This window comes from Ferruginibacter sp., assembly GCF_028288465.1.
In the GTDB taxonomy this organism is placed as follows: Bacteria; Bacteroidota; Bacteroidia; order Chitinophagales; family Chitinophagaceae; genus Ferruginibacter.
The window spans coordinates 1-345206 of sequence record NZ_JAQBNR010000021.1 but is presented as its reverse complement, the minus strand read 5'-3'; the positions used below and the strand labels follow the sequence as shown (position 1 = coordinate 345206).

The following is a 345206-nucleotide window of genomic DNA, read 5'->3' as shown; positions in this document are numbered from 1 at the left end:
TCCATCCCACTAAAACGCTTTCTTCATCAACGGCGCATTATCTTTTAAATTTTCCGGCGTCAGGCTTGGTAAAATTTTTTCCGTTTTATCCAGCAACGTGGTAATAAAACTTCTAAACAAAATCATGGCTGACGGATATTTTTCAACAATCATGGAATACATGCTTACGGGCCGGTAAGGCACATCGCCAATTTTGTCTTTATTTAAATCGTAGCCTTCATATTTATCCCAGTAATTGTTATTGAATTTATTTAACACCAGCGACCCGTTGGTGCCCACATCAAAAGTATTACCGGTAAAATTATTTTTCTCCAGCACTACATCCACACAGCTTGCCTGTATTTTTAATGCCCAGCCATTGTTTTCAAAACTGTTATACGACATGTAAATGCGGTTGGCGCCTTCCATAAAAATGGCACTTGTATTTCTGTTGAAATGGTTGCCCTGCATATAACCGTCTGATATTTCTTTCAGCAAAATACCGTGCGATGCATCGCCCCAGTTTTCTTCAAAATAATTGCTGAACATTTTAATGCGGTTGCTGAACATTACCGATACGCCGGATCCGTTATTGGTAAAAACATTGCTCACATAAGTATCGTCGTTGCTGAACATAAAGTGCAAACCATATCGCATGTTGTTGGTGGAAACATTCCGCCAGATGATCGAATTTTTTACAAATTCAAAATAGATCCCATCCCGGTGGCCGGTTACTTTATTGTTGATAATGCGCATGCTGTCGCACTTCCAGCAATGGATGCCGTTGGCGCTTTGTTGCTCTTCTTTGTTGTTGGCAGTAAGCTGGTTATTTTCAATGGTACAATTAAAACCATTCTGAATATAAATGCCGAAAAAAGTGTCTTCCAGTATGTTGTTACGGATAGCTACATTCCTGCTGTCGTATACTTTTATGCCACTAATATCTTCCAGGCTTGAAACCCCTGAATGTATTATTTTGAAGCCATCCACGACGACCCCGTCTGCCTTGATGGAAATAAGCTCATATTTTTTTTCACCATTCAGTACCGGGTAATTGATTCCTTTTAAGACAATAGTTGTCCTGATCACCAGGTTATGCTCTTTATAATTTCCTGCTGCTACCAAAACGGTATCTCCGGTAACTGCGGCGTTTATAGCCGATGCGATTGTTGTATATTTTTCGTTCGCACCAGCCTTAATGGTTTTTGATGAAGCAGGCGCACAAACCACCACAAATAATATGAGCAGGTATAATTTCATTATTGCATTTCCTCACGGGATATTTTAACGCCATTAAATTGTGGTAATACTTTATTCAAATTTTCTTCTGTATCAAAGGAGGCTACATTGCCATTCATAGGACTTTTTAAATCGGGGCTTTTAAAAAAGTATGCTTTTGAGGCATTGATCAGCTGGTGTGGTTCAGCAAAGTTGGCGTAATAAATGCCTGCAATATCCATCTTCGCAACTGTATTGGCTTTCAAAAAAGAAAGGATACAATGTGGATCATCAAATGTATAGATCTTACTTTTTTTAGTAATTATTTCTGCGCCAAAACGATTGTCGCTGATGGGCATTTTACAAAATGCGCAATTATCTTTACCAATGCGAAGCGCCTGTGGCTGTGTACTGCAGCTGCTTAAGCTTACAGAAAGCAGTGTCAGCAGAACCATCATAGAAGGAGCTAATTGTACAACAGATTTGGGATGCCATTTCCATTCATATACTACCAGGCCCAGGAGGATAACGCCGACTGCCACAAATATCCAGCCTCCAATATCGGGCATTGAGTAGGCTCCGAAATTTAATAATTGTTTAAAGCCAATCAGCGGGGGCTGGTAAGCCATGCCTGGTACAATGATAGCCGCATCCGGATTTAAATTGTGGCCGTAGTCGTATTCCCAGCGCCAAAAATCAACCATCGCAACAATCCCAAAAAGAACAAATAAGATCGCTGATAAATTCAGCCATTTCTTTTTGGCGACGACGGCGGCAGCTATAAAAAGCAACGCGTAAAATATGATGAGACCAGGTAAAATTTTAAATTCTGCAAAGTCATTTGCATGTAATGTTTTCATGCCTATGTAATGATTCAGCCCGTTGATGATATCAATATTGCCACCTAACTTATTCGCGTAAATGAACATCATTAAGCCCTCCGGGTATTGTGGTGCTGCCAGGTCTATGCGCCACATTGGTACAAATAAAACGATTAACAAACCAAGACCGCACACAACAAGTAGTATCCTTGTGATGCCTGAAACCCTGTTATTTTTCATATCAAAAAATTGAAATAAAGAAAGAAGTAATTTAAAAGTTTACACCTTTTTACCAGTGTAAACTTTTAAACAACTCGTCTCCAATATTATTTAGTGCCAGCGGCAGTACTGTCAGCTTTAGGCTGATTGGTTCCTGTGCTGAATGTTAATGGAACTGTGCTTCCGGCAGGAGATACCCTTGCATAGCCTGACATTTCCTGGTGCAATGCACTACAGAAATCGGTGCAATAGAAAGGGAATATTCCTACTCTGTCTGGTGTCCATTTTAAAGTGGCAGTTTCGCCCGGCATAATCAACAATTCTCCCGTGGTGGCGCCTTTTATGGCAAAGCCATGCGGCACATCCCAATCCTGTTCAATGTTAGTTACATGAAAATATACATCATCGCCCATCCTTATACCTTCAATATTATCCGGTGTAAGGTGCGAACGGATAGCGGTCATATAAACATCCACCTTGCTACCGGTTCTTATAACTTTGGTAGTTCCTTCACCCTTGCTTACAAAGGCATTTGCATTGTCTTCTATCTTAAAGAATTTAACAGAACGGTCGCGGATAACACTTGCTGCAACAGCTTGTGCATAGTGCGGTTCACCAATGGTTGGGAAGTCTAAAATCAATTGCATTTTATCACCACTGATATCATACAATTGTGCGCTCTGAGCCAGTTCCGGACCTGTTGGCAGGTAACGGTCTTTGGTGATTTTATTATAAGCAATTACATATTTTGCATTCGGTGTCTTTGTGTCACCACCAGGTATGCATAGGTGACCAACAGAATAGTAAGTAGGAGCCCTGTCCAGTACTTTCAAATCTTTAATATTCCATTTTACAATTTCAGAACTTACAAAGAAAGATGTAATGGCATTGCCTTTTCCGTCAAACTCTGTATGTAATGGGCCAAGGCCTGGTTTCTTTACTTCACCATATAAAGCGGCTTCGTATTTAATAACAGGTATGCCATCATAATCGCCTTCGTATGCTTTATCAGCAATGGCTTTCTGAATTTTATCAAAACTAAAAACGGGAATTAAAGCGGCCAGTTTACCACTGCCTACGATGTATTCGCCAGTCGGGTCAACATCGCAACCATGCGGCGATTTAGGGCAGGGGATAAAGTAACAAATGTCTTTCAATTCTTTTGTATCCAGTACGGTTACTTCGGTTCTGATTTCAGAAGTTGCCGTATGTGTTTTTTCGTTGTACACGTTGTGCGCATATTTAACTGCCTGTTTTTTTCCTTTGCCGGCTTTTAAATATTCTTCCGCTTTTTTCCAGTTAACGGCCATGATAAAATCCTTATCACGTTTGGAGGCATTTACTTCCAGCAAGGTGTTTGCCTGCTCTGTGTTGTAGCAGCTAAAGAAGAACCAGCCGTGAGATTTTCCTTTACCAGCATGGCTCAAATCAAAGTTTACACCGGGGCATTGTAATTGAAAAGCGATGTCCATTTTACCGTCTTCTTTGCCAACACTAATGAAACTGATGGTGCCTTTAAAATTTTGTTTATAAGTGTTGATAGGAACATCTCCATTTTTATCATCCGGGGGTACGCTAAACCTGGTGCCTGCTACTACATACTCTGTATTTTCTGTAATAAAAGGCGAGGAGTGGTTGCCGCCGCTGTTGGGTAATTCGATGATTTCAGCCGTGTGAAAAGTAGAGAGATCAACCCTTGCAACACGGGGCGTATTGTTGGCGTTGGCAAAAATCCAGCGGCCATCAATGTTACCATCCGTTTGAGAAAGATCAAGGTGATGCTGGTCATCCCATGGAATAAAACCGTGTGAGGTGTTGAGCATAGGCTTTGTTTCTTCTGAATAGCCGTAGCCATTTTCAGGATTTACGGAAAAGATTGGCACAACTTTCAACAGCCTTCCGCTTGGTATGCCATACACGCTCATTTGTCCGCTAAAGCCGCCTGAAACAAAATTGTAGAACTCATCATATTTGCCTGGTGCAACATATACTTTGGCGGCGGCATCGCCACTTACAGCCGAGCCGGCACTTTTCGGCTTGCAGGATTGCATCCCCGCAATTAATGCAAGTGCAGCCACAGCAAATGCATATTGTTTTATTGATTTCATTATTGTAGAATTTAAATTGTTTGATAGTTTAGGCATTGGATAAAAAACGGGACATTGCCGGTACATTATTTTACGCCGTCATTTTTACGCATGAATTCCAGCAGGTTTCTTGCATCATCATCTGTAAGGTTTTGATTGGGCATACGCACCAGGCATATTTCTAACTGGGCCTGTGCTTTAGGGTCTTTATTAATCATTGCATCGGTGTTGGTAATAAAATTCATGATCCATTCAGGAGCATGTCTTGATGTAACACCGGACCAGCCAGGGCCAACCAGTTTTTCATCAGTCAGTTTATGGCAGGCGCCACATTTTACATCATATACTTTTTTGCCGCCGTCTGCTTTGGCTGCATCAAGCGTTGCTGCCAGTTCTACTTTTGTAAATTTGCCTTCACCCCTGTGCGGATCGTAAGAAGGATTTGCGTCTGTTGTTGCCGCGTCGGTTGTGGCTGCTTTACTGCCTGCATCTGCAATGCTGTTATCCGTACTTTTATTTTGTCCGCAGGAAGCTATTAAGGCAACTGCCAGGCTAAGTACAATCAGTTTTTTCATGTTGATTTATTTTTGAAATTGAAATTTGATTGCACAAGATTACCACCGGATAAAATGTGTTTTTATGCGTGAAGTCATATTCGAAAAATAGCTCATCGTGCAGCATACAAAATCCAACTTTCAGGCACGCGGCAGAATCCAGTACTGTGGCGCAAAAGGAGTGATTTATATAATATGAAAGTCCCTGAAAGAATTCAAAAATGATCTTTAAATATGATTAAGATCATGTAATTACCCGATTATCATCAGGTCTTCAACTTTCTGTACTGGCTATTTTTGGCCATATTTTTACCAGTAACCTTTTATCATGATTGACATCGACGTATTGCTCGCCTGGGGTGCCGCTTACAAGAAAGTTAGCGCCGGAGAAATTATTTTTAAAGAAGGACAACCCTGTTCTTTTTATTACCAGCTTGTAACGGGAAAAGTAAAATGGGTGAACATTGATGATGAGGGAAAAAATTGTATTCACGCAATAGTTGAGCCGGGCGAATCTTTCGGTGAGTTCCCCTTATTTGATGACGGACCTTTTGCAGCTACTGCTGTGGCCGACGAAGATAGCCTGATCATCCGGTTGCATAAGCCAGTCTTCCTGCAATTGATGCAGGATAATCCTGTCATTCATTTCGCTTTTACACAAATGCTTTCGAAAAGACTGCGGTATAAATTTGCGGTTATAAAATCTTTTGCGGCACATTGCCCGGAAGAAATGATCTCTACTTTACTAAACCAGTTAAAATCAGAAAAGAAAAATTTTTGCGGCGACTGCAACCAGTTAAATTTAACCCGTCAGCAAATTGCAGACATGACCGGGCTTAGAGTTGAGACCGTCATCCGCACCATGCGTACCATGCATGAAAAAGGCGACCTGGTGATCAGCCGCGGTAAAGTGTATTGCAAGGATATGATTCAACGCATAACCGCATAAAATTTGTTGCGGTTATTTTGCCAAAAAGTTTTCATGAATCATTTTTTGCGCAGGTGGCTTTCCGTTTCCTTTTTTAATTTATTGCTCGTTGCTACGCTTGGCGTAATTCTCCGGTATAAGATCGCGTTTTATCTTCCCTTTGTTCAGCAAAAATTTTTACTGCACAGCCATTCGCATTTCGCTTTTTCAGGATGGATAACACAAACCCTGATGGTGTTGCTGGTGCATTACCTCGCAGTAAAAAATGGTGAGGCCATGTTAAAAAGATACCGCTGGTTATTGTATGCCAATTGTATCACCGCTTACGGCATGCTGATCAGTTTTATTTTCCAGGGCTATGCATTTTTCTCTATCACCTTTTCAACGCTGTCTATATTTGTGTCGTATTTTTTTGCGGTATATTACTTTAAAGACCTGGCTAAACTAAAAGAAAAAAGTATTTGTCATTACTGGTTCAGGGCGGCGCTTATTTTTAGTGTGCTCTCTTCTTTAGGCGCCTTTAGTTTGGCTTACATGATGGCCACTAAAATGATGGTGCAGAATTTATACCTGGCAGCCATCTATTTCTTTTTACATTTTCAATACAATGGCTGGTTCTTTTTTGCAGGCATGGGTTTGCTCTTCACAAAGTTGGAGCAAGTGCCGGCAATAGCTGGTCAGTTGAAAAAAGTGTTTTGGTTATTTTGCCTCGCTTGCCCCCCTGCCTATTTTTTATCAGCTTTATGGCTTCCTTTTCCTTTTGTAGTGTATTGTATTATTGTTATAGCGGTAGCAGCACAATTAATAGGATGGGGGATTATGATAAAAGTACTATTACAACAGAAGGCATTCATTCAAACACATTTTTCTAAGCACGGGAGAACTTTATTATTACTGTCAGCCATCGCCTTTTCAATCAAATTGGTATTGCAAACAGGTTCGGTTCACCCCGCGTTAAGTCAACTCTCATATGGTTTCCGGCCGATTATTATTGGTTATCTGCACCTTGTTTTATTGGGTGTCACCAGCATTTTTATCATCGGTTATATCATCTCTTTCGAGCTGATACCTTTCACAAAAAAAATATTTACAGGCATTTTTATTTTTGTTGCGGGCATAATTATCAATGAAATATTATTGATGGTACAGGGAGTTGCAGCCCTTGGCTATACAACTGTTGATGGTATTAATATTATGTTGTTAATGGCGGCACTGGTCCTGTGCACTGGTGTGGCAATCCTGTTTTCAGGTTTAATAAAAAAAGATGCATCGCTGCGTCTTTAATATCTCCAGTCAAAAAGATTTTTATTTTTAATAAAAAGATTTTTTCTAATCAGACAGCGCCTGCTGTTTAATTTTTTCGTGTTTTACTTTTACAGAATTTCGCCGGCAAAATCTTTTTTAAAAATTTATTTAGCCCCATTTTACAGCTGTTTTACAAGAAAATATACTGTTTACTAACACAATTTTTTTTCAATAAAAAAAATTGGCATGATAATGGTTTTATGTCGGTCAAACATCAAAAAATTGCTTGAAAATTAATTCTTTCCTGCTTTCAGATGTTGCTGATAACTATTTATAACTTAAAACTTAATATCATGAGCGATTCAAATTTTCCAGCGGCCACTACAACAAGTTCGGCTCCGCGTTCGAATTACAAAAACGGCATTATCGCTGCTTTAGCAGTTGCTTTAGTTGGCGTTGGCGGTTATGCAATAGTAGATAAAAACAAAACAGGTGAAGTGATTCACCAGCAGGAAACTACCATTGCTAAAGTTTCAGATGAAAAAAGCGATATCCAGAAAAGCTTTGACGGATCACTGGCTCGTCTTGATTCATTGGGTACCGTTAATACTTCGTTAGAAAGTAAATTAAAAGATAAGACCAGCGAGATTGCGAAGACAAAAAACCAGATCCGCAGTATTTTAAATAAAAAGAATGCTACTGCTGCTGAATTGGCAAAGGCTAAAACCTTGATTGCTGATTTAAATGGCAAAATCACAGGCATGCAGGAAGAGATTGCTAAGTTAACCCAGGAGAATCAATCTTTAACAGCTGATAAAGTTGCTTTAACAGCCGATAAAGAAAAATTGACTACTGACTTAAATACTACTACTGTAATTAAGCAGGACCTTGAAAAGAAAGTGGATGTAGCTTCTACTCTAAACGCTTCCAACATTGCTATTACAGCAATTAATGTTAAGAAGAATGGTAAAGAAAAAATCACTAACACCGCAAAGCGTGTTGACAAACTGGTTATTTCTTTTGACGTAAACAATCGCATTATTCAGTCAGGAATGACAGATGTTTATGTAGTTGTAATCGGACCTGATGGAAAACCAATTTCTGAAGAAAAATTAGGTTCAGGTACTTTCACAACACGTGAAGATGGCGATAAAGCTTTCACCGCTAAATTACCTGTTGATTTGGAAACATCAAAAAAGAAGAATGTAGAATTTGCTTTTGCTCCGGGAGAAAGTTTCCAGAAAGGAAGCTATACTATCCAGATTTATCAGAACGGATTTAAGATTGGCGAAGGAACGCGTGAATTGAAAAAAGGCGGCCTGTTTAGTTAATCATTTATTATATAGTACGATTGCATTATCCTTTAAAATGCTATTAGCAACCTGTTCGCAGGTTGCTATTTTTTTTGCCATTACCCAACGTTGCGGTTACTTTTCGTTTTATAGTTTTGAAATTTTTGATTTGCAAGTCAGCATTGTGTTTGGTCTGTATCCGGATAGCAATTAATAATTAAATAAATAGCTTAACTGATATAGGTTGACTATGCATTAAGAAAAATAGGATTGTTGTTTCAATAAATATTTCAATACTTTTAAAAAAAATAGACGGCTTATGGCATCACAAAGATTTACTGCACTGGATGTGTTTCGTGGTATGACGATTTGTTTTATGATTATTGTTAATACGCCTGGTAATGGCCTCACTACCTACTCTGAATTGGAACACGCCCATTGGAATGGCTTCACGCCCACTGATCTTGTCTTCCCGTCTTTTTTATTTGCAGTTGGAAACGCCTTAAGCTTTGTTATGCCACGCTGGGATAATTTACCTACCGGTGCAGTGGTTTGGAAGATCTTAAAAAGAACATTGATAATTTTTTTACTTGGTTACCTGATGTATTGGTTTCCTTTTGTAAAACAAGTTTCCGGCCATTGGGAGATGGCGCCTTTTAGCCATACAAGAGTGTTCGGTGTATTGCAACGCATTGCCCTGTGTTATGGTATTGCAGCCTTGCTTTTGTATTTCTTAAAACCTAAATTAACCATGCTGGTTGCAGTGACATTGCTTTTAATGTATTGGTTTATTTTGTTGTTATATGGCCAGGGAGACCCTTTCAGTATGGAAGGAAATGCTGGCATTTTGCTGGATAAATGGTTGCTGGGCAATGATCATTTATACCATGGAGAAGGCGTTGCTTTTGATCCTGAAGGCTTGCTGGGAACTATGTCTGCCGTTGGTAATGTAATAGGTGGTTTTGCCGTAGGAAGTTTTATTCAGCGTAAAGGAAATACCTACGAGATGCTTGCGCAGTTGCTTTTGGCAGGTGCCAGCCTGATGGCGTTGGCCTGGGCCTGGAATCACTTTTTCCCGGTTAATAAAAAATTATGGACAGGCTCTTTTGTGCTGTTAACCGTAGGGCTTGATTGTATTATTATTTCTGCTGTCATTTATATTATCGACTTTTTGCACAAAACCAGGTGGACTTATTTTTTCGAAGTGTTCGGCCGTAATCCTTTATTTATTTATTTGCTGAGCGAACTGGGAGTAACGCTGCTGTATGTATTCACGGTGCAACCAAAAGTATCTGTCTATAAATGGATATACGAAACGATTTATGTACATGCCGGAGATTACTTTGGTTCTTTACTGTTTGCCATCAGTGTGATGCTCGTATGCTGGCTGGTAGGTTATTTCCTTGATAAGAAGAAGATATATGTAAGGGTGTAAATAAACTTCTATTGTTATTTTATATATTATTTTATTGTTGACCTGCTTTATGCGGGTCACTTTTTTTATACTATGATTTACCAATTACAATAATTAAAAATTACCTATGTGGCCAAAGATTAGATAACAAATGCTAAAAGCCAGCAGTGCTCCAATTGCAGTGCGGCATTTTCATCGATAGACAAATACGGCCAAAATGGTGCACCAGTGCAGTGTGGCCCCTGTTGCCTGGAATAGTGTTCAGTAAATAAAATCTTAAACGTTAAATCAATTGGCTCGTATTGATGTTACTTTGCAGTTTAACTCCAGTGTATGAACAACGATTTTTCTACTTTGTCGGACATTATAAAAAACCGGCGCAGCATAAAACCAGCCATGTTTAATGGCAATAAAATTCCTCATGAGCAAATTGAGCAACTGCTTGAACTGGCAGACTGGGCGCCTCCCCACACGTTTTCTGAGCCATGGCGTTTTGTTGTGTATTCAGGTAAAAAAGTAAATGATTTTAGCAGGCAGCATGCGCTGCTTTATCAGCAGTTTACACTGGCAGAAAAGTTTATGAAGGGAAAGTTTGATAGCATCATTGCCAATGGTGAAAAATCATCGCATTTAATTGTTTGCATAATGAAACGGAGCAATGAAAAAATACCCGCGATGGAAGAACTGGCTGCCGTTTCCTGTGCTGTACAAAATATATTATTGGGAGCACAAGCTTTGGATATAGCAACACTATGGAGTACCGGTGGCATGATATTGCACCCTGCTATGAAGAACTATTTTCAACTGAATGAGCAGGATCATATCCTTGGCATTCTTTTTCTTGGTAAAACAAATGAGCATAACGAGGGACACAGAAAAATAGCTCTGAGTGAGAAGGTTGTTTGGCAGAAATAGCACAAAAAAAGGGATACCAAAAAGTTTCGTATCCCTTTTTTTTACCGGTTCCTGGTTTATTTTAACTCATTCTGCAGCTTCATATTAAGCGCTACATAATCATCATTTTTTGCTGCTTGCGCCAATTCAACTGATTTTTTTGATACTGCTAAAGCTTCCTGCTTTTTCCCGAGCTTCGCCAGCACACGGGCTTTCTGGTAAAACATGTAAAATGCATCGGGGTTTTGCGCAGTTGCTTTTTCAAGCCAAGCCAGTGCCTGGTTAAGATCTTTACCGTTGTCCATGTAATACATGGCGGCCGCAAAATAAGGGCGGTTATCTTTTTCCATCAACTCTTTAATCTGCGCAGTAACTTTAGTATCCACATCAGTGGTTATTGGTACAGCCACTACGATATCATCCCAAATAATCTGCAAATTGCAACTGTTGGCAGTTACATCTCCAAACAAAATCGAAAATGTTTCTACCGGAAAGCCAAGGTTAACAGGCTTTGCTGTTACACGCACAACATCCTGGTCCTGCTTGTAAGCGGCGGGACTGGTAACATCAGTTTGTTTAGTAATAATTACGGTCCATTCGCCTGCATTTGGGATGGTTAATAAACCATATTTACCGGCAGGGATTTTTTTTCCGCCAATAGTTACGTCATCGCCAAAAGTAAGGGTGGTTGCACTGTTGGCACCTGTACGCCATACTTTTCCATAAGGTACCAGGTCACCAAAAATTTTACGGCCTTTCATGCCCGGCCTTGAATAAGACAATTCAATTTTAGACAGGCCGAAGTTTTGTTTAACCTCTTGTGTTGTTGAGGGCTGGGGTGTATTCAATTGCTGTGCAAAAGAAGAAAATGCAAATGCGCAAAGCATTATAGCAAGACATGTTTTTTTCATCATGAGTGTTTTTGAATTGTAAATATAAGCGATTGAAATGTTGAAAAATATCCTTTTAAAGGAGCAGGCTATAAAAATGTATATTTAATATTGTATTGTAGTCTGTCACCTGCAGTATTTCAGATTTTTTTACATCAATCATCTCTAAATTCATTCAAATGAAAAGTTGCCTCTCTTTCACCTTTTTAGTAATTGCTATAATGGTATGTGGTATGGTAAGCGCACAATCATCTGCCAAACCGGTTTATGTGATAGTGCATGGCGCCTGGGGCGGTAGCTGGGCATTCAAAAAAGTAGATTCGTTGCTTACAGAAAAAGGAGCCGTGGTATATCGTCCGTCATTAACAGGGCAGGGAGAACGTGTACACCTGGCTACTACCAGTGTTGGCCTGGATACGCATATCAGAGACGTTGTGAATATGATTTTATACGAAGACCTGCATGATGTAATATTGGTGGGGCATAGTTATGGCGGTATGGTTGTAACCGGTGTAGCAGACAGTTTACCTGGGAGAATAAAAAAATTGATTTACCTTGATGCATTTGTGCCGGAAAATGGTGAAAGCGTAAGCAGCATCCAGGGCAGCCGGGCAGATGGGATAAAAAAGATGGTAGTGAATGGATTTATTGTGCCACCGTGGGTTAAAGCCGGACAGGCGCCGCCCAAAGATGTTCCGCATCCCTACAAAACTTTTACAGATGCTATATCACTTACCAATAAAGAAAGATTAAAAATACCTACTGCTTATATACTTACGGTAGAAAAAGGCAAGGAAGCTAAAGACGATGATTTTGCCGCACAGGCGGAGAGAGCAAAGAAAAAAGGATGGCCCATTTTGGTGCTGGAAGCAGATCACAACGCACAATGGTCTGCACCGGAAGCGCTGGTGGATATGCTTAAAAAAATCGGCAGCGAATAATAAAATTGATGCGTGTGGAATGATGAACGTGAAGGATCAGGCTTTTGAAAACTATCAATAAGGGAAAATTTGTAAAAGAAGCCATTAACGTAATGACCTTTTTGAAACGAATATAAAAGGGATCTTAATCAATAGTGATTGAGATCCCTTTTTTGTGTCACTGGCAGCCTTATTTTAAGCCGCATTCAGCTGCCTGTTGATGCAACTGATTTATTAGTTCTTCAGGTATTTATCATACCATTTAATCCATCTTTGCAACCGGTCTGCCTGGTAAGACGGAACAGTAATGCCGTGATTCTGGCCCGGATAAATTACCAGTTGAGTGGGTATGCCCAGTGTTTTTAATGCAGTATACATTTGCTCGGCCCCTTCAACCGGTACATTAAAATCATTTTGAGAAGCCATAAAAAGGGTAGGCGTTTTTATCTTATCGGCTTTGAAAAAAGGATAAGATAATTTAATCCATCTGTCCATATGCTCCCACGGTCTGCCTAGTTCGTTGTTGTACTGGTTGATGTACTGATCTGCGCCGTACATGCTCAATTGCAAGGCACTGCCAGCGCCGCTGGAGGCTGCTTTGAAACGATTGTCTGTAGCAATTACGTAATCTGTTAAAATTCCTCCGTAGCTCCAGCCACCAATGCCCATCCTTGCAGAATCTGCAATGCCTTTTGCTATCAGGTAATTTGCTGCACCGATAATGTCTTTTACTTCCTTGTTGCCCCAGTCTGCATAAATGGCCTTGCAAAAAGCTATGCCTCTTCCATTGCTGCCCCTGTAATTTACAGCAGCTACGGCGTAACCTGCACACGCCAGTACCTGGCGCTCAGCATCAAAATCAAATTCATCCTCGGCAACAGGCCCACCATGAATAAATAAAATAAGCGGCAATTTTTGTTTGATAACATTCGGTGGCGTGTATAATATGCCTGATACTTTTGTTCCATCTTTACTGATGCTTTCAAAGCCTTCTACATTGGCCAGCGAAACATGCGCAAGAAAACTATCGGATTGATGCGTGAGTCTCTTATACTCATTGTGCTGAACCAAATAAAGTTCGTAAGGAATCTGGGGTGTGCTTCCCAGTACAGCCCAGTTATTGTCATTCAGCGCTTCCATTTCAGTACAATTATACTGGCCGTTTCCCATTGGTTTCATGCTGCCGTCTGCTACGGAAAACAACGCGGCATAAGCATTCCGGTTATCTGTAACAATGGCTGCAACTGATTTGCTATCTTTTGACCAATGGGGGCTGTTGACCGGTCTGTCTAACTTTGCTGACAACCTGCGTGGGGTACCTCCGTTAGCATCAACCAGGCAAAGCAGGTTGTGACCATACATGGTAAAATCATCTTCGGCAGAGCTTTGTAAATATGCAATTGTAGTGCCATCCGGGCTCCACACAGGCTTATCATCGGCGCCTTTCCAGGTGGTGATTTGCCTGGGTTCACTTCCGGGAACTGCTTTAATTGTCCAGATATCAGTATTGTCATTGTAATCAAAAGCTGCGGAACGATTGCTTACAAAAGCCAGTTGTGTTCCATCAGGGCTCCAGTCAATTCCTGTTTCATTGTAAACACCCTTTGTGAGCGTATCCAATTTTTTGGTAGCAACATCAAACAAATAAATGTGGCTGCTGCTGCTATCCAGGTAACCTTCAATATCCTGCTTAAAATGGTAGCGATCAATCACAAAAGGTTTGCGGTTTTTTGGTTTTGGTGTTACACCGGTGTCAGCATCTTTTATTACCATTGCTATCTTTGCTCCATCCGGCCGCCATGCATATTCGGCGAGTTTGCCTTTTACATCCAGCAGTTTTTGGCCCTCGCCTCCGCGCCTGTCCAATAGCCAAATGCTACTGCTGTCGTCACTGATATTACGCGACGAAAGGAAGCTTAAATATTTCCCATCCGGGCTCCATTGAGGAGCAACATCGCCTTCGTCTCCGTTGGTCATCTGTATGGTGGTTTTACCATCAACACTACTCATCCAAACATGCGACATGGTTTTATCTTTTGCCGTATCCACCGTAGCTACAACATAGGCCAGCATTGTACCATCAGGCGACGCTTTACAATCCTTCAATTGAGGTAAGCGATATAAATCGGTAGCTTTCAATAATGGTGGCATTGGTTGTGCATCGGTATACAATTGGGTAAAAAAGAAAAAAAGAAGAAAGAAATATTTCATACAAATTTTATTTTGATTTAATAAAATGAAGTGTCACAAAAATCCGCTTAAAAATAAAAAACAGGTAAGGTGAAAAACAGCTTTTTGCTTCACCCACTATCCGGTAAAAAATTAATCAGCATTTGTATAATGCTGATTAATTCTGTTAAGTATCTATATATTTTGCTCAACCAACTTTTTAATAGCCTTCGTTTTGGGTAAGGTTAGGGTTCACTTTTAAATCATTAAACGGGATGGGAAATGCCCACGACCTTGAAGTGGAAGCAATGCTGCAAACATTGGAAGTAGAGGCGCCCGCAGTGCCGCACTCGGTTCTGTCAATGGTACGGGTAGTCTTCTTAATATCAAACCATCGGTGGCCTTCACCAAGCAGTTCAACACGACGCTGTAAAAGAATGGCATTTAACAGTGCAACCCCGGTTTCGCTGCCTGTTGCAACGCCGCGGTTTGCTCTCAGCTCATTCAAATCATCCAGGGCTGTTGTAACACCTGCACGCTGCCTGGCTTCGGCACGTATCAACATCATTTCACCAGCTCTGAAAACTTTAAAGCTTTTAATACCTGCATATTTGCGCAAAAGCGTACGCGGAAAGTCACCAATGCCTGTTTGGTTAAAACGTATGAGTGCGGTATTGGCGTATACGCCACCCTGCGCAATTATGATGTTAGACATGGCTGTAGAAACCCTGTAATTAGGATTGGCTCCATTGGTAGCGCCGCCTGGTGTCATAGTGCCATCGGATGGAATGGCCCAGTAAACCTCGCTTGACGGAGTGGGTTCACCTGCTGCCGAAAATACATCCACAAATCCGGCAGCATCGGTAAGTGGCCGAAGATTCAATGCAATGGTTGCATCGGCGATGGCGGCGGTCCAGTCGGAGGCATAATAATCCACCCTGGCCTTCATAGCGTACACCACTGTACTGTCAATATAATTTCTTGAATCGTTACCCGGTGTATCACCTTCATCCCTGAAGGCAGCAAGAGCGTCATTTAAATCTGCATAAATTTTGTCATAGTCTTCCTTCACTGAATTGCGTGGAGGCAGATTTGCAAAAGGTTTTAATGCATCAAAAATTGTTACGTAAGCAACCCCGGGGCTGGCAGAAGTACGCTCATAGGTCGGCGCAAAATAACGCAATAGATCAAAGTGTGCATGCGCCCTTATTGCCAAAGCCTGGGCCTTAATTGTTTTTGCTTCAGCGGCATTGTCGCCTGTTTCGTACTTATCAATAACGTTTAAAAGGTTATTCGCTCTTGAAATAATTTCATAAGCCTGGCTGTAAATACTTTGTATGGGTCCAAAGTCTGCAGCATAACTCATTTCGGATTGTGTTCTCCAGTTGCCAAGACTTTCAAGGGCTTCTATCATGTCATCCCCCATTAAATCAGGCAAAGCACTCCAGCCGCTTCCAGAACCAGAAGCAGAAGGATTATTATAATACGCTGAACTTTGAAAACCTGCATAACAACCCTTCAGGGCACTCTTTACATCATCAAAAGTTTTAAGGTCTGTTAAAGAGGTTTGCGGCGTCGTTTCCAGTTCTTTTTTACAGGAAGAAAGCAAAACCAAACCTGTAACCATTGTAATAACGGTAAGCTTAAATATGTTTTTCATGTTTGTTTAGTTGAGGTTGATTAAAAGGTTACGTTCAATCCAAAGGTTACCCTTTTTAAAGTTGGATACTGGGCACCGCTGACATCTGCGCTTGAATTAGCATCCGCTGAGCTGATAGTGGAAACCTCCGGGTCCCAGCCCTGGAATGTAAATTTGGTGTACAAATTCTGGCCTTGTACAAATACCCTTAACGCCTGAATTTTTAACTTCTCCAATAAAATGCCTGGCATAGAATAAGCCAGTTGCACATTGCGTAACCTGAAGAAATCGCCTTTTTCCAGATATCTTGTTGTTTGACTTTGGGTGGTTTCTGTAATTCTTGGAAAGTTGGTTACCTGGCCGGGTGTAGTCCAGGCATTGATACCATTTTTTGCAAAACCGGATGAAGCGTAGCCTGAATTTTCTACATTGATACGGGCATTGTTGTAAATATAATTTCCCGCAGATATAACTCCAAAGGCAGACAACTCGATCCCCTTAAAATAAAAGCTGGTTGTTACGCCGCCATTGTGGGGTGCATCGCTGGTACCCAGTACTACCAGGTCGTTTGCATCATACTCTTCAGTAATAGTTTTACCATCCGCTTTCAGGTATTGAGAGTTACCATTTGCGGGATTAACGCCAACAAAAGGCACCAGGTAAAAACTGTTCAATGGCTTACCCACTTTCAACGCCTGGAAACTTTTATACAGCTGAAAATCCTGTTTATCGGGCAATGATTTGATGGTGTTTTTGTTATAAGCGTAGTTAAGGTCTACTGCAATTTTGAAGTCTTTGGTATCTATTATTTTTACTCCAAAAGTGATTTCTATTCCTTTGTTTTCCATGCTGCCATTATTGCTCAATATGGCGCCACCACCGCCGCTTGTGCTGGGAACAAAAGGAGAGAAGTACAATCCTTTGGTTAAGCTTCTGTACACTTCAACCGAAGTACGCAACCTGTTTTTAAACAGTTCAATGTCAGCACCAATGTTGGCAGTACTTCTCTTTTCCCAGGTAAGATCTGCGTTACCCAATCCGCCTATCTGCAAAGTGCCTGCACCGCTGTAAGTTCCCCTGCCATAGCGTTGTTTATAAGGAAAATCGCCAATGCCATTTTGATTACCCACGCTGCCATAACTGGCTTTTAATTTTAAATAATTAATTGCTTTTACATTAAAAAATCCTTCATCACTCACAATCCATCCACCACCTACGGAACCATATTTTGTCCAACGGTGCTCCGGACTTAGTTTAGACGAGCCGTCTGTACGACCGGTAACACTTAGATAATACCTGTTTTTATACGCATAGTCAATAGAACCAAAATAAGACATTAAAGCACTATTTTCCGGGAACCCGCCGCCAACAACCGGAATAAAGCCATTGGAAACAGTACCCGCCACAAGGCCCGCTTCATTATCAAACGGAAGCAGCAAGCCATAACCGGTATAATTAAAGCTTCGTCCCTTGTTGCTGACAAACTCAGCAAATGCAGAAGTTGAAATGCTGTGGTTGCCGGCTTTATCAAGAAAAGTGCGATAGTTTAAACTGTTGGTGATGGTATATTTTGTACGCCTGTCCAGGCTGCGACTGACTTGTCCGTTGAGCCGGAAAGCCTCGCCGAAGGCATCGTTCTGCAATGCACTTTGGGTGCCATTTTTTGTTATGGCAAAGCCTTCAGATTGTGAATAATCAAGGCCGCTGTTTATTTTGTAAGTCAGGTTTTTTACCCAGGGCAGTTTCCATTCCAGGTACATATTGCCTGACCCTTTTAACTGAGCACTGGAGTTTTTATTTTCTGTCAATTCTTCAACGGGATTTATCCAGAAAGGAAATTGTATAGAGTTGGTATATCCGCCGGTTGGGGTGAAAGGCTTTTCGTACGGCAGGGCCCATATTACTGTGTTGAGTGGTGAACCTACCCCCGAATTTCCTTCTGAAGTACCAGTAAAATCAGACCAGCCGGTGGCCAGGTTTGCACCGAGTTTAACGGTGTTTTCTGTATGGGCTATGTTTAGCCTGGCGTTGTATTTTTTAATGCCGGTTGCAATGGTAATTCCCTCCTCATTATAGTACCCTAATGAACTATAAAAGGTTGTTTTTTCACTGCCACCGGAAAGTGATAACTGGTGCGATTGGGTATTGCCTTTTCTGAAAACATAATCATCCCAGTTAACGTTTATTTTGCGAAGGTCTGCAACCTGGGCGTCTGTCCAGCCCCATGGGTTACCTGCAATCTTTGTTTCAAAATCGAGTTTCTCCTGCGTGTTCATTAAGAGCAGTTGATTTTTTGGAAGCCTGGAAGTGCCGACCTGTACATCATAATTTATTTTCAATTTGCCGGCCTTACCTTTTTTGGTGGTAATTACAATTACGCCGTTTGATCCTCTTGAACCATAGATGGCAGTGGAAGCTGCATCTTTTAACACGGTGATGGTTTCAAAATCATTCTGGTTCATGGAACTGAAGTCTGAACCCCTTATTTCAACGCCATCCAATATGTACAAGGGATTGGTAGAGCCGTTGATGGAACCCTTTCCTCTTATTACAACATCGGCACTTCTGCCCGTTGCCCGGAACCTGTTTTTACATTCAAGCCTGGCGCCTGTCCCTGCAGCAGCTGGTCAAAAGATGCGTTCGGCTGCGACCTTACATCATCTGCTGATATTACAGATGCGGAGCCAGTGTTGGAACGTTTTGAACGGGTAACATATCCTGAAATAATAACTTCAGACAATACCTTATTACCCTTTTCCATTTTTACACTGAGGTCTCCGGTGGTAGCCGGCAACTCTATTTCACTATAATTTACAGAAGAAAAAATGAGTGCTTTTGTTTTAGCTGGCACTACTACTTTAAAACTGCCGTCAGCATTGGTAACTCCTATAGAGGCACCTTCTTTTATTCTGATGGTAACGGCTGGCAGCGGCGTTCCATCTTTTAAGTCTGTTACTTTACCTGTAAGGGTCTTGTTTTGTGCTGAAATAAAAGCAGTTAACACAAACAGGTTAATCAGCAGGAGCAGATTTTTTTTCATTTAAGTTAGTTTGGTTCTAAAGAACAAACAACTTATGATTGTATGTGGTTCAAAATAATGACATAATTTTTTTATTAATGTTATCTTATTGTTCAATTTTTGTTGAACTGAATATGTTTAAGATACTTTAAAATAAATAATTAAATAAGTAATATTAATTGTTTTAGAAAATGTGATACTGCTGCGTGTGGTATAATTGGAGAATTCGGCGGCGATAAGATGATCCGGTTTTGCTATGAGAATAATGGTAAAAATTTAACAATGGATATATTTTGACAGCCACCCGTGTGTTAATTATTGGCGTAAATTGCACTGAGTCCTTTTGAAATGAATGCACTTCTGCTGCAGGAATTTTTTCTGCGTTTCGTTTCCGGGGTATCAGGTGTATCTGCTGAGCGTTTATATTTTACCGCACTTTGTTTGTCATACTTCAACTAACCACGACGTCTTATCTTAATTAAGTGATTGATACAAGTGACGAACCGGGTGACAGAATATAACTGCTCATTTTTCCTTTCGGGTATCAATAATTTATCAACAAATCTTTGATCCAAAAAAAATGAGTTCCAAAACACTAAAAAAACAGTCCTGTAGAAAACAGATTTTTTACACAACTACCTTCATGTTGCTGTACATGGTAATTGCCTTACATTCAAAGGCCCAAATTATTTCTCAAACAAATGCAGCGATTGATTCAGCCAAATTAACAGACAAAGAATATACTTGTGAAGATTCTCTGTGGAATCATGTTTTTATGAAGTACAGGCTGCGCATGATTGAACGTTGCAAACAAGTAACTGGTGTTATAATGGGCACAAAAAAATCAGGTGACGGAGACGTACATTTTCTGTTGAAACTGGATGCTGGACAGGAAAAACTGCTGAACACAAAAAACATAACAAAACAAGAAGGGTGCCTGGTGTTAGAACCCATTTGCATAACTAAAGTAGTTAATTTTTTTGTTGGAAAAGCTTGCGTGGGATATGTCAATAAAGTGACCATACCAAAAGTGGGCGACCATGTTGAGGTAACCGGTAGTTTAGTAAGAGATGGCGTACATGGCTGGAATGAAATACATCCTGTCACAAAAATTACGGTAACAGCAAAATGAAAATCGTCCCCCCCACAATGCCTGAAGTTGGAAGGTGGCATGGCAAACTAAAGCATCTATCAGCGCAGGTAGCTGTTTATTGCCCGTTCTTTTTTAGTTGCAACCCAGGCCAGTCTTGAAAATAACAATCAGCATCCCGGTAGCTGCACAATTTTTTCATTCATCACAATATAGCGTCAATGAAATGGAACCTGATTAAATATTTTATACTTGGCATGGTTGCAGTTTTTTACCTCGATACATTTTGCATCGGGCAAACAGAAAAATTGAGACCTGGTAGTTGGGCAGTGAAGATTAATTCTACTTCATTGAGCAACTTGTATCGCCTCAACGACAGTATTTACAGAAGTGAACAACCACGGAAGAAAGCTTTCCAGGATTTGTCTGTAATGGGTATTAAAAGTGTGCTGAACCTGAGAAACGATTTTTCCGATTCCGTCCTTCTTTCTTCCACTACCATGCAGGGCTTCAGGGTAAGCATGAGGGGAGGCCATTTTTCTGATACTGAAATAGTTGCTGCTTTAAAAATACTTTTAAATGCGCCCAAACCATTGCTGGTGCATTGTAAACATGGCGCCGACAGAACAGGAGTGGTAATAGCTATGTACCGGATTATTTTTGAAGGCTGGACAAAACAACAGGCGCTTGATGAATTACAGAATGGGGGATACCATTTTCACCGGCGATACAAAAATATTCCTGCCTACATCAACGGAGTAAACCTGGCTTATATCAAAAAGCAGGTTTTGGCGGATACTGTTTCGACAGACCTTTGAATGCTGACAGTTGGCAACAGGGCAGGAGCCCTGCGCCAGAAGGAGACCTGTGAATATTTAGGCGATGTCAAAAAGTACCAGTTGGCAACAGCGCAGGAGCCCTGCCGCAGCAGGGCCAACAAAGAATAACCGAAAGCGCTCGTTACTATCTTTTAATGCGGGGCTTTTTCGGAGGACTTGCGGTTATTCTTCTTATTAATGTTGGCATTAGTTTTTAGTCAATTTGAGAAGATTCAATAATGTTTTTTAGCTGATTTCCAATTTTTCATCAACATAGTCGATTTTAACGATTAAAAAATAGCCTTTCATTTTAGAAAAATAGAATCCATTGAAAAACGTGTTTGAATCCAATCTAGAATACGCAAAGTATTTATAAAGATTATTGCCGTTTATTTTCATAATTGTGTCAATAGTCTCGAATTTATTTGTGCTCTGTTTTGCAGTGGCTTCAATAAGCATTTTTGATAGCTCAAAATATTGTAACGAGTCGCCGTAAGTTTGAATTGATTTTTGATTAATTGGTACAATGTTAATTGACATAGAATTTTTGTTGTCAGATGATGTCACTGATAAAAGCAATTTCATTGCGTCTTGTTGCAACTCTTTTAGTTGCAAAGAATCCTTGATAGGGTTCTGATTTGAATCAAGATATTTGATTGTGGGAGAAGAGTCTTGCAAATTAAAGTGCGCAGGCACATTAACGGTCATACCAATTTCCGTAAAATGAATTTTCTTTGAATTAGATTGTCCACAAGAGCAAAAACACAAAAATGTAGTTGAAAGTAGTGAACATAGTAGTCTCATAAAATATATTGGTCTCATAAAGCTACACACAACGTTTGTATTTATGTGATTAAATGCAACTCACAGTTTTATACGTCAATTTTTTTCATAGTAACCGTCTTCTTTTATTTTATTGTTGAGCCGCGTAAAGTCAAAGTAAGGATTTAATTTGGCTCCTTCAAACATTTGTCTGAATTGGGATTTGGAGTAGATTTAAATCGATTAAGCAGACAAGATTTTAATAATCCACTACATTAAAAAATCCATTTATTTCCCGATCAAACAATCTCCGCTACAATAAAAGATCCACACAGCCATGCCGTAAAAGGGAGTGACACAACGATGATCACCAGAATTACTACTGCCGGTAAGAAAAATAAAAACCCACTTCCGGAGAAGTGGGCTAATTATCAATTATTCCATTATCAATTATTCATTGATGCATCCATTAGTAGCGATAGTGATCTACTTTAAATGGTCCTTCTTTTGGAAGACCTAAGTAGGCACTTTGTTCTGGTGATAAAACATCCAGTACCACACCAATTTTTGCAAGGTGTAAACGGGCTACTTTTTCATCCAGTACTTTTGGTAACACATACACTTTGTTTTCGTATTTGCCGGGGTTGCAATACAACTCAATCTGGGCAAGGGTTTGATTGGTGAAAGAAGCACTCATTACAAACGATGGGTGACCTGTTGCACAACCTAAGTTTACCAGACGGCCTTCAGCTAAGATGATTACATCTTTACCTTCGATGGTGTACATATCCACCTGTGGTTTGATGGTGTTTTTGGTATCGCCGTAGTTGGCGTTTAACCATGCCATGTCAATCTCAATATCAAAGTGACCAATATTACAAACGATGGCTTTATCTTTCATTACACGGAAATGTTTCTCCGTGATAAGGTCGCGGCAACCCGATGCCGTTACGATGATATCGGCTTCTTTAACTGCATCAATCATTGGCTTTACTTCAAAACCATCCATTGCAGCCTGCAATGCACAGATAGGATCAATTTCAGTAACGATAACGCGGCAACCTGCGCCCTTTAATGAAGCGGCAGACCCTTTACCTACATCACCATAACTGCCTACAACAGCTACCTTACCAGCCATCATAACATCAGTAGCACGGCGGATAGCATCTACCAGACTTTCCTTGCAACCATATTTGTTATCAAATTTAGATTTGGTAACCGAATCGTTTACATTGATCGCTGGCATTGGCAATGTGCCCTTCTCCATTCTTTCGTACAGGCGGTGAACACCGGTAGTAGTTTCTTCTGATAAACCTTTGATGCCGGCAACCAGTTCAGGATACACATCCAACACCATATTGGTTAAATCACCACCATCATCCAGGATCATGTTCAGCGGACGATCTGCACCACCGAAGAACAAAGTTTGTTCAATACACCAGTCAGACTCCTGCTGTGTTTGTCCCTTCCATGCAAATACACCGATGCCTGCAGCAGCAATGGCAGCAGCAGCCTGGTCCTGCGTAGAAAATATATTGCAACTGCTCCATTTAACTTCAGCGCCAAGGGCGATCAACGTTTCAATTAAAACAGCTGTTTGAATAGTCATGTGCAAACAACCGGCGATGCGTGCGCCTTTCAATGGCTGGCTCGGACCATACTCTTCTCTTAATGCCATTAAACCCGGCATTTCTGCTTCGGCTAAACGGATTTCTTTGCGGCCCCATTCGGCAAGGCTGATATCTGCAACCTTATTTTTAAGGCTGAAGTCTATTGAATTTTGTGTGATGGTTGACATAAATTTTATTTTAGACAGCAAATGTACCAACACAGTATAATATTCTGCACAATTTGATAACTTTGGGACAAACCTTAACAAATACTGCTTTTTGCAGGACAAAACACTTTTTAACCATGGCCAAAGCAATTGTAAAAGAAGATTTACCTGTTGAAGAAACAACGCTTGACAGCAAGGACCTGGCGATACTGCACCTGCTGCAAAAAAACGCCCGCATAACGGTGAAGGAAATCAGCGAACAGGTGCACCTGAGCACCACGCCGGTGCATGAACGCATCAAGCGCATGGAAGCCAGTGGCGTAATAAAACAGTACGCCACATTGCTGGATCATAACAAGGTAAAAAAGGGTCTGATGGTGATTTGTTATGTATCCTTAAAAGAGCATAGTAAAAAAGCCGGCGTAAAATTTATTGATGCCATGCAGGCATTGAGCGAAGTAATTGAATGCTACAGCATATCCGGCGAGTTTGATTTTATGCTGAAGGTAATGTGCGAAGACATGAATGCTTACTACAATTTTCACGTAAACAAATTAAGCCAGATTGAAAATATGGGCAAAGTGCAAAGCACGTTTGTAATGGGGATTATTAAGCAGACGCATGAGCTGGTTTAATTGATAATTGATAATGGAATAATTGATAATGGGCTTTGTCAGGCAAGTGGGTAATATTTGATCATAAAAAGTCAATAAGCCAAGTTTTAAAAATCGTCATTAAGGGTTGTATTCATTATAAATTATCAATTAGTTCATTATCCATTTTTTTCATATCCACTAACCCGCTATCATCTTCAAAAACTCTTCCTTTTTTCTCCTGGCTACTTCTATTTCGGTACCGTCCTGCATCATTACTCTTCCGCCATTGCTGCGCAGGTATTTTTGTATGTAGTTTAAATTGATGAGGTGCGAATTATGTACCCTGTAAAAATGGTAGGGCACCAGCATGTCTTCAAAATCTTTTAATAGTTTGGTAACGGTTAATGTGCGGTTGTCTTTAAAAAATATCTTGCTGTAATTGCTGTTGCTTTCAATGTGAATAATATTTTTGATGGGAATGAATTCAAGCCCTTCTGTAGTGGCGATGGCAATTTTATCTTCCTGCGATTTTTTATCACCCAGGGAAGATTTAAGTACATCCATTCTTTCCCTGGTTTGCGGGTTCAGTAATTTATTCAGCCGTGATACAGCCTGCTGCAGATCTTTGATGGCAATGGGTTTCAGCAGGTAATCAAAGGCTGCGATGCGGATGGCTTCTACGGCATAATGATTGTAGGCGGTGGTGAAAATAATTTCAAAATCTACCTCCTTTAATTCTTCCAGCATGCGGAAGCCATTCATTTTAGGCATTTCAATATCCAAAAAAATAACATCGGGTTTGTGGTGATTAATTAGCAGGATCGCATCTTCCGGTTTTTGCGCACTGGCAATTACCTGGATGGTGGGGCAAAATTCAGCGATCTTTTGCTGCAGGTTTTGGAGGCTGCTTAATTCATCGTCAATCAGGATGGCTTTAATCTTTTCCATGTTACAATAATTTAATTTTTACTTGTACCCTTGTTCCGGCAGGCTGGTTATCCGGCGTGTGCAGGTCTGTAATTACAATATCACCAGCATCTTTTTCCGACCCGTTAAAAATATGTACCCTGTCTGCGGTAATGGTAAGGCCTACGCTTTTATGGTGGCGCTTGTTATTGAAGTTATATGCTGCAGCCTGTTTTCTTCCAATACCATTGTCTTCGATAGTGTACAACAAAAATCCATTTTGCAGTTCTGCAGAAACGGCTACAAAGCAATCTGTTTTTTCACTATGTGCAATGCCGTGTTCAATAGCGTTTTCTACAAAAGGCTGTATAATCAGTGAGGGTACTTTATAGTCGCCGGTTAGTATGGAGGGGGTAATGCAGGTGCGGTAGGTGAATTTATTATTGAACCGCAGCTGTTGCAAATCAATGTACAACTGCAGCGATTCCATATCTTTTGCTACCGGTATCAGTTCGTTAAAACTGCTATCCAATATAGAACGGATAAGCCTTGTGAACTTATTGAGGTAATCACTTGCCAGCCATTTTTCATTCTGCATCATAAAATTTTCAATGCTGTTGAGGCTGTTAAAAATAAAATGCGGATTCATTTGTGTTCTTAACACCTGCATTTGTACCTCAGCTATTTTTTGCTTTAACGAGGCTTCACTTCTTTTCTTTTTTGCCGTACTGGTTTTATAAATAAAGAAGGCGATTACGATGGCGAATATGAGCGAAATAAATACCACCAGCAATAGAATATTTTTGATGGTAAGATCCTGGTGCTGCAATTGCGAAAGCTCCATTAGATGGGTGTTTTCAAGCTCCTTTCTTTTAATCATCCATTCCGATTCCTTGATGATAACATTGCGTTTGTTGTTCTCAGAAAAAAGTGAATCGGCGGCTTTTCGGTAAATGCGGTAAAAATGCAGGGATGAGTCGTTGTTCTTTTTCTCTTCCCATACGGAGGCAAGTTCCTGCGCTACGTCGGCAATGCCCTGTGTAAAACTGGTTTGCGTTGCCAGTTGTAATGCAGAATCCAGCAGTGCTATTTTTTTATTACTACTGATATTGGATAAATATTCCGCCTGGGCTAAGAAAACCTGTTGCACATTTCTTAAATCGTCTTGCTGCCTGGCCTGTTCAATGGCTTTATTAAAATAAAAAATGGCAGAATCATTATGTCCGTTAACGGCATGCAGTTTTCCAAAACCCAAATAAAATATGGACAGCACATAGCTATCGTTGGATAACAACGCATAGGGCATTCCCTTCACCAGGTCTTCCCTTGCAGCAGGATATAGTTTTTCCTGCAGGTCACATTCGTGCAGCAGCTCATAGTTGATGGCAACGCCCCGCCAGGCTTTTAGCTGCGAATTGATTTGTATTGCCTCCTGTGTATATTTCCTGCTTTTTTCATAATCGTGCAGCACTTTTAAATTATCGCCGATATTGTTGAGCGACACCGACTTTAAACGCAGCGAACCGCAGGCTTCTGCATAGTCGATGGCTTTAAAATAGGCGCTGTTACTGGCATGGTAGTTTGCAGAGTTGCTTAATAAAATACCGAGGTTAATTTGGGCCAGGGCTTTGCCATAAATAAAATTCACGCTGTCGCTGAGGGCAGACACTTTCTCGTAATATTCAAACGATTTTTTGACATCTTTTTCTGATAACCTGTAACTAATGCGGTGTAATGTGAGCAGGTGTTGCGAATCTATGGCAGGGTGGGCGATCGTCCAGGCGATCATGCTATCTACCAGTTTGCCCTGTCCGTATGCAACGCCGTAAAGAAGGCCAATGCAGCACAGCAGAATAATTTTTTTTCGCATAATGTTCTATAAACAGTTGATTGCCCAATCAATTATTTCTGTGCGTTTCAGGAGGAAAACAAATATTATTTGTAAGCAGTGGCAGCAAAAATTAAAAATACAATAATTCAGGGTAGGATAAGGATTGCCTTGTATTTTATTTATTAACAGATGTAGCTGGCAATGAATAATTTTCAAGTGTGATAATACCAAACAGAAGGCTCATGCAATATAGCTTTTGCAATTTAAGTTGGAGACAGGAAGATTGAAATTATTGAATGGTAATTTTTAATTCAGGCGCAAAAAAACGCCGGCCCAGTTTATCCAATACAATGATGTCAAAAAAGTAAAGCGATTCTCCTGAATGCAATGATTCGGCAATATTGGTTTGCCATACTTCCGGTAAAGGGGTAGTATCAAATTGTCTTGATACAATATCCGATTGCGGTGAAGTTTTGCCGGTTTCTTCATCTTCGGTGATGCCGATTCTTTTATAGGTAAACTGGTAAGATGCTACGGTATAAGCACTGTTTTTGCTGTCTGCTATTTTTAATGGCTGGCTGATTAAATTTTTCGCCTCTTCCACGCCAGCCACGGCCGTACTGCCGGAAAGGTTGCCGAGCAAGGTTTTTACGACCGGAGGTTTAAATTTTGCAGCAGTTTTGGAGGCAGTCTTCGCAGGCGCCTGTGCAATAGTCCTGCTACAGGTAAAAAGGGTTGCAACGAACAGTAAAGAATAAGCACAAAATTTTCTTATCATCATAACTTTAAAGATAAAACGAAATTATGGTAACAATAGTGTGACAGCTATCCCACAAGGCGCCAAAGAAAAAAAATGTATTTATTTTAACCAAAATTGGTGCAGTCAACTTAATTCAACCCTGCAAGACCTTCTTCAATAGTTTTAATTCTTGCTGCAGCGTCAGACAATTTTTTACGTTCCAGCTCTATTACTTCCGGCTTTGCATTTTGTACAAATTTTTCGTTGCTTAATTTCTTTTGCACGCTGGCAATAAATCCCTGCTGGTGAGCCAGGTCTTTCAATAAATCAGCTTTTAAAGCAGCGCTGTCCAGCTTCTGTTCACTTTCTATGTAAAATTTATTTTGCTCTACTGCAACTACAATGCTGTTGGCAACAGTATCATTGGTATAAAAAACAGCGGCCGCATTTACCTGTTTGCTGATGATGTTTTCAATAGCTTTAAACGCAGCGCTGTCTTCAGTCTGAATGTGGAGTTGAATCGTTTCTTTCGGCTTCAGCTGATTTTTATTGCGTGCATCTCTTAAAGCAGAAATTACCTGTTTCAGTAATTCACCCTGTTGCAAAACCGGCACGGCTGCAGCAATGGTTGGTGCATTTTGCGTAACGCATAAATCAGTTGACTGCTGCCTGAGCAAATGATAAATTTCTTCTGAAACAAAAGGCATAAACGGATGAAGTAACTGCATCAGTTCTTCAAAAAAAGCAACAGTAGTATTGAATACAGCGGCTTCAACAGGTTGTTCAAAGCCGGGCTTAACCCATTCTAAATACCAGCTGCAAAAGTCATCCCATATCAATGAATAAATTGTCTTTAAGGCTTCGCTCAAGCGAAATTGATGCATCAGTATTTCCACTTCTGCCTTTACCTCGTTCAGCCTGTTGGTAAACCAGTTGATGGCAAAACTATTGGTATCAGAAGTGTCATTATCATCAGCAACTCTTGCTTCCCACATCTTAACCAGTTTTAGCGCATTCCACAATTTGTTATTAAAATTGCGACCTTGTTCCAGTGCGCTTTCATCAAACATCAGGTCGTTACCGGCAGGGGAGGATACCATGATTCCAAAACGAACCGCATCTGCACCATAGTTATCAATCAGCGCCAGCAAGTCAGGAGAGTTGCCCAGCTGCTTGCTCATTTTTCTGCCCAGCTTATCCCTTACCATGCCGGTAAAATACACATCTTTAAAAGGCCGTTGTCCTGCATATTCGTAACCCGCCATAATCATACGTGCCACCCAAAAAAAGAGAATATCCTGCCCTGTGACCAATGTTGTGGAAGGATAATAATAAGCAATATCATCATTGCCCGGGTGACTGATGCCTTTAAATACTTCCATCGGCCAAAGCCAGGAAGAGAACCAGGTATCCAGTACGTCTTCATCCTGCTTTAATTGCAATCCAATTGTTTCCGGTTGATTGACGTGTAATGCCTCCAGGCTTTCTGCAACATATACATTGCCCGCTTCATCATACCAGGCGGGTATTTGCTGGCCCCACCAGAGCTGGCGGCTGATGCACCAGTCTTTAATATTCCCCATCCAATGGCTGTACGTATTTTTTAACTTCGCCGGGTGAAAGGCAATGGTGTCATCACTTACAGCCGACAGTATCTCCGGATTATTGGCAATAAATTTCTGCATATCAATAAACCATTGCAGCGATAAACGGTGTTCAATTACTGCGCCGGTTCTTTCACTGGTGCCAACCTGTCCCTTGTACTCTTCTGTTTTTTCAATCAATTGTAATGCACTGATGTCTTCCACAATTTTTTTACGTAAAGCAAAACGGTCAACACCCACATAACTCAAAACAAGTTCCGAAGGATTGTCTTCCATCAAGTTTTCAGCAGTAAATTTTCCCGAAGCGTCCAGCGTGTCAATTGCTTTCAGGTTATGTTTAATGCCGAGCATGTTATCATTCTTATCATGCGCCGGTGTAATTTTTAAAGCCCCCGTACCAAAATCCATGGTAACATATTCATCTGCAATAACAGGTATCACCCTGTTGATGATGGGTACCAGTACGTTCTTACCAATAAGGTTTGTATAACGTTCGTCTGTGGGGTTTACACAAATTGCAATGTCGCCCAAAATAGTTTCAGGCCTTGTGGTAGCTACCGTAAGGCCAGCGCCTGACGGCTGGCCATCTTTATCAGTCAGCAAATATTTTACATAATATAGTTTAGAATCAACCTCTTTAAAAATAACTTCCTCATCGCTCAACGCCGTAAGGCTTACCGGGTCCCAGTTAACCATTCTTTTGCCCCGGTAAATAAGTCCTTTACCATGCAGATCCACAAACACCTTCATCACGCTCTGGTAATAATCTTTATCCATCGTAAAGCTGGTGCGGTTCCAGTCTAAACTACAGCCCAGCTTTTTTAATTGCTGCAAAATAATACCGCCATATTTTTCTTTCCATTCCCAGGCATAGGCTAAAAATTCTTCTCTTGTTAAAGACGATTTCGCGATGCCTCTTTCCCTCAACATGCCCACCACTTTTGCTTCGGTAGCAATGGATGCATGATCCGTTCCCGGCACCCAGCAGGCGTTTTTGCCCTGCATTCTTGCACGGCGAATTAAAATATCCTGGATGGTATTATTAAGGCAATGGCCCATGTGCAGCACACCGGTAACGTTTGGTGGCGGAATTACAATCGTATAAGGTTCCCGTTCGTCGGGTGTGCTGTTAAAATAGCCTTTCTCCAGCCAGTGCGCATACCATTTGGCTTCTGCTTCTCCGGCAATAAAATTCTTACTCAGTTCCATGTTAAAAAGGTTTTGTCCGGGCTACAAAGCAGTGTGGAACACCGTTGCATCGCCCTCTTGTACCGCATACCATTGCGGTACTTTTATTATGTTATAGATGGCAGCCTGCTATTTTGCCAATGTTTGCAAAGGTATGGATTGCGGCAACAAATTAAACAGCAAAACAGGGGGTAAACGCCAAAACAAAAAGGAAACTGTTTTGGTTAAATCAAAATCTTTGCCGGTTGCCAAGATGATACAAGTTATCTTTGTTCCCTAAAAAATTTTTTCTTGTACAAAGCGCAGCAAAATTTACGGCTTCAAAAAATAATAACGCTCATCGGCATTGTTCTTTTTATCATGAAGGTAATCGCCTGGTATTTGACCGGTTCGGTAGCTATTTTAACCGATGCATTGGAAAGTACTGTGAACGTAGTGGCCGGCCTGATTGGTATTTACAGCCTGTATGTTAGCGCCAAACCAAAAGACACGGATCACCCTTATGGTCATGGCAAAGCCGAGTTTCTATCAGCAGCTATAGAAGGTACGCTGATATCCGTTGCAGGTTTAATTATTGTATACGAAGCTATCAATAACTTACTCCATCCGCATCCCATTCAGCAACTGGATTATGGTATCTGGATTGTGGCTGCAACAGCCGTCATCAATTATTTCACCGGCAGTGTTTGTATCAACACAGGTAAAAAAAATAATTCGCTTGCATTAATTGCCAGCGGCAAACACTTGCAAAGCGATACCTATTCTACTATTGGTATCATTGCCGGATTAGTGTTGCTGTATTTTGTAAAATTGTGGTGGATAGATAGTGCTGTAGCCATTCTTTTTGCATTCATCATTATGTTCACCGGTTATAAAATTGTACGTACATCCGTAGCCGGTATTATGGATGAAGCCGATACTACTTTACTGGAAAAACTGGTGGTAACATTAAACGCCAACCGCAAACCCAACTGGATTGATCTGCATAACCTGCGCATTATAAAATATGGTGGTACCATTCACCTGGACTGTCATCTTACTGTGCCATGGTATATGAATGTAAATGAAGCGCATCATGAAATCGATCAGTTATCTGACCTTATAAAAAATGAATACGGCGACTCGATGGAATTATTTGTGCACTCGGATGGTTGTCTTGAATTCAGTTGCAGGATCTGCACAAAAGATGATTGCCCGGTAAGGCAACATCCGTTTGAAAAGAAGATTGAATGGACGATGGACAATATTGTTTCCAATAAAAAACATACGGTTGACACAGCCTGATTCTTTCCAATATTTTTAATGACCTTCAAATAGTTTGGCAACTCCAAAGGCAGCAGCAGCAGCAACCGCACCGATAAGCATCACTTTTACGGCGCCCATCAATGGGTTTACGCCAGTGATTTTACTTTTAAAATAACCGAATATGAAAAGACAGATTAGGGTAGCTACGACAGATATTTTTAATGCTTCGGTTGAATCAGTAACGAAAAAGTAAGGACTTAAAGGTATAATACCACCTGCTATATAGGCGAGGCCAATATTCAATGCACTTTTGGTAGCCCGCTTAGGATCTGGTTTTTCAAGACCTAATTCATACTTCATCATAAAATCTACCCAACGGTCTTTATCCTGTGCAATTTCTTCTGTAGCCTGGTTTTGCAGAGCCGGACTTAAACCTATATTGGCAAAAAATTCTTTTGTTTCTTCAATCTCCAGGTGGCGCTTGTTTTCAACCTCATCGTATTCTCTTTTCACCTCGCTGCTATAATGATCCTGTTCGGTTTTTCCTGCCAGGTAGCCGCCCAACCCCATGGCTATGCTGCCTGCGCAGATTTCTGCAATGCCGGCGATAACAATAATGGTACTACTGCTAACAGCACCGCTTAAACCTGCAGCCAGTGCAAATGGAACGGTAAGGCCGTCACTCATGCCAATAACAATATCGGTGAGCATTTCGGAGCTCTTTAAATGGCTTTCAATATGTGTGTCGTGGTGAAGATGGGTGTCCATTCGATGGTTGTTTATTGGGGCGTAAAGATATTGAAAAGGTGAACGCAAAGCCAAAAGTAAAAATGCAGGAAGCTAAGGCAAAATTCAGAAGTAAAAAGTCAAAAACCGCCGAGCTCGTCGTTTATTAAAATCATTATCAAATTTAGTTAGCCGTAACGTCATTCTATTATCCATTATGCAATTATCAATTATCCATTAATTCCTATCCATTAAAATGCGCCCTCATCACTTTTGAATAATGTGCAATGGCTTTTTCCGGTGCTTCAATTTCAGGGTGCCATAATTTTTCCCATTCAAAACTAAAGTATCCTTTGTATCCATCCTTATATAAAATATCGATGGCTTCAAAAATGGGTGTTTCACCTTCACCTAAAAAAGTATAGTGCTCTTTGCCATCGGTAACTTTTAAATCTTTAATATGGGTATGATGAATGTAATTTTTTAACGCCGCATATACGGTAGCAGGCGGCTCTTTTGTCACCGACCACATATTAACAATATCCCACACGAGGCCAACATTGTTGCCTGCCGCAGCCTGCATTATCTTTTGCAGATCTTTCACGTAAACAAGCTCTCCATGCGACTCGAGCACTACTGTTACATTGCTTCCCTTTGCATATTCGCCCAGTTCAATCAAACCCTGTGTAATCAAATCAATGGTAACATTGCGGTCGACTTCTTTCGGCAAATTGTTCGGGAATACCCGAACGTTGGGACAATCTATTTTTTGCGCCAGGTCAATAAAACGTTTGGCATCGTCCAGGTTTTTCTTTCGCTCAGTTGCATCACTATGGTGCATTGCCGCAGATGAACCAAGATCTGAAAAATGCAACCCTTTTTCCTTCATCAGTTTGTTGGTTGCTGCGATACTTTCTGCGCTGCTGAATTCTTTGCATTTATTCAAATCGAGCTCACGCAAAATGCCCCGCAATTCAAGACCAGCGAATTTATTTGCAACCGCAAAGTCAACAATTTGCTGAAAGGTCCAGTCGGGGCAACCGAGCGTAGAAAAAGAGAGCAATGGCATTTTCTTTTTCAGATCAAAAGAACTGCCTGTAACAGCCATGGCAAGTAGAAATCCGGAGGTCTGTAGAAAATCTTTGCGGGTGGTATGTTCCATAAATGAAAGTTTTATTAAATCAGTTTTTAAAATTAAGCAATTCAGCAGATCATGGAGGTATAAAAATAAAGCCGGAATCAATATCCGGCTTATAAATTATTTAAATGAAATTGAAAGTTTGACTGGTTCAAGCTCCATCATATTTTCGGGTTTTGCCAAATGCCTGGGCTAAATTGTTCATACAGACCATGTGCATCTTTGTTGAAGTTCTATCCCAACGTCTTCAAACTTCTATCAATAATACTCACGCAATCTATCACCTGCTCTTTTGTTATCAGCAACGGTGGCGCAAAACGTATCTTGTCGCCGTGTGTTGGTTTGGCTAACAACCCGTTTTCTTTTAGGGTTAAACACAAATCCCATGCGGCTTCCGGGTTGCTGTGTTTTATTACAATGGCGTTCAATAATCCTTTTCCCCGTACCAGTGAAATAAATGGCGAGTTCAGTTTTCGTATTTCGCTGCGTAATAATTCGCCCATTACTTCGGCGTTCTCGCACATGTTTTCATCTTTCAAAACTGCCAATGCTGCAATGGCCACAGCGCATGCCAGCGGGTTGCCACCATAGGTGCTGCCATGTTCGCCGGGCTTGATAGTCAGCATGATTTTGTCGTTTGCAAGTACTGCACTTACCGGCAATACGCCACCACTGAGCGCCTTGCCGAGAATTAAAATATCCGGACGAACATTTTCATGATCGCATGCCAGCATCTTCCCGGTACGGGCTAGCCCTGTTTGAATTTCATCCGCAATCATCAGCACATTGTATTCGGTGCATAAATTTCTCACACCGGTTAAATATCCTTCATCCGGTACCATTACGCCCGCTTCGCCCTGGATCGGTTCAAAAAGAAAGGCAGCCACATTTTTATCCTGGAAAGATTTTTCCAACGCCGCCAAATTATTGTAGTCTACAGTAGTGTATCCGCCGGTGAAAGGGCCGAAATTATTTTTAGCAGAAGGGTCAGTGCTGAACGTGATTACGCCCGTTGTGCGGCCATGAAAATTGCTTTCGCAGGTTACAATCACCGCCTGGTTCGGGGCCACTTTTTTTACTTCATAGGCCCATTTGCGGGCAAGTTTCAATGCCGTTTCAACCGCCTCAACTCCCGTGTTCATCGGCAGTACTTTATCATATCCAAAATAGGTTGTTATAATCTGTTCATACTCGCCCAGCAAACTGTTGTGAAAGGCCCTGCTGGTAAGAGTTAGCTGGCTGGCCTGCCTTGTGAGGGCAGCAATTATTTTTGGATGACAATGCCCCTGGTTGACAGCTGAGTAGCCACTTAAAAAATCATAGTAACGTTTACCACCCACATCCCACACAAAAACACCTTCACCCCGATTTAATACAACCGGTAAGGGATGATAATTGTGTGCCCCGTATTTTTCTTCCAGGTCAATATAATGTCGCGTATTGGCGGATAAGTTGATAGTTGATTGCATGATGATAAAGTTGACTAATTAATAAAAGCTATTAAATTCAATAAAGTGGGCGGAAATAGAAAACCTCCTCTCCGGCAATGGGAGAGTGAGCGAAGTGTGAACTTAGTGATTCAGCAAATCAAGATTATTGCTGAGAAAATAGGATATGTTTTGCGAAGATTTGATGGTAATAATTTTTGTGCAAGATATAAAAATTATTTGAAAAATGGATAGAACGCTGATTGCGCTGATTTTGCGGATTTGCACTGATTTTTTGATGGAATGCTGATGAGACTGATTTTACGGATTGACACTGACAAAAAAGCCTTCCTTAATTATCCGTTTTAGATCTGTTTCATCTGCGCCATCAGCGTTCCATCCGGTATTTTATAAATCAAACTTAATTCCCTGTGCCAGCGGTAATTTATCTGTGTAGTTGATGGTATTGGTTTGCCTGCGCATGTACACTTTCCAGGCATCGCTGCCGCTTTCCCTTCCACCGCCGGTTTCTTTTTCGCCGCCAAAAGCACCGCCGATTTCAGCACCTGAAGTGCCGATGTTTACGTTGGCGATACCGCAATCGCTGCCTGCTGCAGAAAGGTATTGTTCTGCTTCCCTTAGGTTGTTGGTCATAATGGCCGATGATAGCCCTTGTGGTACACCATTCTGCATGGCGATGGCTTCTTCCAGTGTTTTGTATTTCATGAGGTATAAAATAGGAGCAAAGGTTTCATGCTGTACGATGGCGTAACTGTTTTTTGCTTCGGCGATACAAGGCTTTACATAACACCCACTTTCATAGCCCTTGCCTTTTAATACGCCGCCTTCTACAACAAAATTACCACCTTCGGCCTTGCATTTTTCAATGGCATCTTTATACATTTCAACGGCCATGGTATCAATCAACGGACCTACATGATTTTTTTCATTCAAAGGATCGCCGATCTTTAACTGCCCGTAGGCATGCACTAATTTATCTTTAAATTTATTGTACACTTTTTCGTGAATGATGAGCCTGCGGGTGGAGGTGCAGCGTTGTCCTGCTGTACCTACTGCACCAAAAGCGGCACCGATCAATGCCATGTCAAGGTCCGCATCTTTTGAAATAATAATGGCGTTGTTACCGCCCAGTTCCAGCAAACTCCGGCCGAGCCTTCCTGCCACGGCGGCTGAAACTGCTTTGCCCATTCTTGTGCTTCCTGTAGCGGAAACAAGCGCAATGCGGGAGTCATTGCTCATCCATTCACCAACAATTCTGTCGCCGACAATTAAATTATTTACACCTTCAGGTACATTGTTCTTCTTGAAAACTTTTGCAGTAATATTCTGACAGGCAATAGCACACAAAGGTGTTTTTTCGCTGGGCTTCCAGATGCAAACATCTCCGCAAACCCATGCCAGCATGGTATTCCAGCTCCAGACTGCAACCGGGAAATTGAAAGCGGAGATGATGCCGACGATGCCTAACGGATGATATTGTTCATACATCCTGTGGCCCGGTCTTTCGCTATGCATGGTTAATCCGTGCAGCTGGCGGCTTAATCCAACGGCAAAATCACAGATGTCAATCATTTCCTGTACTTCGCCCAAACCTTCCTGTAAACTCTTGCCCATTTCGTAACTTACCAATTGGCCAAGCGCATGTTTTTGTAACCTTAATTCTTCACCAATCTGGCGGACGATGTCGCCGCGTTTGGGCGCCGGCCAGGTTCTCCACTCTGCGAAAGCAGTTTGTGCCTGTTGTACAACAGCTTCATAACTTTCTTTATCTGCACTTTTTACGGAGGCAATTAATTGGCCATCCACGGGAGAATAGGAATCTATGGCCGCGCCTTTTGATGAAAGCCATTTTGTTCCGGTTGATACGCCTTTATTTTTTTGCTGTACTTGTAATTGAGAAAGGAATTGCATAAACTATTTTTTACAAAGTTACGATTGTAAAGTTGTTGATTTGCAGATGCTATTACTTGTACTTTACACGCTTTGGTAAAGCTCAATAAAAATTTACTGTAAAAGAGTGCGACGCCAATGCGGCACCACAAAGCTTCCTGGCCCGGCCCAACAACATTTTTAAAGATCAATGTTTACGCCGGCAGTTGTCCATCTGCGTGGCATAATGCTTCCCAGCAAATCGCTGTATTTGATGTTGGTAATATTGTTGGAAGCAATGAATAACTGTAATTTCCGGTACAGCATATAACTGAGTTTTGAGTTAAGTAAAAAATAGTTGCTTGAAATAGCCGCGTTGATGGCCGGAGCGTTAAGAGCGCCCCTGTTTTTGTACACCATGTTAGCGGATAGACTGGCTTTTTTATACTGGTATAAAAAAGTTGACTGCATGAGTGTTTTCGCGTGGGATATTATATAAAAAGATGGCACGGGGTCTGTGCTGACCGAATGCAGGAAAGTAATGCCCGCATTGATATACAAGTGCTGCTGCCGGCTAAATGCTTGTTCGTAGGTCAGCTCAATTTCCACACCGGATGTTTTTACTTTTTTGATATTTTTTGCCAATGCATAGGTACCGGTTGGCGAAAGATTTTCTTTTCTTGGCATGTCGCTGTAAGGGGTGGTTACAAAGTCAATCACATTGTGCTGGTTTCTGTAAAAGCCAGTGGCGCTTGCTTTAAAACGATTGTTTAAAATAAGGTCTGCGCCTGCTTCGTAGCTCCAGGCATTTTCTGTGGTAAGATCAGGATTGCCAATGCTGCCTCCACTTACAAAACTTTTGTTGTAATTGTTGTACCGCTCCGTAAAGTCGCCGCCACGGATACTTCTGCCAGTGTTGGCACGCAATGTTATATTTGATAACTGCCAGGAAGCGCTTAACTGCGGCAAAAGCGCCGTTCCATAATTTCCATCTTTGTCTAACCTTAAGCCGGGTGAAATTTTGACCCGGTTTTTTGAGTACACACCTGTTGCAAACAAAGCGCCATGAGCGGTTGCATGATTGCCGCGATCGTTGGAAATGATGAACCTTTTATCGAGCTGCATACCAGTGTTTAGATTAAAATGTTCACTTAATTTTTGTGCATACACATATTGTAACAACAGTAAATGAGAGCGGTTGTCATTGGCGGCTGAAGCGGCATTATAAACATAATGATCGCTGGTGTTTTTATACAATACATCCAGTTGCTGACTGTGTTTTTTTGACTGTTGCTTTAACTGGGCCTGGTTCCACCAGGTGTTTACCCTTTCTGTGGCGGTATCACTTTTAAAAGTGGTGTAGAAATTTTGTGCTGCAAAATCCCTGGTATCGTAACTGCTGCGTAAGGCCAGCTGCCAGTTGTTTTTTAATGCCATGGCCACTGAACCGCTAAAAGTATGGTTATGAATATAGCCCCGGTTACTGCCTCTTAAAAGCTGGCCCGATGTATTGTTACTTAGTACACCTATTGAACCATTTAATTTTTGCCCGGTGCCATGCCATCCCGCTGTTCCATTTACCAAACCATATTGCCCCAGCGAAACACCGATGTTTTCGTGGTTACTTTTTTCTTTCACCAACTTGTTGAAGGTTTTGGTAATGATGTTGATGACTCCGCCAACAGCCTCGGCACCATAAACTGCGGCAGCGGGGCCGCGTAATACTTCTATGCGTTCAATCTCATACGGCGCAATGGGAACATAAGATGAAAAGTGCCCGGTGATTGGGTCGTTTACCTTAATACCATCCAATAATACCAATACCTGTTGAAAAGTGCCACCTCTTAATACGATATCGCTCTGGGCGCCCATCGGCCCCCGCGACTGTACTTCAACACCTGGAATGTATTTTAATAACTCATCAATGGAGTGTACACTTAACTGGTTAAATATTTTACCCTCCATTACTGTAATGGAGCGCCCGGTTTCACTTGCTTTTTGAGGAGTTCTGGCAGCCGTAACGGTGATCGGATTTAACTCAATTATTTGAGCGGCAAGGTTAGTAGTAATTAATATGCAAATGAAGAAAAGAATGCTTTTCATAAATTATTTTTGGAAACAGGCGCGGGACAGCTTAACAAAAATAAATTTGAACTGTGCGCAGATGTTGTAAATATTTAGATAGAAAATGCTTGTCAATAGTTCAGGAGATATTGACAGAACACATATTAATACTGTTCATTTTCGTTAGGGAAATCTTTGGTTTTAATATCTGACACATACTGTTTGATGGCACCTGTTATCTGCTCATCCAGATTTAAATACCTGCGTAAAAAACGCGGCTTAAATTCCGTGTTAATGCCAAGCATATCATGCATTACCAGCACCTGTCCGTCGCAATCACCGCCCGCGCCAATGCCAATGGTTGGTATGTGTAAACTTTCCGACACTTCTTTCGCCAATATCGCCGGAATTTTTTCGAGTACGATGCCAAAGCAGCCGGCTTCCTGTAAAATAAGGGCGTCTTTTTTTAATTTTTCGGCTTCGGTGTCTTCAGTAGCCCTTACTACGTAAGAGCCAAATTTATTGATGGACTGGGGCGTTAAACCGAGGTGCCCCATTACAGGTATGCCGGCACTGACGATCTTTTTTACGGAGTCAATGATTTCCTCGCCGCCTTCCAGCTTTACTGTGTGGGCGCCGCTTTCCTTCATGATGCGGATGGCAGATGCGAGGGCGATATCAGAGTTGGATTGATAGGAACCGAAAGGTAGATCTACGACCACAAGACACCTTTCCCTTGCCCTTACAACGCTTTGTGCATGATAAATCATTTGATCAAGGGTTATAGGAAGGGTAGTGGCATGGCCGGCCATTACATTGCTGGCACTATCGCCAACTAAAATGACATCAATGCCTGCCGAGTCAAATAATTTTGCGAATGAATAATCGTAGGCAGTAATCATGGAGATTTTTTCTCCTGCTGCTTTCATTTTCTGAAGTGTATTGGTGGTTACTTTTTTGTATTCTGTTTCTGCGCTCATTTGTTTGCGTGTGGATTTTTAACTGCTGTTGTGAATTATTGCTTAGTCGTGAGCGAAGGAAGGAATTGACTCTGCGTTAGAATAAAACAAATCCGGGAATGATCGCCGGTGTAAATGTAGAGAATATTTATAAAAAATCATCGCAAACCAACGTTGAAATCAGGAAGGCTTTTTACAAGCACGTGCTTGCAGATAAATAAAAAATTAAAGAATGCAGTAACCCGCGGACTGTTGCGATGGATTATTATTGATTAAGTATTTGAAACAGGAACTGATTTTATCTCACCAAAACTACTGTGCCATTCCGGTTAAATGACCCTCCGGACGGGCATTCCATTTGAGCAAAGTAGGCATAGGTACCAACAGGTAAAGGCTCACCCCTGAAAGTCCCATCCCAGCCTGCAGACCGTTCGCTCGCGATAAAATTATGGCGCTCAAATACCGTCGACCCCCAACGATTGTAAACGATCAAATGCTTCACCACCGAAATGCCTCTGATGTTGAATACATCATTTTTGCCATCCCCATTGGGCGAGAAGGCCGCAGGAATAAATACCCTGTTTTCCTGGCATTGCAGTTTAAGTATTACCTCTGCAGATGCACTACATCCGTTGCTGTTTGTTACAGTGAGGGTATAATTTTTTTGTGCCAGTGGTGTACTCACCGGCGATGGGCAGTCGCTGCAACTGAGGTAATCGGCAGGCATCCAGTTCCATGTAATTACGTCGCTGCTGCTTGTACTGTTCAGTGGTATTTGAGTGCCCAGCAAAATGTCCGGCACCTGCGCAACACTAACTGTGGGTAGTGCTAAAACCGCAATCTTTATTATTGCTGTATCACTAAAGCATTTATATTCGTCCGTTCCGGTTACAGTATATGAAGTAGTTTGTAAAGGGCTTGCTACCGGGTTACTAATGGCAGTATTGCTTAAGCCGGCGGTATTGTTGATCCATTGGTAAAATGCGGCGCCGGCAATGTTCATTTGGATGGACTTGCCAAGGCAAACGGCAGCATTGCTGCCGGCAGTTAATTTGCCAGGTTGAACAACAGTAATTTTTTGTGCAGCGCTGGATGAACATCCGGTATTATCTTTTACTGTAACAGTATAAGTGGTGGTAACGGACGGGCTTGTCGCAGGTGAGGCGATGGATGCATTGCTTAAACCAACCGCCGGCGACCAGGAGTAAAATGAACCTCCGGAAGCGGTAATATCTAATTGCTGCCCCCGGCAAATCCTTGGATCCTGGGGAATGATTTTTATAACGGGGTCAGGGTGAACCAGAATAGTATCTGCAAGAGGAGTAAATGCGCTGCAGCCATTGGAATCTGTGAGTACCATCAACGGTATAAAACTGCCGGGATGATTGTACTGGTGATTTGTAGTAAGGTTGCCGTTGCTAACAATGGTGCCGTCCCCATAATCCCATACATATGATAGCGCATTTTTTGTGGTGATGGTAAATGTGGGCGTTAAACCAATGCAGCCTTCGTTTTTATTTGTTTTAATACCCCCTTGTGGCAGCTTAATCAGCAGCGAATCTTTGAACGTGCCGGTTAGGCCACTGGGTCCATATACATACAGCGTGATGATGTATTTGCCCGGTTGCTCATAGATATGACCAGGGTAATTTAAGTTATCGGCAGAAGTGCCATCTCCAAAATCCCATTTTACTGAAGTATAGCTGGTGGAGTTGTTAGTCATTTTTACCAAAACAGGCGGGCAGCCAGCCCCGGTTAAATACATTTTATCAAAAGTAAATATTGGTATAAAATTGCTCACAATAATAACCTGCGAAGTGGTATCAGTACAACCGGTGTCAGGATTGGTGGTTATTAATTGTACAGTGAACTGGCCGGGACGTTGATAGGTATGTTGCGGAGAGTAGTCGGTGGAAGAAATGCCATCGCCAAATTGCCATTTGTATTGTGTATTGTTGCTGTTATAGTTATTGGTATTGTTATAAAAATAAACCGGCAGCGTAATGTAAGTATTGCTGGTAGAAGGGTAGAATGCAGCTTTAGGACCGTTCACTGTAACATACTGGCTGTAAGATGGAGTAGTGGTACTGCAACCCGAAGCATCAACAACAGTAAGACTTACATAATAATAACCAGGGTTGCTGTATGTATGCCTCACCAGGCCGCCTTGTGCAACTGTTTCCACTGCACCATCACCAAAATTCCATTGCCAGCTTACGATTTTATTATTGGTATTGGAAGTATCTTTTAAAACGATTGGCAATTTAAAACACACATTATCAGTCACCACTTCAAAGCCAGCCTTTGAACCTTTTATTGCAAGCGGTATAAAATTAGTAGTGTCGGGGCATTGAAAGGAAGATGACCTTAAAATGATCCTTAAAGCTGTTGTGTTTGTCGAAAAATTACCCAATGTTCCCTTAAAAGAATTTGACCAGTAATAATTTGAGTCGTTATCTCTGACAATATAACCAGTGAATGCGCTGCCATCGTTGTATTCCAGCTTTTCAAAGTTATAATGATTGTCGTAGGAGGGATAAGCAGGATTGTTCTGAAGTTTGCTGATTTGTATATGAACATTTCCGTCACTGCAAACTTGTGTTGCACTGGCAGTGAGCAATGGAGTTTGTTTCAGTAACACTTTGGTATATATGGAATCTCTGACGGTGCATTGGCCATTAGTATTAATAAGTACAGCTTTATAGCTTCCTGTTGCGTTATACACATGATTTACGGATGGACTATCCGCAAAAAATGTTTTCGTAATTCCATCTCCAAAATCCCACGTCCAGGTGTTTGCTTTTTTCGATTCCTGGGTAAATGTTACCATACCCCTTGTGCCTGCACAGGTATTTGCCTGGCTGGTAATTCGGGGAAAAGGTGGTAAAACTCTAATATAATTAGTCCTGGTGATGGTATCCCGGCAATTGCCCCGGTTGGCTACAATAAGGGTAACTGTGTAAGTACTGTCATAAAGGTATTGATGCGTTGGGGAACTTCCGTAATTGTAACCAGGGTAATTATTGTCGCCGAAATCCCAGTAATAGTCGGTATCTGCACCTTGGTAAACAGCGTTGAAGGTTACCGGCGAATTGCCACAAATAGTGGTTGAGCCTGCTGAAAAACTGGCTTTTGGCATCAGATAAACGGCAACAGTTCCATAAGTGGCCGTGCCGCTGCAGCCGGTTTTTGTTTTATAGGTGAGCGTAACAGGCCAGTAACCGCCAGTGTTAAATAGATGGCTGGGTTGCGCTTCGGTCGAAAAGTTTCCATCGCCAAAATTCCAGTTGTATTGAATAATGGAATCTGAACTAGTTGTAGTAAACTTTAAAGAGTAGGGGCCACAGGTTGGAGCTGTTCCGTTGGACGTAATGCTTACGTAAGGCCCCGTAATGCTAACGTATTGGTTTGCCGTGGAGGTACATCCGGCGGCGTTGGTAACCCTTAACGAAATATAATGATCGCCATTATTGATATAGGTATACGACGGGGCCTGCAATACAGATTGTATATCTGTTAAATAATATTGATTAAAATTCCACTCCCATTTTACCGCAGAGGCAGTGGTATCTTTAAAGTTAACCTTAACCGGTGCATTGCATTCACTCGTTTTGTTGGTAATAAAACCATTCAGGTTGGGCACTTCATTTATTACCGCTTTTTTAGATGCAGAATCCCTGCAGCTGCCGAACGTATTTTTGAGTTCAATGGTATGTGCTCCGGTTACTGCAAAATTATAGTTTAAGCTATTGTCATAATAATAGGCATAGGCTGGCACACCATCAACAAACCATTCTGTTGTGGAGGCTATAGGTGTACTGGTATTATTGAAAACAATATTAAAACCCTGGCATATCAGTGATGGAACCGTAAAATCAGTTTTAAAATTGTCTACATTAATATATCCGCTTTGCGTGTTAACGGCCACACATCCTTCTGAACTGGTAACGGTTAACGTTACGGTGAAAGTACCTTTGGTTTTAAAGGTGTGTGAAGGTGTTATGAACGTTGAAGTGGTGCCGTCACCAAAATCCCACAAATAGGTCAAAGTGCCGGGACCATAACTAGTATTAGTAAATTCAACAGCATCAGTTACCCTGCACAAAAAAGTTCTGCTGGCGCCGAACACGGCGCTGATAGCAGGTAAAATAGTCAGGATGTTATCTTTCTGAATAGTTTTAGTACAGCCATAACTGTTACCAACGGTCAGGCTCACACTTACTTTTTGAGGAATCGTGTAGGTATGTGCCGTGGCTGAATTATACCCTTGTTGCGTATTCCCATCCCCAAAATCCCACGTATAAAGATTGCTGCCCTGGGTAGTGGTGGCATTAAAATTAACCGTCACCGGTAAACATCCTTTAACCGGGGAAACGGTAAAATCTGCCAGTGGAGGGGTATTGACTGTAACCTGTTTTGTTTTGGAACTGGTGAAGGAACCATCACTGACTGTGAGCGTTACATTGTATGTTTTTTCTTCGATAAAAATAGCTCCGGGGTTTGCAATGAAAGCACTGTTGCCATTATCAAAATCCCAGGTATAAATTGCCGCAGCAGAAGCGCCCGAAGAAGTATTGGTAAAATTTACGGCGAGCGGCGCACAGCCGTTACTTTTATCCAATGTAAAATCAGCAGTAAGTTGCGCCGTTGCATTGGCGCAATACAATAATATGATCAGCGTAAATAATAAAACAGGCTTGTTGTGACGGGCAGTACGGAATAATGGCATAAGCAGGTTGGACAAAATTGCTGTTAAAGGTCTGTGCAATATAAACATTATTTTTTAAAATGTTATATCGCAACCTTATCGCGTCTACAATTTAAACAATCTGAATTTGGTATAAAATAATTAAGTTTTAATGATGATGGGCAATCTTTTTAGCAGATCAATCTACTTTACCTCATCCCATAAATGCCGGATCAATCCATCTGCCAAACCAATTTTAGGTACGTAAATAGCTTCGGCTCCGGCCCATCGCATAGCATTGATGTAGATCTGGATAGCAGGTATCAACACATCAGCCCTGTCTGACCTTAAGTTATAGCGGTTAATTCTTTCATCCAGCGTTACACTGCCGAGCTCTTTATAATAATCTCTCAATAATTCCAGCGATAAAGGTTTGCCATCTTTTTTCTTACTCATGGAAAACACTTTGTTGATGTTGCCGCCGCTTCCGATGGCTACCACTTCCTTTTGACCTTTCGTAACTGCACGGATATTGTCTTTCATATCATCCCAGTTGCTGTCTGTTACCATGTTTTTAAGTAAACGGATGGTGCCAATATTAAATGATTTTTTATAAGTGAGAATGCCGTTGCTAAAAAACGAAAGTTCTGTGCTGCCTCCGCCCACATCAATGTATAAGTAACTATGATCCTTATCCATGTTTTCCGCCACATGGTTTTCATATACCAGCCCGGCCTCGAGGTCGCCGCTGATCACTTCAATTTCAATGGAGGTTTCCATCTTTACCTTTCGGATTATATCCGCGGAGTTTTTTGCATCCCGCATAGCACTGGTGGCGCAGGCTTTAATATGTTCCACCTCGTAGGCATTGCATAAATGTTTATACGCCTTCATGGTTTGCAACACCATCCCTATTTTTTCCTTGGAGATAAAACCGTATTCAAAAACGTCAAAGCCCAGGCGCAGTGGTATTCTTACAAGATTAAGCTTATTGAACGCATCGCTGCCTTTTTCATTTTTTATGACCTCTGTTATCAAAAGCCTTGCTGCATTACTGCCGATGTCGATGGCTGCTAATTTCAATATCCTGTCTGTTTATTGTATGATGGTTTAAATGTGTCACAAATATACCATTGAATTAGTCTATTGACGCAATCGGCAGCAATGAATTTATCCTGTGGCTAATTTGCGGTAGAGGTAATTATAAATATCCACCTGGCTGCGGATTTTTTTTGTATTGCGGGGATTGATGTATTGATTGCTCAGGTCATTGTCCAGTTTGCGTGCCTTTATATTATCCGATAATTGTATCCGCAGAATGTCCTTTAGCTCCTCCTGTATTTCTTTTTCAAAGATGGGGCAGGTAACTTCAATGCGGTGATCCAGGTTACGCACCATCCAGTCTGCAGAAGAAATAAATACTTTCTCTTTTCCTCCATTATAAAAAATCATTACCCGGGCATGTTCAAGGTACTCGTCAATTATACTGATGGCATGTACGGGTTCTTTAAACTTTTTATTTTCGGTGAGCATGCAGAAAATACCTCTTACAACCATGTTGATTTCAACCCCGGCCCTGGCGGCTTCGTACAGTTTATTGATTAGTATTTCATCACTCAGCGAGTTTAATTTTAAGGTGATGGCAGCCGGCTTTTTTGATATGGCGGCTTTAATTTCCCGGTCAATTAATTGAATCAGTTGTTTGCGTAAACTAACTGGGCTTACCAGCAGTGTTTTGCATTGTTTTAAAATGCCGATCCTGGTTTTGGGTTGTTCCAGATAATGAAATATGCGGTTGAGATCAGCCATTATAAACCGGTCTGAAGTAAGCAGACAATGATCACCGTAAATCCGGGCTGTTTGTTCATTCAGGTTACAGGTGCCTACAAAACCGTAATGTACGGTGCGGCCTTTTACTATTTTCTTTATCAGGCAAATTTTAGCATGTACTTTTAAATCGGGAACGCCAATCAGCACTTTGATGCCTGCGTCTTCCAGTTCTTCTTTCCATTCCAGGTTGGCCTCTTCATCAAACCGGGCCCGTAGTTCAAGTACCGCTGTTACTGCCTTACCATTACGTACAGCGTTGGTAAGCGCATTGATGATTTTTGATCTTGCGGCCAGCCTGTAAAATGTAATCTTTATGCTTTTTACATCCGGATCAATTGCAGCTTCCCTCAGCAGGTCAGTCAGGCTGTCAAAAGAATGATAGGGAAAAGTCAGCAGTACATCCCTTTGTAAAATAACATCTGTAACGCGGTTAACGTTTTTCAACACCGGATGTAAGAACGGTTTTTTCCTGGTACTTTTTTGTTTAAAAACGGACTCCGGGAAATTGATAAAATCTTTAAAATTATGAATGCGGCCTCCCGGTATCAAATTATCTTTTCCCGTTAAGCCCAATCTTTTGATCAGGTAAGTCAGTAAAGAAGCATCAATGTCTTTATCAAAAATAAAACGGACAGGTTTTCCTTTTTTTCTGTTCTTTAAAGCCTTTTCCAGTTTTTGAATTACGGAAGTTTCAATGTCATTGTCAATGTCAATTTCAGCATCCCTGGTAACCTTGATTATATGAGCTGAGAAAACATCATAGCCGAAATAAGAAAAGATATAGGGTAAACAAAACCGGATCACATCTTCCAGCAGTATAATGGTGTGTTCATTTTGTTTGGAGGGTAAAATTACAAAACGGCTTAAACGCCTTGCTGGTACGGATACAAGTGCATACCGCTGGGGGATGCTGTTATTTTTGGCCGACATTTTACACGCGAGGTAAATGGATTTGTCACTTAGCGTGGGAAAGGCCTGGATGCTTTCAATCATCAACGGTACGATATTACTTCTTATTTCGTCATTGAAATAGTCGGTAATAAATTGCTTTTGTACCCGGTTTAATTGCGTTTCATTAATCAGGAATATTTTTTCTTTTTTTAGTTCCCGCAAAATTTCATTCCATACCCTGTCAAACTCTTTTTGCTGTTGCACCACTTTTTCCTGGATTTCACGCAATATCGATTGAGGAGCTTCTTCCAGGTGCATGTTACCGGCTTGCCCCACTTCTATCATTCTTTTTAAGGTGGCCACTCTTACCCGGAAAAACTCATCGAGGTTATTGGAAAAGATGCCAAGAAATTTGATTCTTTCCCGCAGTGGTACGGTTTCATCTGCAGCTTCCTGAAGTACACGGCTGTTGAAAGACAGCCAGCTGATATCCCGAATAATTACTTTCTGTTTAAGCAAAACGAATTCAATTTATATTTAAAAGCGGTGAAATTAAATGGATTGATCTCAATAAAATTAAATGCTGTTGTTAACTTTTTATCAACTTTTAATGAGCATACCAATTATATTATAGTGGCAGACGAAGTATTGGCAGCAGGAGTGGATTGTTTTTTTCGGTGTGTAAAAAACAATGCACCAAGACAAATCAGTCCAAAAAATAAAACAATAAAAGTAGTTGTGCCCCACATCAGCCAGCCAAATGCTTCACCGGTGGAATGGTCGATATTATATAAGTTCAAGACCAGGAAAACTGCCGCCGGAAAAGTGCCAATGCCACCTGGTGTAACAATCATTGCCAGTGTAGCCAGCGTTAACACAGCACAGGCCGCATCCAAGCCCAGGTGCGACACGTCCTTGAGTGCAGAAAATCCAAGGTAAATTTGCAGCAGGTACATAGTCCAGATGAACAGGGTGTGCAATAAAAATAGCCTTCTTTTTTTTAATTTTCTTATGCTGGCAATACCCTCCCTTAATCCTTGTATAAAGTTGTTGATCCGCCGCAGCAGCGTTGCCGGCGCAAATTTTCTGAACAAAAAGCGGAGGAGCAAAAAAGCTGCAATAATAACCGCAATTGCAATTGCGGCCTTTAACCATAGTGGAATGCCGCTGTTGCTGCTCACCATCTCTGCTATTTCCTGTCGTACAAAACCGCCTACCAATTTGTACTGTATTAACACTGTAAATATGATAAAAATCAGATAACATAAAAAATCAAAAATACGTTCTATTACAATGGTACCAATTAGTTTTTGTACGGGTATTTTTTCATATTTACCCAGTAGCGTGCATTTTAAAATTTCCCCCAAACGTGGCACAAATGAGTTGGCAAGATAACCCACCATGGTTACACTAAACGTATTGAAAAGAGAAGGGGTATAGCCCAGCGGTTCAAGCAAAATTTTCCACCTCAGCGATCGGCTGATGTGGCTGGCCAGGGCGAAAATAATGACGGGAACAAGTATACGGTAATCTGCATCTGCCAGTGCATATTTAAATTTCGCCGTTTGATCCGGCGTCATATTATGAAACTGCCACCATATCAAAAAAATGCCACCTCCCAAAAAGAAAATATATTGTAATACCAAGGCAGTTTTCTTTCGCATATAGACCTAAAATTACAAAGTAAAAAACAAACGTTTCACAATACTAAAAAACGATGTTGTCAGCGGAATGTTTTTATGGCCCTATAATTAATTTAGTATCAAGTTATCAATCAGTCTTACTTCATTTAAAAATGCAGCTACCAATACCACTATCTGCTCTTTTCCATCCCAGCTTTCCTGCAACCGCAATGTAAAGGCATCGGCTATAGCCACATAATCAACTCTAAATCCTTTTGCAGTCAGCTGCCGGACAGCTTTTTGTTGAAGCAGATTTAAATTCCCCGGTTGTATGTTATTTTTTACATACTGCATTGTTTCAAATATTGCTGTAGCTGTTATTTTATCCGCATCACTCAACCGTTTATTACGACTACTCATTGCCAGGCCGGAGCTTTCTCTTTGTGTAGGGCAAATGATAATGTCCAGCCTGGGGAAAAATGTCGCAGCCATTTTCCTGATTACCATGCATTGCTGAAAATCCTTTTGCCCTAAAAATAATTTGTCCGGCGTAATAATTTCCAATAACCGGTATACCACCTGGCAAACGCCTTGAAAATGCCCCGGCCTGAATTCTCCTTCAAGTATCGTTTCAATAAATCCGAGCTCAAAATGGAGACTTGTTTGAAAACCTTCGGGATACATTTCGGCTACCGCAGGCAAAAACAAAACATCGCATCCTGCTTTTTCCAGCAGGTAAATATCCGACTCTATGGTGACGGGGTACTTCTCAAAATCTTTAGGATCGTTGAACTGGGTCGGATTTACGAATATGCTGCAAACTACGACACCTGTTTCCTTTTTTGCGGCTTTGATGAGCGAAATGTGCCCATCGTGCAATGCACCCATAGTTGGTACAAAGCCAGTTGACTTTTGCTTCGCATTATCTTTTGCCAAAAATTGTTGAACGTCTGTAATCTTTTTTACTATGATCATATTTGCTTTTATTGAGCTTCAAATCTACGTTGAGATTGATTTTAATAAAATTATCTTAACTTTGCGTCCCTTTATGGAAATCCTTCTGTTTTAATCTAATCAATCACAAATGTCAACAAAAAAACGAATTTTATTCATTGCCAATGAAATGTCTCCCTACGTTGAACTTACAGAGTTTGCGGAGATCATTAATAAACTGGCAGTAAAGGCAAACGACAGCGGCATGGAAGTAAGGTGCATTATGCCACGTTTTGGAATTATCAATGAAAGAAGACACCGTTTGCATGAAGTAGTTCGTTTATCAGGTATTAATGTTTCAATAGATGGAGATGATTATCCACTGGTGATTAAAGTAGCTTCGCTTCCCAATGCAAGATTGCAGGTTTATTTTTTAGATAACGAGGATTTTTTTAAACGTAAAACAGTTTTTACCGACGAAAACGAAAAGTGGTATGATGACAATGGATTAAGAACAGCACTCTTTTGTAAAGGGGCTCTTGAAACGGTGAAAAAATTTGGCTGGCCTCCGGATATTATTCATTGCAGTGGCTGGATGACAGGATTGATACCTATGTTTATAAAAGCAGCTTACAAAAAAGAACCTGTATTCAGTAATTGCAAAGTAGTGTACACAATTGGCCAAACAACATTCAAGGAAAAGTTGGGTGCTGATTTTTTAAAGCTCATCACAATCAATGATAACGTTACCAAAAAGGAACTTGAATATTTTAAGGATATTAATAATGTTGCGATGTTCAGGGGCGGTGCCGCATTTGCAGATGCTGTTACTTTTGGGGCAGAAAAAGTGGATAAAAAATTAGTAGAAGAATTCAGCAAAATAAAAGGCAAAAAAACATTGCCTTATAATGCGGAAAGTGATTTAACAGACTATTTACAATTATATAACGACCTTGCCAAATAGGGATAAGACCCAGCCCATTCATTAAATATTGTTTTTGTGCAAAGAAAATTTTTACGTTTATTTTTAGCTATTGGAGTTGTTTCCCTTGTTTCATGGAGTTGTACAAAGATAGATACCACCAAGGTTGGTCAGGATCTTATACCAGCTGTTGACAATGTGCATACTTTTGCTGATACCCTTTCTGTTATTGCTACCCAGGGAATATTATCCCCTGACAGTACAAGAGTTTCCATTGGCGATGTGCATGTATTGGGAAGTATTACCAGCGATCCGCTTTTTGGCAAAACCGACGCCAGGATATATATTGAGCTTAAACCCCGCTTTTTCCCATATTATTTCGGCAACAGTAAAGATACCATAGGTCAACCTTTTGCGCCTGCAGGTACAGGTTTTGATTCGGTTGTACTTTGCCTTTCCTACAAAGGCTTTTATGGCGATTCAACCAGGCCACAGCATTTGCGGGTATTTGAGATGAGTGATGCAGAAACCAATTTCAAACCCGACACTGCCTATCAAATCAACTATCAGCCGGCTGTTACCCCTTCCAATTTATTGGGAGAAATTACAGTTATTCCGGCCAACCTGGCAAATTATACTTTTTTAGACAATCATAAAGATTCGGTTAATTACCAGGTAAGGATTCCATTGAATTCATCTTTTTTGGCCAAGATTCTTGCCAACAGCGATTCAACTACTGGCAAAACGTTTAATTCCGACTCACTATTTAAAACTGTGTTCAAGGGTTTTGCTATACAAACTGATGCAAGTTCAGATAACAACGGGCTATTTTATATCAGTCTTACGGATGCCGCTACAAGGCTCGAAATTCATTACCGCAGAAAGAACGGATTGCCAATCGACACGGCGCATTCTTCATGGAGTGTTGTATCTTTAAGTACAGGCGTATCCAATTCTGCTACTGCCAATTATGTCAACAGAAACAGGGAAGGTTCTCAATATGAAAATCCTGCCTCGAATGAAATATTTATCCAGGCAACGCCTGGAACTTATGCTAACCTGGTGATTCCGGGCCTGGACACTTTTAAAAACAGTATCATACACCGTGCAGAACTGGTGATGGAGGAAATTCCTTCTCTGGCAACAGCTCTCTCTGCGCCATCATTTTTGTACGTGGATAGAATTGATACCGGGGCATGGAATTACAAGCCGTTGCCGTATGACCTGAATCCATCAACGTTTTATAATCCTAACACAAGCGCACAACCTTTTTATCCAACGGGAGGAATTGACTACGCCTATTTCGGCGGAAATCAGCTCAAAAAAATTGATCAGCTTACCGGCTTGCAGATGAACTATTATGTATTTAACATTAGTCGTTATGTGCAGGGTATAGTAACCAAGAAAGAAAAGAATTACAGCTTGCGGGTGTCGGCGCCATACGATTTATTGTATTATGGTTACAAGCTGCCTTTCAGCAACCGCCTGGCTTATGGCGGCATAAAACTAGGCAGTGGAAATAATCCGAATTACAGAATGCGGCTGCGGATTGTATATTCAAAAATTTAAAAAAGTAATTCAACTACTCATTCAGGGCCTCCATAAAATTTGGGAGGCTTTGTTGTTTACAACTACACACTTATCTTTGCAACTCAAAATTTAAAACTATATGCCTTATTTGTTTACATCAGAGTCCGTAAGTGAAGGACATCCGGATAAAGTGGCTGATCAAATCAGCGATGCTTTAATTGATAATTTCTTAGCGTTTGATCCTAACAGTAAAGTAGCTTGCGAAACTTTGGTAACCACCGGCCAGGTAATATTGGCGGGAGAAGTAAAAAGTAGGGCCTATCTTGATGTACAGGAAATTGCACGTGGCGTTATCCGCAAAATAGGATATACCAAAAGTGAGTACATGTTCGAGGCCAATTCATGTGGTATACTTTCTGCCATCCACGAACAATCTGCAGATATTAACCAGGGGGTAGACAGGCAAAAGAAAGAAGAACAAGGTGCTGGTGACCAGGGGATGATGTTTGGATATGCTACCAACGAAACAGAGAACTATATGCCACTGGCATTGGACCTGGCGCATTTTATTTTATTGGAATTGGCTGCAGTGCGCAGGGAAAATACAGCAATTAAATACTTGCGTCCGGATGCAAAAAGCCAGGTTACACTGGAGTATGATGATAACAATCAACCTATACGTATTGATGCCATTGTAGTATCAACACAGCATGATGATTTTGGCAAAGATGAAACCATGCTGGCAAGAATAAAAAAAGACATCATCAATATTGTGATACCAAGGGTAAGAGCAAAATACCCCAAGTACGATCACCTGTTTACCAATAAAATTAAATACCACATCAACCCAACAGGTAAGTTTGTAATTGGCGGTCCGCATGGCGATACGGGATTAACAGGTCGTAAAATTATTGTAGATACATACGGAGGGAAAGGGGCACATGGCGGTGGTGCTTTTAGTGGCAAAGATCCCAGCAAGGTGGATAGAAGTGCGGCTTATGCCACAAGACATATTGCTAAAAACCTCGTAGCTGCAGGGCTTTGCGACGAAGTGCTGGTTCAGGTAAGTTATGCAATTGGTGTAGCTCAGCCAACCAGCATCAATGTAGTTACTTATGGTACTGCAAAAGTAAACTTAACCGATGGTGAAATTGCGAAAAAGATAATGGAAATGCCATGTTTTGATATGCGCCCTTATTTTATTGAACAGCGTTTAAAATTGCGTAACCCTATGTACAGCGAAACTGCAGCATACGGTCACATGGGGCGTAAAAACGAGGTGGTGGAAAAAATATTTAGTTCTCCGGATGGTAAAACAGTGAAGAAGAAGGTAGAATTATTTACCTGGGAAAAACTGGATGCAGTAAAAGATGTGAAAAAAGTTTTTGGATTAAAATAAGATCTGCCAATCCATAAAAAAATGCTTTAACGAACCATAAGTTTTTAAAACTTATGGTTTTTTTATCCCTGTTCAATAACACTTAATTTTGCATTGTGAAAAATTTCAGACAACAGCAGCATCGTCCTAAAAAAAATACATTGGTCATTGGCCGGGAAGCGGTCATTGATGCCATGAAATCGGGTAAACAACTGGAACGCATTTACCTGCAAAGTACCGTGCATGGAACAGTGATTGAGGAGATAAGACAACTAGCTGAAAAGAATTTGGTACCCATTAATAAAGTGCCGGTTGAAAAATTAAATGGCTTCAACGTCAGCAACCATGAAGGTTGTATAGCAGTGATCAGTAAAATTCAGTATCAAAATCTGCAGGACATTATTTCGTTTATTGTTGAGCAGGGAGAAGTGCCGTTGTTTTTAATACTGGATGGAATAACCGATATTCGTAACATCGGTGCCATTGCAAGAAGCGCCTTTTGTTTTGGTGTTAATGGTATCATTATACCGGATAAAGGTGTTGGAGCTTTAAATGAAGATGCCATATTAACCTCGGCGGGCGCATTGGAAAAAATACCTGTCTGCCGCGTCAACAGCCTGATGAAAACGGTGGATGAATTACATTTAAATGGCATAAAAGTTTTTGCCAGCGAAATGACGGCCACAAAAAAGGTATTCGAGCTTGATTTAAGCGAGCCCTGCGCTATCGTAATGGGAGGAGAAGAGCATGGTGTTTATCAGCCATTATTAAAAATATGCGACGAACAATTTCAGATCCCTATGTTGACCGATTTTGATTCGTTGAATGTATCTGTCGCTACCGGTATCATTTTGTATGAGGTAATGAAGCAAAGGGTACTACCAGCAAAGGTATAGTTGCAAGGCATGTTTTATTCAAAGTAAGATCCGTCTTCAGTTTTAACAGACGATGAAACATTTGCTTCAATTGTTTTTATTTCTTCGGCTGTGAAATAGCGCCACTTGCCAACAGGTAACCCTGCCAGTGTAATGTTCATGATACGGACCCGTTTGAGTGTTTCAACATGATATCCCAGTACCTCGCACATCCTTCTGATCTGGCGGTTAAGCCCCTGCACAAGTATAATCCGGAAGCGGTTTTTCCCTTCTTGTTTTACAATACATTTTTTTGTTACCGTGTCTAAAATTTTTACCCCGTTGCCCATCTTGTGAATAAATTCATTGTTGATGGGTTTATCAACGGTGACTACATATTCTTTTTCGTGATTGTTGCCAGCCCTTAAAATTTTATTGACGATATCGCCATCATTGGTTAAAAATATTAAGCCCTCCGATGGCTTGTCCAATCTCCCTACCGGGAATATCCTGGTTTTATAGTTGATAAAGGAAATAATGTTGTGCTTGTCTTTAAGATCGGTGGTGCAGGTAATGCCAACTGGTTTATTAAAAACGATGTACACAATTTTATCTTTCTTTTTTATCGGTTCTCCATCTATTTCCACTACATCGCCCGGCATTACCCGGTTACCTTTTACGGCAATATTATCGTTGATCGTAACCCTTGCCTGTTCAATGTATTTGTCAGCTTCCCGCCTGGAACAAAAACCTGTTTCACTGATGTATTTATTTAAACTTTTATCCATTGTGCACTTCAGAATTAATATAATAAAGATAGGTAACTGGCGTTTCAATCCTGTAAAAGCGCAGTTTTATTCCCATGGCGATAGTACGGCAGATAAATATTTTTTTAATTAAGTGATTACTATCCTTTAAGAAATTGTTTTATGTATTTTGTAAACATAAATTTAAAACACAATGGGAATGATTGTTGCAATGGATGTATCCTTTAATTTACCATCGCTATGAAAAGATTCTTTTTTTGCCTGACATTTTTGGGGACTATTTTTTTTACACGGGCGCAACGCATACTTGTTACGGGTTTTGCAGGTATGAGTAATTACCAGGGGGATCTGCAAGATAAAAGATTTACTTTTGATCAGGCACATTTGGCCGGTGGTTTGGGTGTGGCTTACGAATTAACAGATCAGCTATTCATAACAGCCGGGTTCAAAATGGGTAAAATAAGTGGCGATGATAAAAAAGCCAACAAGAATGCCACGCGTAACCTTAATTTTTCTTCTCCTTTAAGTGAAATACAACTCGGGCTTGAGTACGACTTGATCAGTCTGAAGGTCCAGGATTTAACACCCTATGTCTTTGCCGGTGTTGCGGGTTTCCATTTTAATCCATACACATTTGACTCGCTTGGACGGAAGGCTTACCTGCAGCCCCTGGGTACAGAAGGACAGGGATTTTACAATGGCCGTAAAAAATACAATCTCACAGGGGTATCAATTCCATGTGGCGCAGGTCTCAGGATGGCATTGAATCAACAGGTAAGAGTTGGTTTTGAAATTGGCCTTAGAAAAACCTTTACCGACTATCTTGATGATGTTAGCACAACCTATGCTGACAAATCACAACTATTACTCAATAATGGTCCCCGCGCTGTGGAGCTGGCTTTCAGGGCCGATGAGTTAAAGCCTGCGTTTAGTTATCCTGCAGCAGGCACCATCCGCGGAAACCCCGCAAGTAAAGACTGGTATTACTTTGCTGGTTTTACAATCAGCGTCAGAATAAATGGAGGCGAAGGTTCAAGCTTGAACGGTGGAAAATCAAGAACAGGCTGCCCTGTAAATGTTTACTGATAGTTTTATGTTCTCTTACCAACCAATTGATGGTTTTTGTGTTTTACTTTTACACTGAAACCTAACCGCATGGCATATCAATCTTTAGAAGCTTGTTTACTAGACCTGGAAGCAAACAGGCAATTGGTGCGTATTAAAGAAGAAGTAGACCCTTATCTTGAAATGGCGGCTATACACTTACGGGTACATGAAGCAGGCGGACCGGCTTTGCTGTTCGAAAATGTAAAAGGCAGCAAGTTCAGGGCTGCATCAAATATCTTCGGCACTTTGCAAAGAAGTAAATTTATTTTCCGGGATACCTTGTTGCTGGTTCAGCAATTGATTGAATTAAAGAATGATCCGGTAAAAGCCATCAAACATCCTATCCGCAATTTTTCTGCAGGTGTGGCCGCATTAAAAGCACTGCCATTGAAAAATCCTGTTGTTAAGCCTGCTTTGTTTCAGCAAATAAAAATAGAAGACATTCCACAGGTGCATCACTGGCCCATGGACGGAGGCGCATTTGTAACGCTGCCACAGGTGTATACAGAAGATGTTGACCAACCAGGAATCATGCATGCCAACTTAGGCATGTACCGCATCCAGCTTTCCGGAAACAACTATGAGATGAATAAAGAAATTGGTTTGCATTACCAGTTGCACCGCGGTATAGGTGTTCATCAAACAAAGGCAGATAAAAAAGGGGTACCACTTAAAGTGAGCATTTTTGCAGGCGGCCCTCCGGCACATAGCGTAGCAGCAGTGATGCCGCTTCCGGAAGGAATAAGTGAGATGACTTTTGCCGGCGTGTTGGGTGGCCGGCGTTTCCGGTATACTTATGTAGATAACTTTTGTATAAGTACCGATGCCGATTTTGTTATTACGGGCGAAGTTCATGCCGGTGAAAATAAACCGGAAGGACCTTTTGGTGATCACCTGGGTTATTATAGTCTGCGGCACAATTTTCCATTGATGAAGGTGCATAAAGTATTTGCGAAAAAAAACGCCATCTGGCCGTTTACAGTGGTAGGCAGGCCACCGCAGGAAGATACCAGTTTCGGGCAACTGATACATGAAATTGCAGGGAGCGCTTTACAGGCTGAAATACCCGGATTGAAGGAGGTGCATGCAGTGGATGCAGCCGGCGTACATCCGTTACTGCTGGCAATTGGCAGCGAACGATACACACCTTATGCACCGGCCAAACAGCCTGCAGAGATATTAACCATCGCCAATCATATTTTGGGTACAGGACAGTTAAGTCTTGCCAAATTTTTATTTATTACTGCAGATGACGCCAACAAACTTACTACTGGTAATATTCAATTGTACCTGCAGTTTATTTTACAACGCATCAATCTTTTAAGAGATGTGCATTTTTATACCAATACCACAATCGATACACTTGATTATTCCGGAACTTCCCTAAATACCGGCAGTAAAGTGCTGTTGGCTGCTTACGGAGAAATTATCAGAGAGCTGGCAACAGAAATACCATCCTGTTTACAACACCTGCAATATTTTGAACGGCCATCACTGGTAATGCCCGGTGTAATAGCCTTACAGGCAAGGCCCTTTGAAAATTACCGGGCAGCTGCAAAAGAAATGGAAATATTAAATACCCTTTTGCAGGGAAGCATTGATGTGCTGCAAACAGTACCTGTGTTGGTCATCTGTGATGATGCAGCGTTCATTAGCGAACAACTTAATAATTTTTTATGGATTGCATTTACGCGTTGTAATCCATCCCATGATTTATATGGTATCAACAGCTGCACCATTAATAAACACTGGGGATGCAGCGGACCGCTTGTATTTGATGCCCGTATAAAGCCACACCATGCACCGCCTGTTATTAAGGATGCAGCAACTGAAAAGAAGATTGACAAATTGTTTAACAAGGGGGGAAGCCTGTATGGTGTTTTATCCTGATAAATTGGAAGTGCATGAAATATATACAAACGCTTTTACTGATAAGTCTGTTTTATTCCTGCAATGCACAGCCTGCGCTGCCTAAGCTACTCATTAATAAAGACAATAACAGTTTGTTATGGCAGGTGAGCGGCAACGGGTTGCAGCAGCCATCTTATATTTTTGGTACTTTTCACCTGATGTGTAAAAATGATATCCATTTCAGCAACCAGTTAGCTACCGCTGTTAAACGGGCTGACAAAGTGTATATGGAAATGGATATGGACGATCCGGCTACATTACTCGGTGGCTTTACACTGATGACAATGAAAGATGGAAAAACGCTGGAGCAATTGTACAACGATACGGAGTATAAAAGAGTGAGGCAGTTTTTTTTAGATTCGCTTAAAACATCCTTGTCTTTTGTAGCAAGAATGAAACCTTTCTTCCTGGAAGCTTTACTTTATCCTAAAATGATGCCCTGTAAAACAATTTCAGGTGTAGAGGAAGAACTGGTGAGACTGGCTAAAACCAACAAAAAGGAAATCAGGGGATTGGAGACAATGGAGTTCCAGGCTGCTGTTTTTGATAGTATTCCCTACGAAGAGCAGGCAAAAGAATTATTAAAATCCATCGACAGCATGGAATCGAACAGAAAGTCTTTTGACACGATGATGCAGGTTTATAAAAACCAGCAATTAAATGAAATGGAAAACCTGTTTTCAAAAAGTGAATCGGGTATGGAAAGCCACCAAGATTTATTGTTAAACAACCGCAATAAAAACTGGGTAACGCAGTTAAAAGACATCATGAAAAAAAATCCTGTTTTTGTAGCTGTGGGAGCAGGGCATTTGGTTGGCGAAAAAGGATTGATCGCTTTATTGCGCAAAGAAGGCTACACGGTACAACCGCTCCAAAACCGTTAATGTCAGCAGGTTTTAATGTAATAGTTGATACCAGCATTATTAATAGAAAGTTGATATAAAATAAATGCCTGCGTTTAAAGACGCAGGCATTTATTTTATATACCCTGTGAAGATAACATTGCCAGAAAAATACTAACAATTACACAAGGCTGATTGCCGGAAAAAATTAAAACTGTTCCAGCTTACTGAAAAAGAAGTCTCCTTCTACCAGGGCGTTTGCATCGCTGTCACTTCCGTGCACGGCATTTTCGCCAATGGAAGCGGCATACAATTTCCGGATGGTTCCTTCATCTGCCTGGGCAGGATTGGTTGCACCGATCAGTTTTCTGAAATCCTCTACTGCATTGTCTTTTTCCAATATGGCTGCAGCAATTGGGCCACTGCTCATAAATTCCACGAGTTCTCCATAAAAAGGTCTTTCCCTGTGTACTGAATAAAATTCGCCAGCTTTTTGGGCAGAAAGATGGAGCATCTTTAATGCTACAATCTTAAAGCCTGCGCCGTTTATCTGTGCTAAAATTGCCCCGGTATGGCCCTTCCTAGTTGCATCCGGTTTAATCATCGTAAATGTTCTGTTACCCATAGTTTCTTTTTGAGGCGCAAAGATAAACCGTTTTTGTGTCAGAGTAGAAAATTCATGTTAAAATAAACCTGTATTGCTGGCCAAAAAAGTTAGTAAAATGGTAAACCAGCTTATCCGCATAAAACAGAAAACGGAAAACTAAAAACTTTCAGTTACTTTTGCGCCGCTTTATGCAGTCACTCCAACAAATATTTTCTTTATTGCTGCAGCCAAGAAAGGTTGTAATAACTACTCATCAGAAACCGGATGGCGATGCCATGGGGTCTTCTTTGGGTTTATACCATTTTCTTTTGCAGTTTGGTCATACTATTACGGTTATATCTCCTACCAACTGGGCCAGTTTTTTAAACTGGATGCCCGGCACAAAACTCGTGCTGGATTACGAAAGACAAACAGAAGAAGCAGACAGGGCAATTGATGCCGCAGACTGGATATTCTGTCTTGATTTTAATACCTTAAACCGCACGAAGCGGATGGAGGAAAAATTAGCCAATGCGGCTGCGCAAAGAATTCTGATAGATCACCACCAGGAACCGCAGGCAGATAAATTTGCCTATGGCGAAAGTGATACCAGCAAAAGCAGCACCTGTGAAATGGTCTACGATTTTATTATGGCCAGCGGGCATGAAGATAAAATCAGTCCAGCGGTATCAGAATGCCTGTATGCCGGTGTAATGACAGATACGGGCTCATTTCGTTTTCCCGCAACCTCCGCTAATGTACATAGAATGGTGGCCACGCTGAAGGATAAAGGCTTAGATCACGGCCCTATACACGAGGCTTTATATGATAATTTCCTGGAAGCCCGTTTCCGTTTTTTAGGCAATGTGTTGCTGAACCGGATGGAAATCTTTTACGAATACAATACAGCGCTGATTGCCATCCCGCAGGCCGATTTAATTAAATACAATATTAAGACCGGCGATACAGAAGGATTGGTAAACTATCCGCTGAGTATACAGGGAATTAAATTAGCCGCAATCATCATCGATCGCGGTGAAGAACGCAAAAGTTCTTTCAGAAGCAAGGGTGGCTTTGACGTAAATACCTTTGCCCGTAAATATTTTAATGGTGGCGGTCACTTTAATGCAGCAGGTGGACAAAATAAAGAAACACTGGAAGAAGTAGTGGCTAAATTTATTACAGCCATGAAAGAAAATAAAGATCAATTAAGCAATTATCAATTTTAAACACAAAAAAAACATGAAGCAATTTTTTTATCTACTGGCCGTATCATCTGCACTGCTGGCCGGTTGTAACGGGGGCGGGTCTTTTAAAAAAGGCGAAAAAGGGATGGAGTACAAAATCGTCTCTGAGGGTACCGGCAACAAATTACAAAACGGAAACTTTTTTGAAATTCAATATGTGCAAACATATAAAGATGCCGGTGCTTCAAAAGATACTGTCCTGATGGATTCCAGAAAAACTGCCAATCCAATTCAAATAATGGATTCTGCAAGTATGCCGGGTAGTTATTACAAAATATTTAACCAGCTGAAAAAAGGGGATAGTGTTATTGTAAAACAATCTGTAGACAGTTTGATGTCAGGCGGTCAAAATTTTCCTCCGTTTATTAAAAAAGGTGGTAGCCTCATTGCTTACTATAAAATTGTAAGTATTTATACTACTAAGGAAGCAGCGGATAGTGCTAATAAATTGCAAATGGAAATGGCCAGAACTAAGGATTCATTAAATGCACTGGTACAGTTAAAAAAAGATGACAAAACACTTGCAGATTATTTGGCTTCTAAAAATATTAAGGCACAAAAGTCACCCAAAGGTGTTTATGTAGAAATTTTGCAGGAAGGTACCGGCGAAAAAGTAACAGATTCAGTTGGTGTTAAAATGAAGTATACTGGTAAAAGCCTGGAAGGTAAACCATTCGACAGCAATGTTGATTCTCAGTTTCACCATACAGAACTATTGTCGGTTTTGATGTCAGCTCCAAGGGTTATCCCTGGTTGGGTTGAAGGTTTAAAGATGCTTTCAAAAGGGACAAAAGCCCGTTTTTATATTCCTTCGTCACTAGGTTATGGTGAACAGGGCAGAGCTCCGCAAATTGCACCCAATGAGAACTTAGTTTTTGATGTGGAAGTGGTTGACGTTACCAGCCAGAAGCAGGCACAGGCCGAGGAAATGGCACAACAGCAGAAAGCTATGGAACAGCAAATGCAAATGCAACAAATGCAGCAAAAAATGAGGAGCCAGCAACAGCAGCCGCCCGCTAACAAATAATTAATCTTGTATTACAAAAAGCCGTTCCATTGGAGCGGCTTTTTGTATGTAATAAAGCCTCATTGCTGTCAGGCATTATTGTGTTTTTAGGATTAGAATACACTAGTAACATATCTTTCCAATGAAAATGTTTTCTTCGCTGGCATCAATATGCGTGGGTATTATTGTTTTGCCTTTTATGTATCAGGTTCACACGGTCATATTCGCTTTAGACCTGGTATGGCAGAAGACTGGATATCTGGTGGTATAATACCGTTGTGTTTTTCAATACGGATTAGTTGAATTTAGTTCGACAACTTGCCAATACGACCGCCGCTGCCTGCAAGAAATACGGCATTTCCTTTCTTTGCTTTGCGGCATACATGAAAGCCTTCTTTGCTGATCAATTGCCAGTTGTTGCCTTCATCATTACTGACGTCAACGCCTGTCAGCCCGCAACTAAGCCAGGTATTTTTATCAATGTATTCTACACAGCTTCGGTAACCATGTGGCGGTGTTGCTGGGGAAGTAAATGTTTTACCACCATCAGTTGTAATGCAGCAATTTTGTGTAGTATCTTCTTTGGCCATAAAATCGCCGCCTACAATTATAAACGTGTGGTTATTTTTTATGGCGATGGAATTGGCGCCGGTGCTGTTTTTACCCTGCATAATAGGGAGATCAATTTTATTATCCCTGATGAACAGTCTGCTTTTTGTACCGCCTGAAATAAACACGGCTTCCTGTTTACTTAGCTTTCTTACATTGGTACCGCTACTGGCAAAAAATGCTTCCCCACTATCCGTCACAGGGTAATTTTGTGGCGGCAATTCCTGCCATTTTTTTCCGCCATCAAAAGTGCGGGCAATAAAAACTTTATTTTCAATGGGGTCGCCAATTACGATCCCGCTTTGTTCATTCCAGAATTCCATAGCATCTAAAAACATGCCTTTTGTTTTATTTTCATATACCGTTTGCCAACTGTCACCGCCGTCTGAAGTACGCAGAATATAGGCGGGTTCAGCAATTGCCATGATGACGGCTGTCTTCGCATCGAAAGCTTCAATATCCCTGAAATCGGCCTTCTCAAAACCTTTTACCTGCATCATTTTCCAGGTTGCACCGCCATCTGTTGATTTTCCTACCGTGCCGCCACTGCCGCTTATCCATACCACTTTGTCGCTTACCACACTAAGTCCGCGGATGGAGGCTGTTGTACCGCTGTTTAATAGTTGAATCGTTTGAGCGTTCGCGTTAGTAAAGCCGTTCAGCAATGCCATGGCGTAAAAAAATATTTTTGTTTTGAAATACATGGGAGGTTATTTTATTTTCAAATGTAGCAAATCAGTGGAGTATTCATTGTGATAAAAGAACTAGCCGCCTTAGAGATTTTGCTGTATTACTTTTTCAAGTTCTTTGTCCTGACCTTGCACATACCCAACCCGGGAGAAAATTATACTTCCATTCTTGTCAATCAAATACATGGTGGGTATACCCGCGACGTGGTAATCTTCCGATACGACTTTTCCTCCTAACAAAACCTTATAGGTTACGCCACGTTTTGTTAGAAAGGCGGCTATGCCATCTTCTTTTTTGTCATAGATATCAATACCAATAACTTTTAGTCCTTTCTTTTCGTATTTTTTATGAAGGGCTTGTAAACCTGGTAGCGCCAGTATACAGGGGTAACAAGATTTGGTAAAAAAATCAATCAGTACAAGCTGTCCTTTAAAATCGTTTAGATTTGTTTTTTCGTCTTTTAATGAAAGCAATTCCCATTCCGGAGCAATTGCACCCCTGGTCAAAGTAACAGGGTTTTTGGAAGGAGTGTAATCTTTTAATGTATAGAAAGCCGGAAGTGATTTCACTGTCCAGATATTGTCATCATTTAAGTTGTTTATTTCATATTTATTCAAAGTATTCCGTTCATATTGATGCATGGTATCATTATCCATTACGTTATTGTACGCTATGGAATATTGGATGGGAATAAAGTCAGATTTTTTAACCCAATAATGGTATTCTAGCAGGATGGTTTTCATCTTTTCGGAAGTCTCGTCTTTGTGAGTATCATCTACCTGAATATGAAAGCAACTTTCATTATCTAAATTTTCTTCTCCTATTAGTTTGCAGATGTATCTTTTATCCATAAGATCAGTATCATGCGGAACAGTGGGGTATTTCTGATTTGTGAATGGTGAATAGAATTTGTAGCTGCGGCTTTGCGATTGAATTTTTTTAGCCCATAATGCTTTTGATACAATTGTTGCAGTGCTGTCCCAGGGCTGAACTATTATAAGATCGTCACCTGTGTAAAGTGAAATACCTCCATCTTCGTAACGAAAAGCAGCAAGATCAAAGTCATCATCTTTCAGCCTTTTAAAATAGCACTTCGAAGTACTTTTTGTTGTATCCTTTGCATCCATAAATTTAAAATACCTTGTCATCTCATAGTAGCCATTTTGAATGGTTTGGCATTTGTTATATGTCTGCTGCAAAATATCTTTTGTATTTTGAGCTGATAAATTATTGCAATTAAAAAGGAAGAGGATGCAAAAGAATAGTTTTAATCTCATTATTTTCAGTTTATATAGTTCCGGTAATTCGGGTGTGATGTTAGTATTAAGCTAAAATCAAATGTATAGTACAATTGGAAACTCCCTGTCAGTATTTCCAATCAATAAAGTTAAAATGCGTTCGCATTTAAGACCGGCGCCCCAAAGCCGAAAAACTACAAGCGAGCCGATAGCTATCGGCTGACACAACGATTTGCCACAAAGCTTCGTAGCCCGGACAATAATGGTAATATTGCAAACCAAAAATTAATAAACGATGATACCATATTGGATGAGCCGCACACAGTTGCTGCTGGGTGATGATACTACGCAACAACTGATGCATAAAAATGTGCTGGTAGTAGGACTAGGTGGCGTAGGAGGTATTTGCGCTGAAATGATTGCCAGAAGCGGCGTTGGAAGGATGACCATCGTGGATGGCGATACAGTTGATCTGAGCAATGGCAACCGGCAGATTGCGGCCCTGCATAGTACAGCAACACAATTAAAGGCCGAAGTAATGGCCGCAAGGCTAAGAGACATCAACCCGGAGATTGAATTAACAGTGGTTGCTGAATTTATAAAGGAAGAAAGAACGGTGGAGATTGTTGAAGCTGGCACGTATGATTATGTAATAGACTGCATCGATACGTTAACCCCTAAAGTGTGGCTGATTAAAACCTGCGTTGACAGGAACATTCCGGTGGTAAGTTCACTGGGAGCGGGCGGTAAAATGGACCCTTCGCAGATACAGGTGGCGGATATTGCCGACAGCTATAAATGCAAACTAGCCCGCTACGTTAGAAAATATTTGCACAAAGAAGGAATAACCAAAGGTGTAACTGTGGTGTTTTCGCCGGAGGAAATTGATGCTGGAAAAATTGTTGTTACTGAAAAGGCGTTTCCCAAAAAATCCATTATTGGTACCGTCAGTTATATGCCGGCATTGTTTGGTTGCCTGGCTGCGAGTGTTGTTATAAGGGCACTTTGTAACCGCAACGATTAGCCATTGCCGAAGGCCGGTTTTGATAATTAATAATACAGCGGATGATTCTTTGTTGTATTTGTCTTTCCGGTACGTAAAAATGCAGATTGCAATGCCAGGACAATTGCTGATGCCGGTAAATCTATAGTTAATTAGTTTTGTTACTTTTGAAAAGATAAGCCTGTTTTATTTTACGGATATATCCAAAAAAGAAGCCCCGCATGAGTTATAATTATTTGCCGCTTGACAAAAACCCGCTTAACTTTCAGCAGGTGAAAAACCTGCTGGCTTTTGAGCAAAAAGTATCCATTACGTTTGATGCGCATCAGCGCATTACAGCCTGCAGGGAATACCTGGATAAAAAACTGGCTGAGGGCAATGAATTATTTTATGGTATCAATACCGGATTTGGCTATCTGCAAAATGTAAAAATCGACCACGCACAATTACAGGAGTTGCAGGTAAACCTGATTAAATCACACGCATGCGGTTTGGGTGAAGAAGTGCCTGCACCGATAGTCAGGTTTATGATCATGCTCAAAATAAAATCGTTGAGTTATGGCAATTCCGGCGTACAGATAGATACTGTGAAAAGGCTGACCGAGATGTACAACAATGATGTGTTACCGGTGATTTATACACAGGGGTCGCTGGGGGCTTCGGGGGATCTGGCGCCACTTAGTCACCTGAGCCTGGCACTGCTTGGTTTAGGTGAAGTGTATTGCAAAGGCAAGAAAATGCTGGCTGCTGAAGCATTACAGCAATTTAATTGGAAGCCGATACCCCTGCAAAGCAAAGAAGGGTTGGCGTTGATTAATGGTACGCAGTTTATGAGCGCCTACGGTATGCACAACCTGATACAATGCGACCGGTTATTGCAGTGGGCCAATATTATTGCGGCTATATCTTTTGATGCTTTTGATTGCACACTGGAACCATTGCACGAAAAAATACATTCCATCCGCAGCCACAGCGGCCAGGTGTCAACGGCTGCGGCTTTGCGCAGATTGCTTGTTGGTAGCCAAATTGCAACACAACAAAAAGAACAGGTGCAGGATCCATATTCTTTTCGCTGTATACCACAAGTGCATGGCGCAACAAAAGATACATTCGATTATGTGCTCGGCATTTTTATAAAGGAAATCAATTCTGTTACTGACAATCCCAATATTTTTCCGGATGATGATTTAATATTGAGCGGCGGAAATTTTCACGGGCAGCCGCTGGCACTGGCGCTGGATTTTTTAGCCATTGCAATGAGTGAGATAGCCAATATTTCGGAAAGAAGAACTTACCAGCTCATCAGCGGTCAGCATAAACTACCCATGTTCCTGGTAAAGCAGCCGGGCCTGCATTCTGGTTTTATGATACCTCAATATACGGCCGCGGGCATCGTAAGCGAGAACAAACAGTTGTGTACGCCTGCCAGCGTGGACTCTATCAGCAGCAGCAACAACCAGGAAGACCATGTGAGCATGGGTGCCAATGCAGCTACCAAATGTAAAAGGGTGGTTGTCAATGTAGAAAAAGTGCTGGCCATTGAATTGCTTACTGCTGTACAGGCGCTTGAATTCCGGCGGCCATTAAAAAGCTCAGCTGCGATAGAAGCAATTGTGCATGCCTTTAGAAAGGAGGTTACCTTTAACGAAGCTGACCGTATTTTACAAACCGATATGATGAAGGCAATTGCATTTATAAGCAATGATCCGTCCTTGTAAGACCAGGTTCATTTTAACGACACCATTATTTGGCCTATATGGTAAATATCATGTTGCACAATACCATTCAGCAAGGTCCTGAAATTATATTCCCTTCCCGGCACTTTTTTATCTAACATTTCATCGGTTGTTTTATTTATTTTGTCCAGTAAATGTTGCTGGGTAAGTGCCAGTGACTGCATCCCGTTCCGCCATACAGATTCTGTGGGTTGTGGAAATGACGGAAAATTATTTTCTTCAAAATGTGCCGTAGTGGTCAGGGCATCCTTTTCAAAGCGGCTGATGGTAAACAACCGCCAGTTAATAATATGATATAGTAAAACAGTGTTGTTGTGATTGTTGTTTACTTTAACGGCCCAAGCATGTTTTGTTGCTACTTCATTTAAAATACTAGCCAGTGATCTGCCATACCATGGATCGCCATCATAGGTATCCGTCAATTGTTGTTTGATTAATTGAAGTTCTTTATTCATGTTGCTGTATTAAATTAATATTTTTATAGTTGAATTATTGTTGAATATTTTGAGTGATTGCGAACTACATGCCATAAGTTGGCACAGGGCGCTTACTGCCCGCTGCATCCTGAAATACATAATAATGTTTACCCTTGGTAATAAGAAGGTTGCCGGTTTAATTACAATATTTTACAGAATAAGTTTAATAAATATTCATGACAGCAAAGAATGTTAAACAACATTTTTTCGAAAGGGTAGAAAAACTTCTACAGCGTTGCCGGCTATATATCTATAGGATGCTTGTTGGAAATGTTGCATTTTTACATAATAATTCAATAAGCTAAAACCTCGTTAAGTCTATATTCTGAGAATCCAAATATTTACTCCTTGTCTAAGAAAAACCTCCTGATGGGGGTTTTTTATTTGTCACCACTTGCTTTTTTTATTTAGCTGTAGTTTCTCTGAGTTCAAAGGCCATTGATCATTTGCAGAGCGAAGCATTAAATTGCAGCATGAAGAACAGGTTATTTGAGTTTGAAGACCAGGCATGGCTGCCCGCCTCCATACGGGAGGGTATGACGGATTACTTAAGGTTTATTTTGAATAGTGGCAATTTTTACGAACCAGTTAGTCCGCTTTTGTTACAATTGTTACAGCATACAAGGGCTCACAACATAATTGATCTGTGTTCAGGCGGCGGAGGTACCATTCAACAGATCCAAAAAAATTTAGAACAGCAATATTCCCGGCAGGTAACATTTACGTTAACGGATAAATTTCCCAATATACCCGCCTATGAATTTATACAACAACAAGCTGGCGGAAAAATCAATTACTGCTCTACCCCGGTAAATGCCGTAAGCGTTAATGCAGGCTTAAAAGGCGTGAGAACTATTTTTTCTGCCTTTCATCACTTTGACGAAGCTACCGCAACAGATGTAATTCAAGATGCTGTAAGGGCTCGTGAAGGCATAGCTGTTTTTGATGGCGGAGACCGGAATATGTTTTTTGTTATCGCCATTCTATTGCTACACCCCATTGCCTTCATGTTGTTTACTCCATTCTTCAGACCGTTTAAATGGAACCGCATATTGTTTACCTATATCATTCCACTAATTCCATTTTGTACAGTTTGGGATGGCATTGTTTCGGTAACCAGGTTATATCAGCCCAAACAGTTATTGCAAATTGCACGTAGTATCTCCGATACTGGTTATACGTGGCAGGCCGGTAAAGTTAAAAATAAGTATGGCATGCAGATTACCTACCTGCTGGGTAGTCCTCTTTAAAAACCAGATAATTGTGCGCCTTAAATCAGCGGACAGCATATATCATTATTTTAGTTGTTACAAAAACTTCTATGATATATTACAGGATTGATTACAAACTCTGACAAATAACCTGTCTATATTTACATTGAAATCATCCAATACCACTGAAACCCTGACCATAGGTCCGTACACTAAAAAAACCGCCTGTGAAAAGCCTCCTGTTTGGGAGGTTTTTTGTTTGTATTCTTGTGAATATTGCTTCATAAAATTCCCATTTGTTGTGGAGCAAAATAAAGCGTACTTTGAAAATAAATTGTATGCCTGAATCCAAGACAAGACACCCGCACAAACATCCCGATCATCATCATCCAAAAACAACAGAAACACAGCATAAGCATAAAAAAACAAGCCGTACTATTATTGCAACCGTTTTATTTTGTGGTTTGCTGGGGCTGGCTGTAAGTTTTTTTATGGCTGCTGACAGCGTTACGACGCTCGTAGCTGGCACCTTGCTAGGTTGTATAGCAGGTTATATTTTTGGTTACCAGGTTGATAAAAGCCTGTCAAAAAAATAATCAACGTGTTTTAACAATACCACTGATTTAGCATCAGTTGCACGATAAAACAGGCAGCAGAATGCTGCAATAAGGTATAGTTTTTTGTTATGAAAAAAATAAAATGGGGCATTATCGGTTGCGGGGATGTTACCGAAAAAAAAAGCGGGCCAGCCTTTAATAAAGTGAGTAATTCCATGCTGGTTGCGGTTATGCGACGCAATGCAGACAAAGCAAAGGATTACGCCCAGCGCCACAATGTACCAAAATGGTACACCAACGGGGAGGACCTGATTAATGATCCGGAAGTGAATGCAGTGTACATTGCCACGCCGCCTTCTTCGCACGAAATGTATTGCATAGCTGCCATCAACGCCGGCAAACCAGTGTATGTCGAAAAGCCGATGAGCAACAATACTGCTGAAGCCTGGAAGATGGCAAACCTGGCCGCTCAAAAAAACGTTCCGTTAGCAGTGGCGCATTACCGCCGGCAACAGCCTTTTTTCAAAAAAATAAAACAACTGATAGAAGATGAAATTATTGGAGCGGTACATTTTGTGCAGTTGCAATATTGTAAAAAAGCATTGACGGCAACGGAATTACTGGACAAAAGAATTGCCTGGCGTGTTGATCCATCCATAGCAGGTGGCGGTTTGTTTCATGATCTTGCGCCGCACCAGCTGGACCTGATGCATTATTTTTTTGGTGAAGCTGCAACCGTTCATGGAGTGGCCACCAATAATGCAGGATTGTATGCAGCCGATGATACAGTTGCGGGAAATATCCTTTTTAAAAATGGAGTTGTATTTAATGGAATATGGAGTTTTGGCATAGCTGCGGCTGCAGAAAGAGACTGGTGCGAAATTACCGGTTCAAGAGGTACAATAGGATTCTCCGTTTTTGATGGCCGTACCATTACAATTACTATAAATGATGAAACCGAACAAATTACCTTTGATGCATTACAACATGTACAGCAACCCATGATTGCAGCTGTGGTGGAATATTTTTCAGGCGGCACTGAAAACCCTTGCAGTGCACAAGACGGAGCTTTGATAATGCAATGGATGGAAGCCATGACCCGGAATTCATAAAAGTTACAGACTCATTATGTAAAAGCCAATAACTTACAGTTAGCAAATCCGGGAAACTTAATACTTAACTTTATTGCATGACTTGTAGAAAATTATTACTGCCTATTTTATGTTTTATTTCTTTTTATACTTCAGCGCAAAACTTTGGCGGTAACCCGGCTGCGTTAAAATGGCAGCAGGTAAATACGGCTTTCTCCCGGGTTATTTTCCCCAAGGGATTGGACAGCCAGGCAAACAGGATCAGTAATATTGTGCGGCTGCTGGATAGCACCACAACGTCTACCATCGGCAATAGGCATCGTAAGTGGAACATTGTTTTGCTTAACCAGACAACCATCCCAAATGCATACGTAAGGCTGGCACCAGTTATCAGCGAGTTAAATTTGTTACCAGGTCAGGATAATTTTAGCAATGGCAGTGTGCGGTGGGATGATAACCTGATCATTCATGAAGACCGGCACATGCAGCAGCTGGCCAATTTTAATAATGGGCTTACCAAAGCATTTTCTTTTTTCCTGGGACAGGAAGGACAGTTATTTGCTAACGGAATAACCATCCCGGATTATTTTTTTGAAGGTGATGCAGTTTGGCAGGAAACGCTGGTAAGTGCGCAGGGCAGGGGCAGGATGCCCTTTTTTTACAATGGCCTGCGCTCACTGCAATTGAGCAATAAAAACTACAGTTGGATGAAATTGCGCAGTGGTTCGCTGGTTGATTACACACCAGATCATTATGAATTGGGTTACCAGCTGGTGGCATACGGATATGAAAAATATGGTGCTGATTTTTGGCGAAAGGTTACGGATGATGCCGTTCGTTTTAAAGGATTGTTTTACCCTTTTAATAAAGCCATCGAAAAGTATTCAGGAAGAACTTATAGCCAGTTCAGGCAGGATGCGCTGGACTATTTTAAAATCCAGACAACGCCGAAATTAAAAGCGGAGCCAGAGCTCAGCTATCTCACCCCTGTTAAAAAAAATACGGTGGCAGATTACCAGTTCCCGGTGTATATTAATAATGACAGTATTCTTGTAACAAAAAGATCGTACAAAGAAATCAATGCCTTTTACCTGATTGCACATGGCAGAGAACAAAAAATCAGTGTGAAAAAGATAGTGATTGATGACTACTTCTCTTACAATAACGGTCGTGTTGTTTATGCCAGTTATCAAACTGATCCGCGGTGGGGTAACAGGAATTACAGCAATATAGAACTGCTGAATATTTATACTAAAGAAAAAAGGCGACTCACCTTTAAATCAAAATATTTTTCTCCTGTAATAAACAAAGAAGGTACAGAAATCCTTGCTGTAAATGTTGAAGTAAATGGAGGAAACAATTTGCACCGCATAGATGGTCATTCAGGTAAACTGGTTCACATCATACCAAATCCGCATAATTATTTTTTTACACAAAGCAGTTACATTGATAATAACGCTGCAATTTCAGCCGTAAGAAATCCGGCAGGTGAAATGGCGCTTGTACAGGTGAATTTAACAACCGGGGAAACAGCAACTGTTACGCCTTTTTCTTTTAACGTAGTGGGGTTTCCTTTTGTAAAGAACGATACAGTTTATTATAGTGCGATGGACAATCAGTCACCGGCCGATAAAATCTTTGCGGTTTCTTTAAAAGATAAAAAAATATACCGGCTTACTGCTAACGTGAACGGCGTGTATCAACCGGCTGTTGGTCCAAACGGCAATTTGATATTTTCTGCTTTTACTGCGAACGGCTACAGGCTGTCGTCGCTTGCGGCTGGTGAAATAAAATGGCAGCTGGAAGATGATACAGCCATCACTCCGGTAACAGAAATCGGTACGGCCAAATCATTGAAAGGACAAGGCGCAGGCGCCTTATACCAGGCAAGCAGCGAAAAAAATCCTGTAAGCAAATACCGTAAATCGTTTCACTTATTCAACTTCCATAGTTGGCGGCCTTTCGTAAGTGATCCTGAATATGGGTACAGTTTTTACAGTGATAATATTTTAACCAGTTTTACAAACACACTTACCTATACATACAATCGCAACGACCGGAGTCATACGCTGGGTTTCGACGCTATTTATGCAGGATGGTTTCCATATCTTGATCTGGGAACGTCGGCCAGTTTTGACCGGCAGGTTGATACAGCATTAGGCAAAACAGTTCATTTTAACAGTGCTAAAATAAATGCAGGTTTTTATATTCCACTTAGTTTTACGGGCGGTACAACATCCAAATATCTGAACTTTGGCGCCAGCTATAATGTTGAACAATTGTATTACCGGGGCATTGGAAAAAATATATTGGCGAATGCCGGTGTTAACTATGCCAGTGCATTCTTGTCCTTTAGCAATGTTTCGCAGCAGGCATTGCAGCAAATCAATCCACGGTGGGCACAGTCGGTCTCACTAAGTTACCGGGATGCGTTCAATTACCGCAATAGCCACAAACTGGTTGCTTCTGCATCACTTTATTTACCCGGCCTTTCAACCAATCATAGCCTGGTGATAGCCGGTGCATTTCAAAAGAGAGATACTTTGAATGATTTGTTCAGCAATAATTTTCCTTATTCACGAGGGTATGATGCTTTGAGTCAGCCTACAATGTATAAAGCCGGTATTAATTACCACTTTCCATTGTTTTATCCTGATTGGGGCTTCGGCAACATGGTGTTTTTTCAACGCATACGAATGAATGTTTTTTATGACCATACAAGTGTAAGTGCAAAAGCAGATAACGGATCAACGGGTTATCTTAAAAATCGTAGCACGGGAGCAGAATTATATTTTGATACCAAGTTATGGAATGCTTTGCCAGCCATATTTGAAATCCGTTTTTCACATTTGCTTGATCCCAATTACAGAAATCCAACTGTAAAAAATCGTTGGGAAATTGTGATACCTATCAGCCTGATACCAAATTAAAATACCTACCGGTTCATCACTTCCATTTCATCCAAATCGTAGGTGCCCGTTGTGAGCGTACAATTAAAAGCCGAACAATAACTAAACAAGTCATTGATTGGGATGGTGTTTATTTTGAATTTTTTTACGGCAATTTTGTCTGTTTTTAAATCGCTGTCTTCTTCACGGGTTTTATCGACAGCATATACAGTTATTACCGTTTCCTTTCCTAAAAATAGCCGGATGGCAAAGGCTTCAAACCTGTCGCGGTTGTAATCAAGAATATGCTGTTGGCAAAAGTCATCCAGGGTTTGATCATTGGCTAAGGTCACAGAAATGGCCCCTGTCATATCTCCGTGTTCAAAATTAATTGGTTGTTGCATGTTGTAAATTTTACTGATGGTTAAATATCAGGTAAAGACTAAATAATATGCCAGAAAAGTATTCGACTTTACATACAAAAACGGGCGCAGCCATTACACTGCACCCTTGCTGATCTATAACCCTTACTAAAACTTATCTGTGCCAATAACCACGACGCCATTGCCAGCCGTTATTGTAATGCTGCCAGCTACCGGCTTGCCAGCGGCGGCCGCCTCTTGGTGCAGCCCAATAGCCTGGTTGATGAATATATCTTCCGCGGCTCCATAGCCAATCTCCTTCTATCCACACATAACCCGGTCCCGGTGCAAACGGACGTTGATAATAAGGAGCAACGGGCCTTTCTGCGACCACCACCCTCGATCCGCTGCAGGAAGCGAACAGCAATGAACCAATGATTGCGAAGGCGACTAAAATTGTATTTTTCATGTTGGTAAATTTTTATGATAGATAATTGTTGATTTGAAAATTTATTCTCTTCCACGGCCTCTACCCTGTGACTGCGGCCGCTGGTTATGCTCCCGTTCTACCCTTTGCCGGCCTTCATTATAACCACCATTGGACGGCCGTTCCATTCTTTGTTGTGGTTGCTGTGGCATTGGTTGTTGTTGCCTGCGTTCCATATTCCGTTGCAGAAATTGTTGCGGGGCTGGCATAGGCTGCGGAATATTTTGCTGCTGCGGCCTTCCGGCATTGTTATTTCCACGGCCGGGAAAACCATTGTTTTCCCTGCCACGGTTATCAGGGAAATTATTTTGCGGTCTTGCTGGAAAATTGTCATTGCGGTTGTTACCAGGGTTACTGATCACCGGCGTATTATTTTGCGGTTGCCCGTTATTATTGTCTCTTCCATGATTGTAGTTGCCGTTGTTACCATTCCGGTTATCAGGAAAACTGTTTTGAGGCCTCGCGGGAAAATTGTCGTTCCTGTTGTTACCGGGATTATTGATTACGGGCGCATTGTTTTGCGGTTGCCGGTTGTCGTTTTCTCTTCCGCGATTATAAGTGCCATTATTTTCATTTCTGTTATCTGGCCTTGTGGGAAAATTATTATTCCGCCCATTGCCCTGTGGCTGATTATTGTTGTTTCTATCCCTGTTATAGTCACGGCCATTGTTAAAAACATTACCCCTTCCTCTTTCATTATCATTTCTGTTAACCACCATTCGTTCCCTGTAATTAACACGCCTTTCTTCAATACGGTTATTGGTAAATCTTTCTACTTCCCTTCTTTCCGGACCGCGGTTAAATCTGCCCTCACGGCCATTGTAAAAATTGTTGATCACTACGGCATTTCTAAAATAATTATTCCGCGGTTCAACGCACTACCGGTAAAAGTCTGGTCTTCCCATATATTGCCTTGGTAAAAAATTCCACCTGTTATAAGGAATGGAGCCAAAGGATATACTTACGTTAAGACCATAACCCAATGGTGCCCATCCATAATAACCGTCGTATTCACTCCAGCTCACCCATGCACTTGCCCACTCATATCCCGGAATCCACATCCAGCCATATTCGGGGTCATATTCCCATCTGCCATAATGGAACGGCGCCCATCCCCATTCAAAATCAGAAACCCATGACCATCCGTAGTTGGTATATTCCCAGTGACCGTCAGTTGCATAAGGCCGGAAAGCAGGATCTTCATAAATCCAAACCTGGCCAAAGCGTGGATTAAAAGTCCATCTGCCGTAAGGACTGAGATCTTGCTGAAATACAGAAAAGTTCACTTCAACTGATTGTGCTTTTAATTGGCCAGACGGTACGCTGCCAATAAGGACAATAAATAACAGGAGTAACATTCGATTGCTTTTCATGGTTGACTATTTAACTGAATGAATTTCAAATTGCCAACCTGTGACTGGAAAAGAGCCATTAAGTTTGTTAAGGGTTTGATAATAAATACACTGTACATCTACATCCCGAATTTCGATCAATTTTAAAAAGGCTGGCCGATTAATCCGGCTAAAGGTTTATGCCGGGGTATACTCAGTCCTTATATTATATCCACAGTTGCAAAAGTTTCTGTGGACAATTTTTGACGAAAAGTATTTGCCAAATGGATATTTTTAAACTGCTAAAACTGCAATATGAAATTTCAATCTGGTCAAACGGTTACTGTGTTGGACACGGAATATAAGCCTGCAGGCAGTGCAGTAGTGTGCAACTACCAGGAGAATTCCAATAAATACGAGGTTGACTTTATCTACCCGGGTCACGACAAAGCAGATAAGATATCCGTACCCGAAGAACGGTTGATTTTACCGGGAGATATACTTCACCGTTAAACGAGATTCCCTCTTCATGATTGAAAAAGCAATGTTAGTATCGCCATGCCATCTAAAAATGCAGAAGGTGTGACTATATAATTCTGGTGCTTTTTAACATGCAGACCCGTTGTAAATATCAGGGTGGTTGTTCTGGAGTTGAGGCTAACAGTCTTGTCCATCCAGGCGTTAATTATGGTACATAAGCTGCGGCTGCGTTACTATACCGCAAAAAAAGGGGATAATTTCGTAAACAAAAGCTGTCTAAAATTATACACAGGTTGTAGCGTTTATTGCAACTTCTTTTCGTCCTTACAAACATACCAGGGCAACAATAAAATACCATTTAGTTGCCCCCGCTGATTGCATTTATTTTCATAATTTATTTTAAACCCAGATAACATCAAACCCATTTAAATTGTTCACTACAACAACCTGTAAGCTTCAACCAGCCTGGATTGTGGAGTTGTGGGGCGGCATTGAAGGATATTGTGGCCGGATGTTAGAATACTGATAATTTATTTCATGACATCCTCCGATTTTTACATCTTTTCTCCTGCAAAATCCTGAAAAAAAAGCTTGTTGGCTAATGAAAAGCAAAACTTTTTTTTTGTAAAAGCGCCGTCTTCGAACACCCATTTAAAGTGGCATGGTTATTTTGTGAATTAAGTTTTATAAACAGATAAAATTTTAAACTTTTTATTATGGCAACAAAAGCAACAACTACCAGCAAAAGCCAGTCAAACGGCAATGGCAATGCGATGAAGGAATCTCCGTCGAAAAAGATGACACCCAACCAGCAATCTATTGGAAGCGATTCCAGGTTGCAGGAATTTTTTCATGATGAAATAAAAGACATTTACTGGGCAGAAAAGCACCTTGTAAAGACATTGCCAAAAATGCATAAGGCAGCCAGCTCACCTGAACTAAAGAATGCCATTGCAGAGCACCTGGATGTTACCCGTGGTCACGTTGAAAGATTGGAAGAAGTATTTTCACTGCTGGGCAAAAAACCCCAGGCAAAAAAATGTGAAGCAATGGAAGGTATTACTAAAGAGGGCGAAAGTATTATTGAAGATACTGAAGCCGGAACAGCAACCAGGGACGTTGGTATTATTATGGCGGCCCAAAAAGTGGAGCATTATGAAATTGCCACATACGGCGGACTTGCACAGTTAGCAAAAACACTTGGCCAGGATGAAGTGGCTGGTATTTTACAGTCTACGCTGGATGAGGAAAAAGAAGCGGATGAAAATTTGTCAAAACTGGCAGAAAGCCGGGTGAACGAATCCGCCGCTGCTGAATAGTGAAATCCATAGCTTGCATATCTGCACGGCCATTTGTCAACAAATGGCCGTGTATTATTTAAACCCGGCAACCGGCCCATCAACCATCATACAAACACCATGATTAAAAAGTATCCCTTCTACCTGAAAAGTACGGTAGTTCTTTTTGGATTGATCTTATTTGTCTTTATGCTTTTTAATCTAAAGTCAATATTGGTACCACTGGCTTTCTCCATTTTACTTGGCGTGTTGTTGAATCCGCTCGTAAACCGACTTCAGTTATGGGGACTAAATAAGATATGGGCCATATCTTTATCCTTGCTGATTGCTTTCATTTTTATATCGGGTATCGTATATTTTATAATGACAGAACTAAATAGTTTCGGCGCCCAGTTGCCGGTTATAAAAACTAAATTCTGGCAACTTACTGCTACGTTTCAGCATTATGTAAGCACACAACTTCATGTGCCAATTGCCAAACAGCAACAATATATTGCCGAAGCTGAAAATGGCATCAAACCGATCATTGCCGCCACTTTGGGAACTGTGATGGGAACACTGGGGATGGTATTTTTGCTGCCTGTTTACACCTATCTTTTCTTGTATTATAAAATTCTTATCCTCAATTTTCTGTATGAAATATTTTCAGAAAACAATTCAAAAGAGGTAAGCCTGGTGCTGAAACAAACCAAGGGTGCGATTCAAAACTATATGTTTGGATTGATACTGGAAGCGCTGATAGTAGCAACTTTAAATTCGACAGCTTTGCTGTTGCTGGGGGTAGATTACGCTATCCTGATTGGATTGCTTGGTGCCATTTTAAATATTCTTCCATTTATAGGTGGTATTATCGCGGTGTTGCTTCCGCTCTTTATTGCCACCATTACGAAAGATGGTTATCACACGCAAATTGGTATTACATTGGCTTACCTCGTAATTCAATTTATAGATAATCATTTCCTGGTGCCTTTTATTGTTTCTTCCAAAGTAAAAATCAATGCACTTATTTCTCTCGTCATCGTTTTATTAGGTAATGCGGTATGGGGTATCCCGGGGATGTTTTTATCCATTCCTTTTATAGGTATTCTCAAAATTATATTTGACCGTCTTCCTGAATTAAAGCCCTGGGGTAAATTATTGGGAGATGAAATACCAACCCGTCATAAAGGGCAGGTATGGAACCTGCGTAGTAAACGTAACACTGCAATAAACAGTGAAACTGAAAGCCCTGTGAAATCTGCATCCTGAAAATTATTTTTGAAAAAAGGGGAAAAATTATTTTGCCTTTTACGAAATATTCGTAGATTTACGAAAAGATCGTAACAATGGCAGATAAACTCACACTACAGGAAGAACAGGCCATGAAGGCCATCTGGCAAACAGGGGAGGGCAATGTAAAAATGTTTCTTGAAAAAATGGAACCGCCCATTCCTCCCTACACTACACTGGCGTCTACAGTAAAAAATCTTGAAAAGAAAAAATACGTTACAGGCAGGCTGATGGGAAACCTGTACGTATACAAACCGCTGATAACAGAAGCTGACTATACCAAAGGTTTTATGAGTGGTTTTGTAAAAGACTATTTCGATAACTCCTACAAGGAGCTGGTAAACTTTTTTGTCGATCAAAAAAAATTATCGCCTAAAGAGTTGAAGGAAATTATCACATTGATTGAATCTAAAAAGTAAAACACCATTTATGCAATCATTGCTTTTATACCTGTTTAAGTTATCCATCAGCCTTGCCATAGTATATTCATTTTATTTGCTGGTGTTGCGGCGCACCACTTTTTACAATTGCAACCGGTGGTACCTGCTGGCATATACAGCCTGCTGTTTTTATATTCCTTTTATTGATGTCAGTGCCCTGCAGGTATGGCATTCACTGGAAAAAAATGAAATAGTTACGACGATACCATATTTTAATTTTAATGCGGTTAGTAATAAGCCGGCAGTTGCATCAAGCTGGGCAGAAACATGGCTACCGGCAATAGTTCAGACAATATTATTGACTGGCGCCCTTTTACTGCTGCTGCGTCTTTTGATACAATATATTTCTTTTGTAAGGCTAAAAAGAAAAGCCATTCTTATAAGTGACGATAGCGTAAAAATTTATAGCGTCGCAAAAAATATTATTCCGTTTTCAATTGGCAACGCCATTTTTATACAGCATGATATGCAGGACAGCGATGGTTTAAGAGAAATTATCCGACACGAGTTTGTACACGTAAAACAAAAACACACAATAGATATCCTGTTTACAGAAATATTGTGTGTTATAAACTGGTACAATCCATTTGCCTGGCTGATAAGGCACGCAGTGCGGCAAAACCTGGAGTTTATAGCCGACAATAAAATAATTCAAACGGGTTTTGATAAAAAAGAGTACCAGTATTTGTTATTAAAAGTAATGGGTACTGCCCAGTTTAGTTTCACCCAGCAATTCAATTTTTCTTCACTTAAAAAACGTATCATCATGATGAACAAAATTAAAACTGCCAGGGTACAACTGGCAAGATTTTTATTTGTGCTGCCGGTTGCAGCAGTGCTTTTGCTTGCTTTCAGGCAACACCAGTCAAAGCCGGATGCTGTTGTAATCAAGCCGCAACAAATGTTCGTGAGTGCTGTTGACACTGTGCCCGCTGCCGGCAACCTGCCTGCAAATGTCAGATCGGTAAACGTTCAAAATAACAGAGCTACCGTAACTTTAAAAAACGGTAAGGTGGAAGAGTACGACTTAAATAACGCAAATGCAAAATCTACTTTTACAAAAAAGTACGGTGAACTTCCTGCGCCACCTCCTCCACCAGCAGCGCCAGATGCACCAGAAGCGGCCATAGCCCCGGTAGCACCTATAGCACCAGTTCCTTCGGTTGTTCCTGTTGCACCAGCTCCTGAAATTGCTCCAGTCGCACCAGCTCCTGAAATTGCTCCAGTCGCACCATTGCCTCCACCACCGCCACCACCACCTCCGCATCCTGCCCATGGAAAAGAGACTGTTAAGACGCCAGGCAATGCACCATCTCCGGCAGTCGACAAGGTTGTTGATAGTAAAATATCAGAAAGCACCGGTACCGGGCAAACAGCAGCTAAGAATCATATTGTAAATGTGACGATGCAAGAGGATAAAGCGTCACAAGGTGATAGTGCACCAGGAAAAGCTCTTTATGTAATTGATGGAAAGGACGTAACCAATGATGTATTTAATTTGTTGGACAAAGATTTAATTATGAGTGTAAATGTTTTAAAAGGTGATCATGGCACAAAGCAATACGGTGAAAAAGGAAAAAATGGAGTGATTGAAATAACCACAAAAAAGATAAATAACTAAGACTATATTTTTTATTTATAAGAGGAATGGTGAAAGCTGTTCCACTTTTTTGTTTTAACGAGTCTGTCAAGTGCCGGTTTTTAAGCTTAGTGTAGTAATTGTACTATCCTTCACTCGTAAAATCGCTATTCAATAAAAAGTTTAAATACTAAAAAAAAGAAATAACCCTACGCAAAAAAATGCGAACTCTTGCTATTGTATACTTTAACAAATCGTTGCATCTTTGTTATAGAAGTTGATTGATATTAGTTTATCAATCTTATCCCAATATCCAGATTAAACCAAAAAGTATTCAATATCCTTTACTAAAAAACCAAATCCAATATCAGTCAACTTCTAATTTTTCTCTTACCTTAAATATATAGGTATCCCTTTTATAAACCTCGTTGTTTCGTTCAATTAAGTGTAATCCCCAAAGAAGGCCTTTTCCAGGGCCTTTTTATTGTGCCGGGTACTTAACAATTCCAGGAGTTGAGATGCGTGTTTCGTACGCTGGAATGTTTTAAAGCAACTCTGCTATTAATTATTGCCTGATACATTTGAAAAAAATGTACATTGGTACAATAATTTCAACCGGTGATTCAGTCATAATCATAAACATATGTCAGCTAAAAATATCTTCCTACAGGGAGCCATCTCTCCTGCATTTATTGCAGAGAGTATTCAGAAGCACAGCACTAAAACAGGAATTGGAGCACATAATATTTTTTTAGGCCAGGTAAGAAAAGATGTACTGGCAGGGCAGGAAGTTGCTGCTATTGAATACAGCAGCTATGAACCCATGGCTGCAATGCAAATGGAAGAAATAAGGGAAGCGATTTTTGCGAAATATGCGTTGACCTGTATGCATGTTTATCATAGCCTTGGTGTAGTACAAGCCGGGGAGATTTGCCTCTTTGTATTTACTTCATCCAAACACAGAAAGATAGCTTTTGACGCCTGCGAAGAAACGGTGGAAAGAATAAAAAAGGAATTGCCCGTGTGGGGAAAGGAAATTTTTGCAGGTGGCGATTATCAGTGGAAAGAGAATACATAAATAGCCTGCGCCAGGGGATGAAGACACCCGCTTGAATCGCTCAGTCTGATAAAATTCCTCTTGATTAATTATACCTTTTTTGATGAGAAAATATTTGTTCATTTCCATTTGCCTCGCCTTTTGTTTGCCCGTTAAAGCACAACTTACACCTAAGTATAACCTTGTTTTTGATTCACTTGCCAAAAGATGGGATGAAGGTATTCCGCTGGGTAACGGCTGGCTCGGCGCATTGATCTGGCAAAAAGAATCCTACGTCCGTATCTCGCTTGACAGGGTTGATTTGTGGGACGATCGCCCCATGCCGGAAATAAATAAGCTGAAGTTTAAATGGGTAGCGGAGCAGGTACAAAAGGGCCAGTATGACACAGTGCAAAAATTGGGTGACGAGCCTTATGAAAAATACCCGGCGCCTTCAAAAATCCCGGGGGCAGCGCTGGAATTTGACGTGAGTAAATTCGGAAAGGTAATTCACAATGAACTGGATATTCAGTCGGCCTTGAGCACCATTCAGTTTCAAAATGGTGTGGTGTTTAAAAATTATATTCATGCAACTGAGCAGGTTGGATATTTTAGTTTTGAAAACTGTCCGGATGCCATCATTCCAATTATTAAAATTCCTGCCTATCATTCTGATAAAAAAGTAACAACCGGCAATAGCGTAGAAGGGCAGGGGCTTGAACGGCTGGGTTATGCCACAGGTACCATAGAAAAAGGAAAAAACTTCGTGCGTTACCATCAGCCAACATGGAATGGAAATTATTACGAAGTGCTGGTACAGTGGACAAAATCAGGTAATAAAATATTGGGTGAGTGGACAATAACGCAGGGAAGAAAAGCTGCAATGTCTGTCATCAACCCTGCGTTAAAAGAACCCACGGGTTGGAATAAACATATCGCCTGGTGGAAAGATTACTGGAGCCGCTCGGCTGTTGCCGTTCCGGATACAATTTTGGAAAAGCAATATTACCTGGAGATGTATAAGTTTGGCTGCGTTGCCAGGAGCAATACACCCCCCATTTCTTTACAAGCCATATGGACTGCAGACAATGGAAATCTGCCACCTTGGAAAGGCGATCTGCATCACGATTTGAATACTGAATTGAGTTACTGGCCGGGCTACACGGGTAACCACCTCGACCTTACCGCATCTTACACGAATTGGTTATGGAAAGTAAAACCTGAAAATGAGCGGTGGACTAAACAATGTTTTGGTACAACAGGACTGAATGTGCCGGGTGTCACCACCATTAGCGGTAAACCAATGGGTGGCTGGATTCAGTATTCTGTTAGTCCAACTACGGGCGCCTGGCTGGCGCAGCATTTTTACTGGCAATGGAAGTATGGCATGGATGAAAAATTTCTTCAGCAAAGATGTCTGCCATATATAAAAGCTGTTGAAACTTACCTTGCTCAAATTCGTATAGCCGACCCAACTAGTAAGCTGTATAAACTGCCGCTGAGTTCATCGCCGGAGTACAACGATAACCGCATAAGCGCATGGTTTCCGCAGTTCACAAACTATGATTTGGCGCTTGTTAAAAATCTATACCGGGAATATATTAAGCTGTTGGTAAGAACTGGAGGTAATAATTTGAAAAAAATAAAATCAGAGGAACAATTGTATCCGGCATTCAATATCAATGAAACAGGTCTCTCTATTGCACCTGGTCAAAACCTGGATCAGTCCCACAGGCACCATGCACAGCTGATGGCAATTTATCCCCTGGGGTTGTTAGACATCAACAAGGAAGCAGAAAAAAATACAATTGACAAAAGCCTCCGTTGGCTTCAAGAAAAAGGAACAAGAGAATGGTGCGGCTATTCTTTTAGCTGGGCCGCCTGCCTGTATGCACAGGCCAAACAAGGGGATAGTGCGGCAAAAATGCTAACACTGTTTGCAAAGCATTTTGTTTCGGCAAACAGTTTTCATTTAAATGGTGATCAGAGCGGTGGATTATACTCCAACTTTACCTACCGGCCGTTTACTCTGGAAGGGAATTTTGCTTTTGCGCAGGGCATACATGAAATGCTGATCCAGAGCAATAAAGGATACATCGAAATTTTTCCCGCCATTCCCACCGATTGGAAAAATATATCCTTTAAAACTTTAAGGGCTGAGGGTGCATTTTTAGTTTCTGCCGTAAAAGAAAATGGTATAACTATCCGCGTGACAATAAGTGCCGGAGCAACGGGGATTATGCGTTTAAAACTGCCCTTTAAAACATTTTATATTGCTGGAAATAAAAAGACTTATTCTTTAAATGAAAATGTGCTGGAAATAAAAATGACAAAGGGAGAAACAGTTATAATAAACAATGGATTCGAATAGGGGAGTTGAAAAACAAAATATAACAGGCTTTGTGAACACAACAACTCTTTTTTAGTGAAATGTACATAGGTCCCCATGCACTTCCAATTCGCAGAAAAAAACTTTTAGCCATCAAACTTATGCAATCGTTTGATTAAATTCATGCTGATTAAATGGTGTACATTTTCACAGATTTTAAACTGTATTTAAAACCACAACAAATTTATGTCATCTAACAGAAGAAAATTTTTACGTAATGTAACCCTGGGTACTGGTGGACTGGTAACAGGATTCAATTCCATTGCCGCAGTAACCGCAGATGAAAAAGACCGTTTTTTTGTAAAGGAACGTCCGTCGGCTGGCGGTTTTAATATGTGTGGCTATGCCGCACCAAAAATTGATACCGTAAGGGTTGGTATTGTTGGTTTAGGCATGCGTGGCCCCGGCGCCGTGGAAAGACTGTCGTTTATTGAAGGTGTTGAAATAAAAGCCTTATGCGATCAATATCCAGACCGCACAGCATCTGCACAAAAAATTTTACAAAAAAAAGGGCTGCCGAAAGCGACTGAATACAACGGTAGTAAAGAAGCCTGGAAGGAAATGGTTAACCGCCAGGATCTTGACCTGATATATATTACAACACCCTGGAAGTTGCATACGCCGATTGCTGTATACGCCATGGAGCATGGTAAACATGCAGCTTCAGAAGTGCCGGCAGCTACCACGATTGAAGAATGCTGGCAGTTGGTTGAAACGTCTGAAAGAACAAAAAAGCATTGTGTAATGCTTGAAAATTGTTGCTACGACTTTTTTGAATTACTTACATTGAACATGGCCCGTAATGGCATGTTTGGCGAACTGGTGCATGCGGAAGGCGCATACCTGCACGATTTAAGGAGCCTTAATTTCGATAAAAACGGGTATGCGGAAATGTGGCGGTTGAAAGAGAATGCAACCAGAAATGGTAACCTGTATCCAACGCACGGGTTGGGGCCTGTTGCACAATGCTTAAATATTAACCGCGGCGACCAGATGGATTACCTGGTGTCTATGTCGGGCAACGACTTTATCATGGGTGCTATAGCAAAAGAACGTGCTGCCACGGATAGTTTTTACAATGAATTTAAGGATAAAACCTTTCGCGGTGATATGAATACTTCCGTAATAAGAACGGTTAAAGGTAAAACAATTATGGTGCAGCATGATGTTAGTACGCCCAGGCCTTATTCAAGAATTCACACCATCTGCGGTACAAAAGGTATGGCCAACAAATGGCCGCAGCCACAACGTATCTCATTTGGCGAAGACTGGATAAAAGAAGATGAATACAAACAATTGGAAGAAAAATTCACCCTGCCTATTGTAAAACATATCGGATCGATTGCGAAAAATGTGGGCGGTCATGGCGGTATGGATTTTATCATGGACTGGCGCCTGATTGACAACCTGCGCAATGGGCTGGCATTGGACCAGGATGTATATGATGCTGCTTTATGGAGTTCAATCGCTCCGCTGAGTGAACATTCAGTAGCCAACCGCAGCCGCAGCATGGATGTACCAGATTTTACAAAAGGTGCATGGAAAACCAACAAGCCTGTGAACCTTACATTGGATGGCGGTGGTACAACTACCGTTAGAAATATACCGGAAGAGAAATCAAAAATAAATTAAGGATATAGCTGGCAGTTTACAACTGCTTACAAAACTGATTAAAAATTGATAAGCGTCACCTTCACCGGTTGGCGCTTTTTTTAACTTTTTTGCTCACTATTTTATCAATGCATTCTTTTTAAATCAATGCAGGGTACCTTTATTAAAACTGATTAGAAAATGAAGCAACAAGCCGGATTATTAACAGCAATAATATTGTTTGCCTGTTTAACAACGGGTTTTGCACAGCATAAACATAGCTTTAAAATTGAGGATGGGCACTTTGTATATGATGGTAAACCTACTGCTATTTACAGTGGCGAAATGCATTATGCCAGAATACCAAGGGAATATTGGAAGCAACGTCTGCAGATGGCAAAAGCCATGGGCCTTAATACCATTACCACTTATGTTTTTTGGAATTTTCATGAAACGTCTCCAGGTGTATGGGATTTTAAAACAGGCAATCATAACCTGCGGGAATTTATAAAAACCGCCGCCGCTGAAGGTTTGATGGTGATACTTCGCCCTGGTCCGTATGCCTGCGCCGAGTGGGAGTTTGGTGGATATCCATGGTGGTTGCAAAATAATAAAAACCTGGTGATACGAACCAATAACAAGTCTTTTCTCGACTCCTGCAATACCTATATAACGAAGCTGATAACTGAAATAAAAGACCTGCAGATCACCAACGGCGGCCCGGTAATTATGATACAGGCTGAGAATGAATTCGGCTCTTATGTTGCGCAACGAAAAGACATTCCATTGAGTGAGCACAAAGCCTACAGTGCGGCAATAAAAAATCAACTGGTAAAAGCAGGCGTGACAGTGCCATTGTTTACATCTGATGGAAGCTGGTTATTTGAAGGGGGCACAATCGAAGGTGCCTTGCCTGCGGCTAATGGGGAAGATGATGTGGCCAATTTAAGGAAGGTAGTTGATCAGTACCATGGCGGAAAAGGGCCTTATATGGTAGCTGAATATTATCCGGGTTGGTTGGATCACTGGGCTGAACCTTTTCCAAAAGTAAGCACTGAAGCTGTGTTGAAACAGGTAAAGAAATACCTGGACAATGATGTGTCTTTCAATTTTTACATGGTACATGGCGGAACGAATTTTGGCTTTACCGCCGGTGCAAATTATGACAAGGACCACGACCTGCAGCCAGACATGACAAGCTATGATTATGATGCACCTATCAGCGAAGCAGGATGGGTGACACCAAAATATACGGCACTAAGAGACATGTTTAAAACCGTTGTTAAATACCCTGTGCCTGTTGTGCCTCCAGCAATCCCTGTGATAACGATTCCTTCAATCAAACTGACCAGCAGCCTTGATCTGGAAGCATACAAGTCCGTGGTAAAACCTGTTGTAAGTGATACGCCACTTAGTTTTGAAGCCTTGAACCAGGGTTATGGGTATGTTATGTACACAAAGCAATTTGATCAGCCTGTGAATGGCAAACTTACCATAAAAGGACTTCGGGATTTTGCCACCGTTTATGTAAATGGAGAGAGGAAAGGCGTACTAAACCGCTATTATAATACTTATTCAATGGATATTCATATACCGGCAAAAGCAAAATTGGAAATATTGGTAGAAAATATGGGCCGGATAAATTATGGATCGGAAATTAATAATAACCTTAAAGGAATTATAAGTCCTGTAATGATTGACAGTGCAACCATAACCGGCGGCTGGCTCATGTACCGGCTGCCAATGGATAAGATGCCGGTATTAGCAGACGGCAGTTGTAAAAGTATGAAGGGGCAACCCACCTTATATGGTGCAACTTTTACCCTCAATAAAACGGGCGATAATTTTTTGGACATGCACAAATGGGGAAAGGGAATTGTTTTTATAAACGGTCATAACCTTGGCCGGTATTGGAGTGTAGGCCCTCAGCAAACACTTTATGTACCTGGCGTTTGGCTTAAAAAAGGATCCAATAAAGTAGTGATTTTTGAACAATTAAATGATTCCACTCAAAATACGCTTGAAACCGTTTCAATGCCAGTGCTGGAAAAGTTGGTACCCCGTTAAATCGTGATGTAATATAAAAGTTAATCTGCGGTACATCATAGTGGTGAAGTAACTTATCGTAAAAATGCGTTGTTTTTTTACGGTAAGTTCAATTATTTATCGCGGTAAAAATACTTTTTTTATACAACTCTGTTTGTTGCGTCAAGCTCAACCGTTGTGTGTTGTTTCGTGCTACTACGGCTTATTGTATGCGACTTTTTTTTCTTCAATTTTTTGTTTTTTTGCAACTGGGTTTTAGACAAATCTTTTCGGCTAAAGATATTTTATACTTAAAACACGTCTTTTTGCAAACGCAGAAATTTGTTGGCTGTCATGAATGAATGATAATGTAATCCTTATGTACAAAGGGTTTTATCAATTTATTGGCTATTTCAAAATAAATAAACAACCCTTATATTAATTGCAGATCCGTTAAAACTCACTGTATCTTTACAGTGCAAATAGAAAATAACTATTGCAGCAATCAGTACTCATTCTTCCTGTTGGATTATTTACGATGATACAAACTATCATTTTTCAACAGGGCTAAAAACTCTCTAACGGGTTTTACAACGTAGCCAGTCATATCAAAAAACAATTCTCTCGTTTGCTTTTTTTTGCCACAGTATGATGCAATTTTTATGCTGTTTATTGGTGAAACAACGACAGGAATCAATGATTTTAAAACACCTAAATATACAATTATGACTAAGTTAAAAAACATCGCAGTTGCTCTTGCAACACTCGTAATATTTACAAATATTACTAATGCGCAAACACAAAAAGCATCTTATACGGTAAATGCACTGGAACCATTAAAAGTAAAGTACCTGGGTGATGACGACAAGTATCTTCTGTTTGAAGTGACGCTGATATCCCAGCAGGAAGCAAAACCTCTTTTTGTAATTTCCGATAAAAAAGAGGGAGAATTCTTCTCATCTCCGCTTACCACCGGTTTAAAGCCACGCACTTTTAAAATTGAAAAAAGAGGTGAAGACCAGGTATTGAATTTTAAACTGGTTATTGGTAAAACAACTTTTGTAAAAACATTTGCTGTTAATACAACCACAGTTGAAAGAACGGTAGTTGCAGAACGTGATATAACAAAATTGTAATAACCCTTACCCTGTAAACTATTGTCCCTGTGCGGCTATCCTGAATTTGTAATAATTCCGGGATGGAGGCACAGGGATTTTTGTTTGAATGCTATTGTCCTTGCCGGGGGAAGGATTTTTGATTTTCCTTTACTGTAGTAATATTTCTAATTTTTTCTTTTACCTCCTGGCTTCTTCCAGCCGTTACCCACCTAAAGCCATAGTAATACTGGTAGTTCCGCCTGAAAAAAAAAGATTGCAATTTCTTTGGAATACAATAAATACCAACAGGCACCGTTATAAATTATCAGTTGATATATTGTAAAATGCCCTTGACCTGTTTGCTATATGTTGATGAAAAATATCCAAATCCAATTTTATGAAAACCGCTACCTTACCCGGAAAATTTTCCATTTTTGTCACCTGTCTTTTAATGAGTGCCCTGTTTACTTTTGCCGGCACACACGATATTAATACTGCTGGTAATAGATCAACAGCACGAAATAAATGCTTTTCGCCATTGGGTACTACAGAATCGCTGGCCGCTAACCTTTACCTTTTACAGCCGGATAATTCACTGATTCTGGCAGACGGTTTTTATGCACAATACAACGACGCTTATCACGATAGTGTTACAAAAGAGGATGCACTTAAGTTAACCAATCCCTCTGAAAATGTGGGTCTGACCCGGTATGGAAAAACGCTTGTACTTGAGAGAAGGCCGATCATAAAAGCCAATGACACTTTATTTATTAAACTCTGGAAAACAACCCAGCGCAGTTACCATCTGGAACTCATTACCAACTTCATTACCAATATTGGCCTCCAGGCATACCTTCTAGACGCTTATCTGAACACCAGTACGGCTTTGGGACTTGCCACTACTATAAAAGTAAATTTTGCGGTGAATGCTGACGCTGCTTCTGCCGCAACCAACCGGTTTAAAATTGTATTTAAACCCGCAGCTGCACCGTCTCCCTTGCCCGTAACCTTTACGGATGTTAAGGCCCTCAGGCAGGCAGCCAGCGTTCTTTTGAAATGGAATGTGGAAAATGAAATCAACATATCTAAATACGAAGTGGAGAGATCGTTGAATGGAAAAGATTTTTCAGTTGTAAATACCACCCTTGCAGCAGGCAAAAATAGCCTTACCGGCAGCTATAGCTGGGCAGATCAAACCCCTTCGGGCAATACATCTTTTTATCGTATTAAAAGTATTGGTACGGACGGTAGCGACGTTCAGTATACTTCTGTAATGAAAGTAAATATGCTGCAAAATGACATGTCTTTTACGGTGTATCCTAATCCGGTAACAGCTAATAAAATCAATCTGCAATTGGCAAACCAACCTGCCGGCGTTTACCAGGTTAAACTTATCGACATCACCGGCCAGGTATTGTATACCAGCAGGATTTCAGTAAATACTAACAGCCTTTCACAAATAATCGATCTGGAGAGGAAATTTCCGAAAGGTATCTATCATCTGGGGATCACCAGTCCAGACAATAATATACAGGTTAAGAGGATTGTAGTTCAATAAAGGATATTCCGATGACAAGCTGCAGTTCTGTCCTCATCACCGGTATTAGTATGCATTCAAAATTTGATTCATTGAATTTGTTAATAGATAATATTAAAGGTTATAAAAAATTATGCTGGAAAAACTGGAAGAAAATTTTGTTATAAAATTTACAATGCTGCTATTTATTATGGTCAAGCTTTCCTGCACATTGCCCTTTTTGATGTACGAAAAAGCGAAAGGAGATTTGTAGCGGTAGAAGCGGTTATAATCATTGTCACTAATTTATCATGATAATCTAAACTAAGTATTTAACTGGACACATGAGCTATTGGTGCGTGAACCACTATCTCATCAACCTGTTTTTTTGGTGCAGATATTCATCCTGGGTAATAGCTCCTTTTTGTAACAAGTCAAATAATTTGATAAGCTCATCTGCTATCATTTGTTGGGAAGGTTTTACCGTGGCGGTTGAATCTGTAATGGCTTTAGCAAGCAACGCCGCCTGGCTCATAATACCCGATTTTTTATATTCTTCCTGGGCATGCGTAATGGTATCTTTTAACAGTTTCGGTTCCTGAATCAGCTCATAAGTTGTTTCACCTAATTCCGCGGCAGTTTGTATGTCCACGTTGCCATAGCCAAACAACCTGCCCCATATGCTTTGATCATATTCAACATTGTTTATTTTATCCAGCGGACTTTCTTTTGAATAACGGCTAAAAAAACCGCTTTCATCTACCACTCGTAAATTGGTGACACACCATAAATTGCTTTTCCACGTAAGGTACTCATACATTGGATAAAGCGCTGCAACAAGTGTTATAATCAGCCCCGTGGTGTCAATCAGCCAGATGGCTAATACGGCAATCAGAAGCCATACAAAAATGGGCAACACCATTTTTATCCAGTGCTGCCGGGTTATCAGCAATATTTTTTCATCTTTTTTTAATGCCGTTCTCATGTGTTTGTGTAGTTAATACTTGTTCTTAAAATTAAAGAATGATTTGTTCATCAGCATTTTTATTTCAAAGGGGAATGGCTTTTTGGTATTTGCAGAATGCTTATTTTCGATGTTTATTTTTATTAAAATGTACTATGACTCCTGAACGTACTGACCGGCTCAATTTTGTACTAGATAAAAGGCAACCCGATTTAACTGTGGTGCTTGAAAATGTTTTTGATCCGCACAATATCTCTGCTGTGATGCGGACCTGCGATGCTGTTGGCATCCAGGATATTTATATACTTAATAATAAAATTCCCCCGCACAGGAAGTGGGGGGAAAAGAGTTCATCCAGTGCCGCTAAGTGGTTAACCGTTCACCAGTTCACAGATGCGAATAAATGTTTTGCTGCATTGCGTTTAAAATATTCAAAAATATACACCACTCATTTAAGTGCTGATGCTGTTAGTTTACACGAATTGAATTTAACAGAATCTGTTGCATTGGTGTTTGGCAATGAGCACAGCGGTGTTAGCGAAGAAATCATAGCGATGGCCGATGGCAACTTTATTATACCTCAGGTGGGTATCATTAAATCGCTCAATATTTCCGTAGCCTGTGCGGTTTCTTTATACGAAGCTTTCAGGCAAAAAAATAACGCCGGGCATTATGATGCAGCTAAACTGCAAAGGGAGGAACTGATTGCTTTGCGTGAGTCCTGGGGTTTTATCGGGGACTAATATTTTTACAGATGCAAAAAGCAGCATCACTGTTCCATGAATTGATTTACAAAACTCCCCTTCCCTTATATTGTATATAAGCACTGCAAGCTCATACAGGACTTGAACAAATAGTCCCTCAGAGGCTATTGGTTGAAAATTTGTTAAAGTTGTTTTAAAGGAATTTTGACTGACAGCTATATATCTAATACTTGAGTAAATGTTTCTACAACAAAAGCCTACACTCAGTGAATGTGCTAAAAATGGAGCTTTGCTAGTTACGCACAATTTTGTTTTTGGCAAGGTATTGGTTTAAGGCTAAGCAATTCTTACAATAACAAAAAACAAAAACATGAAAAAATTAATTATGGTATTCGCAATAGTTGGTGCATGCACAACTGCTGCCGTAGCTCAGGATAGTTCAGCTACAACCAAAACTCCGTCAGATAAAATGACGACCCACCAGGGGAAAGATTTCGTAACATTGAAAGATGGTAAAGTATTGGTAGTTAAGGGTGGTGCAACTTCTGCTCTTGGTAACGACTTAACTTTACCAAATGGAACAGTTATTAAAACTGACGGTACTGTAAAGAGTTCAGACGGCACAACACTGAAACTGCAGGAAGGAGAAAAAATTGATATGGAAGGTAAGTTATTAAAAAAAGAGGATAGTTCAGCTCCTCAAAAATAATAAATCTGTTACTTAGAAAAAGCCACCTCTACGGTGGCTTTTTCTTTTTTTTTTGAGGGAGAAACTGACAATTATTTTCTGTTGTTAAACAGGGTATAAAACAAACTGATCTGTATTACGCCATTCTTAAAATCAGGATTAATGCCATTGCTGGGCTTAAAATTTCCTACTTTAGAAAGGCCTTCCGTATAACGTGCGCCGATACCTAAACCCATCTTGCTATGAAACCCCAGACCTCCGGCAACTGATAAATCGGTACTTTTTCCAAGGCTGTCAATGCTGGTGCTTGATTCACTTATTTTAAAGCCAAGCTGCGGCCCCGCCTCAACATAAAATCCACCTGCTGTTCTGAACTTCAGCATCACGGGAACGTTGATGTAATTGATTTTCAGGTTTTCATCGTGTGTTGCATCCTGGTACTTGGCGCCCTGCGAAGAAAACAATACTTCCGGTTGAATGGCAAACACGTCGCCGAGAAAAAAGCTTACAAAACCACCGGCGTGAAAACCAACCAGTGTATTAGTTTTGGCATTTTGCCAACTGCTGTGGCCTGTGAAATTACTGATGTTAACACCAGCCTTTGCTCCTAATTCAAATTTTTGGGCAAAAGAAGTTGATGTCACAAATAGTGCACAGATAATCATAATCTTTTTCATAAAAGTTTTTTTTAGGTTTGATACTGTTTATGCAACAAAATTGCTGCCATTATTTTAAGATTATTTTTACATGGTGTTAATGAAAAGCTATCGAACCAGGAAAGAGACAATTAGTATTCATTTGGCAGTAAGGGAAGAAGGAAATTAGCGAAATTAAATTTAAACAAATTGCCCAATTACCTGTTGAATATCGCCAGCGGCAGAGATTAGGGAAACCAATCTGTTAATTACGCCTTCCACCATAGCATCGGGACAACTGGCGCCACTTGTTAATAAAATTGTAACAGGACGATTTTCAGGAAGATAACCTTCGGTAGTAATTTGTTGTCTGCTATGGAAATTGTAATGTGAGATAGTTTCGGCTGAAATAATATTTTCCTCGCTGCTGATGAAATAAGTCGGTAATTTTTCTTCACATAACTCAACCAGGTGAGAGGTGTTGCTGCTATTGTAACCGCCTACTACAATGGCAAGATCGGCGGTTGTTTGCAAAAGACCATACACCGCAGTTTGATTGTCATTGGTTGCATAACATAGCGTATCTCTTGTATCCGCAAAATGCGTATCTATCGTATCTGCTGTCAGCTGATATTTTTCTATCATTACTTGTCTCAGAAAATCAGAAATGGTCTGTGTATCACTCGCCAGCATAGTGGTCTGATTTACTACGCCAAAACGTTGTAAATCTCTCCTGATATCAAACCCTGCCGAAAACCGGCCGGCAAATTCTGTATAAAATTGCGCTGCTTCTTTTTGCCCTGTAATGTACTTGCTCAGCTCAATCGCCTCCTGCATGTCGTTCACAACAACAGTAGGAGTATTAGCAGCCGCATGCGAAAAGGTGGCCCGTGTTTCTTCGTGCGTTGGTTTTCCATGTACCACTACACTGTATTGTTTCAGCGCAATTTGTTCACTTCTGTTCCATACTTTTTCTACAAAAGGGCAGGTGGTATTGTATTTTTCAACCGGTATGCCGATGGCCGTTAATTGTTCTTCAATGGCGAGCGTTGTACCAAAAGCCGGTATAATTACTACATCATCTTTTGTAATACTCTCAAATGGAATTACCTGTTTGCCGTGTGTATCCTGTAAAAATTGAACACCCCTTTTTAACAGATCTTCATTTACCTGCGGATTATGTATCATTTCACTCAATAAAAAAATGCGTTTACCGGGGTTTTCGTCAATGGTTCTGAAAGCAATGTCAATGGCATTTTCTACACCATAGCAAAAGCCAAAATGGCGTGCCAGGTAAATACGCAGGTTGCCAAAATCGAGCAGCGAAGGACTAAAATCTTTTTTCATTTTATCCTGCAGCTTGCGTTTATTTTTTATGGCCGCAATTAAAGGGCTTCGGTAAATAATGGGGACGTTAAACTGTTTCATTGATGCAAAGGTACAGGTTTACTGGTTTTTAAAAAGTAGGTGAAGCTTTAAACAAGGGCTTGTATGTATCATTTTTATTGACAGTTATTTTTATCCGGATAAAAAAGTAAAGTGACTGCATTGTACAATTACCCTTCAGCATCAGGCAAGGTATACTCACTATTCTGTCTTACATTTGATTAAATTGCCTGCCAGGATTTTTTTATTTTTTTTACCGGTATTCACAACACGATATAATACGCAAAACAAACAAACGCTATGAATTTTAAAAAGGCAGCCTGGATTAATAATACAGATGTATATGAAGTAAATACCCGTCAATACACACCTGAAGGAACTTTTAATGCTTTTGCGAAAGAGTTGCCAAGGCTGCAGGATATGGGCGTTTCCACGCTTTGGTTTATGCCCGTTACGCCCATTGCACAGCAAAATAAAAAAGGCAGTTTAGGCAGCCCGTATGCATGCAGTGATTATACTGCCATCAATCCCGAATTCGGAACAATGGATGATTTTAAGGCACTGGTAAAATTGGCGCACAGCATGGGTTTTAAAGTCATCATCGATTGGGTGGCCAATCATACCGGTTGGGATCATGTATGGACAGTTACCAATCCCGATTATTTTAAAAGAGAAGACAATGGCGATTTTAAAATAGCCAGCGGCATGGATGATATCATCGAATTGAATTACCAAAATCCTGCGCTAAGAAAAGCGATGATCGATGCCATGGTTTTTTGGGTAAAGGAATGTGACATTGACGGATACCGATGCGATCTCGCGTTTTGGGTACAGCTTGATTTTTGGCTTGAAGCAAGAGAAGAACTTGAAAAAACAAAAACACTTTTTTGGCTGGCTGAAAGTGATCCGTTGGATCATGAAGATTACTACCAGGCTTTTGATGCCTGCTATACCTGGACATGGATGCACAAAACAGAAGAATTTTATAAACACGGTCAAAACAAATATTTGCTGGACGAAGTAGTACATCGCTATGATACCAATGGCGGTCCGGATGCTATACCGCTTTGGTTTACCAGCAACCACGATGAAAATACCTGGAATGGTACCGAGTACGAAAAATACGGCGATGCCGCCAAAGCCCTTGCTGTATTTAGTTTTACAAGAAACGGCATGCCTTTAATCTATAGCGGACAAGAATTGCCTAATCATAAGCGGTTGCAATTTTTTGACAAGGATGAAATCAATTGGACTGGCGAAAATAAACTGCATGATTTTTATAAAAAATTGCTCAGCCTGCATAAAACCAACCCTGCTTTGCGGGCCGGAGACGCTGCTGTAACAACCTTTAATCTTTCAGTAAATAATGCAGACAAAGTAATGGCTTACCTGCGGAGGAATGGCGGGCATGAAGTGCTGGTACTGTTAAATTTCAGCAATGAAGCACTGAGTTGCAGCATACTGGATGAACATCTTGCCGGCAGGTTTACCAACGTGTTTACTAAAAAAGAAGACAATTTTAGTGGTTTAAAAATTGTTGAAATGAAACCATGGGAATATCTTGTATACGAAAAATAATTGCCTAAAATTATATGAATACGATTGTAAAATATGCACTCCTTAGTCTGCAGTGCTGCATTGCTTTTACAGCAGTTGCCCAAAAAAATGCGGAGATAAAAGTAACAAGGTCTGCGTCGGAAAAAAAAGTGACTATTTATGCAGATGATAAAATATTTGCCAGTTTCTTATATCCCGATACATTGGAAAAGCCGGTATTGTTTGATATACATGCTGCAAATGGAACCATTGTTACCAGGGGCTTTCCATTAAACAGGCAACCTGGCGAACCGAATGATCATCCGCATCATATCGGTTTGTGGCTGACTTTTGAAAACGTGAACGGCCTTGATTTCTGGAACAATTCTTTCGCCATTCCCGCTGAAAAAAAACACGCCTACGGCTGGATAAAAACCGACCGTATTATTGAGACAACCAGCGGTGCAAAAGGAATTTTATCTTACCATGCCAACTGGGTAAATCAGCAGAATGATGTGTTACTGGAAGAAACAACCCGCTTCGAAATTATGGGCACAGCTACCCAGCGCATTATTAACAGGGTAACTACTTTGAAGGCCAATACTGATGTGCTTTTTACAGATGCAAAGGATGGCTTGCTAGGTATAAGGGTAGCCCACGCATTGCAAATGCCAACCGATAAAGACCAGGAATTTACAGATGATAAGGGTAATGTTACTGTTGTAAAAGCAGGTACTGATTCCATTGCAAAAGGCAATTATTTGTCAAGCGAAGGAATGCTGGGCGACAGCGTTTGGAGTACGAGAGCCAGGTGGTGTAAAATGTTTGGAAAGATGGGTAAAGATTCTGTAAGTATAGTTGTGATTGATCATCCGAAAAATCCAAATTATCCTACTTACTGGCATGCACGGGGCTACGGTTTGTTCGCCGCCAATCCTTTGGGCGAAAAAATATTTACTAACGGAAGTAAAGTAAAAAACCTTTCACTCAAAAAAGGAGAGAGCGTAACTTTCAGGTACAGGATAATTATTGATAACGGGAAACACTCAATGCCTGTTAAAGCGATTAATATTCAGGCAGATCAATTTGCCCGGGTTACGGAATAACCGGCAGCAAAAGGTGTTTGTTAAATGTCACGTTAGCTGTTATTAGTGGCCCTGTATTTTTTTAGAACAACAATAAATGTTAAAAGGTATACGGTAGCACCATTCATCGCCGTAGGTCCTGCTTAAAGGTGTACATACTTTACCTGTTTACTAAAAATGATATTAAAAAATCTTACATCGATCCACAGAATTGCTGGAATGATTTTGTTTGTATTTAATCTTCTATATTCCAAGTCAGTCGTGTCGCAATCTTTGCAAATGAACAGTAAATCCAAAGCTTACTACCTGTCCTCAACAGGCGATGATAACAATGCCGGCACCATTAAAAGTCCGTGGAAAACGATCAAAAAAATAAATGCGGTTACCCTGTTTCCGGGGGACAGCTTTTTTTTAAAGGGAGGAGATAGTTTCAATGGCCCCTTTTTATTGGATAATTCAAGCCACGGCAAGAAAGACATGCCCATTGTGATTACAAGTTATGGAGAAGGCAGGGCGGTATTATACGGTGGTAAATCTTCTGCTATACAGATAAAAAATACCCGCTTTGTTACAATACAAAATCTTGAATTAAAAGGAGTGGGGAGAAAGAATGGCAACACAAGTGATGGGCTCCTGATATCAAACAGTGATAATATTATAGTAACCGATCTGGATGTTAGCGGCTTCCGCAATGCGGGCGTTTCGGTTTACACATCTTCCTTTGTACATATTACGAAAGTAGAAGCACATGAAAATGGTTTTGCTGGTATTGCTGTTTCCGGCGTTTACCAAAATAAAGCGAGCTGTACTAATATTTATATCGGTTACTGTAATGCTTTCAATAATCCAGGTAGTCCGGTTATTTTGGATAATCATAGTGGCAATGGAATTGTTGCGGGTAGCTGCAGTAAAGTGCTGATAGAATATTGCACTGCCACCAACAATGGATGGGACATGCCCCGCAAAGGAAACGGCCCTGTTGGCATCTGGTGTTATGAGGCAGACAGTGTTACAATCCAGCATTGCATTTCTTATCTAAATAAAACATCAGCAGGCGGCGGAGATGGCGGAGGGTTCGACCTGGATGGAGGTGTTACCAATTCCATTATTCAGTATTGCTTATCGTATCAAAACCAGGGAAGCGGGTATGGTATTTTTCAGTACGCCGGTGCAAGCGCCTGGCTCAATAATATCATCCGGTTTAACATCAGTGAAAATGATGGCGAAGTATCTGAAGCAGGCGCCGGTATTTATATCTGGAACAGTTCTGAAGACAGCATGCAGTTTCAAAACTGCAGCTTTTACAACAATACAATTTATAACCGTAAAGGCGCTGCCATCAATTATGCGCCGCTCAGTAAAAGAAAAGGCTTTGTGTTTTATAACAATATTTTTGTTGCAGCAGAAAGCTTGTTAAAAAGAAATAAGTTGAACGATATTTTTTTTGCGAATGATTGGTGGAGTATAAAAAATAAATCAGTGCAGGTTAATCCCGGCGAATTTAATATTGATCCGGGATTTAATCTTACTGATGATTTGAATCCGACTTCATGCGATAAGTTAGCAAATTTCAACCGTTATAAAATAGCGGCAAGTTCACCGCTTCAAAATAGCGGAATTGATTTGACAAACATGTTTGGTATCGCAACCTTGGTAAATGATTTTAACGGCGATCCTGCGCCGGTAAAGGGAATTGGCGCTTGCTTTAAAAAATAACAGCAATTATATTACACTATACTTTGCATTCACCATGCAGCCAGAGATCAAGTTATACAAGGATAACTTACTTATTTATATTCTCCAAAAACCTTTCTTAACTCACCAGCAATTTCACCCAGGGTACAATAATTTTCAACTGCATCAATTACAACAGGCATCAGGTTGGTATTATTGATGGCTGAAAGTTGTATTTGTTGCAAACACTCAGCTACTTTTTGATTGTCTCTTTTTGCCTTTAATAATCTCAGTTTTTCGCATTGCACTTCCCTGATGCTGTCATCAATTTTAAATCCGGGCACGGTGTTTTTTTCATCTGCCTGGAACTTATTTACCCCCACAATTATTTTTTCGCCCGTCTCAATCTGGCGCTGGTATTCATATGCGCTTCTTGCTATTTCCTCCTGCATATAACCTTGTTCTATGGCGTCTACACTGCCTCCAAGCGCATCAATTTTTTCAATCAGTTGCCAGGCTGCGGCTTCTACTTCCGCAGTCAGACTTTCAACAAAATAGCTTCCCGCCAATGGGTCTACCGTATCTGGCGCGCCACTTTCAAATGCTACAATTTGCTGGGTACGCAATGCTATTCTTGCTGCTTGCTCTGTAGGCAGGCTAAGGGCTTCATCATAACCATTGGTGTGCAGGCTTTGTGTGCCACCTAATACAGCTGCCAACGTTTGAATGGTAACGCGGGTTACATTATTTAATGGTTGTTGCGCAGTAAGTGTTGCACCGCCGGTTTGTGTATGAAAGCGCAGCATCATCGCTTTGGGATCTGTTGCGCCAAGGTCTTTCATAATAACCGCCCACATTTTTCTGGCAGCCCTGAATTTGGCAACTTCCTCAAACAAATTGTTATGGGCGTTAAAAAAGAAGGAGAGGCGTTTGCCAAAAATATTAATGTCCATTCCTTTTTGTAAAGCAGCCTGCACATAGGCCTTGCCGTTGCTGAGTGTAAAGGCAATTTCCTGTACCGCTGTACTGCCGGCTTCACGTATATGATAACCGGAGATGGAAATTGTATTCCATTTGGGAAGCTCTTTCGTGCACCATTCAAAAATATCGGTGATGATGCGCATGGAAGGTTTGGGCGGATAAATATAAGTGCCTCTTGCCGCGTATTCCTTTAAAATATCATTCTGTATGGTGCCCGAAATTTTTTGCAGATTGGCACCCTGTATTTTTGCCAGCGCCACATAAAAGGCCAGCAAAATAAAACCGGTTGCATTGATGGTCATAGACGTGGTGATATCCTCTACTTTGATACCATCAAACAATAATTCCATGTCTTCGATTGAATCTATTGCTACACCTACTTTACCTACTTCACCATCAGATAATTCATGGTCGCTGTCGTAGCCAATTTGTGTTGGTAAATCAAAGGCTACGCTTAAGCCGCTTACGCCCTGCGATAATAAATAGTGATACCGTTTGTTGCTTTCTTCTGCGGTACTAAAGCCTGCGTACTGGCGCATGGTCCAAAGTTTGCCACGATACATGTCCGGTTGTACGCCCCGGGTAAAAGGAAACTCACCGGGAAGTTCATTGTTCGGCTGAATATCTGTCGGCAGGTACAATTCCTTTACTTCTATACCGGCATCGGTAAATATTTTTTTTTCAACAGACATAGACACGTGTAAATTAGATGACTTAATGGTTGTAAGATTAAACCAATTTTTTAACCTCGTATTGAATGGCGTTTAAAACAATCCCACTCAGTTCGGCATTATCTGCCGTAGTGTACTGGAGAATATTCCGGCTTAAATCAAGTGCTGTGGCATTGGGTGGTAAAGCACCAGCCAGTTCGTTGATAATATATATATTCTGGTCCTTTAAATTAGTTACTGCTTTCCATACTTCCGGGTTTACATAGTTTTGCTGGGTGATGTTGTGTTCATATTCTGTCCGGATGGTTTGTATCAGGCCTGCAGCCAGTTCAGTGGCAGAATACTGCGTGTCATGCATTCTTGTAACAAGATTTTTTAGAGAGATTCTGTCAGTAAGCAGGGTAAGTCTTTCGTATGCCTGTAACCGAAGCAGGCTGTTGTCCGCAGCCACAGGGCGTTTCTGGTCAACTGAGGCTTTAAGACTCCTGAATTCAGTTAACAAAAAGAAGATGGCACCTATTAACAGCACCAGTGCAATACCTAGAACAATCAGAATGGTTTGCACATCCTGCAGGGTAAATTCCAATAAAATCATGGGTTATTTTTTTTACAAAAGTAAAGGAAAGTACCGCCAAATATTTCCTGCTTTCGAAAAGTGTTGCGATTGGGCTTTTTTCAAAATGGGCTACCTTTGCTGTAAATCATTTTACATGGAAGCAACAACAGCAATATCGGCCCCGGTTAGTTTTACCATCAGTGCAGTGAACGAAATTAAACGGCTGATGGGTGAGCCAGGGTTTGATACAACACAGGTTTTAAGGGTGGGTGTTAAAGGCGGCGGTTGCAGCGGTATGACCTATGTACTTGGTTTTGATACACCCACTGAAAAAGACAGTCGTTTTGAAATCGAAGGCATCCCCTGTACCATGGAAAAAGCACATGGCATTTATTTAACCGGAATGGAGGTTGACTGGCAGGGTGGATTAAACTCCCGCGGTTTTACTTTTAATAATCCGAATGCCAGTAAAACCTGCGGTTGCGGTACTTCTTTCGCTGTTTGATTTGCATAATCAATATTCCACTACCTGCTGCAGATGATGTTCCAAATGTGTTACATAATCATTGATTAAAAATTCAAGTGTGAGCAATGTATTGTCTCTTGGCAAACACCCAAACTGTAATTTTTCTTCAGGAATATGTTTGATGAGTTCAACCAGGTGGTTGTTGTAGGCAGTCCAGAAGGCAATTACTAGCGCTCCTTCCATTCGATCGTAATAACTATATTCATTCCATTTATGTTGATCATAATAAATCTGCGGCGTTGGTTCAAACTGCGCCCGCACAAAACGTTGGTGGTTATTGGTGGCGCTGTCAATCAGGTGCCCGATGATTTCTTTTTTACTCCATTTTTTAGGAGCAGGTTTTGTTGAAAATGCAGGCTCGCCGATTGCGGTTAACAGCGGAGGAATTATTTCACCCAAATGGGATAGCCTGGTTATGGAATGTTTGATCATGATTATAGTTGTATACAAAAATGAAGATTATAACAAGTCCCGCAAGCATTTGTGTGAACCAGGATTTGGGTAGATTCAATGAATAAAAAAGATAAGATTTAAGAATCCGCAACATCCTATCAATCCATTTAAATCCCCGTTCACAATCTACGCTTTGATAAAAGTTCCACAGTGAAATGCAGTACAAGAGTGCGACGCCAATGCCGGACCACAAAGTTTCTCAGGCCGGACCATAAAAAAACGAGGTACGTCTACGCAAGGTCTTCCACCCATTTATCCCTGTCTTCGGGGCTGAATTTCCAGGGGGCGAAATTGTTTTCTATATTGCCAAACATGGCGTTCCATTCCTGCGGGGCATTGCTGTCTTCCATGATGAGCGAGCGGCGCAGTTGTATAATAATATCCAGCGGACTAATGCTTACAGGGCAAGCTTCTACGCAGGCATTGCAGGTGGTGCAGGCACGCAATTCCTCCACGGTGATATAGTCTTTTACAAGTGTTTTGCCATCGTTTTTAAACTGCTGATTGATTGCTATATTTTTACCCACTTCTGTTGCCCGGTCACGGGTATCCATCATGATTTTCCTGGGGCTTAACAGTTTGCCGGTGATATTTGCGGGGCAGGCGGCGCTGCATCTTCCGCACTCAGTGCAGCTGTATGCATCCAGCAAGTTTTTCCAGCTCAGGTCAAACACATCTTTGGCGCCAAATTTTGGCGTTTGTGCGTCACCGGTAGTGGGTGCCAGTTCAGGCTGCATCATATATTTTACTTCATTTTGCACGCTGACCATATTCGTCATTTTTCCCTGCAGGTTAAGACGTGTATACCAGGCATTGGGAAACGCCAGCATGATATGCAGGTGTTTGCTGTAAGGCAAATAATTTAAAAATGCCAGTATGCCGGCGATGTGGATCCACCAGCAGGTTCTTTCTATACCCATTAATGTGCCTTGCGAAAAGCCACTGAATAAAGGTGCCAGCAAACCTGAAAAAACAAAGCTGCCGGTATTGTGATAATGTTCATTGCCCTGCAACTGGAGCGCCCTGTCAGCGGCATTCATCGTTAGAAAAAGACTCATCAATATAATCTCGGCAATTAAAATATAGTTGGCATCGCTGCGGGGCCAGCCATTTAAATCTTTGCTGATAAAGCGTTTTAGTTTCAGGATATTTCTCCTGCTTAAAAAAGCAATGCAAACAATGATCACGCCCACGGCGAGGATTTCGAAAAAGTTAATCAGGAACAAATAAAGGCCGCCGAGCCAGGGAAAAAACAAGCGGTGGGTGCCAAAAATTCCGTCCAGTACAATCTCCAGCACTTCCAGGTTGATAATGATAAAGCCTGCATATATTACCAGGTGCATTATGGCCACCAGCGGATTTTTAAACATTTTCTTTTGCCCCAAAGCCAGCAGCAGCAAGTTTTTCCAGCGTTGTGGTTTATTATCAGTCAGGTCTTCGGGCTGGCCCAAAAATATGTTGCGCCTTATTTGTAAAATGTTTTTTGTAAACAGCCAAACAGCTGCAGCCAGCAGGGCGACAAAAACAATTTGGAGGACAATGTGCATACGGTTTATTTATATGGCTAAGTTAATTATCAAAAACCAGATACACTAATTATGCGGCATTATTGAATATTGATTTACTTTCGTACAATACAAAGAGTTAACTGCATGGCAAACAAAAAATACATTCTCACAAAAGAAACGGCCGGAAAAAAATTGCGTCGCATGGCGCTGGAAGTGGTAGAACAAAATTATGGTGAGCAGCAATTGGTATTGGTGGGCATTAAAGATAATGGATTGATCATTGCCCATAAAATAAGTGATTATTTAAAAGAAGTTTTTACAGGTGAGATTATAGTAGCGGCTTTAACAATGGATAAAAAAAATCCGTTTACAATTTCTGTTGAGCCCGCTATGGATTTTAACGATAAAATTATTTTGCTGATTGACGATGTGGCCAACAGTGGCAAAGCAATGCTATATGCACTGAAACCATTTTTGGAAACTCACCCTAAAAAGATACAAACACTGGCGCTGGTTGAACGGACGCACAAATCATTTCCGATTGACCTGGATTATGTTGGCCTCAGTTTTTCAACAACTTTGGACGAGCATATTTATGTGGAAGTAGAAGGTACGGATGTGGTAGGAGCGTGGATGGAGGCGCCCTAAATCTCCCAAGGGCTACTTTTTAATGTTTGCTAATTTGCAGATTGTCTCTTTTTTGCAGAGCCTATTTTTTACTTTTTACTTTTTCATTTTTACTTTAAAAATGCAAAGCGTGCACTTTAAATTGTCCTTTGCTAAACTCCAGGCTTGGGGTGGGAAATTTGAAGGCGCTTAGTACCGTTAATAAAAAACGGATACCTTTTTTATTGGTCTTTATTTTGGTGAGGTCAATGTCTGGTGCCAGGTACCATTGGCGGTAGCGGCTGATATCACTTCTGTCGAACGTTATGTTTCCTTCTTTATCTTTTGCTATATTACTCCGGGCGCCAAACATACCATCTGCTCCATAACCTACAGCAACTCCCAACCACGCCGGTAAATTACTTTCAGGTATAAAAGCTTTCAGGTTGGCGCTTGCCCAGTAGGTTTGCGCATTGTAATCTTTAATAAAACGTTGGGCAAGGGTTTTACCATACAAGTCATCTGCCCGTTGATTTAGCTGTGCATCGCCGTAACTATTTTTATGAAATGAGAATTTTATTTTGATGCGCTGATCATTCCAGGCAAGCTCCTGTCCGATTAGTAACGCACTTCCTGCAACATTGGCACTGAAGTCGCCCCAGCTAAAACCCCATTGGGTGCTGAACCCGTCCATCACTTCCAGTGCGCCCTGGTAAGCCAGCCCACTTAATCCTCCCAGCCAGATGCGTTTTTTTCGGCTGATACCAGTCCACCTCCACAATTCCATACTGGCGCGGCTTTCAATATACGCACTGTAAAAATGCCCCACTTTATCTACCTGCAACCATTCCGCATTGTCGTCAAAAAAATGAAAACTGCTGCGGGGGTAATCTGCATACCAGGCCGAGTTTAACCCGACAAGGATAGCGCCATATCCTACCACATTGGCTATGGCAACACCTGTAACTCTTTTTTTTATTACCCCGGGGCTGAGTGTTAATGACGCAGTTGAAGGATAGGACTTTTGTGATTGCAAACTATCCTGCGCCAGCATTTGCTGAACGGTTAATATGCTGAACAGGAAAAGCAGCACCGGTTTTTTGTAACCGGCCGCTTTATCATAGCGGTACTGTTTTAACATCCACCCCTTCGGTAAAAAGCCTCTCATAAAACAAAAATAATAGTATCTGCTGTTAATGAGATACTATTATATATTTTTGAGGACTCAAAATATGAAACAATGGATACAAACATTCAACAAAAAATAGACGGCTGGTTAACTGGCAACTACGAACAATCAGTGAAGGATGCCATCAGGCAAATGCAGAAGGATAATCCCGATGAACTGGCAGATGCTTTTTATAAGAACCTGGAGTTTGGTACCGGCGGTTTACGCGGCCTGATGGGCATCGGCACCAACCGCATGAACAAATACACCGTAGGAATGGCGACCCAAGGTTACGCCAACTATTTAAAAAAATGTTTTACCGGTGAAATCAAGGTAGCCATTGCGCATGACTGCCGAAACAACAGCCGTTTTTTTGCTGAAACAACGGCCCATGTTTTCGCAGCCAATGGCATCAAAGTATTTTTGTTTGAAGCGTTGCGTCCGACACCGGAATTAAGTTTTGCTATCCGCAATTTAAGTTGCCAGGGTGGGGTTGTTTGCACCGCGTCGCACAATCCAAAAGAATACAACGGGTATAAAGCATACTGGGATGATGGCGCACAGATGGTAACACCACATGATGAAAATGTAATTATTGAAGTAGATAAAATAGCGTCTGTAGATGATGTGCAATGGAGCGGGGGCGATGCCAACATTACCATTATTGGTAAAGATATGGATGAAGCGTACCTCTCCATGGTAAAGGGTTTGAGTGTTTACCCGGATGTATGTGCTGCGCAGCACGATCTTAAAATCGTGTACACACCTATCCACGGAACAGGTATTACCCTGGTACCGCAGGTGCTGGCAAAATTTGGTTTTGATAACGTGCATATTGTGGAAGAGCAGAGTACACCGGATGGCAATTTCCCAACAGTTGTTTACCCCAACCCGGAAGAAAAGGAAGCCATGAGTATTGGCCTTGAAAAAGCCAAACAGCTGGATGCAGATATTTTGCTGGGTACAGATCCTGACAGCGACCGCGTTGGTATCGGCGTAAAAAATGCTAAGGGCGAATGGGTTTTAATGAATGGTAACCAAACCGCGGTGTTGGCATTTAATTACATGATTGAAGCCAGAAAAACAAAAGGAATTAATCAGCCAAATGATATGGTGGTTAAAACTATCGTTACAACCGATATGATTGATGGTATAGCCAAAGCCAGTAGCATCGCCTGTTACAATGTACTCACCGGTTTTAAATGGATTGCTTCTTTGATAAAAGAAAAAGAAGGAAAGGAGAATTATATCATTGGTGGCGAAGAAAGTTTTGGACTGATGGTGGGAGATGAAGTGAGGGATAAGGATGCCATCAGCGCAGTAGCGTTACTGTGTGAAATGGCTGCTTATGAAAAGAACAAGGGCCGGAGCTTGTATGCCAAGATGATTGACTTGTATGTGCAATACGGATTGTACAAAGAGAACCTGGTAAGCATCACCAAGAAGGGTATGAATGGCGCCAAAGAAATTGCTGATATGATGGAAGGCTACAGAAACAATCCGCCTGCAACTATCGATGGTGTGGCGGTTGCTGCGTTGCTGGATTATGAGTTACAGGTAGGTAAAAATTTACAAACCGGCGAAACCTATCCCATTAATTTACCAAAAAGCAATGTGCTCCAGTTTTTACTGAACGACGGAACTAAAATTTCGGCAAGGCCCAGCGGTACAGAACCTAAAATAAAATTTTACTTTAGCGTAAATACCAAACTGGCAGATGCAGCAGGTTTTGATGCTGCCAATCAATCGCTGGATGAAAAAATTAAGCGGATGATTGAAGAGATGAAATTGAAGTAGAAAATTATATTTTTTTTGCAGTGCCGGCATTGTTCCGGCACTGTTTATTTATAGAAAAGAGGTTTAAAAAAAGAGGCCAGTTAAGTTTTTGTTTTATTCGCAAAAAAGGGGGTAATTCGTGGCAGTTAACAAGATTATGAGAAATTACCAAGACAGTTACCGGCACAAAGGGTTGAGAAAAAAACTAATGGATATTTTGCGGGAAAAAGGCATTACCGATGAAACCGTGCTGGCAGCAATGAACAATATCCCCCGCCACTTTTTTCTAGACAGTGCTTTTGATGAAATCGCTTACGAAGACAGGGCTTTCCCAATCAGCGAGGGCCAGACGATTTCTCAGCCATATACAGTAGCCTATCAAACGCAGTTACTGCAGGTGAAACCTTTAGATAAGATTTTAGAAATTGGTACAGGCAGTATTTACCAGGCGACCGTACTGGCTGAAATGGGTGCCAAGGTATTTACAATAGAACGTCAAAAAGCATTGTTTGAAAAAACAAGAACCTATATATTCAAATCAACATATCCCAACCTTAAATTTTTTTTTGGTGATGGATACGAAGGCCTGCCAACTTTCGCATCCTTCGATAAGGTAATTATTACTGCAGCCGCACCTTTCATACCACCTAAGTTAATCGACCAGTTAAAAGCCGGCGGTAAGATGGTTATACCAGTTGATGAAGGCGAGCACCAGCGCATGTTGCGCATTACAAAAAATGCGGATGGCAGTACCAGTGAGGAAGCGTTTGATAATTTTTCATTTGTACCTATGCTAAAGGGAAAGCAGGGATAACCATCACTAAAGTATAGAATCATCCGGATGAAATTTTTTGCGAAACTTGTTTTTATATGCAACTGCTGTTTTATAATAGCCGTTATATTGCGCTTAGTAGAAAATGCACATAAAAAAGCTGGTAATTTTAATGGCAGTATTAAAATCCAACCTTTGGAGAGTATACTTGTTATACTGGGTTATGGCGCCGTTTATATCAATTTTATATTCAACATTTTTTTACTGGTTTTAATTGTATCCAACCGAAAGAAAACTTCGCCGCATTGGCTAAATTGGGTTAATTTCCTTTTCCTTATTTTACAAGTATATTATTTTTTCTTTAGCAATTTTTAAATGATACAAAACATACTAAAAGACAAACCTACAAAACTGTTTGTAATTTTTACAGCTTTTTTTGTGGCCAATGCACTGATAGCCGAATGCATCGGGGGCAAAATTTTTTCATTGGAAAAATTATTTGGGCTTACGCCATCCAGCTTTACACTTTTTGGACAAAAGGCCCTGTCATTTAACCTCACCTGCGGGGTATTGTTGTGGCCGCTGGAGTTTGTGATGACGGATATTGTAAATGAATATTATGGCCCGAAAGCGGTACGGCGGATATCCTATACCGCTGTGGCATTAATAACGTACGCCTTTGTAATGTTTTATTTTGCCATGAGTGTTCCACCGGCAGATTTCTGGTATGGCTCGGCAGTACAGGATGGTATACCTGATATGAACAAGGCCTTTAATGGTATTTTCGGTCAGGGCATGTGGATTATATTGGGAAGTCTTGTGGCTTTCCTGGTGAGCCAGATTGTTGACGTGACTGTTTTTCATAAAATAAAAAAATATACAGGGGAAAAGAAAATGTGGCTACGGGCTACCGGCTCTACGCTCATCTCTCAGCTGGTGGATAGTTTTATAGTGTTGTTTATTGCGTTTAAAATTGGAAAAGGGTGGAGCTGGCAGCTGGTGCTGGCTATTTGCCTGGTGAATTATACATATAAATTTACCATGGCTATCATCTTAACACCTTTAATTTATCTTATAGAAAAACGCATTGAAAAATACCTGGGCCATGAAATAGCATATACCATGAAACAAGCTGCCATGGGTAGAGAAAGTGCCTGAGTAATATTTGCAAATTTATACGGCATTAAAAAAGCATGGCGACTGCCATGCTTAAAAAATCCTGAAAGAAATTATTCGTTAATTAATAAAAAATCAATTAAAACGTCTTCTCATTTGCAGAGACGTACGTTGCTTTTTTTTAAGGTTCCACATGTCGATTGCACCAAATGTACGGGTAAAGTCGTTTTGTTTTGAATCCATTGCAACTGTTTCAGTTAATGCTTCTTTCAGTTCATCATTTTTGATAGGGGCACCCATGCCCAAGGTATCACTTTTCATATCTCTAATTTTAATTTACCAATTCGTATCGCCGGCATCGCTTATTTATTCACATTCCGGCAATTTTCCTTAGCAAGCAACAGTTAGAGGTCAGCCTAAATAATATAGTTACTGTTTTGCGGCGCAAAGATACGGTACTTAAAAATAACCGCAGGCAGATATTAATGTTTAAACTTTAAAAAGTTGTTAAAACTCTGAAAAGTTTATTTTTTGGAAAGATAGTTCGCTTGTGCGAGGCAGTTTTACCAGTATTTTCCTATAGACGATGGCATTAAAATTGTTCTCGCTCCTAAAGGAAAGCCGCTTTTAAATATGACAGGTAAGATGAATAAATAAGGAATGGTGGGCGTAAAATCAAACCACTCAAGCAACTATAATTAAAGATATTCTTTGGGTGCATGCAGGCATGTAATGGATGAGATAATTGATTAGTATGTTGAAGCAACTGGTAGATGCAATACAAGTAGTCAGAAACCCGTTGTTAAAATACAACTTCTGCCATTAATCAGATACCCGCTCTTTAAAACGCAACGTATCCAATAATATATTAAATCCAGCCAAATGAATATCTTTATATATAAATCCAACGCAAACCAATGCTAAAAAAGGCTTTGCCATTTATTTTATCAGTACTCTTTTTTTCTTTTTTTTCATCCGGTTTGCTAGCACAGGATATCAAAGAAGAAAAGGATACCTTTTTTTTAGCGAAGAGAGGAGGGTTGCTTGGAAAGTTAGCAAAAAGCATTTCTACAGATGGACCTGGCCCCAATGGGGATGCTGTTAAAGTAGTAAATCCTTTCATAGCTCATACGGGCAAGATAATCCGCAATATTGAGTATTTACGTCTCGGTTTCGAAAGAACCATTTTTGATACTACTATTATCAGGAATAATTTTGGTGCTATTGTGGCCAATGGGTTTCATAAGAAAACGACTGTGAAAACCCTCAAAAATAATTTATTTTTTATGGAAGGGGACAGGGTTCATCCCTATCTTTTGGCTGACAACGAGCGCCACCTTAGAGACCAGATTTACATCCAGGATGCACGCATTTTAATCGACACAATTGCAGGAACCCGGGATTCAGTCGATGTGATTGTTATTACCAAAGATATTTTTGCCTTGGGTGGCAGCATTGATATGAGCAGTCCAACGAAGATGGCCGTTCAGGTAAAAAATGAAAATGTCGGAGGTTCAGGTTCCCGCTTATCGCTGAGTAGTTTTTATGATATTGACCGCAACCCGGTTTTTGGTTATGACGCTGGCTTTTTAAAAAGAAATATCATGGGCAGTTTTATAGACTGGAGCGTTGGTTTTAAAAATTACCGAAATGCATTCAACAGTGGGCGAGCGGAAGAAACCATGTTGAATACGCATCTTGAAAAGCCTTTGGTAACGCCTTATATTCCATGGATTGGCGCTGCCGATATTTCTTTCGCCAGGACCAGTAACAATTATCTTTCGGACTCCCTGTATAAAAGTGATTTTAAATACAGCTACCGAAGTTCGGATATATGGTTTGGTTACAATTTTGGCAGTCAGCGGCTATTGTATAAAAACATGAATACACGGGTACGGAAATTTATTGCCGTTCGAAATTTTTATCAGCATTTTACCGCTATTCCTGCTATCAATCACCAAATATACGATTACCGTTATGCCAATATCAGGAGTACTCTTGCAGCGCTGAGTGTTTTCAGGCAGGAATCTTACAGGGCCAGTTTCATTTACGGATTCGGCCGGAACGAAGACGTTCCCGAAGGTTTTAGTGCTTCGCTTATTGGAGGTATAACAACAAAGCAAGACAGAACGCGACCCTACTTCGGTCTGGAAACTTTGATGAGTCACTTTTCCAAAAAAGGTTTTTACAGTACTTACACATTCAGAATGGGTGGATACACCTATCAAAAAACATGGGAGGATATTGATTTGTTATTCAACGTTGACCACTTTACAAAGTTAAAAAAATTGCATGGTAAATGGCTGAACCGTAATTTTTTTGGGTTTGGATTTACAAAGCAAATACGCCCGGTCTTAGATCAGCCTCTAACTATCATCAGTACGTTTGGTCTTCCCTATTTCAGAGGCTTTCTTGGCCCCGCCGACATGAGAACTACCGTTAAAACTGAAATGGTATTTTTCAACATGCAAAAATTCTGGGGCTTCAGGTTAGCACCTTTCTTTTACGCTGATATGTCCATGCTTACCCCTACCAACAAATCGTTAGATAAAAGTGAATTATTTAGTTCTATCGGTGGGGGCGTTCGTACAAGGAATGAAAACCTTACTTTCGGCACAGTGGAGCTCCGGGGATATTACTTTCCAAGAACAGTTCCCGGTATGAAGAATTATAAAGTTGAGATCGGCACCAATATTCGGTTCAGGTACAACACAGTATTTATCCGGAAGCCCGATTTTGTACTACCTAACTAAATCGGCAAAATTTTGAAAAAAGTATTGCATTTATTTGATTGGTAAGTTAAAATAGTATTACTTTACGGCACAAAAAAATAGTCCTTCCGTAGAAACGGAAGAACTTTAACGATTGCTTGCCATATGAAATTCTTAGAGTATTTTGAACTGTTAAACAGTTAACTTTCTTTATTATTGCAACTTATTAACGATTGGTTGCCCACTTTTACGATTGCTTGCTATATTTTTCAACACATCATCGCTTTCTTAAAACGAAAGTATGGTGTGTTTTTTTACGTTCATAATCAAGTTATGAGTGTTTTAATTACGTTAAGGGAGTATTAATTTTGCGAAACCCTTATTCCATTTGGATTTTAGTTAAAAAAAACAATGATGCCCAACCGATTTACAGATACATTATTTCAGCTTATTAAATCACTGGAAAAGGCTGAGAAACGAAATTTTAAACTTTATATCAAAAGAAGTTCAGGTAACGAAGATTTAAAAATTATAGAATTGTTTGATGCACTGGATAAGCTTTCTGACTATGATGAAACATTGCTTCTTAAGAAATTACCATCTATTAAGAAGCCGCAGTTATCCAATATTAAAGTTCACCTCTATAAACAATTGCTTTCCAGCCTCCGGCTGCTAAAAAGTACCGGCAGCATAGATATGCAGCTAAATGAGCAATTGGATTATGCCAGGATTTTGTATAATAAAGGATTGTATGTTCAAAGCTTAAAAATTCTGGAGAAGCTGAAAGAGGTTGCTAAAACACATTACAAATTCAATTTTCTTACCCAGGTAATTTCATGGGAAAAAAAGATTGAGACGCTGCATATAACCCGCTCGATGCAAAACAGGGGAGAGTTATTGTCCGCAGAAGCTATAGAGGTAAATCACCGGGTAGATAATGTGGCGCGGATGTCGAATTTAGCGTTGCGTTTATATAGCTGGTATATTAAGAACGGGCATGCACGAAATGAAAAAGATGAAACTGATGTTAAGAATTTCTTGCAGGATAATTTGCCGCCCGGCGCTCATTTTCAAACTGGTTTTTATGAACGATTGTACCTGTATCAAAGCTATTGCTGGTATGCGTTTATCCGCCAGGATTTTTTAATGTACTACAGGTATGCGCAAAAATGGGTGGACATTTTTAACGAGCAGCCACTCATGATTAAGGTTGAGACTGGATATTACATTAAGGGAATGCATAACTTATTAAATGCGCATTTTGATCTTCGTAACTACCAGGGTTTTGAAAATGTGTTAAAAGCCTTCGAAGCATTTTCCAATACGGAACTGGCCATGCATCATGACAATCACCGAATTCAGACATTTGTGTATATCAGCGCATCAAAAATTAACCAACACTTTATGTTGGGCACTTTTTCTGAGGGACTTAAACTGGTGAAGGGCATCGAGGAAAAGCTGGAGGAATATTCGCTTTACCTCGATAATCATCGACTGCTTGTTTTTAATTATAAGATTGCTAATCTGTTTTTTGGTGCCGGTAAATACGATATCTCCATCGACTATCTTCAAAAAATAATTAATGGTAACCCTGAGATGAGAAACGACTTGCAGTGTTATGCAAGGTTACTGCACCTGATGGCGCATTACGAACTGGGTAATTTTGACATCATAGAGTCATTGATAAAATCTGTGTACCGGTTTATGGCAAAAATGCAAAATCTTACCATAGTGGAAGAGGCTATGTTCAAGTTTTTGCGCAACTCATTTCAATTATCAAGACAAAAGTTAAAACCCGAGCTGGAGAAATTTTTGCAGAGTATAAAAGGTCTCGAAAAAAACAGGTTTCAAACCCGAAGTTTTGCTTACCTGGATATTATATCATGGGTGGAAAGTAAAGTGTATGAGAAGCCGCTAAGTACAATCATTGGCAACAAATACCTGCAACAAAAAACGCGTATTTATCAATAAAACACCATCAGAATCTTATAAACGTTCCAGCAATGTTTCGAGATGATGCGTTTGAATGCCAAATAATGATTTTAAGGCACCGATCTTGTTAAAGTAAAATTGCTTTGTATTTGCGGGCTTGTCTTGTCTAACGCCCACTATCAATACATTCTTTGGCGTATGTTCTGTGGCGATAAATTCAAACACGCGGGACTTATACCCCCAAGCCTCCAGTAATAAAGATCTGATGGCATCAGTGACGATCTCAGCCTGTCGTTCCATTAAAATACCATGTTTGGTAATCGATTTTAATTCATTCTCAGGAGCCATTTGTTTTCTGATCTGCTTATGGCAACAGGGCGCACAAATTATCACGCGTGCATTTGCTTTTATGCCGCTGTAAATGGCATCGTCAGTTGCTGTATCGCAGGCATGCAATGCTATTAACATGTTGGCATTATTTACAACTGCATCTTCAATTGTACCGCTCTTAAAACCAAGCGCCTCATAGCCTGATTCTCGGGCTATCCTATTGCAGGTATCTACCAGCTCCTCCCTCAGTTCAATACCGGTTACGGTGGCTTCCAGGTGCAATTTACTGGTGAGGTAATCGTACAGTGCAAATGTTAGATAGCCCTTGCCGCAACCCATATCTACCACATGCAAGCCTTCTTTAAAGTCAATGTCTTTAATTATCCCGTCAATAATTTCAACGTAACTGTTTATCTGTTTGTATTTATCCTGCCTGTCTTTTTTTACTTTTCCTTCTGCAGACGTAATGCCCAATGCTTGCAGATACCCTTTCTCAGTAGTTTGTATAATGCGATTTTTTTGTTTGTCGTGCTGATTTGCCTGTTCGGTTATTTTTAAGGAGGGGGCATTGCTGGTTATTTTTAAACGCTCATTTTTTTGAAGAGCCAGGTGTACATCTTTTTGCGACGTAAAAACATCGGCGTTTAAAAACTCGTTGTGGAGCATTTGCTGCATTAATGCAATACCTTCTTTAACGTCGTAATTTTTGGTGATGTCCTTTGTTGGATACCGGTATACAAAACTTAATTTGAGGGAATTTTTAATAAGCAACGGCTTAATAAAAATATTTTTTAGTTCGGCCGTTTTTATCCTGCGATTGCCCAGTGTAATTTTTATTACCTGTAGCTTTTCAATGTCTGTAGCCAGTTGATTAAAAAATTGTTGCAATTCTGCTGACATTGGGAACATTGTTGGTTTATACAATACGGCAAAGGTAAATTGTTATTTACTGCAATTGTATCAAAACCCTCAAGCCAAAATTTCTTTAACTCAAAAACTGGAGGAAATTGTTCTATAGAGGTGCTTATGAAGAGGCTTTTAATTCTTCTTCTATGCACTCATGAAAATTGTTTTCATTTTCCAATATCCACTGGGGCAGGGGCTGTTTAGTGATTTTCCAGGTATTGTCTTCCTTTTGCATCTCAAAGATGATCCTGTTGTCCCTGTTATCAACCACATTTACAGAAAATATGGCCGGTGTACTGCCGGAATTATATCTTCTGAAATTAAATTCCCTCAGGCGTCCGTCGGCTTTTATCAGCTTGGTAAATTGTATATTCTTTATAAATGATAATTGCATATGTGTATTTTAAGAAAAAAAATTAGAGCAATAAACATGCTACAAACTAGCAACCTGAAAGATAATTGGATTGATTTAATGTTATCAGTAAATTAATTATTTTTTAGCAAAATTAACAATCGCGTTTTGTTTGTTGACAGCCGTGCGCCTTAGAACTGGTTTACACGGGCATTGGCACTATTTAAAACCTGCTGAACAATAATTTTCGACAAATAAATATTGTATGAATCAGTTAGCAATGCCCTGCTAACCTGTGTCACAATATCTGCCAAAATTTCTTAGTCAAAAATAGAGGCCTTCGATGGAGTGCAGGTTGTTTATCTCATAAATTAACCTGGACAAGGGACATTAAATATTCTTGCGTATGTTTGGGCGATTTTGATTTAAAATATTTCAAAAACAAACCAATGATAGGATGGTAAAGACAAGACTGGAAGCTTTTAGTGACGGCGTAATTGCCATTATAATAACAATTATGGTGTTGGAACTCAAAGTGCCACACGATGATAGTTGGACTGCTTTAAAACCCCTGTTCCCCGTTTTTTTAAGTTACCTCTTAAGCTTTATTTACATTGGAATTTACTGGAACAATCATCATCACCTGCTACATACCGTGAACAATATAAGTGGTAAAGTACTTTGGGCTAATAACAACCTGCTTTTTTGGTTATCACTGGTACCGTTTACCACTACATGGATGGGAGAAAACCATTTTTCTACCTGGCCAGTAGCGATTTATGGTATAGTGTTATTGATGGCAGGAGTTGCTTACTATATATTGGAAAGAACACTCCTTGACCATGCTATCAATAATACAAAGCTGGCAAAAGCAGTGGGAAGCGATATAAAAGGCAAATCGTCCATCGCCATTTATATCATTGCAATCGTACTCACTTTCATCCATCCGTTTATCGGCTGTTTCCTATATATTTTCGTTGCGGCAATGTGGCTTATTCCCGATAAGCGGATTGAGAAAAAGCTAACAGAAGAAAAATAAAATTACTGACTGGAAGATAAAATAAAAGAGTTTTGGCTGTTGACCAAAACTCTTTTCCCTCTGCTTCTCTGCATGTACCTAAAGGCTATGCGGCCAGATGGTGCATTGGATATGTTCTCAGTTAAAATTCATTCAACTTTACATCATCACTTCGAGAAGCGATCTATGCAATATTAAGCCAATAATATGCCATAAAATGTTAAAAATTCATCGGTTTGTCTATGCAATCGTCTGCATTTTAAAATTGTTAATAAGTTGTGAACTGGATTATATATGCATTAATTGAATTTGTTTTGATCTTATTCTTCGATGCTTTTATACTATATTGGGAAATTAAAATAATCTTATGCGCTATTTTATTTTGTTTCTGTTTTCCTTGTTTTCTCTGGCAGTAACTGCTCAGAAAACGACCCATCCTGTAATAAAAACAGATCTTGTTCCGGCTGGAATTACTGCAACAATATCGAAAAATTCTGTCAGTTTAACTGCTGGCAAAAGGCTGGACTATACTGCATTTACGGGATATTTAAACTTGCAGAATGATACAGGCAAACTGGTGGCGAAAATATTTTTCACTTATTACAGCAAAGATGGAGAAGATGCATCCAAAAGACCGGTTTGTTTCACATTCAACGGTGGACCGGGGTCATCTTCTGTTTGGCTACATATGGGTGGCCTTGGCCCCAAGAGAGTTTTATTACAGGATGATGGCACAGCACCGGCACCCCCTTACCAAATCATAAACAATGAGTACACCTGGCTTGATAAAACAGACCTTGTCTTTATTGATCCTGTGTCAACGGGGTTTAGTGTACCTGCCGGCGGGGAAAGTGCCAAACAGTTTCACGGTTTTGTTGAAGATGTGCAAAGTGTCGGTGCCTTTATACGCAGTTTTTTATCTAAATACCAGCGCTGGGCTTCTCCTAAATATTTGGCAGGCGAAAGTTATGGCACCACAAGGGCGGCAGGACTTGCAAAATTTTTAACGGACAGTTACCGGATTTATATTAATGGAATTTTATTGATTTCCCCCGTGCTTAATTTTGGAACCAATGACATTGCAATAGGCAATGATTTGCCGTTTGTGTTGTATATACCTTCTTACACCGCCGCCGCCTGGTATCATAAAAAATTGGCCGCAACGCTGCAAGGGGATTTACAAAAAACTTTAAAGGAAAGTGAAGACTTTGCAATGAATGAATATGCGCCGGCCCTGCTTAAGGGTGAATGGCTTGGAGATGCTGAGAAAGACCGGATTGCGGAGAAGCTGAGCTACTATACCGGACTCAGTAAAGTCTATATATTACAGGCTAATCTGCGTGTATCGGACAGTCGTTTTTATAAGGAATTACGGAGAAAGGACGGCCTTTCAATAGGCCGGCTCGACAGTCGCTTTACCGGGCATAATTTTGACAATGCCGGTGAAGGAGTTGATTACGATCCATCCTTCATTAATATTGATGGGCCGTTTACCAGTACAATGAATGACTATTTTGAACGGGACTTAAACTTTAATGAGGAAAGGGGATACAATATTTTTGGAAATGTTTATCCCTGGAATTATAATAACGTACAAAACCAATACCTGAATGTAGCTGAAAGCCTGCGGGACGCCATGACAAAAAATACGCACCTGAAAGTATATATTGGCAGCGGCTATTACGATTTTGCTACGCCCTACTTCACAGCCAATTATGATGTAGCGCATATGTTTCTGGAGCCAGACTTGAGAAAAAACCTGCGTCATTATTATTACGAATCCGGCCACATGTATTATATCAACAAGCCTTCCATGATTCAGTTTAAAAAAGATGTTGATAATTTTTTCGAATGGAGTAATGGCTTGAAATAGTGGCCGCCTTAAAGCCAGAATTTTTATGAATTCAAAACAGCAACCGGGTTTAGTCAGACAGCAATTTTGGACAGTTTTTGGACAGTACATGCGACCGGTACTTTCAGCTTCTGGCGAAAAAATCAACTGGATAAATTACAAAACTGGTGTAAAATTTATCCGGATCAACTTGAATTGCAGCAATGGTGAAGCCTCTATAGGGCTGGAATTATCGAATCCGGAAGAGATCAGGCACTTGCAGTTTGATAAGTTATTACAATTCAAAAAACCATTCCAGCAGCTGTGTGGCGCCGACTGGCAGTGGCAAAAAGACATTTTGAGCGATGGTGAAAAATGCAGTAGTACCATATCTGCCAGTATTTCAAATGTGCATATTTTAAATCAGTCTGACTGGTCGCAGCTGATTTCATTTTTTAAAAATGGTATGATTGCCCTGGACCAGTTTTGGAATGAATACCAGTTTGCGTTACAGTAGTATGCCTACTTCCATTTTACTATATCGCCACGACAGTTGGGTAACTCAGATTTAAGAAAATTATAATCAAGACTAACGGGCCCGCTGCTTGCTTTCAATTTTTTGTTTTTATCATTCTCATCCGAAACCAGTTTTCTCAAGCCACTCAGAAATTTCCTTTTACCAGCTATTTTTAATTTAGCCAGGGAAAATAAGACTTTAAATTCACCTTCTCTTCCGCAGCCGGTTATTTGCCATGCCTGGATAGTTACCTTGTTCTTCTTATTAAATTGCTGAGTGAAATTTTTTAAAAAGTCATCGCTAACGGGACCGCAGCACATACTCCCAAAAGATACTACTGCATCATATTTTTCTACGCGGGACGAATCTGGTTGCGTATAGCCTTGCATATGCAACAATGCCGATAAAAAAAAAGTAACTGCAATTTTCATTTATTACAAATTTATTCTCAAAGGTCATGATAATTTAATAAACCGGGTATCCTAATTATTGAGCGGGAAGATCGCACTGATCAATATTAGATCGAAGCTGTTTTGTAAAATGAAGGGAGCCGGATAAAAATCCGGCTCCGTTTTTTCTCTTAATACTCCTTGAAACCTTTGAAAAGCCTGTAAAAATTTAAATTATGTGGATTCGATTTAATTAATGCTGGTTGCTTATTGAATTTTAAAAATAATCTCTTTCGGGAGATTTAAATCGCTTTTTGAGTAGTCGGAAGTTTTTAATATGCAAACGGCAATCCTCGCCGTAATAACGGTAGACAGTTCTACAAGTGTAATGATTTCGCCAGTAATTGAAAGTTGGCTCATCCTCTGGCAAGAGCAAATGTTCACTTGCCCGGGGCTATTTTTATTACCTGCTAACACCGGGAACGACAGCCAGGCTTTCATTACCACTTTCCCCAACGCTTTGTACAGCAAAAAAATAATTGTCTTTTGAGTAAGGCAATACTATTTGAAGTTCTTTAGTAAAAAATTTTTTTTGCCAGAAGGCACTGGTAGTTTCCCGCATCAAAATATAATATCCTTTCACTTTTCCGGTTTTTGGGGCAAGCCAGGTAAGATTGGTAGTGTTGCCCAATTTTTTTATGTCAACTTTTACTGCTTCAGGCATAGCTGGGGCTTTGGAAAGATTGGCCAGGTTGCAAAGATTTAGTGCTGTGTTTTTCCGCAGGTACTCAAAGTCAATGTGCTCAGGCAAATCCCCAAATTGAATTCCATTTTCCAAACGAACATCCTGGTGCTGGCGTGTATAGTTCTCGTTCATTTCTGTAATTCTTACCGCTGCAAAACCATTTTCCACATAAGGTGTGTGATCGCCACCCCGTAAAAAACGGTCGTTGCGGTACACCATCACCACTTGTAAATTATCAACATATCTTTCGCCTGTTTCCTTCACATACCTTGCTAGCTGACGAGATATGCCATCGTTCTCCAATCCAAGCTGGCGGATGTTTTTAGCATTTTTATCCAGCTCATAAAACGGAAGTCCTTCACTGAATACTCTCACCTGTGTATTGTTAATAATATTGGTTTCGCTGCTGTTATTACTGCCCATAATATCATTGTTCAATACTGCTTCAATATTCAGGTTCAGCGCCTTCGATTTTTTAGCCATATAGTTAGCCCCCAGGAGGCCTTGTTCTTCGCCGCTTACCGTCACAAAAATGATGGATGCAGGAAAAGTATGTTTGCTCATGATCCTGGCACATTCCAGTACTGCAGCGCAGCCGCTGCCATCGTCATTTGCACCGGGTGCATCGCCTTTTCTGTCCATTACATTGCTGCGCATATTATCCAAATGCCCGCTGATAATAAAAATCCTTTTGTCGGCAGTGTCTGCTCCCTTTAGCGTAGCTATTACATTGCCTAGCAGTAAAACACTGTCTACTCTTTTTCCATCGGGTTGCAAAGTTGTGGTATCGATAAAAGCGGAAAGGCGGCCATTGGATTGCCTTGCAAATTCAGTAAACTTGCTCAGTACCCATTTTCTCGCAGCACCAATACCACGGCGATTGTCAGTCTGTGTGCTAAGCGTGTTGCGGGTACCAAATGCTACCAGTGTTTTTATATAAGTTTTTAGAGAATCAGGATCAACCTGCTTTACCATTTGTTCAATCTCGACATCCTTATCAATAATTACCTGGGCAGTTGCCGGACCTATCAAACATGCCAACAAACCAATAACTAACGCTCTTTTCATGAAAAAATATTTGCTTTAAAATTAGCGCATTCACTTGCATCCCTGCAATTTAAATTCCCCAAGCAGATTGAAATAGTTTGCATTTATGATTGTTAGCAGCCAAAATTTCATGAGCCTGCATGCTGCAAAAATTCTATAAAGCAGGAATGAATTTTAACGAGATGGAATTTACACAATGCCTGGTATTTTTCTGCGTGAGTCTTTCCCCGGTAAACACATGGCCGAGGTGGGCATCGCAATTGGCACAAACAATTTCTGTTCTGCTTCCGTCTGCGTCAGGTATCCGGTTCACAGCTCCCGGTATTTCGTCATCAAAACTTGGCCAACCACAACGGGAATCAAATTTATCGGTTGAATTGTACAGAGGGCTGTTACACCTGCGGCAAACATAAGTACCTGTTGATTTATTATTGTTGTACTCACCGGTAAAAGGTCTTTCTGTCCCCTTGCGAACGATTACATATTCTTCTTCAGGTGTTAATTTATTGTATTCCATTTTTTTGAATTTTTATTTTAATTATGTACGAAAACTAACGCTTGGCGGATGCTTAAAATATATGCTTAAAAATTTTGTCAGCAACCATTTACTTTCCATAACGACCGCCATATTACCGCTTATAACAAATCGTTTTGCAAAATAGTTTGTTTAACCAACTTTGCTCTTTAAACTTAATTTCCCCGGATATTTATTTATTGATACATTTGCATACATCAATCTATCCATCTCATGGAATTGAAACAGCTGGAAAAAATTGCCAAGGCATTAGGCGATATGAACCGGTTGAAAATACTGGAAGATATGGCTGGAAGGGGAGGCTGTATACAATGTTCCCAGATAACGGATAAAACTAACCTTGCACAGCCTTCAGTGAGTCATCACATAAAAACGCTTACAGAAGCAGGTCTGATACAACCATCCAAAGATGGCAGGTGTTACAGCTACACCATTAATAAAGCGTTGTTGAAAGAGTATATAAAAGAAATTGCCTCTTTTGGCGGAAAGTAATTTGTCCTTTTCTTTTAAAAATCTTTTTGAAGTTGCATGCAGGGCATGCTATAAGTGTCAGCCAATTAAATGGTGTGAATATTGTTGACGCAATTCAGTGCTTTTAAATAAGTAATAAATGAATAGAAATTTACAATTAATGAGACAATCAAAAATAATGGTTTTTACTGCCTGCGATAAACATAACCGGGTTGCTGTGAAATTATTTGTAAATAGCTTCTTTCTATTATGCCCGTTTTTTTTGCTGGGGCAATCGATGGGAAAAGATAGCTTACTGCAGGAAGTTACATTGAAGAGTGCAGTTGATTATGCTATTGTTCATCAACCGCAAATACAGCAATCTATAATAGACCAGCAGATTCTGGAAACCACCATCAGGAGTAAACTTGCAGACTGGTATCCCCAGATTAATTTCAATTATAACCTGCAGCATAATTTTATTGTTCAAACAGCTATTATTGGAGGCAATGCCATTAAACTGGGTGTGAATAATACGTCCGCGGGCCAGTTCACCGTTTCGCAGGCCATTTTTAATAAAGATGTTTTGCTCGCCAGCCGAACAAAAACAGATGCCCGGCTACAGGCCAGGCAACTTACCAGCAACAATAAAATTGAGCTTGCCGCGGATGTGTCAAAGGCTTTTTATGATGTGCTTTCTACCGAACAACAGATTAAGGTTTCAACCACAAACATTCAGCGGATTGAACAAAGTCTGAAGGATGCTTTCAACCAGTACAAAGCCGGTATTGCTGATAAAATCGATTATAAGCGGGCTACTATTACGCTGAACAATTCCAAAGCAGCCAAAAGAAGCAATGAAGAATTATTGAAGGCAAAACTGGAAAACCTTAAAACGCTGATGGGGTATCCGCTATCAGCCAGTTTGAATATTGTATACGATAGTCTGCAAATGGAAAAGGAGATAGCGCTGGATACGTCACAGGAAGCTAACTACACAGCCAGGATTGAATACCAGTTGCTGGAAACACAAAGACGGTTGTTGCAGTACAATGTGCAATATAATAAATGGAGTTACCTGCCAACAATTTCTGCCAATGGGGCTTATAACCTTTCTTACCAGAATAATAATTTTGCAAAAATATATAGTAATAATTTCCCCAATTCTTTTGCAGCACTAACGCTGGGCTTCCCAATTTTTCAGGGTGGCAAAAGAAAAGCGGCGCTGCAGGCTGCGCAACTCGAGCTGGAAAGAAATAGTCTCGATATTATCAATTTAAAAAATTCAGTCAACTCTGCTTATACGCAGGCGATGGCTGTTTACAAAAGCAACCTGGAGAATTTTCAGGCGCTAAAGCAGAATCTTGTGCTGGCCAAAGAGGTGTATGACGTTTTGCAATTGCAATACAAGTCTGGTATAAAAGCATATTTGGAAGTGATCACATCAGAAACGGATTTAAGAACAGCAGAAATAAATTATTACGCTTCTTTGTACCAACTGATGGCCAGTAAAATAGACGTACAAAAAGCGCTTGGACAAATTGTTTATTAAGAAAATCACCCAACATAAAATTAAAATACTGTTTGTATGTACTTAAAATATCTTCAGCTGTATGCAGGTTATGCAACTCTTTTTTTGTTAACGGCCTGTGGTAATTCAAAAGACCAGGCACCTCCGCCACCACCTCCCCCGGCGAGAGTAACCGTGCAGCCTGTGATAAAAACGGATGCCGTTTATTATGATGAATATCCGGCAACAATCAATGCACTTAACCAGGTTGAATTAAGACCTCAGGTAAGTGGGTTTATTTCCGGCGTTTATTTTAAAGACGGGGCCAGGGTTCGCAAAGGTCAGCTGTTGTATTCAATAGATGAGCAATTGTATGCGGCCAATTATCAGCAGGCCCTTGCCGGGTTGAGTGTACAGGAAGCCAATTTAAATAAGGCTCAAAAAGATGCCAACCGTTTTCACGAGCTGGATAAAAATGACGCGGTGGCAAAGCAACTTGTAGACAATGCGGATGCGGCATTGGAAGTAGCGAAAAAACAGGCAGAGGCAGCCAGGGCCAATATCCAGGCCGTGCAAACCAATGTGAAATACACAAAAGTATACGCTCCCTTTGACGGATTGATTGGCATCTCGGCAGTTAAACCGGGCGCAGCAGTTACAGCGGGCCAAACGGTACTCAACACGGTTTCATCAGACAGGGAACTGGCTGTGGATTTTAATGTAGACCAAAAAGAAATTTACCGTTTTACAAAGCTTATGGACGATGCCCCGAAAAAGGGAGACTCCACTTTTTCACTTGCCTTTGGTACAGATGTATATCCTTATCCCGGAAAAATTGCTTTGCTTGACAGGGCAGTAAATGCACAAACAGGAACCATTAAAGCAAGACTGATCTTTCCCAACAATAAAAATTTATTGATTGCTGGTATGAACGGAACTGTACGGGTTAAAAACAATTCGGCAACTCAATCTTTGCTGATTCCATATAAAGCAGTAACAGAGCAACTCGGTGAATTTTTTGTGTATGTGCCCAATGACAGTAACAAAGTTTCTCAGCGAAAAATAGTCCCCGGTAAACAGATAGGTGCCAATGTAATTGTAAAAGATGGTTTGAAAGACGGGGAGTCTGTCGTAGTGGAAGGCGTGCAGAATTTAAGGGAAGGTGCGGCTATCAATACTTCGTCCTCTCAGCCTGCAGCACCAACAACAACAGCAAAATAAAGCCATTGATTGGTACAACATAATCTTTGATTCAAAATTTTGCAACAGGTTTTTATACTGTGGTATTTTGAAACGGTAACAGAATCTTATTGCATCTATAAAATAGTACCGTGTTAACGGTTAAATAGTAAATACGATGATAGCAGATACTTTTATAAGGAGGCCGGTAACAGCCATTGTAATATCCATTGTTATTGTACTGGTTGGAATTATTTCAATGACAATTTTACCCGTTGCACAATATCCAGACATTACACCACCAACGGTTTCTATATCAGGCAACTTTATAGGCGCAGATGCAGAAACGGTTGAACAAACTACTACCACCGCAATGGAAACGCAGGTGAATGGTACACCTGGCATGACCTACATTTCAAGCAGCAGCAGTAGTAGTGGAGCCAGTAGCATCAATGTAAATTTTGAATTAGGAACCGATGTAAATATCGCAGCGTTAGACGTACAGAACCGTGTGAGTGTTGCCCAGCCAACGTTACCGGATGCGGTAAAACGTTTGGGGCTCACCGTTCGTAAACGGGTGCCAAGTATTATGGTGGCATTGGCGTTTTATTCACCCAATGGAACGCATGATGCTACCTTTATTGGTAACTACGCTAACATTTATGTAAAAGACGCTTTACAACGGGTGCCAGGTGTTGGAGATATTGTGTCCCGTGCAGATGATTTTGGGATGCGTATCTGGCTGAATCCTGAAAAACTGGCTAATCTGGGCATGACTACTTCTGATATCCTTGCTTCCCTTACCGAGCAAAACTTACAGGTTGCAGCAGGAACCATTGGTGGCAATCCTCAACCATCTGCGCAAAGTTTTGAGTACAACGTATTAACCAACAGCCGCATCAATACTAAGGATCAGTTTGAAAATATTATTGTTCGTACAGTTCCGGCAACAGGTACCGTTGTATATTTGAAAGATGTAGCAAGAGTAGAGTTGGGAAAATTTGATTACGGCAGCAACGCTTTCGTGGATGGTAAACCGGCAGCATTTGTGTTGGTTTACCAAGCCCCCGGCGCCAATGCATTGCAGACTTATGAAGGAATAACTAAAGCGCTTACAGAATTAAAAAAGACGTTTCCGAAAGACATTGATTACAGTATTCCGCTGGAGACCGTTTCAGTGGTTAAAATTTCGATCAATGAAGTATTGCATACTTTGGTTGAGGCTTTATTGCTCGTAACATTCGTGGTATTTCTGTTTTTGCAGAACTGGCGGGCAACGTTGATTCCTGTGTTGGCCATTCCTGTTTCCTTGATTGGCACATTCATTTTCTTTATTCCTTTTGGGTTTACTATTAATACCTTAACACTGTTTGCATTTGTGCTGGCTATTGGTATTGTGGTGGATGATGCGATCGTAGTGGTAGAAGCCGTGCAGCATTATATGGATCATGAAAAAATATCCGCCAAAGAAGCTACCCGTAAGGCAATGAATGATATATCCGGACCCGTTATTGCCATTGCATTGATACTCGCTGCTGTATTTGTTCCCGTGGGTTTTATTCCGGGCATTGTCGGTAAGTTGTACCAGCAGTTCGCTATTACCATTGCGGTGTCTGTAATTATATCTGCTTTTGTTGCTTTATCTCTTACGCCGGCTCTTTGTTCTATTATGCTTAAGCCATCCAAAGATGAAACGGCTAAAAAGAATGTCTTCGAAAAATTCTTTGCCTGGTTTAACAGGGGGTTTGGCAAGATAACCACATCATATACATCCGGCGTTGGTAAATGGATAAAAGCAACGCCATTAGTGTTGATCATGCTGGTTTGTCTATTTGTTGGCTTGTTCTTTTTATTTAAAAGTAAACCCACAGGCTTTATACCAAGTGAAGATGAAGGCCGGTTATATGTTACTTATGAAATGCCCGAAGCTACTTCTACCAACAGAAGTAAAGAGATGCTATTGACTGTTTTAAAAAGAGTTCAGGCAATTCCCGGTGTTAGAACCGTTGGCGGCCTGGCAGGGTTAAATATTATCAGCTTTTCTTTTAAATCAAACGTGGGAACAATGTTTGTCAACCTGAAACCCTGGGATGACCGGAAAAGCAAAGAGATGCAACTGCAAAGCATTATCGATGCAATACAGCAACGAACGAGTGATATAAAGGAAGCAAGGATACTCGCTATTGCTCCTCCTGCCATTCCTGGCCTGGGTGCTACTGCCGGTTTTACTTTTGAATTACAGCAAACAACCAGTACAGATAACATTCAGCAGTTTGAAACAGTTGCTAAAAACTTTTTGGGCAATGTAAATAAACGCCCGGAGATTGGCCGGGCATATACTTTTTTTACAACGCATACACCAAGTTATAAAGTGGATGTTGATAAGGCGAAAGCAAAATTGCTCGGTGTAAATGTGGCAGATGTTTACAACACGCTTTCTACTTTGCTTGGAAGCAGCTACGTAAATGATTTTAATTTGTATGGGCGAAACTTCAGGGTGGTTGCACAGGCTGATAGCACCTATCGTTCTTCCATTGGGGAGCTGGACAAATATTACGTTCGTAACAGCCAGGGCGGCATGATACCACTCAGTGCATTGGTGACCTCAAAAGTGATAGAGAGTCCTTCGCTTATTACGCACTATAATATTTACCGTTCTATTGAAATCAATGGATCTCCCAAACCTGGTTTCAGCAGCGGCCAGGCGATTGAGGCTTTACAGGAAGAAGCAAAAAAATTACCCGCCGGGTATGGCTTTGAATTTAGTGGATTGAGCCGCGAAGAAATAAAAGCAGGCAGCAGCACCGTGACTATTTTCGCCATCTCAATTGTTTTTGTTTTTCTTTTTCTGGCAGCCCTGTACGAAAGCTGGTCCGTGCCTTTTTCAGTTTTATTTGCAGTGCCGATTGGCGCTTTTGGATCTATACTGACCCTGGTACTATTACCTAAGATTTCCAATAATGTATATGCGCAGATAGGGCTGATTACGCTAATCGGGCTCGCTGCAAAAAATGCGATCCTGATTGTTGAGTTTGCTAAAGAAAGGGTCGATCGTGGTGTTGACATTACCCATGCTACACTGCAGGCAGTACAACTGCGGCTACGCCCTATCGTTATGACTTCGCTTGCATTTATTTTAGGTGTACTTCCTCTTGCTTTTGCAACAGGTGCTGCAGCTGAATCACGTAAAACAATCGGCTGGACAGTATTTGGTGGCATGCTGGCTGCAACAACACTGGCTATTTTTGTGGTGCCGGTTTTATTTGTGCTCATCACCAAATTATCTTACGGTAAGAAGTTGAGTAAGCTGACAGAAGAAAAAGAAAATGAAGACAACGTAGACAAAACTATTTTTGAAAATAATGTTGGATAAGAAGCTTTAGTTTTGCCATTATATCTGACAATTGAAATATTATGATCACCAATAACGATATCCTTAAAAAATTAAGGGTTGCACTTTCGCTGCGCAATGACGATATTATTGAAATATTGTCATTGGTAGATTTTGAAATCACCAAAGGCGCATTGGGCGATCTTTTCAGAAATGAAGATCATCCCGGATACGTTGAGGCCGGTGACCAGATTTTACGCAATTTTTTAAACGGGCTGATTATTTATAAGAGGGGAAAATTGCCTGAACCGAAGCAGGGATTGAAAGAAGGGAAAGACGAAACTCCCAAAAAACAATAAAGATTGATATATTGATATAAGAAGGTGTAACAGCCGGTTATCAAAACAGGAAAAGGCGCAGTAATTTAAAATTACTGCGCCTTTTTAAATAATTAAATTATTATTGAAACCGGTTGCGATCCCGGTTAAATCCACCATTATTGTTACCGCGTGGAGCGCCGCCACCCGGGCGTGCATTAGGTCCTGCACCCGGGCCTCTGGAACTGCCTTCTTCTGCTCTTTTAACCACAAGCGGTTTTTTACCCAACGAAATATCATTAAGACTCTCAATGGCGTCCAGTGCTTCTGCGTCATTTTGCATTTCTATAAAACCAAAGCCCTTGCTTTTCCCGGTTTCCTTATCCATAGCCACTTTCGCAGAGATAATAGTCCCAAATTTTTCAAATATTTCTACCAGTTCATCATCATCCAGATCGTATGGGAGTCCAGCAACAAAAATTTTCATCAGGTTATTTTTTTGTAAATGTACAAAACTTATCGCGGCTATTGTTTGCAGGCTAAGTTTTCTTAAAAAGGTGATATAGTAAAAGTACTATTTTTTTTATATGTAGCTGTATATTAACAACTAAAGACAGCAAAAAACCAGAAAAAAGAAACGCAGCACAATAATTATCTTCTTTTTCAGTTAACTATTCATCTGAAACCCTAAATCTTTACCCCATGACCAATTACCCCAACAACGCTTCAATGCTGTTGAACCTCACCCTCATTCTTTCTGTAGCTTCACTTGTTTACTTCTCAGTAAAACTTGCAAAGCAGTCTCCTAAAAAAGTATAACGAAAGGAGAGTGAAGGTCGATCTGTGGAGTGTCCATTTAAACAGTGTTTAAACGGACACTCCATTTTTTTGTGTTATACATCAATGATCGTTCCCGTAATTTTTTTCTTACTTTCATCTCCAAATAAAAAATATGATCAGAAAAAATCCATCGGTGGATGTTATTAATGATATTCTGCGACTCACAATGGAAGCTTACCCCGCATCTAATTTTATAAAAAGTCTTTTATTTCAATACCAGGAAAGGGGCGGACTTAGTAAAAAGCAGTTACAGGATCTGCATGCGAAAGCCGCTAAAGTTGCCGGGATGCCACCGGGTAAATTAGCCACGCTGGAAGCGGTCATTCTCAAAAAGCCCACCCGTTACAAATCTCCGATGCCTTTCGCAGCGCCTGTTGTTATTAAAGATGAAAAATCGGGCTTATACATCAATGAAATTCTTGTAAAATATCCCCAGCACAAAATGGTTTTGTTTCTTAAATCCAAATATGATAACGGTGATGTATTGTCACCGGCTGAGAAGGGTGAAATTGAACGGCTGCACAAACTGCTTATAAAATAAACCTCATATACTCAACAAATTATAAATCATTTTTGCAGGTTCCGACTTATTCCCATCGAACCACAACCTTGCCTGTGCTCATCCTGTTTTCCAAAAAGTCATGTGCCTCACCAATTGCCGTTGAAGGGAATGTTTTTGCGATGGATGGTTTGAATACACCTGCCTTATAAAGTTCCATTACCTGCTGTAAACAACGCTGAATTACTGCTGGTTGGTGGTCCGCAATCTGCAGCATATTAATGCCGATAATAGATTTGGAAGGCATCATCAGCATGGCCGGATGATAGAATCCAAATTGCAGTCCGGTAATGATTTTACCAAAAATATTTTTACCATTCAATGCAGAAGCGCCATAACAGACAATGCGGCCACCTGGAGCAAGTGATCGAATTCCTTTTTTGATGCTCTTACCACCAATCGCGTCAAAAATTACATCTACACCTTTTTGTTCAGTAACATCTCTTATCACCTTTTCAAAGTCTTGCGTATTGTAATTGATTGGGTGCTGAACTCCTAACGCTTTCAGGTAATTTAACTTGCTCTCGCTACCAGCTGTGGCAAATATCCTGCACCCACGGTGTTTGGCAAATTGTATTAATGCGGTACCAACACCACCAGCACCAGACTGAATTAAGACACTGTCATCTGTATGCAAGTTCACCATTTCGGAGGCTGCGTAAAATGCCGTGCAATATTGTGTTGTTAAAGCGGTTGCTGTCGCTGTATCCAACTCGTCTGGAATTACAGCCACTGCGCTCGCATTGGTTAACGCATATTCAGCGTAACCACCAAACCTTGTCATTGCTGTAACGCGGTCACCCTTTTTTAAACTGGTAACACCTGCACCGATTTCATCTATTGTTCCAGCGACATCATAACCCAAAATGGCGGGCAGAGGAGGGGCTTCTTTATACATCCCTTTCCGCGCCATAACATCGGCAAAATTCAACCCGAAGGCGGCTACTTTTATCAATACTTGTCCGGGCTGAATTTCAGGTTTTGGGACTTCTCTTATTTTGAATGCGTCGAGAGCTGGTCCTTTTTTCATTAATACTGCTGCTTTCATACAATTTTATTGCTTTAAGATAAGCAGTAAGTTTTACAAACAGCTTTTTTAAGTGATGGATATTTTTATGTGCGTTTAAGAACCAAGCTAAGCGTTAAAATAATTTACCAGTCAACATTAATTAAGTTATTATCTGCACTGCTTTTGCAGATTAATTGCTTTTATTTACGAGGGTCTCATTGCTGAAAGCTTCGACTCATCATCAGCAATTTTCTTTCTTAACTTTTCAATTTTATCCCGGGTTTTATTTAAATCATCTTCGGCTTTTCTTGCCTTTTTCGCATCTTTTTTTGCATCGCCAGCCTTGTTATCTGCTTTGTTAGCCAGTCCTTCACTTTGAGGATTGCTGCTTAATTTGTCAGCAGCTTTTGCGTTGTTGTTTGCCGACTCCTGTGCCTTACGGGCACTATTTTGCATATCAAGGGTTTTCTTTTCTACACTATTTTCAAGATCAGCAAGTTTTAATTTTTGTTCATTTACCCGTTTGGCAATTTTTAGTGCTTCCTTTTGCTGTTTTAGCATATTGATAGAATCCTTTGATACTGTTTGTGCATGTACATTTGCCGTTGCCAGCAAGGCTATCAATGCAGTGATTATCAATTTAATTTTCATAAACAATTTATTTAGTGAATTGTAAAAAGAAACAAATTGTATGCCCGGACAGCTTGTGGTTTTTGATAATGAATTTAGGTAAAGAGATAAATTATTAACACCAGTAAAACATATGCCTTCCTAACTTTGTTAGCTAAATAAAAAACAAATGAAAAAAATGTATTGCTGGAAATGTGTAGTGCTTTTGGCGAGTATGTATTCTGTGATATATGCTTTTATAAACTAGCATTTTAAGAATGATAAGAAATGAATTTTTTGAGTTAAATTCTTGGGAAACCTCAGCTGTTGTATTACAGCAGTAATCCGTACCAGTTAGTGTTGACTATCAATCCTATGAAAACCTTTTTTTGAATTGAAGATTCACTTTTGAACACTATCTTAATTATACTTTTTTTCCTACTTGTTGCTGTTGTGCTTTGTATCGGGCGATGGTGTTGTGGGCGTCAAGCAATTGGAGTTTAAGGGCGTGTAGAGCAGGTTGGCCCTGTCGCAATAATGCCTCCGTTTCTTCATTGCTTTTTTGTAACAATAAAATATCTTCATCCAATATTTTGTTCAACTTGTTGGCTTGCTCCAGCTTTTTTTCACACTCCATTTCTGCAGCTTGTTTTAACTGGTGCACATGAACATTTTCCTTTTGAAGGGTTTCTTTTTTTAACAGCGCACTTTCCAGGTAGCCCTGCGTGCTCTTAAGCGATTTCTGCAATTTTGCCATCGCAATGGTGCGTACAATCCAGGCAATAATGAAACCTGCAATGAAAGCCGCTGCTGAAAAAATATATGTTTGTGTCAATGTGTTCAAATTTTAAGTTGCAATAGTTTGTCTTACTCCTCAGCCAATAATAAATAGCCGGATATATGCAATAATCTCACCAACTATTTTGCGAAGGTAAATTTTTTATAACTTGTATACGTGTTGTTGCAGAAAATTATAAAAAATAGATTAAAAATAAAAAGGCAGCAAATCCTGTGTTTGCAGCCTTTTGTTTTTTTCCGTTAAGCCAATGCAAGCAGGGCGAAAGCTATTTTTAAAAAATACTTTTCATCCTGATGCTTTTTATTTTTTTACTAACTGCATTGTTTCTGGGTTCCAAAGCATGGCGGTGTCCTGGTTAAAACTGTCGTTGCAAAGTAAGGCAGGCGCAGCAGCCCTGTAGGCAAATATGGCGTCTTCCGCAACCTTTCCGCCATTGCGTATAGCTGTAAAAAAGTTGACAAAATGATCATATGGTCCGCCGAGGTAATCTTTTTCCGCAGCAAACGTGTATTCTTCCGGAGGCAAAATTCTCTTTCGGTCACTGAGTGGGGTACCTGCTTTTTTCATTTGCTCAATCAGGAAAGGATCATCTGTTTCGGTTGTTTTATTTCTTTTTAAAGTAACACTATCCCACGTTACATCCATGCTGCCTTCGCTGCCTACCAGTTTTAGGTAAGTGGTACCGCTGGTGCCATCTACAAAATTACAACGCAGGGAAAGATTGAAAGGAGCATGGGCAACGCTTTGCGGATAATCAAATGTTCCCAACAAAACGTCGGGTACTTCACGGCCGTCTTTCCAGTAGCGTAAGCCGCCGGCAGCATATATTTTATTAGGGCCGTAAGAGTTGGTAATAAAATGAAGACTTGAGAACAAGTGCACAAAAAGATCACCCGCCATGCCGGTTCCATAATCCCTGTAATTTCTCCACCTGAAAAAACGGGTAGCATCAAACGGACGTTTGGTGGTGTTGCTGATATAGGTTTCCCAGTCAACGGTATCTGTTGAAGCATCGGCAGGAATTGGGTATTGCCAGGCGCCTGTAGGAGAGTGCCTGGCCCAAAAACCTTCTGCATAATTTAATGTACCGATGGCACCATCCTTTAATAACTGTTTTGCCTTTTCATTACCCAGTGAAGAAACGCCCTGGCTGCCCACCTGGAACACTTTTCCTGTCTCCGTTTGCGCTTTTATTACGGCAGGTCCTTCTGTGATGGCATGTACCATTGGTTTCTCGCAATACACATGTTTACCGGCACGCATGGCGTCGATAGAAATTTGCTGATGCCAGTGATCGGGTGTTGCGATGATGACCGCATCCACATCTTTACGACTTAAAATTTCTTTGTAGTGTTGCGTTAAAAAAAGATCATTGCCCCATTTGGTAGTAGCGTCTTTTAAACGGCCTTTGTACAGGTCACATACGGCTACCAGTTTTACATTGGGCGTTTTTAAGGCTGTGATAACATCCTGAGTGCCCATGCCTCCTGCACCTATCAGGGCGAAGTTTATTTTATCGTTTGCGCTCAAGGGGTTGCGGTGCAGCTTTTCGAAGTAGTTATTATTTGCTTGAGTAGCAAACGCGGCATTACCCACAGCAATTGCTGCAGAGGCGCCGGCCATTTTTTTAATGAAATTTCTGCGAGAGGAATCTGAGGTATTTTTCATTTTTTTAAATTATGTTGATTGGGAAAATTATAATTTGAATTCAGGTAAAATGAAGTGAATTTATTTCAGTTCTTTAATGCGAATATTTTTCCATCTTACTTTAATGCCACCACCATCGTGGATCTGCAATGCTATAAATCCTTCCCCCTGACCAATTTTTTCATCCTTGAGGTATACCATCTGGTGACCATTTAACCAGCTTGTAACTTCATCACCTTTTACCAATATTTTCATCGTATTCCATTGACCCATCTTTAACCATTTTTCATCTTCCGGTTTGGGTTGTATCAGCCAGCCACGGCCGTACGATTCGTAAATGCCACCGGTATGCAAATTTTCAGGCGCCACTTCTACCTGCCAGCCACTGATTTTGGTGCCCTCAATAGAAGAGCGGATGAACACACCACTGTTACCATTGGCCTCTTGTTTAAACTGTAAACTGAGCTCGAAATTTTTATAATTTTTTGTGGTAGAAAGATAACCATACTGTTTGTCAGGGCCACTTTCGCATACAAGTTCTTTTTTATCAACGTACCATTTTTCGGTACCGTTATTTTTCCAGCCGGTAAGATCTTTGCCATTAAAAATGGATTTAAAACTTTGTGCAGAACCTGCTGCCGATAAAAATACAATGCAGTAAAGAAGAGACCATCCTTTCATTCTGAAGATTTTTGTTGTGAGTAAATTGTTTAAGCAAAATCGCTAATGACAGGCGAAAACTTTGAATTTTAAATGTAAGGATGTTTTTTTTATTATTGGATTTTTATGTGCCTTGTTGCATGATGTGACCTGATTAAAGTGTTTTTATTTTGCCGTTGGTAATTAAAATATTTTTTTATGCGCAGATACATGAAGACGAAGGCCAGCGCTGCCTGAAAAAGTAATGTACAAGAGTGCGACGCAAATGCAGTACCACAAAGCTTCTTAGCCTGTACAAAAATAAAGTTTATACGTTGGTAATAAACTACATCAGAAATGAGTTGCAAAATAATTGGGGTGTTATTTTTATCCCTAACTATTTCTACCCTATATTTGCACCGGCAAGTCTTATACGACCAGCTCCTGTTGAACTCCCCCAGGACCGGAAGGTAGCAAGGGTAGATGGTTGAGCGGTGCGATGTAAGTAACTTGCCATTTTTTATGCCCCATAGTTAAAATATCTTCCCTAATTTTGTGTATTGAATCTTCTGTATAATTTTTAATTGTTTTTATGACAATTAATCTACTTTTGCATTGTATTTGAATTTATCACCAATAAAAAAGCATTCCTCCTTTAAGGGGATAGTCGTATGAAATTTTTTATAGACACAGCCAACCTGGCACAGATTAAAGAAGCAAACGATCTTGGAATTTTAGATGGCGTTACAACCAATCCTTCACTGATGGCCAAAGAAGGCATCAAGGGAATTGAAGCAGTTACCAATCATTATAAAACCATCTGCGAAATGGTAGACGGTGATATCAGTGCTGAAGTAGTTTCAACCGATTTTGATGGCATCATCGAAGAAGGAAAAAAACTGCACGCTATTCATCCGAATATCGTAGTAAAAGTGCCGATGATTAAAGAAGGCGTAAAGGCAATTAAATGGTTTAGCGACAATGGCATCAGAACCAATTGTACGCTGATATTTTCAGCAGGCCAGGCAATACTGGCTGCAAAAGCAGGCGCATCTTATGTTTCACCGTTTATCGGCAGAATAGATGACAGTGGTTGGGATGGGATGGAACTGATTCACCAGCTGCGCCAGATATTTACCGTGCAGGGATATAAAACAGAAATTCTGGCAGCGTCAATACGCTATCCAAATCATATTATTAAATGTGCAGAAGCCGGGGCAGACGTTTGTACCTGTCCGCTGGATTCCATCCTTGGATTATTAAAACATCCATTGACGGATATTGGGCTGGCTAAGTTTTTAGAAGATGCCAAGAAGTTTGCATAACAACATTTGCCATAGAGAAGGCTGGTAAAAGAAATCCCGGTAATTGTATTTTCAATTAACCGGGATTTTTGTTTGTGCTATGTCGGAGCGTTATGATCTGCCGTTTTTCTTTCTGGACTGTCTCATTTCATTCATAATTTCCTCTGCTGTTTTCAAATGTTCATCATCCGGCTTCTGTTTGATGTAAATGTCGAATTCCCGGTGGAGCGCCGGATTGTTTTTCATCACAACCCTGATAGATACTTTCTCTTGTTTAAAATCCCTGTCAATCCATAAACTGTTTCCTTTAAACTGGCCGGCGGACGATGTAAAAACCAGGTCAGTAGTATCCAGCGGAAGGTATCTGCCGTTGGCCAATTTGCCGTCAATATTGATATAATTGTAAGTGCCTTTTTTCAGACTATCGGTATATAGGTTTACATAGATGCTGTCTATCTTTTGCGCTTTGGCAAAGGCTGTGCAGGCTACAAAAAAGAAAAGTAAAAGTTGCTTCAATTTTTTTTTGTAAAGATGTACAATATTGTACCCTGTTTTGGTTAAGGGTTTGATAAAATTAATTGATGTTAATTGGAGATGCCTACCCGGTGCTGAATGTATTCGTTAGCCGTTATTTCCTTCAGCATAAACATAGCCAGGTCGCCGGCGTTGATGCGGTATTTGTTTGTAGCCGGGGGATAGTCAGCACTGGTAGTATAATGTCCGGTAACGTCCGCATCAATAATATCAGGTGGACAAACAAACGTCCATTCGAGTGAAGATGCTTTTAAGAAATTATAGGCTTTAAAATGTTCCATGCTCACAGGTATATATTCAGGTTTAAAATCCGGCTGGTCCATTATAAGGGTCTCATCATCCGCACTGGCATTCAAGATACCCAATCCGCCGATGCCGATGATCCGTTTGCAACTTGATTTCTGCATTTGTGCAACAATATTTTTCATGCCCAGTGACCTTGTAACATCTGTTCCATCGAAAGCGCCACCCAATGCGGATAACACAGCATCGCAGCCTTTGATAGCGGTGAGCACCTGCTTTTCATCAAATAAAGCGCCTTGTATCAATTCCAGTTCTTTATGTTCCGGCAGGTTTTCTGTAAACACATTTCTGCCGTAGGCTTTTATATGATGGCCCATGTACAAAGCCTGTTTTACCAATTGTTTGCCTACCATACCGGTTGCTCCGAATATTATCAGGTTCATATTATTATAATTTTTGTTGAAGGTACCTTATAAAATGCCAACTTAATTTTCCTTTAAAACATCTGCATATTCTGCCTTGTTCCGCTTCATCAACGCATTGGCAAAAGAACATTGCGGTATTATTTTCAGCTGATTTTTACGGGCATATCCTGCTGCTGTATTAACAAGGGCCCTGCCAATATCTTGTCCCCTTAAAAAATCATCCACTTCCGTATGGTTAATGATCATCACCTGGCCGGGTGTCAACGAATAGTCCAGTTCTGCCAGGTAATTATCCTTGCCTTCAATGTAAAATACGCCTTTGGTTGAAGCCTGTTTGTGTTGGATATCCATTCTTATATTTTTTATTGAATTTACTAAAAAAGTTTTTTTGGTAATAAAATCTGCCACATATTTGCACAACGAAATGAAGATACAAAATACATATAGCAAAATCTGGTGGTGGCAATCATTATTATGATGTGTCGCAATGCTATGTATGTACTAATTATATTAAGGCCCCGACACATTGTGTTGGGGTTTTTTAATTTGTTGGTTTCCGGCTTTTAATTACGTTCACAAAAAATACGCATGAGGAAGATTATTATTGACACAACCTGCAAAAAATTATTGGCCGATGTATTTACGCCGGTGGGTATTTACCTGAGGTTAAGAGATCGTTTCAGGGACACTATTTTGCTGGAAAGCAGCGATTTTCATGCAGGTGAAAACAGCTATACTTTTATTGGCATTAACGCCATTGCAGGTATTGAAATCAGCAACACTGCTGTGCTGGAATTTAAGCTGCCGGGTGAGCCACAGGAAAAAATTGCCATCGCAAATCCTACCGACGTGCCTCAACTGTTGTGGGATTTTATGCAACGCTTTGAAATAAAAACGCCCGCAGCAAAACCCATCAGTGTTGCCCAGGGATTATTCGGCTACAGCACGTATGACGCGGTTCAGTTTTTTGATTCTATCGAACTTAATAAAAACAAGAACGCTGCAATATTGGATGGCAGTGGTGTTGCGGCGGCTGAAATACCGCTGATGCGCTATCGTCTATATCAGTATGTAATAGCCATCAATCATTTTAAAGATGAATTATTTATTTGCGAAAATGCGATTGAAGGCATCCCGAGCGAAGTAGAACTTGTAGAGAGTTTGATCCGCAGCAAAGACGTACCAACTTTTCCTTTCCATACGAATGGGGAAGAAAGTTCTAATCAAAGCGATGAACACTACATGGAAATGGTGAAAAAGGGTATCGCCAGTTGCCATCGTGGCGATGTGTTTCAGATTGTATTGAGCAGAAGATTTGAGCAATCATTTACCGGCGATGAATTCAATGTATACCGTGCGCTGCGCAGCATTAACCCCAGCCCTTATTTATTTTATTTTGATTACGGCGATTATAAACTGATGGGGTCATCTCCCGAAAGCCAGCTGATCGTACAAAACGGAAAAGCCATTGTACATCCCATTGCAGGCACTTTCAGGCGTACTGGAAATGATGATACCGATAAAGCCCTGGCGATACAACTGGAACATGATGAAAAAGAAAACGCCGAGCATGTAATGCTGGTGGATCTTGCAAGAAACGACCTGAGCAGGATGTGCAATGAAGTAGAAGTTACTCAGTACAAAAAGGTAAACTATTATTCTCATGTGATTCATTTAGTAAGTGAAGTACAGGGCAAGGTAGGAGCCGAGAAAAATCCTTTTAAATTGCTGGCTGTAAGTTTTCCGGCAGGTACCTTAAGTGGTGCGCCCAAGTTTAAAGCCATGCAATTAATTGACGGATACGAGCCGACTGTTAGAAGTTATTATGGTGGTGCTATCGGCTCCATTGGCTTTGATGGCAGTTGCAATCATGCGATTATGATCCGGACTTTTTTGAGTAAAAATAATACACTCATTTGCCAGGCAGGCGCAGGCATTGTGGCGGCAAGCAATCCCGCAAGCGAGTTGCAGGAAGTAAACAATAAATTAAATGCATTAAAACAAGCCATTGTTCTGGCGCAAAATATCTGAGATGAAAATATTGGTATTTGATAATTATGATTCCTTTACGTACAACCTTGTTCACCTGGTAGAAAAGATCACCCATGAAAAAGTGGATGTATTTCGTAATGACCAGATTGCTTTGGATGATGTGAATGCATACGATAAAATTATTTTATCGCCGGGCCCGGGCATACCGGAAGAAGCAGGTTTATTATTGCCGCTAATTAAAAGGTATGCTGCTACTAAATCTATACTGGGCGTATGTTTGGGCCACCAGGCAATCGGTCAGTCCTTTGGCGGCATTTTAAAAAATTTAGATAAAGTATATCATGGTATTGCAACAAAAATCAATATCCTTAATGAAGAGGCACCGGTATTAAAAGGTTTGGGTAAAGAAGTTGAAGTAGGCCGTTACCATAGCTGGATCGTTGATAAGGAAAATTTTCCTGCTGAACTGGAGATTACAGCGGTAGACGACAATGGTTATGTAATGGCACTGCAACATAAAACATATGATGTGCAGGGTGTACAGTTTCACCCGGAAAGTGTGCTGACACCATTGGGGGAGAAGATGATGCGTAACTGGCTGGGCGAAAGTTATAAATAAGACGTTATAAGTTTGTAATTGAAAATCAGATTTTAAATTAATGCTTCCCGCATTCTTTACCGGGAAGGCAATATTGCTAGTATGAAACAAATATTAAGCTATTTATTCGAACACAAAACACTTTCAGCTGAACAGGCAAAAGAGGTATTGTTGAATATCAGTAGGGGCATATACAATGAAAGTGAAATCGCTTCTTTTATAACCGTGTATTTAATGCGCAGCATTACTATTGCAGAGTTGCAGGGTTTCCGGGATGCGTTGTTGGAATTGTGTGTGCCGGTGAATTTACACGGGCTGGAAGTGATGGATATAGTAGGCACGGGCGGAGATGGAAAAAATACTTTCAACATATCAACTCTCAGTTGTTTTATTGTTGCCGGAACGGGCAACAAAGTGGCTAAACACGGCAACTATGGCGCTTCTTCCATAAGTGGTTCAAGTAACGTAATGGAGCAATTGGGTTACAAATTTAAAAATGATACCGATGCCTTAAACAGGGAAATGGATGAAGCAAATATTTGTTTTTTGCATGCGCCTATGTTTCATCCGGCATTAAAAGTAGTAGGACCAATCCGAAAAAATTTGGGCGTTCGTACCTTCTTTAATATGCTGGGGCCAATGGTAAATCCTGCCTCCCCCAAACACCAGCTGGTAGGAGTTTACAATCTTGAAATGGCGAGGATATACAATTATTTATTGCAACAAACCAGCAGCAATTTTACTATTATTCACGGGCTGGATGGTTATGACGAAATCTCTTTAACAGGTGATACAAAAGTGATTACCAATACAGGTGAAAAGATCATGAGCGCAGAATCGCTTGGCAAGCGCACGGTAAGTGCAGTTGATATTTACGGAGGCGATACACCGGAAGAAGCAGCTAAAATATTCCTGAACGTTTTAAAGGGGGATGGTACATGGTCACAGAATTCAGTCGTATTGGCCAACTCAGCCATGGCATTGCAGTGTACAGGTAAATATGCCGATTATGAAACCTGCTACCAGCTGGCCGTGGAAAGCCTTGAAAGTGGTAAGGCATTGGAAACACTCAGAAAAGTATGCGCCTGATTAATTTTACAATGATGCTGACACCGTCATTGTATTGAACGTTTGAAATAATTATAACCAACTTTTATACAAGTCAATTTTACTCCATCTACTGAATGAATATTTTAGACACGATAATAGCGCATAAAAAAATAGAAGTTGCACAAACCGAATTACAAACGCCCGTTCAGGAGCTGGTGCAATCAGCATTGTATAATCGCCCAACGTTATCACTGAAACAATTTTTGCTGGATGAAATCAAAACAGGTATCATCGCAGAGTTTAAAAGACAATCTCCCTCCAGGGGAATTATTAATGATAAGGCAGAGGTGGTAGAAGTTACCAAAGCTTATACTCAATATGGAGCAAGCTGTTTATCGGTATTAACAGATCAGCATTTTTTTGGAGGTAGCAACAATGACCTAATAAAAGCCCGGGTAAATAATATACCTATTTTGCGCAAAGATTTTATTGTTGATGAGTACCAGATCACCGAAGCAAAATCAATTGGTGCAGATGTAATTTTGCTCATTGCTGCCTGTCTTACACCGCAAAGGGTGGAAGAGTTGGCCAGGTTTGCGAAAAATCTTCAGCTGGAGGTATTGCTTGAAATACACTGTGAAGAAGAGTTACAGCATATTTGCTCCGATACTGAAATTGTTGGTGTAAACAACCGGGACCTTAAAACGTTTACCGTTGATATCAACCGCTCCATCGCATTAAGCAAAAAAATACCGGCTGATAAAATTAAAATTGCCGAAAGTGGTATCAATGATATTGAAACAATTGGTATCTTCAAAAATGCGGGTTTCAAAGGGTTTCTGATAGGCGAAAACTTTATGAAACAACCCGATCCGGCGATTGCTTTTGCCCATTTTGTTCAACAATTAAATGCAACCAACAAATAAAATGAGAGTAAAAGTTTGTGGTATCACGCAGGAGGAGCAACTGGTAAAATTACCTGAAACGGGCGCCACTTTTGCAGGCCTTATTTTTTATCCTAAGTCACCGCGGTATGTGTTGCGGCAAATGACAACCACGCAAATAAAAAAAGAAAGCAATGTAAATAAAGTAGGCGTTTTTGTAAACGCTTCTGTGGAAGAAGTGCTGCACATGGTGGATGAATGCCGCCTGCATATGGTTCAGTTACATGGTGATGAAACACCAAAATATTGCGAAAAAATCGCTGACTATATTTCGGTGGTAAAAGCCTTCCGCATCAGTGACAGTGATAATATTGGCTGGCGTATAAAAGACTATATGGAAGTGTGCGATATGTTTATGTTCGACACGGAAGGCGCAGGTTACGGTGGTACCGGCAAAAAATTCGACTGGGGTAAACTGCATGATGTGGCGGTTGGTAAACCCTATTTTTTAAGCGGAGGCATTGAGCCCGGGGATGTTGAGAAATTAAAAGCATTCAGTCAGCTGCCTGAAGCGAAAGGATTGTTTGCCATTGATATCAACAGCAAGTTCGAAATATTGCCCGGAGTTAAAGACATGGAAAAAATTAAAAAATTTATACAACAATTATAACCAGAAAAAACAAACGATGAACATTAAGGTATGTGGTATCACGCAGTTAAAACAATTGCAGCAGTTAGATGGATTGAATATAGATTTTGCCGGCCTGATTTTTTATAAAGAATCACCCCGTTATGTGGTTGGTAAAATTTCTAAAGAAGAGCTGGAGTCAACCGACTTTGACATTAAAAAAGTAGGTGTGTTTGTAAATGCCGCTTATGATGAAATTATACAAATGGTGGAAGATTATGGTTTGGATGTGGTGCAGTTGCACGGTGAAGAAACGCCTGAGTTGTGTGAGCAGCTATCTGATGACGTAGAAGTAATTAAGGCTTTCAGTATTGATGCAAACACAGGCTCAATAGATGAGCTGGTAGCGGATTACGATGCCGTGTGTGATTATTATTTATTTGACACCGCTGGTAAAAATGGTGCTGTAGGCGGCACGGGAAAACAGTTCGACTGGAAGTTGTTGAAAAAAGCTAAAATTGAAAAGCCATTCTTTTTAAGCGGCGGAATTGGCCTGGAAGATGCGGTAAAAGTAAAGGCCTTTAAGCACCCCGATTTTATGGGTATCGACATCAACAGTAAGTTTGAAAAGGAACCCGGCGTAAAAGACATGGCATTGGTATTACAACTGAAGCAAGCTTTAAAATAGATTTATTTGCACGCGGTTAAATTTACTTTTGCGCCTCAACCTAAAGACTGTAATTCCCCTTTAGGGGATAGGGGTTGTCCTGGCCATGAAGCCTTGTGGTACATCGTTGCATCGCCCTCTTGTACCGCATACCATTGTTGAACTTTTATTAAAGCGTAGTGGGTTTATTTTAATTGACAAGTATGATAACAATTCAAGCCGCCACTGAAGAAGATATACCAGCCCTGCTGGAAATCTATAACGATATCATCATCCACACCACGGCAGTATGGCACGAAGAGCCGCATACGCTCGCCATGCGGCAGGAATGGTTTGCAATTAAAAAAGAACAGGGCTTTCCGGTATTTACGGCAAAAGAAAATGGCGTCGTGATAGGATTCAGTACCATCGGGCCTTTCAGGCCATGGTTTGGGTACCGGTTTACGGTAGAAAATTCTGTGTATGTTGCCGGTAAAAGCCGCGGTAAAGGCGTGGCAAAATTATTGATGCCACCGTTGATTGAAGCCGCAAAACAATTGGGACTTCATGCAATAGTAGCGGGTATAGAAGCTACCAATGAAGCAAGCATTGCGCTGCATGAAAAGTTTGGCTTTGTGGAAGTAGCGCATTTTAAGGAAGTAGGGTTTAAGTTTAACCGGTGGATGGATTTAAAATTTTTGGAACTGATAATCCCTGGCATTTAAAATATAAAATGCATTGCAGCATGAACCAGGGTCAGGCCGCAAATTCAAACACCATAAACAGCAGCCGGTACTCCGAATTGAAAGGGCTGCGCATAGCTGAAAAAATACAAGTGAGCCGATAGCTATCGGCTGACACAATGATGTTAAATTGAAATACAAATGATGACAACACAACAAAATAATTTCGCTGTAAATGAGCATGGATATTACGGCGATTTCGGCGGGGCTTTTATACCGGAAATGTTATATCCCAACGTAAAGCAGTTGCAGGAACAATACCTGCAAATAATGCAGGAGCCGGCGTTTCAGCAGGAGCTGCAGCAATTGTTGCGGGATTATGTCGGCAGGCCAACACCGCTGTTTTTAGCAGAAAGGCTGAGTGCGAAACACGGCGTAAAAGTGTACCTGAAAAGGGAAGACCTTTGCCACACCGGCGCACATAAAATCAACAATACGGTCGGACAGATTTTGCTGGCGCAACGCCTCGGCAAAAAAAGAATTATCGCCGAAACCGGCGCCGGTCAGCACGGTGTTGCAACGGCCACCGTTTGTGCACTGAAAGGTTTGGAGTGCATCGTATACATGGGCGAAAAAGACATTGAGCGGCAAGCCCCCAACGTGGCAAGAATGCAGATGCTGGGTGCGACCGTGGTGCCGGCCATTAGTGGCAGTAAAACATTGAAAGATGCCACCAACGAGGCAATCAGGGATTGGATCAACAACCCCGTAGATACACATTATATCATCGGCAGCGTGGTAGGGCCGCATCCTTACCCCGATATGGTGGCACGTTTTCAAAGCATCATCAGCGAGGAAATAAAAAAACAATTGCTTGAAAAAACGGGTAGTGAATTACCTACGCATGTAATAGCCTGTGTGGGTGGTGGCAGCAATGCAGCCGGAGCCTTTTATCATTTTCTGGATGACTTATCGGTACAACTTGTGGCCGTGGAAGCAGCTGGTTGTGGTATTGATAGTGGTATGAGCGCAGCAACAAGTCAGCTTGGTAAACCGGGTATTTTACATGGCAGCAAAAGCCTGCTAATGCAAACGGAAGATGGGCAGGTGGTAGAACCACACAGCATTTCAGCGGGCCTTGATTATCCCGGTATTGGTCCCTTGCATGCGCATTTGTTTAAAACTGGTCGTGCTGTTTTTATGAGTGCAACCGATGAACAGGCACTAAAAGCAGGCTTCGAAATAAGTCGTACGGAAGGTATTATTCCGGCGCTGGAAACTGCCCATGCTTTTCATATTTTGAATGACATGACTTTTAGAAAAGACGATGTAGTGGTGATTTGTTTAAGCGGAAGAGGGGATAAGGATTTGGCGACTTATATGAAGTATTTATAGTGACCTCATCCCAACCCTTCTCCTTGAGGAGAGGGGCTTTTGGAGCATTCAAATTTGTAAATTATTTTGTTATGGCAGACTATAATGAAAAATTACACAACAATGCCAATCCTTCAACTTATGAAAATGCGCACTACTTAAGACAGTTAAAAACCGAAGCAGAAGAGAAATTATGGCAGTCAATCAGAAACAGAAAAGTGATGAATCTGAAGTTCAGAAGGCAGCATCCTTTTGGAAATTATGTGCTTGATTTTTATTGCCATGAAATTAAATTGTGTTTAGAAGCCGACGGCGGCATACACAATAAAAAGGACATTAAAATTTGTGATACAGAGAGGACGGAAGTTTTAAGCGAAAGCGGGATAAATGTTTTACGGTTTACAAATAAAGCAATTATAGAAACCATCGAAGAGGTAGTGAGCCGAATTGAAGAATTTGTAAGGAACAGATAAATACAAAACATTAAAACGCCAGAAAAAGAACAACTCTACGATGACAGTAAACCCATCGATCCGATCCTTCTCCTAAAGGAGAAGGTGCCCAGAGGGCGGATGAGGTGAAATAAAAACATGGAAAATAAGATCGAAATAATCCCCTTCGCCAGTAACCTTGCAACAAATTTTGCTGCACTCAACAAAGCATGGGTGCAAAAATATTTTGTGCTGGAACCGCTGGATGAAAAGATGCTGGCTGACCCTGAGAAATATTATATCAACGAAGGTGGCTTTATTTATTTTGCCTTGTTCAACGGCGAAGTAGCCGGAACAATTGCCCTGCTGAAAGTAACCGAAAGCATTTTTGAATTATCGAAAATGGCCGTGGATGAAAGGTTCCAGGGGAAAAAGATTGGGAGTGTATTGGTGGACTATTGCCTGAGCGAAGCAAAAAGATTGCAATTGGAGAAAGTGATTTTGTATTCCAATACCACACTTGGCCCGGCCATTCACTTGTATGAAAAATATGGATTTAAGGAAGTGCCGGATTTTAAATCGGAGTATAAAAGGGCAAATATTAAAATGGAACTTGCATTAAAATAAGAAGATGAACAGAATTGATCAACTATTCGCGAAGAAAAATAAAAGTATACTGAACGTGTACTGTACTGCAGGCTACCCGCATTTAAACAGTACTGTAGAAGTGCTGACGGCGCTGCAACAAAACGGGGCAGACCTTGCAGAGATCGGTATGCCGTACAGCGATCCGCTGGCTGATGGACCGGTAATACAACAAAGTAATATGGTGGCATTGGAAAATGGCATGAGTATTTCCATTTTGTTTGAACAGCTGCAGCAGGTAAGGGAAACGATTGCCCTGCCAATTATTTTAATGGGCTACATGAACCCGATTATGCAATACGGTCTGGAAAAATTTTGTGCAGATGCTGAAGCAGTTGGTGTAGATGGCATCATTTTGCCAGACCTTCCGATGTATGAATTTGAAACCATTTACAAGGATCTTTTTAATAAACATAACTTAAGGTTTATCTTTTTGGTAACACCTGAAACCGGTGAAGAAAGGATCAGGAAAATTGATGCGTTGAGCAGCGGTTTTTTATATGCGGTATCTTCCTCATCCACCACGGGTAATAATAAAGCCATCAGCGATCAAAGTAATTACTTTAAAAAATTGCAGGGTATGCAACTCAAAAATCCCATCCTGGTTGGGTTTGGTATAAAAGACAAGGAGACTTTTGAAACCGCTTGTGCCAACACCAATGGCGCCATTATCGGCAGTGCGTACATTAAGGCGTTGCAGGATAGCGTCAACATACAGGCAAGCACTAAAGAATTCCTAAATAGTATCACTGCTTAAAACCATTTGATCAAAACGGGTTAAATTGCATGTTAAATAAAAACCATGAAGCATTTTTTTCTAATTATATTATTACTGCCCTTGCTGGTAACGGCGCAAACAAAATCAAAAGCAAAGTCGGCTGCACCCGTAAAAAAGGCTGCAACAGCTGCCAATGCCCCGGCTGATGGTTTTGCAATTCATGGTGAGGTAACAGGTTTTGCAGATGGTACAACGGTGGCATTATTAAACGGTCAAACTGGTACACCAGAAGCCGAAACAACTATCAGTAAAAACAAGTTCGCTTTCACGGGAAAACTGGCTGCTCCTGATTTTAAAATTGTGTTGTTCAACAAACAGCCTCCTTATCTCGTTTTATTTTTAGATAACAGTACTGTAACTGTTAAAGCTACCAAGGATGCCATAGGTAACGCTGTGGTAACCGGTTCAGCAACGCATAAGGATTACGAAAGTTTATTGCAAACTATACAACCGTATCAAAAATTGTTTGCTGAAAATGCTTCAGAAGGTGATGGTGATAAGGACAAAGCGTTGGCGGCAATTGATCAGTTTATCAAACAGCACGCTGCTTCTTTTGTTACCCCGCTCGCAATCATCCGCTACAACCAGTTATCAGAAGATGCAGTTAAAATGGAAGCCATGTACAATGATTTAAACGCACCGTTAAAAGCTTCTTCTATGGGCACCTATATCGCCCAGCAAATTACAGAGGCAAAGAAAAATGCGGTGGGCACCATGTTGCCAGACTTCACGCAACCTGATACAACCGGAACGCCGGTTAGCCTTTCTTCTTTACGTGGCAAATTTGTACTGGTAGATTTTTGGGCAAGCTGGTGCAGACCCTGCCGCCAGGAAAACCCCAATGTAGTAGAGAGTTACAATAAGTTTAAAGACAAAAATTTCACCGTGCTCGGTGTTAGTTTAGATAAGGCAAAACCTTCCTGGGTTGATGCCATAAAAATGGACGGGCTTACATGGAATCATGTAAGTGATTTGCAGGGGTGGAGCAACGCTGTGGCACAACAGCTGGGCATCTTCAGCATTCCCCAAAATTTCTTAATTGGCCCTGATGGTAAAATCGTAGCCAAAAATTTAAGAGGCCCTGCGTTGGAAAAAAAGCTAAGTGCTTTGTTGAAATAGAAGGGGAAGTTAACTGTTAGTCATTATGCTCGTGCTACAAATTAATTTATTAAGTTGATTTTTGATATGTGAAAACTACTTTTTTTTGTTCCTGCAATGTTGTTATAAATTATCTGTGCTCAGGTAATTTTATTATTCATGTAGCTTTTTAATCTTGCATTAAAAAGCTATATTCGTTTTAAGAGCATGATTCAAATATCTTTCCACCAAAACTTTTAACCATGAGAAAATTTTGTACGCTGCTGATGGCAGGTAGTTTTAGTTATGTTGCCGCTGTAGCGCAAACCAATAGCATACTTGGTTTCAGCGCCTCTTCTGCACAGGCGCAGTTGGAAACAGAAAAAAAATACGATGCCAACCTGCAGGCGAAAAACGTGGATGTTTTAATCAAAGAAATGTCTGCTGTACCACACCATGTAGGCTCTCCCGGCGATGAAGCCAATGCAAAATATATACTCGATAAATTTAAAAGCTGGGGCTATGATGCACAGATAGAAACTTTTTATGTATTGTTTCCAACACCTGTCACAAGGCTGCTGGAAATGACCGGTAGCAAAAATTTTAAAGCTTCTCTAAAAGAACCTGCCTTAAAAGAAGATGCTACATCCGGGCAAACTTCCACCCAATTACCAGTGTACAATTGCTGGAGTGCCGACGGTGATGTAACCGCCGAGCTGGTTTTTGTAAACTACGGCGTACCGGCCGATTACGAAAAGCTGGCGAGGATGGGCGTTGATGTAAAAGGTAAAATTGTAATTGCCAAATACGGGCAGAGCTGGCGTGGTATTAAGCCAAAAGTGGCGCAGGAACATGGCGCCATTGGTTGCATCATTTATTCTGACCCGAAAGAGGATGGCTACTTCCAGGGCGATGTGTATCCCAAGGGGCCGTGGAGGCCTTCTACCGGCGCTCAACGAGGCTCGGTAATGGACATGCCTGTTTATCCCGGCGATCCGCTGACACCCGGTGTTGGCGCTACTAAAGACGTTACCCGGCTCGATAGAAAAGACGCAACCAATTTATTAAAGATACCTGTGATCCCAATCAGCTATGCCGATGCGTTGCCCTTGCTGCAAAGCCTGGAAGGACCGGTTGTTCCGGATGCATGGAAAGGTGCTTTGCCCATTACATATCATGCTGGCCCAAGTGTAAATAAAATTCATTTAAAATTATCATTCGACTGGAAAATAAAACCTTTGTACGATGTGGTGGCAAAATTAAAAGGATCCGATTTTCCGGATGAATGGGTCATCCGCGGCAACCACCATGATGCATGGGTAAACGGCGCCAACGATCCATTAAGCGGACAGGCTGCCATGATGGAAGAAGCCAGGTCTGTCAGCGAACTGCTAAAAACAGGGTGGAAGCCAAAACGTACCATCGTTTATTGTGCCTGGGATGGCGAAGAGCCAGGTCTGATGGGGTCAACAGAGTGGGTGGAAGAACATGCGGATGAGCTACAGAAAAAAGCCGTGCTCTATATCAACTCGGATGGCAACGGCCGTGGCTTTTTAGATGCGGGTGGTTCCCAGGCGTTGGAGCCTGCCTTTACTGAAATCGCTAAGTCGGTAATGGATCCGCAAACAAATGTTACGGTATTCGACAGAAGGCGGTCGCTCGAAATCATTGGTGCAACCAGTGCAAAAGCAAAGAAAGATTTGCTGGCTAAAAATACATTCACTTTGCCTGCATTGGGCTCTGGCTCCGACTTTTCGCCGTTTGCACAACATGTGGGCGTACCTTCTTTAAACATTGGTTTTGGTGGGGAGGATGAAGGAGGCGAATACCATTCCATTTATGATTCATACGACTTATACAAGAAATTTAAAGACCCTGAATTTGCATACGGTGTAGCCCTTGCAAAAACAGCAGGCCACACAACGCTTCGGTTTGCTGATGCAGAAACCCTTCCTTTCGATTTTCGTAATCTGCAGAGCACCATCAGTAAGTATGCATCCGAAGTAATTGCCATGGCCGATGAAATGCGGGAAAATACGCTCGTGGAAAATCAGCTTATTAAGGATAAATATTACACCATTGCGGATAAAGTAACCGAGCCTTTATTGCCGCCTGTTGCAAAAACCGAAGTGCCTTTTTTAAACTTCAGTTCGCTGCAAAATGCAGTTAGTACGCTGGCCAAAAGCGCAGCTGCTCTAAACACGGTGAGCAGCGGAAACATTCCTGCTGATAAGAAAGATGAACTTAATAAACAATTATACCGGGCGGAGCAGGTGCTGCTTACAAAGGAAGGCCTGCCACGCCGTGGCTGGTACAGGCATGCCATTTACGCTCCCGGCTTTTTTACCGGCTATGGCGTAAAAACATTGCCCGGTATTACTGAAGCGCTGGAACAACGCAACTGGAAAGAAGCGCAGGAACAAATTGAAATTGCAGCAACAACCATCAACAGTTTTTCTGCTTACCTGGATGCGGCAGCCAATGCGGCAAAGTAAGATGATAGAAATGTTGGTCCAGGCTACAAAGCAATGTGGATCATCGTTGCATCGCCCTCTTGTACTTTTTTAAGCCATTTGGAACGCCTTCAGTTTGTTGTGGTTTCCACTGATTTAAAATAAAAATTTGAAGAGCTCGTTTCAACCGCCGTCAGTCCCGATAGATATCCGGATTAACCGCTGACGGGGTTGCGGTGGGCTTTCATTTTTTCCTGATATTTGAGATTGAAAAAGATAAATTTATAAGTTCAAGGTGGCACTTACTCTTCCCCATAAACATAAGATTCTATCCCGCTCAGGCAACGTTTGTATAATTGTACAGTATTTTCCAATCCCAGATAAAGCGCATCACAAATCAAGGCATGGCCGATAGAAACTTCCAGCAAGCCGGGAACGTTCTGTGCAAAATACTGCAGGTTTTGCAGGTCCAGATCGTGACCTGCGTTAATGCCCAGCCCAAGCAGGTTGGCCTTTTCAGCTGCTTTTATATATGGTTCAATAGCAGCTTCTTTATTACCAGCTGCAAACTCTTTGGCGTAAGCTTCGGTGTACAACTCAATGCGGTCGGTGCCTGTAGCGGCTGCACCTTCCACCATTTCAATTACCGGGTCAACAAAAATAGAAGTGCGGATCCCTTCATTTTGAAACAGGCGGATCATCTTAATTAAATAATCTTTGTGCTGAATCGTATCCCATCCATGGTTGCTGGTAATCTGTCCCAATGCATCGGGCACCAGCGTTACCTGTGCCGGCTGGTTGGCCAATACCAGTGTTACAAATTTCTCTTCCGTACAATTGCCTTCAATATTCAGTTCAGTGTTGATCACTCTTTTTAAGTCAAACACATCCTGGTAACGGATATGTCTTTCATCCGGCCTTGGATGAACCGTGATTCCCTGGGCCCCGAAACGCTCAATATCTAAAGCTGTTTTAACAAGATCAGGGTTGTTGCCGCCACGACTGTTCCGCAGCGTAGCGATTTTATTGATGTTAACCGAAAGTGTTGTCATAAAAAAAATATTACTTGTCTGTACAAAGTTAGGTTTGTTTGCAGGCATTTAAAACGACGGGCAGCAATTTTAGAGATGACGGGTGTCAGTAAGGATCCCAATGGTATTGGCAGAACAATGTTAAGTTTGCACCAGATTAATATACACTACTTAATTAAAATTTGATAAAATATGAACTGGATTTTGCTGATTATTGCAGGCCTTTTTGAAGTAGGTTTTACCACCTGCCTGGGCAAAGCTAAATTAACTACCGGCACTACATCTACGTTGTGGATTGCCGGCTTTTTTATCAGCCTTTCACTCAGTATGTTGCTGTTATATAAAGCAACACAATCATTGCCGATGGGAACAGCTTATGCAGTGTGGACGGGTATCGGCGCCGTAGGTACCGTGTTAACGGGCATATTATTTTTTAAAGAGCCGGCAGATTTTGCACGCCTGTTTTTTATCAGCACATTAATAGCTTCGATCGTAGGATTAAAAGTGGTTACAAACTAAAACTCACCCTGTATCAAAAAACAAAAACCATCTTTTTACAGATGGTTTTTTTGTATTAAATCGTTTATAAAAATGGTATTACTTTTTGGGTTCCAGTAATTTAAAGAACTGGTCAAGCTGCGGCAGGATAACAATTCTTGTTCTGCGGTTGGCGGCTCTGCCTTCTGCAGTAGTGTTATCGGTAACTGGTTTATATTCGCTACGTCCTGCAGCTGTAATGTTAGCAGGGTTTAAGCCATATTGTTTTTCCAGGATGCGTACAACAGCAGTAGCTCTTTTAACACTCAAATCCCAGTTGTCAATCAGCATATCGCTTCCTTTGTAAGGAACATTGTCCGTATGGCCTTCTACCATAAATTCAATATCCGGTTGGTTTTTCAACACCATAGCAACTTTGCCCAATACAGCACCAGCTTTGTCGCTTACATTATAGCTGCCACTTTTAAATAATAATTTATCGCTGATATCGATGTAAACAACACCTTTATCAACTTTAATATTGATGTCTTTGTCGTCCATATTGCCAATAGCACCTTTTAAATTGGTAACCAATGCCAGGTTCATAGAATCTTTACGGCTGATGGCTGACTGGAGGTCCTGGATATAGGCATCTTTTGCACCAATATTATCCAATGATTTCTTGATACTTTCAGCCTGTGATCCACTGATGACTGATAAATTTTCCAGTTGCTTTAAGGCAGTGGTGTTGTTTTCCTTCAGAAAATCAATTTGTTTTTTCAGGCTGGCAATTTCTGCATCAAGCAACGCTTTTCCCTGGGCATTTGATGCGGTAAGGGTTGTACAGTTTTTAAGATCTTCCTGCAGCTTAGCGTACTCAGCCTGCAGTGCAGTATTCTTATCTTGTTCGCTCTTCAATACTTTTTTACTAACACAAGAGCTGAAAAATAAGGCAAATGCCGTTCCTAAAACAATACCGTAGTTACATTTCATATTTATAAGAGTTTAAGTTATTAGCGAAGTTATCTGATTAGCACTTAAAACAAAAAAAAACACTGGTTAAAAAATACCTATCGTGGCAGATATATTGTATTATCAAAATATAAGGTAAATAAGTTGCATCATTTGTAATAATAGTGTTAAGCAGCAGGCTCACTGCGCAGTGCTTTTAGGTCTAAACATACTGGAGTATTCACTTTAAGTCGCGCCATATTGCCCAACATCTGATGTTGGGAATGGCAATTTCATTGAAATAATACAGCTGATTATTTTATGTTGGTGATACGACCGTTAAAAGAAATTGCCTGCCTGTTGTTACTGTTTACATTCAGGTAAGCCTTTCCATTATCGTAGATTGTGAGGCTCATATTCTGTACGTCCTGACCATCTTTGGGTTTAATGTTAACATCCCAACCTCCTTTTTTTCTGCGGTTGATTGAATAGTCAAAATCAACAGAGGTAAATTTTATCCCACCGTCTGTATTTCCAATGGGTGCTGCATAGGCGCGGCCAAAATAGGGGAGATCGCTGATGATCGAATCTTTTAAAATCGTAACGGTATAGTCAGTTGTTAAGATGCGCTGGCGGCCGCTTGAGGGTATTACGGACTCCGCATAAAAAACATACCGTTGATTATCCAGTAAATTTTTTATCGTGGTTTCTTTTGCAGCAACTTTTTGCTGGGCAGTCACCACTATTTGAATGCACATAAACAGCATTAAAAAAAGAAAAAACGGCAATAGTTTTACTGTCTTTTTCATGGTTCTTTTTATAATTAAAATTACTATTTTGTCTCTTAAATTAAAAGTTAATAATACAGTTGACACTCGCCGTGATTGAAATGTGCATCTATACAGGTGTGAAATTAAAACTCGTAAGGAGGGGCGTTTATATCACTCCAATTACTATCCCGCATTGCCTTTCGATATCTTTTGGCAACCTTGATCTTAACCATGCGGGGGAGCCACTTCTATGAAAGAAAGAGTACCAATAGCAATAAATAAAACCAATTTTTAACAGGTATCTTTAGGCACCGGTTTGTGTGTGGTTATACAAAAAGAATTAAAAATGAAAAAGCAGGTTAATACAGGGTTGTTGCGTTCATTCATTGTTTCGTTGGTATGCCTGTTATTTTGTTGCAATATTTTTGCACAGAAAAAAAATGGCAATAAGAGGTTTAACGTGATTGCTTTTTTTACCGCAAAAGAAGACCAAGCTCACATCAGTTTTGTGCACGAAGCCAACCAGTGGTTTCCGGCGATGGGGAGAAAATATCATTATACATATGATACTACCAGCAACTGGGACAATTTAAATACTTCTTTTCTTTCCCGTTACCAGGTAGTGATTTTTTTAGACACCCGCCCGGAGGATGCTAAACAAAGAGCAGCCTTTGAAAAATATATGGAAGATGGTGGCGGCTGGATGGGTTTTCATTTTTCGGCCTTTGCCTTAACACCTTCCGACTTTCCGCAAAACTGGGATTGGTACCACAATCATTTTCTCGGTGCCGGCTCGTATGCCAGCAACACCTGGCGGCCTACCAGTGCAGTATTACGGGTAGAAAATAAAAGCCACCCTGTAACAAAAAAATTACCTGCTACTTTTACTGCAGCGCCCAACGAATGGTACCGTTGGGAAAATGATCTCGGCAAAAATCCAGACATCACTATACTTGCATCTATTGATTCCTCCAGTTTTCCGCTGGGCACCGGCCCCAAGCCTTCCGAAATATGGCACAGTGGCTATTACCCGGTAGTTTGGACAAATAAAAACTATAAAATGATCTACTGCAATATGGGCCACAACGATATCGACTATGAAAATAAAACCAACAAAACGTTGTCCTCCACTTTCAGCAGTAAAGAGCAAAACAAACTGATTATTGATGGGTTATTGTGGCTGGGTGGTGTAAAAAGAAAATAACCAATTTTACCCCTGGCAATCATTGCTGGAAATATGCGGCTTATGCATCTTGTAGCTACCCGCAGGCAAAACATTTTGAACTTACCAAATGAAAACGTGGTAAAATAACCATTAAAAAAATTATAATTTTTTCATCAGCTTAACCAGCATATCTGCAATCACCGCATAGCCTTTATCGGAGGGATGCAATCCATCGTATGTCATATCAACCGCATCAACAGGGTAGGGATATTCATCCATTGCAGGGTTAAAGGGAACATCAATAAAATCAGGGTAGGGATAATTAGTGTAAACGCCGGTTGATGGGTTTTTTAAACGTTTGTATTTTACCATATTCTTTAGTGTGATGCCGCTCTTATGGTAAAGGTCCACCAATTTACAATGGTCGTACTTTGCAATGGCTTTAATGGCGGAAGCAAACTGTTCCAGCGTTTGCCCGTTTTTCGCTTTGTAACTTCCCCAGGCATTATTTTTAAAATCAGTGATATAAACAAAATCTGCCCGTTGTAAAGGGGTAATTAAAATAATTTCCGCAGCGCTGTTTAAACTGCGCAGCTTGTTAATGATAATGCGGTAACTGCCATATACCGTGTTATTGCCGGTATTGTTTTTATAATCGTCAATGGTGCCAATGGGGCGTCCCTGCCACCAGTCGTTGGTGCCTAAAAAAACGGAGTATACATCTGCTTTTGTTAATTCCAGCTTATCAATACTTTCAGCAATCCCGCCACTGGTCCACCCATTGTAGCCTTTGTTAACATAGGTTATATCGGGCATTTTTTCTTTCACCCTCGTCATATAACCTTTTGTAACCCGGTCACCAGTCTCATTGGTGTGTTCATTTAAGTAAGTAATGGAATCTCCAATGGCAACCCAGGTTAAAGGCTTATTGTTAAAAGATACGAGTGCAGCAAAAGTTGCGGCAAGGCCCAGAAGTTTCAGCATGGCATTGTTGATTTATTTGCTTAAAGATATAATTGTTTTTAATAATCGTCCACCGTTAGAAGTTCGGGCTTAAGCAGTTTATATTTGCAATAAGGAATGAGTTAAAATCCGGCTGCTTTTTTGAGTTACCGGAGGTTACAAGTTTAGCAGAATTAATTGGTCTTTTACAATTTCACCTGCTTATATTTATTGATATTTGCAGTAGAAGATAAAAGCATTGTTGCGAAAATAAAGAAATATGAAAATAATTTCCTTTGGGGTTGCGAAAGAAATAACGGGCGATCTTTTTACGGAGTTTGATGCGGGGCCTGATCCGGTAAGTGTTGCCGAATTGAAAAAGCTACTTTTCGACCAGTTTCCCGCGTTGGAAAAACTGGCGACCTTATCCGTTGCGGTTAACAATACATATGCAGGTAATGACGTCATGATCACAGGGGAAGATGAAGTAGCGCTGATACCTCCGGTTAGTGGCGGCTAAGCGTTGCCCGCAAGTTTTATAATGAAGAATTCAAAAATAATTACATTGGGTAAATCCTTACAATAAATGCTCACAGACAATCACAACAGGGTTATAAATTACTTACGCTTATCTGTAACAGACAACTGTAATATGCGTTGCCAGTATTGTATGCCGGCGGAAGGAATTGAGTTTTCGCATAATAAGGAATTGCTTTCATGGGATGAGATGTTCCTGCTTGCGTCTACTTTTATTGAGCTGGGAATTACTAAAATAAGAATTACCGGCGGAGAGCCTTTTGTGAGAAAGGGGCTCATGGATTTTCTTCACCGGCTGGCCGCTGTAAAAGGGCTGGAAGAAATTTCCATTACTACCAATGCAACGTTGATAGGGGAACATATCGCTGCCTTAAAAGCATTGGGCATATTGAATATAAACGTGAGTATGGATAGCCTGGATAAGGACCGCTTTAATGCCATCACCCGACGCAATTATTTTGATGTTGTTTACAATAATGTGCTGCAACTGCTGCAAAATGGTTTTAATGTAAAGATCAATTGCGTAGTAATGAATGGCTTAAACACAGATGATATTTTGCCTTTTATTGAGTTTGCTCACGAACAGAATGTCTCGGTTCGTTTTTTGGAAGAGATGCCGTTTAACGGCCACAGCAAAAGTTTTGAAAAAATAGAATGGGATTTTTTGAAGATCATGGATCACATTCAGCAACATTTCCCGGGTACCCACCGTATGAATGATGGGCCAAGTTCAACATCTGAAAATTATACCATTGAAAATCGCCGCGGATCATTTGGTATTATACCTTCATTTTCAAGAACATTCTGCGGTACCTGTAACCGCATCCGGGTTTCTGCAAAAGGAGAATTGCAAACTTGTTTGTACACCAATGAAAGCGTATCATTTAAAAAGCTGTTGCAACAAAATCCGCATCCCGATTTAATAAAGCCGTTTATTTTGAAGGCTATCCACAACCGGTTTAAAGATGGCTTTGAAGCAGAGGAAAAAAATGAATTCAAAAAATCAATGTCATTAATCGGCGGATGAAAAAAGAGAAAAGCATACTATCGCATCTTGATACAGATGGAAATCCGCAGATGGTGGATGTATCTGAAAAAAAAATCAGCACCCGAACAGCAACGGCTCAGTCAACAGTGGTATTCCCAGTTTCGGTTTTTGAACAGCTTGAAAAAAATAAATTTCTCAGCAGCAAGGGCAGCATTTTTGCCACAGCTATAATTGCTGCAACAATGGCAGCTAAACGCACGGCTGACTTAATTCCGCTTTGTCATCCGTTGTCGCTCTCGCAAATTTTAATCAATATAGAACCTGGCGAAAATTTATTGCTGATAAATGCCACGGTAAAATGTGATGGTAAAACCGGTGTTGAGATGGAAGCTTTAACGGCGGCGTCTGTGGCGGCATTAACAGTGTATGATATGTGCAAAGCACTGTCGCATGATATCATCATTTCACAAACCAGGTTACTGGAAAAAAAAGGAGGTAAAAGTGATTTTAACAGGTGACTTATATGGCCTTGTGCTGGCGGGTGGGAAAGGCAGCAGGATGAATATGGATAAGGGCGAATTGCAATATCACGAAGCCATTAACCAACGCAGTTTTTTATACCAGCTGCTGACAAAATATTGCGCAAAAGTTTTTATAAGCTGCCGGGTAGACCAGGTAAATAATTTGCAAACAGGCGAAGCATATATTACGGATGAAGGTCTTTACAAAGGGCCACTGAATGGCATTTTATCTGCACATCATGCTTATCCCGATAAAGCCTGGCTGGTGGTGGCAGTGGATTTGCCGCATTTGACCGGTGAAACAATTGCTCAATTAATTAATCAGCGGGATAGCCAAAAGCCTGCTACAGCTTATGCAGCTACGCAATCTAAATTGCCGGAACCATTGATTGCAATATGGGAACCTGCTGCTTTGGAAGCAGCCGAAACCTATATACAAAGTGGCAGTACGTGTCCCCGAAAATTTTTGATTGGCCAGGAAATTAAAACGATTTTTCCGGCAGATGATGCCGAACTTTTTAATGCCAATTATTACACCGATTTCCTGGAGGCAAAAAACAGGATGGCATCCAATCATGAATGAACTTAGATTTTCCAAACAGATAAAACTAAAAGGTTTCGGCATAGCCGGGCAGCAGGCGCATCAAAACGGTAAATTGCCGATTGCAGACGCGGGTGGATTGGGAACACGTTATGCGCAGTATCTCAATAGTATGGGCGTTGGCGCCATCGGGCTGGCAGATGAAGATACCATTGCACTCAGCAATCTGCCAGGACAAACCTTATTTGACAAAGCAGAAACAGGTCCAAAGAAAGTGGCGGTATTATCTAAAAAACGTTCCCTTCAAAACCCTTCAACAAACATCATATGTCACGATACATTTTTAACCCCGCAAAATGCGCAGGGCACAATGTGTTTAGCCTGCAGGGCGGTTTATCTTCGTATCAATAATTATGTAAAATGCACACTTCTACTCTTATCATTATTTCGCTGCTTTTCCTGGTGATTGCTTTTTTATACAGCAGTGTTGGCTTTGGGGGCGGTTCCAGTTACCTTGCTATTCTCAGTCTGTTCATAACTGATTTCAATACCATTCGCACTCATGCATTGCTGTGCAATATTGCAGTGGTAACAATCGGTTGCGCTATCGCTTATTCAAAAGGTTTTTTGTCTTTAAAAAAGGCAATCCCGTACGTTATTTTTAGTGTGCCTGCTGCTCTGCTGGGAGCCACCTTTAAATTATCGGAACGCACTTTCTTTATCTTGTTGGGAGCGGTGCTGGTACTTTCCGCCATTGCCTTGTTTTTCCAGGTGGTAAGACCGGTAAAGCCTGTTACAGACAGAAAAAAAATATTGATTCGGTCCATTCCTTTGGGCACGGGGCTGGGATTTTTATCCGGTATGGTGGGTATTGGCGGGGGGATATTTTTATCCCCGGTACTGAACTTGTTAAATTGGGAAGAAGCAAAAAATATTGCAGGTATAGCCAGCTTTTTTATCCTGGTAAATTCCATCGGTGGTATTGCCGGGCTGGCTGTCAGCGGTTCAATTACGGTGTTAGTGCCTTTTACGCTTTGTGTGATGGCGGCAGTGGTAATTGGTGGCTTAGCTGGTTCGCTAATCAGTATGAGATTATTTGATGCTTTGCTGATAAAAAGGCTGACAGCAGTTTTAATTATGGTTGTAGGCGTAAAATTATTGGCAGAGCATATTTAATAATCAGACCGTTTCGAAATCCTAAGAAAATGTAACTATATGGATTAGTACACAAAATTTTCGTTCATGATATCAGTTGAAGAAGCGCTTGAAATTGTTTTATCAAAGCCGGGTAACTATGGCACAGAAAGGGTTTTGCTTAATAAAATTGTACACCGGTTTTTGGCAGAAGATATTTTTGCCGACAGAGATTCTCCACCCTACGACAGGGTAATGATGGATGGGATTGCTATTAACAGCAGCGCAATCGACGCGGGCACCAAGTATGGTTTTTTAATTGAAGGAATACAGGCAGCTGGGGATGTTCAAAAGAAATTGCAACAGCAGCAAAATTGTATTGAAGTAATGACGGGTACTTTGGTACCAGCCGGTACTGATACTATTGTACCTTATGAACAGATTGATGTTATTGATAACAGGGCATTTTTGAAACAGCCCTTTGATTCAAAGAATCATATCCATGCGCAGGGGAGCGATCATAAAAAGGGGACGCTGGCGTTGCAGAAGGGTAAGCGCCTGGCAGCAGCAGATGCAGGTTTGCTGGCGGCAGTTGGTATTGAACAAGTCCCGGTTTTTACTTTGCCAAAAACAGCCATCGTCGCCACGGGGAACGAATTGGTGCCGGTTGCACAGGTGCCGGAAAGTCACCAGGTGCGCATGTCGAATGTATATGCTTTGCAGGCCGCCCTTCAAACGGATTCTATCGCTGCAGATATATTTCATATAAATGATGATGAAACAATATTGCTTACTCAACTTTCTGCAATCGTAAACGATTACGATGTGGTGCTCATCAGTGGTGGAGTATCAAAAGGAAAATATGATTTTGTGCCTGCAATATTGGAAAAGCTGGGTGTGCAAAAGCTATTTCACCAGGTAGCTCAACGCCCCGGAAAGCCTTTTTGGTTTGGTCATCAACCTGCGCTGCAAACCCATGTTTTCGCTTATCCGGGCAATCCGGTTTCTACATTTGTCTGCCATCAGTTTTATTTCCGGCAATGGCTTTCAAACAATTTTAATAACCACCAAAAGCTGCCGCTGGCGAAGTTATCAGGCGAAATCAATGGCTCCGCAGCTTTGTCATTATTTATACCTGTTAAAATCAGCAATGATGATAATACGGTAAAAGAAATAGTTAATAATGGGTCAGGAGATTTATTTAGTCTTACCAAAACAGATGGGTTTATTTATCTCCCTAAGGGAGCCATGCATTATTCTTCCGGTTCAGTCTTTGCCTTTCTTAAAATTAATTAATCTGTAAAAAAAGTGGGCGCAGGATGGGATTCCTGCGCCAGAAGTAATTACTGCTAAAAAAGAATCGCAGTGTGTATTATGGAGAACATTTCAGGTATGGCAAAATGTCTTGACGATATAAAATGTAGATCTGTTTTTAACCGGGAAAGTTTACAAACACCCGGCACTGGCTGGTTTAGTTCGCAGGATTTAGGAGCCTTAAGTTGAGATAATAAATTGCATTAGCATATAGCTAACACTTGAAACCACTATAGAAAAAAAACTACATTGAATTAACGTTTGTTAAAGCGCATTGTGCCGCCAAAATACCTCTCATCAATAAACTATTACCTTCTCTATATTCTCCCGGTGCACATTGAAAAATTTCATCTATATTCATCTATATTCATTGGTTATAAAACTATTGCTTCATGCCTGTATCGCCGCGGTTGTTATTTCGTATCCTGCTATTGTTGTTATTTCCTTTTAAAAGTATGGCGCAACTGGATTTTAAGGCAACAGGAAAAGTGATAGATCTTGATACACATTTACCACTTAAAAATGTTAGCGTCGTGCTAGATCAAACCCTGGCCGGTGTTTCCACCAACGACAGTGGTTATTTTGTGCTGCCTTCTCCCATTCCTTATTTCTCCATTACCATTTCGTCAGTAGGATATCTGCACGCCAGCAGGGAAATTAACCTGTTGGGCGATAGTGCATCTCTTACTATAGAATTAAAAAAGAAGGCCAATGAACAATTAGATGAAGTGGTGGTGAATGCCTATAAAAACAACAACAAAATAAAGGCTGTGGAAATGAACATCGTCAGGATTAATCCTGAGATGATTAAGCGAAGTCCATTGCTTTTTGGTGAGGCGGATATTATTAAAGCATTGATTTTACAACCGGGCGTGACGAGTACAGGCGAAGGCGCAGGCGGGTTTAACGTACGAGGTGGTAACGCCGATCAAAACCTGGTATTGCTGGATGGAGCACCGCTATTCAATACTTCTCATTTGCTTGGCTTTTACACGTCTGTTAGTCCCGATGCGGTGCAGGATGTAACCTTATACAAAGGCGGTATGCCTTCGGCTTATGGCGGTCGTTTGTCTTCCCTGTTAAACATGAAAATAAAAAGTGGCAACGTCAGCAGGATGCAATATACGGGCGGTGTTGGCCCCATGAGCGGACGTTTTTTTATGAATGGCCCGCTGATAAAAGATAAACTTACTTTTATTGCCGGCTTTCGTGCAGCCTATCCTGATTTAATATTGAATCAGCTGGGAGATAAATTTGGCAGCAGCCGGGCTTTTTTTTATGATGGTATTGCCAAGGCGGAGTACACCATTAACCACGCTAATAAATTGTCTGTAACCGGCTACCGCAGCTATGATAAGTTCAGGTTTGATGGGTCAACTGCTTATAACTGGGAGTCCAACCTGGTGTCGTTCAATTACAATGCGGACATCAGTCCCAAACTTTCTTTAAAGCTCAATGCCAATTACAGCCAGTTTATTTCTACCATCAATGGCCTGGATAAATATTATGAATTTAAACTTCCTTCATCCATCACGCAGAAACAACTAAAGCCGGTATTCGTATATAAACCAAATGACAAACATACCATTGAAACCGGTGTTGATTTTATATTGTATGGTATTTCACCGGGCAGCCGCACACCGGCTTCCGACTCAGGCAGTATCATCCCGCTCACCATTCCAAAAGAGCAAGGCAGGGAGATGGCCATTTTTATAAGCGACCAGGTTGAAATAACAGATAAAATTTCTTTACAGGTAGGTTTGCGGTATGCCGGCTATGATTACCTGGGGCCCAAAAAAGTGTATTCCTATGATTCGGGTGTACCATTGTCAAAAGAAACGATTGCTGACAGCACTACATTTAATAAAAATAAAAGCATACAACATTATGGTGGTTTGGAACCCAGGGTATCATTAAAGATTGGTCTCAGAGATGACCTTTCCTTGAAGCTAAGCTACAACCGGGGGCAGCAGTTTTTGCATTTGATCTCAAACACTACTTCCATTTCCCCGGTTGATTTCTGGAAATTAAGTGACCGCTTTATCAACAGGCAGACCGGGGATCAATATGCGGCGGGTGTGTTTAGAAATTTCAATAGCAACCAGTATGAAGCTTCTTTTGAAACCTATTATAAAACAACCCAAAATACGGTGCAGTATAAAGACGGAGCTTTGTTATTATTGAATCCATACATCGAAACAGCTTTATTAAATGCAAGGGGAAGGGCCTACGGATTTGAATTTAGCGTTGCAAAAAATAGCGGCAAAGTTACCGGCCAGGTTAATTACACCTATTCCAGGTCGCAGGTACAAGTGCTTACCCAGTTTGCATCCGAAACAGTAAACGGTGGCAATTATTACCCGGCGGATATTGACAGGCCGCACAACCTGGCCATCATTTCGAAAATAAAATTGGGCAGGGGCTGGAGCTTTAGCAGCAATTTTATTTTCAGTTCCGGCCGGCCAGCTACATACCCCGACGGGAACTATGTTTTTAACGGCGGCATTGTAACCAATTATTCTTTGCGTAACATGGATCGTCTGCCAGCGTATCACAGGCTGGATGCAGGTTTTACCTTTGTTTCAAAAAGATATGCCGAACAAAAAAGCTACAGCATCTGGAACATTTCTTTCTATAACATTTACATGCATAAAAATGCCTATTCAATTTATTTCAGAAGAGATGATACCCGGCTGCTGGGCTACCGGTTGTCAGTTGTAGGCGGACTAATTCCTTCTTTATCCTGGAACTATAATTTTTAACGATGATGCAGCTGCTAAAAATAATTTTTGTAATTACCGTGATTTCTATCACCGGGCAATCCTGTATTAAACAGGTAGATGTGGCTTTGAGAAATGCGCCGCCAATTCTTGTTGTGGAAGGAAATATCACAACAGATTCTGTTCCTTATACGGTAAAGTTAACTTACTCCGGACCAATTGCTTACAGCGATACCATCCCTGACCAATATCTTGAAAAAGATGCAACGGTTACCATTGCTGATGATTTGGGAAACGCTGCCTCACTGTCATATACCTCACAAGGCGTGTATACAACAACGGATACAAATTATGTTGGCAAAACCGGCAGGAGTTATAGCGTAACTGTTATTTTAAAAGATGGCAGGAAATATGTTTCTGTACCAGAAAAAATACAACCTGCAGTGCCCATTGCCGAAATCAATACCAATTTCGTCAATCAGTTTGATATGTTTTACCCAACGTTCATCAACGTTACCGTCAATACCAGAGATCCGGCAGCGGATGAAAATTATTACCGCTGGACTTTCATGGGATATAGCGGAAGACAAACCAGGGGCGTATCCTGCGGCATCAATTGTATCATGAATGAATACTGCTACGTAAAAAATGTTGATAAAGAAGTCCGTATTTTATCGGATGCCGCTATCAATGGAAACGACATACGGAATCAAACAGTAGGGAAATGTTATGTGTATACTTACCTCAATGACTTTGTTGATATCAGCCAGCTATCTATGACAAGAGAGGCGTACCAGTTTTGGCAACACTACCAGGATCAGCAGACGAGAACAGGCGGTATCCTGGATCCCTTGCCCGCATCAATCAGGGGCAATGTGTACAATGCCGCCAACACAGGCGATATAACGCTGGGCTACTTTTCGGCATCATCAGTAACACATAGAAAAGTGATACTGGTGCCTTACAGCATTACTCCTTATTTGCTGCAAATATCTGCGCAGCAATTTATTCCCGACCAGTATATTTCCTGTTTTGATTATTTTTCAAATGCACTTGCTTATCCACCCGATCATCAGTATCCACCGCCGCCCGGCTGGGAAAATGCTGAACAAATAAAAGTGTACTGGTAGTATTTTGAACACTGCCTTTATTTATCTTTTCATTGATAGGTTTATTAATTAATTTACAGCAACATTCACCTGCAGTAAATCAACTCGTATGAACAAACGCTCCTTTATAAAAAAAGTCGCCATGGCCGGCATCGGTGTACCATTAACAGGCAATGCGCTGGCCAACTGGGTAGACAGGGTGAATCATTTGCCTGCTGAAAAGGTAGCTTCGGATGAGTCTTTTTGGGCAGGCATCAGGGGAGGATACAGATTGAAGCCGGATTATATCAATCTTGAGAATGGCTATTATAATATTATGCCAGAACAAATACTGGAAAATTATATCAAACAAATAAGAGAAATAAATTACCAGGGTGCTTATTACATGCGTACGGTACAATTTGATAATAAGAAAAGCATGGCCACCAAACTGGCTGCCATGACCGGTTGCAGCCCGGAAGAATTAATTATTACCCGCAATACAACCGAGAGCCTGGATATGATTATCGGTGGCATTCACTGGAAATCCGGCGATGAGGCGGTTATGGCCGAACAGGATTACGGCTCTATGCAGGAAATGTTTAAACAGGTAGCAGCGAGATTTGGAGTCGTAAATAAAATTGTATCTATACCCAATCATCCTGCAACGGACGAAGAAATCGTGCAGCTGTACGCAGCGCAACTCAACAGCAATACACGGTTGCTGATGATACCTCATATGGTAAATATTACGGGCCATATTTTACCGGTACAAAAAATTTGCGACATGGCCCATGGTAAAGGCGTAGCGGTTATGGTGGATGGAGCCCATGCCATTGCGCATATTGAATTTAAAATTGCAGACCTGCATTGTGATTATTATGGTGCCAGCCTGCATAAATGGCTGAGTGTGCCATTGGGTTCGGGAATGTTGTATGTTAAAAAAGGAAAGGCAGGTGATATCTGGCCCTTGCTTGCAGAGGGCGGCAAGGATGCCAATGATATTTCAAGGCTCAACCATATTGGTACACATCCTGCAGCTACTGATCTTGCTATTGGCGCAGCCATTGACTATTACAATATGATTGGACCGGCCCGAAAGGAAGCAAGGCTGCGATACCTGCAGCAATACTGGACAAGTAAAGTGCGTAGTTTACCAAATGTAATTGTAAACACGCCTGTAGATGCAGCCCGTTGTTGTGGAATAGCCAACGCAGGTATAAAAGGAATGAAGCCGGGGGAGTTGGCAGATACATTACTGAAAAAATATAAAATATATACAGTGGCGATTGATTCCGCCAATGTGCAGGGTTGCAGAATAACACCCAATGTATTTACCATGCCAGAAGAACTGGATGTATTGGTAAAGGCATTGACGGAATTGAAATAATTAACCGTTAAAATTTGTACACAATGCTGTTGGAAAAGTTGTAGTAAAATTTCAGGATAGGTACCACGGGCCTTGAATCGTACATGGAACTGAAAGAGAACCCCAAATCAAAATGTTTTGCAAAGTTGACGGTAAAGTTGATATTGGATGCAAGGCGGTACTGGCCGAACAAGTTATTGAATGGCATCTGCAAAAATACCACAGCTGAAATATTGCTGTTGGCAGACGTTTTTCCTTCCCACCTTACATAATTATTTGATTTTAGCAAGCTTGTTACCTGGTTGGTTTGAATGGCAGGCTTTAAAGCAGAATCAACTGCTGTGTAGTTCCAGGTTTCGTTTTCATACATCACGCCGGAAGCAACACTAAACTCCTGGTTGTTTTTATTCCAGTGATTGTACCGGGCGTTAATCCCGCTTGTTAACCGGTGCAGCAACCCCCTTGAATTGTTCCATTGATATTGCACAAAAGTTTCCGGCTGCCAGGTGTTCTTATAATCATGCCGCCAGCGGAGATGCAGGTAACCTGAATTTAAAAAATCTTGTCCGCCATTATAGGTAAAACGGTAGCTGGCAGCGAGTATCAGCAATTCCTTATAGTGGCGTAACTGTACATCCAGGGCATTGGTACCATCCAGTAATAATTGTCTCTGTTTATCACCTTCAATACCAATGGCCAGGTTAGCTTTCAGCATTGTTCTTTTTGTATAGGCTGAAGTGTCTGTTTTGTCAATGGTTAAAATTTGGGCATTGCAAAAAGCAAAATAAAAAATCGCCGAAAAAAGCAGCATTGATTTTTTCAAAATACCTCGTTTTAGAGAATCGTTCAAAATTATTTGCCGCAAAAATAAATATAAAAAGACACAGGTGCATCGGATAAAAGCTATCTGCATGTTAACGGAAACTTTTCCTGGGGGGCAGAAAAATTAGCCAAATAAAATGAGTTCCTGCCGTCATTCCGTAGCTGCATGCAGTAGATTTGTACATTATTCAACCAATCAAAATTAATATGTCAGCAACAACGAAAATAGCCCTTGTAACCGGTGGCAGCCGCGGCCTGGGAAAAGATATGGCTATCAGTATTGCCCGCAAAGGAATAGATGTCATTCTAACTTATCGCAGTAGTCAGGCAGAAGCGGAAGAAGTTGTAAAAGCCATTGAAGGAATGGGGCAAAAGGCGGTAATACTGCAACTGGATATGAGTGATTTTAATTCGCTGGATGCATTTGTTCAGCAGGTTTCAGCCACCTTGCAATCCGTGTGGTCAACCGGTTCCTTTGATTTTTTAGTTAACAATGCAGGCATGGGCGCTACCGTGCCTTTTGAAAAAGTAACCGAAGAACTGTTTACTGATTTTTTAAACGTTCATTATAAGGGCATCTATTTTTTAACGCAGAAATTAGTGCCAAATATCAATCCCGGCGGCCGTATCATCAACATATCTTCTGGTACTACCAGGTTTGCCAATCCTGGCTATTCGCTGTATGCATCAATGAAAGGTGCTATTGAAACCTTTACCAAATACCTGGCGAAGGAGTTGGGTGCAAAGGGGATTGGGGCCAATGTTGTAGCACCCGGCCCGGTTGAAACTGACTTCAACAATGCCGCTATCCGCAGCAATCCTCAAATGAAAGGTTTCCTCAGTTCGCTGTCGCCGCTGGGCCGTGTGGGAGCGGCTGACGACATCGGGAGCGTGGTGGCATTTTTATGTACAGATGATGCCAGGTGGATCAATGGCCAGCGCATTGAAGTGAGTGGTGGCATCAATGTGTAGTGACTGGTTTCTAATTGTTGCAGTGATTTTTTCAACCGGAATTTAAAAGCATAACGATAAATTTGTTTAAAATAAAACATGAAAAGAATATCAGTTGACATGGATGGGGTGATTGCGAATGTGTACAGCCAGTTTTTAAAACTGTACACTGCTGAAACCGGTAAAATCATCACATTGGAGGATGCCGTCGGGAAATTTGAACACGAGGTTTTTGAAAATGCCTACCAGTATGTAACCAGTCCAGGCTTTTTTCGTCATGCGCCTGTAATGGAAGGAAGCCAGCAGGTGCTGGAAAAACTGAATGATCAGTATAAAGTTTTTATCGTGTCCGCCGCAATGGAATTTCCTACCAGCTTTGGTGAAAAACGGGACTGGCTCAACGAACATTTTCCATTTATTGGCTGGCAGCAAATGGTTTTTTGCGGATCAAAGGAAATTATCAAAGCCGATATTATGATTGACGATCATTTTAAAAACTTAAATTATTTCACTGGCGAAACCATTTTATTTACGCAACCGCACAATCAGCTGGCGGATGAGGGCGTGCATAAAAGGGTAGATAACTGGCAGCAAATTGAACAGTTGTTGTTACCCTGAAATTTAATTTATAACAAAGCTATTGATTCAATATTATTAACGATTCAGCAAATTAAAAGTCATGTCCACTTCCCGCAGAACCTTTGCCAAAAATATGTTAGCTGCAACTACAGCATTTAGTTTACCTGCTTTTGTAACGGCAGGCAATCCTCAAAAGCAAAACAAAAAATTAAAAATTGTTTGCGTGGGCGGCCATCCCGATGACCCGGAAAGTGGCTGTGGTGGAACATTGGCGATGCTGCAGGTGCAGGGGCATGACGTAACAATTATTTATTTAACCAGTGGTGAAGCAGGCATACCCGGCAAGAGCCATGCAGAAGCTGCGGCCATTCGCACCAAAGAAGCAATTGCTGCCTGTAAAATTTTAAATGCCAAACCAATATTCGCCGGCCAAATAGACGGCGCAGGTATGGTAGACAATGAATGGGTAGGAAAAATACAGGAACTGATTAAGATGGAGAAGCCGGATATTGTTTTTACACACTGGCCAATTGATACACATAAAGACCATCAGGCAGCCAGTCTGCTAACCATACAAAGCTGGGTGAGACTTGGGAAAATATTTGAACTTTATTTTTTTGAAGTATGCACCGGTTCTCAAACGATGGGTTTTAAGCCGACCGATTATGTAGATATCACCAACACAAAAGAACAGAAAAAGAAAGCGGTATTTTGTCACACCAGCCAAAACCCGCCGGGCATTTATGCAGCATCTGATTGCAACCATGGTATGATGGAAATATTTCGTGGCATAGAAATAAATGTGGCTGCTGCAGAGGCTTTTGTAAGGATGGGAACGGCACTTGATTTTGGGTGAATAACATATTCGCAGTTAGCAACCACTCGTTCCCGTAGGCTGGTCAACACGATTATTTTTTTGCAGCTAATACAACTTCCGGCAACTCCACCACTTTTTGCTGATGAATTTTCCCGTTAAAAATTTTAAATAAAACAATTACCGAGGATGCTTTGGCAGCGGTTACGATGTCATACATTTTCCGCCAGTTGCGCCAAACATATTCGCCAGTTTTTTCGGTGCCGTAGCCTTCAATTCCGCCAATGAGGATGATCGTCTTTCGGTTGATGAGTTGCAGCCTGGCAAATACACCGTAGTCTATTTTCTTCTCCCTGTTGGCGGCGTACGCTTTACCCATCAGTACTATTTTATTTTGTTGTGGCAACCAGTCGAAGCAATTGCCAAATGCATTTTTCTTTAACAGGGATGCGGTCAGCCGGTTGCCAAATAATCCAATATTCACCCATGTTTCCCGCTTATTGTTTTCTTTTTCAAATTGTTCCACTACGGAAGAATCGGTTAAGATTTTATAATTGCTCACATTCATCCGGGTACATAATTGTTTGAAAAGCACTTCGGTTTTGATGTCGGTGTAGGCACCAAAATGTGTTGCAGGTAAGTTGGCGTCCAGCTCGCCAAAAGGGTAGTTGATAAGGATGGTTTTAATACCCGTTTCTTCCCGGTAATTTAACAGGCGCTTAAAATAGGTTTCATCATCGGCGGCTTTAAACTGCAGTAAATAATTTTCTGCTTTTTCCAGGTATGTATTATAGTTCCTGCTTCTTTTATACAACTGGCTGATGCGTTCATGAAACTGGTTAAAATGTGGTACCGGCAGGTTCAGTGCCTGTGCCACAAGGTTGAAGGTTTCTTCTTTTGCTTTTAATAAATAATCGCGATTGGTTTTGCAATACCTTGATATTTGTTTGGCTGCGGACAGCACGCCTGCACTTTGTTTACCTGTTTTCAACAACATTTTTTTGATGTCGGTTTCTGTTGGATATTCCTTATTGGTTCGCTTCCTTACTTCGGCGATAATGTAAATACCAAAGCTGACTTTTACTGTATCATACTGTGTTTTAATTATTTTTTTCAATGGCTCCCGGTATTTTAAATAAATAATTTCTGTAAAGAATTTTGTTGCCATAGAGATATAAACGCTGCTGCAGCGGATTAAAACAGATAAGACAGATTTTTTGTTCGCCTGATGATATCTTGTTTCGCCAGGACAGCATAAATCAAGATCAGTCTCATATCATCTGTTAAATCAGCGTTTCTATCCTGCCCGTAATAAACCACCATTTTTAAATATACAACTATTTCATTTTGGACGTGGCTGGACTTGCTATTTAAATTGACTCAGAACGATTGTAATATTGTTCTGTCAATTAAAAACGATATCAAATGTGTCATCATGAAAAAAACAACAATACTGTTTGTCCTCGCTTTAACAACGGTTGCCGTTCTAAGCTTTGTTCCACTGGCATTTTTAAAGAGTCCGCAAAAAGTATTGCGGCACGTAGTGATGTTCAAATTTACGGCGGCGGCAACACCGGCCATCGTGCAGGATATAGAGAACACTTTCAGAGCACTGCCATCGAAAGTACCTTCGGTAAAAGGGTTTGAGTGGGGCACCAACAATAGTCCGGAAGGTTTTAATGAAGGATTGACACATTGCTTTGTTGTAAGCTTTGATGACGAAAAAGGCAGGCAGGCTTACAGGGACAACCCGGCGCATAACGATTTTGTAAACAACCACCTGAAACCCTACATGGAAAAGGTGCTCGTAGTGGATTATTTTGTAAATCAATAATATGGATCTTCAGTTAACTAATAAAAAGGCATTGGTTACGGGTTCTACAGCCGGTATTGGTTTAGGCATCGCAACCTTCCTGCTAAAAGAAGGCGCCGGTGTTATCATCAATGGAAGAAGCGAAGCACGGATTGCACAGGCAATTGCGGGGCTGCAAAAAGAAATACCCGGCTGTGATGTAACTGGAATCGTGGCGGATTTTTCAGACGTGAATCAAGTCGATGAGCTGATCATAAAGGCGGGTAATATTGATATTCTAATCAACAATGTCGGCATCTTTGAACCAAAGGCATTTTTTGATATTCCGGATAAGGATTGGTTTAGTTTTTTTGAAGTGAATGTAATGAGTGGGGTGCGCTTATCAAGGGCTTTTATGCCGTACATGCTGCAACAAAACTGGGGAAGAATTATTTTTATTTCGAGCGAATCCGGCGTGCTTACGCCCGGCGAGATGATTCATTATGGCACCACCAAAACGGCGCAGCTGGCAGTTTCGCGGGGACTGGCAGAATTAACAAAAGAATCGGCTGTTACAGTCAACACTGTATTGCCCGGCCCTACATGGAGTGAAGGCGCCAGTGAATTTGTTAAGCGTTTGGCGCAGTCGCAGCAGTTACCCGTAGAGCAGGTAGAAGCATCTTTTTTTAAGGAAGAAAGGCCGACCTCATTATTGCAGCGTTTTTCGACTGTAAATGAAGTGGCAACCATGGTGACCTATTTGGTTAGTCCGTTGGCGTCGGCTACCAATGGCGCTGCTGTTAGGGTTGACGGGGGAGTGGTGAAACATATTTTGTAGCGCTTTACATTTCGGCAGATTGCATAAACAAGTTGCCAATTGGTATGCGGTAAAAGAGGGCGACGCAACCATGATTCACATAGGTTCTTAGCCCGGACCAAAAAATAAAGTAAACGATCTTATCATATTTTCTAAAATTCTTTTATCAAACTAAAAACGATTGTTATGCAAGTAGAAGAAAAACAAAGCATGACCATGAATACCATGGGCAAACTGTACGATAACAAGCAAACGCCGGGCAACGCGTCGGTGGCCCGTACGGCACAAAAGTTAAATGAGCGAAGCAACGGAAAGCCTTTGCGTGAGTTAACTGAGGAACAGTGGAAATTCTGGATTGAAAATGGGTATGTAATTATACCCAACGCCGTACCCGCTGACGATGTTGAAAAAATGGCCAGCCTGCTGTGGGATTTTGAAGAGAAAGATCCTAATGATCCGGAGACCTGGTATGCCGAGCCAAGGGCAGAAATACAAATGAAGGAGTTGAAAAATACGGGTATGGTAGAGATGTATAATAACCCGCAAATGTGGAAAAACAGGATGAACCCGAAAGTATATAACGCTTTTGTTGACATCTGGGGCATTGAAGAATTGTGGGTTACTATTGACAGAGCCAACTTGAATTTTCCGGTAAGACCGGGGCATGAATACAAAGCCTTTATTCATTTTGACATTGATACCAGCATGAATCCGAAACCGGTGAATGTGCAGGGTGTGCTGGCTTTGAGCGATACGGATGAATTGACCGGCGGCTTTCAGTGTGTGCCTGAATTGTACAGAACTTTTGATGAATGGGTAAAAACTCAACCTGCCGACCGGGATCCGTTTAAACCGGACACAACTGGTTTTGAAATTAAAAAAGTGATGTGTAAAAAAGGCGACCTGCTGATATTTAACAGCATGCTGGCGCATGGCATTCGTAAAAATGAAAGTGACCGCCCGAGACTGGCGCAATACATTTCTATGACGCCTGCGGTGGAAGATAACGAAGACCTGGTAAACTGGCGGGTAAATTCCTGGCGGCATCGCATAGCGCCGGAAGGCTATGCGTTTCCGGGAGACCCTCGTAAATGGGAACAGACCAAATATGAAAGAGCAGAGTTGACAGAGTTGGGTGAAAAATTATTGGGTTTGAAGAAGTGGCATTGATATACCTGCGGGTTAAATGCGGATTCTATAAAATAAAAACGCCATGATGTAGTAATGCATCATGGCGTTTTTTTGCTTTGGTAATTTTTACCAGATATGTATCCTGTCTTTTTCTGCTACAAACATTTTATCTCCTTCTTTGACATTAAAGGCGTTGTAAAAAGGTGTGAAGCTCATCAATGGTCCCCATACCCTGTACTTGGCGGGCGAGTGTGGATTGGTGTTGATTTGCTGACGCAACGCTTCGTCTCTGCGTTTGCTTCGCCAGCCTTGTGCGTAAGATAAAAAGAAGCGCTGGTCGGGTGTATAGCCCTGTATTTTTGTTGTATCTTTTCCCTGTGCCGTCATTTTAAAAGCATCGTAAGCAATGGCGATACCGCCAATGTCTGCGGTATTTTCGCCCTGGGTTAGACTGCCATTGATGTGCAGCGTATCCAGTACCGTAAAGCCATTGTATAATTTGATGACCTGTTCTCCTTTGGCTTTAAATTTTTCCAGGTCTTCTTTGCTCCACCAGTTTTTTAGATTGCCATCTTTGTCGTATTGAGCGCCCTGGTCGTCGAAGCCATGCGTCATTTCATGACCGATGACCATGCCGATACCGCCATAATTCATAGCATCGTCTGAGTTGGCATCGAAGAAAGGAAACTGTAAAATACCTGCCGGAAAAACGATTTCATTAAAGGTTGGATTGTAATACGCGTTGATGGTTGGCGGTGTCATTGTCCATTCTGTTTTATCAACCGGTTTATCCACTTTATTAACCTGGTAAGCATATTCATTTTTACCGCAGGAAAGCAGGCTGCCGATAAAATCATTCCGGTCGATAACCACTTTACTATAATCCCGCCATTTGTTGGGAAAGCCGATCTTCTTGATAAAAGTATGCAGTTTGGCGACGGCTTTTTGTTTGGTGTTATCGTTCATCCAGTCCAATTGGGTGATGCGCTTTTCGAAGGCTGCCTGGAGATTATTTACCAGGTCCAGCACTTTCTTTTTGGCTTCTTCACCAAAATATTTATTTACATACAACTGCCCCAGGGCGTCACCCAAATTTTCATCTACCACTACATAATTCCTTTCCCATCTTTCTTTCAATTTCTTTTGGCCGTTCAATGTTTTGCCATTGTATTCAAAAGATGCATTTACAAAATTGCTGCTGAGGTGGTTAGCGAAACGGTCTGTCAGATGAAAATGCAGGTAAGTTTTCCAGTCCGCCAGCGGTACCGATTTTAGCAGCTCATTTAATTTGGTATAATAAGTGGGATGGCTCACATTCACTGAATCAGTTTTTACATTCAGGTTGATCAGCAATTGTTTCCAGGCAAGCGTTGGCATCTTTGCATCCAGATCAGCCACCGCCATTTTGTTATAATTGCTTTGCGGATCCCGCAGCTCTACGTTGGTTCGGTGGCTTGCTGCCAGTTGCTTTTCCAGGGCATACACAGTGGTGGCGTTTTTTGCGGCGGTGGCACTGTCGGTACCGGTTAACATAAACAACGTGCGGATGTACTGCTGGTATGCGGCAACTACGCTCAGAGTCGCTGCATCAGTTTTAAAATAATAATCCCTGTCTGGTAAACCAATCCCTGCCTGGTAGTATACTGCAATATTTTTTGCACTGTTTTTTTCATCGGATCCTACATATTGCCCGATCAGCATAGGGATGCCCGAGGTGCATAAAGCAGTTACAAACTGCAGCATTTCTTTATTATCTTTTAACGAATCAATATTTTTCAGCAATGGTTTGATGGGTTCGTAACCCAGCTTTTCTATTTTGGCTGAATCCATACTGGCGGCATACAAACCGCCCACCTGTTGTTCGATACTATCGCTTTTTTTTGTGCTTGCAGCGGCTTCTTCCAGTATTGTTTTAATGCGGGATTTTATAATGTTTTGCATCTCCAGGCCTGAACTGGCACCGGATTCGGTCGGCAGGATAGTAGCTGTATCCAGCCATTTTCCGTTGGCGTATTGAAAGAAATCATCGCCTGGCCTAACGGACGAATCAATGTATTGAACCGATAATCCTCTTACCTGTGATGTGTTCGTTTGCGGCGAATTTTTACAGGCGAACAAACTAATTGCCATTAATGAAATAATCCATGCTGCCGGTGAATATTTTGACATAAAAAGTTGTTTGGTGAAAGAAAAACTGACTGTACAAGATAAACATTTTAAGCAAGCCCGGCTGTTTAAGTTGCTTGTTTTCTTTGGCAGTTGGACGGCTGGCAAAAGGCCGGGGCAGGCGGTGATTTATGGCGCTACGGAGTGAAAGGCCGCGAGGTATTTGTCAATATACAATTGCTTTGATTTTGATTTGTATTGCATTACAAACCTGGGATGTTCCAATGCGATGATATTGTTGAAAAAGCCGTGTGTGTCGTTTAGTTGCCGTAAGAATTTTTCATTTTTACCATTGCCAAAACAAAAACAGGTATCAGTTTCAACACCAAAGCTGATTTGTTTTTGAATGTTTTCGATAATGAAATCGTATACCGCATTGGTAAGTTCCTTGCTGTCGTAATAATTATAATTGATTTCTTTGCCATTGGCTGCAGTGGCAGTAAAGCCAAGCGGGCAGATTGAGTTGATATAAAAATCCCGGTAAAAGCTGGTTGCTCCGCCGTATGCATCAATTACTTCGTATACAAATACGGACGATGGTTCATGTGTTTCTTTGCCTTCATATTGCAGGTGACATTTTTCAACCAGCCTTTTGGTATCTGTAAACGGAATGCCGGTTACGCCACCGCCAAACCTGCCGGGATTGATGCCTAAAATTAAATGACGGCGCCCGGTATCGTTATAATATTTTTTATAAAAAGCAGTGGATAATGCGGGTACGTTTTTATTTTCTTTGAAAGGATTCATCATGCTGATACCGGCGGGGAGGCTACCTTTAAAATCAATGGTTTTGTTGAAGGCAATAACTTTATCAGCAAATGTTTTCATTGTGTTGTTTTACATAAAGGTATTTCACATAGAGGAACAAAGAATACAAAGAACGCAAAGGTTTTTTTCGTTGTTTGCTTTGTATTCGTTGCCGTCGTTGTGTGAAATTAAATATACGGCAAAATGCAAAGAGGCAGCATTGGGTTTTGCTGCCTCATGTGTTTTTTCGTGCCGCTTTAGTTAATCACTATGTCACGTTTTGCTGCTTCCTTTCCGGGAACCAGGGGCAGGCTTACCTGCAACACACCATCTACATACTTAGCGGTAATGTTTGTTACATCAACAGATTCATCCAGGTCGAAAGTTCTTTCGAAACCTCCACGGCTGTATTCCCTTAAAATCCAGTCGGGACGGGGGAAACCCTCCGGCGGGAGATAAGAAACCGTGAGGGTGGAACCCTTCACATCCAGGTGAAAATGTTCTTTGATGCGGCCGGGAGCAAACACCAGCATTTCATAACTGCTGTCTGTTTTGTAAATGTTTACTGAGGCCCTTTGCATTGAGCGGATAAGCATGCCACGGTTGCGTGGATTGCTTCCATAGTTGTTGCCTTTTGCGGCGCATGACTGATTGTAGTGCATGTTTTTCAATTTTAGAATTAACAATATTGTTATAAGAATTAAGACGGATGAGGATGGAGAATATTTTAAGTAGCAGCTATAAAAATATGTAGCAATTAAATCCTTGATTTTTAATTTATTCCTGTTTAGAAATACTCTTACTTTCATAAAACTCAGGTGAGTAAACCGGCTGATGGTTTTTAACCTTAGTAGATAGATCAACAAAATTTGGCCCACCTTATTACCTTATTATAACTGATTAAATTTTAAAGTTGATAAGGTAATAAGGTTTGAATTATTGGATTTGTTTTTCTACTAAGGTCTGTATCCGAAACCAGTTTTATGGATTGTCAGGGATTCAAACAATGTCTAAGTACATGGTTCATTGAGGTGTTAACAGTTTGTTGGATACCTCAACCAGGAGGCTGAAGCTGCCATGAAAAGATACAATTGAACGGTGCGACGCCGATGCCGCTGCCATGAAAATTAATGCTGGTAAAACAAATTATGATCGCTTATGATAATTTAAAATCGCCCAGGTGTTAAACACTACAGCAAGTCCAAGTACGGACAGCAGGTGATATTTGATATCTGCAAAGCCGCTTCCTTTTAAAACGATCATGCGCATTACCTCAATAAAATAAGCAACGGGATTTACTTTGGTGATCCATTTGGCCCATTCCGGCATGCTGTCGATGGACGTATATAAACCGCCGAGCAACATAAAAACCATCATCACAAAAAAGCCTACAAACGTGGCCTGGGTTTGGGTTTCAGCATAGGTTGATATCAATAAGCCAATACCTAATAAGGCTAGCAGAAAAACCATGGCAAATAGATAAATCAGGGAGATGTTACCAACGGGTACAATTTGATAAAATAACCTGGCGATAAGCAAACCGATGGTGAGGGTGATTAAACCCATGATCCAAAAGGGGATGAGCTTACCTAAAATAAAGGTGGTTTTGCTGATGGGGCTTACGTTGACTTGTTCGATGGTACCACTTTCTTTTTCCTGCACAATGTTGAGCGAGGTAAGAAATGTGCCGATCATGGTGAGCAACGTAACTAGGATGCCGGGCACCATAAAATCTTTATAATTCATGGTGGGGTTGTACCAGTTGGAAGATGTGATTTCAATGGTTGGTATAGCATTGAATGCGGGAAAGGTCATCCAGTCCAATCGTATTTCCTGGTTGAAATCCCGGATGATGTTGGCAGCGTAAGCACCGCCCAGGTTGGCTTTGGCGCCATTCACTGCATTAACGGCAAGTAGCATGCTGCTCTTATTTTCTTTTACAAGATCTTTCTCAAAGTTTTTTGGGATTTCAATTACCAGGTCTGATTTATCTGATTCAATGGATTCCATTGCCTTGTTGTACGAAGGCGAGTAATCGGTTAAAATAAAATAACCGGAGGCCGTTATTTTTGAAATGAATTTTTGTGAGTAGGAAGAATGATCATGATCAACGATACTAAGCAAGACATTCTTTACCTCGTAATTGGCCGCAAATGGAAAGATGAGCAACTGGATGATGGGCATGATGAGCACCGACCGCAGGATAGCAGGATTGCGAAACACCTGCCTGAATTCTTTTTCCAGTAAAAAAGACAACTGTTTCATGCAAGCCTGATTTTGAATTTAGAGAAACTGATGGTAAGAAAAAACAAGGTCATTCCAAAAAGTATCAGCGTTTCTTTCCAGATCATTTTAAAGCCAAGGCCTTTGATCATGACATCTTTTACGATGATAAAAAACCATTTGGATGGCACGATGTTCGACATAAATTGTAAGGGCTTTGGCATGCTTTCAATCGGAAACATAAAGCCACCTAACAACAAGGTTGGCAGCATTAAACCCAGCAAAGAAATCATTTGAGCAGTTTGTTGAGAATTGGTTACGTTTGAAATCATCAGCCCCAATGAGACTGCTGTCGTTATAAACAGCAGGGCTTCGCCCATCAATAATAACAGGCTTCCGTTGATGGGTACCTCCAGCAAGGTGACGCTTACGACCAGGATGGTTGAAACATTTACCAGGGACAAAAACATATACGGAATGGCTTTGCTTAAAATAAACAGCAATGGCTTCAAAGGCGATACCAGCAACACTTCCATGGTATTGATTTCTTTTTCCCGTACGATGGAAACCGAAGTCATCATGGCTGAAATAATAATCAGGATCATCGCCATCACCCCTGGTACAAATGTATAAGCACCCTTTAACTGCGGGTTGTACAACATCCTTACCTGCGGCTCAATCTGGTAGGGCAGGGGAGCATTTGCGGTAAGATCATTTTGATAATCCCTGATAATACTTGTTGCATAATTGGTTACTGTTGTGGCGGTATTTGGGTCGGTTGCATCGGCTAATAATTGTACCTGGGCATGGTTGGCGTGCAACAGGTTTTCGCGGAATTTATTTTGGAAAACTACGACCAGTCTTATTTTACCGGTTTTAAACGCCGCTTCAATATCAGCCTGCGAATGCAGGTAGCGGGCAACATTAAAATAGCGGCTGGCATCCAGCCGGTGAATGATTTCAACCGTGGCAACATCTTTGGATTCATCCAGTATGGCGATATCAGAATCTTTAATTTCATTGGTCAGCGCAAATCCAAATAAAATTATTTGCACAATGGGCATCAAAATAATAATGAGCAATGATTTTCTGTCACGGAAAATGTGGTAGAATTCTTTTTGAACAAAGATGAGAAATTGCTTCATTGTGTTTTTTGTTAGTTATTCAATTGCTCTAAACATCTTGTATCTTTTTTGCTACTGCGTTTTATTTTCTACGCCGCGGCGGAGAACTAGAGTAGCTGCTGGCGGCTAGTCGTCGCTCCGCTTCGCACCTCTCGCCAACTGTAAAAAAACTTCATCCATTGATTTTGCATTGTATGTTTTTTTCAGGTTCCTGGGTGTATCAAGCGCTTCAATTTTTCCATCTACCATGATGGATACCCGGTTACAATATTCTGCTTCATCCATGTAATGTGTAGTAACAAAAATGGTAATGCCTCTTTCAGCGGCCTGGTAAATCAGGTTCCAGAATTCACGCCGCGTAATCGGGTCAACACCGCCGGTTGGCTCATCCAGAAATACAATTTTAGGTTCATGAAAAATGGCAACTGAAAAAGCCAGTTTTTGTTTCCATCCCAGCGGCAATGCTTTTACCAGTGTATTGGCTTCGGGAGTAAGGTTTAGCTGGTTTAAAAGCTGTGCCGTTTTTTCTTTGATGGCTGGTCTGGCCATGCCATAGATACCGGCATAAAAGCGAATATTCTCCGTTACGGTAAGATCCTCATACAAGGAAAATTTCTGGCTCATGTAGCCGATGTTTTGCTTTATTTTTTCGGTTTGTTTGTATACGTCGAAACCTGCTACAGTGGCCGATCCGCTGGAAGGCATGGACAGTCCGCACAGCATCCGCATGGCGGTTGTTTTACCTGCACCGTTGGCGCCGAGAAATCCAAAAATTTCTCCCTTGTCTACCTCAAACGTTACCTCATTGGTGGCAATAAAATCGCCAAACTTTTTGGTGAGCTTATTGACTGTTATAACGGCTTCTTTCATGTTGATAAAATATTATTGGCTCATCAATTCGATGAAACAATCTTCGATATTGGGCTGTGTCACCTGCATTTCAATTTCATGATGGGATAGATGTTCCAGGTAATGCATCACGGGATCCATTCCTTCTGCATCATTTTTTAATACCAGGTGATGAAATTCACCAAAGGCATAACATTTTTCCGTGTTGCTGTATTGCTGCAGATCATTGAGCAAGCGGAACATTTCTGCTGAACGTACTGACCACATTTTTTTTGTAAATTGTTTGATGATAGACTGGGGTGAATCAATGCTCATAATTTTACCGGATTGAATCAGCGCCACCCGGTCGCACAATTCAGCTTCGTCCATATAAGGAGTACTCACCAAAATGCTGATGCCTTGTTTTTTCAGGTTCCTGAGCATCTCCCAAAATTCTTTTCTTGACACTGCATCCACACCGGTAGTAGGTTCATCCAGGAACAATACTACGGGACGATGTATCAGCGCACAACACAAAGCCAGCTTCTGTTTCATGCCGCCGGATAACTTGCCGGCACGGCGGGTTTTAAATGGTTCCAGCTGAAAATAAATTTCTTTGATGAGGTCATAATTTTCTTCAATGCTGGTATTAAAAATGGTGGCGAAAAAGCGGAGGTTTTCTTCCACCGAAAGATCCTGGTACAAAGAAAATTTGCCGGGCATATAGCCAATGCGGTTGCGGATTTCCTTGTATTGTTTTACCACATCAAAACCGTCAACGGCAGCATTACCAGCGTCGGCCAGCAGCAGGGTAGTCAGTATCCTGAACAAAGAAGTTTTGCCGGCTCCATCCGGACCAATAACCCCAAATAATTCGCCCTTAGCCACCTCCAGCGAAACATCATCCAATGCAGTCACAGTCTCTTTTTTTGAGCCGTACTTTTTAACGATATGGTCAACTGTTACTGCTTGCATTTGGATTGTTGAATTGTTGTATGGTTGAATTGTTTTATTGTTGGATTGTTGAATTGTTGAATTGCTTTATTGTTAGATTACTTTATTGTTGATTGTTACATTGTTGAATGTTGCTTTTTGTGACTGGACTGATTGCTTAAAGATTATGCTAGTGACAGTAAATTATTTATGTTGAGAAATGTAAAGAAGCAGTAAGCCCTTCATATCAGTGAACTCCAAATAACCATTCAACAATACAACCATCCATCAATCAAAAGCGTTAACCAACAACTCGAAAGAAATCAGCCATCAAAAAATCAGACATCAGAATTTCACTTCCCCATACATTCCAATCTTCAAATACCCATCGTTCTTGACATTGATCTTGATAGCGTATACCAGGTTGGCTCTTTCTTCTTTTGTCTGTATCGTTTTTGGTGTAAACTCTGCTTTATCTGATATCCACGTAATGATACCGGGCAATTCTTTGTATTTTCCTTTACCATCATCTACCAACACTTTTACCTGCTGGTGTAATTTTACCTGTGCCAGTTGGTCGCCGGTGATATATGCCCGCAATTTCATGGTGCTGAGATCAGCAATTTTATAGATGGCTTTACCGGTGTTGGTGAACTCATTGGCATCGGCATATTTAGTGAGCACTGTGCCTGTAACAGGATTTACAATATTGGTTTTATTCAGTTGATCCTGAATCTGCGCCACTTTTTTCTCCATCGGATTTTTTTCACTTAATATGCCTCTGTTTTGTATGGCCACTGACTGGCGCTGCGATTTTACCTGGCTCTGTAAAACCGCCAGCTGACTTCTGGAAGCCAATATTTGTTGCTGTAACACATTTATCTGGCCGGTGATATCATCCAGTTGTTTCACAGGGGAAGCGCCAGCATTCACAAGGTTTGTAAAGCGTGCCTGTTCTTTTTGCAGTGTTTTTAATTGTTCTTCCTGCACGGCGATTTGTCTTGTTTGGGCAACCATCTGGGCTTGCAGAATATTGATCTGTGGCAACGCATCGTTTGTTTTTTGCGTGATGGCATCTACTGATGAAGCTGCTTGTTCCTTCTGCAATTCAATAGCAGAAGGATCAATGTTGCCGACTACCGAATCCTTTATCAGTGTAGCACCTTCTTCAACATTCAGCCTCATGATTTTACCGGTAGCTTCTGCTGAAACAATGATTTCATCTGCTTCAAAAGTTCCTGTAGCATCATATTTTGTATTGCCATTTTTACAGGAAGCTGCTGTTATCACCAGGCTCAGTAAAAGCAATTTAATAGTCGACTTCATATTTTCTGATTGATTAATTATTGAACAAAGATTTATTCACCCGTGATGATTTTATAATTGTATTGCGCCTGCAGCAGCGACACTTCATGTAATTTTTGGTTCAGCATTGTCTGGCTTTCTGCATTCTGTTCCCTGATAAAATCGTTGGAGGTGATGATACCATTGCTTAGCTGAAGCGCTGCATTTTCCCTGATGCTAGTCCGCAGGTTTATAATGGCCGAATCACTTTGCACCAGCTGATTGTATTTATCTATTTCGCCTTTTTGGCGCACCAAAAGTTGCTGGTTATTTTTTAAAAAATTTTCTCTTTGTTTGTTTACTACCTGCTGCTGTATCTTTAAAACATCCTTATCTTTTTGCTGTGTTATGCGGCTCATAATGGGAATATTCAATCGTACACCCGAAATATAAAACCACTGAAAACTATTTTTTAATTGATTGAGTCCCGGTTTGCCATAGCCGCCATCCGCAAAAAGTGACAACTTCGGATTTGTTTTGGCAGTGATAAGTTGTGATTGCAATTGGATACTTTGCTGCTGAAAGTCAAACAATTTTAATTCGGGTCTGGCAGCGATTGTGTCCGCATTTTTGATTGAAGTAACAGGTTTAGAAAGTACGGTATTTTGATCTACATCAGCGCCAGTAAGAATTGCCAGCATTTCAATGGCTTCTTTTTTGGCCGATGCAAATTCTATTTTCTGCTGCGCTGTTTTCAGCAATTCAGCCTTTAATACATCTGCATTACTTTTAATGGCTACGCCATTTGTAACCTGCGCTGCTACAATCTTGAGGCTGTTGTTTAAATTTTCTTCTGCGAGGTTCAGTAATTGTACATTCTCCGCCATCAGTAATGCTGTAAAATAATAATTGTTGATGCTAGTTTTTAGTTGATACAAATCCACTTCCACTCTTTGTGCTTCTGTTTGAGTTGTGATGCGTTGCAGTTTTTTCTGCCCGGCAATCAATCCGCCATCGTACACAGGTTGCACAAGGTCAAGCGTTCCCTTGTACTGATCTTTATCCAGCGATTCAATGGTGAGGTTAGGCAATTTGATGGGTAATGACGTAACGTCCGATTGATAGGTTGCCTGAGCATTGATGTCCAGTTGCGGCAACCATTTCAGGTTAATATTTTTTTCTGTTTTGTTGCCCGCTGCAATCGTTAATGCTTTTTGCTGGTAGAGCGGCGAGTTAGCAGCAGCAAGTTTATAACACTGGTCTATTGTAAGCTCATTCAAATGCTGTGCATTCAGTAATTGATGTGCTGAAAGGAAGATGATCAGCAGCAGTATTTGTTGAGTTAGGATTCTTTTATTTTTATGCATATCTGATCAGTTTAATCATGGTGTTCATTTTTATATCAGGCTTTAATGGCATTAATAATAAACTGCGCCACTTCTGTCTTTCGTGCCTGTATCATTTCCTGGTATTGTTTTTCCGTCATCTGCATTACCTTCCTGATCATCGGTTTGGCAACGAAAGGAAAGATGCTCAGTGACTGGATATTGATCAGCAATTGCTGGGCACTGATCTTCAGGATAATTCCTTTTTTTACTTCCCCATCAATTTGTTTTTGAAAGCCAGCCAGCACGTCTTTTGCCTGCAACTGTTTAAATTGTTTCACCATCATGGCGGGGTTGCGGCTTATCTCGTTCAGCACAAACAATGGCATATCCGGGAACTGGCTGATTCGCTCAATATCCAACGCTACAATATGCTGTATCTTTTCAAACAAAGGGATATCATCAGACAAAACAGCAGCCAGGTTGGAAAAGAATTTCCTGAACTCCTGCTGAAAAATCAGTGCGAATAATTTTTCCTTTGATTTAAAATAGTAATGTACCAGCGCTTTATTGATACCTGCTCCATCAGCAATATCCTGCATGCGTGCTCCCGTAAGCCCCTTTTGCGTAAAGGCTTTGCGGGCTACCTGCAGGATGGCTTCTTCTGTATTGTTATCCTTTTGCTTCATTACAATTATTTAACCATTTGGTTAAACTGAACATAAAGGTAAGCGATGAATAATTACTATGCAAAAAATTTAACCAGATGGTTAATTTTTGAATCGATAAAACCGACTTGATAATTTGAGATGTAAAAAGCAGGATTTAATTATAGCAAACTTGCATCAATAGCGGCGCTGATATTTTGCAGGCCCTGTTGCAGAACGAGCTCATTTGTCCAGCCAAAGCCAATGCGCATGTACGTGTCGGGCATGCTGAACCAGTGACCGGGCCCGACCATTGTGTGGTAAGCAGACATCAGGACATCGTAAAATTTGTTGGTATCTATTGGCAGCTTATTTTTAAAACGTGCAAAACACACTACACCGCCTTCCGGTAAAATACATTCCATCCGGCTTTCCTTTTGAAGCCATTCTTTTAGGATTTCAAAATTCTGCAGGCACTTTTTATTAATTTCGGTTGCGAATTTTTCTTTCTGAAGGTAAAACTGGTAAGCTACTTCTTCATCCAACACAGAGTTGCTGATATAGATCATTTCTTTGGCTGCAAGAAAGCGTTCCATCATCACTTCATCTTGCGTGATCAACCAGCCGATGCGCAAACCAGGCAAACCAAACGCTTTTGATAAAGAAGATACCGTAATGACCTTGTTACTTTTTGTAGCAGCAAGCGGGTAGGGTGTTTTAAAACAGGCATCCCGGTAGGTTTCGTCTAACAGCAAATGTATATTGTGCCTTTCTGCAATGAGAATGATTTCGTCAATGGCAGCTTCGCTTATCAGCATACCTGTAGGATTGTGCGGCGTTGTAATGCTGATCAGCTTTGTGTTTGGCTGAATGGCGGCCTCAATTTGTTGTACGTCCAGTTTCCATTCTGTCTCAAAATGAAGGTCGATAAACGAGATGCTGCAGCCAATGGTCGAGGGCACTTCAATATTGGTTGCGTAGTTGGGCCGCACAACAATTAAATGATCATCTGCAGTAAGAAGAGAACTATTGATAATAAACAATGCACCGGCAGCTCCATTGGTGAGTAAAACATTTTCTTTATCAAGATTGATAAAGTCCTGCACAATCAATTCCCTAAGAGCCGGTTTACCCCGATGACCAGTGTACTCCAGTGTAAGGTCATTAATTGAAAGATTTAATTCTCCGACTGTAATATCAGTAACTGAGCTTTCAGAAAGGTTATAGTGGATATTACCATAACCGATCTCCTCCGGAGATTCCTTCTCAATAGGCATGCGTTTGTAGAGCATAATAATTATTTATTTAGCATGATAGGAACGTGGATGACACTAATCCTGGCGGATTAAAAACGGATTTTTTTCTGTCTATTATGCTAATCAATTTCTCAAAATACAATCCGCATTATCCGTTCAGCTCTCTATCATCCGTGTTCCCATTCGTCCGCAAGATAAAATCCGTTTTTAATCTGTGCTTTCCGCGTCATCTGCGTTCTATCCATCCGCAGGATAAAAATCCGTTTTAAATCCGTGCCTTCCGCGTCATCAGCGTTCCTATAAATATTGCGCAGCAACTATTTTAATTGTGTTGCATCAACCCTTGATGGTGTATCTTTTCCGCTTATAATGGTCGCAGAACTCAACGCAATGGCTTTAATAATTTCAGCCATGTTTTTCATATCCAGCGTACCAATTTCATCAGATGCTGTGTGGTAATTTTTTTCATCATCCATTTTTGATGTTGAGATAGTATGCGCCGGAACACCAAGCCTCGCAAGGGTTGCATTATCTGACCGGTAAAATAATTGTTGCTCAGGATATGGATCAGGATAAAAATTAAAGGAACTGCCTTTCAGGTTTTCCTGCAGAATTTTACCCATGTCTGACTTTTCGAAACCGGTGATGTACGCGGATTTAGTTCCCCATTTGGACTCAGTGCCGATCATCTCAATATTAAACATCGCCATCACTTTTTCAGGTGCCAGTTGCTTGGAAAAATATTGCGAGCCAAAGCCGCCCAGTTCTTCCGCTACAAAAGTCGCGAATACCAGCGTGCGTTCGTTGTTGTTCAGTTTGGCAAAATACCTGGCCAGCATAATCACGGCTGTCGTACCCGCGGCGTCATCATTGGCGCCGTTATAAATAGAGTCCTTCTCATCATGCGGTGCACCTTCCGCAGGAGAACCAACACCCAGGTGGTCATAGTGACCCGAGAAAACAACATACTCATCCGGCTTGCTTTTGCCGGGCAAAACGCCTACTACGTTATTCAAACTTTTCTTAGAAATAATGTTGGTGCATTCAACCGAAAATGCAGCAGCTTCTTTAGTTCCAAAAACAAAAACAACCGTATTGGTACCAGGAGAGGATGTGATTTTATCAATATGCTGTATGTTCTTTAACCGGTTGCTAAAGCTGCTATCAACCAACACCAACAAGTTTTTTTTGCTTTGGTAATATTCGTAAAATTTCGGGCCGAATTTATCACCGGCATTTATTTTCACTATTTCCACATCACTTTTCTCTGTAAGGTTCACCGAAGGCTGGTAAGAAAAAATTGCCGTCAACGAATCTGGAATTGGCTTCCCGTCAATCACAATTGTGCTGCTTTGGGTTTCAGCCTGCGTCATGCTAAACTCCTGACGGTAGTTGGCTGCACCATTAAAAGTTTGCAGACCTGCTTTTTTAAACTGTGCTTCAATAAACGCAGAGGCTTTATCTATGCCGGGGGTAAAAGTGCGCCGGCCCTGCATGTCATCGGCTGACAGTACCTTTTCAATTTTCTTTACCTGTTTAGCCGTAATAATACTTTTGGCTGATTGCGCATGAACTGTTAACAGCATGCCTGCACTAAGTGACAATAAAACAATTTGCTTAAGCATAGTTTGTAAGAAGCGTTATTTAATGAGTAATAAAAATCCGACCTACGGTTCTAAGAGGAAAGATACTTGTTTTTTCAAAACACCATTGCACCGGAAGTGTTTTGTAACAAACTGCTTTCGAAAAAAGGAATTTAAAATAATAAAAGTATTTAAATACTTTTATTAAGAATAAACTCCTATCTTTGTGGAGTAAAAAATTAAAAACAACATTTTATGCAAACACTCACAGACAATATCCTGAACGTAACCTTACTGGAACCACGCCAGAAACACCCTACAATCTTTTTACGTTTTGATGAACTGACAGAAGGGGAGAGCCTGACCATTCACAATGACCATGACCCGAAACCTTTGTACTACCAGTTGCTGGGCGAAAGAGGTAATATTTTTGTTTGGGAATACCTTGAACAGGGCCCCGAATCATGGAAGGTAAAAATAACTAAACGCATCAGCACAGAAGGTGAAGAAACCCTGGGAGCGCTTGCCGCAGCAGATTTGCGCAAGGCGCAGATATTTAAAAAATATGGTCTTGATTTTTGCTGCGGTGGTAAAAAAACTGTAAAGCAGGCTTGTGCTGAAAAAGGTTTGGACGTTACTAAAATAGAGCAGGAATTGCAACAGGCTGATCAGCTGCCATCATCAAGACCCATTCCATACACAGACTGGCCACTTGATTTTTTAGCAGATTATATTGTGAATACGCATCATAGTTATGTCATCAAAAGTCTGCCTGACTTAAGAAGCTATGCACATAAAGTGCTGAAGGTACATGGCAGTCATCATCCTGAATTGGCAAGAATTTATGAACTGGTGGAAGCCATCAATACAGAGCTTACCTCACATCTTGCAAAAGAAGAAAAAGTGTTGTTTCCTTACATCAAAGAAATTACGAAAGCAGGTAAAAGTACAGAGCCATTGCATGCTGCACATTTTGGAACAGTGCAAAATCCAATCAATATGATGGAAATGGAGCATGAAGAAGTGGGCAAAAACCTGGAAGAGATCAGGGAACTTACAAAAAATTATACTTTGCCTGAAGATGCCTGTGCCAGCTATAGTTTGCTGTACCGTTTGCTGGATGAGTTTGAAGAAGACCTGCACCTGCACATTCACCTGGAAAATAATATCCTGTTTCCAAAAGCCCTGGCCATGGAAAAACAATTGCAGGCTTAACACAATTATTACCTGTCAGCGTTCATAAAAATTACTAGAAGTGATCATCAATGTCAATACCAAAATAGGCACAATTATCAAACACCAACCAGGTGCGCTGGAAGCTATTGTTGGTATCAGCACTGCGTTTGAAAAACTCCGCAATCCTTTATTGCGAAAGATTATGGCAGGCAGAACAAGTATAGCAATGGCATCTAAAGTGGGAGGCTGTACGGTAGAAACATTTTTTAATGCATTGAAACCGCTTGGCTTTGAAACAGACACCAATGAATTGCCGGCTGCCATTGTTAAAAAGCAGTGGCCCGGCTTTTTATTGTCGCTTAAAAAAGATCAGCTGGTTACCCTGGATGTAAGGCCGGTAATTGCCAAAGGCGAAGACCCGTTGAATAACATCACACAAAAAGTAAAATCATTAAAGCCGGGGCAGGTGTTAAAGATCGTCAATACTTTTGAACCGGTTCCGCTGATTCAGTTACTGGAAAAAAAAGGATTCGAAGTATACGCTGACGTGATCAATCAGCAACTGGTGGAAACTTATTTTTATAAAGCAACTGCTTCTGAACAAAGTGATTTACCCGCCGAAGTTGCTTCATCAAAAAGCTGGAACGAAACGCTGCAAAAATTTGGTGACAGAAGAAAGTATGTTGATGTACGTCAGCTCGAAATGCCCTTACCTATGATCACCATTATGGAAGCTTTACAAACGCTGGCTGCAGACGAAGTGTTATTTGTATACCACAAACGTATCCCGGTATTTTTGTTACCAGAGCTTACCGAACGGAAGTTTGAATACCTGATCAATAAAACGGCAGACGCCGGAGTAGAGTTGCTAATTTATAAATCCTGAGATGCCTGCAATAAACCATACAGCTGATTTTGCAAAGACCACGGATCACAAGCTGGTGCTGCCTTTTTATCTATATGCTGCTCTGTCTTTCCTGATGGCAACTATATTGTTGCTATTATCTGCCAATGCTTTTACCCGGCATTATTTTCATCCACATGTACTCGCCATTACTCATGCAATGGCGCTGGGCTGGGGGACTATGATCATTCTTGGCGCAAGTCACCAATTGATACCTGTGTTGATTGAAACCAGCCTGTACAGCAATAAACTAGGCTACGCTTCTTTTGTGCTGGCCGCCATTGGCATTCCTTTATTAGTGTATGGGTTTTATGTATTTAATCTTGGGTGGCCTGCAAAGTGGGGCGGCATTTTAATCAATGCAGCCATCATTTGTTATCTTATCAATATTGCAGTGAGCATGACTAAGAGCAACAATGAAAATGTACATGCATTTTTTGTTTTTACCGCTACGCTCTGGCTATTGCTTACAACCATTGTGGGCCTTTTACTGATCTATAATTTTACCCTATCTATTTTGCCGGTCGATTCATTACATTACCTGCCACTGCATGCGCACATGGGCATCGTGGGCTGGTTCCTTTTACTGATTGTAGGTGTTGGTTCCAGGATGGTGCCGATGTTTTTATTATCTAAATACACCAATACAAAATTGCTATGGCTTATCTATTGTTGTATTAACGGAGGCCTGGTTGCTTTTGTGCTTTTGTTTCTTTATAGTCATGAAACGGCGTTGTACCTTTTGCCCTTGGGTGCTGTATTTGCCGGAATTGCGTTGTTTGCCTTTTATTGCTACAAATGTTTTCAGCAGCGCATTCGCAAGAAGGTAGATGAACAAGTGAAAATTTCTTTGCTTTCTGTACTGCTGATTTTTTTACCATTGATATTTTTGTTGGTCTTTATTGCACGGCTGATGGCGGGTTCGGTTGATATACCTGTTGTGGTGGCGTATGGTTTTATCATTTTTTTCGGATGGATTACCGCCATCATTTTAGGAATGACTTTTAAAACCTTGCCCTTTATTATCTGGAACAAAGTTTACAGTAAGCAGGCGGGTACAGACAAAACACCTAATCCGAAGGAACTGTTTAACAACGGAATTTTCAGGGCGATGGCCATCACTTACCTGGCAGGATTTATACTATTTATTCCAGGGGTGTTAGCAGCCAATAATTTGCTGTTGCAGGTTGCCACTTTATTTTTAATAGCCGCAGCCTTTTTGTATAACTGGAACATAATAAAATTAATGTTGCACAAAAGCTTACCGCAATGAATGTAATTACCAATAACAATATTAAATGTACCATCGCATTGGCAGTGTTGCAAAATGTGGAGGATCCTGAAATTGGATTGAATGTGGTTGACCTTGGTCTTATTTATCAGATTGATTTTGACGAAGACCAGGCAAAAACTTTTTGTACAATGACGCTGACCACGCAATTTTGTCCCATGGCAGCAGCATTAAGCGAAGCGGTAAAACGGGCATTGCAAAAAACTTTCACGGATATGGAAGTACACCTGGAGGTAACTTTTAATCCGCCCTGGAGCCATGAACGTATCTCTGCCGATGGACAACTTTTTTTAAATCAATAACTATGCTGAGTCTTACCTGTAAAACCGCTATTAAAGCTGTTATATATCTTGCTTCAAAATTTGAAGCTGGTGAAAAAATTGGCATTAAAGAAATTGCCGTCTTCATTGATGGCAGCGAACATACTGTTGGCAAAATGCTGCAAACGCTTGTAAAAGAAGAAGTGATTCTCAGCGCCAAAGGCCCTACTGGCGGCTTTTACATTACAGCCAAACAACTAAAACAACCCATCATTAACATCATCGAGGCTATTGATGGCAAAGATGTTTTTAAGCAATGTGGCCTGGGTTTAAGCAAGTGCTCCTCTACACATCCATGCCCCATTCACAATGATTATAAAGAAGTGAGAGACCTGTTTGAAAATCTTTGCAGGCAGAAAAAGGTGGTCGATTTATGCGAACCAGTCAACGATGGTTTGGCTTACCTGGTTGGATAATTTGCCCCTTACTATAAATATTTATAATTGTAGTTTATAACCTCCTTACATCCTTGCTAATGAGGCCGTGCATTTTTATTTCACAAAACTTGCATCACATTTTAACACACCAAATTTTTTATAATTCACTTCGTATAGCGATAAAAGAATTATAAAGCCTACCTTTAAATCATTCTCGTTAATACTTTGTCTGCAAAAGGATAATTTTTTCATGAGCAATACTATGCCGTTACTCCACCAAAGCTCGCTTACAAAAATTATCACCGTCGAAAAAATATTGCTATGGAACTTATTCTTACCGATCCGATCGGGCTGCAGAAGAAAAAAGTCAATTTAATTGATCAGTTATTTCTTCCTTTGATCAATGACAAACGAGATATGGCTTTCATTTACCTGTCACTGAAAATTACGTTTATCATTATTCCCGCAGCAGTGCTGTTGTTTATCTTACCAGATCTTTACTGGGCCTGGTATGTGGGCTACCTGCTTGTTTTGCTCATCGTTTTTCTGGGGCCTTATGTATTGATGCTGCACAATGTTTGTCACCGTAAATTATTTAAAAAGAAGTACGGCGTTTTCAACAGGTATGTGCCCTGGGTGCTGGGTATTTTTTTTGGACAAACACCCGAAACTTATTTTCATCACCATGTAACCATGCACCATCCTGAAAACAATGAGCCCGAAGATTTGAGTAGTACTATGAAGTTTCGCCGGGACAGCATCAGGGCTTTTATAATTTACCTGGGTTCGTTTTATTTTACGGGTGTACTTAACCTGATACTCTATTTTAAAAATAAATCGAGAAATAAATATGCTTTCCGCATCATGATGGGCGAAACTTTTTTTACGCTGATGGCTATGGGATTGTGTTTTGTAAATTTTAAGGCGACACTTACGGTTTTTATTTTACCCCTGGTTTTTATACGCTTTGCAATGATGGCCGGCAACTGGGCGCAACATGCATTTATAGATGCCGACAGGCCCGGGAGTATTTACGGTAACAGTATTACCTGCATCAATACCATCTACAATAAAAAATGTTTTAACGATGGTTACCATATTGGCCACCATTTAAAGCCTTATATGCACTGGACAGAGATGCCTGCGAACTTCAAAGAAAACATCAGCACTTATTCTTTAAATAAGGCGGTTGTATTTAAGAAACTGGATTATTTTCAAATTTGGTTTTTGCTGATGACTAAAAACTATAAAACCCTCGCTGCCAATTATGTTCAGCTGGGCGAGGAGCAAACCAGCACTGAAATAATCAGCTTTCTAAAAAGCCGCACCCGAAAGTTTGACTTGTAGTTCTACAGGCAGAAATTGTGGCTACTGTCGTTTGGTCGTTTTTTTTTAGTCTTTTTGACAATTGTTAAAAAAAAGTTACAAAAAAATTAGGCAGATTGCAAAAGAAATTTCTATATTGTGCACACGATTGCACTACTTGTCACAAAAAATTACCATACACGATATTGCGCGGGAGCTGAAACTCACGTCTGGAACGGTTTCCAGGGCATTGAACGATCATCCCCGCATCAGTGAAGCAACCAAGCTGCTAGTTAAGGAAAAAGCAACAGAACTAAAATACCAGCGAAATAAGATCGCATCCTCTCTTCGTTCAGGAAAATCCCATACTATAGGCGTTATTATTCCAAGTGCACAAATGAATTTCTTTGGATCAGTGGTGCATGGTATAGAACTGATGGCCAGCAGCAATGGTTATAGTATCCTTTTATATCAAACAGAGGAAACTACATCACTTGAAAAAAAAGCAATAGAAACCTTCTTAAGTGCAAGGGTAGATGGCATACTGGCGTCCGTGGCAAAAGAAACAGTCGATTTCAGTCATTACCAGGATTTACAAAAAAGACATATTCCATTGGTATTATTTGACCGTACCAATGATGCATTGAATGTTCCTTCGGTAACGATTGATGATTACAAGGGGGCTTTTTTAGCTACAGAACATCTTATTGAAAAAGGGTATCATAAAATAGCGCACGTTTTAGGTCCGCAGCATATTAAAAGTTTCCGGGAAAGGTTAAGAGGGTATGAAGACGCTTTACAAAAACATAAGTTGAAAGTGGTACCTGAATTAATTTACCAGGGAGATATATCAATAGAATCAGGGAAAGCTGCGGTTGATTTTTTTTTTAGCAGACCTATAATTCCGGATGCTGTTTTTGCTGTTGAAGATTATACAGCGCTGGGGATTATTAAAGGGTTAAAAGAAAGAAGAGTCAATATTCCGGATGATTTTGGTGTAATTGGTTTTGCTAATGAAAGTTTTGGGGAGCATATAACCCCGTCTTTGTCTTCAGTAGATCAGCAAACGGTGCAGATGGGTAATGAAGCGCTGAAGTTACTGATGGAAATAATCGCGTTAAAAGAAAAGGAGACAGGGGTTTCTCCAAAGCAAAAAATTGTGCTGGAACCCATCTTGTATGCAAGAGAGTCGACAAAAAGAAAACAACATAGTGCAGAAAAGAAAGGAATTATAATAAGGCAATCAGTATTATCTAAATAACCAAACATTAACTCAATGCTACGAATCAACTGGAACGATAGTTAGCACATTTTTTTGTGCAATCGATTACACATTATTTCAACAATATATTAAACGGGTGATAAAAAATAAATAAAATTCAACAGAATTTTTACCCGCAGGCATATGAATTTAAAAGGCAAAGAATAATAAACGCACTTTTTAAAACAACCAATCAATTTAGATCAACGATTTTTTATTAACCAAAAACAATTGCCATCATGAAAAAACAGACCAATGCGTTTTGCTCAGGCAGCCTAAGCCCATCAGAGTACTCGCTTAGGAGCCTCTTCAAACAAACTATCCTTGCATCATTAATTTTGTTGCTCGGTATTGGGGTACAGGCACAACAGAAAGTGCATGTAACGGGTATCGTAAACGACGACAAAGGCAATCCGGCCGTTAACGCGAGTGTTACGGTAAGAGGAGCTAAAACCGGTACAACAACAGATGCCAGCGGGGCATTTGCTATTGATGTACCAAATTCAAAATCGGTGATAGTCATCAGTAACACTGGTTTTGAATCGCAGGAATTACCGGTAGGAACGAAAACTAATTTTAATGTTAGTTTAAAAGTTAGTACCAGCAACCTGAATGAAGTAGTTGTGGTTGGTTATGCTTCTCAAAAGAAAGTAACGCTTACCGGTGCTGTTGCAGTGGTGAAAGGAACTGATCTTGCGAAGTCGCCTGCAACCAACCTTACCAACTCCATTGCTGGCCGTCTGCCAGGTGTAGTGGCCGTTAATGCAAGCGGTGAACCTGGTTACGATGGATCAACCATCCGTATCCGTGGATCTAACACCCTTGGTAATAACGACGCTTTAATCGTTATTGATGGCGTACCTGCCCGTGCAGGTGGTATCGATCGTTTGAATCCGATGGACATTGAAAGTATGTCAATTCTGAAGGATGCCTCAGCAGCGATCTATGGTGCAAGGGCTGCCAATGGTGTTATTTTGATTACCACCAAGCGTGGTAAAACAGGTAAGCCGGAACTTTCTTATAGTCATAACCAGGGCTGGGCTGCTCCTACAGTGTTGCCAAAAATGACGAATGCGGTGGAATATGCAACTATGGCAAACGAAATAGAGTTGTACAAACTGCCTGCCGCTGAGTGGGCCGCTGCAAGCGCCGCATTTAAGGCTACAGGAACTTACACGACTGCTGCCAATAATGTGATAACAGCTCCTTTTTTACCAGATGATTTTAAGAAGTTTGCTGATGGTTCTGATCCGTGGGGACATCCTAATACTGACTGGTTCAAAGCAGTACTGAAACCATGGTCATCTCAAAACAAAGATAATATGCAGTTAACTGGTGGATCGGAGAATGTAAAATACCTCGCTTCATTGGGGTACGATCACCAGGACGGTTATTACAAAAATTCTGCTACCGGCTACAAGCAGTACGATATGCGTATTAACCTGGATGCCAAAGTAAATAAATACATCAATACTTCATTGGGTATTGTAGCACGCCAGGAAAATCGTTTCTTCCCAACAAAAGGGGCGGGATCGATTTTTCGTATGCTGATGAGAGGCTATCCTACTAAGAATGCCATTTGGCCAAATGGTCAGGCTGCACCAGATATTGAAAATGGTGAACAGCCTGTGGTTATTACTACCAATCAGACAGGATATGATAAAGACACGCGTTATTATTATCAAACCAATGGTAAGATTGAAATCACCAATCCATGGGTGAAGGGCTTGAAATTTACCCTGAATGCGTCTTTGGATAAATATATACAGCAGACTAAAACATGGGTAAAACCCTGGTATATCTATAATTGGAGTGGCTTTGAAGCAGATGGTACTACACCCATCATGACAGCGGTTAAAAAAGGACCTGCAACACAGGCCACTCTTAATCAGGGCTCAACTGATCAGTTAAATGTAATGCTGGAAGCTATCGGATCTTATGATCATACTTTTGGCAATCATGCTATCACCGTATTGGCAGGCGTAACCAAAGAAACCATTAACGGTAATTATTTTAATGCTTACCGTCAATATTATGCCTCTACAGCGATTGATCAATTATTTGCAGGAGGTTTAACCAACCAGCAAACAGGCGGTGCTTCTTATGAGCGTGCCCGTTTGAATTATTTCGGAAGGGTGGGCTATAACTATAAAGAAAAGTACCTTGCCGAATTCCTTTGGCGTAAAGACGGGTCTTACATGTTTCCTGAAGCAAAGCGTTGGGGTTTCTTTCCTGGCATAACAGCAGGCTGGAGAATTTCAGAAGAAAGCTTTTTCAAAGACAATGTAAATTTTGTAAATTCTTTGAAATTACGTGGTTCATGGGGCCAGTTGGGTAACGACCAGGTTTTTTTCGGTGGCGTGTTGAGAGAATACGACTATCTGCCAACTTATGCTTACGGCAGCTATACAGCAGGAAACCAGGTTGTTCAAACATTGCACGAAAACGGTGTTCCCAACACAAACCTTACATGGGAAGTTGCTAATAACTACAACCTTGGTTTAGATGCGAGCTTTTTAAATAATAAATTAACTGTTGAACTGGATGTATTCCAAAACCACCGGTCTCAAATTTTGTGGAGAAGAAATGCTTCTATTCCGCAGAGTACTGGTTTGACATTACCAGCTGAAAACATTGGTAAAGTGGATAACAGAGGATGGGAATTTAAAGTAGGCTATAACAATTCCATCGGTGACCTGCGTTATAACGTTGGTATCAATGGAGGTTATGCTAAAAATAAAATTGCTTTCTGGGATGAAACTCCTGGAAGACCAGCTTACCAATTATCTACCGGAAAGCCGATGCCTACAGATGTAAATAATCCAGATGCCCAGTTACTTTATCAGTATGATGGCATATTTAAAGATCAGAAAGATGTCGATGCCAATACCCTTGATTATAGTGGTGTAGGCGGTGCAGGCAAGCTGTTCCCAGGCAGTATGAAATTCAAAGATGTGAACGGAGATGGAAAAATTGATGCAAATGACAGAGTGAGAAGCGATAAAAACCAGACCCCAACTTTCCAGGGTGGTTTAACAATTGGGCTGCAGTATAAAGACTTTGACCTGAATGTATTGTTCCAGGCTTCTACCGGTGCGCAATTGTTTATCCAGACCGAAACAGGCACGATAGGTAATTATCTTCAGGACACTTACGATCACCGCTGGACCCTCGACAATCCAAGTTCAGTATATCCACGCACAGTTGACAGAAATAACCAGTATTTTTCCAACCGTAACACCTTTTATATGGTCAGCACCAACTATGTGCGCCTTAAAAACTTTGAAGTAGGATATACATTGTCTTCAAGAATTGGAAAAAAATTAGGCATCAGCCGTTTCAGGGTATATGTAAACGGACTCAACATGGCTACCTGGTCTAAGGAGAAAATTTACGATCCGGAATCTCAAAACAGTGACGGGCATTATTATCCGCAGTCAAAAATTATCAACACAGGCGTAAACCTAACCTTCTAAATTTACAGAAATGAAAAAAACAATAAAGACAATATTAATACCGCTGTGTGCAGTGATCCTCGTTACTTCATGTAATAAGGATTTCTTGAACACACAACCGCTGGATAAGGCGGCGGCCGCGTCCACCTGGACGGATGGAGCTCTTTCGGAAATGTTTGTTACCGACATCTACAATGGCATTCAGGAAGGTACCTTGCAACAAAATAGCCTGGATAACCAAACTGATAACTGCCTTTTTAATTTCGGAAGACAAGACATCATGGAATCGGCGATTAGTCCATCCAACACTGGTGGTGTACTAGGTACGATGGAATGGGGAAATATGTATTCAAGAATCAGAGCAGCCAACCTGGCATTGGAAAACCTTGCTACGGCTCCTTTTGATGCAGACATGGTTGCCCGCTTAAAAGGAGAGACTTATTTCCTGCGTGCTTATTATTATAACCAGTTGCTACGTTACTACGGAGCTATTCCGCTTATTAAATCTTCCTATGTTTTAAGCAGTCCGGATTTTACTATTCCAAGAAACACATACGAAGAGTGTGTGAATTCTATAGTAAGTGATGTAGATTCAGCAGCCTTATTGCTCGATGGCAAGTCATTGGCACTGGGCCGGGCTACGAAAGCCGCAGCTATGGCACTTAAATCAAGAGTACTTACTTATGCGGCCAGCGACTTACATGATATGCCTACCGCAAAAGCAAAGTCTGCAGTAATCAACGGGTTTTCTAATCCTGAATTACTAGGATATGTAAGCGGGGATCAGAATGCACGCTGGCTGGCTGCAAAGGCGGCTTCTAAAGCAGTATTAGATTTAGGCGGTATTGGTTACAACCTGAATCTTACAGCACCGCAGTCAAAAGAAAGTGCAATTACGGATTATCAAAACGTATTTTTAGGAAAAGGGGGTGGTGAAAAAGACGCCATTTTTGCTAAGTGGTATATTAATGCCGCCACCGATGATTGGGGTGCATGGTATCCACGAAATAACATGCCCAACGGTTATCATGGATGGTCATCTACCGAACCTACACAAAAATTTGTGGATAGCTATGAAATGATGGACGGTTCCAAATTCGATTGGAATAATCCAGCTGAAGCTGCTGCTCCTTATGAGAACAGGGATCCACGGTTTTATGCTTCTGTTTTTTATGATGGCGCTGCCTGGAAACCACGTACAACAGATGGTGCAGCAATTGATCCTTTTGGAGAATTGCAATTTGGTACTTACCAAACTGGAACAGGTGGAGGAACAACAAGTCCCTATTTTGGATTAGACACCAGGAACAGTTCTATTGAAAACTGGAATGGTACCAGAACTGGGTACGTAATCCGAAAAATGATGGATCCTAATCCGGCGATCGTAGATATGAACCAAAAATCAGAGTTGCCGACTATTCTGATCAGGTACACTGAAGTAGTATTTAACTATGTAGAAGCTTGTTTGGAGACAGGAGACGAAGCAACAGCTAAAGAATGGCTCAATAAAATCCGTTTCAGGGCAGGTATGCCTGCTATTACTGCATCCGGTAGTGCATTGGTAGATGCGTATCGTAATGAACGTAATATTGAAATGTTTGCTGAAGATCAGCGGTTTTTTGATGCAAGACGCTGGATGATAGCGCCAGAACATTTTGGTCAGAAAGTGAAAATTATGGTGATAACCGGTACACTAAAACCGGGAAAAACTGTCACGACTTACCGCTACAGTAAAGACAATTATAATTATAACTACCATATTCAGGAAATTGAACAAGGTGTTGAAAACCGAAGCTGGAATGACAAGGTTTATTTCCCTCCAATAAAACTGGATGAGATGAACAAGAACAGCAAGCTTATTCAAAACCCTGGCTATAACTAGTAATTAATGCCTTGAATTTAACTGCGCCGGCGAACAACCGGCGCAGTTTTTTTATATATTAATCAGGTAAGTCGCTTGCATTTTACGAAAAGCTGTTGCAATTGGCGGGGATTAAAATTAATCCGTCGTTAATGAATCAGGTAATAATATAAACATATAAAAAGATGCCTACTTTCATATTATAATCATGCTGTTTTAACTGCCAGTAATTTTTTATCAGCTTCTATTTTTATGCTCCTTTGCCGCTGCATAATGCGAAATAAAAGCTATTTTTGAAGCTACACTTTTGTTGATTTTTTTTAATTAAAATACCAGTCCAATTGAACGCAAATATTATTAGAACCTGCATCATTGCCTCACTTGCACTGATGATAAATGCCTGCCGCAATAATGAAACTTCCACTGCAATTGCTGGTTCCGATTCGGCTCATCTTTTTAGCTTATTGCCGCCTGAAAATACACATGTTGATTTCACCAATCAGCTTACAGAAGGCTTAAACACCAATGTACTGCTCTACGAGTATTTTTACAACGGTGGTGGTGTTGCTGTTGGTGACGTTAACAATGACGGTCTGCAGGATATCTACTTTTCAAGTAATCTTGGTGATAATAAATTATACCTCAACAAAGGCGGTTTGCAGTTCCAGGATATTACAGTTGCTGCCAACGCACAGTCAAGGCCCGGTCCCTGGAAAACAGGTGTAACAATGGCGGATGTAAATGGAGATGGCAAAACGGATATCTATGTTTGTTATTCCGGTAAAATGCCCTCTTTTAAAAGGGCCAATCAACTGTTTATTAATACCGGTAACGATGCAAGTGGCAGTCCGAAATTTGCAGAACAAGCTGCACAATTTGGCCTGGCAGATACCGGTTACAGTACCCAGGCTTACTTTTTTGATTATGATCGCGATGGCGATTTGGACATGTTTTTGTTAAGTCATAATCCCGACAACTTACCCTTGCTGGATGAAACCAGTACTGCAGCAATACTTGCAAAAAGAGATAATAACACCGGTGTAAAGCTGTTTAAAAATGATAACAACCATTTCGTGGATATCACCACACAAGCCGGATTAAGCAGTTCTGCACTTAGCTACGGATTAGGTGCAGGCATTGCCGATATCAACCAGGATGGCTGGCCCGACCTTTATATTTCCAACGATTACGGAGTACCGGACTACCTGTACATCAATAATAAAAATGGCACTTTCACAGATCAGCTTGTTTCCGCCATGGGGCACATCAGTTTGTTTTCGATGGGCAACAGTGTATGCGATATCAACAACGACGGGCTTCCGGATATTTTCACGCTTGACATGTTGCCGGAAGATAACATGCGGCAGAAACTATTATTCTCTCCTGACAATTATGAAAAATTTGAGCTGGGCTTGCGCAGGGGATTTCATCACCAGTACATGCGAAATATGCTGCAGTTAAATAATGGGGATGGCACCTTTAGCGAGATAGGCCAGTTAGCAGGTGTATCCAATACCGACTGGAGCTGGGCTCCCTTATTTGCAGATCTTGACAATGACGGCTGGAAAGATTTGTATGTCAGCAACGGCTACCTGAGGGATTTTACCAACATGGATTTTTTGAAATACAAATATGATTTTATTCAAAAAAAAGGGCGGCTGAAAAAAGAAGAAGTATTGGATATTATCAGTAAAATGTCATCCTCTAACGTGGTTAATTATACATTTCAAAACAAAGGCGATTTAACCTTTAGCGATGCAGGTAAACAGTGGGGGTTGACCGTGCCTTCCAGTAGTAATGGTGCTGCCTATGCAGACCTTGATAATGACGGTGATCTTGACCTGATCGTAAACAACATTAACACGCCTGCTTTTATCTATCGCAATAACGGCGAGAAGCAAACGCAGAATCACTACCTGCAAATTAAATTAACCGGTGCAGATAAAAACACCGATGGCTACGGCGCAACCGTAACCATTTATCAAAAAAATAACAAACAATACCTGGAGCAAATGCCAGCCCGTGGATTTCAATCTACGGTGTCGCCTGTATTGCATTTTGGATTAGGCAAAGAAACGCTGATTGATTCGCTGCGCATTGTTTGGCTTGGCGGTAAAGAGCAACTGCTTACCAATGTGAAGGCAGACCAGCTGCTTATCCTAAAAGAAAGTGATGCAACACTGCATTATAAAATACCGGCATCAGTAAAGCCAATATTTAAAGAAGTTAACAGTCCTGTAAAATATGTCAATGCAACAAATCAGGTCAACGATTTTAAACGGCAGACACTGTTGGTAAATCCCTTATCGTTTAATGGTCCCTGTATGGTTAAGGGAGATGTAAACGGCGATGGCCTGGAAGATATATTTGCCGGGGGCGGCAGTGGAAAACCCGGCGCACTTTATGTCCAGCAAAAAGGTGGGCAGTTTACTGAAAAATTGCCATCGGCATTTGCAGCTGATAGTTTGGGTGAAGATGCAGACGCATTGTTTGTTGATGTGAATAATGATGGCTTTAAGGATTTATATGTTGCAGCCGGCGGGTATCATAATTATACAGCGGGTGATGCTTTATTGCAGGACAGACTTTACCTGAATGATGGAAAAGGAAACTTCACAAAAGCCGGTAATGCATTACCGGAAATGAAAGGCAGTAAAAGTTGCGTTCGGGCAGCGGATGTAAATGGCGATGGTTTTACAGACCTTTTTGTAGGCGGCAGAAACATCCCGGGTCAATACCCTGAAACACCTCAAAGTTATTTGCTGATCAATGACGGCAAAGGTAATTTTTCAAACAAAATAGATGTATTAGCACCCGAGTTAAAAAACGCTGGCATGGTAACGGATGCGGCTTGGCTGGACATTAACCATGACAAAAAAATGGACCTGATTGTTGTGGGTGAATGGATGCCGGTGACTGTTTTTATAAATGCAAACGGAAAGCTGGAAAATAAAACAACTACCTATTTCGATAAGGAATATAGTGGCTGGTGGAACAAATTGCTGGTAACAGATTTAAACGGCGATAGCATACCCGATTTGGTAATTGGCAATATGGGTTTAAACACCCAGTGTAAAGTAAGTGATGCTGAACCCGCTGAAATGTTTTATAAAGATTTCGACAACAACGGATCTGTAGATCCTATCCTTTGCTTTTCCATACAGCACAAATCTTATCCTTATGTAACCCGCGATGAATTGCTGGAACAAATGAGTATCATGCGTCCAAGATTTACGGATTACAAGTCTTATGCTAATACAACTTTGAAGGATATTTTTTCTGCAGATGAATTGAAAGATGCAAAACATCTTAAGGCGAATGAACTCGGTACATCTTATTTTGAAGGAACTGCAGATGGAAAATTTCATAAAATGATACTTCCCATCCAGGCGCAGTTCTCACCGGTGTTTACCATCAATGCGTTCGATTATGATAAAGATGGTAAACAGGATTTATTGTTATGCGGAAATATCAACCAGGCCCGTATACGCTTTGGTAAGTACGATGCCAACTATGGCGTATTGCTGAAAGGTGATGGCAAAGGGCATTTTAATTATATCAGCCAGCAACAGTCCGGGTTTCATATCTGGGGAGATGTTAGGAGTGTACTCAGTATCAACAACACTTTGTTGTTCGGCATCAACCAGCAGCCGGTAAAGGCATATCAGCCACGGTAAGTTGATAAACAAACAATGATGAATACCCGGTTTATTGTATAATTATAATGATTGAATATGAAAAAACAATTTGTGAATTTATCCTATAAAAGAAAGAGCTGTTTTTTTAATCCTATTTTATTTACGGTAGTGGTTTTAATTGCATTGCTGCCCTCCTGTACTCAAAAAAAACAACCTGTTTTTAGCAGTAACGATCAGGCCAAGATTATTACCACCATGACGGATATTATGATCCAGGATATTACCAATCCGCCGCTGGCTGCCCGTTTTTTTTCGTATACCTGTCTTGCAGGCTACGAGGTTGTATCGCAATACGATCCCTCGTTCAAATCGATGTACGGCAAATTAAACGGTTATCCCGTTATAAAAAAGACGGTACCTGTGCAGCCTTATTCTAATCAATTAAGTGCGTTGATCGCAATGATGGAAACTGCCAAAAAGCTGCAGCCATCCGGCCCACTGCTGGCGGCCTTTGAAAAAGATTTTCTTGATTCCTGCCGTAAAACAGGCATCGATGAAGCTGTTATTACCAATTCAACAAATTATGCCATGTCTGTGAGTCAGCAAATACTGGCTTATGCAAAGGCAGACGGGTATAATAAAATCAGCAATTTATCAAGGTATACGCCTGCTAAAGGAGACGGGTATTGGTATCCAACACCTCCGGCATTTATGGGAGCGGTAGAACCTTACTTTAATACAGTACGGCCATTTGCATTGGACTCGGCCAGTCAGTTTAAACCATTACAGCCGGTTGCATATAGCGGCGTAAAAGGATCTCCCTTCTATGCTTTGGCAGAAGCTGTTTACAAAGAGAAAAATATTTTACCGGAAGATCACCGGGTGATAGCATCTTTTTGGGATTGCAATCCGTTTGCCGTGCAGGATGGAGGCCATCTTATGTATGGCATAAAAAAGATATCACCGGGAGCACATTGGCTGGGCATTTCAGGCATTGCATGTGCCAGGGCAAAAAAGAGTTTTGAAGAAACACTGCAGGTGTATGCAAGCGTATCAATCGGCCTGATGGATGCTTTTATCTGTTGCTGGGATGAGAAATACCGTAGCAACCGGGTAAGACCGGAGACTGCCATCAGAAAATTGATTGACCCAACATGGGAACCGTTATTGCAAACGCCGCCTTTTCCTGAATACCTGAGCGGACACTCGGTCGCTTCCGGTGCCTCTTCCGTTATTCTTACGCACTACTTCGGCGATCATTTTTCTTATACAGATAGCGTGGAAGTATCGTATGGTTTGCCGCCCAGAAGTTTCACTTCTTTTAAACAAGCCGCTGAGGAAGCTGCTATTTCCAGGTTTTACGGAGGCATTCATTATATGGATGCCATTACGAACGGATTGGTGCAGGGAACAAAAGTGGGTGAGCAGGTTTTAAAAAGATTAAAAAATCAATAGCTGACAAATCGATTATTGAATGCAGTAAACGATTGTGAACGATTGGGGCATTAGATATAATGTTAGTTATTTTTTGCGTGGCTGCGATGGTATCAGCTGCAACGCAATATAATATGCTGATCGCTTTACCCTGCCGAAGACTTTATATTGAAAAATTGTTTCAACCTTTTTACTGTCCATATAAAGATCATCCTAAACCAGCAGGCATTCAATGAAATTATCAAGACTAATTTTTGCGCCAGTATTTTTGTTCATTTTCTATGGTTGCAACCAAAATAAAGCAGGTTCTGTCGGGGATATGCATTTTACTTTACTGAAATCATCCCACACAAATATTGATTTCAACAACAAGCTCACCGAAAATGATGCTGTCAATTTTTTGATTGATCAGTACATCTATATTGGTGCTGGTGTTGGCGCCGGAGATTTCAATAATGATGGACTGCAGGATCTTTTTTTTGCAGGCGGCCAGGTCAGCAGCAAGCTCTACATCAACAAAGGGAATTTTGAGTTTGAAGATGTAACAGAACGTGCCGGTGTAAAAACGGAAGAATGGTGTACCGGTGTGAGTGTTGTTGATATCAATAATGATGGACTGAGTGACATATATGTTTGTGTATCACATGCACACAATCCGGAACAAAGAAAAAATCTTCTTTTTATCAATAAGGGTAATTTAAAGTTTGCTGAAGAAGCCAGAGAGTATGGGTTAGATGATCCTGGCTTTTCTACCCAGGCCGCTTTTTTTGATTACGATAAAGATGGGGATCTTGATATGTATCTGATGAATCATAAGGCATTTCAAAGGGAGCCCAACAATATAGTGCAGGATGGAAAGACTTCTTTTGTTGCTGCTGATAAATTGTATAGAAATGAAGGTACTCCGCCAGGCAAAAATCATCCTGTTTTTAAAGATGTATCTGAGCAGGCAGGCATAATGGAAATGGGGTACGGCCTTGGCTTATCGATCAGTGATTTTAATAATGACGGCTGGCCTGATATATATGTTGCCAACGATTTTGTAAGCAACGATCTGTTATGGCTGAATAATAAAAATGGCACTTTCACCAACTGCATTTCCAACTCAATACGTCATCAGAGTTTTAATAGCATGGGTGCGGATGCTGCGGATATCAATAATGATGCGCTACCGGATATGGCCGTGCTTGATATGCAGCCCGAAACTAATTATAGAAAGAAAACGATGTTTTCCGGTAACAATCCCGAGCAATATGAAATGGCAACAACCACGGGTGGTTATCAACCGGAATTTATCCGGAACATGCTGCAATTAAACAATGGTAACACAACATTTAACAACAGCAAACAACCTTTTTTCAGTGAGATCGGCCAACTCTCGGGCATTTCAGAAACAGACTGGAGCTGGAGTATACTGATGGCAGATTTTGACAATGATGGCTGGAAGGATATACATATCACCAATGGACTTGCAAAAGATGTGACCAATAGTGATTTCCTGTTTTTCAAAAATGGACAAAAAAATGGAGGTTTAAGCAATACCAGCCCGCCTGGCAATACTGATAACAATCAATCAGTACGAAAGGAATTGGAAAATTACGGGAGCATAAAAATAAACAACTATTTCTATCATAATAACGGAGATCTTACTTTTAGTAACCTAACAGAAGCTGCCGGCATCGATGTGCCTTCTATTTCTCATGGAGCAGTGTATGCAGATTTAGATAATGATGGCGATTTAGACATGGTAACTAATAATATGAACCAACCAGCCTTTATCTGGAAAAATGAAATCAGGAAAACGGTTAAAGACAGCACCAATAATTTTCTTACCCTTCAGCTAAAAGGAAGCGAACTAAACAAATCAGGCATAGGTGCAAAAGCAACCCTTTATGCCAATGGAACAGTGCAATTTCTGGAGCAGTACCCTGTAAGAGGTTATATGTCTTCCGTGGATAACAGGCTTCACTTTGGTGCAGGTAAGGCAACCGAAATTGATTCATTAAAAATTGTTTGGCCTGATAGCAAAGTGCAGTTGCTGAAACACATCAAAACAAACCAGACACTTACTATCGATTATAAAGATGCCCAGGAGCAACTGCCTGCATACAGCATAGCATTGCCAACGCTTTTTGCAGATGTTTCAAAAGAACTGAATATTCAGTTTAAGCAAAATGAACTATCATTTTTTGATTATGCCAATCAGCGTTTGCTGCCGCAAAAATATTCTCAGTTAGGACCAGCTTTGGCTACTGGAGATGTGAATGGAGATGGGCTTTCAGATTTTTTTGTGGGTGGCGGCAAATATCAGTCTGGCAAAATATTTATTCAAAACAATAATGGTACGTTTTCTTCCAGCCCTTTGTTGCAGACAGGAAAAATGATGGAAGATGCCAGTGCTGTATTCTTTGATGCAGATGGTGATAAAGACCTTGATCTGCTTGTTACAGAAGGCAGCTTGGAATTTGGCAACAGTACAACTTCTAACCGGCCCCAGTTATATAAAAATGATGGGCATGGTAAATTTTTACTGGAGGAAGATGCCATACCTGCGGGGGTTAATGGCATCTCACAGGTAATTGCAGTAGCGGATTATGATGCAGATGGTGACATGGATATTTTTATTGGCGGCCGTATTTTAGCTGAGCTGTATCCTTTATCTCCACGCAGCTATATACTTCAAAACAATGCGGGTAAATTTACCGATGTTACGAAAGAAGTTTGCCCGGCACTGGAAAAACCTGGCATGATAACCGGTGCCGTTTGGTCGGATATGGACGACGATAAAAAACCAGATCTTGTAATATGTGGTGAATGGATGCCAGTGCGGTTCTTTAAAAACATCAATAATAAGTTACAGGAGGTTACTGAGAATACCGGTCTTGCAAACACAAATGGTCTGTGGCGTTCATTACAGGCTGCTGATATTGACAAAGATGGCGACTTGGATTTTATCGCAGGCAATATGGGGCTTAACAATAAGTACCACGCCTCGCATGAAAGACCGATGATGTTGTATGCAAAAGATTTAGATGCCAATGGATCAATAGATATTATTCCTGCCTACTACATAAAAAATGATAAAGGACTGTACGAGCTTTTTCCAGCTATAGACAGAACGCAGTTTGCTGAAGAAGTACTGTACATAAAAAAGAAATATTTGTTGAATAAAGACTATGCTGTGGTCAATATGGATGAGTTGTTTAAAATCTTTGATCAGAAAGATATGCTGGTATTGAAATGTGAAACAACCGCTACTGTGTGGATTGAGAATCTTGGAACCAGTCATTTTAAAATGCACCAACTGCCGCTTGAAGCACAGTTTGCACCTGTAAATGCTATTGTTGCAAATGATTTAGACCACGATGGTAATATTGATTTACTGCTCGGCGGTAACGAATATCAAACCGAAAGTTCCACAGGTCGTTACGATGCGTCTTATGGCCAGTTTTTAAAAGGCGATGGAAGGGGCGGGTTTAGATCTGTAAAACCAACACAAAGCGGATTTATTGTAAGCGGTGATATGAAAAATTTAAAATTATTTGCGAATAGAAATCAGCACCAATTTGTTTTAGCAGCAGTTAACAATGACTCTTTAAAGTGTTTTAAAATTAAACCGGGCAAATAAAAAATATCCCATGCTATGAATATGGTTTGTATTACATAGCTGATGTGGTAAAATCATACAATCCATTCGCAGTTCCTCGCCGCTACATGTAGAGACAGCCACTATTATGCAGCTTATCTGTTTTACCAGGCTGGGCGTTAACATTATGCGTAAGCAAATAGCCAAGACGAAAATGAGGGGTTGGCTTTATAAAAGTGCAATAAAAATAGAGCGAAAAAAAAATCTATTGTGTTAAAGCAAACCTGAATTCTTTCTTATTGCAGCTATTGAAAAGTAGTAATAATGAGATACATTGCAACACGTAAATTGAAATTACAATACTAAAAATAACATCGGTTATGCCAACAAAAAAAATGACAGATAAAGAATGGTTTCATCAACATTTATCCGATCGTTCAACAAAATTAATACCGTACAAGAGTGCGACGCCAAAGAAGTTTAATAGTAGTACTGTCGCCTGGTCAACATTGCTTTTATTATTTGTTACAACCAGTATCTCCTTTGCCCAAACCACTGTAACCATCCCCGTTGAAACAGAAAAAAATGCGATGGTGTTACAGACCGATCATGAAGGCCGCCTCGGTGTAATTTACTTTGGAAGCAAACTTGCAAACACTACAGAATATGCGGGCATACCCAGCCAGTATAATTTAAAAAGTGACAATGCACCAACTTATAATTCCTGTTACACTCCGGCTGGCACATGGAACCTGATCGAACCCGCTGTACAGATAACGCATGCTGACGGCAACATGTCGCTCGACTTAAAATATGTTAGCAGCGAAACGAAAAAAATAGACGCAAACGTAAACCTGACAAGCGTTTTGCTGAAAGACCCTTTATATGCGAACGAAGTGACTCTCTATTATAAAACCTATTACAAAGAGAACGTGGTGGAACAATGGAGCGTAATAAAAAACGGGGAAAAGAAAGCCATCCACATGCAGAAATATGCTTCGGCAAATTTGTATTTAATGGGCAACGATTTTTACCTCACGCATTACAACGGTACCTGGGGCAACGAAATGAAACCAGAGGAAGATCATTTGTCGCATGGCATAAAATCAATTGATAGCAAATTGGGAACAAGAGCAAACCTGCTGGAGCCATCCGCGTTCATGGTGTCGTTTGATAAACCAGCTACCGAAGACGAAGGAAAAGTTTTACTGGGACAACTGGCCTGGTCGGGAAATTTTAAATTGGATTTTGAAGTTGATAATTATAACAATCTCCGGGTGATAGCAGGCATCAATCCTTATGCTTCCGAATATCAGCTTGCGGCAGGGCAGGAATTTACAACGCCTGGGTTTATCTATACTTTTTCAAACAACGGTAAAGGCGAAGCCAGCCGCAACCTGCATCACTGGGCAACAAAATACAGGTTGCTGGATGGAGAAGGCTCCCGGCTTACTTTGCTAAACAACTGGGAGGCGACTTATTTTGATTTTGATGAAAACAAGCTCGTAGGTTTATTTAAAGGCGCCAAAAAGTTAGGCGTTGATATGTTTTTGCTGGATGACGGCTGGTTTGCAAATAAATATCCAAGAAATGGTGACACGGCTGGTTTGGGCGACTGGCAGGAAAATAAAAAGAAGTTGCCACATGGCATTGGCTACCTGGTAAAAGAAGCGACTGCTGCAGGCGTAAAATTTGGTATTTGGGTAGAACCGGAAATGGTAAGCCCCAAAAGTGAGTTGTACGAGAAGCACAAAGATTGGGTAATACGCGAAATCGATCGTCCTGAAAAATATTACCGTCACCAGCTGGTGCTGGATCTTTCAAATCCCACAGTTCAAAATTTTGTCTACGGCGTACTGGATACTTTATTTACAAAAAATCCAACGCTGGCATTTATAAAATGGGATTGCAATGCCGTTATTTACAATGCACATTCTGCGTATCTGCAAAAGGCAGGTTTGCCACAATCGCAGCTGTATGTTGATTATGTAAAAGGTTTGTATAAAGTACTGGATCGTCTGCGTGCAAAATATCCAACGGTGCCCATGATGTTGTGCAGTGGCGGCGGGGGCCGTGTTGATTATGGGGCACTGCAGTTTTTTACAGAATACTGGCCCAGCGACAATACCGACCCGGTAGAACGCATTTTTATGCAGTGGGAATACAGTTATTTTTACCCGGCCATTGCAAGCTGTAACCATATAACAGACTGGAGTAAGCTACCTCTTAAATTCAGGACAGATGTGGCAATGATGGGCAAAATGGGGTATGATATCGTTGTTGATAAACTCAATGAAAAAGACTTACAATTCAGCCAGCAAGCGGTTACGAACTACCGGTCCATCAGCGATCTGGTTTGGCACGGGGATTTATATCGTCTTGTAAATCCAAATAAAAATCCGATTGCATCGCTGATGTTTTCAAATACAGATAAAAGCAGGGCCATTGTATTCAACTATCTTGTCAATACCCGGTTTATGCCAAGCGCCACACCATTACCAGTTCAGTTGAAAGGACTGGATGCTGCAAAAAAATATACCGTAAAGGAAATTAATGTTTATCCCGGAACAAGCTCTTCCATACAACCATCCACTGTTTATTCCGGCAATTTTTTAATGACCGTGGGCATCAATCCCGATGTTCATTTGGGAAGAGCCAGTGTGTTGCTGGAGGTGAATGAGGTAAAATAATATTTGTTGTTATTACAAGCGGAGTAGCAAAATACACAGGCGGAGGATATCTCAACAGATGCCTTCGCCTGTTTTTTATTATGTTGATGTAACTTCAAAATGGCCGCCGGCTGTAGTCAGGGATTCTTCACTGTAATTTTTTCTAACGCCAGGCGAATATTGGTTTGCGCCAAACGTAAAATTTATTTTTATAAAATGAATGACTTAAAATTGATGATGGTGCTGGTGGGATGCCGGCCTGCCGGAAGACACACGGAACAGCACGATGTATTTTTTGGCATTGGCGGCGCGGTGAAAGATCTGATTGCAGGTATTGTAAACTTTTGGCCGGCTGCGAAAAATACAATTCACCTGGATGCCTGGCGGGAAGTGACTTCAGTGGATGGTTATGCAGTAGATGTGTCATTGTTTGATTCAGCAAAGCCTGTTAGTGGTGCCAGGTTATTTTTTATAAATCTTGGTGGCTATAAGCGAAATGAATTTGAAGAGTTTCATTATAAAATGATTGTTGCGGCAACAGGTAAAGCCGAAGCAATCAGCAAAGCAAAGGCAACTGCCTTTTACAGGCATACGGGTTTTAAGGGAGCACCGTCACATGTGGATGACAAATATGCCGTTGATGTGGATGACGTGTTTGAAATAAAAGATATTTTACCCACTGAAATTAAAAACAAATACAGTATTACTTTAACCCCGCAGGCCGGTTTACCGGGTGATGAATTGCATCTTGGTTATATGCCGTTACACAAATTGTAGTTTGCCGGCCCATTGCATATTCAATTCAAATTGTGGTCCTTTTAACAATAGGCGCAGCCGGATAACAGCCTTAAAATGCTGCGAATGTTCTTGTCCTGCTTGGGGAAATATATTCCTCTTTTATCGCTGGTATTTACTGGTGTAGAGAATTTAGCCTGCCTGGTTCCATCACTGTTAAACAAACGCCATTGTAATGAGGTGGCATGAATTTTTCATCCCCATAATTATTATTCACTTCAAAAGAAATAGTTATGAGCACAAAAAATTTAGCCTCTGCGGAAGCAATTGATAAGTTAAAAGAATTAATAGAAAATATTGATATTTGCCTTTTTTGTACCAACCTTAAAACAGGCGATGGTGCTACCACCCGGCCCATGAGCACACAGGAGGTAGATGAGGAAGGTAACTTGTGGTTCTTTAGTGATATCAACAGTGATAAAAACAGGGAAATCAAAACCGATAAAAGGGTACAGTTGTTTTACAGCCATCCTGCAAAAAGCAGTTACGTGGTAGTGAATGGTGAGGCAGAGATAATGGTTGACAGGCAAAAGGTAGATGAACTATGGTCGCCATTGGTTAAAACCTGGTTTACGGAAGGAAAGGATGATCCCAATATTTCGATTTTAAAAGTAACTCCCACCAGCGCTTATTACTGGGATACAGAAGGTAACAGGATGATTAACTTTTTTAAAATGATTGCTTCGGTCGCTACGGGTAAAACGTTGGTAGATGCACAGGAAGGCAGTATTAATGTATAGTAGATTTTGGTCTCAAAAACTGGTCTGGTTACGAAACTTAATCATCCTAAAAAGGAGGGGGCGTTTGCATAGAAAGAATAGGAGTTTACGTTTAAAGAACGGATCGATGATATAAATAAGTTTTTAATTATAACAGCAGGGAAGAAATAAAGCATACCGGCGATAACATGATAAAAGCTTGGTATCCTTATATAAAGCAAAAAGCTAAGAATACAAATTATACAACAAAAGTTTTTGGTATGGTTTGTATTCTTTTTATTTTGAAAAATCACGCCGGTGTTACCGCAGGGTAGTTCTTCGATAAGATTAAATTTTTATACGACATTAAATATTTGATAATTCAAAAGCTCTGAAAATCGAAATGTTAAAGCTTTCAAATATCTTAAAACCCAATTAACTTTTGATTATTTTTAGTATCTATAATAAAAACCTTTTTATGAACATTAAAAATTTGTGTCGTGTACTGCTTGTAACAGGTGCTGCAATTGTTTTTACTTCAGCTGTATCTGCCCAGCGTGGCAGAGGGGGAGACCGGGGAGGAGGTGGCAGGGGCGGTGGCGGCTTTTACGATCGCGGTTCCGTTAATTCGAGAGGTTATCAGGGTGGGTCGGTATATAGGGGAGGAGGAAATTATAGTAACAATTACCGCGGTTATCGCGGTGGTGGTATTTACCGTGGCGGCAATATGTACACTTATCGTCCATCTTACGGCTACCTGCCTTCTTATAATTATGGCCGCGGCTACTATAATAATTATTTCCCGTCTTACAGGTATCGTCCTATTTACAGGTCTTACGGTTTTGCACATTTTGGACCATCATTCGGATTCCGCTTAAGCATTCTTCCTTTTGGATATTATCCTTTTTACATTGGAAGTAACCCTTACTATTATTACGATGGTATTTACTACCGCCCTTACAGCGATGGAGGTTATGAAGTAGTAGAACCGCCGCTGGGTGCAACTGTAAAACATTTGCCAACAGGCGCAAAAGCTACTGTAATAAATGGTCAAAAGTATTATGAACTGGGAGGGACTTATTACCAGGAAGAATTGACTGCAAATAACAAGATACAATATGTGGTAGTTGGTACCGATGGTGTAATCAATACGATTGAGCCGGAAGATAACCAGGCTGCACCACAAAATCAGGACAACAATCAAAATGATTATGCCCCGCCGGCCAATGCACCCGATCCATCTGCACAACAAATAGCACCGGAAAGGTTGACGCAATTACCTGCAAACAGCAAAGTGGTAACAATCAACCAGCAAAAATTTTATCTTTCACCTTCAGGTACATATTACCAGGAAATAACCGACGCCAATAACAATGTAAGTTACGAGGCAGTGGGTGGTAACGATGTTCCGAATAATAACGGCAGTGTTTTATAAGGACTAAAATTTTATTTTAAAAGCAGGTTGAATGCCTGCTTTTTTTATGCCTGTTGCAAAAACCAGATCACCAGTAAGCGTGGATATAATAATAGTATTCTTATAAAGATCAATACTCTGGGAAACCTTATTTTCTTTTATAAAACAAACTGAATAAACCCGGCACTTTGCCAGGTTTATTCAGCATGTGCAAACTACAAGCTTGCTACTAACTCTTTTTCCACCTCAATGTTGGTAGAAGGGTTTATTTTATAAGTGATTACTTTTTTTGTAGCTACATTTTTGATAGAAACCTTCAGTACATCTTCATCAGATCCATCATTTACAAATTGAAATTTACGCACCAGTTCTTTACCGGTTATTTTCTCTGTGTAAATAACATTGTTGCTTTCAGTGACTGTAATTTCATACGTTTCCGGTTGTTCATTGGTGAATGACAACTGGAAAACAGGAATGCTGTTTAAAGTTCCTACATATTTTACTGATACGGGAGCTGTGTCTGTTGCGTGTGCGGCATTGGTAAATGCAGTACTGAATAATGCGGTTAATGCAATTGCAAAAATGCGCAAAGAGATGTTTGAATTTTTCATGATTAGTGTTTTAAAGTTTAATAAATAATTAAATGGTATTTAATTTTCATTAACAGCGGCGATCGTGGAAAATAACGTACGTACTATTTTTTCTTCGTACGGCAGGCAATGTTGGGTGACAGTGGTGAGGCTTCATCAGCCTACGGATTTTTTTGATATGGTAAAAGTAGTGTGAGTTTATTTGTAAAAAAAGCTAACTTAATACTACTTTAATGTTGGTTAATGTTGGGTATAAATGATGAAGTCCTTAACAGTAAAGGATTTCAGGAAGTGTGTAATATGATGCCCAACCCATTTTCATGCATATATGGTTTTTTTATTAGCAGTATAACAGACTTAAACCGGAAATATGGTTCGCCCGTGGTGTAAACCTTAGGATGAGTTTATTTTTTATCTGTCAATTCAATGTAAAGAGTTTCTGTTTTTTTTCTTGCCCATGGAGTTTTACGTAAAAAAGTAAGGCTCGATTTGATAGACGGATCTTTAATAAAACAGTTGATCCTGATGTGCTGCCCCAATTTTTCCCAACCATAATGGGCTACCAATTCGGTGAGTATTGCTTCCAGCGTTTTGCCGTGCAAAGGGTCTTTCGATATCGTCATAATCAAATGGTATTAATTTTTTAATCCTGCAATTAAGTTGATAGTAAGCGCTACGACAAACGTGTTAAGCAGAAATGAAATCAGGCCATGCACAAGTGCTACACGCCGTATTATCCTTGAACTGATTTCAACATCAGATACCTGGAAAGTCATCCCAACCACAAAAGAAAAATAGGCAAAATCAAGGTAATCGGGATGCTGCTCTTTCGGAAACTCAAGACCGCCTTTTGTGGGCTTTATAACATCATCTACATTATAAAATAAATGTGCATAGTGAAAACAAAATGTGGTATGCACCAGTATCCATGAAAGCAATATGCCTGCAATAATTACAGGAAGATAAATGATGGTAGATGCGCCGGCGTTTTCTTTTGAAATAACTAATAATAAAACAGTGAGCATGCTTGCAAATGAGGCAATAACCACTACAATAAAAACAAATATCCTGCTGCCATCATCCTTTTGGGCGAGTGTTGCAATATGGGTTACTGAACTTTTAAAAAAAACAATCCAGCTAAGTATAACATAACTCAAAGCAAAAGCATCCCACATAATCATTCCGACGATCATTGCATTTAAATTGCTTTTCCGCGTTATTAAAAAGGTCATTGCAGCAAACAACAGGCTGATTACAGTCCGGTGCACAGGGCGCATGGAAAGGAATATATTTTCACTTTTTTTTCTTGACATAACAAACATTGATTTGATATAAATACCCCTGCGAATTTGGTTGTGAGGGCACAAAGTAAAACTATTCTTTCATTTGTTTCAAAAGCGGTACTGCTTAACACGCTTACAATGGAGCGAAGGCTATCAAGACATTTTTATGAATTTATAAAAATTAAAAAATTGTTACAGTATCTTCAACCGGTTGTTTGATTAGCTGTGATGTTAAGATGATTAAAATTTTCTGATTTTGTAAATTTATATTGCGTTCGTTTTTTACCTTTACTAAAATTGAGATCATGAAAAATACTTCTAAGATAGTGGCAGCATTAGCAGTAGTTGGTGTTGCGGCAATTGTAGTCACCCTTGCCAAAAAAGTGAAAGACAGGCGTATGCTTACAAAAATAGCCGATGAAGGTTATGAAACTGCGCAGGATATATTATTTCCCAACAAATACAATAACGGCGGTCAGTTACAATATGGGCCTGTGCTACCGGCACTATAATAATTAATACTATCAAACAATGGCCCGTCGTTTAAAACGGGCCATTGTTGTTTATTGATTGCAAATATCATTTCCTTCTCCCCGTATTTAGTACTTCTTAAAAAAAATGATTAAGGATTTGCCGGAATTAATTAACTTGAAAAACAATTGAAGAATGCCTTTAATTGGCTTAACTCTTTCTTTATTTTTTAACGATCGCCGCATGATTAAAAGTTGTTTGATTTCATTTTTACTCGCCTCTGCCTTAACGGGCGCTGCACAAAACAATCAATGGAAAAATCTTTTTAATGGTAAAGATTTGTCGGGCTGGAAACAGTTAAATGGCAAAGCAAAATATACTACTAGCAATGGTGAAATTATTGGTACGACTGTGTTGAATGAACCCAATTCTTTTTTAGCAACAGAAAAAGACTATGGAGATTTTATCCTGGAGTTTGATTTTAAAGTGGACAGCACCATGAATTCAGGTGTGCAGTTTCGCAGCGAAAGTACAGCTGATTATAAAGAAGGAAGAGTGCATGGTTACCAGTATGAAATTGATCCCAGCAAACGCAAATGGAGTGGCGGTGTGTATGATGAAGGTCGCCGTGACTGGTTATACCCGCTCGATTTAAATCCTGCTGCCAAACCTGCGTTTAAGCAAACCCAGTGGAACCATGCCCGCATTGAATGTATTGGTACCAGCATCAGAACCTGGCTGAACGGGACACCTGCAGCATATGTGATAGATGATATGACGCCAAAGGGTTTTATCGCATTACAGGTACATGCTATCAACGATAAAGCAGATGAAGGCAGGCAAATACGCTGGCGCAATTTGCGGATACAGACAGACAACCTCAAACCCTCTCCCTACAATAACATCTTTGTTGTCAATTTAATTCCCAATAATCTTTCAGAAGCGGAGAAAAGAAATGGCGTATCCATGTTGTGGGATGGTAAAACTACCAATGGCTGGAGAGGCGCTCACAAGGATAAATTTCCAGAAAAAGGTTGGGAGATAAAGAACAATGTATTAAGCGTATTGCCTTCGGCCGGTGCCGAAGCTGCCAATGGAGGCGACATCGTTACAGATAAATTATATGGTGCATTCATCTGCCAGTTTGAATTTAAACTGACTGAAGGTGCCAACAGCGGCGTAAAATATTTTGTTACGGAAAATGAAAATAACCAGGGTTCGGCCATTGGCCTGGAATACCAGGTGCTGGATGATGCAAAACACCCCGATGCTAAACTGGGTGTTGTCGGTAACCGCACCCTTGCTTCGCTGTACGATCTGATACCTTCTTCAAGAGAACCTAGGGCAAGACGGCCTATTGGCGAATGGAACAGGGGAATGATTGTTGTATATCCGGATAACCGCATTGAACATTGGCTCAATGGATGGAAGGTGCTCGAATACCAACGGGGGACGGGCTATTATTATGCATTGGTAGCAAGAAGCAAATATGCGCAATGGCCCAACTTCGGAATGGCAGACAAAGGACATATTTTATTGCAGGATCATGGGGATGCAGTGAGTTACAGGAGCATAAAGATTCAGGAACTGGAGTAAGGTCAATGGGCAATCGTCAATGGTCAATAGACGGAAAGGCAGAAGTAAAAATTAAAAAGACAAAAATGATGGCGTTAGGATGACACTTCAGATATAAAGAAATCATCCGTCAGCATCAAAAAATCAGACATCAGAAATTATTTCTTCATAAATAAAACTGTAACCAATCATGCCTTCAAGAAGAGATTTTATAACGCAATCAACCAAAGCGGCGGCGGGTGTTTACCTTGGATCGCTTGCATTTAACGCAAAAAGCTATGCCCGTATTTTAGGCGCCAACGATCGCGTACAAATTGGTGTTGTTGGTTTTAGCGACCGTTTCCGGAGCTCTTTGTTGCCCGCTTTTATGAATAATTATAAAGCACTGAATTTCGATATTGTTGCAGTATCGGACATTTGGAAAATGCGCCGGGAAGATGGCAGCAGTTACCTGGCTCAAAAAATGGGGCACGATGTAAAACAATTCGTCAATAACGAGGCCTTATACGCGAGTAAATCTGTTGATGCAGTCATTATCAGCACAGCCGATTTTCAGCATGCCACCCATACCATTGAAGCTGTAAAAGCAGGTTGCGACACCTATACTGAAAAACCCTTTGCAGAAACAATGGACGATGCCATCGCCACCTTAAAGGCGGTAAAAGCAGCGAACAAAATTGTCCAGATAGGATCGCAAAGACGCAGTGGCGCCAATTATAAAGCCGCCGCTGATTTTGTACAACAGGGAAAATTCGGGCCCATTACCATGGTTGAACTTACCTGGAATGTTAATCAGCCCGGCCGCTGGCGCAGGCCCTCACTGGTGCAAAAAATAAGGGAAGAAGATACCGACTGGAAACGCTTTTTAATCAACAGGCCGTTTGAAGCCTGGGACCCCAGAAAGTATCTTGAGTTTCGGTTATTCTGGCCATATTCATCAGGCATGCCCGGCCAGTGGATGAGCCACCAGATTGATACCGTACATTGGTTTTCCGGCTTGCCGCACCCAAGAAGTGTGGTGGCCAATGGGGGGATTTATCAGTGGAAAGATGGCCGCCGTAACTGGGACACTACCACGGCCGTTTTTGATTATGGTCCGTTGAATGATGCTACTTCAGGCTTCCAGGTTACCTTTAGCAGCCGTATGCACAATGGCGACGAAAACCCGGCGGAAATGTATTATTCCAATGGCGGCGAGATGAACCTGATCACCAATAAAATTTCACCCCGTGGTGGCCTGCAAAAAAGATTTGCAGATGAAATGAATATGCAGCCCAATCTGCTGCCAGAAATGAACCTGGTAACAGAAAATGTCGCAGTAGTAGCCTCCGCCAACACAGGCGGGGATTCACTTACCACAGCGCACATGCGTAACTGGATGGAGTGTGTACTCAGCCGCAAACAACCCAATGCACCGGTGGAAGCAGGGTATGCCCATTCCATTGCCAACATCATGACCAACGCCGCAATTCATACAGGGCAAAAAGCTGTTTTTGATGAGGCAACCCAACAGGTAATGGCGGGCGGTAAAATATTTAAGTACTGATTTTGTCAGACAAACTGTACACCAGTAAATGCCCCGCAACAACGTTTTGTGCGGGGCATTTACTTTTAAGAAAATTTGTCTACAAGCACCAGAAATTGTGGTGATACTTGTACAGTTTTTATTGTTTTGCAAAATAAGGATACGGGTCTCGGGATGGCACATTATTTAGACTCTTAATTGCAGGAATATTCCTCATTAAAAAACTTCAATTATGAAAAAGCAATCATCCGGTTCAACCACAAAAGATCAAAAAGGAACAGGGGCAAATAAAGCAGCCTCACAGTCTAAACAAGCCAAAGGGATGCAGGGTAGTAGCAGTTCAACTGCAGGAGCAACGTCAAAAGTAAAATCAAAAGTTGGCCATGGCCTGGCGAATGAAGGCACCAATGTTAGTTATGATGAAGAGTAGTAATTAAGCCATTTTGCACTTGTTTTTGTTAATGGTTTGTGCATAGCAAACCATTTTTTTATTTCAACTGAAAATATAGCGACTCATAAATTAAGTGTTAAGTTGTAAGTGTGTTGACAATAGAAGCCGTTTGATTGGATCAGGACTTTGTAATGATTACTTAGAAATTGTTTGCGAGCCTGATAATTTGCGGATATTGGTGAACAAAAACACCGGCAGTATTTGAATTTGCAGCAGCTACCATTGCCTTTGCCAGGTCTTCAACAGCCACACCCCTGTATTTCCGCAATCCGCCTTTCAGCAAAAAGGATACGCCTTTTACCAGGCGCTGGAAAATGGCTTCACCGGTGCGCTTTTCATTTCTATGGCCCAACAGCATGGAAGGCTGCATAATATGAACGGTCTCCGGCCCCCGGCTTTTTACCACTTCTTCCATTTCGCCCTTTAACCTTAAATAAAAATTGCTGCTCTTGCTGTTTGCACCAACGGCACTTACAACAATGAACTTTTTGCAGCCGGTTTCCCTGCAATACCGGGCTGCATTCACCGGAATGTCATAATCAATTTTGCGATACAGGGCTTTATCGCCTTTGACACTTTTCTGCGTGGTACCGATAGTACAAAAAACGGCATCACTTCCGGCGATCGCATTTTTGAACGCGGTGGTGTCTTCAAAATCAATCAGGCGTACATCTGTATTGGTAGTAGTTTTTGATACTGCGTGTCGTACGATAAGCCGGATGCTTTCAATGCTATTGTCATGCGATAACAAGTTATAAAGTGCACTGCCCGTCATGCCTGATGAGCCGATGATCGTTGCTGTTTTTACCTGCATACCAATATAGTTTATTTAACTAAAGTTACGGCAATCAACGATAGTCATTTGTATTGACCAATAATGGCGAAAAATGATTTTCTTTGCTGCTGAAATGGCGCTATTTATCACCTCTTTAAATTCGGGCAGTAACGGTAACTGTTATTATGTGGCAAACGATACCGAAGCGGTACTGGTGGATGCCGGTATATCCTGCAGGGAAACAGAAAAACGGATGCGGCTGCTGGGACTTTCCATGGACAAGGTAAAAGCCATTTTTATTTCTCACGAACATACCGATCACATTAAAGGCGTTGAATCAATCGCAGAAAAATATGGACTGCCAGTCTACATAACCAACGCTACTGCGCAAAGAGGACGCCTTCATTTTAAAAAAGAACTCCTCCATTTTTTTTCAGCTTATGCCCCGGTGAATATTGGCAAACTTACGGTGACTGCATTTCCTAAATTTCATGATGCCATAGATCCGCATAGTTTCATCATAACCGGCAATGGTGTTACGATAGGTGTATTTACAGATATTGGCACCAACTGTCAGCATGTTACCAAACATTTTGCCTTATGCCATGCAGCTTTTTTAGAAGCCAATTATGACGAAGTAATGCTGGAGCAGGGAAGGTATCCTCTCTTTTTAAAAAACCGTATCCGTGGGGGAGAAGGACATTTATCCAACCTGCAGGCACTGGAAATATTTGTACAACACCGGCCTTTTTTTATGACGCATTTATTGCTGGCCCATCTGTCAAAAGATAACAATGATCCGGAAAAAGTAAAGGAACTTTTCACTAAAAAAGCGGACGGCATTGAAGTGATCGTAGCTTCAAGGTACGAGCAAACGCCATTAATTATGATCACGGCAAATGCCAGCCAGAAAAGCCAGCTAAGCCAGGCCGTCATTACACGTAAACCCGAACAACTATCATTATTTTGATTTGACATTTTCGTATTTAAATCTATCATTAGCCGTCCCCAACTTGCAATAATTAATTTAAAAATGTAAGTTGCGACACAAGCGACTGCATAAAAATCATTTTACTCTAATGCTGCGGATAACCAACGACCTAAAACATAAAAAAACCACCATGAAAAAAAGAACCTTTTTAAAAACCACATCCATACTCGCAGGCGGAGCTGTGTTAAGCCGGCTAATGGCTTGCAGTCCCAAAAAAGCTGCCCCGCATTTAAAAAACTGGGCCGGCAATTTGGAGTATAGTACAGGCAATGTGCATTATCCAAAAACGGTAGAACAGGTTCAGGAGGTAGTAAAAAAATGTAATAAACTAACTGCTCTCGGGTCCAGACATTCGTTCAACAAAATTGCTGATAGTACCGAAAACCAGGTTTCCTTACAGGAAATGAATAAAGTAGTTTCATTGGACAAAGCTGCTAACACCGTTACGATTGAAGCAGGCATGAGGTACGGCGAACTGGCACCCTACCTGCATCAAAATGGTTTTGCGCTGCATAACCTTGCTTCATTGCCACATATTACTGTTGCAGGTTCCTGTGCTACTGCAACGCATGGATCGGGCGTGCACAATGGCAACTTATCAACCGGCATTACTGCTATTGAATTTGTGAATGCAGCAGGAGACCTGGTGAATTTATCAAAAAATGATGGCGAGCAATTCCAGGGCGCTGTGGTGGGACTTGGTGCATTGGGGGTGGTAACAAAACTTACGTTGGATCTGCAACCCACTTTCAATATGAAACAATATGTTTACCGTAACCTGCCGATGGGGGAACTGGAGAAGAATTTTGATACCATTATGTCAGGCGGTTACAGCGTAAGCCTTTTCACCGATTGGAGAAATAAAAATGTAAATGAAGTTTGGGTTAAAAGCAAAGTGGCGGCTGATGATGCTGCACCGGCACCTGAATTATTTGGTGCTAAACTGGCCACGAAAAATTTACATCCCATTGAAGATTTATCTGCTGAAAATTGTACGGAGCAGATGGGTGTTTCCGGACCCTGGTTTGAAAGAATGCCACATTTCAAAATGGGTTTTAAACCAAGCGCCGGTAAAGAATTGCAGGCAGAGTATTTTGTACCCATTGAACATGCTTACGATGCAATGATGGCCATGGAATCACTGCATGAAAAAATTACACCGCATTTATTTATTTCAGAAATCAGGACCATACAGGCCGACAATCTCTGGATGAGCCCTTGTTATAAAAAGACTTGTGTAGCCTTGCATACAACATGGAAACAGGAAGTTGAAGAGGTGATGAATTTATTGCCGCTGATAGAAGCAAAGCTGGCTCCTTTTAATGCACGTCCACACTGGGCAAAAGTATTTACCCTGGCGCCGGAAGCGCTGCAATCAAGAATTGAAAAACTGGCTGATTTTAAATCGCTGGTTAAACAGTATGATCCCAATGGTAAGTTCAGAAATGATTTTTTAAATAAGAATTTGTACAACGGATAATTGATAGTAACACCGAACACAGGGCTTCGGCTTTGTGTTCGGTGCATTCCGTTGCAGTCTTTGTGTGAAAAAACTACTGCTCGTCTCTGAAATATACCTTATAAAAATTCATGTTTTTTTCTTCATCAAAACCTTTTTCAATCAGCTCTTTGTTGCCGTGAATGTAGATGTGAAAATTCTTATCCAGCTTTAAAATACTTTTATATACACGGGCTTGTTTTTTTACTGCAGCGGTGTTAATGGCAAAGCTGTCATCAATCGGCATATCAAATTCCTGCTCGTAGCTTTTCTTGTAATTTTTAAAAGATTCAATCCCCTCTGCATAGCCAATTACTTCATTGCTGAATTCGTCCATATTGAACTGGTCCTTCTCTTTAAAATATTTCATGGAGCGGTTCAGCAAGTCGATCTTATCTGTTTTGCTTACGCTAAATTCTTCATCTACCTGGGTAGTAATAAATTTTTTATAAAGACTTAAGGTGTTGTTAGTTTGGTTATAGCTGTCGTTGCGGATGGTAAGTTTTAAAAAGTCATCCATCCAGTAAGATGCTTCACTGCTGTTGGTTTGGTCCACTACGGCTACTTTATAACCTTCCGCTTTTTCAGTGTTAAAAATCAGGCAACCCTTATCTAATTTTTTGATGTTGATGGCTTCCTGTTCGTAGTTTAAATTAAAACCATTTTCATCCGGCTGCACTTTCAGGTAGGCTTCTTTTGTTTCCGATTTAAAAATACCAATGGCCTGGTGCAGCTCGCCCTCAATTTGCAAATCCTTAAAATGAACAACATACATCTCCCCGGATTTTATTTTAGGATGACCGGAAACATCATACAAATGTTTTACAATCTGCTGCGAGTTTTCATGAAAATTTTCAGCCGTCGAAAATACATCGGTTGAAAAGTGAAACAACTCATTCAGCTCAAGATTGCCGGAGGGATGTGATAGCCGATAAACTTCATTTCCCTTTTCAAAAGGCTTTAAAAAATACTGCATCAGTAAATCGCTTAAGGTGTCGTCTTCCAGCACCAGTGGTTTCTCAGACAGGCGATAAAACTCATCCTGCAATTTGTTGCCGGAATAATGAATAGAAATTTGTGTCAGGGCAGCGTCGAAATAAGTAACCATTTATATAGTTATGAGTTATGAATTATAAGTTATGATTTTAGTCATCAAACGAACGGATTAAGGTGAGCGATAAGCTCCCGTATTCAGTATATAGTATCAAGTATCAAGAGAGCTGCATCCGGAATCAAGTATCCAGTATCAAGAATCCAGTATCCAGTATCCAATCTCTCAATATCCCATCACCTCAAATAAAAGCAACTGCGTTTTTTCAAAAACATTAAAATTATTGTCTGAAATAAATACCAGGGTTTTATGTCCGTTTGGCAAATCCGGACCAAATGTTACGCCTTCAATATTATCGATGTAGATGCCTAGGTCATCCATATTCAGTAATAACTTTTTTGCTATCGGCGTAAACGACTTTCCCGCATTCATTAACGTCATATTGGTTACATCCGTTGCGGCACTCAAATCAGCCAGGAAAACTTTAATCGTACAAGGAAGTCTGCCTGACGAAAACGAACGCTCAATCACTAAAAACTGGTTGTTACCCAGCGATAATATATCAGGTACGCCGTTTATTTTAAAGGCATTTGCCGGAATGGCCGGATATACTACCGGTTCTAATTTGTAAGCATACTGTGCTGTGTTTTGCCGGGTGGCAACATCAAATTTTAAAAAACGAATAAATGCGTTGTTGTCTGAAACATCCGCCCTTGGCCCATCTTCATACAGTGGCTCTTCAACATTTACAAAAAGCGTTTTATAATTATCTGCAAAACTCATCCCTTCCAACACCCCGTTTTGCCTTGGGCCTTTTGAAGATGATTGCATCACCAGGTTTGTTGGCATTGTATAACCGGCAACATAATTTCCTGTCGTTGAGATCGTGTTGACCTCGGGATTTTCCAGAACTGTATCTTTGGCGTTTACAATGCGTTCACCCTCACTGCTCCACACCAATTGCCTTGTGAGCGGGTTATAACGGATGGCTTCGGGATCAGGAGTATGAACCGCATCCTGTTTACTGGAAGGATAAGGCTTTCCATCAGGCTGCAACAAACTATGCACACCGGTGAAATAAATGCTGTCAATTCCTTTTGCAGAAAAATTAATATCTGCTGTATAAAAACGTGCAGGATTGATGGCGCTTCTATCGTCACTGATAAAATAATAAGTTTTGCCGGCAGTATCATAATCAATACCAGACAGGCCACCAACAGTTGTGTTGTTGTACAATAAGTTATATGGAATATCTTTTTCACCTAAAAAATGCAGTGTACCCACGCCGGCTGTACCAGCCACCGGCGCCAGTTTTTTTGAACCATTGCAGGATGCAAAAACTACAGAGGCAATTAAAAAAGTTGAATATAATTTGATTAAATGCATATACAATGTTGAGTTGTAAAGTTGCGAAAATAGTCTGAATGAACTGAATACAGATCATTTGGTAATAACCCCATTTTGAAGTAGTCTCATGTCCGTCACCTGAAAGGGGAATCATTTATCTTTACAAACTAAACGTTTCATCCATATGAAGGAAGTATATATCATCTCGGCCGTGCGCACGCCGATAGGCAGTTTCGGCGGATCATTAAAGGGTTTTACGGCGACACAATTGGGCGGCATAGCCATCAAAGCAGCAGTTGAAAAAGCAGGCATCGCCCCCGCAATGGTAAACGATGTACTAATGGGGGCGGTTATCCAGGCCAACCTTGGCCAGGCACCTGCACGACAAGCAGCAAAATTTGCTGGTCTGCCCAACGATGTAAATTGCACTACTATCAATAAAGTTTGCGCCAGCGGCATGAAATCCATTGCACAGGCAGCGCAAAGTATTTTATTGGGCGATGCTGATATTGTAATTGCGGGCGGTATGGAAAGCATGAGCAATGTACCGTATTACGCAGATGCCGTAAGATGGGGAAATAAATACGGCAATGTGTCACTGATTGACGGGCTTGCCAAAGATGGGTTAACAGATGTGTACGATGGCAAAGCCATGGGTATGGCAGCCGAATTATGCGCCAGCACCTGCGGTATCACCCGGCAGGACCAGGATGCATTTGCCATAAAGAGTTACCAGCGTTCGCAGGCGGCTATAAATGAAGGCCGCTTTAATGATGAAATTGTTCCGGTGCCTGTACCGCAGAGAAAAGGTGATGCTATTTTATTTGATAAAGATGAAGAACCTTTCAATGTAAAGTTTGATAAGATTGCCGAGCTGAAGGGTGCCTTTACAAAAGACGGAACAGTGACCGCAGCAAATGCATCTACCATGAATGATGGCGCAGCTGCGCTGGTATTAATGAACAAAGAAAAAGCAACCGAACTCGGCTTAAAGCCCATCGCAAAAATATTAAGCTATGCCGATGCAGAACAAGCACCGGAATGGTTTACTACCACACCTTCCATCGCAGTGCCCAAAGCGGTCAGCAAAGCCGGCTTAAAAATGGAAGACATTCACTTCTGGGAACTGAATGAAGCTTTTAGTGTAGTGGGTATCGAAAACAGCAGAAGAATGAAACTGGATCCGGCTACGGTAAACGTTAATGGTGGTGCGGTGTCTATCGGCCATCCGCTTGGATGCAGTGGCGCCAGAATTATTGTTACACTCATCAATGTATTAAAACAACGCAATGCAAAATATGGGGCGGCGGGCATTTGCAATGGCGGCGGCGGCGCCTCAGCTATGGTGATTGAAAATATGCAGTTGATGGTGTAAAGATTGGATTATACAAAGTGCCTTTTGAAAATCAAAAAGCACTTTGTAAAGAGGTGTTTTTCCAAGATGTTATTAAAGCGGGGAAATATCAGATTGATTTTATAAGGTGCTGTTAAGATAAAGTCTTTTTTTTATAAAAAAAATTTCAGCTTCGTTTTTCAATAACAAGGCAGTCTTTCGGCACAATAATTTTAAGCTAGCCCATTAAATTATCATTATATAAAGTAGCCCTGCATAATAATTATTGACCTCTTGTTCTAAAACGCAAGCCGATTTGCTGATATGGTTACTATAAGATAAATTTGCCACTCAAAACAGAATAATCAAACGCTAAATAAATAAAATACATGCGACAAATTGCTTTTAGAGAAGCCCTTAGGGAAGCTATGCAGGAAGAAATGAGAAGGGATGAAAGGGTATTTTTAATGGGGGAGGAAGTAGCAGAATACAATGGTGCCTACAAGGTAAGCCAGGGTATGCTGGATGAATTTGGTGACAAACGAATTATAGATACGCCCATTGCAGAGCTCGGTTTTGCAGGCATTGCCGTAGGTGCAGCGCAAAATGGGTTACGTCCGATTGTTGAATTTATGACGTGGAACTTTGCAGTGTTACCTTTGGATCAAATTTTAAATACTGCTTCTAAAATGCTGGCAATGAGCGGCGGACAGGTTGGGTGCCCGATCGTTTTTCGTGGCCCGAACGGAAGTGCAGGTCAGCTGGGAGCACAACACAGTACCGCTTTTGAATCGATGTATGCCAATATTCCAGGTTTAAAAGTGATTTCTGTGAGCAATCCTTACGACGCAAAAGGTTTATTAAAAAGCGCCATCCGTGATGATGATCCGGTGATGTTTATGGAAAGCGAAGTGATGTATGGCGAAAAAGGCGATGTGCCGGAAGAAGAATACCTGTTGCCTATTGGAAAAGCATTTATAAAAAGAGCTGGTAAAGACGTAACCATCGTATCTTTTAATAAAATGATGAAAGTGGCGCTGGCAGCCGCTGAAGAACTGGCAAAGGAAGGAATTGAAGCTGAAGTGATTGATTTGGCAACCATTCGTCCCCTGGATTGGTTCACTATTCTGGAAAGTGTAAAAAAGACCAACCGCCTGGTAATTGTGGAAGAACAATGGCCATTTGCTTCAGTGTCATCTGAAATTACTTATCGCATACAAAAAGAAGGGTTCGATTACCTGGATGCACCTATCCGCAGGATAACTTCTGCAGATGCACCCATGCACTATGCACCTAATTTAGTAGCCCTGTATCTGCCAAACGTGGAAAGAACAGTGAAGCTGGTAAAGGAAGTGATGTACATGAAAAAATAACTGTTCATTAAAGTTATACCAGGCCCGGAAATTTTGTCCGGGCTTTTTTTTGTCCCGGCTGTTAAGCTTTAATCAACACCGTTGTGTCACACCCTTAAAGTTTTTCAGCCTTGTGGAACCCGATCAAAGCCGTACATCTTTTAAATCCGGCGCCGGCATAAAAAATACCAGCGGTTTGCTTAAGTAGTTGTTTAAAATTTCCCAAAATAATATCACTTGTACCCGGGAGGTTTCTGATCGTCCATTAATCGTTAATTTTGCAAATGTTTTTGGATGCATATTTGCATTTACCCAATAAAATTTAAACAATGGCTAGTATTTTAATAATTGATGACGAAAAGGCAATACGCAAGACCTTGTCAGAAATTCTGAGTTACGAAGGTTATAAAATTGAGGAAGCGGCGGACGGGGAAGAGGGACTAAAAAAATTCAGCGCAACAACGTACGACGTGGTGTTATGCGATATCAAAATGCCCAAATTAGATGGCCTGGAATTTTTGGAAAAAGCAAGGGAAGTAAACAGTGACATACCCATCATCGTCATCAGCGGCCACGGCAATATAGAAACGGCGGTAGAAGCAGTAAAAAAAGGCGCTTTCGATTACATCAGTAAGCCACCGGATTTAAACCGCCTGCTGATTACTTTACGCAATGCATTGGATAAACAAACCTTGGTTACAGAAACAAAAGTCTTGAAACGCAAGGTGGCCAGGGTACAGGAGATGATTGGCAATGGTCCTGGCATCCAGGTAATAAAAGACACAATAGAAAAAGTAGCTCCCACAGAAGCCAGGGTATTGGTGACGGGCGAAAACGGGGTAGGAAAGGAATTGGTTGCAAGATGGATACATGAAAAGAGCAACCGCAGCACAGGTCCTATGGTGGAGGTGAACTGTGCTGCCATTCCCGGTGAACTGATTGAAAGTGAACTATTCGGCCATGAAAAAGGGTCGTTTACATCAGCCATTAAACAACGCATTGGTAAGTTTGAACAAGCGAACGGTGGCACATTATTTTTAGATGAAATTGGTGATATGAGCTTAGGCGCCCAGGCTAAAGTGTTGCGGGCATTACAGGAAGGAAAGATCACCAGGGTAGGGGCAGATAAAGATATCAATGTAGATGTAAGGGTAATTGCTGCCACCAACAAAGACCTGCTGAAAGAGGTAGAGGAAAAAAACTTCCGGCTCGATTTGTATCACAGGCTGGGTGTAATTATTGTACACGTGCCATCCCTGAACGAGCGCCGGGAAGACGTACCGGATTTGGTAGAATATTATCTTGAAAAAATTGCTGATGAATACGGTCAGCCGAAGAAAAGTATAGAAAAAAATGCGCTGGAAATGTTGACCAATTACAACTGGACCGGTAACATACGGGAATTGAGAAATGTGGTTGAACGTCTCATTATTTTGTCTGGTAAAAATATTGCGGCGGATGATGTCAGCAATTATGTTTTACCCAAAAAATAATGTCCGATGAAAAAAATTTATTGCATCAGTGGCCTTGGCGCAGATGAAAGAGCTTTTGGCCGCCTGCAGATAAAGGATCATTTGATAGTTCCATTGCCATGGTTGATGCCCGGAGCCAATGAAACTATTGGTCACTATGCTGCCAGAATGAGTACTGGCATTAAAGAAGAAAGCCCTCTATTGATGGGACTTTCGTTCGGCGGCATGATGAGCATTGAAATTGCTAAAATAGTGAATGCAGAAAAAGTAATTTTAATTTCCAGTATTAAATCATCCGGCGAATTACCTGCCTGGTTAAGACGTTCGGGCCAGCTTCGTTTAAACAGGATATTTCCCATGCGTTCTTTTAAAATCATGGAGCCGATTCAAAATATTTTTTTAGGCGCAGAAGGAAAAGACGAAAAAGAGATGGCCCGCTCGTACCGTAAAAATGCACCGCAGCAATACACGGATTGGGCCATTAATGAAGTATTGCACTGGCAAAATACGTGGCAACCGTCCTCACTGTTTCACATTCACGGCGACAATGATAAAATGTTTCCTATTAAATATGTATCTCCCACCCATGTAGTAAAAGGTGGGGGCCATTTTATGATCATGAATAAGGCGGCTGAGATAAGTACAGCCATAAATGAAGTTATTTAACACTGTAATTTTTTCGCCAGGTAATACAATTCAGGTGCAACCTGCAATGAGATATTGTTTATTAATGTGCTTATTTTGGCTGTTAAACATTTGAAAACATTTTTTATATAAACCTGTAATGCAAGTTTAATTATGGTATTTTTGGCCCTGATAAAATTTTACTTATGAGTATTGGCTGGATTATTTTTATTGTTGCCGCCCTTGGGTGGCATATTGGTTTATATGGCATGTTTAAGAAGGCGGGTATTGAACCCTGGAAAGCACTGGTTCCTTTTTACAATACCTGGTGTATGGTACAAAAAATGAAACTGCACAAAGTGTGGTTTTTTTTACAGTTCATTCCTATTGCCGGTCAGTTTATCACTATCTGGCTCACCATTAAATTTGTTGAACATTTCGGCCGTTTCGGCTTTTGGCAGCACGGTGCTGCTGTACTACTTCCTTTCATTTATTTTCCCTATCTCGGTTTTAGTAAAAATGAAAAATATGCGGGCGAACTGGTTGTAAACAATTATAAAAAATCTGCTGCACGTGAATGGATTGATGCGGCAGCGTTTGCAGTAGTCGCGGCAACTATCATCCGAACATTTGTTTTTGAAGCTTATACAATTCCTACACCTTCGGAAGAAAAAACACTGCTGGTAAGCGATTTTTTATTTGTAAGTAAATGGACTTACGGGCCCCGGATTCCCAATACGCCGCTGGCCATGCCTTTTGTACATCATACATTGCCTTTTGGAGAAGCAAAGAGTTATGTGGAGTGGATTCATATTCCTTACACCCGCTGGTTTGCCAGCCCGGTACAGCGTAATGATGCAGTGGTATTTAATTTTCCGGTGAACGATACACTTATCAACGATCCAATGGTAGATGGTCAGCAGCAGTTTGGCTCGCAGGTCACCTATTACCAGGAGATACGGGACGAAATGAACCAGGGGCATCTGACAGAACAAAAGGCAAGAGAAAGCGTATGGAATAAATACGGTGATATGATTATCACAAGGCCGGTGGATAAGAGAGAAAATTTTATAAAACGTTGTGTTGGCATAGCCGGCGATACAATACAGGTGGTTAACGGCGCATTGATGGTAAACGGAAAACCGCAGGAATATTTTCCGCAGTCGCAGCGTTTCTACAAGGTAACAACCCCGCCTAATTCGCCATCGCTGGATAACAAAGAGACGGCCGAAGAGGTACTTATACCGATGGGCATACACATCCGGTTTGAACAAAGAGATGTACAACAAATCGGCGCCAATACTTTCCTGGTAAATATTACCAACGAAGAAAAAAGACATTTGAATATTCCTGCCGGTTATACCATTACTGATTTTATGTACCCGGTGGAAAATAAATTATTTCCCTACTACGATACTACCAAACAATGGAGTGCGGACAATTATGGCCCATTATATATTCCAAAAAAAGGAGCTACCATTGAACTAACGCCGGACAATTACATTCGCTACGAAAGATGTATCCGCACGTACGAAGGAAATACACTTGAAAGTAAAGACGGTAAATTTTTAGTAAACGGAAAAGAAGCAACCAGCTATACTTTTAAAATGAATTATTACTGGCTGATGGGGGATAACCGTCACAACTCACTGGATAGCCGCTACTGGGGATTTGTACCGGAAGATCATGTGGTGGGCAAAGCTTCGTTAATCTGGTTTAGCTGGGAGCATGGTCCAAGATGGAACCGTCTGTTCAAATGGATAAAATAATTTAACAGTTGATAATAATTAATCTGTAATTTCAAAAATCATCCTCCCTGCAGCAACGCATGGAGGATTTTTTATCGGTTATCTTATTTGTAACGACACAATAAAAAGACCTCAATGGTAAAAAAAATCATTCCACTGGCAGTGGAAATTTATAATTCGGCAGAAGAACTCAACAGGAGTGATGCTGCATTGCTGGCAAAAGCAAGAGCAGTTACAACACAAGCTTATGCGCCCTATTCCAATTTTAATGTAGGAGCGGCTGCATTGCTTACAGATGGCACCATCGTTACCGGTACCAACCAGGAAAATGCTTCTTATCCTGTCGGTATATGCGCTGAAAGAGTTTTGCTTTCTGCAGTGGCATCACAATTTACAGGGATGGGTATTACTACAATGGCCATCACCTATCATAATATAAATGGTGATAGCAGCACACCTATATCGCCCTGTGGTATCTGCAGGCAAAGTCTTACAGAATACGAAGAACGTACACACCAATCTATTCGTTTAATTTTAAGCGGCATGCAGGGCGAAGTGTATATCGTAGAAAAGGCGCAGCAGTTATTGCCGCTTAGTTTTTCGGCCATCAATATGGAGTAGTATCGTTTTTATTAAAAGAGCGTTTTCACGCCATGCGCAATTTTTGCTTCATGTTCCAGCAACCAGCGCTTGCGCCACAATCCGCCACCATACCCAGTTAAAGTGCCGTTACTGCCGATAACACGGTGACAGGGAACAACAATACTCAATTGATTTTTACCATTGGTCGTGCCTACTGCACGGATTGCTTTTACATCGCCTGTGCGTTTGGATAATTCCATATAACTGATGGTTTGGCCGTACGGAATTTGAGTTAGTGCCAACCATATTTTTTGTTGAAAAGAAGTTCCGTTTTGCTGAAATGGCAAATCAAATTGTCTCCGTGTTCCTTCAAAATATTCGTTCAATTGAAGGATACATTTATGTATCAGTTCATCATTAGAGGTATTGCTGTTTGCAAATGGTTGGATTTTCTTTTCATCTTTAAAAAGAAGTGCAGTAATTGCATCATCCATGGCCTCAATTAAAATTGTTCCAACCGGAGAATCATAATACGCACTGATTTTCGTCATAAAAATATATTGATAAATTTAAATGAATTAATATTGCCAAAGAAAAAAATACGATTTCTTTGACAAGGAAATGATTAAGAAAATATGAGTACCGTAAAAGCTGAAACCAGATTTATAGAAAAAGCTATGAATGCAATTGCCGATCCCTGCCGGCTATCTATCCTGCAGGAAATATCCCGCAAAGGTGAGATGTGTTGTGGTGATGTACAGCAACTGACCGGGCTTTCACAGCCCACTTGTTCTCACCATATCAAGTTGCTGGCAGATAGTGAACTGGTGGCCTGCCGCAAAGATGGTCGCAATCATTATTTTACTTTAAATAAAAGCAACTTTAAAAAAGTAAGTATTTTTTTAGAACGTTTTTGCGAGGTTTAACCAATGCGGCAGCCGTTTGTAACCGGTAATGAAGGCTGTAACAATACTACTGCTCCCTGCTGATTGTATACGCCCAGCACAAGGCATTCGCTGAAAAAATTGCCTATTTGTTTCGGCGAAAAATTGATCACAGCTATTACCTGTTGCCCTTGCAAAACTTCCTTTGTGTACAGATTGGTAATTTGAGCCGATGACTTTTTTATCCCAAATTCTCCAAAGTCAATCGTTAGCTGGTAGGCAGGTTTTCTTGCATTTGGAAAATCGGCTACAGCAATAATAGTTCCCGTACGCATATCTATTTTTTCAAAATCATCCCAGGTGATCATTGTATTTTTTTGAGGCAAATGTATTTTGTAATATTGATACCTGAAATGATTTTATATGATACCAACAATAAAAAAAGCAAGCCTGGCCGATGTTGAAATAATAACTCCGCTGTTTGATGCCTACCGGGTTTTCTATGAACAGGCAACTGATATTACGGCTGCTGCCAATTTTCTATCGGAACGGTTATCAAAAAATGAATCCGTTATTTTTATAGCTTTCATGAATAGTGAAGCCGTGGGCTTTATACAACTCTATCCTATCTTTTCGTCTGTTTCTTTAAGAGCTACCTGGCTGTTGAATGATTTGTACGTGGCCGGAAATGCCCGTCAACAGGGCGTTGCCGCCGCTTTACTTAACCAGGCAAAATTGTTCGGTATACAAAGCAATGCCAAATGGCTGCTGCTTGAAACGGCTGCAGATAATTTTACTGCACAATCTGTTTATGAAAAAAATGGCTGGATAAAACAAACGGATTTTTTTTACCAGCTTCCGCTCGACACCTGATTGTAAAGATTAAGGGCAAATTAATTTTCTAATAAATTCACCAATTGCAACAACTCTTCCATTTTATACCTGTTGCGTTCGTCATCAAAACATTTGCTTAACTCTTCCAGTAAAAAACGGATGATGTTTTTATTGTCTCTTTGTTTAAAGTAAGATGTGGTAGGCGGTACACTTATGCGTTTAAAATAATTCTCCACGTCTTTATGAGAATAAATTTGTCCATTCAGGGGATCAATATAAAAAATTATTTTTTGTGATGCATGCGAAACGGGATTCATAAATTCATACTGCTGATCAAAATAGGCCAGGATAAATTGCCGCGGAATATTGATTGCCCTCACCGGTATATCCAGCAATTCGCATAACACCAGGTAAATAATGCCATTGCTGATGGCATTGCCTTTTTTTGTTTCAAGGGTTTTATTGATAAGAAAATCTTCCGGCTGATTATAGGCAATTTCAACCCCTTTGTGTTTGTAATAATTATATAAAATACTCGTGAGTACATTCACCTGCTCAAGTGGCGTAAGGTAGTTATTCAGTTCCAGCCAAACATTGCGACGCATTTTCTCAATTTCCTGTAAGGCTTGCAGGGACTGCATTTCAGGGTAATGGTATTGTGCTGTCAGCAGGGCACCCTGCAATAATTCGCAGCTCCCATCCTTCCAGTTTATAAAGTCGTTGGTAAGATCGCGAAAGTGTAATTTATGTATAAGTGATTCAATGCGTTCCTGTATCGGTTCACTCACTGTATTTTCCCATAAATGTTCCAGGTTGGGTATAATTGCTTTTCCAAAAGAAATTATTTTGTCGCTCACCTGGCTGTACACTTCGGTGTCGGGATCGTCTATCAAATGAAAGAGTGCTGATATTTCTTTGTTTTCTACCAAGGTATTTTATTTGATATTGAAATTCGTTAAATGCCAGTGAATAAAGAAGTTAAATTTTTCCACAGCAGTTGATATGTTGCACCAGGGAATGTCTGATGTCTGATTTTTTGATGACTGATTTTTGGGAGCTAAATGACTTGCAGTTGTTGTATAGTGTGTGATTTCTGATTTGTCTGATTTTGATGATAAGCGGGTTGATGTTAATCACCCTTTTGAAGAGAATAAACTAACAATTAATAAAGTTTGAGAAAATAAATGCTATGATTTTTTACCCAGTATATTGCATAGATAAAACAAAAAATCTATTGAAAAATAACCAGTTTAGAAATTAATAAACCAGGAAATCAGATATAGGTTTTAACTGCAGCTTATCAGCGGCGGTCATCCGGCAATGCTCCCTAAACGAAAAAAATCAGCCAATCAGAAATCAAAAAATCAGGCATGTATTTTATTTCTTTGGCGCTGCTTTCTTTGTTGCCGCCTTCTTCGGTGCTGCTTTCTTTTTCGCTGCTGTCTTTTTATCAAACGCTTTCGGATCCTGTGCTACAATCATTTTCTTTACATCATCCAGCTCAATAGTGGCCAGCTCTTCAGACGTATATTTTGCATTGTTTTTATTTAGACCCAACTTCAGCATTTTTTTGCCAAAACGGATAAAAGCGCCCCACCGCCCGTTCTCAATAGCAATTTTTTCTTCCGGCCATTGCCTGATAAAACGGTTGGCTTCTTTTTCCATTTTTTTCTCAATCAGCTCATTGCAGTCCTGTTGAGTCAGCATGTCAAAATTATATGCCCGTGGAATGTTGATGAACAAATCGTTCCATTTAATGAAAGGACCAAAACGGCCTTTGCCTTTGGTGATCGGCTTTTCATCATAGAAGCCAATAGGCGCATCTTCTTTTTGTTTGGCATTGATAATTTCAATGGCACGGTCGAGCGTAACTGACCACAAATCTTCCCCTTTTGGAATAGAAACAAATTGCTCCCCAAATTTTACATAAGGGCCGAAGCGGCCAATGTTTACACTTACTTCCGCATTTTCGTATTCACCCAGGCTGAGGGGTAGTTTAAACAGTTCCTGTGCTTCTTCCAGTGTGATGGTTTCAATACTCTGACCTGCTTTTAATTTTGCAAAACGTGGTTTTTCTTCATCGCCCTGGCTGCCGATTTGTACCATCGGACCATAACGGCCCATGCGTGCAATGATGGGTTTACCGTCTTCAGCAACACCCAACATTCTCTCGCCCACAGCTCGTTCTGCAGTTTCCAGCGTATGTGCTACACCTGTGTGAAAAGGAGTATAAAAATCGGATACCATCTTGCTCCATTGCATCTTGCCGTCCGCAATTTCATCAAACTCTTTTTCAATATTAGCAGTAAAGGAATAGTCCATCACTTTGGTAAAATGCTGGTTTAAAAAATCCGTTACTACCAAACCCAAATCGGTCGGAAATAATTTAGATTTTTCTGCGCCTGTATTTTCCTGCTCTATTAATTTTTCGATGGTATCATTTTTCAGCCTTAGGATCCTGAAATTTCTTTTTATCCCTTCCTTATCTTTCTTCTCTACATAAGTTCTTTTAATGATGGTGGAAATAGTAGGAGCGTAGGTACTCGGGCGCCCGATGCCCAGCTCTTCCATCTTTTTTACCAGTGAAGCTTCTGTATACCTTGCTGCATGTTTGGTGAATCTTTCTGTGGCCGTCATTTGGTTGAAAACCAGCTGCTGGCCCACCGTTAAATTTGGCAGGCGGCTTTCTCCTTCCTTTTCATTGCCGTCTTCTTCGTCGTCATCGGTGCCTTCCATGTATACTTTTAAAAATCCATCAAATTTCAACACTTCGCCGGTTGCAGTTAGTTCTTCATTATTGGTGCTGATGTTTATTTTGGCGGTTGTCTTTTCAAGTTCTGCATCGCTCATCTGGCTGGCAATGGTGCGTTTCCAGATTAGTTCGTACAACCGGTTTAATTCAGGATCATTGACCGTATGGTTTTCCATGTAAGTGGGGCGAATGGCTTCATGCGCTTCCTGAGCACTTTCATTTTTATTTTTGTAACGACGTATCTGCAAATATTTATCGCCATAACTTTTGGCGATCTCTGTTTTGATAGCATCCATGGCGGTTTCACCAAGGTTAACACTGTCAGTACGCATGTAGGTTATCTTTCCACTTTCGTACAATCTTTGTGCAAGCAACATAGTTTTGGAAACACCGTAGCCCAATTTTCTGCTGGCTTCCTGTTGTAAGGTACTTGTAGTGAAAGGTGCTGCAGGCGTTCGTTTGCCAGGGCGAACCTGGATATCCTTTACGGTATATTTAGCACCGATGCAGCTTTGTAAAAATTTTTCAGCGGCTTCTTCCGCGGCATATTTTCCACCTTCTGCTTTAAAAGAAACCGTTTTATTATTAAGATCGGTAGCGGCCAAAAAAGCTTCAATTTTAAAACTTCCCACGGCGGCAAACTGGTTGATCTCCCTTTCTTTTTCGGCAATTAATTTAACCGCCACGCTTTGAACACGGCCGGCACTTAGGCCACCGCTCATCCCTATCTTTCTCCATAATACGGGGCTTAATTCAAAACCTACCAGCCTGTCTACAACCCTTCTTGCCTGTTGTGCATCCACCAAATCCATGTTAATTAAACGCGGATTTTTTACGGCTTTTTCAATGGCGGGTTTGGTGATCTCATGAAAAACGATGCGCTTGGTAGTTTTTGGATCCAGGTGTAATACTTCCGCAAGGTGCCAGCTGATGCTTTCTCCCTCGCGGTCCTCATCCGATGCCAGCCATACTTCTCCGCTACTTTTTGCAAGACTTTTTAATTCCTTCACCACCTTTTCCTTATCGGCCGGTACAATATATTTGGGTTTGAAATTGTTGTTCACCTCAATGCCCATATCATTTTTTTCAAGATCCCGGATATGTCCAAAACAACTTTTTACCTGAAAATCTTTTCCTAAAATTGCTTCGATGGTTTTTGCTTTCGCAGGGGACTCCACTATTAACAGATTCTTCGCCATAATTATTTTTTTGCCCGCTGCTTTATAAAAAGCATGGGTAGATGGGTTTTATTTATCCAGCTGCAATACCTGGGCATGCAGCGAAATGAATGAATTATATTTTTTCCAACTTATGTCGTTAAGCCTTCCTGCAACTATAAATTCAGGTACTGAACTTCCTGGTCGCAATAGCCTGCGCAACTGTTGGCTAAAGAAAAACGCACTTCTTTTAAGTGAATCATTTCGCCATACACGCTATGCAATACGAAACAAATTGAACTGCAATATTAGTTCAAAATTGAAAAACCAAAATTTTTCTTGCTGAGCATACCGTTAAAAAAAGACTTAAAGAAAATCGGCAACTTTTTTCTGAACCAATTTATTGCGGTAAATGTTGCGGTGTCCCAACCCTTTTGTGATTATAAATTCAATGTTTTTGAAACCAGCTTCTTTTACTTTTAATGCATCTGAAAGCGGCGTGATATCATCATCTTCATCATGAATCCACAAAACATTTGCTGTTATATTTTTCATGGCTCTTTTGATGGAATACCACTTAACAGGATACCCGCCTTTTTCAAAAATGATCTGGTCAAATTCCGCCCTGATTACTTTGTCATCTATTTGTAATAATTTAAATGCGCTGTCAATGGCGGTTGTTGTTTCAGTAGCTGGAGCAATAAATACAATGCGGGTATTTTCATCATGCGGCATCTTTTCTAAGGCAAGGCTAAGCGCAATGCCGCCAAATGAATGGGCAATGAAACCATTCACAGGCCCGTACAATTCAATCACTTTCTCAATCATCTGGCTATACTCTTTTGCATTGATGATGCGGCCTTCACTATTGCCATGCGCAGGTGCGTCAAATGCCAGCACCTGGTATCCCTTTTCAATCATGGCTTCTATATATACATGAAAATTACTTGCGGTTGAGCCGAATCCATGCAGTACCAAAATTTTGTGTGAAACATCTTTATTCCATTGGTAACCGTTTACTTTTAAACCGTTCAGGGTAAAATGAATGCGGTCGGCCCAGTTAAACACAGTTCTGTTTTTAACTGGCGATTTTATCAAAGGCGTACAAAATAATTCGAAAGCTTGCTCAGCAGTTTTTCTTTTAGAAATATGCGACAGCACTTTAAATTTTGTTCGTATGTAACTAATTGCTAATTTTTCCTTTAATTTCATCGCTACAAAGATAATAACATGAAGGTAGTAATTGTTGGAGCCGGTAACGTGGCTACCGTTTTAGGACGACTAATCAGGGACAACGGCCATACGATTGTGCAGGTTGTTAGCCGGGCCGCCGATAATGCTGCCATTCTAGCGAACGAATTAAACTGCGCATTTACAGATAACAGTGGTATAATTGACCAATCAGCAGACTTATATCTTATAGCAGTTACCGATACGGCTATGAGCCAGCTGGACGAGCGTTATCACTTAGGCGATAAACTGGTGGTACATACCGCAGGTTCCGTATCAAAAGAAGCGCTGAAAAATATCACCAATAACTATGGTGTGTTGTACCCGCTGCAAAGCCTGCGCAAGCAAAATATGGAATTGCAACAGGATATTCCACTGCTTATAGACGGTAATACGGACGCCGCTTTGCAAACAATCCGGCAGTTTGCGGTTACCATTTCATCGAAGGTAACGCCTGCCAATGACGACCAGCGGCTTAAGCTGCATGTGGCGGCGGTACTGGTAAGTAATTTTACCAATCACCTCTACGCATTGGCGGCTGATTATTGCGATAAAGAAGGAGCTGATTTTAAATTGCTGTTACCATTAATAGAAGAAACGGCTTTGCGCCTGCGCCACTATCCCCCGCATGAAATGAGAACAGGACCGGCCGTAAGAAAGGACATCAAGACTCTGCAAAAGCACCTGAACCTGCTTGCCCGTTATCCGGCTATACATAATATATACCTGAAAATTACAGACAGTATTATGAACAACTGATGCCACTGTAAATAACCATAGTTAATCAAAAGTAGCTGGCATAAGTTCCTTACCATTAATCAACGCTGCATTTTAAACAAAATAACACCAGCATCACCGCCAGGTAAAAATAATATCGGTCTGAACCTTGTAGGGATCTTTTAGCTTGCCATTTTTGTCCACCGGGTCATCAACATATACTTCATAAGGAGGCAGTATGGATTTTTTCTTATGATCTTTCATCCAGTCCTGCAAAGCGGTGTAAGCCTGATCTGTCAGGTCATAGGGACCATAAAAATGAGCAACTATTACGCTGTCCTGGCCTATTTGTTTAATAATCGCATTTGGAGGCAGTTTGGCTGGCTTTCTGTCCACCGGTAAACCTGCTTCGAAAAAGAAAGGTGCTTTAGAGGTTTTATACCAGGCCATTGGCGGGCCTGTAACTTTCAATTTTTCTTTTTTAATAATTGCAGGCAGCTTTACGCCATAAATCTGTCCAAGCTTAAGCGCAATCCGGCCGCTGGTAGCCGCACTGTCTTTAATGCAAAGAACGGTTTGTTTTATAGAAAGGGTATCCATTATATTAATTACGGGGGCTTTTTTAACTGCAGCAGGTTCTTCTCTTTTAATAGCCGTTTTTATCACCGTATCTTTTTTTGCCTGTTGATTTTTTTTACTGTCTGCGGAGTTATTGCAGGCACTCACCACCATTAATAATGACAGAGAAAGAAATATTGAAACCATTATTTTTTGATAATTCATACAGGCTTGTTGTTTTTAAGAAGTGAAAAATAGTGAAATGCTTTTTGTTATACAAATATTTTAAAGTGTGGTAACGATATGTAATTGCCTGCCCTTTATACTGCAAAATAAACGCCAGACCTGTTATGTGGGCACTGCCTGCATCCTGATCGTTTTTATTGAAAGACAGTGCTTTCAGTTATAAGTTTTCCTAAATTGGTAATTGTACAGTAGGTTTGCATCCCGAACTTTGCAATATGTATACAATAACTTATAATTTTCAACAAAAGGGTCTTGAACCAATAACTTTTTCAGGAGTGGAAGAGGGACAGTCTCTTTTAGAAGTGGCTTTAAAAAATGATATCAATCTTCATCATAATTGTGGTGGTGTTTGCGCTTGCAGTACCTGTCATGTGTATGTAGACCAGGGAGATGAATTTCTGGAAGAGTTAAGCGACAGGGAGGAGGATTTTATTGACAGGGCGGTTAGCCCGCGTATCAACTCCAGGTTAAGCTGTCAATGTGTTTTGCAGGAAGGTGATGGAAACATTGTGGTGACCCTGCCTGACCAGACACAGTTTTTGGGAGAATAAATATTAATAACTCAATTACACAATGATTTAATTTGAAATGAAAGCGATGTTTATCTATTGCATGGTGCTTTTATTTTCAAATTGTTGAATTTTCAATTTTTCAAATTACTATAATGACGTTTGAACCTCCTATACACTGGAACGATTATGAAGATATTGCAATGAAACTGCATGAACGTTTTGGTGACGAATTTAACGAAGGTAGAATATACCGCATACGTTTTACGGACTTGCACAAATGGGTACTGGAGATACCTAATTTTGCCGGCACGCCCGAACAAAGCAATGAGGGACACCTGGAGATGATACAAAGCAGCTGGGTGTACGAATGGCGGGATAATCAAAAAAAATAGAGCGCCCCTTATTTTTGAATGCGGCCTTCCCGCCCCCAAAGTATTTTTCACTGCAATGAATATTCTAGCACTTTTTAAGCCAATAAAAACTTTTGTATTTGATGTAGACGGTGTACTCTCATCTGGCATCTTACTGCTTTTTGAAAATGAAACTGTCAGAACGACGAATATAAAAGATGGTTTTGGCTTACAGCTTGCGATCAAAAAGGGATACCGTGTACTCATCATTTCCGGGGGACAATCGAGGGCTGTAAAGCAACGTTTTGAAGGGCTTGGTATTAAAGATATTTTTCTCGGAGTACACGATAAAAAGGAAATACTGACTGAGTATGTGCAGCAACATCAGTTGAAATGGGAGGAGGTTTTATTTATGGGCGACGATATTCCTGATTACCGGGTCATGCAATTGGTTGGTTTACCCTGTTGCCCTGCAGATGCAGTTAATGAGATCAAGCAAATAGCCCGCTACATTTCTCCTCTTAATGGTGGAGATGGCTGCGGAAGGGATGTAATCGAAAAAGTACTGAAATTAAACGACCACTGGGACCTGGAAACCGGCATCGCTTCAAAATAAATTATTAAGTATTTCATCGTTTAGTTGTTGTACTTAATTTAATAACAGCAATACAACATGAAATTATTATTCGCCTTTTTTCGTTTGATCCGCTGGCCGAATCTTTTTTTTATTGCATTGACCCAATTACTTTTTTATTACTGTATTATAATCCCGATTGCTGCCCGTTTCGAGGTTAGCTTTCATCTTACCCAGCCACTCTTTTTTTTATTGATGACCGCTTCCATTTTAATCGCAGCAGCCGGCTACATTATCAATGACTATTTTGATATCAATATAGACCAGGTAAACAAGCCGGAAAAAATGGTGATCGAAAAAATTATTAAACGCCGATGGGCCATTTTCTGGCACTGGACAATCACTACCGTTGGATTAATTATCAGCCTTTATGTTTCTTATCAAACAAGTTTTATAATCATCATTGCAAATGTGATTTGTACATTGCTATTGTGGTTTTATTCTACCACCTTTAAAAAGCAATTATTAACTGGCAATGTCATTATTTCGATGCTGACAGCGTGGACGGTGCTGGTATTGTATTTTGCCATCGGCGATACGTTTCACCTTTTTTCGGCACCTGACGCTAATTTTTTTGCAGCCACAAATCGCATATTTAAATACGCTGTATTGTACGCAGGCTTTGCCTTTATTATTTCCCTGGTTAGAGAAGTTGTAAAAGATATCGAGGATATGGAAGGTGATGCAAAATATCGTTGTAATACTATGCCTATTGCATGGGGCGTACCAGCATCAAAGGTATTTGCCGGGGTTTGGCTGGCAGTGTTGATAGGCGCTTTACTGATTTTACAATTTTATGCATTTCAGCAGCGATGGTGGGTGACTGCTGTCTACTGTTTTTTATTAGTGCTATTACCATTGATTTGGATTTTACGTAAATTGTATGTTGCTCAGAATACTGCACAATACCATCAGTTAAGCAGCTTTATAAAAATTATAATGCTTACCGGTATTTTGTCGATACTTTTTTTCAGATGGTATATTTGACCATTAAGCCCCTTGGCCTTTTAAATTCAAAATAATCGTTAGAATGAGTCTTTCTTTGTCACAAGGATCTCAATCCGGATCTTCAGTAAAAAAAATTATTCTGGCATCTCAATCGCCCCGCCGCAAGCAGCTGCTTGAATGGGCAGAAGTTCCCTTTGATATCATAATCCAGGCCACAGACGAATCATATCCTGCTCATTTACCCCCTGACGAAATTGCCATTCACATTGCAAGAAACAAAGCGCTCGCTGTTGAACAGCTGCATCACCCTGTTTTACCAATACTTGCTGCAGATACCATTGTGGTATTAAAGGATGAAATCATTGGGAAACCCGCCTGCAGGGAAGATGCGATCCAGATTTTAGAAAAACTTTCCGGGCAAAAGCATGCCGTAATTACTGGTGTTGTTATATTAAAGGAAGGTAAAGAGATTGCTTTTGCAGACATCACTGAAGTTGAGTTTCACAACTTGAGTATTGAGCAAATTGAATTTTATGTTGATAAATATAAGCCGTATGATAAAGCCGGTGCGTATGCAATACAGGAATGGATTGGTGTTACCGGCATAAAGTCAATTAACGGTGATTTTTACAACGTTATGGGACTGCCGGTAAGCAGGGTAGTGCAGGCGCTATTGCAATGTTGACTTTGATTTTGTAGCTTGATAGAAATTCTGATCCTGCTCATTTTTAAAATCATTGTCATGACGGAAAAATTGCTGCAATATATCTGGCAGTTTCAACATTTTAATGCCGCGTTGCTAACAACCACAGAAAATGAAAACTTGCGGATCAATTCGCCTGGCGCACTAAACACCAATCAAGGTCCCGATTTTCTGAATGCCAACATAAAAGTAGGCGACACAACCTGGGCCGGCAATGTTGAACTGCATCTGAAATCAACAGACTGGACAAGCCATCAGCATAGCAAAGACAAAAATTATAACAATGTTATCCTGCATGTAGTATGGCAGGATGATGGTAATGTTGAAGCCAGTTTTCCTGTTCTTGAACTTCAAAACAGGGTATCCAAAATTTTATTGAACCGCTATGACGAATGGATGAATGCAGCAACATTTATCGCCTGTGAAAAAAACATTCACCAGGTAAATGAACTGGCATGGAAAAGCTGGACTGATCGTTTACTTGCAGAACGGCTGCAAAATAAATCAACCATTATTTTTGATTACCTTAAAGAAAATAACAACCATTGGGAAGAAACATTCTGGTGGTTGCTGGCTTACAATTTTGGCATAAAAGTCAACAGCGAAGCCTTTGAAAAAATTGCCCGGTCGCTGCCGGTTGTATTGTTGGCAAAGCATAAAAACCAGATTCACCAATTGGAAGCGTTATTGTTTGGGCAGGCAGGTTTATTAGATGGTGATTTCAACGAAACATATCCATCCATGCTGCAGAAAGAATACGGGTTTTATAAAAACAAATATAAGCTGCAACGGGTACAAGCTGCTTTATATTTTTTAAGAATGCGGCCTGCAAATTTTCCATCCATCAGGCTGGCTCAACTGGCAATGCTCATTAACAAAAGCCTGCATTTATTTTCTGTAATCCGGGAAGCCACATCATTAAAAGAAATAAAAGATTTGTTAAATGTTACCGCCAACGACTACTGGCATTATCATTATATTTTTGATGAGCCTTCCACTTTTAAAACAAAGCATTTGGGGAACCAGATGGTGAATAATGTATTAATAAACACTATTATCCCTATTGTATTTGCTTATGGTGTTTATAACCGGGAAGAGCTGTATAAAGAAAAAGCACTACAATGGATGGAACAAATTACAGCAGAAAAAAACAATATCACCAACGCATACATGCAGGTGGGTATACAAAATAACAACGCTTTCGATTCGCAGGCACTCATCCAGTTAAAAAATGAATACTGTAACCGGAAGCGTTGCCTGGAATGCGCTGTAGGCAATAGCTTGCTGAAAAGTTACAGCCAGTTATAGCTGGCGTTAATTACCACATCGGGGTGTAAACTTTTTATAACGGGGCAGTTATCGCCTACTCTTTGTAAAATAATCTTTTCTTTTTCTTCCAGTTGTAAAGTAGCAGGAAAATTTAGTTCCACATCAATTTTAGCAATTCTCCTTGGATCGCTTGCCATATGTTTTTTTACATTTAGGGTGGTATTTTTTAATTCAATCCCCATGTCGGTCGCCTTCATAGCCATTGTTGTAATCATACAGGTTGCCAATGCGGTACATACTAAATCAGTAGGAGAAAACCTTTCACCCTTTCCCCTGTTATCTGTAGGAGCGTCTGTTTCTATCAAAGAATTGCTTTGCAAATGGCGGGCGTTGCATCTTAAATTACCTTCATATTGAATCGTTGCTGTCATTGTACTATTTTTGTATAAATTTACTGAAGTAAAAAGTTATCATGCGCAAAATATTTTTCGTTATTCTGTCCGTATTAGCTACCTCTGGTTTACTTGCCCAACAAACTAAAAAAGATAAAAAAGAGGAGCATCGTCAAAAAATTAATGCATTGATACGGCAGGAAGAAGAGGGTGTAATCACTTATACAAAACATACCGCCTTTGGATTTAAACTTACCAATGATGGGTACGGGGGATTTATGGAAATAGGCCGGGCACAGTCCATAACAAAATCGCTGTTGTTTCAGCTGGACATTGCTGAACGCAAGCACACAAAGGAAGACAAACAAACCAACCAGATGTATGCGGGACCTTCACTTATTTTTGGTAAAATAAACTTTTTCTACCCCGTAAAATTGGGCGTACAGCAACAGATATTACTGGGTAATAAAAGCAATAAAAACGGCGTAAGTATAACAGCCAATTTTGGCGGCGGAGCTTCACTTGGTTTATTGAGGCCTTATTATCTCGATATTTTTGATACAACCAGTTCACCTGTTCAACGTAAGTCTATTAGATACGAAAGCGCAGACAGCAATATCTTCAGTTCAAGTTCTATGCTTTATTACCTGCAGGCAACAGGACCAAGTTTTACCAAAGGATGGAGCAATTTAAAATTAACGCCGGGGGCATACGCAAAAGCTGCTTTACGGTTCGACTATGGCCGCTACAATGAGGTAGTAAGTGCCATCGAAGTTGGAATAACGGCTGAGCTGTATGCAAAAAAAATTCCACAAATTGTAAATGTGGCACCCAGGAATTTATTTGTGAACCTATACGTTTCCGTATTGTTTGGTAAAAGAAAATAGGAAGTATTTAGCAGAAAAATTAATTTTTTACAATTATAAAATAATTGAATGACAGAGTTGCCCGTGTTAAATGAAGCTGCAGAACCCAAAATAAAAAAGCCTGACTGGCTAAGGGTTAAATTACCCATTGGAGAAGATTACCGGCACGTTAGAAGTTTGGTGGATACCCATAAATTGCATACCATTTGTGAAAGTGGTAATTGCCCTAACATGGGTGAGTGTTGGGGAGAAGGAACTGCTACTTTTATGATTCTCGGAAATATTTGTACAAGAAGCTGCGGCTTTTGTGCGGTGGCTACCGGCAGGCCAGAACCTGTTGACTGGGATGAACCTCAGCGGGTGGCGGAAGCCATCAACCTGATGAAAGTAAAACATGCAGTCGTTACATCGGTTGACAGGGATGAAATTGCCGATGGTGGTTCTATTATCTGGTTCAATACCATCAAGGCAATAAAGGCTCTAAACCCTTCAACTACACTGGAAACACTGATACCTGATTTTAAGGCCGAAGCAGCAAACATCCAGCGAATAATAGATGCAGCACCCGAGGTAGTTTCTCACAATATAGAAACGGTAGAAAGGTTAACCCGGCAGGTGCGTATACAGGCCAAATACTGGCGCAGTATGGAAACCCTGCGTATTTTGAAAAAGGGTGGCATGCGTACCAAAAGCGGTATCATGCTGGGGCTTGGCGAAGTAAAAGAAGAAGTGGTGCAAACCATGCAGGATTTGAGAGACAGCGAGGTAGACGTTATTACAATTGGCCAATACCTGCAGCCAAGTAAGAAACATTTGCAGGTGCAGCGTTTCATACATCCTGATGAGTTTAAAGAGTTGAGAGAAATTGGCTATGAGATGGGCTTTGATTATGTAGAGAGCGGACCATTGGTGCGTTCGTCTTACCATAGCGATAAACACGTGATAGCAGGGTGGGGCAGAAATAAATGGATCGAAGAAAAAAATAGTAATTAAAATTGAACATGTAGAAATAAAAGATAACAGACCATAAAAAAAGCCAGCGCAATTGCGCTGGCTTTTTTGTCGAAAATTTATTAACAGTAAAGCAGGTATTTTAAAAAGCACCCTGTTCGTTACGGGTGGTGTCCCACACCAGGGCACTTGCTCCAAGTATAGCTGCATCGGCTTCTTTTAATTCGCTGAACAACAGTTTAACTTTGTTTTGAAAAATAGGCAGCAGGTTTGCTTCCATATGTTTTCTTGTCGGGTTGATCAGCAACGGTCCCGCCTTGGTGAGACCGCCGAACAATACAATGGCTTCCGGTGAAGAGAACATGATAAAATTGGCCAGCGATTCTCCCAGTATTTGGCCTGTAAATTCAAAAATCCGGTTGGCAATTGCATCGCCCTGCATAGCACAGTCGTAAACTGTTTCACTGGTCAGTTCGTTAATAGTATAATTGCGTAAAAGACTGGCTACTTCCGGGTGTTCCGTCAGCATTTCAATAGCTGTTTCCCTAACCCCGGTTGCAGAAGCATATGCTTCCAGGCTTCCATGCGCACCGGTACTTTTATGCATTCTTCCTCCCGGGCGTATAATAGTATGTCCCAGTTCGCCTGCAAAGCCATCCCAGCCCACTACAATCTTTCCATCAATTACAATACCACTGCCTACGCCTGTGCCCAGCGTGATGGTGATAAAGTGCTTAATATTTTTGGTAACGCCATACATCATTTCGCCAACGGCAGCTGCATTGGCATCATTCGTAAGAATTGTTTTAAGACCAAATTTTTTGTTCATGAGGTCAGCAATTGGTATAATCCCTTTCCATCTTAAATTAGGCGCATACTCAATGGTACCTGTATACAGATTGCCGTTTGGAGCACCCATACCAATGCCTACAAACTGATCAATTCCTCCGGCTCTTTCAACCATCGGTAACAATTTCTCACATAAGTCGTCTATAAAATCTTCCACCACTTCATGTGCAATGCTGGAGATGCGATCCTGTTCTATTATTTCTCCATGGCGGTTAACAATGCCAAATTTTGTGGTGGTACCACCAACATCAATACCTATTGCGTACGGTTTGAGCATAATGAATTTAAAAATTAAAAATCAAAAAATAAAAGTGCGTTTCTGCTGTTTTTATTAATGTCCGCCTTCTGCATTCAGCGCATCGTAATCAATACCCTGCGATTTTAAAACGGCTTTCGCCCTAACAGCGTAGAATGCAAGATACGCAAAACATGCAACGCCAACAATGTAACTAAATTGAATTCCGGTTTTATCTGCCAACCAGCCCTGCAATGCGCTGATCAGGCCGCCGCCCATAATCATCATTATCAATAAGCTGCTTCCCTGCCCGGTGTTTTTGCCAAGCCCGGCAACTGCCAGCGTAAATATACAAGGCCATAACGTGCTGCAAAAAAGACCTACACTAATAAACGCGTAAGCACTTACCATACCTGTGGTGATCATTCCGATTATGAGGGCAACTATACCCAGGCATGCAAACAGCAACAACATTCTGGCAGGATTGCCTTTGCTTAAAATGTCTGCGCCAATCATCACGGCTATCACAAAGGCGTACACGAAGAATTGGGTTACATCATGCTGGGCGATTGTATTTACAATTAAAAAAACTCCAAAAGCAAGGTAGGGCATTAAAAAGTTGAGGATTTTTTTCATGCCCATACTTACATCAAAAGCACCTACAGCACCTGTCCAGCGACCGATCATCAAACTTGCCCAATACAGAGAAATATAAGGTGCAATTTTGTCTGTTGCAACACCCAAATGTTGTTCCATGTAGGCTGGAAGATTGCTGGCTGTTGAAACCTCTACACCTACATATACAAAAATGCCGATCATACCCATCCATAACTGTGGGTATTGAAAAGCAGAGGAACGGTGCACTAATTTATTTGCGCTTACAGCTTCTTCTTCCGCCACATGCTCCAAGTCTATTTTATTGGGAACAGAAGAAAATTTGATAAATAAAGCAACCAACAAAAATGCAAGCCCCACAATCAGGTAAGGGGTTTTTACACTTTCAATGCTGGCGGTAGTACCACCCGCAGCAACACTTCCAAAAATGGCGAAACTTACCAATAAGGGGCCGATTGTAGTACCAAAATTATTTACTCCGCCCGCCATGGTTAAACGTTGCGAGCCAGTTTTAGGATCTCCCATTATAATCGCCAACGGATTCGCCGCAATTTGCTGCAGGGAAAAGCCAAGACCTACGATAAATAAGCCGGTAAGCATTAATGTAAAAGAAGCTGTATTGGCAGCAGGATAAAATAATAGTGTCCCAATGGCCGAAATGATTAATCCAAGCGCAATACCATTTTTGTAGCCAATCTTATTCAACAGGTCACTTCCAATTACTTTTGACACGATATAATAAATAATAGAACCAACTGTGTATGCCACGTAAAATGCTACAGATACCAGCTGGCTTTGAAACTGCGATAAATTAAAGGCCTTTCTAAATACCGGTATTAAAATGTCATTGCTTGCTGCTACAAATCCCCAGAAAAAAAACACGGTAACCAGGGTTCCGAATTGTGACCATTTGGTTTTTTGGCTCATAAAATTTTATCGTTAAGTTTTATTAAGAATCTCGAAAGTTATCATTTTTTTTGTTTACCCGAAAAAAAATAAACACATTGTGACAGGATTAAAATGGATAACTGCAAAGCATTCAACAATAAGTTGTTTTGAGATGCTATGGACACATAACAATAAGCACCCGGTTAAGCTTTTTATTTTTTATCATTGATTGTTCAAAGAAAAAACATTCATAAATTGACTTGTTTTTAAGACAATGTTTAAACGTATGGAAATACTACATGTAAGCGCAGAATGCTACCCCGTAGCAAAAGCAGGCGGGTTGGGAGATGTGGTTGGTGCTTTGCCTAAATACCAAAACCAGCTTGGTCATATCGCTAAAGTGGTTATGCCCATGTACAGAACAAAGTTTTTGTACGAAAATGATTTTGATATTGCGCACAAAGGCTCTTTTGGAATGGGGCCTTACTGGTTTAATTATACCATCATAAAAGAAAGAACCAATAAACTTGGTTTTGATCTTTATCTCGTAGACATTAACGGTTTGCTCGATCGGGAAGCGGTGTATGGCTATTATGATGATGCGGAAAGATTTACCGCTTTTCAGATTGCAGTAGTCGACTGGGTTAGCAAATGGAATCATAAACCGGATACAGTACACGTGCATGATCATCATACAGGGCTCATTCCTTTTATGATGCAGTATTGTTACGCTTACCAGCACCTGGCAGCCATTCCCACTGTTCTCACAATTCACAATGCGCAATACCAGGGCTGGATGGGCTGGGATAAGGCAGTGTATCTGCCGGAATGGAATTCGTGGGAATGGGGCAAGCTCGACTGGAATAATAATATTAACCCATTGGCAAGCGCCGTTAAATGCGCTTTAAAAGTTACTACCGTAAGTCAGAGTTATCTGGAAGAAATGCGTACCAGTGCCAATGGACTGGAAAGTTTATTTGAATACGAAAAAGGCAAATGCACCGGCATATTAAATGGCATCGATGCTGCTGTTTGGGATCCTGCTGTAGATACTTATATTGACTATAACTTTAGTGTTGAAAATGTAGATGAAGGTAAGCTGGTCAGTAAACAACTATTATGTGAGCAGTTTAACCTGGACGCAGAAAAGCCGCTCTTTGTTTTTATTGGCAGGCTTGTACATGAGAAAGCTGCCGACTTATTGCCGCAGGTTATTAACGATGCCGTATATCATATGCAGGGCACGATGAATTTTTTGATACTGGGCAGCGGCGAGCCGGGCGTAGAATGGGAACTGGAAAACATGAAAACTTCGCTGGCCGGATATTACAATTCAAAGATTGGATACAACGAAAAGTTAAGTCACCTGATGTATGCTGGGGCCGATTTTTTACTGATGCCCAGCCGTGTGGAGCCCTGTGGGTTAAACCAGATGTATGCCATGCGGTATGGAACAATACCGATTGTTAGAAATACAGGCGGACTGCGGGATACAGTGATCGATTACGGAGAACCTGGCGGATACGGGATTGTGTTCAATGATGCCAAAGTGTGGGATATTACTTACTCCATTCACCGGGCAATGGAATTGTATGGTAAAACCAAGCGGCTGCATAAAATTCGAACGACTATTATGAAGATTGATAACAGCTGGGAAACGAGTGCAGCGAAGTATATTAATTTATACAGTAGTTTAGGGAAGTAATTTCCCGAATTTTAATATATTTAATAAAGGATTGCAATAAATTCAGTAAACAATTAACCCGCCATATATGGATAGCAAATCAGTTATTTCAATAGTTTTAGGAGGAGGAGCAGGATCAAGATTATACCCCCTTACAGCAAGCCGCAGTAAGCCGGCAGTGCCTATTGCAGGCAAGTATCGCCTGGTAGATATCCCCATTTCAAACTGTATCAATTCCAGCCTCAACCGCATATTGGTACTTACCCAGTTTAACTCTGCCTCGCTTAACAAGCACATCAAAAATACCTACCAGTTTAGTATGTTCAGCAAGGGATTTGTAGATATTCTTGCGGCAGAACAAACGCCGGATAACTCAGGCTGGTTCCAGGGTACAGCAGATGCTGTAAGACAATCATTGCGTCATATCAACGGGTATGATTTTGAATACGTGCTTATATTAAGTGGTGACCAGTTGTACCAGATGGATTTTGAAGAGATGATAGATCACCATGCTTCCAGTGGTGCAGATATTTCGATCGCTACCATTCCGGTGGGTGACAGGGAAGCCCCTGAGTTTGGTATATTAAAAGCAAATGACGAGAATGTGATAACCAGTTTCATCGAAAAACCCAAAGCCTCCTTATTGCCGGAATGGGTGAGTGATACCGGCGATGAGATGAAAAAACAGGGAAGAAATTACCTGGCTTCCATGGGTATTTATGTTTTCAACAGAAAATTATTGTTTGAGTTGCTGGAAGTGGAGAAAAAAGATGCCACCGATTTTGGAAAAGAAATCATTCCTACTTCAATAGAAAAATATAAAGTAATCAGTTATCAGTATGATGGATACTGGACTGATATCGGAAACATTTATTCTTTCTTTGAAGCCAACCTGGCATTAACGCTTGATCTGCCGCCGTTTAATTTATTCGATAACCAGAAGGTGGTGTACAGCCGTGCAAGAATGTTGCCACCGGCAAAAATCAGTGGTACTACTTTAGAGAAAACAATCATTGCGGAAGGTTCTATTATTAACGCCAGCCGCATTGAAAACAGTGTGATAGGTGTCAGAAGCCGGATCGGTCATGGTTCTACCATCGTGAGTTGTTATATTATGGGTAACGATTATTATGAAACGATTAAAGAAATTGACGCAAACCACGAAAAGGGTGTTCCGCAGTGTGGCATAGGTGACAGGTGTTATATTAAAAATACCATTGTTGACAAAAACTGCCGCATAGGTAATGATGTACGCATCAACGGTGGCAGCCACCTGCAGGATGCTGACCATGCTTTGTACACGGTAAAAGATGGAATTGTGGTCATTAAAAAAGGCGCCATCTTACCCGATGGTTATGTTATTTAAAAAATTAAGCATTACAACATCCTGCCACGGCAGGATGTTTTTTATTGTACTTTTACTAATGTGTATTTTTTACACAACTTTTATATTTTAAACGATTTGCTCATGTCTCCTGTCATCACCGTTAAAAAGCCAATTTTAAGCCTATCTCAGATTATCAATATGAGTGTAGGTTTTTTGGGAATACAGTTTGGCTTTGGGCTGCAAAACGCCAACGTTAGCCGTATTTTCCAATCGCTCGGTGCCAAGATAGATGACATTCCGATTCTTTGGATAGCTGCCCCTTTAACAGGGCTTATTATGCAGCCTGTTATTGGTCATCTGAGTGATAAAACCTGGTCGCCACGATGGGGCAGAAGACGGCCTTTCTTTTTAATTGGTGCAATCCTCGCTTCACTTGCCCTTATCTTTTTTCCGAATGTATATGCATTGTGGATGGCCGCAATCATGTTATGGCTACTGGATGCGTCGATCAATATTTCGATGGAGCCTTTTCGTGCTTTTGTAGGCGATATGCTGCCAGATGAACAACGCACTGCTGGCTTTGCCATGCAGAGTTTTTTTATTGGTATTGGAGCCGTTGTGTCGTCTGTATTACCTTATCTGCTTACAAAAATGGGTGTGGCAAATGAGGCGGCACCAGGCGTAATACCCAACTCAGTAAAAATTTCATTTTACATTGGTGCGGCTGTTTTCTTTTTATCTGTAGTTTATACGGTATTTACAACCAAGGAATATTCCCCTGCCGAATTAAAAAGTTTTGAATCGGCAGAACAACAGGAGGTTGATCATTCTATTATTACCACATCAGTAAAATCATTTTATAATAAAGGATTTATATGGCTGATAACAGGCGCCATTTTAAGTTTTTTACTTTATTACTATAATGTACAGCATGTGGAAATGCCGTTGGAAAAAGAACTCTATGTATTAACGTTTGGTATTGCAAGTTTCGGCTTAATACAACTGGCAGCTGGTTTTTCCTGGTCGAATAATAGTAAAAACGGACTGGTAGAAGTGGTAAATGATTTATACAAAATGCCCGACACCATGAAGCAGCTGGCGGTGGTACAGTTCTTCACCTGGTTTGCGTTATTCGCTATGTGGATATATGCCACACCAGGACTGGCTCAAAATATCGCCAACACTACAGACACTTCTTCAAAAGCTTATAACGAAATAGGAAACTGGGTGGGTGTTTTATTTGGTTTTTATAACGGCTTCTCCGCTTTTTTTGCTTTTTTGTTACCCGTACTGGCCAAGAAAACCAGCAGGCCAATGACACATTTAATCTGCCTGGTTGCCGGCGGCCTGGGGCTGATTTCATTTTTTATTTTTAAAGATAAATACCTGCTGATACTTAGTATGGCTGGCATCGGTCTTGCATGGTCAAGCATTCTATCCATGCCTTATTCCATGTTGACCGCAGCGTTGCCTTCCAATAAGATGGGTGTTTACATGGGCATTTTTAATTTCTTTATTGTAATACCTCAAATTCTTGCGGCAACATTGCTGGGATTTTTTACAAAGCATTTGTTTAACGGCAATGCCATTTATACGCTTGTATTGGGCGGCGCACTTATGATCGTTGCTGCTCTCTTAACCCTTAGAATAAAAATAAAATGACAACTATGAAAAAGTTTTTTGTGATGAGTGCTTTTGTGTGTTTCGCTTTTATGGCTACCGCACAGCAAAGTAGCTACAAATGTTACCCCACGAATTGGTGGACGGGTATGAAATGGAATAAAGTACAAATCATGATTCATGGCGATAGTATCGCTAATGCAAAGGGCGGTTTCAGCATTGTGTATCCCGGCATAAAGCTGGAAAAAATAAACAAGGTAGAAAATGCCAATTATGTTTTTTTAGATATCAGCATTGCTGCTATTGCGAAACCAGGAATTGTAAAAATTAAAGTAAACAGGGAGAGCAATCCAGTTACAATTGATTTTGAATTAAAGGCCAAACGACAGGGAAGGGGCGTGGACTTTGCGCAGGGAGTTACCTCGGCCGATTTTATGTACCTCATTTTGCCAGACCGTTTCAGCAATGGCGACCCATCAAATGATCGTGTTGCAGGGATGCGGGATCAGTCACTTAACAGGGATACGGTGTATAACCGCCATGGTGGTGATTTAAAGGGAATAACCAACCATCTTGAATATTTACAGCAACTAGGTGTGACCACGCTTTGGCTGAATCCGGTAATAGAAAATGATATGCCCGGCCGAACGGAACATGGCTATGCATTTACTGATCATTACAAAATTGATCCACGACTGGGTGGAGAAAAGGCCTACCAGCAACTGATAGATTCAGCGCACGAAAGGGGCATGAAAATTATACAGGATGCTGTATACAATCATGTAGGTTTATATCATTTTACAGTACAGGATTTGCCAATGAAAGAATGGCTGCATCAATGGTCGGAGTACACCAATACCAACTTTAAAGATCAAACCTTATTTGACCCCTACGCCGCATCCATAGAAAAAAAGAAGATGGCAGATGGCTGGTTTACACAACAAATGCCCGACCTGAATGAAAGCAACGCTTTTGTTGCCAACTTTTTAATTCAGCATGCCCTGTGGACCGTAGAAGAATTTGGCATAGACGGCTGGCGCATCGATACCTACGCTTACAACGATCTCGACTTTATGAACCGTTGCAATAAAGCCCTGATGGATGAATATCCGCATATAACTATGTTTGGCGAAACCTGGGTGCACGGTGTTCCGAACCAGAGCTACTTTGTACAAAACAATTACAATATTCCTTTTAAAAGTAACCTGCAGGCAGCTACAGATTTTCAGGCACTTTGGGGCATACAGGATGCTATGACCAAAGATTTCGGCTGGTCGGATGGTGTGAACAATTTGTACACCACGCTGGCGCAGGATTTTGTTTACAAAGATCCAATGCGCAATGTGATCTTTCTTGACAATCATGATATGTCGCGTTTTTATTCCGTGGTAGGAGAGAATATGGATAAATATAAAACAGCTTTGTCCTGGTTGTTTACCTGCAGGGGAATACCTGAAATATATTATGGTGATGAACTTGCTACAACTGGTGTTACATCGCCAAACGATGGTTATGTAAGGCTCGATTTTCCGGGTGGATTTCCGGGTGATGTGCTCAATAAATTTGAATTGAGTGGCAGAACCGTGCAGGACCATGAGATATGGAGACACGTGTTTGAACTGGCTAATTTCAGAAAAAAGTCTTCAGCCATCCGCTTTGGAAAAATGATGCAATTCTATCCGGAAGATGGCGTGTACACTTACTTCAGGTATGATGATAAACAAACCGTAATGGTGGTAATGAATACTGCTAAAACAGATAAAACAATTTCATTTACCAAATATGCAGAAAGAACAAATGGCTTTACGGTGGCGACGGATGTGCTTACAAAAGCAAAAACACCATTGAAAGATTTTACACTTGGTTCTTATAAAGCAGTTGTGTTAGAGTTAACAAAATAAATAGTAAAGAATAGAAAAGATAGGGATGGCAACAATAGCCATCCCTATCTTTTGCACCAATCTTTACAATCTTAATTTAAAAAATGCCTGACCAAAAATTATACAGTAAAGGTGTTATGCTGAGAAATAATTACAAAAAGAATGTTTAATGTTTTAAATAAACCGGCTAAATTGCCTTCTCTTCATAACGATAATTAAAAAGCCATCTATGTATAAAATTTTAGTAAGCAGTATACTCGTGTTCCTTTCAACCATTATTACTGCGCAAACCAATAATTACTTTTCCGTTCAAACTACCGTCCAAAATGGTGTAATAGAAGGCAACTACGATACAAAAACCGGCATGCAGTTTTACCTGGGTGTTCCTTTTGCGAAACCGCCGATTGGACAGCTAAGGTGGAAAGCTCCGCAGCCGCTGGAAAACTGGAAGGGTGTAAAACAAACAAAAAAATTTGGTCCAAGGGCCGTGCAGGGCATTGTGTTTGGAGATATGAAAAGCCGCTCGGAAGGACTGAGTGAAGACTGCCTTTACCTGAACGTATGGACAAATGCAAAGAACAATACCGCTAACCTGCCGGTGCTGGTATATTTTTTTGGAGGCGGTTTTGTAGCAGGTGATGGTGCTGAGCCACGCTACGATGGCGAAAGCATGGCGAAAAAAGGAATTGTTGTTGTTACGGTTAATTACCGGCTGAATATTTTTGGTTTTTTTGCTCACCCTGAATTGAGTGCGGAAGCGCCCTATAAAGCTTCCGGCAATTATGGATTGCTTGACCAGGCAGCTGCATTGAAATGGGTACAGCAAAACATAGGCGCTTTCGGAGGTAACCCTAAAAAAGTAACTATTGCAGGAGAATCTGCAGGATCAATTGCTGTAAGTTACCAGATGGCTTCGCCGCTTGCAAAGAATTTGTTTGCCGGTGCAATCGGTGAAAGTGGTGCCGGCATTAAGCCAACACTTTCGCCCGTTCCTTTAGCTGAAGCTGAAAAAGAAGGAGTGGCGTTTGCAAAAAAAGCAGGTTATACATCCGTGGCCCAGCTGCGTAAACTTAGTACCAAAGAAGTGTTTGAAATGTACCAGGAATCAAAACGATTTGGTTTTCCGGTGGTGATTGACGGTTACTTTTTAACGGCCACAGTGCCCGAAATTTTTGCCGCGAAAAAACAGGCCCTGGTACCTTTACTTGCCGGATGGAATTCGGCTGAAGTACCTGCCGGTGCGTTTATGTACGGTGCCCCTCCTTTTACTAAAGAAGTCTATATCTCCCGGCTAAAAAAGGAATATCCCAATGATTATGAAACCGTATTAAAATTATATCCGGGTGATTCTGAAAAGCAAATTGAACTTTCTGCCACTGCATTGGCTTCTGACAGATTTATAGCTTATAGTACGTGGAAGTGGTGCGACTTACAAATTGCCAACAGCAACCAGGCGGTGTATCGCTATATGTTCAGTAAAATTCATCCTCCGTTAACTGACGAGCAATCAACGCCGGGCCTTGCCGGAGGTACGGTAAAAAAAGACGCGAATGCTCCAAAGCAGCCAGCACCGGTAGGAGCATCGCACGCCAGTGAAATTGAATACTGCATGGGCAATCTGCCACTAATGACAGATTTTATTTTTAGTGAAAGCGATTTGGCGGCATCAGCAACCATGCAAAATTATTTTGCCAACTTTATCATTTCCGGTAATCCCAATGGAGAAAAATTGCCTGTATGGCAGGCAGCAAAACCCGGCGATAATACGCCTGATATAATGATAATTGATGCGGTGTCAAAGCCGGAAAAAGCCGTAAATGATGACAGGTATCGCTTTTTGGACAAGGCCTATGGCAACATAAAATAAGCGCATGAAACATTTTATAATCTTCTCACTACTGTTACTACCATCATTGATCCATGCTCAAAAAACAGATAAAAAATTACAGCATCAGGTAGAAAGTTTAGTAAAGGGATTTAATGGCGACATTGGCATTTACATACATAACCTGAAACACAATTCCATAGCCACCATCAATGCGGATACGGTTTTTCCAACTGCCAGTATTGTAAAGATTTCCATTCTTACAGGCATCATGGATAAGATCAGGAAGAATGAACTGGAATACCATCAGCAACTGGTGTATAGAGATTCATTGTTGTATGCAGGCGAAGATATTTTGGGATCGTTTAAAGAAGGCGAAAAGATTAAGCTAAGCAAAGTCATGATGCTGATGCTAACCACGAGTGATAACACCGCAAGTCTCTGGCTGCAATCACTGGCGGGCGGCGGTTCCAGAATCAATGAAATACTGGACAGTCTTGGGTTTAAAGCCACCAGGGTAAACAGCAGAACGTCCGGGAGGGAAGCAAACAGGAACCTGTATGGATGGGGACAAACCAGCCCCCGGGAAATGGAAAATTTTATGAACCGGATTGTTCAAAAAAATATTTTGGACACTGCAGCAAGCGACAAAATGCTGCGCCTGCTATCGAGACAATATTGGGATGAGCAGGCTATAAGCCAGGTGCCGCCGGGCATTTTTATTGCAGATAAAAATGGCGCAGTTGACGAAAGCCGCAGCGAAATCATGTATGTAAACAATGGTAAAAATCCTTATATCCTCAGCGTCTTTACAAAAAATAATAAAGATCAAAGCTGGCAGGATTCAAACGAGGCCTGGGTGCTTACACGCAAATTATCTGCCTTGCTGTGGAAATATTTTAATTGATGATCGCTTTGAATTTGTTTGTAAAAACTGGCAATCTCAGGGAAAGATCTTTGTCAATGACCATCATAGTTAAAGATCAGTTTTGACAGATCAGGTTCAATTTTCTTTTGGCGGTTTAGTTCAAGCTGGTATATCACTTCTCCCAGGTGTTTCATAAAGGGGAAGCCCGTATTTTCATAATCATACTTATCATCATTCAAAATACCATCGCTGTTGCAATACATGGTGGCTGATAAAAAGAATTCAATCTTTTTATCAAAATCAACAATATAAGCCACGTCGGTAAGCTGTCCGTATGCATCACCCACTTTATTAAAAATGCGGATGTTTTTTGGAATTGCTCCTGCTTCGGAACCAAATAGTAAAAACTTACAATAGGCTGGCCAATAAGTTACCGTGTCAGCGGCATATGGCGGATACTGACTTTCGGTAGGTAATTCACTCATGTACTTTAGCAAAAAAATCCTGTCATCAGCGGTAATATTAAATCTTTGAGAAGCCGGCACTTTCTCAGGGAATACAACACTTAATAAAATATTGTGCAGGTCTTGCAGGCTGACCCTGTTTTTATCAGAAAAATCCATAGGCATGTTAATCAAAGCACCGTCTTTCAAATAACCCAAACCCAACGAATCAGATCTTTTTACATAAAGGGATGAATCATATTGCGGAGGTTGACTAAAAATAATCCGGTTATCAGGCCCAAAAAAATTGACCGGATTTGTAGCCCGGTTTTGTTGCTGCGTTAACGGAATATCCAGCCGGTGTAAAATTTGTATATCCCTGTATCCTTTTTGGTGTAGCTGTTCGTTGATATATTTTCTGCCCAAAAATTCATATAACCTGTTGAAGGCGTCATTATCGCTTACAAGCAATATTTTTTTGATGTATTGGGCAATGCTTGGCTTGCCATCCGGCGTGGAAGGATCGTTATACACAGGCGTTTGTCCATCCCCTTTTGCCTCAGTAATCATCGTGCTGTTTTTGTCAATACCCTGTTGTTTCAGTTCATTCAGGCGTTGGAGCGCCAGCAGACAGACAGGCAATTTTACAGTAGAAGCGGGGTAGAAATAATTGGCCGGATTAACATTAAAATAATAATTTTTCAGGGCTGGAATGCCATTAGCGCCTTTATCAATGCGGGTGTATATGAACTGCACATTCCATTTTTTTGTATTCTTTAAAACAGTATCAAAATATTCCGGATATTGTTTTAACAGCTGCACCAGCACACTATCTGTTTTACTGCTATCTGTAAATGGCGCAAATACAGTGGATTTTAAAGAATCGGGATGCAGTAGACCGACAGGCTTTGGGACCTGTGCAGACAGGCGGCAGCAACACAGTAAAAACACAATAAAACCAGCTGACAACAGGTTGCGGATTTTTAAAAGCATATGGATAATTTCAGTGCAATTTGACGAAAAATCTAAAATAAACCACTAACATCCTTCAAACACTTTTTCCCCTATCTTTGCAAACTTCTAAAAAATTAACAAAGTAGCTACTAAAAGTAACCAATTATGAAATTGAAAGGCTTAGTCTGGTTTTTTGCGATTGCACTGATTTTAATTTCCATCTGGGAATTATCTTATACCGTAGTAGTACGCAATTATGAAGCGAAGATAAAAACGCAGGCGGAAAAACTGGTAAAATCTCAATACCCGGATTTAACAGGTGAGGACAAAAATGCATTGGTAAAAACAAGGATGAGACGCATCCTTGACAGCACCAAGGAAAAAAGTATTTATCCTATAGTTGGAACGAGTTACCAGAAATGCAAGGAGAATGAATTGAACCTTGGTTTGGATTTACAGGGTGGTATGAGTGTTACGATGGAAGTAAGCCTGGAAGGGTTGCTTAAATCAATCAGCAACAACCCTAAAGACCCTGCTTTGGTAAAAGCAATACAAACAGCCACGGCGCAAAAAGTTGCTGCTAATTCTGACTATATTACCCTGTTCGCAAAAGCCTTTGCACAGCAAAATCCGGGCACGCCGCTGGCCTCCAAATTTGCAGGCGCAGGCAAATCAATAAAAGTTACAGATAGCGATGACAAAGTGGCGTCGGATATCCGTACGATGGGTAAAAGCGCCATCAACGAAACTTACAAAATATTATTGAAGCGTATCGACAAATTTGGTGTTGCGCAGCCTAACATCAATTTGGATGAAAATAAAGGCATTATACAAGTAGAACTGGCTGGTGTAACAGATAAGGAAAGGGTAAGAAAATATTTACAAGCAAGTGCTAATCTTGAATTTTGGTCTGTGTACAGTTTGGAAGAAATCGGAAAGGGATATGAAAATGCAGCGGCATCTTTAGCGTCTTTTTTAAGTGGAACTTCCGACACGAGCGGCATTGCTGATTCTGCAAAAAAGGCTAAATATGCAGGTGCTTTGTACCAGGTAATGTCCCCATTGGATTATACACAACAAAAAATTCCTGCTAACAGGCAGTTTAGTTTTGTAACCCGTCCACAGGATACAGCCATGTTAAACTATTATCTTTCGCTGGATGTTGTAAGAAATAATTTCCCGACTGATTCAAAAATTTTATTGGGCAACGAAGAAGTAGGCGAAAAAGGTGCTAAATACATGTATGTGTATGTGGTAAAAACTTTGCCTGGTGGCGAAAAAGCGCCGATGGACGGAGAAAGCGTAGAAAAAGCTTTCCAGGGGTATGATGAAAAGGGGGCGCCGTCTATCAAGATGAATATGACCAGTACAGGTGCAAAGAAGTGGTTCGATCTTACTAAGAACAACGTCAATCGCCCTGTAGCAATTGCATTGGATGACATTGTGTATACCGCTCCAAATGTAGTTGGCCCTATTGAAGGTGGACAAACTGAAATATCAGGTAAATTCACAACAGAAGAAGCATTGGATCTTGCCAACATACTGGAATCAGGAAGGGCGAATGCACCCGCTAAAATTGTGGCAGAGCAAATTGTGGGCCCCACATTGGGAGAAGCGTCAGTTAACGGTGGTATGATGGCTTTCGGTATCAGCTTCCTGGTAATATTCAGCTTAATGATTGTGTACTACAATACAGGTGGCTGGGTGGCTAATATTTCATTGATATTAAACCTGCTGTTTACAATTGGCGTATTGAGTGCAATGGGCTTTACTTTAACAGCTGCCGGTATTGCCGGTTTGGTGTTAACGGTAGGTCTTGCTGTAGATACCAATGTAATTATTTTTGAAAGAATTAAAGAGGAACTTACAAAAGGGAAATCCTACCCGCAGGCAGTCAACGACGGCTACAGGCGTTCACTGGCACCTGTAATTGATGCGCACGTTACTACTTTTTTAACCGCAGCTATCTTATTTATATTCGGCCTGGGACCGGTATTAGGTTTTGCAACCACGCAAATGCTGGGTATCGTACTCTCTTTGTTCTGCGGAATTTTAGTGTCAAGATTAATCACTGATTTCTGGACTAACAAGAACCGTCACTTCAATTATTTTACCGGCATTTCTAAAAGAATTTTTAAGCATGCCAGCTTTAAATTTATTGAATACAGAAAGGTAGCATACGGTATTTCAATTGTTGTTCTTTTATTGGGTGTAGGTTCTTACTTTAATGGATTTCATGAAGGCGTTGAATTTAAAGGGGGCCGTAGTTACACTGTGGCATTTCCGCAGGCTGTGAAAAATGACGCTGTTAGAGACGATCTGAAAACTGCTTTTGAAGGAGATTTTCCGGTAATTAAAACGGTAGGAGACAGCAAACATTTGAATATTACTACGTCTTATAAAAAGGGAGTAGATAACGCGGATAGTCTTGTACAGACCAAGTTATACCAGGGCTTGCAGAAAGTGTTGCCAGGCATTTCTTATGCTGATTTTGCAAAAAACAATATCCTGAGTTCACAAACTGTTCAGCCAACAATTTCTGAAGAGTTGAAAAAAGGAGCGATTAAGGCAACTATTTTTGCCATGCTGATTATCTTCCTGTATATATTCGTTCGTTTCCGTGACTGGAGATACTCTGTAGGAACAATCGTGGCTCTTTTGCATGACGTATTTGTTACGCTGGCTGTTTTTTCTTTTCTTAAAAACATAGTGCCATTCCCGCTTGAAATTGATCAGCATTTTATTGCTGCCGTATTAACGGTAATTGGTTTTAGTATGAATGATACCGTAATTGTATTTGACCGTATCAGGGAATACAGTGGCATTGCCAAAAAGGGAGAGTCAAAGGGTTCAATCATTAACCGTGCAATCAATGATACACTAAGCCGTACAATCATGACTTCACTGACGGTGTTCCTTACCATTTTGATTTTATTCATCTTTGGTGGCGAAGTAACAAGAGGTTTTGCATTTGCCATGCTGATAGGTGTTATCACAGGTACGTATTCTTCTATTTTTGTTGCTGCACCAATATTGGTAGATTTAAAAGCAGACAAGGCATTGGCTGAACCTGTTGTTGTTACCTCTGAAAAAGCAGTGGTTACTAAGAAAGCCTAATAATGTAGATTTTACAATAATCCAATCCCGTTCCTGCTATGCACGAACGGGATTATTTTTAATAAAAGCTGCGTTTCCCAATAACTATCCCCGATCCACAAAAAATGTTTCGTAGCTAAATTTATTTAAATCCTTGAGGTCGATCTATTAGAAAAGCCATTCGGAACTTAATAAGTCTTACCCGGTAACAATTTTAGTTTCAAACCCATCAGGTCAACGGGTTTACAAAAATACGCTGACAAATGAGCGTCATTAATAACATTCCATTTGACGAGCAAACTGACAATGGAATGGATATGGTTAACTGAATTGTAAATGGCAACGAAACAACGCAAAAAATAATAGTAAACAAATAAATTAAACACGCTGATTTAAAAAGAAAGACACATCTTAACCAGATGTGTCTTTCTTTTTTCAAGCCAATATTTCTTATAATTTACAACCCCATTCCTCCATCCTGTTTGGTACGTAGACCAGATAAAGAGGGGTCCATTTTAATAGCCGCATCACACATGTTTTGGCCTTTTTCTTTTGACCCTTTTTTGATAAAACATAAACCTGCCTGGTACAAGGCCTTGCCATCCTTATCATCCAGCGTGATTAGTTGCTGACAATAATCGAGTGATTTGTCATACATTTTTTGTTTGTACGATGCTTCCGCAATATCGCGGAGGATATCCTTGTTACCCGGCTTCTTTGCTAAAATATCCAGTAACATTTTTTCACCTTTTTCAAATTCACCGCTGAAGATGTAAGCGTACCCCAGATTTTCATTGAAGTCGTTATTAACCGGATAGCCACTTTCAACAGCTTTCAAAAAATACGTTTTGGCGTGCGCAAAATCGTTGAGGTTATAAAACAGTAAACCCAGTTCATTCATCCAGTGATATTTTGTTGCATCCAGTTCTACTGCCTTTGTATAAAACGGAACAGCTTTTTGATATTCTTCCATATCAAGGTAGCTGCGGCCGATTGTATAAGTCGCTTCAGCATCCGAAGGGTTTTTTGCTATCACATTTGTCAATCCTTTAATGGCAGTAGCATAGTCTTCCTGTTTGTAGCTGGCCATTGCAATGATCTTTTCCGAATTGGGGCAGTCAGTACATTTTTTAGCCAACTCAACTGCTTTACTATATTGGTGATAACTGAAATAAAGATCTGTCAGTTCTTTGATGGCCGCTTTATTGGATGGTTCCAACTCATACAATTTTGAGAAATTGCGAATGGCTGCATCCTGTTTATTCATCGACAGGCTGGCATAACCGTTTGCCTGGTAAGCAGCAGCATAATTTGGATCGAACTTAATGGCTTTATCAAAATAGTTTGCTGCAACTAAAAAATGTTTGGCCTCATTTTCAACCAGGCCTTTCTGATAAAATAATTTTGCACTGTCAGCTGTTTGTGCAAATGAAGCTTGGGCAATAGCCACAACTGTAACTAGAAGTGTATACTGTTTCATTAGGGTGGATTTAACAAAAATTGTTCCGGTTACCGGAAAACTAATCCTGATAACGCCGGGAGATGGATATTTATTTCATACAAGTCCGTGTCTTTATCTAATAGTTTGGTTTTTACGGCCGGGTTGTATACATCCCCTGTTCCCCAGAATGCAGTTTGATCGCTGTTAAAAATTTCTTCCCATGCAGCTTTACCGCTTACTTTTATTTTCCAGTCCCTGCGAACCACAGGTGTCATATTCAATACTACCAGGACGTCCTCTTCTAGTTGCTTTCCCTTTCTCTTAAAAACAATAACCCCTTCCTGCCGGTGGTTCAAATCAATCCATTCAAATCCGTGTATATCAAACTGTAGTTCATGCAGGGCCGGTTGGTCGCAATACAGGTGGTTCAATGCTTTCACGCAATCCTGCATTTTTTTATGCGAATCGTATTGAAGCAATTCCCAGCTGAGTTCTGTTTTATAATTCCACTCCGTTGTTTGCGCAAATTCATTACCCATAAATAATAATTTGGCACCGGGGTGGGTGTACATGTAAGTGTACATCAATCGCAGGTTGGCAAATTTTTGCCATTCGTCGCCGGGCATTTTGTAAACCATCGGGCTTTTGCCATGTACAATTTCATCATGACTGAGAGGAAGCATAAAATTTTCATCATAAAAGTACATCATGCTGAATGTAAACTTGTCCTGGTGAAACTGGCGAAAGTAAGGATCCATTTTAAAATAATCCAGTGTGTCGTGCATCCAGCCCATCATCCATTTCATTCCGAAACCAAGACCATCCGTAAATGTAGGCCGGCTTACTTTTGGCCAGTCCGTTGCTTCCTCGGCAATCATCTGCACATCCGGGAAATCGCGGTAAATGGTTTCGTTCAGTTCTTTGATAAAAGCGATGGCTTCAATGTTCCCGTTGCCGCCAAATTCGTTGGGTTCCCATTCGCCCTCTTTCCTGGAATAATCCAATTGCAAAATAGAACTTACAGCGTCCACACGTATGCCGTCGATATGAAACTTGTCGAACCAAAACCGGGCGCTGCTGATGAGGAATGATTTTACTTCGCCGCGTTTATAATTGAAAATATAACTGTTCCAGTCGGGGTGAAATCCTTTACGCATATCTGCGTATTCGTAGGTGTGTGTGCCATCAAACATAAAGAGGCCATGTGCATCATACGGAAAATGGGAGGGCACCCAGTCTAATATAATGCCTACGCCCGCTTTGTGAAAAGCATCCACCATGGCCATAAAATCTTCAGGTTCACCAAACCGGGACGTTGGTGCAAAGAAACCTGTACCCTGGTAACCCCAGCTTCCATCAAACGGATGTTCCATCACGGGCATAAACTCTACATGTGTAAAGCCCATCTCACTTACATAGGGAACCAGGCGATCTGTAATTTGCTGATAGGTATTGTAACTTTCCTCATCAAATTTATCGGGGCGCATCCAACTGGCCAGGTGCACTTCATATACACTCCAGGCTGCGTCAAGGGCATTGTTTTTTTTTCTGTTGCTCATCCAGTCCTTGTCAGCCCAGTTATACTGCATGTTCCAGCTTACGGACGCTGTTTCGGGCCGCATTTCCCAATAGTTGGCGTATGGATCTCCTTTGTCAATCGCGGCGCCTTTATAACCTTTAATATGGTATTTATAAGCTTCCCCTTTTTTTAGATTGGGGATGAACCCTTCCCAGATACCACTGCTGTCGAACCGTACAAACAAAATATGTTTTCCTTTTTCCCAGTCATTAAAATGGCCTACCACGGAAACCTCAGTAGCGTTGGGCGCCCATACGGCAAAATAAAACCCTTTGGTATTTAATACCTCTATCTCGTGGTTACCAAATAATTCATAGCCATTGTATAAATTACCCTGCTGGTAATTGTTGATGTCAGTGTCAGAAAACAAAGAATAATTCCAGACAAGTTTGGTACTGTCAACAAAATGTTCTTCTTCGTATTTTTTTTTATGGAAAGATGGTTCGTGTTGCATCATTGATTTTTTTTACCACCTGTGCATCCTCTGCACCACTGATGGAATAAGTTTTATATTATAAAAAATAACTTTAAGATTTGCTTAACGTAAATTTAAGCATACCCTTACAGAATGTGAATATATTTAAACTGTTTTAATAACCCCTTTTTTTTTACCATTACTAATACCTTCATGATGCATCCCTTCCGCCCCGTTTTATTAATTATTTTTTTGTGCCTTTCATGTTTTATTGCCAACGCCCAGAACATTACCGGATCTGTTACTGACACAACAGATAAAAAGCAGGTCAGTAATGTGGTAATAGCCATTTTAAAACCTGTAGATTCAACCCTTATCAAGTTTACCCGAACCGACAAAGAGGGAAAGTTTGCGCTAAAAAATCTTCCCGAAGGAAAGTATATTTTGATGATGACGCATCCTGCCTATGCAGACTTGCTGGACGATATAACCCTTACAGATAAAGGACTTGAGCTGAATAACCTGGCCATCCTGCCCAAAATTAAACTGATGCAGGACCTTATTATTAAAAGCGGTGGTTCAATGCGGATACATGGTGATACCACCATTTTTACGGCAGACAGTTTTAAGGTGAGCGCCAATGCCAACGTGGAAGAGTTGTTGAAAAAGTTACCAGGCATACAGGTAGATAAAGATGGTAAAATAAAAGCTATGGGCGAAACGGTAGAAAAGGTATTGGTAGATGGGGAAGAATTTTTTGGAGATGATCCGGGAATGGCAGTTAAAAATCTAAGGGCGGATGCGGTAAAAGAAGTGCAGGTATTTGACAAGAAAAGCGACCAGGCGGAGTTTACAGGCATTGATGATGGTAAAACAAAAAAAACAATCAACCTTAAATTAAAGGATGACCGCAAGAAGGGATATTTCGGTAAGATCGATTTGTCAGGAGGATTGAACAAAGATTTTGGTGACCGGTACAACAATAATATCCTGCTTAGTTCCTTTAAGGGCAAACGAAAAATTTCGGGATATTTCTTAAGCGGCAATACAGGGCAGGATGGTTTGAACTGGCAGGACAATGATAAGTTTGGCGGGGACAACGATAATTTTTCAGTTAGTGCCGATGAAGACGGAGGCATAAATTTTAACTGGCAGGGAAGCTCCGACGATGAGCCTTATGTGGACACCCAAAACGGATTTTTTAAAAATAATAATGTCGGTCTCCAGTATAGCAATAAATGGCATGACGATAAGCAAGGGCTTTCCTTTTCACCAAAATACAATTACCAGGATTACATTAATACAAAAAAGACTTTTACACAAACTCAGCTGGCCGATTCTTTTTTTAATGTAAATGGTACTGAAAATATGCACGTTAAAAAGGAAACATTTAAACTAAAAGGAGTCTATGATTTTAAAATTGACTCTGCAAATTCGCTGAAACTTACAGCAAAATTAAATGCCTATAATACAGAAAGTGAATCGTACGCTACCTCAATTAATACCAACCAGTTCGGTAAAACAAACAACACCAGCCAGCGTGATTTGACCACAAATTCCGATAAACTTGCATTTAACGGAACGTTGCTTTTTAAACATAAATTTCAGAAGTTGCGCAGAACGTTTTCGTTAACCGCAGACTGGAATACATTGAATACAAATGGCACCAATTTCTTAAAATCGGATAATGAAATTTACTCAGGGGGAGTCGTATCCTTCAGCCAAAAGTTTGACCAGCAGAAAGACTTTGACCGAAGCACCGATCAGTTTTTAGCAAAAGCGGTTTATACCGAACCGCTTGGTAAAAAGTATGCTTTGGAACTGGATTATGAAACAAGTATTGGTACAGGAAAAAATAACCAAACAACTCATTCCTATTCTCCATTGTCTGGTAAATACGACGATGAAGTGGATTCTTTAACCAATTTATTCGATCAGCGCATCACAGTTAATAAACCTGGATTTAAGATTAATTACAACTATAAAAAATTAAAATTTAATATTGGCTCAGGTGTAGGATTTACCAGGTTTGATTTGAAAGATAAAACATTCAACAAAGACTATGCACGCAGCTATACTAACTTTTTCCCCAACGCAAATCTTACATACGCTTATAAATCTGGTCATAACCTGCGATTTTATTATAATGGAAATACGACGCAGCCGCGGATTGATCAGTTGCAACTATTGAGAAATAATAACGACTATTTTAACCAGGTTTTGGGAAACCCTTTGCTAAAACCGTCATTCAGCAATAACTTCAATATTTCTCATCAAAGCTTTGATTTTATTAAAGATTTTTTTCTCTATCAGAATCTTAATTTTACTCAAACAAGCAATGCCATTACAGATAGCCGTGTAATTGATGCATCAACCGGTAAAACCACGAGTACGCCTGTAAATACCAATGGCAATTTTAATTTTAACTTGTATGCCGGTGCCGGTTTTAAAATGAAAAAACTCAATATACGGGTAGATGTTGGTCCAAATGCAGGGTATAACCACAGTACGGAAATTATTAACGGATTAAATAATGTTACCAAGAATTTGAATGCAGGTGTAAGGCTTTATTTAAACAAAGCAAAGGACAAGGCTTACGATGTTACTGTCAGCAACGAATTTAATTATAACAGTAATAATACTCAACAGTACAATAGCAAAATAAATTACTACACAAATGAAACCGGTCTGTACGCTACGTACTATTTAAAAAAGGTTTGGTCGTTGCAAAGTGATTTTAATTATTTTGTAAGGCAAAAAACACCGCAGTTTCAAAATAATTTAAGCAACCAACTTTGGAATGCTAAACTACAACGCACTTTTAAAAAGGATGAATATACACTCTACTTCAGTATCAGGGATATTCTGAATCAAAACACGGGCATTCAAAGAAATTTTTACAGCAATACTTTATCTGAAGTTAGACAGGACAGGCTAAAAAGATACTGGATGCTGGGCTTTACCTGGAATTTTAAAAATAAGGCGGCAGCACCCACTCCAACCAAATAATCAACTTTAAAAATACTATATGAAATATATAATAGCTTGTCTTTTTATCTTACTGCTCAGCACCGGGAGCTTAAAGGCCCAACAGTTTATCAATAAGGGTACTATAGAATTTGAGGTGATTACCAATGTTAAAAAAACCATGGGGAATGATCCGTTTTGGGAGCAGTTAAAAGATCAGATACCCACTTTTAAAACGGCATATTATACTTTTACATTTGCAGATAATAAGAGCATTTATAAGTTTGATCATTATGACGAAAAGAAAGCAAAAGTGCCGGAATTTTTACGCAGAGGGGAAGAACAAAAAGATTGGTATAATGACTTTAATACCGGCCAGAATATTGTTCAGAAAACCCAATGGGGAAGTCTTTTTAATTTAAAAGACAGCATACAACCCATCCAATGGAAGCTTAGCAATGAAAGCCGTATTATTGCCGGATTCAATTGCCGTAAAGCAGTTGGCAAAATTCTGGATAGTGTGTATGTATTTGCTTTTTATACTGATGAAATCACTATCAGCGGAGGCCCCTGCAGCGTCAATGGGTTACCCGGAATGATTCTGGGGGTTACCATTCCCCGCATGTACGTTTCTATGCTGGCTACCAAACTTTCAGTAAACAATGTTGACGTTAACAGTATAAAGCCTACCAACGCTAAAAAATATTATTCCTCCAAAGAGTTGAAATCGATTTTGACCACAAAAATTAAAGATTTTACAGCTAATTCTGAGGACAATGAGGATAATAAAAATTGGATCAATCAGTTGATGTGGGGCATTTTATTATAGCAAGCAGCATAAGTAATTTTTATAAAGCAGGCATATAAAAGCAAAAGGAGAAATTAATTTCTCCTTTTGCTTTTAACCTACTTGTCAGACATTTCGTTAAAAAGTTAGCTTTCTCCTACAACCTGATATTCACTCCCAGCATACAGTTAAAAGGTGCCATTGGAAAATAATAATTTTCTGTTGTAAGGCCACCGCTGTAGTAGCTGAACGTATAGCCATTGGCTTCATATTTTTTGTTGAACACGTTGTTCAATTGTAAAATGAAAGTGGTTGTTTTTAAAAAATCAATGGATGATAATGTATAAGTCAGTCGCACATCCTGAACGTAGTACGGATTCAGGCTCCGGCTTTGTTGAGACGTATTGTCCATGTACTGACGGCTTACATATTTGCTCAGCAAACTGATTTCACCGTGTTTTACCGGGATAAAATTAATGCTGCCACCGGAGACAACTGCGGGCGAAAAAGAAATGTTGGTTTGATTATACTTGTTGGTTACAGTGCCCCCATTGTCATAGTCATCTATCAGTTCAGTAAAGTGGCTGATTTTGTTTTTGCTTAGTGTTAAGTTGGCTGCTAAGTTTAAGAAACTGCTGATTACCGCGGTTCCCTGTAACTCAATCCCTGCCCGGTAACTGCTGGCAATATTTGTCCTGGTGTATGATCCAACGTCATTGATATTTCCTATCAGCACCAGCTGATTGTGGTATTGCATGTAATACAGATTTGCGCCAACTGAAAAAAGCTTGTTCTTCTTTTCAACTCCCAGCTCAACATCATTTAACTCTTCCTGTTTTGGCTGTTGCGTTTTACCGGCTTCAAAGTCGTCGCGGTTAGGCTCTTTACCAGCCCGGGCATAAGACGCATATACCTGCCAGTTATTATTGTTATAAGTGATACCCGCCTTCGGATTGAAAAAGGTATAGTTGTTCTTAACCTTCAGTGTTGGATTATCCCTGAAACCATTGATGGTATAATTTACATTTCGTACCTGCATATCAGCAAACAACTGCCAGTGTTCGTTCAACTGTTGCGCAAATTTTGCATAAAGGGAAAGGTCTTTTTTGTGGGCGGGCAAATCACCATACCACTTATAATTTTGCGGTACAGCAGCTTGCACAACCGCATGCGTAATATTGCCAAAATGCTTGCCGTCGTATTGGTTCCAGCCTCCGCCAAAAGTAAACTGTGTTTTTTCTTTTTTATACTGCAAAGAAAAAATGCTTCCGTAAAAATTATTGTCTAACCATTCCTGTCTCACCATATCGGTGCTGCTGGTTGTATCGCCATTAGCAGTATAATCGGGTAACCCGTAATTGGATAAGGATTGGTCTGCACGGTACTCCTCATAATAGCCTTTCCCTTTTGTAAGAAAAACCGCTGCATTGGCTTTCCAGTATTGATTAAACTGGTGATTGTAAAATAACTGGTAGTGTGTTTGCGTATAGTTATCCGTTTCATTCGGATAGGGTTTTCCGGGTTGTTCCTGGCCCGAAATATTATATGTTCGGTCTGTCTTTAACAATGCTTCCGGAACACCGTTCCATGCCTGGTAAGTTTTTTCTTTACCAGAAAAAATATTGAGCCGCAGCGAATTTTTTGCATCCACCCATGCTGTACTGAAATAAAATGATTTAAGGTTACTTGCAGCACGGTCAATATAGCCGTTGCTGCTGATGCGGCTGAGGCGACCATCAATGGTAAAATGTTTGCCTAAAATACCACTTCCAAATTTAAGGGTGTTTTTCCAGGTATTGTAACTGCCGTAACTGTTGTTTAATTCGGTGTAAAATTTTTCATTTACATCATTGGTAGATAAATTGATATTACCGCCAAAAGAACCTGCTCCGTTACTGCTGGTACCCACGCCCCGTTGTATCTGAATGCTGTTGGCCGATGAAGCAATGTCCGGCAGGTCTACAAAATAAGTACCCTGACTTTCCGCGTCATTATAGGGTATGCCATTTAGTGTTACGTTAATGCGGCTTGCATCCGTGCCGCGGATGCGGAGACCGGTGTACCCAACTCCATTACCGGCGTCAGAATTGATTACAACTGAAGGCGTTTGATTTAGCAGGAAAGGGAGGTCCTGCCCCACGTTATTTTTTTCGATGTCTTTTTTTGCCAGGTTTGTTTTGGCAAATGGCGCTTTTTCGCCAGCCCGGATAGCGGCTACTTCAACCGGCTGCATAAACGAGGTGTCGTTGAATTTTTTTGTTTCCTGTGCAATTGTTGTTATTCCCATTGCACACAGCATACCACTTAACAGTAGTTTTTTCATTTTCAATAAAATTTAATGCTGAACATCCGGATGAGTATCCGATGTGAATGATTGCTCCCTTCGCAGGCATTATCCTGGGCAGGTTAACGGGTATAATCTCAGCCTCCAATTTGAAGCACCCCGGAAATTCAGACGATGAATAAGAACAGTTTTGAAACACGAAGGTAAAGCAGTTTTGAATTATTTTTATTTTTTTTTGTAACAAACTGTTTGGAGCAAGCGTATCAATAAAAAAATAAAATATGAAACAACTATTTATTGTACTGGTTACACTAATCAGTTTAAACAGTTTTGCACAGGACAGGGTAGAGGTAAATGATGCCAACGCTCAAAAGCGTATATTAACGTCCGGTTTTACAGCCATTACAGTATCGGATGGCATCAGTTTGTATCTTACACAAGGCAAAGAGGAGTCAATCGCCGTAAGTGCTTCAGAAGAAAAATATATGGAACGTTTTAAAACCGTTGTAGAAAACGGTACTTTAAAAATTTATTATGATAACAGCGGTATGAACTGGATCAGCAGCGGAAAAAGGAAACTGAAAGCCTATGTTTCTTTTAAAGCGCTTGATAAACTTCATGCCTCATCCGGAGCTGATGTTATTTTAAAAAGTACCGTAACAGTTAATAAATTACAATGTACCCTAACCAGTGGATCCAGGTTTACGGGGCAGGTAGATATTGGGGAAATGGAAATATCGCAAAACAGCGGTTCAGAGATCGAAATATCCGGTAAAACAGACAGGCTACAGGTAGAAGTAAGCAGCGGTGCTATTTTTAAAGGATACGATATGGCAGTTGATTTTTGCGAGGCAAAAGCAAGTAGTGGTGGTGGCGTAAGAATCACAGTGAATAAGGAATTGAATGCGAGAGCAAACAGTGGTGGCGGAATTAGGTATAAAGGCAATGCTGTTATTAAGGATTTGAATGTTGACAGTGGTGGAGTTGTAAAAAAAGCATCTATTTAAACTTATAAAAACCTAACACATGAAAAAGATAATCTTATTTCTGACAGTTATAGCTTTCGTCGTCTTCGCCCAGGCACAGAATAAAGCGTTTGTAAACGATGCCAATGCAGAGCAAAGAACATTAAACGGAAGTTTTAATTCCATCAAAGTGTCGGGAGGCATCGATTTATACCTTTCCCAGTTTGACACAGAATCCATTGCTGTCAGTGCCTCGGAAGATAAATACAGGGAGCACATTAAGACAGTAGTAGAAAATAATACACTGAAAATATATTATGACGGAGATCGTTTGTGGAACAGCGGTAATAAGAAACTGAAGGCGTATGTTTCTTTTAAAAATTTGGAAAAATTACAGGCATCCGGCGCCAGCGATGTACAGGTAGCAGGCACTATTAATGTACCTGCCCTGCAACTGGATATGAGCGGGGCAAGCGATTTTAAAGGCGCTGTAAAAACTGAAAGCCTAAAACTGGAATTAAGCGGCGCATCCGATGCAACCATCAGTGGCGTTACCAACTCGTTAGCTATTCATTCCAGCGGCGCCAGCGATTTCAAAGGATATGATTTGGTGACAGATATTTGTAGTGCCAAAGCGTCCGGAGCATCGGATATCCATATCACAGTGAACAAGGAATTGTCGGCCGATGCCAGCGGCGCCAGCGATATTTCTTACAAGGGCAATGCTGTAATTAAAGGTCAGCATAGCAGCGGCGCCAGCAGTATTGGTAAAAAGGGGTGATGCAGTAATTCATTCTCTTTTGATCCAAATGTCGCAGAGAGGAAGCTGGTTAACGGGAGTGTCCGGCGATAACAAAGAAAGCGTTTTTAATTGCAAGATCATTTTACACAGACCTTAAGAATAGATTTACTTAACAAGGTTAGCGTAGGAAACAGGCTATATCAATCAAGATGCAGCCTGTTTTTTATTTAGTTCCTTCCGATTAGCAATTAACGATGCAGATGCGTTCATTTCTGTAAAGAAGAATTAGCAAACATAGTGGCTGAAAAGTAATGACAATTCAGCTTTTTTACTAAGGAAGCGCTGCGAATATCATTTGACGAATGGCCAGATAGTTTGTTGTTGATTCGATGACAGGTTGGGTCCTGGCAAATAAAAAAGAGGCTGTATCATATTTATACGATACAGCCTCTTTTTTTATGTAGTAAATGTTGCTATTAATATTTAACGAAAGGCAAATTGGTTGTTACTTTATCCGCTGTTTCGATTCGGACAATATAACGGCCTGCGGATAATTTTTTTACATCCAGGTTAACGATGCTTTGGTTCGCCAGGGTGTAATTTGATTTGTAAACAATTTGTCCGGCTTCGGAAATAATTGAAACCGAGGCCTTACCTGTCTGACCAGCCTTTGTCTGGATATTCAGGTAATTAACTGCAGGGTTTGGAAATATGCTCATTGATGCACTAGCATCTTTTCCATTATTAACTACAGCGACAGTGCTGAAAGTAGTAGCACCTGATTTTTCTGTAATTTTTAAACGGTAAAAATTCAATTTTTGGAAAGGGGCAGCATCTGAGTATGCGTAGTTGGAACTGGTTGAAACATTAAGCGCTTTTACAGAACCGCCTGCTATGTTTTTAAAGCTGGCGCCATCGCTGCTATGTTGAACCTCGTAGCTTACGATATCAGTTTCTCCTGCAGTTGCCCATTTCAACAAATTTCCGCCTGATGATTTCTCAGCAGTAAATGATACCAATCTCACTGGTAATGGCCCTGGTTCTGTAATCGTTAAAGTATAATCGCCCGCTAATGGTGGCTTATACGTAGTCACAACTATAGTGTAGTTGCCGGCAACAGTGAAATTGTACGTCAGGGCAAAATTTAAAGTGCCGGGACCAGAATCGTCGTCACCCAGCAGAACATTGCTTAAAGGACTTAATGGATTAAATCCTCCAGGGCCATATAAAAAACCAACCATGTCAAAATTGACAGTTGAAGTAAGGCTGGTAATGGTATAAAGCCCCGGTGTGGTGATTACTAAAGGAACAACATCATAGTATACTCCTGTTCCCTGGGATGACAGTGTTGTTGGAGGGTTACCGGGATCTGGCCGGTTAAATGTTGGATCTGTGGTGGAGATGGTTCCGCTGTAAGGGAACTGGGCCTGGGCTAATAAAGAGCATACGGCAAACGAACAAAGAAGTAAAGCTTTTTTCATGTTAAATGTATTAAAGTTAGAGATAATAAACCAACCTCATTCATACAGGTATGTAATACATTAGTAACCGGTACAAATCAAGTAAAACGGCTTTAACAGGCAGGGACTAAGGAAAGCAATATTGAAACGCAGGATGAATACGATGATTAATTATTCAAGTGAGTTAAAATAAGCTAAGTCTTTGTGGAGGAATTGTGATTTTGCAGGTGTGACAGGCCATAAAATTAGCTTAAAAATTGGCATTACCAAATTATTTTTTTTCAGGGGTACACCAGGAGAAAAAGTATTTGCCTGATTTATTTATATTTTGCAGAGTAGATTATGTTTGCTTGTGGAATACAAACTAATCAATTTATCAGTTCATTTTTAAAAACAGGGAAAGAGCCATTTACTTTTTAGCCTCATTAATAATTAACCTGCCATTTCTTTTACATTATATAACATGACAGTAAAATTCAAAGCATATAACCTTTTGTTTAATCACGCTTTTACAATTTCAAAAGGAACCAAAACTCATCAGCCAACGCTTATTGTAGAGCTGGAATACTTTGGTATAAAGGGATATGGCGAAGCACCCGCTATCAGCTATTATAATATCCCGGTAGAAAAGATGATTGAAGATTTGGAGCGAAAAAAGATTTTTGTTGAGAAGTTCGCCTTTTCAGATCCCGAAAGGTACTGGCATTACCTGCATCATTTATTTCCCGCCAATTCATTTTTAGTTTGTGCGCTGGATATGGCTGGCTGGGATTTATTTGGCAAACTGAAGGGAAAGCAGCTGCATGAATTATGGGGATTGGATACAGCAAAGGCTCCGCTGACAGACTATACCATTGGCATTGATACCATCGATAAAATGGTGGAAAAAATGAAAGAAAAACCATGGCCAGTTTATAAAATAAAAGTAGGGGTCCCTGATGATATTGCCATGGTGACGGAATTACGTAAGCATACTGATGCGATATTCAGGGTGGATGCCAACGCCGGCTGGAGCCTGGAGGAAGCGCTTGAAAAAATCCTGTTGTTAAAAGACCTCGGGGTGGATATGATAGAACAACCTTTGGCCAAGGATAACTGGGATGGGATGAAAATATTATTTGAAAAATCACCCTTGCCACTTTTTGCTGATGAAAGCTGTGTTGCGGAAGCGGATGTGGAAAAGTGTTATAAACACTTTCATGGCATCAATATTAAATTAACAAAATGCAGTGGGATAACGCCTGCCAGGAGAATGATTGCAAGAGCCAGGGAACTGAACCTGCAAATAATGATCGGCTGTATGAATGAAAGTTCAGTCGGCACTGCCGCAATTGCACAACTGGCGCCATTGGCAGATCATATTGATATGGATGGTCCGCTGTTATTGGCGGAAGATACTGCCAGCGGTATCAGTTATGATTTTGGCCGGGTTGTGTACAGCGATTTGCCCGGCCTGGGAATTAAAATTGACCCATTGTAGAAATTTTATTTGGTAAAATAATTTATCAGTCTTTACTTTGCGTCATCAATGAAAAAAATCAATCACATACACCATCATCATACTTTACCACAGGGTAAGCAATGCTGATTTGTATGTAATTAAAACATATTTTCAAAAAGGGCTTACTCGAAAAGTAGGCCCTTTTTCATTTGTTTTTGATTATAAAAAAGGTAGCTGGTTGAATACTTGCTGCACAGTGGTTTGTGGTATAAATGAGTGACACAACGATGTTAAATAGAATTACTAAAGTCTGGACATTAAAAAAAATACAATGCTAAAAATTGCGGTTCAAAAATCAGGAAGACTGTACGAAGATTCCATCAAATTATTGAAGGAATGTGGTATAGAGTTAAACAACGGAAATAAACAGCTGAAAGCAGTAGCTTTTAATTTTCCTATAGAAGTGTTTTTTTTAAGGGATGATGATATCCCGCAGTATGTGTATGATGGAGTTGCTGATATTGGCATTGTAGGAGAAAATGTTTTGCTGGAAACTGCAAAGGATATTGACCTGGTTTACCGGCTTGGTTTTGGTAAATGCCGTTTAAGCGTTGCTGTACCAAAAGCTATGCAATACAATGGTGCCGGTGACTTGAACGGATTAAAAATCGCCACCACTTATTCAACCATCTTACAAAAATATTTAACCAGCAATAATATTAATGCCGAGATCCATGAAATCAGCGGATCGGTGGAAATAGCGCCTGGTATTGGTTTAGCGGATGCAATTTGTGATTTGGTTAGCAGTGGCAGTACGCTTTTTACCAACGGGTTAAAAGAAGTGGAGGTAATATTGAAATCGGAAGCGGTACTGACAGCCAACAAAAAATTATCTGTGGAAAACAAAGCCATTCTCGATAAATTGTTGTTGCGCATTAACGCAGTTAAAACAGCGAAAAATAACAAGTACATTTTATTAAATGCCCCCAATGATCAGCTGAAAAATATCGCGGCTTTACTGCCCGGTATGAAAAGCCCTACGATTGTGCCACTGGCAGAAGATGGATGGAGCAGCGTACAAAGTGTAGTGAATGAAAATGATTTTTGGGAAGTGATTGAGAAATTAAAATCTTTTGGTGCGGAGGGAATTATTGTATTGCCAATAGAAAAGATGATTGTGTAAAAAAAATGTTATGGAAAATGTTTTTATAAATCCGGGTAAAGGTGAATGGAAAGGCTTACTTCGGCGGCCGGCCTTTGATAGTGTTTCACTGGAAAGCATTGTTGCTCCTATTTTGCAGGATGTGAAAGAACATGGTGATGAAGCCATTAAAAGATTAGCTGAGAAATTTGATGGCGTTATTTTGAACGACCTGAAAGTAACCGCATCAGAAATGGATGAAGCAGATCTATTGGTGAGCGACGATTTAAAAACTGCGATTGAGCTGGCAAAAAATAACATTGCTGTTTTTCACCAGGCTCAGCAGGAAAATGGTAAACATATCGAAACTACGGACGGCGTGGTGTGCTGGAGAAAATCCATCGCTATACAAAAAGTAGGATTGTATATCCCCGGGGGAACAGCTCCTTTATTTTCCACCTTGCTGATGTTGGGTATACCGGCCGTACTGGCGGGTTGCAGCGATATAGTCGTTTGTACGCCGGCGGATAAAAGTGGTAAAGTAAATCCTGTTATTTTGTATGTTGCCCGGTTGATAGGCATAAAAAATATCTACAAAACAGGCGGTGCCCAGGCCATTGCTGCAATGGCTTATGGCACGGAAACCATTCCGCAGGTCTATAAAATTTTTGGCCCAGGTAACCAATATGTAACCTGCGCCAAGCAACTGGTTAACAAAGAAGATACGGCAATTGATATGCCTGCGGGTCCCAGCGAAGTGGCGGTGTATGCAGATGAAACAGCTAATCCAATTTTTGTGGCTGCAGATCTGTTGAGCCAGGCGGAGCATGGTGCCGATAGCCAGGTAGTGCTGGTAGCAACATCAGGCAATATAATAGAAAAAGTAAAAGCTGAAATTTATAGCCAGCTGTCCGCATTGCCTAGAAAGGAAATTGCAGCAAAGGCATTGAAAAATACGCGTTTTATAATCATGGAAGAAGTGAATGCAGCCTTTGATTTATTGAATGAATATGCTGCAGAACATTTGATCCTCGCTTCTGACAATGCTGTGTTACTTTCAGAAAAGGTCATCAATGCCGGCAGTGTTTTCCTGGGACACTATTCGCCTGAAAGTGTTGGTGATTATGCATCCGGCACCAATCATACCTTGCCGACCAACGGCTATGCAAAAGCCTATAGCGGCGTATCGCTGGATAGTTTTGTGAAGAAAGTTACCTTTCAGCAATTGAATAAACAGGGAATAAAAAATATAGGAAACGCAGTAGAGTTAATGGCTGAAGCAGAAGGGTTGGACGCACACAAAAATGCAGTAAGTGTCCGGTTGAAACATGTTGGTGATAAAGAAAATTAAAATTTAAAATATGATTTCTTTTAGATTATTAACGGAATCAAATAAGCCAGACATTATCCCATTTCTCCGGTTATTGAATGAAAAAATTGCGGAGGATATTTTACAGAGTAGGCTTACTGAAATGTTTCTGCAGGGATATCAATGCGTTGGAATTTATAAAGATGAAAAATTGGTAGGTCTGTCAGGGTTATGGATCATAACAAAATATTATGTGGGAAGACACATTGAGCCGGACAACGTGATCATTCATCCGGATCACCGCGGGGAAGGAATCGGAGAAGCCTTGATGCAATGGATTTATGATTATGCGATTGCCCAAAATTGCATTGCTTCAGAATTAAATTGTTATGTAACAAATAACGGCGGGCAAAAATTTTGGATCAACCAGGGATATAAAGTAATTGGATTTCATTATCAAAAAACGCTTAGCCCATCTTCTTAACTTCTATTTTAATAAACTATGTTTGATTTAGATACACTCATTCGAAAAAATATAAAAGCATTAAAACCTTATTCATCGGCCCGGCATGAATTTACAGGCAAGGCCTCTGTTTTTTTAGATGCAAATGAAAACCCTTTTGGCTCTCCATTGCCGGAAAAATTTAACCGTTATCCTGATCCTTACCAATGGCAACTGAAGTTTCAGCTCGCCCGTATCAAGGGTGTTCCGGCAGAAAATATTTTTGTAGGCAATGGTAGTGATGAAGTGATTGACCTGGCATACCGCATCTTTTGCACGCCTTGTGTAGACAATGTGATTGTTTGTCCACCTACCTACGGAATGTACGAAGTGAGTGGCGATATCAATGATGTGGAAATTAAAAAAGTAAATCTTATTGATGGCTTTCAGTTAGACGTGGAAGGCGTTTTATCTTCAGTTGATGCCAATACCAAACTGATTTTTATCTGCTCCCCCAATAACCCGACCGGCAATAATATGCGGCGGGAAGATGTTGAAGTGATATTGAATAATTTTTCAGGCATTGTAATTATTGATGAGGCATATATTAATTTTTCAAAACAAAAAACATTCATCCAGGAATTAACGGAATATCCCAACCTGGTTGTGATGCAGACCTTATCAAAGGCCTGGGGCCTGGCGGCATTGAGGCTGGGTTTGTGTTATGCCTCCATGGACATCATCGACCTTTTTAATAAAGTAAAGCCACCTTATAATATCAATGATGCTTCCCAGCAACTTGGCGTAGAAGCACTGCAAAATACCGAACTCGTAAACGAATGGATAACCACCGTGGTAAAGCAAAAGGAATGGCTTATAAAAGAAATGGGTAATTTTACTTTTGTAGAAACAATTTATCCGAGTGATGCTAACTTTTTTTTAATGAAAGTAAAAGACGCTGCTGCATTATACACTTACTTATCCGACAATGAAGTAGTGGTGAGAAACAGAAGTAAAGATCCGGGTTGTAGTAATTGTTTACGGGTAACCATTGGGACGCCTGAAGAAAATCAACAACTTATCGAATTATTAAAAAATTATAACCAGTAAACGAATATGCCCACAACCGAAGCCAAAAAAGTTTTATTTATAGACCGTGACGGAACGCTTATAAAAGAAGCACCGCCTACTTACCAGTTGGATTCTTTTTCTAAGTTGGAATTTTACCCGGATATGTTTTATTATATGCGCAAAATTGCGGCAGAACTGGATTATGAGCTGGTGATGGTTACCAACCAGGATGGCCTCGGTACGGCGTCTTTTCCGGAGGATACTTTTTGGCCTGTACAAAATTTTGTGATGACAAATCTTGCGAATGAAGCCATTCTTTTTTCGGAGGTATTCATCGACAAGACTTATCCTTCCGAAAACGCACCTACGCGAAAACCCGGTACAGGCATGCTGACAAAATACCTCAATAATCCTGCATACGACCTTACCAATTCATTTGTTATCGGGGATAGAATTACAGATATGCAGCTGGCTAAAAACCTGCAGTGCAAAGGCATTTGGTTAAACATTGATGCCAGCCTGGGTGCCGCTGAAATTAATGATACCATTGATGATTTGAAAAAGGAAACGATCGTTTTGGAAACACCGGACTGGGCGCTGATATATGATTATTTAAAATTGCCGCCACGCAAAGTATTGCATCAGCGCAATACCAATGAAACAAAAATTTCAATTGAAATAAACCTTGACGGAACGGGGAAAGCGGCTAACAATACAGGTCTTGCTTTTTTTGATCACATGCTGGATCAGTTGGCAAGACATGGCAATATGGATTTGTCTGTTACATGCAATGGCGATATACACATTGATGAACACCATAGCATTGAAGACACGGGTATTGCGTTAGGAGAAGCCATGGCTATGGCTTTGGGAAATAAGCGGGGTATTGAAAGATACGGGTTTTTATTACCAATGGATGATTGCCTGGCGCAGGTAGCCATTGATTTTGGCGGTCGCAACTGGATAGTTTGGGAGGCTGAATTTAAAAGAGAGAAGATAGGCGAGATGCCAACGGAAATGTTTTTTCATTTCTTCAAATCATTCAGCGATGCGGCAAAATGCAATTTGAATATAAAGGCAGAAGGGGAAAATGAACACCATAAAATTGAAGCCATATTTAAAGGTTTTGCAAAAGCAATCAAAATGGCGGTAAAAAGAGACATTAATAATAATGCGCTTCCAACAACAAAAGGATTGTTGTAAAATCATTCATTCAAAAAATTATTACCTCTTTGGGGTGGGTATGATAGCAATAATAAAATACAATGCGGGCAATGTGCAGAGTGTGCAATATGCGTTGCATCGGATTGGCGCCACGGCAGTAGTTACCGATGATTTTGATATTATCAGAAAGGCGGATAAAGTTATTTTTCCGGGAGTTGGTCATGCGCAATCGGCCATGCAATATCTCAGGGAAAAAGGGCTAGATCAGTTGTTGCTTTCTTTACAGCAGCCCGTGCTGGGTATCTGCCTTGGTCTGCAGCTGATGTGTAAACATTCAGAAGAAGGCAACACAGATTGCCTTGGTATTTTTGATACAGATGTGAAATTGTTTTCTTCAGCTGAGTTAAAAGTGCCGCAGATTGGCTGGAACAATATCTATGGTTATAAATCTGTATTGTTTAACGGTTTGTCCGAACAAGCCTTTATGTATACCGTGCACAGTTATTATGCAGCACTTTGTAACGAAACAGTTGCCACGACTGATTATATAGTGCCGTTTAGTGCGGCATTACAAAAGGATAATTTTTACGCAGTGCAGTTTCACCCGGAAAAATCAGGCACCGCAGGCGAAACAATTTTGAAAAATTTTATACAGATACCATGACCATTATTCCTGCCATTGATATCATTGACGGTAAATGTGTGCGACTCACAAAAGGCGATTACGCCCAACAAAAAATATACAATGAAAACCCGGTAGAAGTAGCCAAACAGTTTGCTGATACCGGTTTGGAACGGCTGCACATAGTTGACCTGGATGGCGCCAAAGCTGGCAAGATCATTAACTTGTCAGTACTGGAAGCTATTGCATCGGCTACAGGACTGGTGATTGATTTTGGCGGTGGTATAAAAAACATCAATGATGTTGCCAGTATTTTTAATGCGGGCGCTTCCATGGCTACGATTGGAAGCCTTGCAGTAAAACATCCTGAGTTGCTGGAAGAGTGGTTGATGGAATTCGGCGCAGGCAGATTTTTAATTGGTGCAGATGTCCTGGATGGAAAGATAAAAATAAGCGGCTGGCTGGAAGATGGCGGCATTGATATTTTTAGTTTTATTGGTAAGATGATTGGCCTGGGGGTAACCAATATTTTTTGCACAGACATATCTAAAGACGGCGCCATGGAAGGCCCATCTGTGCAACTATACAAACAAATCATGGAACAGCATCCGGAAATTAACCTGATAGCAAGTGGCGGGGTTACCACCATGGATGATGTAACAGAACTGAAAGCAATTGGCTGCAGTGGCGCCATCATCGGCAAAGCAATTTATGAGGGCAACATTACTTTACAACAATTACTAGAATTTAATTAATGCTTACAAAAAGAATTATACCCTGTTTGGATATCAGAGATGGCCGCACTGTAAAGGGTGTGAATTTTGAGAATATCCGTGATGCAGGAGATCCTGTTGAGTTGGCTTTATTATATTCCCGGCAGGGTGCGGATGAGTTGGTTTTTTTAGATATTACGGCAACAGTAGAAAAAAGGAAAACGTTGGTGGAACTGGTAAAAAGGATTGCGGCCAATATCAATATTCCATTTACAGTTGGAGGCGGTATAAGCACAGTGGAAGATGTGGCAATATTGCTGCAACATGGTGCGGACAAGGTTTCCGTTAACACAGCAGCGTTTAAAAATCCAGCGTTGATTGCAGATTTGAGTAATCGTTTCGGGAGCCAGTGTGTAGTGTTGGCCATTGATACAAAAAAAGAAGCCGATGGCGAATGGTACGTTTATTTAAATGGGGGCCGTACAAAAACGGATACAAAAACAATTGATTGGGCGAGGCAGGCTGTAGCTCTGGGAGCGGGAGAAATATTGCTGACTTCAATGAATAATGATGGTACCAAAGCAGGCTTTGCGGTTGACATAACCTTGCTATTGTCAACAGCATTATCTGTGCCTGTAATAGCTTCAGGAGGCGCCGGAACAATGGAACACTTTAAAGAAATCTTTTTGGAAGGAAGTGCAGACGCTGCATTGGCAGCCAGTATTTTTCATTACAAGGAAATAGGCATTCCGGAATTAAAGCAATACCTGTCTGCGCAAGATATAAGCATCAGGTTATGAAAATATTTTTCTTCCTCATTGCATTGAATTCTATCGGGACGATAATCAGTTTTGCTTACATGCGCAACAGGCTCGCTCAACGTAACGATTACAAAAGGCAACGATTGGAAGAAAAGACAGCAGAAATAATTCAACATTTACAACAGCATAACTCTTTATAAAATAATATTTACAGATGACGATCGATTTCTCCAAATACGCAGATGGCCTTGTACCCGCAATTATCCAGGATGCAGCAACGGCTAAAGTACTGATGCTGGGCTTTATGAATGCGGAAGCTCTTGCAAAAACTAATGAGTTACAGAAGGTAACTTTTTACAGCAGAACTAAAAGCAGGCTATGGACAAAGGGAGAGGAGAGTGGCAATTTTTTGTTGGTAAAATCGATCAGCATTGATTGCGACAATGATACCCTGCTTATAAAAGCCAATCCTGTCGGGCCTGTATGTCATACCGGTGCAGATACCTGTTTCAATGAAAAAAATAAAGGCATTCATTTTTTGTCAGAACTGGAAGAGGTTATTAAAGACAGAAAAAATAATCCTACAGATCAATCCTATACAGCTTCTCTGTTTAAAAAAGGAATTAATAAGGTGGCCCAAAAAGTGGGTGAAGAAGCGGTGGAGTTGGTGATTGAGGCTAAAGATGACAATGCGCATTTGTTTAAGGAAGAAGCCGCAGACCTGTTATTTCATTACCTTATTTTATTACAGGCAAAAGGATTTTGTTTAGAGGATGTTGTTGATGTGTTGAAAGGGAGACATGCGGCCAAGTCTTAACCCCCATTCCCTGAAGGAGAGTTATTTGTAGTGTATAAACTTTTAACCAAGAAATCAGTAAACGAATTTTGGAATAGTTTTCGATTCGAAAGAAATCAGATATCAAAAAAAATCAGACTTCAGACATAAGGAGTCTAATTCATCATCAGCACATTGACGCTGCGCTGTAAAATATTAAAGGCGATTTCAGCCATCAGGTTTTCTTTATCAAGGGTAGGGTTTACTTCAGTTATTTCAAAGCAACAGATCTTTCTGTTCTGCATAAATTTGCTGATCAGGTCTTCCGCTTCTCTTTCCCTTAAACCATTGCTCACAGGTGTTCCTGTTCCTCTTGAGATCGAAGAGTCTAGGCTGTCTACATCAAAACTTACGTAAATGTCGGTACAATCCGAAAGATAACGCAGCACTTTCCTGCTCACGCTTTCAGCTCCGTTTCGTCTTACTTCACTGGTGGTAATTACTTTGATAGCATGCTTTTCTATCAATGCCTTTTCTTCTTTCTCAAAGTCACGAAGCGAAATGAATACTACATCTTCCGGTAATACTTTTGGAAAAATACCGCCAAGGTTTTTTAATTGTTCCCAGAATTTTTTGGTCTTATCATCCAGCGGATGTGTTTTACATTCTTCGTTGTCTTCCCCAATAGCAACGGCCAGCGGCATACCATGCATATTGCCGGTTGGCGTGGTATAGGGCGTATGAAGGTCAGCATGAGCATCTATCCAGATAACACCCAGTTTACTTTTTGGTTTGGCAATTTTAATACCGGTAATAGTACCACCGGCACTACTGTGATCGCCACTTAATACAACAGGGAAAAAATGACCTTTGATAGATTCGCTTACTGCCTGGCTTAGCTTTTCATAGATGTTCAGTACGCCATGAATTCTTTTAGCGTAGGGAGATTGTATCGGTTCAAACAGAAGGTTATTTTCTTCCTCTATTTTCTCCGAAGGAAAGTGCACAAAGAAATTGCTCATAAAATCCAGGGCGGCAATTTTAATAGCAGCCACACCCAGGCTTGCGCCACGTGTACCGGCGCCTATTTCGCTTGGAACTTCAATCAGTTTAATATTCTTCATACAATTTTTATTTAGACAATTAAACAGATCAGGTAATGATGATGCTGAAAATGATTAATGGCGCTGCAACGGGTGCATAACAAATTTATAACTTTCCTTCCAAAGGATCGCTTCCGTTGAGCGTACCAAATGTTTTAACTGGCTTAAAGCGAACAAACATGTCTTCGCTGTACCATTTTTCTTTTCGTGTTTTCTGTATGATTTTTTTGTGGTTATGCGTGTTGTAGGCGAAGGCTTTCATATCGGCCGTGTTATTCCAGATACTAAAGGTAGCCTGCTTTACATAGGGCAGTTCGCCAATACCGACCGATGTAATAAAGCCAGGTGCGGATGCCATATCATTAGCGGCAGCCGCTACATTTTGCCAGAAGGCTTTTAATTTGGATAAACGTATTGTTGCCCGCGTGAGCACTGCAATAAGTCCATTGTATTCCGGTTGTTTTACAGGCTGACCGAAAGGTTCTTTATTGTCCCATTTGCCATGTCCTTCCAGCGGTTGGAGCAAGATGGTCCAGGTTTCACATTTAAAAAAGCGGAACCATTTATTGATGAACGCCCCATACAAAAGAGCAATTACTGGTTGCTGATGAATACTATTTGCTTCTTTATTCTGCACCGTTAATATGCCCCATTGCTGCCAGTCGGGGTGTTTGTCAAAGCTGCCGCTTTTGCCGCAGCCCAGTAATTTATAAAAAGAAATATTTTCATTTAACCACAGCGGAAACCGGTGTATGGCCATAGCTACCAACGCAAACCAGGTGTACCGCTTCGGATATCGTATAATAGTTAAAGTAACGAGCATGCTGCAACATAACAAGAATATGTAAACAAAGTTGAAAACATACAAAGAGATTGTAACCAACATACCTCGCTTAACCATTGTATTATCAAAACACCTGGGACGTTATTGGGTCATTACTTTACCGTTATTATTTTGGAATTGCTGCGCACAACAGAAGTTAATTAATTTAGCCGGATGAAAGCTGCGAGCATCAATTATATTAAACAAGAGTTGACCAATATTCCGCCGGCGAAGTTGCTTGAATTGTGCGTAAGGCTGGCCAAGTATAAAAAAGACAATAAAGAATTGCTGAACTACCTGTTGTTTGAGGCCAATGATGAACAGGCCTACATCAGCAATGTAAAAAGCGAAATTGAAACAGACTTTAAAGCCATCAATACAAGCAATTTATATTTTGCCAAGAAAAGCCTGCGTAAAATTTTACGGAATACAGCTAAGCACATCCGTTATACAGCATCAAAACAGGCCGAAGTAGAATTGTTGCTGCACTTTTGCCACACGCTGAGGCATTCGTCAATTCCAATACAAAATAGCCAGGTACTGATAAACCTATACCGGTCACAAATAAAAAAAGTGGCCAAAATAATAGCCACTTTACATGAAGATCTTCAATATGATTATTTAAAAGAGCTTGAAAAATTATACATATAATATGGGCTAGGGCTTAAATCTTCCTTCCTTAAAAGTTGCCTTGAAATGTAAAAATTCTGGTACAGAAACATTGGCCACATAAGGATTGTCTGTATTATGGCTGATATATTCCTGGTGATAATCTTCTGCAGGATAAAACTTTGTTAGTGGTACAACCTGTGTTACAATCTTATTACTGTACACTTTAGCAGCAGTCAAATTTTTTATGGTGGCGTCAATTATTGCCTTTTCTTTTTCATTGTTATAAAAGGCAATGGACCTGTATTCAGTTCCGGCATCATTGCCCTGCCTGTTCATTGTCGTTGGATCCTGGCTGGCAAAAAATGCTTTCACCAATGTTTCGTAGCTTATTACAGCTGGATCATAATGCACCTGCACAGATTCAGCATGACCAGTTTGGCCGGAAGCTACCTTTTCGTAATCAGGGTCAGTAGTAGTGCCGCCGGCATAACCACTTACCGCATCTCTCACCCCGGCAAGGCTTTGAAACACTATTTCCGCGTGCCAGAAACAACCTTCGGCGAATGTAGCCACGGCCTCGTTTGCGCTGGCAGATTTCTTTTCTGCCAAAGGTATTTTTAATGATTTTTGGTTGGTTTGTGCGCAGGAGCAAATAGCGGTACCTGCAATGATTAGTGTAAGAAATAATTTCATGTAAATTGTTTATATACAATAACGTTACAAAAATGCGCCCGGTTTTGTTGACTTGTTAAAATTAGCAAAAAGAATTTTCAATACATCAGTTACATAATTTTACAACTATATAAACCATTTAATGACTGTTTTGTAATGTAAGAAGATAAAAATTATTTTATGACCAAGAGAGAAGAATTTGACCAGGCCGTAGTAGATAGCAAAGCGTTGCCCAAAGCGCCATCCAATGATATATTGCTTCAGTTATACGCTTTATATAAACAAGCGACTGAAGGCGACATTAACGTAGAGCCGCCTGCCAACGTATTTGATTTTGTTGCAAGGGCTAAATATGAAGCCTGGAATGAAATGAAGGGCAAAACAAAGGACAGTGCTATGCAAGAATACACCGCTCTTGTTGAAAAATTAAAGGCATAACATTGTCCACGGTGCTGCATAAAAAAAATAAAATCGTATTAATCAATCAATACTCATATATTTGCAGTGTGATAATAGCTCTATGAGCACAATGTTTTAGTTAGATTCAATTTTTTACTTCTCCAACGTATTAGTTATTCTTCTTAAAAATTTTGTCTTTAGTATCAGTTACCGTCACAGGTATTTTAATTTATTTATTTTTAATTTTTAAGAAAATGAACATTTACGTTTCAAACTTAAGCTTCAACACAACAGATGTTGAATTGAACGAACTTTTTGCACAATTTGGTAATGTAACTTCTGCCAAAGTAATTATGGACAGAGAAAGCGGCCGCTCACGTGGTTTCGGTTTCGTAGAAATGTCTAACGACGATGAAGGAAAAGATGCAATGTTAGGCCTTAACAACAAAGAAGTTGAAGGTCGTGCAATGTCTGTTTCTGTAGCAAAGGAAAGAGAAGAAAGAACAGGTGGCGGTGGAAGCCGTGGTGGATATTCAAACAACCGCGGTGGCGGTGGTGGATATTCAAACAGCCGTAACAGCGGTGGTGGTGGTAGCAGATGGTAATATTATAATCAGCATATCATTAAAAAGAGCGTTCAGTAATGAGCGCTCTTTTTGTATTCTGCCAGTTTAGCCGGGTGGCGTTCAATTAAAGTAACGTATTGGTAATTTTTGTCCAGTAAGTCAGTCTTTCGTTAAATAATATCCTTGCTTCATTGATAATATCGCTGTAGTTACTGATCACATACCGGTGAGTAGTATTATTCGTTGTTCCGCTGATATTTTGCGAAAAGAGCAGATCCAATGCGGAAGTGTTGCCGAAGATATCTTTCAGATCCTGTAGTCTTATTTTATCACTTTCTTCATTCGATGATTTCAATGGTTCAATATGCTTATGGAAAATTTTGATGGCGATATCGTTAATGGCCAATCCCTTTTCCATGGTCAAATCGTCTTTGATATTATTCTCAAAGTTGGAAAAAGTTCCGTCGAAAATTGTAGAAAGCGTATTACTGCTGTTGTAACAGCAATAAAAAAAATATTTATCTGGCAGTAAAAAACTGTATTTGCTTTGATCGCTGTTTCCAATGGCGGCGAACCACTCGTGCAACAACATCGGCCGGTGGTTGTTGATAGAAGGATCCAGTACCATGGTCTCAATACGGTCATCTATTTGTACTTGCACCGCAGGCGCAACATGGTAGTTCCATTCAATCCTGTTGTCAGGAGTAAGGTGATTGATGTCTTCTATATACAACGTTCTATAGTCTCCTATGTACAAAGCAACTGGCGGAAACAGCCAGACTTTACAATGATCTGTGTTGAATTTCTTAGACAAAAGCATGGACATAATTTGTGCCCGTTGCTGGCAACCACCCTGCGGATAATTAAATTCTATTTCAAAATCTTTGGTAATGCTGTCGAATGCTTGCTGAATAGCTGCAATACTGTATACGGTTAAATACGCTAAATCTGCATTCGGAAAGTAAACAGGCCCCATGGCTGCATAATACGGCTTTTTAGCGACAAACTGTGGCCCGTTTAGAATAACATAATACAAATCAACTGGAGGTTGCATATGAATCGAAAAAACGGACAACGAATTTGCTGTCCGCTTGTAATGCAGTTGCACATGATCGGTTTTTGCAAGGCCCCAATCCCTGGTGTGGGTTAGCGCCCTTGGTACATTATAGAAATTCGATTCATTTTATATCGAATCGGAAACTGTAATCACGAAGCCTTCACATAATTCTGTGAGCATTATTTAGTAAAAGGAAATAATTGCAGTATTTGCTGTAGTTAATTTCACCAGCTCCTTAGATAATATTCACCAATCACGCCTAACATGTCTTTTTTGTTGTACTTATAGCCAGGTAGTTTTACCATCAAAGTGTTCCTGAAAGGGCAATTTTTTACAAAAAAGCAAAAGAAAATTCGACCAGGTAGTAAATTTACCGGGTAAAATACCGCAGCTTTTCGCAGCTTTTTTACTGTTTTAAAAAAAAATATTTTTTTTGGCAAATTCCGGATTGCAGAATCCACGTACATATCTCAATAGAAAATGTAACTGTAACCCGTTGATAATTAATAGGTAAAATAGTAGTTCTTTAGAACTATTATAATCGTTTAATTTATGCTGTAGCGAAACTACTATATCAATTTTCGTACTTCTACTAACCTTTTCGACGAAAAGTTTTGGTAGTATAAATACCCGCAGTATGTTTGTATCGCAATCGTAGCAATCATTACCCCTGATTAAAACGATTTTAACCCTAACTCAAGAAAACATGAAACAGATTATTACTCTCCTCATTGCCATCGTAATTAGCCATTCGTCTTTTGCTACACTAAAACCTGTGAAATTGGTATCAGCTTCTAAAGCGGTTATCTCTTTTAAAAGCAGTAACGCCTTGAAGGTTACCTTAAAAAATGCGGGTAAAATTAGTCTAGGCTGGAATGCAGGTTATGAAACTACAGGTACTTCTTACCTGATTGAAAAAAGCATCAATGGCGGCGAATTTAAAACAGTAGCAATTTTAATGGGTGAAAGCAATGACGCTTACCACTTTTCAGATAACATTAAAACAACTTCAGGCGTAGTTAACTACCGCATTGTAACAATGGACAACAGTTCTGCTATCAATGCACTTGGTCAGAATGTGGTGATTTTTTAATTGATTACCGGGATAAATCAATACTTAAGGAGTTAAAAATCTAATTTTTTTGTAGCTATTTTTCTATCTGCAACTGCAGCGTGGCAAACTATTGCCCTTAAAAAATTTAAAAGCAGAACAAGTTATAATAACAATTGTATCGATTTTAATACTAACAACACACACAACTTTAAACAACTAAAACCTAAGAAAATGGAACAAATTTACAACGCCGTCACAAAACAAGAAGCTGCAATCAGAAGATTTGGATTAGCGCTTACAGCCGCATCTTCAGTATATTTTGCTTTATACCTTATGCTGGCCAATTAAAAATATCTGCTCAGCAACGATAAAATTTTAAGACTCCAAAAAGCTTTTAACACAACAGGATTTAATACCACAACAACAAAAACTCAACTCATCTTTTAAAACTCAGGAAAATGGAACAGATTTACAATGCTATCACAAAACAGGAAGTTGCAATCAGAAGATTTGGATTAGCACTTACCACAGCAGCATCAGTGTACTTTGCTTTATATATCATGTTGGCAAACTAATACTGGGGTGACTATAAATTAAGGTCCGGAAATCAATTGATGACCTTAACTAAGCATTTCAATAACATAGCATTAAAACTCATTAAAATGGAACATATTTACAATGCTACTACACATCAGGAAGCTAACATAAGAAAATTTGGATTAACTCTTACCGCTATTTCTTCTGTGTATTTGGTTTTATACATCCTATTTGCAAACTAATTAAAACTGTTTGCAGACGACAAGAATAAAAAATATTAAACAAAAAAAGTAAGGTTGAACACAGGATGACAAAATATGTCTTTCTGTGTTCAACCTTTTGCATTTACAAACTATACTGCGTTATTGCCTTGGCACATCTGTGTTAGCAGCCTTGATTGCTTACTATATTATCAATAATTTTAACAGCGTGTTCCCTTGAATTTTCGATAAACAAGCTATGCGTATTCATACCACCGCATATTACACCTGCCAGGTAAATTCCTTTAATATTGCTTTCATGCGTATCGGCATTATAGTTGGGTTTTCTTATTGTATCATCGGATAATTCAACACCTATTCGCTCAAGAAAAGCAAGGTTCGGCTGGTAGCCGGTCATGGCAATCACCCAGTCATTGTCAATGGTTATCAATCCTTCCGGTGTACTAATGTCCACTGTTTTTTCGTGTATAGAAGCCACTGTTGAATTGAAGAAGGCTTTAATTGATCCCTCGCTGATACGGTTGACAATATCGGGCCTTACCCAGTATTTTACCCTTTCACCAATTTCTTTTTCTCTTACCACTATCGTAACGTCTGCACCTTTCCGGAAAGTCTCCAAGGCCGCATCTACGGCAGAATTGCTGGCTCCAACAACAAGTACTTTCTGAAAAGCATAAAAGTGCGGGTCTTTATAATAGTGAGTTACTTTGGGTAAATCTTCACCAGGCACATTCAGTAAAAAAGGCAGATCATAAAATCCGGTGGCCATTATAACGTTGCGGGCAGTATAATTTGTCTTGGTGGTTTGAATAGTAAATTGGCCATTTTCTTTAACAAGCGTTTTTACTTCTTCAAAAAGATGGAGTTTTAATTCGTTTGCAACGGTGACACGACGGTAGTATTCCAGTGATTCATTGCGGGTAGGTTTTATGTTGTTACTCACAAAAGGTACACCACCAATTTCCAGTTTTTCAGAGGTAGAAAAAAAAGTCATATTATCCGGGTAATTATAAAGGGAATTAACCAGTGGGCCTTTTTCAATAACCAGGTAATGCAGTTTGTTGCGCTTTGCTTCCAGCGCACATGCCAGGCCTATAGGTCCTCCGCCAATAATTATAACATCCATTACAGGGTTCATAGGTATCATCAATTGAGTTGGGCATCTGGTATTGAAGCTGCTGTTTCCAGCGAATAATCTTTTACTACATTGTATAAAGTATCTCTTTCAACAGGTTTTCTTTTTACCTGTTTTATCAGTGTCACCAGCTGGGCCGTGCTCATCGCAGGGGTTTGTTCTTCGCTACCTGCCATGGAATATATTTTGGTAGAGTCATCAATGGTTCCGTCAATATCATTTACACCGAACGACAAACTGAGCTGTGCATTTTCTCTGCCCAGCATTGGCCAGTATGCTTTCAGGTGGGGGAAGTTGTCCAGGTAAATTCTGGCAATGGCATACAGCCGCATATCTTCTGTAATGGTTGATTCTGTAACATAACTCATGTCGTTATCCTGGTTACGGAATTTTAAAGGAATGAAGGTATTAAAGCCGCCGGTTTTATCCTGCAGTTCCCGCAGTCTGCGCATATGATCAATACGATGTTCATATTTTTCAATGTGGCCATACAACATAGTGGCGTTGGTATGCATACCTAACTGGTGCGCCGTTTCGTGTATCTTCAGCCAACCTTCACCATCCACTTTATCAGCACAAATTTGTTCCCTTATTTCCGGTGCAAAAATTTCTGCGCCGCCACCGGGCAAACTATCCAGGCCTGCATCATGCAACCGTTTCATTCCTTCCTCAACAGAAAGTTTTGCCTTGCGGAACATATAATCCAGTTCTACTGCAGTGAATGCTTTAACGTGCAGATCAGGTCTATGCGCTTTGATTTTCTGCATCAGTTCAATAAAATAATCCATATTCATTTTCGGATGCACGCCGCCGACTATATGTACTTCCGTTATTGGTTTGCCATCGTAGGTTTTTACAATGTCCAGCATCTGGTCAATACTCAGTTCCCATCCTTCTTCTTTTTTAGCATATAAACGGGAATAGGAGCAAAACTTACAGCTAAACACGCAAACATTCGTAGGCTCAATATGAAAATTCCGGTTGAAGTAGGTTGTGTCACCATGCAATCTTTCCCGGATGAAATTGGCCAATGCGCCGGCAAAAGGCAGGCTGGCTCTTTCAAATAAAATGATGCCTTCTTCGTCTGTTATCCTGATTTGTTGTTTTACTTTTTCGGCTATTGTTTTCAGGGCAGTATCGCTGGTTGAGGTAATTAAGGTGTCAATAGAAGTGCTCATGTGTGCTGTTTTGTGCAAAGTTACTGGAGGCATGGCTTTAAAACAAAAGAGGATGCCTTTTGTTGGCACCCGTCATAATATAGGCTGTTATTTCAAGGAGCGGTTATTGACCCGTCATCGCTTAACAATTTTTTGCACAACTGTTTTATTGCTATACACCAGTTTAAGGATATATACGCCTGCCGCACTGCCAGGCAGGTTAACCGTTATTTCTGTGTTGGCGTTGCCATTGTACCATTTATCATACACCAGCTGCCCGGAGGAACTCAGTACCTGTATTGATTTTAAATTGACCGGAGCTCCAAAGTGGTGAATTAAAAAGCTGTTGTCGAAAGGATTGGGGTAAATAAGATAGCCCTGCGATTTTAATTTTTGCGGCAATTGTTTTGCATAAATATTTACATCATCTAACCACATATTATTTTGTTTGTTGCCCCTCGCGATAAAATAGAGTTGAAAATTATTGCTGCCTGCAAACGGTGTCAGGTAACAAGTAATATTTTTCCAATTTGTTTTTGTTGGTACAAAAGCATGGAAAGATGGGTAATTGGGATTACCTGTAGTTTGTAAATCACCGCCCCATTTTTTCCAAACAGTTTTTGAAGTAGTTCCGCAATCGGTCGATAATTTTACTTCCAGGGTATCGAGCGGCAGGAGCGTAGAGCCGGGATAATTAGCGCCCTGTTCATAAGCAAGGGCAAAAGATAAAAATACAGAATCATTATTGTTACCGTTGAATATAACCGGAGATATCAGCCTGCTCTCAGTTTTGTTTGCGGAATCTTTAAAATTGTTGATTACAATGGCAGAATTGCCCGAGTTAGCCGCAGTGATAGTTTGTATCCACCTGGTAGTGTCATTACTGTTGACTATACCCCAGTTGACCGGTGGAAAAATCGCACTTTCAAAACTCTCGGTAACTGGCAGCGTTGGTTGTGTGCCGATGATTACAAAGGTTCGTTTTAATGTATCGTCTAAGTGGTCATAATCTCCGGTGCCGGTTGAAGTAACAGGGTTCACGCAATAGGCAGTAAACAGATGTTCGCCAATAGTCGTGGTAAATGCATCCGGCTGTACATTCATTTGTTGCCCTGCCGGCAGGGAGATTCCCGTAACAGACTTTGCAACCGGTGCTTCATTGTCAACTGCATACATCAATGTAAAACTTGTGATGGTGTCGATGCCTGTATTGGTAACAGTAATATCAGGGGTAATAGGACCTGTAACGCAGGCGGCCGCAAGAGGCGCATTGATTTTTGTAATTGCCAGGTTTCTTTTATACAATGCGGATATACGTATATTATCAATAAAAATATTATTGCCGTAATCTGAGGTGTTTTCAAAAGCAACAATAATATTTGAAGTTGCAAATGAGTTGTCCAGCACTATCCGCTGTGTTTTCCAGTCATCTTCAACAGGGTTGATATAAGCGCTGGCAGATGAGCCTGCGGTAGCCAAACCAGAGCCACTTTTATCAAATACAGTGACGAAGCTGCTGCCGCAATCTCTTGATACTTTCACTTTTAGTTGGTCGTTTGCGCCGTCGTAATTTTTATGAGCCAGGTCAAAAGAAATAATGACGGAATCTGCACCAGTTACATTGATCGTCGGGCTTTGCAGAATATCTGTTGCACCCGTAAGGTTATTAGAAAAATTATCCATAAATGCAGAAAAACCGCTTTTATAACCGGGCGATTTTCTTGACCAGGTCGCGGCGCTGTCCGGATTAATCACTTGCCAGTTCAACGGCGCAAACGCTTTTTTTTCAAAATCTTCAGCCAGTGGAGAAGCTACAATTGCATTGATGGTAAATTTTTTACTGATGGTATCGTTCAGGGTATTTTCATCTCCTGCGGCACTTGCACTTATTGGGTTTGCAGTAAATACTTTAATGTTATTCAATCCAATTGCTGCCGTCAATGGATTTAGAGTAACTGTTGCAGAAGTGCCAGGCAAAATTGTTTGAGTAAAGCTTTGGTAAACAGGTGCTGCATTATTTAAACTGTAGCCTACTTTAAATCCCGTTACAGCCTGAACACCATTGTTACTTACTTCTGCCTGCGGGGATGCTACTGTGAAAGAACATTCAGGGTCTGCAGGGGAGAGGATGGCGGAGGCTGTAATATCCAGTTTCTTTTGTTTGTAAATCAATATATTGTCAATAAAAATATTATTGCCATAATCCCCTTTATTTTGAAAAGCAATGATAATATTACCCGTGGATAAAAGTGCTCCGCCGATGGTAATCTTTTGTGCTTTCCAGTCGGATGCAATCGGTGTGCTGTAACGCAACGTAGTTGATCCCGCGGTCGACAAATTATCGCCGGATTTTGAATATACCGTTGTCCAGCTGGTTCCGCAATTATTGGAAACCAGTACGCTTAACTGATCTTTTGTACCAGGGTAATTTTTATGCGCCAGGTCAAAAGAAATAATCACAGAATCCGCCGTTGATACTAAAAATTTCGGCGTACGCAATTCGTCTTTTAAACCAATATTATTTTTGCTGAAATTATCAATGAACATGGCGCCGGTACTGTTGTTCCCGGGCGAGAACCGGGTCCAGCTGGCATCGCCATCCGGATTATACAACGACCAGGTTGCGGCCGGAAAAGGCAATACCTCAAAGTCTTCTGAAGCCGGTAATGTAATACCATTTGATACCTGCAAGGCGGTGGTAACTGTATCATTGGAAGGCACCTGGTCAGCTGCAAGTCCGTTAACATTAAAAGTGTAAAATTTCAATACATAATTTCCTGTGGTTACGGCAAGAGAAGGAAAGGTTACAATGGTAGTGGCGCCAAAAGCAAGTCCTGGTGAAGGTATTGTAACTGTGACGGATGGTTTTGCAACACCATTTACCAGCAGGCCGACTTTTAAGGATGTAATTGAATCACTGCCGTTATTGATAATTCTTACTTTAGGGATAATAGACCCAGGGCAATTTAAAAAGGATGGATTGACAATGGTACTACAGCCTGAAGTTTCAACGCCAGGGTTCACCGTTTCTGTTGGCATAGCATCGCGTTTATTAATCCCGGTTGGCGCAATGCCACCTGAAGACGTTGTTAAACCCCCGCGGGCATTCAGTAATACCCACTCCATCCGTTCTACCTGTTTTTGGGTAAACATACTGTAACAGTTATCATACGTGTAGTCCATGTAATTCTGATACATTTTGCCGGTTGTGGCGCTGGTACATATATCAGCCTGGATGCCCGTTAAACAACCCGATGTACTTGTACCTTGGTTAGGCGTATCGCCAATATCATTGGTGGCATTGGCCTGTTCTGTTGTATTAAATAAATCTGCGGGCAATACCGTTACGGAACCGGCTGTTTCCAGCGATCTGAAATCATCGCCACTGCACCCGTTTTCGTCGCCCCAGATATGAAAAAGCCCGAGGTAATGTCCAATTTCATGACACAACGTTCGTCCCTTGTTGTATACATTAATATTGCAGCTACTCACGCCAAAGCTCCTGGCATTGCAAAAAACACCATCATCCTGGGCACTGCCGGATTCGGGAAACTGGGCGTATCCCAAAATATTTTTTCCACTAACATCACTGCCAATCCAGATGTTCAGGTAGCTGGCAGCATCCCAGGCATCTGCTCCTCCAAGTGCGCTTCTTTTAATTGGATCGGTCAAAAGGGTCGCGTTGGACGCAGTATTACTTTTAACTCTGTCTATACCATTGCTCAGTCCCCCGTTGGGAGTTTGCCTGGCCAATACAAACCGTATGATGGAGGAATGCCCACGCACGGGATAAAAATTGGCGGCATTGGAACTGTCGGCATTTATGCCTGCATAGTCTCTGTTTAATTCTGCTATTTGAGATTGGATAACACCATCTGTAACCAGGTAAGGATCTGGCAACACCACATGGAAAATCACGGGAATATTGATAGCGCCATTAATACCCGTGGGCCGAAATGTGGGAGCGCTGGGTAGGGTTGATTTCTTTGTTTTGAATGTATGCTGCTCCAGTGCTGACTTTGCAGTGGGATTTTCTTCAAAATATCGCTGCACCCTTTCCATAGTAAAACACCGGGCTGTTGCCTCATCCGCCTGTTTTTTTTGTGCTGTTGCAATAAAGCAAACACAAATTGCTACAACCAGCAGCATGTTTTTTTTCAAAATGGAAAAGTTTTGGATGGTCAAATATAAAAGATATTTGTTTTAGGCTGTGCAATCAGCTGATTTAATGCTATTAAACGACGGCATGCCGGTTTTATGATGTACAATTTCTATTAATTACCCACAGTATTATTAAGGAGGCAAAATGGAATGTGAAAAGAGGACGAGCCTTATTTTTAAGGGCAGTTTTTCACCTGTTTAAGCAGTTTTTAAATTACCCGCAAAGCGGCTGATTTAGCAATAATTGTATATCTTCCACATTATAAAAATTGATTGATAAAATAGCTATTTTATCGAAACTGTTTGTATACCTGGCAGGTATTGTACGGTTATATTTTAAACAAATAATTTATGAATATCAAGCTGCGACTTATTGTGATGATTTTTTTTCAGTTTTTTATTTGGGGGTCGTGGCTGCTCACTATTGGCGCTTACTGGTTCCAAACGCTACCAGTAATTTATCCCGCTACGGATCCGGTAACACATGCAAGTGTATGGACCAATTCGGCTTTTGGTGCGCTTTTTTCTACCATGGGTATCGCGTCGCTTTTTGCACCTTCATTGCTGGGTATCATTGCGGACAGGTGGATCAATGCAGAAAAACTTTATGGCATTTGTCACATTTTAGGAGGTGCTGTACTTTTTGCCTTGCCCATGGTGAAGGATCCAACAGTAATGTTTTGGGTTTTATTGCTGAATATGATTTTTTATATGCCAACATTATCTCTGTCTATTACGGTGGCTTATACCGCTTTAAAAAACAGGGGCGCCAACGTGGTAATTGATTATCCGCCGATAAGAGTATTTGGTACTGTAGGTTTTATTGTTGCTTTGTGGACGGTAAGTTTATTGGGAATTGAGACTTCAGCAGGCCAGTTTTATGTGGCGTCAGCGGCTTCATTATTTTTAGGATTATATGCTTTTACTTTGCCTAAATGCCCGCCGCTGCTAAGTCTTAAACAGAACAAGTCCCTGATGGATGCATTGGGCCTGACTTCTTTTTCATTATTCAAAGACAGAAAAATGGCCGTGTTTTTTATTTTCTGTTTGTTGCTGGGAGCTGCCCTGCAACTGACCAATGCATATGGGGACACTTTTTTGCATGATTTTGGAAAGGTTGAAAAATACCAGCATCTCACAGCCGTAAAATATCCGGCAATCATTATGTCCATTTCTCAAATTTCTGAAACACTTTTTATTTTAGCAATCCCATTTTTTTTGAGGAGGTTCGGTATCAAATACGTGATGTTTTTTAGCATGGTAGCCTGGGTATTGCGTTTTGGATTGTTCGCCTATGGTAACCCGGGTGATGGATTATGGATGATCATACTGTCGTGCATTGTGTATGGAATGGCATTTGATTTTTTTAATATTTCAGGTTCCCTGTTTGTTGAAACGCAAAGTGATCCCGCGATAAGAGCCAGTGCCCAGGGACTTTTTATGATGATGACCAATGGCTTTGGCGCAGTTATCGGAAGCTTGGTAAGTGGTTTAGTGATACAAAAATATTTTACTTATGAAGACGGAGAAAAAAACTGGTTTGGTATATGGATTGCTTTTGCAGGTTATGCATTGGTAATTGCCACTTTATTCCTGTTTGTTTTTAAACACAAACACGATCCCGATACTATTAAAAATATACACAAGGAGCCGTTACTGGCGACTGAATAAATAATTCCAGGGCGTCTTTCAATAAAAAAATCCCCGGTATAACCAGGGATTTTTTATTGAGCCAGTATTAGCTGATTCATGGTATTTTAACAGCAATTATTTATGCTGATCTATCTTTTTTACAAAATTTGCTTTTGGTTGAGCGCCTACTAATTTGTCAACAACCTGTCCGCCTTTTACAAAAAGAATTGCAGGGATACTGGTAATGCCATAGTTCATAGAAATCTGTGGGTTGTGATCAACATTTACTTTTCCTACGTTTACCTTACCATCATATTCCTTTGAAAGTTCTTCAATTACCGGACCTATTGCACGGCATGGACCGCACCATTCTGCCCAAAAATCTATCACGGATAATTTATCTGAATCTAAAACTTCTGTCTGAAAGTTTGCGTCTGTGAATTCATGTGCCATAATGTATATATTTTTTTGATTATTGTTGTTTAAGAAGTCAAATTTACATCCAAAAATTTAAATGTGTTGTTATGACATATTCACAATCCAATTGGCAGTGTTGATATTATTTTGTTGCCACAAAGACACTTTATTCATAAATATTAACATCAAACTATGCAACAGTTTTTATCCCCTTTTAGGGGATTGAAGCAGCTAACCCGTTACCACAGTCACTTCCACATCTTTGTTTTCCAATAAAAATACCGCCATATCATCATTCATGGTAAAGCCCTTATCTAAAGAATACATGCCCACTTTGTAATTATTTCTAACATCTGCAATGTTAAATTTAATGGACGCCTTACCCGGGTTTGTCTTGACATTATTTTCTACAAAGTCAATAAAATGTTGGTTTACAAACTGAGGTTGTATCTCGACTACCACTTGTTTGGTCAATACCGGTTTAACCGTTTCCAGCAGGTGGATTTTGTTTATCTTAAATTCATACTGCTCGCTGTTGTACCTGGTTTTAAATCCACCTTCCACCAAAATGATCAACCCTTTTTCCAGGTAAGCGGTGTACTTCACATAATCTTCACTCCATAGCATAAATTCAGTTTTGCCACTGTAATCTTCTATGGTAAGGATACCAAAGTTTTTGCCCGTTTTGGTTAACCTGTGCTGGGAATCTACCACGAGGCCGGCAACACGAAACTGCCTGCCAGGGTTGGCGTGTGTATTTACAGCCAGTTTAAACTCATTGTAATCGGCAAGGGGCGTAATATTATAATGCCGCATCTCGAATTTGAAATTATCCAATGGGTGGCCACTCATATACATACCCGTAACTTCTTTTTCAAAGTCCAGTTGCGTAGCCAGTGGCCATGGTTCACAGGGAGACAATTTGGGAGGTACAATATCCGGCATTTGCAAATCGCCAAACAGGGTATTGCTTGCGCTGGCATTTTGCGATTGATAAATGCTACCAAACTTGATGATCTTTTCCAGTCCCTGTACATCGCCGGGCGCTTGGTGAAAATATTGGGCCCTGGTGATATCTTTAAAGCAATCAAACGCACCTGAGTAAATTAAACTTTCCAGTGATTTTTTGTTGGCGGCTCTTGGATTCACCCTTTTTGCCAGGTCATAAATCGATGTATAAAAACCATGTTTGGTGCGTTCTTCAATAATTTGTTCAATGGCATTTTCGCCAACACCTTTCAGTCCGCTGAAACCGAAGCGTATTTCGCCTTTTTGATTGACAGCAAAGCCATTCTGCGACTCATTGATATCTGGCCCAAGCACCGTTAAACCCATGCGCTTACACTCTTCCATAAAGAAGGTTATTTTTTCAATGCTGCCTGCATGGTTCAGCACTGCAGCCATGTATTCGCTGGGATAATGGGCTTTTAAATAGGCGGTTTGATAGGCAACAAATGCGTAGCACGTAGAGTGCGATTTGTTAAATGCATATTGTGCAAATGCTTCCCAGTCGGTCCAAATTTTTTCCAGTTTATCTTTCGGATGTCCTTTGGCTGTAGCGCCATCTACAAACTGCACTTTCATTTTATCCAGTACCGCCTTTTGCTTTTTACCCATGGCTTTACGCAGCACATCCGCATCTCCTTTACTAAAGCCTGCCAACTTTTGCGACAGCAACATCACCTGTTCCTGGTACACCGTGATACCATAAGTTTCTTTAAGGTGTTCTTCCATATCAGGCAAATCATACTCTACCTGTTTTTTACCATGTTTACGATCAATATAATCGGGGATATATGCCATGGGGCCCGGACGATAGAGAGCGTTCATGGCGATGAGATCATCAAATTTATCAGGTTTTAATTCCCGTAAATGTTTTTGCATACCCGGACTTTCAAACTGGAACGTTCCGTTGGTATCGCCCTGCTGGTAAAGCTTGTAAGCCAGCTCATCATCCAGCGGAATATCATCAATCTCTATATGAATACCATGGTTTTGTTTTATCAGGCCAAGGGCGGTTTTTAAAATACTCAGGGTTTTTAAGCCAAGAAAATCCATTTTAATTACGCCTGCTTCTTCGATAGAGCCACCTTCAATCTGCGTCAGCCACAGCTCGGATTCTTTGGAAGTGGCAACAGGTAACAGATCTGTTAAATCTTTCGGCGCAATGATGATGGCCGAAGCATGAATACCGGTGTTTCTTACTGAGCCTTCCAAAATCTCGGCTTCGTGTAATATCTTGCTGGGTAGATCATTTCCAGCATACAGCTCTCTCAATTTTTTTACATTTTCAATGTCATCGCCCTGCAACGACTCTTTCTCTTCCAGGGATTTTTCACCGTTTTTGGCTTCTTTGGCGGTGAACGGCGCATGCAGCAACCGTTTTAAATTAATACCCGGACGCTCCGGCACCAGCTTGGAAATGGCCCTGCTTTCGGCTATGGGCAAATCCATTACCCTTGCCACATCGGCAATGCTAGACTTGGCTGCCATGGTACCATACGTGATAATTTGCGCTACCTGGTTTTTTCCATATTTCTGTACTACGTAATTCAACACCTTCTGCCTTCCTTCATCGTCAAAATCCGTATCAATATCCGGCATGGATTTGCGTTCGGGATTCAGAAACCTTTCAAACAGTAAATTGTATTTTATGGGATCAATATTGGTAATTCCTATGCAATAGGCCACAGCGCTACCTGCGGCGGAGCCACGGCCGGGGCCAATGAACACACCGAGGTCGCGACCAGCTTTAATAAAATCACTTACAATTAAAAAGTAACCGGCGAAGCCCATTTTACGGATGATGCCCAGTTCAAACTGCAGGCGTTCTTCCTGGAGGGGAGTGATGATTTTGTAACGTTCCTTTGCGCCGCTCCAGGTTAAATGTTCCAGGTATTCGTCCTGGCTTTTAAAATTAGCGGGTACTTCAAAAAATGGTAATAAAATATCCCGTTTTAAATTCAGCAGATCGATCTTGCTTACAATTTCATTGGTGTTGTCAATGGCTTCAGGGATATCTTCAAAAACCTTTGCCATTTCTTCGCCTGTCTTTAAATAAAACTGATCGTTCGGAAAGGCAAAGCGTTTGTTCTTGGTCATTACATCATCATCACTAAACTCACGCAGGGCGGGGGTGGACTGCTTTTCGCCGGTATTGATACAAAGCAAAATATCATGTGCATTAAAATCCTGCTGATCTACATAATGCGAATCGTTACTGGCGATTACCTTTACATTGTACTTTTTTGCAAACTTTAATAACACCAGGTTTACTTTGTCCTGGTCCGGTATACCGTGGCGTTGTAACTCTACATAATAATCTTCCTGGAAAATATTAAGCCACCATTTAAATTCATTTTCACCTTCTGCTTCTCCTTTTCTCAGAATAGTTTGCGGTACCAGTGCACCGAGGCAACAAGTAGTTGCAATCAATCCCTCATGGTATTTATGAATGAGTTGCTTGTCTATTCTCGGATATTTGGAGTACATCCCTTCGATATAACCCAGCGATGTAAGTTTTACCAGGTTTTTATAGCCGAGTTCGTTTTTTGCCAGTAATATCTGGTGATGGCGTGGATCTTTTTCGTCCTTGCTGAAGGTTTTGCGGGTGCGGTCGGTAGTAATGTAAAACTCGCAGCCCACAATGGGTTTTACTTTTAAACTGCCGTCGGCATTTTTATGGTTGTATGCTTCCTTTACAAATTCAAAAGCGCCAAACATGTTGCCATGATCGCTGATGGCAAGGGCGGGCATGTTATTGGCAATGGCTTTTTTATATAAATTCTTGATAGAGGCGGCTCCGTCGAGTAATGAAAACTGGGTATGTACGTGTAAGTGAGAAAACTGCATGTTGGAACTTAAGAATGATTGTACAAAATAAACTTCAAAAATCAGCAGACGGTTGAAATTATAAAGGGTTCAGCAATGGTATGACGTACAAGTGTGCGACGCAACAATGCTGCCTGTAAATCAACAGCCCGGACAATAAAAAGTTTGATAACGTGGTCACAAATATCGGTCACAATAAAACGTGGTTCTAATTCGTTTTTCCACAGAACTAACAGTTCGCTTGCAGGATTGGGTATAAAGCTTGCATTTACAGTATTTTGGCTTTATATTTGCAATCCAGTGAAAAATTATTAATAATCAGTTTGTAGGACAGGACTCATAGAAAAGTAAAGCTAAGCAGCGTATTTAAAAGAAACAACAGAGGATTAAATAACACAAGATTAAGTCGTGCATACGCCAAACCAAAAGTTTACGTATGAAAAACTTATTTTTTGTTGCTGTTGCCATTGGCATAGTTTCAGGAACATCTACCTCAGTTACAGCCCAGACCAGTGTTAACCTGGAGAGTGTGGCTACTAAGACAAGTCTTAAATCTTCACCCCATTTTATTGAGAGCATTGAAATTACACCGGAAAAAGTTTCGGATAATATGCCTGCGGATGAATTAGTTGAACGCAGGGAAGCTCCTGTTGAAGTAGTATCTGTAAACAGGAATAGTACATCCGGCAGCAATATTGAAGACTGCACGAAGATGCAGTTTAAATATGCCACGATGATGAACACAGAAGTGGAAAATATCTCCAATACTGCGTTGTATAACTTTATAGATGAATGGTGGGCTACCCGCTATCATTACGGCGGCAGCGATAAAAATGGTATTGACTGCAGTGCTTTTACCGGCAAACTGGTATCCAACATATATGGTATTACTTTGCCAAGAACGGCAGCAGATCAATATAAGGAAACGCAGCGGGTAAGCATGGCCGATTTAGCAGAGGGGGATCTTGTTTTTTTTAATACAAGAGGTGGTGTTAGCCATGCAGGCTTATACCTGGGCAATGGTTATTTTGTCCACAGCAGCGTTAATTATGGTGTAACCATCAGCAGCTTGACTGATGGATATTACAACAAGAAATTTATCAGTGGTGGAAGGCTTAGCAAGTAATGGATAATTGATAGTTTTTAATTGATAATGACAATTTTAAGGGCCTCTTTTTCGGGCATACATATAAATTATTCGGGAGCATTTATGCTCCTTTTTTTATGCCCACTTTTTTGACTAATGTATTCCAGATGGGCAGCACATCGGAGGATAGCTTAAGACTTACAGTCCCTGCCGCATACAATGCAATGAACGCAATGCTGCGGGCAAACAGACCTGCAAAACCATGGATAGAATTAAATAACAAATGGCAGATGTAAAAAGAACCCAAACCTAGCAGGATAGTATACAAGGTTTGTTTTGTAAAGGGTTGCAGGTTAAACTTTTTTTGTAAAAAACAATACCGGATGGTATTGTACAGGGTGAAAGAAAAAAGATTGGCAATGGCTGGGCCAATTATACCGAAATAATACTTTGTTAAGATATAGTTGAGCGGTAGTGTTACCAATAACAAAATGATGCCGGTAAAAAATTCAAAACGCCAACGGGTCGACGTAGCGATAATCTGGCTGTTAACCCCAGTTCCCATATCCACTATGCGCATTAAGCCTATAAAAAAGAAAACCCATTGGGCGTCGATATATCCTTTCTGCATGTGAAATGTAAAAACAGCGTCAGTGAAATTTAACCAGATTAGAGAAAACATGCCGACTGCAAATATTAGCTGGTTGATGGAAGATTGTTTGTATATGCGGTTAATTCTCACCATGTCTTTATCCTTCCATGCCTCAGATAAAGCCCCGATTGAAGAAGAAATAATACCTCGTTGTGGTGCCTGGATTAAGCTGGCAATATTCTGTGCCAGCGTATACACGGCTACTTCTGCAAGACCATTTTTAACCACCGATGCAATCAGGATAGAGTCAAATACGGAGGCGATGGCAAATACAAGCGAACCGCCAAATACGAAGGAAACAAGCGTGAGAATCTTTTTAAAAAATTTTTTAGAAATGATACTTACGGTAAAGGTTAAATGAATGTATCCCTTTGCTATCAGGTAGATCAACAGGATCAGTGCGATACCCAGGTAAGTGAAGGAATATACCTTGATGAACATATCAAATTTTGCCAGCAGGCCTGCAAAAGTGAGTATAATCAGGATGGTTGTAAATAAGCGGAACTGCACTTCGCGTAGAAAATTGGTAAGCACAGATTTTTTCAATTGCCAGGCATAGCTTTCTAAAATGGAATATAATGTGAGACCTAAACCGAACGGAAAAATCCAGTAATAATATGCAACGAGTTCAGGAGAATTTTGACCAAATTTCCGGATAATGGTGTCTTTAAAATATACACCGCTGATGGCAACAAGGCAAAAACCAGCTAAAGAAATTAACAGGGCCCAGGTAAGAATATCATTTCTTTTTTTATCCAGGTTGGCATTATAATACGGATAAAATTTGGCGATATAAGAGGGCATGCCCAGGTTGGCGAAGGAATACATCAGTGTGGCGATGGCAATAAAAATTCCGGTGAGGCCATACTGCTCTTTGGTGAAACCGCCATCTCTTGTAAACAAATAAGTATTTAAAAAGCCAAGTGAAAAGCCAAAGTAAACCATCAATGACGAAATAATACTTTGCCTCCTTATCTGACTCATACAACTATTTGTGTGCTAAATTAATCTACCTTTTTTGTATTGATATAAAAATTTGGATCAACAGAAAACTGGTTGTCACCCTCAGGATAAAGCCTTAGAGTTTGCCAGTTGGCAGTTGGCTTTATCCATCGCTGCCCCTTGAAGTTGATTTTGAGCGGCATTTTAAATCCTGGAAGGCTGTTGGTATAACGGTATTGCAGCGTATACCCGTTCTGTTTATATTCCAGTACCGGAACCTGTGTAGTTCTTAAATATTGATCGAATACTTTACTGAAATCTATGTTAGATTGAGCGCTGATATAATTTTCAACCTGTTTACCGGTGACCGTTTGATGGTAAAAAGTGTTGTTTAAACCGCGTAAGATTTGTCTGAATAAACTGTCGTTGTTAATCACCTGGCGGATGGTATGCAGCATGTTGCCACCTTTGTAATACATGTCGCCGCTGCCTTCTTTATTTACACCGTAAGGGCCAATTATAGGAATGTCGTTGACAATTTTTTTCCTGGTGCCGGTAACATAAGCGGTAGCAGCTTCTTTGCCATAATAATATTCTGTAAACAGGGTTTCGCTGTAGTTGGTGAAGCTTTCATGTACCCACATATCGGCAATGTCTTTGCTGGTAATGTTATTGGCAAACCATTCATGGCCGCTTTCATGTACAATGATAAAATCCCATTTCAATCCCCAGCCACTGCCGCTTAAATCGGAGCCGTGATAGCCGTTGATATAGCCATTGCCGTATGCCGTGGCGCTTTGATGTTCCATTCCTAAATGTGGTGCATCTACCAGCTTGTAACCATCCTCATAAAAAGGGTAGGGTCCAAACCAGTATTCAAAAGCTTTCATCATACGCGGCGCATCTTTAAATTGTTTTTTTGCTTTTTCCAGGTTGGAATCCAGCACCCAATAATCCATTGTAAGATCACCTTTTTCGCCTTTATAAATTTCGCCAAAATGGACATACTTGCCAATATAGGGAATAAGACAATAGTTATTGATGGGGTTTACTACGGCCCAATCATAGGTCGCTGTACCATCGTCATTTTTTACCTGTTCACGAAGATGCCCGTTGCCTACGCAGACCAAAGTATCGGGAATGGTGATGTGCATTTCTGCGCTATCTGGTTCATCGCTTTGAATATCTTTACAGGGATACCATACGCTGGCACCAAGGCCCTGGCAGGCAATACTAACCCATGGACTTTTACTTTTATCTTTTGACCAAATCAAACCACCGTCCCATGGTGGACGTCGGGCTATTGTTGGTTTGCCGTGGTAGTAAATGGTTAATTGTTGTATTGATGAATTGTTTTTATTGGTAATAAAATAAGCGTTGCCATCTTTTTTGAAATCAGCAATTTTACTTGAGATTTTATAGTCCGGACCACTTAGAATAATACTGTCCATAATTAACGGTTCCTGCAAATCAATCTGCATGATGCTTCCTTTCCTCAAGACCATAAACGAAATGTTATTGTACCCTTTAATCGTACTGTCGGCAATATTAAATTTTACATGCAGATCATACTTGGTAACATCCCACCAGTTCCTGCCCGGGCCATTGCTGCCACGCAAGGTATCAGCGTGGGTGAAGATAGTTTTTTTGCTTAACGGTTGTGCCAGCAACTGGTTAAAGCTGAGCAATACTAAACATATAAATACAGAACAGGTGGTTTTCAGTTTCATTGCATAAATTTATGCGAATATTATAAATCAATGCCGTTAAAAAATTATCCATTATCAATTATATCATTATCCATTCTTTTCTTCGTCTCCTGTAAATCTCATCTGCATCCTGATAAAAAAATATTTCATTACAACGAACAAACGGGTATCGCTTCGCTGGATCCGGCTTTTGCAAAGAACCAGTCCATCATGTGGGCAATCCATCAACTGTATAATACGCTGGTAGAAGTAGATGCTGACATGCACCTGAAACCTTCGCTGGCGAAGAGTTGGGATATCTCTGAGGATAACATAACCTTTACTTTTCATCTGCGTACCGATGTGTATTTCAATGACGATGACGCTTTTGTCAATGGTAACGGGCGACTGTTAACAGCCGGAGATGTGGTATATAGTTTTAGTCGCATCGTTGATAAAAACGTGGCCAGTCCAGGTGCATGGATATTTAACAGCCGGGTTGATACAGCGACTCCTTTTACCGCTATCAATGATTCTACATTTCAATTAAAACTGGCCAGGCCATTTCAGCCGATACTCGGCATTCTCAGTATGCAATATTGTTCAGTTGTTGCCGCCGAAGCTGTTGCAAAATATGGTAATGAATTTCGCAGGCATCCTGTTGGCAGCGGGCCTTTTGCCATGGTGGCCTGGGAAGAAGGACAGGCAATGGTACTGAAAAAAAATAGTCACTATTTTGAAAAGGATAGTAACGGAATTGCCTTGCCGTACCTTGATGGAATCAAGGTGTCGTTTTACGATAGCAAGGCCACTGAATTCCTGGAGTTTCAGCAACACCGGCTAGATTTTATAAATGACATTGAAGCCTCTTTTAAAGATGAGGTATTAACCAAAACCGGTAACCTGAAAAAAGAATGGCAGGGCAAATTATTGTTGCAAAAACATCCTTACCTCAACACAGAATACCTGGGAATTTTGGTTGACAGCAGCAATGACCTGGTGAAAAGTTCGCCACTTCGGTTACAAAAAATACGGCAGGCCATCAACTACGGCTTCGACCGGCGGAAGATGATGCTGTACCTGCGTAACTCAATCGGTACGGCTGCTGAAAGCGGGTTTGTGCCTGCAGGCTTACCGTCTTTTGATTCAGTAAAAGTGAAGGGCTATCATTATGATGTAAACAAGGCCAAACAATTATTGTCTGAAGCGGGCTTCCCCGACGGCAAGGGCCTTCCCGTTATAAAATTACTGACTATACCTGTGTATGCCGACCTGGCCGCTTACATTGCAAATGAATTGCAGCAAACAGGTATCAGGGTACAGGTAGAAGCCATTCAAAAAAGTTTACTACTGGAGCAAACATCCAAATCGCAGGCATTGTTTTTTAGGGCGAGTTGGATCGCAGATTATCCCGATGCAGAAAATTATCTAAGTGTTTTTTATGGAAAAAATCCGGCACCGCCAAATTATACCCGGTATAAAAATCCTTTGTATGATGCGCTTTATGAAAAAGCAATGGCGGAAAAAAATGATGCCGCCCGGTATAAACTGTACCAGCAAATGGACCAGTTTATTGTGAATGATGCGCCGGTGGTGCCTTTATGGTACGATATGGCCATCCATTTAGTGCACACCAACATTATTAATTTTGAGCCAACCGGTTTAAATTTACTGGAATTGCGAAGAACGGACATTAAAAAATAGGTGAGACAAAATTTTCAATTTGTTGGACAAATGTCTAAATTTGTGCAAAGAAATTATATGAATAATTCACTCAGCGAAAATTCAGCATTAAAAAAAATTTATAAACAATACGCAGGTTATATTCAGCACGAAGAACAAAATACGCTTTCTGAGCCGGAAACTATTTATGCTTCGGCATTCAATGATATGATTGCTGTAGCCAACTATGATAAAGATTTTGCCGCCGGACTTCTAGATGTTTCTTACAAAACAGTAACCCGTTATCAAAAGGAAAATAAAAAATTCAGTCCGTTACAAAGCGAGTATGTTTTAAAAACGATTGTATTATTTCACAAGGGAGCGAAAGTGTTTGGCACTGCGGATAGCTTCAATCGTTGGCTGGATAAACCTGCTTACGGTCTTGGTAACCTTATTCCACGCAATATTATTACAAACGTTACCGGGATTAATTTTGTACTGGATGAATTAAACCGCATTGAGCACGGAGATCTTGCATGACAGTATACCGCATTACTACAGAACAATGGAGCAGATCTTTGCAAGCCAGTGGCTATCCTGCAAGATGGAACGCGAAGGGACGATTTGTAATTTATACAGCAGGCAGCCGGTCGCTGGCATGCCTTGAAAACCTGGTCCACAGAAGTGGTGAGTGGCAGGATAAAATGTATAAAGTGATGTTGATTGACATTCCTGATAAAATACAGATGGATACCATTGAACCAGGAAAAATTAAAAAAAGCTGGGAGCAGGTTAGCAACTTTTCCTATTGCCAGTCAATGGCTGCAGACTGGTTTAATGGCGCCACCACGGCTGTTTTGAAAGTTCCTTCCGCAATTATAAAAAAGGAATATAATTATCTGATTAATCCCCAGCATCCCGGATTTAAATTAATAAGACTGTCAGGCACCGAAGATTTTAGTTTTGATATACGGTTTTAGTTTTTGTGTTTCACATAAAAATTCATTGCTAATGAAAGATATTACGGCTCATGCATTCGGGTTTAAACCCTGTGAAGACCCCGTGGGCGGAATTGCGTGTCAAACACATTACATGAAGATTTTTAAAAAATAAACGGGGAATTTTTTCCCTGTGTCCGCATTTAACGAATGCTGTTATTTAATTATTGAAAAATATTTTCATTTTATACGCGGTAAATTTTCTCTTAAAATAATCTAGTCCCGGAATGTCAGGACGTCCATATAAAGATAATTACTGGTAATTTCGAGGCCCGGTGTGCCATCTACTTTTTGCAGGCACTATTATTGATGCAGGTTGAAATTTACCGTTATCTTTTAAAAAGACACTGACCACAAGAGGGTACAAATTAAAAGCACAAATTAGAAAATCCAATATGATTCTTATTGTTGATGACAGGCCGGAAAATATATTTGCGCTGAAATCCATCCTTGAACTGCATTCCTTTCCTGTAGATACTGCATTGAGCGGTGAAGAAGCGTTGAGAAAGTCGCTCAAAAATCATTATTCATTGATTATACTGGATGTGCAAATGCCGGGCATGGATGGTTTTGAAGTGGCTGATTTTTTGGCTGGTAATAAAAACACAATGGATATTCCGCTGATATTTTTATCTGCAGTAAATACAGAGAAAAAATTTATCACCAAAGGATATTCTTCTGGCGCTATTGATTATATCACCAAACCGATCGATCAGGATATACTGTTGCTGAAGGTAAAAACATTCCACCGTTTGTATGAGCAAAACAGGGAATTAACACTTGCAAAACAGCAACTGCAGTCAGAAATAGAAGTACGTAAGAAAGCGCAGCAGCAGGCACAGGAAAAAGCCAATGAACTCAATGGTATCCTTGCTTCCATCCCGCAGGTAGCGTTTACGGCGACAGCCGATGGCAACATTGATTTTGTGAATGAGCACTGGTATAACTATTCGTCATCTGTTGATACTTTTCCGGAGGTTCATTCGGATGATCCCTGCATTATCGCAGAATGGCGCAAAATTCTTCAGTCAAAACAACCGAAGCAGCTTGAAATACGCATTGCTAAGCTGCAATCCAAAGAATACAAGTATCACCTGCTAAGCGTTGTGCCTGTTGTAGAAAATGGTATGATTGTTAAGTGGGTGGGCACATTCACAGATATAGAAGAACAAAAGCAGGCGCTTAAAACAAAGGATGATTTTTTATCCATGGCCAGCCATGAATTAAAAACACCGTTAACGAGTATCAAGGGTTATGTACAGTTATTGGAGAGTATGCAGCACGACGAAAGCACAACTATATTTTTAAAACGTACAATCACCCAGGTACATAAACTCGAAGGGCTGATCAACGACTTGCTGGATATTTCAAAAATTGATAATGGGGAACTTAAATTTGAACTGGCGCCAGTTGATTTTGAGAAATTACTTTTTTCGACACTGGAGATGCTACGGCACATACATCCAGAGATAAAAATCATTCATAAAGGAAACGCCGCAGCAACAATCATGGCAAATGATATCCGGCTGGAGCAGGTCATTATCAATTTTATAAGTAATGCGATAAAGTACTCGCCGCAAAGCAAATACATCGAGGTAACATCAGAGCTTACCCCGGCCAATCATTTATACTTTGCTGTAAAGGATTGGGGAATTGGGATTTCACCAGAAAATCAAAAAAATATTTTCAGTAAATTTTACCGGGTTTCTGAAGCAGCGACCTGTGCGCAGGGTTTGGGTATTGGGCTTTACATTTGTGCCGAAATATTAAAAAGGCACGGGGCTGATTTTGGTGTGATAAGTGAACCTGGTGACGGCGCTCTTTTTTACTTCAATGTGCCCGCCATCAATAAAGTATAATTATTCATTTTTTTTTAAACGGTATTATAGTATGCAACTTTCGTTGAAGCGAAATCTTATGATTGGTTTTGGTATTTCATTATTGATACTTATTGGTAGTTCTGTGGCCTCTTACATAAGCATCACCAACCTGCTTAAAAGCGCTGACATGGTTAATCATACCAATACCGTAGTTGCAAAACTGGAGCAGACCATATCTGTAATGAAAGATGCGGAAACGGGACAGCGGGGTTTTTTACTCACTGGCAAAGATGAATTCCTGCAGCCTTACAGCGGCTCTTATGAAAAGGTACTGGAATTGATAAAGGATATTAAAGGCCTTACTGCTGACAATGCTGCCCAGCAGGAAAAAATTAGTGTGCTGGACCAGATAATTAAAAAGCGGTTCTACAGATTGCAGGCGCTCATTGATGAAAAAAAAGCAAACAAACCATTAGCGTTAGACGATTTGCAAGCTGGTAGATTTTTTATGGATAGTGTAAGAGGCATGATAAAAAATATGACTACTGAAGAGAATATCTTGCTAAAGTCAAGAACAGAGAATCTCGTCAAATTTTCTTCCAATACCCCCATAATGATTACGGTCGCCGCATTGCTGGCGATTATCATTACTATACTTTTTTATTTAAAAACAAACAAGGATATTACCATCCGGACTAAACTGCAGGATGAGCTGGTTAAAAAAGATGCAGCTATCAGCCACCGGATTAATATGATACAGCGTGTGTCGGAAAAAATATCGGGCGGGGATTACAGCATACGGGTAAATGACGTGGAGGTAGACGGGCTGGGAAATCTTTCCGGCGCATTAAATAAAATGGCTGCATCACTTGAAAGGTCTTTTAATGAACTGGCAGATAAAGAATGGTTACAGACCGGTATCGCATCGTTAAATGAGGCTGTTATTGGAGACGACAACATGCAGAGTGTTGCACAGAAAATAATGGCTTGCATAGCCGAATATACCAACAGCCAGGTAGGTGCATTCTATATCCGTGAAAGCGAGCAGCAGCTTAGCCTTGAAAATAGTTATGCATTGCAGGAAAACGCTGCAAAACAAAAAATTAAAACAGGAGAAGGATTGGCAGGCCAGTGTGCTTTATCTAAAAAGCAGTTGATGGTAACCAATATCGCTGACGATAATTTTCATATTTCTTTTGCCGCGGCAAAAGTGAAGCCGGTTAGCCTGGTTGTATTTCCTGCACTGTTTGAAAACAATGTCAATGCCGTAATTGAATTGGGAGCACTGCATACCTATACAAGCAGGGAACTCGATTTTTTTAAACAGATAAGCGGGAATATTGGCATTGCAATTAACACCGTGCAAAACCGTCAGCGCCTGCAGGAGTTGCTGGAAGAAACACAATCACAGTCAGAAGAACTGATGTCTCAGCAATCGGAATTGGAACAGATTAACAGCGAACTGGAACTGCAAACGCAGCAGCTGCAGACTTCAGAAGAAGAACTGAAAGTTCAATCGGAAGAACTGATTGAAACCAATACCTTACTTGAAGAAAGATCAGCCGCACTGGAACAACGCAACCAGCTGATCATGCAAAAGAATGCAGAGATTGAAAAGAAAGCTGCTGATCTCGCATTGTCTACAAAATACAAATCAGAATTCCTGGCCAACATGTCGCACGAGTTGCGTACACCATTGAATTCAATTTTATTATTATCCAGGCTGATGTCTGAAAACAATGAACAAAATCTTACTAAAGATCAGGTGCAATACGCTCATGTAATTGAAAGTTCCGGAAAAGGCTTGTTGCAGCTGATAGACGAAATACTGGATTTGTCCAAAATAGAATCGGGCAAAATGACCATTGAATACCTGCCTGTAAAAATAAACGAGGTAACCGATGGTTTAAATGCCTTGTTTGCACCACTTGCAAAAGAGCACCAGCTGGAGTGGGAAATTAAAGTCGGTGCAGAAGTACCGGCCATCATCGAAACTGATAAAATGCGGTTGGAGCAGGTATTAAAGAATCTGCTTTCCAATGCATTTAAATTTACTTCCAAAGGCGCTGTTTATTTGAATGTAAGTTTGGATACGCACCGGCCGGGTTTTATCTGCTTTATTGTAAAAGATACGGGCATCGGCATCAGCCCGGAAAAACAGGAACTTATTTTTGAAGCCTTTCAGCAGGAAGATGGGTCTACCCGCCGCAAATATGGTGGAACAGGACTGGGCCTTTCTATCAGCAGGGAACTTTCCAGGTTGCTGGGTGGCGAAATCACCGTCAGCAGTACACCCGGATCAGGCAGCGAATTTGTTTGCTGTATACCTGTGGAACAGGGCAAAAAATTTACAGATATCATAAACGCAGAACAACCCGTCGTAATCCGGACGGAGATTCAACCCTTTGCATTGGATAAAAAAAATGCGGCAGATGACAGATACAACACCAATGTTATTCCCGAAGAAATTCCTGATGACAGAAACAATATTACATCGTCGGATAAGGTTATTCTGATTATTGAAGATGACGTAACATTTGCGGAGGCGTTGCTGGATTATGCAAGAAAAAAAGGATACAAAGGATTGGTGGCGGTAAGGGGAGACGTTGGAATAGTAATGGCTGAGCAATATCTGCCGTCCGGTATATTACTGGACATCCAGTTACCTGTAAAAAATGGCTGGGAAGTGATGGACACATTAAAACATAACATACACACCCGCCATATCCCGGTGCACATTATGTCTTCTTACGAAGTAAGAAAAGAAAGCCTGCTCAAAGGAGCCGTTAATTTTATCAATAAGCCGGTGGCATTTGAACAACTGAATACCATATTTGAAAAAATTGAATTTATTTTAAGTAAAAAGGAAAACAAAGTATTAATTATTGAAGAAAACAACAAGCATGCGAAAGCGCTGGCATATTATCTGGGTACTTACAATGTTAACACCACAATCAACCAATCGGTAAATGAAAGTATTGTTTCGCTTCATAAAAAAGAAGTGGATTGCGTGATCCTTGACATGAGCATTACAGATAATAACACAGATGCCCTGCTGGAGAAGATCAGGGAAAATGACGGGTTGGGGGATTTGCCGATTATATTGTTTACGGGAAAAAGCCTTTCGCAGCCGGAAGAGTTTAAAATAAAAAAATACGCGGATGCCATTGTGCTGAAAACAGCCAATTCCTACCAGCGCATACTGGATGAGGTAACGTTGTTTCTTCATCAGGTGCAGGAACAGCAAAACAAACCGGCAACCGCCAATTTTGAGCGATCTGTGCTGAAAGAAAATGTACTGAAAGGAAAAAAAGTATTGCTGGCCGACGATGATGTACGTAATATTTATTCTATGACGAAGGCGCTGGAAAAATACCAGATGAATGTGATACCGGCCATGGATGGTAAAGAGGCATTACAATTGTCAAAAATAAACGAAGTGGATGTAATACTGATGGATATGATGATGCCGGAAATGGATGGTTATGATAGCATCAGGGCCATTCGGAAAAACCCGGTGTATAAGAATACACCCATTATTGCGGTTACTGCCAAAGCCATGGGTGGCGACCGTGAAAAATGTATAGCGGCAGGCGCTTCCGATTATATATCTAAACCGGTAGATACAGATCAGCTGGTATCCCTGCTACGGATATGGTTATACGAAAAAGGGTATTGATATAATATAGATTATGGACGAACAAAAAATATTGATTGTTGATGATGATGATCGCAACATTTTTGCATTAAAAGCTGTTTTAACGTCAAGACGGTTTCGTTGCGTTGTTGCTTCCGGTGGCTTGCAGGCATTGCAGCTGCTAAAACAGGATTTGGAAGTTACAATTGCGTTGATAGATATGATGATGCCCGATATGGATGGTTATGAACTGATAGGAATAGTAAAAAAAATACCTTCCTTAAACCATGTACGGCTGATAGCTGTTACAGCACAGGCGATGGCTGGAGACAAGCAAAAATGCCTGGCTGCGGGGGCGGATGATTATATAGTGAAACCTGTGGATGTTGATCTGCTGCTGGAAATTTTAAATGGTCAGGTAAAACAACAACCATGATTGCAACCGGGCAACTGGAAGAATTGCTGGAGAATATACTGAGCCGGTATGGATATGATTTTACCGGGTATTCCAGGGCATCTTTAAAGCGCAGAATTGATGGCTTTTACGTCAAAGGTCGCTTTACTTCCTTTGCAGATATGCAGCGCAGGCTAATGGATAGCACTGCTTATTTTATGTACTTTGTTGAGGAGGTAACGGTGAATGTAACCGAGATGTTCCGGGACCCGGCTTTTTATCAAACCCTGCGGGAAAAGATATTGCCGGTGCTTGCTACCTATCCTTTTATCCGCATCTGGCATGCAGGCTGTTCAACCGGGGAAGAAGTATATTCGATGGCCATTCTATTAAAAGAAGCCAACCTGTTGCATAAGTCGATTTTATATGCAACTGACCTTAACCAGGCCGTAATTGAAAAAGCAAAGACCGGAATTTATCCAATCAACACTATGCAGCAGAACTCTGTAAATTATATAAGGAGTGGCGGAAAGGAAGATTTTTCGGGATACTATCATGCAAATTATAATCTTGCAAAGTTTGACGAAGGACTGGCGGAGAAAATGATTTTCTCTACACACAATTTGGTGAGCGATTCTTCCTTCAATCTGTTTCAGTTGATTTTATGCCGAAACGTATTGATCTATTTTGAGCGGGATCTGCAGAAGAGGGTACTGGAATTGTTTGATCAAAGTCTGGATTCATTGGGCTTTTTGGCAATGGGCAGTAAGGAATCGCTGCGATTTTCTTCTATTGCCAGTCATTATCAGCAAATTGAAAATAAAGAAAAAATATGGCGGAAAAGCAGGTAACTAAAACAAGGCGGCTTATTATCATAGGGGGCTCTTCGGGCAGCCTGGAAGCCTTGCTGAAACTGTTGCCTAAACTGCATAAAAAATTTGCCATCCCCATTATTGTCGTATTGCACAGGAGCGGCCAGGCTGATAACGGCCTTACAGAATTGCTGGCGGCAAAAACGTACCTGCAGTTAAAGGAAGCCGATGAAAAAGATCTGCTCCAGCCCGGCTGGATTTACCTGGCACCGCCCGATTATCATTTATTACTGGAAGAGGATGGTTCGGTTTCGCTCGATGCCTCCCAAAAGGTAAACTATTCCCGGCCAAGTATCGACGTAAGTTTTATCAGTGCCGCACCGGTTTATAAAGAGGGGCTGACCGGCGTGTTGTTATCCGGCGCCAATGCAGACGGCGCTCTTGGAATGCAGGCTATTAGTCGGTTCGGTGGCAGAAACATCGTGCAGGATCCTGAAGAGGCAGCTGTAAGTTACATGCCCGAACAGGCCATTCTGTTATGCCAACACGCCGATGTACTGAATGTGGCTAAAATTGTCGCATTGCTGAACAGCATTGCAATGGATTAATGCCCGGTAGTCAACGTGCGCTACGCATTTATTGCAAAGGCCGCCAGCAAATAAATGTTATATTTATAACGGACATTTTTTTAAGATGGCTTTGCAACTTCCATTCCTTTTAATAGAATTATTATGGCATCCATTAATGTAATACCCGGCGTTTATGTTCAGGAACAAAACGCTTTCCCTAACTCAGTGGTGGCTGTTGAAACTGCTGTGCCTGTATTCATCGGGTATACTGAAAAAGCTGTTCGTGATGGCAAATCATTAAAAGGAAAACCGATGCGTATTAGCTCTGTCCAGGAGTACATGGAATTTTTCGGAGAAGGTTATCCGCATCAATTTAAGTTGGCGTCCGGCTCGTTAACACCTTTTAATGCTTCCCTGATCATTGATCCAATTCAGCAATTTTATTTTTATAATTCTATCCGTCTTTTTTACCAAAATGGCGGCAACATTTGCTATATCATGAGTGTCGGAACATACGGCGGTGAAGATGATGGACCGGTCATAACTGAAATTAAATCAGCCAATTTTTCAGATGATGTATTTGCTGTTCTTGTAAATGAACCTGAACCTTCAATTGTTGTTTTGCCTGATATTATTTCCGCATGTAAGCATGACCCTGCAGGCTGTTATGAAGTGTATGACAGGCTATTAAAACACTGTCATGATACGCAATGCCGGTTTGCTATACTGGACGTCAATTATGATGACCCGCAAACAGATGTGAGTAATTTCAGGGAACACATCGGAACTGATTATCTGAGTTACGGAGCCGCTTATTATCCCTGGCTGAATACGGCAGTAGTAGCCGCTGATGATATAACGTTGGCCAATTTGGATTGTCCGCCGGATCAGTTAAAAACACAATTGCCGGAGCCTGCAGCAGGGAATGTTTTTGCTCATTGGAATGCAGTTACTGATAATGATACTGCGGATCAAAAACAAAGTAAGCTTTTACTGCTGCATAAAAATTTGCTCGCCGCCAGTCCGGTGTATGTTCAGATAATAAATGAAATAAAAATAAGGTTAAACCTCTTGCCACCATCTGCTGCAATGGCCGGTGTGTATACAATGGTGGATCAGTCCCGTGGAGTCTGGAAAGCACCCACCAATATCTCGCTGTCTGGTGTAATAACCCCGGCTGTGAACCTTTCTCACGAGGAACAGGAGACCTTGAACGTTGACGCGGTTACAGGTAAATCAGTCAATGCTATCCGTCCATTTCCGGGCATCGGCACGCTGGTATGGGGAGCAAGAACCCTCGACGGCAATAGCCAGGACTGGAGATATATCAACGTGCGGAGAACGATGATCATGATCGAACAATCGTTAAAGCTTGCTTTGAAGGCGTATGTTTTTGAACCGAATGAACCGGCCACCTGGCTAGCGATAAAAAGCATGATGGAAAACTTCCTGATTAACTTATGGAAGCAGGGTGCACTTTCCGGAATAAAGCCGGAGCAGGCATTTAATGTGATGATTGGATTAGAAACAACGATGACGGCCACCGATATCCAGGCCGGCATTTTACGGGTAACAGTATTGGTCGCCATTGTACGGCCGGCAGAATTTATTGAAATCACATTCCAGCAACAACAGCAGCCTGCCTCTTGACCGAGTGGCTGTTTTTTATTGCCACGGCTTTTACCTGCTGTTCAAAATACTTCCCAGGTCAGCCGGTGAATAGTTAACAGACTTCAATGTTTTATGATCATTTTCCCTGAACACCAGGTATAATGATGCTTCTTCCCTCCAGTAAGCTTCACTTTGTTCTTTTGTTTTATAATGGGCAATGGTTTGATGCGCTTCCTCCAGCGAAGTACAGGCCTTGCTCATATTGGAACGGTGCACCTCATCAAACAATGCTTTGAACTTGTCTCCCAACCCAAATTCCAAAATAGCGCCCGCCAGCACATATTGTATATCGCATAAAGCATCCGCAACTTCCACCAGGTCATTATCCTGAATGGCCTGCTGCAGTTCTTTCATTTCTTCCAGCAGCAGGGATACGCGTAAATCACATCGCTGTTTGGATGGTATGGCCGGAGCGTTTACTACCGGGTGTTTGAATGTGCGGTGAAATTCGGCTACCTGGTTTAATGGAGCTGCTTCGTTCATGTGTATTGTTTTTTAATGAAAATTAACCGGCTGAAATTACTTTATTTTTTGTTTCGTCAAATGATTTTATTGGATTGCCTTTATGCTATGGCTAAGAATATTGTTTTATACTTTGATCAGGTTAGCGAACACAAAAAACACGTTGAGTTATTTTTTACTCTGATAGAAATAATGTAAGTCTGGTTGTGTCGCAACAGCCGAATTAAGCTACATTTAAGTAAAATTACTGCATGAAAGCGGCTTACTATGAGTCTTTTAAAGGGCCTGTTACAATCGTTCAACTTCCAGATCCTTCACCGGCTGCCAATGAGGTAATCATTCGTGTAAAAGCAAGCGGACTTTGCCGCAGCGACTGGCATGGCTGGCAAGGGCATGACTCAGACATTCATCTGCCACATGTACCCGGTCACGAGCTCGCAGGTATCATCGTTGCAACAGGCAGTGCTATACGCAACTGGAAAGCAGGCGACCGCGTTACGGTACCTTTCTGCATTGGCTGTGGCACCTGCGTTCAATGCAGTAACGGACAACAGCAGATCTGTGATCATTACTACCAGCCTGGCTTTACAGGCTGGGGATCATTTGCTGAATTCGTGCGCATACCTTTTGCCGATGATAACCTGGTACGTCTGCCTGACACAATGAATTTTGTAACGGCAGCTGTACTCGGTTGCCGTTTTATAACTGCATGGCGCGGCGTAACGGCACAAGGTGCATTAAAAGCAGGCGATTTTATTGCCATTCACGGCTGTGGCGGTGTAGGACTTTCCGCCATTATGATTGCCGCTGCTGTGGGAGCTGTTCCCATCGCAGTTGATATCGATGATACCAAGCTTGCATTTGCAAAAAGTATTGGTGCCGTATTTGCAATCAATGCAAGGGAAACAGAGTCAGTACCTGATGAAATTTTAGCATTCACCAAAGGCGGCGCCCATGTTTCTGCAGATGCCCTGGGCAGCCGGGAAACATGCGGCAATTCGATACGTTGCCTTCGCAAACAGGGCAAACATATCCAGCTGGGGTTAATGGCTGGCTCCGAAGCAAATCCTCCGATACCAATGGGTGAAGTAATAGCCAGGGAGCTGCAGCTCATCGGCAGTCATGGTATGCAGGCGCACCAGTATCCCGCCATGCTGCAATGGATCGGCTCGGGGAAAATGCAGCCTGAAAAATTATTAGGTAAGATCATTACACTGGAAGAAAGTTGTCTTGAACTAACTGATTTAAACAGCTTTAGGAATACCGGTGTTACGGTGATACAATTTGATTGATTGTATTTTTATTATTGCATCTTTCTGCTACTTTACTTTTGGTATTTGTATGTGCCAGGCCTTGCCTTTTTGCCCGGGTAACATGTTGTCTTGCCCGCTGTATCAACCTCACTGAACTATACTTTATGGACTTTAAAAATTCTACGTTCCTGCCGCTGCAATAATCTGGTACGCAATATGTATATCTCGATCTTGAATACAGTATTAAATTGATCCTTCACTTTTAAATATTTATGTATGCAATGGCTCGGAAGAAGAGGCAGTACCAATGTTGAAGACCGCCGCGGTTTATCCGGTGGCGGGATAGCTGCTGGTGGTGGTATAATTGGTGTAATCATTTATGTGCTTTACACTTTGCTTGGAGGCGAAGCAGATCCTTCGCAAATGCCCGTTTCACCAGGTGCGCAACAGGCACCGATGACGACGGAAGAAAAAAAGGCGGATGACCAGAGAGCCGATTTTGTAAAAGTAGTATTGGCCGACACGGAAGATGTTTGGAACAAAATATTTGCAGACAATGGGAAAAAATATACAGAACCCACCCTGGTATTATACAGGGATGCGGTAGCGTCTGCTTGTGGTAATACCAGCTCAGCATCGGGCCCGTTCTATTGTCCGGAAGACAGTAAATTATACATTGATCTTTCTTTTTACCAGGAAATGCAGGACAAGCTGCATGCACCCGGCGATTTTGCTATGGCGTATGTAGTGGCGCATGAAGTAGGGCACCACATACAAAAGTTAAATGGCGTCACACAAAAAATTGCACGGATCCGTCAGCAGGCTTCAGAAGCAGAAGCCAATAAATATTCCGTGATGCTGGAATTACAGGCCGATTTTTATGCCGGTGTATGGGCGCATTACGATCAGAAAATGAAAAACGTACTGGATGCTGGTGACATTGATGAAGCATTAAATGCCGCTAATGCAATTGGTGATGACCGGCTGCAAAAGCAGGCAACCGGTACCGTTGTGCCGGACGCATTTACACATGGAACTTCACAGCAAAGAATGTATTGGTTTAAGAAGGGGTACGATACAGGAGATATCAGCCAGGGCGATACCTTCAAGGAAAACTGATACCGTAATTTTCGATACTGCGAAAAAAAATCCCCATCCAGTGTTATTGCCTGGTCCGAAAATAAAAGTTACCTGAATTTTTTTAGTAAATCTCTTTAAATAACAATCTAAATTTTAAGGTATGGATAAGATGGAATTAAAAGGTAAATGGAATGAGTGGAAAGGTAAACTCAAACAACAGTACGCCGAATTATCAGACGATGATTTGCAGTACGAAGAAGGAAAGGATGACGAATTTTGGGGAAGGGTTCAACAGAAAACAGGTAAGGCGAAAGATGACCTTATTAAATGGTTGAGAGACCTTGGATAATACAATTGAAAGTTCCCCAAACAAACACTAAAATAAAAAGAGAGCAGCAATGCTCTCTTTTTATTTTGGTTACATACCTGTTTACTTCTTATTGTTATATGTTATATAAGTGGAAGCATGCCTCTTGGCTTTAAGTAAAATAAATTGCTGTGTCACAAATATGGTTAAAGAGAAGACCGTTTTTATGGAAATATGTTGCCGTTAATTTCCCTATTTTTAACGGCCTGTAAATTATTGCTGTGCGCTTAAATTAATTGTATGAAAAAATACTCATTGTTTATAGTTTGTTGCCTGTTCATTTCATCCGGGCTCATGGCGCAAAACAGGCCGGCGCCTGCAATCAGAAAAAACGTACCAATGGATTCAATTTTGTTAAGCGATCCCTTTATACTGGCAGATGCCAAAGCGAAGTTGTACTACATGACAGGAACAGGTGGCATGTTATGGAAAAGTAAGAACCTGCATTTCTGGGACGGTCCTTACACGGTAGTAAAAACAGATTCCACTTCCTGGATGGGACCTCATCCGATGATATGGGCTGCCGAACTTCATCCTTATAAAAACAAGTATTATTATTTTGCTACTTTTACAAACAGGGCAGTAAAAATAGATACGGTAAAAGGAAATATAATAGAACGCCGTGCTTCCCATTTACTGGTAAGCGATCAGCCGGACGGGCCCTATGTGCCTATGAAAGACTCCATTTATTTGCCGGCCAATAAACCAACACTGGATGGAACTTTTTGGATTGACACCGATGGAAAACCTTATATGGTGTATTGTTACGAATGGCTGCAGAACCTGAACGGTACAATTGAAAAAATAGAACTGAAGCCAGATTTAAGTGGAAGCATTGGTGAAGGAAAAGTTCTATTCCGTGCAAGTGATGCGCCCTGGAGCCGGGAAAAAGATGAGCAGGGTAATGATCGTCCCAATAAGGTAACCGATGGTCCGTATCTGTTTCGAACGGCAACCGGCCGGCTGGGAATGATATGGACCAGCTGGATTTATGATGTATATGCACAGGGTGTTGCTTATTCAGCAAGCGGCACATTGGATGGTCCCTGGGCGCAGGAAAAAGATCCGGTTACGCCACCCAATTATGGTCACGGTATGTTGTTCCGTTCACTGGATGGCAAGTTGTTAATGTCTTTACACAGCCATAAAAAAATCGGTGATCGTACTGTACGGGTACCGCATTTATTTGAAGTGGATTTATCAGGTGATAAATTAATTGTAGGCAAGCCTTTCATTCCTTAATCACAAAGCTGGCTCTGCAATATAACTGTTAATAAAGCTCAATAACCGCGAAAAGAAAAACGTATTAAATATTGCTGCCCGTCCTGCTCATCCTTCCTGCTATTATACTTACAATAAACAACTGCACCGCATGAAACAACATCAGAGGAAGCAATATCAACCCTAGATTGGCTGAACTGGCAAACAATACTTTAGCCATAACAGAACCATGCACAAGTGATTTTTTAGAACCACAAAAAGTAGCTGTGATACGATCCTGCCGGCTAAAATGCAGACCGTTTGAAACGATCGTTATAATGCCATACACAAGAAAAAATAAAACAGTCACCATCAGCAACAGCAATGCCAAAGCGTACATGGAAAAATTTTTAAAGGCGCCTGTATAAAACGATTCACTGAACGAACAATATACAATCAGCAATATCACCGACTGGTCAAATAACTTCAATCGTTTTTTGTGCTGTGCGGCCCATGTGCCCAATCTTTTATGCAGCAGTAAACCTGCCACAACAGGCAGCAATACCTGTAGCAATAATTTTCCAATCACATGGCCAAGCCCCACATCACCTGTTTGATGATTGATAAAAAAGCTCATCCAGATGGGTGTAACAAATATGCCCAGTAAACTTGAAATACTGGCATTGAAAATAGCTGCGGGAATATTGCCGCCTGCAATTGATACCATCACCACCGAAGAGGAAACCGTGGAAGGTAATGCAGCCAGAAAGAAAAATGGCAACCATACCTGTGCTAAAAATGCCGTAGCAAATAACGGCTTGCAAAGAAGAATGATTAAGGGGAAAAGTATAAACGTAGCAATATGAATCACCAGGTGCAGGCGGGTATTCACCAGGCCCGCTCTTAACTTTTCAGGCCCCAATTGAAGGCCGTAAAATAAAAAGATCACGGATACCCCGATATCGGCAATCGTATCCAGGTGCAAATGACTTTCTTTGGTACCGGGGTAAGGCAAAACATAAGCCATCAATACAACCGTAAATAATGCTATTATAAAATTGTCAACCAGTTTACCCTTCATACATACTGTTCAAATGAACGCTCTTGAAAATGCAAATAAAGGTGCAAGATAATTTAAGTGTCTTGATTTGCATGGTATACCGCAAAATGTGCTTGTGATCGATTTGCAGGCTGGACTGAACGCACCCAAAGTGCATGCTGCACCTGCAGTTGTTTTAACTCGTTTTACTACTTCAATCAACACTGATCGTTTTAATTAGAGAACTGAATCTTAAAAAAAATATTTTTCAGGCCGCCTGCAAGAATTATATTGCTTACTGATGTACGCCAAATAAAATAGACATCAATAATATACTGTTATGAAAAATGCGACAATGATTTTACGCATCCTGCTGGGATTTATTTACCTGGTTTTCGGACTGGATTATTTCCTGCACTTTATTCCTTATCAGCCCATGCATACGGGCAGGGTAGAGGCTTTTAAAGAAGGGCTAAAAGGTGTAGGTTATTTTTACCCGATGATTAAATCAATACAGATAGCGGGAGGCATTTCGTTGCTCATTAACCGCTATGCCGCTTTTTCTGCGGTAGCATTGTTTCCAATCAGTTTAAATGTATTGTTGTTTCATACCATTCTCGTGCCATCCGGATGGCTGATGGGTGTTTTTCTGATAGTGCCCAACGTGTTTTTGGGATTTGCCTACTGGAAATATTATAAACCCATGTTTGTAAAAAAGCCCGTCGTTTGAAGTATCCGATACTATGTTAAAAATAAATCCGGCAATCCTGTTCCGATAGTTCTTTGCCTCTGCATCGTTTAGCATGCCTGCACTATTTGTTATTATTACCCAGTGGAACAACCTAAGTTATGTTAACCGTACGGTGAAGATTGATTCCTGGATAGTGAACCATTGACAATTCACCATTAACAATTCACCATTGACTATTCACCATTCACCACTGACCACTCACCAGTTTCAGTCTGTAAGCTTTTGTGTTTCTTCCTGGCTGGCGTATTCACCTTCGGTTTTGGGCAATGTCTTTACTGTTGACCCCTGCAGACAAATAAAGGACGAAGCCGAGTACAAGCCGATCAGATTACCAGAGAATGTATAGTCCATTAACGTAAGTTTTACGACACCATCTATCGACAATTCGATATAATTGCCATAGCGGATGAGGACGAAATGGAAGGACTTTTTTTCATTGGTTTTAAAAACGCCCGACTGTATATCGTGAAAAATAAAATTTTCTCTTGTATTCAGCGGATTGAATCCCCACGTACGTATTTTAACCAGGCCGTTCATCATATCAAACGAAATAAAATAACCGTTGCCATCGGCATCAATGTCACTTACCAGTCCAAACTTACCCATCCCTTCCACAGTCAATATCCCTTCCCAGATAAAATTTTCAACCGGCTTTTCAAAGCAGAAGATTTCATACCCGCTGCGGGCACCACAAAGCCATTTGTCCGCTTCAATAATGCAGGAGGCGGTGGGGTTGCCCAGTATTTTTTTAACCGTTGTAAAGTAGGGCTGAGCAATTGTTTGTTGTACCATTTCTTGCCAGCGGTAATAACTTTTTAACAGCAGCCGTCCCTCTGCATCCGTGCCTAATTCCTTGGGTGGGGGCAACACCCGCAATGCATTGATCTTGCCATAGGCATAAAAGAAATTGAATACCAGTAAATGCGTTCCATCCTGCACCGTACGGGCAGCATAGTTTCCCTGCGGCAGTATTACATCGGCGTTAAAAGAATGGTACTCTCCAAAAAAATCCGGGGCAAACCAATAGCGCACTTTTATATCTTCGCGGATAGATCCCAGTAAATAAAATCGTCCGTTCAATTCAAAAACACAGGGGCATTCAATATCATCATACATCATGGGGTATAACAATGGCGGCATCAGTTCAAAAACATCGTTCGTAATTTTTACCATCCCTACACAACCTCTTCTTGACACAGGCCCGGCAATGGTCCGCGTTGCAACCAGCAGGTAAACTTCTCCCTTATATTCAAACCGGAAAGGATCACGGAAACTTAGCCATGTGCGGGGATTGGTCTTACTGGTTTCATAAAAAATACCTTTGGGTTCTATGGGGAAAATGCTTTTACGATTCTTTGTCCAGTTGATAAGGTCATTGGATTCTGCAAAGCCAATTCTTGAAACTACCCCACGGTCTTTTCGTTGCAGGCCTGTATAATACATCTCAAATGTATCATTCACTTCCACTACGTGCATGGTCCACAACATATCGTCATCCCATTCACCGGGATGTCCCACAAACAAGGCGTTGTTTACCCTTCTCCAGGATATACCATCTGTTGATACCGCATGGGCAATATAATCGTGATTGGGGATAATGAGGTGAAATAAATGATATATCCCTTTATTAAGTATCACTGTGATATCCCCAATTTCCCAATCACTAAAACCTGAGCCTGAATACATAACCCTTTTTTACGTTTAAAAAAAATGTAAAAATCCTCCTTTGGACTGATTTTGGTGAGTAGAAACAATTGTTAAGCCAATGTTAACCGCCTATAATTATGAAAGAATATTATATACAGTTATACAGCCCTCATGGGCTCATCCGTTTCAACGACCCGGAGATCGGTAGAGATAAAGATACAGGTGGCCAGGTGAAATATGTGCTCGAAATGCTTGAGCATCTTTCGCTTCATCCGCAGGTACGAAAGGTAGATTTATTCACCCGCAAAATCATTGATAAGCGGGTGTCTTCCTCCTATGAAAAAGAGGTGGAGGTGGTGAATGAAAAAGCCCGTATCATCAGAATGGCCTGTGGTGGCAACATGTACAGGCCAAAGGAAACGCTGTGGGATTACCTGGATGAATTTATTGATAAAACAATCCGCTTTATTGATGAAGAAGCAGACTTTCCTGATATCGTACATGGGCACTATGCGGATGGTAATTACCTCGCCGGGCAAATAAGCGAAATATTCGGTATCCCCTTTTTGGCAACCGGTCATTCACTGGGGCGCAACAAAAAAAATATCCTGTTGCAGGAAGGTATGACGGAAGAAAAAATTGAGGAAAAGTTTAACATGGCGAGGCGCATTGCTGTGGAGGAAAACCTGCTTAAAGCAGCGGATGTTATGGTAGTAAGTACACAGCATATCATCGATACGCAGTATGCTTTATACGATAATGTGAATACCGCTGAATTTAAGGTAATTGCCCCGGGAGTGAATGATGAATTGTTCTATCCATTTTACCGGCTGGATATGCCTTCATTTAAAATGTCGATGGAGCAGGAGCAGGCTTTGTACCGCATCAATTCTGATATTGAACGGTTTTTATTTAATCCCGCCAAGCCCTTGATATTGTCTATCGGCCGTGCAGACAAGCGTAAAAATTTCGAAGCCATTATACAATCCTATGGCCAGGATAAGGAGTTGCAGGCAATGGCGAACCTCGCTATTTTTGCGGGTGTACGAAAAGACATTTCACAGATGCCGGATGATGAAAAAGATATTCTTACCAACCTTTTATTGCTGCTGGATAAGTACGACCTGTACGGCAAAATGGCCATTCCAAAAAAGAACGATCCCAAGCTGGAAGTACCCGAAATATACCGGGTGGCTGCCCGCAAAAAGGGCGTATTTGTGAACGCAACACCTGGCGAAAATTTCGGACTTACCATCGTGGAAGCCGCCGCTTGCGGTTTGCCCATTATCGCTTCGCCCACCGGCGGCCCGAAAGAAATACTTGAACAATGTGATAATGGATTGCTGGTAGATGTTGAAGACCCAAAGGCGATTGCAGAGGCGCTCAAAAAAATTATTTCGGACAGCCAGGTATGGGAAAAGTATTCTACAAACGGAATTGTTGGTGCCAACCAGTTGTATTCATGGACGTCCTATGCCAATAAATACATCGAACTGCTCAACGAACTCTTTCAGAAAAAAAATACAGAAGAAGGCAGCCTGTCCCACAAAACGGCCTATGGAAAAAAGTTGGCCAATGCAGAACTGTTCATCATTTCTGACCTGGACGGAACATTGGTAGAAGGGGACGATTCCAAAGGGCTGAAAGAATTTACACAATGGATTGCCGACAATAAAGGAAAGGTAGTATTCGGCATCGCCAGCGGAAGAAACAGGTATATCACGGAACAGGCCTTTGCGCAATACGACTTGCCAAAACCCGATATCTTGATCTGCTCAGCCGGCTCTGAAATTTTTTATACCGATAAATTTATTCCCGACAAGGGTTGGGAAAGCCATATCAATTACCAGTGGAAAAGAAAAGAACTGCAAGCGGCGCTGGAAAAATTCCCCGGTATTTATTTGCAGGAAGAAGCGGCGCAATGGCGGTTTAAATTAAGCTATTATGTAGACGCTCATTTTGACGAAGATGCGATGGCCGACCTGTATAAATTTTTAGATGATCATAAGCTGCGTGCCAGGGTGTTGCTCACCGATAATAAATACCTCGACCTGCTGCCATTTCGTGCCAGTAAAGGCAGCGCCGTACGCTATCTTAGTTACAAATGGAAAATGCCGCTGGAACATTTTATAACCGCCGGTAACAGCGGCAACGATAAAGACATGCTGAAGGGAAAAGCCAAAGGCATAGTGGTCTCTAATTACAGTGCAGAGATGGAAGACCTTAAAAAATACCATTCCATTTATTTTACAAAAAACCCAATGGGCACCGGCGTGCTTGAGGGCATCCATCATCACATTGCCAAAGAGCAATTGCTGGGGAGTAAAAACTAATCAGCCTTGCACCAATAAAAATTCTCGGTTAAAAATATTCATTCAGTCGGGCTGTGATAGGTTATTTCCCAGGCTTGTCAGCATGCATGTACGTTATACAGACGATGATGTCACAGTAATAGTTTAATCTGACCCGGAGTTAGATAAAAGGTTCTTTTTTGCCAATGGCACCGACCAACAAATAGAATTTGAAACGAAGAACGATGGAAGCATTTTGCATGCCTGGCATTTTGCGTGGGGCGTTAAAAAAGAACTTAAGAAGGTTAAATAAATTCTGTCCAATTTATTGCAGCGCAAATTTAGCTTGCTCATGATTGCGGGCCCGGCAATTCAAATTATCAATACATTTACAGCAGGCAATTTCAATCAATCATTATCTATTTCATTTATTTTATGAAACTCACCCGCCAGCTATTTTTAGTCGTTTTTATTTTAGCAGCAAGCATAATCGGTATTCAATGTGCGCAGGCTCAGCACCAGGAATATTATCCCGATACGGATACGGCTATACAGCACCGCCTGGAAGAATGGAAAGATTTAAAGTTTGGACTGTTGATGCATTGGGGGCCTTACAGTCAGTGGGGTGTGGTGGAAAGCTGGAGCATTTGCCCGGAAGATTTAAGCTGGGCAACGGGTGGCAGAAAACCGGGCATAGCGGACAATTACAACGACTATGTTAAGGCATATGAAAATTTGCAAACTACTTTTAATCCGATAAAATTTAACCCCGAAAAATGGGCTGCTGCTGCCAAAGATGCCGGTATGAAATACATGGTATTCACCACCAAACACCATGATGGTTTTTCGATGTTTGATACGAAGTACACCGATTATAAAATCACCGATCCTAAAACACCGTTTGCTGCCAACCCGAGGAGCAATGTTACCAAAGAAATATTTTCGGCTTTCAGGAAAGAGCATTTCTGGATCGGCGCCTATTTCTCCAAGCCTGACTGGCACAGCGACTTTTACTGGTGGAAAAAATTTCCGGCAGCGGATCGTAACCCGAATTATTCAGTCAAAAAATATCCTGAACAATGGAAAAAGTTTACTGACTTTACGCACAACCAAATCAATGAACTGATGAGTGATTATGGTAAGGTGGATATTCTTTGGCTGGATGGCGGGCAGGTGAGAAAAACATCAGATGAAGAAATTAAACGCTACCTCTCTGATACATCTGAAGGCTCCAGGTGGGCGCGCAATCCGCAGAGCCAGGATATTGATATGGTACGCCTGGTAAAGGAGGCAAGGGCCAAACAACCAAAGTTAATTGTGGTAGACAGGGCCGTACCGGGCGAACAACAAAACTATCTTACACCCGAACAGCACATACCGGAAAACGGCCTGCCTTATCCATGGGAAACCTGCATGACGATGGGCAACAGCTGGAGTTATGTACCCAACGACACCTATAAAACTGCCAATGAAATCATTGAAAAGCTCGTAGATATTGTAAGCAAGGGCGGCAACTATTTATTGAATATCGGCCCCGGTCCGGATGGTGAATTAGATCCCAATGCCTACCAGCGATTAAAAGAAATTGGTGCCTGGATGAAGGTAAACGGGGAAGCCATTTATGGCAGCCGCATCTTTTCCAGTTTTAGCGAAGGAGAATCTATCCGGTATACACAATCCAAGGATGGCACAACGCAATACATCTTCTTTTTTAATTTCCCGGAAACAAAGCAGCTGCTTACTAAAATTCAGTTTTCTAAAAAAGCCAGGCTGCAACTGCTGGGAAGTAAATCCAGGTTGTCATGGAAGCAACAACAAAATGGAGTGGAGATTAATTTACCTGCTTCGTTAAAGTCCGTTACAGATTATGTATGGGTTGTAAAAGTGAGTAACTGATCATGTAAGATATTTTTATAGCATAAAAAAGTGACGTTTCGTTTATTCAATCTCACCTTCACCTTTTCTTTTTTGCTGAAACCACCAGTACAATGGAACACCAGTTAACATCAGTACCATCCCGATTACGGCTTCTCTCGGGCGGGCAATAATGGTATTGATAAACAGGGCAGCGCAAAACAATATAACAATGCCCGGCACAACCGGGTAGCCCCATACTTTATAAGGACGGTGGGCGTTTGGCATCTTTTTTCTTAAGATAAAAACGCCGAGCGTAGTAGCGCCATAATAAATAAAAACGGCAAAAATAATCATATCTGTCAGCTGGTCAAAGGTGCCGGAAAAAATCAACAGGATGGCCCATACACATTGGTACATTAAAGAATTGCCGGGCACCTGTGCTTTGTTCAGTTTGGCAACCGATTTAAAAAATACACCTTCCCGGGCCATGGCAAAATAGGGGCGGCAACTTACCAAAATGGTTGCATTAGTACAGCCCAGCGTAGTAACACAAATCAGCAGGGAAATCAGCAGTACCCCGGTATTACCACCGAATACACGTACCGCTTCAACGGCTGCAATTTTATTGCCTGCATCATGAATTTGCTCCAGGCTTTGAACAGGAAGCAAGGATAGATACGCTGTGTTTACCAGCAGATAAATAACAATCACAATTAAAACACCAATGGCAATGCCGAGCGGCAGGTTACGGTTTACATTTTTTATTTCGCCACCTACAAATCCCGTGGAAGCCCAGCCCTGGTATGCCCAGAATGCTGCCAGCATAGCCGTAAACACGGCGCTGAAAGTTACCGTAGAACCATCGGTCGTTTTTAAATCAAACACACTGCTGATGCTGGAGTGCGGACTGGCAAACCCAAAGACGATTATCAGGAGTATACCCGCCAGTATCAGGATAATTAAAGCTGTGCTAAATCCGGCACCGGCCTTAATACCCGCGCTGTTGATCCAGGTTAATAAAACAATCAGCACAATGGCGGTCAGCTTTACATTCAAATCGGTAAACGGATGAAACACGCCACCAATACTAACACTAGCCCATTGCGGCAACACATCCGGCAACGCAATAATACTGTTTAATGATTCTGCGAACACATAAGCCAGCGAGGAGATAGCCGCTGTTTGAATGATGGTAAACAAGGACCAGCCAAAAAGGAAGGCGAAAAACTTGTTGTAGATTTTTTTATAGTACACATATTCGCCGCCGGTGCCGGCCAGTAAACCTGCCACTTCCGCATTGCTCAATGCACCCATTAAACTGATGATGCCACCTAATACCCAGCAAATAAGCACCCAGCCCGGTGAATGTAATTCAGCTGCCATGGGAGCCACTTTTTTATATACACCTGAACCTATTATATTCCCCGCTACCAGTACAATAACAAAGGGTAATCCAAGCGAGCGCTTTAACTGGTCGGATGATTGCATGCAGTATGATTTTAGTTAACGGAAGATAATAATATTGCACGTGATTTTTTTACAATAACCTCATTTCTTTTATAGCACCAGAAGCAGGGATATGGTCTTTAGGCAAACCGTTTTGCAATAGTTTCTGCCCTCAACACCCGGTGCAGCTAACGCAACAGCTTACACATTTATTCGCAATTTTCTAATTATCTTCCGCACGGTGTTCAACCGATTCCTGCAAATTATTTTATTACTCAAACCAACATTCGATTAGACAACCATTTCACCCATCGCAATTGTTCTTACTAACAATCATCCTTAAAGATGTATTTGGAATGGGCAACAAACTGGTAAAGCACTGGAACTTCCAGGGAACACGTACCGGCCTGTTCTTCGGCATTCCGGCAACACTTAAAAAAGTTGATATAGATGGGGTAACCCTTGTTCGCATGGCTGGTGGAAAGATTGCAGAAGAAAGAGACTTTCTTGATAACTTAGCATTTATGCAACAACTGGGATTGATCCCGCGGCAATAGAATTGGGTTGAATCATCAGTTTTACTAAAGACTTATTTCAACACATATCCATGTACATTTTGCATTCAGCAGTTAATGAATTGAACAAAATAAAAAAAGAGCAACTGCATCAACGCAATTGCTCTTTCAAATTATTATATCGGAGCTAATTTTATTTTTTCAACTCTGCTATCAATTCAACTGCTGGTTTGTCAGTTGTAATACGATCCGCAGGTTGGTCAACTGTTGCGGGAGATGGAGCTGCAGTCGTTTTAACCGCTACATCATTCAACGAAGCCAGGTACTTATTTCGTTCTTTTTTTGTTAACGTCACCTCACTTCCATTTTGTTCGTAATAAAAATGCGTAGCTATAAAATGTTTTACATGGGCGCTTGTTTCAGCTGGCAAAAAACGTTGCATTTTCCAAAACTCACGGCTGCCCGATTGTTTGATTGCCTTGTATACCTTTCCTGCACCGCAGTTGTATGCCGCCACTACCAATAACCAGTCATCAAATTGTTTGTATAACTCATTAAAGTAGCCAGTTACCGCTACAGAACTTTTATATACGTCCCTGCGCTGGTCTGTTTTGCCATTCACTTTTAAACCAAATGTCCGGGCAGTTTCAGGCATCAATTGCCAGATGCCCGCAGCACCGGCGTTGGAAGTAGCACTGTTTTTTAATTCAGATTCTACGATTGCAAGGTATAATAAACCAGCAGGCAGGCCGCTTTTAAGCAAGACCTTGCGAATGGTTTTAAAATTGGCAGTGTTCTGCTTCTTAACGATGTCGAGCATCTCCGCATTTTCATCAAGATACTGATCAACAGATTTTCGTACCGCAGGTTGCAAAGGAATAGCTGCAAGCTGATTGTTTACGGTCGTTTTAATTGTTACAGAATCGTGCGGCAAATAAGCTAACAGCAATTCAGTTTGCGGTTGAGTATGAGCCTGGAATAACAAAAGCACCAGCATACTCAGCAGACCAATTTCTCTGCGTATTGTCGTTGTCTTCATTGTACTGTTTTTAGTAAAGAAATACTCATAGGAAACCGGGTTTCTCTTTAAACAGTTTTTCGGTAAAGTGTTGGAGGATATTAAATATTGGTGTTCGGGTTAATCAGTGCCATTATGAATATGGCAGTTTTGTAAGCATTTTTGTACGGCTGATGCAAGGCAAAAATAGGGCTAGTTTGTGCGAAAACAGGCATAAATGGGCTGGTAAGGATTTAATTAATATATAAATACATTGCTTTCAGCTTATTAACTTTTCCACACCGAAAAATTGTCAGTAAAATGGACAAATGATGTAAAATTTGGCTCTATTCTTTGTAATTCATTGTAAAACAATCAATTTCTCTCAATAAGCGCCGGAAACCGGAAATGATATATAAATTTGTTTGTTTGTAAGTTTCAGGATTACCGTGACAGGACTGGAAAATTAAAGTCTTTTTTGGACCTGCGGGTTCGTACTTCGTACAAAAACTGCTGATTTAAGAATGCCAGGAAAACAGCTATCATAACCCCTTAGCCACTATGTATAGATATAGTTTTAAAATAGCATTGTTGTGACATTTTTAATTGTTTTCAATAAATAATACTCCTGGCTCCACGCCTGCAGAATCCAATAAAAAACGCAACTATTTCACTTTACTGTTGTAATATGCGTTCACTTAAAACGAAACAAACTTTTTATTTATGATTACAACAAAAGGATATGCAGCACAATCACCGGAAACAGACCTGGCGCCATGGAGTTTTGAGCGTCGTGATGTAGGTGAACATGATGTTCAGTTTGATATTATGTACTGCGGAGTTTGCCACAGCGATCTGCATCAAATTAAGAATGACTGGTTTCCCGGTATTTTTCCGATGGTTCCGGGGCATGAAATAGTGGGTAAGGTGGCAGCAGTGGGAGCCCATGTAAAAAAATACAAAGTGGGCGACCTGGTAGGCGTAGGTTGTCTTGTTGACAGCTGCCGTACCTGCGAAAATTGCCAGGAAGGTCTTGAACAATACTGCTTAAATGGCAACTCCCAAACCTACAATGGCCTTGAGCAGGATAAGAAAACACCTACTTATGGCGGCTATTCCAATACTATCGTGGTGCACGAAGATTTTGTACTAAGCATCAGCGATAAATTACACCTTGCCGCCGTAGCTCCTTTATTATGTGCAGGCATTACCACGTACTCTCCCTTGAAATACTGGAAGGTAGGCAAGGGGCATAAGCTGGCTGTAGTAGGTCTCGGCGGACTGGGACACATGGCCGTAAAATTTGGGGTAGCTTTTGGTGCTGAAGTAACGGTGTTGAGTACTTCACCAGAAAAAGAACAGGATGCAAAAAAATTGGGGGCGCATAAGTTTGTGGTAACAAAAGATGAGCAACAATTTAAGGCTGCAATGGGTAGTTTTGATTTTATCCTGGATACCGCTTCTGCCAAACACAATATCAATGATTATCTCGGATTGTTAAGGACCAACGGCGTGATGATCTGCGTGGGTGCACCTTCCGAGCCTTCCCCCATTTCGGCTTTCGCTATTATTGGCGGCAGAAAAAGCCTGGCAGGGTCGGGTATTGGTGGTTTGCCCGAAACTCAGGAGATGCTTGATTATTGCGCTGAACACAACATCGTTTCCGACATAGAAATGATTGATATAAAAGACATCACTGGAGCCTATGAACGTATGCTAAAAGGAGATGTGAAATATCGCTTCGTAATTGACATGGCAACCTTATAACATTCAAAAAAGCTGTTACTTATTGTGGCCGGCCCTGCGCCGGCCACAATAGTTTTGCGTTGGGCCTGTGCTTTTGGAGCTTTCCTGATGCAAAGCTTTTGAAGGGCTGTTCTTATCTGCTCTGCAATACTTGCTTAAATTTGTCCAAACAAAAAGAATAAAGAATGTTTGATTTGAAAGAAATTAAAGAGGCGCATGCGAAAGTTAAAACCGGTGCAGATTTTCCAAAGTATATACAGGAGCTGATTAAGCTCGGTGTTAAAAAATATAACACCTACGTCAGCAATGGTCGTACTGTATATTTCGGAAATGACAAGTACGAAATCAAATCTGAACGCAAATATGCTACACTAACCATCGCAAATATCAGCGATAAAGAAAGGTTCAAACATTTTTTAAAAAGCCACCAGAGAGGACAAACCGATTACCCAACCTTCTGCAATAACGCAGCAGCAACCGGCGTGGAAAAATGGACGGTTGATATGAGCCTGATGACTTGTACCTACTACGATAAATTAAACAGTACAATGCTGAAAGAAAACATTCCAACTCCCTGAGTTTTTATTAGCCGGTGAGGTTACGGGTTACTAACATTCCTGCCTTAAGGAGGACATATCCGGGGTATGCTGATTGATGGAAGCTTATTAAAGAATATGTATTGGGTCAATCAAATCAGATGATGTAAATATATAAATTCCCTTTATTTTCAGTATTCATATAATCTGTTATAACCGCTACATCATTGTTATGTCCCTGGTTTTTTGCTCATTTATAAGCGACCATTATCCTGGTGATCTTCAATCTGCAGTACTTGATTATTACAATAAATATCCCGGCGAAAAAATTTACCTGCAAACAGATGGCGCTGTTTATGCAACAGGCGAAACCATTTGGTATAAAGTGTTTTGTACGGCATATGATATGCCTTCCGGCATTAGCAAGATTGCCTATGTACAACTTGTAAATGACAAAGGCCATATTGTGTTGCTGAATAAATTGCCACTGCTGTTTAGCAATGGTAAAGGGGATATCCAATTGCCGGATTCTCTTGAAACCGCCAATTATACCTTACGGGCATTTACTGCATGGATGCTGAACTTTGAAGCGCCCCTTTTTGAAAAAACCATCTTCATAAAAAATATGAATGATGCGGAGGAACAAGTAAAATACAAGAAGCAATCGCCGGAATATAACATCCAATTTTTTCCGGAAGGAGGTACTATTGTTGACAGTAATGTATGCCATATCGCTTTTAAAACAACAGACCAGTTTGGTATGCCTGCTGCAGTTTACGGAGAAATAAAAGATGATAATCAAAAAGTAGTTGCGTTGCTTAAAACATTTCATGATGGAATGGGAGAGTTTGATATAACAGCATTCCCTGGTTTGCATTACAGCGCCTATGTACATTTCCCTGACAGCAGCATGAAGCGTTTGGAATTGCCCGCATCCGGCAAAGAAGGCATTTCAATACATGTAAGTAACCAGGCAGATTCTTTTGATTTGTCCGTAAACTATAAAGGAAGTGAGTTTGCCAATTATAAAAAACTTATGCTTGCTGTCTGCCAGAATAATGGCAGGGTGGCAACTTTTCCGTTAGAGATCCATCGCAGAAAGAATGTGTTCACCATCCCTAAGACAGGTTTTGGTACCGGTATTCTTCGCCTAACAATTTTTGACAGCAGCGAAAAAAAGCCGTTGGTGGAACGGCTTTTTTTCAACAATAATAAAGATGTGCTAAGTGCAATGTACAAAAGGATAGCGTTGCTGTAAATGCAAAAAACAAATTATGCTATACTGTAAAACTTTTAGCCGCAGATGGAGGGCAGGTAAAAAAAGGCAGCTATGCTGTCGCCGTTACCGATGCAGACAAAGATGCGCAGGATGATTTGCAGGGAAATATTTACTCCAACTTTTTTCTTAGTTCAGAACTCAAGGGGTATATACACAATCCCGGTTACTATTTTAATAATACCAGTGACAGCACGTTAAAAGCACTTGATCTTATTATGCAAACAAATGGATGGAGGCGTTTTAAATGGCAACAGGTACTGAATCATGAGCCTGTTGCATTGCGTTATAAAGCAGAGCAGGATTTGTATGCAGCAGGAGAAATAACAAACTATTCAAAAATAAAAGATAAGAACCTTTTTGCTTTAAACATACTTGTTGAAACACCAGATTCATCAAGTTATGCAGGCTATGTAAGGCCAGACAGTACCGGAAAATTTGTATTAGAGAATTACAATTTTTCCGGAAAGTCTTCTGTATATTTTAATTGGGCATTGGCAGATAAAAGTATTGACACTTCAGGAATCAGGGTGAAATTTTACAACGTCTTCAATTGACAGTATAATACAGGTTGCAACTTTAAATTTGCCACTGCACAACCAGGAATTGCTTACTTCAAACGAATGGAAGAGCCGGTTCAAAAAAGAACAAAATGAGCACAGGCAACCTGTAAAACAAACAGCACGCAACCATAACCCGGTTGATACGACCTCAACAAGCGATCTTATAAAAAAGTATACCAGCGGATATTTTAAAACAACAAATACCTATACTGTTGATATGATCAACGATTCTTTTCCAACCATTCCCGGGTTTTATAGTTTTCTAAAAAAATATATGCCGTCAGTAGGTGTTGGTGGAAACGAAAAAAATCCCCGGTTCTTTTCCCGTTCGGTAAACACCGAAACAGCTATTTCTGCCACGCCGGATGAACAGCAGGCCGGGCCCTTTTTTTATATAAATGAAGTGCTTGTTTCTTACGAAGCTTTAAGAAAATTCCGTTGGAAAGTATTGCCCTGGTTAGATACATACCTCCGCCTTTTGCAATGGCCCCAAACAACGGGGGACGTTTGGGTACAATTGCCGTGTATTTAAAAAAGGGTAAGGCTATACGTTATAGGAGCTTCTCTACAAAAGGAAAAACGGCTTTTATTTATAATGGCTATTCCATCACCCGCGAATTTTATGCACCCGGTCACGGCAACACATCAAACAATATCAAAAACACCGCAAGAACGTTGTACTGGAACCCGGATATCGGTACTGATACCAATGGCAACTTACATTTTTCTTTCTCCAACTTTTCCAGCGCAAAAAATTTCAGGATAACAATAGAAGGAATAGATGACAAAGGAAAACTATTACATTACGCTGCTGTCGTACAATAATCTCATGGTATCGTACATGAATTATCCGATTGCTGCTTCCGTGGTGGGTGTAAACGCTTCCACCCGGGGTCCGACTGGCACATCCGTGTAACAAAATGGACTACCTTACAAATAAATGAAAACAGCTGTCTTAATTAGGCGCAACAACAATGTCACCTTTTAAGGGCCCGGTGCCATAAGCAACACGGTTACCATTCCTGTCGTGTATACAAAACCCCACTATATCAGGCGTACCTTTATTTTCTCTTGAATTATTGGCTACCATTACCCAATACCTGCAACCACGTAAGGGTACGGCGGCGGCTGCGTCCGATTTACATTGCCCGGTAAGGTAAATGGTGGGGGTATGTTTGCCGTACGAGTTGATTAATTCAATTGAAGAAGCAATAAAAACACCCTTTGCACCATCACTCATGTCCGTTTTAATTAACAGCGAACCGGCGGGATAATTATCTGCACCGGCAGGATCAAAATGAACATCCATCTCAATATGAAAAATGCCGGATGATGCCGCATCTTTCCGGCTGTCAATAAATACATCGCCTTTGCCTTTCGCCCTGGAAAATCCGGAAGCATGAAAGGCTGGAATTGTTGTGCTCATAAAAAAAGTTTTTTTGTGAATTGATTTTTTTGAATTGCAGGCCAGGGCCGGTTATCAAAAAATATGACCTAACGAAATTACCCTGACTGCCTGCCATTGTCAATACCCCAAAGTGATACTTTTATTGATGGTCAAAAGCAAAAAAATCACTTTTGCTGACAAACAACAGCCCAATGCATACAAACAAATGGCTGAATCCTGCGTACGAATGGCTTTTGCTGACGTACAACGCCCATTATTGCCGAACCCAGAGGTTTTAAATACAATATTGTCCGAACGTCTTTGCCATGTGCAGCTTCATTGGCGTCGCACCCTTGTACTGAATACCGTTGAGGAGCTTTTATTTTAGCGGTTGTGGGTTTACCAAAATAAAAGGCACGTTTACGTAAAGTTTTATTTTGGTGTTTATTTTTAGTGTACATTGTTCGCCACTTACTTCTTATATCCCGGCAATCAATTTTTAACCCTAAACAACTTTTCCATGATAATAAATACTACTGTTCGTTTGTGGCCTGCACGTTCTTTTTATGTGCATCAGCCACGTAAATCTGAATGGGCAAAACCGGACAATTTATAAAAACGTATTGTACAAACAACAATACAAAATGTATAACATTCATCCATCGATTTATAATTCGGATTTTTTGAATTGGTAAAATGTTATATCATCTATTTGTGTGTTGGCTGTAACCATACGACGACTCCCTAAATTTTCATATCCATAAGAATGTCTGAATCGTTATTTAAATTCTTTCGACGCAGTGGGAAAAATAAACTCTACAAAGAGATCGATAAATCTATAGAAGATTTTATGAATAGACCGATTCATAAGGTCTTGACAACAGAAATAATTGACACGACCTCGGATGATGATCTTTTACAAACTGTTTTTGACAATTTAATTGAAAAATTTCCGACTGACCATACTAAACATTATGAAACGGTTTTAGGGTGGACAAAATCTCAACAAGCAGTGTATATAATTTGGTGTTTGGAAGCAGAAATAAATAATGGCGGTTATAATCAATTTTATTACAACCCAAGTGGGCAATTTGCTGACTTGACGCCATTAGCTTTAAATCTTGTTGGAGCCTTAAATTTTTCAGATTTGACAACAAAAGCTAATGAAGTTTATAGGATAGAAAATGCAAAAATTACCGAGCATCAAAATGGCACTCTAGAAGGATTTAGCAAATCATATAGTGACAATCCATTAAATAGATTTGACAGCGAATTTTATGAACTAAATAAGAATGAAGACCTCCAAAGAATTCTAGTGGAGTATATTAGGAATCACAAATTGGATTTTATCGCCACGTAAATAAAAGGGTACAGCCAACAAGCGGTTTGCTGCCATGCTGGCGCGACGCAATAACAATGGGTATTAAGGCACTATCAGCATTTGTAAGAGGGGACACGAATACTTTTGGTAATTGTATTATCTTCAAGTTTAGTAATACTTATCGGCTTTAGTTGCCTGGCGCAACGTGTTTCAAATGTCAGCACAGCAGCAAGTCGTAGACGTTGTGCGCTATGCTTTGGAGATCCTACTACTTTCAAACATACAAACAATTGTAAGCTGCTTCACAAAAATTTAAACCCTCATTTGCTGCATTATTTGGTTACCTTGTTTACCTTAAAACTTCGATTATGAATCTTATTCAACAACCACGTAGAAAATTTCTACAAACAGGGGTGCTAGGATTTTGTACAGCATTTCTCGCCGGACCACCAAAGATTAGTTTTGCTAAGTTCACTTCGGATAATGATTTAGTCCTGGCGGGGTTTTCACAGAAGTAATAACAAATATAAGACTGTAACTGTGAAACCCCGCCCCTTGAAAGAGGTGCAAACAGTTTGCAGTCACGCTTCAACTATTGAGACTTACCTCTTTTAGAAAGTAGTGCTTCCGGCGTCGGGTTTTCCCTGAAAGCATATGCATATTGTTGGCTTAAGCTGTGAAAACACCGCCGGGACAGCAAGCTGCAATTATATGGAAACACGCTACAATAGCATCTATATATGCTATGATATTGAAGACAATAACTATAATTTGCCTGACACTTATTTTCGGTTGCCACCAGCCGGCGAGCAAAGTTGACAATGTGTTTATTGTTCCGGCAGACTCAATGCTTCTTCCTAAAATGACAGGCAATCAGCCACCACCACCACCTGTAAAAGAGTATTACTTTCCATCTAATTTTATTATTGACCCAGGGGGACACATTTATTTCTATCAACAAAGAATTAAATCAGGCTGGCTTTGTGGGACAGGAATGGAATGGAATACACCGCCCTCATTTATTGATTTACAACCAAAGGATATTGTTGAAGTTCCTGCTGAAAATTTAGAAGACTTCATAAAATTCAATATTCAATACCTTGATAATTCTGACAGGCAATTTGCTGTTGCTTCAGTTACCGATACGATCGCTTCTTCCGGACTTGCAAAAATATTTTTAGTCTTTGGTGATAAGGCTAACCACATTAGCTGGACTTTTAGACGAACAACACAAGAAGAAAACGTTGTGCTGCAATATAAAAAAAGCAAAGAAAAAGATTATCATTCTGACGAAATAAAATGGGACTCAACCAAAACTCTTTTTCCGCCAAACATGGAGAATATTAATTTTACTCCGCCCAAAATAGGGAAAGAATAGCGGCTGCCGGACGTTGAAGCATTCTGCCATGACGGGGCATTTGCCTAATCTCAATAAACCAAAATATGTTACCGCAAAATCCCGACGCAGAAAAGTGCTTAATCTTTTTGCTCCCAGGCCTGCAACAATTTTTATGGTTCAAAATGAATGTGGCTAAGTTTAACACTGCATAAATTTATCAGGGGCAACAAGGCGGGATGAGCCGCCTATTCTACCTTAAATACAAAAACCTGTTTACTATCTATTAAACTTTCTGTAGCTCCGGCGGGTGATTCTCCTCTTGAATTTACGGGTATGCTCAGATAGACATCTTTGTTGCAATCTGTAAGATTAAATTTATAGAGAAGTGATGAAAAAGGAAATATGGTACTACGGTTTGCGCAGGCAGCTACGCCTCCAGCTGCTGTCGCAAGATATAGACTGAATATGCCGGTTTGCTTTGGTACAATGGCTACTTTAAAATTAAGGGTATTATCCGCATTACATAAAGCAAGCCTGTTAAGGTTGCTGCTATTATCATATAAAGTACGATCTGCATTAATGCCACTGGCCGAAATGAAATCACAATAGCCCTCAGGAGGATTATAAGTTTTTACAAAACGTGTTTGGTAAGCTATGTTAAAAGACAAAGCAACTGAATCTGCAGCGATTAGTTGACCGGTATTTTTATCAAACAGCTTTTTATCCGGATTGGTATACTGTATCCAAATGGTATCTCCGGTTTTATATGTTTTTTGAGCAGGGAAGAGATTTACTTTTTCAACAAAATTATAAGTATAACTAAAATCATAAGACTTATTGCATTGCATCCCCATACAAACAAAAGTAATAAACACGGCAAAGGTGGGTACAAAATATTTTCGCATAATCAAGGGAAGGTTGTTTTAGGTAAGGGGATGCTGATTAATTTTATTTTCAATCTAAATATAGCAACAATTAACAGATATGTTTTGCAGGTATGCTGAAAATCTCTATTTGCATATTCCATATACCAGGCAAAAAGCTACAACTTTTTTACGCCCTACCATGACAATAGCAGCTATCTCATTAATTTCAGCAATCTTCAACGTTATCTTTTCATAGTTGTTATTCGTACAAATTACAATTAATCAACCCAAACAAATTTGTAAACCATCCCACAAATAAAAAAAGAGCCACCCATTACAGTCGACTCCTTCCATCTTCATGCCGGAAGAAAAACTATTGTATAACCCTGCTGATGGCATTGCTTACCGCTTCCAGCTGGTAGCTGCCCACCGCAGTAACCCCCAACCAGTATTGTTGAGCCAGCTGCAGGTTTTTAAACGTAACAGGGTGCGCTACCTGCCGAGCGAGAGTTGTCAATAAGCTACCCTTTTTTTTAAAAATTTATTAACTTTAATATCGTCTTCCTGCCCCAATTAAAATAGTGCCGTGCTGCATTGAATGCTACCAAAACCTTTATCATGAAACAGCAATTTAACTGGACATTGGTTGTAGCGGCGTTCATATTTTTACCGGCTGTTGTTAAAGTATATGCGCAAACCGGGACAAAAAATCAAGTGAGCATTGCTGTTGCGGGTATTGAATATGATGATGCCGGTTTCGCAAAACTGAAAGAGGGCATCCGTAACAATAAAAAGGTACAGGAGCTTAAGCAAAGTTTTTCGCAAAACACTGCCCGGCTTTCCCTTACCTACCCGGGGG

The 345206-nt window shown here is 40.7% G+C and carries 297 protein-coding genes, 1 other RNA gene and 1 riboswitch; of the genes, 182 read left to right on the top strand and 116 right to left on the bottom strand.

Going from position 1 to position 345206, the window contains the following annotated elements:
• Window positions 1-9 precede the first annotated feature (9 nt).
• The 4 genes from JWR61_RS10670 to JWR61_RS10655 form a co-directional block, all read right to left on the bottom strand.
• The gene (locus JWR61_RS10670) at window positions 10-1239 is read right to left on the bottom strand and encodes a nitrous oxide reductase family maturation protein NosD (protein WP_301927796.1); all 1230 of its coding nucleotides are present in this window, start codon (window positions 1237-1239) and stop codon (window positions 10-12) included.
• Window positions 1239-2258: a nitrous oxide reductase accessory protein NosL gene (locus tag JWR61_RS10665; protein WP_301927795.1), complete on the bottom strand. Its 1020-nt coding sequence runs from the start codon at window positions 2256-2258 to the stop codon at window positions 1239-1241. Before JWR61_RS10665 ends, JWR61_RS10670 begins: the two co-directional genes overlap by 1 nt.
• 86 nt (window positions 2259-2344) lie before the next feature.
• Window positions 2345-4345, bottom strand: a complete 2001-nt coding sequence (gene nosZ / locus JWR61_RS10660; protein WP_301927794.1) for a Sec-dependent nitrous-oxide reductase — start codon at window positions 4343-4345, stop codon at window positions 2345-2347.
• 65 nt (window positions 4346-4410) lie between these two features.
• The gene (locus JWR61_RS10655) at window positions 4411-4899 is read right to left on the bottom strand and encodes a cytochrome c family protein (RefSeq protein ID WP_290337794.1); all 489 of its coding nucleotides are present in this window, start codon (window positions 4897-4899) and stop codon (window positions 4411-4413) included.
• A gap of 307 nt (window positions 4900-5206) precedes the next feature.
• Here JWR61_RS10655 and JWR61_RS10650 point away from each other — a divergent pair, with 307 nt between their 5' ends.
• The 5 genes from JWR61_RS10650 to JWR61_RS10630 all read left to right on the top strand — a co-directional run bounded on the left by JWR61_RS10650 (window position 5207) and on the right by JWR61_RS10630 (window position 10672).
• Window positions 5207-5827: a Crp/Fnr family transcriptional regulator gene (locus JWR61_RS10650; protein WP_301927793.1), complete on the top strand. Its 621-nt coding sequence runs from the start codon at window positions 5207-5209 to the stop codon at window positions 5825-5827.
• Between the two features lie 33 nt (window positions 5828-5860).
• Window positions 5861-7090, top strand: a complete 1230-nt coding sequence (locus JWR61_RS10645) for a hypothetical protein (RefSeq protein ID WP_301927792.1) — start codon at window positions 5861-5863, stop codon at window positions 7088-7090.
• A gap of 314 nt (window positions 7091-7404) precedes the next feature.
• Complete coding sequence (locus JWR61_RS10640; RefSeq protein ID WP_301927791.1) at window positions 7405-8382, top strand: hypothetical protein; 978 nt, start codon at window positions 7405-7407, stop codon at window positions 8380-8382.
• A 280-nt stretch (window positions 8383-8662) separates the two neighbouring features.
• A complete protein-coding gene (locus tag JWR61_RS10635) occupies window positions 8663-9778 on the top strand; it encodes an acyltransferase family protein (RefSeq protein WP_301927790.1) in 1116 nt (371 codons plus the stop codon).
• A 312-nt stretch (window positions 9779-10090) separates the two neighbouring features.
• The gene (locus tag JWR61_RS10630; RefSeq protein ID WP_301927789.1) at window positions 10091-10672 is read left to right on the top strand and encodes a nitroreductase; all 582 of its coding nucleotides are present in this window, start codon (window positions 10091-10093) and stop codon (window positions 10670-10672) included.
• 56 nt (window positions 10673-10728) lie between these two features.
• On the opposite strand, the gene JWR61_RS10625 is transcribed toward JWR61_RS10630, so the two are convergent.
• A complete protein-coding gene (locus JWR61_RS10625) occupies window positions 10729-11565 on the bottom strand; it encodes a DUF2911 domain-containing protein (protein ID WP_301927788.1) in 837 nt (278 codons plus the stop codon).
• A gap of 155 nt (window positions 11566-11720) precedes the next feature.
• Between JWR61_RS10625 and JWR61_RS10620 the strand changes: the two genes are divergently transcribed.
• Window positions 11721-12482, top strand: coding sequence for an alpha/beta fold hydrolase (locus JWR61_RS10620; protein WP_301927787.1), 762 nt, complete (start codon window positions 11721-11723; stop codon window positions 12480-12482).
• A 213-nt stretch (window positions 12483-12695) separates the two neighbouring features.
• Here JWR61_RS10620 and JWR61_RS10615 read toward each other — a convergent pair whose 3' ends face one another.
• From JWR61_RS10615 to JWR61_RS10600, 4 genes are all read right to left on the bottom strand, one after another.
• Window positions 12696-14672 (bottom strand): S9 family peptidase, encoded by a 1977-nt coding sequence (locus JWR61_RS10615; RefSeq protein WP_301927786.1) that lies wholly within the window; start codon window positions 14670-14672, stop codon window positions 12696-12698.
• Window positions 14673-14850: 178 nt separating this feature from the next.
• The gene (locus tag JWR61_RS10610; RefSeq protein WP_301927785.1) at window positions 14851-16290 is read right to left on the bottom strand and encodes a RagB/SusD family nutrient uptake outer membrane protein; all 1440 of its coding nucleotides are present in this window, start codon (window positions 16288-16290) and stop codon (window positions 14851-14853) included.
• 20 nt (window positions 16291-16310) lie between these two features.
• Window positions 16311-18800, bottom strand: a complete 2490-nt coding sequence (locus JWR61_RS10605; RefSeq protein WP_301927797.1) for a SusC/RagA family TonB-linked outer membrane protein — start codon at window positions 18798-18800, stop codon at window positions 16311-16313.
• A gap of 17 nt (window positions 18801-18817) precedes the next feature.
• Entirely contained in the window at window positions 18818-19309 is a 492-nt protein-coding gene (locus JWR61_RS10600; RefSeq protein ID WP_301927784.1) for a carboxypeptidase-like regulatory domain-containing protein, read from the bottom strand.
• 559 nt (window positions 19310-19868) lie between these two features.
• Between JWR61_RS10600 and JWR61_RS10595 the strand changes: the two genes are divergently transcribed.
• Complete coding sequence (locus JWR61_RS10595; protein ID WP_301927783.1) at window positions 19869-20420, top strand: hypothetical protein; 552 nt, start codon at window positions 19869-19871, stop codon at window positions 20418-20420.
• A gap of 179 nt (window positions 20421-20599) precedes the next feature.
• A complete protein-coding gene (locus tag JWR61_RS10590; RefSeq protein ID WP_301927782.1) occupies window positions 20600-21196 on the top strand; it encodes a tyrosine-protein phosphatase in 597 nt (198 codons plus the stop codon).
• 246 nt (window positions 21197-21442) lie between these two features.
• Here JWR61_RS10590 and JWR61_RS10585 read toward each other — a convergent pair whose 3' ends face one another.
• Together JWR61_RS10585 and ahcY are read right to left on the bottom strand one after the other, a co-directional pair.
• Window positions 21443-22000 carry a hypothetical protein gene (locus JWR61_RS10585; RefSeq protein WP_301927781.1) on the bottom strand — a complete coding sequence of 186 codons (558 nt, stop codon included), beginning with the start codon at window positions 21998-22000 and terminating at the stop codon, window positions 21443-21445.
• A gap of 427 nt (window positions 22001-22427) precedes the next feature.
• Window positions 22428-23756: an adenosylhomocysteinase gene (gene ahcY, locus JWR61_RS10580; RefSeq protein ID WP_301927780.1), complete on the bottom strand. Its 1329-nt coding sequence runs from the start codon at window positions 23754-23756 to the stop codon at window positions 22428-22430.
• 116 nt (window positions 23757-23872) lie between these two features.
• Between ahcY and JWR61_RS10575 the strand changes: the two genes are divergently transcribed.
• Window positions 23873-24370 (top strand): Lrp/AsnC family transcriptional regulator, encoded by a 498-nt coding sequence (locus JWR61_RS10575; RefSeq protein ID WP_301927779.1) that lies wholly within the window; start codon window positions 23873-23875, stop codon window positions 24368-24370.
• Window positions 24371-24529: 159 nt separating this feature from the next.
• On the opposite strand, the gene JWR61_RS10570 is transcribed toward JWR61_RS10575, so the two are convergent.
• From JWR61_RS10570 to JWR61_RS10555, 4 genes are all read right to left on the bottom strand, one after another.
• A complete protein-coding gene (locus tag JWR61_RS10570; protein WP_301927778.1) occupies window positions 24530-25279 on the bottom strand; it encodes a LytTR family DNA-binding domain-containing protein in 750 nt (249 codons plus the stop codon).
• 1 nt (window position 25280) lies between these two features.
• Window positions 25281-27107 carry a histidine kinase gene (locus JWR61_RS10565; protein WP_301927777.1) on the bottom strand — a complete coding sequence of 609 codons (1827 nt, stop codon included), beginning with the start codon at window positions 27105-27107 and terminating at the stop codon, window positions 25281-25283.
• A gap of 250 nt (window positions 27108-27357) precedes the next feature.
• Window positions 27358-27849 (bottom strand): hypothetical protein, encoded by a 492-nt coding sequence (locus tag JWR61_RS10560; protein WP_301927776.1) that lies wholly within the window; start codon window positions 27847-27849, stop codon window positions 27358-27360.
• A 107-nt stretch (window positions 27850-27956) separates the two neighbouring features.
• A complete protein-coding gene (locus tag JWR61_RS10555; protein ID WP_301927775.1) occupies window positions 27957-30620 on the bottom strand; it encodes a valine--tRNA ligase in 2664 nt (887 codons plus the stop codon).
• Between the two features lie 270 nt (window positions 30621-30890).
• Between JWR61_RS10555 and JWR61_RS10550 the strand changes: the two genes are divergently transcribed.
• Window positions 30891-31883 (top strand): cation diffusion facilitator family transporter, encoded by a 993-nt coding sequence (locus JWR61_RS10550; protein ID WP_290337774.1) that lies wholly within the window; start codon window positions 30891-30893, stop codon window positions 31881-31883.
• Between the two features lie 15 nt (window positions 31884-31898).
• On the opposite strand, the gene JWR61_RS10545 is transcribed toward JWR61_RS10550, so the two are convergent.
• From JWR61_RS10545 to panC, 11 genes are all read right to left on the bottom strand, one after another.
• Window positions 31899-32612: a VIT1/CCC1 transporter family protein gene (locus JWR61_RS10545; RefSeq protein ID WP_301927774.1), complete on the bottom strand. Its 714-nt coding sequence runs from the start codon at window positions 32610-32612 to the stop codon at window positions 31899-31901.
• Between the two features lie 202 nt (window positions 32613-32814).
• A complete protein-coding gene (locus JWR61_RS10540) occupies window positions 32815-33732 on the bottom strand; it encodes a sugar phosphate isomerase/epimerase (RefSeq protein WP_301927773.1) in 918 nt (305 codons plus the stop codon).
• A 209-nt stretch (window positions 33733-33941) separates the two neighbouring features.
• The gene (rocD, locus tag JWR61_RS10535) at window positions 33942-35177 is read right to left on the bottom strand and encodes an ornithine--oxo-acid transaminase (RefSeq protein WP_301927772.1); all 1236 of its coding nucleotides are present in this window, start codon (window positions 35175-35177) and stop codon (window positions 33942-33944) included.
• A 366-nt stretch (window positions 35178-35543) separates the two neighbouring features.
• Window positions 35544-37067: an aldehyde dehydrogenase family protein gene (locus tag JWR61_RS10530; RefSeq protein ID WP_301927771.1), complete on the bottom strand. Its 1524-nt coding sequence runs from the start codon at window positions 37065-37067 to the stop codon at window positions 35544-35546.
• 159 nt (window positions 37068-37226) lie between these two features.
• Window positions 37227-39128 carry a TonB-dependent siderophore receptor gene (locus tag JWR61_RS10525; RefSeq protein ID WP_301927770.1) on the bottom strand — a complete coding sequence of 634 codons (1902 nt, stop codon included), beginning with the start codon at window positions 39126-39128 and terminating at the stop codon, window positions 37227-37229.
• Between the two features lie 125 nt (window positions 39129-39253).
• Window positions 39254-40069, bottom strand: a complete 816-nt coding sequence (gene panB / locus JWR61_RS10520; protein ID WP_301927769.1) for a 3-methyl-2-oxobutanoate hydroxymethyltransferase — start codon at window positions 40067-40069, stop codon at window positions 39254-39256.
• A 277-nt stretch (window positions 40070-40346) separates the two neighbouring features.
• A complete protein-coding gene (locus JWR61_RS10515) occupies window positions 40347-44777 on the bottom strand; it encodes a PKD domain-containing protein (protein WP_301927768.1) in 4431 nt (1476 codons plus the stop codon).
• Window positions 44778-44939: 162 nt separating this feature from the next.
• Complete coding sequence (locus JWR61_RS10510; protein WP_290337765.1) at window positions 44940-45818, bottom strand: exopolyphosphatase; 879 nt, start codon at window positions 45816-45818, stop codon at window positions 44940-44942.
• Window positions 45819-45905: 87 nt separating this feature from the next.
• Window positions 45906-47975, bottom strand: a complete 2070-nt coding sequence (gene ppk1, locus JWR61_RS10505; RefSeq protein ID WP_301927767.1) for a polyphosphate kinase 1 — start codon at window positions 47973-47975, stop codon at window positions 45906-45908.
• 104 nt (window positions 47976-48079) lie between these two features.
• A complete protein-coding gene (locus tag JWR61_RS10500; RefSeq protein ID WP_301927766.1) occupies window positions 48080-49120 on the bottom strand; it encodes a lysylphosphatidylglycerol synthase transmembrane domain-containing protein in 1041 nt (346 codons plus the stop codon).
• Between the two features lie 87 nt (window positions 49121-49207).
• Window positions 49208-50053 (bottom strand): pantoate--beta-alanine ligase, encoded by an 846-nt coding sequence (gene panC / locus JWR61_RS10495; protein WP_301927765.1) that lies wholly within the window; start codon window positions 50051-50053, stop codon window positions 49208-49210.
• A gap of 109 nt (window positions 50054-50162) precedes the next feature.
• Here panC and JWR61_RS10490 point away from each other — a divergent pair, with 109 nt between their 5' ends.
• The 4 genes from JWR61_RS10490 to rlmB all read left to right on the top strand — a co-directional run bounded on the left by JWR61_RS10490 (window position 50163) and on the right by rlmB (window position 54737).
• Window positions 50163-50975 carry a glycogen/starch synthase gene (locus tag JWR61_RS10490; protein WP_290337761.1) on the top strand — a complete coding sequence of 271 codons (813 nt, stop codon included), beginning with the start codon at window positions 50163-50165 and terminating at the stop codon, window positions 50973-50975.
• A gap of 36 nt (window positions 50976-51011) precedes the next feature.
• Complete coding sequence (locus JWR61_RS10485) at window positions 51012-52502, top strand: DUF4270 family protein (RefSeq protein WP_301927764.1); 1491 nt, start codon at window positions 51012-51014, stop codon at window positions 52500-52502.
• Window positions 52503-52602: 100 nt separating this feature from the next.
• The gene (gene metK / locus JWR61_RS10480) at window positions 52603-53862 is read left to right on the top strand and encodes a methionine adenosyltransferase (RefSeq protein ID WP_301927763.1); all 1260 of its coding nucleotides are present in this window, start codon (window positions 52603-52605) and stop codon (window positions 53860-53862) included.
• Window positions 53863-53957: 95 nt separating this feature from the next.
• Window positions 53958-54737, top strand: coding sequence for a 23S rRNA (guanosine(2251)-2'-O)-methyltransferase RlmB (gene rlmB, locus JWR61_RS10475; protein WP_301927762.1), 780 nt, complete (start codon window positions 53958-53960; stop codon window positions 54735-54737).
• A gap of 14 nt (window positions 54738-54751) precedes the next feature.
• Here rlmB and rluF read toward each other — a convergent pair whose 3' ends face one another.
• Window positions 54752-55483, bottom strand: a complete 732-nt coding sequence (gene rluF, locus JWR61_RS10470) for a 23S rRNA pseudouridine(2604) synthase RluF (protein WP_301927761.1) — start codon at window positions 55481-55483, stop codon at window positions 54752-54754.
• 219 nt (window positions 55484-55702) lie between these two features.
• On the opposite strand from rluF, the gene JWR61_RS10465 reads away from it, so the two are divergent.
• The 3 genes from JWR61_RS10465 (at window position 55703) to JWR61_RS10455 (ending at window position 59364) form a co-directional block, all read left to right on the top strand.
• Window positions 55703-56548, top strand: coding sequence for a DUF6089 family protein (locus tag JWR61_RS10465; protein WP_301927760.1), 846 nt, complete (start codon window positions 55703-55705; stop codon window positions 56546-56548).
• Window positions 56549-56617: 69 nt separating this feature from the next.
• The gene (locus JWR61_RS10460) at window positions 56618-58459 is read left to right on the top strand and encodes a UbiD family decarboxylase (protein ID WP_301927759.1); all 1842 of its coding nucleotides are present in this window, start codon (window positions 56618-56620) and stop codon (window positions 58457-58459) included.
• Window positions 58460-58473: 14 nt separating this feature from the next.
• Window positions 58474-59364 carry a TraB/GumN family protein gene (locus JWR61_RS10455; RefSeq protein ID WP_301927758.1) on the top strand — a complete coding sequence of 297 codons (891 nt, stop codon included), beginning with the start codon at window positions 58474-58476 and terminating at the stop codon, window positions 59362-59364.
• Window positions 59365-59530: 166 nt separating this feature from the next.
• On the opposite strand, the gene JWR61_RS10450 is transcribed toward JWR61_RS10455, so the two are convergent.
• Entirely contained in the window at window positions 59531-59947 is a 417-nt protein-coding gene (locus tag JWR61_RS10450) for a nucleoside-diphosphate kinase (protein ID WP_290337753.1), read from the bottom strand.
• A gap of 170 nt (window positions 59948-60117) precedes the next feature.
• Here JWR61_RS10450 and JWR61_RS10445 point away from each other — a divergent pair, with 170 nt between their 5' ends.
• Entirely contained in the window at window positions 60118-61137 is a 1020-nt protein-coding gene (locus JWR61_RS10445) for a bifunctional oligoribonuclease/PAP phosphatase NrnA (protein WP_301927757.1), read from the top strand.
• 13 nt (window positions 61138-61150) lie between these two features.
• Window positions 61151-62182 (top strand): FKBP-type peptidyl-prolyl cis-trans isomerase, encoded by a 1032-nt coding sequence (locus JWR61_RS10440; RefSeq protein WP_301927756.1) that lies wholly within the window; start codon window positions 61151-61153, stop codon window positions 62180-62182.
• A gap of 284 nt (window positions 62183-62466) precedes the next feature.
• Here the strand turns inward: JWR61_RS10440 and JWR61_RS10435 are convergent, their stop codons facing one another.
• Both JWR61_RS10435 and JWR61_RS10430 read right to left on the bottom strand, forming a co-directional pair.
• A complete protein-coding gene (locus tag JWR61_RS10435) occupies window positions 62467-63474 on the bottom strand; it encodes a YCF48-related protein (RefSeq protein WP_301927755.1) in 1008 nt (335 codons plus the stop codon).
• A gap of 69 nt (window positions 63475-63543) precedes the next feature.
• Window positions 63544-64737: a TlpA disulfide reductase family protein gene (locus tag JWR61_RS10430; RefSeq protein WP_301927754.1), complete on the bottom strand. Its 1194-nt coding sequence runs from the start codon at window positions 64735-64737 to the stop codon at window positions 63544-63546.
• A 256-nt stretch (window positions 64738-64993) separates the two neighbouring features.
• Here JWR61_RS10430 and JWR61_RS10425 point away from each other — a divergent pair, with 256 nt between their 5' ends.
• Window positions 64994-65722, top strand: a complete 729-nt coding sequence (locus JWR61_RS10425; RefSeq protein ID WP_301927753.1) for a tRNA threonylcarbamoyladenosine dehydratase — start codon at window positions 64994-64996, stop codon at window positions 65720-65722.
• A gap of 200 nt (window positions 65723-65922) precedes the next feature.
• Window positions 65923-67419, top strand: a complete 1497-nt coding sequence (gene hutH, locus JWR61_RS10420) for a histidine ammonia-lyase (RefSeq protein ID WP_301927752.1) — start codon at window positions 65923-65925, stop codon at window positions 67417-67419.
• An 8-nt stretch (window positions 67420-67427) separates the two neighbouring features.
• On the opposite strand, the gene JWR61_RS10415 is transcribed toward hutH, so the two are convergent.
• Window positions 67428-67892 (bottom strand): DinB family protein, encoded by a 465-nt coding sequence (locus tag JWR61_RS10415; RefSeq protein ID WP_301927751.1) that lies wholly within the window; start codon window positions 67890-67892, stop codon window positions 67428-67430.
• 494 nt (window positions 67893-68386) lie between these two features.
• Here JWR61_RS10415 and JWR61_RS10410 point away from each other — a divergent pair, with 494 nt between their 5' ends.
• From JWR61_RS10410 to JWR61_RS10395, 4 genes are all read left to right on the top strand, one after another.
• Window positions 68387-69163 carry a hypothetical protein gene (locus tag JWR61_RS10410; protein WP_301927750.1) on the top strand — a complete coding sequence of 259 codons (777 nt, stop codon included), beginning with the start codon at window positions 68387-68389 and terminating at the stop codon, window positions 69161-69163.
• Window positions 69164-69462: 299 nt separating this feature from the next.
• Complete coding sequence (locus JWR61_RS10405) at window positions 69463-69720, top strand: hypothetical protein (RefSeq protein WP_301927749.1); 258 nt, start codon at window positions 69463-69465, stop codon at window positions 69718-69720.
• 89 nt (window positions 69721-69809) lie between these two features.
• The gene (locus JWR61_RS10400) at window positions 69810-70793 is read left to right on the top strand and encodes a Gfo/Idh/MocA family protein (protein WP_301927748.1); all 984 of its coding nucleotides are present in this window, start codon (window positions 69810-69812) and stop codon (window positions 70791-70793) included.
• Between the two features lie 77 nt (window positions 70794-70870).
• The gene (locus JWR61_RS10395) at window positions 70871-73702 is read left to right on the top strand and encodes a hypothetical protein (RefSeq protein WP_301927747.1); all 2832 of its coding nucleotides are present in this window, start codon (window positions 70871-70873) and stop codon (window positions 73700-73702) included.
• Between the two features lie 5 nt (window positions 73703-73707).
• Here the strand turns inward: JWR61_RS10395 and JWR61_RS10390 are convergent, their stop codons facing one another.
• The 4 genes from JWR61_RS10390 to JWR61_RS10375 form a co-directional block, all read right to left on the bottom strand.
• Window positions 73708-74064, bottom strand: coding sequence for a hypothetical protein (locus tag JWR61_RS10390; protein ID WP_301927746.1), 357 nt, complete (start codon window positions 74062-74064; stop codon window positions 73708-73710).
• Between the two features lie 133 nt (window positions 74065-74197).
• Window positions 74198-74491, bottom strand: a complete 294-nt coding sequence (locus JWR61_RS10385; RefSeq protein WP_301927745.1) for a hypothetical protein — start codon at window positions 74489-74491, stop codon at window positions 74198-74200.
• A gap of 41 nt (window positions 74492-74532) precedes the next feature.
• A complete protein-coding gene (locus tag JWR61_RS10380) occupies window positions 74533-75348 on the bottom strand; it encodes a hypothetical protein (protein WP_301927744.1) in 816 nt (271 codons plus the stop codon).
• Between the two features lie 39 nt (window positions 75349-75387).
• A complete protein-coding gene (locus JWR61_RS10375; protein ID WP_301927743.1) occupies window positions 75388-75882 on the bottom strand; it encodes a DUF6600 domain-containing protein in 495 nt (164 codons plus the stop codon).
• A 273-nt stretch (window positions 75883-76155) separates the two neighbouring features.
• Between JWR61_RS10375 and JWR61_RS10370 the strand changes: the two genes are divergently transcribed.
• Window positions 76156-76353: a hypothetical protein gene (locus tag JWR61_RS10370; RefSeq protein WP_290337738.1), complete on the top strand. Its 198-nt coding sequence runs from the start codon at window positions 76156-76158 to the stop codon at window positions 76351-76353.
• A 14-nt stretch (window positions 76354-76367) separates the two neighbouring features.
• On the opposite strand, the gene JWR61_RS10365 is transcribed toward JWR61_RS10370, so the two are convergent.
• Window positions 76368-76514, bottom strand: coding sequence for a hypothetical protein (locus tag JWR61_RS10365; RefSeq protein ID WP_301927742.1), 147 nt, complete (start codon window positions 76512-76514; stop codon window positions 76368-76370).
• Between the two features lie 522 nt (window positions 76515-77036).
• Here JWR61_RS10365 and JWR61_RS10360 point away from each other — a divergent pair.
• The 10 genes from JWR61_RS10360 (at window position 77037) to JWR61_RS10315 (ending at window position 90601) form a co-directional block, all read left to right on the top strand.
• Entirely contained in the window at window positions 77037-77639 is a 603-nt protein-coding gene (locus JWR61_RS10360) for a ferritin-like domain-containing protein (RefSeq protein WP_301927741.1), read from the top strand.
• 99 nt (window positions 77640-77738) lie between these two features.
• Complete coding sequence (locus JWR61_RS10355; protein ID WP_301927740.1) at window positions 77739-78866, top strand: AI-2E family transporter; 1128 nt, start codon at window positions 77739-77741, stop codon at window positions 78864-78866.
• 77 nt (window positions 78867-78943) lie between these two features.
• Window positions 78944-79306 (top strand): BlaI/MecI/CopY family transcriptional regulator, encoded by a 363-nt coding sequence (locus JWR61_RS10350; protein WP_301927739.1) that lies wholly within the window; start codon window positions 78944-78946, stop codon window positions 79304-79306.
• Between the two features lie 10 nt (window positions 79307-79316).
• Entirely contained in the window at window positions 79317-80948 is a 1632-nt protein-coding gene (locus JWR61_RS10345) for a M56 family metallopeptidase (protein ID WP_301927738.1), read from the top strand.
• Window positions 80949-81549: 601 nt separating this feature from the next.
• Window positions 81550-81984, top strand: a complete 435-nt coding sequence (locus JWR61_RS10340; RefSeq protein WP_301927737.1) for a molybdenum cofactor biosynthesis protein MoaE — start codon at window positions 81550-81552, stop codon at window positions 81982-81984.
• A gap of 82 nt (window positions 81985-82066) precedes the next feature.
• Entirely contained in the window at window positions 82067-84313 is a 2247-nt protein-coding gene (locus JWR61_RS10335; protein ID WP_301927736.1) for a glycoside hydrolase family 95-like protein, read from the top strand.
• Between the two features lie 204 nt (window positions 84314-84517).
• Entirely contained in the window at window positions 84518-85963 is a 1446-nt protein-coding gene (locus tag JWR61_RS10330; RefSeq protein WP_301927735.1) for a Gfo/Idh/MocA family protein, read from the top strand.
• Between the two features lie 159 nt (window positions 85964-86122).
• Window positions 86123-87988 carry a beta-galactosidase family protein gene (locus JWR61_RS10325; RefSeq protein WP_301927734.1) on the top strand — a complete coding sequence of 622 codons (1866 nt, stop codon included), beginning with the start codon at window positions 86123-86125 and terminating at the stop codon, window positions 87986-87988.
• 683 nt (window positions 87989-88671) lie between these two features.
• Window positions 88672-89082: a hypothetical protein gene (locus tag JWR61_RS10320; RefSeq protein WP_301927733.1), complete on the top strand. Its 411-nt coding sequence runs from the start codon at window positions 88672-88674 to the stop codon at window positions 89080-89082.
• A 358-nt stretch (window positions 89083-89440) separates the two neighbouring features.
• Window positions 89441-90601, top strand: coding sequence for a T9SS type A sorting domain-containing protein (locus JWR61_RS10315; protein ID WP_301927732.1), 1161 nt, complete (start codon window positions 89441-89443; stop codon window positions 90599-90601).
• Window positions 90602-90926: 325 nt separating this feature from the next.
• Here the strand turns inward: JWR61_RS10315 and JWR61_RS10310 are convergent, their stop codons facing one another.
• Entirely contained in the window at window positions 90927-91544 is a 618-nt protein-coding gene (locus tag JWR61_RS10310; protein ID WP_301927731.1) for a PH domain-containing protein, read from the bottom strand.
• Window positions 91545-91678: 134 nt separating this feature from the next.
• Here JWR61_RS10310 and JWR61_RS10305 point away from each other — a divergent pair, with 134 nt between their 5' ends.
• The gene (locus tag JWR61_RS10305; RefSeq protein ID WP_290337726.1) at window positions 91679-92266 is read left to right on the top strand and encodes an RNA methyltransferase; all 588 of its coding nucleotides are present in this window, start codon (window positions 91679-91681) and stop codon (window positions 92264-92266) included.
• Window positions 92267-92597: 331 nt separating this feature from the next.
• Window positions 92598-92936 carry a DUF6799 domain-containing protein gene (locus JWR61_RS10300; protein WP_301927730.1) on the top strand — a complete coding sequence of 113 codons (339 nt, stop codon included), beginning with the start codon at window positions 92598-92600 and terminating at the stop codon, window positions 92934-92936.
• Between the two features lie 71 nt (window positions 92937-93007).
• Here JWR61_RS10300 and JWR61_RS10295 read toward each other — a convergent pair whose 3' ends face one another.
• Both JWR61_RS10295 and JWR61_RS10290 read right to left on the bottom strand, forming a co-directional pair.
• Window positions 93008-93592, bottom strand: coding sequence for a porin family protein (locus JWR61_RS10295; protein WP_301927729.1), 585 nt, complete (start codon window positions 93590-93592; stop codon window positions 93008-93010).
• A 159-nt stretch (window positions 93593-93751) separates the two neighbouring features.
• On the bottom strand, window positions 93752-94978 hold the full coding sequence (locus tag JWR61_RS10290) for a 4-hydroxy-3-methylbut-2-enyl diphosphate reductase (RefSeq protein WP_301927728.1): 1227 nt from the start codon (window positions 94976-94978) through the stop codon (window positions 93752-93754).
• 258 nt (window positions 94979-95236) lie between these two features.
• Between JWR61_RS10290 and JWR61_RS10285 the strand changes: the two genes are divergently transcribed.
• The 3 genes from JWR61_RS10285 (at window position 95237) to JWR61_RS10275 (ending at window position 99273) form a co-directional block, all read left to right on the top strand.
• Window positions 95237-96514: an alpha-amylase family glycosyl hydrolase gene (locus tag JWR61_RS10285; protein WP_301927727.1), complete on the top strand. Its 1278-nt coding sequence runs from the start codon at window positions 95237-95239 to the stop codon at window positions 96512-96514.
• 14 nt (window positions 96515-96528) lie between these two features.
• Entirely contained in the window at window positions 96529-97578 is a 1050-nt protein-coding gene (locus JWR61_RS10280) for a PmoA family protein (RefSeq protein WP_301927726.1), read from the top strand.
• A 258-nt stretch (window positions 97579-97836) separates the two neighbouring features.
• Window positions 97837-99273: a right-handed parallel beta-helix repeat-containing protein gene (locus JWR61_RS10275; RefSeq protein ID WP_301927725.1), complete on the top strand. Its 1437-nt coding sequence runs from the start codon at window positions 97837-97839 to the stop codon at window positions 99271-99273.
• A gap of 71 nt (window positions 99274-99344) precedes the next feature.
• On the opposite strand, the gene JWR61_RS10270 is transcribed toward JWR61_RS10275, so the two are convergent.
• Together JWR61_RS10270 and JWR61_RS10265 are read right to left on the bottom strand one after the other, a co-directional pair.
• On the bottom strand, window positions 99345-100904 hold the full coding sequence (locus JWR61_RS10270) for a methylmalonyl-CoA mutase (RefSeq protein ID WP_301927724.1): 1560 nt from the start codon (window positions 100902-100904) through the stop codon (window positions 99345-99347).
• Window positions 100905-100941: 37 nt separating this feature from the next.
• Window positions 100942-101478, bottom strand: a complete 537-nt coding sequence (locus JWR61_RS10265) for a hypothetical protein (RefSeq protein WP_301927723.1) — start codon at window positions 101476-101478, stop codon at window positions 100942-100944.
• A gap of 115 nt (window positions 101479-101593) precedes the next feature.
• Between JWR61_RS10265 and JWR61_RS10260 the strand changes: the two genes are divergently transcribed.
• Window positions 101594-101944, top strand: a complete 351-nt coding sequence (locus JWR61_RS10260; protein ID WP_301927722.1) for an iron-sulfur cluster assembly accessory protein — start codon at window positions 101594-101596, stop codon at window positions 101942-101944.
• 9 nt (window positions 101945-101953) lie between these two features.
• Here JWR61_RS10260 and JWR61_RS10255 read toward each other — a convergent pair whose 3' ends face one another.
• A complete protein-coding gene (locus tag JWR61_RS10255) occupies window positions 101954-102397 on the bottom strand; it encodes a DinB family protein (protein WP_301927721.1) in 444 nt (147 codons plus the stop codon).
• A gap of 251 nt (window positions 102398-102648) precedes the next feature.
• Window positions 102649-103965, bottom strand: coding sequence for a (Fe-S)-binding protein (locus JWR61_RS10250; RefSeq protein WP_301927720.1), 1317 nt, complete (start codon window positions 103963-103965; stop codon window positions 102649-102651).
• 105 nt (window positions 103966-104070) lie between these two features.
• Between JWR61_RS10250 and JWR61_RS10245 the strand changes: the two genes are divergently transcribed.
• Complete coding sequence (locus tag JWR61_RS10245) at window positions 104071-104574, top strand: phosphoribosyltransferase family protein (protein ID WP_290337714.1); 504 nt, start codon at window positions 104071-104073, stop codon at window positions 104572-104574.
• A gap of 94 nt (window positions 104575-104668) precedes the next feature.
• On the opposite strand, the gene JWR61_RS10240 is transcribed toward JWR61_RS10245, so the two are convergent.
• Entirely contained in the window at window positions 104669-105700 is a 1032-nt protein-coding gene (locus JWR61_RS10240) for a DUF2279 domain-containing protein (RefSeq protein WP_301927719.1), read from the bottom strand.
• A gap of 72 nt (window positions 105701-105772) precedes the next feature.
• On the opposite strand from JWR61_RS10240, the gene JWR61_RS10235 reads away from it, so the two are divergent.
• From JWR61_RS10235 to JWR61_RS10225, 3 genes are all read left to right on the top strand, one after another.
• Window positions 105773-107497 carry a phospho-sugar mutase gene (locus tag JWR61_RS10235; protein ID WP_301927718.1) on the top strand — a complete coding sequence of 575 codons (1725 nt, stop codon included), beginning with the start codon at window positions 105773-105775 and terminating at the stop codon, window positions 107495-107497.
• Between the two features lie 136 nt (window positions 107498-107633).
• Window positions 107634-108290, top strand: a complete 657-nt coding sequence (locus JWR61_RS10230; RefSeq protein WP_301927717.1) for a protein-L-isoaspartate(D-aspartate) O-methyltransferase — start codon at window positions 107634-107636, stop codon at window positions 108288-108290.
• A 333-nt stretch (window positions 108291-108623) separates the two neighbouring features.
• Entirely contained in the window at window positions 108624-109406 is a 783-nt protein-coding gene (locus JWR61_RS10225; protein WP_301927716.1) for a queuosine precursor transporter, read from the top strand.
• Between the two features lie 93 nt (window positions 109407-109499).
• On the opposite strand, the gene JWR61_RS10220 is transcribed toward JWR61_RS10225, so the two are convergent.
• On the bottom strand, window positions 109500-109685 hold the full coding sequence (locus JWR61_RS10220) for a hypothetical protein (protein ID WP_290337709.1): 186 nt from the start codon (window positions 109683-109685) through the stop codon (window positions 109500-109502).
• A gap of 596 nt (window positions 109686-110281) precedes the next feature.
• Here JWR61_RS10220 and JWR61_RS10215 point away from each other — a divergent pair.
• Window positions 110282-112117, top strand: coding sequence for a hypothetical protein (locus JWR61_RS10215; protein WP_301927715.1), 1836 nt, complete (start codon window positions 110282-110284; stop codon window positions 112115-112117).
• Window positions 112118-112486: 369 nt separating this feature from the next.
• On the top strand, window positions 112487-114046 hold the full coding sequence (locus JWR61_RS10210; RefSeq protein WP_353960482.1) for a hypothetical protein: 1560 nt from the start codon (window positions 112487-112489) through the stop codon (window positions 114044-114046).
• Between the two features lie 15 nt (window positions 114047-114061).
• On the opposite strand, the gene JWR61_RS10205 is transcribed toward JWR61_RS10210, so the two are convergent.
• Together JWR61_RS10205 and JWR61_RS10200 are read right to left on the bottom strand one after the other, a co-directional pair.
• The gene (locus JWR61_RS10205) at window positions 114062-115237 is read right to left on the bottom strand and encodes an SAM-dependent methyltransferase (RefSeq protein WP_301927714.1); all 1176 of its coding nucleotides are present in this window, start codon (window positions 115235-115237) and stop codon (window positions 114062-114064) included.
• Between the two features lie 124 nt (window positions 115238-115361).
• Window positions 115362-115637, bottom strand: a complete 276-nt coding sequence (locus tag JWR61_RS10200; RefSeq protein ID WP_290337706.1) for a hypothetical protein — start codon at window positions 115635-115637, stop codon at window positions 115362-115364.
• A gap of 415 nt (window positions 115638-116052) precedes the next feature.
• Between JWR61_RS10200 and JWR61_RS10195 the strand changes: the two genes are divergently transcribed.
• The 3 genes from JWR61_RS10195 (at window position 116053) to JWR61_RS10185 (ending at window position 118961) form a co-directional block, all read left to right on the top strand.
• Entirely contained in the window at window positions 116053-116634 is a 582-nt protein-coding gene (locus JWR61_RS10195; protein ID WP_301927713.1) for a TMEM175 family protein, read from the top strand.
• Window positions 116635-116980: 346 nt separating this feature from the next.
• Window positions 116981-118486 carry a S10 family peptidase gene (locus JWR61_RS10190; RefSeq protein ID WP_301927712.1) on the top strand — a complete coding sequence of 502 codons (1506 nt, stop codon included), beginning with the start codon at window positions 116981-116983 and terminating at the stop codon, window positions 118484-118486.
• 25 nt (window positions 118487-118511) lie between these two features.
• A complete protein-coding gene (locus tag JWR61_RS10185; protein ID WP_301927711.1) occupies window positions 118512-118961 on the top strand; it encodes a DUF4268 domain-containing protein in 450 nt (149 codons plus the stop codon).
• 5 nt (window positions 118962-118966) lie between these two features.
• Here the strand turns inward: JWR61_RS10185 and JWR61_RS10180 are convergent, their stop codons facing one another.
• The 3 genes from JWR61_RS10180 to JWR61_RS10170 form a co-directional block, all read right to left on the bottom strand.
• The gene (locus JWR61_RS10180; protein ID WP_301927710.1) at window positions 118967-119392 is read right to left on the bottom strand and encodes a hypothetical protein; all 426 of its coding nucleotides are present in this window, start codon (window positions 119390-119392) and stop codon (window positions 118967-118969) included.
• Between the two features lie 421 nt (window positions 119393-119813).
• Entirely contained in the window at window positions 119814-121163 is a 1350-nt protein-coding gene (locus JWR61_RS10175) for a M20/M25/M40 family metallo-hydrolase (protein WP_301927709.1), read from the bottom strand.
• 133 nt (window positions 121164-121296) lie between these two features.
• A complete protein-coding gene (locus JWR61_RS10170; protein ID WP_301927708.1) occupies window positions 121297-121659 on the bottom strand; it encodes a methionine-R-sulfoxide reductase in 363 nt (120 codons plus the stop codon).
• 231 nt (window positions 121660-121890) lie between these two features.
• On the opposite strand from JWR61_RS10170, the gene JWR61_RS10165 reads away from it, so the two are divergent.
• From JWR61_RS10165 to JWR61_RS10145, 5 genes are all read left to right on the top strand, one after another.
• Complete coding sequence (locus tag JWR61_RS10165) at window positions 121891-122169, top strand: helix-turn-helix transcriptional regulator (protein ID WP_301927707.1); 279 nt, start codon at window positions 121891-121893, stop codon at window positions 122167-122169.
• 118 nt (window positions 122170-122287) lie between these two features.
• Window positions 122288-123679: a TolC family protein gene (locus JWR61_RS10160; RefSeq protein ID WP_301927706.1), complete on the top strand. Its 1392-nt coding sequence runs from the start codon at window positions 122288-122290 to the stop codon at window positions 123677-123679.
• A gap of 36 nt (window positions 123680-123715) precedes the next feature.
• Window positions 123716-124858, top strand: coding sequence for an efflux RND transporter periplasmic adaptor subunit (locus JWR61_RS10155; protein WP_301927705.1), 1143 nt, complete (start codon window positions 123716-123718; stop codon window positions 124856-124858).
• A gap of 136 nt (window positions 124859-124994) precedes the next feature.
• A complete protein-coding gene (locus JWR61_RS10150; protein WP_301927704.1) occupies window positions 124995-128189 on the top strand; it encodes an efflux RND transporter permease subunit in 3195 nt (1064 codons plus the stop codon).
• Between the two features lie 41 nt (window positions 128190-128230).
• The gene (locus JWR61_RS10145; protein ID WP_301927703.1) at window positions 128231-128506 is read left to right on the top strand and encodes a DUF1456 family protein; all 276 of its coding nucleotides are present in this window, start codon (window positions 128231-128233) and stop codon (window positions 128504-128506) included.
• 100 nt (window positions 128507-128606) lie between these two features.
• Here the strand turns inward: JWR61_RS10145 and JWR61_RS10140 are convergent, their stop codons facing one another.
• The gene (locus JWR61_RS10140) at window positions 128607-128951 is read right to left on the bottom strand and encodes an RNA-binding protein (RefSeq protein WP_290337694.1); all 345 of its coding nucleotides are present in this window, start codon (window positions 128949-128951) and stop codon (window positions 128607-128609) included.
• A gap of 465 nt (window positions 128952-129416) precedes the next feature.
• On the opposite strand from JWR61_RS10140, the gene JWR61_RS10135 reads away from it, so the two are divergent.
• Window positions 129417-129845 (top strand): hypothetical protein, encoded by a 429-nt coding sequence (locus JWR61_RS10135; RefSeq protein ID WP_301927702.1) that lies wholly within the window; start codon window positions 129417-129419, stop codon window positions 129843-129845.
• A gap of 46 nt (window positions 129846-129891) precedes the next feature.
• Here the strand turns inward: JWR61_RS10135 and JWR61_RS10130 are convergent, their stop codons facing one another.
• The 5 genes from JWR61_RS10130 to JWR61_RS10110 form a co-directional block, all read right to left on the bottom strand.
• Window positions 129892-130911 (bottom strand): zinc-binding dehydrogenase, encoded by a 1020-nt coding sequence (locus tag JWR61_RS10130; RefSeq protein ID WP_301927701.1) that lies wholly within the window; start codon window positions 130909-130911, stop codon window positions 129892-129894.
• Window positions 130912-131076: 165 nt separating this feature from the next.
• Window positions 131077-131523 carry a hypothetical protein gene (locus tag JWR61_RS10125; RefSeq protein WP_301927700.1) on the bottom strand — a complete coding sequence of 149 codons (447 nt, stop codon included), beginning with the start codon at window positions 131521-131523 and terminating at the stop codon, window positions 131077-131079.
• A gap of 382 nt (window positions 131524-131905) precedes the next feature.
• Window positions 131906-132316, bottom strand: a complete 411-nt coding sequence (locus JWR61_RS10120; RefSeq protein ID WP_301927699.1) for a hypothetical protein — start codon at window positions 132314-132316, stop codon at window positions 131906-131908.
• Between the two features lie 264 nt (window positions 132317-132580).
• The gene (locus tag JWR61_RS10115) at window positions 132581-133948 is read right to left on the bottom strand and encodes a Gfo/Idh/MocA family protein (protein WP_301927698.1); all 1368 of its coding nucleotides are present in this window, start codon (window positions 133946-133948) and stop codon (window positions 132581-132583) included.
• Between the two features lie 60 nt (window positions 133949-134008).
• Entirely contained in the window at window positions 134009-134608 is a 600-nt protein-coding gene (locus tag JWR61_RS10110) for a DUF1080 domain-containing protein (RefSeq protein ID WP_301927697.1), read from the bottom strand.
• Window positions 134609-134986: 378 nt separating this feature from the next.
• On the opposite strand from JWR61_RS10110, the gene ffs reads away from it, so the two are divergent.
• An RNA gene (gene ffs / locus JWR61_RS10105) (signal recognition particle sRNA small type) lies at window positions 134987-135085 on the top strand.
• Window positions 135086-135237: 152 nt separating this feature from the next.
• Window positions 135238-135891 (top strand): fructose-6-phosphate aldolase, encoded by a 654-nt coding sequence (fsa, locus tag JWR61_RS10100; protein ID WP_290337687.1) that lies wholly within the window; start codon window positions 135238-135240, stop codon window positions 135889-135891.
• A gap of 90 nt (window positions 135892-135981) precedes the next feature.
• On the opposite strand, the gene JWR61_RS10095 is transcribed toward fsa, so the two are convergent.
• From JWR61_RS10095 to JWR61_RS10085, 3 genes are all read right to left on the bottom strand, one after another.
• Window positions 135982-136386, bottom strand: coding sequence for a hypothetical protein (locus tag JWR61_RS10095; protein ID WP_301927696.1), 405 nt, complete (start codon window positions 136384-136386; stop codon window positions 135982-135984).
• Between the two features lie 68 nt (window positions 136387-136454).
• Complete coding sequence (locus tag JWR61_RS10090; RefSeq protein ID WP_301927695.1) at window positions 136455-137090, bottom strand: NAD(P)-dependent oxidoreductase; 636 nt, start codon at window positions 137088-137090, stop codon at window positions 136455-136457.
• A gap of 42 nt (window positions 137091-137132) precedes the next feature.
• Entirely contained in the window at window positions 137133-137423 is a 291-nt protein-coding gene (locus JWR61_RS10085) for a GNAT family N-acetyltransferase (RefSeq protein WP_301927694.1), read from the bottom strand.
• Window positions 137424-137660: 237 nt separating this feature from the next.
• On the opposite strand from JWR61_RS10085, the gene JWR61_RS10080 reads away from it, so the two are divergent.
• The 13 genes from JWR61_RS10080 to JWR61_RS10020 all read left to right on the top strand — a co-directional run bounded on the left by JWR61_RS10080 (window position 137661) and on the right by JWR61_RS10020 (window position 150353).
• On the top strand, window positions 137661-139103 hold the full coding sequence (locus JWR61_RS10080; RefSeq protein ID WP_301927693.1) for an anthranilate synthase component I family protein: 1443 nt from the start codon (window positions 137661-137663) through the stop codon (window positions 139101-139103).
• A gap of 1 nt (window position 139104) precedes the next feature.
• On the top strand, window positions 139105-139683 hold the full coding sequence (locus tag JWR61_RS10075; protein WP_301927692.1) for an aminodeoxychorismate/anthranilate synthase component II: 579 nt from the start codon (window positions 139105-139107) through the stop codon (window positions 139681-139683).
• 81 nt (window positions 139684-139764) lie between these two features.
• A complete protein-coding gene (gene trpD / locus JWR61_RS10070) occupies window positions 139765-140751 on the top strand; it encodes an anthranilate phosphoribosyltransferase (protein WP_301927691.1) in 987 nt (328 codons plus the stop codon).
• Between the two features lie 95 nt (window positions 140752-140846).
• A complete protein-coding gene (gene trpC, locus JWR61_RS10065) occupies window positions 140847-141638 on the top strand; it encodes an indole-3-glycerol phosphate synthase TrpC (RefSeq protein WP_301927690.1) in 792 nt (263 codons plus the stop codon).
• Window position 141639: 1 nt separating this feature from the next.
• Window positions 141640-142266, top strand: coding sequence for a phosphoribosylanthranilate isomerase (locus tag JWR61_RS10060; RefSeq protein WP_290337679.1), 627 nt, complete (start codon window positions 141640-141642; stop codon window positions 142264-142266).
• 16 nt (window positions 142267-142282) lie between these two features.
• Window positions 142283-142912, top strand: a complete 630-nt coding sequence (locus tag JWR61_RS10055; protein ID WP_301927689.1) for a phosphoribosylanthranilate isomerase — start codon at window positions 142283-142285, stop codon at window positions 142910-142912.
• Window positions 142913-143094: 182 nt separating this feature from the next.
• The gene (locus tag JWR61_RS10050) at window positions 143095-143595 is read left to right on the top strand and encodes a GNAT family N-acetyltransferase (RefSeq protein ID WP_301927688.1); all 501 of its coding nucleotides are present in this window, start codon (window positions 143095-143097) and stop codon (window positions 143593-143595) included.
• Window positions 143596-143757: 162 nt separating this feature from the next.
• On the top strand, window positions 143758-144948 hold the full coding sequence (trpB, locus tag JWR61_RS10045; RefSeq protein ID WP_367881797.1) for a tryptophan synthase subunit beta: 1191 nt from the start codon (window positions 143758-143760) through the stop codon (window positions 144946-144948).
• Window positions 144949-145019: 71 nt separating this feature from the next.
• Window positions 145020-145400, top strand: coding sequence for an endonuclease domain-containing protein (locus JWR61_RS10040; RefSeq protein WP_301927686.1), 381 nt, complete (start codon window positions 145020-145022; stop codon window positions 145398-145400).
• A gap of 117 nt (window positions 145401-145517) precedes the next feature.
• Window positions 145518-145985: a GNAT family N-acetyltransferase gene (locus tag JWR61_RS10035; protein ID WP_301927685.1), complete on the top strand. Its 468-nt coding sequence runs from the start codon at window positions 145518-145520 to the stop codon at window positions 145983-145985.
• A 4-nt stretch (window positions 145986-145989) separates the two neighbouring features.
• The gene (gene trpA / locus JWR61_RS10030) at window positions 145990-146760 is read left to right on the top strand and encodes a tryptophan synthase subunit alpha (RefSeq protein ID WP_301927684.1); all 771 of its coding nucleotides are present in this window, start codon (window positions 145990-145992) and stop codon (window positions 146758-146760) included.
• Between the two features lie 45 nt (window positions 146761-146805).
• Window positions 146806-147900 (top strand): TlpA disulfide reductase family protein, encoded by a 1095-nt coding sequence (locus JWR61_RS10025; RefSeq protein WP_301927683.1) that lies wholly within the window; start codon window positions 146806-146808, stop codon window positions 147898-147900.
• A 221-nt stretch (window positions 147901-148121) separates the two neighbouring features.
• Window positions 148122-150353, top strand: a complete 2232-nt coding sequence (locus tag JWR61_RS10020) for a transferrin receptor-like dimerization domain-containing protein (protein WP_301927682.1) — start codon at window positions 148122-148124, stop codon at window positions 150351-150353.
• A gap of 260 nt (window positions 150354-150613) precedes the next feature.
• On the opposite strand, the gene JWR61_RS10015 is transcribed toward JWR61_RS10020, so the two are convergent.
• Complete coding sequence (locus JWR61_RS10015) at window positions 150614-151363, bottom strand: pyridoxine 5'-phosphate synthase (RefSeq protein ID WP_290337671.1); 750 nt, start codon at window positions 151361-151363, stop codon at window positions 150614-150616.
• Between the two features lie 171 nt (window positions 151364-151534).
• Here JWR61_RS10015 and JWR61_RS10010 point away from each other — a divergent pair, with 171 nt between their 5' ends.
• Window positions 151535-151861, top strand: coding sequence for a multidrug efflux SMR transporter (locus tag JWR61_RS10010; RefSeq protein ID WP_290337670.1), 327 nt, complete (start codon window positions 151535-151537; stop codon window positions 151859-151861).
• A gap of 78 nt (window positions 151862-151939) precedes the next feature.
• Here the strand turns inward: JWR61_RS10010 and JWR61_RS10005 are convergent, their stop codons facing one another.
• Together JWR61_RS10005 and JWR61_RS10000 are read right to left on the bottom strand one after the other, a co-directional pair.
• A complete protein-coding gene (locus tag JWR61_RS10005) occupies window positions 151940-152812 on the bottom strand; it encodes an OmpA family protein (protein ID WP_290337669.1) in 873 nt (290 codons plus the stop codon).
• Between the two features lie 272 nt (window positions 152813-153084).
• Window positions 153085-153579, bottom strand: coding sequence for a DUF4251 domain-containing protein (locus JWR61_RS10000; RefSeq protein WP_301927681.1), 495 nt, complete (start codon window positions 153577-153579; stop codon window positions 153085-153087).
• Between the two features lie 307 nt (window positions 153580-153886).
• Between JWR61_RS10000 and JWR61_RS09995 the strand changes: the two genes are divergently transcribed.
• Window positions 153887-154744, top strand: coding sequence for a ThuA domain-containing protein (locus tag JWR61_RS09995; protein ID WP_301927680.1), 858 nt, complete (start codon window positions 153887-153889; stop codon window positions 154742-154744).
• 120 nt (window positions 154745-154864) lie between these two features.
• On the opposite strand, the gene JWR61_RS09990 is transcribed toward JWR61_RS09995, so the two are convergent.
• On the bottom strand, window positions 154865-155689 hold the full coding sequence (locus tag JWR61_RS09990; protein ID WP_301927679.1) for an SGNH/GDSL hydrolase family protein: 825 nt from the start codon (window positions 155687-155689) through the stop codon (window positions 154865-154867).
• A gap of 238 nt (window positions 155690-155927) precedes the next feature.
• Here JWR61_RS09990 and JWR61_RS09985 point away from each other — a divergent pair, with 238 nt between their 5' ends.
• The 10 genes from JWR61_RS09985 (at window position 155928) to JWR61_RS09940 (ending at window position 165880) form a co-directional block, all read left to right on the top strand.
• Window positions 155928-156167 (top strand): MoaD/ThiS family protein, encoded by a 240-nt coding sequence (locus JWR61_RS09985; protein WP_301927678.1) that lies wholly within the window; start codon window positions 155928-155930, stop codon window positions 156165-156167.
• Window positions 156168-156233: 66 nt separating this feature from the next.
• The gene (gene moaA / locus JWR61_RS09980; RefSeq protein ID WP_301927677.1) at window positions 156234-157211 is read left to right on the top strand and encodes a GTP 3',8-cyclase MoaA; all 978 of its coding nucleotides are present in this window, start codon (window positions 156234-156236) and stop codon (window positions 157209-157211) included.
• Window positions 157208-157690 carry a cyclic pyranopterin monophosphate synthase MoaC gene (gene moaC, locus JWR61_RS09975; protein WP_301927676.1) on the top strand — a complete coding sequence of 161 codons (483 nt, stop codon included), beginning with the start codon at window positions 157208-157210 and terminating at the stop codon, window positions 157688-157690. The genes moaA and moaC overlap by 4 nt, the downstream gene beginning before the upstream one ends.
• Window positions 157623-158276: an NTP transferase domain-containing protein gene (locus tag JWR61_RS09970; protein WP_301927675.1), complete on the top strand. Its 654-nt coding sequence runs from the start codon at window positions 157623-157625 to the stop codon at window positions 158274-158276. The genes moaC and JWR61_RS09970 overlap by 68 nt, the downstream gene beginning before the upstream one ends.
• Window positions 158269-158700 carry a ThiF family adenylyltransferase gene (locus JWR61_RS09965; protein WP_301927674.1) on the top strand — a complete coding sequence of 144 codons (432 nt, stop codon included), beginning with the start codon at window positions 158269-158271 and terminating at the stop codon, window positions 158698-158700. The genes JWR61_RS09970 and JWR61_RS09965 overlap by 8 nt, the downstream gene beginning before the upstream one ends.
• On the top strand, window positions 158655-159410 hold the full coding sequence (locus JWR61_RS09960; RefSeq protein ID WP_301927673.1) for a sulfite exporter TauE/SafE family protein: 756 nt from the start codon (window positions 158655-158657) through the stop codon (window positions 159408-159410). The genes JWR61_RS09965 and JWR61_RS09960 overlap by 46 nt, the downstream gene beginning before the upstream one ends.
• A gap of 66 nt (window positions 159411-159476) precedes the next feature.
• Window positions 159477-160664 (top strand): molybdopterin molybdotransferase MoeA, encoded by a 1188-nt coding sequence (locus JWR61_RS09955; protein ID WP_301927672.1) that lies wholly within the window; start codon window positions 159477-159479, stop codon window positions 160662-160664.
• Between the two features lie 410 nt (window positions 160665-161074).
• On the top strand, window positions 161075-163444 hold the full coding sequence (locus JWR61_RS09950; RefSeq protein ID WP_301927671.1) for a TonB-dependent receptor: 2370 nt from the start codon (window positions 161075-161077) through the stop codon (window positions 163442-163444).
• 2 nt (window positions 163445-163446) lie between these two features.
• On the top strand, window positions 163447-164532 hold the full coding sequence (locus JWR61_RS09945; protein WP_301927670.1) for a DUF4249 domain-containing protein: 1086 nt from the start codon (window positions 163447-163449) through the stop codon (window positions 164530-164532).
• A gap of 88 nt (window positions 164533-164620) precedes the next feature.
• Window positions 164621-165880, top strand: a complete 1260-nt coding sequence (locus JWR61_RS09940; protein ID WP_301927669.1) for an aminotransferase class V-fold PLP-dependent enzyme — start codon at window positions 164621-164623, stop codon at window positions 165878-165880.
• Between the two features lie 7 nt (window positions 165881-165887).
• On the opposite strand, the gene JWR61_RS09935 is transcribed toward JWR61_RS09940, so the two are convergent.
• Window positions 165888-166682, bottom strand: a complete 795-nt coding sequence (locus JWR61_RS09935) for a DUF481 domain-containing protein (protein ID WP_290337655.1) — start codon at window positions 166680-166682, stop codon at window positions 165888-165890.
• A 206-nt stretch (window positions 166683-166888) separates the two neighbouring features.
• Between JWR61_RS09935 and JWR61_RS09930 the strand changes: the two genes are divergently transcribed.
• The 3 genes from JWR61_RS09930 (at window position 166889) to JWR61_RS09920 (ending at window position 169067) form a co-directional block, all read left to right on the top strand.
• Window positions 166889-167653: an SDR family NAD(P)-dependent oxidoreductase gene (locus tag JWR61_RS09930; RefSeq protein WP_301927668.1), complete on the top strand. Its 765-nt coding sequence runs from the start codon at window positions 166889-166891 to the stop codon at window positions 167651-167653.
• Window positions 167654-167731: 78 nt separating this feature from the next.
• The gene (locus JWR61_RS09925; RefSeq protein WP_290337653.1) at window positions 167732-168250 is read left to right on the top strand and encodes a 5'(3')-deoxyribonucleotidase; all 519 of its coding nucleotides are present in this window, start codon (window positions 167732-167734) and stop codon (window positions 168248-168250) included.
• Window positions 168251-168311: 61 nt separating this feature from the next.
• On the top strand, window positions 168312-169067 hold the full coding sequence (locus tag JWR61_RS09920; protein ID WP_301927667.1) for a PIG-L deacetylase family protein: 756 nt from the start codon (window positions 168312-168314) through the stop codon (window positions 169065-169067).
• 52 nt (window positions 169068-169119) lie between these two features.
• Here JWR61_RS09920 and JWR61_RS09915 read toward each other — a convergent pair whose 3' ends face one another.
• Window positions 169120-170193: a hypothetical protein gene (locus tag JWR61_RS09915; RefSeq protein WP_301927666.1), complete on the bottom strand. Its 1074-nt coding sequence runs from the start codon at window positions 170191-170193 to the stop codon at window positions 169120-169122.
• 267 nt (window positions 170194-170460) lie between these two features.
• On the opposite strand from JWR61_RS09915, the gene JWR61_RS09910 reads away from it, so the two are divergent.
• The 3 genes from JWR61_RS09910 (at window position 170461) to JWR61_RS09900 (ending at window position 172804) form a co-directional block, all read left to right on the top strand.
• Entirely contained in the window at window positions 170461-170859 is a 399-nt protein-coding gene (locus JWR61_RS09910; protein ID WP_301927665.1) for a Dabb family protein, read from the top strand.
• 1 nt (window position 170860) lies between these two features.
• Window positions 170861-171655, top strand: coding sequence for an SDR family NAD(P)-dependent oxidoreductase (locus JWR61_RS09905; RefSeq protein ID WP_301927664.1), 795 nt, complete (start codon window positions 170861-170863; stop codon window positions 171653-171655).
• A 165-nt stretch (window positions 171656-171820) separates the two neighbouring features.
• On the top strand, window positions 171821-172804 hold the full coding sequence (locus JWR61_RS09900) for a phytanoyl-CoA dioxygenase family protein (protein WP_301927663.1): 984 nt from the start codon (window positions 171821-171823) through the stop codon (window positions 172802-172804).
• A gap of 87 nt (window positions 172805-172891) precedes the next feature.
• Here the strand turns inward: JWR61_RS09900 and JWR61_RS09895 are convergent, their stop codons facing one another.
• The 12 genes from JWR61_RS09895 to JWR61_RS09840 form a co-directional block, all read right to left on the bottom strand.
• Window positions 172892-174934, bottom strand: coding sequence for a M13 family metallopeptidase (locus JWR61_RS09895; protein WP_301927662.1), 2043 nt, complete (start codon window positions 174932-174934; stop codon window positions 172892-172894).
• Window positions 174935-175060: 126 nt separating this feature from the next.
• Window positions 175061-175759: a uracil-DNA glycosylase family protein gene (locus tag JWR61_RS09890; protein ID WP_301927661.1), complete on the bottom strand. Its 699-nt coding sequence runs from the start codon at window positions 175757-175759 to the stop codon at window positions 175061-175063.
• Window positions 175760-175935: 176 nt separating this feature from the next.
• Window positions 175936-176340 carry an Hsp20/alpha crystallin family protein gene (locus JWR61_RS09885; protein WP_301927660.1) on the bottom strand — a complete coding sequence of 135 codons (405 nt, stop codon included), beginning with the start codon at window positions 176338-176340 and terminating at the stop codon, window positions 175936-175938.
• Window positions 176341-176824: 484 nt separating this feature from the next.
• Entirely contained in the window at window positions 176825-177943 is a 1119-nt protein-coding gene (locus JWR61_RS09880; protein ID WP_301927659.1) for an ABC transporter permease, read from the bottom strand.
• The gene (locus JWR61_RS09875) at window positions 177940-179046 is read right to left on the bottom strand and encodes an ABC transporter permease (RefSeq protein WP_301927658.1); all 1107 of its coding nucleotides are present in this window, start codon (window positions 179044-179046) and stop codon (window positions 177940-177942) included. Before JWR61_RS09875 ends, JWR61_RS09880 begins: the two co-directional genes overlap by 4 nt.
• A 105-nt stretch (window positions 179047-179151) precedes the next feature.
• Window positions 179152-179895 (bottom strand): ABC transporter ATP-binding protein, encoded by a 744-nt coding sequence (locus tag JWR61_RS09870; protein WP_301927657.1) that lies wholly within the window; start codon window positions 179893-179895, stop codon window positions 179152-179154.
• A gap of 12 nt (window positions 179896-179907) precedes the next feature.
• Window positions 179908-180828: an ABC transporter ATP-binding protein gene (locus JWR61_RS09865; protein WP_301927656.1), complete on the bottom strand. Its 921-nt coding sequence runs from the start codon at window positions 180826-180828 to the stop codon at window positions 179908-179910.
• 303 nt (window positions 180829-181131) lie between these two features.
• Window positions 181132-182112: an HlyD family secretion protein gene (locus tag JWR61_RS09860; protein ID WP_301927655.1), complete on the bottom strand. Its 981-nt coding sequence runs from the start codon at window positions 182110-182112 to the stop codon at window positions 181132-181134.
• 32 nt (window positions 182113-182144) lie between these two features.
• Window positions 182145-183437 (bottom strand): TolC family protein, encoded by a 1293-nt coding sequence (locus JWR61_RS09855; protein ID WP_301927654.1) that lies wholly within the window; start codon window positions 183435-183437, stop codon window positions 182145-182147.
• Window positions 183438-183472: 35 nt separating this feature from the next.
• Window positions 183473-184084, bottom strand: a complete 612-nt coding sequence (locus JWR61_RS09850; protein WP_301927653.1) for a TetR/AcrR family transcriptional regulator — start codon at window positions 184082-184084, stop codon at window positions 183473-183475.
• Window positions 184085-184224: 140 nt separating this feature from the next.
• Window positions 184225-185334 carry an aminotransferase class I/II-fold pyridoxal phosphate-dependent enzyme gene (locus JWR61_RS09845; protein WP_301927652.1) on the bottom strand — a complete coding sequence of 370 codons (1110 nt, stop codon included), beginning with the start codon at window positions 185332-185334 and terminating at the stop codon, window positions 184225-184227.
• Window positions 185335-185615: 281 nt separating this feature from the next.
• Window positions 185616-186923 (bottom strand): M28 family metallopeptidase, encoded by a 1308-nt coding sequence (locus JWR61_RS09840; protein ID WP_301927651.1) that lies wholly within the window; start codon window positions 186921-186923, stop codon window positions 185616-185618.
• Window positions 186924-187136: 213 nt separating this feature from the next.
• Here JWR61_RS09840 and ric point away from each other — a divergent pair, with 213 nt between their 5' ends.
• The 16 genes from ric (at window position 187137) to JWR61_RS09760 (ending at window position 213086) form a co-directional block, all read left to right on the top strand.
• The gene (ric, locus tag JWR61_RS09835; RefSeq protein ID WP_301927650.1) at window positions 187137-188096 is read left to right on the top strand and encodes an iron-sulfur cluster repair di-iron protein; all 960 of its coding nucleotides are present in this window, start codon (window positions 187137-187139) and stop codon (window positions 188094-188096) included.
• Window positions 188097-188136: 40 nt separating this feature from the next.
• Entirely contained in the window at window positions 188137-188943 is an 807-nt protein-coding gene (locus JWR61_RS09830; RefSeq protein WP_301927649.1) for a DUF2249 domain-containing protein, read from the top strand.
• A 1-nt stretch (window position 188944) separates the two neighbouring features.
• Complete coding sequence (locus JWR61_RS09825; protein WP_301927648.1) at window positions 188945-190234, top strand: cytochrome C oxidase subunit I; 1290 nt, start codon at window positions 188945-188947, stop codon at window positions 190232-190234.
• Complete coding sequence (locus JWR61_RS09820; protein WP_301927647.1) at window positions 190231-190554, top strand: metal-sulfur cluster assembly factor; 324 nt, start codon at window positions 190231-190233, stop codon at window positions 190552-190554. Before JWR61_RS09825 ends, JWR61_RS09820 begins: the two co-directional genes overlap by 4 nt.
• Before the next feature lie 2 nt (window positions 190555-190556).
• The gene (locus tag JWR61_RS09815) at window positions 190557-190988 is read left to right on the top strand and encodes an Rrf2 family transcriptional regulator (RefSeq protein WP_290337633.1); all 432 of its coding nucleotides are present in this window, start codon (window positions 190557-190559) and stop codon (window positions 190986-190988) included.
• 282 nt (window positions 190989-191270) lie between these two features.
• Window positions 191271-192296, top strand: coding sequence for a fatty acid desaturase (locus JWR61_RS09810; RefSeq protein WP_301927646.1), 1026 nt, complete (start codon window positions 191271-191273; stop codon window positions 192294-192296).
• A 136-nt stretch (window positions 192297-192432) separates the two neighbouring features.
• Window positions 192433-193515 (top strand): LacI family DNA-binding transcriptional regulator, encoded by a 1083-nt coding sequence (locus JWR61_RS09805; protein ID WP_301927645.1) that lies wholly within the window; start codon window positions 192433-192435, stop codon window positions 193513-193515.
• A 239-nt stretch (window positions 193516-193754) separates the two neighbouring features.
• Window positions 193755-196991, top strand: coding sequence for a TonB-dependent receptor (locus tag JWR61_RS09800; RefSeq protein WP_301927644.1), 3237 nt, complete (start codon window positions 193755-193757; stop codon window positions 196989-196991).
• Window positions 196992-197001: 10 nt separating this feature from the next.
• Complete coding sequence (locus tag JWR61_RS09795; protein ID WP_301927643.1) at window positions 197002-198852, top strand: RagB/SusD family nutrient uptake outer membrane protein; 1851 nt, start codon at window positions 197002-197004, stop codon at window positions 198850-198852.
• A 320-nt stretch (window positions 198853-199172) separates the two neighbouring features.
• Window positions 199173-202508 (top strand): VCBS repeat-containing protein, encoded by a 3336-nt coding sequence (locus tag JWR61_RS09790; protein WP_301927642.1) that lies wholly within the window; start codon window positions 199173-199175, stop codon window positions 202506-202508.
• A gap of 57 nt (window positions 202509-202565) precedes the next feature.
• Entirely contained in the window at window positions 202566-203924 is a 1359-nt protein-coding gene (locus tag JWR61_RS09785; RefSeq protein ID WP_301927641.1) for a vanadium-dependent haloperoxidase, read from the top strand.
• A 211-nt stretch (window positions 203925-204135) separates the two neighbouring features.
• Entirely contained in the window at window positions 204136-207531 is a 3396-nt protein-coding gene (locus JWR61_RS09780; protein WP_301927640.1) for a VCBS repeat-containing protein, read from the top strand.
• A gap of 338 nt (window positions 207532-207869) precedes the next feature.
• Window positions 207870-210179, top strand: coding sequence for an alpha-galactosidase (locus JWR61_RS09775; protein WP_301927639.1), 2310 nt, complete (start codon window positions 207870-207872; stop codon window positions 210177-210179).
• A 195-nt stretch (window positions 210180-210374) separates the two neighbouring features.
• On the top strand, window positions 210375-210935 hold the full coding sequence (locus JWR61_RS09770; RefSeq protein ID WP_301927638.1) for a DUF1543 domain-containing protein: 561 nt from the start codon (window positions 210375-210377) through the stop codon (window positions 210933-210935).
• Window positions 210936-211186: 251 nt separating this feature from the next.
• Window positions 211187-211693, top strand: coding sequence for a pyridoxamine 5'-phosphate oxidase family protein (locus JWR61_RS09765; protein ID WP_301927637.1), 507 nt, complete (start codon window positions 211187-211189; stop codon window positions 211691-211693).
• Window positions 211694-212129: 436 nt separating this feature from the next.
• A complete protein-coding gene (locus JWR61_RS09760; protein ID WP_301927636.1) occupies window positions 212130-213086 on the top strand; it encodes a DUF6515 family protein in 957 nt (318 codons plus the stop codon).
• Between the two features lie 194 nt (window positions 213087-213280).
• Here the strand turns inward: JWR61_RS09760 and JWR61_RS09755 are convergent, their stop codons facing one another.
• The 3 genes from JWR61_RS09755 to JWR61_RS09745 all read right to left on the bottom strand — a co-directional run bounded on the left by JWR61_RS09755 (window position 213281) and on the right by JWR61_RS09745 (window position 214968).
• A complete protein-coding gene (locus JWR61_RS09755; RefSeq protein WP_301927635.1) occupies window positions 213281-213676 on the bottom strand; it encodes a hypothetical protein in 396 nt (131 codons plus the stop codon).
• A gap of 383 nt (window positions 213677-214059) precedes the next feature.
• Window positions 214060-214278, bottom strand: coding sequence for a VF530 family protein (locus JWR61_RS09750; RefSeq protein ID WP_301927634.1), 219 nt, complete (start codon window positions 214276-214278; stop codon window positions 214060-214062).
• Between the two features lie 12 nt (window positions 214279-214290).
• Complete coding sequence (locus tag JWR61_RS09745) at window positions 214291-214968, bottom strand: DUF1345 domain-containing protein (RefSeq protein ID WP_301927633.1); 678 nt, start codon at window positions 214966-214968, stop codon at window positions 214291-214293.
• A 275-nt stretch (window positions 214969-215243) separates the two neighbouring features.
• On the opposite strand from JWR61_RS09745, the gene JWR61_RS09740 reads away from it, so the two are divergent.
• From JWR61_RS09740 to JWR61_RS09725, 4 genes are all read left to right on the top strand, one after another.
• Window positions 215244-215450, top strand: a complete 207-nt coding sequence (locus JWR61_RS09740) for a hypothetical protein (RefSeq protein ID WP_290337618.1) — start codon at window positions 215244-215246, stop codon at window positions 215448-215450.
• Between the two features lie 202 nt (window positions 215451-215652).
• Window positions 215653-217005: a DUF1080 domain-containing protein gene (locus JWR61_RS09735; RefSeq protein WP_301927632.1), complete on the top strand. Its 1353-nt coding sequence runs from the start codon at window positions 215653-215655 to the stop codon at window positions 217003-217005.
• A gap of 169 nt (window positions 217006-217174) precedes the next feature.
• Window positions 217175-218530: a Gfo/Idh/MocA family protein gene (locus JWR61_RS09730; RefSeq protein ID WP_301927631.1), complete on the top strand. Its 1356-nt coding sequence runs from the start codon at window positions 217175-217177 to the stop codon at window positions 218528-218530.
• A 211-nt stretch (window positions 218531-218741) separates the two neighbouring features.
• On the top strand, window positions 218742-218939 hold the full coding sequence (locus JWR61_RS09725) for a hypothetical protein (protein ID WP_301927630.1): 198 nt from the start codon (window positions 218742-218744) through the stop codon (window positions 218937-218939).
• Window positions 218940-219099: 160 nt separating this feature from the next.
• On the opposite strand, the gene JWR61_RS09720 is transcribed toward JWR61_RS09725, so the two are convergent.
• Window positions 219100-219774, bottom strand: coding sequence for an NAD(P)H-binding protein (locus JWR61_RS09720; protein ID WP_301927629.1), 675 nt, complete (start codon window positions 219772-219774; stop codon window positions 219100-219102).
• Between the two features lie 73 nt (window positions 219775-219847).
• Between JWR61_RS09720 and JWR61_RS09715 the strand changes: the two genes are divergently transcribed.
• Together JWR61_RS09715 and JWR61_RS09710 are read left to right on the top strand one after the other, a co-directional pair.
• Window positions 219848-220705: an MBL fold metallo-hydrolase gene (locus JWR61_RS09715; RefSeq protein WP_301927628.1), complete on the top strand. Its 858-nt coding sequence runs from the start codon at window positions 219848-219850 to the stop codon at window positions 220703-220705.
• A 151-nt stretch (window positions 220706-220856) separates the two neighbouring features.
• Entirely contained in the window at window positions 220857-222206 is a 1350-nt protein-coding gene (locus JWR61_RS09710) for an FAD-binding protein (RefSeq protein WP_301927627.1), read from the top strand.
• Window positions 222207-222279: 73 nt separating this feature from the next.
• Here JWR61_RS09710 and JWR61_RS09705 read toward each other — a convergent pair whose 3' ends face one another.
• Both JWR61_RS09705 and JWR61_RS09700 read right to left on the bottom strand, forming a co-directional pair.
• On the bottom strand, window positions 222280-223332 hold the full coding sequence (locus tag JWR61_RS09705; RefSeq protein ID WP_301927626.1) for a nucleoid-associated protein: 1053 nt from the start codon (window positions 223330-223332) through the stop codon (window positions 222280-222282).
• Between the two features lie 168 nt (window positions 223333-223500).
• The gene (locus JWR61_RS09700) at window positions 223501-224661 is read right to left on the bottom strand and encodes an esterase-like activity of phytase family protein (RefSeq protein ID WP_301927625.1); all 1161 of its coding nucleotides are present in this window, start codon (window positions 224659-224661) and stop codon (window positions 223501-223503) included.
• A 145-nt stretch (window positions 224662-224806) separates the two neighbouring features.
• On the opposite strand from JWR61_RS09700, the gene JWR61_RS09695 reads away from it, so the two are divergent.
• The 6 genes from JWR61_RS09695 (at window position 224807) to JWR61_RS09670 (ending at window position 231772) form a co-directional block, all read left to right on the top strand.
• Window positions 224807-225997 (top strand): acetyl-CoA C-acyltransferase, encoded by a 1191-nt coding sequence (locus JWR61_RS09695; protein WP_301927624.1) that lies wholly within the window; start codon window positions 224807-224809, stop codon window positions 225995-225997.
• A gap of 347 nt (window positions 225998-226344) precedes the next feature.
• A complete protein-coding gene (locus tag JWR61_RS09690; RefSeq protein WP_301927623.1) occupies window positions 226345-227328 on the top strand; it encodes a pyruvate dehydrogenase complex E1 component subunit beta in 984 nt (327 codons plus the stop codon).
• Between the two features lie 308 nt (window positions 227329-227636).
• Complete coding sequence (locus tag JWR61_RS09685) at window positions 227637-228800, top strand: sigma-54 dependent transcriptional regulator (protein WP_301927622.1); 1164 nt, start codon at window positions 227637-227639, stop codon at window positions 228798-228800.
• A 6-nt stretch (window positions 228801-228806) separates the two neighbouring features.
• Window positions 228807-229445 (top strand): alpha/beta hydrolase, encoded by a 639-nt coding sequence (locus tag JWR61_RS09680; protein WP_301927621.1) that lies wholly within the window; start codon window positions 228807-228809, stop codon window positions 229443-229445.
• Between the two features lie 164 nt (window positions 229446-229609).
• Window positions 229610-231172, top strand: coding sequence for a S26 family signal peptidase (locus tag JWR61_RS09675; protein ID WP_301927620.1), 1563 nt, complete (start codon window positions 229610-229612; stop codon window positions 231170-231172).
• A 114-nt stretch (window positions 231173-231286) separates the two neighbouring features.
• Entirely contained in the window at window positions 231287-231772 is a 486-nt protein-coding gene (locus JWR61_RS09670) for a cytidine deaminase (protein WP_301927619.1), read from the top strand.
• An 11-nt stretch (window positions 231773-231783) separates the two neighbouring features.
• Here the strand turns inward: JWR61_RS09670 and JWR61_RS09665 are convergent, their stop codons facing one another.
• Window positions 231784-232284, bottom strand: coding sequence for a methylated-DNA--[protein]-cysteine S-methyltransferase (locus tag JWR61_RS09665; protein ID WP_301927618.1), 501 nt, complete (start codon window positions 232282-232284; stop codon window positions 231784-231786).
• Window positions 232285-232368: 84 nt separating this feature from the next.
• On the opposite strand from JWR61_RS09665, the gene JWR61_RS09660 reads away from it, so the two are divergent.
• Window positions 232369-232659, top strand: a complete 291-nt coding sequence (locus JWR61_RS09660; RefSeq protein WP_301927617.1) for a helix-turn-helix transcriptional regulator — start codon at window positions 232369-232371, stop codon at window positions 232657-232659.
• Here the strand turns inward: JWR61_RS09660 and JWR61_RS09655 are convergent.
• Window positions 232656-232985 carry a tRNA-binding protein gene (locus JWR61_RS09655; protein ID WP_290337601.1) on the bottom strand — a complete coding sequence of 110 codons (330 nt, stop codon included), beginning with the start codon at window positions 232983-232985 and terminating at the stop codon, window positions 232656-232658. The two genes, JWR61_RS09660 and JWR61_RS09655, sit on opposite strands and share 4 nt — an antisense overlap.
• 55 nt (window positions 232986-233040) lie before the next feature.
• On the opposite strand from JWR61_RS09655, the gene JWR61_RS09650 reads away from it, so the two are divergent.
• Window positions 233041-233490 carry an N-acetyltransferase gene (locus tag JWR61_RS09650; protein ID WP_301927616.1) on the top strand — a complete coding sequence of 150 codons (450 nt, stop codon included), beginning with the start codon at window positions 233041-233043 and terminating at the stop codon, window positions 233488-233490.
• A 20-nt stretch (window positions 233491-233510) separates the two neighbouring features.
• Here JWR61_RS09650 and JWR61_RS09645 read toward each other — a convergent pair whose 3' ends face one another.
• From JWR61_RS09645 to JWR61_RS09635, 3 genes are all read right to left on the bottom strand, one after another.
• On the bottom strand, window positions 233511-234380 hold the full coding sequence (locus JWR61_RS09645; protein ID WP_301927615.1) for a transglutaminase-like domain-containing protein: 870 nt from the start codon (window positions 234378-234380) through the stop codon (window positions 233511-233513).
• A gap of 448 nt (window positions 234381-234828) precedes the next feature.
• Window positions 234829-237402 (bottom strand): type I DNA topoisomerase, encoded by a 2574-nt coding sequence (topA, locus tag JWR61_RS09640; RefSeq protein ID WP_301927614.1) that lies wholly within the window; start codon window positions 237400-237402, stop codon window positions 234829-234831.
• A gap of 324 nt (window positions 237403-237726) precedes the next feature.
• Complete coding sequence (locus tag JWR61_RS09635) at window positions 237727-238572, bottom strand: alpha/beta hydrolase (protein WP_301927613.1); 846 nt, start codon at window positions 238570-238572, stop codon at window positions 237727-237729.
• An 18-nt stretch (window positions 238573-238590) separates the two neighbouring features.
• On the opposite strand from JWR61_RS09635, the gene JWR61_RS09630 reads away from it, so the two are divergent.
• Entirely contained in the window at window positions 238591-239349 is a 759-nt protein-coding gene (locus JWR61_RS09630; RefSeq protein ID WP_301927612.1) for a Rossmann-like and DUF2520 domain-containing protein, read from the top strand.
• Between the two features lie 93 nt (window positions 239350-239442).
• Here the strand turns inward: JWR61_RS09630 and JWR61_RS09625 are convergent, their stop codons facing one another.
• Window positions 239443-240090 (bottom strand): hypothetical protein, encoded by a 648-nt coding sequence (locus JWR61_RS09625; protein WP_301927611.1) that lies wholly within the window; start codon window positions 240088-240090, stop codon window positions 239443-239445.
• 236 nt (window positions 240091-240326) lie between these two features.
• On the opposite strand from JWR61_RS09625, the gene JWR61_RS09620 reads away from it, so the two are divergent.
• The 6 genes from JWR61_RS09620 to JWR61_RS09595 all read left to right on the top strand — a co-directional run bounded on the left by JWR61_RS09620 (window position 240327) and on the right by JWR61_RS09595 (window position 244566).
• Entirely contained in the window at window positions 240327-240662 is a 336-nt protein-coding gene (locus tag JWR61_RS09620) for a 2Fe-2S iron-sulfur cluster-binding protein (RefSeq protein WP_290337594.1), read from the top strand.
• 113 nt (window positions 240663-240775) lie between these two features.
• Window positions 240776-241015 (top strand): Fe-S cluster assembly protein IscX, encoded by a 240-nt coding sequence (iscX, locus tag JWR61_RS09615; RefSeq protein WP_290337593.1) that lies wholly within the window; start codon window positions 240776-240778, stop codon window positions 241013-241015.
• Window positions 241016-241070: 55 nt separating this feature from the next.
• Window positions 241071-241589, top strand: coding sequence for an HAD family hydrolase (locus JWR61_RS09610; RefSeq protein WP_301927610.1), 519 nt, complete (start codon window positions 241071-241073; stop codon window positions 241587-241589).
• A 57-nt stretch (window positions 241590-241646) separates the two neighbouring features.
• On the top strand, window positions 241647-242594 hold the full coding sequence (locus JWR61_RS09605; protein ID WP_301927609.1) for a geranylgeranylglycerol-phosphate geranylgeranyltransferase: 948 nt from the start codon (window positions 241647-241649) through the stop codon (window positions 242592-242594).
• Window positions 242595-242637: 43 nt separating this feature from the next.
• On the top strand, window positions 242638-243240 hold the full coding sequence (locus JWR61_RS09600) for a Maf family nucleotide pyrophosphatase (RefSeq protein ID WP_301927608.1): 603 nt from the start codon (window positions 242638-242640) through the stop codon (window positions 243238-243240).
• 57 nt (window positions 243241-243297) lie between these two features.
• Window positions 243298-244566 (top strand): DUF2851 family protein, encoded by a 1269-nt coding sequence (locus tag JWR61_RS09595; protein ID WP_301927607.1) that lies wholly within the window; start codon window positions 243298-243300, stop codon window positions 244564-244566.
• Here the strand turns inward: JWR61_RS09595 and JWR61_RS09590 are convergent.
• Window positions 244551-244958, bottom strand: a complete 408-nt coding sequence (locus JWR61_RS09590) for an OsmC family protein (protein WP_301927606.1) — start codon at window positions 244956-244958, stop codon at window positions 244551-244553. The two genes, JWR61_RS09595 and JWR61_RS09590, sit on opposite strands and share 16 nt — an antisense overlap.
• 41 nt (window positions 244959-244999) lie before the next feature.
• Between JWR61_RS09590 and JWR61_RS09585 the strand changes: the two genes are divergently transcribed.
• Window positions 245000-245806, top strand: coding sequence for a hypothetical protein (locus tag JWR61_RS09585; protein ID WP_301927605.1), 807 nt, complete (start codon window positions 245000-245002; stop codon window positions 245804-245806).
• 48 nt (window positions 245807-245854) lie between these two features.
• Window positions 245855-246778 carry a lipoyl synthase gene (lipA, locus tag JWR61_RS09580; protein WP_301927604.1) on the top strand — a complete coding sequence of 308 codons (924 nt, stop codon included), beginning with the start codon at window positions 245855-245857 and terminating at the stop codon, window positions 246776-246778.
• Window positions 246779-246878: 100 nt separating this feature from the next.
• Here the strand turns inward: lipA and JWR61_RS09575 are convergent, their stop codons facing one another.
• Complete coding sequence (locus JWR61_RS09575) at window positions 246879-247862, bottom strand: ROK family protein (protein WP_301927603.1); 984 nt, start codon at window positions 247860-247862, stop codon at window positions 246879-246881.
• 54 nt (window positions 247863-247916) lie between these two features.
• A complete protein-coding gene (locus JWR61_RS09570; protein ID WP_301927602.1) occupies window positions 247917-249362 on the bottom strand; it encodes an MFS transporter in 1446 nt (481 codons plus the stop codon).
• A gap of 247 nt (window positions 249363-249609) precedes the next feature.
• Between JWR61_RS09570 and JWR61_RS09565 the strand changes: the two genes are divergently transcribed.
• The 6 genes from JWR61_RS09565 (at window position 249610) to JWR61_RS09540 (ending at window position 258566) form a co-directional block, all read left to right on the top strand.
• Window positions 249610-251028: a glycogen synthase gene (locus JWR61_RS09565; protein ID WP_301927601.1), complete on the top strand. Its 1419-nt coding sequence runs from the start codon at window positions 249610-249612 to the stop codon at window positions 251026-251028.
• A 67-nt stretch (window positions 251029-251095) separates the two neighbouring features.
• The gene (locus JWR61_RS09560; protein ID WP_290337582.1) at window positions 251096-252373 is read left to right on the top strand and encodes a glucose-1-phosphate adenylyltransferase; all 1278 of its coding nucleotides are present in this window, start codon (window positions 251096-251098) and stop codon (window positions 252371-252373) included.
• Between the two features lie 102 nt (window positions 252374-252475).
• Window positions 252476-253996, top strand: coding sequence for an MFS transporter (locus tag JWR61_RS09555; protein ID WP_301927600.1), 1521 nt, complete (start codon window positions 252476-252478; stop codon window positions 253994-253996).
• A gap of 5 nt (window positions 253997-254001) precedes the next feature.
• Window positions 254002-255855 (top strand): alpha-amylase family glycosyl hydrolase, encoded by a 1854-nt coding sequence (locus JWR61_RS09550; protein WP_301927599.1) that lies wholly within the window; start codon window positions 254002-254004, stop codon window positions 255853-255855.
• 208 nt (window positions 255856-256063) lie between these two features.
• Window positions 256064-257701: a carboxylesterase/lipase family protein gene (locus JWR61_RS09545; protein ID WP_301927598.1), complete on the top strand. Its 1638-nt coding sequence runs from the start codon at window positions 256064-256066 to the stop codon at window positions 257699-257701.
• 4 nt (window positions 257702-257705) lie between these two features.
• Window positions 257706-258566, top strand: coding sequence for a serine hydrolase (locus JWR61_RS09540; RefSeq protein WP_301927597.1), 861 nt, complete (start codon window positions 257706-257708; stop codon window positions 258564-258566).
• A gap of 53 nt (window positions 258567-258619) precedes the next feature.
• On the opposite strand, the gene JWR61_RS09535 is transcribed toward JWR61_RS09540, so the two are convergent.
• Window positions 258620-259963, bottom strand: a complete 1344-nt coding sequence (locus tag JWR61_RS09535; protein WP_301927596.1) for a serine hydrolase — start codon at window positions 259961-259963, stop codon at window positions 258620-258622.
• A 126-nt stretch (window positions 259964-260089) separates the two neighbouring features.
• On the opposite strand from JWR61_RS09535, the gene secDF reads away from it, so the two are divergent.
• Window positions 260090-263041 carry a protein translocase subunit SecDF gene (gene secDF, locus JWR61_RS09530; RefSeq protein ID WP_301927595.1) on the top strand — a complete coding sequence of 984 codons (2952 nt, stop codon included), beginning with the start codon at window positions 260090-260092 and terminating at the stop codon, window positions 263039-263041.
• Between the two features lie 436 nt (window positions 263042-263477).
• Here the strand turns inward: secDF and JWR61_RS09525 are convergent, their stop codons facing one another.
• Together JWR61_RS09525 and glgB are read right to left on the bottom strand one after the other, a co-directional pair.
• On the bottom strand, window positions 263478-264500 hold the full coding sequence (locus JWR61_RS09525; RefSeq protein ID WP_290337575.1) for a lipopolysaccharide assembly protein LapB: 1023 nt from the start codon (window positions 264498-264500) through the stop codon (window positions 263478-263480).
• 29 nt (window positions 264501-264529) lie between these two features.
• Window positions 264530-266497 (bottom strand): 1,4-alpha-glucan branching protein GlgB, encoded by a 1968-nt coding sequence (gene glgB / locus JWR61_RS09520; protein WP_301927594.1) that lies wholly within the window; start codon window positions 266495-266497, stop codon window positions 264530-264532.
• Between the two features lie 171 nt (window positions 266498-266668).
• On the opposite strand from glgB, the gene JWR61_RS09515 reads away from it, so the two are divergent.
• Both JWR61_RS09515 and JWR61_RS09510 read left to right on the top strand, forming a co-directional pair.
• Complete coding sequence (locus JWR61_RS09515) at window positions 266669-269464, top strand: outer membrane beta-barrel protein (protein ID WP_301927593.1); 2796 nt, start codon at window positions 266669-266671, stop codon at window positions 269462-269464.
• A 19-nt stretch (window positions 269465-269483) separates the two neighbouring features.
• Entirely contained in the window at window positions 269484-270251 is a 768-nt protein-coding gene (locus JWR61_RS09510) for a GLPGLI family protein (protein ID WP_301927592.1), read from the top strand.
• Window positions 270252-270366: 115 nt separating this feature from the next.
• On the opposite strand, the gene JWR61_RS09505 is transcribed toward JWR61_RS09510, so the two are convergent.
• Complete coding sequence (locus JWR61_RS09505; RefSeq protein WP_301927591.1) at window positions 270367-272532, bottom strand: TonB-dependent receptor; 2166 nt, start codon at window positions 272530-272532, stop codon at window positions 270367-270369.
• Window positions 272533-272570: 38 nt separating this feature from the next.
• A riboswitch (TPP riboswitch) is annotated at window positions 272571-272665 on the bottom strand.
• A gap of 109 nt (window positions 272666-272774) precedes the next feature.
• Between JWR61_RS09505 and JWR61_RS09500 the strand changes: the two genes are divergently transcribed.
• Complete coding sequence (locus JWR61_RS09500) at window positions 272775-273500, top strand: head GIN domain-containing protein (RefSeq protein WP_301927590.1); 726 nt, start codon at window positions 272775-272777, stop codon at window positions 273498-273500.
• 19 nt (window positions 273501-273519) lie between these two features.
• Window positions 273520-274239, top strand: a complete 720-nt coding sequence (locus tag JWR61_RS09495; protein WP_290337569.1) for a head GIN domain-containing protein — start codon at window positions 273520-273522, stop codon at window positions 274237-274239.
• Between the two features lie 437 nt (window positions 274240-274676).
• Here the strand turns inward: JWR61_RS09495 and JWR61_RS09490 are convergent, their stop codons facing one another.
• Window positions 274677-275681: a T9SS type A sorting domain-containing protein gene (locus JWR61_RS09490; protein WP_301927589.1), complete on the bottom strand. Its 1005-nt coding sequence runs from the start codon at window positions 275679-275681 to the stop codon at window positions 274677-274679.
• Window positions 275682-276123: 442 nt separating this feature from the next.
• Here JWR61_RS09490 and JWR61_RS09485 point away from each other — a divergent pair, with 442 nt between their 5' ends.
• The 10 genes from JWR61_RS09485 (at window position 276124) to hisIE (ending at window position 285141) form a co-directional block, all read left to right on the top strand.
• Window positions 276124-277140, top strand: coding sequence for a mandelate racemase/muconate lactonizing enzyme family protein (locus JWR61_RS09485; RefSeq protein ID WP_301927588.1), 1017 nt, complete (start codon window positions 276124-276126; stop codon window positions 277138-277140).
• A 292-nt stretch (window positions 277141-277432) separates the two neighbouring features.
• A complete protein-coding gene (gene hisG, locus JWR61_RS09480; protein WP_301927587.1) occupies window positions 277433-278284 on the top strand; it encodes an ATP phosphoribosyltransferase in 852 nt (283 codons plus the stop codon).
• Window positions 278285-278294: 10 nt separating this feature from the next.
• On the top strand, window positions 278295-279593 hold the full coding sequence (gene hisD / locus JWR61_RS09475) for a histidinol dehydrogenase (RefSeq protein ID WP_301927586.1): 1299 nt from the start codon (window positions 278295-278297) through the stop codon (window positions 279591-279593).
• A gap of 10 nt (window positions 279594-279603) precedes the next feature.
• A complete protein-coding gene (locus JWR61_RS09470) occupies window positions 279604-280035 on the top strand; it encodes a GNAT family N-acetyltransferase (protein ID WP_301927585.1) in 432 nt (143 codons plus the stop codon).
• Between the two features lie 18 nt (window positions 280036-280053).
• Entirely contained in the window at window positions 280054-281103 is a 1050-nt protein-coding gene (gene hisC / locus JWR61_RS09465; protein WP_301927584.1) for a histidinol-phosphate transaminase, read from the top strand.
• 6 nt (window positions 281104-281109) lie between these two features.
• Window positions 281110-282267 (top strand): bifunctional histidinol-phosphatase/imidazoleglycerol-phosphate dehydratase HisB, encoded by a 1158-nt coding sequence (hisB, locus tag JWR61_RS09460; RefSeq protein ID WP_301927583.1) that lies wholly within the window; start codon window positions 281110-281112, stop codon window positions 282265-282267.
• 40 nt (window positions 282268-282307) lie between these two features.
• The gene (gene hisH, locus JWR61_RS09455; protein WP_301927582.1) at window positions 282308-282892 is read left to right on the top strand and encodes an imidazole glycerol phosphate synthase subunit HisH; all 585 of its coding nucleotides are present in this window, start codon (window positions 282308-282310) and stop codon (window positions 282890-282892) included.
• Window positions 282889-283605, top strand: a complete 717-nt coding sequence (gene hisA, locus JWR61_RS09450; RefSeq protein ID WP_301927581.1) for a 1-(5-phosphoribosyl)-5-[(5-phosphoribosylamino)methylideneamino]imidazole-4-carboxamide isomerase — start codon at window positions 282889-282891, stop codon at window positions 283603-283605. Before hisH ends, hisA begins: the two co-directional genes overlap by 4 nt.
• Window positions 283605-284363 carry an imidazole glycerol phosphate synthase subunit HisF gene (gene hisF / locus JWR61_RS09445; protein WP_301927580.1) on the top strand — a complete coding sequence of 253 codons (759 nt, stop codon included), beginning with the start codon at window positions 283605-283607 and terminating at the stop codon, window positions 284361-284363. Before hisA ends, hisF begins: the two co-directional genes overlap by 1 nt.
• A gap of 175 nt (window positions 284364-284538) precedes the next feature.
• Window positions 284539-285141: a bifunctional phosphoribosyl-AMP cyclohydrolase/phosphoribosyl-ATP diphosphatase HisIE gene (gene hisIE, locus JWR61_RS09440; protein ID WP_301927579.1), complete on the top strand. Its 603-nt coding sequence runs from the start codon at window positions 284539-284541 to the stop codon at window positions 285139-285141.
• A 134-nt stretch (window positions 285142-285275) separates the two neighbouring features.
• Here hisIE and JWR61_RS09435 read toward each other — a convergent pair whose 3' ends face one another.
• Window positions 285276-286223 (bottom strand): arginase, encoded by a 948-nt coding sequence (locus tag JWR61_RS09435; protein ID WP_290337556.1) that lies wholly within the window; start codon window positions 286221-286223, stop codon window positions 285276-285278.
• An 85-nt stretch (window positions 286224-286308) separates the two neighbouring features.
• Entirely contained in the window at window positions 286309-287025 is a 717-nt protein-coding gene (locus JWR61_RS09430) for a spheroidene monooxygenase (RefSeq protein WP_301927578.1), read from the bottom strand.
• A gap of 174 nt (window positions 287026-287199) precedes the next feature.
• On the opposite strand from JWR61_RS09430, the gene JWR61_RS09425 reads away from it, so the two are divergent.
• A complete protein-coding gene (locus JWR61_RS09425) occupies window positions 287200-287676 on the top strand; it encodes a hypothetical protein (protein WP_301927577.1) in 477 nt (158 codons plus the stop codon).
• 6 nt (window positions 287677-287682) lie between these two features.
• Here JWR61_RS09425 and msrA read toward each other — a convergent pair whose 3' ends face one another.
• The gene (msrA, locus tag JWR61_RS09420; protein WP_301927576.1) at window positions 287683-288330 is read right to left on the bottom strand and encodes a peptide-methionine (S)-S-oxide reductase MsrA; all 648 of its coding nucleotides are present in this window, start codon (window positions 288328-288330) and stop codon (window positions 287683-287685) included.
• A gap of 159 nt (window positions 288331-288489) precedes the next feature.
• On the opposite strand from msrA, the gene JWR61_RS09415 reads away from it, so the two are divergent.
• Both JWR61_RS09415 and JWR61_RS09410 read left to right on the top strand, forming a co-directional pair.
• Complete coding sequence (locus tag JWR61_RS09415; protein ID WP_290337552.1) at window positions 288490-288747, top strand: acyl-CoA-binding protein; 258 nt, start codon at window positions 288490-288492, stop codon at window positions 288745-288747.
• 215 nt (window positions 288748-288962) lie between these two features.
• Window positions 288963-289313: an RNA-binding protein gene (locus JWR61_RS09410; RefSeq protein WP_290337551.1), complete on the top strand. Its 351-nt coding sequence runs from the start codon at window positions 288963-288965 to the stop codon at window positions 289311-289313.
• An 85-nt stretch (window positions 289314-289398) separates the two neighbouring features.
• Here the strand turns inward: JWR61_RS09410 and JWR61_RS09405 are convergent, their stop codons facing one another.
• Window positions 289399-290328 (bottom strand): protein-glutamine glutaminase family protein, encoded by a 930-nt coding sequence (locus tag JWR61_RS09405; RefSeq protein WP_301927575.1) that lies wholly within the window; start codon window positions 290326-290328, stop codon window positions 289399-289401.
• A 709-nt stretch (window positions 290329-291037) separates the two neighbouring features.
• Here JWR61_RS09405 and JWR61_RS09400 point away from each other — a divergent pair.
• Window positions 291038-291424, top strand: coding sequence for a hypothetical protein (locus tag JWR61_RS09400; protein ID WP_301927574.1), 387 nt, complete (start codon window positions 291038-291040; stop codon window positions 291422-291424).
• A gap of 882 nt (window positions 291425-292306) precedes the next feature.
• Here JWR61_RS09400 and JWR61_RS09395 read toward each other — a convergent pair.
• The 3 genes from JWR61_RS09395 to JWR61_RS09385 form a co-directional block, all read right to left on the bottom strand.
• A complete protein-coding gene (locus tag JWR61_RS09395; RefSeq protein WP_301927573.1) occupies window positions 292307-293281 on the bottom strand; it encodes a YpdA family putative bacillithiol disulfide reductase in 975 nt (324 codons plus the stop codon).
• Window positions 293282-293289: 8 nt separating this feature from the next.
• A complete protein-coding gene (mqnE, locus tag JWR61_RS09390) occupies window positions 293290-294456 on the bottom strand; it encodes an aminofutalosine synthase MqnE (RefSeq protein WP_301927572.1) in 1167 nt (388 codons plus the stop codon).
• A 114-nt stretch (window positions 294457-294570) separates the two neighbouring features.
• A complete protein-coding gene (locus JWR61_RS09385; RefSeq protein WP_301927571.1) occupies window positions 294571-298596 on the bottom strand; it encodes a choice-of-anchor J domain-containing protein in 4026 nt (1341 codons plus the stop codon).
• A 351-nt stretch (window positions 298597-298947) separates the two neighbouring features.
• Here JWR61_RS09385 and JWR61_RS09380 point away from each other — a divergent pair, with 351 nt between their 5' ends.
• Complete coding sequence (locus JWR61_RS09380) at window positions 298948-300267, top strand: nucleoside permease (protein WP_301927570.1); 1320 nt, start codon at window positions 298948-298950, stop codon at window positions 300265-300267.
• A 96-nt stretch (window positions 300268-300363) separates the two neighbouring features.
• Here the strand turns inward: JWR61_RS09380 and trxA are convergent, their stop codons facing one another.
• Window positions 300364-300681, bottom strand: coding sequence for a thioredoxin (trxA, locus tag JWR61_RS09375; protein ID WP_290337544.1), 318 nt, complete (start codon window positions 300679-300681; stop codon window positions 300364-300366).
• A 195-nt stretch (window positions 300682-300876) separates the two neighbouring features.
• Entirely contained in the window at window positions 300877-304497 is a 3621-nt protein-coding gene (gene dnaE / locus JWR61_RS09370) for a DNA polymerase III subunit alpha (protein ID WP_301927569.1), read from the bottom strand.
• Between the two features lie 415 nt (window positions 304498-304912).
• Here dnaE and JWR61_RS09365 point away from each other — a divergent pair, with 415 nt between their 5' ends.
• A complete protein-coding gene (locus tag JWR61_RS09365; protein ID WP_301927568.1) occupies window positions 304913-305602 on the top strand; it encodes a C40 family peptidase in 690 nt (229 codons plus the stop codon).
• A gap of 82 nt (window positions 305603-305684) precedes the next feature.
• On the opposite strand, the gene JWR61_RS09360 is transcribed toward JWR61_RS09365, so the two are convergent.
• Window positions 305685-307199 carry a lipopolysaccharide biosynthesis protein gene (locus JWR61_RS09360; RefSeq protein WP_301927567.1) on the bottom strand — a complete coding sequence of 505 codons (1515 nt, stop codon included), beginning with the start codon at window positions 307197-307199 and terminating at the stop codon, window positions 305685-305687.
• A 20-nt stretch (window positions 307200-307219) separates the two neighbouring features.
• A complete protein-coding gene (locus tag JWR61_RS09355) occupies window positions 307220-308887 on the bottom strand; it encodes a M1 family metallopeptidase (protein ID WP_301927566.1) in 1668 nt (555 codons plus the stop codon).
• Window positions 308888-308917: 30 nt separating this feature from the next.
• On the opposite strand from JWR61_RS09355, the gene JWR61_RS09350 reads away from it, so the two are divergent.
• From JWR61_RS09350 to JWR61_RS09310, 9 genes are all read left to right on the top strand, one after another.
• A complete protein-coding gene (locus JWR61_RS09350; protein ID WP_301927565.1) occupies window positions 308918-310549 on the top strand; it encodes an ABC transporter substrate-binding protein in 1632 nt (543 codons plus the stop codon).
• A 57-nt stretch (window positions 310550-310606) separates the two neighbouring features.
• Entirely contained in the window at window positions 310607-311047 is a 441-nt protein-coding gene (locus tag JWR61_RS09345) for an MbcA/ParS/Xre antitoxin family protein (protein ID WP_301927564.1), read from the top strand.
• A complete protein-coding gene (locus JWR61_RS09340) occupies window positions 311044-311487 on the top strand; it encodes an RES family NAD+ phosphorylase (RefSeq protein WP_301927563.1) in 444 nt (147 codons plus the stop codon). The genes JWR61_RS09345 and JWR61_RS09340 overlap by 4 nt, the downstream gene beginning before the upstream one ends.
• Before the next feature lie 413 nt (window positions 311488-311900).
• The gene (locus JWR61_RS09335; RefSeq protein WP_301927562.1) at window positions 311901-313364 is read left to right on the top strand and encodes a response regulator; all 1464 of its coding nucleotides are present in this window, start codon (window positions 311901-311903) and stop codon (window positions 313362-313364) included.
• A 31-nt stretch (window positions 313365-313395) separates the two neighbouring features.
• Window positions 313396-317004 (top strand): response regulator, encoded by a 3609-nt coding sequence (locus JWR61_RS09330; protein ID WP_301927561.1) that lies wholly within the window; start codon window positions 313396-313398, stop codon window positions 317002-317004.
• Window positions 317005-317017: 13 nt separating this feature from the next.
• Window positions 317018-317398, top strand: coding sequence for a response regulator (locus JWR61_RS09325; protein WP_301927560.1), 381 nt, complete (start codon window positions 317018-317020; stop codon window positions 317396-317398).
• Window positions 317395-318207, top strand: coding sequence for a protein-glutamate O-methyltransferase CheR (locus tag JWR61_RS09320; RefSeq protein WP_290337532.1), 813 nt, complete (start codon window positions 317395-317397; stop codon window positions 318205-318207). Before JWR61_RS09325 ends, JWR61_RS09320 begins: the two co-directional genes overlap by 4 nt.
• Complete coding sequence (locus tag JWR61_RS09315) at window positions 318189-318776, top strand: chemotaxis protein CheB (protein WP_301927559.1); 588 nt, start codon at window positions 318189-318191, stop codon at window positions 318774-318776. The genes JWR61_RS09320 and JWR61_RS09315 overlap by 19 nt, the downstream gene beginning before the upstream one ends.
• A gap of 123 nt (window positions 318777-318899) precedes the next feature.
• Window positions 318900-320387 (top strand): phage tail sheath C-terminal domain-containing protein, encoded by a 1488-nt coding sequence (locus JWR61_RS09310; protein WP_301927558.1) that lies wholly within the window; start codon window positions 318900-318902, stop codon window positions 320385-320387.
• A 30-nt stretch (window positions 320388-320417) separates the two neighbouring features.
• On the opposite strand, the gene JWR61_RS09305 is transcribed toward JWR61_RS09310, so the two are convergent.
• The gene (locus JWR61_RS09305; protein WP_301927557.1) at window positions 320418-320891 is read right to left on the bottom strand and encodes a nucleoside triphosphate pyrophosphohydrolase family protein; all 474 of its coding nucleotides are present in this window, start codon (window positions 320889-320891) and stop codon (window positions 320418-320420) included.
• Between the two features lie 230 nt (window positions 320892-321121).
• Here JWR61_RS09305 and JWR61_RS09300 point away from each other — a divergent pair, with 230 nt between their 5' ends.
• From JWR61_RS09300 to JWR61_RS09285, 4 genes are all read left to right on the top strand, one after another.
• Window positions 321122-322162: a zinc-dependent alcohol dehydrogenase family protein gene (locus JWR61_RS09300; RefSeq protein ID WP_301927556.1), complete on the top strand. Its 1041-nt coding sequence runs from the start codon at window positions 321122-321124 to the stop codon at window positions 322160-322162.
• A gap of 237 nt (window positions 322163-322399) precedes the next feature.
• Complete coding sequence (locus tag JWR61_RS09295; RefSeq protein ID WP_301927555.1) at window positions 322400-323242, top strand: neutral zinc metallopeptidase; 843 nt, start codon at window positions 322400-322402, stop codon at window positions 323240-323242.
• A 121-nt stretch (window positions 323243-323363) separates the two neighbouring features.
• Window positions 323364-323552: a CsbD family protein gene (locus JWR61_RS09290; RefSeq protein ID WP_290337526.1), complete on the top strand. Its 189-nt coding sequence runs from the start codon at window positions 323364-323366 to the stop codon at window positions 323550-323552.
• Window positions 323553-323810: 258 nt separating this feature from the next.
• The gene (locus JWR61_RS09285; protein ID WP_301927554.1) at window positions 323811-324812 is read left to right on the top strand and encodes a glycoside hydrolase family 43 protein; all 1002 of its coding nucleotides are present in this window, start codon (window positions 323811-323813) and stop codon (window positions 324810-324812) included.
• A gap of 64 nt (window positions 324813-324876) precedes the next feature.
• On the opposite strand, the gene JWR61_RS09280 is transcribed toward JWR61_RS09285, so the two are convergent.
• The gene (locus tag JWR61_RS09280; protein ID WP_301927553.1) at window positions 324877-325851 is read right to left on the bottom strand and encodes a bile acid:sodium symporter family protein; all 975 of its coding nucleotides are present in this window, start codon (window positions 325849-325851) and stop codon (window positions 324877-324879) included.
• A 298-nt stretch (window positions 325852-326149) separates the two neighbouring features.
• Here JWR61_RS09280 and JWR61_RS09275 point away from each other — a divergent pair, with 298 nt between their 5' ends.
• Window positions 326150-326539 carry a DoxX family membrane protein gene (locus JWR61_RS09275; protein WP_301927552.1) on the top strand — a complete coding sequence of 130 codons (390 nt, stop codon included), beginning with the start codon at window positions 326150-326152 and terminating at the stop codon, window positions 326537-326539.
• A 228-nt stretch (window positions 326540-326767) separates the two neighbouring features.
• Here JWR61_RS09275 and JWR61_RS09270 read toward each other — a convergent pair whose 3' ends face one another.
• Window positions 326768-328246 carry a glycosyl hydrolase family 32 gene (locus JWR61_RS09270; protein WP_301927551.1) on the bottom strand — a complete coding sequence of 493 codons (1479 nt, stop codon included), beginning with the start codon at window positions 328244-328246 and terminating at the stop codon, window positions 326768-326770.
• A gap of 98 nt (window positions 328247-328344) precedes the next feature.
• Between JWR61_RS09270 and JWR61_RS09265 the strand changes: the two genes are divergently transcribed.
• Both JWR61_RS09265 and JWR61_RS09260 read left to right on the top strand, forming a co-directional pair.
• A complete protein-coding gene (locus JWR61_RS09265; RefSeq protein WP_301927550.1) occupies window positions 328345-330540 on the top strand; it encodes an HAD-IIB family hydrolase in 2196 nt (731 codons plus the stop codon).
• A gap of 393 nt (window positions 330541-330933) precedes the next feature.
• Window positions 330934-332394 carry an alpha-L-fucosidase gene (locus tag JWR61_RS09260; RefSeq protein ID WP_301927549.1) on the top strand — a complete coding sequence of 487 codons (1461 nt, stop codon included), beginning with the start codon at window positions 330934-330936 and terminating at the stop codon, window positions 332392-332394.
• Window positions 332395-332436: 42 nt separating this feature from the next.
• Here the strand turns inward: JWR61_RS09260 and JWR61_RS09255 are convergent, their stop codons facing one another.
• The gene (locus JWR61_RS09255; RefSeq protein ID WP_301927548.1) at window positions 332437-333843 is read right to left on the bottom strand and encodes an APC family permease; all 1407 of its coding nucleotides are present in this window, start codon (window positions 333841-333843) and stop codon (window positions 332437-332439) included.
• 275 nt (window positions 333844-334118) lie between these two features.
• On the opposite strand from JWR61_RS09255, the gene JWR61_RS09250 reads away from it, so the two are divergent.
• Window positions 334119-334358 carry an ester cyclase gene (locus tag JWR61_RS09250; RefSeq protein WP_301927547.1) on the top strand — a complete coding sequence of 80 codons (240 nt, stop codon included), beginning with the start codon at window positions 334119-334121 and terminating at the stop codon, window positions 334356-334358.
• 151 nt (window positions 334359-334509) lie between these two features.
• Here JWR61_RS09250 and JWR61_RS09245 read toward each other — a convergent pair whose 3' ends face one another.
• On the bottom strand, window positions 334510-335355 hold the full coding sequence (locus tag JWR61_RS09245) for a lytic transglycosylase domain-containing protein (RefSeq protein ID WP_301927546.1): 846 nt from the start codon (window positions 335353-335355) through the stop codon (window positions 334510-334512).
• Window positions 335356-336036: 681 nt separating this feature from the next.
• Between JWR61_RS09245 and JWR61_RS09240 the strand changes: the two genes are divergently transcribed.
• The 6 genes from JWR61_RS09240 (at window position 336037) to JWR61_RS09215 (ending at window position 340259) form a co-directional block, all read left to right on the top strand.
• Entirely contained in the window at window positions 336037-337080 is a 1044-nt protein-coding gene (locus JWR61_RS09240; protein WP_301927545.1) for an NAD(P)-dependent alcohol dehydrogenase, read from the top strand.
• Window positions 337081-337244: 164 nt separating this feature from the next.
• A complete protein-coding gene (locus JWR61_RS09235) occupies window positions 337245-337637 on the top strand; it encodes a DUF1398 domain-containing protein (protein WP_301927544.1) in 393 nt (130 codons plus the stop codon).
• Window positions 337638-337827: 190 nt separating this feature from the next.
• Window positions 337828-338853: a hypothetical protein gene (locus JWR61_RS09230; protein ID WP_301927543.1), complete on the top strand. Its 1026-nt coding sequence runs from the start codon at window positions 337828-337830 to the stop codon at window positions 338851-338853.
• A gap of 116 nt (window positions 338854-338969) precedes the next feature.
• On the top strand, window positions 338970-339428 hold the full coding sequence (locus JWR61_RS09225; protein WP_301927542.1) for a hypothetical protein: 459 nt from the start codon (window positions 338970-338972) through the stop codon (window positions 339426-339428).
• 28 nt (window positions 339429-339456) lie between these two features.
• The gene (locus JWR61_RS09220; RefSeq protein WP_301927541.1) at window positions 339457-339966 is read left to right on the top strand and encodes a hypothetical protein; all 510 of its coding nucleotides are present in this window, start codon (window positions 339457-339459) and stop codon (window positions 339964-339966) included.
• On the top strand, window positions 339942-340259 hold the full coding sequence (locus tag JWR61_RS09215) for a hypothetical protein (protein ID WP_301927540.1): 318 nt from the start codon (window positions 339942-339944) through the stop codon (window positions 340257-340259). Before JWR61_RS09220 ends, JWR61_RS09215 begins: the two co-directional genes overlap by 25 nt.
• Before the next feature lie 130 nt (window positions 340260-340389).
• Here JWR61_RS09215 and JWR61_RS09210 read toward each other — a convergent pair whose 3' ends face one another.
• Window positions 340390-340860, bottom strand: a complete 471-nt coding sequence (locus tag JWR61_RS09210; RefSeq protein WP_301927539.1) for a hypothetical protein — start codon at window positions 340858-340860, stop codon at window positions 340390-340392.
• Window positions 340861-341671: 811 nt separating this feature from the next.
• Between JWR61_RS09210 and JWR61_RS09205 the strand changes: the two genes are divergently transcribed.
• Both JWR61_RS09205 and JWR61_RS09200 read left to right on the top strand, forming a co-directional pair.
• Window positions 341672-342181: a DUF4375 domain-containing protein gene (locus JWR61_RS09205; protein ID WP_301927538.1), complete on the top strand. Its 510-nt coding sequence runs from the start codon at window positions 341672-341674 to the stop codon at window positions 342179-342181.
• 637 nt (window positions 342182-342818) lie between these two features.
• Window positions 342819-343520 (top strand): hypothetical protein, encoded by a 702-nt coding sequence (locus tag JWR61_RS09200; RefSeq protein WP_301927537.1) that lies wholly within the window; start codon window positions 342819-342821, stop codon window positions 343518-343520.
• Between the two features lie 206 nt (window positions 343521-343726).
• Here JWR61_RS09200 and JWR61_RS09195 read toward each other — a convergent pair whose 3' ends face one another.
• Together JWR61_RS09195 and JWR61_RS09190 are read right to left on the bottom strand one after the other, a co-directional pair.
• The gene (locus JWR61_RS09195) at window positions 343727-344386 is read right to left on the bottom strand and encodes a hypothetical protein (protein ID WP_301927536.1); all 660 of its coding nucleotides are present in this window, start codon (window positions 344384-344386) and stop codon (window positions 343727-343729) included.
• A gap of 334 nt (window positions 344387-344720) precedes the next feature.
• Window positions 344721-344864 carry a hypothetical protein gene (locus tag JWR61_RS09190; protein WP_301927535.1) on the bottom strand — a complete coding sequence of 48 codons (144 nt, stop codon included), beginning with the start codon at window positions 344862-344864 and terminating at the stop codon, window positions 344721-344723.
• Window positions 344865-344965: 101 nt separating this feature from the next.
• On the opposite strand from JWR61_RS09190, the gene JWR61_RS09185 reads away from it, so the two are divergent.
• Window positions 344966-345206 (top strand): hypothetical protein (locus tag JWR61_RS09185; RefSeq protein ID WP_301927534.1); only part of this gene is annotated, 241 nt, incomplete at its 3' end.

Coding starts and splice junctions, on each gene's coding strand:
- JWR61_RS10670 (WP_301927796.1), bottom strand. CDS start 1,239: ATGAAATTATACCTGCTCATATTATTTGTGGTGGTTTGTGCGCCTGCT.
- JWR61_RS10665 (WP_301927795.1), bottom strand. CDS start 2,258: ATGAAAAATAACAGGGTTTCAGGCATCACAAGGATACTACTTGTTGTG.
- nosZ (WP_301927794.1), bottom strand. CDS start 4,345: ATGAAATCAATAAAACAATATGCATTTGCTGTGGCTGCACTTGCATTA.
- JWR61_RS10655 (WP_290337794.1), bottom strand. CDS start 4,899: ATGAAAAAACTGATTGTACTTAGCCTGGCAGTTGCCTTAATAGCTTCC.
- JWR61_RS10650 (WP_301927793.1), top strand. CDS start 5,207: ATGATTGACATCGACGTATTGCTCGCCTGGGGTGCCGCTTACAAGAAA.
- JWR61_RS10645 (WP_301927792.1), top strand. CDS start 5,861: ATGAATCATTTTTTGCGCAGGTGGCTTTCCGTTTCCTTTTTTAATTTA.
- JWR61_RS10640 (WP_301927791.1), top strand. CDS start 7,405: ATGAGCGATTCAAATTTTCCAGCGGCCACTACAACAAGTTCGGCTCCG.
- JWR61_RS10635 (WP_301927790.1), top strand. CDS start 8,663: ATGGCATCACAAAGATTTACTGCACTGGATGTGTTTCGTGGTATGACG.
- JWR61_RS10630 (WP_301927789.1), top strand. CDS start 10,091: ATGAACAACGATTTTTCTACTTTGTCGGACATTATAAAAAACCGGCGC.
- JWR61_RS10625 (WP_301927788.1), bottom strand. CDS start 11,565: ATGATGAAAAAAACATGTCTTGCTATAATGCTTTGCGCATTTGCATTT.
- JWR61_RS10620 (WP_301927787.1), top strand. CDS start 11,721: ATGAAAAGTTGCCTCTCTTTCACCTTTTTAGTAATTGCTATAATGGTA.
- JWR61_RS10615 (WP_301927786.1), bottom strand. CDS start 14,672: ATGAAATATTTCTTTCTTCTTTTTTTCTTTTTTACCCAATTGTATACC.
- JWR61_RS10610 (WP_301927785.1), bottom strand. CDS start 16,290: ATGAAAAACATATTTAAGCTTACCGTTATTACAATGGTTACAGGTTTG.
- JWR61_RS10600 (WP_301927784.1), bottom strand. CDS start 19,309: ATGAAAAAAAATCTGCTCCTGCTGATTAACCTGTTTGTGTTAACTGCT.
- JWR61_RS10595 (WP_301927783.1), top strand. CDS start 19,869: ATGAGTTCCAAAACACTAAAAAAACAGTCCTGTAGAAAACAGATTTTT.
- JWR61_RS10590 (WP_301927782.1), top strand. CDS start 20,600: ATGAAATGGAACCTGATTAAATATTTTATACTTGGCATGGTTGCAGTT.
- JWR61_RS10585 (WP_301927781.1), bottom strand. CDS start 22,000: ATGAGACTACTATGTTCACTACTTTCAACTACATTTTTGTGTTTTTGC.
- ahcY (WP_301927780.1), bottom strand. CDS start 23,756: ATGTCAACCATCACACAAAATTCAATAGACTTCAGCCTTAAAAATAAG.
- JWR61_RS10575 (WP_301927779.1), top strand. CDS start 23,873: ATGGCCAAAGCAATTGTAAAAGAAGATTTACCTGTTGAAGAAACAACG.
- JWR61_RS10570 (WP_301927778.1), bottom strand. CDS start 25,279: ATGGAAAAGATTAAAGCCATCCTGATTGACGATGAATTAAGCAGCCTC.
- JWR61_RS10565 (WP_301927777.1), bottom strand. CDS start 27,107: ATGCGAAAAAAAATTATTCTGCTGTGCTGCATTGGCCTTCTTTACGGC.
- JWR61_RS10560 (WP_301927776.1), bottom strand. CDS start 27,849: ATGATGATAAGAAAATTTTGTGCTTATTCTTTACTGTTCGTTGCAACC.
- JWR61_RS10555 (WP_301927775.1), bottom strand. CDS start 30,620: ATGGAACTGAGTAAGAATTTTATTGCCGGAGAAGCAGAAGCCAAATGG.
- JWR61_RS10545 (WP_301927774.1), bottom strand. CDS start 32,612: ATGGACACCCATCTTCACCACGACACACATATTGAAAGCCATTTAAAG.
- JWR61_RS10540 (WP_301927773.1), bottom strand. CDS start 33,732: ATGGAACATACCACCCGCAAAGATTTTCTACAGACCTCCGGATTTCTA.
- rocD (WP_301927772.1), bottom strand. CDS start 35,177: ATGCAATCAACTATCAACTTATCCGCCAATACGCGACATTATATTGAC.
- JWR61_RS10530 (WP_301927771.1), bottom strand. CDS start 37,067: ATGCAATTCCTTTCTCAATTACAAGTACAGCAAAAAAATAAAGGCGTA.
- JWR61_RS10525 (WP_301927770.1), bottom strand. CDS start 39,128: ATGAAAAGCATTCTTTTCTTCATTTGCATATTAATTACTACTAACCTT.
- panB (WP_301927769.1), bottom strand. CDS start 40,069: ATGAGCGCAGAAACAGAATACAAAAAAGTAACCACCAATACACTTCAG.
- JWR61_RS10515 (WP_301927768.1), bottom strand. CDS start 44,777: ATGCCATTATTCCGTACTGCCCGTCACAACAAGCCTGTTTTATTATTT.
- JWR61_RS10500 (WP_301927766.1), bottom strand. CDS start 49,120: ATGCGAAAGAAAACTGCCTTGGTATTACAATATATTTTCTTTTTGGGA.
- panC (WP_301927765.1), bottom strand. CDS start 50,053: ATGATCATAGTAAAAAAGATTACAGACGTTCAACAATTTTTGGCAAAA.
- JWR61_RS10490 (WP_290337761.1), top strand. CDS start 50,163: ATGTCAACAAAAAAACGAATTTTATTCATTGCCAATGAAATGTCTCCC.
- metK (WP_301927763.1), top strand. CDS start 52,603: ATGCCTTATTTGTTTACATCAGAGTCCGTAAGTGAAGGACATCCGGAT.
- rluF (WP_301927761.1), bottom strand. CDS start 55,483: ATGGATAAAAGTTTAAATAAATACATCAGTGAAACAGGTTTTTGTTCC.
- JWR61_RS10465 (WP_301927760.1), top strand. CDS start 55,703: ATGAAAAGATTCTTTTTTTGCCTGACATTTTTGGGGACTATTTTTTTT.
- JWR61_RS10460 (WP_301927759.1), top strand. CDS start 56,618: ATGGCATATCAATCTTTAGAAGCTTGTTTACTAGACCTGGAAGCAAAC.
- JWR61_RS10455 (WP_301927758.1), top strand. CDS start 58,474: ATGAAATATATACAAACGCTTTTACTGATAAGTCTGTTTTATTCCTGC.
- JWR61_RS10450 (WP_290337753.1), bottom strand. CDS start 59,947: ATGGGTAACAGAACATTTACGATGATTAAACCGGATGCAACTAGGAAG.
- JWR61_RS10445 (WP_301927757.1), top strand. CDS start 60,118: ATGCAGTCACTCCAACAAATATTTTCTTTATTGCTGCAGCCAAGAAAG.
- JWR61_RS10440 (WP_301927756.1), top strand. CDS start 61,151: ATGAAGCAATTTTTTTATCTACTGGCCGTATCATCTGCACTGCTGGCC.
- JWR61_RS10435 (WP_301927755.1), bottom strand. CDS start 63,474: ATGTATTTCAAAACAAAAATATTTTTTTACGCCATGGCATTGCTGAAC.
- JWR61_RS10430 (WP_301927754.1), bottom strand. CDS start 64,737: ATGAGATTAAAACTATTCTTTTGCATCCTCTTCCTTTTTAATTGCAAT.
- JWR61_RS10425 (WP_301927753.1), top strand. CDS start 64,994: ATGATACCATATTGGATGAGCCGCACACAGTTGCTGCTGGGTGATGAT.
- hutH (WP_301927752.1), top strand. CDS start 65,923: ATGAGTTATAATTATTTGCCGCTTGACAAAAACCCGCTTAACTTTCAG.
- JWR61_RS10415 (WP_301927751.1), bottom strand. CDS start 67,892: ATGAATAAAGAACTTCAATTAATCAAACAACAATTGACGGATACCTAT.
- JWR61_RS10410 (WP_301927750.1), top strand. CDS start 68,387: ATGAAGAACAGGTTATTTGAGTTTGAAGACCAGGCATGGCTGCCCGCC.
- JWR61_RS10405 (WP_301927749.1), top strand. CDS start 69,463: ATGCCTGAATCCAAGACAAGACACCCGCACAAACATCCCGATCATCAT.
- JWR61_RS10400 (WP_301927748.1), top strand. CDS start 69,810: ATGAAAAAAATAAAATGGGGCATTATCGGTTGCGGGGATGTTACCGAA.
- JWR61_RS10395 (WP_301927747.1), top strand. CDS start 70,871: ATGACTTGTAGAAAATTATTACTGCCTATTTTATGTTTTATTTCTTTT.
- JWR61_RS10390 (WP_301927746.1), bottom strand. CDS start 74,064: ATGCAACAACCAATTAATTTTGAACACGGAGATATGACAGGGGCCATT.
- JWR61_RS10385 (WP_301927745.1), bottom strand. CDS start 74,491: ATGAAAAATACAATTTTAGTCGCCTTCGCAATCATTGGTTCATTGCTG.
- JWR61_RS10375 (WP_301927743.1), bottom strand. CDS start 75,882: ATGAAAAGCAATCGAATGTTACTCCTGTTATTTATTGTCCTTATTGGC.
- JWR61_RS10370 (WP_290337738.1), top strand. CDS start 76,156: ATGAAATTTCAATCTGGTCAAACGGTTACTGTGTTGGACACGGAATAT.
- JWR61_RS10365 (WP_301927742.1), bottom strand. CDS start 76,514: ATGGACAAGACTGTTAGCCTCAACTCCAGAACAACCACCCTGATATTT.
- JWR61_RS10360 (WP_301927741.1), top strand. CDS start 77,037: ATGGCAACAAAAGCAACAACTACCAGCAAAAGCCAGTCAAACGGCAAT.
- JWR61_RS10355 (WP_301927740.1), top strand. CDS start 77,739: ATGATTAAAAAGTATCCCTTCTACCTGAAAAGTACGGTAGTTCTTTTT.
- JWR61_RS10350 (WP_301927739.1), top strand. CDS start 78,944: ATGGCAGATAAACTCACACTACAGGAAGAACAGGCCATGAAGGCCATC.
- JWR61_RS10345 (WP_301927738.1), top strand. CDS start 79,317: ATGCAATCATTGCTTTTATACCTGTTTAAGTTATCCATCAGCCTTGCC.
- JWR61_RS10340 (WP_301927737.1), top strand. CDS start 81,550: ATGTCAGCTAAAAATATCTTCCTACAGGGAGCCATCTCTCCTGCATTT.
- JWR61_RS10335 (WP_301927736.1), top strand. CDS start 82,067: ATGAGAAAATATTTGTTCATTTCCATTTGCCTCGCCTTTTGTTTGCCC.
- JWR61_RS10330 (WP_301927735.1), top strand. CDS start 84,518: ATGTCATCTAACAGAAGAAAATTTTTACGTAATGTAACCCTGGGTACT.
- JWR61_RS10325 (WP_301927734.1), top strand. CDS start 86,123: ATGAAGCAACAAGCCGGATTATTAACAGCAATAATATTGTTTGCCTGT.
- JWR61_RS10320 (WP_301927733.1), top strand. CDS start 88,672: ATGACTAAGTTAAAAAACATCGCAGTTGCTCTTGCAACACTCGTAATA.
- JWR61_RS10315 (WP_301927732.1), top strand. CDS start 89,441: ATGAAAACCGCTACCTTACCCGGAAAATTTTCCATTTTTGTCACCTGT.
- JWR61_RS10310 (WP_301927731.1), bottom strand. CDS start 91,544: ATGAGAACGGCATTAAAAAAAGATGAAAAAATATTGCTGATAACCCGG.
- JWR61_RS10305 (WP_290337726.1), top strand. CDS start 91,679: ATGACTCCTGAACGTACTGACCGGCTCAATTTTGTACTAGATAAAAGG.
- JWR61_RS10300 (WP_301927730.1), top strand. CDS start 92,598: ATGAAAAAATTAATTATGGTATTCGCAATAGTTGGTGCATGCACAACT.
- JWR61_RS10295 (WP_301927729.1), bottom strand. CDS start 93,592: ATGAAAAAGATTATGATTATCTGTGCACTATTTGTGACATCAACTTCT.
- JWR61_RS10290 (WP_301927728.1), bottom strand. CDS start 94,978: ATGAAACAGTTTAACGTCCCCATTATTTACCGAAGCCCTTTAATTGCG.
- JWR61_RS10285 (WP_301927727.1), top strand. CDS start 95,237: ATGAATTTTAAAAAGGCAGCCTGGATTAATAATACAGATGTATATGAA.
- JWR61_RS10280 (WP_301927726.1), top strand. CDS start 96,529: ATGAATACGATTGTAAAATATGCACTCCTTAGTCTGCAGTGCTGCATT.
- JWR61_RS10275 (WP_301927725.1), top strand. CDS start 97,837: ATGAACAGTAAATCCAAAGCTTACTACCTGTCCTCAACAGGCGATGAT.
- JWR61_RS10270 (WP_301927724.1), bottom strand. CDS start 100,904: ATGTCTGTTGAAAAAAAAATATTTACCGATGCCGGTATAGAAGTAAAG.
- JWR61_RS10265 (WP_301927723.1), bottom strand. CDS start 101,478: ATGATTTTATTGGAATTTACCCTGCAGGATGTGCAAACCATTCTGATT.
- JWR61_RS10260 (WP_301927722.1), top strand. CDS start 101,594: ATGGAAGCAACAACAGCAATATCGGCCCCGGTTAGTTTTACCATCAGT.
- JWR61_RS10255 (WP_301927721.1), bottom strand. CDS start 102,397: ATGATCAAACATTCCATAACCAGGCTATCCCATTTGGGTGAAATAATT.
- JWR61_RS10250 (WP_301927720.1), bottom strand. CDS start 103,965: ATGCACATTGTCCTCCAAATTGTTTTTGTCGCCCTGCTGGCTGCAGCT.
- JWR61_RS10245 (WP_290337714.1), top strand. CDS start 104,071: ATGGCAAACAAAAAATACATTCTCACAAAAGAAACGGCCGGAAAAAAA.
- JWR61_RS10240 (WP_301927719.1), bottom strand. CDS start 105,700: ATGAGAGGCTTTTTACCGAAGGGGTGGATGTTAAAACAGTACCGCTAT.
- JWR61_RS10235 (WP_301927718.1), top strand. CDS start 105,773: ATGGATACAAACATTCAACAAAAAATAGACGGCTGGTTAACTGGCAAC.
- JWR61_RS10230 (WP_301927717.1), top strand. CDS start 107,634: ATGAGAAATTACCAAGACAGTTACCGGCACAAAGGGTTGAGAAAAAAA.
- JWR61_RS10225 (WP_301927716.1), top strand. CDS start 108,624: ATGATACAAAACATACTAAAAGACAAACCTACAAAACTGTTTGTAATT.
- JWR61_RS10220 (WP_290337709.1), bottom strand. CDS start 109,685: ATGAAAAGTGATACCTTGGGCATGGGTGCCCCTATCAAAAATGATGAA.
- JWR61_RS10215 (WP_301927715.1), top strand. CDS start 110,282: ATGCTAAAAAAGGCTTTGCCATTTATTTTATCAGTACTCTTTTTTTCT.
- JWR61_RS10210 (WP_353960482.1), top strand. CDS start 112,487: ATGATGCCCAACCGATTTACAGATACATTATTTCAGCTTATTAAATCA.
- JWR61_RS10205 (WP_301927714.1), bottom strand. CDS start 115,237: ATGTCAGCAGAATTGCAACAATTTTTTAATCAACTGGCTACAGACATT.
- JWR61_RS10200 (WP_290337706.1), bottom strand. CDS start 115,637: ATGCAATTATCATTTATAAAGAATATACAATTTACCAAGCTGATAAAA.
- JWR61_RS10195 (WP_301927713.1), top strand. CDS start 116,053: ATGGTAAAGACAAGACTGGAAGCTTTTAGTGACGGCGTAATTGCCATT.
- JWR61_RS10190 (WP_301927712.1), top strand. CDS start 116,981: ATGCGCTATTTTATTTTGTTTCTGTTTTCCTTGTTTTCTCTGGCAGTA.
- JWR61_RS10185 (WP_301927711.1), top strand. CDS start 118,512: ATGAATTCAAAACAGCAACCGGGTTTAGTCAGACAGCAATTTTGGACA.
- JWR61_RS10180 (WP_301927710.1), bottom strand. CDS start 119,392: ATGAAAATTGCAGTTACTTTTTTTTTATCGGCATTGTTGCATATGCAA.
- JWR61_RS10175 (WP_301927709.1), bottom strand. CDS start 121,163: ATGAAAAGAGCGTTAGTTATTGGTTTGTTGGCATGTTTGATAGGTCCG.
- JWR61_RS10170 (WP_301927708.1), bottom strand. CDS start 121,659: ATGGAATACAATAAATTAACACCTGAAGAAGAATATGTAATCGTTCGC.
- JWR61_RS10165 (WP_301927707.1), top strand. CDS start 121,891: ATGGAATTGAAACAGCTGGAAAAAATTGCCAAGGCATTAGGCGATATG.
- JWR61_RS10160 (WP_301927706.1), top strand. CDS start 122,288: ATGAATAGAAATTTACAATTAATGAGACAATCAAAAATAATGGTTTTT.
- JWR61_RS10155 (WP_301927705.1), top strand. CDS start 123,716: ATGTACTTAAAATATCTTCAGCTGTATGCAGGTTATGCAACTCTTTTT.
- JWR61_RS10150 (WP_301927704.1), top strand. CDS start 124,995: ATGATAGCAGATACTTTTATAAGGAGGCCGGTAACAGCCATTGTAATA.
- JWR61_RS10145 (WP_301927703.1), top strand. CDS start 128,231: ATGATCACCAATAACGATATCCTTAAAAAATTAAGGGTTGCACTTTCG.
- JWR61_RS10140 (WP_290337694.1), bottom strand. CDS start 128,951: ATGAAAATTTTTGTTGCTGGACTCCCATACGATCTGGATGATGATGAA.
- JWR61_RS10135 (WP_301927702.1), top strand. CDS start 129,417: ATGATCAGAAAAAATCCATCGGTGGATGTTATTAATGATATTCTGCGA.
- JWR61_RS10130 (WP_301927701.1), bottom strand. CDS start 130,911: ATGAAAGCAGCAGTATTAATGAAAAAAGGACCAGCTCTCGACGCATTC.
- JWR61_RS10125 (WP_301927700.1), bottom strand. CDS start 131,523: ATGAAAATTAAATTGATAATCACTGCATTGATAGCCTTGCTGGCAACG.
- JWR61_RS10115 (WP_301927698.1), bottom strand. CDS start 133,948: ATGAAAAATACCTCAGATTCCTCTCGCAGAAATTTCATTAAAAAAATG.
- JWR61_RS10110 (WP_301927697.1), bottom strand. CDS start 134,608: ATGAAAGGATGGTCTCTTCTTTACTGCATTGTATTTTTATCGGCAGCA.
- fsa (WP_290337687.1), top strand. CDS start 135,238: ATGAAATTTTTTATAGACACAGCCAACCTGGCACAGATTAAAGAAGCA.
- JWR61_RS10090 (WP_301927695.1), bottom strand. CDS start 137,090: ATGAACCTGATAATATTCGGAGCAACCGGTATGGTAGGCAAACAATTG.
- JWR61_RS10085 (WP_301927694.1), bottom strand. CDS start 137,423: ATGGATATCCAACACAAACAGGCTTCAACCAAAGGCGTATTTTACATT.
- JWR61_RS10080 (WP_301927693.1), top strand. CDS start 137,661: ATGAGGAAGATTATTATTGACACAACCTGCAAAAAATTATTGGCCGAT.
- JWR61_RS10075 (WP_301927692.1), top strand. CDS start 139,105: ATGAAAATATTGGTATTTGATAATTATGATTCCTTTACGTACAACCTT.
- trpD (WP_301927691.1), top strand. CDS start 139,765: ATGAAACAAATATTAAGCTATTTATTCGAACACAAAACACTTTCAGCT.
- trpC (WP_301927690.1), top strand. CDS start 140,847: ATGAATATTTTAGACACGATAATAGCGCATAAAAAAATAGAAGTTGCA.
- JWR61_RS10060 (WP_290337679.1), top strand. CDS start 141,640: ATGAGAGTAAAAGTTTGTGGTATCACGCAGGAGGAGCAACTGGTAAAA.
- JWR61_RS10055 (WP_301927689.1), top strand. CDS start 142,283: ATGAACATTAAGGTATGTGGTATCACGCAGTTAAAACAATTGCAGCAG.
- JWR61_RS10050 (WP_301927688.1), top strand. CDS start 143,095: ATGATAACAATTCAAGCCGCCACTGAAGAAGATATACCAGCCCTGCTG.
- trpB (WP_367881797.1), top strand. CDS start 143,758: ATGACAACACAACAAAATAATTTCGCTGTAAATGAGCATGGATATTAC.
- JWR61_RS10040 (WP_301927686.1), top strand. CDS start 145,020: ATGGCAGACTATAATGAAAAATTACACAACAATGCCAATCCTTCAACT.
- JWR61_RS10035 (WP_301927685.1), top strand. CDS start 145,518: ATGGAAAATAAGATCGAAATAATCCCCTTCGCCAGTAACCTTGCAACA.
- trpA (WP_301927684.1), top strand. CDS start 145,990: ATGAACAGAATTGATCAACTATTCGCGAAGAAAAATAAAAGTATACTG.
- JWR61_RS10025 (WP_301927683.1), top strand. CDS start 146,806: ATGAAGCATTTTTTTCTAATTATATTATTACTGCCCTTGCTGGTAACG.
- JWR61_RS10020 (WP_301927682.1), top strand. CDS start 148,122: ATGAGAAAATTTTGTACGCTGCTGATGGCAGGTAGTTTTAGTTATGTT.
- JWR61_RS10015 (WP_290337671.1), bottom strand. CDS start 151,363: ATGACAACACTTTCGGTTAACATCAATAAAATCGCTACGCTGCGGAAC.
- JWR61_RS10010 (WP_290337670.1), top strand. CDS start 151,535: ATGAACTGGATTTTGCTGATTATTGCAGGCCTTTTTGAAGTAGGTTTT.
- JWR61_RS10005 (WP_290337669.1), bottom strand. CDS start 152,812: ATGAAATGTAACTACGGTATTGTTTTAGGAACGGCATTTGCCTTATTT.
- JWR61_RS10000 (WP_301927681.1), bottom strand. CDS start 153,579: ATGAAAAAGACAGTAAAACTATTGCCGTTTTTTCTTTTTTTAATGCTG.
- JWR61_RS09995 (WP_301927680.1), top strand. CDS start 153,887: ATGAAAAAGCAGGTTAATACAGGGTTGTTGCGTTCATTCATTGTTTCG.
- JWR61_RS09990 (WP_301927679.1), bottom strand. CDS start 155,689: ATGCTGAAACTTCTGGGCCTTGCCGCAACTTTTGCTGCACTCGTATCT.
- JWR61_RS09985 (WP_301927678.1), top strand. CDS start 155,928: ATGAAAATAATTTCCTTTGGGGTTGCGAAAGAAATAACGGGCGATCTT.
- moaA (WP_301927677.1), top strand. CDS start 156,234: ATGCTCACAGACAATCACAACAGGGTTATAAATTACTTACGCTTATCT.
- moaC (WP_301927676.1), top strand. CDS start 157,208: ATGAAAAAAGAGAAAAGCATACTATCGCATCTTGATACAGATGGAAAT.
- JWR61_RS09970 (WP_301927675.1), top strand. CDS start 157,623: ATGATATCATCATTTCACAAACCAGGTTACTGGAAAAAAAAGGAGGTA.
- JWR61_RS09965 (WP_301927674.1), top strand. CDS start 158,269: ATGAATGAACTTAGATTTTCCAAACAGATAAAACTAAAAGGTTTCGGC.
- JWR61_RS09960 (WP_301927673.1), top strand. CDS start 158,655: ATGCACACTTCTACTCTTATCATTATTTCGCTGCTTTTCCTGGTGATT.
- JWR61_RS09955 (WP_301927672.1), top strand. CDS start 159,477: ATGATATCAGTTGAAGAAGCGCTTGAAATTGTTTTATCAAAGCCGGGT.
- JWR61_RS09950 (WP_301927671.1), top strand. CDS start 161,075: ATGCCTGTATCGCCGCGGTTGTTATTTCGTATCCTGCTATTGTTGTTA.
- JWR61_RS09945 (WP_301927670.1), top strand. CDS start 163,447: ATGATGCAGCTGCTAAAAATAATTTTTGTAATTACCGTGATTTCTATC.
- JWR61_RS09940 (WP_301927669.1), top strand. CDS start 164,621: ATGAACAAACGCTCCTTTATAAAAAAAGTCGCCATGGCCGGCATCGGT.
- JWR61_RS09930 (WP_301927668.1), top strand. CDS start 166,889: ATGTCAGCAACAACGAAAATAGCCCTTGTAACCGGTGGCAGCCGCGGC.
- JWR61_RS09925 (WP_290337653.1), top strand. CDS start 167,732: ATGAAAAGAATATCAGTTGACATGGATGGGGTGATTGCGAATGTGTAC.
- JWR61_RS09920 (WP_301927667.1), top strand. CDS start 168,312: ATGTCCACTTCCCGCAGAACCTTTGCCAAAAATATGTTAGCTGCAACT.
- JWR61_RS09915 (WP_301927666.1), bottom strand. CDS start 170,193: ATGGCAACAAAATTCTTTACAGAAATTATTTATTTAAAATACCGGGAG.
- JWR61_RS09910 (WP_301927665.1), top strand. CDS start 170,461: ATGAAAAAAACAACAATACTGTTTGTCCTCGCTTTAACAACGGTTGCC.
- JWR61_RS09905 (WP_301927664.1), top strand. CDS start 170,861: ATGGATCTTCAGTTAACTAATAAAAAGGCATTGGTTACGGGTTCTACA.
- JWR61_RS09900 (WP_301927663.1), top strand. CDS start 171,821: ATGCAAGTAGAAGAAAAACAAAGCATGACCATGAATACCATGGGCAAA.
- JWR61_RS09895 (WP_301927662.1), bottom strand. CDS start 174,934: ATGTCAAAATATTCACCGGCAGCATGGATTATTTCATTAATGGCAATT.
- JWR61_RS09890 (WP_301927661.1), bottom strand. CDS start 175,759: ATGAAAACATTTGCTGATAAAGTTATTGCCTTCAACAAAACCATTGAT.
- JWR61_RS09885 (WP_301927660.1), bottom strand. CDS start 176,340: ATGCACTACAATCAGTCATGCGCCGCAAAAGGCAACAACTATGGAAGC.
- JWR61_RS09880 (WP_301927659.1), bottom strand. CDS start 177,943: ATGAAACAGTTGTCTTTTTTACTGGAAAAAGAATTCAGGCAGGTGTTT.
- JWR61_RS09875 (WP_301927658.1), bottom strand. CDS start 179,046: ATGAAGCAATTTCTCATCTTTGTTCAAAAAGAATTCTACCACATTTTC.
- JWR61_RS09870 (WP_301927657.1), bottom strand. CDS start 179,895: ATGAAAGAAGCCGTTATAACAGTCAATAAGCTCACCAAAAAGTTTGGC.
- JWR61_RS09865 (WP_301927656.1), bottom strand. CDS start 180,828: ATGCAAGCAGTAACAGTTGACCATATCGTTAAAAAGTACGGCTCAAAA.
- JWR61_RS09860 (WP_301927655.1), bottom strand. CDS start 182,112: ATGAAGTCGACTATTAAATTGCTTTTACTGAGCCTGGTGATAACAGCA.
- JWR61_RS09855 (WP_301927654.1), bottom strand. CDS start 183,437: ATGCATAAAAATAAAAGAATCCTAACTCAACAAATACTGCTGCTGATC.
- JWR61_RS09850 (WP_301927653.1), bottom strand. CDS start 184,084: ATGAAGCAAAAGGATAACAATACAGAAGAAGCCATCCTGCAGGTAGCC.
- JWR61_RS09845 (WP_301927652.1), bottom strand. CDS start 185,334: ATGCTCTACAAACGCATGCCTATTGAGAAGGAATCTCCGGAGGAGATC.
- JWR61_RS09840 (WP_301927651.1), bottom strand. CDS start 186,923: ATGCTTAAGCAAATTGTTTTATTGTCACTTAGTGCAGGCATGCTGTTA.
- ric (WP_301927650.1), top strand. CDS start 187,137: ATGCAAACACTCACAGACAATATCCTGAACGTAACCTTACTGGAACCA.
- JWR61_RS09825 (WP_301927648.1), top strand. CDS start 188,945: ATGCCTGCAATAAACCATACAGCTGATTTTGCAAAGACCACGGATCAC.
- JWR61_RS09820 (WP_301927647.1), top strand. CDS start 190,231: ATGAATGTAATTACCAATAACAATATTAAATGTACCATCGCATTGGCA.
- JWR61_RS09815 (WP_290337633.1), top strand. CDS start 190,557: ATGCTGAGTCTTACCTGTAAAACCGCTATTAAAGCTGTTATATATCTT.
- JWR61_RS09810 (WP_301927646.1), top strand. CDS start 191,271: ATGGAACTTATTCTTACCGATCCGATCGGGCTGCAGAAGAAAAAAGTC.
- JWR61_RS09800 (WP_301927644.1), top strand. CDS start 193,755: ATGAAAAAACAGACCAATGCGTTTTGCTCAGGCAGCCTAAGCCCATCA.
- JWR61_RS09795 (WP_301927643.1), top strand. CDS start 197,002: ATGAAAAAAACAATAAAGACAATATTAATACCGCTGTGTGCAGTGATC.
- JWR61_RS09785 (WP_301927641.1), top strand. CDS start 202,566: ATGAAAAAACAATTTGTGAATTTATCCTATAAAAGAAAGAGCTGTTTT.
- JWR61_RS09780 (WP_301927640.1), top strand. CDS start 204,136: ATGAAATTATCAAGACTAATTTTTGCGCCAGTATTTTTGTTCATTTTC.
- JWR61_RS09775 (WP_301927639.1), top strand. CDS start 207,870: ATGCCAACAAAAAAAATGACAGATAAAGAATGGTTTCATCAACATTTA.
- JWR61_RS09770 (WP_301927638.1), top strand. CDS start 210,375: ATGAATGACTTAAAATTGATGATGGTGCTGGTGGGATGCCGGCCTGCC.
- JWR61_RS09765 (WP_301927637.1), top strand. CDS start 211,187: ATGAGCACAAAAAATTTAGCCTCTGCGGAAGCAATTGATAAGTTAAAA.
- JWR61_RS09760 (WP_301927636.1), top strand. CDS start 212,130: ATGAACATTAAAAATTTGTGTCGTGTACTGCTTGTAACAGGTGCTGCA.
- JWR61_RS09755 (WP_301927635.1), bottom strand. CDS start 213,676: ATGAAAAATTCAAACATCTCTTTGCGCATTTTTGCAATTGCATTAACC.
- JWR61_RS09750 (WP_301927634.1), bottom strand. CDS start 214,278: ATGACGATATCGAAAGACCCTTTGCACGGCAAAACGCTGGAAGCAATA.
- JWR61_RS09745 (WP_301927633.1), bottom strand. CDS start 214,968: ATGTCAAGAAAAAAAAGTGAAAATATATTCCTTTCCATGCGCCCTGTG.
- JWR61_RS09740 (WP_290337618.1), top strand. CDS start 215,244: ATGAAAAATACTTCTAAGATAGTGGCAGCATTAGCAGTAGTTGGTGTT.
- JWR61_RS09735 (WP_301927632.1), top strand. CDS start 215,653: ATGATTAAAAGTTGTTTGATTTCATTTTTACTCGCCTCTGCCTTAACG.
- JWR61_RS09730 (WP_301927631.1), top strand. CDS start 217,175: ATGCCTTCAAGAAGAGATTTTATAACGCAATCAACCAAAGCGGCGGCG.
- JWR61_RS09725 (WP_301927630.1), top strand. CDS start 218,742: ATGAAAAAGCAATCATCCGGTTCAACCACAAAAGATCAAAAAGGAACA.
- JWR61_RS09720 (WP_301927629.1), bottom strand. CDS start 219,774: ATGCAGGTAAAAACAGCAACGATCATCGGCTCATCAGGCATGACGGGC.
- JWR61_RS09715 (WP_301927628.1), top strand. CDS start 219,848: ATGATTTTCTTTGCTGCTGAAATGGCGCTATTTATCACCTCTTTAAAT.
- JWR61_RS09710 (WP_301927627.1), top strand. CDS start 220,857: ATGAAAAAAAGAACCTTTTTAAAAACCACATCCATACTCGCAGGCGGA.
- JWR61_RS09705 (WP_301927626.1), bottom strand. CDS start 223,332: ATGGTTACTTATTTCGACGCTGCCCTGACACAAATTTCTATTCATTAT.
- JWR61_RS09700 (WP_301927625.1), bottom strand. CDS start 224,661: ATGCATTTAATCAAATTATATTCAACTTTTTTAATTGCCTCTGTAGTT.
- JWR61_RS09695 (WP_301927624.1), top strand. CDS start 224,807: ATGAAGGAAGTATATATCATCTCGGCCGTGCGCACGCCGATAGGCAGT.
- JWR61_RS09690 (WP_301927623.1), top strand. CDS start 226,345: ATGCGACAAATTGCTTTTAGAGAAGCCCTTAGGGAAGCTATGCAGGAA.
- JWR61_RS09685 (WP_301927622.1), top strand. CDS start 227,637: ATGGCTAGTATTTTAATAATTGATGACGAAAAGGCAATACGCAAGACC.
- JWR61_RS09680 (WP_301927621.1), top strand. CDS start 228,807: ATGAAAAAAATTTATTGCATCAGTGGCCTTGGCGCAGATGAAAGAGCT.
- JWR61_RS09675 (WP_301927620.1), top strand. CDS start 229,610: ATGAGTATTGGCTGGATTATTTTTATTGTTGCCGCCCTTGGGTGGCAT.
- JWR61_RS09670 (WP_301927619.1), top strand. CDS start 231,287: ATGGTAAAAAAAATCATTCCACTGGCAGTGGAAATTTATAATTCGGCA.
- JWR61_RS09665 (WP_301927618.1), bottom strand. CDS start 232,284: ATGACGAAAATCAGTGCGTATTATGATTCTCCGGTTGGAACAATTTTA.
- JWR61_RS09660 (WP_301927617.1), top strand. CDS start 232,369: ATGAGTACCGTAAAAGCTGAAACCAGATTTATAGAAAAAGCTATGAAT.
- JWR61_RS09655 (WP_290337601.1), bottom strand. CDS start 232,985: ATGATCACCTGGGATGATTTTGAAAAAATAGATATGCGTACGGGAACT.
- JWR61_RS09650 (WP_301927616.1), top strand. CDS start 233,041: ATGATACCAACAATAAAAAAAGCAAGCCTGGCCGATGTTGAAATAATA.
- topA (WP_301927614.1), bottom strand. CDS start 237,402: ATGGCGAAGAATCTGTTAATAGTGGAGTCCCCTGCGAAAGCAAAAACC.
- JWR61_RS09635 (WP_301927613.1), bottom strand. CDS start 238,572: ATGAAATTAAAGGAAAAATTAGCAATTAGTTACATACGAACAAAATTT.
- JWR61_RS09630 (WP_301927612.1), top strand. CDS start 238,591: ATGAAGGTAGTAATTGTTGGAGCCGGTAACGTGGCTACCGTTTTAGGA.
- JWR61_RS09625 (WP_301927611.1), bottom strand. CDS start 240,090: ATGAATTATCAAAAAATAATGGTTTCAATATTTCTTTCTCTGTCATTA.
- JWR61_RS09620 (WP_290337594.1), top strand. CDS start 240,327: ATGTATACAATAACTTATAATTTTCAACAAAAGGGTCTTGAACCAATA.
- iscX (WP_290337593.1), top strand. CDS start 240,776: ATGACGTTTGAACCTCCTATACACTGGAACGATTATGAAGATATTGCA.
- JWR61_RS09610 (WP_301927610.1), top strand. CDS start 241,071: ATGAATATTCTAGCACTTTTTAAGCCAATAAAAACTTTTGTATTTGAT.
- JWR61_RS09605 (WP_301927609.1), top strand. CDS start 241,647: ATGAAATTATTATTCGCCTTTTTTCGTTTGATCCGCTGGCCGAATCTT.
- JWR61_RS09600 (WP_301927608.1), top strand. CDS start 242,638: ATGAGTCTTTCTTTGTCACAAGGATCTCAATCCGGATCTTCAGTAAAA.
- JWR61_RS09595 (WP_301927607.1), top strand. CDS start 243,298: ATGACGGAAAAATTGCTGCAATATATCTGGCAGTTTCAACATTTTAAT.
- JWR61_RS09590 (WP_301927606.1), bottom strand. CDS start 244,958: ATGACAGCAACGATTCAATATGAAGGTAATTTAAGATGCAACGCCCGC.
- JWR61_RS09585 (WP_301927605.1), top strand. CDS start 245,000: ATGCGCAAAATATTTTTCGTTATTCTGTCCGTATTAGCTACCTCTGGT.
- lipA (WP_301927604.1), top strand. CDS start 245,855: ATGACAGAGTTGCCCGTGTTAAATGAAGCTGCAGAACCCAAAATAAAA.
- JWR61_RS09575 (WP_301927603.1), bottom strand. CDS start 247,862: ATGCTCAAACCGTACGCAATAGGTATTGATGTTGGTGGTACCACCACA.
- JWR61_RS09570 (WP_301927602.1), bottom strand. CDS start 249,362: ATGAGCCAAAAAACCAAATGGTCACAATTCGGAACCCTGGTTACCGTG.
- JWR61_RS09565 (WP_301927601.1), top strand. CDS start 249,610: ATGGAAATACTACATGTAAGCGCAGAATGCTACCCCGTAGCAAAAGCA.
- JWR61_RS09560 (WP_290337582.1), top strand. CDS start 251,096: ATGGATAGCAAATCAGTTATTTCAATAGTTTTAGGAGGAGGAGCAGGA.
- JWR61_RS09555 (WP_301927600.1), top strand. CDS start 252,476: ATGTCTCCTGTCATCACCGTTAAAAAGCCAATTTTAAGCCTATCTCAG.
- JWR61_RS09550 (WP_301927599.1), top strand. CDS start 254,002: ATGAAAAAGTTTTTTGTGATGAGTGCTTTTGTGTGTTTCGCTTTTATG.
- JWR61_RS09545 (WP_301927598.1), top strand. CDS start 256,064: ATGTATAAAATTTTAGTAAGCAGTATACTCGTGTTCCTTTCAACCATT.
- JWR61_RS09540 (WP_301927597.1), top strand. CDS start 257,706: ATGAAACATTTTATAATCTTCTCACTACTGTTACTACCATCATTGATC.
- JWR61_RS09535 (WP_301927596.1), bottom strand. CDS start 259,963: ATGCTTTTAAAAATCCGCAACCTGTTGTCAGCTGGTTTTATTGTGTTT.
- secDF (WP_301927595.1), top strand. CDS start 260,090: ATGAAATTGAAAGGCTTAGTCTGGTTTTTTGCGATTGCACTGATTTTA.
- JWR61_RS09525 (WP_290337575.1), bottom strand. CDS start 264,500: ATGAAACAGTATACACTTCTAGTTACAGTTGTGGCTATTGCCCAAGCT.
- glgB (WP_301927594.1), bottom strand. CDS start 266,497: ATGATGCAACACGAACCATCTTTCCATAAAAAAAAATACGAAGAAGAA.
- JWR61_RS09515 (WP_301927593.1), top strand. CDS start 266,669: ATGATGCATCCCTTCCGCCCCGTTTTATTAATTATTTTTTTGTGCCTT.
- JWR61_RS09510 (WP_301927592.1), top strand. CDS start 269,484: ATGAAATATATAATAGCTTGTCTTTTTATCTTACTGCTCAGCACCGGG.
- JWR61_RS09505 (WP_301927591.1), bottom strand. CDS start 272,532: ATGAAAAAACTACTGTTAAGTGGTATGCTGTGTGCAATGGGAATAACA.
- JWR61_RS09500 (WP_301927590.1), top strand. CDS start 272,775: ATGAAACAACTATTTATTGTACTGGTTACACTAATCAGTTTAAACAGT.
- JWR61_RS09495 (WP_290337569.1), top strand. CDS start 273,520: ATGAAAAAGATAATCTTATTTCTGACAGTTATAGCTTTCGTCGTCTTC.
- JWR61_RS09490 (WP_301927589.1), bottom strand. CDS start 275,681: ATGAAAAAAGCTTTACTTCTTTGTTCGTTTGCCGTATGCTCTTTATTA.
- JWR61_RS09485 (WP_301927588.1), top strand. CDS start 276,124: ATGACAGTAAAATTCAAAGCATATAACCTTTTGTTTAATCACGCTTTT.
- hisG (WP_301927587.1), top strand. CDS start 277,433: ATGCTAAAAATTGCGGTTCAAAAATCAGGAAGACTGTACGAAGATTCC.
- hisD (WP_301927586.1), top strand. CDS start 278,295: ATGGAAAATGTTTTTATAAATCCGGGTAAAGGTGAATGGAAAGGCTTA.
- JWR61_RS09470 (WP_301927585.1), top strand. CDS start 279,604: ATGATTTCTTTTAGATTATTAACGGAATCAAATAAGCCAGACATTATC.
- hisC (WP_301927584.1), top strand. CDS start 280,054: ATGTTTGATTTAGATACACTCATTCGAAAAAATATAAAAGCATTAAAA.
- hisB (WP_301927583.1), top strand. CDS start 281,110: ATGCCCACAACCGAAGCCAAAAAAGTTTTATTTATAGACCGTGACGGA.
- hisH (WP_301927582.1), top strand. CDS start 282,308: ATGATAGCAATAATAAAATACAATGCGGGCAATGTGCAGAGTGTGCAA.
- hisA (WP_301927581.1), top strand. CDS start 282,889: ATGACCATTATTCCTGCCATTGATATCATTGACGGTAAATGTGTGCGA.
- hisF (WP_301927580.1), top strand. CDS start 283,605: ATGCTTACAAAAAGAATTATACCCTGTTTGGATATCAGAGATGGCCGC.
- hisIE (WP_301927579.1), top strand. CDS start 284,539: ATGACGATCGATTTCTCCAAATACGCAGATGGCCTTGTACCCGCAATT.
- JWR61_RS09435 (WP_290337556.1), bottom strand. CDS start 286,223: ATGAAGAATATTAAACTGATTGAAGTTCCAAGCGAAATAGGCGCCGGT.
- JWR61_RS09430 (WP_301927578.1), bottom strand. CDS start 287,025: ATGCTCGTTACTTTAACTATTATACGATATCCGAAGCGGTACACCTGG.
- JWR61_RS09425 (WP_301927577.1), top strand. CDS start 287,200: ATGAAAGCTGCGAGCATCAATTATATTAAACAAGAGTTGACCAATATT.
- msrA (WP_301927576.1), bottom strand. CDS start 288,330: ATGAAATTATTTCTTACACTAATCATTGCAGGTACCGCTATTTGCTCC.
- JWR61_RS09415 (WP_290337552.1), top strand. CDS start 288,490: ATGACCAAGAGAGAAGAATTTGACCAGGCCGTAGTAGATAGCAAAGCG.
- JWR61_RS09410 (WP_290337551.1), top strand. CDS start 288,963: ATGAACATTTACGTTTCAAACTTAAGCTTCAACACAACAGATGTTGAA.
- JWR61_RS09405 (WP_301927575.1), bottom strand. CDS start 290,328: ATGCAACCTCCAGTTGATTTGTATTATGTTATTCTAAACGGGCCACAG.
- JWR61_RS09400 (WP_301927574.1), top strand. CDS start 291,038: ATGAAACAGATTATTACTCTCCTCATTGCCATCGTAATTAGCCATTCG.
- JWR61_RS09395 (WP_301927573.1), bottom strand. CDS start 293,281: ATGAACCCTGTAATGGATGTTATAATTATTGGCGGAGGACCTATAGGC.
- mqnE (WP_301927572.1), bottom strand. CDS start 294,456: ATGAGCACTTCTATTGACACCTTAATTACCTCAACCAGCGATACTGCC.
- JWR61_RS09380 (WP_301927570.1), top strand. CDS start 298,948: ATGAATATCAAGCTGCGACTTATTGTGATGATTTTTTTTCAGTTTTTT.
- trxA (WP_290337544.1), bottom strand. CDS start 300,681: ATGGCACATGAATTCACAGACGCAAACTTTCAGACAGAAGTTTTAGAT.
- dnaE (WP_301927569.1), bottom strand. CDS start 304,497: ATGCAGTTTTCTCACTTACACGTACATACCCAGTTTTCATTACTCGAC.
- JWR61_RS09365 (WP_301927568.1), top strand. CDS start 304,913: ATGAAAAACTTATTTTTTGTTGCTGTTGCCATTGGCATAGTTTCAGGA.
- JWR61_RS09360 (WP_301927567.1), bottom strand. CDS start 307,199: ATGAGTCAGATAAGGAGGCAAAGTATTATTTCGTCATTGATGGTTTAC.
- JWR61_RS09355 (WP_301927566.1), bottom strand. CDS start 308,887: ATGAAACTGAAAACCACCTGTTCTGTATTTATATGTTTAGTATTGCTC.
- JWR61_RS09350 (WP_301927565.1), top strand. CDS start 308,918: ATGCCGTTAAAAAATTATCCATTATCAATTATATCATTATCCATTCTT.
- JWR61_RS09345 (WP_301927564.1), top strand. CDS start 310,607: ATGAATAATTCACTCAGCGAAAATTCAGCATTAAAAAAAATTTATAAA.
- JWR61_RS09340 (WP_301927563.1), top strand. CDS start 311,044: ATGACAGTATACCGCATTACTACAGAACAATGGAGCAGATCTTTGCAA.
- JWR61_RS09335 (WP_301927562.1), top strand. CDS start 311,901: ATGATTCTTATTGTTGATGACAGGCCGGAAAATATATTTGCGCTGAAA.
- JWR61_RS09330 (WP_301927561.1), top strand. CDS start 313,396: ATGCAACTTTCGTTGAAGCGAAATCTTATGATTGGTTTTGGTATTTCA.
- JWR61_RS09325 (WP_301927560.1), top strand. CDS start 317,018: ATGGACGAACAAAAAATATTGATTGTTGATGATGATGATCGCAACATT.
- JWR61_RS09320 (WP_290337532.1), top strand. CDS start 317,395: ATGATTGCAACCGGGCAACTGGAAGAATTGCTGGAGAATATACTGAGC.
- JWR61_RS09315 (WP_301927559.1), top strand. CDS start 318,189: ATGGCGGAAAAGCAGGTAACTAAAACAAGGCGGCTTATTATCATAGGG.
- JWR61_RS09310 (WP_301927558.1), top strand. CDS start 318,900: ATGGCATCCATTAATGTAATACCCGGCGTTTATGTTCAGGAACAAAAC.
- JWR61_RS09305 (WP_301927557.1), bottom strand. CDS start 320,891: ATGAACGAAGCAGCTCCATTAAACCAGGTAGCCGAATTTCACCGCACA.
- JWR61_RS09300 (WP_301927556.1), top strand. CDS start 321,122: ATGAAAGCGGCTTACTATGAGTCTTTTAAAGGGCCTGTTACAATCGTT.
- JWR61_RS09295 (WP_301927555.1), top strand. CDS start 322,400: ATGCAATGGCTCGGAAGAAGAGGCAGTACCAATGTTGAAGACCGCCGC.
- JWR61_RS09290 (WP_290337526.1), top strand. CDS start 323,364: ATGGATAAGATGGAATTAAAAGGTAAATGGAATGAGTGGAAAGGTAAA.
- JWR61_RS09285 (WP_301927554.1), top strand. CDS start 323,811: ATGAAAAAATACTCATTGTTTATAGTTTGTTGCCTGTTCATTTCATCC.
- JWR61_RS09280 (WP_301927553.1), bottom strand. CDS start 325,851: ATGAAGGGTAAACTGGTTGACAATTTTATAATAGCATTATTTACGGTT.
- JWR61_RS09275 (WP_301927552.1), top strand. CDS start 326,150: ATGAAAAATGCGACAATGATTTTACGCATCCTGCTGGGATTTATTTAC.
- JWR61_RS09270 (WP_301927551.1), bottom strand. CDS start 328,246: ATGTATTCAGGCTCAGGTTTTAGTGATTGGGAAATTGGGGATATCACA.
- JWR61_RS09265 (WP_301927550.1), top strand. CDS start 328,345: ATGAAAGAATATTATATACAGTTATACAGCCCTCATGGGCTCATCCGT.
- JWR61_RS09260 (WP_301927549.1), top strand. CDS start 330,934: ATGAAACTCACCCGCCAGCTATTTTTAGTCGTTTTTATTTTAGCAGCA.
- JWR61_RS09255 (WP_301927548.1), bottom strand. CDS start 333,843: ATGCAATCATCCGACCAGTTAAAGCGCTCGCTTGGATTACCCTTTGTT.
- JWR61_RS09245 (WP_301927546.1), bottom strand. CDS start 335,355: ATGAAGACAACGACAATACGCAGAGAAATTGGTCTGCTGAGTATGCTG.
- JWR61_RS09240 (WP_301927545.1), top strand. CDS start 336,037: ATGATTACAACAAAAGGATATGCAGCACAATCACCGGAAACAGACCTG.
- JWR61_RS09235 (WP_301927544.1), top strand. CDS start 337,245: ATGTTTGATTTGAAAGAAATTAAAGAGGCGCATGCGAAAGTTAAAACC.
- JWR61_RS09230 (WP_301927543.1), top strand. CDS start 337,828: ATGTCCCTGGTTTTTTGCTCATTTATAAGCGACCATTATCCTGGTGAT.
- JWR61_RS09210 (WP_301927539.1), bottom strand. CDS start 340,860: ATGAGCACAACAATTCCAGCCTTTCATGCTTCCGGATTTTCCAGGGCG.
- JWR61_RS09205 (WP_301927538.1), top strand. CDS start 341,672: ATGAATAGACCGATTCATAAGGTCTTGACAACAGAAATAATTGACACG.
- JWR61_RS09195 (WP_301927536.1), bottom strand. CDS start 344,386: ATGCGAAAATATTTTGTACCCACCTTTGCCGTGTTTATTACTTTTGTT.